The sequence below is a fragment of the Belliella alkalica genome (assembly GCF_022549785.1).
GTDB lineage: Bacteria > Bacteroidota > Bacteroidia > Cytophagales > Cyclobacteriaceae > Belliella > Belliella alkalica.
Genome location: NZ_JAKZGO010000002.1, coordinates 1 through 419,692 on the forward strand (window position 1 = coordinate 1; position 419,692 = coordinate 419,692).

The following is a 419,692-nucleotide window of genomic DNA, read 5'->3' on the forward strand; positions in this document are numbered from 1 at the left end:
AAACCATCGAAATCTCAGGTACACTTCCGGCGGGGGCTTCAGTTGCCTATGAAAACAATGGAAGAACGAATGTCGGAAACCAACAGGTAACCGCTAGGATAACCGGTTCAAACTTCGATGATTTCGTATTGACAGCAGATTTGGAAATTACTCCTGCCACAATCAGAGGAATCACTTTCGAAGATGGAAATTTTGTATTTGACGGAACAGAAAAAACTCTTGAAATATCAGGGACTCTTCCGAATGGAGCTTCTGTTGCTTATGCCAACAATACCAGAACAAATGTGGGTACGCAAAATGTAACGGCTATAGTTACAGGTACTAATTATATCGGTTTGACTTTGATGGCAGAACTGGAAGTTACACCTGCCACTTTGACTCTTACAGTTACACCAGAACAGGGTAAGATTTATGGGGAAACTGATCCTATCTTGAGCTATACAGTCTCTGGCTTTGCAGGTGAAGACGATGAAAGTATTTTATCTGGGCAACTTGTTAGAGTAGCTGGCGAAGATGTAGGAAAGTATTTAATTGAACAGGGTTCGCTAAGCATATCACCAAACTATATTATCAATTTTGTATCAGCTGATTTTGAGATTGTCAAAAAAGCCTTGACTATTCAAGCAAATGACAAGTCTAAAATCTACGGGTCTGCCAATCCAGTCTTTACACTGACTTATTCTGGCTTGGTGAATGGAGATGAAAAAGTATCTATTGAACCAAGTATTAGCAGTACAGCTACAGCAACTTCAAGTGTTGGAACCTATCCGATAATTTTATTGGGTGGGTCAGATATGAATTATGACATCAAATTGGTGTCAGGGAAACTAGAAGTGACTGCAGCCTCCTTGACTTTAGTCGCGGATGATCAATCTAAAGTATATGACCTAGAAGATCCAGAGTTTACTTATACAGTTACTGGTTTGATCGGAAAAGATCAATTGAGTGGATCACTCTCAAGGGTGTCAGGAGAAGATGTTGGGAAGTACGACATTACTTTGGGTTCATTGACAGGAGGGGATAATTATCAGATAACACTCATCTCCGCTCAATTGGAAATAATTCCAACATCAATCAAAGAAATCTTTGAAATAGGAACTTTAGATATGAATTGGGGAGCTGTTTCTGATCTTCCAAACAGCGTGGCATTGATGGCAACAAATGGGAGACCATACTTCCTTGATGTAACTTGGAATGAATTACCTTTGAATAGGTTTAGAAGGGGGACATATGACTTGGTGGGTGAAGTAATACAGACATCTTGGCTCAAAAATCCAGAAAATTTGAAAGCTGAATTGCAAGTTAGGGTCCTTCCAAAACCATTACCGCAAGACATCTTATTGTCCAATAATACTTTCGAGGGAGCGAAGAGCAATCAGGAAGTAGCGATTGGTTCTTTGACAGTATTGGATTCTATAGACAATATACATGTACTTGGAGTACCTTACGATTTGGAAGATAATAGATACTTCAAAGTGATCAATGATGTACTATACTGGAGCAGTGAAAATCCTGCAGGTGGTAGAACGACCTTCAAGGTTGTCGTGAGGGTCACCGATAGAGACTTGAATACTTTGGATAAGGTATTTACTATAGAAAGAAGCAGACAGTCAGTAGCTAGCATAGAAGTATTTAATACTTTCACGCCAAATGGAGATGGTATGAATGATACTTGGGGAGTTCCAGATTTGAGATACTACAGAAACGTCAGAATCCAAATCTTCGAAAGAGGAGGTGAAAGAATGTTCTACACTGAGGATCCAGATATCCGATGGGATGGAACTTTCAATGGTAGAGAGTTACCAATTGGGACTTACTATTGGACCATTGAAGTTGGAGAGACAGGAGAAGTAAGAAAAGGAATGTTGAATCTGTTAAGAAAATAGGAACTAGGAAAAAGGGGGATGGTGGGATTTGTATACAATACACTTGTCCCCCTCTCTTTTTTAACCTTTTCCCTTAAAATAGAAATTTATGAAAAAGATATTTATACTCTTGTTAAGCTTCGGACTGAGCACGACGCTAATCGCTCAATCAAGAAAATACATCTCCCAGTTCAGCCATTTACAAGGGTATTACAATCCCTCATTGACCGGCTATGAAGGTTCTATGTTGCGAGGCTTTGTCCGCAATCAATGGGCAGGTTGGGAGGGAGCTCCAAAGACTTACTTTGCCTCTGCAGAGCTAGACTTCGGCCAACTCTCTGGTCAGGTATCTGGCGATATTCTAGGTAAGAATGCCGCTGGTATCTCTATCTTACATGATCAGTATGGTGCCTTTGCTGAGACGGAGTTTGTTGCTAGCTACGCATCTAGGATACAGGTGGGAGATCAGACCAACTTGAGATTGGGAGCAGGCTTAAACTACCGCTCTGTTCGTTTGGATGGAAACAGCATGACTACCGAACAGGCAGATGACCCGATTGTGGGCCAGTACATAGGTAGCTTCTCTAATATGCAGGTAATGGATTTCAATTTAGGCATTGCCTTAACGCATCCAAGTTATTATATTTCCTATGCTGTACATCATGTTAATCAAGGTGCGATTAGTTCTGGAGATGTATTTATGGAAAGGATGCCTAGAATAGGCATCTTTCAGGCAGGTTACAGAAATAGACTTAGTGAGAATTTAGCCCTAGCGACCAACTTCATGTTTAGAAGTCAGTCAGATTTACCTGATAATCTGGAATTAAACCTAAAAGTTGTTCTGAAAGAAAAGCTATGGATAGGTGGAGGTCATAGAATAGATTATGCGAATAATTTTCAGTTTGGCTTACTATTCGACAAGATGCGAATAGGCTACATCTACGAGATGCCAATGCTGAGGAGTTACTTGCTCCCTAATGTGACGCATGAATTTATGCTGACTTATGCGCTGTTTGGAGATAGGAGAGGGATGATTTGGTGATTCTGTTAAATACTTAAATCTTGGACGTCAGTGGGATTTTGTATTTAGGCCTCATTCTACGGATCTGCTCAATAGTCAGGCCTATTTTATCCTAATGTTTCATATATAATTAGTCTTGATTTTTTGTTTTTTGGGTATTCTTGGGTCAAAATCAGAAATGGTATTGGGCTTGGTTTAGTATCGTAGATGAATTTGTAATTTTGAAAAATGCGAAGTTAGAATTGACCCTACTGTGAGCAGGGAAACAAAAGTAATATGGACTCACTTTTTGGATTCAGTAATCCTATCATAGGTACGCGAGTGGTACCAAGTAATTATGAAATTCAGTTTCTTAAGAATTTAGGAGTATGATTGGAGAGTTCAGGTTTTAATACTTATCTGTGTTAAGGCCATATGAACATAATTTTAATATGACTTAACATGTTAAAATTTAACATTTTTCTAGGATTTACTCAGCAAGATTTGTGGGAGTAAACCATTAATCTTATGTACAATTTATCTACACAACAAAAGAAAAAAGCCACCAAAGTATTTGTTTTAACATGGATATTTTTGTCGGTAATCTCAATTCAATCAGTCTTTGCCCAAGCGACCAATGCTACTGTAAGTGGTCTAGTACTGGATGATTCAAATGAACCCCTTATTGGGGCAAATGTGCTTGTCAGAAATGAATCTACAGGTTTCGAGGCAGGTACCGTAACAGGAGTTGACGGAAGGTTTCAGCTTCAACAATTGCCTTTGGGGAAACCCTATTCAATCACCGTAAGCTTCATTGGTTTCAATACCCAGAAACTCACAGGTTACCAGCTCAACCAAGGTGATAGAATTAATCTTGACTTGAAGTTGGATTATGGGAGCAGTGATTTGGCTGAAGTAGTCGTGTCGGGTGATAGCTTCAAAAATCAGGTTGATAAGCTTGGTGCGGTAACTGCCATTGACTCGAAACAGATCAAAAATCTTCCCACGGAAGGCAGAAACTTTACAAATCTAACTGCTTTATCACCACTTCAAGGAGGTGGAGGGCTTAATTTGGGAGGTCAAAGGAGAACCTCTACCAATGTTACCCTCGATGGGGTAAATGCGAGAAACCAGTTGACAGCAGGTGAGATAGGAAGAGGGCCTTATACTGTTTCCATAGAAGCAATCCGTGAATTTGAAGTAGCCACAAACTCTTATGATGTAACGCAGGGGAGACAAGCCGGTGGGGCACTCAATGCAGTGACCAAAGCAGGGACAAATACCTTAGAAGGATCGGCCTTTGCATACCATAGAAATGATAATCTTGCCAGTCCTTATGATATCAGAGGAAATAGAAGGGAAGTAGCATTCAACAACACACAGTGGGGATTTAGCTTGGGAGGTCCTATTGTAAAGGATAAACTCCACTTTTTTACCGTTTTTGACAGGCAGGATGCAGGTGAACCCGTATTTATCGCTGACATTAGAAACGAGGATGATGAAAGAAGGCTAAGGATCAGGAAAGATACCTTGGACAAGTTTATCGATGTAGCCAGAAGACTTTATGGAGTAGGTCAAGAGCAACAGGTTGGGGAGTTTAGCAGAAAAACTGTAGCCAATACTTTTTTTGCAAGATTGGATTGGCAAATCAACAAAAGGAATAAGCTGACCATTAGAAATAACTACACAGACTGGTCAAATCCTTTTTCGGTCAATGACAATACAGCCATCAACCTCTCGGAAGTGAATGGGGATTTTACCTCCAAAGAGAATAGCTTACTGTTTTCATTAAGGACAATTGTTAATCCCAATACAACCAATGAATTGAAAGTCCAGTTTCAACATGCCGAAAGGGCTTTTACTGTCAATAGACAATTGCCTGCTACCAATATGCCAAGGGCAATCGTTAGGGTAGTATCTCCATTTCCAACGGAAAACAACCCCAATGCCATCCAGACTACCAATGTTCAAATAGGAGGACAAAGGTTTCTTCCTGAAACCAATTTGGAACAACAAATACATATCGTCAATAGTACTTACATGCAAAGGGGTAAGTTCAACTTTACTTTTGGTACAGACAACATGGTCACTTATCTTGAGACCTTGTTAAGCAGTGAGCAAAATGGTAGGTTTTTCTATAATAGCTTGCAAGATTTTGAAAACAACAATCCTTTCAGGTATGCAAGGGAAGTACCGCTTCAGGGACTTCCTGTCGTCAAGCAGACAGTTGTTGACCTATCTGCATTTGCCCAAATGGAAGTCAATCCCCATAGAGATGTGAATTTGGTCGCTGGACTAAGGTATGATGCAACAATGTTCATGGACGAGGCCGCTTTCAATCCAAGTGTATTTAATGAACTTGGGATTAGGACTGATAATAGGCCTGCGGATTTCAAAAACCTTCAGCCAAGAGTTCAGGTTTCTTGGGATATCAAAGGCAAGAATACGGATGTCTTAAAATTTGGTGCTGGTATTTTTGCAGCACAGCCACATTATTATGCCCAAGTAAACAATATTCAAAATTCAGGAGCTATGTTGGCTGCAATAGATGTACAGGGAGAACTTGTACCTGAAGCAGATTTTATAGGTTATAGAAATGGAGTTCCTGCACCTGGTATTCCCGAAGGAGCTGATTTTATATCTACAATCAACAGTGTGTCTGATGATTTTAGGGTCCCAAATACATTCAAGGCAAACCTCAACTACAATAAACTCTTGGGAAACAGATACAGGTTGGGAGCAAATATTATTTATTCCTATACTTTCAACAACTATGTCTATCTAGAAAGGAACTTAGTTGACGAACCATTCTTTAGGTTGGAAAATGAAGCTAACAGAGGAGTTTTTGTTCCGGCAAACACTATTGGTCAAAATGGACAGACCAATTGGCTCAATTCAAGAAAATCAAATGATGTGGGAAGAGTTTTGGAATTGAATTCCGTTGGGGCAGGTTACCAATACGCCTTGATCCTTGATGGTAGCATGAGGATAGGCAAAGATGGATACTTGACAGCCTCCTACACCTTCAACCAAGCTTTTGACAATACTTCATACAATTGCTGTGTGGCGAATACCTCAACTTTTCTTCCGGTAGTAGATGATTCCAGAAGACTGAATTGGGCGTATTCTGATAATCAATTCAAACACAAAATAGTATTGAACGGTGCATCGCCTACCTGGAAAGGGTTTACCATGGGTGCTACACTGATTGGTGTCAGTGGTTCAAGGTACTCGTTCCTTGTTTCCAATGGATCATTACAGGGGGATTTTCCTCTCAACAATGCTCTTGCATTTGTATTTGACCCGAATGATCCAAACACACCAGATAACATAAGGGATGGATACAATGCAATTCTTGATGATCCAAATACCTCGGAGAGTACCAAAAAATACCTAAGGGAGAGTTTTGGGAAAATTGCAGAAAGAAATGGTGGTGAAAACCCCATGTTTTTTAACCTTGACCTAAGACTGTTGAAACAGATCAATATTGCAGGAACCCATAGATTTGAATTGTCTGGAGATGTATTCAATTTTATGAATTTACTAAACAAGGAATGGGGTGTCAACAATAACCTAGGAAGCTCAAGAAACCTACAAAGCATCAGGGGATTTGATCAAGATACCAGACAATATGTCTACAATGTAGAACAGGGTGTAGGCGTACTTCCTATCAATGGAACGCCTTGGAGGATTCAGCTGGGTTTGAGGTATTCATTTTGATTTCCTTACCTGATTTGGGTATTGATATCTTATGTTAAGGGTGGTTTAAGTTTTCATGAAGTTTTAGGAAGTGGGGTGATTATGTCACTACACTTCCTGAATTTTAAAGAAAAAATCATGGATATCCTTTCTTATTTTCAAAGCCAACTTTCAAAAGAAGAAGCCAAACACTTGATAAAAGAGCAGTACTACAAAAAGGGTGATTATTTATACACACCACCGCATAAGCCTAACGAGATGTTTCAAATCTTTGAGGGTGCTGTAAAAATCGGGACGTATTCGGAGAACGGGGAAGAAGTATGCTATGATATCCTTTACAAAAAAGAGGTGTTTGGAAATCTCAGATATCTAAATGGGCAATTCTTTGAATTTGCCAAAGCATTGACAGATTGCAGGGTGATATCATATGAGCTTTCTTTTTACAAGAAAATGATAGTCTTTGACCCTTTGGTGTCCGATTGGTTCAACAAGTCTGTCATACAGCGTTGGTGTCGAATGGAAACCCGCTTGTTCAAAATATGCACGCTCTCCCCATCAGATAGGATAAAAGCTGTTTTCAAAGAATTTGACGATACAATTATTGACGCTCGGTCAAGTAAGGTTTTTATACCAGATCTATTGCATAAAGTTGATATATCTCAAATGACTGGGATCTGTAGGCAAACTGTCTCAAAACTGATGAAGGGTATGGAAGCAAAAGCTAATACTCGAAGATTAGAAACTGATTTATCTAATTAATTTGAATTTATAAAAAACATGATAACTACAAAATTAAAAGCAATCGGGCTTTGCATCATTACAATGCTAGCCGTAGAATTTTCTTCCTTTGCCCAACAAATAAGCAAAATTGCTTTTGGATCCTGCAACAAACATGATCTACTACAGCCACTTTGGGAACCTATTAGTTCTGATAATCCGGATGTGTTTCTTTAGTTGGGAGATAATGTGTATGGTGATACCGATGATATGGATTTGCTAAAATCAAAGTATGATGCACAAAATATGGTCGATGGATATCGAAATCTTAAAAAGTCTGCCAAAGTTATAGGTGTTTGGGATGACCATGATTATGGTATCAATGACGGAGGAAAGTTCTATGCCCAAAAGGAGGCTTCCATGGAATTGATGCTTGATTTTCTTGATGAGCCAAAAGATAGTCCTCGTAGAAAACAGAGTGGGGTTTACGCTGTTTATGAATTTGGAGGAGGAAATGAAAAAGTCAAGGTTTTCCTTTTAGATGCAAGGTTTAACAGAGATACTTTGTATCGAGAAAATGGTGAATACCTGCCAAATTTGGAAGGTTCTATTCTTGGTGAAGAACAATGGGAATGGTTGGCTTCAGAATTGGGTAAAAGTACGGCACAAGTAAATATTATCGCATCAGGAATTCAGTTTATTCCAACAGCCCATCCATTCGAAAAATGGGAGAATTTTCCCAAAGAACGAGAAAGGTTGTTTAAGCTAATTGAACGCTCAAAAGCTAAAAACCCTGTATTGATCAGTGGAGACAGGCATATTGCAGAAATATCAAGGTTAAAAGACGGTAAGTTTCCCAATGGTCTGTATGAAATCACATCAAGCGGGATGACTCACGTATGGAAGACTTATAAAGAAGAGTACAATCCATATCGAGTAGGAGGGTTGATTGCTTCCCTTCACTACGGTTTGGTAGAGTTTGACTGGGAAAACAATCAGATGATCTATCAAATAAAAGGTAAAGAAGGACAGGTTTATTTGGAGCAGTCTATCCCAATACGTGATTGACTTTGTCAACTAACTGCCAAGAATTCTTTATAAAAATCCCATCCAAAATTCAATTGGATGGGATTTTTGATCAAGATACTTGTTGAACAAATCAAGTAATTATTTACCCCATCTGAAAGTTTTATCCATTTATTAATGTCAATTTCTGGGAAAACTCAAGTCAGTCTTATGGGAATCTAAACATCTAATAGATAAGAATTGTCTAATTACTCCTACTTGAAACATATTGATCTATATTTTGAATGAATCGTAGCTTTAGAAATCCATCAAAAATTCAGTAAGGTTAGTTTCTTGCTCAAGTTCAAGTTTCTTTCTTAACCTGTATCTGCTCACTTCTACACCTCTCACCGAAATATTCAAGAGTTGTGCGATTTCTTTAGATGTTAAATTCATCTTGAGAAAAGCACAGAGTTTTTGGTCTTTAGTTGTAATGTTTGGAAAAGTATCCCGAAGTCTTTTTAGGAAATCGCCATTTACTTGATCAAAATGTTGAGTAAAATTATCCCAGTCTTCATCAAGTTTCCCTTCCTGATCAATGAGCCGGTGCAATTTTTTGAGGAGTCTATTTTTCTCTTGCTCTTCTGAAACCTCAATTATGGAATGAATATCAGATTTGATTTTTTCTAGAATTTCACCTTTATGCAATAGATGCAGCGTGTTTGAGGCAAGTTCCTTATTTTTGAAATCAAGTTCTGACTGTAACTTTTCCTGTTTCAATCTGTTGAGTTCATTTTGTGCCAACTCTACATTTTTCTGATTGATTTCTTCCTTTTTTCTATACTGAAACTCAAGATGTTCTTTTTCTTTATGGTACTTTTTTCTAGGTAAAATAATGATAATTGCAATTACAGAAAAAATCAAAATCGTGTAAATAAAATATGCGAAATTCGATCTGTACCAAGGTGGAGAAATAGTAAATGAATATTGATCTTCAGAAAACTCGTTAGGTTTACTTGAAAGTCGCCCTCGAATTTTAAATGTATAATTTCCAGGTTTTAAGTTTGAATATTCTTTGTTTGATTTACTTTGCCATTCCGACCAATTTTGATCATATCCTTCCAAAAGCCATGAATATTCCTTTGGATCTTGATTGGAAAATTGGATTACAGCAAATTCGAACTTTATATCATTTTGCTTTGCATCTAACTTGACTTCTTTAGGAATGTAATGATCACCTATTTTCTTGTTGTTTGTGGTAGAGTCGTTGAATGCCAGAATTGTGACTGACCTTATCAAAGTGTTTGGTATTGAATTGTTTAATTTGTTTTTATTAAAATAAACGAAGCCTTTCTCAGTGCCAAAAGCTGTAATGTTTGAATCCAAAGGGTAAATAAAATCAAAACCAGAAATTATCTTACCTCTCAGAAAATTGAGGATTCTTTTTTGATAGATTTTCCCACCTCTGTTTTCAATAGGCTCTAAAACTCCAATTTCATTTTCTTTGACATACCAGATTTCTCCGGATTTCCCTTCAACAAGTGATGAAAATCTTCCTTTTTTCTCAAAGTATGAGTTTAAGGCCGTGTATTCTTTAAATCTCTTTTCTATTGGATCAAATTCAAACAAACCTTTTGCGGTACTGAATAATATTTTGTTTCCAAATGTTAAAATGTAATTGAAATTCTCAGTTATAATTTCAGTTTCTTTACCAAAATACTGATAATCTAGGTCTTGATAATTATTAGAAAAGGTCAATCTAAAAAAGCCTTTATATGGATGAGCCATCCACAGAGTATTTTTATCTTCTCTGACTAAAATCCTGCATGATTCATTGAAGTCAGCATACTGCTTTATGTAGATCCATTTGTCATTTTGTTTTTCAAATAAATGAAGACCATCATAGGATCCTGCTATTAAAAATGAACCATTTTCTGAAAATTCGACAAAAGTCCAAGCTCCTCTGAATGAAGCAAAATTCTCAGCATAAGTATATTTTGATTGATTTAATATTTTTGCCCCTTCATGATGACCTAACATAATTTTCCCCTCTACTTCCACGATATCGTATGTTTGACCTTTTGTGTTTTCTATTAATCTATAGGAGTTTTGAGGATAAATCTCATCTTCATTTAAAGCATAGAGTCCATTCGACGTGGCAAAAAAGAAAATATCACCTTTTTTTAAAATTTTATATCCTCCACCCTCCAATTGACCGTCAGGATAGCTAAAGGAATATGGATTATTTACCATAAGGTATTCAATACCTGCATTAGTGCCAGCAAGAAGATTTCCTTTCTTATCAGTGTAAAGACTGTAAATATTATTACTTTGAAGCCCTGATTGCTTGTCAATTCTTTGAATTAATTCCCCATTTTCATTGAAAATCAATACTCCTCCTTGATAGGTGGCGAGCGCAAACTTATTTTCACTTAAGGGTTGAATTGCACTGATTCTATTCTTTTCTAAGAAAATCTCCTGATTTGTCCTGAATTGGGTTAATTTTTTATCGGCAAACAAATACAAATCTCCTTTTTCAGTTGCTATCAAAATATCATTTTTGAATTTTATGAGACCCATCATTAGGCCACTTTTTTCCGGTATTTGAGCTAATAATCTCTCTTCTTTATTATCAAAATGCAATAGACCTCTACCCGTGTCATAAGTAAATATTTGATTATCAATACTTTTTAAATACATGAACCTCCCTGAAGCTTTCCAAAAGTTTAACTCATTGTTTTCAAGTTTGTAGATATAGTTGGAGGTTCTAAAATATATGGCTCCCTTGTAGTTGGTTAAATTCCAAATTTCTGATATATCAGGATCTATATTTATCAATTTTTCGACCAGGGAGGTGTAAATTAATTCCCCTGATTCATCAGCTTTGTAATATCCAAATTCGCGTTGTGCACCTACCCAAATTTTTTCATCTTGATCTACACAAGCAGTTCTGACAATTGTTTTATTTGGCATAGGGAAAACGCTCCAATTTTCACCATCATATTCTAGCAATCCACCACTATTGGCTACATACATAAGCCCAGATGAACTTTCTGTAAAATCCCAATTTTGTATACCTCCATTATAATCGCTTTTTGAGTACAGTTCAGTGAATGGCAAACCTTGACCCTTCAATTGAAGAGTTAAAAAAACTAAAAGTGTTGTAGTAAATAGAAAGTGAATTTTGAATTTGAGCATCTTTTTCTATTGGTATAATAGTAAGATTGGTTGATATATATTTTTGTCTTTAAGAATTCAGATACATATTTTGATCTGATTTTCAGCATCAAGTAAATATATAATTCTTCATTGATCTAAAAAAGCCAATATTAGATTAGAGGGGTATTTAACTTGGGTGTGAGGTGATGTGTAAGTACTTATTAATTTTTGTAGTAGTAATGAAGTAGTGATCTTAAAATACTTCAACCATGTATAATTGATGTTTGGGTGCATTTTTTTGAAATGGAGTAAAGTACAAATAGGTTTGTGAATCTTCGAATTGTAATAATTGCTGCAATAGTAATCTAATGGAAAAATGAAGCTGTTGTCAATGATGTTAAAAAGAGGAGATTTAACCTTAAACCCTACAAAAATGAAAAACGATTTACCCAAAATTGATTACAGGAATATTTATCGAATATTTCTTGAAAATTATGTTTTAAGACTACTGTTGATTGTAATATTAACGTTATCTACCGCAACCATTTCCTTGTCTCAAAATAGGGAGATAAAAGGCATTGTATATGACGCAGACAAACAACCTGTGCCAGGGGTCAATATACTAGTAAGCGGAACTACAATTGGAACAAGTTCTGATATTGATGGAGCATTTGTTCTGAATGTGCCATCGGGTTCTGACGAACTACAATTCAGTTTTATTGGATTTATCGACCAAAAAGTAAATATAGGTAACAGAAGTTTTTTGGAAATCAGCCTCAAAGAGGATATCTCTGATTTAGAGCAAGTGATTGTAGTAGGATACGGTGTACAAAAGAAAAGCGATATCACAGGTTCAGTTGCATCAGCAGATACTGAGGAAATGCTCAAGTTTACCACCAATGACATCAATAGAATGCTTGTTGGGAGAGTTGCCGGTGTAGAAGTCAATGCAGCTACTGGAAGACCTGGAGAAATTTCTTCGATTAGGATTAGAGGTACAAGGTCCTTATCCGCAGGAAACGATCCACTCTATATTGTCGATGGTGTTCCTTTAGACAATATTGCGTCATTGAACCCTTCTGATATAGAATCTTTGGAGGTGCTTAAAGACGCATCCTCAACTGCTATTTATGGAGCAAGAGCAGCAAATGGCGTAGTACTAGTCACAACGAAAAGAGGGAAAGAGGGAGTCACTGATGTAAGGTTCTCAACACGACAGAATGTTCAGCAGTTGAAAAGAAATTTTGACTTTTATTCTCCAAATGGATATATAGATCTACAAAGAGAAGTTTTAAGAAACCCTGACGGTACTTACCCTCCAAATTCAGTTGTCTTTCAACCTTGGGAAATTGCCAGTCTTGAAAATCAAAGTTTTACCGACTGGGAAAACCTTACTATTTCGGATGCTTTGTTGAGTCGATATGATCTTTCTGTTTCTGCAGGAACGGATAGGGCCAAGGCTATGGTAAGTTTAGGTTATTATACGCAAGATGGGATGATACCAAACTCAGGTTTTGAACAATATAACCTTAGAATAAACACCGATTATAAAATTTCAAAAACGCTTTCTGTTGGAAGTAATATTTCATATTCATTTTCTGAAAATGACAGGGAAGAAGAATTTATATCTGGGTACTTAGGTTTGTCACCTCTAAATAGCCCATTTGATAGTGAGGGTAATCTGCAACCTACAGCAGGTGATGGAAATGCATCTAACCCCCTATGGAACAACAGAGAGTATTACAATACCGAAAAAATCCACAACTATCTTTTCAATGTTTTTTCTGATTTGAAAATCTTACCAAATTTGAATTATAGGTTGAATCTTAGTGCTAACGGTAGGTTTTCAAGTTCTGAAGTATATAGATCATCATTACATCAGTTAGGATCCAACACCAATGGTACAGGCAGCTTGGGTAGAAGTCAAACTATGGATCTTCTCATGGAGAACATCCTCAATTACAAGATGGATTTTGGCAAACTTGGTACTCTCGATGCAACATTTGTACAGGCAGCAAATAAAATCAGAGGTGAATTTTTATCTGTAGGAGCGACACAATTCCCAACTGATGCATTTGGAGCAGCTGGTATATCTGGTGCTTTGGAGCCAGGCCCTCCGGGTTATTCTGTGACAGAAAGGAGGATCTTATCCTACATGGGTAGGTTAAATTATTCATTGCAAGACAAATACCTCTTATCCTTGACCATGAGGGCGGACGGTGCCTCTGTGTTTGGTGCCAATAACAAATGGGCTTATCTACCATCTGTTGCGGCAGGTTGGTTGGTGCATAGGGAAAATTTCATGAATGGCATTGATTGGATTCCCTATCTGAAATTGAGGGGTAGCTATGGACAGGTAGGAAATCAGGGAGTATCTCCATATAGAACACTTGGTGTAGCAAATGAATATTTTTATAAGTTCGGTTTAGGTGCTCCAAGTTATTCTGCTTTACCTTCTTCTGAGCTTTTCAACCCAAACCTTAAGTGGGAGGTTTCTGAGTCCTTCAACTTTGGTGTTGATTTAGGTTTGTTGGACAATAGGTTAGAGATTAATGCGGAATTTTACAATACAAACACAAGAGATCTTATTGTAAGAAGAACAATTGACTCTTCTTTAGGATATTCAAGCATGTTTGATAATTTGGGTCAGGTAAGAAATAGAGGGATTGAACTTACTTTTAATTATGCTTTAATCAGGGATAGGGAATTCAATTGGAACATCAGTGCAATGTTTACCCGAAATGTGAACCAAATCATAAGCATTTCTGGGGAACTGGATGAAGACGGGAAGCCAATAGATGATTTGGTAAATAGATGGTTTATAGGAAGATCTATCAATAATTATTTTGATTATGTATTTGATGGGATTTGGCAGAATCAGGAGCAAATAAGCAATGGCCACATGCCAAGTTCACAGCCAGGTGATGTGAGGGTTTTGGATATCAACAATGATGGCGAGATTACAGGAGATGATAGACAAGTATATGATAGAGACCCTAGGTTTATAGCCTCCTTTACTTCACAAATGGAGTATAAGGGTTTTGATTTTAGCTTTGATTTCTTTTGGCGAAGTGGTGGAGTTAGGGCTAACTCACTGTATGGGGCAGGTTTAGGTTCCGTCGGGTCAAATGCCATGGATGTTGGATATTGGACACCTGAAAACCCGTCGAATGCACTGCCAAGGCCTAGACCTAACTTCATACCATTTACTTCAACTTTCCAGTATCAAGATGCGTCGTTTTTTAGATTGAGGAATATCACTTTAGGTTATACCATTCCAGCCAATATTAGTCAGAAAGTTAACATTAGGAATGTTAGAGTCTATACTGCTTTGATGAATTTTTGGACTGTGACCGACTTTCTTTCTTATGGTCCAGAGCATGCTCCTGGAGCATATCCTGAGCCTAGAAATATTGAATTTGGCTTGAATATTAATTTCTAACCCAAAACACCGAAACGATGAAACTATATAAATCGATAATAATATTAATTCTGGCAATTTTAGTTTTGCCAAGCTGTGCCGATTTTCTGGATGAAAGAAATGAAACCAGAATAACTGTGAATGAAATTTACACTACAAATGAAGGGATATCCAATGCCTCTGTGGGTTTGTATTATCTACATAGGAGAATTTTGAGATTTGGGGGCAATAATGATTCTGAGATGTTTGCAGGCTTGATCAGGGGGACTGATATCGAAGTCAGCAGAATTGGTCCATTGGGTTCTCCTGCTTTTGGTTTTTATAGACCTGAAGAACTCAACAGATATAGGTACCTTCAAACTTATTGGAATCTGTACTATGAAATCATAGGAAAGGCAAACGAAATTGTTTTTTATGGAGAACAATTAGAAGATAGAAATTTTGCTGCTGATCGTGCAATAGGGGAAGCAAGCTATTTTAGAGCACTCTCTTTACTTTTTTTATACGAAAGGTTCAATAATATTTACTTAAACATTGTACCGACAACCCCTGAAAACTTTAATGATGAAAGAGTATATACAGCGGCTTCAAAGGAGGAAGTATTTGCTCAGATTTATCAAGATTTGGATAAAGCAATAGAACTGCTACCTGTAGATGATATGGGTCAGCCTGGAAGAATAACAAGGGGAGCAGCAAGGCATGTAAAGATGCTTTCTGCCATGTGGATGAATAATTGGCAGGAAGCTATTTTGCAAGGAGAAGCAATTGCTGAAAGTGGACAGTATAACTTGGTTCCTTTGAATCAATTGTTTTCTAGTGTGAAATATATAAATCATCCAGAAGCAATTGCCACATGGCAGTATTTCGAAGATTTAGGAGGCTCTGATTTTCAGGGACAGTTTGGTTATGCAGGACACAGGGCAAAAGCCTTATTCGTACCAGAATATCACAGGGTAAACAATGGCCAGAGAGTAGCAGTAAATGGAGGTCACGGTAGAGCTTGGTTGTTCCCTAATCCTTACTTACTAAGTCTATATAACCAAGATACAGATCAAAGATATTTTGAGTTTTATCGTCATGCTTATGTATTTACCAATGAAACTGCCGCCGCATCTAGGGGACTTCAAGTTGGCGATACCATTCCTCCAACAGGAAATATTCAGGCAGATTTTCAAAATATTCATGTTGGTCTTAGAAAATTCGAAGATGTAGAAAGCTTTACAGTCAATGATAGTAAAGGTTTTGGTGACGTGATGCAATACAGGTATGCACAAACTTGTATTTCTTTAGCGGAGGCTTATTTAATGAGTGGAAACCAAGCAAAGGCTCTGGAATGGTATAATAAAACATGGGAAAGAGCAGGGAATGAGCCCCGTACAGAGGCATTGTCTATGTCCGATATTTTGGATGAGCACGCACGTGAACTAGCACTTGAGGGACATAGATGGGCATTTTTGAAAAGGACTGGAACTATGGTAGATCAAATAAGAAACTACGCTGGTGAAGAAGGCTACAACATCGAAGCAAGAACTAACTTTCAACCTTTCAATGTCAATTGGCCCATTCCTCAAGGTCAATTGGATATTTTCGGAACAAGTTTTCCTCAAAATGATGGTTTTCCAAGGTAGATGAAATAAAGAACTGACAGGAAGAAAACGCTCTTCCTGTCAAAATTTTAACCCAGAAGTACTATAAATAAACGTAATTGATGAAAATTCCATTTAAGATTAAAGTAGTGTTGCTTTTGATTTTTGTTGTAGCAGCATGTAGCAAAAAAGAAAATACAGATTTTGAAAATCACAAGCATGAAGTTCCGAATACCACTGATGAAGATGTAATTCTTCCACCAGCTTGGGCATTTGGGATATTGTATGGTTCGTATACAAATCAAGATCAAAGTATTGAATTAATAAATGAAATTATTGATCATGATTATCCAATTGATGCATTCTGGATAGATTCTTGGATTTGGGATTGGGAGAATCAAGGAAAAGGACCTAAGAAGTATATGGATTTCATAGCTGATACTGTATCATATTACGATATGGAGGAAATGTGGTCATTTATGGAAAGAAAAAATATCAAAGCAGGAATGTGGATGTGGGATGCCATTCAGATTACAGGTAATGAAGAGGCTTACGAAGATTTCAAATCTCGAGATTTTTTCAAAGAAGAAGTAATTCATAGGAGCAGTTGGCACAATGGGAGTAGAACTACCATAATGGATGACCAAAGCAATCAAGTAAAAGGCACTATGATGGGAAATATTGACTTTGAAAACCCTGAGGCAGTAAAGTATTTTAAGCAAAGAGTTAAACATTTCTTTGACAAAGGGGTGGATTTTGTCAAGCTTGACAAAACAGACAATATTCATGTAGTAAAAGCCATGTTCGAACTATCTCAGGAACTTGGAAAGGAAACTGAAGGGAGAGGTTTCGTATTCTCACATAGTGGAGGTGTAGAATCCAATGAATATAAAAAATACCCTGCTAAATGGACCGATGACACACGTTCTGATTGGACTGTCGAAAACCCCCAAAGGTCATTTTCTTCTTGGATACCGAAAGTAGCTCTCAAAGAAAATCTAGAAATGTATACTGATACCTCAAAACATTTTCACGAAATACCATTTTTAGCAAATGATATGGGAGGTTTTGCAATAAATGTAGAAAAGTATGTAGATGAAGAATTGTATATAAGATGGTCTCAAATGGCGAATTGGTTGCCAATAACGACCCCTTTTTCACAACCTGAAAATCAAACAGGAAACATTGCATTTAAAGTTTCGGATAAGGCAGATCAAATTTTCAGAAATTATGCCCAACATAAAATGGAGCTTTTTCCGTTTTTGTACTCTTATGCTCACCTTTCAAGATGGGAAGGGGTAAATGCTGTCAGATCTATTAATGGAAAGCTTCATGAATTTATGCTGGGTGAAGAATTTTTTGTAGCACCTGTCATCGAGCCTGGCGTAGTCCAAAGAAAAATTGATTTGCCAAAAGGTAATTGGATAAATTATTGGACTGGTGAAGCTGTAAATGGTGGAAAATCAATAACTGTCGAGACAAATCTTGAACACATCCCCGTTTTTGTAAGGCAAGGATCAATAGTTCCTCTGAGAAATTATGCTCGTTCTATTGAGTTAGGGTCAAATGACACACTTCAATTAAAAGTATATTTAGGAGAATCTAGATCATTTACTCTTTATGAAGACGATGGAATTTCAAATGATTATCTGGAAGGGATATATCTCAAAACAAAATTTGAATTGACCGACTCTGAAAACGAAGCCATACTAAACATAAACCCTGCAAAGGGAAATTATAAAGGTCTGAAGAAAAAGAGAGTATACAATTTGTCGATTCATAGTAATAGGCCCATTAATTCTATTAAAATAGGGGATAAGTCATATCAAGTAAAAAGTATCGAAGGTTCTATCTACCAAGTAGATAATATTGAAAGCAACAAGTTTGATGGTTTGAAGATTTCAATAAATAAGATCAAGGGTTAATTGTAATTGGGGAAAACTGAGTAGCGTTATTCAGTTTTCCTTTAGTTTTTACTATTCTTGCTTTAATTTCTAACCAATCAGCCAAACAATTAAATTATTATCATATTGCATCAAAAAATTGGCTAAGGAAAGTCCTGTTTTTTTTCTTAAACGAGTATTTATTCACTTTAGCATTAGGCTAGAGTAGCTTTGCAAGTAAGGATTCGACACTTCTTAGGTGTAAATCAATATAGAGAGATAAAAAATAGTCATAAGCTGTATTGTAGTCATAAGTATATCTAATCGTTTGCTCAAAATACTACCATTTGACTTCAATTACGAAAGCATACAAACATATTATGTTAATGTTGATACCAAAAAACACAATGAAGATTAAAATTATTCTAATAGCCACATTTTTATTTATTGTATACGAGCATTATGCATTTGCACAGACGAAGGTGATTGCGCACAGGGGTGCATGGAAAGCTTCTGGGGTTGCCCAAAATAGTATATCGGGACTGAATGCTGCTTTACTTACCAATGTAGATGCTGTAGAGCTTGATATCAGGATGACTGCAGATGATACATTGATATTAATGCATGACCCTAGTTTTGAAGGGTTAGAAGTAGCCTCAAGTACGTATAAGGATATCGTTCAAAACACACTGAAAAATCAAGAAAGGATACCAACTTTATATGAATATTTTGAGGCTTTCATTCAAAATAAAGCCACTTTTGACACCAAACTTATTTGCGAAATTAAACCCTCTTCCACAGGGAAAAATAGGGATATCGCTGAAAAAACCTTGGATTTGGTAAATCAGATGGGTTTGATTGAAGTTGTAGTCTTCATCAGTTTCAATTATGAAATTCTTGAAGTATTAAGAGCCCTGAACAAAGACTTACCACTACAATATTTGAATGGAGACAAAACTCCCGAAGAACTCTTTCTAGCAGGTAATATTGGCATGAATTATCAATTTAAGGTTTATGAAAAAAATCCTAGCTGGATAGAAGAAGCAAAAAAATTTCAAATAGTGTTGAATACTTGGACAGTCAATCAGCCAAACTTGATGGATGTATTTATCAATCATTCTTTTGATTATATCACGACTGATGAACCTGAAGTTTTGATGTCAAAAATTGAAGTTGATAAAATAAAAAAACAAAGACAACTAGTATGGTTTGATGAGTTTGATGGGAATGGGTTGCCAGATTCCACTAAATGGAGTTTTGATACGCGAGGAAATGACTGGAATTGGGGAAATAATGAGCTGCAATGGTACACAGATTCTAACCTAAAAAATGCGGAAGTATCCAATGGTACTTTGAAAATCACTGCTATTAAAGAACCTACTGGAAATAAAAATTATAGTTCGGCTAGGCTTAGATCCCTAGGAAAGGGAGATTTCAAATATGGCTATTTCGAAATAAGGGCAAAAATGCCAAAAGGGAATGGGACTTGGCCAGCTATATGGATGCTTCCCAGCAATTCAGATAAAGGTTGGCCAGAAGGTGGTGAAATTGATATCATGGAACATGTTGGATTTAAACCTGATACTGTTTTTGCCACTGTACATACCAAAGCTCATAACCACATCAAGAAGACGCAGGTGGGCAATGATTTTTTGTTGCCTAATGCGACATCAGAATTTAATGTTTATAGCTTGTTATGGGATGAAGAGTCTATAAAAGCCTACGTCAATGGAATTTGCTATTTTACTTATGAAAAGAATGGAGCAGAAACTGATGTATGGCCTTTTGATTCTGATTTTCATCTTTTGTTGAATCTAGCTATAGGAGGTGGATTGGGAGGGAAGAAAGGTGTCGATAATAGCTTATTTCCTCATGTATTTGAAGTTGATTATGTTAGGGTTTATCAGTCAAGATAACAGATCGTTAAGCTTTTGAAAAATCAATTTCTATTTTGTCTTAAAAAAGCAGTTTTTTTTCTGTTTGTTTCAATAAAAATTAAACCTCCAAGGCTAAGCGCGTTGGAGGTTTTTTTATGTGATTGTTCTATAGGTTTTTGAAATTGAATACGCCCATTTTCAACCCTACCTGAAATGTGAGATTGTTGTTTGCCTGGGGAACGCCGGCTGCATTTTCGATGGTTGACCCCATGATCCGATATCCCAAACCGGCGTGGAGTCTTGCAAACTTATGGAGGTTAACCTCAACTTGCGCGCGTGGCTCAAAAAATAGGTTCTTTCTTTCATCATAATCGAAGTTTCTGCCTTCTTCATCTATTTCGATTTCCATCATGCCTATTGCCAAGGGGAATGTGAAATGCACAAGCTTGTTGGAAAACAAGGTGTATTCTATAAATCCACCAGCTGTATAGGAGTCAAGATGTGCTGCCTGCGGAAGTCCACTGTCCAGGGAAGCTGGCCTTACTTCATTTATTAATGAACCATAAAATCCCCCAAGTGTGATTTTGTCATTCAAGATAACCCCGCCTCTAAACTGGAAAAATCCTGCACCTTCCCCTGCCAACTGTGTGAATTGAAATCCCGGTTCGACCATGACTCCAATGTTTGAGAATTTTAGGTTACTTCCCAAAAGGGTTTCTTCTTTTTCCTGAGACCATACAGCTTGAAAACTTAGGAAGGAAATAGCGAGCAATGCAAATACTTTTTTCATGATAAGATAAATTTGTTTAGTTTCAATGCAATTACGACAGCATTCGAAAAAACAGTTGCCTGAATAATGTTGATTTTTTTTTGTGGGGGTAGGCAACCAATTAGGAAGGTGGGTACGTGATACAGATAAGATGAATCTACCTAATTCCAATGAGTTACAATCCGTGATTCGGCAGTGTCGAAACGGAGACAAAAAAGCACAGCAAAAACTATTTTGCTTGGCATATCCCCTTGGTATGAGTGTTTGCAGAAGGTATTCTTCCGATTTGGAAGAATCCAAGTCGATTTTTAATGAAGGAATGTTGAAAGTATTCCAACAGTTGGACAGGTATTCAGCCGACATGAGTTTTGGTGGCTGGGTACGCAAAATCATGGTCAATACTGCAATTGACAACTACCGAAGAAGCAAGAGATACCAAGAGAGATTTTCGGATATAGATGAAGAATATGTTTCCCTGACATGTGATGAAAGTGTCTTGGATAAAATCAGTGCCGAAGAATTGCTTGGGTTGGTTCAGCAATTGCCACCATCCTACAGAATGGTTTTTACCTTATATGCCGTGGAGGAATATACCCACAGGGATATTTCAGACAAACTTGGGATATCGGAAGGTACCTCCAAATCAAATTATGCCAAAGCAAAAGCCAAGCTCCAAAAGGCTTTGGTTTCAATTCAACCTGGAATAGAAAAAAATTATGGAAAGGCGTGATAAATTCGATAAAAAAATAAAGGAAAAACTAGAACAGGTTTATCCTTCCTATGATGAAGCAGCATGGCAGGAATTCGCCCCGTTGATGGCAATGCCAAAGCCAATGTTTTGGAAGCGTTGGTTTTTGCCTTACATATACAGCACAATGTTGTTTCTTTTGGCCTTGTTGTATTTCCACAAAACCAACAACGGGGTTTCAACAGCTATCCAATCGGGAGGCCAAAATAATCTTGGCTATGCACAAGATACCCTTTATCGCAGCGATACAGTTTATTTGGTGGACACGATTTACATTGTAAAAAAGGTTTATGTAAATGAAATTCAATCAACAGAGTCAAACAATGGGATTGCAGGCAATAGAACTGTGGGAAGCAACAATGGGATGAATGGGATGTCATTTGAAAAATGGGAGGTAACAAACTTCGATGTGAGCAATTCTGAAGGTATGGGAAAAGAAGATTCCAGTGCTTTAACTATTGGGAAAGTGAATGACTCTCTTTCTAAAAATAATGTGAATGAAACTATATCACAGAATTTAAAAAACCAGAGTTCATTTGTTTCAAAAAACAACGGGATTTCCAATGGAGGCGAAGCAAGCGGTTTTTCCAAGACCCAAACAAGCAAAATAGGGAGGACTTTGATGGCTCCAGATTTAGCCCCTGTGGACAAATCCATTTTTAGATTGGAGAAAGAATTGGTAATAGGTGATACAAGCAATCTAAATAATGTACCAATAAAAGATAAAAGCAAACCGTTTTTCAATTTGGAGACAACACTTTCGGTTCTAGTGCCCATAGATCGGGATATTGAATATTACCCATCCTTTTCCCAAGGCTTCGGTTTTGGTTTGGAATGGGATAATGGAATAGGAATCTATACGGGCTTTATCCGCAACGCAATGAAGGGAGAATTTGATGATGATGATATCAGAAAATTTAGCAGTGAGGTGATTTTCTCCCTGCCTGGATTTATGGGAGATATCAATGATATCGATGAGATTTATCTTACAAACAAGCAATGGTTTTTCCCTTTGGAACTGAGGTGGAGAAGTCCATACTATAGTGGTTTTAGCTTTGAAAGTAGCTTTGGATTGATGGGAAACTACCTTTCACGACAAAACTTCCAATATGAGTTTGAAGATAGTCTAAACCGAAACGATCAATTTTCGACTTTGGTAAACAGCGAGTTCAAAATAAGCCACATCAGAGCAGGAATTGGTACAAACTATTTGCTGTCTGGCAATTGGGGATTCTTTTTGAGAAGCCATTACTGGTTGCCGACTTCCAATATTGGATTGCTTTCAACTCGGATCCATGGAATAGAAGTGGGGGCAGGGGTGAATTACTTCTTTGGTAAGTGATTGAAAAACAAAAAGCTGATCAGTAAGACTCGCATTCCTTACATTGATTTTTTTGGATTTTTTACTTTCGATAACATTAAAATAGCGAGGTTATAAAATCTCGCTATTTTAATGTTATGACTATCCGCTTTCTTGCACGTAGCCAAACAATAGCGTGTCGGCTGAACGATTCGTGGTTCTGTTGACTGTGAACTATTGTCTGCTGAGGTGTATCCGCAATGACACTAGAAGTTGTATTTTCCGATAAAATCATGCTGATACTCATTACCAGTTATTAGTCGATTAGTTGCTAGTAGATCAATTTGATTGGATACAGATAAGAAATCTGACTTTTTCTAATTCCATTTTCAACTATGTTGAGTCATTTGCCTGATTTTGAGGTAATAAAGTTAAATCTTCTACTATCTTTTTAGCTTTAATTGTTCCTCTTTGTAATTATTGTAAAATATTGCAACCTCTTCTGGCCTTGTAATACTTTTTCCTTCGATAAGCTCAACTAATGGAGGGCAATCCGCAAAGTATTCTATTAAAAACTTCCTTTTTAAGCCAAAAACACCTTGGGTAGCACGCACCATTATCATTTCACCATTTTTTAAGAAAAATGGTATAGTCTGGATTTGTAAATCTTCATCGACAAAATAATCTAGATAGATGCTTAAATGTCCTTCTGACTGTAATTCAAAAATTTTATGTTTTTTTCCACCCCGAATGCTATACACCTCTTTCAAAAGTGCGTTGTTTCGTTTTACTCGCCAACTTACAAATTGACGGTCACCCATAGAGAATCCCGAAATTTTATTTGGGCGATATTTTTTAGCTAGATTTTTACCATTTGGTTTTATCCTTACCTTATCCAATAATTGATCTCTAAATCCATGTTTGATATTGGCCACATTACCAAAGATAGTTTCCCCATTTTTCAATGTAACTGATCCTTGTACATAATTGTATTTTCTATCCTTAGTTTGAGCGCTCACTTGATTGAAGTAAAATGTTAAAGCCAAAACCAAATAAATTAGTTGTTTGTACATTGTGTTATTTTTAAATTCCTTCAACCGCTACCAATCTCATTCAAATAAATATAAGCTCATTCTTTAAGATTTGATCACAAATTCTATGGCAACCAATCAAGAAATTTTATTTCTGCTTTAAAACAGGGCTCAGAACGAATACATGGCAATTGGTAATATTTAGGAATGTGTTGGCTTTACATCTATTTTGATTACAACATTCATTGAATGGGAAGGGTACGTTTTAAGCATTATTCTTTTAGCACATAATCTAAATTGTGTGAAGAAGCTTTGTGGTAGTGAAATTCAGTATTTTTCTGGGAAAAAATGGCAGGCTATAATCATTTATTTCTCTATGAACATTTTTGAATTTTATTTTTATTTCGATAAAAAATACCTAACTAGCTTTTGTGAATCATAAAAGTAGTTAATTAACTATGCCTCGTATTTAATTAGTAATGAAGAAAGATCAAGTTACAATCACTGACTTAGCACGAGAATTGAATGTTTCTCCATCCACTGTATCAAGGGCCTTGAACAATAGTCCATTTATAAGTGTAGAAAGGAAAAAGGTGATTTTGGAACTTGCAAAAAAAATGAACTATAGCCCAAATCAGCTAGCGCTTAGTCTTTTAAATAAAAGGACGAAGATTCTTGGGGTAGTTGTTCCTGAAATCACCAGCTACTATTTTTCGACAGCCATCAATGGCATTCAAGATAAAGTAGGTAGTAGTGGCTACAAATTGATGATCAGCCAATCCAATGAATCTTTTGAGGAAGAAATCAGGCTAATGGAAGCAATGGCCCTAGTTAGGGTAGATGGCTTTTTGATTTCTCCATCTTCGAATACACTGAATTATGACCATTTTGAAAAAATAAAAGACTCAGGTTTTCCATTAGTGATTTTTGATAGGGATTGTGTAGGGCTTGAAGCTGACAAAGTGGTTGTGGATGATTATTCAGGTGCTTTTCAAGCAGTAGAATATCTTATTCAAACAGGTTGTCACCGCATTGCTCATATAACAGGTTCCGCCAACCTTTCCACCACACAACATAGAAGAAAAGGATATTTGGATGCACTGCAAAAAAATAATTACCCGATTTTGGAGGATTTGATGGTAATTGGGGATGATTCTTCTTCAGAAAGTGGTGTGGCTTGCATGCAAAAACTTTTAGATCTTGAGCAAATTCCAGATGCGGTTTTTTGTTATAATGATGCCATTGCCATAGGTGCTATGTCCGTGATTAGGGAAAGAGGAATCGAAATCCCCGATCAAATTTCATTGGTTGGATTTGACGATGAACCATATAGTTCCTACTTCAAACCTTCCCTTACATCAGTTTGGCAACCGATCTACGATCTTGGTCTTTTATCTGCAAAAATCCTTTTAGACAATCTTGAAATTGAAAAGGACAATCCGAATTACCGCTTTGAAGTTCTCAAACCAGAATTGGTTATCAGAGAATCTTCAAGGAAAATTGTTTGATAAAAAAAGTGAAGTTGTAGAACTGAGATGTGAGATTTGAGACAGTAAGTTGTAATAAGAGATGAAAACCACGAAGTGCTTGTCCCCTGAAAATAACTATCGGCACGGGAGGTTAAACTTTTAGTAACACAAGTTCGCAACCCGTGGATTAATGATGATCCAGAAAAGACAACCCCGAAAGGGGTTAAACCTTCAATAACCCCGTATGAAATGCGGGGAATAACGAGGATGATTAAGAGCAACAACCCCGAAGCTGGTTGAACTCTACTATTTGTAAGAAAAAGTGTCAACTACTTTCAGGACGATACACTTTCAATTCTTTGCGAGAAACTCCACACCCATTAGCAAACCCTCCATCTTCCTTCCCAACTTTCCAATATTCATAATATAATACTTAATTTTTGTGAAATAAACTTTTGTTTATGCAAACCTTTGCATGATACTATTTGGTTCTAGCCTTTCATTTTCGCGGATTTTCATGTTGTATTGTAATACAAATTCCACCCAAAATAATGAAAGTCATTACTCAAGATTTATTCAACGATTGCTATGGCAAATATGCTTTGGCTGCCATCAATGTTTTTACGATGGAGCAGGTTTTGGCGGTTTTTGAAGCAGCTGAAAAAGCGGAATCTCCTGTGATCATTCAGACTACTCCCGTCGCTAGAGAATATGCTGGTGCGGAAATGATCCTTTCTATGATAGCTACAGCCTCTAGAATGTTTCCAAAGGTTGTTTTTTCACTACACCTAGATCATGGCAACGAACCGCACATTGAAGCAGCCCTTGATTCTGGAGCGTATTCTTCCGTAATGATCGATGCTTCCCACGATATTTTTTCAATGAATGTTAGAAGAACTTCCGAAGTGGTTTCAAAAGCCCATGCAATAGGTATTCCTGTGGAAGCGGAGTTGGGTGTGCTCAGTGGGATAGAGGATGATATGGAGATAGAGGATTCTCTTGCCAAATATACCAAGCCTGAAGAAGTGTTGGATTTTGTGACCAAGACAAAATGTGACAGCTTGGCTATAGCAGTAGGTACCAGTCACGGAGCTTATAAATTTTCAGGAAACCAAGGGATTCGATTCGATATTTTAGAAAAAATACAATCACTTCTACCAAGATTCCCTTTGGTTCTGCATGGAGGTTCATCTGTCAATCAAAATGAAGTACAGAGGATCAACAAATTCGGTGGCAATATCAAAACTGGAAGCAGAGGAGTTTCTGACGAAGAAATAAAACAAGCAATCCAACTAGGGGTGTGCAAAGTGAACATTGCTACAGACCTCAGGGTACTTTGGACTGGTGTTCATAGGGAATTTTTCCACCAAAAGCCTGATTTATTCGATCCCATTATTCCCGGTAAAATTTACAGAAATGAATTGATTGAGACGGTTTTAAGAAAATTTGATCTGCTGGGTTCCACAGGAAAAGCAAAGAATTTCAATTGAAACTTAAAATCCAGAAATATAAACAATATATCCAATGAAAAGAGACGAAAAATACCCACTGTTGGCAAAACCCATAGCGACCCAAGGAATCTATCAAAAGATTACCAAGGAGGATGGAAATTGGGAGTTTTTGAACTTTGAAGCCCGATTGATGAAAAAGGCTGAAGTTTGGAAAGGTTTTACAGGGGAAAATGAATACGCGATTGTTCTACTTTCAGGGGATTTCAGTGTAGATTCTGACAAAGGTACATGGCAGACGAAAAACGGTAGAAAAGATGTTTTTTCTGGAATAGCCCATACACTTTATCTTCCGAGAAATACCAATTTTGAATTGAAAGCTGATTCTGATTTTCTCGACATTGCTTGTGGATGGTGTGAGACTGACAGGGATTTTTCACCTTATTTCAAAACCCCCGAAATGGTTCAAATCGAAATCAGGGGTGGCGATAATGCCACCAGACAGATTAATGATCTTCTAGGTCCGGGATCGCCATGTCATCGACTCGTAGCGGTAGAAGTGTATACACCCTCGGGCAATTGGAGTTCTTTTCCAGCACACAAGCACGACGAGAGGATCCTTGATAAAGATGGAAACTTATTGGAAGCGAGGTTGGAAGAAACATATTTTTATAAAATTGATAAACCTCAAGGCTACGCTATACAGCAAATCTATACACAAGATAGAAGCCTAGATGAGATCGCTGTAGCTAGAAATAATGATGTTGTGTTGGTCCCAAAAGGTTACCATCCTGTTGTAGCTGGTCACGGTTACAATGTTTATTATCTGAATTTCCTTACAGGCAGTGATCAGTCGCTTGCCAATACACCAGATCCAGACCATACTTGGATCTTTGATTCATGGAAAGGTAAGGATGCTAGAATCCCAATGGTCACTGCTGAAATGAACGGTAAAAATGGATAAGCAAAAAGATGTACTAACGATCGGTCGCTCTTCTATTGACCTTTACAGCCAACAGGTAGGAGCTGATTTTGTAGATATCAAAGGCTTTGATGCTTTTGTTGGTGGTTCTCCCTTGAATATTGCTACTGGATGCTCCAGGTTGGGCTTGAACTGTTCTTTGTTCACTGGGGTGGGAGAGGATAAGGTAGGAGATTTTATTTTGAATTTTCTTGAAAAGGAAAAAATTGACACCAATCACGTGGTGCGGATTCCCGGAGCCAGAAGCAGTGCTGTAGTATTGGGTATTCAGCCACCTGATAGGTTTCCATTGGTCTACTACAGAGATAATTGTGCGGATATTCAAATCACTATCGACCATGCCTTGCAAATAGCTTTTGAAGACTACAGATTGGTTGAAATCTCAGCTACTGCTTTGAGTAAAGAACCGAGTAAATCAACAGTTTTTTTCTCCGTAGAAAAGGCTTATTCTGAAAATATCCCTGTGGTTTTGGATATTGACTTCAGGGCAGATCAGTGGCATGATGTGAGGGCATTTGGGCTCAATGTCAGAGCGATTTTGCCAAAAGTGAAAATTGCGATAGGAACCGAAGAGGAGATTTTGGCTGCCATGCTCAAAGACCAAAGCCAGATCACGATCGAGCATCAACAGATTTCCGCACCAAAAATCACAGGGGATGTCAATGAAGCTATTCAATCCATTTTGGAGACAGGAGTAGAAGTCCTATTGGTCAAAAGAGGTGCTCAGGGAGTGACGGTATATACTTCAAAAGGTGAAATAATAGAAGTTCTTGGATTCCCAGTTGAGCCGCTCAATGTACTTGGAGCAGGGGATGCCTTTGCCTCAGGATTTATCTATGGTTATTTGCAAGGCTGGTCTTTGTACAAAGCATGCAGGATGGGAAATGCTAGTGGAGCTCAAGTAGTGCTGCAATCAGGTTGCGCCAACTTTATGCCTACTTTGGATGAATCCATGGCCTTTATAAAGTCCCATGGAGGTTTTTGAAAAATAATTCTATCTAACCAACTGAAGAAAATATCAATGAACACAATAAAACTAACAGTAGCCCAAGCTTTGATCAGATTTCTTACGATGCAAAAAGTAGAAAGGGATGGTGTCGTACAACCATTTTTCGCTGGTTGTTTTGGGATATTTGGTCATGGAAATGTTGGAGGAATTGGACAGGCTTTGCACCAAATGCCTGATTTCAAATACTACCAAAGTAGAAATGAACAAGCAATGGTACACACTGCTGCTGCTTTTGCCAAAATGAAAAATAGACTTTCCACATTTGCTTGCACTTCGTCCATTGGGCCAGGTGCTACCAATATGATTACCGCTGCTGCAGGGGCTACCATCAATAGAATTCCTGTGCTACTATTACCTGGGGATATATTTTCAACAAGAAAAGTAGACCCGGTTTTACAACAGTTGGAAGCTTCCTATACACAAGATATATCGGTTAATGATTGCTTCAAGCCAATTTCAAAGTACTGGGATAGAATAAATAGACCTGAACAATTGATCAATTCTCTGCCGGCAGCAATGCGGGTTCTTACTTCACAGGATGAAACAGGGGCAGTTACAATCTGCCTTCCCCAAGATGTTCAGGCGGAATCTTTTGATTTTCCAGAGTCGTTTTTCGAAGAAAAAATTTGGTACATCCCAAGGCCAGTTCCTGAATTTGAGCTATTGAAACGTGCTGCTGAACTGATCCGGAATTCGAAAAAACCGATGATCATCGCAGGAGGCGGAGTAATCTACAGTGAGGCAACAGATGAATTAAAAAATTTCATTGAGCAAACAGGTATTCCTGTTGGGGAGACTTTTGCTGGAAAAGGTGCTTTACCTTTTGATCATCCTTTGAATTTGGGAGCCACAGGTGCTACTGGAACGGAAGGTGCCAATGTAAACAGCACAGAAGCTGACTTGATCATTGGGATAGGAACTAGATACAGTGATTTTACGACAGCTTCCAAAACAGCTTTCCAAAACAAGGAAGTCAAATTTATCAATATCAATATCGCTGCTTTTGATGCATTCAAACACGGTGCATTGTCGCTGACAGGGGATGCACGAGCCACTCTTGAAGCACTCTCCAAGCTTTTGGAAGGCTTTGAAACAGATATTTCTTATAGAAACAAAGCTGCGGAATTTAATATTAGTTGGGATGAAAAAGTAAGCGAGGCTTATCTGCCAAATTCCGAGGACTTGATGTATCAATCCGAAGTCATAGGAGCAGTAAATGATTTCTCTGATCCAAAAGACGTAGTTCTATGTGCTGCGGGAAGCTTGCCTGGCGATCTTCATAAACTTTGGAGAACGCGAGATCCCAAAGGTTTTCATCTTGAATATGGTTTTTCTTGTATGGGTTATGAAATAGCGGGAGGTCTTGGTGCAAAGATGGCTTGCCCAGATCGGGAGATATACGTGATGGTTGGAGATGGAAGCTACTTGATGATGGGAACAGAAATCGTCACTTCCATTCAGGAAGGCTATAAGCTGACGATTATTTTGATCAATAACAATGGCTATGCAAGTATTGGAGGCTTATCAAAATCACTCGGAACAGAAGGTTTTGGCACTTCCTATCAATACAGAAACCCAGAATCAGGACAGCTTGACGGTGGTTTTTTGCCAGTTGATTTGGCAGAAAATGTGCGAAGCCTAGGAGCAGAATTAATTAAAGCAGAGAACATTCATAGCCTCAAGGACGCTTTGAAGCAAGCCAAAGAATACAGCAAGACAACTGTGATCTATGTAGAAACGAAGCCAGAAAGAAAACTTGCTGGGTATGGACATGCCTGGTGGGAAGTGCCAGTGTCGGAAGTTTCTGAAAAAGATTCTGTTAAAGATGCCTTTGGCAAAATGAAGGAAAATCAAAAGAAGCAGAGATATTTTAATTGATCTGATCAAATTACCCTTAGCAACCTAACCCAAAAAATCATCCAATGGTACTTACCATCGTCAGTTTTGTAGGCTTTACGCTCTTCGTGGCTTTTTATTCTTGGTACAAAACCAGAAATGAAAATCTTTCCACACAAGAAGGGTATTTTTTAGGCGGTAAAAGTCTAACTGGTGTAGTCATAGCAGGATCCATGATCATGACCAATATTTCTACCGAGCATTTGGTAGGAATGAATGGGTCTTCTTACAAAAATGGATTTATCATCGTTGCTTGGGAAGTGACTTCTGCTTTGGCTTTGATTTTGGCTGCACTGTATTTTGTGCCGAAATATCTCAAGATGGGACTTATCACCATTCCCCAATATTTGGAAGAGCGATTTGATGCTTCTACGAGGTCTTTGGTTGCATTTTTTCTTCTGGTTTCATTTGCGGTGACATTATTGCCCATTGTTCTTTATACAGGGGCGATTAATCTTGAAAGTCTCTTCGAAATCTCCGAGTTACTGGGTGTAAGTCATCAGGAAGGAATTTGGATCACTGTATTGTTTGTAGGGGTTTTAGGGTCTATCTATGCGATTTTTGGGGGGCTCAAGGCAGTTGCTGTTTCTGATACAATCAACGGTTATGGTCTTTTGCTGGGGGGGATTTTGATTCCGCTGATTGCCTTGGTCTTTATCGGGGATGGGAATCCTGTTGATGGTATTGTCAAAGTTTTTGAACATTCACCGGAGAAGTTCAGCGTAATTGGGGATTCTGACTCTGTATTGCCCTTTGAAACATTATTCACAGGGTTGATCATCAATCAAATTTATTTCTGGTGTATGAATCAAACGATCTTACAGCGTGCTTTGGGTGCAAAAAGCTTAGTGGAAGCCCAAAAAGGCCTTTTGCTAACTGGAGCTCTGAAGTTGTTTGTTCCTTTCATTATCGTGTTGCCAGGGGTTATTGGGTTTTATTATTTCGGTGATGCATTGATGGACAATCAAGATCTGGTATATCCTGCATTGGTCAAGAAAGTCCTTCCAGTTGGTTTTACGGGAGTCTTTGCAGCAGTGTTGATGGGGGCTGTTTTGAGCACTTTCAATAGTGTTTTGAATAGTGCTTCGACCATTTTCAGCATAGATATATATAAAAGGATGATTTTCCCAAAAGTCTCAGACAGGAATTTGGTCCGGGCAGGGAAGGTGTCAGCGACAGTACTCGCTATCATAGCAATTGTGGCAGCACCAATGGTCTCCAATGCCCCTGAAGGATTGTTTCAGTTGCTGCAACAGCTCAATGGGATTTTCTTTATACCGATCGCATCGATCATGTTAGCGGGGTTTCTGACCAAAAAAGTAACCGCTCTAGCGGCAAAAGTTGCCTTGGTCATTGGGTTGATTTTCTATATCATGGTCACTTTTGTTTTGAAGTTGGATATTCATTTTGTGCATGTGTGGGGCATAGAGTTTTTGCTCAATTGTACCATCATGTTGGTGATATCCTACCTGATTCCTTCACCAGAAAATATTGTGAAAAAATACCCTCTTGGAAATTACAAAATGCAAGGTTGGAAATATGCGGGATTGGTGTCCACCATTTTGGTCATCATTACCATTGCCGTCTATATCATATTTGGTTCAATTTAAATTTTAAAAAATAGAATGGAAAAACTTAAAAACTATATCAATGGCCGATGGGTAGAGAGTGCCGCTCATCAGGCCTCTTCTGTCGTCAATCCCGCCACTCAAGAGGTCTTGGGACAAGTTCCTTTGGGAATAGGCACAGCAAAGGATCTGGACGAAGCTGTAAAACACGCCCATGATGCTTATCTGGAATGGAGAAATGTACCCGTCATGCAGCGGGTTCAGCCACTGTACAAGCTCAAGGCGCTCTTGGAGCAAAATCAAGAAGAAATTTCAAGAATAATAACCCTCGAATGTGGTAAGACGATTGTTGAATCTAGAGCAGAATTGCAGCGTGCTATAGAAAATGTTGAGACAGCTTGTGCTACACCAACTTTGATTCAAAGTGAATTTTCTGAAAACATAGCTAGGGGTGTGGATGAGTTTATGATTCGACAGCCTTTGGGGGTTTGCGTTTGTATCGCACCTTTCAATTTCCCTGGAATGATTCCTTTTTGGTTTTTGCCCTATGCCATTGCTTGTGGCAATTCTTTTATTCTCAAGCCTTCCGAAAAGGTTCCTTTGACTATGATGAAGGTTTTTGAATTGATGGAAAATATCGGACTTCCAGACGGACTGGTGAACCTTGTCCATGGTGGCAAGGAGACCGTAGATGCGATGTTGGAGCATCCCAAAGTAAAGGCGGTGAGTTTTGTTGGTTCTACGAATATTGCCAGATACATATACAGCAAAGGAGCCGCCAATGGTAAGCGTGTCCAAGCTCAGGGAGGAGCAAAGAACCCTGTAGTCATTATGCCTGATGCAGACTTGGATGTTACAGCAAATATCATTGCCGATAGTGTATATGGATGTGCTGGACAAAGATGCCTTGCAGCATCAAACATTATTACTGTCGGAGATGACAATGGGAAGATCAAGGAAAGCCTTTATGAAGCTGCCAAGAAAAAAGTCACTGGCTTTGGCTTGGATGAGGCAGTAGAGATGGGACCTGTCATTTCTTCTCAAAGCAAATCAAGGGTAGAAATGTTGTTAGAACAAGGAATTGGAGAAGGGGCAAATTTACTCTTAGATGGAAGGGGATATCAGGTATCAGGATATCAAAAAGGAAACTTTATAGCCCCTACTATTCTGGAAGGACTTCCTCTTGGAGGGGAGTTGGTGAAGACTGAGATTTTTGGCCCTGTGATGAGTCTATTGTCTATGAAGGATATTGAGCAAGCTATTTCCTTTATCAATTCAAACAATTATGGAAATATGGCATGTCTCTTTACAAGCAGTGGTGCGAGTGCGAGAAAATTCAGAAATGAAGCAGATGCGGGTAACATAGGGATCAATATAGGTGTCGCTGCACCAATGGCACAATTCCCTTTCAGTGGATGGAATGATAGTTTTTTTGGTGATCTACATGGTCAGGGAAGACATGGGATAGAGTTTTTTACCCAGACAAAAGTAGTTATAGAACGTTGGCCGCGCGAGTGGACTAGAAAATTTTAAACATTATACAAAATGATAAAAGTAGCAAATGCCCCGTGTTCATGGGGAGCTTTGGAATTTGACCTTGAAGGGCAATCCAAAGGATATGCAGAAGTTTTGACAGAAATGAAGACTTCTGGATATGTCGGTACTGAGCTTGGAGATTGGGGTTTTATGCCTACAGACCCTCAAGAGCTCCAAAAAGTCATTTCTGATAAAGGATTTTGGATACCAGGGGCTTTTGTTCCGGTAGCTTTGGCCAAGGAAGAAGCGCATTCGGATGGTGTCGAGAAGGCATTACAGGTAGCAAAACTATTGGTAGAAGCAGGTTTTGAAGATGCATTTATTGTCTTAGCTGATGAAAACGGCTCTATTCCAAGTCGAACTCAAAATGCAGGTAGAATAGGAGAAGGAATGGGATTGAGCACTGAAGAATGGGAAGTATTTGCCAAAGGTGCGAATAGAATTGCGAAAGAGGTGAAGGAAAAATATGGTTTACGTACTGTTTTTCATCACCACTGCGCAGGCTATGTAGAGACAGAGGAAGAGATCGACTTGCTGATGGAAAAGACCGATCCTGATTTATTGGGGCTATGTTTGGATATGGGACATTGCATGTTTGGTGGTGGAGATCCAGTTCGTGTACTCAAAAACCACTACAACAGGATATGGCATGTTCATTTCAAAGACTTTGATCCTAAAATTGGAGAAAAGAGTAGTTCAAAACAGTGGGATTACTTTGAATCTGTAAAGCAGGGGGTTTTCTGTAAGTTGGGAGAAGGTGCTGTCGATTTTGCTACAATCGTAGAAATGCTTCAAAATAATGGATACACAGGCTGGATTGTAGTAGAGCAAGATGTCTTACCTGGGATGGGTAGCCCTTTGCTTTGCGCGGAACACAATCGGAAATACCTCCAAAATCTAGGTCTATAATGAATATAACCCCTTTGTCTGTGTCCTCACAGACCAAATTTAGTGCCCCCACAAATCAAAGTTAAGTCTCAGTAAGTCATTAAAGTCAAAAACGTCATGAAAAATATAAAAGTAGGAGTGATCGGAATGGGAAGGATTGGAAAGATTCATTTCGATAACCTAAAAAACCAAATCGAGCATGTAGAAGTGCTGGCAATCTCAGATCCTTTTTTTACAAAAAATGTAGGTGTTCCCAACATTAGTTCAGAAGAATTGATTCAGCACAAGGATATTGAAGCTGTGATTATTTGTTCTCCTACGGATACACATGCTGACTACATCTCTTTATGCGCCAAAGCGGGTAAGCATGTTTTTTGTGAAAAGCCACATGATTTATCTGTCAACAGGGTTTTGGAAACTTTGCAGGAAGTAAGAGATTCTGGCGTGAAACTAATGTTGGGGTTTAATAGAAGATTTGATCCAAATTTCCAAAAAATAAGGTCATTGGTTCAGCAAGGTGAAATTGGAGATGTGCATCTACTGAAGATTACTAGTAGGGATCCTGCGCCACCTTCTTTAGAATACTTAAAAAGTTCTGGAGGAATGTTTTTGGACATGACTATTCATGATTTTGATATGGCAAGGTTTATCATGGGAAAAGAAGTTGGGGAAGTTTATGCCGTTGCGGGTGCTTTTACTTCAGAAAGTGTGCAAGAGGCTAATGATATTGATACTGCAGTTATCACATTAAAATATGAAGATGGTACAATGGCGGTGATTGACAATAGTCGTAAAGCAATTTATGGTTATGATCAAAGGTTGGAGATTTTTGGATCAAAAGGAATGGCGAAAGTTGATAATAACAAGCCAGATACACATGTTCTCTATAACGAATATGGAGCCCATGGTGCATTGCCTTTGAATTTCTTTATGGAAAGATACACCATGTCTTACAAAGTGGAAATGCAAAAATTCATAGAGGCACTAGTTGATGATCAGCCACTTCCTATCTCTGGAATTGACGGGCTCAAAGCAATGATGATTGCACTTGCTGCCCAGTTGTCAATCGCTGAAAACAGACCAGTTACAATTAAGGAAATTTCGGAAGAAAAAGTAGGTAGGGAATATACTGAGCAAATTATTGTAAAGTAATGCTGTTTTAAGATGTAAATATATTAGGAATAAGTGTCATGCAAACCTTTGCATAAATCAAGCTTGTTACAGAGGGAAATTGTTACTAATATAGCATAGGCATTAGCCAATAAATATGGTGTAAATAAAGGAGCAAGGTTAATAATTATGTATTTATGGTTAAGACTGAAAGTGAGAATATATTACTCATTTGACCTTCAAAGTTGCAAAAAAATGTATTGCCCAAAAACCTAATCACTATAGTTTAGTCTCCAAAAAAAACATTTAAAAAAATCTAAAACGTGCTAAATAGTTGATTTAAGAAAAATCAATCAATGGAAAATTCATGCCTAAACCCTAAAGAAAATAATTGTGAAGGACTTTAAAACTCGAAAAGTGGTTTTTCAGGATTCATGATCTGAACTAAGAAACGACAATAACAATAAACCAAATCAAAATGAAAAAAACCCTTACCAATTTAAATCTGATAGCTAATTTCGAGATGAAATATCGGCTATTACCAAATCTAAGATTACTTTATCTCACCTGTAGCTTCCTGTTGCTTAGTGCAATGTCTGTTTATGCACAGAGTTCTACCATTACAGGGGTAGTAATATCTGGAGAAGATGATCAACCATTTCCAGGAGTTACTGTGATGGTAAAAGGAACCTCAAATGGAGCTGTGACAGATTTGGATGGAGCGTTTTCCATCAATGTAACCAATGCGTCAAATGCCACTTTGGTTTTCTCTTTTATTGGATTTATCACTCAAGAAGTTGCATTAAATAATAGAAGCTTCATAGAGGTGACAATAGAGCCAGATGTGTCCCAACTTGACGAAGTGGTAGTAATCGGGTATGGAGAGAGCAAAAGAAGAGACCTTACAGGTGCTGTAGGTTCCATGAACTCTGACAATATCAAGGAAACAAACAAGGTCAATGCTTTTCAAGCCTTGCAGGGACAAGTAGCGGGTGTGAATATCCAAGCTGCTGACAATAAGCCAGGTGGAGGATTTAATGTTAGGATTAGGGGAGCAAATACGATCAATGCGAATGAGACAGTTGATCAAGGTGGATTTAGTGCAGGTCAAAACCCATTGTTTATTGTAGATGGGATTTTTGTGAATGATATTTCTTTCTTGAATCCATCAGATATTGAGAGAATGGATGTCCTCAAAGATGCTTCAGCTACAGCTATTTACGGTTCACGTGGAAGTAATGGTGTGGTTATAATTGAAACCAGAAAAGGAGCAAAAGGGAAGCTAACAGTACAATATGATAACTATATTGGTGTAAGACAGGCATACAACGTTCCAGAAATGTTTCAGGGGGAAGAGTTTGTCCAATATTTTAAAGATGCTGTTGTAGGGAATCAGTGGGCAGGAGGAAACAGGAATTTCACTGTAAGTGATGTGGACTTGAGTGATTTTATGAGGCCTAACGAATTAGCAAATATCAATGCTGGTAGATTTACAAATTGGATAGACTTAGTGACTACAACTGGTGCGCAACAAAATCACACAGTAAACCTTAGTGGAGGAAACGATAACTCCATCTATGGCTTTGGTATGGCATATACTAAAGATGAAGGTACTTTTGCTGGCGAAGATTTTGAAAGATTCAATTTAAGGGCAAATGTGAACACGAATTTATCAAAGTACGTTTCTCTTGGATTTAGTAATTATGCTTCCTTTGCAATAAGGAATGAAGGTAGTAGAGAAGGTTTGAGAAGTGCCTACAGATTAAGACCTACTGGGTCTCCTTTTGAAGAAAACGGCAATCCTAAATTTTTCCCAATAGAAGGCGAAACGTTTATTTCGAATCCTCTATTTGAACCTGAGTCCATGACTATGGAAACTAGGACTTTTAATTACTTGAGTAATCTTTCACTTTCTGTAAGTCCAACAAAAAAATTGAAATTCACATCTAACTTTTCACCAAATATCGAATTTATGAGATATGGAGAGTACAGGGGGAGATTCAATAAATCAACCAATGGAATTATCCAAAATACAAGGGCAGATGTGACCAATGGAAATCGAATTTCTTATACATGGGATAACATCATGAATTACAACACCCAGTTTGGTGATGATCATGTTATCAATGCCACCTTTGTTTATTCTATGTTTTCGGATAGATATGAAAATTACAGAATGCAAAGAAGAGGATATTCTACAGATCAATTTTTATTCTACAATATGCAAGCTGGTCCAGATATTCGTGATGTCACCAGTGGATTGTCGAAACAAACGCTTGAGTCTTACACTGCTAGGGTAAATTATAATTTGAAAGATAAATACTTATTTACAGTTACCGGTAGGTATGACGGAGCATCTATCCTTGCGGATGGGAATAAATGGGCATTCTTTCCTTCAGCAGCAGTAGCTTGGAGAGTTTCAGATGAATCATTTATGAAAGGTCAGACAACTGTGGAAGACCTCAAAGTAAGACTAAGTTATGGTGAAACAGGTAATAATGGTTCTGGTGGAGGATTGGGTCCCTTATTAGCTCAATCACTTGTCAACAATTCCAATTTCGTCAATTTGGGTGACCAACCTGTTCAGTCAGCATTTATGACAAGTCTTATCAATAGAGACCTGACTTGGGAAAGGACAAAGGAGTTTAACTTAGGTGTTGATTTTGGCTTTTTCAAAAATAGGTTGTATGGTTCTTTGGACTTGTACGAAAGACAAAATACAGGTATTATATTCTTTAGGCCAACACCGATTTTGACAGGTTATACAGGTGTTTATGAAAACATTGGTAATGCAACCAACAGAGGTATAGAATTAACTTTGAATTCAGTGAATTTTGACAATGGAAATTTCAAATGGACTTCATCCCTCAACTTTGCTAGCAATAGAAATAGAATCACCAAACTAACTGGCCAAACTGACGAGATTTTATTTGGTGTACAAGCAGGTTCATATATTCATAGAGTAGGGGAGTCTATTGGCTCTATTTATACTTGGGTTTTCGATGGTATCTGGCAACTCGATGAGTTGGAGCAAGCTCAGGCTTTTGGACAACTTCCTGGCCAAGTCAAAGTAAGAGACATCAACAATGACGGTGTGATAGATGCAGATGATAGGGATGTCATTGGTAATAACCTTCCAAAATGGACAGGTGGCTTATCAAATACTTTCAACTATAAGAATTTTGACTTTACTTTCTTTGTACATACACTCCAAGGTGCTAAGTCCGCAAGTTATTTTCATATTTCGCACTCAGGTTATTACAATGTATTGGCAAGATTCAATAGCTTGAAAACTAACTATTGGACTCCTGATAATCCTTCTAATGAATGGCATCAGCCTAGTAATGATGGCCCATTTGCAGAGCCTTTGGTTTACAGAGATGTGTCTTTTGTCAAAGTAGGTTATATCACACTTGGGTATAACTTCGGGAAATCTATCATAGAACCATTGAAAGTCAGTAGCCTAAGGGTGTATTTTACTGCCCAAAATCCTTTCACTTTTACTTCTTATGAAGGATGGGATCCAGAAACTGCTGCTAGAAACAGTTGGGGATCTGCCAATCTTTCGAGAATCTTGATGGGTGGAATTAATGTCAAATTTTAATTGAATTAAAGATGAAAACTATATATAAAAATTTCAATTTGCTTTGCATCGCTTTGCTTTCCTTTGCGGTGCTAGGATGTAGTGACTTTCTTGAAGAAGAAAATAAGTCTAGAGAAACAGATGTAGTGGCGAGCTCAAACCCTGCGTTTTTTGATCAATTGGTAGCAGAGGTATACAACAGGATGCGTGCTGTAACTTCTTCATATGATTTGGAGTTTTTGGGGACGGATATTTTCACCAGAGGTGATATCATCGCAGGGATCAACGAAATAAACGATTATGTCAATCTCAGACCCGTAAATGGATCAGTATCCAATCAGTGGTTTGTCAATTATAGAGTAATTGCCGCATCCAATGCAGCAATAGATAGATCTAATGAGATTACAGGCCTAACTGATGCTGCAAAGCAAATAGGATTAGCAGAAGTTAAGTTCTTTAGGGCATATGCTTATTTTAACCTTGTAGAACATTTTGGGGGCGTTCCTTTAGTTCTAAATGAATTGAGAACTTCAACTGTAGATTTTACCAGAAATACTGAATCTGAAGTTTATAATCAGATTATTTTAGATTTGACAGATGCTTTGAACGGTACTCCTGACGCTCCTTCTGCATATGGTAGGGTGTCCAAGAATGCTGTAAGGCACCTTTATTCTAAAGTTTTGTTGACAAGAGGTTACAAGGATTTTGGCTCTTCACAAGACTTCACCCAAGCAGCATCTTTGGCAGAAACAGTAATAGCGGCCCATCCTTTAGTTAATAGCTTCTCCACACTTGTTTCCAGACAAAGCCAGAGAAACAGTGAAGTTATCTTCTCTATCTTGTACGGCTCAAACCCAGTATCAAGAGGTGTAGGAAACAGCAGACATTTGTTGTTTAAGTTTGTCTATGATGTGTATCCAGGACAGACAAGATCTACATTATATCATAGAGGCCTTGGTCCTGCACCTACTCCTTACTTCTTTAGCTTGTTTCAAGAAAATGATCAAAGAGAAGCAGCCACTATCAGAAGACTATTATTGGCAGAGGTAAACAATGCAACAGCAGGCATCGCAGTAGGAGATACTTCCATTTATTTTCCCAAAACAGCATGGAGTGCAAGTGTAATCCAAAGTAAGCCTTATGTGGTTGTGAACCCTTCAAATTATTTTATTCCAAATGGCTTTACTCAAGTTCAGTATCCGATGTTTAAAAAGTTTGATGATCCAGGTGTGCCATATACCAATCCAGGGATTAACCCTGACGGTGAGCGTGATGCTATAATTATGAGATCTGGAGAAACAAGACTTTTGGCTGCAGAAGCATATTTGCAGCTAAACAATACAGCAAAAGCCGCTGAGCACCTGAATGCCATCAGATCACGCGCTGGACTCAACCAACCTATCACTCCTGCACAAGTTACTATTGATTTGATTTTGGACGAAAGTGCCAAAGAGCTTGCTGGTGAAGTAAGTCGCTGGATGGATCTCAAAAGAACAGGCAGATTGATTGAAAGAGTGCTTGCTCACAACCCTCACGCAGCCTTGAACAATGCCATCAGACCATTCCATCTCCTAAGACCTATACCACAAAGTGAAATAGATGTGACTGGAGGTATCCTAGAACAAAATCCTCAATACAATTAATTTTAATTTTAAGAAAATGGTGAATTTATTCTGTTTTAGAGTGCTACTCTAAATACAGGGTAAATTCACTTTATCTAAAAATACGCCGCATGGATTGCATAGAAATCAAAGTGAAATTTGTTAAAAAAACAGCTTTTAATTACCTAATATACAAGTTCATAGGATTTGTTGTTCTGCTTGGGTTTACATCTAAATCTTTTGCTCAGGAAGCAAGTCTCAGTAGTAAATTATCACCTGATGCATTAAATTTTATTGTGTTGGGAGATTGGGGAAGGTATGGTGATGATCATCAGCTACAAGTCGCTGAACAGCTTGCCAAAACTTCAAAGGAAATCCATGCCCAATTTTTCATAAGTGTAGGGGATAATTTTTACCCTAAGGGCGTGGCGAGTATTCATGATGCGCATTGGCATTATTCCTTTGAAGATATTTATAAAGACTATGCTCACCAAAAAGAATGGTATAGTATTCTAGGAAATCATGATTACATGGGTAATCCAGATGCACAAGTTGAATACACCAACATCAGCAGGCGTTGGGTAATGCCAGGTAGATATTATACGAAGGATTTCAAACTGAAAGGAGACAAAAACAATCTCCTTCAAATTACTTTTATCGATACAAACCCATTGATTCCTGAGTTTTATAACAATTCGGAATACGGTCCAAATGTAGTAACGCAAGACACTGTGGCACAGATTGGCTGGTTGAAAGAAACACTTTCAAGTGAGAATAAAAGGTGGAAATTGGTAATTGGTCATCATCCTATGTTTACAGCAAGTGAAAAACGCAGGGAAGGTTATGATACAAGGTCAATCAGAAGTAGTCTGAGGGGGATTTTAGAAAACTACCAAGTAGATGCTTACATAGCTGGTCATGATCATAGTTTGCAACATTTACTTCCCGAAGGTGGTGTTCACCATTTTATTTCGGGCTCAGCCTCAGAAGCTACTGATGTGGGGACACTTCCATTTAGCAAATTTACAAAAAAAGAATTCGGCTTCTTGGTATTCTCAGTTACAGTTGACCAAATTCAAGTTTTTGCCATTTCCCATTCTGGCGAATTGTTGTATGAAACCAAAATCGTTAGATAAAATTTTGCTTTATACAGAATGATACCACTAGTATTATAAATCCCTACTTCTGGATTTATTTTATACTAGTTGATATTAGATATTTGTAGATATTGATCAAATTCCAATATTTATACTATTACTTGAACTTGCTGGAAATGAAGTGGATAGTCCAATAAAATTTAATCAGAAATGAAAAAGATATCGAGAAAAACATTTATCAAACAATCGGCTAGTTTGGGCTTATTGACAGCAATGATACCTTTCACATCGCATGTATGGGCAGTGGATTCAAAAAACGGCTACAAAGATTCCAAAATATTGAAGCGGTTAATCAAAGCAAATGATGATTTGACTACACAGCTGATTTTACCTGAAAATAGCAATCCTAAATCATACATCAGACAGCAAGGATATGATTTTGCAGTGCTTTCTGCCAGTTATTGCCATACAGAATCTTCTTATTTCAACAGTGAAAAGGTCTTACTAAGAATGGAAAGCCTAATGGTTTTTCTTTTGTCTCAACAGCGTTCTGATGGAACTATGAATACTGGTAATCTTGAGTCACCTCCTGATACTGCCTTTGTGATGGAGCCTCTTTGTGCCGCTGCCAAAATCTTGATTGAACACAATAATTCTGCCTTGACAAAGGTGAAATCAGATCTCAAGAGATTTATAGTTAGTGCAGGGGAAGCTTTGGTCACTGGTGGGATTCACACGCCTAATCATCGCTGGGTACTGAGTGCAGCTTTGGCCAAAATCAACCATGTTTATCCAGACCAAAGATATGTCAACCGTGTGGATGATTGGCTAGGAGAGGGAGTCTTTATTGATGAGGATGGGCATTATCCTGAGCGAAGTATGAATTATTCAGCTGTTGAAAATGAGGCATTTATCACCATGGCCAAGCTTCTGGATAAAGAGGAGCTTCTGGAACCTGTAAGGAAAAACATGGAGATGACTTACTATTACATGGAGCCGAATGGCGATTTGATTACTTTTGATTCCCGGCGACAAGATCAATATGGTCATCATAATATAGTTTCCCAATATTTGAATTTCCGCTATTTGGCCATCAAAGACAAAAACCCTTTTTTCTCAGGTGTTGCGAGGCAAATAGAAGGTTTTGAGGGCTTCGAAGAGAAAATTATCCGTGGAGGTCTCTACTATTTTATGGAACATGAGATTTTGCAGGAAGAAATGCCTGCCTCAGCACCACTCCCAAGAGATTTTGCAAAAATTTTTCCAACAAGTAGCTTAGCTAGAATCCGAAGGGAGGATACCACGATGACTATTTTTGGCGGTGTGGATTGGCCGTTGATCATTGCATCTGGCAGATCCGTCAGCCCCAATTTCTTTTCTTATCGAAAAGGCCGAGCTGTGATCAAACATATTAGGATGTCTTCGGCGTTTTTCAGCATGGGACATTTTAGAAGCGAAGGTCTAGAATCCAAAGATGGAAAGTACACCTTGTACAAAAAACTACAAGCTCCCTATTACCAGCCCCTTCCTCAAGATTTACTGAATTCAGAAGGTGATTATGAACTTAGTGCCAGTGTGGATGGTAGATTTTGGAGTAAAATGTCATTCGCTGACAGACCTATTAGCAATGTAAAAACCCTAGAAAGCAAAATTACCATTGACGAAAATAATGGACAAGCAGATTTGTTAATTGAAGTTTCAGGCTTAGAAGGTGTACCTGTTACTTTAGAGCTTTGTTTCAGCGAAGGGGGAGAATTTGCCGGAGTTAGTGAGCCTGTAGATTCTCAAGGAAATCGCTTCTTGGAAGAAGGAATGGGAAGTTACAAAATGGGTAAAGATGAAATTTCTTTTGGGCCAGGGATCAAGAAGCATGAAAGTATCTACCGGCTCGATGGGGAAATGTACACTGTCCATTTTGGAACTTTAAGAGCACAAGGTGATCATGTTTACCTCACTGGAATTACTCCATTTACCCACACACTTACTCTCAAATAAAACCCTCATGTATTATTTTAGAAAAATAGGTATGTTAACCCTGCTTGCGATCATTGGATTGGCTTCTTGTCAAAAAAAGGATCAAGCACAATATTATGATATTCAATTGGGATACTCAGGGAGTATAGAGCTTTATGAAAAAGCTGTGATTATCCAAAGAAGTGACTTTCCCGAAATAGCCGATGGTAATTTTTATCCAATTTTATTGACTGAGAATAATGATACTTTGCCGGCACAATTTGATGATTCAAATGGCGATGGTTCTTGGGACGAATTGTTTTTTCTCATTAACCTAAAACCAGGAGATGAAAGGAATCTTAAATTGATGCTTTCAGAAAATCAGTTGGATTTTGAAAAGCGAGTAAATATAAGATTTGGTGTACGTGCTTCGGAAAATGATATTGTAAAACCTGCCACTAGCCATACATTTTATCCACACCAACTTCCTGGAGTGATGGGTTATCAGCCATACCAGACAGATGGTCCTTCTTGGGAGAATGACTGTGTAGGTTTCAGACACTATTTGGATGGGAGGAATTCAAAAGATGTTTTTGGAAAAAAGGTAAAATACATGTCTCCAGAAGATGTCGGAATCAATGAAGAAGGAGTGACTGAGGACGATTATCATGTGATGGAGGATTGGGGACGGGATATTCTGTCAGTAGGCAATTCCGTGGGGATTGGAGGGTTTGGGTTGAAGGTAGGCGATCTTTTGGCTAGGTTGGGAGTGACAGAGCAAGATTCCCTTAATAATGTCTCCGAAACGGATTACACAGTTCTTTCAAATGGCTTTATCCGAGGATTGATGCGTTTTGAATATCATGATTGGAAACCTGAAGTCTTGGATCGAACTTACCAAGTTCAAGAACATACCTCTATTTGGCCAAGTATGCATGGATACAAAAATGAAGTCCGTATTTCTGGTATCAAAGGGGATGAAGAACTGGTGATTGGATTGGTAAATTCCAGAACTGACAAACCTCTTTCATCATTTGAAGTTGGTGATTTTCAAGTTTTGTACACACATGACCTACAGACTTACGAAAAAGAATGGTATTTGGGACTTGCCTTAATTGTCCCTAAGAATAAATACTTGGGGTACACAGAAGCACCCAATGAAGGCTCTCTTTCAAATACTTATTTGGCCAGGATGAAAATCGAAGATGGTGATCCATTGTCTTATTATGCTGTAGCTGCTTGGGAATTAGCTGATGAGAATTTTAGAGAAGAAAGTTATTTTAAAAATTACCTAAAAACACTTGCTGAAGGTTTAGGTGCAGAGGTGAAAATCACAATTTTGAATTAAACATTATGCTTAGAAGGTATTTGCTCTTTTCGCTGTTTCTCCTTTCGGGGTTTGCTCAATTAGCTGCACAAAATCAAATTACAGATTCCAATACGCCATTGCATCTGTTGCAGCCCGATTATCCGATTCCTTATGGAGTCACCAAAATTAATGATATTGAAAGCGTGTTGGAAAAAGTCTATTTGTACCTCAACGAAGTCACACCTGCAAGACTGGTAGATAAAGCTTCTGGATCACCACTCAAGCCATCGCAGTTAGCAGATAGTCAAACGAGATTTGAAAAGGGTGATTTTAGACTCACAAGTTACGAATGGGGTGTGACTTATGCAGGTATGATGCTCGCTACACAATCCACTGGTGATCTTAGATTTGCTGATTATACATACGAAAGGTTGAGTTTTCTTTCTGGTCTTTTTTCAGAATCAAATGAAATTTTCATCAAAGATCCCCAAGCTGATTTTCCTTTGAAATCCATAGTTAATCCACACGCTTTAGATGATGCAGGGGCTATTTGTGCAGCGATGATCAAAGCACAAAAATTAGGGTTTCAATCTGGATTAGAACCAATTATTGAGAATCTCATAAATTATATTTCTTCTAAAGAGTATAGGTTGGATGATGGAACTTTCGCAAGAAACAGACCTTTGAAAAACACACTTTGGTTGGATGATTTATTTATGAGTGTTCCTGCTTTGGCATTATACGCTGATCAATCAGGAGATACTAAATACATGGACGATGCAGTTTCACAAGTTTTGCATTTTTCGGAGAGGATGTTCAATACAAGTTCAGGAATTTTCCGCCATGGTTGGGTAGAAAACTCAGGCAATGCACCGAGCTATTTTTGGGCAAGAGCAAATGGCTGGGCTTTTATGGCAATGGTGGAGCTTTTATCAGTTTTACCAAAAAATCACCCTAAGTATGAAATAGTATTGTCTTTGTATCAATCACATGCTCTTGGATTGTCTTCTTTTCAATCTAGTACAGGATTTTGGCATCAGCTCTTGGATCGCAATGATTCTTATTTGGAAACTTCTGCAACAGCCATTTTTACATATGGCTTTGCAAAAGGGATCAATGAAGGGTGGTTGGATTACAGAGTGTATGCTCCATTGACTCTTTCGGCTTGGAATGCAGTAGCTAGTAAGGTCAATGATAAAGGTCAGGTCGAGGGCACATGTGTAGGTACAGGTATGGGCTTTGATCCTGCCTTTTATTATTACCGCCCCACCAATCTATTTGCTGCCCATAGTTATGGCCCCGTAATGTTGGCAGGTTCAGAAGTGATTTCATTATTGAAAAACCATAATTATGAAATCGATGAAACGGCTGTTCAGTTCAAATAATTTAATCCATACTGGCAAAAAAGATTCAACCTTAGAAAATAATTACACAAAGTTGTTTGGAAAGAAGCAAAGCAAAAAATGAAAAAGAATCAACTAATCCTTATCCTTATATTCTTGATATTTTTTGTAATATCCTTACTTACAAATATTCTAGGGCCAATAATACCAGCTATTATACAAAGTTTTTCTCTGAGTATGGGGCTAGCTGGATTTCTGCCATTTTCTTTTTTTGTCGCTTACGGTGTAATGTCTTTGCCTGCAGGTTTGCTGGTAGAGAAATACAGGGAAAAAAACATTTTGATTTTATCGTTTGGTTTGGCTGCCTTTGGAGCTCTGATTTTTGCAATAAACACTACTTTTTCGGTTGCATTGTTTTCTCTTTTTATTATTGGGATTGGTATGGCTATGCTTCAAGTAGTCATCAATCCATTACTTAGGACTACTGGAGGTGAAGAAAACTTTGCTTTTTATTCAGTTTTAGGGCAATTCGCATTTGGAGCTGCTTCTTTTTTGAGTCCGCAATTGTATAGTTTTTTGGTGAGAAATATCCATACAGAGACGCTTACTGGTCATATGGAATGGATGAATTCAATAGTTCCAAAAGAGCTCACTTGGATCTCGGTTTATTGGGTTTTTGCATTGATTGCTATCGTAATGATTTTGATCATTTCAGCTTTCAAGTTCCCTCAAGTCGATTTGCAGGAAGACGAGAAAATTCAGCTGGGAAGTAATTTGAGAAACCTTCTTCGTAAGAGAATTGTCTGGTTGTATTTTTTTGGGATAATTTGCTATGTGGGCTCTGAGCAAGGTATTGCAAATTGGATATCAAAATTCCTTCAAGATTACCACAACTTAGATCCTGCTACCACAGGAGCTACGACAATTTCATATTTTTGGGGATTGTTGACATTGGGTTGTCTATTGGGGTTGTTGCTGTTGAAGCTTTTGGATAGCAAATTGGTGTTGATCCTATTTAGTTCAGGTGCGATTTTATCATTAGTACTCGCTTTGAATGGTAGTCAAGAAGTTGCATTGGTTGCATTTCCCTTGACAGGTTTTTTCTTATCTGTCATGTGGTCGGTAATTATCTCCTTGGCACTCAATTCTGTATCATATGCTCACGGAACATTTGCTGGGATTCTTTGTAGCGGAATCGTTGGCGGAGCAATTTTCCCTTTGGTTATTGGTCAGTTGGCAGATCAAATTGGCCTGAGATATAGTTTATTCGTGCTTGTTTTGCCACTATCTTTCATTCTTTGCATAGGGATATGGGCAAAACCTTTGATTTCAAATTCGAGGATAAAATAAATCTCAAATAGAATTGATTTTATCATAAGATTAAGCAAGTTTTACAAGATAAGTTACTCAACTCAACAGAAGTTATTGGCCTCCAACACTTGTTGGTTATATAAAGTTATTCGGCGACGATTTCAAAAAAATAATCTAAAATGAAGAATAAGACAATAGTTATTACAGGAGGAGCCAGTGGTATCGGTTTATCCATAACAGTGAAATTTTTGTCAAAAGGGGCAAAAGTATTTATGCTTGATGTGAATGAAATACTTGGTCAATCGGTATTGGCAGATTTAAAAAAGACATATGAGCACGTTCATTTTTTAACTTGTGATGTTAGTGATCAAGAGCAAGTGAATGAAGTTATCGCAAAAATATCAGAGCCAATTGATGTTTTGATCAATAATGCGGGGGTTTCCCATGTTGGAAATATAGAGAAGACAACTACTGCAGATTTTGATAGACTATTCAATATCAATGTTAAAGGAATTTTCAATTGTACCAAGGCAGTAATATCAAAAATGAAAGGTCGGGGAGGAGTGATATTGAATATGGCGTCAATCGTTTCTTCGGTGGGGATTCCAGATAGGTTTGCTTATTCTATGACCAAAGGTGCGGTCCTTTCTATGACCTATTCGATTGCCTGTGATTATGTGAATGAAGGCATTCGATGCAATTGTCTATCCCCTGCCCGAATCCATACACCATTTGTAGATGATTTTTTGGCAAAAAATTACCCTGGTAAAGAGAAAGAAGTATATGATAAATTAGCCAAAACCCAACCGATTGGCCGCATGGGAACACCTGATGAAGTTGCTGAAGCTGCATACTTTATCTGTTCGGATCAGGCGGCATTTATTACAGGGACAAATTTTCCTGTAGATGGAGGTTTTGTAAGTATAAAAAATTAACATGATTATCCGCAATGATATTTGATGGCAATTTGAAGAATTGTATCATGCGGATAAGTGTCAACCTTCAAAAGTTGGCAGCTGCTGAATTTGAAACAAATACATTATTAAATGTTGTAACTGCTGCGAAAGTGGATATACATACAATCAATTTAAAATATGAAGTTACTAAGATTTGGAAATGAAGGACAGGAGCGTCCGGGAATAGAAAACAAAAGTGGAGAGAGGCTGGATTGTTCGGCATTTGGGGAAGATTGGAATGAAGCATTCTTTGGGAGTGATGGGGTCAACCGTCTAAAATCTTGGCTGGAAAGCAATGAGGCTGGGTTGCCAAAAGTTGATAAAAGCATAAGATTGGGAAGCCCTATTGCCCGTCCATCGAAAATTATCTGTGTAGGATTGAATTATTCCCTGCATGCTAAGGAAAGTGGAATGGCTCTGCCTGAGTCTCCGGTTTTGTTTATGAAAGCTTCCTCGTCACTATGCGGTCCTTTTGATAAGATAATAATTCCAAGAAACTCAGTGAAGACCGATTGGGAAGTTGAATTGGCAGTAGTAATAGGCAAAAAGGCTAGTTATGTAGATGAGTCAAATGCTGCCGAACATATTGCAGGATATACTTTGCACAACGATGTGAGTGAGAGGGATTTTCAACTGAATCATGGCGGACAGTGGGTGAAGGGTAAAAGTGCGGATACATTTGCACCAATAGGGCCATATTTGGTTACGCCAGAAGAGTTACCAAACCCAGATAATCTTAGGCTTTGGCTAAAAGTAAATGATAAAATGATGCAGGATAGCAATACATCAGATTTGGTATTCAAAATCCCCCATTTGATCAGTTACATCAGTCAATATATGACATTACTGCCAGGTGATGTGATTTCTACCGGTACACCGTCGGGTGTTGGCTTGGGCTTAAACCCACCTCAATATCTCAAAGCAGGTGATGTTGTAGAGCTTGGAATTGATGGCCTAGGAGTTGCAAAGCAGGAAGTGGTATCTTGGCAATAAAAAAATCAAGCCATTGGATTCATAAAGGTTTTCAATGGCTATTTTTCGTTGTTTCTCTATGCACTAAAGAAGTTTTGAGCTGCTCAGTCATAGGCAACTCGATATTTTCTTCAATAATTTTCAATAAAATTTCAGCTGCTCGTTTGCCGATTTCATAGGCAGGCTGTTTGACGGTGGATAACTGTGGGCTGATATATTGAGCCAAAGGCTCGTCTGCGTATCCTATTACTGAAATTTCTTCAGGGATTTTGCAATGCCTTTGTTTCAGAACTTTCACTATATCAAAGGCATTATAATCACTGAATGCAAAAAAAGCATCAATAGGAAATGTGTTCAAAGTATTATTCACATCATCCACGAAGGATTCACTATCACCGGCAATTACCAACTCCTCTCGATAAGTTAAACCATTTTTTCTCAATGCTTCTTGATATCCCAGAAATCTGTTGAAGCTTGTAGAGATGTAATCAGGGCCTTTGATATGGACTATGTTGCGACAACCGCTATCTATCAAGTATTGGACTGCTTCGAAGGCCCCATCAAAGTCATCTGTGATTACATAGGAGGTGTTTAAGTCTTCGCATATTCTGTCTAGCAAGACCAATGGCGTACCATAATCTATGATTTTGGAAAAATGATCTAGATTGTCTGAACTGTTTCCTGCAGCTGCCAGAATACCATCTACTCTGGCATCAAGGAGTGTTAGGCATGATTTTTCTTCTTTTTCTTTTAAAGCATCCGAAGTACATATCAAGAGCTGATAACCTTTTTGGTAGGTGATACTTTCTATTCCTGCTAAGATCTTGTTGAAATAATTATGGGTAAATTCAGGAAGAATAAGGCCAATATTAAAAGTTTTGTTTGATACCATACTTTTTGCAATATGGTTTGGTCTATAGCCATATTTTTGGGCAAGATTGACAATTTGCTCTTTGCGCTTCGTACTAATACTTCCCAGTCCATTGAGAGCACGTGATACCGTGGAAGGTGTTACGTTAAGCTCTTTTGCCAAATCTGTGATACTTATTTTTTTCTTTTTCATACTCTATTGAAGCCTCAAGGTACAAACATTACCCCATCAATTCAATTTGTTTGGTATTTGGCAAGTTTGTTTTATCAATTGATGCAGGAATCTAATACAGACTTTCCCAAAACAAAAATTCTGAATGTATATCAACCCAATTTCAGCTAAATAGAAATTAGATTGAATTGCCCTTTTTGTGCTCTCACTAGAGTATTGACTTTTATCATTAAGGCAAACGTTTGACTGGAATTTATTTTAAATAAAAGCTAACATTACCTTTGGTAAAATTGATAGAATGAATACACATTATTTGGCTCTAGACCTTGATGAGCAATTGGAATCTATAGTATCCTATGAAAAATGGCATGAAAACGTCTGGCCGGAAGTCAAGAAAAGTATTCTTGACTCTGGGATAGTTGCTATGGAGATCTACAGATCAGGAAATCGACTTCTAATGGTATTAGATGTAAATGAGGAATTTAGTTTCGAAGAAAAAGCCAAAATGGACGCCATCAACCCCATAGTTCAGGAATGGGAAACATTGATGGACAGATATCAAAAGAGACTTCCTTGGGCAAAAGAAGGTCAAAAGTGGGTTTTGATGGAGAGGATTTTTCATCTTTCATCATAGCAAAGATCGATGCAAGTAAGATTCTTTCAGTCCTATAGTCCTTCAAAATTTCCCCAAATACAAAGAGGAAATAGTAAATGAAAATTAACTAAACACCAAAATAAATGAAAACCCTCAATAAATCTATTCTTTTTGGCATGTTCCTCAGCATAAGCCTAAGCATACATTCCTTCGGTCAAGAAGAGTTTTTATCGCCAGTAGGACCTCAAAATGAACCCCAACACACAGGGAAGTTTGAGCCCAACTGGGAATCACTCAGTCAGTACAATACTCCAGAGTGGTTTAGAGATGCCAAATTTGGAATATGGGCACATTGGGGACCTCAATGTCAACCGGGACAAGGAGATTGGTATGCTCGAAATATGTATGATGAAGGCAGTAAAACTTATAATTGGCATGTTGAAAATTATGGACATCCTTCTGAAGCTGGTTTTATGGAAGTAATCCGCAGCTGGAAAGCGGAAAGATGGGATCCGGAAAAGTTAGTGGCACTCTACAAAAAAGCTGGTGCTCAGTATTTTTTTGCAATGGCAAATCATCATGACAACTTAGATTTGTGGGACAGTGAATATCAGGAATGGAATTCCGTAAATGTAGGTCCCAAGAGGAATATTATTCTGGAGTGGGCCGAAGCAGCCAAAACCAATGGGCTTCCTCTGGGATTAAGTGTGCATTCGGCACATGCATGGAGATGGTATGAATCATCTCAGTTAGCTGATGAAAATGGTCCTTACAAAGGTGTACCTTATGATGGTAACTTGACAAAGGAAGATGGTAAAGGAAAATGGTGGGAGGGACTGGATCCACAAAACCTATATGCGCAAAATCATAAGTTGAGTGAAGGAAGTGAAGACATCAATAAAATCGATTCTCAGTGGGATTGGGAAAATGGGGCTGAAGTGCCATCTGTAGAGTATAGTGAAAACTTTTATAACAGGTCTATAGATCTGATCAATAAATTCAATCCCGATTTGTTGTATTTTGATGATACCGGATTGCCGCTTTACCCAATATCTGATGCAGGGCTGAAGATCGCCGCGCATTTTTACAATAGCAATATGGCGAAAAATGATGGCAAACTTGAGGCAGTATTATTTGGTAAGATTCTTACTGAAGATCAAAAAGAAGCACTCGTTTGGGATGTGGAAAGAGGTGCTCCAGCAGATTTGCAGCAAAAACCTTGGCAAACATGCACATGTATTGGGAATTGGCATTATAGTGAAGATGTTTACAATCAGGATAGATACAAGTCTGCCAAGGATGTCATTCATATGCTTGTAGATGTGGTCAGTAAAAATGGCAATCTTTTGTTGAATGTTCCGATCAAGGGTGATGGAAGTATAGATGATAAAGAAATCCAAATCGTAGAGAATATAGGCAAATGGATGGAAATCAATAAAGAAAGTATTTTTTCTACCAGACCATGGCAAGTTTTTGGTGAAGGGCCTTCAGTAGAAACAAAAAACCCAATCAATGCCCAAGGTTTTAATGAAGGTAAAATGAAGTTTACCGAGAAAGATATCCGATTCAACCAAAAAGGAAAGCTGCTTTATGCTACTGTTTTAGGACTTCCCTCTGAAACCGTTCACATCAAAAGCTTGGGTTCTCGGACTACTGGATTCAGAAAAATTAAAAAGATAGAACTGTTGGGAAGTTCTGAAAAAGTGAATTGGAAAATAAGCGAAAATATGCTGAGTATAGAACCTCCTAGTGACTTCCCAAATGACATTGCCTTGGTGTACAAAATCCATAGGAAGTAAGAAAACTTAAAAATCCACTATCTTAAAATGCTTGAATCATTAAGAATGCTTTTTTATTTAGGGAGAAATGATTGTGATAAATACGAAATTAACTTATGAAATATATCATCTGTGAAGAGCCTGGGAAATTTTCATTAAAGGAAAAGGAAAAGCCTGAACCAAGGTCAGGAGAGGTTTTGATAGCAATAAAGAAAATTGGAGTCTGTGGCACGGATATCCATGCATTCTCTGGCAATCAGGCCTATTTTTCATACCCTAGGATTTTGGGACATGAATTGGCAGCAGAAGTTGCAAACTCCAATGGTTCTGGTAAATTCTCAAATGGTGACAAAGTAATTTTGATACCTTACTTGCACTGCGGAAAGTGTATTTCTTGCCGAACTGGAAAGACGAATTGCTGTGTTAATATGCGTGTGATGGGTGTACATGTCGATGGAGGGATGCAGGAATTTCTTTGTGTTCCAGAATGGACATTGCTCAAAACTCCCCAACTCAATTTCAATGAAATGGCATTGGTAGAGCCGCTAGCCATTGCGGCACATGCAATTAGGAGAGCAGATGTGGTTGCAGGTGAAAATGTTTTGGTAATGGGCTGCGGTCCCATTGGATTGGCAATAATGGCCATAGCCAAAAGTAAGGGGGCTTCTGTCATCGCACTGGATATCAATGAACAAAGAATTCAGTATGCAATTGATGAAATTGGTGTTTCGCATGGTGTTTTGGCAGGGGAGTCTGCTTTTGAGCAAATCGCATTATTGACAAATGGAGATAATTGCCAAGCTATATTTGATGCAACGGGTAATAAAAGAGCTTTGGAATCAGGTCCTGCTTTTATGAGTCATGGAGGAAGGTATGTATTGGTAGGTTTGTCAAAGGGGGACTTGGTATTCAACCATCCTGCAATTCACTCCAAAGAAACCACAATCATGTGCAGTAGAAACGCAACTATGGAGGATTTTGAATTTGTCATTTCCATGCTTGCTGCTAAAAAATTCCCGACCGATTCTTTCATAACCCATGAATCAGCTTTTGACATGATGATTGATGTTTTTGACAGTTGGGTTAAGCCAGATTCTCAAGTAATCAAGGCGGTTATCAATTTATAAAAGAAATTCCATATTCTGATTACTTCTAAAAGTTTCCCGAAAATGAATAAGACACTAAGAATAGATTCGCACCAGCATTTTTGGAAATATGATTCAATCAAGCATGCTTGGATTGACGATTCAATGGCTGTTTTGAAAAGAGATTTCTTACCGCAAGATTTAGAACCGATTTTGGAAAAGCATCAAATCGATGGCTGTGTGGCTGTGCAAGCTGACCAAAGTAAAGAAGAAACCGGTTTTTTGCTTGAGCTGGCTGGAAAACATGATTTTATCAAAGGGATCGTAGGTTGGGTTGATTTGCAGGCAAAAGATCTGGAAGAGCAATTGAGTTCTTATTCTGAAAATAATTGGATAAAGGGTTTTAGGCATGTGCTTCAGGATGAGCCTGACGATGAATTTATTCTCAAACCGGAATTTATAAATGGGTTGAGCAAGCTGTCCAAATTTGATTTCACCTATGATATTTTGATTTTCCCCAAGCAATTGTATTCTGCTACAAAAGCGGTAAGACTTCTTCCCAATCAAAAATTTGTATTGGATCATATTGCAAAACCATCGATAGTCAAAGGTGAGTTAGAAGAATGGAAAAGAGGAATTTCAGAACTTTCAAAAAGTGAAAATGTCTATTGTAAACTTTCAGGAATGGTCACAGAAGCCAAGTGGAAAAATTGGGAATATGATGATTTTGTGCCTTATATGGATTTTATTTTGGAATCTTTTGGGTCAAAGCGATTGATGTTTGGTTCGGATTGGCCTGTTTGTACCCTTTCTGGAGAATATGAGCAAGTGTTCCAGATAGTCAATCAATACATCAAAAACCTCACAAGTTCAGAGCAAACTGGGATTCTTGGAGAAAATGCCGTAGATTTTTACAAATTATAAACATTGAGATGGATTTAAATTTAAAGGATAAGGTTTTTATAGTTACAGGTGGTTCGGAAGGAATAGGTGGTGGGATAAGTTCTGCAATTGCCCAAGAAGGAGGGATTCCAGTAGTCGCTTCCTGGTCTGAAGAGACTACTGTTAAGTTTATTGAAGACCTGCGAGAAAACGGATTTAGAGCTGATTATCTTATTGGCGATTTACAGTTTACAGATTATTGCAAATCTGTGATAACTTATGCCATCGAAAAATTTGGCAGAATAGATGGGATTGTAAACAATGCAGGGAGCAATGATGGCGCTGGATTAGAAAAAGGACCTGAAGCATTTCGGAAATCGATGATGTTGAATTTGTATCATTATTTTGATTTGGTTCATTTTGCCTTGCCATATCTAAAGAAAAGCAAAGGTTCTATCCTCAACATCAGCTCAAAAGTTGCGCTCACCGGTCAAGGAGGTACATCAGGCTATGCTGCTTCGAAAGGAGCACATCTTGGTTTGACTAGGGAGTGGGCATTGGAGTTGCTGCCGTTTGGTATTCGCGTAAATGCAATCTTACCTGCAGAAGTTATGACACCATATTATAAAAAATGGCTAAAAGTAACTTTTGACAATCCGGATGCGAAAGAAAGAGAAATATCTGCCAAAATTCCTTTAGGTAGCCGAATGACGAAAATTGGAGAAATAGCTTCTCTTGCAGTTTTTGTCTTATCAGATAAATCTGCCCACACGACAGGACAATTCTTGTTTGCTGATGGTGGATATGTTCACTTGGATAGAGCGATTACTTGAGAAGGATTAACTCAGGAAAATACTGTATAACCGCCGAGGTATGCTTATTTAAATGATTATTTGTGATAGGAGTTTTGGAGGAAAAAGAGGAGGAGCGAGAGCAATTTACAAGAGGTGAGTGAAATGCGAAAGGGTCATTTCAAACGAATTGAGATATCTTCAATGCACTCGATATGACTTGCCTATAAAACAAATTGGTAAGTATAAAAAATGTTAACTATTTTCTGAACTTGAAGATAGAATGCAGCTCTACTTTAAAGAAAAACAATGGAAAAAAGCATCAACCAGAATATGTGACTTGACAACTCAATCTTTTAATTTTAGAATCCTCCGCGGAGGACAAGTTCTTCCAACCCAAAAATATTAACCTAACCCAGCCAAATGACCAAAAACAATAAAAATTTCCTTGCCTTTGCTTTAGTCACCAGTTTATTTTTTATGTGGGGCTTGGCCAATAACATGACGGATACATTGCTTGCAGCTTTCAAAAGGGTTTTAAGCATATCGGATTTTCAAACTTCTTTTGTGCAAAGTGCATTTTATGGGGCTTACTTCTGTTTGGCTCTTCCTGCAGCATTTTTGATCAAAAGATTTAATTACAAAACTGGTATATTGGTTGGCTTAGGTTTGTTTATTGCAGGGGCATTGCTTTTCTATCCTGCAAGCAATACGATGGTGTATGGTCATTTTCTTTTGGCACTCTTTGTTTTGGCAGGCGGGTTATCCATTTTGGAAACAGCAGCAAATCCTTATATCCTCGAATTAGGCCCACAAGAGGATGCAACGAGAAGGTTGAATTTGGCTCAATCATTCAACCCAATAGGCTCTATCTCAGGAGGGATATTGAGTAAATATTTTATTCTTTCCAAACTTGATTCAGCATCTTTTGAAGATAGAAGCGGAATGGATCTGACTTCTCTTCAGCATATTCAAGCCAAAGAGCTCCAAGCCATAATGGGACCTTATGTAGGCGTAGCTATTGTCCTGATCGTTTTGTGGGTCATTATCTACTTTACTTCTATGCCACAAGCAAAAGATGATAGCAGATTACATCTACGAGCTTCTTTCAACCGGTTAATAGTAAATAAAAATTATGTTTGGTCAGTGGTTGCACAATTCTTTTATGTAGGCGCTCAGATTGGCATTTGGTCATTTACAATCAGGTATGTTATGGTAGAATTGGCATTGGATGAAGCTGATGCATCGACTTATTACATCATAGCCTTGGTATTGTTTTTAATTTTTAGGTTTGTATTTACATACCTGATGAAGTTTTATAATCCTGCGTACCTTCTTCAAGTTTTGTCAATTGTGGCAATAGTCTTGGTTGTTTTTTCAATCGTGGGTAATGGATACTTTGGTGTGGTTTCATTGTTGCTGATTTCAGCATGTATGTCCTTGATGTTTCCTACGATTTTTGGGTTGGGGTTGAAGGATCTTGGTGATGATGCCAAAGTAGGAGGGGCTGGACTGATCATGGCGATTTTAGGAGGAGCAGTGTTGCCAGCGGTCCAAGGTCAGTTTTCAGATTATTTCGGAAGTATCAAAATTGCCTTTATTGTGCCTATGATATGTTTTACTGTTGTATTTTATTACGGATTGATTTCTAGAAATACTACTTCAGCGAACGTGACTAGATAAAGTTTATTTTTGATATTGTTAAAAACAAAAAAGCCTGTAAATCATAAGATTTACAGGCTTTTTTCGTGAATTTGAACTTCACTGTGGTCGGGGTGGCAGGATTCGAACCTACGACCTCCTCGTCCCAAACGAGGCGCGATACCGGGCTACGCTACACCCCGAAAATTGACTTTTTGATCAATCGTAGCACAAATGTAGGAAAAGATTTCATGGATGCAATAGTCATTGGTAAGTAAAGGTGAATGATTGTTTTGACCCACAGTTTAAGGTGTTAATTATCAGCTATATAAATTTAATCAAAAACACCTTGAGATTTGTCCCAAGGTGTTCTAGATTAAAATTACTTTGCTGAATTTTTGATTTCAGTAACTTCCACTCTGATTTCTTGAGCAAGTTTTTTGATTTCATTCATGCTGTTTCTAACTCTCGTTCCAGCAGCTTTATTTCCTTTTTCATAAAACTTATTGAAATCATCTTCCATTGCGGAAATCATTGATTTAAGTGTCTCAAATCTGCTCATAGCTTAATTAGTTTAAATTTTAGTTATTTTTCTATTGTTCAAGTTAAAACCAAATTTTCTTAAATCCATATTTGCGTAACAAGGATTTTAATAAAATCATAGAAATTGTTAAAATTAGGGTTATTATATTTTAAATTAACTTTTATTACAACTTTTTATACTTGTAAATTGATCTACTAGAGTATAATTTAATATGACTATCCGCTTTCTTAGAAGCACTTTGGGGTTTTGAAGATTGTATTAAAAAATAAAAACCCCAAGTTTTAAAAACTTGGGGTTTAGTTGGCCGACCAGGGCTCGAACCTGGACTCTTCTGGACCAAAACCAGACGTGTTGCCAGTTACACCATCGGCCAATTTTGCTTTCAGTTGATTGCTCTTCTTTAAGGTGTCACAAATGTAGGTGTACTTTCTATTTTATGCAAATCTTGAAAGAAAGATTTTGATCAATTTTTCTTAATTCCCTATATTTCAAAGAGAAAAATATAAAATACTATTTTTCCTCAATGTCATAATCCTTGAATTAAATACATAATGGCAATAAAATGTAAAATGGTGCCCATTAATACGAATAAATGCCATAGCGTATGAGCAAACATCATATTAGGTTTTGTGTAGAATATAGTTCCTAAGGTATAACTTAGTCCACCTGCGGCAATCAGAGATAGAGTAGGGGTGCTGAGGTTTTCGAATAGTGGCTTTATTACAAATAGTGCAAGCCATCCCATAGATAAATAGAGAATCAATGAGGCCTTTTTGAATTTATTGATGTAGAATATTTTATATACGACGCCAAATGCTGTAAGTCCCCAAATTATTCCAAAAAAAATCCAGCCTAATGTACCTTGTACTGCCAAAAGCAAAAATGGTGTATAAGTACCTGCAATCAAAAAATATATTCCAATATGATCTAAGGTCCTGAGCCATGCTTTTACCTTTACATCTTGCACGGCATGGTACAAAGTGGAAAATGTGTAAAGAAGCATAATAGAGCCTCCAAATAAGCTGCAGCTTACTATGTGTATTGCTGACCCATTCAGTACAGAGAAAGTGACTAAAAGGGCAATCGCTACGACGCTAAACAAGATGCCTATGCCGTGACTAATGCTATTAGCAAACTCTTCCTGTAATGTTTGTTTTCTTTCCATGTTATTTAATTTGGTGGTTTAGGGTATATGTGCGCAACCTTCCTATCAAGATATTCTAGAAAGCCGTTTACTAATTTACAAGTTTTTTTACGTGGATGACTTTATTGAAATAAGCTTGGTAAATTAACCCAAAATTCATTAATACCTTAATAAGTTTTTTAGCAAATCTATATGTAATCACCTCAAATACTTGTTGAATTTCTGATTTAGTTTCTGATTTTTTTGATCTACTATCACAATTATTTTGCAATATTTTGGTTCTCTAAATAGTCCCAATTTGATTTTTGTAGTATTAATATACTGTTAATAAATGTGTTGTGTTTTTGTTATTTTCAATTTAAATACGCTATTTTGTTACGGTATTTATTTTATAAACTTATTTAACTTACAAAAATGGCAGTTAAGAATCTTGAAAAAACGGTAATAAGCACCTTAGAGAAATTGGAGAAATTGAAACTTGATGAGAAGCTTCATGCTGAATTGAGTTGGTGCTGGAGAAGTTATGAATATGATAGCAATCCAGAAGGAGTTATTGAAAAAAGTAAAAAAGCATTAAAACTTTTCAAAGCAAAAAGAGAAGAGAATTCAAAAGCTGTCTCAAAGAAGCTTATCGAAGATCTAGAGAAAATCACAAAAAATTAAGGAATTAAAAAAGGCTTTCTCTTGCGGGAAAGCCTTTTTAATTATGCTTAAAGTATATTATTCAGCTACAACAACGAATTTAACGTTGCTTTTAACTTCTCTGTGAAGATCAACCTCAGCTTCAAACTCACCAGCTGTTTGAACTGGAACGTTTATAGAGATTTTCTTTCTGTCAATCTGAATACCTTGGTTTGCCAAAGCATCAGAAATTTGAAGTGTAGTTACTTTTCCGAAGATTTTTCCAGACTCACCGATTTTGGCTTTGATTTCCAAAGTAAGGCTAGAAAGTTTCGCTGCGATAGCTTCAGCTTCAGTTTTTACTTTTTCAGCTTTGTGTGCTGCTTGCTTGATGTTTTCAGCAAGAATTCTTTTGTTGGATTGTGTAGCCAAAACAGCAAATCCCTGAGGGATAAGGTAGTTTCTGCCATATCCAGGTTTTACAGCTACAAGATCATTCTTGTATCCTAAACCTTTTATATCTGTTCTTAAGATAACTTCCATTGTGATAAATTTTTAATTTGTAAATAATCGATCAGGTATGGATTATTTCAACCCATCAGCTACGAATGGCAATAAAGCCAAGTGTCTTGCTTTTTTGATAGCGTTAGCCACTTTTCTCTGGAATTTCGCAGAGTTACCGGTCAATCTTCTTGGAAGGATTTTACCTTGCTCGTTCACAAACTTCAAAAGGAAGTTAGGATCTTTGTAGTCAATATACTTAATGCCGTTCTTTCTGAATCGACAATATTTCTTTCTATTCTCTACTCTGTTGATTGGTTCGTTTCTTAGTGTCATTAGGCTTGCTCCTCCTTAGCTTCAGCTTTTTTGTTAAATTCACCTTTTCTTCTTTTTTCAGCATAAGCTAGTGAATGCTTATCAAATACTGTAGTCAAGAAGCGCAATACTTTCTCGTCTCTTCTGATTTCAAGCTCAAACTTCTTGATCAAAGTTGGCTCAGCTTTGAATTCGATCAAAACGTAGAAACCGGTGCTTTTTTTCTGAATAGCGTAAGCCATTTTCTTAAGACCCCAATTTTCAACATTTACGATTTCTGCCCCCTGTTCTTTTAACAAGTTTACAAACTTGTCTACGGTATCCTTCATCTGAACGTCAGACAAAACGGGAGTTAGTATGAATACCGTTTCATAATTTTTTTGGAACATTTTTTTTATTGTTTAATTGTATTTTATTTAAACAGACCGCAAAATTAGAGGTTTATTCGGTTTTATCCAAGATTTGTCCTAATTAATATTCAGGTTTGTTGAAATATATCCTATCGTTAGCAATGCTTTGTATCTATATATCTATAGTTTTGAAGTCTGCCACATAGTATAAATATAAAAACAAAGACCTGATGGAATTATGGCCATCAGGTCTTTTTGTTCCTTAGATCAGGAGTATATCCCAAAAAAATAGCATTACTTTTACCTTATTTTACTTCAAAACTTCCTTTACCTATTTGATAGTTGTCAGCGTAGATCCTCACTTCGTATTTTCCTGAATTATACTTACTCCCTTTTTCATAAAAATAAGTAAGCGATTGCTGTGTATTATCAAACAGTATGTCTTGCTGAACAGTGTAGAATTCCTCCCTGCCGTCTATCATGAATGTTCCAGAGCCACGAGCTATGTCAAAAATCGGTTGATTGTTTGGAGCTATTATCTGTACATAAATATCTCTTGGGCCTTTTTCAGCTACTTTATTGTCTGCTATGTTGAATGTGATCTTGAGTCTTTCTAATTGCCTGTTTCTAAAACCGTCTTCACGCTCTCTACCACGCGAATTTACTGCGGCGATCACGATGTTTTCGGCTTTTAATCTACCTGCAATGCTCACCTTTTCTTCTAACTCCTCAGCCTTCATGTTAAGCTTGACGACTTTTTCTTCAATCTTTGCTTGGGTTGATTTTAAATCCTCGTTTTCTGCAAAAAGTTGCTGATTGACTTCTCTTAGTCTTACTATCTCCTTGTCTTTTTCTTGGAGTACACCTGTAAAGGAATTTATCTTTTTATTCAAAGCTTCGATTTCTTCTGTAGTTCTTTTTTTGCTGGAATTTCTTTCAGAAATAAGTTGTTCTCTTATCTCTTCCAATGAACTAATGTCGCCTCCAAGTTTCTCTATTTCCTGAATTCGTAAATCTAACTGGAATGTGATGGAATCAAGCCTATTGTTAATTTCATTGTTTTCTTCAGACAATAATAGGATTTCCTCGGATTTCTTACTGCGATCTACTGAATCTGAATAGAGCTTGATGCCACTTATGATTACGAGGATAATCAAAACTATTATGAGAATGTTTTTCCCTTTCTCTGAGTTACTAGGTTTTTCCTTTTCAAAATTGGTATTCATGATTTATATCCTTGTATTTTTACCAAATTAAATAAATAATTATGAATCTTTCACTAGACGAGCAATACTGGACCTCAAGATATCTACAAAATCAGATCGGTTGGGATGTCGGCCAAGCTACTTTCCCCATTAAGCAATATTTAGACCAAATTGTAAATAAGGATCTTAAGGTTTTGATCCCTGGAGCAGGGAATGCCCATGAAGCCACTTATGCATTCGAATCAGGTTTCAAAAACTTACATATTTTGGATTTATCCAAATATCCTTTAGATAAGTTTATGGAGAAACATCCTAATTTTCCTGCTTCCAATGTCCATCAAGAAGATTTTTTTCTACACAATGGAAAATATGACTTGATTATCGAGCAAACATTTTTCTGCGCTCTTTTGCCGAATTTAAGAAATGAATATGTGATTAAAATGCATCAACTGCTTGAAAAAGAAGGTGTTTTGATGGGTGTGCTTTTTAGTAAATCCTTTGAGCAGGATGGGCCACCATTTGGAGGCGATATAGATTTGTATAAATCTATATTTGAAAACCACTTTGAGATAAAAACTTTGGAGCCTTGCTATAACTCAATACCTCCGCGCAAAGGTGCCGAGGTTTTTATTCTTCTAAAGAAAAAAGAGATTTAAAATTTTAAGACATAGCTTTCTTTTGGCATAGTCTTATCGAAAAAAATAATGCCACACTCGTAAAAGTCAAGATTGAGTCTTACTCGGGGATGTTTTTTTATTTCTTGCCAAATGGTTTCCATTTCTTTGGACCAATGAATGTCTGCAATTGCCAATATGCTACTCTCAGATAAATATGGAAGAATGGATTCAAAATAGCTTTTAGTTCCCAAATAGGTATGGGTTGCATCAATTAACGCGAAATCAACCTTCTTTGTATCCTTCAATAACTCGGTTAATGTTGTATCAAGGTTTCCCAAAATATAGTTTGCATTCGGCTCAACCTGATGTTCCTGAGCTTTGAAGAACAAAGATGCTGAACCTTCAAAAGTATAAAGCTTGCCTTTTGGACATGCTCTAGAAAGGTATCGGGAATTGATCCCTACGCAAGTACCAAGTTCCAATACCACTTCGGATGGGGTAAGCTGGCAAAAATATTGGTAAAGTTTGCTGTATTTTCTAGATGAAGTACTGTATTTTGTAATTGATGCGGTCTTTCTCAGGTTGCTTTGGAGTTTTTTGGATCCTGCTCCAAAATCCTCAATTTCCAATTTGCTGTCATCTCGCAGAAGGGAGTTTCTGATTCCCTCCAAATCCAAATCTGAGAGTTTGTTCTTGGTTAAATAGGAGAGAAGACCTGTGTAAATTTTGAATACTGAAGGTGATTGAACGGCATACTTGTCCTCCTGAACCAGCCAATATTTCAAATATGAAAGGAGTGGATGAATTTTATTTCTCAAATCAATTGTTGAAAATTTGGGAAATCATCTGAAACTCTGGAATAGTTACTTCAAAGATTTTTCCATCTTGGATTTTTTCCATCGTATAAGTACCTCGCATTTTGCCCAAACCGGATTTCAAGTTACATCCAGAAATGTATTGGTGGGACGCTCCTGGCTCAAGTACAGGCTGCTGTCCTACCACTCCATCACCTTCCACTATCTTCAACTCATCACCTGCATCGAAAATTTCCCATTTTCTTCGTAACAATTGTATGGTATGAGGACTGTTGTTTTCTATATTTACCTTATAAGTAAATACAAAATGCTGCTGATGGGGACTAGAAAACTCTGGTTGATAAGTAACTTCAACGCTTACTTTGACACCTTCTGTAATAGCACTGACCATAATAGGATTGGTTTGAATCTACTGTTAGCAAATCTATATCATTCTACCCAAAACACAACAATAAATCAGAGATATAATGAACGTAAAAATTGAAGAAAGTTGGAAATCAGTTTTAAAAAAGGAATTTGAAAAACCTTATTTCGAGGAACTTATCAATTTTGTAAAGAATGAATATGCCAATCATGAGATTTTCCCGAAGGGTGGTGAGATCTTCAATGCTTTTGCACATTGCCCATTTGACAAGGTCAAGGTGGTGATCTTGGGTCAAGATCCTTATCATGGCCCTGGACAAGCCCATGGATTGTCTTTTTCTGTCAGGGAGGGTGTCCCTTTTCCTCCAAGTTTGCTGAATATTTTTAAAGAAATCAACAAAGATTTGGATCAGTCTATGCCTTCTAATGGTAATCTTACCCGCTGGGCGGATCAAGGTGTCCTTCTGCTCAATGCGACGCTGACAGTCAGGGCACATGAAGCCGGTTCACATCAAAAGAAAGGTTGGGAGGATTTCACAGATGCGGTAATCAAGGAGATAGCTGCACAAAAATCCAATGTAGTTTTTATGCTTTGGGGAGCTTATGCCCAAAAGAAAGCTTCATTTATCGATGAAACAAACCACCTCAAACTCCATGCTCCACATCCCAGTCCACTTTCAGCTCACAGGGGATTTTTAGGTTGTGGACATTTTTCCAAAACCAATGAATATCTAAAGGAAAATGGTTTGGAGGAGATAAAGTGGTAACAAAAAAGAGAGCCTAGGCTCTCTTTTTGGGTTTTTTATGTTACGTTCCGAAATAGCTTGGTCTATATATAATCAAAGCTTTGCTACATTCTTAAAATTATAGTTAGATAAAGTTAAAGACCTTCGAGGTTTTATAAAACCTCAAAGGTCTCACGTCTTTGTTTCACATCTCAAATCTCACGTCTAATAGATTTTACTTCCCTAATCATTTTAGACTAGTCATATCGACAATATTGGAGATATCTCACTTTGTTCGATATGACTAATTACTTTTTAGTCACTTCTTGAGTCTCCTGTCTCACATCTCAAATCTTACGTCTTAAATTCACATCTCATTCGCCACTGCGGACAAGTCATCTCAGACACCCTTAATCAATCCCATTAAAGAATCTGTTCCAGCGGATTTTGCTGAACATTGATTTGTGTTTGTCAAGTGAAAGCCATAGAAACCAGGCTTTTCCCACTACGTGGTCTTCCGGAACGAAGCCCCAGTATCTGGAATCCAGAGAATCATGTCTGTTGTCACCCATCATGAAGTAATAGTTCTGCTTGAATGTGTAGCTGCTTACTTCTTGACCATCGATGATCAATTTGTTGTCTCTCACTTCCATGTTTTTGAGGCCTTCATATTTTTCTATCGTAAAGGCGTATTTGGCCATGGTTTCTTCATTGATTTGGATGGTAGTGCCCTCTCCAGGTATTTCTAGAGGTCCCCAATTATCTTTGTTCCATCCAAAATATGCACCGTCAGGGAATACGTTGGACTCACCCATGTCCTCACGGTCTAACCTTTTGGTAACATTGGTAATTGCGGGTGATTTCTCAAGGTTTTTTGCTATTTCTTCTGTAGTCCAGACCAAATATCCGACGCCATTGGAGAAAGCAATATATCCGTCTCTGTTTATTCCATATTCTTCAAAAAACTCCATGGATAGATTTCTGTCTGTCAATACATCATAAGAGAATTGCATTTTCTCTGGATTGTCACCCAATTCACCATTGATATACACCTGACCTCTTTTGATTTCCAAGACATCTCCAGGAACAGCAACAGCCCTTTTAATATAGTTGGTTTTCAGATCGACTGGGTATTCGTATTCTGCTGGGTAATTGAATACCACGACATCATTTCTCTTAATAGAAGTAAAGCCAGGCAGCCTGTAGTATGGAAGCTGAATCAAATCTGAATATGATTTCAATTCTGTACCCCAGATTTTCTGATGTGTAAGAGGTACCTGAAGGGGTGTTTTAGGGATTCTGGTTCCATAGTGCATTTTACTCACAAAAAGGAAGTCACCCACGAGAAGTGATTTTTCCATTGATCCTGTTGGGATGGTGAAGGGCTCAAGAAGCAACCAACGGATCAAACTTGCAGCGATTACTGCAAATACCAAGGCGTCAACCCATTCTCTGGTTGCCGATTTTTTCTTTTTTTCTTTAGTCATGTTGTTCAAAAATTTTAGAAAGATAGGAAATCATCCATAGATAGCACACCTTTTTTATCTTTAATCCATTCGGCTACCAAAACTGATCCAAGTGCAAATCCTTTTCTGCTATGGGCAGTATGTGTAATCTCAATATCGTCGATTTCAGATTGATAGCGTACAATATGAGTTCCTGGAGCGGGATCTATTCGCTTGGCAATGATTGGCAAAGACTGTCCATTATTGACCAGTTCATCGGACAGTTTCCAGTTTTCTATTCTGGAAATTTGATCGATAATGCCTTCAGCCAAAGTGATGGCAGTCCCACTAGGAGCATCTTTTTTTTCTGTGTGGTGAATTTCCTCCAAGCTGACATTGTAATCTGTCTGCTCACCCATGAGCTTCGCAAGATACTTATTTACTTTGAAGAAAATATTGACACCTATGCTGTAGTTGGAAGCGTAGAAGAATGCTCCATTATTTGAAATTGTGAATTTATCTAATTCTGGTTTCTGGTTTAGCCAGCCTGTAGTTCCTGATACAACTGGAATGCCATTGGAGATCGCCCATTTGATATTTTCTACGGCGGATTCTGGCTGGGAAAATTCAATCGCTACATCTACTGTTTTTGGATCCAAATTATCCAATTCACTTTTGTTGTCAATGTTGATTTTTGCAGCTATGGAATGTCCTCGGGATTCAGCTATTTCGCTGATGATTTTACCCATTTTTCCATAGCCTAAGATTAATATGTTCATAGTTTAGAATTTTAACTTTAATGATACGCCAACTAAACCTCCGCCAGCATAAAGGGATTCATATGAAGGTTCACAAATTAAACTAATATCATCGCTGATATCGAAACCCGACAGGTGGGCATCTACCTGTGCATCTACAATATTTAGAATATAAATCAGACCAAATACCACGAAATTCAAATCCCTATTTCTTCTCCAGAAATCAACGTTTCTTGCCAACGCATCTCTATTCATGTTTGGGAAATTTAGATTTGGAGCACCATCATCGAATTTACCAAGTTCTTCCCTAAATAGTTGGTATCTTCTGTTGTTAAAATCTATAAAATAGAGATTGGTGGCAAAGCCTCCGTAGATGATAGGTAGTTTCCAAACCTTTTCATTGTAAACTTGTCCTGCACCGGGCAAGATTGCAGAAAGGAGGGTTGCTACTTTTGGGTCTTTGGGAAGTTTTTCATTGATTTCTATTGTGACTGTTTCCCCGTTGCTCTGAGCAAAAGAAGGTGTTAGGTAAATTGCCAGTAAAACAAAAACAGCAATGGTTTTTCTAAAAACCATTGCCAAGCATTTTTTTGACATTAGAAGAAGGATATTAGGTAGATTCACTGCTTATATTATCTCCAAAATTTCCAATATTCGATTCAAGTCTGATGCAGAACCAAATGGTATTTTTATTTCCCCTTTGTTTTTGTCATTTGCTTTTAACTGAACTTTCGATCCGAAATGATTTGCGAGTCTCTGTTGGATTTTTCCTATTTCATACTTTCTGACAGGATCCAAAGATGGTGCTTTCTTTTTGGAATCTTCATCAGCATCATTCAGCGCTTTGACAAGTGCTTCCACTTTTCTGACACTTAGTTCTTCTACTACAATTTTCCTGTAGATTGCCAATTGCTTGTCTATATCTTCTACATTGATCAAAGCTCTTGCGTGACCCATGCTGATAATCTGATCTCTTATACCTGCCTGAATATCCGGTGGAAGTTTCAGTAATCTGAGGTAATTGTTGACTGTAGTTCTATTTTTTCCAACTCTGTCACCTAGCTCTTCTTGTTTTAGATCACATTCAGCAAGCAGTCTTTGGTAAGATTGTGCGATCTCAAGTGCATTTAGGTTTTCTCTTTGTATGTTTTCGATCAATGCCATTTCCAGCATTTGCTGATCGTTTGCAGTTCTGATGTAGGCAGGGATTCTTTCCAAGCCCGCTAGTTTAGAAGCTTGAAATCTTCTTTCACCTGATATTAACTGATATTCATTATCAGCAAGTTTTCTGACAGTAATTGGCTGAATGATTCCCTGAACAATGATTGATTCCGACAACTCCTGAAGTGCATCTTTGTCAAAATGTGTTCGTGGCTGATAAGGATTGACTTGTATTTCTGTCAATGGAATTTCATTGATACTAGCAGCGACAGGAGTGGGTATCAGTTCTTCTTTTTGTGTTTTTTGTGGTGAATCTTGGAGTAAAGCACCCAGTCCTCTTCCCAATGCATTCTTCTTTTGTGTAGGTTTTTTATCTGCCATATCGCTATTGTCAATTTACTTTCTCTTTTCCGTTTTTGGCTGCTATCTCATGTGCCAAGTTCAGGTAAGCTACTGCCCCTTTGCCATCTGCATCAAATGCAATTACTGGTAAACCAAAGCTTGGAGATTCACTTAGACGGACATTTCTTGGTATTATTGTGTTGAAAACCAAATCTTTGAAATGCATTCTTACTTCATCTACGACTTGGTTTGACAGTCGTAACCTCACATCATACATAGTGAGAAGAATTCCTTCAATTTCCAGATCAGGATTTAATCTAGTCTGAATGATCTTGATAGTGTTGAGTAATTTTCCCAAACCTTCCAATGCGAAATACTCGCATTGAACAGGGATAATTATGGAATTAGCAGCTGTCAGGGCATTGATAGTGATCAAACCCAATGATGGGGAACAGTCAATGACTATGAAGTCGTAATTTTCTTTGACTTTGGAAATTACGGTTTTCATTTTTTCTTCCCTATTTTCCAAATTGATCATTTCGACTTCAGCACCAACCAAGTCAATATGTGAAGGAACTAAGTCTAAAAATTCCATATCAGTTTTATGGATGATGGTCTCTATATCTATACCATCCACCATACATTCATATATGCTATTATCCACTTCTTTTGGATCTTGACCAAGCCCTGAGGTAGTATTTGCCTGAGGATCTGCATCAATGACAAGCGTTTTATATTCCAATACCGCAAGACTTGCGGCAAGATTCATAGCGGTAGTTGTTTTACCTACTCCGCCTTTTTGGTTTGCAATTGCAATTACTTTTCCCATTCTCTAGATTCAAAGGGTAATAGATTCTCCAATATTAAGCAAAATCAATTCTTTTTTAGCTTGAAGTGCTGCTTTTTTTGCAGCTTCCAAATCGACTTCAATGTAAGGAAAGGTGTCATAATGCATCCCTATGATCTTGTCAGTACCGACAAAGTCTGCTGCTCGGATAGCATCTTCTATTCCCATAGTAAAATTATCACCTATCGGCATGATAGCAAAATCAATCTTAAATTCTGCTGCAATCAATTTCATGTCATAGGTCAATGCAGTGTCTCCGGCAAAATAAAAACAACCTTCCGCATGCTCTACTATAAAGCCACCTGCCAAACCTCCGCCACTTCCATCAGGAAGTGTACTGCTATGAACGGCATTGACGTATTTGAGTTTTCCAAAATCAAACATCTTTGAACCGCCTTGATTCATAGGATGGTATTTTTCAATTCCCTTTTTGGAAAACCATGTGGCAATCTCGAAGTTCGATATCAAGGTTGCGTCAGAGTTTTTAGTAATTTCCTCTGCATCAGCAACATGGTCTTCATGACCGTGACTGATCAATACATAGTCAGCCCTGATATCTGATACATTCACACCGGCAGCTTTTGAATTGGGACGGATAAATGGGTCAAATAAAAGGTTTTTATCATCAATTTTTACCAAAAAGGAAGAATGTCCATAGTAAGTTAGTTCAATCATCTTGTTTGATTTATTTATTTCGGATATCTACAAATATATCATTTATATTCTTACTCAAAATTATTTGTTTTCCACATCTTACTGTGGATAGAGACAATGTTTTGATAATTAAGAAGGTAAATGTATATCTGTACTTTCTTAAACCCAAAAAAAAGGGAGCCTTATAAAGAGACTCCCTTGAAACATGGATGCTTTTTCAACTTTCGTTTAATTACTTCTTCTTTTTGTTTGACTCTGCTGCCTTCATGGCATCTTCTAGTTTCTGTTGAAACTTAGATTTCTTTTTGTTGGCATTTTTCACTTTGCTAGCGTCAACTTTTTCTCTGATTTTCTTGTCATCTACAAACAACTTTATCAATGCCTGCTGACCGAATGTCACCATGTTGGATACAAAATAGTAGAAACTCAACGCAGCAGGGTAGGAGTTCAAAATGAACATAAAACCTATTGGCATGATATAACCCAAGTTTTTCATTGGACCTTGTGCAGCAGTCAATTGATTGTTGAAATGTGTGTATGCAATCTGAGATACAGTCATCAACAAGGTGAACAAACTCACGTGGGATCCATAAAATGGAATCGTAAAAGGTAACTTGATAAAGGAATCGTAAGTGGACAAATCATGTGCCCACAAGAATGACTCCTGTCTCATCTCTATCGAGTTAGGGAAAAAGAAGAACATTGCAAACAAGAAAGGCATTTGTAATAACATCGGAAGACATCCTGAAATTGGGCTTACTCCCAATTGACCAAAAAGCTTCATTTGCTCTTGCTGCTGCTTGGTAGGATCATCTTTGTATTTTTCTTTCAATTCATCAATCTCAGGTTTGATTACCCTCATCTTGGCCATTCCTACATAAGACTTGTATGTCAGCGGGAACAAGGCTAGTTTGATAATAAATACGATGATGATAATGATGATACCATAATTGTTGAAGAATTTTTCCAGAAAATGGAACAAATTCACAATGATGTATTTATTAACCCAGCTTACAAAGAAGTACCCCATGTCCACGTTGTTTTCAAAACCTGGAGTGATTCTCTTTAATACTTTGTAATTGTTAGGTCCAAAATAATAACTCAGCTCTGCTTTTCCATTTTCCAAAGGAAGGGCAAGGGTTGCCTTCATGTTTTTTACTGAGAGGGTATCTTGTGGAGTGACTTGCTCAAGACTTCCGGAATTAAATTGATTTCCGGCAATAATTCCCGATGTAAAAAACCTCTGACTGTAAGAAACCCATTTCAAAGGCTCAGACACTTGTTCTGAAGTCTCATCTTTGGATTGGCTTAGGTAATCATACTTTTCAGAAGATTTGAAGAAATTTATGTTTGTTTTTCTCCTTGATTCTTCAATGTCTTCTTCCTGACGAAGCAATTTTGCATCCCAAATAATATTGATGTTGGTATCCACCAATTGGGAAGTCAATCCTTCAAGTTCCAATTTTTTTGTCAATACATAGGATTCATTTGGAAGGCTATAGCTTCTGGTGATCTTACCGCTGCTAGTCTGTGCTGTAAATTCTATTGTAGATACAGACTCTCCATCCACTTGCGAAGTACTGGTATTTGCGGTGAAGTAGAATTCATTCAGACTCAAGCTTCCTTTTGTTGTATTGATTTGATAAGAGAGATCTGAACTCTCATTATCCATCAAAATCAAAGGTCTTTGATCCCAAGTTTTGTATTCTTTTAACTCGACTTGCTTGATTTCAGCACCTTTTGTAGAAAAGGTAACGATCATTTTATCGTTTTCTAAAGTCACTTCTGACTCGTTGCCTTTTACCAATGAGGCGAACACGCCATATTGAATTTGGGCTCTTAGATCTTGAAGACTGTCGACTTCTTCCACTTCTTGTGAGATATTTTCAGTGGGATTTCTCTGAACTGAGGAGATTACTTCACCTGTAGGTTCTTGAAGTTGGGGCTCAGGAGGACTGGTGAAGAAAATCGAATACACCAGAATTACTGCTGCGAAAAGGATCAGTCCTGTCGCTTGGTTTCTATCCATAATTTTAAATTAAACTGTCTATTCAAAAGCAAAGGTAACACAAAGGATAAATTGGAAAGACAATTCCAAAACATTCCTTTGGGTTACCATGCAATTTTCGACAAATATAGGAGGATTTATTTTGTCTTTTTATTTTCTATGGTTGCTTTAATAAATCTTACGAATAATGGGTGAGGGGTAAGGACAGTACTTTTGTACTCAGGATGGAACTGTGCGCCCACAAACCATGGGTGATTTTTTATCTCCATGATTTCTACTAGCTCTGTATCAGGGTTGATCCCAGAGGCAAACATTCCACTTTCTTCAAAGGACTTAAGGTATGCGTTGTTGAACTCATATCTGTGTCTATGCCTCTCGTTGATTTTTGCTTTTCCGTAAGCTTGATATGCTTTACTTCCTTTTTTCAATTCGCAAGGGTAGGATCCCAATCTCATGGTACCTCCCAATAGTTCTATGTTCTTTTGATCTTCCATCAAGCCAATCACAGGATCAGGTGAGTCAGGATCCATTTCCGTGCTATTAGCTTTTTCCAGTCCTAAGACATTTCTTGCAAACTCGATTACAGCTACTTGCATTCCCAAACAAATCCCAAAGAATGGAATGTCATTTTCCCGCACAAACCTTACAGCCTCGATTTTTCCTTCCAATCCTCTTTCTCCAAATCCTGGAGCAACTACTACACCATCCAATCCTTCAAGTTTTTTAGGAATCGAATCAGCATGTAGTTCCTCTGATGAAATCAATGTGAGATTTACCTTACATTCCGATGCAGCTCCAGCATGGATAAATGCTTCTATGATGGATTTGTATGCATCTGGAAGAGAAACATATTTTCCTACCAAACCAATATTGACTTCTTGCGTTGGGTTTTTCAACCTTCCCAAGAAATCCTTCCATTGCTCAAGGTCTGTGTTGGTTTTGGAAGTGAGCTTTAACTTGCTCATAACCCTTTCATCCAACTTCTCTTTTTTCATCAACAAAGGCACATCATAAATCGTAGAGGCATCCATTGCTTCTATGACACAATTAAGCTGAACGTTGCAGAATAGCGCCAGTTTTTTCTTTACTTCCTGAGGAAGGTGGTATTCTGTTCTACATACTAAAATATCAGGTTGAATCCCAGCTTCCAGCAATTGCTTCACAGAATGTTGGGTAGGTTTGGTTTTAAGTTCTTTTGCAGCTGCCAAGAATGGGATCAGTGTCAAATGAATAACCAAAAAATTATTTTGGCCAAGATCCCATTTAGCTTGTCTTACTGCTTCTATGAATGGCAATGATTCAATATCACCGACACAACCGCCGATTTCGGTGATTACGACATCAAACTGTCCATCTTCACCTAGTTTGAAAAAATTCCTTTTGATTTCGTCTGTGATGTGAGGGATTACTTGAACAGTTTTTCCAAGAAACTCACCTTTACGTTCTTTGGTGATTACATTATTGTAAATTCTTCCCGTAGTGACATTATTCGCTTGAGAAGTGGGTGTGTCTAGGAATCTTTCATAGTGTCCCAAATCCAAATCCGTCTCAGCTCCATCTTCAGTGACATAGCATTCACCATGTTCGTAAGGGTTGAGAGTTCCTGGATCAATGTTGAGGTATGGATCGAATTTTTGAATAGTCACAGAGAAGCCCCTAGCTTGTAATAATTTAGCCAAAGAAGCTGCAATGATGCCTTTTCCTAATGAAGAGGTGACGCCTCCGGTAATAAAGATGTATTTGGTGGATGAACCCATAAGAATAGTGCGGATATATTTATTGTGATTCCTATGGGATACAAAGGTAAGCAAATAATTGGATAGGCTGATATTTTGGGGGAATTTGGGGAAGAAAAAAAAATGTGAATGAATAACGCGGTTAGAATCAAGAGGTATGGGACAAAGCCGATTGTTCAAATTTATCAAGTCTATACTTGAGTAGTGGCATAGGAATGGGTGTTTTAGAGAAATAAGAATTTTAAATTTGAAATCTATTGTTTAAATTCCATAAGAAATTGAATATCAGAAACTAAAATCTAATTTCTATGAAGACTAATTCAAAACTGTTCAATATAAGTTTGATTTATGGCAGTGTGTTACTTGTATTTTTTTTATACTTAATTTTGGAAGGTCCAGATGAGATGAATAGTTATAAACATGGTTTAATAGCTATAATTTCTTCGATTTTAGTTGGTGTTTTTGGAGCCTTGTTTTCAGGGTCTATAAATCTTGGCATTGAAAGCCCTTTTTTGAATAGCAAGCTGGGAAAATTCACAATAAAAGCCACTGGTGGAATCGCGCTTTTCGTATTGACAATGATATGGTGGAAGAGCGAACATGCACCCATCCAAGAATCCAAAATAATGGAGGCCATAGAAGGGGATGGTGAGAAAACAAGAGATGCTCTGTATGAAAATACTGATAGTCTGAAAAACGCAATTTTTATGGATGGAGATAGGACTAGGGATGTTGTTGTCAGTTCATCTTTAGCTGAACTTGAAGTACTTTTTCCTTTCGCTGTAAGAGTAGAGCGTAATTCAGATAATACGATTATGCATTTGAATGGCGAAAATGAAGTTCAAGTTACAAGCTATGATAATAACTTTGAGATGATGAAGCTACGTTACGGAGATACATTCAAATATTATATTTTTTCTAACAGTGGAAATATTATTCCGCCTGATTCGAAATTATACTTACAATTATCTAATGGGCTGAAACTAGATTTGCCCATTGCTTCCGACTTACAAAGTGTACTTATTCCAGGAAGTAATCCTAATCCAATTACAGCCAAGATTATAAATCCAAATGAATTGAGTGATGTTAGTATGAAGATCATTGTTTATTCAGCCGATAAAGATATGGGTAGAGAAAAATTTCGGCAAGCATTATTGAATACTTCCCTTTCAGAAAAAGTAAGAGAGATTTACAAACAAATATCTAGAAATGGCGTCCTTTTAAGAAGATCTCCAGAAATTGCCACTGATAATATTTTAAGGTCTCTTAATCAAGGGGCAATTTTTAAAATATTGGAGGAGAAAGAGAATTTTATAAAAATAAGACTTCCTGAGGGAAGGGACGGTTGGATAGACGAGCGGTACGTTGAAGATATTGATTGATTGAAAAATCACAAGCAAAATAGAAAAGTTATTTTTTTTGAAAACAAAAGAAGACTTAATTAGGATCGAATTTTTCTACTATCCACTATAATTCCCGATAAACTCCCGTATTTTTGACAAAATTTGAGAAAAGTGGAAAATACAGCAGTTGCGAAGCATATAAAAGCGAATGGTCGCGTAAAGATCAAAGAAGGTAATTCTAAAACCATTGAATTGATCATTCCCCATCTGTGGAATGAAGAAAAAGACTCCCCTGATGGTACGTTTTTATTTTTTGATCTATTTCAAATTAGGTCTGTTACAGAGCAGTTTTCTGAAGTGTCTTTGGATATAGTAGAGTATGCAACAAAGGCGACGATCTATCATAGCCCTGTCAATAGAGTTTTGCAAAAGGGTCCAATTGTAGAAGGGAAAGTCAAATTTTCATTGATCAGAAACGATTATTGGAATAAAGTACTTTTTGCTTTTGGTCAGCCTGTGATCTATCAAGAGAGGGAAGTCACAGCAAGTGCAGACTTCGAGACAAATGAAAGATTTCCATTGTTTGGTCCGGATGTGAAAGAAATGTTTCTAAGTCCAGATGGTGATGTGAAGATAATAAAAGGATGAATTTTAGAGAAAAACTAGAAGCTTTACCCATATTCAAACAAGTAGGGAAGATAGCCGATGAAATGGGCTTGGAGACCTATGTGGTAGGAGGGTATGTCCGAGATTTGATATTAGGAAGACCCTGCAAAGACCTAGACTTTGTATGTGTTGGATCTGGGATTGCACTCGCTACCAAAGTTTCTGAAAGCTTCGGTAAACATGTTCCATTGTCTGTATTCAAGAATTTTGGCACAGCTATGATCAAATTGGATGACTACGAACTTGAGTTTGTAGGTGCTAGAAAAGAATCCTACAGATTGGATTCCAGAAAGCCAATAGTGGAAGATGGAACGCTACAGGAGGACCAAGAACGAAGAGACTTCACGATCAATGCGATGGCTATTTGCCTTAATGAATCTAGATTTGGGGAGTTGATAGATCCATTCGATGGGTTAAAAGATATCAAAAGGAAAATCATCAAAACCCCTACAGACCCCAATGTTACTTTTTCGGATGATCCTTTGAGAATGATGCGTGCTATTCGATTTGCTACGCAACTTAATTTTGATATTGATGCAGATACTTTTGACGGACTGATGCAAAATGCTGAAAGGCTTAGTATTATTTCGGGTGAAAGGATTATCGAAGAACTGAATAAAATCATCTTGTCAAAGACACCTTCTTATGGATTCAAACTGCTTTTTGCCAGTAAATTGCTGCATCAGTTTTTTCCTGAAATGGTCGAATTACAGGGAGTTGACTCAGTGGGGGATAAATCGCATAAGGATAATTTTTACCATACACTTCAAGTGTTGGACAATATTACTGTATTTACAGACGATCTTTGGTTACGCTGGGCAGCGATCATGCATGACATAGCCAAGCCAGCTACCAAGCGATTCAATCAGAAAGTAGGATGGACATTTCATGGACATGAAGATAAAGGTGCGCGAATGACTCCTGCGATATTCCGACGGCTAAAGTTACCAATGGATGAGCGAATGAAATATGTTCAAAAATTGGTGAGACTTCATTTGCGTCCTATTGCTTTGGTAAGTGATAAAGTGACTGATTCTGCTATCAGAAGATTGTTGTTTGATGCAGGTGATGACGTAGATGATTTGATGAAGCTTTGCAGGGCTGATGTGACTTCCAAGAATAACAATAAAGTCCAAAAGTATTTGGCTAATTTTGACAAGGTAGAACAGAAGATTTTGGAGGTAGAGGAGAAGGATCATGTAAGAAATTTTCAACCACCTGTTTCAGGAGAAGAAATTATGTCTATTTTTGGCATCGAACCATCAAGAATCATTGGCGAATTGAAAGAAGAAATCAAAGAGGCAATTCTTGAAGGACAAATTCAAAACAATAAAGAAGAGGCTTTACAGTTATTATACCGTTTAGCAGAAAAAAGAGGACTGAAAAGCAAATAGAATCAAAATTATGAACAGATTTAAATTACTCCTTGTCATTCTAACTTTGGCGGCTTCGCCAGCTTTCGCACAAGAAACTGATACCACTGCACCGGTCACAGAGACAGTTAGACAAAAGAATGAGACAGATCAGAGGGTCTATCAGTTGGCATTGAGGTACAACGATTTTGCAGTAGCAAGAATGAAACTGATGGAATTGTTAGAAAGAAATCCAACAAATTCTAGATATGGTGAATTGCTAGCTTCTTTGTATTATGATAGCAATCAGTTCAGCGGTGCAGCTTTGGCAGCTTTGGATGTTTTGCAAGTAAATGACAGAAGTGTTGAAGCATTGGAAATTGCAGCATACTCTTTAGAACAAATTGGGGCAATGGAAAGGGCGCTGACGCAGTTTGAAAGATTACATCTTTTGACTGATGATGTTTTTGCGCTATACAAATCGGCTTATTTGCAGTATTCATTGAAGAAGCATGAAGAGGCAATGAATTCAATCAACATGATTGTGAAAAATTCAAAATCAGCTGAGCAAAAATTGGGTTTCCCAATCGATAACAATCAAACACAAGAAATTAGCATGAAAGCAGCTGCCTTGAATTTGAAGGCATTGGTTTTTGTAGAGCAGGGAAGTAAAGAAGATGCGAGAAAGGCATTTGAAGAAGCATTGGCTCTTGAACCAAATTTTGCATTAGCTAAAGAAGGTTTAAAAGGGCTTTAATTATCAACTTCTAATATCAAATTTTCAAATCCTCAGTTCTTTTTTGAGCTGAGGATTTTTTTGCACTTAAAGTTTACCTGACTTATTTAGAAATCAGAATATTCTGAAGGTCCTCAGGTTTAGATTTCTTTAAACCTTAATTTTTGAAGATAATCATGCGGATAATCGTTACCAGATACTATTGCATCAATTGATTTAAGTTATATCAATTTGGTTGACTATTGGTAAGAAAGCGGATATACAAAATCTTTAAGTTAAAAAAATCAACATCTTTGCCTGCTCCAAATGTCTTTTTTCATGTGCAACAATTATTTCCAGAGCTTTGTCGAGGGAATAAACTACAAATTTATTGGCGGGAGAATGGATGATTATTCCTTTTCCCAAAAAAGGCTCCATTTCACGGATTTTCTGAATGAGTAATTTTTGATGGTCATAAAATTTCTCCAGAATAGCCTCATCTTGATCTGAATATAACTTGGGTTCCCAAAGTGGGAAGGTTTTTACTTTTTTCTTTCCTCCGTCAGAAACAGATTTATAGATCATGTTGCCAAACATCTTTGTAAAAAATCCAATTTTGGAAATAAAGGCTCTTTGAAGTGTACCTTTTTTTACTTTTTCAAAGATTGGAAAATAACTACTGTTCAAAATTATCAAATGCTCTAAGTTTTCTGCAATACTCCAAGTACCTGCATTCGGTTTTTTAAACAGAAGATCGTCTTCAAGTGTTGAAAATGAATTTTTTACACCTTTTGTGATTTCTTCCAATTCCGAAATGAATTTTTTGGACTGTGACATTTTTGACTAAGTTGGAGTTTGTAAACAAAGTTACATTTTCAATTGTAATTATCTGTTTTTTTTGAACCACATACGGAGATAGTAGCACATAGTTTTTTTCTTTTGGACTTGTGTTTTTTCTCTGTGACCTATGTGTCTATGTGGTTTTATAATTTGAACCACATAGGGACATAGTTACACATAGTTTTTATTCGATAGAAGTAATTTTGTTGATTTCTCTGTGACCTATGTGTCTATGTGGTTTTTACAATTTGAACCACATAGGAACATAGTTACACATAGTTTTTTTTCTTTTGGACTTATGTTTTTTCTCTGTGATCTATGTGTCTATGTGGTTTTTATAATTTGAAACACATAGTTTTTCAATAAGAAATTGAAGAGATTCCCCCTGCAAGATTGAATATTTCACCAGAGTAATGTTCCCTCAAATAATTGACAGCTGATTTACTTCGTATTCCACTTTGGCAGCAAACCACAAGTTTTTTATCTCTTGGAAGTTCCTTGATTCGTGTTGCTAATTGAGCCAATGGAATATTTATTCCTCCTATATTTTTGGATTTGAATTCCTTTGGTTCTCTAACATCTAAGATTATGATTCCATCTGGATCAGTTTCAATCGCTGACTGTAGTGTTGCGTAGTCCATTTCAGGATAATCAATGACTTTGTTAGCAGGACTCTTGATGATATTCTCTCGATTTCTTTTTTGGATTTTGAAAACTGAGCTTTGATTTGACAATGTATTGATGACCATTAGCTTTCCAGATAGCGTTTCTCCAAGTCCACAAATCACTTTTATTGCCTCATTTGCCATATACATTCCGATGAGTCCTGGCAAAATTCCAATAACCCCGATTTCTGAGCAATTTGGCACTTCATCAGAAGGTGGAGGCTCAGGAAATAAATCTCGGTATTGAGGACCGTCTTGGTAGTTGAAAACAGAAATCTGTCCCTCAAACTTTAATATTGATCCAAAAATCAATGGGATTCCTATTTCAACACAAGTGTCATTGACCAGATATCTCGTAAAGAAATTGTCCGAGCCATCGATGACCAAATCATAACCTTCAAAGATTCCTTTGGCATTTTCATTATTCAGCCTGACATCATAGACTTTGGTTTTGACATAAGGATTGAGTTCAGCGAGTCTTTTTGCAGCTGTATGTGCTTTAGCTTTGCCAATGTCGGTAGAATTGTATAGGATTTGTCTGTGTAAGTTGCTTAAGGCAACCCTGTCATTATCGACGATCCCCAATTGGCCAACTCCGCCTGCAGTCAGGTATTGGAGAATGGGACAGCCCAATCCACCTGCACCAATTACAAGAATTTTGGCATTTCTCAATTTTTCTTGACTAGCCAAGCCAAATTCAGGCAACATGATTTGCCTGCTATAGCGATTCATTTCCAATTCTTCCATCAGTAATTTGCTTTTGGATTTAGGGCACTGTCCCAATCTTTCCAAACAGGTTCATAACCTTGAGACTTGATCAATTGCGCGATCTCTTCAGGACTTCTTTCGTCTGAAATCTCGAATTGCTCCAAAGCTTCAGGTTCTACTGCATATCCGCCTGGGTTGGTTTTCGATCCTGCGCTCATGGAGGTGATTCCAAGCTTGAGGACATTGTTTCGGAATGTTTCGGATTCTCTAGTTGAAAGAGAAAGTTCAATTTCTTCGTTGAAAATACGATAGGCACAGATCAATTGTACCAGTTCTCTATCATTCATGGCAACTTTAGGTTCCAATCCGCCAGAGAATGGTCTGAGTCTAGGAAAGGAAATGCTGTATTTGCTTTGCCAGTAGGTTTTTTCCAAGTAAGACAAATGCAATGCTGTAAAAAAGGAATCTGTTCTCCAATCTTCCAAACCTATAAGCACACCAAGTCCCATTTTATGGATACCAGCTTTGCCAAGTCTGTCAGGTGTTTCTAGTCGGTAATCGAAATTTGATTTTTTCCCTTTTGGATGATGTTTTTTATAATCTTCCCGATGGTAAGTCTCTTGATAGACCAATACCGCATGTAGCCCATAAGGAATCAACGCTTCATATTCATCTTGTTCTAAGGGTTGTACTTCCAAGGAAACATTGGAAAAATGCGGACTGACCAGTTCCATGGCTTTTTTAAAATAGTCCACATGAACGGTTTGATTTGCCTCACCGGTTACCAATAGGACATGATCATACCCCATTTTCTTGATCGTTTCCACTTCTTGGAGTATTTCCTTATCGGTAAGTGTTTTTCTCCGGACCTTATTGTCAAAGCTAAAACCACAATAGGTGCAGATGTTGTTGCACTCATTGGAGAGGTAAAGTGGGACATAAAGTTGCATAGTCTTCCCAAACCTTTTTTGGCTGATTTGTTGACTCAGTTGGGCCATTTCCTCCAAAAATGGTTCTGCTGCAGGGGAGATCAGTGCTTTGAAATCTTCCAGATTTCTTTTGGGTGATCGCAAGGCATGGAGTACATCAGCTTCTGTTTTGCTGTAGATACCCTGCTTTACATCGTCCCAAGAGTAGGTATTAAATAAATCTTTGAAACTAGACATCGAGGAAGGAAGTTAGTGGGCTACTTGCTACTGCGCCTGTATGTTTTGGTGCCAACCTGGCCTCAAATGCCATGCGGCCAGCTTCAACAGCCATTTTAAATGCCAATCCCATTGCAACAGGATCGGGAGATACTGCTATGGCAGTGTTGACCAAAACGGCATCTGCGCCAATCTCCATAGCTTTGGCTGCATCTGATGGAGCGCCAATTCCCGCATCTACAATTACTGGAACATTGCTTTGCTCAATGATGATTTCAAGGAAATCGATTGTTTTCAGACCCTTGTTGCTGCCAATAGGAGAGCCCAATGGCATCACCGCAGCAGTACCGGCTTCTTCCAATCTTTTGCATAAGACAGGGTCAGCATGGATGTAAGGAAGTACGATGAATCCCAACTTTGCCAATGCTTCTGTAGCGATCAATGTCTCTATCGGATCAGGCATCAAATACTTCGGATCGGGATGGATTTCAAGTTTGATCAAATTGGTTTCCAATGCTTCCCTTGCCAATTGTGCTGCGAAAATTGCTTCTTTGGCATTTCTGACTCCTGAAGTATTGGGAAGGAGCTTGATGTGGGGATGATTAAGTTTGGTCAATAGATCATCTTGAACTTGGTTTTTGAAATCCACCCTTTTCAAAGCGACTGTAACAAGCTCTGAGCCTGATGCCAGGAGGGATTTTTCCATGACTTCGGAAGAACTGTATTTTCCAGTCCCTGTGAAAAGACGGGAATTGAATGTTGTGTTGCCTATTTTTAACATGTTGGTGCTTGTTTTTGTCTCTACATTTGGTTTTGAAAATCAAACTAAAGAGGGTTTTGCAGTGGTTATTAATTGTTACTGTTGTTATGTTTATTTAGAATTTACTTTGGTGTTGAATTGCGATCTCTAATCACTTGTTGAAAGGTGTTAACTGTTAAATCGTTAAGCGTAAGCTACGATTAACACTTAACAATTAACGTTGAACATTCCGTCAAGCCCTTATTTTTCAATTAACACGACACTAATAAATTGATGCTCTCTATTTTTTGAGCTAAATCGTTAGCATGATTGATATCTCCTGAGATGGCAACTCCATAAATGCCTGTTCTCATCAATTCTGGCAAATCATTGTCAGCAATTCCACCCACGGCAATGATAGGAATGTTTAATCCCAAGGTTTTTAATTCTTCCATGATAGCTTGATAACCTTCAATACCCAGTATAGGACTTAGCTTTTCCTTGGTTTGGGTAAATCTATATGGACCTACACCAATGTAATCAGGGTCTGATTTCAGGTGCATTTTTATGTCTTCGATGGTATTTGCTGTCGCTCCAATGATTTTGCTTTCTCCTAAAACCAACCTTGCTTCAGCTACCGACATATCATTGAGTCCTATGTGAACACCATCGGCATCTACTTCCTTCGCGATTTCTACATGATCATTGATGATCAGGATAGCTTGGTGATTTTCACAGAGTCGCTTGGCTTCCTTGGCAATAGATAAGATTTCATGCTCGTCCAGGTTTTTTAATCTCAACTGAATCCATTTGCAACCTGCTTCAAGCACATTTTCTATGGCTTCCAAGTGGGAGTTGAAAGGTTTTTCTTGGGAGATGTATTGGAGTTTGTTTATTTCAATTTTCATATATCCTTCATTCTAATATATTAGCGAACATTTAAATCATTTTTTATTGGTTTAGATATTAATTGATATTGGATATTTGTAGATATTTTTTTGAAATCATAATCAAATTTTTCTCTATAAATTGAAGTTCACAAAATCACTTTGTCAAACTGATCCACAAGTTCTTTTTGGTCAAAATAATAAAACCCATAAGGTTGGCGAACTTAAAATATCTTAATATCAAGTGTGTTAATAAAAATCTATCATGTTTTGATTTCAAGAGAAGAAACTTAAAACCATATATCTTCCTATCAAGAATATCAATGAATATCAGCTTTGAGGAAGCTTTAGGGCAATTCAATAAATTTTATCGATAAATAAGTTTAACACAAGTTTCAATTAAGTCTCTTAATATCTTGATCCTTCTATTCTCTTCCTCATTCCAAATACTTCCCAATACTGCAGCGCCATCAAAATTCATGGATTTTACCAAGTCTATATTTCCCAGGTGAATTCCTCCCAAAGCAATCACTTCGGGTGAGTTTTTTGGTTTTTTCAAAACGAAATCTGCTGAAACAGAACTTTTATATCCCTCTTTGGAAATACTGTCAAACACAGGACTGAAGAAAGTATAATCGAAATGGCTCAATTCATTTAGTGCAGAAATGTCATGGAGGGAAGTGCTGATTTTCATTCCTCTTTCCTTGATTTTTATCAATTCCGAAATTGGGGTTTTGTTCCTTTCATTTTCTGTGAAGTGCAATCTCTTCAATCCAAATTCAGCAGCTAAATCATGATGCTGGTGAATTGCGATCCGATCATGATATTTTGGATCAATATGGGAGATCAGCTGATGCATCGATTCCAAATCGTTATTGGGTTTGCGTAGATGAAATACCCCCAAACCTGCTTCAAAGAGTCGATTGATATTTTCGGCTTCATTTGAAACAGGCGTGGGAGATGAAATGATAATTAGTTCCAAGTTACAGATAGATTTCGTTTCCTTTTTCCGCAAATTCTTTGGCTTTTTCTTCCATTCCTTTTTCCAAAGCTTCGGTTTCTTCTAGGTCGTTTTCAGCGGCATATTTTCTGACATCTTGGGTGATCTTCATGGAGCAGAAATTTGGGCCACACATAGAGCAGAAATGGGCGATCTTAGCACCTTCAGCAGGAAGTGTTTCATCATGGAATGATTTTGCTGTATCTGGATCGAGTGAAAGGTTGAACTGGTCTTCCCATCGGAATTCAAACCTTGCCTTGCTCAATGCATTGTCTCTGTATTGAGCTCCTGGATGTCCTTTTGCCAAATCTGCTGCATGGGCTGCTATTTTGTAGGTGATAACACCATCTTTGACGTCTTTTTTGTTTGGCAATCCCAAGTGTTCTTTTGGAGTCACATAGCAAAGCATAGCCGTACCGTACCAACCAATCATGGCTGCTCCGATGGCTGAAGTGATGTGATCATAGCCTGGGGCAATGTCTGTCGTCAATGGACCTAAAGTATAGAATGGTGCTTCTCCACAATGGGCAAGTTGCTTGTCCATATTTTCTTTGATCAGGTGCATCGGCACATGTCCAGGCCCTTCGATGATCGTTTGGATATCATGTTTCCAAGCTATTTTTGTGAGTTCACCCAAAGTTTCGAGTTCGCCAAACTGGGCTGCGTCATTAGCATCGGCAATACTTCCAGGCCTCAAGCCATCTCCCAAAGAGAAAGTGACATTGTAGGCTTTCATGATTTCACAGATCTCTTCGAAATGTGTATAGAGGAAGTTTTCTTTGTGGTGGGAAAGACACCATTTGGCCATAATGGAACCTCCTCGGGATACGATGCCCGTCATTCTTTTTGCTGTAAGCGGAACATACCTGAGCAAAACTCCCGCATGGATTGTGAAATAATCGACACCTTGTTCTGCTTGCTCAATCAAAGTATCTCTGAACAATTCCCAAGTAAGGTCTTCGGCTTTGCCATTTACTTTTTCCAAAGCCTGATAGATTGGGACAGTGCCGATTGGTACAGGGGAATTTCTGATTACCCATTCACGGGTTTCGTGGATATTTTTTCCTGTGGAAAGATCCATGATTGTATCAGCACCCCATCTGCATGCCCAAACAGCCTTTTCAACTTCTTCCTCAATGTTGGAGCTCACTGCGGAGTTTCCAATGTTGGCATTGATCTTTACTAAGAAATTTCGTCCGATGATCATCGGTTCTACTTCTGGGTGATTGATATTTGCAGGGATTACTGCACGACCCAAAGCGATTTCCTGTCGGACAAATTCAGGGGTGATAAAGCTTTTCGGTGTGTTTGCCCCAAAGCTATTGCCATCGTGCTGGTGGAGTAGGCATTTGTTACCAATGTCATTTTTTCCCAATTCCGCAATCCTCTGGTTTTCTCGGATCGCAACATATTCCATTTCTGGCGTGATGATTCCCTGTTTGGCATAGTGCATCTGTGAGACGTTTTTACCCGGCAATGCTTTCAAAGGCTTGTTCAGATTAGGGAATCGAATCGGATTTAGAGAGTCGTCATTTTTTCTTTTTTTACCATATTCAGAACTGATATCAGAAAGGTACTCGACATCGTTTCTTTGGAGTATCCATTTTTCAAAATTCCTAGGCAAGCCTTTTTCAAGATTTACTTGATAAGAGGGATCTGTGTATGGTCCGCTAGTATCATACACGGTGACTGCTGGGTTTTTGGTAGCAGGTAGGCCTTTGATGTGTGGTTGTGTGTCGTGTAGAGAGATTTCACGCATGGGAACTTTGATCGCATGCAGTTCACCATCCAAATAGACTTTTGTGGAAGCTGGAAATGGGCTGGTGGAAATGGTTTGGTTGTTTGGTGTTTGTTCTGTTTTCATCTTCTTATGGTTTTATCCTCCTTGTGTAGCTTTGATAAGGATGATTGTATCACCAGAAGCAATGAAAGTATTCTCCCACTCTGATTTTGGTATCACAGATTGATTGACAGCAACGGCAATGCCTTCAGGTTTTTGCTGAACATGGTCTTGAAGTAACTGTGTGATAGAGCAAGTGTCCGAAATTTGGAGCGGTTCATTGTTTACGGTAATATCCATCCTTGAAATTGTTTGATTGAACATATAACTTCAGGAGTGGCCCGTAACAACGGATCAAAAAAAACGAAAATGCCATTCATCGACGGATAAATGGGCAGTTCTTCACTTTTCCCTTCGGCAGTACTAACTGCATCAGGTTCGTAGGGTATGATCTCAGTCCGTGAAGGACACCCCTAAAGTTGTCTCAAACCTATAGAAAACAAATTGGAATAGCAAGGGGAGTTTGTTTTAATGAGTTTATTCTTTAAAATAAAACAAAGCGAAAATTCAAGCAAAATTCCCGAACTCAATCTTATTTAAACAATTTCGGACAGTTTGAATATCTGAAAGAGTATTTAGTAAACTTTCAGGTTTTAATCCGTTCAGTGCATAACTTGGACTTTCAAGCCAATGTTGGAACTTGTCTTTTTCGTTATTAAACACTTCAAGACCGTAAGTCAATACTTCTTCTTTTTTGCGAATTAACTCGCTTTTACTATGAGTTTTTTGCTTTGTCATTAGTCAGAATTCATGTATGAAAATAATAAAAATATAAGATTGATTTATGATTTGATAAAACAAAAAAAATCAAGTGGTTTAATGATAAAGTAATTGCCATTAGCAATCCTAAAGGAGGAAACCCTTCAAAGATATTGGGGTAAAAGGATTTTCCTGAATTTAATGACTAGACTTCTGAGAAAAAAAGACTTTACCAAACTCTTCAATATGCTTGATCAAGTCCTGATTCGTAATTTGTCTATAAAGTGATATGTCAAATTTATAGGGAAGCAATAGCTCATCCAATTCATTTTCAATTAATTGTAAAGTGGTAAGGTCTAGATTGTCACCAATCAAAGTAAGGTCAATGTCCGATCCAATTCTATAATTTCCAATAGCCCTAGAACCATAAAGTAGGACTTTTTCTACATGATTATGTTTTTGAAATACCTGATTGATCGTTTCAATAATATGCGGATTAAGCCCAAATCTTACCATAATTCACCTTGATTCCCGCTCTTGATTTCTTCTAGCTTATCCCTGAATTGCAAAAACTCTTTTAAATATTCATAAACGATTTTCATAAAAATATCATCAGCAGTTTCTTCATTGTAAGTATGGGAAGTTTTATTTCTACTTTTGATCATGTCCATCCATACCTCACCATTTATAATCAATCCTGCAGCAAAGGCTTCCCTTGTAGCATCTTTAGAGCCAAATACCCCCATATTCCCTGAATTTGCAAGAAAATCTTTCATGACATTCCAAGCAAGTTCGTGTGTATATTCGAAGCGGTGAATCAAACCATCTTTAAAAATACCGTCTAAAAAGCTATCCTTATTAATTTAACCATTCTCGTCAATTTGATAATCATTTTTGATCCTTTCTACAGCTTCTTCCAATTTTGTAAGGACATTTTTAAAAATGCGAAAGAGCTGTTCCCAACTTGAATTTTCTGTTCCCATTTATGGCTTTTAATAATTTAAGTGAACATCAAAATCGTGATGCATGGTATCTCGATCAAACTTAAAATAAAAAATTTAAATCTTAAAAAACAGAATTTCAGAAAACCTTTGGGAATTATCTCGAATACAAAATAGATAATTCCCAAAGGCTTTTTTCCTTACAATCAACCCAACTTTGCTAAAGCTTCTTCAAGTGTCTTGATTTTGGCTTCCGCATCGGCTTGCTTTTTCCTTTCGTTTTCTATAACTGCCGCAGGTGCTCCTGCAACAAATCGCTCGTTGCTGAGTTTTTTCATCACAGAATTCAAAAATCCTTTGGTATAAGCTAAATCTTTGCTTATGTTTTCTCTTTCTTCCTCTGGATTGACTTGCCCTTCCATTGGGATAAAGCACTCATCTGATTTTACCACGAAGCTTACGGCATTTTCAAGTGAGTCACCGAACGAAACATCTTCCAAATTAGCCAACTTTTTCAATACCGCATCGAACCTTCCATAAAGTTCAGCTTGCTTGGTTTTGATAGTCAAAGAGAAAGTTTCTTTTGGTGAAATCCCCTTGGATGCCCTGATATTTCTTACCTGCGAAACGATATCAAATACTTGAGATGCTTCAGTAATTATTTGACTGTCATAAGCTTTTGCATTTGGCCAAGCTGAGATAATCAATGCTTCACTCGTATTTCTTTCTTTGATTTGATGCCAAAGTTCTTCCGTCAAGAATGGCATAAATGGATGTAATATCCTCAAAATATCCTCAAAGAATTCGATTGTTTTGGCATGTGTAGCGGCATCGATTGGTGCTTGATAGGCAGGTTTGATCATCTCTAAGTACCAAGAGCAGAAATCATCCCAAACCAATTTATAAGTAGCCATCAATGCATCCGAAATTCTGAATTTCTCAAAATGATCCTCGATCTCTGTCAAGCCTTCATTGAAACGGTTTTCGAACCAAGTTATTGATGCTTGATTGCTTTCCCCTGAAAGGTTGGGATCAATTTCCCAGCCACTCACCAATCGGTATGCATTCCAGATTTTGTTGGAGAAATTACGCCCCTGTTCTACCAGTTTCTCATCAAAAGGAAGATCATTTCCGGCAGGGGAGGAGAATAGCATTCCCGTACGAACCCCATCAGCTCCATACTGCTTGATCAATTCCAATGGATCTGGTGAATTGCCCAAGGATTTGGACATTTTTCTACCTTGCTTATCTCTTACGATACCTGTGAGATAGACATTTTTGAATGGTTTTTCACCTGTGTATTCATATCCTGCTATGATCATCCTGGCTACCCAGAAGAACAAGATCTCCGGTGCAGTTACCAAGTCATTGGTTGGATAATAATATTTCAAATCTTCATTTTTCTCACCAGTTTTGAAAACCTCGGAATCAAACACAGATATAGGCCATAACCAAGAAGAGAACCATGTATCAAGTACATCTTCATTTTGGGTAAGGTCTTCCAATTTGTATGCTGTTCCAAATTTTTCATTGGCAATCTGAACTGCCTCTTCTTTTGTTTTGGCTACTACGAATTCACCATTTGGAAGGTAGTACGCAGGAATCTGATGTCCCCACCAAAGTTGACGAGAAATACACCAATCCCTTACATTTTCCATCCAAGAGCGGTACATGTTCTTGAATTTTGGTGGATGCAATTGGATTACGTCTTCCATCACCGAACTCAAAGCTGGCTTGGTGATGTCTTCCATTTTCAAAAACCACTGCAAGGAAAGCTTTGGCTCTACTACAGCATCTGTTCTCTCCGAATGGCCTACATTGGATTTGTATTCTTCAATCTTATCCAACTGACCTGCTTCGTCCAGCATTTTCCCGATTCTTTTTCTAGCGATGAATCTGTCTTCACCTACAAGAATCTGGGCTTTTTCATTGAGTGTACCATTATCGTTTAGGATGTCAATGACTTCAAGCTTGTGCTTGATACCCAATTCGTAATCATTGATGTCATGGGCAGGAGTCACTTTCAGACAACCTGTTCCAAATTCCATGTCAACATATTCATCCTCAATAATAGGGATAGCACGATTGATCAATGGAATGATGGCTTTTTTACCTTTGAGGTGTGTGAATCTAGGATCATTTGGGTTGATGCAGATCGCTACATCAGCCATGATTGTCTCTGGTCGGGTAGTAGCGATGGTCAAGAAATCTTCGCTTCCTTCGATTTGATACTTGATATAGTAAAGCTTGGATTGGATTTCTTTCATGATCACCTCGTCATCTGACAAGGCTGTTTTTCCCTGTGGATCCCAGTTGACCATACGGATTCCTCTGTAGATTTTTCCTTTGTTGTAAAGGTCAATAAAAACAGAAATCACAGCTTCACTCAAGTCGGCATCCATTGTGAATTTGGTTCTGTCCCAATCACAGGAAGCGCCCAATTTCTTCAATTGCTCCAAGATGATTCCTCCATATTTCTCTTTCCACTCATAGGCATACTTGAGAAATTCCTCTCGGGAAATGGATTTTTTGTCAATGCCCCTATCTTTGAGCATTGCTACTACTTTTGCTTCCGTTGCAATTGAAGCATGGTCGGTACCCGGTACCCAACAGGCATTTTTGCCTTCCATTCTTGCCTTGCGAACCAATACATCCTGAATGGTATTGTTGAGCATATGTCCCATATGCAACACTCCTGTGACGTTCGGTGGAGGGATGACGATGGTATATGGTTCTTTTGTATGATCTACTTTGGAGGAGAAAAATTTGTTTTCCATCCAGTAGGCATACCATTTTGACTCTGCTGCTTCAGGATTGTATTTTGTAGCTAATGACATATTTTAGAACTTATTGAAACTTGAAGGCGCAAAAATACGAGAAATATTCTACTCCCATAGCTTTCTCAATGTAAATTCGATACATCTAGCTGCCAACTTGGCCGTACTGTGGTCAATGTCATATGCAGGATTGAGCTCTACCACATCCATAGTGAGCAGTTTTTTGCTCTTTGCCAAGTATTCCAAAACTTTCAAGGCAAAGTCAGGACTAAATCCCATAGGGGATGGGGCGCTTACACCAGGAGCAAAGGCGGAAGAAAAACCATCCAAATCAATACTGAGGTAAATTTTATTTACTTTCGAAAGAAATGAATCGAGGGTGTTTTTGACAGAACTCCAATTTTCTACAGTACAATCTTCACTTTCCATCCACCATGAACCTGTGGTTTTTGCAGTTTCAAAAAGAGAAGAAGGGTTTGCAGCTCTTTGGATGCCAAGACAGAGGTATTCACACTTTTTGTTTTGGGTTTTGGCGGAATTTAAAATTTGGAGAAATGGGGAACCGGAATGCCCTTGACCATTATTGAGTTCTCTTAGATCAAAGTGTGCATCGAGATTGATGATGCCAAGTGTTTCATTTTTGTTGGCAGTGTATTGTAATGCCGCCATGCCATGTGGAAAAGCAAGGTCATGACCACCTCCAAGGATTATTGGGAAATGATTCCTTTCCAGAAGTTTTGTGATATTTTCTTCTGTTGATTTTTGTAACTCTTCTAAGCTACTTCCTTCACCAAAAATATCTCCATAATCCAAAATGTTTAGATTTTCTGGCAAGTGGTATGCCATAGGTCCCATGACTTTCCTGATAGAATCTGGTCCAGCAATTGCACCAACGCGACCTTGGTTTCTCCTTACTCCTTCATCTACTGCATAACCCAATAGCCCAATTTTCTTCTTGGGATTGATGTCTTGAAATGACAAATCATCAATACATCTGACTTGCTGATGCCAATATTGAATAGTTTCGCTAGGTCTTCCTTTCCAGTTGTATTGTGCTGTACTCTTGTGATTTTTCATGTGTCTGGGATTTTAAAAAAATCAAATTTCACTTTGTTTTCCTGTAAGTTAATGAATAGATTATGTTTATACGGAATGATACCAGTAATTTAAGAAGAGAGTTCTCTTTGATTCATTTCGATCCATCAGAGGCGGACAAGTTATTAATTGATATTAGATTTTGATAGATATTGATCAAAAACAAAGATTAATACAAGAATTATAATCTACTGGCAAAGTAGGGGATAATCATTAATGATAGTTTTTGGTTATCGGTTGATTTGTTATCAGTAGTTCAGTAGGTTTAGATATTTAGAGATTTTTTCCGCAAAGAGATACAAGGAATCGCAAATGGGAATTTCAATAACATTATTTCTCTTTTCTTCCTGTAAACTGATCCATGGTGTGATATACTCCCAAAACTTTTCCGACAAACCAATCAAATAGCCAGATTGGGAATAGTCCTTGAAAGAATCTAACAAATCTCATGCTCCAAGGCATGCTCAAGATTATTCTGTTTGATTCAATGGCTTTGATGATTTTCTTTGCCACTTTCTCTGGATTTAGGATGGGAACCAAGGATTTGACACCATCAAACATACCTGTACTGATGTAATAGGGAGTGACTGTAGTTACACCAATATTTTTCTTTTGCTGTTTCATTTCCAATCTCAGACTATCCGACCAACCGATCATCGCCCACTTGCTGGCAGCATAGACGGACATTTTTGGGTTGGAAATAAATCCAGCAGATGAAGCGATATTGCAAATATGTCCGGAGTTTGCTTCCATCATACCCGGCAAAAATTCATTGGTGATATACATTGGTGCCAAAGTATTGATATCCATGGTGGTTTGGATATCACTATGGGTGTGCTCAGTAAAATATTTCCCAACTATTATTCCAGCATTGTTAATGAGGATATCAATTTTCCCGTGGATGGTTTTTGTTTCCTCGGCTGTGGATTTGATTTCTTCAAGCTTAGAAATATCTACTTGGTAACCTGAGGTTTTTCCAATTTTTGAAAGCTCATTTACCGTATTGTTCAAGTTCTCAAGATTGATATCCCAAATGATCAATTCAGCTCCTTTTTCCAAAACGATCCTTCCCATAATCTTCCCAATTCCCGAAGCTCCTCCTGTGATCAGTACTTTTTTGTTTTTTAGTGAATTCATTGTCTTTAATTTTTTACCACATAGCTCCAAAGGTTTGGCCCACCTCAACCTTTGAGGTCTTTTTCCAGACCTCGAAGGTTTTTCTTTCTCGAACTGGAAAATAGTCAACTAGCTAATCAAAACCTTCGGGGTTTTTTGAAACCCCAAAGGTTAGTATCACCAACCTTTGAGGTTTTTTTCAAACCTCGAAGGTTTTTCTTTCTCGAACTGGAATAGTCACTAGCTAATCAAAACCTTCGGGGTTTTTTGAAACCCCAAAGGTTTGGCCCACCTCAACCTTTGAGGTCTTTTTCCAGACCTCGAAGGTTTTCTGTCCCGAACAGGAAAATAGTCAACTAGCTAATCAAAACCTTCGGGGTTTTTTGAAACCCCAAAGGTTAATATCACCAACCTTTGAGGTCTTTTTCCAGACCTCGAAGGTTTTCTGTCCCGAACAGGAAAATAGTCAACTAGCTAATCAAAACCTTCGGGGTTTTTTGAAACCCCAAAGGTTAATATCACCAACCTTTGAGGTTTTTTTCAAACCTCGAAGGTTTTCCTGTCCCGAACTGGAAATAGTCACTAGCTAATCAAAACCTTCGGGGTTTTTTGAAACCCCAAAGGTTAGTATCACCAACCTTTGAGGTTTTTTTTCAAACCTCGAAGGTTTTTCTTTCTCGAACAGGAAATAGTCAACTAGCTAATCAAAACCTTCGGGGTTTTTTGAAACCCCAAAGGTTTTGCCCAACTCAACCTTTGAGGTCTTTTTCCAGACCTCGAAGGTTTTTCTTTCCCGAACTGGAAATAGTCAACTAGCTAATCAAAACCTTCGGGGTTTTTTGAAACCCCAAAGGTTTGGTCCACCTCAACCTTTGAGGTCTTTTTCCAGACCTCGAAGGTTTTTCTTTCCCGAACTGGAAATAGTCAACTAGCTAATCAAAACCTTCGGGGTTTTTTGAAACCCCAAAGGTTTGGTCCACCTCAACCTTCGGGGTTTTTGGAAACCCCAAAGGTTTTTTTCATCCTCCTTCCCAATCAATTATTCTTAAACGATTTGTCAGGATAAGCTGGTGGGCTTGGGACTGGTCTTGGGTCTTTTTTGATGAGATCTTTTAGGTGTTCGATTGCTGCTTCCAGCTGGGCATCTTTTCCTTCAAATGATGCTTTTGGCATATTGATCACCTCGATGTCAGGGATGAAGCCTTCACCTTCGATCAGCCATTCTCCTTCTTCTCCATATACACCCATCATTGGTGCTCTTGCTACTCCATTGTCTGTCAAGGTATTTGAGCCGGATAGCCAAACTTCCCCGCCCCAGGTTCTAGCGCCTATAGATTGGCCTAGTTTGAGTCTTTTGAAGCCTTCGGCAAATGCTTCTCCATCCGAAGCGGTGAATTCATCCACCAATAATACAAGGTGTCCACGGAATGCATATTGCATGTTCCAGTATGGCTCGCCTTCTCTGTTTTTCCAATAGAAAAAGGCTTCACGCATCAACTTCTCCAAGATGAAACTGTCAATATTTCCTCCTCTATTATTTCTTACGTCAATGATCAATCCTGATTTCTTAAATTGTGGATAGAAATCCCTGTACCACTGACTGATATCGCTAGCAGTCATTGCCCTTAGGTGAACATAACCAATATCTCCATCAGAAGCCTTGTCTGCCTCCAATCGCCTAGTATATTCCCAATCATTGTATCTCAAATTGGACTCTGCGTAGGAACTCATTGGAATAATTATTCGATCATCAAGGCTCGAGCCATTCTCAGACACAAGGGAAAGGCGTACTTGCTTTCCAGCTTTGTCACGAAGGAAATAATTGATGTCGGTAGCAGAAATTACAGCCTCACCATCTACATGGGTGATAATATCACCTTTGTTGATCATGATATCAGGGTGGGAGAGTGGTGACATTTCAGTAGGATAGTCTGGATCACTTTGGTAGATATAGTCTATCTGGAATCCTTTTCGGCTTTCATTTTTTGACAGTCTCGCTCCCAAAAGACCAAGATTGATCTGGTCATCTCCTCTTCTCAAATCACCACCACCTACACTTGTGTGCAATACACTCAACTCACCGATCAATTCTCCCAACACATCTGAAAGTTCAGCCCTTGTGGTTACTCTTTCTGCCAAAGGAAGGTATTTGGTGTACATTTTATCCCAATCCACTCCATGCATATTTGGGTCATAGTAGTAATCTCGCTCCATTCTCCAAGCATCTGTGTAAAGCTGTTTCCAGTCTTCTTTTGGATCTATGGAAAAATTCCATTTGCTCAAATCCAATTTCATCTCATTCAAATTACTGATAGGGGAAGTTTTGACTTCTACGATGTGGTGACTGCTTCCCACTGTAACCAACATGTATTTGTTGTTTTCCGAAGTGACAAATCTCCTTACATTTTCTATAAATGTTTTCTGTTCAGCTTTGGAATCAATTGGTGTCATCGTGATGGCATTTTTCCCATCTCCAGTGGCATCATTTAAATAGTAAAGCGCTTTATCCGTCACCACCAAACTTCTATAGTTTCCGGCAGGAACTGGTACTTCTCTTAAGCGCTGCATCAATCCTTCTTCCTCAATAGTGACTTTTACTTCACCTTCTGCCTTTTTATCATCTTTCTTCTCCTCCTTTTTCAATTCATGATTGTAGTGAAATGGAGAAACAACCCCCTTCTTTAAGGAAATATGGTAGATTTTCATCTGCTTTTCCCAATATGGTTCGGGCTGACGGGTTCCCCATGGCGAACTTACACGGGTCTGAAAGTTTCTGTCAGAAAGGTAATAGATCCAATTCCCATCAGGACTCCATTGTGGATTGACACTGTTGGCCCAATCAGATGTAATGGCGATGTGTTTTTTTGTGTTGATTTGAAAAGCAAAAATTTGATTGAAAGTATTGGAAGCGGATTGTGAAAAAGCGATCCATTGACTGTCTGGTGACCAAGCGATCCCGCTGACGCCTTCTCGATTGGTGGAGGCTTTGGTGCTGCTTCCAGATGCGATATCGAATACCCACAAATCTCTATTAAGATCTGTAAATGCTAATTTTTTACCATCTGGAGAAGGAGTCAAATTAAACCTCAATGTAGTCCCATCTTTGGAAATTTGTTTGCCATCGCTCAGACCTTTTGGATCGTATTGATGGATCTCAAATTCCCCAGATTCATCCGAAAAGACATATACATTTTTTCCATCTGGAGAAAATACAATATCCCTGAATCGCACGCCATCTTTTCTGTCAAGCCTCACTGTCCGACCTTCTTTCGCTGGGATGACAAAACTTCTTCCCCTCGCTGTAAAAGCTACTTCTTTGCCATCATTGCTGACAGAAATCCCCGTGATATAGCTCTCGGGATTTTTGATCCATTTCTCACGCATGTGATCAAAATCAGAATTGAGCTTTATATCCAATTTTTTATCAGAGCCATCTTTGATGTTGAATGTATGTAAATCTGCGCCAACTCTATAAGCGATCAGACCACCATGGTAAGATGCTTCCCTTACATCGTAGGTTTCTTGTTTGGTATGCTGCTTGAGGTCTTCGCCATTTTCATTCATTGACCAGACATTGACTATGCCGTCACGGGAGGAAAGAAAGTAAACACGTCCCTGATGATAGGTAGGATGATGGTCTTCACCCTTGTAGTTTTTGGTGAGTTTCACTGCTTCCTGAGCACCATCTGTGTATTTCCAAACTTGTCGGGCAGTACCACCTTCATATCTTTTGGTCACGTTGTTGTGAAATGTCGGTCTGACGAAAAAATATGAATTACCATCTTCAGAAAAACTGCCTTCGGCAGCCATCTCAAGAGGAAGGATGTTTTTTTGGCCAGACTTGATGTCAATGGTGACAGTTTGTAGTCTTGGTAGGGTAGAATATTGGTTGGTGACATAAGCCAATTCTGTAGGAGACTTCCAGGCTGTTGGCACAGAAGCAGCTGATTCGAAAGTCAACCTTTTTGGTATTCCGCCCGAGATAGGCATGATGTAAACTTCTGTGGGGCCTTCATAGGAAGCTGCATAAGCAACCCATTTTCCGTCAGGGGAAATTTTCGGAGTTCTTTCATCACCGGCATGTGTGGTCAATCTGCTTGCCTCACCACCTGATCGGGATACTTTCCAAAGATCACCTTCCGAGACAAAGACAATCAGATCATTGTGGATAGCTGGCTCCATGTAATACCCTTGGTTTTCTTGTGCCAAAAGTAAGTTGCTTGCCGTCAAAAATATGACAGCGATCAGTATATGTTTTAGTTTCATGTGTTTATAATTTGTTTTTCAGAGGTCACATGGAATCTCGCATGGTTGATAATCATCCCAGAATGTGACGTTCTTCGTCATGCTTGATTTCATATATAGAAATTTTGTTAGTGAAATGCTTATTGTGATCGGAAATTGTGATGTCCGATTTATTTAAGAACACAATGTAAAAAAACTTAGGATAAATTATATATACTTTTCATTGAGTGGTAGAAAAGGGGGAGGGGGGAGATTTTAGATTGAAAGATTGAAGGATTTTAAAATTGGAAAATTGGGTTTAAAGGTTGGAAGGTTTGAAAGTTGAAAAGTTGGGTTAGCAAGTTGATTGGTCATTTCGACTATAAGGAGAAATCTCGAACTGAAATCACAGGACCGAGTCATATTATACACTTCTCCTTCGATGCACCACGGCATATCAAAGATCACTTTAGTCTCAAATCTCACATCTTAAATCTCAAATCTCCCCTAAGCCACATCAGCAAAGATTCTTTCCATTCTTCGGAAGTAGAACATGCCGAATACAAAAAATACAACAGCTACGATACTACCAGGCCAAATCCATTCCCAAGGCATGGGTCTATTGAGAAAGGCGGCTCTGAAACCCTCGATCACGCCGACCATGGGATTGAGGATGTAGAATTTTTGATATTGTTCTGGGACTGCATTGGTGCTATAGACCACAGGAGCAGCGTAAAGGAGGAGTTGAATGACGAAGGTCAGTGCGTGTTTTACATCTCTATACTTCACAGCCATGGCTGACAAAAACATCCCAATCCCCAAAGAAGTCATCAGTAACTGTATGATCAATACTGGCAAAAACAGCAATCCCCAACCTGGGCTGACTTTGAAATAAATCAGCAATCCTATCACCACCACAAAGGCAATCACAAAGTCCAAAAGCTTAGAAAGTATGGATGAAAGTGGCAAAACCATTCTTGGAAAATAGACCTTGGTGATCATATTGGCATTTTGGATCAGGCTGTTGGCGGACTCTGTCAAGGTACCAGAAAAGTAATTCCAAGGCCATAGCGCCAAATACGAAAACAAGATATAAGGCATGCCATCCGAGTCCACTTTTGCCAAACCGCCAAAAACCACCGTAAACACCAATGTGGTGAACAAAGGCTGGATAATCGCCCAACTAACACCCAAAATCGATTGAGCATAGCGAGCCTTGATCCCTCTCAAGGTCAGAAAATACAAAAGATCCTTGTATCTCCAGAGTTCCTTGAAATCTATCAGTTGCCAGCCACTAGTAGCTAGGATGATTTTTGTTTTGTTAGCTTCTGTGTTCATGCAAGGATTGTATCTAAGGAAATTTTGTCTTCAAAATGAATTATTTTGTATATGAAATTAAGTGTATTTTTTATTCACATGATCTTCGATTTGCACTACTCAAAATTATTTTTCCAAAGCTATGTATTTGATTTGCAAAATTAAACAAACCGAGTAAATTTGTTACTCAAGAGTAAGTTTTTTACTCAATCATCCTAATAAGCACTTCCTGTGACTGAAAGGGCGAAGCTGTGGGGAAGGGGAATCGTTAATTGTGTTATCAGTTGATTAAGTTAATGGTTAATTGGGGGATCAGTAGATTGTCTTTGAAGGTTTAGGGGTTTAAGAGTTTAGAAGTTTAGGGAAAATCTTAGTTCAACGTTAATGGATTTAACGTTTTAACACTTAACGATTTAACCCTTAAGGCTTAATGCTATATAAACCAAATCCATGTTAACCGTTAAGCATTCATCGCATAAGTCTAAATGGTCAACCTCCAGAATAACTACTTAAGAAAAAATGATTCTTTTTGTATAGTCTAATAAACATAAAATTACTATTTTTGTATAGTGGAATAAACAAAACTTATGGAATCTCTTTTTGAACTTTATTTTAAACTTTTGAAAACAACAGATTTGAGTTTTCAAAGGAGTATAATGAAGAAAATTAAGTGGGATCAAAGCTTAGTGAAAAAATTGGGATCAATAGGACTACGCTGTTGACTTACTTACACTTTTTGGAAGAATGTGGATTGATCTATGGACTTCATCAAAACGCTGAAGGAATTTCCCTTTTGCAAAAACCAGAAAAAATATATTTAAACAATCCGAATCTTGCCTTTGCTTTGGGCTCAAATGTTGATGTAGGCAATGTAAGAGAGACTTTTTTTCTAAATCAGCTTAGTTCTGAACATCAACTCTCTCTTCCAAAAAACTCCGACTTTCTAATTGATAAAAGCTGGGTGGTGGAAGTTGGTGGTAAAAACAAAAAAAGCAATCCAAATTGTGATATATATGCAATTGATACTATTGAATACGGACATGATAAAAGAATCCCGCTCTGGCTATTCGGTTTTCTATATTGAATTTTATTTAGACTAATTGAATGTTTAGAAGTTTAGAAATAATCCATGTTCAACGTTCAATGTTCAACGTTAATCGTTCAACGTTTTGACGCTTAACGATTTAACCCTTAACGCTTAACCATTACCCTCCATAAAACAAATCCATGTTCAACGTTAATCGTTCAACGTTTTGACGCTTAACGATTTAACCCTTAACGCTTAACCATTACCCTCCATAAAACAAATCCATGTTCAACGTTAATCGTTCAACGTTTTAACGCTTAACGATTTAACGCTTAACGCTTAACCATTACCCTTCTTAAACCAAATCCATGTTCAACGTTAATCGTTCAACGTTTTAACGCTTAACGATTTAACCCTTAACGCTTAACAATTACCCTCTATAAAACAAATCCATGTTCAACGTTAATAGTTCAACGATTTAACGCTTAACGATTTAACCTTTAACGCTTAACCCTTAACCCTTAACATCTACCCCTCTAATCACCTGGTCACTTAATAACTAATAACTAATCCCTAACCCCCAATCAACCAATCCCCAATCCCCAATCCCCAATCAATTGCTCTCCTCCATCGTTACTTCCAAAACCCGAATCAAACTGCTTTTGAAGTTTTTTTCGCACAACAACTCGGGATACTTGCGCTCTTTGGCTAAGGAATTTGACGAGTCAACAAACTCCGTACGGGTAGAGCTGAACAGGCTGACGGAAGCAGGATTGCTCAACACCGAAGACGAAGGAAAAACCAAAGTCTATCGTGCCAACAAATCACATCCTTTCTTCGACGAAATCAGCAACATGGTATCCAAATTCCTAGGGCTGGATGAACTCATGGAGAAAATCGTCAGACGCATGGGGGCAGTAGAAAAAGCCTATATCGTAGGTGATTATGCCCATGGAAAAGACACCGGAGAAATCGAAGTCCTCCTGATCGGCAAAAACCTCGATCTCAAATACCTGGATTTCCTCAAAGACAAAACCTACGAAAAACTCCAAAGAAAAGTCATCGTCCACCTGCAGGAAGAAGAACAAGAGGAAGTAAAGGGAATCATGATTTTCGGTGGCTAGGATGTAGTCCCACTCCAAAGACGCAAAGAGGCAGATTGACGCAGAAGGTATTGAGAATCAAAAGAGAAGCGAGAAGCTAGACGTAAGATACAAGAAGTAAGACTGGGGTTACATAAGTGTATCTACGACTACATCATCTCAATCCCGAAAGCATTCGGGAGAGAGGTCTCGCCCCTTTTTGAAACGAGATATGGAGAAACGAAGATGCAATCAACCACGAAGTGGTTAAACCTTAAATAACCCCGGGTCGCAACCCGGGGAATAATGATAATAAATAGAGACCATAACCCCGAAGGGGTTAAACTTTAATATGAATATCCGCTTTCAAACCAGTACCCATATTTAATTAGGTACAAACTTTGAATTCAGCTGCTGTCGACTGTCGACTGTCATCCGTCGACGATTATCCGCTTGATCCAATTGTCTTATTTACCTTATGGTGTAATTGCGGATAATCATAAACTTTAAATAGCCCGGTATAAAATGCAAGGAATAAAAATGATGGAGTTGGTCAAAAACCACGAAGTGCCCGCCCGGCGTGAGATAGTGTTGAATCACTTCAGTTTAAAGAAAAAATAGTCCATAAAAATCAACACAAATCCTTTGGCTAAAGCCGACTCGATATATGGTGATTTCATAATGGATGGGCTAAAGCACCATCCCAATTCAAGGAGTCCCGTTTGTTTTGCAAAAAATCCCTGATTCTGAATTGACTCTTACAACTGATCTAAAATCCCAAATCTAAAATTCTCCTCTCCCCAATGGACTACAAAGAACTTGCAGCTGTATTAATTGGTCTTCAGGATGCTGACTTGGAGCTGAGGGGGCAGCTTATACAAATTGGAAAACTAGGAGAAGGATACAACGAGGAAATGGCTAGTCTGCATCGCCAAAATGCGGAGATACTAGACGGGATTATTGACAAGATTGGCTATCCTACTGTAGGAAAAGTAGGGGAAGAGGCCAATAAAGCAGCTTGGCTGGTGATACAACATGCAATCGGCCAACCTCACTTTATGAGAAAATGCAGCAAGCTATTGGAAGAAGCATTACATGAAAATCAGGCAGATATTGTCAATTTAGCTTACTTGACAGATAGAATAGCAGTATTCGAGAATAAGCCCCAACTTTATGGGACACAGTTTGACTGGGACCAAAATGGGCAGTTGAGCCCCAATTACTTTGACGACTTGGGCAAGGTAAACCAAAGGAGAAATTCCTTGGGGCTGAATTCCCTTGAGGAGCAGACAGAACTCATACGAAACCAGGCAAAGACTGAAAACCAATCACCACCCCAGGATTTTGAACTTAGGAAAATTGAAATTGAGAAATGGAAAAAATCCGTGGGATGGGTGGAGTGAGGAGGATCTCGCAGAGGTGTCACGCAGAACTTGTCCTCAAGAATTTCGGGAAGACAAGAAGCGAGAAGCAAGACGTAAGACTGGGGTGACATAAGTGTATCTACGACTACGTCACCTCGACGGTAGGAGAGGTCTCGTCCCGTCTTAGGACAAGTGAATGGAAAAATGAAAAGGAATGCGAAATATTACCCCATTAACGTTCACCAACAACGCTTAACAGTTTAACGCTTGACAATTAACCAATACCCCAATCAACTAATCCCCAAGAAGAGTTTAGAAGTTTAGGAAAAATGGACATAAACACCCCTCTAATCCCTAATAACCTAATCAACCAATAACTAATACAACTAATCACCCAATAACTTAATCAACTAACAACCATTATTTTGAATTTAAAGAAGAACATATTTTATTGGATTACTTTACAGAGAAGAAACTGGTTTGGAGGGTTTTTGAAGCAGGTTTCTAGGACAGTTTTGCATTCTTTGGAGAATAAGAATAATGACAATAATCTTAGTGGTGAATATGCGATTTGGGAAAATTTAAAGGAGCAGCAGATCAAGGTAATATTTGATGTGGGGGCGAATGTGGGGAATTGGTCAAAAACTGTAAGTGGACTCAAAAGTGATTGTATTATACACGCATTTGAGCCAGTGGAGGAAACATATCAAAAGCTTCAGGAAAACACCAAATCAAATAAACTTATCAGAACAAATAATTTGGCGCTTTCAGAAAAAGAAGAAATTATTGAGTTCAACTTCTATCCAAAAGGTTCTTATTTCAGTTCGATTTATGATAACCAACTTGGAAAAGATGCCAAAAAAGTAAGCATTAAGTGTATCAAAGGCGATGATTATTGCTTGGAAAATGGGATTGAAAACATAGATTTTTTGAAGATCGACACTGAAGGTGCTGAGCATAAAGTACTCAAAGGATTCTCTAGAATGCTATCTGAAAAAAGAATCAAAATCATACAGTTTGAGTATGGAGATATGTGCATTGATTCAGGGTTTTTACTGAAAGATTACTTTCAGCTACTGGAGGGGTATGGATATAGCATTGGGAAAATTTACCCTAAATGGGTTGAATTTGGGAAGTACGAGAAAAGTATGGAGAATTTTGTTTTGTCGAATTTCTTGGCGGTAGAAAAATCTAATAGGGGATTGATTGAAAGATTAAGAAAAGAGTTTCATTAAAAGATAAGTTTAGGCTTAAAATAAATGCTTTTTAATTCAATAGAATTTCTTCTTTTCCTTCCTTTGGTATTTTTTCTTTACTGGAGTATTAATAGGGATAATATAAGATTGCAGAATATTCTACTTTTGGTAGCTAGCTATGTTTTTTATGGATGGTGGGATTGGAGATTTTTGGGTCTAATCTTTGTGAATTCGGTTATAGATTTTATTTGCGGGCTGCAAATTGAAAAGTCAAAAGCGAGAAAAAAGCACTTTCTTGTTTTTAGCATAATTTCCAATTTAGGGATGCTTGGCTTTTTTAAATATTTTAATTTTTTCATCAATTCAACAGTCGCAGTTTTGGAGTCAATTGGGGTAAGCCCCAACCAAACTTCTTTACAAATTATCCTTCCTGTTGGAATTAGCTTTTATACTTTTCAGACTTTGAGCTATACAATTGATGTCTATAATGAGAAGATAAAAGCAACTAAAGATCCCATAGCATTTTTTACATTTGTTTCTTTTTTTCCTCAACTTGTTGCTGGGCCAATAGAGAGAGCGTCTAATTTGCTTCCTCAATTTTTTACCAAAAAATTATTCGACTATCAACAAGCTTCTTTTGGAATGAAACTGATACTTTGGGGGCTTTTCAAAAAAATGGTAATTGCTGATAATTGTGCCAAGATTGTGGATCCAATATTTGATAATATCGATTCAGCAGCTGGATTTGAATTGATTGTAGGTGTTTTTTTATTTTCGTTTCAGATTTATGGGGATTTTTCAGGATACTCGGATATTGCTATTGGTGTGGCATCATTATTAGGGTTTCAGCTAATGACAAACTTCAAAACTCCATATTTTAGCAGAGATATTGCTGAATTTTGGAGAAGATGGCATATTTCACTTTCAACTTGGTTTCGGGATTATGTCTATATTCCCCTAGGAGGAAGTAGAGTAAAGTCAAGCCATGCTATAAGAAACATTTTTATTGTTTTTATATTATCTGGTTTTTGGCACGGTGCTAACTGGACTTTTGTTGCTTGGGGAGGGCTTCATGCAATATTTTTTATCCCTTTATTTGTTAGCAAGAAGAACAGAGTTTATACTTCTGAGAATCAAAGTTTAGTACCTTCGATCAATGAGGTGTTTCAGATTTTGTTGACATTTTGTTTAGTGTCTTTATCATGGGTTTTCTTTAGATCGGATACTATTTCGGATGCTTTCAACTATTTCTATGGTGTGTTAATCAATCCATTTTTACCCCACAATTTTTCTTTTTTTGGATATGAAATCAGATTGTTGATAATCATTTTTTTGATATTGGAATGGATGGGAAATGGAAAATACAATTGGATGGAGCGGATAGAAAATAATAAATACAGAAAAATAATTTATGTGTTGGTAGCATTCATTATTGTGTTTTTTGGATCATTTACAGAAAATATGGATTTTATTTACTTTCAGTTTTGAAAAAGTTTATAATCAATTTAACTCTTTGTGGAATAGGATTATTGGTTTTTGTTATAACCTTTGATCAGATGATTTATGCGGGGATCAAAAAGTCTAAATATGGTGAATTCGCAAAATTTGAAGAGGTAATGCAAGGTGAGATAGATGCTGAAATATTGATAGTTGGTTCTTCAAGGGCACTCGTTCATTTCGATTGTGAACAGATAGAAGCAAAGCTTGGAAAATCATGTTATAATTTGGGTTTTGATGGAGTTGGATATGAACCTCAATCCAAGTTGTTAGAATTATATCAGAGAAAAAACAATCCACCATCAGAGATCATTTGGGTTATTGATTTAAACTCCTTTGAGGTTGAAAATGAATTATATGGTTTTGAGCCATTGGTGATTTTTTCTGGCGAAAAGGAGATTAAGCAAATGCTTAACATAAATAAAGCTATTCCTAGTTATCTCTATTATATTCCTTTGATCAGATTTAAATTCAAAGAAACTTTTAAATTCAGGGGAATACTTTCCTTTTTTGGAAGAGAGTTTAGTCAAAGATCAATTAAGAAAGGCTATAGAGAAATGGACAAGACATGGGACTATAAACTTGATGAATTATTGAAGAGTAATACGACAAAATATCAGTATATTCTCTCCAAAGATTTGATATCAGATTTTGAGAAAAATGTAAACAAATTGAAATCAAATGGAATAACGGTAAGTGTAGTATTTACTCCATTGCATGTTGATGCTGATTTGGTTATAGAAAATAAAGTTGAGATTTTGAGTCAAATAGATTCAATTGCCTCAAATTTAAGTTTACCTTATTTCAATTATGCCAATGACAGCATCAATTTGTCAAGAGAATGGTTTTATAATGCAAATCATTTGAATAAAAATGGAGTTGAGTTTTGGATGAAAATTTTTTTAGAAGATTATGAAAAATACAAAAACAGTGATTTCTCTCTTTATTCAAATGAGTAAACATAATGTCTAAACCAGTCATAAAAGTCGAGAACCTCTCCAAACGCTATCGCTTAGGTTTGAAGGAAAAGCAGGCGAAAACCTTAATGGGACAGCTGGCCAATGTGGTTAAGTCACCTTATGATAATTTCAAAAGGCTGAGAAATCTAAGCAAGTTTGGACTAGAGGATGAATCTGTTTTCTGGGCTCTGAAGGATATCAACTTCGAAGTGCAACAAGGAGAAGTCTTGGGTATCATTGGGAAAAATGGTGCTGGGAAATCCACTTTGCTTAAAATCCTTTCCCAAATCACAGAACCGACTACAGGTAGGATTGAAATGCATGGGAGAGTAGCATCACTTTTAGAAGTGGGGACAGGTTTCCATCCTGAGCTATCAGGTCGGGAAAATATCTATATGAATGGGACGATCTTGGGGATGACAAGAAGGGAGATAGATTCCAAGCTGGATGAAATTATAGATTTTTCTGGAGTGGAAAAGTTTATAGATACACCTGTCAAGTTTTATTCTTCAGGAATGAAAGTTCGGCTTGGATTTTCTGTAGCTGCCCATTTGGATCCCGAGATTTTGATTATCGACGAGGTGCTTGCAGTAGGGGATTACGAATTCCAACAGAAGTGTTTGGGAAAGATGGAGGATGTAAGTAAGAATCAGGGTAGGACGGTGCTTTTTGTGAGCCATAATATGGTTGCAGTTGAGAATATATGTTCAAAGACTCTTTTGGTAGAAAATGGATATTTAAAGTACAATGGACAAGTATCTTTTGGAATAAGTAGCTATTTAGGTTCCAATAATTATTCGAAAAATTCGATTGTAGAGAAAGATGGTGTTTTATTACAATTAATTCATGACAATTCAATTGTTAGATCTGGTGATAGCTTAAGTCTGAGTATAAAACTAAAGTCTGATTTTATATATAAAGGTCTTAGTTTAGCTTTAGGAGTCAATAAAAATTCACAAAGACTTTTTACTTTGAATAGCTTTTATCAAACAGGTGAGCTATTTAGTTTAATGCATGTGAAAAAAATAAAAGTATCTTTAGAAAATCTAGTTTTAACAGAAGGAGTATATGATATTGTGATTACTTTGTATCAGCAAGGAACAAAATTAATAGAGTTTAATACTGTTGGAAAGTTAGAAGTTAAGCAGGGAAACTATTTCAAAACAGGATATGTGGTTGATCCAAAATATCAAGGTAATATATTAATTGAGGCGAAATGGAGGCTATAAAGAAGAAAATCATAAATGTGGTCGGTGCTTTTGATAGATACAATTATGGGGATTTATTATTTCCAATAATTTTACGGAATGAATTGGGCGAATCATATAACTATAAATTTTATAGCATAAGAAGTTATAATTATGAAAATTATGGTGGAGTAAAAACAAAATCTATTCTTACACTTTTCTTTAAACTTTTTTTTAAAAGAAATCAAACAGTGGTAATTGCAGGAGGACATGTTATTGGAGCAGGTTGGTTAATTTTATTTTTTCATAACTGGAGGATTTTCAGATTTTTTTTTGAACCAAAGCACAGAAAAAAGTTTGATGTCTATTTTAACTCAATATTTAATAAAATATTTAGAAGCAGATATCCATATGTTATTTCTTTTCCATTACAAAGTAATAATCAAATAATATATAACTCAGTTGGAGGAACAGTTTATTCATCGGGGAGAAGAAGTGAACTCAAGAATAACCTCTTTAGGGTAGATTTATTTTCTGTAAGATCTTCAAGATTGTACGAGTTTGGTGTTGAAAGTAATATAAAAAGTAAATTAGTTCCTGATTCAGCTATGCTGATTTCAAATTATTTTAAAAAGAGTTTACCAGGAAATTATTTGGTGTTTCAATGCCATAATTTGAGTAGTGAAAAAGTTGATGTTCTGGCAGAGCAACTATTTATAATAGCGAGTAGAAATGTCAAAAAGAAAATAATCCTTTTACCTATTGGATATGCGAATGGTCACGAGGATTTTATAGCTTTACAGAAAATTAAAAGTCATGATATTTTAAGTGATATGCAAAACATTGTTTATCACAAAGAAATGTCTGTTTTTGGTATCATCAAAATCATAAGTGGGGCTGAGTGCTTTATTGGTACTAGTCTTCATGGTATAATAACTTCTTTTACCTATAATGTACCATATTTATGTATAAGTTCATCCTATAAGCTAAAAGAATATATTAAAGATTGGGATTTAAATAATTTGGATAAAAATCCTTTTGACTTAAAATTTATAGAGTTTTACGATAGAGGCCCGTGCCAAATGGAAGTTGATGAAGTTAAAAGGCAAAAGGCTTTAATATTGGACAATTTTCATGAAATGAAGAAAATAATTAATGGCTAGATATAATTAAATACTTCTTTTGTGAATATATTTTCTTGTGTGTCGAATTTATTTAAATCTTTCAATATTTGTCATTTCAAATTTATTGAAGAGATTGGTTAAATGTGTTTTTTGAAATGGTTTCAATTATAGTCCCAATATATAATCAAGAGTTTTACATAGAAAATAGACTTTTGTCTATTTTTACCCAAAAATATCAAGAGTTTGAAGTAATAATTTTAGATGATTTTTCTAGTGATAAAAGTTGGGAAGTAATTAAAAAATATGAAAATCATTCTAAAGTATCTGCGTGTATTAGAACTGAGATCAATTCGAAGAGTCCATTTGGTAGATGGATGGAAGGGTTTGAATTAGCGAAAGGTGAATTGATTTGGATTGCTGAAGGTGATGATATTTCAGATGAGAATTTTCTAATGAATTTGGTCCCATTTTTTGCAGATGAAGAAGTGGTTGTTGCACACTCTAGAAGTTATGTTTTTAGAGGATCTCAAAACAACAAAACACTTAATGGTTGGTGGGATAGTCTATCTCCTTTTATTTGGAAAGAGAATTTTATTCTTGAAGGAAAAATTCTTTTAAAAAATTATGGAAGGTTTAAATGTCCAATAGTGAATGTTAGTTCAGCTGTATTTAAGAAAGATGCACTTGATGATGTAATTGTACCAATAACATATAGGTATGCAGGGGATTGGTTTTTTTGGGGACAATTGTTTAAAAAAGGCAAAGTAGCTTTTTTTTCAGAACCTTTGAATTATATCAGGATTCATAGTAACTCTGCTACAAGTCAAAGTCAATCCAATCATTGGATTAAATTGATAGAAAATACAAAAGTCGCAAAAGAATTAACTAAAAGTTTAAGTATTAGCTTTAAATATGATGTTAAATTTGAATGGCTTTTAATAATGTGGAAAAAGCAAATTAAAAAAGAACTTATTAAAGGTTTATATTTTTCATTTAAGTATCTACCCCCTTCTTTTTTGCTCAAAATATATTTCAAATAGAATTGAAAATTTCCAAAATAATCCATTATTGTTGGTTTGGAAAAGGAGAAATGTCCTCTTTGGAAAAACGATGTATGGCATCATGGAAAAAACATTGTCCTGATTTTCAAATCAAGCTTTGGAATGAAGAAAATTTTGATGTCAATTATTGTGAGTTTACCAGAGAGGCTTATAGATTAGGTAAATATGCTTTTGTTTCGGATGTAGCAAGATTGTTTGCTTTATATCAGGAAGGTGGTATTTATTTGGATACAGATATACTTCTTTTAAAACCGATTCCTTTACATTTTTTTAAACAAAAATTATTTATTGGGGCAGAAAACAAAAGTTCATTAAATGCTGCTGCTTTTGGAGCAGAAAAAGGTCATCAGCTAATTTATAATTTACTTAGTTTTTACTCTTCTCAGCTATATGGTTCTGAATCTCCATTGATTACCGAATCTCTGTCGAACATTATAGTTGACATTGATTTTCCAATTCTTGGAAATCAAAAAAAAGAATGGGGTTTAATTTTGAACCCTGATGTCTTTTATCCTTTACCTTATAAGAACAAGGCGCTTTCTTTTAATAAATTCATTACTGTTGAAACTGTCGGGGTACATCTTTGGAATGCATCGTGGAAATCTGAAGATTCAAAGAATAAGTTATTCAAATGGCTTAAGTATCAACTTTCAAAGATTTATTTACCCAATTCTCCACAATGGTATAAGGAAAAATTCAGATGATTTTATCCATAATAATTTGCACACACAATAGACGAGATTTATTGAAGCTAGCTTTGAACTCTCTCCAAAGGCAAACCAAAACAGGATATGAGTTGATTGTGGTAGACAACAATTCTACTGATCATACACGAGAATTAGTATTAAACTTCATTATAGAAAATGTTGATATTAATTATTTTTTTGAGACAAATGTTGGCTTGTCCTATGCAAGAAATAGAGGTGTTGTTGAGGCAAAAGGAGAATATTTAGCCTATATAGATGATGATTGTATACTTCCAGAGAATTGGGTCGCTTCGGTCTATGAAATTATTGAATCAAGCAAATCAAAAATTTTTGGAGGACCAGTTTTTCCTTTTTACGTGGAACAGAAACCTAAATGGTTTAAAGATGACTATCAAACATTTTCTTTTGGAAATGAACCAATTTTCCTTTCTAAAACAAATACAGTATTTGGTGGAAATATGGTCATTGCAAATGAAGTTTTTGCCAAAATTGGCGATTTTAACACTTCACTTGGAATGATAGGCCAGAAAGTTATGTATTCAGAAGAAACTGATTTTCAGTTAAGATACTTGTCAGAAACAAATGATACTAAAATTTTTTATGAACCTAAATTATTTGTTTTTCATTACGTTCGCCCTGAAAAATTCGAACTTTTTTGGAATATTAAATCATTTATGGGTAAAGGAAAATCAAATTACCATGCCAAAGCTCAAAAATTTAACCTAAACAAAAGCAAAGTGTTTATTAGCTTGATTATTCAGTCTCTTAAATTAATTTATTTTTTTTCTATTGGTTCATTTTTACGGAATAGAGGAAGATATCCATTTTATCAAAACTACATTATCGAAAGAGTAAAGCCACATTTAAAAAAGTATGGATTCCTTATTGCCCAATTCCAAAACTGATAGCTTCCCCCTTGTTACAATTGCCGTAATTACTAGAGATAGGGATGAATCTCTAAAAAGAACTTTGGCTTCTTTTTCAGAATTGGATTATCCTAATCTTGAAGTAATTGTGGTGGACAATGCATCCACTGATAATACCAAAATCATTATCAAGCAGTTTGGATATCAGTATATATTTAGTCCCAAAGAATTTGGTTTTGCTAGAACAAGACAACTAGCAGTTGAAGCAGCTAAGGGGGAATTTATTTGTTGGTGTGATGATGATTGTGTACCTGATAGTGATTGGGTTTTGATTTTAATTCGGAGGTTTCAGGAAGATGAGCGTATTGCCTTAATTGGGGGAGGAATCACGAATCATGGATTTGCAGAATCAATGAGGAATAAGGGAAAGGAAAAGCTTGCTAAAAATGCTACTCTAAAAATTTGTGATGATTTTGAAGAACCTGAATTTTTTGCCAATTTAAATATGGCAGCAAGGATTGATTCTTTGAAAACAATAGGTGGATATGATCTTTTTTTTAAAGGAGGATATGAAGAGGTTGACCTTGTTTTATCCTTGCGAAAAAATGAATATAAGATTATTTTTGAACCTCAAGCTCATGTAAATCATTTTCATAACTCGAGTAGTTATAAAAAAGGGAGATTAATCTATGGGGCAAGTTTGATGAGGTTATATCTGTATTTTAAACATATTGATTTAGTAGGCAATAAAGGTTTTGTCAAAAATGAAGCACAATTGTTTTTTAGGGATTTGATATTGGCTATAAGACTTTTTCTTTCTGGTATCAAAAGATTAAGTTTCATTCGTATAAAAAGGGGGACTATTGAGATTTCAAATGCCTTTATTTCAAGGCTTTCAATTCCAATTTTTATTTACAGATTTCGAAAAGTAATAGCTAAATGAAAATCATATTTTCAAATCCTTATCTATCGTTGCCATCCAGAAGCGCAGAGGCTGTTTTTTTGATGAAAATGGCAGAAAGTTATGGCAAATTGGGGCATGATTTGACTTTGTTTCTTTTGGATAATGGGAATTCATTAAATCTCAAAGAATTGTGTGAGCATTTTGCAGTAGAAGAAGTGTTTAGGATAGAGGGGTTCAAGCTTTCCAATCAAAGCAAAGTGTTGTTTTTTCAATTGGCTTTTATGATTCCTTACAATTACTATTTAAAAAAGCCTGATCTTTTTCATGCAAAACATATTACTCCAGCATGGGGTGCTGTTCGGTTTTTTGGTATTTCCACTGTTCTTGAGCTACATGATACTCCGACCAAAAATCGAAAAACATTTATGCTTTTTAAAAATTTGGTAAAATCAAAATCCTTGAGATTTTTGATTTGTATTACCCACGCGCTTGCAAATCATGTCAGGCAATTTGTTCCTGACAACTTGAATATTTTGGTGATTCCAGACGGAGTCAATCGAGCTGCATTAGAGTTTGATTTGTCTAAAGAAAAAGCGAAAAGTCAATTAGGGATCAACACCAATAAGCCGATAGTGCTCTACACAGGCCAGCTTTATAAAGGGAGAGGAATAGGACTGATTATAGAATTGGCAAAACGGCTATCAGATTTTTATTTTGTATTAGTAGGAGGGAATCCAAATGATATTATAAAATTTAAAGAATGTGCTGTTCTCCTTTCAAATATAAGTTTTGAAGGCTTCAAATCTCAGTCTGAATTGTTGATTTATCAAAAGTCAGCAAATTTTCTATTGATGCCTTATGCAGATAAAGTGAGTGTATCCGGTGATAAGGGAGGAGACACCGCTCAATTTGCTTCTCCAATGAAAATGTTCGAATACATGGCAACAGGGCGCCCAATAATCTCTTCAACACTTCCGGTTCTTTCAGAAATTCTCGAAGATGATTACAATGCTTTGATGGTTCCTTATAATGATGTTGATGGATGGGTAAAGGCATTGGAATTATTAAAAAACAATCCTGCTATTGGTGAGAGACTAGCAAATCAAGCGAAAGATGATGTGAAGCAATATACTTGGGAAAAGAGGGCTGAAAAAATTATAGATTTTTACAATTCTATTGATGAAAAGAAATAGGTTTTTTGCAGGTTTCATCATTACCTACAACCGTTCCAAAATTCTTTTGGAGACTATTGAAAAAGTTTTTTCACAATCTTTACCACCTGAAAAACTTTGGGTAATTGACAACAGTGAGGATAAAGAAACAAAGGATTTAATAGCCACTTTGGTGGATTTTCCTTTGGAATATTTTCAAATCGGATATAATTCAGGTCCTGCGCATGCAGCAAAAATAGGCTTACAATTGGTCTCAGAAGCTGGGTATGATTGGATTTATTGGGGAGATGACAATGATCCTCCATTTAGATCAGATTGTTTTGAAAGATTATTATCCAGAAGAAACAGTGTAACGAATGTTGGAGTTTTGGGAGCTGTAGGGCAATACTTTGATTTTAAAAATGGTGTTGTAAATAGAGTGAGAACAATTCAATTGGAAAAAAGTACAGTTTTAAATGTAGATTTTGTTGCGGGAGGAATGTGTATGCTCGTAAATTCCAATGTTGTTAATCAAAATATCCTTCCAGAATCTAAGTTGTTTTTTGGATTTGAAGAGTTGGACTTTTGCTTGAAAGTCAAAAATAGTGGTTGGGAGATTATGGTCGATAGTGCTTTGTTTTTAGAAGCTAGAAAGGCTTCGAATAGATTGAATTTTGAGAGACCTTTGTATCAGAGAAAAGCCAATCTAGCACGTGAATATTATAGTTTAAGAAATCTGTTGATGATTTCAAGTTCTTTTCATTTTAAGGAAATGAGGAGAAATCTTTACTTACGTTGGATTGCAAAATCCTTCTATGGTTTTCGATTTGGATTGACTTATGGTTGGAGAAATTTCAAGGTGATTTGGTTGGCATTTTTTCATTATTGGAAAGGGGTTTCAGGAAAAACTATTGCTCTAAATTGAAAATCCTCTTCATCCAAGACACCTTAATCAATGCTGGAGCAGAAAAAAGCTTATTACAGATTTTGCCATTTTTTTCGAAAGAGATTGATTTTAAGGTAGTTTATTTGTACCCAAGACATGACCTTAGAAAAGAATATCTTTCAGCTGGAATTCCCTTAGAGTTTTTGGATTTGGAGGGGAAATATGATTTTTGGAAGGGGTATTTTCGATTAAAGAAATTGGTGGAAAAAGAACAACCTGACTTGTTGGTTTCTTCCTTGCTGAGAAGTAATCTTCTTTGCAGATTGTTGTCAAGATTTTCAGGCATTCCTCTGATTGGGACATTTGTCAATGACAGTTATAGCGAGCACCGACTAGCAGCCAAAAAAGGGACACAGCTTTGGAAATTCAAGTTCTTTTGGTCATTGGATCGTATGACGGCGGGAATTCCGAAGCTATATATCTCCAATTCCCGCTATATAGCCGAATCCCATGTTAGGACATTGGGAGTTCCCTTATCGAAATCTATTGTAGTCTATAGGGGAAGAGCTGTTCCGATGCAAGTTTGGGAGTCTAGACAAGGAGATGTTTTTCGTTTTATTTCCTACGGGCGCTTGTTGCAAGTGAAAGGCTTTGGGGAATTGATTGAGGCTTTTGGGAAAGTAAATGAGAAATATCCAAAGAGCAGTTTGGTGATCTATGGAGAAGGAAACCAACGCTCTGAACTTGAAAAATTGATAGAGCAGCTTGGATTGAAAGATAAAGTTTCACTCCCCGGTGTAATCTCAAATGTAACCGAGAAACTTTTTGATGCAGATTGCTTTGTTTTTCCATCTTGGTACGAAGGGTTTTCAGGAGCATTGGTAGAAGCCATGATGTCAGGAATTCCCATCATCGCTTCCGATATCCCCATGAACTTGGAAGCCGTGAAAGCAGATCAGAGTGCATTGGTTTATCCAGTCAAGGATGTTGGAGTTTTGGCTGCCAAGATGATGGAAGCCATTGCAGAACCTGATAAGATGAAGAAATTGGGACAATTAGCGAGAGAAGAAGCCACACAGAGCTTTGAAATCAGCAAAATAGCTCAAGAGTACGAAAAGGTGTTAAAGGATTTTTTTGATTGCAATTGAGGTTGGATTGCTCTGTGGGGACAGAGAATATGGGTTTTGGTTAAAAAAGAAAAAGGATGTTCTGTGAGGACACAGAACATGGTTGTCAATACTTCCTCGGGCTGTGTCCTCACAGACCGAAATACTGTTTAAGGAAACGTATATGCAGAATAAACTTAAGATAGGACTACTACTTGATAATTTGTCTGTACCTGCATGGGCTTGGGAGATGGTGAATGTTATTATCGATCAAAACCTGGCATATGTCAGGTTTATTGTTTTAAATCAAAAACCGAAACCTTCGGGAAAAAAATCACCTTTACTTTACCGTGTGTTTTCCAAAATTGACAGGACAGTTTTCAAGACAATTCCAAATGCTTTTGAGAGGAAAAATATTCTGGAAATCCAGGGTTTTAAACCTAAGATAATTAAGGTTAATCCCGTCCAAAAGAAATTTTCAGATTCCTTTGACCAACAAGATTTAGAAGAAATCAAGGAGCAAGAGCCAGATGTTTTGATTCGTTTGGGATTCAGGATTTTGAAGGGAGAGCTTTTGGATATCCCGAAATTGGGAATTTGGTCCTATCACCATGGAGATAATTTGGTCAATAAAGGTGGACCTCCTTGTTTTTGGGAAGTGATGTTGGGCTGGAATGAAACGGGTTCGGTTTTACAGATTTTGACTGATAAATTGGATGCAGGAAATGTGATCTACAGATCCTGGAGTAGGACGGATCCACTTTCTGTTCATAGAAATGCAAATAAGGTATATTGGAAAAGTTTGTTTTTTGTTCCAAGGCAGTTGGCGAGGATAAATTCCATTGGTGTTTTGGCTTGGAGAGAAGAAGTGAAGAAGAAAGCGCTTAGCATCGCTCCTTCAAATCCAGAGTTATTTAAACCTCCTGGAAATTTGAGAATGATCAGTTTGTTTTTTTCTTGGTCAAAAAGAAACGTTTATAGAAAATTCCATGAGTTTTTCAATAAAGAAGTTTGGGAGATATGGTTAAGTAAAAAAGATTCAGGTCAAAAAGTTAAAATATCAAATCCTGAGGGAAGTTATCTTGCTGATCCATTTTTGATCGAAAAAGAGGGAGGTGCATGGCTTTTTGCAGAGCAATATTGCTATAGAAAGAATAAAGGAAGTATAGCAATAGCCAAAATTGAAAATGATAAAGTAAGTGATTTCCAAACAATCATAGAAGAAGCTTTTCACCTTTCATATCCATTTGTATGGGAGGAAAATGGAACGTTTTGGATGTACGTAGAAAGTGCCGCGAAAGCAGGATTGAGATTATATAAAGCTGAAAATTTCCCCTATGATTGGAAATTGTTTAATGAAAAGATGCTAGATCAAAAGCTTTATGATCCTACAATTTGCAAAAAAGATGGTTTGTATTGGTTATTTGCCAACCAAAAGGCACATCCTTCTGCTTCATCTTTTGATGAATTGTATCTTTACTACTCGGAAGATTTTGTGAATGGAAACTGGACACCACACCCTCAAAATCCAATAGTTTCTGATGTAAAGTCGAGTAGGCCAGCTGGTGCTTTGTTTGAGAAAGATGGGAACTGGTATAGACCTGCCCAGGATTCAGCCAAGCATTATGGACATAGAGTCAAGACTCAAAAAATTATCAAATGGAATGTTTTTGAATATGAGGAAGTAACAGCAGAAGTCTTAGAGGCTGATTGGCAAAAAGACTTGAAAGGTACCCACACCATCAATAGAAGTAAAAATTTTTTGGTAACAGATTCTTTCAGAAGATAGATGAAAATAATCCAACTCGTCACTTCCCGCAAATCGAGAGGAGCAGAGATCTCTGCACAAAGATTGTCCGAAAAGTTAATTCAGCTTGGACATCAAGTTTGGTTTTTAGGGTTGTATGAACATCCTGAAAATCTATGTGTAGAAGGTGGGGTCAATCTGGATTTGACAGAGAAAAAATCAAGTTTGAATGTAAAATTGATTTTTAGCATAAAGAAGTTGATAAAAGAAATCAAGCCAGACATTGTACAAGCCAATGGCTCGGATACTTTCAAGTACGCATCTTTGGCAATGACAGGAAGCAACAAACCGAAACTGATTTACCGTAACATTTCTGTTTTCTCTTATTGGATCAATGAAAGACCTTTGATCAAGTGGATTTATGGCTTATTGGCAAAGCGGATTGATCATTTTGTGTCAGTTGGGCATTATGCTTCTGCAGACTTGCAACAAACCTTACAACTATCCACCAAGAAGTGCTCGATCATAAAAAGAGGGTTTGATACGGCTATGTTCGACAAGGAAAACTCAAGGCATCAGTTGATTGGAAAATGGGGACTTTCTAACGATGATTTTATAATTGTCCAGGTTGGAAGTTTGAGTTTGGAGAAAAATGTAACCTTCAGTTTGGACGTTTTGGCTGAATTAAAGAAAGAGATTTCGCAAGTCAAGTTGCTATTGGTAGGGGAAGGGCCACAAGAAGCTGTTTTGAGGTCAAAAAGTGAAGCTTTGGCGATAAGTAGACAAGTTGTCTTTTGTGGTTACCAGAAGGAAGTAAGAGAGATCCTTGCTGGAGCGGATTTGCTTTTATTGACATCATTGGTAGAAGGTGTACCGGGAGTAGTAGTAGAAGCGGCTATTCAAGATACTCCAACAGTAGCGATAAAAATCCCTGGCACAGAGGAGTTGATTTCAGATGGGAGTTCAGGAGTATTGATCGATAGTTATGATACAAACCAGTTTGCAGACAAAATCCTCAGTGTTCAAAGAGATGATTTGTTAAGGCTTAATCTTGCAAATCAAGCAAGGAGGCAGGCAATTCAAGCCCATGACGAAGCAGTCAACACCAAGCAGTTTGAGGAATTGTATAAGAGATTGGTTAATTAGCCTTTGAGTACGAAACTGCATTTACTCCGACGTATTAACCTTTAACCTCGGGCTGTGTCCTCACAGCCCTGTAACCAGATTGTGTCCCTACTGCCCGAAAACCGTATATTGTCTAACAGATCTTTAAATCCAAAATCCCTAACAATTCCATAATAAATCCCTAACCAAAACCAGATGGAGAGCAGGTAAATTGCAGTATGAAAAATCTCCTGAAAATATTCATTCTGTGCATATTGATACAGCAATTGACTTTTGTCACTGCAGCGGCTCAGCAAGCTTTTTTCCAAAATGGTGTGACTGCACACCGAGGAAATTCTTCGGAGTTTCCGGAAAACTCCATGCCTGCTTTTGTTAGTGCTTTGGAGTTGGGAGTTGATTGGATTGAGTTGGATGTATTTCTTTCTGCCGATGGCAAGGTGGTAGTCACGCACGACAAGAATCTCAAGAGAGTTTCGGGAGTGGATATGGAGATAGCCGCACATACTTTTGATGAGATTGCATCTGTGGACATCGCTTGGGATTTTAGAAACAGACATCAGCTTTCTTTGGAAGAATCGCCCAAGCTGATAGTGCCACTTTTGGAAGACGTGCTCAAATTGATTGTTTCACAGTCGAAAACCAGACTTTCCATCCAACCAAAGATGGATTGTGTGGATGAGGTATTTGAGTTGATCGACAAATATCAGGCAGCAGCTTGGGTAGGGTTTAATGATGCCAACCTTGAGTTGATGAAAAAAGTGAAATCGAATAATTCTGCAGTTCTTGTTTTTTGGGATAGGCTTCCAGATACAGCTATTGACAAAGATATTGAGACTGCGAGAGCATTTGGGTTTGAGGCTTTGGTTATCCATTATTCCGGAATTACGGCAGAAAAGGTAGCAAAGATAAAGGCTGCCGATATGGAAATAGGGGCATGGACAGTGAATGATATAGGAGTGATGGAGTCATTGTTGGAGTTGGGAGTGGAGCGAATCTATACTGATTACCCAAAGGAATTACTCAAATTGAAGATGGAAAATTGATTAACAAATTAATGAAGCAAACCGATTTTTAGACAATAACCCTTTCAACAAAAATTGACTAATAAGCTCATTTGCATTATATTTGATTAATCTGCTATTAAGAATGAAAATCACAAAAAAAAATATTGAAAAGATAAAGAAGGTTTTTGAAGGAGCACCAGTTGATAGAGCCTTCATTTTTGGTTCTTATGCAAGAGGAGATGCGGATAAGAACAGTGATATTGATATTTTGGTTGAGTTGAACTATAATCAACATATTGGTTTGGGTATTATCAAGCTCAAAAATGACTTGGAGGAAATTCTAAAGAAGCCTGTAGATCTTCTAACAAGTAACTCTATTTCTAAACACCTCCTTCCCTTCATAGATTCAGATAAGCAAATGATCTATGAAAGGTGAATTTGGAGACCCTCAGCGATTGATTCATATCTTAAAAGCAATTGAAGAGATAGAAAGCTATATTGATGGAATTGACTATTCATCTTTTTTAGAAAAGTCAGTTGTTAAGTTTGCAGTAATAAAACAGTTGGAAATAATCGGTGAGGCAGCCAATCACATTTCAAATGAATAACAAGCTATTACTCCTGAGATCAGTTGGAGGGAAATTATCAGCCTAAGGAACTTTTTGGTTCATGAGTATTTTGGTATTGACGAAGTCATTATTTGGCAGATAATTACTGTTGATATTTCAGAACTGAAAGAGAAGTTGAAAGTCATATCTTTTGAAAATTAAGAATTAATCTAATCAAATGTTCATATAATCTAGTGTAAGAGTACATTAGATCTAATTATATTATGATGTAATGTCCTGTTACCCTCGGTTTGTGTCCCCGCAAACCGAAACTCCTACTTTGTTTTCACTGCAAGCTTAAACCCCTTTTCTTGCATAGAATGTTCAATAAGGACACAGAACATGGATTGTAGCAGGAGCATATTAAGGTTTAATTGCAAACTAAACCTAGTCAGTTGGGGTCTATAAATACAATTTCTTTCAAAAAGTGTTCATTCGAGTTTATCTGCATTAAATATTCTTACTCAAAATAAAATCAAAAAATCAGCTTAATTTGCAAGCTCATCGATTAAATTTTATGTATTATCTGTTCATTACAATTAGATTACAAAATGATTAAATACCAATAAACCAATAACCAATAACTAATAACTAATCAACCAATAACCAATCAACCAATAACTAATAACTAATAACCAATCAACTAATAACCAACCATTAACCTCCTAAAGATCATCCGCAGGATTTCATGAAAAAACTAACCTTCTGATATCTCTGTGGATATATAATATCAATTCATGTTTGGCGCTCTCTTTCTAATCATATTTCTTTTTCTTATTACCCAGCCTTTGTTGGGTAAGATTCAGAGAGACCATCCCTACCTGAAGGTGAGTTTTATGAATAAGCTTTTTTGGTATCACATGTTTTTTGGGGGAGTTTATTATACGTACACCTTATTCAATAGATCAGATTCCAAGCTATATTATTATCGAGCAAAAAACGGTTGGGACAATTGGTTTGACGCCTTCAATACAGGTACCGATTTTATGGAATGGCTTGCCTATCCATTTGTGAATTATTTCTTTTTCAACTTTGAGATGACCATGTTTTTGTTCACATGGTTTGGTTTTATTGGTTTTATCTATTTTTATCTTTTTTTCAAAGAAAACCTTCGCTTCAGCCTGAAGATCAAAGGATATGATATCATTACCATCATCCTTTTTCTTCCCAATATGCACTTTTGGACAGCATCTTTGGGGAAAGGCGCGGTGATTTTTGGAGGTCTGGGCTTATTGATCTATGGATTGTCCCAGCCAGGCAAGAGAATCCCACATTTGTTGATCGGGGCCTATGTTTCCTACATGGTCAGACCACATATTTTGGTGGCGGTATTGATAGGGATGGCAGTAGGGTTTATATTGGGAAAAGAAAAAGTCCCGATTTACCAGAAAGTCCTAGTTTCGGTAATTGGTTTGGTTTTTAGCATCATTATGTATGATAAAATCCTTCTGTACCTAGGCTATGATCCTAACAACTTTCTAGAGTCATTTGAAGAAGAATCAGCGCTCAATGCCCACAGGCTAAGTTACTCTGCAGGTTCGGCCGTAGATATGTCCAACTACAATCTACCAATGAAGCTTTTCACCTTTTGGTTTAGGCCTTTATTTATTGATTCGCCAAATATTTTGGGAATAATAGTTTCCATAGAGAATGTTTTGTATCTCTATATGTTTAGCCGTATTATCAACAAAGACTTTATCAAATACATCAAAGTTGCCCCTGCGATGGTCAAGATGGCAGGCGTAGTATTTATCTCCATTTCCATCTCCATGACCTTTATCATGTCCAATTTGGGGATCATTATCAGGCAAAAAAGCCAGATTATGTACTTCATGCTATTTGTGATTATTGCATTTCTCGATTGGCAAAAAACAAATAAACTCAAAAAACGAGCCCTTATCTACAATAGGATCGTGGAAGAAGAAAGAAGGCGCAGAGAGGAGTTTGAAGTACAAAGTACCAAGTATGATGTACCAAGAGGTGAGTGAGAAGAGAGACGCAAGATATGAGATAGGAGATATGAGACGTGAGATATGAGAGTCAAGAATCAAGAAGCAATTGCCCTGAAACGCCTGTCCCGAGGATATCGGGAGGCAATTGACATTAGCATAGGGTTATAACCCTATGCTTGGATAAAAAGACATGTTCATTTCTGCCCTGAAAAGCCTGTCCCGCATCCTTATCGGGAGGCAATTGAATGGTCGTCGGAAGTTAAGAAAAACAATAAAAAAAGTGTCAAGTAATTTCAGGACGCGACAATGACTACTATTGTCACCTTGATCGCAGGATAGGTCTCAATCTAATCTTAGAAGGCGAAGTATAAAAATGACTCAGCCATATGAACCCAGTTCGAGATTTCTCCCTTGCCTCCCTAAAGTGAGGTAAAGTCAAAATGACTACTAAGTCACCTCGATAGCAAAAGGTTAAGGTAACCGTAATTAAACTATAGATTCACTTTGCATCTTTGCGCGAAATTCCAATCGACAATCATATAATCAAACCCATTCAAAAAAAGCACCTTTGCTCCTTTGCTAAATCCTTTGCGAGAAAATTCACTCCAAAAACTTAATCTAAAAAAACTTGAAAATACTACACTTGATAAAATCCCTTGGACGGGGAGGAGCGGAGAAATTGATTCTGGAAACAGCAGCTGTGCACCAGGAAAGTTTTGAGTTTTCATGTATCCATTTTTACCACCGTGAAGGAAATATTGTAGAGGAAATGGAGCAGGTTGGAATAAATGTGAGTTTTTTACCATCATCCAACCTAGGCTTGTTCAAACAAATATCCCCTGTCAGGAAATATGTAATTGACAATAAGATAGACCTTATCCATGCCCATTTGCCTTGGGCAGGGATTTTGGGAAGGTTTGTGGTTAGAGGATTAGATATTCCATTGGTATATACAGAACACAATACTTGGGATAGGTATAAGAAAATCACCTATTGGGCGAATCGCTTAACCTTCAAGAAACAAGATGTTGCCATTGCAGTTTCGAATGAAGTGGCACTTTCCTTTCGTTTGAATAGTTTTTTTAGTCCTTTCAAAATCGAAGAGAAACCCAAATTAAAATTGATACAAAATGGTGTCAATACAGATAAGTTTTTAAGGAATACTGAGGAAGGAAGTAGAATCCGCAAGTCTCTTTCCATTCCTGAAGGGGCATTTGTGATTGGAAATGTAGCTGTTTTTCGGGTCCAAAAGAGGCTTTGGATTTGGGTAGAACAAGCTTTAGAAATATTAAAAAGTGCTCCAGAAGTTCATTTTGTTCTGGTAGGAGCAGGGCCATGGAAAGAGAAGATCGAAAAACAGATTGAAGACTCAGGCAAAAGGAGTAATTTTCATTTGGTAGGTTTGCAGAAAGATGTTTTGCCTTTTCTATCGATGATGGATACATTTATGATTTCATCGGAATATGAAGGTTTGCCAGTAGCCATGCTTGAGGCTATGAGCTGCGAAGTTCCTGTTGTTTCCACTGCCGCAGGAGGAATCGCTGAAGTGATTTCCCATGGCGGAGATGGCTTTGTTTGCGAAGTGGATGAATACCAGGAATTGGCGGGATTTGCACTCAAATTGATCAATGATCCCACAACCCATCAAGAAATGTCAAAATCAGCAAGGAGAAAAGTGGTGGATTTATTTTCTTTGCAAAAGATGGTGTTGAATCTAGAGGAAGTTTATTCTGAGTTTGCGCAGACTGAGACAAAAGGATGAAGGCTGAAAGAGGAAAGACATGTGACACTACGTCACCTCTCTCCCGAAAGCATTTGGGAGAAGCTTGTCCCGCAGACCTTGCGGGGAGGTCTCGTCCCTTTTTGAAACTGGAAAGTTAAATTGAAGTTGGGGTGTAAAATTCAGTTCGAGATTTCTCCCTTGCCTCCCAAATGTGAGGTAACCTCCCAAATGAGAGGTAACCTCCCAAATGTGAGGTAAAGTTGAAACGACCAATCCACTTGCTAACCCAACTTTTCAACTTTCAAACCTTCCAACCTTTAAACCCAATTTTCCAATCCCCCAATCTTCCAATTCAAAAATCCTCTCCTCCATGAACCACCCAATCTTCACCATTTCTCTTGACTTTGAACTCCTTTGGGGTGTGTTTGATAAAGTTGGGAATGTCATAGACAGAGAATACTTCTTGAAGACTCGTCGATTGATTCCGGAGATGCTAGCGCTTTTCCAGAAGTATCAGATTGAAGCAACATGGGCAACTGTTGGGATGCTTTTTGCTGAAAATGAAGAAGAGTGGAATAGTTACCAACCTTCTTTGAAGCCATCATACACTGATTACAATCTCTCAGCATATCATTGGGTTAGAGCAAATAAGCTTGATTCTATGTGTCACTTTGCACCGGAAATTATCAGAGATATCATGAATTGCCCTGGTCAGGAGATTGGTTCCCATACCTTTGCCCATTATTACACCTTATCCAAAGGGCAGACACCATTACAGTTTAGGGCAGATTTGCAAGCAGCTCAAAAGATTGCAAAAGATAAGTTTGATTTGAGTCTGAAATCATTGGTTTTTCCAAGAAACCATGTCAATCCCTTGTATATGGATATTTGTTTGGAAGAAGGTTTTGAGCAAGTTCGAGTCAATCCACCAAAATGGTATTGGCAAGAAACGCAGCATGAAGGATCGTTGAAAAAAGCTGTGAGAACACTTGATTGCTATTTTGGTTTTGGAGAAAGGTCATCATACGATGGACAAAAGGTGGTTTTTTGGCAAGAAAAGCTCAAATTGATCCCGGCATCTAGGATCTTGAAGCCAATAAATCAAAAATCTCCATTAACCAACACAAGGAGGATTCAAAGGATCAAAGAGGAAATGAGTTTGGCAGCCAAATATCAAGAGGTTTATCACCTTTGGTGGCACCCCCACAATTTCGCTGTCGATCCAATCCAAGCTTTGAGGGAATTGGAATCAATTCTTGCACATTATCAATTTTTGAATGGAAAATATGGCATGAAATCTATGTCTATGCAGAGTTTTGGTGATTTTTTGAATAAATAGAAATTGCAATATGTTTACAAGAAATGTAGTGTCTATTATAAAAAATCCCCTAGTGCCCCTCGTGCAACCTTAGTGCTTTTCACCTCAGCGATACTACGCGAGAGCCAGACTTATATCATCCCGACAGATTGCTTTACAAACTCCGTCAAGTCCTTGTCAGCAATAAATGATTAGTCTAAAAGTAGAATTCTAATATTTGGAAATTATATGAGTTGATAATGATAAATAATCATTTCAATCTTTAACCTTTATTGAAACCTTTATATATTTTTCTTTTGAATCCGTTTCTAGGACAACATATACATGACCTAGGTTTTTCAATTGACTCCACGGAACTGTTACTAAAAGAAATTCTTTTGAATTAGGTTTAACATGATAAGATGAAATTTCATAAGCTGTACAGGAACAATGTGGATTTATTGACGAGATTTTTATTTCAGAACTACTTTTATTTTCAAACTCAAATCTCACGTTTATATTATTTTGTATATTTTTATTTTCTTCAGATACATAATGTACCTTAGTTTTGAAAGTTAATCCATCCATAAAATTAAAACACAGAACGGATATACTTACAACAATAAATATTTTACCAAGCAATGTCATAAGATTTTAGGGTTTTGATGATTTCTTGAATATAGGCAGAATTCTTTGCCAAGTAATCTTTGGATGCAGCGTCGTCACCTTTGAATTTTTCATGGTAAGTATAACTATCACTAACAAGTTTTAGTGACTTATTTGTCTGGAAGGCATATCTTGCCCCAGAACTGGCTTGAAGGCTAGAGAATATTGCAGCATTATATATATAATCTGGATTTTGAGTATAGACACCAAATGAGCTGAAGAGTCCATCTTTTTGTGGGGGATTCAAATACCGCTCAGGGAGGGATACTGTTTTGGGGAAATCATAAACTACACAGCTGATGTCCGTAATCTCAGCTTGATCGTCGATTTTGAATTCTAAATTTGAAAAGAATGCAAAATCCTGATCTTGGATAAAGCTGATTTCACCTGATAAATCATAGTCAATGCCATTTGGGGATTTAAATGGTTGCTTGAGTATTCCTATTTTCTTGATGCTACCATCTGCATTGACATGCACTTCTGCATCAAGCCCGACTATAATGAAAATCTCTGCATCTTTTTGGACAAGTTTAGCTAACTCCCACTTTGAATTCTTTGATCTAAGGATATTGAGGAGTAAGTCCTGAGTGAATGTCGATACTAGCGCCATTTTAGATTTGATTGGAAGCTCTAGTTCAGGAGCTACTCTCAATATACTATGCTGTGCCAAAAAACCCATGTAACCCAGATGAAACCTGTCATTTTTTTTACTCCTATCCTTCAAGCCACCTAAAGTCATCATGCCAAAACTTTCCCATTGATAACTTGGGTTAGATTCACTCATAAAGCTCTTAACTATATGGACATTATCTGACATTGATTGTATTTGCTTTTTTGCCCGATTGATAAGTTCACTGTCTTTGTAACCTTTTATTTCTGACTCGGCCATGTCTATCACCTCAGGCGTAAGCTGGATGATGTTTTCATCAGCTTTCAGGTCAGAAAGGCAGAAGTTCCTGTCTTCAAAACCAAGGTATCGTATAGTATAGTCACAATGATCATCTTGGCGATCAATAGTCACTTTTCCATACTTGTCACCTATGAGTACACTATTATTATTACCTATTGATAAGGTAAAAAAAGGCAATGGCTGATGATTTTCATCAACAACAGTCAATACTTGAGATAAAACGTCGAATGAAAAAAGAACTAACAAAACTGTAGATAATACTCTCATAGTCATAGCTTAAATTTAAATATCCCCAATATATCATTCTCTTCATCTATAAGGCCATCTGCATAGTAATAATCTCCGATTTTTCCCAGTACTTGAAATCTCTCAGGTACTTCTACATCCCCTATAAGTACATGGTTTTGGTATATTTGAAGTCTAGCAGTACCCTGATCGATTCCCTGTGGATAATAAGTCCTGAAGGTGATATTCTCTTGAATATCTTGGTGAAGAAAATGATAAAAACCAGCCCTTCTTAAATCAGATTTATAGTTATCTAACGCATCATCAATGGCTTTAGTTTTTGGATAACTAACATTCACATTTTTGCCCTCCACCCCATATTTATACAAAAGCTTACCATCGTGATCATAGGCGTGCACCAAAGGATCAATGGCAAAAGATAGGAGAACAACATCTTTACTTTTGCTGAAAAATGAAAAATCAAAATTGGGAACAAATAACTGGTTAAGATATTCTTGTGATCTTGTAACCATTCCTTTCCCAATTTGCTTGGTCTCCAAGTTATACTTTCCGAATACATAGACAGTTCTGTAATACTCCTCGGATATGTAGCCGTTTAAATCTGGATGACTCATCGTCATTGGAATAAGGATCTCATTAGCTTGCTCGTTGAGAATAAATGGGGTATTGTAGCCACCAAGTTTCCAATCAATTTCATATAGACCAAGCATCTCCGCAGTAGGCTTGCTGAGCATGTCTTCATAGGATTCAGTGTAGTCCCATGCTATTGGATAAGCATCTACTTTTTGAAAATTGTCATCAAATACTACAAACTGAAAATTATCAAGAACAAGATGTTGTCCATCTAAGGAAAATGGCAGAAAACCATGAATTACATTTTGATTGTCTGGTCCTTGTCCCTTGCCTAAGTAGCTTCCTAGCATTGCTCCTGCTTGATCATAGGCCGTGATGGTACTGAAAATCTGATCTACAAAGAACACTTGATCTTTGGCAACTTGCAAGAACCCGACTCCTGAAAAATAATCTTTTTCCAAAATCAAGGTATCAATGGTTAAAGAACGAATACTTATATCTTGTTCTTGAAATATTTGTACAGTATTCTGATCCTTAGAACTACAACCTATGCACAAGAGGATTAGGAGTATGAAAGTAAAACTTTTCATGTTAGATACTTTAAAGAATTTATAAGTTAAAGTTATGCTTTTATGAATCTGTTAGAAACAGCATATATATAAATTGATCCATAATAATTTTAAAGGCTAAAGCATTTAGCTTTAGCCTTTGTCAAATTAATCAGTAGGACAGTTTGAGGTAGATGAAGAACAATCTCCTTGACCACATCTTGCTCTAAAAGAGATTAAGTTCCCTCCATAACAACCACCAGATTTACAACGACATAAATTCTCCTCTGGATGATCAGGCCAATCAGGTAGTTCAATTGTTTGAGCTGAAAGTGGATTAAAACTCATAAAACCTAAACCAAGTGCAAGTAATGTAATTTTCACTTTTCTCATGATTATAAAATTTAATTTGTTAATAAATTGATTAAAAAGATTTTAGCGCCAAAAACTTGATCTAAATATATCCCCCCCCATAATTAAAAGTCAAGTTATACTTAAAAAAATAATATAAGCTTTTAGATAAGTAGTTGATTTTCACTTAGAAAAAAATTTACATAAGAATAGTAATAAATTGTTATAAAATTATCTCCTAAATATATTAAAAATGAATATTATGATGATAAAAGTTATTTTATTGTAAATAGGGTGATAGTACTAAGAAACAAGTGACAAAACGCTTTAGTTATCTACCCCTAAGTCTAATTTTTTAGATAAGATTGACTTGTTATCAATTAGTAACCCGATATTATATTTGGTTATGATATGAGTTTGAGGAAGGTTATTTCAATAAACTTCATAAAAGTTCTCTTTACAAAAATTCCAACATTAGGAGTTTATACTATTATTTGGAGTCTCCCTATTATACAAAAACCCCAAAAACATCTCCAACAGATATTTCTAGGGTTCCTATCATTTTATATTTCTCTGCGTCTTGGTGGTTAGGATTTACCACGGAGTACACAAAGGATTTCACGAAGTTCACAAGAAATGAAGTGTCAATTATAAAAAATCAATTCTTTGAAAATGAATAAAAAACGACCCACTGATTTTCCTTTATGTCTGTGATTTTGTAACCCATATTTTCTGTCAATTCCAAAAATCCCTCGACATCTGGAGCTTCTTTTGGATAGGCATGTTTATAGTAATTGTATATCAACAATCCAAAGTCGTCAGGAGCTAGATTTTCAAAGTGTTCGAGCTCCTCAATGGCAAAGAGTTTTTCTTGGTTGACGCTATCATTGGGAAATAAAACTTCCCGGCTAAAGTGGACAAAATTATTTACCACTAGAATTTTTTGATCAGGAGATGCAACGGCAGCTTGAAGCTCTTGCATGAATTTTGGGTAGTTTTTCAATTGCTTTTGGTAATGAAAACTTAAAATCACAGCAATCAATAGCATAGCCGAAATAGTTGTTTTCTTTAGCCAAAGTTTACTTTTTCCTATAAAAAGCAAAGCACATCCAAATACTAGTAGGAACGCACCATTTTTATAGTCACCTAAAAAAAAGCCTATCAAAGCTCCGAGCAAAATTGTAACACCAATATAGGTACTTGAAGCTCTTTTTTCCAACCAATATTTCCATCCAAATCCAATCAATACAGCAAGGACTGGAATCAAGATGATGAGATGTCTTGGGTTCAGATAAATGGGATTGTAGAAGCCTAGGTTGGTGGTCATAAACCAAAAACCAAGAAGGAGACAAATCAATGCCAATGAGAATTCAAATGCGACTTTTTGTTTTTTCACCAATCCTAAATATACACCTGGCGCTGCAAGAACAAGCCATATCCAATATGACCTTTGCACAAAGGTGATAAATGGTGTGATTGTAAGCCTTTTCAGTATGGCAAAGCCTCCCTTGTCATTGTAAGAATACTCTGAAATGTAATGACCGGCATTTACAGAATTGATCCTGTAAAATGCGTCCCCAAATTCATACCAAAAGTATCCCAAATACAAACTCCCTAACATCACACTGAACAAACCAACCCATAAATGGAATTTGAATGGTTTTCTATCCTTCCAATCCATTAAAAATAAGATCACGGGAAATGGAAATAAGTAAATGATGGTTTCCTTGGTCATAAAACCTATTAAAATTGCTAAAACCAAAATAAATGCGCTTAAAATAGGTTTTGAAGTTCTGTAAATAGAAGCAAATGGAATTAAAACAGCCCAAAATACAAGAAGTCCATCAGGATAGACTTTTGGAAGAAAATGAAGAAGGTAAACATGGGAAACAAAAAATACTGAAGCCCAGATTTGTTGTTGACGGAATGCTAGGCATTTGATGATTATCAAAAGAGAAAAGATATATGCTATTAGTGTAGGTATGGTGGCAAGCCTATCATTCAAACCAAATATTTTGGTGGATACACCTGAAAAAATATATGAACCAAATCTGCTACTGAAATGATAGGAGTTAACAACATTTTCACCATTCCAAAACGCATGACCTGTAAGAATGTAAAACACATCATCACTAAAAGTGATTCCATCGTATCCAAAAAACCAAAAAAGTACCAGAAAAGTACTGCTTATTATAAATATTTGTTTTTGATCGATTCTCGAACTCATGATTCAAATATACTATCAATTCGTGTTTGAGCAATTATTTCAAAATAACTTCAAATTCTTCGCTAAAATTGGAGATGCTATTTTTGGTATGTGAAAAACAATATTTTTAATATGAAATAAATATATGTTTTTGAACTGATTTTTAGGTTAATGATTGGTTAAAACCTCATAATCATTGTCAGTATGAAATTCTTTGAGATATTATTTTATTATCTATATTTGGTTTCAAAGTATCATTATAGACCCATTCATGAAGCATTTCGCTTACGCAATTTTATTGATCCTACTGGCAAGTTCTTGCATCAGCAATAAAAGAATCACTTACTTACAAAATCTACCAGGAAACGAAGTTATCGATATAGATGAGTTTATCCCATATGCAAATGTTGAGTACAAGTATGTATTACAACCTTTTGATATTGTTGATATAGATTTTGCTAGTTCTGATCCTGAACTTACTGAAGCATTTACTTTTCAAGGAACAAAAAATATCCGCGGGGGTATGATGGGTGCAGGTGGTGGAGGGGATCTATTTTATTTCACTGGCTATTCGATTGACGAGTTGGGATTTATAGAACTACCCAAATTAGGAAAAATTCATATCGCCGGTCTTACAGAGAATCAAGCAAAAGTAAAAGTACAAGAAGCTATCAATGAATATTTTAAAGATGATGTTTTTGTAAAATTAAGGACTGCAGGGATAAGATATACGACAATTGGAGAGTTTGGAGCAAGTGGTACACATGTTATTTTGAGAAATAGAGCAACAATTTTTGATGCTTTGGCATCTGCTGGGGAGTCAAATATTTTGGCCAAAAGGAATAAATTATTTGTCATAAGGCAATATGATGGAGGGACAAAAATACACCAAATCAATCTACATGACAGAGCATTGTTGGCGTCTCCATTTTACTTTATTCAACCGAACGATATTTTGTACCTTGAGCCTATGAAAATTCGTCAATTTGGGAATGCTGATAATCTTTCCTCAAGTTTACAACTATTCGCTACTTTTTTGGCATCAGGATTATTGATATTTGGTTTAGTAAGAGGAAGTTTATAGAATATGGAAAAGTTTGATATTAGTCAGCTTGACAACGATGATAGTGAATTAGAAGTCAGGTACATAGTGGCGAGATATCTACGTTTCTGGCCATGGTACATTCTATTCATTGTGTTGTTTTTGGTAGGGACTTATTTTTTTCACAGATATACTGAGGATGAGTATTCGGTATCAGGCACCATGGTGTTTCGGAATACTGTCAAGCCAGAATCGAGAATCTTGGATCGTTCGGCAATTTTCTCCAATCAAAACAGTCTGGATAATGAGATTTTGATGCTTTCTTCGAAAAATCTTGCCAGGGAAGCCTTGTCAAAACTGCATTTCGATGTTGAGTATTTTGCAAAGACAAATATCAAGACGATAGAATTGTATAATAGTACTCCTATCCATGTAGAAGTGGATTGGGATCATATGCAGATTCAAAATGTACCAATTCAACTCCATATATTATCTACAAACACTTTTAAGTTACTTCCAGAAGTAGGTGGTTTTTTTGATTTTAATCCTGCCTATGCGCAATTGGATGAAGGAATTTTTGATAAGGTATTTAATTTTGGAGATGAGATTGAAACCGCCAGAATGAAGTTCAAAGTTCATTTAGTAAATCCAGGTAGAGTGGGAGATGTGATTATTTTCACACTTAGGAGTCCATCAAGCCTAGAGGAGAAAATGACAAAAGCCATCAATATCAAGTTGGTCAATGCTGGCGCTTCTGTGCTTGAGATAAAGATGGTAACTACTGTAGTTCCCAAAGGTAGAGATTACATCAATGCTTTGATGGAAGCCCATTTGGAGCATGAATTGAGAGAAAAGAACAGGAACACCGAAAATACTTTGAAGTTCATTGAGGAGCAGTTGGGCTTTTTGGAGGATTCTTTGAAAAACAAAGAGCGAGAACTCCAAAATTTCAAAGTCCAAAACAAAATGATCAATGTAAGTGAGGAGTTTTCTGATGTTTTGGGTAGGATAAATAGATTGGACGATTCTGTCCAAGAACTGGATTTTCAGATTTCATACTACACTTCTGTCAAAGATTACATGCAAGAAAAAACCAGTGATTTTTCTCAGATTATAGCACCTTCAGTAGTTGGAATTCCTGATCCATTACTCAATGGACTGATTCAAACTTTGGTCACCCTGTCGCAAGAAAGGCGGAAACTGCTAGCATCAGTCAACGAGATCCATCCAGAAATCAAGAAGATTGATGTTCAAATGGAGAAAGTGCAGGAAGCTCTGTTAGAAAATGTTTTGAATTTGATAGACAATACCAAAAAGAAGAAGGCACTAGTGCTTGCTAACATAGCTAACTATGACAGACAGTTTTCAAGTCTTCCTGAATCTGAATCCCAATATGCAAGTATATTTAGAGAATATAGATTGCGAGAAAATCTTTATACTTATCTGCTTGAAAAAAGAGCCGAAGCAGGAATAGCTAAAGCTTCAAATGTTTCTGATAATGCCATTTTGGACTATGCGAAAATGGGCTCTTTGGTATTCCCAAAAAAAGAGAGTAACTATCTAATGGCTATTGCCTTGGGTTTCTTTTTACCATTTGGATTTTTGGCACTTAGAGACGTGATGGATCAAAGGATAAGGAATCAGCGGGATTTGAAAAAGAACTTTATGATTCCACAACTTTCCATAATTGGCAAAAGTGATAATGAAACCAATATGGTGGTCTTAGAGCATCCTAAGTCAGCTGTAGCTGAATCTTTTAGATCTCTAAGGTCAGCAATAAACTATATCGCCGCAGACAAAGATTCGAAGAAAATACTGGTGACATCAAGCGTTTCTGGTGAAGGGAAAACTTTCACATCTATGAACTTGGCTTCTATTATGGCATTGGGGGGAAAGAAAACGGTGGTAGTCGATGCCGATCTCAGGAAACCAAAGCTAGCAAGTTATTTTGGACATTCTGGAAAAATAGGCTTGTCTACTTTTCTTATAGGAAAAGCATTGGAAGAAGATATTATCATACCTACTGCAAATGAAAATCTTTATTTTATCCCATCAGGTATCATTCCTCCAAATCCTGCGGAATTGCTTCAGACACAGAAGTTGAAAGATTTCTTACTATACTTGGAAGAAAACTTCGATATGGTGATTTTTGATACGCCACCATTAGGTCTTGTCTCAGAGACTATTGATTTGACACGATTATTTGATTTAAATCTATATGTTGTCAGACAGGATTATACCTTAAAAAACCATTTGGTAATGATCAATGATCTATTCCTCAATAAGCAAGTGAAGAATGTTTATGGGATTTTTAATGGTATGGAAGACTCTGGATATAATTATAAAGGTTACAATTATGGTTATGGAAACGCCTATATTTATTCTCAAAAAAATAAATACATCTATAACTATTATGGTCAGGACAAGAAACCAAGACAATACAAAAACTTGTTTTTTAAGTTCATTTCCTATTTTAAAGTGAAATAGTTATTATTTTGTTTTATCAAACAACCCCAAATTCTCCATTACATGATTACAGCACTTATCCCAGCTCGATATGCTTCTACTCGCTTTCCTGCCAAATTAACACAGGAATTGTGTGGTAAATCAGTTATTCAAAGAACGTATTTGAGCACGCTTGAAACTGGACTTTTTGACCAAGTAATCGTAGTGACTGACCACGAGGAAATTGTAAAGCAAATAAAAGAAGTGGGTGGTCAAGTGTTTTTTAGCACAACAGCACACGAGAGTGGATCTGATAGGATAGCAGAGGCTGTCAGAGACATCGATACAGACATCGTAGTAAATGTTCAGGGTGATGAACCTTTTCAAGACCAAAAGTCCTTGTATGATTTGGTTCGTGCTTTTGATGACCCAAGTGTACAAGTAGCATCCATGATGTTCAATATTTCAATTGAAGATGCACATAATCCCAATTCAGTAAAGGTTGTATTAGATCAAAATTCTAATGCAATGTACTTTAGCAGGTCTCCAATCCCTTATATTCGCGAACAAGCGGAAGATTTTCAATATTGGAAACATGTGGGTATATATGCATATAAAAAGAGCGCACTTTTAGAATTCACGACCAAGCCAAAATCTAAACTAGAACAAATCGAAATGTTGGAGCAATTGAGACTCTTGGAACATGGCGTAAAGATAAAAATGGTACCTACATCCCACCAAGCTATCGCAATCGACGTACCCGAAGATCTTGAAAAAGCAATCGCATATTTTAAAATGAATAATGGCTAGGGATGGGTTGATTTGGGGTGAAAAGTTTAGATGTTCAACTTTATGAGTTAAACAATTAACGCTTAATTTTCCGAAAGTCAGTTGATTGAGTGAATGAGGATCTAAAGGATTAATAGGTAAAACGCTTAATATCTAAACTCATACCAACTCCCGATACCTTATACTTCTATATTATGAGTATCCGCAATGTTGCACTTTAGGTAAGAAGGAGCTTTGTAAGTTACGGATACTCGTCAGCAGTTTACAGTCAACAGAACCACGAATCGTTCATCCGACAATCTATTGTTTGGCGACGAGCAAGAAGGTGGATAGTCATACTTCTTTATATTCAAAACTCACTTTGATTTTAGTTCCTTTTCCTACTTCACTTTCGATAACGAGGGATCCATTGTTTTTCTCAACATAACCTTTGCAAAGGGCAAGGCCTAACCCTGTTCCTTTCTCGTTGTCCGTACCGAAGTTTGAAACAAGTTCATTTTTATTTAGTTTTTCCAACGTTTCAGGATCTATACCCACACCATTATCTTCTATTGAGATTTTAACTATATCATTTTCAGTTCTTGCAATACAAGAAATTGACCCTTCCTCATTAGTGAACTTTATAGCATTGGCAATCAGATTTCTAAAAGAGATTTCCACCATCTGTTTGTCTGCATAGAGCATTATTTCGTCATCAATATCAAGATTGATTTTTAGTTTTTTGTGATCAATAGCATAAAGCAAAGAGTCTACGACTTCTAAAAACAATGATTTCAGCTGAAACCATTCGTGCTGAATCGATTCGCCTTCTTTTTGGCTCAAAGCCCAATGCAGCAAATTTTCCAAAGTAACACCAGCCCTTCGTATTTCATTGTTCAAATGTGGCATGATTTCACTAAGCTCTTCAATGTTCAATTGCTTTTCAGTCAGAAGTTCTGTTACAGTTATTAGTGAATTTACAGGTCCTTTTAGATCATGTCCTATGACTCCAAAAATCTGATTTTGATGGTTATTGAGGCTTTTTAGGTTCTTGGCAAGTGTGGCGATTTCTTTATTCTTTTGGTGGAGAAGCTGATTTCTGACTTTTGATTTAGAAAGATTTTTGGCCACTAGTATAAAAAGAATGACAATGGCACATATCAGAAAGATCAATTGTCCGATAATTAATGCCTTTTGTTTATTGCTTTGTTCCTTATTTTGAAGCTCCAAATCGAATATAGCTTTTTCACTTTCTATCTTTTTTGTTGCTTCAATTCGGGCGATCTCTAGAGTTTGCTCTTTTCTTCTTAGGGAATCTTTATATGTATAATGATTTCTTAAGCTACTTAATGCCCCTTTTATATCCCCCGTGTCTTCTTGGAGTGCTGCTACTGTGTGATATGCATCGGAAATATTAAAAACAGACCCTGATTTCAGTGCATTTGTAAGTGATTTTTCTGCGAATTTTAAAGCCTCCTTTGGGTTCTCAGTTACCACATAGTATTTGATTTGGCTCGTGTAGGCGTATGCTAGGGCTTCGAATTCAGATGATTCTATTGCAGCAATCAATCCTTTGTCAAAATATTTTTTTACTGAATCAATTTTCCCATTTGCGCCAAACTGATTCCCCAAATTTAGATAGGCATTAGATATGTATGCGCTTTCTCCAGACTTCTCTAAGTCTCTAATGGCTTCATAGTAGGTTGGCAATGCTTCTTCAAATGATTTCAAATTTGCCAAAACCATCGCTTTATTCAATTTGTAGTTGGCAATATTGCTTAGACTTTCATTCTCGTCAGCCATATCTATTGCCTCTTGATGATATGCTAATGCTTTTTCGAAATCTCTTTCTCTAAAATATACCAAGCCAATGTTGTTGGAGGTACTTGCTGATTTGTTGAAGAGTTTTTCTTTAGTAAATATGTCCTTGGCTTTTAGATAGTTTTCTACTGATTGCCCATGGTTGGATTTTTGATAATGATAGACGCCAAAATTAGTGTAGCTGTGTGCTATTCCTTTTTGGTAACCTATCTTTTGACTTGCTTCCAAGGTGATGTTGGCATAAATATACAGTGAGTCTGGGTAATTGCCTTTTAGCGAAAATGCGTGATTATTCAAATTATCTATTTCTTCAATAGATTTAGGTGCTTTTTGGACCTGGGTTACACGATCATTTTGATTTTCAAGTTCAGCTTGATTTGGGTCAAAATTTTCGGAATAAAAGGTGAAAAGGCAAAAAAAAGATAAGATGGGTAATACCATTGGTGATTTAGTAGATTACAATTATTAGCTTCAATAAAGTTAATTGAAAATAAAAATGGGGCAACATTTTGTTCAATTTATTTTATTCGATTGTCCGCAATGATAACAAAAGTTTAATTTTCATATGAAATCATGCGGAAAATCGAGACATGTGAATAGTTGTCGGTGGACAAATTGATTTTAATAGCATTATTTTGTTTGGTTACTGGTATGAAAGCGGGTAATCCTTTGGTTTCTTTGTCTGACTTATTTTTTAATTGCTTCAAGAACAGATAAAATTATGAAATCGATTTCATAATTTTTATTAGTCCAATTACAATTTTTTAGTTCTGTAAATCTGTAGTATAATACATTTGCTTTTTTTTCGAAGTCTCGTTCTTGTATGACTTTGAATAGTATAAGTTTCGCAAAATCAATTAAAACTAATTTGACTGAAAATGGTAAAACGAATTGTCATAGTATAGCTGTTGTTCTTTTCGGGGGCAGATAGTTACGTTTTATCAATGTCTTGCTATTTTTTTTAATAGTTTTGATCCAGATTAATGTTTGATGCAGATTGCCATACGTTTTTATTTTCTTCTTTTTTGAGACTTTTATTTTTTTTATTCATCGAACAAGTTTCATTCAATTTTATAAATTAATATTTTAATAATAATTATTAAACATCTCTTTAATTGAACTCGTCATAAATTTTTTAAATAAAATATGAAATCGGTTGTAATTATTGATTTTTTTATTCAGGTTTAAGAAGTGAAATAGTGTTAGTGGTAATATGAACTGGATTATCTCTAACTTTAATTCTCGATTAACTAGCCCAAAATGCATCGTTTATACCAGGTATTATTCATTTACTTTTTATTGAATACTGTGCAAGTGATCCCTGCATTAGGACAGATTCGTTTGCCTTTTTTGATAAGCGATGGAATGGTTTTACAAAGGGGGGTGGATACCAACATTTGGGGTTGGGCTAACCCAAATGATGAAATCCAGATTGATTTTAACGGCATAAAATTAAAGACCATGGTGGATTCTTTTGGGAAATGGAATGTCACTATTCCAAGTATGCCTGCGGGTGGCCCATTTGAAATCCGTATCTCAAATTCAGATGAAGAAATAGAAATCAGGAATATTCTACTCGGCGATGTGTGGCTTTGTTCTGGTCAATCCAATATGGAAACGACGATGGAAAGAGTAGAACCTATGTTTCCAGACGAGTTTTCAAATATTGAAAATTTGAAAATAAGGTATTTTGATGTACCGGATGATTATACTTTTACAGAAGTAAAAGATGATTTGAAAGGAGGGAAATGGCTTGAATTGAATGAAGAAAATATTAGGTCATTTGCGGCAGTGGCTTATTTTTTCGCAAAGAATCTCAACCAAAAATATGATGTACCCATAGGTATGGTCAATGCCAGTGTCGGAGGTTCACCGATACAGTCATGGCTTAGAGAAGAAGATCTAAAGGAATTTCCTAAAGACTATCAAGAAGCACTTCATTTTCAAACACCTGGTGTGATTGAGGAAATAGAGAGAACTGATAAAGAAAAAATAGACTACTGGAGAAATGAGTTGAGATCAAAAGATTTAGGTCTTTTAGATAAGAATTTACCTTGGTTTTCAAATGATTTTGAGCCAAATGACTGGCAAAAAATGCATGATGTAGATTTTTGGCCTTTGGACGGTAACAGGTCTGTAAATGGTGTTTTTTGGTTTCGAAAAGTAATAAATATTGATTTTGACCCTTCTGAAGCTTCGGAAATTAAGCTTTTGCTAGGTACGCTGGTGGACAGTGATCAAGCATACATCAATGGCCAACTTGTAGGAAGTACTGGATACAGATATCCACCGCGAAGGTATAATGTACCAAATGAGGTTTTGAAAAAAGGGAAGAACATTTTGGTAGTCAGAATTGTCAGCGAAAATGGCAGAGGTGGATTTATCAAAGAAAAACCTTATGTGCTTCAAATAGGAGAGAAAAGAATTGATTTGAGCAAGGATTGGCAATATCAAGTTGGTGCTATAATGGAAAAAGCACCAAATCAAACGACCATAAGGTTCAAACCAATGGGTTTGTATAACGCAATGATAGCCCCTTTGCATAAAGTAACTTTCAAAGGAATACTTTGGTATCAAGGAGAATCAAATGCAGGCCAAGCAGAACTTTATGAAAAGCAATTAATATCTTTGATAAATGGCTGGCGCGAAGAATGGAAGAAACCTAAGCTTCCTTTTTTGTATGTGCAATTGCCTAATTTTATGGAGGTTGTCGATCAACCTCAAGAAAGTGAGTGGGCAGAGATGCGTGAAGTCCAAAGAAAAACTTTAGCAATTCCGCATACTGGTATGGCTATAACTATTGATGTTGGTGAAGCCAATGATATTCATCCTTTGGATAAGAAAACAGTAGGGGACAGACTTGCGCTTCAGGCAGCGCAGCTAGTTTATGGTGAGAAAGATGGACCTTTTTCTGGACCTTTACTTCAAAAGTCAAAAATCAAAAAAGATAGAATTGTTCTAACTTTCACGGAAACAGGTAAGGGTTTGAATACCTCTGATATGATGCCTGTGAGTGGAATTGCATTGGCTGGGAAAGATGGTGAGTTCAAATGGGTAAATGGTACTATTGCAAAAAAGAATAAAGTAATCATTAAGTACGATACAAGGCAACGGCCATTCATGCTAAGGTATGCATGGGCAAATAATCCCGAATGGGCCAATTTGATCAATTCAATCAAAATTCCGGCATCACCCTTTGAAGTGATTTTTTCAGAGCTTTAAGCTATTTTGTCGTTAATCGCTCGTTAAACTAGAGCTAATTTTATGTTGAATAAGTTTTCTAAAGGCATTTTTAAAAGCTAGGTAAATGTATATCCGCTTTCTTATCAGTAGTCAATTAAATTGATATGTGTTAAGTCAATAGATGCACTAATAACTAATCAACCAACAACCCTTTTGTGCAATGCCAAGACACATAGGCGTGGAGTAAATATCGACTACCCGTAGGAGATTTTATAGGGAAATTCGCTTACTATTGTCCTTACGAATAACCATTTAAGCTAAAGTGCTGATTATTAGAAAATTCTGAATTTTAAAATAATTGTCTCAAACAATAGGTTCCTGCTATACAAATTATAATACTCGCAATTATATTTGCTTGATGTTAATAATTCAGGAATAATCCTTTGGGCTTGATTTTCTAACCAAATATGTTAAAAAAATAATTAGCAAAAAACAAGCTTAAGTACTTGATAATCAATAAGTTCATTTAAGCGAAATGGCTATTTTTTGTGAATTTCACCAAAAACCTTATTCTATTGCTTGTAGAGGGCTTTTTCATAATTTTTTGCGGTTTTAATAAACGCAATGACTTTTATAACATTCTGAATATCAATTGTTTGTTATTATTAGTCTGAGTTTATTTTACATATTATTATATATATATTTGATTAAGTCAATTACACTTAAAACCCGAAATAAAATGTTACACGATTACTACAAATTCTTTTTAATATCAGTCCCATCAGGGAGTGGTATTTTGAGTGCTTTTAATGCATTCTCCCAAAACCAATTCATCCTCTTATTTTCAAATATTTTCACTCATCGATCTCGTCAAGCTCGACAAGTATGAAGTGATTTCCTTAGGATACATTAATGTTTTCCTAGGAGATCATCTTTTGCTTTTCAATTGCTGTAGTCAAATGATTGAGATTTAGAATTGGACTTCAAAATAGAAACTCAGTTTACTAATAATATTCAATATCTACATACAACCCAAAATCAACAAAATGATCGATTTCAAACTAAATACAAGCTAGCAGGATTATCCGCGGAGTTTCAAACTTCTGCTTTTGCTAGACTTCAAGTTTTATGCTTGATTTTAGCAGATTACTAAATCTTTCAAACCTTAAATTAATATTATTAAAATTATATGGATATAAATTTACTAAGGCGGTTCTGCTACTTATCGAAGAACTTAGCGTATGTCCTATCGTTGCAGCTTGTCTTTACAACTGTTTCGCATGCGCATACTGGAAATGCCAGCGGAAATTTCTCAGAAGAATTTGTGAATTTGGAATTGTCAAATTCGGCAAATGTGCAAGGTGAACTTAGAGAGGAATCTAAGTTGATGAATAATTATCAGGAAAAGGGTCAATCAATAACTGAAAAAGAAGATGGTAAAAAATCTTTGACAAATGACTCTAAATCTACAGTGATCGAACAATTGGCTGCTCAAAACAAATTTGAGTATAATACCAATAATTCTAAAAGTTCCAATAGTCAATCAACAAGTCAATTGAAAGTTGACAAGTCAGAAGAGGTGTTTGCACAAATTACCGGAGTAGTCACAGATAGCAAGGATGGTCTACCAATCCCAGGTGTTACGATCTTGATAAAAGGTACTACTAGAGGTGTAGCCACTGATATTGATGGTAAATACTCAATCAATGCAGAAGTAGGAGAGACACTTATTGTTAGTTTCATAGGATATGAAAGTATCGAGTTGCAAGTCACATCAAGTAGATCATCTTATAATGTAAGTTTGGTTGAAACCATTTCTTCATTGGAAGAATTTGTGATAATCGGTTACGGTGAACAACGTAAGGAAACGCTAATCGGTGCGGTTTCTCAAACCAATAGTGAAGTGCTTCAAAGAACAGGTGGTGTTTCAAGTTTAGGTGCTGCTTTGACTGGTAACCTTCCTGGCTTGATTACTACACAAGGTTCTGGTATGCCGGGTGATGAACAGCCTCAGATTTTCATTAGAGGTCAGAACAGCTGGAATGGTAATTCACCTCTTATATTGGTAGATGGAGTAGAACGTCCAGAATTTTTTAATCAAATGGACGTAGGTTCTGTAGAATCTATATCTGTATTGAAAGATGCTTCAGCTACAGCAGTTTTTGGTTCTAGAGGTGCAAATGGTGTTATTATCGTAACCACAAAAAGAGGTAAAGAAGGTAAAGCTGAAATAGTAGCAAGAGTAAATGCTACCGTAAAATCTCCTTCCAAACTACCTGGGAAAATGGATGCTTATGATGCAATTGGGATTAGAAATCAAGCAATCGAAAGAGAGCTTTCTGTAAGTCCACAAGCTTGGTCTCAAATGATTCCACAAGAAATCAGAGAAAAATATAGAAATCCTGCAAATTTAGAAGAAGCTGAGAGGTATCCAAATATCGACTGGCAAGACTATTTGTTCAATGATTATGCAATGGCATACAATGCAAATGTTGCGATCAGTGGAGGTACAAAATTCACAAAGTATTTTGCTGCATTTGATTTTCAGAATGAAGGTGATTTGTTCAAAGATTTTGAGAACAATAGAGGATATCAACCAGGTTACAATTTTAACAGATTGAATTTTAGAAATAACCTTGATTTTCAACTTTCACCATCGACTGTCTTGAAAGTTAATCTTGGAGGTATTTATGGAGTAAGGCAGACACCATGGAATGGCGGCAATGATGCCAATTTCTGGAGAGCGGCTTATAGAAACCCACCTGATGCATTTGTACCAAGGTACGCAAACGGTCTGTGGGGATACTATCCTCTAGATGATTATGGAGCAATAAACTCAGCTCGAGTTTTGGCTATCGGTGGTGTTGAGAATATTACCACTACAAGTTTATCCACAAACATCGTCTTGGAACAGGATCTAGGAAAGATAATTAAAGGATTGAATTTCCGAGGCACATTGGCTGTAGATAACACTTTTACTGAAAACAGTAGAGGGGTAAACGATCTATTCAACAATACGGAAGAAATGTGGATTGACCCAGTTACAGGCAGAGTCAACCTTAAGAATAACTTTGACAACAGTAATTTTGATTTCTTCCAACCTATTGCTTGGACTACTCAAGGCGGAAATGTACAAGGTGCTCAGAGGAGATTATTCTACCAGGGGCAATTGAACTATACTACTACTATCAAAAATGATCATAATATCAATCTAATGGGGCTATTTAGCCGTCAGGAAGATGCCATTGGAAATATGATCCCAAGTTATCGTGAGGATTGGGTTTTCAGAGCTGTTTATGATTACAAAAGAAAGTATTTGGTAGAATATAATGGTGCATACAATGGTTCTGAGAAATTTGGAATCGATTATAGATTTGCATTTTTCTCATCAGGTGGAATTGGATGGGTCGTTTCGGAGGAGAATTTTATGAAGAGAATTTCTGCTGTAGATTTTCTTAAGGTAACAGCCTCGTATGGTCAGGTAGGTGATGACAATATAGGAGGTAGGTTCCTATATATGAATCAGTGGGCATTTGGTGGTGCGTCTAGATTGGCTACTGTAGGCTGGAGAGATGATAATTCACCTTTTCAATGGTATAGAGAGCAGGTATTGGGCAACCCAAATGTAAGATGGGAGACTGTTTATAAGTATAATTTTAAAACAGAGTTTAGTTTATTCAACGGCCTACTTGATGGTAGTGTAGATGTATTCAAGGATGATAGGGTTGATATTTTGATGGCAGGAGATAGATCTATTCCAAGTTATTTTGGTGCAGCAGCTCCAGCAGCTAACTTAGGTAGGGTGACCACTACAGGTTACGAGCTTATGCTTGGTCTGAATAGAACATTGAAAAATGGTGTGCGTGTTTGGGCTGATTTAGCTATCACAAGAGCGGTAGATGTTGTTATTAATAGAGATGACCCAGAGTTCTTGATTGATTATCAAAAGCAAGCAGGATTCCAATTAGGTCAAAACAGATCACATATAGATCACGGATTCTACAATACTTGGGATGAAGTATATGCAAGTACTCCTCACAATACTAATAATGGAAGCAAGCTTCCAGGGGGATATCAAATTGTAGATTTTAATGGTGATGGTGTTATTGATGCCTTTGATTCTGCTCCTTTTGGATTTTCTGGTGTTCCTCAAAACACATTCAACACCAATATTGGTGTAGAGTATAAAGGGCTATCCTTTTTTGTACAATTGTACGGTGTCAACAATGTTTCAAGGAGTGTTCCTTTCACCAACCTTGATGGCCAGAGAAATTTGGTATACGATGAAGGAACTTACTGGTCAAAGGATAATCCTGAAGCAGGAACTCCACTTCCAGTATGGTTGACTCCAGTGTCATATTATTATGGTTCAAGGTATCTATATGATGGATCTTACTTGAGAATAAAAAATGCAGAATTGGCGTATTCGTTTGATAGAGCAAAAGCTAATAAGCTTGGTATGGGAGGTTTGAGAGTGTTTCTTAATGGAAACAATCTATTGGTCTGGAGTAAAATGCCAGATGATAGAGAGTCAAACTTTGGTACAGGAGCAGCTTGGGAAGGTGCTTACCCTATGGTAAGAAGAGTGAATTTAGGATTAACAATGACATTCTAAAACTAAGATTAAAATGAAAACGATTAATTATATAAAAAATAGATCAAAAATAATTTTCTCTGCATGCCTGATTCTTGTATTGTCTTCCTCTTGTCTAGATTATTTAGAGAGGACACCCGAATCAGTGATTTCTGAAGAAATAGCATTTTTGAATTTTGAAAATTTCCAAGGTTATACTGAAGAACTTTATCAATGTATTCCAAATTTCACAACCAGTTATTGGACTGCTTCATGGAATTGGGGGGAAGATGAAATGGTCTCTGCAGCTGGCAATTTCCATGTTACTTTCGCTTTTGATAGAGGTAACTTTTGGGCATGGCAAGTAGAACATTCTGGTCATGGAGGTCAAGCTAGTTGGATGGACAAATGGTCTGCAAATACCAATAGTAACCCACATACAAAGGGCTTATGGCCACTAGCATGGTACGGTATCAGAAAAGCAAATCTTGGTTTGGAAAATCTACACAGAATGACTGATGCCACTGATGAGGAAAGAGCTTTGATTGAAGGACAACTATTGTTTTTCAGGGCTTGGTTTCACTTTATGCTGATTCAGCATGTAGGTGGACTTCCTTATGTGGATAGAGTGCTTCCAGGTGATCAGCAACTTAGAGAGCCTAGACTATCTTATCACGCAAGTGCCGAAAAAGCTGCAGCTGATTTTAGAAGAGCTGCAGATTTGCTCCCAATCAACTGGGACAATACCGTAGCAGGACGTAGAACTCTTGGTAGAAATGAACTTAGAATCAATAAAATAATGGCCTTAGCATACTTGGGTAAAAATCTACTCTATGCTGGTAGTCCATTGATGAATCTAGAATCTACTGGAAACAGAAGCTACAATGCTGATTTTTGTAGAAGATCTGCAGAAGCATTTGGAGAGCTTTTGAATTTGGTAGAAACTAATCAAACTCAGTACGCTTTAGTTCCTTTTGATCGTTGGCATGGATTGTTTTATACAATGGGTCAAAACTGGGCACTCTCTGGAAGTACAGAATCTTTATTCAGATCATTGTATTGGTCAGGTGATCAGTCTAACTGGGGTATTACGAAGCAGTTTTTCCCATCAATTATTGTAGATGGTGACGCCACCAAGTTTGCACCTACTGCAAACTACATCAATAGAAATTTCGGTATGGCAAACGGTCATCCATTACCTACTAATGTAAGTCAGCCTGATACAGAATCTGGTTATGACCCTGAATACCCATTCAGAGGTAGAGATCCTAGATTTTACAAGAGTGTGATTTATGATGGTGTACAGGTAGTGCAAGGTTCGATGCCTCCTAACCAAGAAGATAACCGCTATGCGAATCTATTTACAGGTGGAAGTTATCGTGGAGCTGTGTCAGGTAGTCCTACAGGATTTGTGAATAGGAAGTTTGTGCCTTTACAAGCAAATGCTTATGACAATGCTTTCGCATTTGGTGCAGCTTTGCATTTGAATGTTCCTTATTTGAGGTTGGCAGATGTATACTTGATGTATGCAGAGGCTGCTTTGATGGGACACAACACCGTACTCAGCAAGTCTTCTAATTTCGACAAAACTGCAGTAGATGCTGTAAATGTAATCAGAGAAAGAGCTGGTATGCCTAGCGTTTTGCCTAAATTCCAGACTTCTGTCAATGTATTCTTAGAAGAGATAAGAAGGGAAAGAGCTGTTGAGTTAGCTTTTGAAAGACATCGTTTCAATGACCTAAGGAGATGGTTATTGCTTATCGAAAGACCATATACTTTGAAGTCAGCTATTGAGTTTGATAGATCGCCTGAGTCAAGCGTGGGTGGTGATCCTGCAGAAATGAGGGTTGTGAATTACCGCGAAGAAGTGTTATTGGAAAGACCACTTGCGGAAAGACATTATTGGTTACCGCTTAAGGTTTCTGATGTGACTTTGTATCCTGAATTTAGACAGAATCCAGGTTGGTAAAATTTTCATATATCAAACTTACTAAAAAAGCTTCTAATGAAATTTAAAAATATATTAAGATGCCTGATGTTAGCTTTGTTTTTGTTCCCCTTGGGGCTGATTGCACAAAATGCTCAGACAATACAACTCAAAGCAAAGGTAATAGACCAAAAAGGCGAGCCTCTTTCCAATGCCATTGTTAGAAATGACTTGGAAGAAGAGCTTACAAAGACCGATATAAATGGTGCTTTTGAAATTGAAGTAGGCCTCAATTCTGTATTGATTTTTACCGCTCCAGGTTTTGAATCAAAGGTGTTGAGAGTTACTAACAATTTAAGCGAAATAGTTTTGTTCGATGAGTGGGTATCAAGGCAAGTAAATACTGCTTACCAAACCAAAGATCAAGCAAACCTCACTGGTGGAATTAGCTATGTAAATGTTCCTGAATTGATAGAGAAGAGTTATTTCACTTGGCCCTTGGATAATATGGAAGGGTTTGCTCCTGGATTTCATGGAAATATTTGGGGTAACAATGAATACTTACTTCTTGTTGATGGAGTTCCTCGCGATGTAGGTAGTGTGAATGCGCTTGAAGTAGAGCAAGTGACTTTCCTGAAAGGTGTATCTGCTGTAGCACTTTATGGTAGCAGAGCCGCGAAGGGTGTCATACTTATTACAACAAAGAGGGGATCTGTAGGTAAACAAATAGTGAATGTTCGTGCAAATACAGGATTACATGTAGCGCGTGGAATCCCTCAGTATCTTGGTTCTGCGGAATATATGACTTTGTATAATGAAGCTAGAACAAATGATGGCCTTCAGCCTTTGTTCTCTCAAGAAGAAATTTTCAATCATGGATCTGGAGAAAACCCTTTTAGATATCCTAATCTAGATTTCTATTCAACTGATTATCTGCAAAAAGCATATAGCAGACAAGATGCTACTATGGAAATCAGTGGTGGAAATGATAGAGCACGCTACTACACGAATATGGGCTTTATGTCTGAAGGATCACTATTGAACTTCGGACAAGCAGCACAAAATAGAAACGAAAGATTTAATATTCGTGGTAATGTTGACATGAATCTTACTAAAAACATTACTGGTTTTGCTGATGCAGCAGTAATCTTTTATAATGGTAAAGGAGTCAATGCTAATTTCTGGCAGGGTGCTGCTACGATTAGGCCACATAGATTTTCTCCTTTGGTACCAATTAGTATGATAGAAGAAGATGATTTGGTTTCACAAGGTTTTGTCAATAATAGTAGCCACGTAATAGATGGACAATTTTTGTTGGGTGGTACTCAATTGGAGCAAACAAACCCTATCGCTGGGATTTATGCTGGAGGCTCAAATCAGTTTACAAGCAGACAATATCAGTTTAATACTGGCGTAAATGCAGATCTTCAAAATGTATTGAAAGGTTTGACCTTTGGTTACAGGTTTGGTTTGGACTATCAAACTTCCTACAACTTGGCATTCAATAACAATTATGCTGTCTACCAACCGCAATGGAATAATTATGCCGGTCAGGACTTAATCACTGGTTTGACTAGGTTTGGTCAAGATGCGAGTACTCGAACTCAAAACATCAGTGGCAATAGATTTCAGCAAACAATGTCAATGTCTGCACAGCTGAATTACAATACTGTTGTGAATGATGACCACGAGTTTTCTGCTATGCTCGTAGCAGGAGGATTTCAAACTTCTGTTTCCCAAATGTACCATAGAGTAAGCAATGCCAATATTGGTTTGCACTTTGGATACAATTATCAAAACAGATTTTTGGTAGAGATGAATAGTGCTATAATTCATTCTGCAAGGTTGCCAGAAAACAACCGTCAGGCATTCTCTCCGACTATGTCATTAGGTTGGAGACTAAGTAATGAAGGTTTCCTGAAAAACTCTAACGTTGTAAACAATCTACTACTTTCTGTTTCTGGAGGTGTAATCCATACAGATTTGGATATAGTTGATTACTACATGTACGAACAAGTGTACACTCAGCAAGGTGACGGAACTGTGTTCTACACTTGGAAAGACGGTTTAAATAACTTGACTACAATCTCAAGAAGAGGTGCAAATCCAAACATGAGATTTCCTAAAAGGGAAGAAGTCAATTTTGGTATAGAAGGATCTTTTTTCCAAAATAGACTATTCTTTACAGGGTCTGCTTTCATCAGTAGAATGACGGGGCTTTTGGTACAGAGAAGTGATATTTATCCAGCTTACTTTACCACTGGATTTCCAGCTTCATCATTTATTCCATTCGAAAATTATAACAATGATTTGAGAACTGGTTTTGACTTTAATTTGAATGTTAAAGAAAAAATTGGTGATGTGAAATTAAATGTAGGAGTAGTTGGAACATATTATAATACTAAAGCAACTCAAAGAGGGGAAAACTGGCTAGACTCTTATCAAGAAAGAAGTGGAAGACCTTTAGATGCAATTTGGGGATTGAGAAATGATGGTTTTTTCTCTAATGCTGCACAAATAGAGTCCTCACCAACACAAATCTTCGGAGAGGTACTTCCAGGAGATCTTAAATATGTAGATCAAAATGGTGATGGAAGAGTTACACCGCAAGATGAAGTTTTCCTTGGTAAAGGAGGTTGGTTTGGTGCTCCACTTACACTTGGCCTAAACATCACTGCTGAATACAAAAACTTCACATTCTTTGCATTAGGTATGATGAGAAGTGGAGCTTATGCAATAAGCAATAGTTCATATTTCTGGGTATCTGGCGAAGCTAAGTACTCTGAAGAGGTAAGAGGAAGATGGACAGAAGCTACTTCGGATTCAGCGACTTTCCCAAGATTGACAACACTGAATGGTGCAAATAACTTTAGAAACTCGGACTTCTGGTTGTACAGCACTGATAGGTTTGATCTATCTAGGGTACAGCTTAGCTATAAGCTACCTGCTGAAAGAGTTTTTGGAGGAAGATTTGTCAAAGATCTTGACATTTATATCAATGGTGCCAATCTGTTGACTATCGCTCCAAACAGAAGAATTCTAGAAATGAACATAGGTTCAGCACCTCAGACAAGATTCTTCAATTTAGGTTTAGCTGCACAGTTTTAATTCATGAAAAATATGAAAAATATAAAATACTTAGTATGGCTTTCAGTGATCTTGACGACAGTTATTTCTGGTTGTGCTGATTTATTAGAGCCTGCAATTCAAAATAATAGAGACCTTGAGAGTAGTTATAACGAACCAAGGTTCGCTCAAGGGTTGATTATCAATGGATATGCAAGAATCCCTAGAAATGGTTGGTCATTTAATGACATGGCCACCGACGATGCTGTAAGTAACAATGAAAACAATGCTTTCTTCAATCTTGCTGGAGGCCAATGGGCTGCTGACAATAATCCATTGAATCAATGGGCAAATTCAAAGGCAGCAATCCAATACCTTAATCTAATGATAGTAGCATCTGATAGTGTGACTTTCACTGTAGGTAATCCGATGTTAGATAGGATGTTTGCCGATAGAATCAAGGGAGAAGCATATGGTCTTAGAGCTTTGTTTATGTACCATCTCTTGCAGTCTCATGGAGGAATGGCAGATGGTCAGCTACTTGGGGTTCAGATTATGGATAATCCTGAAGATCTAAATTCTGAGTTCAACAGACCGAGGAATACTTTCGAGGAATGTATGCAACAGCTATATGCTGATGTGGAAAGAGCTAGAAGCCTTTTGCCTCTTGATTTTGAAAATATCCCTAGCGAAAATCAAGTCCCTGAAAAGTACCGAGCACTTGGAGCGAACAGAAATGATTACAATAGGATTTTTGGCGAGGATGCAAGACAGCTTTTAAGCGGTAGAATTGCTATGGCTATCAAGGCGCAGGCTGCATTGATGGCTGCGAGTCCTGCTTTTAGTCAAGGAAATACGACTACTTGGGTAGATGCTGCTAATTATGCAGGTCAGTTTCTACAGCTCAACGGGGGTGTTGCTGGTATTTCTCCAACAGGCCTTACATGGTATTCTAATGTTGCTGAAATCAATAACCTTGGTGGAGGTATCAATCAAAGTGAAATACTTTGGAGAACATCACTTGGGGGTGTTTCCAGTAACTTAGAAGCTCAGCATTTCCCTCCAACACAGTTTGGAAATGGACTTCTGAATCCTTCTCAAAACCTTGTAGATGCATTTCCTTCTGCAAATGGTTATCCAATTACACATCCTAACAGTAATTATAACCCGAGCAACCCATATGCAGGTAGAGATCCGAGATTGAACTTGTATGTGGTAGTCAATGGTAGTACAGCAGGTCCAAATAGTGCAGTGATAAACACTGCTGCTGATGGAGGAACAAATGATGGTTTCAACAGAGTAGAAGTGTCTACCAGAACTGGCTATTATATGCGTAAACTCCTTAGACAAGATGTGAACCTTAACCCAAATTCAGTAAATGGACAGTTACACGTCATGCCTAGAATTAGATACACAGAGATGTACTTGATTTATGCAGAGGCTGCTAATGAGGCTTTTGGCCCTACAGGTACTGGTAGTTTCGGTTTTTCCGCATATGATGTTATTAAAGCTATAAGAGCTCGTGCTGGTGTGGGTATCGATAATGGTGATGCATACTTAGAGTCTATTAAAAATGATAAAGATGCAATGAGAACATTAATTAGGAATGAAAGAAGACTAGAGCTTTGTTTTGAAGGTTTTAGATTTTGGGATATTAGAAGATGGGATTTAGATCTTACTGAACCAGCTAGAGGTTGGAGGATTCAAAATAACGTCGGTCAGGTAGTCAATGTTCAAAATAGAGTCTTTGGTAATCATATGAAATATGGGCCTGTTCCACTTGGTGAGCTTTTGAAATACAACGCTCTCAAGCAAAATACAGGATGGTAAGTTCCAATAATCAAATAACCTGCTTTTAATTATCAAAACATGAAAAAAATTATAGTTATACTGTTAGTAATAGTTGGAATCAGTTCTTGTGTGAACCAAGACTGGGAGTTTCCTGATTTCGACTATCAAACTGTTTATTTCTCTCATCAGTATCCAGTTAGAACGATCACCTTTGGAGAAGATATCTTCGATACTACTTTGGATAATGAAGGGAAATTCAAAATTATGGCCACAACTGGAGGAGCGTATACTTCTAGGCAAGATTTGAGGTTGAGTATTGAAGTACAGCCATCTTTGGCTGAAAACCTTCTTTTCTCAGAAGGTGGTGACGAAATCCTCTCGTTACCTTCCGAGTATTTTCAGCTAGCAGCCTCTGAAATCATCATTCCTAGGGGAGAGATTGTGGGAGGTGTTGAGATTCAATTGACCGGTGCTTTTTTCAACGACCCAAATGCTATAAAAAATACATACGTTGTCCCACTTAGAATTACTTCTGTAGTGAATGCTGATTCCATCCTTGTAGGCCGATCTGTACTTCCTAATCCTAATCCACATGTCCTTGGAGATTGGGATGTGTTACCAAAGGATTTTGTATTGTACGCTGTCAAATATGTGAATCCTTGGCATGGCATCTATTTAAGAAGAGGTCAGGATGTGGTGACTGGGAAAACAGGTTTTGAAAGTCTTTCAGGTACTGTTATTAGAAGAGAAAGATTTGTTGAGCAGGATGAATTGAATGATTTGAATACTCAATCTATGACTCAAGTCGAATTCCCTCTTACTATTCAGTCTTCTGATGGTTCAAATATAGCGCTTACGTTATTGTTGAATTTCAATAATGATGGAGATTGTACAGTTGTGTCAGGAACAGAGGGCGTTACCGCTACTGGTTCTGGTAAATTTGTCAAAAAAGGGGAGAAAAAAAGCTGGGGAGACAAGGATAGAGATGCTTTGTACTTAAGCTATGAACTAGATCTTCCACAAATGAGAGTAAATACTACAGATACACTCGTTCTCAGAAATAGAGGAGTAGCTCTAGAAACTTTCAATCCAGTTTTAAAATAGTTTAAATGAAGTAGAATATGAAAAGAATTATAAATAGCATTTTACTTTCAGGCTTCATGGGTATGACTGCTTGTGCCGACTTTGAAGCTTTGGATTTTCAAGTTGAAAAGCCACTAAGCATAGAAAATCAAGAAGAAATCAATAAATATCCGGATCTAGTTTCTTATTTGGATGGTATAGGAAATCCAGAGTTTAGATTGGGTGTTTCTTTGCCTATTTCAGATTATTTATCCAGAGGTGTTCGTTACCGTTTGGTAAATAGAAATTATAATGAATTTACCCCTGCTTCGGGGATTGATCACCGTAGTATTGTTCAGAATAATGGAAGTCTAAACCTCCTTCAAGTTACCTCTCTTCTTGAAGAGGCAGGTGAAAAGAATATCAGAATAGTACCAAGCCCACTAATCTGGCATAGAAACCAAAATGCTGGATACTTGAATGGTTTGCTATCGCCATTGATCGTTAATTCACCTGCATTTATCAATGAATTAAACATCTCCTCATTGGCCTCTGGCAATCTTGCTGAATGGTCTTCTACTGCTGGAGTGTCTTATGAAAGTAGTGGCGGGATGGGTACAAATACTCCAGCTATCAAAATGATTGCCGGTGGCTCTGTTTCAAGCCCTGATGATCTAAGGTTTTCTTCTCCAACTATTCAAGTAATCCCTGGAAAGACTTATGAAGTAATTGCCTATATCAAATCTGATCAAGACAGTGAAGGTAGGTTTACTTTTGAGGGAATGAACAATAATCAACCAATTTTAAGTTGGACAGCTGGAAGTGCTCCATCGGAGACGTTTTCAACTGGGATTTCTTGGAAGGAAATCAGGTTTAGAGTTAGCGATTTTGAAGGTGACTCATTTAAGTTTAACCTTGAATTAGGCTATACTCCTAACACTACTTTCTTTGTTGATATCAACAACCTTTATGTTTATGACATTGACGGTGATCCAATTGTAACCAATCTTATTGCAGATGGTAATTTTGATTCTGGGATCGCTTGGGGTGGTTGGGGAAATAACTCAACAAGAGGTGTTACTGAAGAAGGAATGGGAGTTGGCAATTCAGGGAGAGCATTTTTCGTGACTAATCCTTCTGTAACTGGCGGGTTTTGGGAAGTTCAGACTTTGTATCAATTAAGTGAACCTGTAAAAAATGGAGAAACCTACAAGCTTAGTTTTTGGATAAAAGGCGATGCAGAAGGATCGATAAGACCTGAGCTTCAAAGTCCAAATTTCTCATCAAATGGTTTTGGTCAAGTGTTCGTTACTACAGATTGGAGATTTGTGACACTTACCACAACAGTCACAGCTGATGATAGAAATAGGTTTATTGTTAGCTATGGAGAATTTGCAGGGACAGTTTATATTGACCAAGTAGTATTGGCTAGTGAAAGTATGTCTGGTGGTTCTACTACCATTGTTGAAAAAACTGTAACTGAAAAAGCAGCAGTAGTAGAGGATCAAATGGAACGTTGGATCCGTGGGTTTGTAAGTGAGACAAAAGATCATATCAAAGTAAGAGAAGTAATCAGTGAGCCAATTCATGAGACTAACCCAAGCCTTATTCGTACAGGTGTTGGTGCAAATCAAGGTGAGGGTGAATTTTATTGGCAAGACTACATCGGAAAAGATTATGCTGCCAAAGCATTCAAACTTGCCAGAGAAAATGGCAATGCTGATGATATATTGTTTATTTCCGAAAGTGGGTTAGAAACAAACCTAGCTAAGTGTGAAGCTTTGAAAGATTATATTTCATACATAGACCAAAATGGCGGAAAAGTAGATGGTGTGTCGGTAAGAATGATCCTTACTCTAAATTCTAGTACGGACAATGTTGCTGAAGTATTCAGAATTTTGGCCACAACTGGCAAAATGATAAGAATTGGTGCTTTGGAAGTAAGAATCAACGCCGCTCAGCCTACTACTGTTATGCTCGAAAGGCAAGCAGATATTTATAAGCAAGTTGTTGAACACTATTTGAATATTGTGCCAACTAACCTGCAATATGGTATCACCCTTTCTGCGCCAATCGATGGAACTGATCAGGCTAGAGCAGGACTTTGGAACTCAAACCTTGTCCGTAAAAATGCTTATGCTGGTTTTGCTGATGGTTTAGATAAGTAAAAATTATCACTAATGATATACGGAGGAGATTTCAACTATTTCATCTCCTCCATATTTTATTCTATTTATATAATTTCTTCATGAAATTATACTACTTAAAATCCTGCCCAAAGTGCCAAAATTGCCTTTATTTATGATGAACACAAAACTTGGTTTTATTGGCTTGCTCCTTATTTTTTGTTCTTGTAATGCTGTTGAATCTGAGGATGTTTCCGATATAACAGACCCAATAGATACTCAGGAGCCTGTTGATAGAGATCAGCTTTCTTGGCCTTTGCCAACTTCAAAGTTAAAGGTTCAAGGAAGACAACTTGTAGACGCTTGTGGTAACGATGTGCTTTTACATGGCGTAGCTATTACCCCTAGTCCTTGGTTTAATGGAGGACATGTGGGAGTTTGGCGATGGAACAATTATGATATAGCTGGATGCCTATCTTACAACAAAGGTGTGATGGATAAACTCACCAATCCAGAGGAGGGATGGTTCCTCAATATGGTTCGATTGCACATTGATCCATATTGGAGTAATACCCCAGGGCCACCTATTTCCGAAAATGATATTTCAAGATTTGATTTTGATCGTTTTGTCACAGCTGTAGATAACGTGATCCTTCCATTGATAGATCATGCCAAATCTCGAGGAATGTACATTATCCTTCGACCGCCAGGGGTAGCACCTCATCAGATTGCCGTGGGTGATGAATATTTTGATTACTTATTGAAAATCTGGGATCACATTTCACAACATCCACACCTTAAAAATAGGGATCATGTGATGTTTGAGTTAGCAAATGAACCTGTTCAGATTTTGGGGACTAATGGACAGTATGGAAGTGATACGCCAGCACATTTTGAGGCTTTGAAATTGTTTTTTCAGCCTATGGTGGACAAAATTCGTGAAAATGGTGCTCAAAATATTTTATGGATACCGGGGTCTGGGTACCAATCACATTATCGTGGATATCCAGATTTCCCAATAGAAGATGATAATTATGGCTATGCAGTACACATATATCCTGGTTATTGGGGTCAGCAAAATAATGATCCAGTAACCTTTAGAAGAAATTGGAATACGCATATCAAGCCTGTAGCTGACATTGCACCGATTGCCATTACAGAAATAGACTGGGGTCCTGAGCAATATGGCGTATGGGGAAAAGGTGGAGTCACAGGTACTGCTGGTGGCTGGGGTTTTGGAGCAAACTTTAAAGTATTAGCTGATGAATCAGGTAATGTAAGTTGGAATTTACTTTCTCCAGAGAACCTTTTTCATGATGGACATTTGGATGGTGGGTTGGCTTATAATGCTGATCCAGAAGCATGTGCCTACCCGGTTCATAAATGGTTTGGTGAATATGCTAAGCAGAAAATCAAATGTGACTAAATATTGAATGAATACAAATAGAAAATATCAAACCAAACTAAACCCAACAATCAATGAAGGTTAACAAAATAAATATTATTAAAAAAGGAGTCCTGTTTGCTTCAGTCATGCTTGTAGGGCTTGGGTGTATTGTCAAAACAGGTAGAAAAGATACTGAAACACTGAAGGGGGCTTTTGAAGGGAAATTTTATATTGGAGCAGCATTAAGTGGTAATCATATCAACAACCAAAGTCAACCTTCTATGGAGGTTCTAAAATCACATTTCAATTCTATTGTTTCTGAAAACAATATGAAAAGCGGTATGATTCAGCTCAGGGAAGGGGAGTTTAATTTTGAAAATGCTGATAAGTTTATTGAGTTTGGGGAAGCAAATGGTATGCATATCGTCGGACATACTTTGATATGGCATTCTCAAGCACCTAGGTGGTTTTTTACCGATAATGATGGAAATCAAGTCACTCCCGAAGTTTTGACCCAAAGAATGAAGGATCATATCCATACAGTGGTTGGAAGATATAAAGGAAAAGTAAAAGGATGGGACGTTGTCAATGAAGCGATATTAGATGATGGATCTTGGAGAAAAAGTAAGTTTTACGAGATTTTGGGTGAGGATTTTATGAAGTTGGCGTTTCAGTTTGCGCATGAAGCTGATCCAGATGCAGAATTGTATTACAATGACTACTCTATGGCCAATCCTGGCAAGAGAGATGGTGTAGTCAAAATGGTCAAAAACCTACAGGCTCAAGGAATCAAAATCGATGGCATAGGTATGCAAGGTCATATTGGCCTTGAATATCCTACAATTGATGAATTTGAAAAGAGCATTTTGGCATATTCTGATCTAGGAGTGACTGTCATGATCACTGAGTTGGATCTAAGTGTGTTGCCATCTCCGAGAAGAGATATGGGAGCTGATGTAGCTACCAATGTAGAATACCAGCAAAGCCTAAATCCTTATACAGAAGGATTGCCTGATGATGTTCAAAAGAAATTTGATGAAAGGTATATGGCGTTTTTCAAGCTTTTCTTGGATCACCATGACAAAATCTCAAGAGTGACGCTTTGGGGAATCAACGATGGTGACTCTTGGAAAAACGGCTGGCCAGTAAGGGGAAGAACAGATTACCCATTGCTATTCAACAGAGACAATACTCCGAAAAGTGTGGTCAGCGACATTATGAAGTTAGCTGCTAAATATTGATGGAATTTCCCATGGTCTGTGTCTGCACAGACCATGGGAATCTACGCTGGCCTGTGTCTTTATAGACCAAAATATCTGTTTTAATCTTCCAAGGTTTAATTGGTTTGTGTGCACACAAACCAAGGGTCCTAGGACCAAGACACAAACTATGGATAAGATATCAATAACAGTTCTATGTTGAAATAGAAATACCTAACAAACCAATTGACCTAATAGGTCTCCAAACACAGTTCACAGTGTTTAGAGACTCTCTTAACCCCAGTTTTGACATGATTCATGATCTAAAAATAACTTACCTAACTTTTTTTATCTCCATGCTTTTTTGCCTCGATGCTGTGGGTCAAAAAGCCATCAATCCTATCATCCATGCCGATGTTCCTGATATATCACTCATTAGGGATGGAGATACTTACTACATGAGCAGTACCACTATGCATGTCAATCCAGGTGTGCCCATCATGAAGTCTAAGGATTTGGTCAATTGGGAATTAGTAAGTTATGCCTACGAGACTTTAGGAAACTCAGATGACCTTCTGCTACAAAATGGCAAGGATATGTATGGGAAAGGTTCTTGGGCAAGTAGTTTGAGGTTTCACGAAGGGATTTATTATGTAAGTACTTTTTCAGGAAATACAGGAAAAACTTACATTTTTTCTACTGAAAATATTGAAAAAGGCCCTTGGAAAAGCATAGAGTTTCGTCCTTCTATGCATGATCACACTTTGCTTTTTGATGATGGCAAAGCTTATTTGATTTGGGGCGCAGGTGAGATTAAACTTGTGGAGCTAGAAAGTGACCTTTCTGGTATCAAGCCAAATACAGAGCGGGTAATTATCAAAAATGCCCATGACCCCATCAAGGAAGAAATCATGCTTCCGGCAGAAGGGTCTCAGATTTTCAAAATTGATGGCAAATACTACTTGTTTAATATCTCTTGGCCAAGGGGAGGCATGAGGACAGTGATTGTCCATAAATCTGATAATTTGTTTGGTCCGTATGAAGGTCGCGTTGCGCTTCAAGACAAAGGTGTAGCTCAAGGTGGGTTGATTGACACCCCAACGGGAGATTGGTATGCATACCTCTTTAGAGACAATGGGGCAGTAGGAAGGATTCCCTATTTGGTGCCAGTAGTATGGGAAGATGGTTGGCCTGTCTTGGGTGTAGATGGAAAAGTTCCGATGGAATTGGATCTACCGAAAAGTAAAGGATTGATTCCTGGAATAGTAGCTTCTGATGATTTTAAAAGGAAAAAAGGGGATGCAGACCTTCCACTGGTTTGGCAATGGAATCATAATCCAGTAGATGGACTTTGGTCGATCAATCGAAAAAAAGGGTACTTAAGACTCAAAACAGACCGGTTAGATCAGGGTTTTTTATCTGCAAGAAACACCCTTACCCAGAGAACAATTGGCCCTGAAAGTATGGGGACTATAAAAATCAGCCTGGAAGGGATGAAAACCGGTGATTTTGCAGGATTGGGATTGCTTCAAAAAGAATATGGGGTGATAGGTGTAGAAGCAAGCGATGAAGGAAAGAAGCTCAAAATGAAGAGATTCGAGGATAATGTTGTCAAGGAAATTGAATCTGTTGATTTGGAAGGTGATGAGATTTTGCTAAGAGCTGCTTGTGACTTCAATGACAGAAAAGACGAAGCCAAATTCTACTATAGCATTGATGGAGGAAAAAACTGGAATCAACTAGGAGATGTGTTGAAAATGAAATACACCCTTCCTCATTTTATGGGATACAGATTTGCCCTGTTCAATTATTCCACCCAACAAACTGGAGGGTTTGTTGACTTCGATTTCTTTAAAATTGACGATCAAATTAAATTTTAATTCACATGAAAAGTCTGTTAGATATAAAATTGGGTCTATTCAAAAAAAGTATGGCGGTAGCTATACTCCTTTTCTTTAGCCAGGATGTTTTAGGGCAGAATCCGCTCGTCAGAGATCAATTAACAGCTGATCCTACTGCTAGGGTCATCAATGGTAAAATCTACATTTTCCCATCACATGATATTAGATGTGAGCATACACAAGGCCGTCCAGATTGGTTTTGTATGGAAGATTACCATGTTTTTTCTTCTTCAAATTTGACTGACTGGGAAGATCATGGGATGATTTTGAGTCAATATCAAGTGCCTTGGGTAGATCAGGAATCCTTCAGTATGTGGGCTCCTGACGCGATAGAAAAGGATGGGAAGTTTTATTTTTATTTCCCAAGCAAAGCTAAAAATAGAGCTACTGATAGTGATTTGCCTGGCGTGAATGGGTCTAGCTTCAAAATTGGTGTTGCGGTAGCAGAGAATCCCGAAGGTCCTTATGTTCCTGAAGAACTTCCAATCGAAAATGTGAATGGTATAGATCCCAACGTCTTCATAGATCTTGATGGACAAGCCTATCTTTTTTGGTCTCAGCATCATTTTTTTGGTGCAAAGTTGAAGCCTAACATGAAAGAGCTGGATTCAGAAGTCTTCACACTCAAAGATTTTCCTGACGAAGGTTTGAAGGAAGGGCCTTTTGTATTCGAAAGAGAAGGGGTATACTATATGCTGTATCCACACGTAGAAAAAAATACCGAAAGGATAGAATATGCCACTTCCGACAGTCCTTTAGGGCCATATACTTTTCAAGGAGTGGTCATGGACGAATCACCGACAGGCTGCTGGACGAATCATCCATCAGTAGCCAAGCTCGACGAGCAATGGTTATTCTTCTATCACCACAATGATTATTCCCCAGATTTTGACAAAAACCGCTCCATAAGAGCCGATAGTTTGTTTTTTGATGCGGAAGGAAAAATCCAAAAAATCACCCCAACTCTCAGAGGAATTGGTATTTCAAAAGCTGATACAAAAATCCAATTGGACAGATTTAGCAGTCATAGCAAGCAAGGATATCGCATAGATTTCTTGAATCCAGACAGTCCTTTTGATGGTTGGAAATCCGTGTTTTCCAACGACGGTGCATGGGTTCAATACAATCAAGTGGATTTCAAAAATGGGGAAACGAGCAAGGTGATTTTAAAACTAGAATCAAAAGAAGCCAAAGGTACTTTAGAATTAAGGTTAGGCAATGAAAAAGGCAAATTGATAGCCAAGCAAAAAATCAGTGGTTCTTCAAACTGGAATGAGACAAAAACTGATCTCGAAGCTAATGTTAAAGGAGTCCAAGATTTAGTATTGGTATATAAAGGAAAAGGAAATGTAGCAGTTGATTGGGTTTCATTCAACTAAATCATATGAAAAAGATGAGCTATAAAGGATTTAGGCATTTGAAATATAGTATTGCAGCAATCATGTTGTTTGCAGCCAATGCTTGCAATGGTCAATCTCCCAAAGTAGAGGAATCTAACATGAAACTTTGGTACGACCGTCCAGCGACGCAATGGGTAGAAGCACTCCCTGTTGGGAATGGACGATTGGGTGCCATGGTTTTTGGAAATCCAAATGAAGAAATCATTCAGCTCAATGAAAACACTTTTTATGCAGGTCAGCCACACCGAAATGACAATCCAAATGCCTTGTCAGCACTGAACAAAGTAAGAGAATTGATTTTTGATGGTACTTATGTGGAGGCGCAGAAGGAAGTTGACGAGCATTTTTTCAGTGGTCCACATGGAATGCCGTATCAGACTATTGGGAATCTAAAATTGAAGTATGAAGATGACAGTGAGGTCGATGAATACTATAGAGCTTTGGATTTGGATAATGCCATAGTAAAAAGTTCATTTAAAAAATCGGGAATAAAATATTCAACAGAGGTAATTTCATCTTTTCCTGATCAAATTATTGTAGCAAAAATCGCATCCGACCAAGCGGAATCCATCAATTTTACTGCAAGTATGGATAGGCCTGGAGAATTCGAAATCAAAACCAAAGGAAATGATCAATTGGTTTTTTCTGGACTATCAAGTGACCATGAAGGGATCAAAGGAGCTGTAAAGTTTGAAGCAAATGTCAAATTCGTAAACAAAGGAGGAACTGTAAGTTCCACAGAAAGTGAAATCCAAGTTTCCAATGCAGATGAAGTGACAATTTACATTTCCATTGCCACCAATTTTGTCAATTACAATGATATCAGTGCGGATGCTTCAGAGAAATCCTCAAAATATTTGGAGAAATCCACCAAAAAAGACTTTCAAAGCATCTATAAAGATCATGTTGCAGATTATCGGTCATTTTATGATCGGGTAAAATTGGACTTGGGAAGAACAGCAGCTGCTGACTTACCTACTGACAAAAGGATCGAAGAATTTGCCAAAGGGAATGATCCACACCTTGTCTCTTTGTATTTCCAATTTGGAAGATACCTATTGATTGCTGCTTCCAGACCTGGGGGACAGCCTGCGAATCTACAGGGAATCTGGAATCATCAACTGTATCCAGCTTGGGACAGCAAGTACACTGTCAACATCAATGCAGAAATGAATTATTGGCCTGCTGAGATCACCAACCTTACTGAAATGCATGAGCCTTTTATCCAAATGGTAAAAGAACTCTCAGAGTCGGGTCAGCAAACTGCCGATGATATGTATGGAGCAAGAGGCTGGGTGCTGCATCACAATACGGATTTGTGGAGAGTGACGGGACCGATTGATTTTGCTGCCGCTGGAATGTGGCCGCTTGGAGGAGCTTGGGTTTCCCAACATTTGTTTGAAAAATATGATTTCTCAGGAGGTAAAAAATACTTGGATTCAGTATATCCTGCTGCCAAGAGAGCCGCTACTTTTTTCTTGGATTTTCTAGTGGAAGACCCAAAGACAGGGCATATGGTAGTTTCCCCATCTGTCTCCCCTGAAAATATCCCATATAGATTTCACAACTCGGCAGTGGCATCGGGTAATACAATGGACAACCAATTGCTCTTTGACCTTTTTTCCAAAACCATCAAAGCTGCAAAAATACTTGGAGATGAAGATGTATTGATCAAAGAAATGGAAGCGAAATTGGCATTGCTGCCTCCTATGAAAATAGGAAGCTGGGGTCAGCTTCAAGAATGGCAAGAAGACTGGGACAATCCCAAAGATGATCACCGCCATGTCTCACATATCTATGGCTTGTACCCTTCAAATCAAATATCACCTTACAGAACACCAGCGCTTTTTAGCGCGGCCAAGACTTCATTGATCGCTAGAGGTGATGAATCTACAGGTTGGTCGATGGGATGGAAGGTCAATCTTTGGGCTAGGTTTCTGGATGGAAATCACGCTTTCAAATTGATCAAGGATCAACTTAGTCCAGCTATACTTCCTGACGGCAAACAAAGGGGAGGTACCTATCCAAATTTATTTGATTCACACCCACCGTTCCAGATTGATGGCAATTTTGGTTGTGCAGCTGGAATAGCAGAGATGCTCCTCCAAAGCCATGATGGTGCAATTCATATTCTACCAGCACTTCCCGATGATTGGGACAAAGGTTCAGTAAGCGGACTGAGGGCTAGAGGTGGATTTGAATTGTCGATTGGTTGGGACAACTCGCTGCCAATTAAAATTGAAATAGCTTCTAATCTTGGAGGGACTTGTAGGATAAGATCTTACTATCCTTTGGAAGGAAAAGGACTGAAAGAGGCTAGTGGGAAAAACTCCAATTCATTTTATGAAACACCTCAAATAAAGCAAGCAATCATTCATGACAAGGCTAATGTTGAAAGTCCTGATTTGAAAGAGATCTATGAATATGACCTCGAGACCGAAAAAGGTAAGATATACACACTCAAAAATGCTAACAGATAAACACCATACTTCAATGAAGCAAATTCTTGTAATTCTAATTCTAACCATGTGCACTATGACAGCAAATGCTCAAGATGAAAACTTCTATGTTTTCCTAAGTTTTGGGCAATCCAATATGGAAGGTCACGCCAAATTTGAAGAAATAGATACAAAAGTTGACGAAAGGTTTCAGGTGCTTCAGGCAGTTGATTGCGATAATCTTCAAAGAAAAATGGGGCAATGGTATTCAGCAGCAGCACCCATCACAAGGTGTCACACTGGTCTTGGACCATCAGATTACTTTGGGCGTGAGTTGGTCGAAAATCTCCCAAGTCATATAAAAGTGGGTATCATCAATGTCTCCATTGGAGGAACAAAGATCGAGCTTTTCCAAAAGGATGATTATCAAAGCTATGTGGACACGGCACCTGACTGGCTTCAAAATATGGTAAAAGAGTATGATGGTGACCCTTATGGTCGCTTGATAGAGATGGCTAAGCTGGCACAGAAAGATGGTGTGATCAAAGGCATATTACTTCATCAAGGAGAATCTAATACGGGAGACCAAACTTGGCCAAGTAAAGTCAAAGGGGTGTATGATAATATCCTTATGGATCTGGAATTGGAAGAAAATTCACTTCCATTGCTTGCTGGAGAAATGGTCAGCGCAGAGCAGGGTGGAAAGTGTGCAAGTATGAATACAATCATCGCAACATTGCCTCAAGTAATTCCTAATGCCTATGTAATCTCCTCGACAGACTGTGAAGCTGTAGATGATGGACTTCATTTCTCAGCAGAAGGGTATAGGGAGTTGGGCAAAAGGTACGGGATAAAGATGTTGTCATTATTGAAAAGTCCATCTTCCTACTGAATGTAATAATTCAAAGTAATCAATTAAAGAAGAAACAATTAACAATTACAAATATCTGAATGATTCAACCATTTAAACTAAAATATGGTGTGCTTTCGGACAAGCTAAAAATCAAATACCAGTAGAATGAAAAAAAACCAAGCTATTATTTTATCTCTCTTTTTGGCTTTTGTTTCCATCATAGATGGCTATGCCCAAAAGAAAAAAAGTAACTCCCCTTTGTTCAGCGAAGCTGTCTATGAAGGCAAGGATCAGGTTTATATCGACAACCCATTGAATGAAGGGGAGTTTTACAACCCATTGCTGCAAGGCTGCTATCCGGATCCAGCCATCACAAGAAAGGGAGACGATTATTTTATGGTTGTGTCCTCTTTTGCCATGTTTCCGGGAGTGCCTATTTTTCATTCCAAAGATTTGGTGAATTGGACTCAGATAGGGCATGTATTGGATAGAAAATCCCAGCTTAAGGTTCATGATACTGGTATCAGCATGGGAATCTATGCACCTGATATCAAGTATAATCCATACAATGATACTTTCTATATGATCACGACGCAGTTTGCAGGAGGATTTGGAAATATTGTTGTGAAGACCAAAGATCCTTTTCAGGGTTGGAGTGATCCTATCAAGTTGAAGTTTGATGGGATCGACCCAGGGATATTTTTTGATGATGATGGCAAAGCCTATGTGGTTCACAATGATGCTCCAAATGAGGGTGAAGAACGATACACTGGTCACAGAGTCATCAAAGTCTGGGAATATGATTTGGAAAATGATCAGGTAATAGCAGGTTCTGACAAGATTATAGTTGACGGCGGAGTAGATCCTGCCAAAAACCCTATTTGGATCGAAGCGCCTCACATTTACAAAAAAGATGGTGCCTACTATCTAATGTGTGCTGAAGGTGGCACAGGAGACAACCACAGTGAAGTGATTTTCAAAAGTGATAGTCCTACGGGGCCTTTTATTCCTGCACCTTCCAACCCAATATTGACTCAGCGGTATTTTGGAAATAACAGAAGCAACAGGGTAGATTGGGCTGGTCATGCTGATTTGGTCCTAGGTCCAGATGATAAGTACTATGGAGTGTTTTTGGGAATCAGACCAAATGACAAGAACAGGGTAAATACTGGTAGGGAGACATTCATTCTTCCAGTAGATTGGTCAGGTGAATGGCCTGTATTTGAGAATGGATTGATCCCAATGGAACCTAAATTGAAAATGCCTGCTGGTGTCACAGAAAACAAGACAGGACAAGATGGATTTTTCCCAAATGGCAATTTTGTCTATACCGAAAAATTTGATGGTAAAAACCTCGATTACAGATGGATTGGTTTGAGAGGGCCAAGGGAAGATTTTATGGAGTTTACAAAAGGTGGTCTGAAGATCAATCCATTTGATGTAAATATCAAAGAAGTGAAGCCAACTTCCACTTTATTCTACAGACAGCAGCACAAGAACTTCTCCTTTACTACCAAGATGGACTTTAAGCCTCAGTCAGAAAAAGAATTGGCGGGAATAGTTTGTGTCCAAAATGAAGCCTTTAATTATGTATTTGGCGTCACCAAAATAGGGAATGATTTTATCCTTCTTTTGGAAAGAACTGAAGGAAAAGGAATGGGAAGAAATAGGTCTGTTGATTCCAAAATCTTGGCATCTACCAAAATAGATATTTCTGGACCGATATCGCTACAAGTAAAAGCTACTGGAGATGATTATGAATTTGGATATGCTGTCGATGGTATAGATTTCAAAAATCTAGGAGGAACAGTTTCAGGAGATATTTTATCTACAAATGTTGCTGGTGGTTTTACAGGAGCGATGATTGGTTTGTATGCAACTACAGCCAATGATGCGAGCGTGGAACAGAAATAATTTAAAATCTGCAATCCTTTCTGGCTTTATCGATAATCAGCAGTTTGAAGAAAGTGGGTGAAACCTGAATGGTTTTTTCTCGCCATAAGCCAACCGATGACAGTGATATGTTGCTGGATTTAGGAATGAATAAATAACAACCAATCATACATTTTAACCTCAGCAAAATAACCTAACTATGCTAGATACACTAAAGAAACTCGCCAAATCCTTCATTCTTATCTTGTTGCTTTTCTGCGCAAAAGCTACAATTGCACAGGATGGAACCATTTATCCACTAGAAACCCCAGATGAGCCCAATGCTATTCCTCTTGGTACAGGTGGGGTCGTTGATCAGCCCGCTTCAGAGACTTGGTTTAGGCAATGGGGTGATCCAATGGCTCGCAATATCACTGTTGCAACCTTAACTCCATTCCTTCCGGAACCTGGAAAGGCAAATGGCACGACCATAATTGTAGCTCCTGGAGGAGGCTTTCGATGGCTTTCGCTGGACAATGAAGGCTGGAAAGTAGCAAAAGCATTGGCAGATCAAGGAATCACCGCTTTTGTGCTCAAGTACAGATTACATCCAACTCCAGAATCCTTAGACGGCTTTAGGGATTCCATGAACAGAACTTTCGATGCAGCAGCTAATTCTGCACAAGACGAAGAGCCAAGGCCTCGCCCAGTGCAGAGAGACCTTTCTGACCAACTCGAGGACGCTGAGGCAGCCTATGCAATGATTGTAGAAAGAGCTGAAGAGTGGGGAGTCGATACAGAAAGAATAGGCATGATTGGCTTTTCGGCTGGTGCTGGTCTTACTATGCATTGTACACTGAATTCCAAGGCTATGAAACTTGCCTTCATAGGTCCAATCTATGGCGGAATGGGAGCTGTAGAGGTTCCTAAGAATGCACCTCCTATGTTCAATGTGATCGCCAGTGATGATTTTCTCTTCAGAGGTCAGTTTGGTGTCATCGACTCTTGGTACAAAGCAGGAATACCTGTTGAGTTTCATCTTTATCAAAATGGTGGTCACGGTTTTGGACTGGGAAATCCCAACCGTACAAGTAACCGTTGGTTTGATGCCTTTATTCACTGGCTCGATGTCAATAGCTTTCTCACGGCCAAGTCGTCGGAGTGATGGGTGCTTAGGATTTACCTATAGTTAATAAGAAAAAATAGAAATATTAAATCTCACGAATAAACCTATTTTATGAAAAAGTTATCGCTTTTTTCCAAAGCAAAAGACCTATTGAAGCTAGCACTTGGGTTGGTCATGATCTCCGCATCTGTATCATGTGCCCAAGAAGAAACCCAGACAAGTTTGGTTCAAGATGGGAAATACGTCCACACTGTTGCCGGTAACCCATATCTCCCTTTGTGGGAGCATGTTCCTGACGGAGAACCAAGGGTATTTGAAGACCCAGATAATCCTGGGAAATATAGGGCATACATTATTGGATCACACGATCTAAGATTCACAAGTTATTGTGGTCCTGATATCAGGATGTGGTCAGCTCCTGTGGAGGATTTGACAAGCTGGAGAGATGAAGGCGCTATTTTTACTTATGAGATAGATGGACAATGGGATGTGATGTATGCACCAGATTTGGTGGAAGTAAAAAGAAAAGACGGAACTAAGGAATACTACCTATACCCACATAGCAGAGGTCCTGGAAGGGAAGCAATGGTAGCAAAAGGCTCAAGACCAGATGGACCATTTACTCCAATCAATATGACTGAAGACGGAAGACGTACGATTCCTGGAAGTATTTTGGGTTTTGATCCCGCTGTTTATATAGAAAATATCGATGATCCAAATGATCCTGATTATGAGATAGGTTTCAGAGCTTATGGATTCTGGGGATTCCAGAGGTCTATGGCAGCTGAATTGGATCAGAATACCATGTATTCGATCAGGCCTGGTACTGAAGTGATTCCTTATTTTCTCCCTGCCAGTAACAGATATGGTTCTCTAAGAGATCCAGAGGGAACTCAATATCCAAATATCTACGAGGAAGAAGATTTGGGAACATTCAATTTCTTTGAAGCTTCATCAATCCGAAAAGTTGGTAATAAATACATCACTGTGTTCAGTGGCTATTCAGGTCCAGATTATGGCGTAAGTAGTACCAATTCCACTTTGAGATATGCAGTGGGTGATTCTCCACTCGGTCCATGGAAAAGCGGAGGTGTATTGGTGGATTCAAGAGGGCCAGTTTTGAATGAAGATGGAACTGGTATCATTCTTACCAACGGTGGGCACAATACTCATGGAAGTATCGAAGAGATCAATGGGCAATGGTATGTGTTTTACCACAAGCCACCTAGAGGTTTTGGTTTTGCACGTCAGCCTGTAGTTGCACCTATCAGTATTGAAGTGGATGAAACTCCAGTAGCTGAAGGTGGAGGAGCCAGAATCAGAGCCTATGATCCTTATGCGGAAAACAAACAGTGGACAGCTAAGGACAGCCAAGGCAGAGAATACAAAGGTGCTGAAGTGACCTCAGAAGGTTTCCACATGTATGGTCTTAACCCATATCAATATTACTCAGCAGGCTATGCTGCTTATCTTTCTGATATCAGCATCCAGCAGGATTCTTGGGATATTTGGGACAACCATATGCCGATCACGCAAGTCAAAGACGGACATATTATTGGTTACAAATACTTTGGTTTTGGTGGTTTGGAAGGAGATAAATATGGACTTAAAGCATTTGAAGGAACAAAAGCGGGAAATCAAACAGCTTTCAATCTTTTCCTTACTCCAAAGACTAACAAAGCCTTCAAAGTCAATGTTTGGATAGATGGTCCTTATGCAAATGATACATGGAAAGGTACTAAGATCGGTATAATCGAAGTTCCTGCAAATTCCAAAAATGAACCGACAAAATTCAAAATAGATGTATCGGAATATGTTGATCAATTGGACAAAAAACATGCTGTTTACTTAGTGGCAGAAGGTGATGGATCAGAACCTCTTTTTGACCTGATGGGATTGGCATTTAGTGCAAAAGGAAAAGAAATCGAAAGGCCTATTTCTCCAAAGATCAGCATATCAGTGAATGGTGAGGATGTAGAGGTTCCAGAAACACCTGTAAGGTCCACAAATGAAAATGGCATCGTTGGATATGGTCTTTATGAAGTAAATGCAAGCCTACCGGCAGGTTCGAATTCTAATCCCAAAGTAACTGCCAAAGCTGATAATCCATCTGTGAAGATATCTATTGAACAGGCTGAAAATAAGGACGGAGAAGCTACAGTAACTTGTGACTACAGAGGAGTCATTAAAACTTACAAAGTGAGATTCAATTAAGCAATCTAAATCAATGTAGTTTAGATAAGACCTTCCAGGTTTGCTATTAAATTAAGAACAGGTTTCTTATTTGGCAGTGAAGACCAAAAAAAGGTTTAAACCTGGAAGGCCTGTTTTCTTAACTAAACGACATTGCTATCTAAATATAAATTTCATAATAGACTGAAAAGGTTGATTTACCTTTTCTAAAATTTCCCAAAGCTAAAAACTTTGGGGGAGTTACATCACAACCTTAAACCTAAACCAAATGAAAACTGCCATAAAATTCTTTTTCACGCTAGCAATCACTTTAATTACTCAGATAGGATTCTGTCAAAACCCCATTATCCGGGATTTTTTCACAGCTGATCCAGCACCGATTGTACACAACGATATAGTTTACTTGTACACCAGCCACGATACAGCATCTGTGGAATCCAAGAACTATGAGATGAAAGATTGGTTGGTATTCTCTTCCACTGATATGGTGAATTGGGAGTATCAAGGAGCTCCCATTTCTCCAAAAACTTTTTCTTGGGCTACAGGTGATGCTTATGCGGCACATTGTACCGAAAGAGATGGGAAGTTTTATTTTTATGTATCTACATTTCACAAGGAAGATGAGAATAGTAAAGGTGGTGCAGCCATAGGTGTAGCTGTGTCTGATAATCCTACAGGCCCATTTGTAGATGCTATTGGCAAAGCATTGGTTGTAAATGAAATGACAACTGACAACAAGCATGGTTGGGATGATATCGACCCAGCAGTTTTTATTGATGATGATGCCCGCCTGCCAGATGGGCAGGGGCAAGCTTACATTTATTGGGGCAATGGAAGTCTGAAATGGGCAAAGCTCAAGGACAATATGATAGAAATGGATGGCGAAATCAATTATTTGAATCCCGAAAATTTCATTGAAGGCCCATGGGTTTACAAACGCAATGATCTGTACTACTTGCTTTATGCCAGCAAGGGTGAAAAAGCAGAGCAAATTGACTATTGTATAGCCACAAGTCCAGAAGGACCATGGGAACACAAAGGAGTGATTATGGAAAGTGTTCCCAATAGTTTTACAGTTCATCCAGGGGTGGTTACTTACAAGGGGAATGATTATTTCTTCTATCACAATGGTGTGCTACCTACAGGAGGAAGTTATAGAAGATCTATTTGTGTGGACTATATGTACTACAATGAAGATGGCACCATCCAGAAAGTGATTCAGACTGAGGAAGGAGTCGGTGCAGTTGAATAGTTCTATTCATTAATAATAAGCAAATGGAGGTTTTGAATAATTGTAAAGCTAAAGTGGATGTTTTAAAAATGCTTATTGCAATAAGCTTTTTTGCATTCCCTACATTTTCTTTTGGCCAAGAGGTGGATGTGGTCAGAAGTCCTGATGGGCAACTGAGTGTTAGCATTTTCATCGATGGTGGTGAATTACATTACTCGGTCAGCTATGATCAAAAATTAATGCTTGAAAAGTCCCCTTTGGGATTGCTGACAAATGAAGGAGATTTTACAAAAGAAATGTCTTTTGTAAGCGCATTCATTGGTAAAATAGATGAGTCCTATACTTTGGATAGAATCAAACAATCTTCTGTAGAATACAAAGCCAATACACTCTTTTATACAGCAAAAAATAAAGAAGGTAAAAAAATCTCCATTCGCTTTTTTGTCAGTGACAATGACATAGCATTCCGATATGAATTGCCCAAATGGGGTGAAACAGGTGCTACAGTAGTTGAAAGTGAAATCACAGGTTTCAAATTTCCTTCAAATTCCACAGCATTTCTTTCACCAATGATGCGTCCCATGACAGGTTTTGCAAGGACTGCACCTAGTTATGAAAGCGGATATGTGACGGATGCACCTTTGGAAAGCACCAATGCAAGGTATGGTTATGTCTTTCCGAGTTTGTTCAAAATTGGAGATAATGGCTGGGTTCTCCTTTCAGAAACTGGTGTAGGTAGTAACTATAATGGTGCACACTTGAGTGCTATCAAAGATGGAGTCTATACGGTGAATTATCCTCAAATGGAACAAAACAATGGTTTTGGAAGTACTGGCGCACAAATCGGCCTTCCTGGGAATACTCCGTGGAGAACAATTACCGTGGGTGAATCACTAAAACCAATAGTTGAAACCACTGTTTCTTATGATGTGGTAGAGCCTTTGTATGAACCTTCACAAGTATATAAATATGGGAAAGGAACTTGGAGCTGGATACTCTGGCAAGACAACAGCATGAACTATGATGATCAGGTCAAGTTCATTAACTTGGCAGCTGAGATGGATTTTGAATACATCTTGATAGATGCTTGGTGGGATGATAGAATCGGTTACGACCGTATGGAAGAATTGATCAAATATGCAAATTCCAAAAATGTGGATGTGTTTCTTTGGTACAATTCCAATGGTACTGCCAATGATGCTTTCCAAACGCCTTTGAATAAAATGAATACTTCCATTGCTAGGAAAAAAGAAATGAAATGGCTTCAAGAAGCAGGGGTAAAAGGTTTGAAAGTTGATTTTTTTGGAGGAGACAAGCAAGAGACCATTCGGCTATATGAAGATATTTTGGTGGAAGCCAATGAATATGGGTTGATGGTCATTTTCCATGGAGCCACATTGCCAAGAGGATGGGAGAGGATGTATCCCAATTTTGTGGGAAGTGAGGCTGTATTAGCTTCTGAAATGTTGGTTTTCGTACAAGATACTAGGGAAAAAGAGGCTTTTTATGCCACACTCCATCCTTTTATCCGAAATACTGTGGCGAGTATGGAGTTTGGGGGAATTCTTCTCAATAAATATCTCAACAAAGGAAACCAAAGTGGACAGGAGAGATTGACAACTGATATCTTCCAGTTGGCGACAGGTGTGCTTTTCCAAAATCCGGTACAGATGTTCGGCTTGACGCCAAATAATCTAGAGGATGTTCCTGAATTTGAACTGGATTTTTTGAGAAAATTACCGACGACTTGGGATGAGACGATTCATATAGATGGCTATCCTGGAAAATATAGTGTGATAGCTAGAAGAAAAGGGGATCATTGGTATATCGCTGGAGTCAATGCTGAGGCTGATGCTAAATCCTTGAAGCTAAAACTTCCCATGGTGGTTGGGAAAAAACTTAATCTCTATAATGATGATAAAAGTAAAAAACCTTTCATAAAAACAGTGGAAGTAGGGAAGGAAGGTGTTTTCGAAGTTACTATCCAATCCCGTGGTGGGTTTGTCTTGACCAACCATTGATGAAAGCAAAAAATAGCCATTGAATAATTAAGTGTATATGAGGAGGACCAAAGATATCCTTTTCACCAAAACAAAATCTGATGAAAGAAATTGAAGTAAAAGTATCCCAATACCTTTTAATAAGCTGTCTGGTATTATTCAGTAGGATTGTTTTGGCACAAAATCCAATCATACAAACTGCCTACACCGCAGATCCGGCACCGATGGTGTACAATGACAAAGTCTATCTCTATACTTCCCACGATGAAGATGGATCGACTTGGTTTACTATGAATGATTGGCGACTATATACTACTGAAGACATGGTAAACTGGACAGATCATGGATCGGTATTGTCTTTTAGGGATTTTGACTGGGGAAAAATAAACGCTTGGGCACCTCAATGCATAGAGCGCGATGGGAAGTTCTACATGTATGTACCCATTACAGACAGAAACAATAAAAATGGCATAGGGGTAGCTGTTTCTGATAGTCCTTATGGGCCATTTATAGATCCTTTAGGCAAACCTTTGATCAGCAATAGCAGTGCAGATATAGATCCGACAGTTTTCGTAGATGATGATAACCAAGCGTATTTGATGTGGGGGAATCCGGTCTGCTATTATGCCAAACTCAATGAAGATATGATTTCTCTTGACGGTGAAGTCGGTCAATTTCCCAATACAATAGAATCTTTTGGAAAGAGAAAAGCAGACGACCCCAAAAGACCCACTACTTATGAAGAAGGACCTTGGCTTTACAAGAGAAATGATCTTTATTATTTACTTTTTGCCGCAGGAGAACTTCCAGAGCATCTGGGTTATTCCACAAGTGAAAGCCCAACAGGCCCTTGGAAGTATCAGGGAGTGCTGATGCCAGCTGAAGGCCGAAGTTTTACCAATCACCCTGGGATCATCGATTACAAAGGCAAAACCTATCTTTTTTATCATAATGGAGCACTGCCTGGTGGAAGTGGGTTTACACGTTCAGTTGCAGTGGAAGAGGTCAAGTTCAATGAAGATGGTACAATCGTGCCTATGAAAATGACAGAAGGAATTACCAAAAGTATAGGTTCTGTAAATCCATTTGTGAAAAATGAAGCTGAGATGATCGCATGGTCAGAGGGAGTCAAAGCCAAGAGCAATGACGTAGTTGGGAATTTTATCACAGCTACCCGGAATGATGCTTATACAAAAGTGAAAGGTGTTGATTTTCGTGAAAGTGGCGCTACCAAGTTCACAGCGAGAGTAGGTACAACTCATAATGGTGGCGTAACAATGGAAGTGAGATTGGGAAGTGTAGATGGAGAATTGTTGACGACTATCAATGTGCCTTTGACAGGTGGAGACGATAGGTGGGTTTTGGTAGAATCTGAAATAGAAAAAACCACTGGTATCCACGATTTGTATTTTGTATTCAAGGGGAAAGCATCTCGGGACATTATGTACTTTGATTATTGGAATTTCAGAAAATGATAAAAAAACACTGGAAGGTTATAAAATAATATGTCTTTCTGCTTTTATATCAGAATCCAAATTTCAATAGGTTCATACCTTGAAATACAGATGCCGTCGATAATCGAGGATATATCCACATGATTTCATGTGAAAACTCACTTTCTGGGCGCATTGCGGAAAATTAAGTTTATTGATTGGTTAAATTAAGTATGATTAAAATAAAATAAACATGAAAAATTTAAAATTTAACATTTGGGGAATAATAGCTTTTTCGGTCATAGCATTTAGTTGTGGGAGTACAGAAGATCCACTTCCTGATGTTAAAATTCCAGAAGATAAAGAAGATATAAAGGATGAAGGAGTAGTAGCAATTCCACTTAAGGAGTTGTTCAAAGATTTTTTCCCAATAGGAGCAGCTGTCACACCACAACAAGCAGATCCTGGGACAAATCATGGTGTTGCATTGCAAAAGCATTTTTCTAGTATTACTGCAGAAAATGTAATGAAGCCAGATGCATTACAGCGTAACAAAGGGTTTTATACATGGGAAGGAGCAGATAGAATTGTTCAATTTGCCAAATCCAACAATATGAAAGTGAGGGGACATACTTTAACTTGGCATTCCCAGACTCCGGATTGGATGTTTTATGATCAAGATGGTGCCCTTTTATCTAAAGAAATCGCTATGGAGCAATTGAAAGAGCATATCACAACAGTTGTGACTAGGTACAAAGATGATGTATATGCTTGGGATGTTGTGAACGAAGCTTTGTTTGACTGGGATCCAAATGGTGTGATAGTCTATAGAGAAGACTCTCCGTGGTATAAAATATTTGGTGAATCTTATATCGATTCGGCTTTTGTCTTTGCACACAGAGCAGATCCGAATGCAAAACTTTTTTACAACGATTATAATTCTATATTTAGTTGGAAAAGAAATAAGATTTATGACCTTGTGAAGAGATTGAAAGATAATAACATTCCTATCCATGGTGTTGGATTACAAGGTCACTGGATGGTGGAGACTTCAGAACAGGATATAAGAACCACCTTGGACTTGTTTAGAGGTCTAGGTGTTGAAATTCAGATTACAGAATTGGATTTGCCAGTTTATTTATCGAATACAGAGCCAGGATCCACTGTTTATACAGATACTTTTTCTTTTAGACAGAAGCAAGCATATAGTATGATATTTAATGTGTTACTCGATTATAGTGATATTATCACAGGAGTGACATTTTGGGGTATTGGAGATGACCATACATGGCTAGACCAACCAGGAAGGAAAGCATTTCCTTTTCTGCTCGACGAGGAACTAAAACCAAAGCCTGTCTACTTTGAAGTGCAGAAATTGGTTCAAAGCAGGCAGTAGTTTTGTTAAATTTTATTCTTGTCAGAATCTATTCATATGTATGTCCGCATTTACATCAGTAGCCATTTATAGTATCGTTTGAAGTTCATTTCAATCAGTTGTGGTCAGATGACTTTAGACGATTTGCATAATTGTAAGTGATATATTCAGCTGCTTATGTCATTGCGGATAATCATAGTATTTAATTTCAAGTAATTATTAAAATCAGAATAAAATATAAGTTTGATGGTGTTCAAGTGAAAAGTTTTGTAAGATCACTAAAATTATATGACTGGTTTATTAATGCTCCTTTTTAGCTTTATTTTAGAAATCAAATCGAAAAATGATGACAGATGAAAGATGAAATAAACCAACAAAAATTAACCAAAGGTGAGAAAAGAAGGGATTTCATAAAGAAAAGCGCACTTGCATTCGGGGCTTTTCACATTATTCCAAGCCATGTACTTTTTTCAAAACCTGAAATCAGAAACAAAGCAGGGGAAATCGTGCAGATGGCATCTAAAGTGCCAAGTGATAGGGTAAATCTAGCTTGTATAGGAATCGGCAATAGAGGAGAGCAAGTGATCAATGACTTTGATAGAACTGGTTTGTCTAATGTGGTTGCGCTATGTGATGTAGACATGGGTGCTCCCCATACAGCTAGAATCATGGAGAAACATTCCAAAGCCGTTCGTTTTAAGGATTTTAGAGAGCTTTTAGACCAAAAAGAAGTAGATTTTGACGCAGTTGTCATTTGTACACCGGATTTTTCACATTTCCCTATAACCATGCACGCCATGGCTTCTGGTAAGCCTGTGTATGTAGAAAAACCAATGGCAAGGACATTTCAGGAAGTCGAACTGATGATGAAGGCAGCCAAGAAATACGGAGTGATTACCCAAATGGGTAATCAGGGACATTCAGAAGCCAATTCTTTTCAATTTAAAGCTTGGGTAGATGCAGGAATTATAAAAGATGTAGAAGCCATTACCTGCCATATGAATAGCAGGAGAAGATGGCATGGTTGGGATACTTCTATGACAAGCTATCCAAAGGCAGAACCAATACCAGAAACACTTGATTGGGATCTTTGGCTGACGACAGCAGAGCATCATGATTACAACAAGGATTTCGCCAATGGCCAATGGAGATGCTGGTACGAATTCGGAATGGGAGCTTTGGGAGATTGGGGTGCACACATTATGGATAGTTTCCATAGATATTTGGATTTGGGTCTTCCAGAAGAAATCAACGCAGTCAAACTAGATGGTCATAATCCATTATTCTATCCACAAGCAACTACTTTGGATTTCAAATTTCCTAAAAGAGGAAAAATGCCTGAAGTGAATGTGACTTGGTATGATGGATTGGAAAATTTACCACCACTTCCTGAGGGTTATGGTAGTTCTGAATTGAGTTCAGATATCCCTGCGGCAGGAACAGGACAAATTGAGCAGAGAACACTGAATCCAGGTAAGATAATTTATGGCAAAGATTTGACATTCAAAGGTGGTTCCCATGGTAGTACACTTTCTATCATTCCAGAAGAAGCAGCAAATGATATGAAAAGTAGTTTGCCGGAAGTTCCAGAAAGTAGTTCCAACCATTTTGCAAACTTTCTTTTGGCATGCAAAGGTGAAGAAAAAACCAGATCTCCTTTCGAAGTTTCAGGGCCACTAAGCCAGATATTTTCATTAGGAGTCTTAGCGCAACAGATGAATACCAACCTGAAATTTGACAGAAAGAAAAAAGTAATCACCAACAATAAAGTTGCTAACGAGCTACTCAATGGCACCCCTCCAAGAAAAGGGTGGGAGGAGTATTATAAGTTGTAAGGAAATAGAACCTGACCTTCGAGGTTTCCAAAAACCTCGAAGGTTTACCTATAACCCAAGGTCAAGGGTGCGAGAATCATGAAGTGAAGTCAGTATAAAATGTCATGTCCTAACCCCAATGGGGTTAAACTTTAAATAGCCCCGGCTCGCAACCTGGGAATTAATGATGATACAGGAGACAACAACCCTGAAGAGCCTGGTCCGATAATTTCGGGAGGTTGAACTTCTTTAATCAATAGAAAAAATGTCAAATAATATCAGGACGCGACAGATTGTATTGCAATTATTTGATGATGGAGAACCAAATTTATATTCGTATAGAAGAGAAGAATTTAAAGTCGATTAAGTGAAAATATTTAATTAACCAATAAACCTATAACCTATGAAAAATCTTAAAAAACTAACCTTAATGCTGCTTGTTTGTATCTCAAGTTGTGCATTTGCGCAAGACGCAGATATCATCGCGCCATCAGGTTTTGACCAAGTAAGAGAAGAAGTTTCAAAAGGAGAAGTAAAAGAGATATCGTATCCATCAAAGACAGTTGGTGTGGATCGTGTTGCCAATATTTATTTCCCTCCGGGGTACACTGCGTCTGAAGCTTATCCAGTGCTTTATTTACTACATGGAATTGGTGGGGATGAAAGAGAGTGGCTTGATCAAGGTACACCAAATGTAATCTTAGACAATCTCTATGCGGACAAAAAAGCAAAGCCAATGATCATCGTCATGCCAAATGGTCGCGCCATGAAAAATGACCGTGCGGAAGGTGATATCTTTGGTGCAGAACCTGTCAAGGCATTTGCAACATTCGAAAAGGATTTGATGGATGACTTGATTCCATTTATTGAAAAATCATATAAAGTAAAGCCTGGAATAGAAAATAGGGCTTTAGCTGGACTTTCTATGGGTGGAGGTCAATCTTTGAATTTTGGATTGAATCATCCTGAGGACTTTGCCTGGGTTGGAGGTTTTTCACCAGCACCAAATACAAAGCGAGGCAGTGATTTGCTTCCACAAGTAGATGTTTCCCGAAAAAACCTAAAGTTGCTGTTTCTAAGCTGTGGTGATCAAGATAACTTGATGAGAGTATCTAATCAAACGCACGATTATCTAAAGGAGCAAAACATCAATCATACCTACAGAGTGATTCCAGGTCACCACCATAATTTTGAATATTGGAAAAATGAGTTGTATTTCTTCGCACAAGAGATATTTTAGATAAATCTTATATGAGTATCCGCAATGTTGCACGTAGGGTAAGAAGTAACTTTGTAAATTGCGGATACTCGTCATCAGACAACAGTTCACAGTCAACAGAACCACAAATCGTTCATCCAATAATCGATTGCTTGGCTACGTGCAAGAAAGCGGATACACATGAAATCTTATTTTCATTATCATGATCAGTCACTTTTGACAGTATCTTGGCCAGATGTAGTTCTTATGTTAGATACGGTGAATCCTATAGATGGAAGAGATGAATCAGGCTTGAATCAAATATTTGAGGGAATAGATAATTCAAGTACCCCTGTTTTGACTTGGATTGATATAAAGGAGTTTTAGTCTTTGACTGAAATATTGCTTTTCTAAATTTTTAAGAAAAAATGAAATGAAGTATTATAAATTTTCTTTGAGTAAGTTTTTTATGAAGTGTTTCTTGTTTAGTGGAGCGCTATTTCAGGCTTGTGGCGGTTCAAATGATGGAGTGGAGTTTGCAAGTGAATTTTATGGGGATGCGGAGATCATCAGGATAGATCCTAAAAAGGATATAGATGAGGAGTATTCGATGAAAGCATCGCTGATCGTATCGAGTATAGAATTCTTTCCGCTCACCTTACCGGGGGATATGATTATTGGTGAGATAGCAAAAATGATTCATCACAATGGCCATGTTTATATTTTCGATCGCCATACGGAATCAATTTTTATATTTACTGATGAAGGCGAATTCGTAAATGCGATCCAAAGAAAAGGAGAGGGGCCAGAAGAATATGGAGATATCAAAGACTTTGAAGTTGATCGAAATTCAGGTAATGTTTTAATTTATTCACCGAGAAGTCAAAAAATTCTGCGCTATACAATCACAGGGGAGTTTTTGGGAGCTATGAATAATAAGATTCAACATACCTCCTTTTTTCCGATAAGTGACTCTAAAATAGCGATTTATAATTCCAGACGGTCAAATGGACATATTTTTGAAAGTACTTTTCCTATTCAACCTAGATTTATCATTGCAAATGATGCAGAAGAAATCGAAAAGCAAGATTTGGAGACAGCTTATCGCGAGCAGTTGTTGATGTACCCACTTTCGAATCTAGGGTTTTATCAAATTGGAGATTCTTTAAGGCTGATGGAATCCATCAATTCAGTAGTTTATCGGGTTAATTTAGAAGAGGGAAGGGTTTATCCAAGGTTTGCATTTGACTTTGCCAATGCTAATCCACCAAGATTGTATGATATGGAAGCTGATGAGCTTTCCACATTTGTGGAGGATTATAATAATAAAAAAGTGGGTGGTTGGGCTTCTCTCCATAGAGTGGATGAAACAGCAGATTTTCTGTGTGTCACCTATTTTTATGACAAGCAAGTCTGTAGGATATTTTATTCAAAACACAATAAACGTCAGGTCAAAATAGGCTCTTCTTGGATGAATGATATTGACAATATTCCCATGCCAATAAATGAAACTACAACTAATGAAAGTGAGTTTTTGGGTTACTATGGTTCAGATATGCTTTCTATGATGATCAAGCATGGTAAAAATAATCCTTCCCAAAGAATTCTTGATTTGGAAAAGAGTCAAAGAGATGCTGAAAGCATTATTTTGGTAAAGTTTAGGTTGAAAGATTTTTGAATTTTTCGACCACGGATAGCACAAATCTCAACATAAGAATGCACAAATAAAACCAATGCTAAAATTTATAGTGACCTTTATACCACATTATTGGATTCACATACCTCTGAATTTGTGAATCAGCAAAATTGGATTGTTTTCTTTCTTTAAATTTTTAAACATTTACAGATTATTCGATTTTGAATGCGCTTCGCATAAATTCTTTTTCGGCCCTTGATATGCCTATATTGTCAGCAAATTTTTCCCAAAGTTTTACCGCTGTAAATACCTCTTGAACGATTTCTTCCATACGTTTTTTATCAAGTCTAAAAAAAACTCCAACACTTTTTGCTAATTCAAAATCAAGGTCATTATTATCCATATCTATATTTATTGCAAGTCCATTTTTATCGATTGATGGGTTCAAATCAAAAGCAGGAGATAAAACCCAACCATCATGGGTTAATAAGAACCCATGGTTTCTCAAGTGATCATCTGTATTTGAAATGGCAATGTTGAAAACAATCCTGCGCCATAACTGATGTAAATTCTCTTCTATTTGAATCCCATTATTTTGGATAAATTCGGCTATTTCAAGATAACTTGCCATATTATCTCGAATGGTATCCTCATTGTTTCCTGTCATAGTCATCGCGGATGAAAAATGAATGCGTTGCTCTTTATCTCTGTCAAACCTCTTGGTGAAAAAGGTGTGGTGGTTTCCAGATATTTTTTCGATTTTACAAGTACTCATTATAATTCCGGCTTGAATAGCTAGGCGATATGCTAAAAACTCCCAAGCTCCTTTATCTATAATGTCATTTTTGGAAGGGAATTTGGCAATCCATAAATTTTTTGATTCATCCAAAACATTTGCTTTAGGTCGAGCACCACCTAGAGAAGAACCAGGAGCCATTAATATAGCCAACCATTTTTTTATTTCGCTATTATTTTCGTCATTTTCAAAACTTGATGCTGCGTATTGCAGTTCACGAATCAAAGCCCAAGGAGGAGTGGGGTTTTCGTTATTGTTATCTAAAAATGGGCCGTTTCTATCAGTCTTAAACCGTAACGCTCCCATCCGGCTTTCATCATAAACACCCAATAAATAATCAATGTCATAGAGTAAAGGAGCTTGTATGTTGTTTTCCTTAGCTTGTTCAACAGAACGCCTTTTCATCAAGGTTCGACCCCATGTATCAGGCATACTATCTAAGAATACTCCAAAATTCTCTTTATTATTTGGGAATTGAGTCCCTTTAAAAAATTGAATATCAGGGTCTAGAAGTAATTGTTGCTTTGATTGAATCCATGATTTGTCATACTCAAAGCTGAAAACCTTTTTTCCTTTACCGTAATGGGCAGAAAGTAAGCCTATAGTTTTTGGCTCTTCTAACCCTTTCCAATCTGCATAAACATAAATATCGAATTTATTTGACGCCATATATTTATTTTAACAACTCCAAGTCTTGTAATTTTCTACCAAATCCATCATCCGCTGCCAATTTCAAAATGTCTTTTTGCAAACCCAATACTCGTAAAACATTAAAATATGCTCCGAATGCGACACTAGATTCACCTTTTTCAATCAAATAAAGAGTAGAGCGTGCTATTCCAGCACGCTCAGAAACTTGAAGAGTGGTTAATTTTCTACGTTTCCTTGCGAGTTTTATATTCTCTCCCATTTGTTCCAAGTATTGATTGTATTTAGGGAAGATGATCTGTTTTTTATCTTTCACAACTTATAAATGATTGTTATTATATACAAAAATACTAAATATGTTTGAAATAACAATCAAATTGAATGTTGTCTTCAGATCATGAAAAAGTTGACTAGGGTAAAATTTGGTTTTTCTGGTGATTTCTGGTTATTCCCAACCACGGATAGCACAAAGGTCGGCACGATATGCACAAATAAAACCAATGCTAGTATTTGTAGTGACCTTTATACAACATTAGTGGCTTCACATTCCTCTGAATTAGTGAATCAGCAAAATTGAATTGTTTTCCTTTTTCAATCCATCTAGGATTTAAAGCTTTTCTCAGGCGTTTTTATTTTTTGTCTGGACGATCACTCCCTCAAAAGGCAGGATGAAAATATAACTATCCACAATTGAGTTTAATCGATCATCACAATTTTCATTGATCAGTACCAAACTGTAATTTTTGCCAAATTTTATTTCAAACAAAACGAAGTTTTTGTTTAGTTTGAATCCATAGACCCAATTGCTAGGGTAATTTTAATTTGGTGAATCAAATATCACTTCCACCAAATAGTAAGATTCCAAATCATCTTCATTAGTCAAATATTGATAAAATGGACTAGCTTCTTCTATAAATTGCTTTAGAATATACCCTGCCAATACATTTTTAAATCGGTTTGCAGCTGCATCGACTGTATGAAAAAAAGGAAGTATCAAATTGTACTTTTTTGATTCTTTTAAAAACCTTCCATTACCAATAACTTCTCCTTTAACTTTGTTATAGACAGTTGAGAACTGTTTAAATTCTGCATCAAATGAAGAAAATATTATAAAATCATTACACCTCTAAGCGCTTTTTCAAAAGTGAATGATATCTATTCCATCGAGAAATTTTCAACCAATCTAGCTACTTTACAAGATTCGCTGTTTAACACTGGGTTGATATTATTGTATCCTCCATATCCAAGGTAAGAAGATCCTTGGAATTTGTAAATAGCGTTAAAGAAAAGTTGGTTTTCACATTTGAAAGCATTTATAAGAATGTAAATAATAATTGCCATATTCAATTCAAGTAATTAATCAATTGTTTTTGAAAATTAGGGCTTAAGCAATCTTTAAATTAAAGCGTTAGCAGAACGTCCTTGGGTACTGCGATACTTAAACTTATTGATCAAAATTATATGCTAGTCAAGAATTTTAATTTCCTCGTTGCTCCACTTAGTTAGTATTATCAGGTTTAAAAATTTTTCAAATATTTTGTTAAGGTTTATTTCAGTCAAGCTACTAATGTATTGACAAAATAAAACTACCATGAATAATATGATTAGCAAAATAATTGCAATGGGGATTTTGATCTCTTGCTCTCATCAACTTTTTGGACAAAAAACGAAAGAGAAGATTAATGAAAGAGCGGATAAAGTATCAAACCGTGCCTTGGATAATCTGGAGGAGACTGTTTTTTCTGCCAAAATCAAATTTCCTTCTAAGCAAAAGGCAAAAGACACTCAAAAAAGTAAGCAAGAAGAGCGAGGTGTATCATGGGAAGAGGAGCTACATCCAATGGAAGAATTAGGTAGGGCAGATGGCACTGTTGCTTTTAATGGTGGAGATTTAAAATCATACTCAAATTATGATTTTATCATGGGTACAACCATACTTTTTGCAGATAACTTTGATAAGGCCTCTTTAGGGGGCATACCTGATGGTTGGAATACATCTAGTAACTTGGAAGTTGTCGAGCTGAGTCTGTACGATGGGAAATGGCTGAAAATGGGAAAGGGCCAGACTAACTTTACACCTTTAACATTGGGTAAGCTCCCTGATAGTTTTACTTTAGAGTTCGATTTGGTATTGGATGTAGACGGTCAAAAGTTCGCGCCTGGGACACGTATGTTTGGTGTCATTCTAAATGACCTGCAAGATGCGAGTATGAAATTGGGTAATAGGAGAGGGGGTGATCATTGGATATTTTTTGGATTTTCTGGAGATCGTAAGCAAGTCGAAAAGCGATGGAAAAAAAGTGAGTATAATGAATTTAATGCTACTCCTTTGCCAATATTGAGCAAGACCAACTTGAATAGAGGTGACAAAATCAGAGTGTCGATGTGGAAGAGCAAAAATAGAATTAGGTTCTACATCAATGAGGAGAAAGTCTACGATATTATCCAAGCACAATCGGAGGAAAGCCCATTTCGCTCGCTGAAGTTTTTTTCAGACCAAGCGAATGATGGAGAATATCTATACATGTCTAATATCAGAATAGGAGATGCACCGCCAGTAATCAAGTCTGATTTAGAAAACAAGGGGGTTTTTGAAGCAACGGGAATATATTTTGAATCAGGAAGTGCAGTCATTAAACCAGAATCTTTTCCATCGCTCAAGCAGATTGCTGACTTTATGAATCAGCATGGGGGGAGTTTCTCGATCGCAGGGCATACGGATAATGTAGGAAATAGCGAAACAAACCGCTTGCTTTCAGAACAAAGGGCAAGTGCAGTACGCAATGTGCTGATCAAGGAGTTTGGGGTATCCACTAATCAATTGGCATCAAGAGGTTATGGTCTTAGGTATCCCATCTATCCAAACGACACAAAAGAAGGTAGAGCCAAAAATAGAAGGGTAGATATTATCAATTTGGATGTAGTTCCGAATTATGAAGAAAGGTTAGCAGAGGCAATAGGAACCATTCAAAATTAAAGGAACTATGCTTCTGCATGAAAAATACAATCGATTAGCAGTCAATGCAAATTTTTGGATAACAGGATTGTTGATGCTCCTTACACTTACCTGTCTGGGTCAAAAGGGTACTTATTTGATTGCGTCTGGTCAATTTGATTTAGATAAGATCAAGACAATGAAATCTATGCAAGAGCATATACAGTTTGTCTCCATGGAACATGAATCTGATGTGGTCAAGCAGTTACAGGCTAATGGATTTAGCCTAATGAGTAAAGGTGTGATTTCAGCAGCAGGGATTACAAATGAGCGATTGAGATGCTATGTAGCTCAGAGAGGTAATAATATAGTGATTGTATTCAGAGGGACAAAATCTGTCGGCAATCTTGGTCAAACAATCATCAACACAGTCTTGACAGATGCCAATATCGAACAAGTAAAGCCATCATTTATTACTTCAAATTCTGTCGCACCCGTTTCAAGTTATAGAAACTCGAATGTTCATAAAGGTTTTGATGAAGCTTATAAGAGACTAAGACGAGATATTCACAATGCAATTCAAGAGGCTCCGGGCTCTAGCAATATTTTTATTTTTGGACATAGTCTTGGAGGAGCTCTGGCGTCACTATGTGCACTTGATATAGCAGTCAATCAAAACAGAAGATTTGCATCAATTACACATATCGTTTCGGGATCTCCTAGGGTGGGAGATGAAACATTCAGAGCATATTTTGAAAGAGCTGTCAAAAATAACCTTAGGTTAGTAATCAACTCCGACCCTGTGCCATCAGTTCCTAATTTTATTGGTGTCAGGGCTGCTAATAAGTATCATCATGCAGGTAACCTACTCGTACTTGGTAAGCAAGATGCCGCTATAGTATTTGATAATATTGATGTCAACCCAAATATTCGTCATTTTCCAAATCACAATAATGAGCTTTATCTAGAGGTTGTAGATAAGTTTTTGAAGAAAGCTATCAACACACCTTCCGTATATGGTCGCGGCTCTAGGATTATAGAAGATATTGCCAATAAAGAAAGAGCATTAGCTAATAGAAGATTTTAAAAAGATTATATAACAACTCTCAAATAATTATGAAAAAGCAAGCCATATTATTAATAGTATTCATCATGCACTTTTGCTTTGACTTACAAGCCCAGCAAGCTGTGGGTAATCTACTAATCAATAGTAGTGCAAAAACCAAGATTGAGAACCGACCAAGTGTTGTACATCATTTTGCAGATTTTAAGACTGGCAAAAACAATATTGTCTTCAATTTGGAAACAAATGGTTTTCCTAAAACAGCTGATGGTAAGGAATTGGCGATTGTCGTCTTCGAGACTATTGTCAAAGTAAATGGAAGGATTATATCTCAAGTAAAAAGTAGTCCGCTCCCATTCTTCCCTGGTGAAATGGGAATGCCTGTTGAAGCTTTTGATATTATCTCTCCAATCTTTATGCACCAATATGGACTTGGGAAATCTACCAAAGATAATCCAAAGCTGAACCCAGTAGCACGCAAGGGGACATCCTACGAAGTTGAAGTCAAGGCCGAAGTAATCAATGGAGATAGTCGTATTGCTCCAGTCTTTCTAGTTATCATCATTTAATCAGATAGTTATCGAAAAGCTATGTTTAAGAGCTTTTCGATGGTGATGTAAGCTTTATCTGCCCAAGAATACTAAGAAGGAGTATGGCAAATGAATAGCAAAAATATACCCATAATGCGTATAGCAGGGATGATCTATTGGGTGTCTGATAATAATGATTTTTTCAGGTTTGAAAAAAAAATTACCATCGAGATGATCAAGTAATAGCTGTGCGATGACTCATGACTATCTGAAAAGCTCCATTTATTGTAATTAGTTAGGATAAGCCTGTAATTGGTGTTAGTCCTGTTTCTTATTTGGTTTGGTTCTGATTCATAACAAATAATAGACATAAGGTCCCCGCAGTGTAAGATATCAGATGTCTCATTTTCAATATGATACGGCTCGGTTTGTCATACATAAACTTAAAAACTAAAATTTATAAATAATCAAATAATGAAGACCATGAAATTGAACATTACTTTAATATTGAATTGGATGCTATTGGGAGTTATATCAGCATGTGGGCAACAATCCCAAAATGAAGCAGCCTATGACACTCAAACTGTCAGTACTTTGAAAAGCGAAAATTATAACGCCTGCAAGGGCGTGACAGAGACTAATTTCAGAGAAATATTCAATATCCCTAAGGATTACGAACTAGGAGATGTATCTGCAATGAATGTCATGCCAGCAATGTCTTGTATGATGGCCGCAGGAAAGGAAGGGAAACAACTCGCTGTCATGGTTACTTTGATGGCAAATCCAGAATCTTACGATCTTGTTGCTACTCGTATAAAGGAGGAGCTTAATGCCTCTCCTGAGGAAGATAAGATCAAAGGGTTGGGGGAATTTGCTGTTTACCGTGAAAATAGAACTCGGAAGGAATCAATTTTAGTTGTTTTTCAAAATAGACACATAATATCTGTCGCTTTCGACCATTCGAATACTTATTCAAAAAATCAAATCATTGGAATGCTGCAAGATTTTTATGAAAATTGGTTGAAAGCCCAATGATCAATAAGCCTTGCTGGTCCTGGTAGATTTGTTTCAATAGGATTATTTTGGTTGTAGACGTCTAGAAATTGATAAATTAACGTAGAAAAGGCTAATTTAGCTAAGCTCAGATATTTAGTGTTACTGATCAATAGAAACTGATCAAACCCATGAATTGAAATTTCTAAAAAATGAAGTCAATATTCAATAATTTATATGTTTGTTTTTGATGAGTATCAAATGGAGTGTCTTTGTATCCGCACTTTTAATTTGACGCGCATCAATCTTTAGAGTTCAAATTGAAATAGATGCTCGACTATGTGAATATTCAAAAGCCTTAGCTTTAAATTGCTAATGAAAATGTTGCAATTAAGTACTACGAGTTATATTACAGTTGTTATTAATATAATATTATGAAATTGTTCGTATTCGTTTTAATTACTTTTTTTTCATTGCAAGAAGCAAAGCCTTCTTTTGAGCAGTTGGCAAAACTGTATGAACAACGTGTATTGAATGGAACAAAAGTGATAGATCAAGAGATTTTGGAGAGTCATTATGTTTATTGGTCAAGCCGTACTCAATCTCAATTGAAAAAAGAAGAAGCCAGGGCTTTGTTTCAATTTTTAGCTACATGTCATTTAGAAAAGAAATACGCATTGTCATCCAAGCTAATAGAACATCCTGCTGGATTTGTTCAAAGCAATTTTCAAGAAGGTACTTGGGAAAGAGAAGTCATTGATTACTTAAATTATATCAATGGATTTGCTGTTTCAGGACAAACAAATATTCCTTACTTGAGGAAGAAAGTCAAAAGGTTTGAAGAATTCACTTCTCAAGATCAAGAATGGCTTGCCTTGGCCTCAGATCGATTGGGTAGGACTTATTATGATAGCAATAAATATGATTCAGCCGCTTACTTTTTGGAAAAAGCAGGTTCAATAATGGCAAAACACCAGATGAACTTATATTTAGCGAACAATCTCACCATGCAAGGAGTACTATGGGATGCAAAGGAGCAGTTTGATAAATCAGCTCAGTGCTATGAAGCTTCATTGAAGGTATTAGAAAAATTAGTACAACCACCTCTGGGTACTCTTGGAGCTAATGCATATAATGTTGGATTGATTTATGAAGATCGTTATGGGAATGGATTGAAGGGACTTCCATTCTATACTAAAGCCTTGTCTTATGATGTTCAAGGAGGAGAAGATGCTCTAGGAATTGTTTCTGAAGATTATGCCGCGATTGCAAGGTGTTATTTGCGAGAAGGGGATATACTTCATGCAGAGAAATATGCACTCCTTGCCACAGATATGGCTCAACAGATCAATTCTTCAGCTGGCTTTGAGTATGCTAAAGCGCTATTGGTTTCGGCTGATGTATTAGGGTATAAACACCAATTGGATGAAGGACTAAGACAAGCCAAAGAGGCACTTTCGATTTTTGAATCAATAGAGAAGTCATATAAATATGACCTTAGGCGTCAGAAGGCGATGGCTTTCAATCTATTGGGTAAGCTTTATGTGAAAAGCAATAGACATGCTGATGCTCAGGAATATTATTTGAAAGCGGTCGCTATTGCGCAGGAGATTTCTAGAGACATTTATCTTTTGGAAGCATATCCAGGCTTGATTGATTCTGCTATACAAGACGAAGATTGGTTTACAGCTCTAAAGTATTGGGAGGCATGGGGTGTGGTAATAAAGAGTAAGTTTGCTGAAGCTACTTATCACATACAGCTGCATCGGCTCGCAGGGATAGAAATCAATCTAAAAAGCAAGCTGCCATCGTCTTCTGGATTGATCGTGTCGGCTGAAATTCAGGACTTTTTGGGTCAATCAAACCTGACTTCCGACTTGTATCTCAAAGGATTGCTGCTCAAGACTATTTGGCTTGCGCAAAGAGATAGACCGATAAGTGATGTAGAAGCACATTTGAATGAAGTGCAGACATCATTGTATGAGTATTTGAATTTTCAACATCATGTAGTGAATGCAGCTTTTCAAAGTCCTAACTTAAAGCTACTTTTGAAAGAAGTACTCTTGCTCGGCTTGAAGTACCAATCACTTTTTGAAGGTGAGGAAGGTAAGCTTGCAATGTTCAATCTTGTAAGTTTCAACAAAAGCTTAGGAAGTATCCCCAAGAGGAATTTGCAACATGCCTATAATGAGGCACACAAATCATTGATAGAAAATGAAAAAAGCGTTTCTGAGAGATTTGCAGAGGTATCGTTTATGATCTATGCTCATGAAATCGGGCAGAAAAAAATACCTATGGATCAATTGCAAAAACTCGCTAGGGAAGTGGAAGTCTTAGAAGCGGAGCTTGTTATTTTGAGAGAACAATTGAAGTCTAAGGTGGCTTCTTACTTTTACTCCTACTTTGTATCTCCCTTGATTTCTTTGAAGGATTTGCATCAGAGCATTCACAAAGGTGACCTGTGGATAGAGACTTTTGTCTATGAGGAAACTGTAATTGCGATGATCGCAAATAAGGATGGATTGAGCTTTAAGTCTTTGGCTTTAGACAAAAATTTGAAGGAAAGCTGGTCTACACAGCGATCCACAGGTAGTAGACTTCTAACAGCTGAAAATTTGTTTGTTTGGGAAGATATATTTGGAGTAGAACTGCAAAAAGTAGATCGACTAATCTATGTCCCTGACGGGTGGTTAGCCATGTTTCCGATAGATATGTTTACTTATGAAGGCCGACCTTTGGTGTTTTCCAAGCGAGTCAACTATGATGTCAACCTTTTGGATAGAATACGAAGAGTGACGGTGAAGCGGTCTGGTGACAAGGTGTTTTGGGCAGGGTTTGCTCCTGCTTATAAAGACCGCCAACTGGTCTACGCTGCTGAAGAAGTGCAGCGAATCCATCAATTGATGAAAGGTAAAAGTTACATTGGGGAATCTGTGACCAAAGATTTATTCAAATCTGAAGCAGCTCAAGCTAGTGTTTTTCATCTTGCTGCCCATGGACATTCCGAATTATCCAATCCAGGATATAATGCCTTAGTTTTTGGTGATGACTTGGAAGATTACCTTACTGTAAATGAGATTTACGATTGGTCATTAAATGCCGATTTGGGAGTTTTGAGCGCATGTGGATCAGGGGTAGTCAATAATAATCAAGGCGCAGGGATTTTGAGTTTAGGTAGAGCATTTAATTATGCAGGTGTACCTAGCTTAGTCATCAGCTTATGGGAGATTCCTGACAAACAATCTGCTATAATTATGCAGTTATTTTATACAAACCTTATGAAGGGTTTGTCAAAGTCCGAGTCCTTACGCCAGGCCAAACTTTCATATTTGGCTCAGACCGAAGATGAATATTTAAGGCATCCCTATTATTGGGCGGGATTGGTTTTGATAGGTAGTGACGAGTATTCTGATACCAAAAAAATAAATTGGTTTCTTATTGGTTTAAGTTTACTAGCATTATTGTTAATCTTGAGGAAGTTTTTTCAAAAGTAGGCTAGCCTTTTCCGATTTGAAGGCCTTTTTTGCTACTATGTCTTCCAATAATATTCTTGCAGAATCGTACTCACTAGACTTTACATAACTTAAAGATTGATACCATTTGTACCTATACAAAAGTAAGCTGTCTTTGACATTGTTGGGATTTAATACTTTTATAGCATTATTTACTTCTCCAATAGCCAAATATGCAGAGCCAATATATAGATCTAGTCCCTCGTATTGCCCAGTTCCTTGCATGAGTAGAAGCAGCTCCAAGGCTTTGTCAAATTGCCCCTGTTCGTATGCGGTAAAAGCTTGCACAATCAATGTGTCCGATTCACCTCGGGTAATTGGGTAATGGATGTTTTCAGCTGGTGTGAAATAGGATAAAAATAGTTGATTAGCTTCAACTGGAGTTTTGTTGTACTTCAAGACAACTAATAGCATACTTATGATCAAAGCTGCCGCTACAGTTATTCTAAATAGCGTTCGTTGTATGCTTTTTGTCCTTTGGTAAGCGTTTTCGTAACCTACTAATTTGGAACCTAATGCTTCCTCTTTTTCTAGAATTAGTGCTTTCTTTATACCTAGATGGAAATTTAAATCTGCTTTGAACTCTGGGTCGGAGTCCATTAGCCTATGGAATTCTCTTTCCTCTTCCTTGGTTAGAGATTTCGTCAAGTATTGCTCTATTAGTTTTTGCTTATCCATTCTTTTGTATTGTAAGTGATTCTCTCAATTGCTTCAAACAACGACTTTTCTGAGCGCTTACAGTATTCTCATTTTCATAATCACCTCTCTTGACCATTTCCTTGATTGTTAGTCCCTCTAAATAGAAAGATATTAACAGTTTCTTACAAGCTTTTCCCATTACACTGATTTTATCTTTGATATGCTGAATCAGTTCTTGGTCATTCTCTTCAGACGTAAAATCTGTTTCGACCTCAGGCAAATTATCACTCAAGTATATTATGGACTTTTGCAACTTCTTCAGATGATCAAAAGCTTTGTTTTTGCCAATTGCAAACAAGTAGGTTTTCAAACTGACTTGTACTTTATCTAATTCATATAGATAAGCCTTTCTTTTGAGGATGATGATACATTCATGAAATATTTCAACAGATTCAGTTTCTGGTATACCTCTTTTGATTAAGAAATTAACAAAATCTTTCCTGTACGTTTTGTAGAAATTTTTATAAAAAGCTTCGTCTTCTGATCGAAAACCTAAAATGACCTCAGATTCAATCATCTGTTTGAAATATATTAAGTTAAAAACATTGAACGCCTCTAAGTTAAGAACTTAAAGTCTGAACTTAAATGATAAATTCATGAAACAAGTGCCAAATTTATCACTAATTTTCCTTATTTCACCAAAGAGTACAATAGCTTAACCTTAAGTTTTCCTTTCAAAAGAAACTCAATATTTTACAATCTACAATCTGTCCCACTTTGCGTCCTTTGAGGTAAAAAATACATTTATTCCAAATGCACCAATGCAAGTGCTTCCCAACCATTCAAGTCGGTATTGTGGCCTACTTTTTCCATCGCTTGTGCGATTTTGTTTTTGAAGGCCCAGCAGGTTTCTCTTCTCAATTCCAATATCTCCGAAAGTTCGTTCAACGTAAGATCTACATCTTTTCGGTTGGAGAGGTAAAGAATGTAGAATGCCTTTTCTATCGGGAATTTAAGTTTATGAAAAAGTGTATCTACAGTTGGGGATTCATAATAGTTACAGTTTTTACATCTTCTTCCATGGTTTGGACCTTCCGTGAATTTATTGTAATCACATTTTTTGCAATGATACTTATCTTTCCATTTGAGTTCTGAAAGAAATTTGAGACAGGTTTCTTTATCTGGAAATACACTTTTGAAATCTTCAAAATCAAGCCCTTTCATAAGCGCAAGATCTTTAGTGACCTCTTCTACACTCGATTTAAGAAGTGCATTGTTCTCAGTTAGATAATTATTGATTTGAGTGACCTGAGAATTAAGTTCTTGCAGTTTCAGGTTTGTGGTTTGTAGTTCTACATTTTTCTTTGCCAAGTCAGCAGCCATCCTTTCGATTTTCTCTGTTCTTGCCCTTACTTTTTCCTTCAGTTTGGAATTGAGCTCTTGGGTGAGTTGGTTGTTTCTCTCCAGAGCAATAGTTTTCTCTTTATTAGCTTCCAAAAATTGATTTTGGAGAAATTTGAGCTGATTGAATATGGAAAAAGAAAATAGAATCATTTCCATAAAAATCACCGGGTATACAAAGTACCAGTTGATCACCGGGCTGCTGAACAATTGTATGCTTTTGGAATAGGAGTATACAATCACCAAAAAAAGACACAAATAGGCGAATGTATATGACCAAGAATAAATTTTGGCTTTGATCAATGCATACAATCCCATGGAGAATGGTATCGATAAGATGATGATTGTGATGACAATATATGCGATGTAATTTAACTCGTAGATGAATATTTGACTTACAAACAATATCAGCTTGAGTAAAATTGCTATATATGTAAAAGTCAGGACACGTTTGCTTTTAGTGTATTTTTGAACAAATCTATCTGAGAATAACAAAGTCGACAAAATGATTATTAATTCTATAAATTTCTCATTGTTGAGTTTGTTTACCCAGGGAGCATTTGGCCATAAAAATTGAAAACCTAAGCCATCTCTTCCAAGGGAAAACCAAATACAAGCTAATATCAAACATGGAAAATATAGATATAAAGTATCACGAAGTCTATAGAAGAGATACAAATTGAAAGTGAGGATAATGATCAAAACACCATAGTATATCCCCAATAAAAAATACTCATTCAGAGAGTGCACCAAGAATTTTTCGTTTGTTCTTAGGTGAAAGCTAAACTCCTGATTGTAGCTTCTCTGTACTTTCAAATAGAACGTTTTGGTTTCATTTGGTCGTAAATCAAGAAAATAATTGAAATTTTTATGTTTGATTTTTCTCTCCTCAAATGGTCTTTCAAATCCAGCTGTAGATGTTTCAAATGTCCCATCTTGGTTTGGGAAATAGAATGTAATATTTTTGATATCAAAACCCCAAGATTCTAGATACCAAGAATGATTGGAAAGCGTTTGGTCGTTTTGAACTGTAAATCGCATCCAAATAGGTGAATCCAAATAATCAAAAAGAACATGTGAGTCAGTGACTTTTTGAAATTGACTTTGAAGGTGTTCTTTCGTAATGTCTTCTATCGAATATGCCGCTGCTGTATCCAAGAAAAAATCATACGTGTTTGCAATATGGACTTGGGAAATATCATCGTTGAGCTTGATTATGGTTTTTTGTTCTTTCTTGGCAAAAGTTTCATAAGGAAAAATCAAAATTAAAATCAATAGCAATATGGATTGAAATATCTTATTGATATTCAATTTAGGTACTTGATATTGTTTTTTTGATAAAATTCTATTCATACACTATCAATTTTCAGCAATTTGAATCAATGCATCAATAATATCCTTTTTTTCTTTATAATCTTTGTCTATGATCAGTGGATAAGCAGTTCTTCCTGGCATTGGCCAATTGTTTAACCAACTTCCTCCGTCATGAACTCCCCAGAATGTAATTCTAGTGATTTTTTCCTCATGTTTTTTGAAAAGTTCAAATAACTCTCTGTATCTGCTAACAAGTTTTGCTTGAATTTCTTCTGGTAAGCCTTCTTTGTAGATATTGTAACTTTCATCAGCAGGGAATGTTGCATCGATGTCAGCACCATGTCTATTGACAGGGTTTGGTAATACATCAATATCAACTTCGGTAAACATTACCTTAAATCCAGCATCTGCTATTTTGTTTATTGCAGTTTCAATTATTTCAAGACTAGGGGAGTCCAGACCATAATGTCCCTGCATTCCGATACCATCTATTCTGATGCCTTCTTCTCTTAGCTCTTTAGCAAGTTTGATTGCTGCGTCAGTTTTCTCCGGTTTCCACATGTTGTAATCATTGTAATACAATTCTGCGTCAGGATCCACTTCGTGCGTTTTGATAAAAGCTCTTTTGATAAAGTCTTTTCCTGCTGCTTCGTACCATTTGGAGGTTCTGTACTGACCATCATCAAAAAATGCCTCATTGACCACATCATAGCCAAACACTTTTCCTTTGTACCTACCCGCTACAGCTTCTATGTGCTCTTCCATCCTTTGGAGCAAAGCATCTTTTGAAAGCCTTTCCCCATTTTCATCTTCATAAACCCAATCAGGTGTCTGATTGTGCCATACCAAAGTATGGCCTATGACCCTTGCATCTATTTTTTCTGCCAATGCCACCAATCGATCCATTGGCTCAAAGTTGTATTGGCCAAGTCTTGGGTGTATCGAGCCCCATTTCATCAGATTTTCAGGTGTCAAGCTATTGAAATGTTTGTCTAAGATTGGGAATACTTTTGTATCAGTACCATTTACCTCCCTTACACTCAGAGCAGCACCTATATCAAAAATTCCTTCATAACTCTTCTTCAAAGATTGGGAAAATAAATCTTGGGAATTGAAGATGCTAAGCATCAAAAATGCGATAAAAACACGAATTATCTTATTCATTTGGTTTATAGGTTTTTTAGGTTAATTTTTTTTAAAATCACTGGTTAGAATCCTATGGAATTGCCACCGTCTACAGCAAGTGAAGTACCTGTGACATACGTAGAAGCATCAGAAGCAAAGTAAAATACGGCTTCAGCGACGTCAGATGGATCTCCTAACTTGCCCATTGGGGTTCTGCCAAGTACTTTATTTTTTCTTTCAGGATCAGAATCTAAGGCTTTGGATGACATGGCTGTAAAGATAAAACCTGGCGCTACGCTATTGACTCTGATTCCCATCGGAGAAAGCTCAACAGCCATCGCTTTTGTCATGCCTTCTATGGCTGTTTTTGCAGCTGTATAAGCGATGACTTTTGGTATTCCATATTTTGCAGCCATTGATGAGATCATTATTATTGATCCATTTCCTTGTGCTACCATCACTTTTGATACTTCTCTGCTGATAGCAAATACAGAAAATACGTTTGTATTGATCACATTGAAGAAATCTTCATCGGTGACTTCGAGGAAGTTTTTCTTCATATTGATACCAGCGTTGTTCACCAAAATGTCGATTCTGCCAAATTTAGACTTGATTTCTTCGACAAGCTTTGGGATTTTACCAAGATCACTTAGGTCAAAGGATATTGCATAAGCAAGTTCTCCCAATTCATTTTTGGCATCTTCCAGTTTTTTGGAATCACGTCCGATAATTATGGTCTTTATTCCTTCTTTGACAAATTTTTTGCTAGTCGCCAAGCCAAGCCCTGATCCACCACCTGTTACTATTGCTATTTTTTGAGAATATTGATTCATTCAAGTACTGTTTTAATTACTGAATTTTAAATTTCAGATAAAGTTGGTAATTAAGGGCCAAGTCGCAAGATTTAAGAAATAGGACGCAAGACTCAAGTGTCACGTCCTGATTTTACTTGACACTTTTTTTGTTGATTTCTCTTTATTTCCGATAGCCATTCAATTGCCTCCCGATAAGGATACAGGACAGCTTCTTCAGGGCACTCTCTTTCAAAGAAGTGGTTACAATTAACGACCTACTTTCGAATATCGAAATCAAGGCAAGCTACAACTCAACAGAGTTTCTCTCTTCCCCACAATCTTTTAATCTTTTAATCTTTTAATCTTCTAATTTTCTAATTTTCAACCTTCTTTAGAAAGACGCAAGACGCAAGACACAAGACGCAAGATACAAGACATAAGAAGTGGCTATAATTTACAACCTACTCCCGAATAGTCAAGTCAAGGAAAACTATATTTCAACCCTAGAGTTTATCCCTTACCCATAATCTTCTAATCTTCCAATCTTCTTTAGAAAGACGCAAGACACAAGACGCAAGATACAAGACATAAGAAGTGGCTATAATTTACAACCTACTCCCGAATAGTCAAGTCAAGGAAAACTATATTTCAACCCTAGAGTTTATCCCTTAGCCATAATCCCCTAATCTTCCAATCTTCCAATCTTCCAATCTTCTAATCTTCTAATCTTCTAATCTTCCAATCCCCTAATCTTAAAACCTTCCAACTTAAAAACCTTCCAACTACCCCTCAAATCCCAGGGACATTTTTTGGATTGTAATTAATATAGTGTTCCAAGTCATGTTTTGGTGGTTCTACACCTTCTGGGAGTGGCATTTTTGAGAACTGACCAAAGTAAAGCAGGCAAGCATCTCTCCACCATGCTGCTTCCTCCGCTTGGATTTTCATAAATGACAAAACATGCTGATGCCTTTCATCATCGATTTTTCCATTCATAGATTCCCATGTTTTGACATTTTTTCTGGCTTCCTCTACACCTTTTTGATAGTGCTTTGCAAGGTTGTTCCATAGGTTATCACCATTTTTCAATTGATGATCCCATGATACATGGTGAAACCATAACAGGTGTTCTTCAGGAATTGAATTGATATCTCCCCATTTTTTTTGAAGCTCCATAGCATATTGGCCAAGTGCATTGCTACCCGTGGCTGTCCTGTCAAAACCAATACCTTCTTCAGAAGCCTGATGGTAATAGGTAGAAGTCCAATCCGCCCTTGACCCACCAGTTACCCAGGGTCCAGGACCATAATGATGACTTCTAGCCATAATATGGTGCAATCCCAAAGGGGTCATATAATTTACGACCATTTCTCTTGAGTTTAGCATCATCTCTTTAATCGGATTTACAAAATCGTCATCATTTGAAAATGTCAATCTGATCCAGTCTTCAGCAATATTTTCAGCTTTTTCGTAAGGATCCCAAGCGAGTCTGCCGTAGGCAAACCAATTGGCTTGATGGAAGTGATGCCCCGTCCAGTTTCTGTCTGTACCGATATTTGCGACACCCGCCATGGCAGTCAATGTGTGGGAATGTAGGCTCCCATCAATTGTCTTTGCTACTTCACTTCCTTTTCCACTTACATAGGTATCTTCTTTCAGCACTTCCTCGTACATAGGCGCCAAAAAGGCCAGATGAGTATCATGGCCTAAATATTCCTGTGTGATTTGGAATTCCATCATTAAGGGAGTTTTTGGCATTGCACCAAAAAGAGGATGAAAAGGCTCTCTTGGTTGGAAATCTATCGCTCCATTCTTTACTTGTACAATTACATTTTTGCGAAATTTCCCATCCAGAGGTTTGAATTCATTGAATGCTTGTTTGTGTCTATCATCGGGAGTTTTTTCGCTATATACGAAAGCTCTCCACATGACAATTCCCCCAAAAGGCGCTACTGCGTCTGCAAGCATATTGGCACCATCTGTTTGGGTTCGGCCATAATTGTGAGGGCCAGGTTGTCCCTCCGAATCAGCTTTTACTACAAATCCTCCAAAATCCGGGATATACTTATATACTTCCTTGGCTTTTTCTTTCCACCAGTCTTGTACTTCCTGATCTAATGGATCGGCTGTTACTTTTCCACCGATTTCTATAGGTGAGGAAAATCTGGCTGTTAAATATACTTTGATCCCATAGGGTCTGAATGTGTCTGCCAGTGCTTTGACTTTTTCCAAATATTCAGGTGTCAATACAAGAGAGTTGGCGTTGACGTTTGTCAATACAGTTCCATTGATCCCAATGGAAGCATTTGCTCTTGCATAATCTATATATTGCTGATCGATATGGCGAGGCAGTCTATGCCAATTCCATATACTAAAACCAGAATAACCCCTTTCTACTGTTCTGTCTAAATTATCCCAATGATTCAGTAACCTGTGTTGTGTTTTGGGTGATTGAAAAATACCTTCTGCTGGGATTGCCTCGTTTTTCTGGATTTTTTGAAGTAGATGGTATGTTCCATATAGTAACCCAATGTCAGTATTTGCTACCATAATGGTTGCTTTGTTCTGATTACCAGCGTCAAAATCTTGAATGAAAAACCCCTCTGAACCTAGACTAGTTATTTTATTAGCATCTAGAGGGAATTTTTGCTGATCCAAATCTGAAAATTTCGAAATTATAAGTTTAGGATTATTTGTATCCTGATTGGCTACTTTTTGGAAAAATCCTAAACTAGCTTTTTGAATCTCATCACCAATGATATCTAATGTAGAAGAAGATCCATTGATTTTAAAATGTTCAAAGGATTCTTTTTGCCAATCACTTGGGTTTTCTATAGTGTGATATTGCAGCCAGAGTTTGTACCCATCGTTAGAAAAAGCATATGAGGATAAGAATAGGAGTAATAGGTTGAGAGAAAGAATTTTCATTTAACATTTGGGGTTAGGTTACTATAGGTTTAGGTTTTTTTACATCATATATCCAATGATTGGCAAAATTCTTTTGCAGCAACTCAATCTTTGAGCATTATGTTGGTTTATCATTTTCCCAATATTTAATCTTGAACTTATCTTTTCTACTAAAAAGGAAGCTCAGTGAGGTTAGCAATTGGAAGATTTACCAATAGATAATAAACAGCAATAATCGAATGGTTTTTCCAAATTTACCATTTAATACAACCTGTTCAAAGTAATTTTTTGAAATCGATGTCATTTTTTTTATTTATACTTTTTGAGTGACATTATTTCACGTTTTTAATGTTGTGTTTCAATAGCTGTTTTGGTGTTTTAGCCTTCTATGCTTTTTAAAAAGCATAGAAACATGGATAGCTTATTGTTTTCACATAGTTTTTGATGTTTTTGATTTTAAAAAACTAAATAAATTCCCAGACTGATATTAAAAATTTAGCTTGTGAATTCAAGTTAGTATATAGTTTTAATCGATATTTTTTATAATTGTATGAAATCGGTTGTTTTTCGTTTAGTTCAAATGGGGATTTTTTTAAAGTCAAATTTCTTGTTTTAATTTTTGAGGTTTAGACAGCTCAAGTTCTACATTGAACTTGTACAAGAAAGGAGGGAAGATGAAAAAAATACTTATGAATTAGCCTAAATAAAAATATTGTATGAAGTTCAACTCAATCAGCTGACTGGATAATCGTATGCAAATTAACCATTCGCATCAATAGATGCGAAGTATTCACCTGCTGTTGTTCATTGGGATAAATGTACAGATTGAGCTTACTTTTTGATCTTCAAAGATGATTCTCTAATTAGTAGCTCAGATCTTAAGGTAATTTTATTTGTGTTATGAAGTGTGGTGTTCCCTGGTTCATCCAAATGATTGATCAGATTCTTCATGGCAACTTCTCCCATTTCGAACCCTGGATAGTTGATTGTGGTGATTTTTGGTTCGACTAGTCTGGAGATTACTTCGTTATTGAATCCGACTAGTGCCATATCTTCAGGGATTCTAATACCTCTTTGCTTGAGATGATTCATACAGCTAGCAGCACATGCATCATTGGACACAAAAATGCCATCAGGTAGAGGGTCCATTTTAAGGATTTGATTCACGATGTTTTCACCTGCTTCCTCATTAATATCCGAAAGGACTATTATTTGATCTTGTTCAAAGGGAATATTTCTATCAATATGGGCATATTTGTATCCTTTCAACCGGTCAGCATAGACACTAACTTTTGTACTTCCTAACACATGAACAATCTTTTTGCAACCTTGATCAATAAGATGGTTTGTTGCTATCTGTGCAGCTTGAATATTGTCAATGGTTACTCCTGTACTGCTATCACTATTGGCGATCCTATCATAGAATATCACGGGAATTCCTCTTTTGTGGAAAGGTTCAAAATGAGCTAGGTTTTCAGCATCGCTAGCTAAGGAAACCAAAAGCCCATCAATCCTACTGTTGAACATTGAGCGTGTATTAGCAATTTCCTTTTCACTGGATTCCAAAGATTGACTGATTACTAAGTTGAAGCCAGCTTCATTTGCTACTTTTTCCATACCTGCAAGCACCGAGGCTTGGAAATTACTGTTCAAACTAGGTACTATAACCCCAATATTGTTTGTTCTTTTACTCCTTAGGTTAGCTGCAAAAATATTCGATTGGTAGCCCATGTCTGAAGCAGCTTGAAAAATCTTTTTCTTTGTCTTTTCCTTGACAGCTGGATGGTTGTTTAGCGCCCTGCTTACTGTAGTAGGGGAAACTCCCAAGTCCTTAGCAATGTCGTATATCGTGATGTCTTTTTCCATTCTAATTCTAAATGTCGTATTTTCTACTATTGTAGAGAGCTGTTTTTATACAATCTGACCACAAAAATAAATGATTATCAATAACAAACATCTTTTAATTTCCGGTTTTATTAAGAATTGAAATCGATTGGAATTTTCCAAGAGCCGATTTTTTCTCTTGTAAAGGTAATTTAGATGTTTGGAATGTCTAGTATAAACATTCAAATTCAATTAATTGATTCAATAGGCAATCTGTTTTGTGGTTCTGTTTTTTTAGTAAAATGAATAATTCTTTTACTGAAGAACTTGACAGAAACTGACTTGTGGCGATTTTATGCAATACTTTGCTTCAGCGGTGTTTTTGGCCTTGTACAAAATATGGTATCTCTTTTCAATTTATGTCTCTTAGATGCCTTTTTGGTTTGAAGGCTTTTCTAAGAAATGGAGTAAAAATAATTATTTTATGAAATCGGTTGCATTTTTATTGTTTTTTGTGCAAGTTTATAGCTCGAAACACAGATGCTTTGATCAAATACCGATTTTAGATGTTGAAAGCATAATCGTTAGATATTTAAAGTGGGATCAATTACACTAGTTAAGTGTTTCTTAGGATTTAACTTTGGTGCAGAGCGCAGATCATGTTTTGATTTGCATTTGTTATTCATAGTTCAATAAATATTAGGGTTTATTATTCATTACCGGAGTTCCTTCTGGGAACTTCCGGTTTTATTATGCCCTCAAGCCTTTTCTTTTACTCCGTTTATTGCAATCAAATTAGTTTCGTTAAGTACTATTGGTTTTTAGGACAAAGTCAGGCAATATTTAAAAAAGAAGAATTTGTAATAAATAGTTTTGTATTAAACCCAAATGAAAAATAACCTATTGCAAACCTGGAGGTGGTATGGACCCAATGATCCAGTTAGTCTAAGCGATATCAAACAATCAGGTGCTACAGGGGTAGTTTCGGCGCTTCATGATATTCCCCATGGAGACATTTGGCCACTTGATGATATTTTAGAACGAAAAAAAATTATAGAATCGGCTGGCTTAAGTTGGTCGGTAGTGGAATCGGTTCCAGTACATGAAGCAATAAAAACCAATTCTAGGGATACAGCCAGTTATTTGGAAAATTACAGGCAAACACTTAGAAATCTTGCCAAAGCTGGGTTAAGAACAGTTTGCTACAATTTCATGCCTGTATTAGATTGGACAAGGACAGATTTGAGTTTTTCTTTACCAAATGGCGCAAAGGCACTATATCTTGATTGGGCAGATTTAGCGTTTTTTGATATGTACATTCTAAAGAGGGATGGTGCTCGTTTAGACTATACCAAGTCAGTGATATCCATTTTGGAAAATCGACTGGACACCTATTCAGAAGAGAAGAGGAAAGATTTGCAAGATATTATCTGTATGGGCGTACCCACCGAAGGAAGCGTAAGCCTTTCACAATTGAGAAATAGCCTTGAGATTTACAAAGCAATAGGTAAGGATGGATTGAGGAGAAATTTGGTTTTGTTTCTAGAAAGCATAGCCGAAGTCTGTGAATCCAATGGTATCAAAATGACCATTCATCCAGATGATCCTCCTTTTCCGATTTTGGGATTACCAAGAATTGCCTCCAACCATGAAGACTTGTCTTGGATCTTGAATGCAGTTGACAAGCCATTCAATGGTGTATGTTTTTGCACAGGATCCCTTGGGGCTGGTGGTTTTAACGATCTCCCATTGATTTTGAAGGGAATTGGTGAGCGTGTTTATTTTGCACACTTAAGAAATGTCAAAAAAGACCAGTTTGGTAATTTTCATGAATCTGACCATTTAGATGGAGATGTTGATATGTTTGAAGTTATGAAAGAATTGGTGAACATAAATAATACTAGGGAAGTACCAATCCCTTTCAGGCCAGATCATGGGCATCAGATTCTTGACGATCTTCACAAAGAAACCAACCCAGGCTATTCGGCAATCGGAAGGTTAAAGGGCCTAGCTGAGTTGCGTGGTTTGGAAATGGGAATTTCGCTTATGATGGATTAAAAATTAAAAAAAGAAATGAGAAAATTATTGATAGGATATGATATCGGAAGTTCGTCGGTCAAAGCTACACTGCTTGATGCGGACACTGGAAAAGTGGTATCTTCCCAAGGTCTTCCTAAGGTAGAAATGCCCATTCATTCCTTACAGAAGGATTGGGCTGAGCAAGATCCTGAAATGTGGTGGAAATATATCGTGGATACCACGCGAGAGATTGTGAAGGTTGCAAATATCCAAAAAGGTGAAGTTAAGGCTATTGGTATTTCCTATCAAATGCACGGTTTGGTTTTGGTTGACAAGGATCACCAAGTCATCAGACCATCGATCATTTGGTGTGACAGTAGAGCTGTGAGCTATGGAAATGAAGCGTTTGAAGCATTGGGATCAGATTATTGCCTTCCACATTTGCTGAATTCTCCAGGGAATTTTACAGCTTCAAAACTGAAATGGGTTAAGGAAAACGAACCTGAAAATTATTCCAAAATCCATAAAATGATGCTTCCGGGAGATTATGTAGCCATGAAGCTTACTGGAGAAATTCTGACTTCTGAAACAGGGCTTTCAGAAGGAATTTTTTGGGATTTCAAGACAAATGGAGTTTCCCAGAATCTTCTTGAGCACTATGGAATAGATAAGAATCTTCTTCCGGATACTGTCCCTTCATTTTCTTTACAGGGAAAAGTAAATTCTGAAAGTGCAGAATTGCTTGGCCTAGAACCTGGCATACCAATTACCTATCGCGCAGGAGATCAGCCAAACAATGCTTTTTCACTGAATGTGCTGAAAGATGGTGAATTGGCAACTACAGCAGGAACCTCGGGTACTGTGTACGGAGTGGCAGACAAACCTCTTTACGATGCAAAGTCACGTGTCAATACATTTGTTCATGTCAACCATACCAAAGAAAGACCTAGCTATGGTGTCCTTCTTTGTGTCAATGGTACAGGTATTTTGAATTCTTGGGTCAAAAAACTTTTGGGAGGTGAGCATATTACTTATCCTCAAATGAATGATTTGGCTGCTGATTCTCCAATTGGTTCAGAAGGTTTGAGTTTTATACCTTTCGGAAACGGCGTGGAAAGAATCATGGAAAACAAACATGTAGGAGCACATTTATGTGGATTGAATTTGTTGAAACATGATCAAAAGCATATTCTACGAGCCACCCAAGAGGGAATAGTATCTGCCTTGACTTATGGTTTCAACATTATGAAAGACATGGGCCTCAACCTGAATACAGTCAAAGCAGGCCATGCAAACATGTTTTTAAGCCCATTGTTTAGGGAAACATTTATCCATATGAACGAAGTATCATTGGAGCTTTACGATACTGATGGATCCCAAGGGGCTGCAAGAGGAGCGGGTATTGGAATAGGGATATATGCCAATGAAGGAGACGCTTTTATTGGCCTCGAAAAAATCGCTTCTCTAGAACCAAGTCCAAGTAAATTAGAAATGTACAAGGAAGTCTATGCAAATTGGCTTGTCAACCTTGAAAACCATTTAAAATAATATGATTATCTGAGACTTTTCCACTAGCCAAACAAAGTTTCTCCATCAACGGGTTTTCATTTCTGTTGACTGTCGTCCGTTGACACTTGTGCGCCGTGGCGTAGTTGACGATTATCCGCAACATGATGGTTTGCTTACTTCATTAATGGTAAAGTAGCGGATAATCAAATAAAATAAATCTCAAACAAAAGTAAACCTATAATATTATGTCAAAAACCTATTTCCCAAACATCGACAAGATCCAGTTTGAGGGCAGAGAGTCCAGTAATCCTTTTGCATTTAAATTCTATGATGAAAATAGAGTTGTTGCAGGAAAATCAATGAAAGAGCATTTTAAATTCGCCATCGCTTACTGGCATTCATTCTGTGGCACTGGAGGGGATCCATTCGGTCCAGGTACAATTACTCATCCATGGGATGCAAGCGAAGATGCAGTACAGCGTGCAAAGGATAAAATGGATGCAGCTTTTGAATTTTTCGTAAAAATCGGTGCGCCTTATTACTGTTTCCATGATGTGGATTTGATTGACGAAGGTGCTTCTATCGAAGAATATGAGGAGCGCATGAGGATCATCACAGATTATGCTTTGGAAAAGCAAAAGGAAACTGGGGTGAAATTACTTTGGGGTACAGCTAATGTATTTTCTAACCCAAGATATATGAATGGCGCTTCTACCAATCCTGACTTTGACGTATTGGCTTGGGCTGGTACCCAAGTGAAAAATGCAATCGATGCCACTATCAAACTTGGTGGAGAAAATTATGTTTTCTGGGGTGGAAGAGAAGGTTATATGTCTTTGTTGAATACAGACATGAAGCGTGAGACATCTCACCTTGCGCAGTTCTTGACCATGGCTAGAGATTATGCTAGATCAAAAGGTTTCAAAGGCAATTTCTTGATCGAGCCAAAGCCTATGGAACCAACAAAACATCAGTATGATTATGATGCAGCCACGGTTGTTGGTTTCTTGAGACATCATGGTTTGGACAAGGATTTCAAGTTGAATTTGGAAGTAAACCATGCTACTTTGGCTGGACATACTTTCCAGCATGAATTGCAGGTAGCTGTAGATTCAGGGATGTTGGGTAGTATAGATGCAAACAGAGGTGATTATCAGAATGGTTGGGATACCGATCAGTTTGCTATCAACTTGCAGGAGTTGACTGAGTCTATGTTGGTGATTCTCGAAGGAGGAGGAATCGATGGAGGAGGAGTGAACTTCGATGCGAAGATCAGAAGAAACTCTACAGATATGGAAGATTTGTTCCATGCACACATTGGAAGTATGGATGCATTTGCAAGATCATTGATTATTGCAGATGAAATTATCCAAAAATCTGATTACAAGTCTTTGAGAAAAGAAAGATATGCTTCTTTTGATGCTGGAAAAGGTAGTGAATTCGAAAATGGCAAACTTACCCTTGAAGACCTTAGAACACATGCACTTGCTGTTGGTGAACCTAAGAAAACAAGTGGAAAGCAAGAGAGATATGAGAATATCTTGAATCAGTTTATATAGAAACCTATTTCACCTATAATAAATCTTGCTATAATGTCTCAGTTATGTCGACTTCAAGATGGAAAAACAAAGATGTATGCATATACTTCAAGTATGTCCAATCAAGAAGTTGGTATAACTGAGACTAGCTTAAATTTTAATGTTTTGCATTTTGATAAGCATAGAAAATCAACTATAACAACCATGAGTTTTTAATTATTGATAAAATGCAGGGATAAGCAACTGGATTAATCATACAAAATAATATGTTCAATCAATAATTGGCGTTTTTTATTAACTTCTTGAATTATTTTTTATTTACACAACAACCTTATTTATTGGTTATGTGAAGGTATTTAGATTGTCAGTATGTCAAAGTATGTAACAAATATATTGATCGCTATACTCGTTATTTCTTGTAATTCTACAGAGATAACTGAAAGTATGGTGGAGACAAAAACCTTTGTTCTGGATCCGACGGAGAATAATAAAATACCAATATCAGAAGTCATTGAAGAAGTCATTTTTTTGCCATTGGAAACTACAAATGAATCACTAATTGGGGATATCCATAGTATAAAATACTTTAACAATAAATATTTTATACAGGATAGGGATAAGGTTCTTTGCTTTAATGCTGATGGGACATTTCTTTCAAAATTGGGAAGTTTTGGCTCTGGTCCTGACCAATATTCGAGCTGTGATCAATTTGTAATTGACGAAATTAATGGTTATTTAATGATTAATAATCAAAGAACAGGGATGGAATTGTTAATGTATGATTCAACTTTGCAGTTCTTGTCAAAAAGAAAATACTATGAGCATACAGAATCAATTTTACCAATTGATGGTAAAGGATTTTGCTTCTATTTTGGTAATAAATTTTTTGAATCCCATAAACATTATGTAAAAACGTTAGATAATGATTTAAATTTTAAGGACAATTTTATAGAGAAGAGTTTTACGATAGATCATTCAATTACATCACCTTTTCACGGTAGCTATTCTTATCAGAACAAAGCATATGTATATCCGATGTTTGAAAATGTCATCTATGAAATTGATATGGAAGGCTATATTCCTAAGTATCGTTTTGATTTTGGAAATTATACAATCACGGAAGAATTTCTTAAAAGTATTGAGAGATTGTCTTCAAGAGACCAAATGTTTGCCTTAAAGGAATCTAAATATGTTTACAATATTGATCGTGTTTTTGAATCAGATAGATGGATTTATTTTCAATATTACAGTGGGACTGAAGGTATGCATACAGTTTTGTTTAATAAGGAATTAGATAAAATTTATGATACTCGTGGCTTTACGCATATGCCAGATTTTGGTATGATGAGTCTAATGTATGGCATGGACGGTGACGACATATATTATACCTTAGATCCAAATCTATTGCATGGAACTTCTGAGGAGGCTGTTAATTTTCAGAAGTTTATATTATCCAAGAATGAAGCAATAAGAAAACTGAAGGACAAAACCGAAAATGGTGACAATCCCATTCTTGTAATAGGAAAATTAAAAAAATGAATACTAATAGGAATAGAAATTTGCTTTTGGTATGTATGATAACTCTATGTATGTCATGTGGAAAGCAATCTGGTAATGATGCTATATCTATTGAAAATATTGAGCAGCTGACTTTTGAGAAAGTTGATCTTGTTACAACTTCAATGTTTGCACAAGAAATCAGCTATATTCCTCTCGAACTTAGGGGGGATAATCTAATTGGTGAAATCTTTAAAATCATTTACTCTGATTCGACTTTTTTAATAGGAGATAAATCGAAATCTCGGGTGTATGGTTTCGATTCAAGTGGCAAGTGGGAATTTTCCATTGATGCCAAGGGGCAAGGACCGGGTGAATACAACGAACTTTCTGATTTTTATGTTAGTGAGGGAAATGAAATCCATATTTTCTGCAGAAGCTTACAGAAGATTCTGGTTTATGATTTTGACGGAAATTTCATTGATGAAGTATTCATTCGGCACTATGTAAATGCGATACATCACGAGAGTGACAATAAATTTATCACATATTCCTCAGTTTCAGATTATATTAATACTGACTATAGACCAGCAGGTATATCAGCACTTTCAATCACTAATGAATCCATACACAACAAAAACTTGATATCTTTTGGTGGTGATCACGCTTATAGCTCAAAAAGGCAATATTCGTTTTTCTCAAAAAGCCAGAATGAACTTTTTATTCTCTCCCCTAGCGATACGATATTTTCCTATAATTCGGGAATAGGTTTAGAAGCGAAATATGTACTTGATTTTGAGGATATAAAAGTGCCTGAAAGGTTGAAAACATTGCCAAATACGGTTGAAAACCATCAAATAATCAATGAGTCCGGTGCGGTAAGGTTGAAGGACTACTTTGTCAAATCAAGGCAATTTATCTCATTTGAGTTTTTGTTAGACGAATATGTATATTGGAGTTTTAGAAATAATGATAGTACGAAGATGATCTATTCATATCTATTGAGCGATGATATAAACAATTTCCCATATAGCGCACCAAAAGCAATAAAAGATGATGATGAACTTATATCTATAATCACGCAGGATCAATGGAAGTCTTTGTTGGATGCATTTATTGAATACAAGAAAGTAATGATAGAGAATAGAGGAGAGGAATATTTTGAATCTAATATGAATGTACTCACCGAAATGATAAAAAATGAACAACCAGTTTTGGCTATAGCAAAGTTAAAAAGCAATTGATCGATTGATAGAATCTGTGTTGGTTTTCAGAAATTTGCTGGATGACGTAATCAGAAGACAATCTAATAAAAAGCCCCTCCAGTTAATTTGGAAGGGCTTTTTGTTTCGTGAATGATTAGTCAGTTTTAGAATTTATCTGAAAACAGACATGTATTTTCATATTTTTTAAAAATGCATCTATACGATCATCTCATAATCAATAACTGATTTTCTATACAGCAAATGATAGTATTGACAATTGGCAGATTTTATGAAAATCATTTACTTCAATATCGGCTCAATCATTTCGATAGTCCCATCTGCATTGTGGGTCATTTCCGTCATTTTTAAATTTCTCAAATGTGTTTCACCTGAAAGCTCGGTATCATGGTAAAAGATGTACCATTTTCCATCTACTTCTACTATAGAGTGATGATTTGTCCATCCTTGAACAGGTTTTAAGATCACTCCTTGGTAAGTAAATGGTCCATATGGAGATTCACCGATAGCATAAGCTATATTATGTGTGTCGCCGGTAGAGTAGGAGAAGTAGTATTTGTCGTTGTATTTGTGAACCCAAGCTGCTTCAAAGAATCTTCTTTCATGGTCTCCAGCCAAAATCGGTGATCCATCTTTGTCAAGGATCTTTATTTCTTTTGGCGCTTCCCCAAATTCGAGCATATCATTGCTAAGTTTGGCAATCATCGGGCTGATAGCTGGTTCATCATCGGCAGGTTCGTCGTCATAAGGAGAGTCTCCAGTAGATAGGTATTCGCCTGTTCTCCACTTTTGTAGCTGTCCACCCCAGATTCCACCCCAATAAATATAGTATTCATTTCCATCTTGAAATACAGCAGGGTCAATGCTGAAAGAACCTTTCATTGGTTCTGGCTGTGCCTCAAAAGGGCCCTCAGGCTTGTCGCTCACAGCCACGCCAAGTCTAAAAATATCATCATGGTCTTTTGCTGGAAAGTAAAGATAAAATTTACCGTCTTTTTCAGCTGCATCAGGAGCCCACATTTGTCTTTTGGCCCAAGGAACATCATCTACATCTAATGCGACACCATGGTCTTTAGGTTCTGAATCTATCGACTCCATACTGAAGACATGGTAATCCCTCATATTAAAATGTGCTCCTGAGTCATCTTCTTCCACTACAGATTCTACATCATGTGAAGGGTAAATGTATATTTTGCCATTGAAAACATGCGCAGATGGGTCTGCTGTATAGATATGGCTTATCAATGGCTTAGAAAGAAACTTACTTTCGGCTTCTACCACTGTTTCTGAATCTTCCTTTTTATCTTGGTTTCCACATGATGAAAATAGCAAGACAGCTGAAAGAGCCAAAATACTTTTTGATGATTTTAGGTTCATAGGTTATTTGATTTTTTTAAATAAGATTTTTCAAAAATCTAAAATATGACAAATGAAATCGGTTTCAAAATTTAAATTTACAATTTTGTTGTTATATTTTTTGAATATGGTATTCTATATTCAAATGGTTGATAGGTTCTACACTGAAGCGTATAATGAGACACTTTCATAGTTGAGTTTTAACTTTTTTTAAACTTTTTGTTTACTATTTCCTACCGCTTAGGACTAAATAGAAATAGGTCGTAGACCTAGCTATCACTTATCTTTAAATTTCAACCATTATGAAAATTTTACTCAGAGTTTTTTTTCTCATATCATTAATTGGAATATGTGAAAATACAAATGCTCAAATCAAAGAAAGGGTCAAAGAGCGGGCAAAGGAAAGTACAGCCAACAAAGCAGAAAGGACAGTTGATCAGTCTATTGAAGAGGCTGCCGATGGTGTGATCAACGGTGTGAAATCATTGTTCAAGAAAAAGCCTAAAAAGGGAAAGGATTCCTCAGATAGTGACAATGGTAATTCTGATATGGAAGGCTGGGATGATGATTATAATGACGGAAATCAAATGATTAGTCACCAAGAGAATGAAGCTTCCAATAATGTGAAAAAGCCATTGAGCAGATATTCCAAGTTTTCATTTGTCCAAGGGGAGGAAATTATAGCTTTTGATGATTTCCAACAAGATAGGGTTGGTGATTTGCCTGCATCTTGGATCACTACAGGATCTGCAGAAATCGTGAATTTTGATGATATAGATGGGAATTGGGTTTGGTTTAACAAAACCAAGGGGAATTTTATTCCTGAGTACTTGAATGATTTCCCAGAGAACTTTACTTTGGAGTTTGACTTGATGTTTGATTTTGCTTTTGGCAAATATAGCAACAGCCGAAAATTGGTTTTGGTATTGTCGGATATTGTGAACCCAGAATCAAAGCTTGACTGGGATGGGGGAGGTGAATATTTTACCCTTCAAAAATTATCAAATAACTACTTGGGTATCGAATTTTCAGGATTAGGGCACGATGGTGGTCCTTTTATTACTGCAAGAAAAGCTGTTCACACAGAGAAGGGTTTAAATTTCCGAAATGATTTTAATGCAAAACACTTGATCAATGAGGAGGGAGCAAACCAACCTTTGCACATTTCTATATCTCGCATGGGAAGGCGTGTCCAGGTTTTTGCCAACGAAGAAAAGGTACTAGACCTGACAGCCGCATTCCAGAAGGATGTTAAGTTGACCAGTGGCAGATTTTTTGTCAATAACAATACTGATGATGATAATTATTACCTCAGCAATATTAGGTATGCTGTTGGACAGCCTGATACCAGAAACAAACTTTTGGAGAGTGGGACATACTCTACTTCAGCCATTACTTTTTCCTCCGGATCTGCTGAACTCAATCCAGAATCGTATGGGATTTTGAAAGAAATAGCTGATGCTTTGAAATCACAGAGCAACAAATCAGTACAAATCATTGGACACACGGATAGCGATGGTAATATGGAACTCAACCAAAGACTTTCGGAGCAAAGGGCTTTGGCCGTAAAAGTGGCATTACAAAATGAATTTGGAGTTCAAAATGCTATAGATACCAATGGAAAAGGACAATCATCACCAGTAGCAGAGAATAATACACCAACTGGAAAAGCGAAAAATAGAAGAGTAGAATTTATACTTAACTAAAAATGGTAACCATGAAAAATTATTTATTTTTATTATCAGTTTTAACGTTGCTCACTGCATTGCTGAGCAGCTGTGGCAAGGAAAATGAAGAACCGGAGGTCAACTTTTCTACTTTGGTAATTGGGAAATGGTATACGATCCAAGATTTTGATAGAAATGGGGTAGAGATCGAGCAGGATGACTGCGAGAAGCGTTCTACGATTGAGTTTACCACTTCCATGCAATATATCGTGACACCAGTAGGTACTTACTATGATAATAATGATCAGCCATTTTGTGCCCCAACTACAGATACTCCGTTTATGCTTACTTATTCTATTGTAGGCAACAAACTAACCAACGACTTTGGTGAGGGTACTATCGAGAGGATTTCCAATGATAGGATAAGGTTGAGATCAACAGATCCATTCAGTCATTTGGTTTTGGAAAGGGTAAAATAGCTTTTATGATTATCCGCAATCATACCACTGATCAATTAAACGATTGTTTTTTGGCAAACTGATACTAATAGATATTTGATATTTATTGATATTGGTTCGAAAATACAGGTTAATTCAATTATTTAGATTCTACTAGTATGAAAACGAATATACATAATAGCTTTTAATGATTCATCCACTTTTACTCAGCCCCAAATTAATTTGGGGCTGATTTTTTATGCTATAATCTTCAATTAAAGTATAGATAGACTTTGTAGAAAAAAATACTTGGGACTAGTAGGCACAGAAATATTTAGGATTGAATAGTACAGAATTACCTGCTGCGATATACACGTTGCAATCCAGATTTCTTATGCTAGATCAAAGAAAGAGCCTCTTTTTACCCATAAATGTGTAGTTGCAATCATGAACTTAGCGCATTTTTGCAACATGACCTACTCTAAATCTTCTGGTGAGAAAATAGATAGCTACCAAAGTTGCAATGCCTAGGAAGAAATAGAAAAAGTAATTTGGTTTGTCGCTTTCTACATCGCCAAGATAAACAAATCCTGCCCAGTAATATGGATGTGCTGTATTTTCGTCAGCTTGTTGTAAATAGTCCAGTTTTGCATTTCTTATGGCCTCGCTATAGCTTTCACCATCATAAACTTTGTCATAAAAGGAAGTCATCAGTTTGCTGGTAGATTGGTCGGATACTGCCCAAAGGCTCATGAGTACATTTGGGACATTGGCATACATAAAACCTCTAGCCAAGCTGATGACACCTTCTCCCTGCTGGTGTTCTCCAAAGCCGGAATTGCATGCAGATAATGTGACAAGATCAGCATTGAGGTCCATTTCATAGAGCTCATGTGTGTAAAGAATTCCGTCTTCCTTGTCATCAGCTGATAATAGCAGACTGGAAAATAATGGATTATTGTTATCAATATGACTATGCGTTGCAAAATGCAGGATTTTGGAGTTTTTGCCTTCATTTTTAAGATAGCTTTCTTTAGCTTCATTGCCATAATACCCTTTTCCAGAAAATTTCTTACTCAAAGAAGCTACCTCTTTTTCACTAAAAGGTAATGCAGTATATGAAGTCAAATCAAAATTATTGCTTCGCTCTGTTTGGGCTATAAAAAGTGGTTTACCCAACTCTTGGTAAGGAGCAAAACCTAAGAAATCCATCTCTTTTTTCTTTAAGGACACTCTTTCGAAATTAATTAAAGAGCTAGCATATTGATACGTAATGGTATGGTTTTTCAATAAATAATTGAATTTTTCAAAAGCATTAGTTTCAGCAATTGGATTTTCAATTAAAATTTCAAAATTGATATGATTGAGTACACCATCAGGAATGATAATTATATGTTTAGAAGGCTCTACTTTTAGTACAGGCTCTATCAATTTCTGATACAAGTAATACGCTGAGGCTTGAAAATTTTTTGAATTTGGATTTTTGGAATCGTTTATGAACTTGTTGAGGTTATAGGTTAAGTTTTCATCTTTATCGATCTTCAATAGACCTTCTTTTTTACCTTTGAGGTAAATCAGTAAAAAATTAGCTTCAAATTCGATATATTGAACAACGAGCTTCTTGGATTCTCTCAATGATTTTGTCTGTTTAGTATCAAAGATACTTTCATTTGTAAAGTTTTGCCCGCCATACTGAAGGCTGTAATAGTTTGGGTAATTTGTTTTATAACTTGCCAATAGTTGATTCATTTCCTCTTTCTTTTTGACGATTAACTGAAGCGTAGAATCGTTTGAATCAGACTGTATTGCCTTAGTAAAGCTGTCCCTATAAATTTGCTGTTCAAGTAGATTAATTTCTGTTTTTAATTCAAGTTCCTTGGCTTGAAGTTCCGATGGAATTAAGCTTTGAGAAGCATTGGATTTTTGATTTAAGTGATGTTTTAAGTTTGAGGACTTATTTAAGTCAGAAAGTAAATAAGCTTTTTCCCAATAAATTTTATCATTGGTTTTTCTGTATAATGCTGTTGCTAGCTGAATGGCTTCAGCAAAATAGATGCTTTTTTGCTGTCCATACTGAGATTTGGATCGGATGTTAAAAATTGCGTTTTTACTTTTGTTCAACAATAAGATTCCAATAACATAAGCGTCCAATGATGAATTAAGCAAAGATGTATCATCAGTTAGTTCAGCTATTTTTTTAGTGATTTCACCTTTTTTTATAAAAAAGAATGCTGATTGATAACTGTCAGGTATAAGATCAAGAGGAGGATTGTCAACAATACCATTTTTCCAAGAGTAGGAAGGGATATAGCTTTTCAATGCTTGCAGTAATTTATTTTCTGCCAATTTTATTTCCTTGAGTTTTAGCTGAAATTCTGCATCTTCAAATAGATATTCTATATAATCATAGGTTTTTAATTGATTTGTTCGCTTGTAAAGTTTATCTATTTGATTAAAATAATTGGAAGCAGAATCTTTTTGGCCAATGTTAGAACTTAGTCGAGCCAAGATAGTAAGCATAGAGGGCATATCATCATTCACGTCTCCGTGAAGCATGGTTTTCAAAGCTACTGCTTGTTTGTAAAAATTTAAGCTTTGGGAAAGATTACCTTTTTTTTCTTCTATATCTCCTAAAATCAGATAGAAATAAATCATGTAGAAATGATCTTTATTGATTTTATAGAGCATTTCATATCCTCTTTTAGCATATTTTGATGCATTTTCAAGATCTTCTGGAAACTCATTTTTGTAGGTATATACATAGGCGTAGTAAAGCGAAGTAATAATTACTTCTCCAGGTTGATCTTGCATATTCATATTGACAAGATTTATTTCACTTTTCCTAAGACTTTCTAGGGCCTCTTGAAACTGCCCCATGTTCATTTTGGGCATAGCTTGATTTAAGTAAGCATTTTTTGCTAACTGACTTGCAGTATCGAGGCCAGATCTCTTCAGTACTGTTAGGCAACTATCATAATAGCGAAGTGATTGCTCGTTTTCTTTTAAATTATTGAGTAAAACTGCAAAATTATTATAGGCTCTTGCTAAACCCAATGTGTCATTTTTTCTCAAATAATCTAATTGTTCCTCATAGATTTCCTTACTGCTAATATATTGACCCGCATCGTTCAAAAATGCGGCATAGCGATTATAAAAAATATTAATAATGTCCTTATTGGTCGTTTTTTTTGGTCGAATTACCTCTACGATCCCTTTTTTTAAATAATATAGTGCGCTATCAGAATTGTTTTCTAGATAATATGATGAGGATAAGAGTGACAAGCATTCCAGTTTTTCATCAAAATTCTGATTTTTATCAAAGAAATTTTCCAGTTTCACCAATGCGTTTCTATTGCTGATCTCACTGCCGTATTTTGATTTGGTATGTGCTTTTATTGTGTCAAGCTTCGCTTTGTTTGAAAAATAAACATCACTATTCTTTGAAGAATTTTGCGCAAACGAATGCGTATTTAGGATAAACAATAATACCGAGATTACAATTGTGGTAGATTTATAAATCATTATGATGATGATTTTGGTCAAACATAATTTAAGTAAAGTCAATTTTTTAAGTAGAAAGGACAGAGGGATAAGCGTGTTATTTAATCCAAGAAAAAATGTTTTGGTGTAATTTAAATCTTGGATGTTTGTTTGGGCGATGTTCCTATTTGTCTCTATGACTCAAGTATCAATATAGGTACTTCCAATATCCTAATGTCCCAAAGACCGATTTTCTAATGCATCTCTCTTCTGGTTTTTTTCATTTGTGTTTCAACTGCCATATCCAAGGTGCCTTGAATCCTTGTGCTTAAAGTCTAAATTTTCGTTGCCTTCATGAAGAATCTCCTGTACGCGAAGATAAATGCGATAATCAACAGTACTGCAATAAAGGAATAGCGTAAATAGTTAGATTTTTCTGCTTCTACATCGCCTACATATATAAATGCAGCCCAATAATAAGGATGAGCAGTATTTTCATCTGCTTGAACCAAGTAGTCCAATTTGGCTTCTCTAATTGCTGCTTCATAAGGTTCTCCTTTCTTTATTTTTTCATAAAATCCAGTCATAAGCTTTTTGGTCGATAGATCTGGGATAGCCCAAAGGCTCATCAATAGATTTGAAACATTTGCGTACATAAATGCTCTGCCTATACTGATGATTCCTTCACCTTTTTGATATTCACCTGTGCCTGAATTACACGCTGACAAGATCACTAGATTAGCATTTAACTTGAGATTAAATAATTCATAGCTGTGTAAATAGCCATCATCAAGTTCATTTTCCATCAAAACAAGACTGGAAAGTAAGGGGTTACTGTTGTTGATTTGGCTATGGGTAGCCAAATGGATTATATCAGCCGCAGAAGCATATTCTTTGAACTTACTTTCTTGTGCATCTGAGGCTAACAAAATGGTAGAATTGAACCCAACTGAAATTTCATTGACTTCAGCTGCATTATTTGGCAATGAAGCGAATGATTCACGCGTTATCTCAGTTGATTTCCCATTGGTATTTTCTGAAATACCAGCATATGAAGGTGCAATCCCCAGGAAATTCACTTTTTTTCCTGATTTTGTAGGACTCTTTGTATTCTTTAAGAGAAAGGCAGAATAATGATAAGATATTTGATGTTTTTTGATTAAATATGGAAGGTTTTTGAGGTTTTGTTCTGTCATTGGCGGTTCGCTGATCAATACTTCAAAAGGTATAAGAGCCAATTCACCATCAGGAATTATGATGATTTTTTCTACATCAATATTCTTCAAAACGGGGTCTAAAAGGGTAGAGTATATCCTAAAACTGGGGCTAATAAAATCATTGTTTTTTTCTTTTATGGAAACCAAAAGTATTTCTATATCACTTTTTAGTTGAGATGTTTTTGGGATTTTCAAATAGTTGGTTTTTCCTCTATGGGTATAAAAGGCATAATACTCCGTTCCGAAATCTTGAAATTGAATGAGCAGATGATTTGAATTACTTACGCTCAAAGGTAATTTGGCTGGGATCAACTCATTTTCTGTATCATAAATATTTCCATATTTAAGTGAGTAGTAATTGGGGTGATCTTTTTTATATGTTGAAATTAATGACTCCAAATCTGATTTTGTTTGGAAATAGGCTTCATTACTTTTATCAACTAAATAGAATTCTTCGGGAAGCTTATCTTCATTTGGCTCGGGCTGTCCATATCCTACAACTTCAAATTCCAACAATTTCGAGCGAAGTGAGTATTCCAGCTCCAACAAATCTTCAGGAACTCCTGTAACATCAAGTTTTGCAGTGTAAAAAGCTTCTCTTATAGCCAAAGTTTTTGAGAAATCAGACAAAAGTATGCTTTTGTCAAGATACTTGTTATCACCACTGATGTCAAAAAGTTGATTACTGATCAAAATGGTTTCTTGAACTAAGTCATAATTTGAAGAGTAAATGTTTGACTTGGATCGAAGTCCATATATGCCTTTTTTGGTTTTCAAAGATTGCCTGATAGAAAGTAAATAGGATTCCAAGGCTCCTTCAAGATATTTCTTGTCATTATTCAAAGAATATAGCTTGGCAAGAACCCTCCCTTTTCTTGAGAAAAAATCTATTAGAAAATCCTTGCCTGATAATTCTTGAAAAGGTGGGTTATACAAAACTGGTTTTCCTTCTATCCCTAAAAATGCTTTTGTTGCTTTTTGGATTTGAGCTTCTGCGCCTTTGGGATTGTTTTTTTTCAATTCAAATTCAGCTTGGTCAAATAGCAATAGACCATAGGAATCCCGAATAATGTTGTTAGGCTTTTCAAATTGTCTGATGGCTTTATCCCTGTAATCTTGCTCCAGAGTTTGATTTCCAAGTGCTTTATAGATTTTGGAATATTTCAAATAGGTATCTGCCAGATTTGGTCTGTCTTCTCCATATGCCTCAAGTTGAAATTTTTCAGCTTTTTTTGTAAAATACAAGGCAGAATCATAATTGCCTACCACAAAATATGCACTTGTAAATTCGTTATAGTATTCCAAAAGTTTGGGATCGAGGGGGTACTCTTTCTGGAATTGGTCATAGTTCCTTTTTAGATATTGAAGGGCAATCTGACCATCTCCCTGATCTTTCTTTCTACTCGAATACACATTGGCAAAAATCAAATCCAATGGGAACCTGTCCATAATATGGCTATATTGGTCAGGAATATTGTTTCTTATTGTTTCAGATTGCTTAAGGTGTTCAATAGCCTGATCATGGATTCCCAAGATGCTATATATCAATGCGATGTTGGAGTGGACCATCTCACCAAGCATGGAATTCATTTCAACTTTGTCCTTTCTTAGAATTACCAGACAGCTATCATAGTATCTCAGTGATTGTTCATTGTCGTTGATACTTTTATAGACAGTGGCGACATTGTTATAAGTCTTGGCTATATACTCGTTGTTTTGGTTGTCAAGGTTGTTCGATTTCAAAAAATTGAGAGATTTTAAGAAATATTCAGCTGACTTGTTGTACTCATTTTTTCCTGCCAACATAGCTGCATAGGTACTTCGCACCATATTCACCAGCCGCATGTTTGTAGAAGTATTGTTGTCTAATACATCATTAGCTTTTGAATGGTAAAAATCAGCAGAATCCAACTTGTTTTGCCTGTGAAAGCTCGTGCCATGCAAGGTGAAAGTATATGCTAGTCGGTCGGTTGCATTTACTTTACCAAAATAATCTGCCAAGGAATTGAGAATTTCTCGTCCTTCCTCCATTTTAATTTCCTGTCTCGCGAGCTGTACAGCCGTTGCGTCCAACAAATCTGATTTTTGCCAGTACAGCGTGCTATCTATGGAAGCATTTTGCTGAGCGTTTGCATCTTGATTTATCATATCAAGAAGAAAAATCAAAGAAATAAAAGCTAAAACTCTAATCATGCCATTTTAAGTTTGGAGAAAAATATCCTCAATCTAATTTCAATAATAGTCTCTCTACCTCTTCCATCTTATACCCACTGCTTTTTCTGAGTTTTACCAACTCTTCTTTGCCTTTGATTGAATCTCCTTTCACCAAATAACTCAAGGCCATGTACCATTTTGCTTGGTCTCGGAACTGCATTCCTTCTGAATATAGATAACTTTCAAATAGCATATTGGCACTGTCATATTGCTCCAATTCTATTTTGGTGATGCCTCTATAGAATAGGATATATTCTTTTTGCTGGTTTTTAAGTTCAGCAAAAAGGCTGTCAGCTTGCTTAAAATCACTACTCTCATATGCAATAAATGCGGCAATTTCCAATTCTTCTGGATTGACTATTTCTCCTCTTGTGATCGGTTTTACAACATTTGGGTACGGCTCGTAGAATGCATAGAAATTTTGTGAAATTTCATCATCTGATTGTGATGTAGATGTTTTGACAAAATAGGTGACTGCTAAGATCGAAATCAGAGCAGCTGCGACAGCCATTATTGACCAAAGTCTTCTGGATTTTGGCTTGGCAGTCGATTTTTCAGATTCCTGAATGTCATTTTCTATTTTGTTCAAAAATCCTTTCAACACTTTTCTTTGATTGTTTTGAAAAGCCAGCTTTGTTTTTTGCTGAAATACTACCTCTTCCTTGAATAGAGGGTCTGATTCAAGCAAATCTTCAAAAACCTCTCTTTCTGAATCAGAAAGATTACCTTCGAAATATTTAATTATAAGTTCTTCGTGGATACTCATCTGTTTTTAAGCTTAAGTTCTATAGACTCTCTTAGGGATTTTAGACATCTTGATTTTTGACTCTTTACTACGTCAGTGTGGTTGTAAGCTAATAGCACTTGGATCTCCGCTATTTTTTTCTCTTCATAATAAAAGAGCCGAAGCAATTCCTGGCATTTCTTTCCCAATGATTCTAGGGCATTTTCCAATAGAATCACTTGTGGATCTTTTTCATCAATAAATTCAAAGCTTTCGACCAAACCTTCAAAAAGATCTTGATCATTTTCAATGTCTATAAAGTCAGTATTTGAATTTTTTTTCAAGCGGGTGAAGAGCATGAATTTTCCCATACTGAAAAGGTATGTTTTTAGGCTTCCACTCGATAACTGCAGTTTTTGCTTCATTGATTTTTCATACAAAGCAATGATCACATCTTGATAGATATCGCAGATCTGATTCTTATCTGTATGGTACTTTAAAGCAAACTGGATAAAAGGAGCCCTGTATTTCCTATAAATTTCTTCTAGAGCGGTATTGTCCCCTAGTGACAGCCGGTCCAATAAATTGTTATCCATCATTTTTTAGTCTTAAAAGTGGCAGTTTAGTAAACATAATAATAAAAGTTTTACGAGATGTTTACTTTTCAAATTAAAAGCTGACTAAGCTTAAAATAATATGAGAATATCTTGATTTTGTTCAAAACACATTCAGAATGTTCTATAAAGGTTAGTTTGTCAGGTGTTTATGTGTCTCAAGAAATCTTAATACTAAAAACTTCTTTGACTCAATTTATTGAGGAATTCGATCAAACCAAATTTCTAATTATGATGAACCACAATGACAACAGTAGGTAAATAAAAAAATTAGACCAAGCGGAAATCGTCCACGGTCGACACCAACTGAATTCAATGTGTGTACCAAATCTAACTTGTGTACTGCTGTCAATGCGGAGGTACATATTGCTAAAAATCATTCAAATAAATATATCAACTAAAACTAAAAAATCATGAAAAAAGCTACATTAACATTGTTGACAGCTATGATGCTTTTTGGGATTTCAGCCCAAGCTCAAACTGTAAAAGGAGGAATTACCATAGGGAAATCTTCAGAATTGAAAATCGAAATGAAATCAGACAACCTGATTGATTTATTTGTCGATTTTAGAAAAGAAAAATATCCGATTGTGTTCTCTTTTCAAGGTGATAACCTCAAAAGCAAAGAGGGTAGAGAGATCATTTTTTTCGACTTTATTACGGAAGTTTATTTCAATGGTAAGTTGATTGGCAAAGCCAGCAGAAACCCCATTCCTTACATTCCTGGTGACATGATTATCGGTACAGAAGGTTTTGATTTCATTTCTTTGCTGGGTTTCAACGAAATGACCAAACCCTCTATCAAAGAGACTCCTGGGAAACTTCCTGCAGGTAGCTATCAAGTAAAACTGATAGCCAAACCATTGGATTTTAAAGGGCAAATCAGGCCTGCCATTTTTTCATTTTTAGTTAAATAACAAACCAATTGAATCATGAAAAAGAATATTCTCCTATTAGCAATTACTTTATTTTCCTTTGTAAGTACACTGAGTGCCCAGGATACCAGACGGATTGGAGGCCAGATTATTTATGGCTCCAATTTAGAAGCTTTAGGATTAGGGGTGATAGGCGAACTTCCCGTAGCGCCAAAGATGGTTATTTCCCCAAGTTTCTCATTTTATTTTCCAAAAGATCAGGGGTTTGTCAAACAATCAGCTTGGGAATTGAATGGCAATCTGAATTATATTTTCATTGAGGATGACAATTTGGTCTTTTACGGAATCGGTGGTCTAAATTATACAAATATCAGGGTCAAGTCTGATATTCCTGGACTGGGTAATTTCTCAAATTCTGTTGGGAGAGTTGGGCTTAATCTAGGTGCAGGTGCCAATTTTGACATAGGTATGAGTTTTCTTCCTTTTGCCGAAATCAAGTACATTCTTGGTGATTTTGACAGATTGGTAATAGGGGCTGGAATCAAATTCAATTTGTAATGAGAAAGTTAATCTACCTATCGCTAATTTTTGGGCTATTCATTTCCTTGAGCGCATGTTCTGATGCTCCCACATTGGATAAGCCCAACACTTATGAAGTGAATTTTCCAATTGATAAATATAATGGCGTTATTCCTGATGGAGAAATTTCAGCATCCTACGTAGAGGCCGATTTGGGATCTGGCATTATCCGAACGATCAGTTTATCATTTATGGATGGGGATTTATCTGTGGTGATGCTGATAATGATGAATGGAAATCAGGCATTGCCAATTAGGGGAGAAGATGAAGAGTTTGGGAGTTTTGTGATCATAGACACCCTGGGAGAAAATCCTGAGGGAAGATTTTTGAGTATCCAAGGAACAGTAACTGCCACAAATATCAAGGCTACTGCTCTTAGTGCCTCTACAGGCTTCTTGACAGGTGACTTTACATTTTCCGGTCAATTCGTCAAAGCACTTGATCCTGAAGGTGATCGTACGCCAATAACTGGACGGGTTTCATTTGATTAAATACTTGTAAAGGCTATTGGTTTAAGAATTTAGAACAATAGCCTTTTTTAATTTCCATCACTATTGTCAGACAATCTCAAATGAAATTATGGGCATAACGCGATGAATGTTTACCCAATTTAAGTTTTGGAGACTAAGAGACAACAACCAAAATTAAACAAGATGAAGAATTCAATAAAGAACAAAATTGTATTGACATCCTGCTGCCTATTTTTTCTAATCAGCCAAGGAGAAAGTCAAATCATGAAAAAACTGACTGATAAACTTGGTCAGAAAGCGATAAGCGAATCAACTGAATCTGTAAAAAAGAAGCATGAAAAAAATCCGTTTGAGGAGATGTTTTCTGGAGATGGAGGAATGGATCTGTCGGGTATGTTGGGAGGTTCGAGTGATTACAAGGCTCCAGAAAGTTACAGCTTTGATTTTCAAGTGACTATGAGAATGTCTATGGAAAAAGGCAAGCCAATGACCCAAATATGGAAGTACAATACGAAGGAGGGGTATTTAGGAATGGAAAACGGCGGAGTGCTGATAATCTACGATATCGATAGTGATGTGATGGTGACCATAGACCCCAAAGGAAAAAGTTATACTGCGATGTCTACAAAGTTGCTGGGGACCATTAGTGGAAATTTAGAGGAAGAGGATGAAGATAGTATTCCAGAGATGATCAAAACCAACGAAACAAAGACAATACTTGGTTATAAAGCCACAAAGTATATGATGGAGGATGATCAATTGAAAGGAGAGTTTTGGATGGCTCCAGAAGTTCCTTTTGACCAATCTTCGATGACAAAATCCATCAATTCATTCGGCAAAAAACCAACACCACTTCCCGGTAAGATGCAAGGATTCATGATGGAAATGCAGGCTTATGACAAGAAAAGTAAAAGCACTTCGAACATGGAGGTAATCCAGCTTGGGGCTATCAATGAAGTGATAGCGATGAAACAGTACAAAAATGGAATGGCATTCTAACTATTATCACAATGAAAACAATAGCAATCGCACTCAATCTATCGCTACTATTGGCAGCATCCATGTGTGGCTCAAACTCTGAAGAAAAAAGCATATTTGGGAGTTCATCAAATAATAAAGCTGATCATTCATGTCTGTTGGAATATACAGGAGAAAATACGGGTAAGTTTTTTACAGAGGAATTGATATCGGATTTGGCAAATGGCAACCCTATCGCTGCAGATCATTACGAACGTCGAAATATGTATAAATACTCTTGGAAAGAGGATGGTATTATCCATTTTATTGGCTTCGATGATATGGAAACTGCAGAGAAGCTTCGGCTAAAAAGAAACGATAAAAACAAAGACATCCCAAACCTAGTAGTGGATTATACTAAGAATAATTATCGTGACAAAACCCCCGAAGAAGTCGAGAGATTAAATAAACTTATCAATGATGAACTTGAGAAATCAAAGGATCCAAATGCCAATGCAAGTTCCAATAAGACACTTCAGAGCACTGTCATGTCAATGCAGCAAAATTCATACATCACATTAGACACAAAAGCTGATTATGCAGTTTACAATAAAAGGGGCTTTGGAGTATATGTTGTCGTAGGTGAGGTCTTACTTTCATTAAGTGCTCAGGTAGGGCCATATGGCTCTGTCGATGAAGAGAAAAGTATAGAACTAGCCAGAAAATTGGCTGATAAAGTGGCTACAATATGCAAATGATATATTTTATAGCAGCTCTTTTTATGACAGCTCAGACTACTGGCTGTGCAAAGAAAAAAGACTTTGTTCAGGATCAATCGATTCAACATACAGAATTCAATATTGTACATTTAGAAGTAGGTGGAGAAGTAGTTTTTGATTCTACAAAAATGACTCATTCAAATCTATCTATTTATCCCAATCAGTTGATGTTTACTGTTATGGATGATGAAGGACAAAATATCACAATCACCTTTGCGGGCAAAGACATTTCACAAAGAAAACCTGAAGCACTTACCTTCGATTCCCCTGGTTTATTTCATGGATTTTCTAATGCACAAGATGTTTTTTTTATAGCATTCGGAAAACTTGCCTCTGATAGAGAGCCTGGACAGTTGAAGTATGAGCGTCATTTACCCCAGCTGATCATGCAAGGCGAATTGAAGGTAATATCTTGGACTGATAGCGTTTTTGAATTCAGTTTTGAAGGTAAGCTGGGTGAAGAAAACCAAGTGAACACTCCTGAAAGTTGGCTCCCGTTTTCTGGTAGTATCAAAGCCGCCTCTTATCAACAATACAATGAATGATTATAGTTTTTAGTGATCTAATTTGATTAGGATACTGATTTTAGACTCCTGATTATTTCTAGGAAAACAGAAAAAAGAGTTGTAAGCAATTAACATTTCTATTTTCTATTTCAATCCACTTTCCATCAATTATCTATAGCAACAGAACCCAGATTCGATAGAATTTATCGAATGCATGGACTTGCTATGCCATGTTTAAATTAAAATATTATGCAAAAATCAATCAAATTACTTTTCTCCCTCTTTCTTCTCCTGCTAGGGATGAAGTCAGTATCTGCCCAAGAATGGACAGGGACCTGGAACTCCACCTTTGGAGAGTTTAGGCTGCATCAAGTTGATAACCAAGTTTTTGGTGATTATGCCAATGTCGGAGTACTTTATGGTGGCGTCAGTATCGATGCCTCGGGAAATAGATTTATCGAAGGGACATTTGAAAACTACAGTAGTAGAAGAAACGGTGTCTTCAAATTCAGAATTGACCCGAGCAATTCTGAAAAATTTATCGGTGAATGGACTTTCAATAGCCCGACATCATGGTCTAGTTGGTCAGGAAATAGGACTAGCAAGACTAAGCCAGCCCTACGGAGTTTTTATCGAGTGACTGGAAGGTCGCATGACAAAGATTGGAAAGCGATAAATGAAAATTATGATGTCAGATTCAAGAAAGATGGCATAGCTCACTTTCATACAAAGGGAGTAAATGGCACCTACAACTTTCTCTTGCCAAAAGGGGACTGGGAGATGGAAGTCAAAAAACAGGGTTTCAGAGACTATAATGGTGTAATAGAAGTAAAGGATAGGTATCCTAATCAGAATCAGTACTTTTTGCATCAGTTTCAGTTGATCCCTGCTGGGAATGTTTCGATTGGGGCATTAGATAGGAATGCTATTCCACGAGGTTCTGAAATACAGGTTGTAGAAGCTGCTCGATCAAGCAGTATACAGACTGACTTATTAATCAATTCAAATTCAAATGTCCAAGGCAAAACCTACGTGGTATTGGATAATCAAGGAGAGCTCGGTTACATTCAAGTATCGGGAGATCCACCAAATGCTATTAGCAATCAATTTAGAAAAATCACTAATTACCCGGCTTCCGCACCTATTTCCTTTAGCATCTCTCCTGATGCGGCAATGGTGGCAAAAGTTCACCAATCTGGTTCGGTCAATGCAGATAAACTGGAAATATACAATTTGAGTGGTGTACTTCAGGGGTCACTCTCTCCTCAAGAGTTGAGGAATATGGTCGCAAAAAGAAGTATTCCTTTGAAGCGCGGTGAATTGGTGACTATCAAAAAAGTCACTTTTAGAAACAACACCGACGTCATAGTAGATGCAGATGCTGTGCTAAGCAGTGGAGGCTCCACACTCAAATGGGTAGTGATATTAAGATTCAATAGAACAACCAAAAGATTTACAATGATTGAATCTATAGAGGGAACTTTCGGCAGATTCACTGAGACCAATTCCAGAATAGATTTGGCTAACAAGAGCAAATATCAGTTTGGAACTGACAAAGCTTCCCAAAAAATCAAATTCAACAATAACCAAATTTCGGTTGGGAATAATGTAAGGTTTGAAAAAGGGGACTACACTACACTTAATTAATAACAATATAAATACTATAATAATGAAGAATGTTAAACTTATATTGATGATGACTCTTCTATGTATGACATGGAGTTTCATGAGTTTTGCTCAGCAAAGAGGAATAGATGAAAAATATAATTTTTCGGGAAGTTTCAACAGAGTGAGAGGCACCCAGTCTTGTTTATTTACAGCTAACCAAACAGGTAACAAGGTAGTCGGGAGGATAAATTTTTCTGATCCAAGAGTACAAGGAAACTATACAGGGACGATTACTAATGGGGTAGTCCATGCAACTATCACTTGGGTCTCTGCTCCTGATGACCTCAAAAAAGCTACATTTTTGAGATTACAGAAATTCACAGGTAGGGATTTCCCTGAACTCTCTTTGTTTGATAATGCGAGTTACAAAACCAATAATAGAGTTCGCCCAAAAATAGTCTATGCTTTAGAGAAAAAAGTATTTGGTAGCACTTCCACGACTGCACAAAATAATCCTAGTTCGGTTGCAAATTCAATTTCGAAAGCAGCAAGAGACATCGGAGGATATTACCGCATCGAAGGAATGACAGACGCTACCGGGACTAAAAGAAACTTATTCGTGAATGTTAAAAATTTCCCGGACAATAAAGATAAAAGTAAGGCATACGGAGAAGCTTTGATAATTGGTGAGGCCTATGGTATAGGTTCTCCACAGGGCAAACTTTTTGGCTATGAAACTAATGGAGATAATGTTACTGTCATGTTCGATCCAATTTTTGAGCAGAATAAAAAAGTCACAATGGCTAATGGCAGGATCGTCAATACCTCTGGAGGGATGTCGCTTGTCGCTCCAAGATTGGCATACAGGATGGTGAAAATCACGAAAGAAATTGCCGAAAGAGAGGGGAATAAACTCAATTCTATGGTCACAGTAAGAATAGATTATAAATTTATCTATGTCAATGAATCACTGGCTTGGTGGAGAAATAAATCAACCCTGAATCACTTAAGTGGTGACGTGAATAAATTGGAGATTTATGGCACAGGAGATATTAAAGCAACAAGTGAAACGGCTTCCAGAACAACTGGAATTCCCTTTTTAAACAACCTGAATAATCGTGTTTTTGATATCCCCTCTTCCCGCCCTTTTACTAAATATCAAAGAATGTATTATGATGAACAAAAAAAACTGGCTTGGGGTGGGGAAAGAGCTCACTTATTGTTGGGTTTTTTTAAGTTTGCAAAAGATGCTGAATTACCTAACCCTGATAAGCCGGGAAATGCGATTATCCCAGTGAATTATAAAAGAGAATTTGTTGTAAGTAAAGATGCCTTAAGCCCAAATACCACAAATAGAGTAGGAATAGAAGTGTCAACAAATCTTATTCAGAAGAGAACTAGTGGTGATGTTCAAATGGGTAAGGCTGTTAGGAAAATATACCTACATGAACTAAACGATCCTAACAAATTAAATATCGATGACAAAATGTATAACAACATTTATAACAAAGACACCAAAAATCCAATTGGAATGGTTGAAAAACCATATTACTACATAGGTATTTCTAGAGGTCAAATAAGTCTTCATTATCTAGTGATGTTTACAATAGAAATAATCGAGTAGTTTGTGGAAATCCATCTCATTGAGAAAGTCAGACTTCTTCCTATTTGATATAGTTTTTCACTAATTTCATTATTTATATCCGTTTTCATACCAGTAGAATCTAAATAATTGAATTTACCTGTAATTTCGAACCTATATCAATAAATATCCAATATCTATTAGTATCAGTTTGCCAAAAAACAATCGTTTAATTGATTTGTGGCATGATTGCGGATAATCATATTTCATTATAATTTATATGACTTGTGAGTATGGGAAATCAAATGATATTTCAAATAAATTCGTATAAATTTGTTGTTTAGCTTTGTAAATCTTCTATTCCATGAATCATTTAGATAAGATAATTGGTAGAATTTTAAAATGTACTTTGCTGCTTATACTTAATATTTGTATACGATCACAATTTTGTTTTAACAGTATTTATGCACAAGATATAGATCTCAAAACCTATGACTCAGTGGAAGAAGGACTGTTTTTTGATCAGGTGTTGATCTACGAATACTCAGACCATACAGGTAAATCCGGAGAAATCTGGATTTACCTTAATTCCTGTAATCATCGTTTACTTTTTGACCAATCAGCTTGGGGAATGGAGGATGAAATGATTCATTACGTAATCGGACGGCAAGATGGTTCTTATATTACATTTGGTACGGAAGCTGAAGGCTCTGGTTCAGGGAAGGTAGCATTGTTGGATTCGATTTATTTGGAACTTGTAGATACTTCCTTTGACTATCCAAGGTCTGATGAATATGTTAAGTTTTCATCAGTAGAGCCCATTCAGCAATCCTTTTTTGGTTTGGATGTAAAATCATTCAATGTAGAAAAAAGAATGGATCCCAATGCTAAAGAGTCTATGGCCATCGCAAGGGTAGATTTTGACACTAGAATGATTTATGGATTCAATGAAATTTCTCAGGATCTTCAAATTCCACATTTACTTGGAAATCCTCATCCATATTTACACCCCAATGATTTGATCGTGAAATATAATGCAGATTATGAAAGCATTAGTGGGCAGCGTTATTGGATAAAGTTGGAATTGATTGCGTTGGAGTATACCACCTATTGGGCATCAATTAATGACTATGTTATCAGAACAAAATCAGCAGAGGGAATATTCGTTGAAAAAACAGTTTCACAAGTCATTGAACTCACCCTTGATTGTCACTAATAGTGGACAAAAAAACTAAAATGGAACAAAAGAGTATTCATAAAGGTGGATTTGAGTACAATTTTATATAACTAACATAATTATTTTGCTGAAAATGCAATATCAGTTCAATTTCAATATGGCATTTCACACTATTTGGACTATTTTTGAAAATCGGCATTTTGTTTGCTATTATCGTTTCAATCAAAAATGCTTTAATTTAGAACTTTGTTAATTATCAACTTCAAACAAAAAAAAATGAAAAGTCTTATCGAAAAAATCAACGCTGAATTTGAGACCTTTAAATCAGAGGCAGAGCAACAAGCAGAAAAAGGTAACAAAGCAGCTGGTACAAGAGCTCGTAAAGCTACTTTGGAACTAACCAAATTGTTGAAGGATTTTAGAAAAGAGTCTCTAGAGGCTTCAAAAAAATAATCAATATTAATTTACTCCCCAATCGGGGAGTTTTTTTTTGAAATAAACTTTACTCTTTCACCTATTCTATATTCTAGGTTGCTGAAAGTTGATAGGATTAGGTTATAAATCGTTGGTTAATTATAGTTGACATATTCAAATCAAATTAAGAAGTATATAGCTTCAATTTAAGGTCAGGTATATGCCTGTGATTTTTTTTTGAATTTTTTAGTCCAAATAATGATCAATGGCAAGTATAAGTTGTAAACTATGCCTCCGATCGCAGAAGCCCAAATAAATGAGAATCTGTTAATAATTAGCGTGATAAGTATGGAAAGTAAGGGGATGGAAAACATAATCAAAAGTCTGCTCTTTTGTTGTTTTGTATAAAATTCCTCAAAAGTATTCAAATTTAAATCATGTTTGTTTTTACCAGCTCTTAGATAGAAAAGGTACAAGACGAAATAGAGGGCAAAAGCAACAAAGCCAAAGTAAACCATTAAATAGGGAACTTGGTCTCCATTGATATTTACGTCTATTTCTGTATTGAAGAAATGATTGGTTAGAAACAAGGTTAAAAACCTAAGAGGGTAAACAAAAAAGATCACCAATGCGATAAAAATAGTATTGAGAATCGCCAGCCAAGTGTCATTTAGACTATAAATTTCCGAGAAGATCAAATGCTCATTCCAAATCAACACCAGAAAAGAAATACTTATCAAAAATGCGGGCAATGTTTTGGTAAAAGTCAATAGATCTGCAAATGAATTTGGGTTTGTAAGGTTGAAAATAAGTAAGGTAATAGCTATCCCAAATACGGCATCTGTTAAGTTGTCAAGTCTTGTAGCATTTTCTCCTCGATAATTAATTCTTAGATCGTGCTGCCTGTTTTTTAGTAGATCATTTCTCATTAGATACTTGTGTGAATTTTTACTTACTAAAGATAATAAAATCCATCAAATTGCAATTCTGCATCTCCTAAAATCCACATCTTCTTTGAAATTGTAATTGATTGAATTAATCAATCAACTTCCTTTTGTATTTCAGAGTAAATACCCAAGCCTTAGAATCTTCTCAAACAGTATCATTTAATTTCCAATTAGAAGGCATTTCCTCGCAAAAAATATTGGCTTAAATGTTGTATTTATTTTCACCATATAAATATGTTAAAAATATGATTTTGAAATTTTATACTATAATAGAATTTTAATAGTATAAAAAATTCGACATTAGTTAATATTTTAATAGACTTTTTTTCTAAATAATTTAAATAAAGAAACAGACGTTTATGAATAATGAAAAATATTCAGGTATGGGAGCCATACTTGGCCCAGAAGGAGTGACTTTTAGAGTTTGGGCACCAAATGCTGAGAAAGTGTTTGTTTTTGGGTCGTTCAATGAATGGAATGACTCCTCTTGTGAGATGGAGCATGAAGGAAATGGTTATTGGTCTTTTCATGCTTCTGATGCTTCTGAAGGAACTGAGTACAAATTTATCATTCATAATAATGGTAATGTCCTTCATAGAAATGATCCTTATGCGTTGAAAATGACAAATAGCGTTGGCAATAGTGTAGTTTATGATCTATGGAAGGATTTCAATGACCACGAATTTAGGCCTCCTGCCATCAATGAAATGGTGATTTACGAATTACATATCGGAACTTTCAACAGGGAAGGAAGGGAAGACGGACAAGTTGGGGATTTTTATACTGCAGCAAAAAAACTTGATTACATAAGGGATTTGGGAGTTAATACTGTGGAAATTATGCCAGTGGCTGAATTCCCCGGAGATCTGTCATGGGGATACAATCCATCCAACCCTTTTGCAGTAGAAACATCTTATGGTGGTCCAGATGCGCTGAAGCATTTTGTTTTCGAAGCACATATGAGAGGGATTGCGGTGATTCTTGATGTAGTTTACAATCATTTGGGACCAACCGATTTGAACCTTTGGCAATATGATGGATGGGAAGAGAATGGAAAAGGAGGGATATATTTTTATAATGATCACCGTGCCAAAACGCCTTGGGGAGACACAAGACCTGACTATGGTCGCCCGGAAGTCCGAAACTATCTCCGCGACAATGCTTTGCTGTGGCTAGAGGCATTCCAATGTGATGGGCTTCGGTTTGATGCTACAGCCATCATCCGCCTTCTCAATGTGGATGACCAAATGGGAGGCGCTGTATTGGAAGAGGGGGTAGGATTTTTAAGAAGCTTGAACCAAGAGATTAAAGAAAAATTCCCACATAAAATCTTAATTGCAGAAGATTTGAAGTTTGATTCCAGTGTCACTGCTGATTTAGATCAGGGAGGGTTGGGTTTTGATAGTCAATGGGGAATCGGGTTTTCCCATGTATTGAGAGAGGTATTGACGATCAGCAATGACCATGATCGCAGCATCAATGCAGTGGAGAATTTGCTGCTTAGTAAATTTAACAATGATGTTTTTGAAAAGGTTATCTACACCGAATCACATGATGAAGTCGCCAATATAGAATCCAAAAGACTCCCTGAAGAGATTCAGCCCGGAGATGCAGAAGGAGAATACGCCAAAAAGAAATCAACTCTAGGAGCTTTGGTTATATTCACAGCTCCTGGCATTCCAATGATTTTTCAAGGTCAAGAATTCCTTACATATGAACATTTTCATGATTCCAAACCTCTTGACTGGGGAAGGTTGGAGTACTTTGGTGGGATAGTAAATCTTTACCGTGACTTGATTCATCTTCGAAAAGCTTCCGAAGGTTTTGCACGTGGATTGAATGGGCAAGGGATTGATATACTTCATCATGACGATCAAGGTCTGGTACTGGCTTATGCTAGATATCACCATGATGATCCAGATAATCCTGTGGTGATAGTCGTGAATTTTTCTGTCGAGACAAAATTAGGCTATCGGTTTGGGGTACATCACGGAGGCAATTGGAATGTGATTTTCAACAGCGGATGGTCTGGATATGATCAGGTTTTTTCTGAAGTAGATGTCAAAGAAGTACATTCTGGTGAAGGGCTGAATGGAAAACAACATTCTTTGGTAGTCGATATCCCTTCTTATGGTGGACTAATTCTATCCCGATGAAGGCTAAATATAGATATAGCGAGGAAGATTCTCTTTGTTTCAAGCGAGTAAAGAGGGGAAGGGGGTTTGCTTATCTCAATGAAAAGGGAGAAAAGATAGATGATAAAATAAAGCTAAACCGAATCAAAAAATTGGTAATTCCTCCCATGTGGACTGATGTTAGCATCTGTAGGTTTGATGATGGTCATATTCAGGCCACTGGTAGGGACTTGAAAGGTAGAAAGCAATATATCTATCATTCCGAATGGGAAAGAATACGTCAAGAAGAAAAATTTGAACGCATGTCCCAATTTGGAAAGGCTCTTCCCAAACTTAGAAAAAAGGCGCAAAAAGATCTCAAAGCGAGAAATTGGACGAAAGAGAAGGTTTTGGCTTTGATGGTAACTGTACTTGATGAGACAGGCATCCGAATAGGTAATAAGTTTTATGAAAATGAGAATCAGACTTATGGCTTGTCGACCCTTCGCAGAAAGCATGTAGAAGTTGAGGGAAGTACACTTTCATTGTCATTTAAAGGGAAAAGCAATAAAGAGAGGGAAGTGACCATAGAAGACAAAGCGATCATAAGATATATCAAACGAGTTGCTGAATTGCCAGGATATGAACTTTTTAAATACATCGATGAGGACGGTGAAGTAAACAAAGTAGATAGCCACGATGTACAAGAGTACATTAAGAAATACATGGGAGATGAGTTTACTTGCAAGGATTTCAGAACATGGGTGGGAAGTCGGCTTGCCATTGAACTTTTTCCAGACGCGATAGATCATCAAAAAGAATTCTCAAGAAAAAAACTTGAAACTATACTTGTCAGGATGGTAGCTGATGAGCTTGGAAATACACCCAGCATTTGCAAAGGATACTATATACATCCGGTAATTCTTAACAAGGTAGATATTGGCGAATTTCCCTTGAAAAACCCATTTCGGGAATCCAATTCCCCAACTGCTCTTGATAAATCTGAGAAGCTTTTATTAAAACTTTTAGAAAAATAGCCAGTCTGTGTTAAAATTTATATAAATATATTTTTAATTTACATAATTAACCTTTATTGGTTATTTATAAGATTATTGGAGTAGTTTTTGTAATTTTTTCAATGTTACATTGAGTGCAGAATCTTTTAATTCATAAGCTCAATTAAAAAAAACATTTACCACGATGACCAAGTCCATCCCCTTCTTTTAACAGAGAAGTGGGGTGGGTTTTTAAAACAAAATCGATTATGAATCATCCAAGAATATTTCCAGAACAAAGTCAGCAATTACCGGGAAAAGAAGCTAAAATGAATCCCGAACCGGAAGTCATCAGAGAAGCTTACTGGGGGAGTGGAAAATTGAAGGACAAAACTATTGTGATCACAGGTGGTGATAGCGGAATAGGTCGAAGTGCAGCAGTTCACATGGCGAGAGAAGGTGCAAATATTGCGATGATGTACCTGAGTGAGGATAAAGATGCTGAGGATACCAAAATGATGGTAGAGAAAGAAGGTACAACCTGTATGCTTATAAAAGGAAATATCAGGGATAAATCTTTCTGTAAATCTGCTGCAAAAGAGATAGTGAATTCATTTGGAAAGGTGAATGTGTTGGTGAATAATGCAGCTGTGCAGCACCCGAAGGATACTATTCAAGAAATTGATGAAAGCCAATTGAAAGAGACTTTTGAGACGAATATTTACTCTTTTTTTTACCTAGCTCAAGAGTTTCTCCCACATATGGAAGAAGGTGATTCAATTATCAATACCACCTCGGTGACTGCTTACCGTGGAAGTGATCATTTGATTGATTATGCCAGTACAAAAGGAGCCATTGTTGCTTTTACAAGGTCATTGGCTAAGAATTTGGCGGAAAAGGGAATTCGTGTCAATGCAGTTGCCCCTGGCCCAATATGGACGCCATTGATTGTTGCCACATTTGATGGGATATCAGACTTTGGTAGAGATACACCCATGAAGCGAGCCGGACAACCATCGGAAGTTGGGCCTGCTTATGTGTTTCTTGGATCAGCTGATAGCAGCTACATGACAGGACAAGTGCTGCACATCAATGGAGGTGAGATTGTAGGGAGTTAATTGATAAATAGCCAGCAAATTTTACCCAAATACTAAACCAAATAGCCAATGATACTTTCCTCAAAAAATAGAATATTAGATCATCAAATTTCTGATGATCAAGAAGATCAAGGTATAACCTCCTTGATAGGAAATACCGGACTTATTCGGTTGGCAAAGCTTTTCCCAGACAAGCAAGTTTATGGGAAATTGGAGCTGATGAATCCAGCAGGAAGTATCAAAGATAGAACTGCAAAATTCATTATTGAAGAATCCCTTAAGCTTGGTATCATCAACCATGATTCCCTTATCGTCGAAAGTACTTCTGGTAACATGGGTGTTGGGCTAGCGCAAATCTGCCTTTACCATGGTTTGGAATTGAGGTTGGTCGTGGATCCATATATCAATGCGCAAACCTTAAAGTTATTAACAGCCTACGGAGCAAATATTGAAATGGTGGAGCAGGCTGATGAGTCTGGTTCATACCTTGGGACAAGGATCAGTAGAGTTCAGGAGATTTTGGAAGAAAACCAAAACGCTTTTTGGACAATGCAATACGAGAATCCCCTCAACCCGCTCACACATCATCACACTGCTGAGGAAATAGTTAATCAGCTGGGTGATTGCCCTAATTATATTTTGGCGGCCACAAGTACTTGTGGTACACTGATGGGTTTTGCTGAATACAATGACCAATTTTCCAAAAGAATGAAAATTATCCCTGTCGATGCTTTTGGCAGTGTGATTTTTGGAGGAAAAGCTGAAAAAAGAGTTATTCCGGGATTTGGAGCATCAAAGACTTCCTCATTGTTGAAAGAAAACCTATTGGAACCTCCCATTTGGATGAAGGAATGGGAGAGTATAGTAGGTTGCAAAAAACTCCTAAAGCACGAAGCTATATTGGCTGGTGGATCGACTGGAGCTTTGGTCTCAGCTGTAGAAAAGCTAGAAATGAAACCAAATGAAAAAGCTGTAATCATCATTTGTGATAGAGGGGAGAGGTATTTGGACACGATCTATTCTGATGCATGGATCAAGGAAACTTTAGGAACTGAAATCTTGGAACTGATAAACAGAAATGTAGATGAAGCTGTGGAACTCGAGCAATATAATTGATATCAATAGCCAAAATAAAACTGCTTTGGCTGCATTTACTTACAATGATTATCTTCCGGAATCAAATTTCCGTGTGGCCATTGTAGGTGGAGGACCTAAAGGGGCATATTCCATTGAGCGTTTGGCTAGTGTTTGGGAAAAATACAATCCTGGTAAATTCCTTGATATTGTTTGCTTCAACAAAACGTCGGACTTTGCTTCAGGTCCAAATTATCAAACCGAACAGCCTGATTTTCTCTTGATGAACTATAATCTCGGAAAAGTTGATTTCTGGACTAAGGAAGAAGAGCAGCTTGTTCATGACAGACCAGACCTTTTGACATTTTTGAGAAGATTCAAAAAGCCTTCTGAAGTCGAAGTTGAACCTTCAGACTATTGTTCAAGGTCATTGACAGGGATTTACCTTCAATTTTGTTTGAATAAAGTCATCGAAGCTCTCCCTTCAACCATCAGGCTACATTTGATCATGGATGAAGTTGATTCTATTTCCCAAGAATCAAACAATCTCCAAGTTGAAACTAAGAGAGGTATGAAGTGTAGTTTTTCGGAGGTGATGTGTTGCACAGGGCATGCTTACAGCTTTGAAGAGAAAGTTAATTTGCAAAGTCCTATCGGCAATTCAAAATTTTATCCTCCGACAATCCTACAATCTGTCTATCCAATACAGGAACTCCGGGATCAGAATTTTGCAGGGCTTACAGTAGCGGTAAAAGGAATGGGGTTGACTTTTGTAGATGCTGTGTTGACAATGACTGAAGGAAAGGGAGGATGCTTCAAAAGATGCAATGGAAAGTTAGTGTACAGGTCTTCGGGAAGAGGGCCACACGAGGTTTTACCTTTTTCAAGAACAGGCTTGCCAATGATCGCTCGTCAAGTAGATTTGCGAAATGGGGATTTTTCATTGAAATTTTTCACCGAAATAGCGGTGGAAGAATTACTTGAAAATAACACCAAGCTAGATTTTAAAAGTCAGTTGCTCCCGCTTCTAGAAAATGAATATAGGTATCAGTATGCCAAAAAGCTTTTAAGTTGGGAAATAGGGAGAGTCGATTTTTTGGAAAAAAAACTGGAAGAATTGGAGGCTAGGGTAGGCGAGTTTTACCCTGAATTTGAGCCTTTTGAGTTGGAGAAGTTTTTGTCGCCTGATTTACCTTTAGACAACCAACATTTAGCTGTGATTGATTATTTGCATGAAACGATCTTTCCAGAGCGCTTTGACAAACTTCATCAAGCTAAAATCTTAATGTCTTCTTTGTGGAGGGAAATTTATCCGCTTTTCAACAGTATCTACTCTTTTGGCAAATTGACTGGAGAAAGTCAAAGGTACTTTGACCAAAACTACTTTGGCAAATTCCAGCGAGTGGCTTATGGTCCTCCAAAGGAAAATATGGAAAAAATACTCGCTTTATCTGAAGTAGGCATTTTGAATTTTGACCTGGCCGCAAACCCAAAAGTCTCGATCCAAAATCAATATCTATATGCTAAATTAAGCAATCAACAGATTCCTCATTCCAAAATCATCAGTGCATTGATCGATGCTAGAATTCCCAAATCCGTTGGACTGGTGACACAGCCAGAATACATAAAAAATATAATCAAGGAAATAGGTGTGGATTTTTTCAGAAATGAAGAATACCAAACGGGTTGCTTGGAGATTGGGTCAGATGGGAGGCTACTTAAGCAAAAGCACATTTGCTTCTATGGAACGCCAACCGAAGGCTACACACTTGACAATGAAAGCTTATCCAGGTCAAACAACAACTTCCTTTCTCCTTGGACAAAAAAAATTATTGAAAACTATGTCAACATCAACCTTACCAAAGCTAACCCCAATAACCCAACCTTGGATCAAGGACATCACAAAAGATCTGAGTCAACCCAATAGTTGGATTAAACAATATGGATCGCCAATCAATCTGCTGAACTTAGATTCTTTTAAGCAGAATTTCAAAAGGTTTGATCAGGTTTTCAATCAATTTGGTGTTAAAAGCAATGTGTTTTTTGCAAGGAAAGCGAATAAATTCAAAAGCCTTGTCTGGGCAGCTAAAGAATATGGCTTTGGCGTGGATACAGCTAGTTTGAATGAAATCAAAGAGTGTGTTGAAGTAGGTTTGGATCCTGAAAGAATCACTGTAACCGCTGCGGTAAAAAACAGAGCACTTCTGAATTATGTAGTCGAGCATCAGATTCCTATTGTGTTGGATAATTTGGATGAATGTGATCTTTTGAATCAAATCTTGGAGGAAAATGACAAGTCGCTAAAAGTTGGTTTCCGAATAAGTGGATTTTCGCATAATGGAGAAAAGTTGTATTCCCGATTTGGTTTTGACATAGATCAAATCGTAGCATTCATTTCTGAAAATCTTTCTGATTCCGGAAAATACAATCGTTTCAAATATCATGGATTACACTTTCATTTGAATGGATATAGTACAGATCAACGGGCTGATGCTTTGTCACAAACAATTGATGTTGCCGATAGACTAAAAAAATCAGGATTTAAATCTTCCTTTATCGATATGGGTGGAGGGATTTTGATGAACTATTTAGCATCTTCAAAGGAATGGGAGACTTTTCACCAAGCATTAAAACAAAGTATCAAAACTGAAAACCGTGAGATTACCTTCCAAAAAGATCTTTTGGGAATTACCAATGTTGATGGTACGTTGATCGGTGAGCCAAAGGTTTATCCATATTTCAATAATTTGTATCAGGAAAAATTCATCGGGAAAATTTTGGAATCGAACAAAGGCGGATTCACCTTAGCCAATCATTTAATAGATCGAGATATTGAACTTAGGCTAGAGCCTGGTAGGTCTTTGCTTGACCAATGTGGAATTACCATTGCCAAAGTTGCTTTTCGGAAGAAGGATTCACAAGGAAGACTGTTGGTAGGGTTGGAGATGAATAGAACTCAAATGTTCAGTTCCAGTGCTGATTTTCTCCTAGATCCAATTTTCCTTCCCCAAAATCCCAATGAACAGGCACCTTGTGAAGTTTATTTCGTAGGAGCATATTGTCTGGAGCAAGAATTACTGCTAAAAAGGAAAATCTCCCTAAATCAACATCCACAAGTTGGGGATTTGGTATGTTTTGTAAATACAGCAGGATACATGATGCATTTTTACGAAAGTGAAGCACACCTTTTTGATCTTGCCAGAAATTTGGTAGTAGAAAAAAATGGCTCTTGGAATGTTACCCCAGATGAGGATTTTGAAATGTAGAGATAGAAGGATTTAAGTGAGATATTTACTTAAAAATCAATGAGTAAAGTGAATGATTTAAAGTGTTTAATTTGCTGATAATCATAAAGGAAACTCATTCAAATGAATTTCATTCTTTAGTCATCAATGTGTAAAAATCAGATATGGCTACAAACAGAAAAACCCGGTTTTAAACCGGGTTTTTACTAGTAAGATCGGAGACTACTGGAATTATAAAGAGTCGATATAACCCTTTACTTCTTCCTTGGTTTTGCCTGTTCTTTTTTGAATTTTCCCAAGGACTTCTTCAGATTTACCTTCTGCATAAACCAAATCATCATCGGTTAATTCACCGTATTTTTGCTTGAGTTTTCCTTTAATCTCATTCCAATTGCCTTTCATTTTATCTTCAAAAGCGCTCATAGTTAAATAATTTAGTTGGTTATTGATTTATTTAAAAAGTATATTTCATATTCTGTACCATTTCATATGAATATTAGAAAATCGATTCAAATTGACCAAAAACGCATATATTTATTTTTAACTGGTTTTATTCTTCAATTCAATCTAAAATCTATGTGGACTAAAAGCCATAAGATGGGGAAATGATTGCCAATACATGAATAAATGAATCTTTTTATTAATTTTTTAGAATCTTTGTACTAAGAATCATATTTTTATTAGTTTAAATATAAATATTACAATATTAGTTAGATGTGTTGGGGTAAATATTCCTTTGAATGTGGAATTTTCTCACTACTAAGTTCACTATTTTTTTTCATGATAAGGGTTGATTAAAAATACTCAAACGTCTTACTATCAATGTTTTGACGTTCAATTGTTCCTATAAAAATGAAATAATCTTTATTGGAATCATGTTTGTAATTGTTTGAAGAAAAAGAAACAATATTAAACAAAACAATACTTAATTATGGAACGTACTAAAGCAATTTTATTGGGAATGGGAATGGGGTTATTCCTGGTAGTTTCTTGTGAACCTAAAGGAAATACAGAGGAGCAAACTGAAAGTATCAAAAATCTAGAAAGTTTTGTGGACAGTGTTGAAATAGCAGTAGAAAGGGATGCCAACCACAATTGGACTATGCTAGACCGTAGGTACAATCAACTGGTAAGTAATGTTGAGATGGCTTATACAGATGCCAGCGAAGAAGCAAAAGAGGACTGGAGAGAATTGGAGAGGGAGTATGAAGAAGCCAAAATGGAAGCCAAAAACAAAACTGATAAATGGGAAGCAGATGCCGAAATGCACATGACCAATGTAGAAACTTGGTGGGAACAGAATACTTCAAAAGCTAAGAAAGGTGCAAAAACAACAGCTGATGACATTGAAGAAGGTGCAAAAGAGAGTTGGGATTGGTTGGAAAAAAATGCTGATAAATTAGGCAGTGAAATCCAAACAAGGTATCAGAAAATCAAACTTGATTTGCAAGGTTAATCAGAATCAATATATTTTTTAATTATAATCAAAAAGGGCTATCCAATTTTTTGGATAGCCCTTTTTGAAATTATAGAATGATTTTTTTTAAAAATCTGAGTATTGAAATTATCCGCAATCTAATGATATGTAAAATGTAGTACCTACGCCTTCTTTACTTTGGACTCTTATAGAACCACCATGGCTGAAGATGATATTTTGGGTATTGGTAAGACCTAGACCAGAGCCTGTCGGTTTGCTAGTATAAAATGGCTCGAATAGACGATCAAGGTTTTCCTGAGGTATTCCAGCACCATTATCAGAAATTTCCACAATACATTTATTGGATTTAATGCAAGTTTTGACTTCCAAGATACCTTTTTTACCATCCATTGCTTCCACGGCATTGACCAAGATATTTACAAAAGCGATTTTCACTTTTTCCACATCAAGATTTACATTCCCTACATCTGGATCGAGATCTTTGATTAATTCTATGCATTTAAGATTTATTCTTCCTTCAACTTCCTCCAATGCTTCTTCTACAAGCTTATTCAATGAATATCTTTCTGATTTTAGCTCGGTAAATCTGGTGGACTCCAGCAATTCAGTGATCAATTGATTGATTCTCGAACAATTTTTCTTTATAGACTCGATCAAATCACCACTTTCTTCTTTGACCTCTTTTGGTAGTTCATAGCCTAGCTGTTCTGCTGACAAGAGTATGGTAGTCAATGGATTTTTCACCTCATGTGCCAAAATTCTGGCAATCCGACCAGTAGAAGAGAATCTTCTCAAATTAAACAGTTCCTCGTTTCTGATTTTAAATTCAGTGAGATCTTTGATCATGATCTGGAACAAGCCTTTGTTGGACTCATTCATCACGATACTGAGTAAAGCTACAATATTTTGATTTTTGTTGACTTTGATTTTTGCTTCAAAATCAAGTACACCAAAGTTTGAATTCAGATTGTTTTTGAGAAAAGTTTTATCCTTTTTATCCACCAAAAGATCAGTGAAATATAGGGCGTGAAAATCTGACTCTTCGGGATTGTAACCAAATTTTTGGACAAAAGAAGGGTTAAAATCCATTATGAGAGAATCTTGATTGATTAGGATTATTGGGTCGGCAGATCTTTCAAAAATATTTTTGAACTTTCTTCCTGCAATTTCCAGACTTTCGTGCAGTTCGGCATCTCGGATGGCATATCGGATTGTTCTTCCGAGCATTTGTCCATCAAAAGCCCCTTTGACGAGATAGTCAGCAGCGCCAAACTCCATAGCTTGGTTGTCCACCTGACCATTTTCCATTCCGGTCAAGATAATCACAGGGGCATGTTTGGATCTACCTTTGATCAGCCCCAACACTTCTATACCTGATTCAGATCCTAATCTGTAATCTACAAGGTAAGCATCAAAGTTTTCTGAAAGATGTTCTTCTGTTTCTTTGAAGTTTTTCGCATGAGTCAGTTCAAAATCTATCATTTTGTAGCTCCTGAGCATTATTTCAATCAGGAAAAAATCCTCAGGGTCATCATCTACAAACAATACTTTTTTCTTACTGTCTTTCATTGGCATCGGTAATAGATTAATATGATGATCCGCATTGATACCTTTAGTTGAATTTTCAAATAAAATGATGCGGATAATCTTAACTAGGTATTAGTCGATTAGTAAATAGTTCATAGGTTGATTTAAAATAAATCAATGTGTATATCCGCTTTTAAACCAGTAGCCATTAATAATATTGTTTGAAGTTCATTTCAATCAGCTGAGGTCGGATGACTGCAGATTCTTGTGCGCCGTGGCGTAGTTGAGGTTTATTCGCATAATAATTAAGTGATATTTTCACCTACTGATGTCATTGCGGGTAATCATATATCAATATGGTTGGCTATGTTTGAGAATGCGGATATACATAAATACAAAACTTAGTTAGGCAACAAAACTGTTTTTCCCCAATAAGTTTGCAATTCTTTTCCAACTGATAGAAGCCCATCAAAAGTTCCTGGTTTTGTGATATAGCTATTAGTACCACTCGTATATGTGGCTTTGATATCATCTTCAAGTTGAGAAGTCGTAAATATGATCACGGGGATCGTTTTGAAATTCTCATCTGATTTGATTTCAACCAAAGCTTCTCTACCGTCTTTTTTTGGCATGTTCAAATCCAATAATATTAGATTGGGAGCAGGATATTTGTCTTGGTCTTTATATTTACCTTCTCTTCTTAGGTATGACAACAAGATTTCTCCATTTTCAACACAAATAAGGTTGGCTTTGTCAAAAGATTCTTTGAAAGCTTTAGTTATGAGAAGCCTGTCATCAATATCATCTTCTGCAACCAATATGTTCATTGTTTTATCATTTTTCATTTGTGCGGTGGGCTAATTTTTGTTCAGTTAACACGAAGTTAATTAAAATATTTATTAATAAAGCCTATTATTAATTTTAACTATAAAACAAGATATCAATAAGATTGTATTTTTATTCAAATAAATTGTCTTTTACTAGTATAATTTACTTAAGGGTTATGATTTTGGTAATTTGGGAATATCATGTGAAATGTGGCGCCTTCTCCTTCTATCGATTCTGCGAAGATAGTTCCACCCATTTTTTCAAATATTTTTTTACAAATTGCTAGTCCTATTCCTGTTCCTTCATAGACATCTTTACCAAATAAACGTTGGAAAATTATAAAGATTTTTTCAGCATAATCAGGGTTAAATCCTATCCCATTATCCTTAATCGTCAAATGAAAATAATCAAGTTCCATATCTGGCTCGTTGATTTTTCTTTTTATCAATTCCTCGTCTGCAATTTTAGAACTGATTAAAATATGAGGAGGAATGTCTTTTTTTGAGAATTTTATAGCATTGCTAATCAAATTCTGAAAAACTGTTCTCCAGTCAATATATGTCCCCAATGTTTTTGGAAGATTGTTAGTTTCAATAACAGCTTTTTTCTCTTTGACTACTACATATAGATCATCGACTACTTCGTTTACCACTTCTTCCAAATCTAAAATCACCTCTTCCTCCTTCTGCCTACCTGCTCGACTGTATTCCAAAAGATCTGTGATTAATTTTCGCATCCTGTTTGCTGCAAAAGCGATTCTATCCAGATAAAGCTTCCCATCTCCTTCTAACGAATCCCCATATTGTTCCTGCAACAAGTCATTGAATGATGTGATTTTTCTAAGTGGCTCTTGCAAATCATGTGATGCAACGTATGCAAATTGCTCAAGTTCTTTGTTCGTGATATTCAATTGGTTGACTTGGGCTTCCAGCAATTCCTTGTAGTCCGCCAATTGTTTAGATGATTCTTCTTGTTCCTTTTTGTAGCTGTAGAATGCTTTGAAACTGATAATCACAGCGAGGATTGATATTCCCGTTACCGCCAATACTATAATAGTAAGGATGTTCAGGTTATTCAACAGCCCTCTTTCTTTTTGGTTGAGAGAAGCTTGCTGTTCTTCCAATAAAATATGATTCAAGCTTTTGATTTTTTGGCCAAATTTCAAGAAGTTTTTATATCTATTTTCTCTTACATATTGCAAGTAACTTTCATAATCAATATTATCTTTTTGGGAGTTTTCAAAAACCTCATTTCTTTCTTTTATGTTACTTTCTAGACTATTAAGCAAGTCATCATTGTAACCAAGTGAACTGTTGAAATCCCTAAGACTATCGAGCTTTTTTGAAATATTACCCTGAATCTTACTTATACTATCCAAAAAGATCGAGTCATATGTAGTGGCATAACTCAAAATAGCTATTTCGTTTTCCAATGACATAATATGAATGTCATTGGTGAAGTCCACCATTTGACTTGTTAGGTTATTGGCATTGTTAAGATGTTTGACTCTAAATATTGTATATAGTGAAATAGCACCACTAATTACGATTAGAATCAAAGTGAGAATAGAAAATGATTTGATTTTGTACATTTTTAGATTAATTATTTCAAAGATTGGTACGCGTTTCGGGGTGCTTTTTCCCCGTAAATTCATCAGCTAAAAAAATATGATCAAGATTATACTTCATTTAACGTCATTATGCACTTTAATCTATTAAGGCACAAAGTTTGGAAATATTTCATTAAAATATTATTTAAATTTAAAATATAAAAAAAATGGGAAATCTATTGTACATAATCGCGGTAATCTTAATAATCGGATGGATCTTTGGTGCGTTCGTTTACAGTGTAGGTGGTTTGATACACATCTTATTGGTATTAGCCGTTATCTCAATATTGTTCAGAGTAATTTCGGGTCGAAGGGTTTAGTACCTATTGTCGAAAAAAAAGCTGAACACTGACAACCAAAATTAGTATATAAACCAAAAGGCAATAGCTTTGTCTTTTGGTTTATGTTTAATTAGTTTATCATAACAGGTCAAAAATTCTTCAAACAGGGATTTTATAAGGGGATTTCAATATCAAAGAGAAAATGGGAAAAAGGAGCGTTTTGATTATAGATGATGAGGTAGGGATTTTGAATTTGTTATCTCGGTTTTTGAAAAGAAAAGGATTTGAAGTACATACAGCAGTTAATTTGACAGACGGTAAGTATCAACTGCAAAACTTAACGCCAGATTTCTTATTTTTAGATATAAATCTCCCTGACGGAAATGGGCTAGACTCATTACCAAACCTAAAAAGTATTCAACCTCGGTTAAATGTAATTATGATGAGCGCTTTTGATCAAAAAATAATGAGAGATGAAGCAAAGTCTAAAGGTGCACTGGCATTTTTGAGTAAACCTTTTTCCTTCGACGAAATTGACTTGTTGATTAATTGAAAAAATCACCCGTATTATGGCCAACATATTAGTAATTGACGATAATCTTGATATTTGTAACCTCCTCAAGAGGTTTTTGACCACCAAAGGTCACCAAGTGGAAACCACCTTAAGTGGAAAAAATGGTATTGAATTAGTGAAATCACAGAAGTTTGATCTGATTCTTTGTGATTTCAAACTACGGGATATAGAAGGTCCTGATATTCTACAAGAAGTAAAAAAAATCTCTCCTGAAACAAAATTGGCCATCATAACAGGCTATTCAGATGTCCGTGTTGCTGTAGAAGTGATGAAGAAAGGAGCATTTGATTATGTAGTAAAGCCCCTCATTCCGGATGAAATTCTGAGTCTTATTGACAGGGCCATGAATACGCCTTCCGTGGTTCCTGCGGTTGAAGAAAATATAAATAAAAAGAAAGATAAATCTTCTGAAACGCCGCAATTGGATACACAAGATTATATCTGGGGTAAAGGTGAAGCTTCAAAAAGTCTTTTGAAGGAAGTAAGCTTGGTCGCACCGACAAATTTCAGTGTGATCATTTACGGAGAAAGTGGTGCTGGTAAGGAAAACATTGCCAGAACAATCCATAATTTAAGTGAGAGAAAAGACATGCCTTTTGTGCCAATAGACTGTGGTGCATTGACTAGGGATTTGGCTGGGAGTGAATTATGGGGGCATGAAAAAGGCGCTTTTACTGGTGCACAGTCTGCCAAGCAAGGACAATTTGAAATTGCGGATGGTGGGACTATTTTTTTGGATGAAATTGCCAACCTTTCTTACGATATCCAAATAGGTTTGCTAAGATTGGTACAAGAAAAGAAGCTTAGAAGAATAGGAGGGGTCAACGACAAAACCATTGATGTACGAATTATCGTTGCTTCAAATGAAAACCTTAAAGAATCAGTCAGCAAAGGTAAATTCAGAGAAGATCTATTCTATAGATTCAATGAGTTTATTATCAATGTTCCAGCTTTGAGGGAAAGAGGAAAAGACATTATGCTCTTTGCAGAACATTTTTTGAGTGCTGCGAATATTGAGTTGAAAAAAGATGTTAAAGGGTTTTCCAAAGAAGTCAGTGAATTGTTTATGAGATACGAATGGCCTGGCAACTTGAGAGAGATGAGAAATATCATAAGAAGATCGCTTCTCTTGACCGATGGAGAAAATGTAGAAATCAGTGCAATTCCACATGAAATCGTGCATGCCAATAAGTTTAATTTTCAAGGTGAAGCATCGCCACAACCTTTCACTTCATCCCAGCCAAATATTCAGAAACAAGAGGAATTAGTAGATCTAAAGGAGATAGCAGCACAAGCTGAAGCTGATGCAATCAAAAAAGCCCTATTGGAAAATAACTATAACAAAACTAAAGTAGCTAAGCAGCTCGGTATTGATAGAAAAACGCTCTTCAACAAAATCAAGCTTCACAATATCTAGCAGATTGGGTAAATAATATCTTCAAGTACACAGATGGAATGCCCATGATGGCTTACCAATTCGATAATTTCTTTCGGCTCAAAATCTGTTGAAAATTCTATTCTGAGGATCTTATCGCAATCTTCCAAGTCAAAATTCGCTTTCAACCTAGGGAATTTCCCTTCGATTTCGTTCAGGATCCTATTAGCTGTAGTAGGATCCTGAATATTCGTACAAAAAACTTCTACCATTTTTTCTTTTTTGAAGATTAAAGCGTCATTACAAAATTATCAAGAGAAAAGTTTAACTTTAATATGCAATCACGACATTTTCTGAGGTTGATTGCGACATTGATAATTGTGACCTTTGAAATATGAAACATGTTTCCATCTTACTTTTAAACCATGTCAACCTTGGGAGCATGGAAAATGCCAGGCATGGCCTACTTGAAGCCAACGAATATTTGAGAATGAAAGGAAAGCCTGAGGTATTCAATGTTGAATTGGTTGGGGTAGAGCCTGAAGTAAGGCTTAACAATGGCCTATATACCATCAAGCCTGACAAAACCATCGACCAAGTTTCAAAAACGGACCTGATAATCATTCCTCCGGTACAATTTGATTTGCAAGAGGGAATCATGGCAAATCAAGGGTTTTTTGATTGGATCAGCCGCCAATACACAGGAGGTTCCGAAGTGGTTTCCTTATGTTTGGGAGCATTTATTTTGGGAAGCACAGGTTTGTTGAATGGAAAAAAGTGCGTAACCCACTGGAAAGCGACTGATCAGTTCAGGAAATTATTTCCAAAAACAGACTTGGCACCAGATAGCTTAATGACGGACGATGATGGGATTTATACAGGTGGAGGAGCATTTTCTTCAGCAAATTTGATATTGTATCTGATAGAGAAATTTATTGATAGGGAAGCGGCTATCTACTGTTCGAAGATATTTCAAATAGATATGGGTAGAAATTCCCAATCTGAGTTTATCATTTTCACAGGTCAAAAAGATCATGCTGATAATGCCGTGAAAGATATTCAAGTCTATGTTGAGAAGAATTTTCAAGAAAAGATCAATGTGGATGAATTGTGCAGCAAATTCAATATGGTTCGACGAACAATGGAAAGAAGGTTCAAACAAGCCACCAGTAATACATTGGTCGAATATATCCAAAGAGTAAGGGTAGAGGCAGCCAAACGGGACTTGGAAAAAACCAGGAAAACCGTCAGCGAAGTCATGTATGATGTTGGCTATGCAGATTCCAAATCATTTAGAGATGTTTTCAAAAAATATTCGGGTATCTCGCCTGTTGATTACAGATATAAGTATGGGATAATGGAAAGGTAATGTTTAGGTCATAACATAATTAGTGTCATGATTTTTTTTACTGAGTATTAACACTGGACTAAAAATTTGTCGCAATTCCCCTTTTTTCTGTCGTTTTCAACATGAAACAACGGTTTTTATATTTTATAAATTTGTAGTGTATTATTTAGAATTTAAACACTTAGACCCAATGCAGACCTTAATTAATATCAGTTCAAAAGTCTATGCACCAATGTTCCAAGTTTGGAGGGCTTGGACCTTACCTATCCACATAGTCAATTGGAATTTTGCAAGTGATACTTGGCACTGCCCGAGTGCGGAAATTGACCTTGTCCCAGGAGGCAAGTTCAATTACAAGATGGCAGCCAAAGACGGATCCATGGAGTTTGATTTTCATGGAGTATTCGATGAAATCAACGAAAGTGAATCTATAGCATATACCCTTGGAGATAATAGGAAAGTATGGGTAAATTTCGAACAGTACGAAGATCATGTATTAGTGACAGAGAAGTTTGAAGCCGAACAAGAAAACGCTTCTGAAATGCAGAAAAATGGCTGGCAGGCTATTCTGAACAACTTCAAAAGTTATACAGAAAGTCTGACAAAAATGGAGCTGTTAAATTTTCAGATAGATATAAATGCAGCAGTCGAAAAAGTATATGAAACGATGCTTGCTGATGAAACATACAGGAAATGGACTTCAGCATTTCATCCAAGTTCATTTTACAGAGGGAAATGGGAAGAAGGCGAGAAAATGATTTTTCTTGGACTCGATGAGAAGGGTAATGAAGGTGGAATGGTATCAAGGATCAAAAAGTTAATCCCCAACGAAATAGTAAGTATTGAGCATTACGGTATTTTCGATAAAGGGAAAGAAATATTAGATGGTCCTGAAGTAATTGGCTGGCTTGGAGCTATAGAAGAATATCAATTCGAAAGTCAAAATAATCAAACGACATTAAAAGTGAAGCTTGATTCCAATTTGGAACATAAGGAATACTTTCAAGAAGCTTGGCCCAAAGCTTTAGGGATTTTAAAATCAATTTGTGAACAATAGATATCAGAAAAAATGGCAGTAGTTAGCACTTATCTCAATTTCGCTCGGGAGACCGAAGCAGCATTTAATTTTTACAAGGAAGTATTTGGAACTGATTTTATCGAAGGGGTACACAGATATGGTGATATGCCACCATCCGATGAATTTCCTCCTGCTGCTGAAGAAGACAAAGGCCTTATCATGAACATGACACTTCCAATAGTGGGAGGGCATCTTTTGATGGGATCAGATTGTCCAGTGACTATGGGTTTTGATGTGAACATAGGAAACAATACACATATCAGCTTGCATCTGGACAGCAAAGAGGAAGTCCAAAAGTATTTCAATTCACTCGCCGAAGATGGGAAAATCACCATGGAGCTTCAAGACATGTTTTGGGGCGATTATTATGGTAGTTGTACCGATAAGTTTGGGATTCAGTGGATGTTTCATTGTCCCTCAGGAAAGTAAATAAAACTTAGTAGTATAGGAAAAAGATGGCGTCTGACAGGTAAAGCAACCAAAAAAGCATCAAAAATGCATTGAAGTAAAGCCCTGTCAGATTTTAATCTAAGTCTTACCAAAAGACATTTTTCCTGGAGCGCAAAGCACTTCTCTGAAAGAACCATTTTTTTTGGGTAATGTTTCAAAAACAAACCACTATTTATTCAATGGAAAGCATAGAGCAAATCAATTATATCAAGGCTGCTTCACTTATAGTTTACGAAGCGATTACCAAAGAAGAAGGATTAGCCACTGTCTGGACTAAAAAATTGAAGGTAAAACAAGAAGTAGGTTTTGTCAATGAATTTGACTTCGACGAAGGTTACCTGACTAAAATGAAAATCACCGTATTGGAAGAGGGAAAAAAAGTGGTTTGGGAATGTATTGATTCGGATGAGGAATGGATAGGGACTTTTGTTTCTTTCGAAATTTCCCAAGAACAGAGCAGTACTAAAATTGTGCTTAAACACTACAATTGGAAGGAGAAGACAGACTATTTTCGTTGGTGTGGATACAATTGGGCCATGTTTTTAAAACGTCTAAAAGATCATTGTGAAAACGAATTTGCAGATCAAAAAATTTAAAAAATAAGATTACCCGCAACATGATGGTTTGCTTACTTCATTACTGGCAAAGTAGCGGATAATCATATATTATTAATAAAGATTATGATTATCCGCAATTACACCATAAGGTAAATAAAACAATTGGATCAAGCGGATAATCGTCGACGGATGACAGTCGACAGTCGACAGCAGCTGAATTCAAAGTTTGTACCTAATTAAATATGGGTACTGGTTTGAAAGCGGATATTCATAATAAAGATTTTCAACAATAGTCAATTCAAAAAAAATAGCAGTATGAAAGTAAAATCAATTTACGTCAATCTACCAATCAAGGATATTGACAAAACCAGGGAATTTTGGACAAACCTTGGGTTTTCATTTGACGAGCAGTTTTCAGATGATAAAGCATTGTGCCTAGTTCTCAACGAGGGTCTAATTTATGCCATGCTGATAACTCATGAATTTTTCAGCACTTTCACGAATAGACCAATAGCAGATGGCTCTACGACACAAGTATTAACAGCTATAGAAGTGGAAAGTAGAGAAGAAGTTGATAAAATCGTGAAACTAGCCATTGATAATGGAGCCACTAGATACAAGGATAGTTCAGATCATGAGTGGATGTATTATGACTGTTTCTCAGACCTTGATGGACATCAGTGGGAAGTGATGTTTACAGACCCTAACCTAATTCCAAATTCTTAATTTGTTAACTTATGAAAAGCAAAATTATATTTGTTGTTTGCCTATTGTTTGGTTTATTGTTTATCAACTCAGGCCTAAACAAGTTCTTCAATTATATGCCTATGCCAGAGGACTTGCCAGAAGACATGTTAAAGCTAATGGAGGCATTTACTGTTATTGGATGGTTGATGCCATTGGTAGCTGTAGTTGAAATTATTGGTGGAGCGTTGTTTATTTTGCCAAAGACAAGAGCTTTGGGAGCGATTGTGATTTTCCCTATCATGGTAGGCATTGTACTTACACATATATTTAACGCACCCTCAGGACTGATCATGGCTTTGGTTTTGTTGCTTATTAACCTTTGGGTGATTTTTGAGAATCGGAAGAAATACTTGGTGTTATTGGGTTAGATTGTTTAACAATATTGTCAACTCATATTGATTTGTAAGTCGAAATAATTACCCGTAGTTCTGAAAAATATGGTGTAATTTACTAGATTGGTTTATCAAAGACCATATTTCGAACATTTTGTACGAAAAGGAACATTTCTAAATTTTGTTCAAAATACCAAATCAGTAACAACATGAAAAACACATCTTACATCTTAACACTTATTCTTGCTATAATTTTATTCTCTTGTGATGCCAAAATATCAGAATACAAAGGAGAAGTAATCGAAAGTGAAAAGAGTATTTCAGAGTTTAATCAACTTTCACTCAAAGGAACTTTTCAGCTGTTTTTGATTCAGGGCGATGAAGTTTCGCTTCGATTTGAAGGCAATGAAGAATTGGTCGATGAAATAGTAGTTGATCAAAAAGGGAAAGAATTGAAGATTTCTTTGGAGACAAAAGGGAAAAGAAATTTTCTAAAAAATGAAGCGAATATATTTTTGACTGTGACAAGCCTTGAAAAAATAAATTTTGAGGGAGTTGGTCAGATCAAATCTGAAGGCCAATTGGCATTTGAGAAACTTGAGATTAAAGGAGAAGGAGTAGGAAATGTGGAATTGGACTTGGAAGTAGGTGAGTTAGTGACCAAATTGAATTTTGTCGGTAAAATGGATCTAAAAGGTGCCGCTGATAAATTTCACCTTTCAAATGAAGGAATTGGAAGCATAAATGCCTCAAAATTTATCGTTGAAGACGTGGAAGTAATCAGTAGCGGGATTGGAGCTGTTTCTGTACATAGTATTGGTGAGCTTTCGATGGAAGTAAATGGCATTGGCTCCATCAGCTATACAGGAAATCCCAAAGTCATCAAAGAAAATGTTAATGGATTGGGGAATATCAGTAGAAATTAATTCGTGAATTTTCTTGATGAATCCTGATTTGATGAAAACCAATTTAAATTTCATCAAATCAGGATTTTGCATTTCAGTTTTCACTAGGAATCATGGATGCAATAAGCACTTTCACCTCAAGTTAATCTGAGAACACCAAACTGATCATGTGACGGATACTCAAGTAATTTTTATCGTTTTAGTGGATTAAAACTATTTAATCATTGAAAAATTTAATTTTTTAATATTTATTTATTAATTTGAGATATTGTAAATCACTAAAATTATAATGTTATGGGTGTACCAATTATTTCTAATGTTGTAAATGGAATCAAAGGTGGATTAAAAGCTACCTTAAAAGGAACTGCTGATACAGGAAGTGTATTAGCAAACTCTGTAAAAAACGTTGCCGTCACGACACTTAAAGGGACAGGTGAGTTGGTTGTAAAAGGCTTACAAGTTCCGGCTTCGATTGTAGCAGGAGCATTTGAAGGTGTTGCTGATGTTGGTGTTTCTGTAGTGAAATCTGCTAGAGGGATTGTTAACGGAACTATCCAAGGAGCTACTGACTCAGGCGTTAGCCAAAAAGATGCTGTTCAAGGAAGTGTCAGACAAGCAATAGAATCCGCAAAAGATTTGGGTGAAGATGTAGCTGAAGTAGCTGTAGAAGCCGTAAAAGGAGCTGTTAATGGAGTCAAACAGATAGGGGGAGATACTGTAGGAGCTGCTAAAGATGCGATTGTGGCAGCTCTCGAAGCAGCCAAAGATATAGGAGGAGAGACAGTGGAATCAGTAAAAACTGCTCTCAATTCCAGTGTAGATGGAGCCAAAGAAATCTTAAATGAGATAAAAAAATAGGTTTTAGCTCGTTGGATTTTTTGAAAATAGGGGTGTATTAATACCCCTATTTTTTATATATCTAGTACTTAGTTCAATATTCAGTTCATAAATTCGATTTATGTTTTTTAAACCAATTATTACCCAAAGATGCTTTTTCAGTAGTTATGAAACACATATAATCGAGTTAATTATTAGTAGTTAACCTTTGTATGCTGAAGGTAGAACCCCAAACTGTTCCTTGAACACTTTTCTAAAGTATTTCACATCATTGAATCCAGATTCAAATGCTGCTTGGGAAATGGGAAGCTTTTGGTTGGCAATAAGATTTGCTGCTTTTTTTATTTTTATCATACGGATATAGGTATTGATATTATATCCTGTTATGGCTTTTATTTTTCTAAAAAGAGAAGTTCTACTCATGCCCATTTCCATCACAATAGTTTCTACTTGTGTTTCTTCTTTGCCGATTTGCGCCAAAATGACCCTATCCAACTTAACCAAGAATTTCTTTTCCACAAAGAGAAGATCACTTTGTATAGCGTCCAATGGCTCAGGCTCAGTATTTTTCCCAAGATCAGAAAAATGTTTTCTCAAATTCTGCCTACTTTCGATCAGATTTTGAACTCTAGTTTGTAAAAGAGAACTATTGAAAGGCTTGGTGATGTAGTCGTCAGCACCCTCTACAAAACCGGTTTGCATGGTCTCTACATTGCCTTTTGCTGAAAGGAGGATAATTGGAATATGTGAAGTGATATCATTTTTTTTGAGGGTAGCACAGAGTTCAAGCCCATCTCTCAGTGGCATCATAATGTCCGAAATAATCAGATCTGGAACATGTTTTAGTGCTTTCTGAATCCCGTCTTCACCATCTTGGGCATGGATAAGGTCATATTTTTTTCTAAGTAGGCTATCTAAATAACTGAGGATATCCGTGTTGTCATCAATCAGCAAAATTATAGGTCTTTCCTCTTCTCCATTCACCAAAATTTCCTGATAAGGTGATTCGTGCAATGAAAGGATGGAAGTATCGGCAATAAGTGGTACTTGCCGCTGATCGGATGTCCATTGTTCTGAAGAAGATATAGGAAGGTCTCTAGGGATTTCTACAATAAAAGTCGTTCCTTTTCCCTGCTCGCTAGCCACTTTGATCGCACCATGATGGAGTTCTGTCAAACTTTTTGAAAGTGCCAATCCAATGCCTGTACCTTCTTTTTTAAGCTTGGTTCCAGATTGATAAAACCATTCAAAAATCCGCTTGTTATCCTCAGCTGTGATTCCAGGTCCAGTGTCAGAGACAGAAATGTAAAAGCTTTGCTCGTCAGAATAGAGACTCACCTGGATTTTATCATTGTCCACAGCATGTTTGAGCGCATTGGATAAAAGATTATTGATGATGATTTGTAACTTTTCAAAATCAAACCGTGCTAGCATATTCCTTTCGGAAAGGGAGCAAGTTAATTGAATATGTCTCTTTTTGGCTAGTGGTTGATAATTTTGAACCCATTGCTCCAAGTAAAGCGATAGGTTGTATTCTCCAACAGTCAATTGACTCAATCCTGTCTCTGCCTTTCTAAATTCCAACAAGTTACCAATCAATTGATGTAGATATGCGGCGTTTTTTTGGACAAGTGTAAGCTTATTGAGATGAGTTTTGGATTTAACCTGATTGATGAGATCCTCTATTGGAGCCAAAATCAAGGTCAGTGGAGTTTTTAATTCGTGTGAAAAGCTGGTGAAAAAGCGGATTCTCTCTTCATTGATGTCATGTTCTAGCAAGCGCTGTTGTTTTTCAAGTAAAAGGGAATTTTTGAGCTTCACGCGTTCACTGTAGTATCTCATTACCCCAATTACAATGGCAACAATCAGAAGGAAATACAACAAATAAGCAGGAAAAGTTTTCCAAAACGGTGGAGTGATCGTTAGATTGATTTGGCGTTCCAATTCATATTCATTTCCAATTTTGGCCCTGACTAATAAGCTATATGATCCTGGTGGAATATTGCTCAGGTTAGCAGTACCAGTTCCCTGCACTTGAATCCAATGTTTATGAAAACCTTCAAGTTTGTAGAAATAAGATACATTTTGTGCAAAAGGGAATTTTAACAGAGAAAAATCAAATGAAATAAGTGACTGACGATGGTTGAGCGTCAATGAATTTTTGTTAGAAATTGCCGAGTCAAGATACTCTTCCCCAACTTTCACTTGCTGATTAAAAAGTTTGAAATTCTCAAAAATCAGACTGTAATCGTGTTCTCCAAGATTAATTTTGGTTGGGTTTATTATATTGATACCCTTATTTCCTCCAAAATATAGGTTGCCATCATCTGCCAATGTAACAGCACCGATGTTGAACTCACTTTTTTGCAAATTATCAAAAGTATTGATATGGTCAATATGGTTTGTGAGAGGATTATAATGGCTGATTCCATTGTTGGTTCCTAGCCAAACTATACCTTTATGATCCATTAGCATGCTGTTGATGGTATTATTGCTCATACCATTTTCTTCAGTGAACATCGTTATGGAGTCGTTTGCTGGATTTATCCTGATCAATCCTCCATATCTACTTCCTGCCAATATATCTTGATTTGGAAGTACGGCTATAGTGAAATAAATGTTTTCAGGGAGTTTTTCATACTGACTCGAATGATATTCTTTGAATGTGTCTGTCAATGGGTCAAAACAAATGATTCCTGATCCAAATGTTGCCAACCAAAGCCTTTGTCTAGCATCAAAGGCTATTCCACGGATGTCAATTTTTCCCAAAGTGGCAATGTACTGGAATGTGTCATTTTCTTCATCATAGAGGTACAGCCCCCCTTGGTTGGTACCAACCCAAATTTGCTGTTTGTTATCTTCTGCTATAATCCTAACATCTGATCCGTCTTTAGAACTTCCTTGTAAATACTTCTTGAACTTACCACTAGAAATGTCCATTCGGTTTAAGCCTCTTTGATATGTGCCAACCCATAATCTTTCTTTACTATCTTCTTTCAAAGAGATGATGTAGTTGCTACTGATACTTTCTTTTTGCAAAGGATCATGGTGGTAATTGACAAAATTTCTGTTTTCCGCACTATATCGATCCAATCCACCTCCATCAGTTCCTATCCAAATTCTATTTTTAGCACCCGTAGCAATTGCGCCAATTCTATTGTGAGACAAAGTTTGTTCTGAATTCGGATTTCTTTGGAGCAACTTGATCGGTTCTCCATCCGGATTTACATAATTCACACCCGTGCTGGTTCCTATCCACATGTTTCTTTTCTTGTCCAGTTTTAGGGCTGACACAGTTCTGTTGAAAACACTTGAACCATCTGATTTTGGCAAGAACCAATCGATTTTTGGTGTTTCTTTTTCCAAAAAACCTCGTAACTCTAAGATATTCAAGCCTCCATTTCTTGTGCCAATCCAAATATTTCCTCTTTGATCTTCTTCAAAGCACAAGATGTCAGAGTCAGAAAGTCCTCTCTCTGGAAGTGTTGCCTGGTTAATCTCAAGAGTATCTCCTGCAATGGTAATTACCTTTAGTCCGGACTTGGTGCCTATCCACAGATTTCCATTACCATCAGTATGTAGAGAATTGATTTGACTTGAAGATTTATTGGGTTTGGATTGAAAAACCCGCTGGTTTGATTTGCTTTTGAGATCAATCTTATTCAATCCTGCATCAAAAGTACCAATCCATATTACGGAGTCACCCTGCATTGTGATAGATGAAATCTGATTAGAAGACAAGCTTCTGATATCTTTGGCATCATGGGTCATAGTATGTTCTATTTTTCCATTTTGATCCAAAAACTGGATTCCATATCTGTAAGCTCCCAGGATGATCTTGCCATCTAAATATTCATATACAGAACTGATGCTGTTTGATAACAAACCGTCTTTTTGATTGATAAGATCAAATTTTTCTTTTTCAAGATTATAAATATTGAGCCCTCCATCAGTTGCGATCATCAGTTTCCCATCTTTTTTTAAGGCTATTTGCTGGATGAAATTATTGACTAATGCATTTTCGGAATTCTTTGTTTCTTGTTTGAAATTCAAAAAATGGGTCCCATTATACCGACTTATCCCTTCTATTGTAGCAATCCAAATATATCCCAATTCATCCTGTTCAATGCTATTCACGACATTATGTGCAAGTCCGATTTCCATGTCAAGCAAGTGGAAAGTGAGTTGCTCTTTAGTTCCAATTTGGTTACCATTTGTATTTTGGGCAATCGTATTGAAAGATATGAACAATATAAAAATAGAAGCGAGGAAATAATTGGGATTCATTTGTTGGGTTTTGACAAGGGTACAATATTTTGGATTAATTATGACATTTACAATTGTTGGACGATTTATCCCCCTTTTTTTGTCGATTTATTACCCTTTAAGGATACGTTTTATTCAGAATATTGTAGCTATTCTCAAAGGTCTTCCATTGAGATACTAGTTTTAAAATCAATTTAACGATTTAACCCAAAGTAAGATGAAAAAATATTACTCCCAATGGGTACCATTCGTTGCTATGGTACTATTTTTCGCTTTCCACACTTCGGCTTTTGCGCAGCAATCGACCATCAAAGGGAAAGTTTTCGATGAAAATGGTGAGTCCTTACCAGGAGCCTCTGTTTTGGTAAAAGGGACTACAACCGGTGCAGTTACTGACATTGATGGAAATTTCTCTATCAGTGTAAATGTAACCCCACAGACAGTTTTAAGAGTATCATTTATAGGATACAAGACACAAGAAGTATCATTAGGATCACAAACCGAAATCAACATTACAATGGAGTCGGATATGGATGATCTAAGTGAAGTCGTAGTGGTAGGTTATGGAGAGCAGAAAAAAGTCACCCTGACTGGCTCGGTATCTCAGATCGATGGCAGAGAGTTGACCAAAAGTCCTCAGCCAAACGTATCCAATTCCCTTGCAGGTAGATTTTCAGGTCTCATTGCTTCCAATCGAAGTGGAGAGCCTGGTTATGATGGATCTAGTATCTCGGTACGTGGTCTGGCCACTACAGGCAACAATGATGTGTTAGTCGTAATAGACGGTGTGCCTGGACAAATCGGTGGATTGGAGCGATTGAATCCTGATGATATTGAAAGTGTCTCTGTTTTGAAAGATGCCTCTGCTGCAGTGTATGGTAGTAGGGCAGCCAATGGCGTGATTTTGATCACAACAAAACGTGGAAAAACTGGAAAGCCAGTTGTATCATATAGTTACAACCAAGGTTTCTCTTCGCCTACTCGTCTGCCAAGATTGGCTGATGCAGCTACTTACGGTACTATTCGTAACGAGATAGCTTATTACAATAACAATCAAAATGGTTTGAACCAGGTTTACAGTCCAGAAGAAATAGAATTGTTCAGAAATGGTTCTGACCCTTTGAATTATCCCAATACAAACTGGCAAAGAGAAACACTGCAAAATTTTGCTTTGCAAAATCAACACAATCTAAGTGTAAGAGGTGGGTCTGAAAATGTAAACTATTTTGTTTCCCTTGGACAACTTTCCCAAGATGGACTTTATAAAAATGGAGTTGCAAATTTTAACCAATACAGTTTCCGATCCAACATAGATGCAAACATCAACGAGCGTCTGACAGTAGGACTAGGGTTATCAGGAAGAAAAGAAGCTAGAATGTTTCCAACTGAAGGAGCAGGACATATTTTCAGGTCTATTTACAGGGCTTATCCCACAGTCAATGCATTCTATCCAAATGGTTTGCCTTCTACGGGAATTGAAAATGCTAACCCAGCAATATTGGCTACCGATATGGGTGGTACCAATGACAATCCGAGATATGTATTCAATGGTATCTTGAGAGCAAAATATGAGCTTCCATTCTTAGAAGGACTATCTGTTGATGGTTTTTATTCTGTGGATGAAAGCTCTGATAGATATAGAACATTCAGGGTTCCTTACACTTTGCATAATTACAATAGAAATTCAGACACCTACGATCCTATTCTGATCGGGGGAGGCCCAAACCAACGTCCATCTTTGGATGAGGGGCATACAAATGCGTCGATGATCGTCAGTCATATCAAACTAAATTTCAATCGATCTTTTGGAAATCACTTCATTGATGCCTTTGTAGGGTACGAACAAAGTGAAAACAAATCCCATACTTTTGGCGCAGCAAGGATCAATTTCCCAACTGCTGAAACCCCAGAATTATCCCAAGGTGGATCTGCTGCCACAGATTTTAATAACTGGGGAAACAGCTACAATTTTACTCGTAGAAGCTTTATAAGTAAGCTGAATTACAATTATAATGAGAAATACCTCCTTGAGGTACAAGCGAGGGTAGATGGATCATCTATTTTTCCTAGTGGAAACAGATACGGTTTCTTCCCAGCGGTATCCGCAGGTTATAGAATCTCTGAAGAAGATTGGTTTAGAGATAGAATCAACTTTATGGATGATTTGAAATTTAGGATTTCACATGGTCAATTAGGGAATGATAATGTCGGGCAGTTTCAATTTTATGATAACTACACATTCAACAACCGGTATGTTTTGGGAAATGTAGTGAGACCCGGGATTGATTTGATCCGTTTGGGTAACCCAAATATCACCTGGGAAACTGCAAACAAAACGGATATAGGATTGAATGCTGTTTGGTTGAAAAAATTTACCACGGAATTTATTTATTTCTATGAAGATAGAACGAATATCTTGACTACAAGAAACGCGTCTATCCCTTGGTCTTCTGGAATTGTAAATCCTCATGGTGGAGAGTCTTTGGTACCTTCTGAGAATATTGGCCGAGTAAAAAGCCGCGGAATAGAAACCACTTTAGGATATGAACATCGTGGCAAGGATTTCAGCTTTGGTGCTTCCGGTAATTTTACCTTTGCCAAAAATGAGATTGTATTTATGGATGAAGCAGCTGGTGTTCTGGATTATCAAAGACTGACTGGAAGACCAATGAATAACTATTTGCTTTATAGAGCTATTGGGATTTTTAGATCTGAAGAGCAGTTTGACCAGTTTCCACATGTGCCTGGTTCCCAATTGGGTGATTTGATATATGAAGATATCAATGGAGATGGTGAGATCACTGCCGATGATATGTACAGAACAGAACTGGGAAATATCCCACAAATCACTTTTGGTTTGAACTTGAATGCTTCATACAAAAACTTTGATTTTGCCATGCTGTTTTCTGGTCAGGGAAGGGCAAGACAATATGTTCTACCAGAATCCGGAACTGTAGGAAATTACTATAGCTCTTGGGCTGACAACCGTTGGAGCCCAGATACACCGAATGGAACTTTTCCAAGGGTAAGTGAGCGCTCTTCCACAGCAATCAGTGGAGGTTTGTTTCCAAGTGACTTCTGGCTGCAGGATGTGTCTTTTGTCCGTCTTAAGAATCTTGAGGTAGGATATACAATTCCAAAAACCATTTTGGAAAGATATTCAATTGGTAACCTTAGGGTTTATGCCAATGGTTTCAACTTGCTAACCATCACTAAAGTGAAGGATTTTGATCCAGAAGGCTCTAGCAATAGTGGACAATTCTATCCACAACAGAGAATTATCAATCTAGGTGTCAACATTCAGTTTTAAACCCGAAAAGCCATGAATTCATTGAAAAATCTAAAATTATATATAGTTGTTTTATTCGGTGCTCTTTTCGCTGGATGTAGCGAAGATTACCTCGACATTGCCCCAACAGATAGGGTTTCGGATGCATCTATTCTTTCTGATACCACCTTGTTCGAAGCGTATGTGATCAATAGGTACTTAGGAGTAAGACTTACAGACAAAGAGGGGGACGGTTCAGTACCTGGTTTTGGTAGAGGATTTGAATATGCTCTATGGTCTTCTTTGACAGATGAGTCTATTTACAACAATGATGACAATACCTGGGTAATTCAGCAGGGATTATTGTCCCCAGAGAATACAGGGATAGCTGGTACGCTTTGGGGCAGAAGTTACAGAAGCATCCGTGAATGTAACTATGCCTTGATCAATTTGCCGAACATTACCATGTCAGAATCTGGAAAAGCTAGGTTGAGGGCTGAATTGAAATTTATAAGGGCCTTTAGATATCATGATCTAATCAGAAATTATGGAAGGGTAGTCTTGAGGGGAGACAATGTCTCAATGTTGGGAGATGATTTTACAGATCCTTCATTGTTTGAAAGGGCAAGTATAGAAGAAGGTCTTCAATATGTTTTGACTGAGTTGGATGAAGCAATCGCTGGATTACCAACTCAAAATAGCAATAGTTGGCTTGAAGGTAGAGCTACAAAAGGCGCAGCTATGGCATTGAAATCAAGATTGCTTTTGTATGCAGCAAGCCCACTTTACAACGGAGGTGCTACTGGAAGTGCAGAAAAATGGCAACGTGCAGCCCAAGCGGCTCAAGATGTTATGGATTTAGGTATTTATTCCTTATACCAACAAGGTTACTCCGAAATGTTTATTGCTTCTGAAAGCCATCAAGAGGTGATTTTTGCAAGATTCTATAATCTTAACCAAAGACATACAGCTCTGGAAATTGCCAATGGACCTAATGGCTATGATGCTTGGGGAGGAAATGCTCCACTTCAAAACCTGATAGATGATTACGAAATGCTGGATGGGTCCTCATTTGATTGGGATAATCCTTCGCATGCAGCCAATCCTTACGAGAATAGAGATCCCCGCTTATCCGAAACGATTTTGTATAATGGCTCTCAATACAGAGGTAGGGCAGTAGAGACATTTCTTCCAGGCGGTAGAGACAGCCAAGATGGACCTTCCAACTGGAATACAAGCCGTACTGGCTACTACATGAAGAAGTTCATTGATGAATCTTTGCCAATCCAAAATCCTTGGCAAGTGGCTGGTACCCAAAATTGGCTTTACTTCAGGTATGCAGAGATTCTCTTAAATTATGCTGAGGCAAGAAATGAAGCTTCTGGACCAGACGCATCTGTTTACGAAGCGATCAATAGTATCAGACAAAGAAATGGTGTCAACATGCCGCCTTTGCCAACTGGACTTTCTAAAGATCAAATGAGAGAAAGAATTCAGCATGAAAGACGAATAGAATTGGCATTTGAAGAGCATAGATTCTATGATGTCAGAAGATGGATGATAGCCCAAACTACAGAAAATGAACCAGCTTATGGTATTGAGATCAGAAGGGCTCAAGATGGTACACTGACTTATCAGAGGAAGATCTCTCTTCAAGGTAGAAGGTTTTTAGAAAGACATTACTGGCTACCTATTCCAAGACAAGAAATATTGGCCTCCAACAATGTTTTGGAGCAAAATCCAGGTTATAATTAAATGGCCTCAGCAACCATGGGGGGATTTTTATCCCCCTTTTTCTTTTTAACTTATTGAACATGAAAACAGAAATCATTAAAAATATCAAGACGGCCGTTTTTTTTGGTACAGCTTGGATATTGTTGTCATCTACATCATGTAGTGACAATGAAAACAGGGATCAAAAAAATGACGAGCAGAAAAACATCTCTAGCATCCAAATAGATCCAGAGACAATCTATCAAGAAATAGATCACTTCGGAGCTTCCGATGCTTGGTCAGGACAGTTTGTAGGAAATTGGCCAGAAGCAAAGAAAGCTGCCATAGCAGATCTTCTTTTTAGCCAAGAACTGGATTCGCAAGGTAAACCCAAGGGGATAGGACTTTCATTGTGGAGGTTCAACTTGGGTGCAGGAAGTGCTGAGCAAGGTGCTGAAAGTGGAATTGGAGATTCGTGGAGACGAGCCCCTTCATTTATGGATGCTGAGGGAGATTTCAAAGTGGAAAGGCAAGCTGCCCAAGTTTGGTTTGCAAGAGCTGCCCAAGAAAGGTCGGTAAATCATTTGCTCACTTTCCTCAATAGCCCTCCAGTTTGGTTGACAAGGAATGGGAAAGCATATGCTTCCAATGCCAATGAATCCAACCTCGCAGCAGAGAATTATGAAGCTTTTGCAGAATATATGGCTGCCTCGATCAGAGGCATGGAACAAGAAGGATTGAAAGTTGATTACATAAGTCCTGTCAATGAACCACAATGGGATTGGATTGATGGAGGACAAGAGGGAACCCCATTTTGGAACAATGAAATAGCAGGGATAGTAAAGGCTTTGGATCGGAAATTGGAAGAAAAGGGACTTGATACAAAGATCGATGTAGCCGAAGCTGGACAGATCGAATATCTGTACGAAGAGCATAACCGTCCCGGAAGATCAAATCAGATTTATGATTTTTTCAATGAAGCTTCTGATAATTATATTGGAGCTCTCAAGCATGTCAGCCAAAATATCTCAGGTCATAGTTATTTTACCACCTCGCCTTTTCAGCAAGCAGTAAGTAAAAGAATGCAACTATCACAAGCATTGGGGAGTGCTTCAAATCTGAAATTTTGGATGTCGGAATATTGTATTTTGGGAGACAACGATGGGGAAATCCAAGGCAATGGGAAAGATTTGGGAATGTCTCCTGCTTTATACATGGCAAGGGTAATTCATAATGACCTTGCTGTTGCTCAGGCATCTGCTTGGCACTGGTGGATTGCCATTTCACCATACGATTATAAAGATGGCCTCGTCTATATTTCAAAAACAGAGGCTGATGGAACTTATGAAAGCAGTAAGATGCTCTGGGCTTTGGGTAACTACAGCAGATTTATTAGACCTGGTTTTCAGAGGATAGATGTGAAGATTGATGGAGAATCAACACAAAATCAAAACCTACTATGTTCTGCCTACAAAGATCCGAATTCGGGCGAAATAGTGATTGTAGCAATCAATTCTTCGGTAAATGATGTAAAATTGGATTTGAAAAACAGTCAACTTGGCGCAACAATGGATTTGACTGGTTATCTGACAGATCAAGAAAATGATTTGAAACCCATGGATTTAGTCAATGGAGAGCATATAGTTATTCCCGCTCGTTCAGTAATCACATTAATCACCACTAAATAGCAATAAAATGACCCCAAAAAACCACCTTTATTCCTTCTTAATATTTGTATTGTATTTGTGCAATGTAAGTGTTCTTTCAGCACAACAGCAGGACAAAATTTTGTTCAATGAAGATTGGCAATTCCAGTTGGTAGATACCAATTGGGAGGGGGTACAATCGATAGAAAATGGCTGGAGGCAATTGGATCTTCCACATGATTGGAGTATAGAAGGGCCTTTCAGTTCTGAGTGGGCAAGTGGAACGGGATTTCTTCCAGCTGGGATAGCTTGGTACAAAAAAGATTTTAGCATAGACAATTTCGATAAAGAAAAAGTTTATTCCATCTATTTTGATGGGGTTTACAAAAACAGCGAAGTTTGGATCAATGGTCAATATTTGGGTAAAAGGCCTTTTGGCTTTATACCTTTTCAATATGATTTGACATCTTTTTTGAAGGAGGGAAACAATACTATTTACGTAAAAGTTGACCACAAGAATTTTGCCGATGCGAGATACTACACTGGATCGGGTATTTACAGAAATGTGTATATGATTACATCAAACCAAATCCATTTTTCCCAATGGGGCGTATTTTTTCATACTCCAGAAGTAAATGCCTCATCTGCTAAAGCAGTTATAGAGATCGAGATTGATCAAAACGAAAGACCAACTGCGGAACTTCAAATAAAAGCAATAATAAAAGATAAAAAAGGGAAAAAAGTAGGCGAAAGAAAGCAGGATTTTGTTGCAAGAAAGGGGAAGTCAAATCCAGAAAAGTTGGAATTGACAATATCCAATCCACAGCTTTGGTCTCCTGACTATCCATATTTGTATGATTTGGAAGTTGAACTTTGGGATGGAAAGGAAAAAGTAGATAGCTGGAAAGAAAAAGTTGGAGTTCGGGCTTTTGAGTTTGATGCAAACAAAGGATTTTTCCTAAATGGAGAATCCATGTTACTCAAAGGTGTGTGTATTCATCATGATGCAGGAGGTTTTGGTGCCGCAGTACCTGAGGAAGTTTGGAGGAAAAGACTTGAAACTTTGAAAGAATTGGGAAGTAATGCTATCAGAATGAGTCATTATCCACACCAGGATTACATCTATGAACTTTGTGATGAAATGGGTTTTTTGGTTCAAGATGAGGCATTTGATGAGTGGGAGATCGGGAAAAACAAATGGATAGAAGGATGGAATGCAGGTACTCCAGGAAATGATAGGCATCATGATGCATTCGAGGAATGGGCAGAAAGGGATGTGGAAGATATGGTAAGAAGAAACCGAAATAGACCTTCTATTATCATGTGGAGTATTGGAAATGAGATTGATTACCCCAATGATCCTTACAGTCATCCAGTTTTGGATGAAGGGAGAAATCCACAGATTTATGGGAAAGGTTACCAACCTGACAATCCTGATGCTTCCAATTTGGGACGTATTTCTGAAAAGTTGGCAAAAGCTGTGAAAAAATGGGATACTTCTCGCCCTGTCACAGCAGCATTGGCAGGAGTCGCAATGTCAAATCATACAGACTATCCCTCTAATTTGGATATAGTCGGATACAATTATCAGGAATATAGGTACGAAGAAGACCACAAGCAATATCCCGAAAGAGTTATCTATGGAAGTGAAAATGGAGATGCCCTAGAGGCTTGGCTTGCTGTATCTGAGAATGATTATATATCATCACAATTTTTGTGGACAGCATTTGACTTTATAGGTGAAGCAAGGCCTTGGCCATCAAGAAGTAGTGGTGCGGGGATCATTGACCTAGCTGGTAACCCGAAGCCTGATTTTTATTTCAGACAAAGTCTGTGGTCGGACAAACCGATGGTCTATTTAGGAGTTACGGACAGTGAAAGGCAAGTCCTGCGGAGGGCTGGTATTTCAAATACATGGAATGGAAAAACCGGTGAATCTCGTTGGGTTACTGTTTATTCGAATGCTGATGAAGTAGAGCTTTTCCTAAATGATCGTTCATTGGGCAAAAAGAAGGTCGAATATAGTCTGGAAGAAATGATCGGTTGGGAAGTGCCTTTTGAACAGGGTAAACTCAATGCAATAGCATACAATAATGGAAAGCAAGTAGCAAATTATGTGCTTAATTCACCGGGTTCTTTAAGTTCAATTGCAGGTGAATTGTCAAAATCTACTTTTTCTAAGAAAGGAGAAATTATTGAGTTGAATCTTATTTTAACAGATGACAAAGGAAACTTGATCCAAGACGATGATTTGGAATTGACTGTTGAAATTGATGGTTCAGCAGAAGTTATGGTGATGGAAAGTGGTGATTTGTCAAGTCATGAACCTTATCACTCTTCAACGAGGAAGACTTACCAAGGGCGTTTGAAAGCTTACATCAGAACTTTGGAAGACAAAGGAGACTTGAAATTTGTAGTCAAGTCCTCAAGTTTGCCTGAGAAATCATTTACTGTAAAGTCTAAGTAGTCGAACAGTATTGATTTGCATAGTAATAATGTATGATCTAAATTTTTCTTAAACTATTGTTAATTCTCTTATTATAAGTTAAAACCACCTTTGATCTCTAAGAATCATAGCAGCTTTATGTGTGATTTTACCCAAATTCAAAAAATCAATTTTGTGAATTTATGTGGTATAGTTGTTTATGTATCTTGGCAGTTTTTGGTTTTTCCGGTAAAAAAGAAGTGACATGGAAAGGGAAAGTATTGGATGGTACCACTGGTCTGCCGATCGAAAATGTGCATGTGTTTTATAAAAACGATCAGAACGTCACCAATGCAGAGGGTCGTTTTGAATTGGTTTTACAAGCTGATGAAAAAGTCACATTTAGTCACATAAGTTATGAAGTAAACAAGGTCTCTGTGTCTTTAAAGGCCTTGCCTGATATAATTTACCTTTTCCCTAAAGAGAGCGAACTTGATGAAGTAGAAGTCAGGCCATTTCCGACAGAGAGTGAGTTCAAAGAACTTATGCTTTCCAAACCTTACGTCCCAAGTAAATTGGAAGTGAATTTGAGAAAGAATACCTCAGTCATGAAATCAGTTTATATGTATATTCCCACAGAAGGAAAGGGTGGGTTTAGTCAATTTATGGAAAGAGTAATTCCTAACGGAGCAGGGGGAGTCACCTTTTTTAAATCAAGCGGTGGAGGGATATTGCAATTATTCAGGGAGTTGAAGCAGGATTATGAAGTGCCAAATCCTGTTTTCCAAGAAGTGGACTCTGCCAAGGTTGATATGATTTATAAGTCTAAATATAAGTTTTTGAGGAGGAATTAATTTCTTTCTATACCGAATTCATCAAAATAACAACCCCCTAACCCCAAAATTCCCATCCCATTCCCAAACAAATCCTTTGATGTTATAGGTATTGAGTACTTCTTTTACTTCTTTCAAATATGCGATTCTGGATTCTTCTTCAGCATTATCTGTTACTCCAAACTCTGTACACCAGAGCTCTACCTGATTGATTTTTGCCCATTCGGCTATTTGGGATATTTTATCATTTATCGCAATTTTATTGCCAGTATATTGATAGTCTCGAAGATTGATTTCTCCTTCGGTTCCTCTAGCCTTTTTTGATAATTTAGGCATTTCATTTTCCTGATAAGGGTATGGAATACCTATTGTAGAATTTTGCGCACCAGTCCATTCTGTACCTTGGTGTGTGAAAATGTACGGTTCATAATAATGAAAAGTGTAAATTAATTTGTTATACACAAAGGGACGTGTTCTACTCAGTTCGAATAAACTATTGTAGTTGGTCGCACCTAATATGATTGGGATATCAAAATCTACTTTCCGAACCTTTGATATTATTTTTGGAGCGATACTTTCCCAAACCTGAGGGCTGATATTTGGTTCATTTACAATTTCTAAGTAGACATGATTTGTTCCACTTCCAATAGCTGACAAAACCTTCAACCAATTTTTAGAAATCTCCTTGGTTTTTTTCTTTGCATTTTTGTCATCTAGATCATGACCGAAGTATGCCAACACTAAAGTGATGCCGTTGGATTCGGTGTAATCAATTATTTTGCGTAGCTCCGATAAAAAACACTTTTCGTTTTCTAAATAATGATTGAAAGCTACAGGCAGTCGAACAGATTCATAGTCATTATCGATCAAAATCTTAATGTCTTCTATGATTTCAGATGATAAAAAGTTTTGTTTTTCCCAAACTCTTTCTTTTCCTGTTAGATTTATTCCACTTGATATTTCTTGTGAAAAACACATCCTATTTCCATTTAACATAGTGAAAAACAAAAAAGATAATATATACAGATTTTTTTTAGACATGATTAGAGTTTCCAACTAATATTTAATTATTAAATAAGACTTTTTATGAAATTATTAAAAAAAATTGGTGATTTGTTTCTTTAAAATTATTTTTTTCAGAGAAAAATATTGACATATTTGTGCCGTTACCTTTAGCGCTATGTTAATAGATTTACCTACATCAAATGAGAAAGTCCCACCTTTAAATCTGAGTTATCAACTTGAAAGAAAGACATGGGATGCTGCCAATTACATTTATTGGAGCATAGTGTGCATTGTTTTAATGTTGTTTATTTTAGACTTCTTTTTACTTAAGGAAATATGGAAAACTACCTTTTACTTGAAGGTAGCTTTTGTTTCATTTAGTTTCTTAGCCTACGCAATATTAAGGCCAATCCTCAAGAATCCTGAATGGTTGATGTTTGGAATTTTGGCTTTATTCTCAGTTTACATTTTTAACATTATACATTTATCTACGGGTTTCTATGTGACTTTTTACTTTATTTTATTGGCAATAGTTACAGGTGCAGGTAATTTCCTAGCACTATGGCGTTCAAAATTCGGCATCTTTCTTTTTCTTTATAATACAGGATTATTTTTATTGTTTCAATATCAAGAAAGTTTCCAAAGTTTAAATGATAAATTGAGTCTAGGTGGCTATGCGTACTTTATGGTGCTAGTGGTTACATCATTCATACCTGATGCAAGAAAAAGAAACTACCTGGTAAATATCATTCGGGAAGAAAAGAAGAATTTGGTCATGCAGCGCCTAAATGAAGATCTTATAAATGCAAATCTTCAGCTTACTGAATTGAAACAAATCTCAAAAATTCATCAGGAAAAAGAAAAACTGGTACTTCATGATCTGAAAAACAAGATCAATAACATTATAGGGTTATCAGATTTGATAGATGATCATGCAGCACAGCCACAAGAAGAAACTCAAGAATACAATCACCTACTCAAGGAGGTAAGTCTTGACCTTTTGAAATATGCCAATAATATTTTTACTGATGATTCATTGGTTTCTGGAAGTCCGCTTAAAATTCAAATTGAACCTATTATGCTTCATTCATGTATCAAGCGAACTATTAATGAATTAAAACTCAAAGCGGAGAACAAAAATATAAATTTAGAGATTGGAGAAAGTGATCTCAAAACCAGAGTCATAGCAGATTTTCTTGTTTTTAAAAACAGTCTTGAAAATATTTTCAACTACCTCATAAACTGGTCATCCAATGATAGTAAAATTATCATTAGATGGTTTAGTCACAAAGAAAAAATCCGCATCGAACTAGCGGCACCGTATGCAAAAATGCAGGCTAGCGATCTTAATAGGATTTTTAAACCTTTAGAAAATTTCGAAAATCAAACAAGTATATCTCCACCTCAGGGAATGGGCTTACAAATAGCAAGAAATATGACAGAACAGATGGGGGGATACTTTAAATACCAAGCAAGCTTAGAAAAGGGTGTGGTTTTCAAACTTGAGTTTCCTGCTGCTTTATAAATTCATTGTTTTAATCAAGTATCATTGTATGAAGAAATTATATACGGTAACAGTCATAAAGAGTATTTTACTTGTTTTTTTTGCATTATATGGCAATCAAGTTCTTGGGGATACCCAAGGTTTCAATGATTTTGGTTATCCAAAACAAACTATGGCATTAGGGCCAAAAAATAGCTCTATATTTTTCTTTAAACAAAGAAATGATTTGCAACACGAGGGGAGCTTTGTACATATTGAATTGGTCGGATCAAAAGCCTTGGACAAAGACAAAAGTAAGATTTTGTTTTTCATCAATGATTTGCCGGTGTTAAGTAGCTCTTTAGACGTTTTGAATGATACTTTGAAAGTTGATTTACCTCTTAGAACCGAAGATTTTGAATCAGGTTATTTGAAGCTTGAAATAAAATCTGATCTATTCAAATCAAATGATGAATGTAGAGATTTTAGCGATCCTGATTATTGGCTGAAGATCACTTCACGTTCTCATCTCTACACTAATTTGCTAAGTCAATTTAGTATAGACAAAAAAACAAAGACGCTTGATGAGTTGATTCCGGATATGGAAAAGTTGGTCATTCCAAGAACCAGTGACCTTAAGCTCTCACAGTTTGCCTCTTATTTACACTTTTTGTATATGAATAGGTTCGGTGTAGATTTGGCTGTTTCCTATTTAGATGAGATTTCTTTAGACTCTCTTGATCGTGCACTCATTGTTGGCGTTTGGGACAAGCTTCCTAATGATTTGAGGCAGGATGTTCAAGTCATGAATGGCCAAGGTGATCTTAAGATATTGAATAAAGAAGTAACTGATTCATTGACCAACTTTCAGTACTATACCTCTAATATTGTCCTAACTTCTAGAGATTTTGATGGAATTGAAAAAGTAGTTCAGTTTTTATTCGACAAGGATCTTCTCAAAAGCACTTTTTCAGAACATTTGAAAGTTAATCAATCTCTCACTACTGAAGTGGACTTCAAATATATATTGAAACCTGAATTTCTTTTGGAAGAACTTGGACTTCAAGAAGAAATGATTTACGGGTCATGTAGGATTGTAAAAAACATTCAATTGCCACGTTTTCTTACAAATAATGATTTAAAACTACTTTCTTTTCAACTTAAAGTAAATCATAAGCCTGTTAGAAAAGGTGAGGAAGGTTATATCAATATTTATCTCAACAATAGTTTGCTTCAGACATATGCTATGGACGAGTCAGGCATAGTTGATAAGTTGATTCGCGTAAAAAGTAAGCCAATCAGAGCAGGGAGCTATTTTTCAGTAGAATATGTATACCTATCAGAAGGGAAATGTTGTGGTGAAACTGGTTCGGAATTTTTTGCCCAGATAGATCCTAGGGAATCAAAAATTAAGATAGAGTCAACAAAGAATCTTCAGCCAATTTTCTCTGCTTTTCCTGAGAACTTTTCTGGAAATAGAGTTCAAGTGCTAACCGATATCCAAATTACTAAGAATGAAATCCCTGCTATGTCTAATTTGATCAATCAGATAAACATCCAATCAAATTTACAGGATATGGTCTATCTGCCTGAGTTTTTATCTCTCAATGATTCCTCTTTCCAAAATACAAACAGGAGCAATATCATTCTTATTACTCACCAACCGCAGAAGTATAATGTATTATTTGAAGATAATCAATTCATTAAGTTTTATAAGGATAGTATATCCTATCAATCAGATGAACTTGAGACTTTTTTCACTGTGAATTACAATAAGGATTTGACTTATGCGCAGATTTTCAAAAGAAGTCAAAAGATGATCTTGATGATAGCCCATCTATCTGATGATTCAAGATCGTTATTCAATGTCATTAAGGGGATTCATGATCCATACCTCACCAATTCAGGGAATGTGCTTTTGGCAAATGATCAGCATTATTACTTTTTTGATTTGAGAGATAAAGTATCAAGTGATCAAAAGTCTGAGAAAAAGGAGATATTTGAATCCTTTTGGGATCAGTATAAGCTATTCATAATTATTATGCTATTGGCTTTAATCGTCGTGCTGCTAACTTATATTTTCAGAAAATCAGAATTGGCCAAAACTCAAATAGAAGATGCTAGGAAATAGAAAATTCAACTTTCTTATATTGGTTTTTGTCTTTTTGTCATCGACGTCTTTTGCACAAAATCCTTGGCAACAAGACAAAGGGGAATTTCTTTTGTCACCTTACTTGAGCCATTACAGTGCTACAGCTTTTCGTAATAGAGACGGAGATAAAATAGACTTTGAAAATCAGGGACAATTTGTCAATTACAACCCTAGGATATATTTCAGCTTGCCACTCAATGGTTACAAAGTCAATTTGTTTGGATCCCTACCTTGGTTTTTCAATCAATATGAGGATGATAATTTGAGACAACAAAATCGTGACTTGGGAGATATTGAACTTGGCGCAAGGTTTCATTTGGGAAAAGTGAAAATGCATTACTTGATGGCGAGTGTCACCACATTTATTCCTGCATATAACAACAACCAATTGCCTTATACTGGTTTTGGGAGGTTCGGAATGGAAGGTAGGATGATTTTGAGTGGGAACTCACCTTGGATAGGAGAGAGTAATAATTTTCACAAAATAGAACTTGGCTACAGGTATTTCTTCCCAAGTGATCCAGGTCAGATTCGTGTTTTTTCATCGAAAGGAATTCGAATAATTGACAAGTTTGTCCTTTTGGGAGAGATAGATGCTATATTTTCTTTTAGCAATGACAGTGATTTTTTTGAAAACAACTTACAGTTGGTCTCGGATTTTTCAGTGATCAAAGCGACTGCGAATATTGGGTATGAATTTACTCCGAAATTCTCTCTCTATGGAGGTTTGTTTCATGATGTTTTGAACAGAAACTCGGGTATAGGCAGTGGATTTCAAATATTTTCTGTAATCAGATTCGATAAAAAATGATGGAAAATCGGGAGTATTACAGAAAATCGCTTTTCCAAGAAAAGGGAAAATTAAGCCAAAAAAAGATCTATAGAGTAGAAGAGCTTGAGAAAAGTCTCAATAAAAGCTTTCTCAGGATTGTATTGAACTATGGCTATTTGAGTAGAAGGGCTTGGAAAAATATTCTGCTAGAAGAAGGGATTGAACTTTACAATTTCGATTTTGACAACTTGGTTCAGATTCCTAAGCAAGAAATCATCAAGGAGAATCTACATAAATTTCTTGATGCATTGGCTTTCCCTTTGGTTCAGACTGAGGATTATTTGGAGATAGTCATCGCTGATCCTTCTGATAGTATTAATATCAATCAGGTTGAAGGGATTTTGGGACAAAAAGTCGATAAATTCCATGTAGCCGAAGATATGGATATTCTAAAAGCACTCCATATCACATATGGGCTTGATTATCTTGACAAGGCTGTTTTTGGGATTTATGACAGCGATCGTGAAAGTTGTGCCATCGAGACATTTACCAAACCTCAGCTAATTGCCATTGGATTGACACTAGCTGTTGGGGTCTTGTTTTTTTATTTTTTTCCAATCAATACAGCTATTACACTCAACTTGATTTTGAATTTTCTGCTGTTTTTTTCCATTAGTTTTAAGTTTCTCTTGACCTTGTATGGTTCCAAGATGGAGACTGCACGGAAAATATCAAAAGCCGAATTGGATGCGATCGATGATGATGAATTGCCATTTTATACGATTCTGTTGCCTGTATTCAAAGAGTCAGAAGTCATTCACAAATTGGTATGGAATCTGAAAAACCTGGATTATCCACTTGAGAAACTTGACATCAAACTTCTGATAGAGTCTGATGATGCAATGACCTACAATGCTGTAAAGGAAATGGATTTCCCTTGTGTTTTCGAACCTTTGATCATTCCCTATGCACAGCCAAAGACAAAACCCAAAGCCTGTAACTATGGGCTGTATTTCAGTAAGGGGAAATACCTGACCATATATGATGCTGAGGATATCCCTGACAACAATCAGTTGAAAATGGTTTATGCTCTTTTCAAAAAAATCTCAGACCAGTATGTGGTCGTGCAATGTGCCTTGAACTATTTCAACAAAAAGGAGAATTTGCTGACGAGGCTTTTCACTTTGGAATACTCTTATTGGTTTGACTACATGCTTCCTGGATTGGATAATCTTGACGTACCGATTCCATTGGGAGGGACGAGCAATCACTTTAGGTTTGATAAATTAATGGAACTGGGCGGATGGGATGGATTCAATGTGACTGAGGATGCTGACTTGGGACTTCGGGCTTATGCAAAATCCTATAAAGTAACAGTTTTGGACTCCACCACTTTGGAGGAGGCAAACAATGATTTTTTCAATTGGATCAGACAGCGGTCAAGGTGGATCAAAGGTTACATGCAAACGTACTTGGTTCACATGCGAAATCCGATCAAACTGTACAAAAAGATCGGTTTGAAAGGTTTCTTTGGCTTTCAATTTTTCATTGGAGGTACGTTCTTTACATTTCTTGTTTATCCTATTTTATTGACCTTTTTGGTTTTTATTCTTTTTCTTCATACTGGTTGGTTGAATTATATAGTGTTTTGGAATGATGGTGATATAAGTCAAGGGCTACTAGATTCCATTTCTATTTTTTTTCCAGATTGGCTTGTAGTTGTAGCAATTTTCAATTTTACTGTTGGAAATCTGATGATGATCTATGTCAACATGATAGCAGTATTCAGAAGGCGATCTTACCCTTTGATTTTGTATGCATTGGTCAATCCGTTCTATTGGTTGATGCATTCCATTTCTGCCTACAAGGGATTAATTCAATTGATCACAAAGCCATTCTATTGGGAGAAAACCAATCACGGCTTAACTAAAGGGTCTAAATAAGGTTGGATATGAAAAAGCAATCGATCATATATGCAATTTGCTGGCTGTTGTTTTCTTCAGCTTATTTCCTCCTGAGTCTTTGGCTTCAAAGTAGAGGCTTTTATAACCTAGAGGCATATTTCATAGAATATAAAACAGTTTTGATTTCTAGATATGAAGAAGGATTTCTTAGGACATTTTTCTTTACCAAACCAATAATATTATTTTTGGGATCCTTGTTAATATCATTTATAAAGCAAAGCCAAAGTACCTATATTCTAAATGCAATTATAATAGGAGGACTAACAAACCACCTTTTTTTGAAAGGATTAAAGAGAAAATTGAGTATAAAAGTATTTTTGATTTATGTTCTTCTCAGTCCAATAATCATTTATTCAGGTGTTTCTGGAGGAAGTACTGCATTGTATCTTATATTCTATTTTGTGTTTTTCACTTTATTGTTTAAGTATAGTAAATCTTATTCAGTCTTTCATCTAACACTGCTTAGTCTTTTGCTAGGGGTTTTTGTATTGTTTGATTTAGAATTGCTCAAATTTCTTCTGCTATTGATTCCTGTTTTCTTTTTTGTGAATTTCTCCAAAGCAAAAGGAATAAGTGGCAATTTCTACTACCGTGCATCCATTATCTTCAGCAATGGTTCTCAGCGTAGGAAATTTTTCACCGGCTTCTTTTCATCAATATTCATAGTAGCATTTATTCCTTTGATGACTATTTTGATTTATTTAGTTATCAATAAGATCTTTGCAGGTAGTTTTTTATATTTCATGGATGGAGTAGGGGATCAGTGGAGTAGCTATTCCACTCTTTATCCTTTGCTGTATGAAGATAACTACATTTGGAATGTAATAGCAGAAAATACACGTTCATTTATCATTCCTTTGGCGCTAGTTTCTTGTTTGATAGTTTTTAATCTTTTTGATTTTGAAGGATCCGTTGCCAAAAACGCCCTTATTTTGTTAGGGATACTTTACTGTTTTTCTGAAATTGCAGAAAATAGAATTGATAACCTCAATCTAAATGTTTTATCTTTGATTACAGCAATTGGTCTTGCCGTGGTGTTTTACAATCATGATAAAGAAAAAGTAGAAAAACCATTTAAAATAGTACTAGGTTTTATTATTCCTTTTATTTTGATTTTTTTGGAAGTTATTTATTTCAAATATTCTGTCAACTATAACGAAAGGCTTTATTATCAATCTGTGATTGAAAAAAATGATAATGAACATTTTACTTCTCTCAAGAACCTTTCTTCTTCATTAAAAGATCAGGAAAAAGGGAGGGTATTAGTGGATGATGCTATTTACTTTGCCTCTCTGACCGATCTGAATTCGGAATTTACTTGGGAAGGGCATTTTAGTCCTAATTTTTTAGCAGCTATGCAGCTTCCGCAGATTTACGCTGATTACATTATCGTTAGCAAGCCAGCATTTTTGCTTTATCCCAACGATGTTGTTGCAGCTTCCTTGAGACGGCTTGAGCATTTTGGGATATCATTGGATACAGAGATTTTATATGAAGATAAATTCTCGATGTTGTTGAAGGTAAAATAACAAAGGAGTGTTTAAATAATATGATTATCTACTTCTTTTCCAGTAGCTTATAATCCTGGTGTTAATGTTTGATTTAGATCAATATCAATTAATATCTAATATCTATCAATATCCAATATCAATTAATATCGTATCTAAGCTAAATCAGGCTTTTCTCTAATTAGATATATACCCTAACTTCAATGCTATCGATTGTCAACTGTCGATGATTTTAAATTTTGTATCTTGATCAAATAAAGGCACATCTAAGGAGCTTTCAATCTGCGTAATTTATACATGGTTTATATTGTTTTAATTTTAGCTGTCGCTTTCTTTGCTTATAGTAATGGGGCAAATGATAATTTCAAAGGTGTTGCCACACTATATGGAAGCAGGCAAGTGAGCTACAAAACTGCAGTAGCTTGGGCCACTGCTACAACCTTAATGGGTTCTATAGCTTCTATTTTCTTGGCAGCAGCTTTGGTTAAGAATTTTTCAGGTAAGGGGCTTGTCCCTGATGTGTTTGTCAATGACCCCTCATTTGCTGTATCAGTAGCAGTAGGAGCAGCGATGACTGTATTTGTTGCTACCAAAATCGGAATGCCAATTTCAAGTACTCATGCAATGGTAGGAGCGCTATTTGGAACAGGCTTTATTGTATCAGGAGGTGATGTCAAGTTTGAATTACTTTTGGGAGTGTTTTTGATACCTTTAATTCTCAGTCCAGTACTCTCAGCATTTTGTTCTGCAGTATTGATAAAAGCACAAAGCCTTCTCTCTTCTCGTGATAAAAATTGTATTTGCATCACCGATTCAAAAATAGCCTTAGAATCTGGTCCAAGGAATTATTTTTTTGATTCCAAACAATTAACGTTTGCCAACATACAGGATTGTCAAAAAAATAATTTGCAAAATGGAGTGACCTTTAATTCTTCAAAAACCATCGATTCACTTCATTTTTTGAGTTCAGGAACAGTATGTTTTGCTAGAGGATTGAATGATACACCTAAAATTGTAGCTCTATTGATTCTAATACCTTGGCTTCAAGTTTATCAAGGGCTATTATTAATCGCTATCCTAATGGCTGTGGGAGGTTTGCTTCATTCTAGAAAGATCTCAAGAACTATGGGAGATAAAATTTCCTTGATGAGTCGTCAACAAGGATTTATTTCCAATCTGATTACAAGTTTTTTCGTGATTTCAGCATCTTTGTTTGGATTGCCTGTCTCTACTACGCATGTTTCTGTTGGTGCGATTTCAGGAATGGGAATTGCCAACAAGTCGGTTGATTTTAAAGTACTCAAGCATATTTTATTGTCGTGGGTTTTGACACTACCATGTGGAGCATTGATTTCTTTTTTGGTTTATCTATTTATTTCAAATTTATAAAATCTATCAAATTTCCATTGTGATAATCAAGTAATTAGAATTTTGTTTTAATAGAAAAAATCAATTAATCTTTATTTGGATTTAATCTAAATATAGCGACATTTGTCATGTTATTTAAAATCAATCTAAATAAATGAAAGTAAATTTCCTTTTTCTATTGTTCATAATTGGAGCTTGTTCCTCTCCTCAACAAAATCAGGAATCTGAAAGCAAGAAAATCATAACCGCAGGAGGAACAGTCACTGAGATTGTTCACGAGTTGGGTTTTGGGGCGTCGATAATAGCCACCGACATCACTTCGACCTATCCAGAATCCATGAAATCATTACCTTCTATTGGATACAGAAACCAGATCAAAACAGAAGGGATTCTTTCTTTGTCACCTGACATGATCTTGGCAGAAGAAGATTACCTTTCTCCAGATGTAGTAGCACAATTGAAATCTACAGGTGTTGAAATAAGGTTTTTTGAAAAACCGACTACTGTCGATGGAACCATCCAGCTGATTACAGACCTTTCGACTTATCTCGATGCCAAAGAACAAGGTGAATCGATCATATCAAAGTTGAAAAATGACCTTGATCAACTTGAGACTTATTTGGCGCAAAACCAAGGGGACAAGCCAAGCATGCTATTTATCATGGCTAGGGGAGAAGACATGATTTTTGTGGGTGGCGATGAAACTTTTGCACCTTCGATCATTTCACTTTCTGGCTTAGAGTCACCTCTTTTGGGTTTCAAAGATTTCATTCCACTTACTCCGGAAGCATTGACCAAATTCAACCCTGATTATATTCTATTGTTTGATTCCGGTTTGGCTTCATTGGGAGGAAAAGAAGGATTGAGAAAAATCAGAGGAATAGAACAAACTACGGCATTCCAAAAAGATCAAATCTTGGCTTATGATGGACTTTTGCTCTCAGGCTTTGGTCCAAGGGTAGCCGAGGTTGCATTGGAAATCGCAAAAGCTGTCTATCAAAAATGAAAACCCTTCAATCAGATATCAGGACTTCAAAGCTGCGCAATCAAAATGCAGTCATGCTGATGCTTTTGCTGATTTTATCAGTGATTGTGTTGCTATCTGCTTCTTTTGGTGCATTTCATATTCCTGTAGATGCTGTCATTGGGATCTTCAAGAGCCAATTGGGAATTGATTCACATGTATTCACTGATGCACAAGCGCAAGTTTTGTTGAATATCCGAATGCCAAGAATTCTGATGGCGATGCTCATCGGTGGTGGATTGGGCTTGGCTGGTGCTGCATTGCAGGGCTTGTTCAGAAATCCATTGGTGGAGCCGGGATTGATAGGAGTAAGTGCTGGTGGAGCATTCTTTGCGGTTTTGTTTATTGTATTTGGATCGAGTTTGATTGTTATGAGCCCTTTGTTTTCATTAATTGGGCTGCCTTTGTTTGCTTTTTTGGGTGGCTTGTTGGTGACGATGTGTGTGTACAAAATTGCAAGTAATTCGGGTAAAACTGATATTTCTGTATTGATCCTTGCAGGTGTTGCAATCAATGCTTTGATGGGTGCCTTGATTGGATTGGTATTATTTTATGCAGATGATGCCGCGTTGAGAAACTTTACTTTTTGGAGTTTGGGTGATTTAGGAGGTAGCAATTGGTCAAAGCTTGGTATTGGTTCATTGCTGATTATTCCTGCTATTGGGATGATTCTCAAATTGTATCCAGAACTGAATGCGATGGCTTTGGGAGAAAATGAGGCTTACCATATTGGTGTCAATATCCAAAAAGTGAAATATACACTTTTCCTGTCCTCGGCATTGATTGTTGGGACTGCTGTTTCTATGAGTGGTACAATTGGATTTGTGGGTTTGGTAGTTCCACATTTGATCCGATTAGGTTTTGGAGCAGATCACCGTCTGGTATTGCCAGGTTCATTTCTTCTTGGGGCGATTTTGCTCTCAGGAGCGGATCTATTGGCAAGAAATATAGTGCGTCCTGCAGAACTTCCCATTGGAATAATCACTGCGCTTTTGGGAGCACCATTTTTCATTTATCTAATTCTGAATTTCAAGAAAATAAATTATTGATATGCTACAAGGAATAAATATACACTTCTGTATCAGTGATAAGCCAATCATCGGCGAGGCAAGTGTCAAGCTATTTCCGGGACAGTTTACTGCGATTATTGGGCCAAATGGAGCTGGGAAATCCACACTTTTCAAGCTTTTGTCTGGAGATCTTACATGCAGCCGTGGGAATATACTCTATAATGGCCGCCTAATCCAAAAGTACAAAAGTCAGGAACTGGCACAGATTCGTGCCGTCATGCCTCAGCATACAGTCCTCTCTTTTCCATTTTCTGCATGGGAGGTTGTCGAACTTGGGTCTTTAAATGCACCCAGGGAGATTTCCCAACAAGATATTCAGGACGTAATGGAGCGCTTGCAAATTTGGCACCTGAGAGATAGAAAATATAGTCTCCTTTCAGGTGGCGAAAAACAAAGGGTACAGCTCGCTAGGGTTTTGATACAAATCTGGAAAAATCAGCCATTTCCAAGATATCTCCTTCTGGATGAACCTATCTCTAGCATGGATGTGTCATTGCAACATCTTGTATTGGCAATGCTCAATGACCTGAAAGATCGCAATATAGGTGTTTTGGCAGTCTTGCATGATTTGGGTTTGGTTGCAAATTATGCCGATCAGGTCATCATGATGAAAGCAGGGAGTGTTGCATTTCAGGGAAACTTGTCTGAGGTCTATAATAGCAAAAACTTGGAAAAACTATTTGGCTATCCAATACAAGTGAAAAATCACGAAACTGGCATGGGGGTTATGGTTCATAGCCTTCCTTATCATTATATCAATCATACCATAAAACAAGCACAATAATATATGGAAACTTCAACTTTAGATCGAAAAAATACATTGAAAAACGACTGGCAAAAGTTGGTGTCAGATAATCCAAAATTGAGGATCAGAGATGCTGCTGAGAAACTTGGTGTTTCAGAGGCAGAACTTTTGGCAACCAATATTGGCAATGGGGTAATCAGGCTGAAACCTGAATGGACTTCTTTGCTTTTTGAATTCAAGAAACTTGGCAAAGTGATGTCTCTCTGTAGAAGCAATGGCTGTGTGTTGGAGCATAAAGGGAATTTTCAGAAAATCAACATTGAAGGAAGTCCAACCCATCAAGTTGGTACAGTAATAGGCCCGATCGAGCAAAGGATATTTTTCAGTGCATGGAAATTTGGTTTTGCAGTAGAATCAGAATCTCCAAGGGGAGTGATGAGGAGCTTTCAGTTTTTTGACAAAGAAGGAGCAGCCATCCTCAAAATTTACCTTCAAGAAGACTCAAACCTTGAAGCTTTTCAAAACTTGGTAAACCACTACCTAGCAGATGACCAATCTGGAGATTTGGAGATCGAGAAATTTCCAGTAGCAGAATATGCAAAATCCATCGATATGGATGCATTTACCAAAGACTGGGAAAGTATGAAAGATACGCATGACTTCTTTGGGATGTTGAGAAAATACAAAGTCCATAGATTGGATGCGATCAAGTGGATCGATGATAAATGGGCTTATGAAGTGGATAAGTTTGCTCCTAGCAAAATTTTGGAAGTGGCATCCAGAACACAGATGCCAATTATGATTTTTGCAGGAAATAAAGGAAACATCCAGATTCATCAGGGTAAAGTAAGGACGATCAGGCAAATGGGCAGTTGGCTTAATGTACTGGATCCACAATTCAACATGCACCTAAACGAAGATTTGATTGCCCACACATTCGTTGTTCACAAAAACACTGAAGATGGGTTGGTCTCTTCCTTGGAGCTTTTTGACCATGATGGAGAGATGATAGCACAATTCTTCGGTCTTAGAAAACCTGGTTTGCCGCAGTTGGCAGCATGGAAGGATTTGATAGATAGCTTATAGTTCTACCTGCAGGCAGGATTGAAATTCCTGCCTGCAAAAAAATTTAAACATATGTTTAGAATTGATCTTAATAAAATTAATGTCATTATTCTTCTATTTCTACTTGTAGTCAATTTTTCGGTTTTGGCAGACCGAAAGGGAGTAGTAAAGGATATAGATGGGAAATCTATACCTTTTGCTTCCATTACTTGGAGCCAAGATAGTGGAGTTGTCGCAGATGAAGAAGGACATTTTTCAATTCCTGATACACTCAAAAATCAAAAGATTAGGGTTAGTGCTATCGGATATGAAACAAGTGTCATGGATATAAATGACTCAACATCCATCATAAAAGTTCAACTCTCGCCAAATACCACTGAGCTCACTGAGGTCGTCGTAACTGGATATATAGATCCCCAAAGTGCAAAGCAATCAGTCTATCAAGTAAGAACTATTTCTAAAGATATCATCAAAAATCGAGCGGCTGGCAACATACAGGAAGTATTAAATACTGAACTAGGGATTAGATTCAGTCAAGACAATGCAATCGGAAGTAGTAATCTTGAGATGATGGGGATGGCTGGACAGAATATCAAAGTCTTGATAGACGGAGTTCCAATGGTAGGAAGGCAAGGTGTAAACAATGAAATCAATATCAATCAAATCGATGTAAATCAAATAGAAAGAATTGAAATTGTCGAAGGGCCTATGTCGGTAGTATATGGCGCAGATGCGTTGGCAGGAGTCATTAATATCATCACCAAGAGACCAGAGACATCCAAATTTTTGCTCAATGCCAGAATCCAAGAGGAATCAGTCGGGAGTGATTATCAGTTTGCTCAAGGCAAGGGAAATCATATCCGAAGTATTCAGTCGCAATGGGGGCTTTCTGAAAAGTGGAGTTTTGGTTTAGGGTACACCAACAATGCTTTTGGTGGTTGGAAAGGTGAAAATATAGGAAGACAATTTGCCTGGCTTCCCAGAAATCAGCACTTGGCCAATACTCAAGTCAATTTTAACAACAATAATGTAGAGCTAAACTATAGCTTGGATTATCTCAACGAGACAATCACAAGTTATGGGCCTGAAAATAGGGTTGAAGTGATTGATAGTGAGTTTCTGACCAAAAGATGGATGCATAGATTGAATGGTACTTACACATTCTCACCGAATGTAAAGACATCTGTTCAGGCCGGATTTACAAATTACACTAGGGAGACAATTACAAAATTTACAAATATCAGAACCGGTGAACAAGGACTTGCAACGGGTCCTGATAGCCAAGCTAAATTGCAATATTCGGGGTTGAATTTCAGGTCAACTACTTATTGGAAACTCGCCAATAAACTTGCACTTTCCGGAGGTCTTGATTTAAACTACGAAGAAGGTCAAGGGGATAGGATTAGCGAAAATGAAGGTATTGCAGATTTGGCGGCATTTCTCAGTGCAGAGTGGAAACCTACCGATAAGCTTAGTATCCGACCAGGAATCAGAAGTACATACAATTCTGCATATACAGCTCCTCCAATTATTCCCTCTGTCAATGGACGGTTCAATATTACCGATGCGCTTAATTTTAAATTTGGTTATGCAAGAGGCTTCAGAGCGCCTTCTATTCGCGAGCTTTACTTTAACTTTTTTGATGCCAGCCATTCTATCATTGGCAATCCTGACCTGAAGGCAGAGACTTCCCATAGTTTCAATACCTCATTGGCTATGGATCGAAAGGTCTCCGATAAAGTGAAAGTTGAAAGCTCTTTGAGCGGATTCTATAATGATGTAAAAAATCAAATCACCTACGGAATCTCACCTGAAGATCCCAGATTGACCAGTTTATTTAATTTGGAAGAGTTCAAAACTGGAGGCTTGATGATTAGAAACAAGATTCTATTGGGTAAAAGCAGTCTTGATTTGGGCATGTCAAGAATAGGAAGATTCAATAGAATCAGTAGTGAAATTCCAGCATTAGAGCCTATGCTTTGGTCTACGGAAATCAATTCCAACCTTGGCATTTACCTTCCATTTGCAGACAGTTATCTCAATGTATTTTACAAATGGACTGGAGCACTTCCTGCTTTTGTGTTGGATACAGAAAGTGAAAGTGGTGCAAGAGCTGTTCAAATGGACGGTTTTCATTGGATGGATTTTACTTTCAAAAAATCTCTTTTTGGAAATCTTGATTTCACTGTAGGAGTGAGAAATCTTCTGGATATCAAAAATATACAAAGCAATACAGGTGATGGTAGCGCCCATTCGGGTGGAGCAAGTAGGCCTGTAGGGTACGGCAGATCTTATTTTATTGGAATGAATTACCAACTATTTAAATAAAAACAAAAAATATGAAATCAAGCATGACGAAGAACGTCACACACTGGGATGATTCTCAACAATGCGAGATTCCATGTGACCTCTGAAAAACAAATTATAAACACATGAAAAAGTATAATTACATCGTATTGCCATTTGTTTTGGCAAGTTTGGGACTAGGTTTTAGTTCTTGTTCAGAAAATGAGGATCCCATCGTCGAAGTTCCTCCAGTTGAAGAAGCATTTATAGAAATCAATGGAGGAGGAAGTACCTTTCCAAACATGGCCTTTGTTGATTTGAGTAAGGAAGTACAGACAGCAGTCAGACGAGACTCTTGGGATTTGGCTTTCAACAGCGGTTCAGAGTTTAATGTATTGATCAATGGAACGACTGGTGCGATGGCCTACGAGACGGAATTTACAGATTTTGCTCAGGTTGGAGCAGACTTGGAGCAAGAATTGAGAAGTGCTGGATCTCTTGACCTTACATTTAGTAATCTTGATGGGATAAAGTATGTTGACAATCCATCCAACCCTTTAGCTGAGTTCAATGTACTCGGTCAAGCAGCGACCTCAGCCCAAAGTGCCAAAGTATTTGTAATCAACAGAGGTGAGAGTGGCGCTGAGTCCAAGCCATGGAAAAAGATCAAAATTTATAGATCTAACAATGCTTACATCATAGAGCATGCCGAAGTCAATTCAAACCAAATCACCTCTGTACAAATCTCAAAAGATGAGGATTTCAATTTTGTCTATTTTTCTTTTGAAAATGGGAAAGTGGAGGTGGAACCAAAAAAATCCGAATGGGACTTTGTATGGACAGCAGGAACATCCTCAACACCTTTTCCTCAAGCATTTGAAGGGAGATTGGCGTATTTTTTCCAAGACCTTACCTATCACAATATTTACGGTGGTGTTTCTGCCATACAGATTATGGAAGCCAATATTCCATTTGATTCATTTTCTGTCGCAGAGTTGTCAGGATTGGAATTGGACAGTGAAAACAGGCTGGTATTGGGATCAAACTGGCGATCTGGTGGAGGTCCAAATTCAGAACCAAATATCAGAAATGATAGATACTACATCATCAAAGATAAAAATGGGAATCATTATAAATTAAGATTCCTATCCCTAACATCAGGAGGAGAAAGGGGAAGACCAAGCTTAGAGTATGCTTTGGTCAAATAATATTGATTGTATGGTTTATTGATTTGAAAAAGAGAAGCTCATTTGGGCTTCTTTTTTTATTAAAAAACAAATAGGTTGATCATAAAATGTGGTCACTTTACTCTGGAAAAGTCTTAGATATTTTTTTGATAAAATTAAAAGAAGAAAGGTATGCAAGGCTGATTTCTCACCTTTTACCTTTCTTCTCGTTCTTGTTTCCAATTTTATGCACTTGCAAATTGATTGCAACCAAAATTTGCTCCTGTGATGAATTCTATTGACTTTGCATTGGCATCAAGAGGTCTTCCATCGTTGAGAACTGGAATGATAAAATCCGGATCCATTTTGGATTCAATGTGGCTTAATTTATTGCATTCACCGTAATTTTCTTTTTGAGCTACTACTGGTGCTTCTGTTTCCCAGTAATTGCAATTTGAACATACCTTTTCCATTTTTCTATTGTTTAATTTTGTGTTAGTGTTTTTAAATTTTGTATTCATATAAATATACTCAAAAGCCATAAGTTAGTTACGTTAAAAAACTGAATAACAATAATTTGTAATTGATTCAAATAAACATAACCTTGGAATCAATATTATTCTAAAAACGGTGGAGTTAGTAGTAATCAATAAACCTTTCAGGTTTCGTTGATTTTTTAAAACTAAATAGTTTGAAAACTGGAAGGTTCTTTTTTCACAATACAGGTCTCTTGCATCTCGTCTCTCGTTTCTAGCTTCTTTTTGGTTCTAACTTTAAAAATGGACAAAATAAAGCTCCAAACATAATTCTGTCAATCAGTGAAAATATGTCTCTATTTTCCGAAAAAGCAATACATTCACTTCCAATTACATAAATGATAAAAAAATATTGAAAAATTAATTTGTTTTTAAAAAATGAGCCTTTACATTTGGGACATGTTAATCGCAGTCGTAATATATTTTAGCTTCTTTTACTTTTACTTTCGTCACAAAAGTCGAATCGGAGCTGCGTATTGTCTAGTTAAAAAATAAACATTCATACATACACAAAAGCCCGATTCGAAAGAATCGGGCTTTTTTTATTCAAACCAATCAAACTCATGGAAAATCACTTACAAACAAAAGACTGGGGACTAGGACTAAATGGTCACGTGATCATCGCAGGACCTTGTAGCGCAGAAACACCTGAACAGATAGAAAAAGTCTGTTTGGATATGAAGAAAGAAAACATGGTTCCTCACATTTTCCGTGCAGGGATTTGGAAACCAAGAACTAGACCTGGAAGTTTCGAAGGGATTGGCGAGGATGGATTGAAGTGGATGGAAATCGTGAGAAATCACCTAAACATCCCAATCACTACAGAAGTTGGAAATGCAGCTCACGTGGAATTGGCTTTGAAACACAAAGTAGATGTACTTTGGATCGGTGCAAGAACTACCGTAAATCCATTTGCAGTGCAGGAAATTGCTGATGCATTGAAAGGTGTAGATATTCCAGTAATGGTCAAAAACCCAATGAACCCTGATCTACAGTTATGGTTGGGAGCTTTGGAAAGATTGCAAGCAGTAGGAATCAACAAGCTTGCGGCTATCCACAGAGGATTCTCTGACTCATATGATAAGAGATTCAGAAACAAGCCAAATTGGTCTATGCCAATCCATTTGAAGAGAGAGTGGAAAGGGATGGAAGTGATCAATGACCCTAGCCATATTGTTGGCAACAGAGCAGGGATTTTGGAAACTGCACAGAGAGCAATCAATTTCGGATTGGATGGCTTGATGATCGAGACACACCATGATCCTGACAATGCATGGTCTGATGCAAAGCAGCAAGTTACACCTGCCGGATTGAAGCAGATTTTGTCTCAAATAGACTTCAAACAAACTGGCGGAAAAGAAAATCCTGGAGAGCGTTTGAATGATTTGAGAACTGCTATAGATCATTTGGATGATCAATTGTTGGATATCCTTCAGGAAAGATTCTCACTAATCGACCAAATTGGTGCTTATAAAAGAGAGCAAAACCTGACAGTATTTCAATCAGACAGATGGAAATTTGTAATGGAATCACGTACTGAAAAAGGAGTAAAGAAAAATCTGAGCGAAAAATTCATGAAAGAATTGCTTTATTGCATCCATGAAGAATCAGTAAAAAGACAAGAAAAACAGTTAAGGGAAGCGGATCCTGTTAAGAAATAGTTGGAAAGTTAGAAGGTTGTAAAGTTGGAAAGTTTGGTTTTTAATAGAAATCAACTTTTCCAATAACTTTTAAACCTTTCAACTTTTAAACCTTTTAACCTTTTTCATCCTTTTCGTAATTTCGAGTCAAATAATAACTTAGAAAAATTGGAATCAATCATATTTTCAAGTGCAATAGCAGAAGATCTTGCCGGTTATATCAGCCGGCAGGATTTTTCTCAATTAGGTTTGATCATGGATAGCAACACACAGGTTCATTGCTATCCTCTTATCAGCAACAAGATCCCCAATCATCAACAATTTGCTTTTGAAGCAGGCGAGGTGAACAAAAACCTCACCACCTGTTCTGCTATTTGGCAGTGGATGACTGATTGTGGATTTGACAGAAAAGCCTTGATTATCAATTTGGGTGGAGGAGTATGTGGAGATATGGGCGGATTTTGCGCCAGCACTTACAAAAGAGGTGTAAGGTTTATCAATATTCCCACCACACTACTTTCCCAAGTAGATGCCAGTGTAGGAGGAAAGCTTGGAATTGATTTCAACGGCTTCAAAAACCATATAGGTGTTTTTACCGAACCTTTGGCGGTGTTAATTTCGGATGAATTTCTACCTTCTCTTCCACATGAAGAGCTGAGATCAGGATATGCTGAAGTCATCAAACATGGATTGATTCAGAATGCGGATTATTTTTCCACGCTTAAATCTACCGATTGGGAAAATCAGGATTGGAAAACGATCATTGAGAAGTCGGTCAGTATCAAAAAATCTGTAGTTGAAAAAGACCCGAAAGAAGCAGGTCTCAGAAAAATCCTCAATTTTGGTCATACCATAGGACATGCTTTTGAGTCTTTTTACTTAGATTCTGAAAGACATCTTTTGCATGGTGAAGCCATAGCGATAGGTATGGTTACTGAAGCATATCTTTCTTACAGAAGAATGGGTTTGCCACAAGAGGATTTGGATAAAATCACTGAAATGCTATTGAAAATCTATGGATATTTTGATTTTCCAAATGAAGATATTTCGCAGATAATAGCGCTTTGTGCCCAAGACAAGAAGAATGAAGGTGATGTGATCAATTTTTCACTCCTGAAAAAAACAGGCTATTGTGAATACAATATTCATATCAAGCTAAATGAAATCGAAGAAGCGATTGCTTATTATATCTCCCTGAAAAACTAACCGTGCATTACTTAGTAATGTGAATAAAGCCACTCAAACCTAATGAATACGATTTACCTCAAACAAATCCCCAGTTTCCCATCAACTGAGATCCCATTGCCTTCTTCCAAAAGTGAAAGCAATAGGGTATTGATCATTGATGCTTTGACAGATGGGGAAAATGAAATATCAAATCTTGCAGAAGCAAGAGATACCCAAACAATGATTAGGCTTCTCAAAACCAACCCACCGGTATTTGATGTCTTGGATGCAGGGACTACCATGCGTTTTTTGACTGCATTTGCTGCTGTCACCAACCAAAATAAAGTGATGACAGGAACCGCAAGGATGTGTGAGCGACCTATTGGGATTTTGGTGGATGCTTTGCGTGAACTTGGTGCTGACATTCATTATATGAACAAAGAAGGTTACCCACCATTGGCCATTCATGGATTCAAGGGTCAGTTGGTAGATCAAATCAGCATCAGGGGAGATGTCAGTAGTCAGTATATTTCGGCACTTTTGATGATTGCACCACTCTTGCCAAATGGCTTGTCTCTCGAACTTACAGGAAAAGTTGGGTCTGTGACATATATTGAGATGACTTTGGAATTGATGAAGCAATTCGGAGTTGCCTATACTTGGGAAGAAAATGTAATCAAGGTTAGATCCCAAAAATACCATTCTACAGCTTTTGCAGTCGAGTCTGATTGGTCAGGTGCAAGTTATTGGTTTAGTTTGTTGGCATGTGCTGAGAGTGGTTCTTTGTTTTTGAAAGGACTAAAGAAAGATAGTTTGCAGGGAGATTCGAAAATTGTCCAAATCATGGATCATCTCGGGGTGAAAAGTGAGTTTGTGGAAGGTGGAATCCAGCTTACCAAAAAAGAGGTGAAAGGCTTGAAATCTTGGGATTTTACCCATTGTCCAGATTTGGCACAGACAGTTGCGGTGACATGTGCTATTTTGGGGCAAAAAGTAGATTTTTCAGGTCTTGAAAGTTTGCGGATCAAAGAAACAGATAGGATTTATGCCTTGCAACAAGAATTGGCTAAATTCAATGCCCAATTGGTAGAAGGGGAGAACGAAGTATTTACCTTGATACCATCTGTAGAGATTCCAAATGAAGTTCAGATCCATACTTACGATGACCACAGGATGGCTATGGCATTTATGCCACTCATGACCAAAACCAATGTGATCATCGAAGACCCCGAAGTAGTCAATAAGTCTTACCCAAGCTTTTGGAAGCATGTCGAGCTGGTAGAGGTTGAAAATTGATGAATTTAAAGATTGGGAAGATTTGAAAATTGGAGATTATTAAGAAGTTTAAATGTTGGAAAGTTGAGAGAATGGGTTTCTTAATAGAGATTGCTTGATTAAGTTATTTGGTGAATTGTGTGAGTGGGTTAATGGTTACTTGATATTTACTTCAGTTCTAAAAAACAGTACTGAATGGCTAAAAACAAATTGAAATATTCTATGTGCGAAGCAATTCCTAAAATCTAAGTTCAGAAATCTCATTTTCCCTCTCTAAAATATGAAAAGTCTCTACACAATCTTGCTGCTCGTATTGTCCAATACCTTTATGACATTTGCTTGGTATGGGCATTTGAAATTTAAGGAATTGAAATGGTTTGAGAATTTGGGGCTTATTTCAATAGTTTTGATTTCTTGGGGAATAGCACTGTTTGAATATATGTTTCAAGTTCCTGCAAATAGAATTGGTTTCAAGGAAAATGGAGGACCATTTTCTTTGGTAGAATTGAAGGTGCTACAAGAAGTAATCACTTTGGTGGTTTTTATGCTTTTCACCTTTCTTTTTTTCAAGAATGAAAGCATCAAAATGAATCATATCATTGGCTTCGGATTTTTGATTTTGGCAGTTTATTTTATCTTTAAAAAATGAAAATAGCAATACAAGGAATTCCGGGTTCATTTCATCATCAGGTAGCGATCAATTGTTTTGGGACGGAAGTTGAGATTGTAGGATATAGGATTTTTGAAGAAGTTGCCAAATGTGTCGCACAAGGTACTTGCGATTATGGAGTTTTGGCAATTGAAAATTCAATCGCTGGCGCAATTTTACCGAACTATGAATTGATAGATCGGTATAACCTGACGATCAAAGATGAATATTACCTTCCTATTTCACATAATCTAATGTGTCTGAAAGGACAAAAAATCGAGGACTTGGCAGAAGTAAGATCCCATCCAATGGCATTGCTTCAGTGTAAGAAGTTTTTTGAAAACTATCCCCAAATCAAACTTGTGGATGATGTAGATACTGCATCTGTTGCCAAAAGAATTCGAGAAGAAAAAATCAAAGGAATCGGTGCCATAGCAAGCATGACGGCGGCCCAGATCTATAGTTTGGAAGTTTTGGCCTCTGATATACAAACTGTCAAGAATAACTTCACTCGGTTTATAATTCTGCAAAAACCAACTTTGGATTTGGGATTGGTCAAGCCGAATAAAGCCTCTATTAAAGTGACAGTCAATAATGAAAAAGGGATTTTGGCAAAGTTACTATCGCACATGAGTGGATCTGGCTTGGATTTGAGCAAGATCCAATCTATTCCGGTGATCGAAAAACCTTGGGAATATTCATTTTTTATTGATACAGAATTTGAGGATTACGATGCTTTCAAAACTGCTATTGCTGAGATCAATTCTAGCTTTGGGTCAGTGAAAATCTTTGGGGAATATCAAAATAGAAAGTGATGAAGGGATTTTCAAAACGACTTAATGAAGTTCAGGAGTACTATTTTTCCCAAAAACTCAAAGAGGTAAATAGCCTGAAAGCTGCGGGGAAACCAATCTTGAACATGGGCATCGGAAGTCCTGATTTACCACCACATCCCAAAGTGGTCAAAGCAATTTGTCAAGCAGCTATCAATCCTTCAGGACATGGTTATCAGGGTTATCAAGGAATTCCAAAATTAAGAGAAGCTTTTTCCGATTTTTATAAAGAGCATTATAGTGTCCAATTAGATCCTGATGGAGAAATCTTGCCTTTATTGGGCTCCAAAGAAGGGATTATGCATGTCTCAATGGCATTTTTGGATGCAGGTGATCAGGTATTGATTCCCAATCCAGGATACCCGACATACAGTTCGGTTTGCAAGTTGTTGCACGTAGAACCAGTATATTTTGATTTGTTGGAAAGCCAAAATTGGGAGCCAGATTTTGATGCTTTGTCAAAAACGGATCTGAGCAAAGTCAAACTCATGTGGGTCAATTATCCCAATATGCCTACAGGAGCCAAGGCAAGCAAGGTTTTATTTGAAAAGTTGATAGAATTTGGCAGAGAGCATGAAATTATAATCGTTCATGACAATCCATATAGTTTTATATTGGAAGAAAATCCAATAAGTATTTTGAAAATCAATGGTGCCATGGAAGTGGCTTTGGAGTTGAATTCATTAAGCAAAACAGCAAATATGGCAGGGTGGAGAGTTGGAATGATAGGAGGGAAGAAAGAGTGGATTCAAGCGATCACCAAAGTGAAAAGCAATATGGATTCAGGGATGTTTCTGGGAATTCAGGAAGGCGCTATCGCTGCATTGCATTTGGAAAAGGATTGGTATTCAAAATTGAATTTTGAGTATAGAAAAAGGAGAGAATTGGTTTGGCAATTGGCTGAAAAATTAGGTTTGAGTTATGACCCGGATGCAGTTGGAATGTTTGTTTGGGCGAAACTTCCCGAAAGTATAAATGATTTGGAATTAGTGGATAAACTTTTGTACGAGAAATCAATTTTCATCACTCCAGGAAGGATTTTTGGAAGTAGAGGAGAAGGTTTTGTAAGGTTTTCCCTTTGTGTTTCCACAGAAATAATTCAAGAAGCAATAGATAGAATAATATAAACATTATAGAATGAAAAAGATACATATCATCGGACTGGGACTTTTGGGCGGTTCATTTGGGTTAGCATTGAAGAAAGCAAAGCCTGAGATTAAGTTTACAGGTTTCGATTTAGATCCAAAGAATCTTGAAGATGCATTGGCATTGGGGATTATTGATGAAGCGAAAACAGAATTAGAGGAAGATATTGATGTAGTCGTATTGGCTACCCCTGCAAACTCCCTTGGAGATTTGTTGCTCAGTACTTTAGATCAAATAGGTCCAAAAACTTTGGTCATTGATTTTGGTTCTACGAAAGAAAATCTTTGCAAGGCAGTAGCAAACCATCCCAAAAGAGCACAATACTTGGCAGGTCACCCGATTGCAGGAACAGAATACTCTGGACCAAAAGCCGCAAAAGCTGACTTGTTGGATAAAAAAGTATTCATCATTTGCGAAATGGAACTGACAGATGTTCATCTCAAGGGAATGGCTTATGATATTTTGGAAGCACTCAATATGAAATTGAGGTTTATGGAAGCAGAAGAGCATGACCGCCACTTAGCTTTTGTGTCACACCTTTCCCATGTTTCCTCTTTTATGCTTGGAAAAACAGTTTTGGATAAGATGGAAGATGAGAAAAATATCTTTGATATGGCAGGTTCAGGATTTGCATCTACTGTAAGATTGGCAAAATCCTCTCCAGCTATGTGGGCGCCAATTATGGAAGAAAACAAGAAAAATATGCTTGAAGCATTGAGTTTATATATTTCAAACCTTTCCAAATTCAGAGACAAAATCATTGCAGATGACTATGAAGGATTGTCTTCAGAAATGCAAAAAATCAATAAGATTGGAGATATTTTGGATTTGGGGAAGTAATTTGATAGTAAGGAAATAAAAAACCATTATGAACACGAAGGTTTTCATAAAGAACACAAGGTAATTACCATATCTCACTTTGTGTCCTTTGTGCAATCTTTGTGTACATAGTGGTTAATTTTCATGCTTGCGAAAGACTATTTCATAACCATTTTTCATACAGCTTTTTCGCATCTTTGTGGGGTTTAACTCTCCCCGTTTTAATGTTTTCTAATCCCATTCAATCCTCCAAAACAGCCCCATTCACCGTTTGTTCAAAAGGTCCATAGAGTTTTTGGGAATGTATGGAAGGATATACTTGTGTAAGTAGGATTGCGACTACCCCTCGTGTTGGATCCATCCAGAATGTAGTCTGGAAAGCACCTCCCCAAGAGATTTTTCCTGGTTTTCTTCCAAATCTAAGATCACCATCTATCGCAGCAATCTGATATCCATAAGAAAAATGATCTTTGCCAACACGTACATCTCCGATCATATTTTTCTTTGCATTTTGGATGGTTTCTTTCTTAAGGATTCTGACACCATCATATTCACCATCATTCAAGACCATTTGGCAGAATTTGAAGTAATCTTGGGCAGTAGAACTTAAGCCAGCGCCTCCAGAGAAATATGTCTTGGCACCTTTTATTGGGAAATTGCCAGATAAATCTCGATTTGGATCTTCAGGGAATTCCACTAGAGGTTCAGATCTCGTATTTGCATACATCGTAGTCAGTCGAGAAGCATGAGCGTCGTCATCAAAGTAGAAACGAGTATCATTCATCTCCAGAGGATCAAAAATATTCTCCTTTAAATATGCATCAAAAGACATCCCAGAAGCTACCTCAACCACTCTTCCCAACACATCTATACCCAACCCATAAGTGAATTTCTCACCAGGTTCATGTTTTATTGGAATTTGGCCTAATTTCGCGACATTTTCTTCAATTCTGATTGGTTTCAAAGTAGTCAAGTCAATAATTCCTGCTTTGGAATATAGTTTATTCATTGTGGTGTCAGCAAATCCATAAGAAATGCCGGAAGTATGTGTAAGCAGGTGATGGATGGTTATTTCGTTTTTTGCAGGCTTACTAGTGAAGCTTGAATCGGATGGGTTGACATCGATCAATATCTTTGGATTGGCAAATTCAGGAATATACTTCGATACTGGATCATCATAATTGAGTTTTCCAGCCTCCTGAAGCTTCATGATGGCTATAGATGTAATTGGTTTGCTCATGGACGCTATTCTAAAGATATCATCTACTGCCATATTGTTGTTTTGACTGATATTTTTGTGCCCAAAAGCTTTGTTGTAGACGATTTCTCCATCAATAGCTACGAATGCAACTGCTCCAGCAATCCATTTTTCATCTATTGCTTTTTTGAGAAGATGGTCAATATTGTCAAGGGAATCTTGGAGGTATTTATTCTGTACTGATGCGTTTTTGGTTTCAAAATTTACAGTTCCCAAACTTTGGGCAAATAAGTTACTGTTAGAAAAAATTAAAGTGATAATGATCAGATAGATAAGTTTTTTCATCAGATTAGAGATAAATGGATTGAGACAAATCAACATTGACAGTCGTCATGTTGAAGGATTACTTGGATGAATGCACTAAATTTAACATTATTCACCAATAAAATTAAATCCAACTCTTAATTAACAATTCTTAAGATTTTGTGGCTTAAGTTTTGAAATATGTAAACAAATTATAAAAATGAAAAATATGAAAAAGTTATTCTTTATGTTGCCCGTTTTAATGCTGCCTTTTCTAAGTTTTGCGCAGCAGAATCAAATTCCTACTATCGAAGTAGATGGCGCGAGCGAAATAGAAGTGATGCCTGATGAAGCAACCATCCAAATCAATCTGAGAGAATTGGGAATGAAAGTTTCTGATGTGACCAATGCACTCAACAAAAAAACCAAAGCGATCCAAGATGCAATCAAGAAAACTGGTGTAGCTGATTACGATTTTGTAGTTGATAATTATTATGTAAATATCAATAGAATCTATACAAAAGGCTCTTCAAAAGATAGCGGATATGTAGCTTCGCAAAATGTAAAAGTAAGAGTGAAAAATATCGATAAAGATTTGGTAAAAGTTCTTGAGTCTATCAGCAGCAAGGGTTTTGACTTGAGTTACAATATGAATTTTGGTATTTCCGAAGCTCAACGAAAAGTACATCAGGAAAAGTTGCTTGAATTGGCTTTGGAAGATGCTCGTAGAAAAGCTGATGTTATTGCCAAAACTTTGGGGATAAAAAATATCAGAATTTTCAAAGTAAATTACAGCTCAGGAGTTAGTTTCCAACCATACGAACCAAGAATGGAAACTATGATGATGAAGTCTGCAGATGCAAGAGTAGAGCCTACTTTCACTCCAGAAGCACAGAAATTGTCTGATAGAGTATCTGTATCATTTGCTTTTTTGAATGAATCTTAATTTTGAAGTAAAGGATAACAACAAAAAATCGATTCTATAGCTAGCATGGCTAGCGCCCCTTTTTCTTATTTACCAACCTTGTCTTTGAATCAACTTGGGGGTAGAGCCCACTGTTCTTCGTAGAAAAGTATGGAGCCAGTTGGATTATAGGGGCGTAGCCCTGTTATCTGAGATTTTTGGAATAGACCAAGAGGTTTGAATAATAAACCAAAAATAAAACTTCCTATAATTCCTATAAAAAAACGAAACCTGCAAAACTTCTAAGTCTTGCAGGTTTCTTTGATGATAACGCTATAAAACTAGCTTCGTAGAAAAAAGAATCCATCAAATCCCTGAGGCGTGTTGCCCTGATTTCCTATTTTTCTGATTTTCGTTCTATTTGACCACAAAGGGCACTGATTACCAAATCAACTGATAACTAGTTGAGTTAAAGCAATATTTACTGAAAGCCATGCAATTTACAATCTTAATTTACCGTAACTGTGACCGGATTTTCCAAATTTCTCTGTATGCTTTCAATCATATTTAAATCTGCTTTCCCATCATGTACAAAATACCTATACTTGCTTTTGTAGGTCTCTCCTGGAGCGATTACAAATCCTTCTTCAAATACCGGAGTGAAAACCCAATAAGGCATGCTTGGATGAACTCTAACATGCTGCGGATAACGGAAATTGTCAGGAAAACCAAAAACTGTAACCCCTGCAAATTCACCTGAAATTTCTCCACTCACGCTAATCCATTTTGCTTTGGTGTGGTTTACATTTTCCAACGTGAAACCTTGGTCACTCAACACTTTCCAAGGTTTGTCAAAGTACACACTGTCATCAGGATTCCATTCTCGGCTTCCTCTCAATGCCATTCCACCATAAATGTATTTTTCCAAAAATAAAGTGTCATTGCTTGTATTGGTTTGCTCTGAGTAAATGTCAAACAAGAAAAAATCTGATATTGGATAAATGCGAATATCCCATTTTTCTTCCAAAACCTCACCGTTTTCCATACTGATATGACTTTGTGTACTTATGATCTGACCAACTGCATTCCCTTCATTTACAGAGAGTACATCCTTATGAACGACTGTCCCCAAGCTGTCTCTTTGATTCCAAAAATCAACTTTCTTTCCTTTAAACTTAGTATTTGTCCATGCATTGTATAGGGCATGCTGATGCATGTGACCAGCAGGAAAATCATCTGTTACAATTGCACCATTTGGACTTTTGAGAGGATGGATAAAGCCATTTTTTGCATACAATTGGCTTTCTCCATTTGGAGGAAAGACCATTTCTTTCTGATAAAAAAACAACTCTTTTCCGTTTACTTTTACCTGAATTCCATCTTGGTTTTCAACGATTTCCAAGGCTTTGGTTTTTGTTTCTTTTTCGGTACTTTTTACCAATTTGAAAGTAAGAGACTTTTCAGGTTCTAAGTTTTCCAAAAAGACCAAAACATTTTTCTCATCTAAAACTTCAACTGGAAATTTTTTACCGGATTCGATTTCCACAAGTTCATAATTTTCAGTTTCGTCTAAAGATTCCTTGAGCTCAATGCTTACAGGTACAGCTGTTCTTTCGAAATTACCTGGATCAATAGTAAGTAAAATATCGGGCTTTCCACAGCTTTGAAGCCATATTGCAAGTAAAATAATGAGTGTTGAGTTTTTCATTTTTCTAGAGTGATTCGCCAAACTTAACTATGGAAGTTATAGAATCAAAAAGAAAATTTATTCTATCCGTAAAATGTCAAGGTGGTAGCAAACAATTTTTACCATGCATGGAATTTTTTTTGATTGATGAAATTTAATTAGTTTCTTTGGGAAGTACTCAATAGATAGTACTGTCTAATCATGGCTATGGAAATGAAAGAACATGCACTTCAACAATTGGTAGAGAGACTTTCCAAAGGGGATGAAAAGGCCTTTGGACAGCTTTATCAGCTATTTGGAGAAAAAGTGTATCACATTGCCAGAAAAATGAACCTCAGTCATGAAGATGCCGAGGGAATCGTTCAGGAAGTGTTTCTGAAGATTTGGAAAAAAAGAGCCAACCTTGACCCAGAGCTTTCCATCAATGCTTACATGATTGCAATCGTGCGCTCTTTGGTCATAAAAAAATCAAAAAAAGAAGCTCGTTTTTTCGCATATCAGAAGTACAAAATACCATTGATTTCTTTTGAAGCTTCTAGTGATCCAGAACTTGAATTGATTTACTCTGATTTCCATCATATTTCCTCAGACTTGATTGAGCAACTTCCACCTGCACAGAAGCAGGTATTTATTTTGAGAAATTTTGAAAATCTAAGCACAGAAGAAATTGCTGAGAAATTAAATCTTTCTAAAAGAACTGTTGAAAACCAGATTTTCAGAGCCTCGAAGGGCATCAAAGAAAAGCTCCAAAAACTTAAAATAATTTCAGCAAGTATTTTTCTGCTAATGATTGAATCTGTTTTTTCTTGATATTGATTCAGACTTACAACCCAAGCATCTTTCGCTTAAGCTTCATTTAGTTCTTTCCATAACTGATTTATTCAGTCTGCTGACAATGCCGAACCATTCCGCTATAGTGGAGCGCATAGGCATCGACCGACCGTTGAGGATTATTTTTTCATTTTTTTCAAAGTCGCGTGAGTAAATCTATGTAGATGTGGCTATATGTATCAAGAAAAAGAAAAATGGATCGTAGAAAGCAAATAGAAGATTTTTTCAAAGGTGAATTGACTGAGGAACAGGCAAGGGATTTACTTGCATGGTTAGATTCTGCCGAAGGAGAGGAGTTTATGTCGGCTGAAGTTCTTCAACTTTGGTCTGAAAAACCAATAGACACCAATTATAAAGAATGGGATTCCACATCTCTGTGGGATAAAATCAACAAGAGTAAGGAAGGTTATCCTTCTCCACAATTACTCAAGGAGAAAGTTGCAAAGAATAATGTTTTGCCAAATTGGTTGAAAGTGGCTGCATCTCTCTTGATTTTGGTAGCTTCTTCTTTGGTGATTTTTTCGATTTTGAATCCCAAAAATTCAGATCCAAATACAGAAATGTTTTCGGTGAATATGATTGAGAAATTCAATCCTCCAGGTCAAAAAACAAAAATCCATTTGCCAGATGGTTCTACTGTTTATCTCAATTCAAAAAGTAGAATTACTTACAGTGAAGACTTTATCACCAATCGCCACATTTCCTTAGAGGGAGAAGCATTTTTTAATGTATCGAAAGATGAAAAAAATCCATTTACTGTAGAATCAAATGGAATCACTACAACTGCTTTGGGTACATCATTTAATATTTCCACATTCAACAAAGCTGAAAAAGTTGTGGTCACTTTGGTCACAGGAAAAGTAAAACTCAATCAAGAAGGGGGAGAGAATTTCTTAATATTAAATCCAGGTGAAGAATCGGTTTTATCCAAAGAAGAAAGCTCGATGGAAAAAAAGATGGTGGATGTAAGTCAAAAAACGCTTTGGATGGAAGGCGTATTGAGGTTTGAAGATACCTCCATGGATGAAATGGTCGCTGTACTTGAAAGATGGTATGGTGTAGAAATCAAAGTCAGGGGAAATCAAGGCAAGTTTGTAGCATCTGGAACATTTGAGAATAACGAAACACTCAAAAATGTCCTTCAAGTACTGAGTGCTTCTATTGGTTTTGATTATACTTTAAAAGAAAAAGAAGTGCTTATTCAATTCAAATAAAAGGCTTATGAGTATAAAAAACGCATAAAAAAACAGGAACGTACTGCGAATACGCTCCTGCAAACATCAAATCTTTAACAACCTATGAAAAAACGTTTGGTAGCTGCTTTTCATAGATTAAATCAATGTTTCATTTTACTATTCCCAAAAATATGAAAAAAATATTACTAGCGGTAATTATGTCAATCAAGTTATTATTGAAAGGAGTAGCTTTACTCTGCTTGACATTGGGCCCCTTAATGGCAAACACATCGAAAGCGCAGGTAAAGAGTATCGACGAGGTATTCTTGAAATTAGAAAAAAGCAATTATACGCTTGCTCAATTTTTTAAAGAGACAGAAAATAAAACGGATTTCAAATTTTTCTATACAGATCAAGCTATAAAAACAAGTGAAAATATTGTACTGATTTCAAACTCAGGCAGTGTAGAGGATTATCTTTTGCAGATAGCCAAGCAAACAGATTTGAGTTTCAAGCAGGTCAACAATACGATCAGTGTAATTGTAAATACTAATAAACAAAAAGCAAGAGTCAAAGCTTTGGAAATCATACCAATCACTATAAGAGGTGTGATTAGAGATGATTTAGGTGACCCTTTGCCAGGTGTGACTGTTATGGTAGAAGGAACTACCATCGGTACCGTGACGGATATTGATGGAGTCTACACCATTGATGCCAATGAAGGTCAGACTTTGGTTTACTCTTTTTTGGGTTTTCAGAGGGAGAAAAGGGTTGTCGGAAAATCGAGCACCATTGATTTGACTTTGCGAAAAGAGGAAAGTGATCTTGAAGAATTTGTCGTGGTAGGTTATGGTACACAACAAAAGAAAGATATCACTGGATCAGTAAGCTCCATGAGCGCAAGACAGATAGAGGATCAGCCAATCATCAGTTTGGATCAGGCAATGATAGCCCAGATGGCTGGTGTACAGGTCACACAAGCTACAGGTGCTCCAGGTGGCGGTGCTTCTGTGAGAATTAGAGGTGCAGGATCATTGACTGCAGGAAATGAACCCCTTTATGTTGTGGATGGATTTCCGGTGACCAATGATTTTGATCAAAGAAACAATCCGCTAAATACAATCAACCCAAATGACATAGCAGATATTCAGGTACTTAAAGATGCCTCTGCCACTGCAATTTATGGATCGAGAGGTTCCAATGGAGTAGTGTTGATTACCACCAAATCAGGTAAATCAGGTGTTTCCAAAGTTGATTTCAGTGTAAGTACAGGGATTCAGCAAGTGGAGAAGCAACTAGATGTGTTGAATGCAACTGAATTTGCAAGATATATCAATGAAGCCAGAAACAATGCATGGGTAAATTCAGGACCGGGAAGATCAGCATCTGATCCTAATTCAGCTAGATTGAATAACGTCATGTATTTGCTCCCTGAGCAATTTAGCAATCCTGAATCTTTGGGTGAAGGTACTGATTGGCAAGACGCAATTTTCAGAACTGCCATGATGAGTAATTATCAGTTGAATTTCTCTGGAGGAAATGATAAAACCAAGTATTTCATCTCTGGGGGCTATTTGGATCAAGAGGGAATTATCATCAATTCAGATTTGAAGCGTTATTCATTCAGGGTAAATGTCGATTCAAAAGTAAATGACAGAATCAGAGTCGGTGCTAATATAACACCTTCCTATACCTTCTCCAATCAGTCTTTGGCCGAAGGAAATTGGCAAGGTGGCGGTATCATTCAATCCGCAATCACAGCTGGTCCACATTTGACTCCTTATGATGAAAATGGCAACTATACCAAAATCACTGGTTTAGGAATAGGTACAAGTGAAGTGGACAATCCTGTGAAAATCGCCAATGAATATTTTCACCAACAAAGTAATTTGAGACTTCTCGGAACTGCTTTCGCAGAGATTAACATCATAGACAATCTTAATTTCAAAACACTTGTAGGTGCAGATATGAGAAGTTTTAGAGAAGATATCTTTAGCTCTTCCATCATCAATCCAAACAGTGTCAACCCAACCAAGCCAGCAACGGGAACTAATACAACTTCCGAGACAAGAAACTGGCTTTCTGAGTTTACACTTAGCTATGCAAAAACTATAGATAAACATTCATTTGATGCAGTAGCGGGCTACACGATTCAGCAAGAGCAGTTTGACTTCAATAGAATCAATGGTACAAATTTCCCTAATGACGAAATCAAAACCATGAATGCAGCAGGTTTGATTACCAATGCTTTGTCTACGAAAGAAGAATGGTCATTGATTTCATATTTGGCTAGGATAAACTACAACTTTGACAACAGGTATTTGCTAACGGCTACAGTAAGGAGAGATGGTTCTTCTAGATTTGGAGCAGACAATAGATGGGGCGTTTTTCCATCAGTTTCTTTGGGTTGGAGACTTTCAGAAGAGAATTTCATGAAAGATGTTAGCTGGATTTCTGAGTTGAGATTGAGAACTAGTTATGGTTTGACAGGTAATAACTTTATCACAAATTATGGTTCTATAGGTTTGACTGGCCCTGAGAATTATCCATTTGGATCAGGTTCAGGAACTGTAAATAATGGTATCAGATTGACTAATATTCCAAATAGCAGACTGGGTTGGGAGAGAAACAAACAATTGGATATTGGACTTGAGTTTGGATTATTAGACGACAGGTTCTATTTGTCTTTTGATTATTACAACAAAAGGACTTCTGATTTATTGCTGAATGTTCCAGTACCTACTTTGACAGGATATACTACAGCACTTCAGAATATTGGAGAAATCCAGAATAAAGGTTTTGAGTTTACACTTACCAGTAGAAACTTGGTCAAAGCCTTCAGATGGACTACTGATTTTAACTTTTCCACAAACGATATTAAAGTTTTGGCATTGGGAACTGACGGATCTCCAATAATTTCTAGACAAGCTACATCTGCATCAGCACCGACACATATCACACAGATTGGCTCTGCGCCTGGAAGCTTCTTTGGTTACAATGTAATTGGGGTATATCAAAACCAGCAGGAAATTGATAGCAGTCCTGTAATCATGAATGGAAATGGAACTGTTCAGTCAAGACCAGGTCAGTTGAGGTTTGAAGATGTCAATGGTGATGGAGTAATCAATGCCGCTGATAGGACAGTACTGGGAAGTCCTTTTCCTGACTTCACTTATGGTATGACAAATAATTTTGCCTACAAAAACTTAGATTTCTCCTTTACACTTCAGGGAGTTCAAGGATTCGAAGTGCTGAATGCAGCGAGAAGATATTACGGTAATTATGCTGGATCTTACAATGTGTTGAGTAGTGCATCTAATGGCTGGAAATCAGAAGCTGATCAAGGAGATGGTGTTTCGCCAATGATCGACAGAAACTTCAATGCCTACGCAGGTAGCAATGTCGTGAACAACATCACTTCTTTGTTTGTAGAAGACGGTTCATTCTTGAGAATTAGAAACATTACTTTAGGTTATACCTTGCCTTCATCCTTATTAAATAGACTTAAAGTAGCTAATGCTAGGGTAAACTTCACAGTTCAAAACGCATTTACTTTCACCAAATACGAAGGCTTCAATCCTGAAGTAAGTGCCCAAGGAGGTAGTCCTTTGGTTCCTGGGGTAGATGCTGGTGGTTATCCACTTGCACGTTCATTTATGTTTGGTTTAAACTTTGGCTTCTAAATAGATATAGCGATGAAAAATATTAAAAATTTATTGATAATTGGAATAGCTGGTTTATTGGCAGTGACAAGTTGCAGTGAGGATTTCTTGGATAGGGCACCGATTTCACAGCAAAACAGCAATAACTTCTACCGAACAGCAGAGGATATGAAAAACGCTCTGACTGCTGTTTATGGTTCACTTCAGTATGGTGGGCAGTATTATTCTTCCATTCATGTGATTGGTGATATGCGCTCGGACAACACCGAGATCACAAATCCAAATGCAGGTGCAGACCTGCAAGCAGTTGATGATTTCACTAATGTGGCTGTCAACTCAATTGGCAACAACACCTGGAATGCAAACTATCAGGGCATCCAAGCTGCAAATATTGTTATTGAGAAAATCCAAGCGGTGAACATGGATCAAAATCTAAAGACAAGATATATCGGTGAGGCAAAATTCCTAAGAGCTTTGATGTATTTTAATATGGTCAGAATTTTTGGAGATGTGCCATTGGTAGTCACTGTAATCAATAATCCGCAACAAGGATATGATTATGGTAGAGAGTCGGTAGCAAATGTATATAGTCAAATTATTTCTGACTTGACAGATGCCGAAGAATCGCTGCCATTTACTTATGGTGCTGCAGATATAGGAAGAGCTACGAAAGGTGCAGCAATGGCACTTTTGGGTAAGGTTCACCTTACACTGAAGAATTATCCAGAAGCTGCGCAAAAGTTAAAAGAACTGATTGACGCTTCAGGACAAACGAATTATCAGATTTTACCTCAATATGCTTCAATCTTTGGAGCTGCAAATCAAAATAATGCAGAGTCTATTTTCGAAGTACAATTCAAAAGTAGCTCAAGTGGAGAAGGTAGTCCATTCACCAACCAATTTGCTCCAATTGGTTCGGGTAGAGCTGTAGTTTCAATTGGAAATCCACTAGGGCAAAATATCCCAACTGCAGATATGAGCAATGCTTATGAAGAGAATGATTTGAGAAAAGACGTATCTATGCGAACAAGCTATGTACTCAATGGAAATACCGTAAACCACAATTATGTAGTCAAATACTCAGGTACTCCTGCAGCAAATCTAGACAGTGACAACAATTGGATTGTGTTGAGATATGCTGACGTACTTCTGATGTATGCAGAAGCGCTCAACGAACAAGGATATGTAGCTGACGGTCCCGCTTTTGATTATTTGAACCAAATCAGAAATAGGGCAGGACTTCCAAGCAAAACCAGCACAAATGCTGACCCAAATTTGAGTGTTCCAAACCAAGTGGCATTTAGACTTGCCGTAGAACAGGAAAGAAGAGTTGAACTGGCATTTGAAGGTCACAGATGGTTTGATTTGATCAGGACAGATAGGGCTTTGGATTTGTTAAGCGCAAAAGGAATGCAGCCACACATGTCAATCTTCCCTATTCCACAAAGTCAGATTGACATCAATCCTACGAAAATTTCCCAGAATCCAAATTACTAAATAAAACCCCACATAGAACACGATTGTCCCTGCTGCTCCATTTCGGTGGAGCGGCGGGAATGATCACACTTTCATCCTCAAAACCCTTGGTTAATTCAGAGGACTGGAATCCTATTGACTAATTTKAATCTAAATTCATTATGAAATTTACCTTTCTTTTATCCACTTTGGCTTTGTTGATTTTTCAAACTTCAGAAGTCTCAGCTCAAAATGTATTGACCTTGAATATCAAGGATGACGGATATCGAGGGATCTGGTATAGCGATCAGCCTTCCAATGACGAATATGTTTACAAGTACAGCGGTGGATTGGGGACCTATCCTGCCAATCATTATCCTTTTTCAATTTATGTAAAAGAAGTTAACAAGACTTTTTTCTGCTATGGTGGTTCGGATAAAGAAGGTAAGACTTTACTTCATGCAGTTTCATTTTTTGATCATAAAAGTAAAAAAGTGCCAAAACCTACAATCGTTTTGGACAAGAAAACAAATAATGCACATGACAACCCTGTCATGAACATTGATGATGAAGGTTACATTTGGATTTTTTCCACAGCACATGGAACCAACACACCTGCATACATCCATAAGAGCATCAAGCCTTATGATATTTCAGAATTTGAGCAAATTTTTGCCACCAAAAAGGTAGAAGGAGAAAATGTCCCAATGGACAATTTTTCTTACCTACAGACTTGGTATCAAAAGGAAAATGGATTTCTGAATTTGTTCACACATTATGACCGAAATGTAATCCCCAAGCAAGCCACCAAACCCCGAAGAACTATTGGTTTTATGACTAGCAAAGATGGAATCGAATATTCTGAATGGAAGGATTTGGCTATCATCGAAGAGGGGCATTATCAGACAAGTGGACAGTTTGAAAATACAATTGGAACGACATTCAATTTCCATCCTTATAGAGAGGGAGAAAATGGACTGAACTATAGGACAAATTTATACTATCTACAAACACCAGATTTTGGGAAAACTTGGCAAAATGTCTTTGGTGAGGAAGTTAACATTCCGTTGACAGAAATAGAAAATTCAGCTTTAGTAAAAGATTATCAGACGCTAGGTGCGAATGTCTATATCAATGATTTGACTTATGATAAAGATGGGAATCCCATCATTCTGTATCTCACTAGTAAAGGCTATCAGTCAGGCCCTGAAAATGGCCCTAGATCTTGGTTTACTGCCAGATTCACCGGTTCAGATTGGGAAATCAAGCACTTGGCAGACTCTGACAACAACTATGATATGGGTTCTCTCTATGTTGATTCGAAAGGAAATTGGACTGTAGTAGGTCCAACGACTCCTGGCCCACAAGCTTATAATACTGGTGGAGAAATGGTCCTTTGGACAAGTTCTGACCAAGGAAAAAACTGGAAAAGCAAAGCGATGACAAGCAATAGTGAGCGCAATCATTCTTACGCCAGAAGACCGGTCAATGTCCACAATGATTTCTTTGCCTTTTGGGCAGATGGACATGGGCGTAAACACGATATCTCGAAACTTTATTTCTCCGACAAAAAGGGAAGGGTTTATCAGCTTCCGGAAAACATGAAAAATGATTTTGAAAAGCCAATACGATTGAAAATTCCAAAGAGGTAAATCGGTCAACAGTTAATGGTTAACAGAAAAATCACAACGATTGGTTGCAATATTCCATATTGATACGAATAGTAAGCTTATCCATATACTATATCATGAAAATTCAGATTACAGCACTTTTAGCAATTTCTTTTCTTTTTTCCTGTTCGTCCAAATCGGAACTGGAACTTCCCCTTATTGACAATATTGCGCTTGAAAAAAGCATGTTGAAAGTGGAGATTTTGGCGGAAAACTTGGATGTTCCTTGGGATTTGGAGTATGCTGACGATGGGTTTCTGTGGTTCAACGAACAAGGTGGGAAAATTTCTAGAATTAATTTGGAAACCGGAGAGATTCAGGAGCTTTTGACCATCTATGAAGTTTGGAGAAAAAGAACTGCAGGCCTATTGGGTTTGGCTGTTCATCCTGATTTTGTGAATAATCCATACATTCTTGTGAACTACACCGTCATGATGGACAGTGTGATTTCCAATAAATTGGTAAGATATACTTTCGAAAATGAAGCGCTAATTTCACCTCAAGTGTTGTTGGAAATTCCCGGGAATACAGCACACAATGGTTCAAGGATCAAATTTGCCAAGGATGGGAAAATACTTTGGGCTACAGGAGATGCTTATGGGTTTGACAATGCTCAAAGTGATACTAGCCTGAATGGAAAAATCCTGCGAATCAATTTGGATGGCAGCATTCCTAAGGACAATCCCAATCCAGAAAGTTATGTTTGGGCAAAGGGTTTTAGAAATATACAGGGTTTGACCTTGGATTCCCAAGGCAGAATTTTTACTTCAGAGCATGGAGATGCGATAGAAGATGAAATCAATTTGATAGAAAAAAGCGGAAATTATGGATGGCCTGCCATTGAGGGCTTTCATGATTTGGAAGAAGAAAAGGAATTTGCAAAAAAGAATAATACCATTGAGCCTGTATATTCTTGGACACCTGTAGTAGCACCGGCAGGACTTGATTTTTATGGTGATTTACCTATCGAAGAATGGAGAAACAGTCTGTTATTGACCACTTTGAAAGGAAAGAGTTTGCGGGTTTTGAAGTTGAGTGAGGATGGTAAATCAATTATAAATGAAACTGTATTTTTTGAAAATCACTATGGAAGATTGCGGGATGTAGCAGTATCCACATCAGGAGATATTTACATCGCAACAAGCAATCATGACTGGAATCCTCAGCCAGGATTTCCGTTGGATGGTGATGATAAAATTCTCAAAATCAGCTTGACGAAATCAGCATCCCAAGAACCTTTGACAGGAACTTCTCCAAAAACAGAAATCGAACTGGATGGGAAGCAACTTTATAGTAACTACTGTGCATCGTGTCACAAAGAGGATGGGACTGGAGTCAAGGAAGTTTTCCCATCCTTAATCGATAATCAGACAGTATTGGGAAATCAAGAGCAATTGATCAAAATCATGTTAAGTGGGATTGAAAACAAGGAAAATGGGCAGATGATGCCATCATTTTCATTTATGAAGGATGAACAGCTTGCTGCGATTTTGACATTTATCAGACAGGAGTGGGGAAATACTTCTTCAGCAATCAGCCCAAACACAATCAAAGAAAAGAGATAGCCATGTCCAATCAGAAAAATAGCAATAAAATCATCTTGAAACTTATGGCACTTGGGCCAGGCATTATCACAGCTGCCTTGGTTTTTGGGCCAAGTAAGATGACCATTACTTCCAGGTTGGGCGCTGAATATGCCTATGACATGCTTTGGATTGTGGTGGTAGCTATTTTCTTTATGTTGATTTTCACAGGAATGGGAGCAAGAATCGGCATAAGCAGCACAGAAAGTTTACTTACACTCATCAGAACCAAGTGGGGGAAATTTGCTGGTATTACGATCGGATTGGGTGTTTTTCTTGTTTCGACTTCCTTTCAGGCTGGAAATTCGATCGGAGTAGGAATAGCTGTAGCCGAAGCAAGTGGTACCAAGCCCTGGATTTGGGTTTTGGTTTTCAATGCACTCGGAATTGCCTTGCTGTTTTTCAGAAGTTTCTATAAGACTTTGGAAAGGTTGATGATAACCTTGGTAGGGATCATGCTTTTTTCATTCCTGACTACCGTCTTTTTGGCAAAGCCATCTTTTTCTGGAATTGTAAATGGATTTATCCCTTCTGTCCCGAGTGGTTCCGAAGGTTTACTGATCGCATTTATGGCTTCTTGTTTCTCGATTGTCGGGGCGTTTTACCAGTCGTATTTGGTACAGGAAAATAGAAAACCTGGTCAGGTGGGAGAAAATAAAAGTGCTACAGGCATTTTGATATTAGGTGTAATGAGTGCCGTGGTGATCATTTGCGGAGCGGCAGTTCTGCATCCACAGGGAATCCAAGTGAACAGCGCCTCGGAAATGTCCATTGCCCTGCAACCGCTATTTGGTTCTTACGCTTCCCATTTGTTTTTGGCAGGTTTGTTTGGAGCATCATTTTCTTCCTTGGTTGGCAATGCGACTGTAGGTGGGAGCTTGTTGGCTGATTCACTTGGTTTTGGGAAAAGTTTGAACGACAAAATTGTCAAAAGCTTTATCGCTTTGGTGATGGTTTGTGGCGCGAGTATTTCCCTGATCTTCGGCAAGCTTCCACTCGAACTTATCATTTTCGCCCAAAGTGTTACCATTTTTCTCGTGCCATTTATTGGTATGGCAATGTATGCGATTGCGAATGACGGAAGTATCATGAAGAAAAATGTAAACAATGGTTTTGCAAAATCCATAGGAGCTCTTGGCTTGCTCTTGCTTTTGGGGCTCGCAGGATGGAATTTCTATCAATTATTCATAAAATAAATGCTTTTCATAAAGCAGTAACGGAAAGATAAAGTATGAAAGATTTAAAAACTTTAGAACAAGTGATGTTGGTGCCTTCTGAGGCATTGATTCGGGATATTGCCAAAATCGAAGGTGATATTCTACTTCTTGGTATTGGTGGGAAAATGGGGCCTAGTATGGGCAAACTCGCCATACAAGCATGCAAAGCAGCAGGTATAGAGAAAAGAATAATTGGAGCATCAAGATTTTCTGATCAAAAAGCCAAAAAAGCACTGGAAGAAGATGGGATAGAGACGATCGTATGTGATCTTCTTGATGATGAAAAGTTACAAAGTCTGCCTGATGTGAAAAATGTCATCTATTTGGCTGGGAATAAATTTGGTACAACGGGAAATGAAGGGTTCACTTGGGCAATGAATGCCTATCTTCCAGGAAGGGTGGCAGAGAAATTCAAGAACTCAAATATTGTGGTTTTTTCCTCTGGCAATGTACTTCCTTTTGTCCCCGTGACTTCCGGTGGTGCTTCCGAAGAAACTGCCCCTGACCCGATAGGGGAATATGCCCAATCTTGTTTGGGTAGGGAAAGGGTTTTTGAATATTTCGCAAAGAAAAACCAAACCAAAACCTTGATTTACAGACTGAATTATGCTGTGGATTTCAGATATGGGGTATTGATGGAAATCGCAAAATCTGTGATGTCAGGAAATCCAATTGATCTTAGAACAAGCAATGTCAATGTCATTTGGCAAAATGATGCCAATGAGATTGCGCTGAGATCTTTGCTGCATTGCGAGTCACCAGCAAAAATCCTGAATGTCACAGGTCCGGAAATTCTATCCATTCAATGGGTGGCAGAGCGGTTTGGGGAGTTGTTTGACAAAGCTCCACAATTCATCCATGAACCAACTGGGACAGCCCTACTCAACAATGCTTCCGAATGCCATCGCATTTTCGGATATCCTAAAGTTTCTATTAGGGAGATAATCGACATCACCGCTGCCTGGATTTTGCAGGGTGGCGAAGAGTTTGGCAAATCAACACATTTTCAAGAAAGAGGAGGGAAATTCTAATGACACAATTAAGCAATATTTTAAAGACACATTTGCAACTCGGGACAGTCATTCCAGCACATCCTTTGGCGCTGAATGCTGACAGAAGTTTGGATGAAGCAAGGCAAAGGCAATTGACACGCTACTACATTGCTTCTGGCGCTGGTGGAGTTGCTGTCGGCGTTCATTCTACTCAATTTGAAATCCGAGATCCAGAAATCAATCTTTTTGAAACAGTCCTAAAGATGGCTGCTGAAGAGGTTGAAAAGCAAAAGCTTGATCGACCATTTTTGAAGATAGCTGGAATCTGTGGTTCTACTGAGCAAGCAGTTTCAGAAGCAAAATTGGCTTTGAAGTATGGATATGATATGGGTTTGTTGAGCATGGGAGGGCTACAAGGTTGGACAGAAGCCCAGATTCTGGAAAGAGTAGTGAAAGTTGCCGAAATCATCCCTGTTTTTGGTTTCTACCTTCAGCCTTCGGTTGGAGGTAGAATTTTCAGCTTTGATTTTTGGTCGAAATTCGCCGAAATCCCCAATGTGGAAGCAATCAAATGCGCTTCTTTCAATAGATATCAAACATTGGACGTGATGCGAGCTGTAGCTGGAAGCAGTAGAAAAGATGAAATCGCCATGTACACTGGCAATGATGATAATATTGTAGCGGATCTACTGACCAAGTACAGTTTCAATATCAATGGAGTGGTTCATGAAAAGGAATTCGTAGGTGGGTTGCTTGGCCATTGGGCTGTTTGGACGCAAAAAGCTGTAGAACTAATGGCTGAAATCAAATCTTGCAAAATGAATCAGGATGAAAAAAACTACCAAAAATTACTGACAAAAGGCATCGCCATTACAGATGTAAATGCGGCAATGTTTGATCCTGCAAATAGCTTCCACGGATGTATTCCCGGAATCCATGAGATTTTGAGAAGACAAGGTTTATTGGCTGGGACTTGGTGCTTGAATCCTGAAGAAAAATTATCATCAGGTCAAAATGAGGAAATTGACAGAGTCTATTCCAGTTACCCTGAACTGAACGACGATGCTTTTGTAAGTTCATTTTTGTTGAATGATAAAACCTAAGCTTATGAAAAAATTAAGATTGCTTTCGGTTCTGACATTTCTACTTTCTCTTTCCATAGCGGTCCAAGCACAGGATGAGTCTGCTCAATTTACAAATCATGGTGTTCAATTGACTGCATCTATGATTCAAGGGAGTTTATTTGTGGAGGACAATTCAGGCAGAACTTTGATTTACTCAGTAGTAAGGGGTGAACCAGCCCATTTGCTGGCATTTGATGTGGATTCCAAACAATTGTTGTTGGATATTCCATTGCCAAAAGCGGATGGCGTTTGGGATTTGGCACAAGCTAGCGATGGAAGTCTGTACATTCCGGGAGCGAATGGAAGTTTGTTTAAGCACTCTCCGGGAACACAAGAGATTGAAGACTTAGGTATAGTACTGGAAGGAGAAACTTATTTGTGGAACTTGACGGCAGGATTTGATGGAGAAGTCTTTGGTGCAACCTATCCAGGGTGCAGGATTTTTAGATACCATCCAGATCAGGGATTTTCAGATGTGGGAAATGGGCCAATCGTAGAAGGAGAAAACTATGTGAGAAGCTTGGCATTCCATCACAGGACAGGGCTGCTATATGCTGGAGTTGGTTCACATGCGCATTTGATTGAAATTGATCCAAAATCTGGGAAGAAGAATAGTTTGTTGCCCGAAAAATATCAAGAAAAGGAATTTGTTTATTCGCTGGAAATTATACCTGGGAAAAATGGGGAAGACAGGCTGTTTGCATTATTGACTGCTGGACACGAAACATTGGTTTACAATCTTAAGACGAAAAAATTCGAGCAGGAAATAAAAGGTATGGATATGAAAGCAATCACCTCTGATAAGGCAGGTAATCACGTTTTTCATACTTCCAATTCAAACCTTGTAGCTTTCAACCCTAAAAAACCATACAAAAAAAACAAGGTGCTTTTGGATGGATCAGGCAGTGGCAATGCTTTCTTGTATAGAGAAAATGGTGAGCTTTTGATGCTAAGTTCAGGAGCTAACCTTATAAAGTACAATGTCAAAACCAAAATCACAGAAAAGACAAAATTAGAAATTCCAGGACAACCTATACCTATCAATGCTATCACTTTTGGTCCCGATGGGAAAATCTGGACTGGTGGGTATTTGGCAGGAGGGCATGCTTCTTTTGATCCTTCGACAGGAATTCACCAAGAATTCAAAGGTTTAGACCAAACCGAAGGAATGGCAGTTTTTGGAAATGAAATCTACATTGGTATTTATCCCAAAGGGAAATTTTATGTTTTAGATACCGAAAAGGGATGGGATGTAGTTGATCAAAACCCTAAGTTTCTGGGACAGATAGAAGGTCAAAGTAGATCCTTTGCCCTTACAGCTATTCCTGATTTGAAAAAAATGGCATTTGGGATGATTCCTGAGTATGGGAAACTTGGAGGTGCTTTGGTCATTTATGATATCGATTCAGAAGAATTGCAGACTTTCGATCAGCCGATTCCAAAGCAGGGGATTTCAGGTTTGATTTACAACAAAGGATTTCTGGTTGGAGGTACGACCATTTCAGGAGGTCTGGGAAAAATGCCAGAAACGAAAGATGCAAAACTATTCGTATGGGACATAGAAAAAGCGGAAGTGAAATCAGAACTGATACCTGTAGTTGGAGCCTCTGCAATCACAGGTTTGATAGAAGGGCCTGACGGCAATGTTTGGGGAATGGCAGACGGAACGCTATTTATCTTTGATGTTGAGAACAATAATATTGTTTCCACTCACAAACTTTATGACTTCCCTGAATTCAAAAGCCACATTTGGAGAAGTGCTTTTTTGGTTATGCATCCTGACGGAAATATCTATGGGACAGACAATAAAATGCTCTTCAAAATAGATCCTCTTACCAAAGAATTTACAATAATTGCAGAAGATACAGGTTTGTTGGTGATGGATAATGAAGGTACATTGTTCTTTAGAAAAGCCACCGAACTTTGGTCTTACAAGCCAAAATCCAATTGATCAAACAGCTATTTACATTGAAAAATTGACAATAATATGAAGACTCTTAATAATAAAATCTCTTGTTTCTTTCTTTTGGGGTTGGCATTCCATTTAGGTTTTGGATGCTCGGAAAAGGAAAAAGAAGAAATACAATCGAAAGAACCGAACGTTGATTTCGTGGATCAAAGTTTTCAGGCTGCAAAGCCTTTATACAGCAATTTACTCAAAGAAACGAGCGGTAACTTCACTGACTATCCCCATGCAATCAATCCTGACGGCACCATCAAATACCTACAAATAGATGAGTGGACTGGTGGATTTTGGCCTGGGATTCTATGGTATATGTATGAATACACTGAAGATGATCAATGGAAGCAGGCGGCTTTGGAGTGGACACATTCACTAGAATCCAATCAATTCAATACAAGTCATCATGATATAGGTTTTATGATGTTTTGCAGCTACGGGAATGCTTTGAGATTTGAGAAAAAATATGAGTATGATCAGATTCTGATTGAATCTGCAAAATCATTGGTGAAAAGATACTCTCCTGTGGTTGGAAGTATCCAATCTTGGAACAAAAGAAAATCAAAAGGGGATATCAATACTTGGGAATACCCTGTCATCATGGACAATATGATGAATTTGGAATTGCTTTTCTATGCTACTGAGAATACTGGAGATTCCTCGTTTTACGATGTGGCAATCCAACATGCCACACAGACGATGAAAAACCACATCAGAGATGATTTCAGTACTTATCATGTGGTCAATTATGATTCCAAAAATGGAGATGTTCTTCATCAACAAACATTGCAGGGGTTTTCGGATAATTCCACATGGGCTAGGGGACAAGCATGGGGGATTTATGGATTTACGACCATGTACAGAGCTACCCGAGATAATCAGTTTTTGGAAACAGCGGTTGGATTGGCTGATTTTTTCCTAGACCATCCGAAGCTTCCAGAAGACATGATCCCTATTTGGGATTTCAATGTTGGAGAAGAAGGTTTTATACCAGATTGGGATTTTGATCCTGCAAAATTCGAAGAGCAGCCAAGAGATGCTTCTGCTGCTGCAATAACTGCTTCGGCCTTGTTGGAATTATCGACTTACTTAGATGGTGAGCAAAAGAAAAAGTACTTCGATGCTGCAGAAAAAATGCTGAAATCATTAAGCTCTGAAGCTTATTTGAATGCTGGCGATGCCAACCCGTATTTTCTACTCAAACATAGCACAGGAAATCTTCCAAGTGGCAATGAAGTGGATGTGCCTTTGATTTATGCAGATTATTATTTCTTGGAAGCATTGTTGAGATATAAGAAAATGAAAGATAATTAAGATTAAAATTCTTTCGAAGTCGAAAACTTATTAGTTTGGTAGTTTCTAACCCAAATTATAAAACGATGTACTACAGACTCTTCTTTCTCAATCTATTTCTTTTATTCTCTTTTTGTAGCCAAGCTCAAAAGGCAACTGAACTCACTTTGATGACTTACAATATTTATCATGGTGAAGATCCTTACAACTTGGGTAAAAGTAATCTTAGAGAAATTGCTGATTTGATTCTGGAAATAAAGCCTGATTTGGTGGCTTTTCAAGAAGTTGATAGCATGACAGTCAGAACCCAGGGTTTCAATGACGGCAGGAAGCTGGATGTGGTGAAGGAATTAGGGGAAATGACAGGGATGCAATCTTTTTTTGCCAAAGCCATTGATTACTCCGAGGGTGGATATGGAGAAGGTCTGCTGAGCAGGTTACCTGTATCGTTCAAAAGTTACTCTTTACCAATTCCACATGGAGGTGAGGGTAGAAGTATGGCTGTTGCTGAAGTGGAATTAGAAAAGAGCAAGCTACTGTTTGCAGGCACTCATTTCTGCCATGAATTTGAAGAAAACAGAATGGCTCAGGCGATGGAAAGCATACGAATACTGATGGATTCTGATTCCCCATCTATCTTGACTGGTGATTTTAATTTCACTTCGGAAGAGGCTGCCTACAATGTTATATCTGATCATTTTACAGATGCAGCATTGGATTTCGGTGATCCCCAACTCACATATTCATCCAAAGACTTGAATACAAGGTTAGATTATTTTTGGCTGGACAAAGATTCTGACTGGGAGATCGTTTCGGTTGAGGTCTTTGAAGTTGCCTATTCAGACCATTTACCTGTTGTCATCAAAGTAAAATTGAAGGATTAGCACAAAAAAACCAGAAAAGAAATCAGGGCTACGCCCCTCAGGGCTTTGATAGAATCTTTTTTTCTACGAAGATAGTAGGGCTAACGCCCCAGTTTCTTATTTATTAAGCAAAATCATCTTTGAAAATTATTTTTGGGGGCAGAGCCCACAGTTCTTCGTAGAAAAGTATGGATCCAGATGATTTTAGGGGCGTAGCCCTGTGATCTGAGAATGTTGGAATAGAACAAGAGGTCTAAAATACAAACCAAAAATTAACCACAAGGAACACCAAGGTATTCACAAGGGTCACAAAGTGTACAAGAGAATTATTCTGAAAATCAATACCCTTGTGATCTCCGAGCATTCTTTGTGGTTAAACTAGGCGAGTCAATGACTAATTTAACAAATCAACTTAATTGACTAATCCCTAAATTAACTTAATAACTATCTGTATCAGAAGAAATCAGGGCTACGCCCCTCAGGGCTTTGGTAGAATCTTTTTTTACGAAGATAGTAGGGCTAACGCCCCAGTCTCTTATTAATTAAGCAAAATCATCTTTGAATATTTTTTTGGGGGCATAGCCCACAATTCTTCGTAGTAAAAACCGATGTCAAAGTCGTTGTCAGGGGCGTAGCCCTGTGATCTGAGAAAGTTGGAATAGAACAAGAGGTCTGAAATACAAACCAAAAATTAACCACAAGGAACACCAAGGTTTTCACAAGGGTCACAAAGTGTACAAGGGAATTATTCTGAAATTCAATTCCCTTGTGAACTCCGTGCATTCTTTGTGGTTAAACTAGGTGAGTGAATGACTAATTTAACAAATCAACTTAATTGACTAATTGACTTTACATTATTTCCCCCAGACACTTGGATCTTTTCGCCATTCAACCAAAGAGGCAAGTGTTTCATCATCATCTATATAATCTTTAGCTAGGGCTTGCGGAAGCATGGCTGCGTAATCACTCAGGCACACCAAATCTATACCTGCATTCTTGAAATTTTCTGTTGCAATGTCAAATCCATAAGTAAAAATGGCTACCATCCCCAAGACCTCAAATCCTGCGTCTTTTAAATCAACCACAGCTTTGAGAGAGCTTCCTCCAGTAGAAACTAAATCTTCAACGACAACTACTTTCTGGCCAGGGGTGATTTTACCTTCTATCATGTTTTCCATTCCATGACCTTTTGCTTTGGATCGAACATAGACAAAAGGAATTCCTAAGGCATCTGCAAGCAATGCTCCCTGTGGTATTCCAGCCGTAGCAACTCCTGCAATTGCTTCTACTCCAGCAAAGTGATGTTGAATGGCTTTTATCAAATTTTCTTTTATTAAATCCCTCACTTTAGGGAACGATAATGAAAGCCTATTATCACAATAAATAGGTGATTTCCAGCCAGAAGCCCAAGTAAAGGGTTTCTCTGGTTGAAGTCTGATGGCTTTAATCTCAAGAAGTTTTGATGCAACTTCGGCAGCTACGGTTTTGTCAAATAATTTCATGTCTCAAAAATAGCAGATAAATATCAAGAGGGATTGTGGATGCTGATTTTTTTTCTGCAATTTTGGATTTCTATGTAAACTCAATTGGTAAAAATATCCCACACCATGAAGATTTTTATTAATGACAAACCTTTGGACATCCTTAGTCCGCAAGAATTATCAGATGACAGGACATTTGAGTGTATCTACGAAAACCCGGCTGATTTGCCCTCTACGATAGATTTTCACGATGATGTATTGATCACTAATCCGTCTAAGGACATCATCATCAAATTACTCTATTTGATGAGGACTAGAAAACTGAAAAATCTTGACTCTGTGGTATTGGTGACCAAAGATAAGGAAGCTACCAAAAAATTTATCAAAAGTAGATTTACTATCATCAAAGCTGCAGGAGGTGTTGTGACGAAAGGTGATAGGGTTCTATTTATTCACCGCTTGGGAAAATGGGATTTGCCGAAGGGTAAGTTTGAAAAAGGAGAGAGTCCAGAAGAGTGCGCCGTCAGGGAAGTAGAGGAAGAGTGTGCCATCCAAGTGAAAATCGGGAAGGAAATCTGTAAGACTTGGCATACTTATACACACAACAGAAAAAGTATCTTGAAGAAGACATATTGGTTTGCGATGGAAAACCTCAATGACAATGGTATGAAGCCGCAGCTTGAAGAAGGTATTGAAGATATTCGATGGCTATCCCATCATGAAGCGAAAGTAGCCTTAGTGAATTCATATCCATCTATGAGATACTTATACAAGAGATTTTTGAGGTTGATGCCGAAAGTTCAGACATCATAAGGAAGGTACTTATTTATATCGGCCTCATATCTGTGCACTTCTCTGATAATTGTCGAACTTATTGCTGCAAAATCCGGAGAGGTAATCAAAAATACTGTTTCTAAGTCAGGATTAAGATTCCGATTCATATGGCTGATGGTATTTTCATACTCAAAATCAGTGGTATTTCTCAGACCCCTGATCAAAAATTCAGCACCATGTTTTTTAGCCAAAGTTGCGGTAAGCTCGTTGTAGACTATCACTTCTACGCGAGGGTTTTCTGCATATACACCTTTGATTTTTTCGACCATCATGTCGATGTCAAAATATCTGTTTTTTTTTGATGAATTATATCCAATACCAATTAATATCTTGTCAAAAATATTAAGACCTCTCAGGACTATGTCATGATGTCCATTAGTAAATGGATCAAAGGAACCTGGGAAAATAGCTATTTTTTTCATGTTGGAGTAACTTATTTGAATTCCCAAAATCCTTCGAAGAATTTTGATTTTTTAAATATTTCTGCCCCATCTTGATATCTTTGATTAGGTTCAGGTTGCGTTAGTTTGAAATTTTTATAAAATTTCTCTCCAAAATCTTGATCAATTTCTAGTTGCTCAAACTCGCCCATGACTGTTACCCTACAATGTTTTCTATCATAGTCTAAATGGTTTGATACTCCATAAAGATAATTCATAAAACTGTCTCTATCTTCGCATTCAAAGACATTGAAAGTATCAAGATTTTGATTTTTGAAGGCTGCGACATAAAAATTATGCCCAAATACTGAAATCAATATTTCTTGATTAAGAAACGATTTTTGACAACCAAATGCATAGGAGAGAAATGAACTCGAACCATGGTGGCATGTAATATTGCTTTTTTTCTTCTCGAAAATAGCCTTGAGACTATTGTCGATTTTTGAGGCAATATATAAGTTGTTGCTATCTATATTTGAGTATAAGTAAGTAGCAGGTAAATCGTTTTGATCAGAAAAATTTAAATATGTCTCTAAACTACTCGCTTCAAAAACCACACCTGGGATCAAAGCGAATGATTTGTGAAATAAGAAGATTTTTGTAGGTATATCAAGCCCAAATAGCTTGTCTCTTTCTAATACAAAATTCAATGAATTAAGATCTGAAAAGAATTTTTGATGAATACCAGATATTTGATCATTTACATCTTTTCCTAAAAGGATGTATTTTTCATCAAATAAGAAAAGCGATAAACTTGACACTAAATCAATGTCAAATTTATCGCTATAAATGTTTTCTTGGATATTTACAACAGTATCAGCCAAGATTACTCCCAATTACCAGCAGTTGATGAATCAGTTCTAGAACCTACTCTCAAAGCCTTCTCTTTGTTGTTAGCTAATCTTTTAGGATTTATTGGTTCAGGATCTCTTATTTCAAACACAGGGATTTCTCTCTGATTTCTTTCAACTTTATCAGCAAAGAATTCAAAAGTTTTTCCACCTGAGCCAGGAACCACGTGTAATGCCTCGAGATTAAAGTCAGGATATTTTCTTGCATTGAAAAGTGAATCAATCACATTTACTGATCCTAAGGTATCGAAGGTAACTGTAGTTTCTTCTTTACCATAATCCAATAATTTGGTAGTTTCACTTCTTTGAACAAGCCAAATTTGACCATTTTGAATGAAATTTTTCAACTCATTCCAGTCTCCTGCATACTCCTTATTTGATGCAACATATGCGAGCTGTGCATCTCTAAGCATTTGTAACTTCTCAATAATTCTTGCTTCAGTTCTCGCAATTTCTTTTTCTTTTTCTACTACACTGTCTACAGAGTTGTACAACATGTAAGCTAGCGCAAGTGCGCCTAATAAGAAAACAATAGATAAAATTCTAGTTAACGTCATTTTCGGATCGATTTAATCTGCTAAATAAGGTTGATGGTGTAATTATTAAAATGCTATTTTAGACAATTATTTTCAAAATTAAAATATCCTTTCCATATTCTCACATCATTGAGTGATTTTATTCCCCAAAATAAGTGATGTTTTTCTTCTTTTTTGATAAACGATAGTTTTTCAATGTCAAAAAAGCCAAATTCAGTGATCATCTGAAATTCATCACTTAGTTCAGGGTCTTTGCCAATTTTGAGTTCTCCGCCTATTGGTTCTACTTCGAAGAAAAGCTCTATCGCATGAAGAGGCTGCTTTAGGTATTCTGATGTACAAATAAACCTTTTTATTTCAATATTAAGTCCAGTTTCCTCCAAAAATTCTCTCTTTAGATTTTCCACAGCAGAGCTTCCATACTTCATCCCACCACCAGGGACATTCCAAAAGTACTTATTCTCCCCTAATTTGTGTTTGATTAGAAGTATTTTATCATCTTTAATCAAAACACCATTTACCCGTGTTCTTAGCCTTCCTCCAAATTTCTCCTCAATTTCTTTTTCCAATTTCGTCATAATAGACTTAGATTCGTGACAAATGAACAATAAAGATAAGCAAGTCTATATAAAGCCCTCTATTTTACTTCAAAGAAATTTCCCGCACGAACCCACTTCAGGACAAAATGTCTTTTTTCAAAAAATGGATAATTTTCTGGATCAAGAGAATAGGGAAGGCTTAACTTTCATCTTGCGTGGATATGCAGGTACAGGGAAGACTTCTGTCATCTCAGCTTTGGTTAAATCTTTGTCGAGATTGAATATGAAATCATTGCTTCTGGCACCTACTGGTCGTGCAGCAAAAGTAATGAGCAATTATTCAGGAAAATCAGGCTTTACAATCCATAAAATCATCTACAGGCCAAAAGGCAATTCCCCAGAATTGTCGATGGGGTTTGATTTGATGAAAAATTACTATAAAAACACTGTTTTTATAGTAGATGAAGCTTCCATGCTTGCTGATGATGGCGCAGGGAGTTTGTTAAGGGATTTGGTACGGTATGTTTTTCAAGAATCGACAAATCGCTTATTGCTAGTTGGAGATACTGCACAGCTTCCGCCAGTAGGGAGTAAGCAAAGCCCAGCACTGGACAAGAGTTACTTGATTAGGAATTTTCGACTCTCGGTAGATGATACGGAACTTAGAGAAGTAATGCGGCAACAGTTGAACTCTGGTATTCTTTATAATGCTACACTTCTTCGAGGTGAGGTGTTGAAAGAAAAGCCCGTAATAGGTTTTTCAACCAAAGGGTTCAAGGATTTTTTCAAAATGACAGGAGAAAGATTGGAAGATGGATTGCGGTATGCATACAGCAAATATGATGTCGAAAACACCATCATCATCACCCGCTCAAACAAAATGGCAGTGCAATATAATGAGTACATCAGAAGAACGATTCATTTCTATGAAGAGGAGATTTCTGCAGGTGATATGTTGATGATCGTAAAAAACAATTACACCTACATGGCAGATTCCGATAAGGTGAATTTTTTGGCAAATGGTGATTTTGTAGAAGTTGCAAAAATTCGTTCTTTTGAAGAATTATATGGCTTGAGATTTGCTACATTGGAATTAAGGTTGATTGATTATCCTGAAGAGCCTAACTTTGAAGCAAAAGTGATATTGGACACTTTGCACAGCCCTACACCTTCGCTGAGTCCGGAGGCATATAAAAGTCTCTACCAGCAAGTATCAGAGGACTATGCAGATGTAGCCAATAAAACAGAAAGGATGGATTTGATCAAAAAAGATCCTTATCTTTCAGCCCTGCAAATAAAGTTTGCATATGCGTTGACATGTCACAAATCACAAGGAGGGCAGTGGGCTGCGGTATTTGTCGATCAAGGCTATCTCACAGAAGAGCAAGTCGATCATGAATATATCCGATGGCTCTACACAGCAGTAACCCGAGCGACAAAAGAAGTCTTTATGGTGAACTTTCACCCAAGATTTTATCTTAATGCAGAGAGTAGTGAAATAGGGGATAGTTGATTAAGTGAATTGGGGAATAGTGGATTGGTTTTAAGAGTTGATTAAGTAAATAGTGGATCGGTTAAAAAGTCAGGATTTCCTAAACTTTTAACCTTCTAAACTTTAACCTAATGCTACTTGTTGAATGAATATTAAAGAATAATATTTGAATATCAATAGAGAAAATAACAAAATAATAAAAAATAGATCAATGAAAAAGTTAGTATTATTTATGGTGATGGCATTTTTCGCTATTGCAGTTCAAGCTCAAGAGAAAAAAGATGGAGCGGAGATTATCTTCAAAGAAAAATCAATCGACTTCGGAGATATTACCCAAGGTGACAAGGTAGAGCATACCTTTGTCTTCGAAAACACTGGTAATGCACCTTTAATCATTTCTAATGTAGCTGTGACTTGTGGATGTACAGCACCTAACTGGCCAAAAACACCTATCGCACCTGGAGAAAAAGGTGAGATGAAAGTAGTATTCAATTCTGCTGGAAAAATGGGCAAGCAAAACTCTGTAGTAAGGGTTTACTCAAACGCCGCAGAACCAATCGAGAAAGTATCCCTAATCTCAAACGTCCTTCCAAAAGGAAAGTAATAAAACCGAAAATCATTAAAAAAGCAGACTCGTAATTGGGTCTGCTTTTTTTTGTGTTTACTTGAGAAAAATGAGAATGATTTTGAATGAAATTATTTAGATTTAAAGAACCTCTCGCATCGATAGGGGATTGGTCGTGAAATTGGAAACCAAATAAATTTAAAGTCCTTGTTGCACAGCCTTTTTCTTGAGGAAGAAAATTTACTTTTCTGCCAAAGTTAGAAAAACGACACACTAATGCTAAGAAAAATTAATATCACAATTTTACTATTGGTAAACTCCTTTATAGGGTTTGGACAAGAGTTCGCAAAAGAAAAGACTAGAAGTCATATTCAAGTTGAAGGAACAAATGTTTTTATGGTGCCACCATCTTTGTTTGAATCTTCGAATAACTTTAAAGGTTTCCAAAATCCTATTGACCAAACAGCAATGATTATGATTTTGGAAATTCCAGGTCCATTTTCTGAGGTTCTGAAAGGATTTGATCCCGAAATGCTAAAATCCCAAGGGATGGAGATAATCAGGAAAAGCGAAATTATAGTATCTGATTTGGATGGATTACTTATTGATATTGACCAATCCGTAAACGGAATGAAATTTTCAAAGCAATTGGTTGTTTATGGAAATGAAAAATCAAGTACACTTATTAACGGAACTTTTTTAAAAGATTCACTACAATTAGGTGAAAGAATAAGACAAAGTATTTTAACAACTTTTGTGGATTCTGATTTGATCAGCAATCCAAGAGAAGCTTTAAATTATTCTTTGAACGAAGAATCCGGTTCATTGAAATTTAATTATGTAATTGGAAATGGGATGTTATTTAATCGAGACTTAAAAATTCCGACCGAAAGTCTTGATAAAGCAACACTTTTGACGGAAAAATCTTTTGACAAAGTTGAAATTAAAAATCAAAAATTATTTTGTATTTCAAGAGTCAAAAAATACCCAAAAGATTTTTCTGTAATTCCGAGTAAAGGGATTAATGAAATCCAAATTGACAATCTACATGGGTTTGAACTTTTTGCAAAAAACAATGACAATGAAAGTGAAGAAATGTATCAAGTTATTTTGTTTGACGAAAATGGAGGGTATTATCTTTTTTTAGGAACGTATCTAAAGGATAGCAAAGATGCAGTTTCTGACATAAAAAGCATCGTAAATACGTTTAAACGAAAATAATGGCATGGATCCTAAGCAATGTATGCGAAATTGCTGAAAGACGTTTGAAGAGATAGTTTAGTTATTGAATAATGGTTTGGTTGATTGGGCAGGGGTTGCTTTCGAAATCAGCAAACTTTCAGATATCAAAGCTAAATCCAATGGTGAATAAATTAAACAATAATGAAAATACCCAATATTCACGGATATATTGACAGAAGAATATTAATTAACTTTACAGCTGATCCAAAAGTGGTAGAGAAGATTGTTCCTTTCCCTTTTAGACCTAAACTTTACAAGGAAAAGGCTATCATTGGAATTTGTTTAATCCGACTTAAGAATATAAAACCAAAAGGGCTTCCAGACTTTATTGGGGTTAACTCTGAAAATGGTGCTCATAGAATAGCTGTAGAGTGGGAGGAGTTGGGAAAGATAAAATCAGGAGTTTATATTCCTCGAAGAGACACTTCATTAAAACTAAATACGCTTGTTGGCGGAAGGATATTTCCAGGGAAACATTATCACGCAGAATTCAATGTTGAGGAAAATATGGGGAATTATCATATTGACTTTAAAAGCTCTGACAATACCGAAGTTTTAATTGAAGCTTCAGAATCAAAGGTATTTAGTGATAAATCAATTTTTGAAACACTGAGTAATGCTTCTGACTTTTTTGAAGTTGGAGACCTTGGTTTTTCGCCAAAGAAAGATAAATTTGAAGGACTGAGACTGAAAGTTTATAATTGGGAAGTTCGACCACTTGAGGTTCAGAATTTTAAATCAAGCTTTTTGGATAATGAAAAAATTTTCCCAAAAGACTCTGTGAAATTCGACAATGCGTTAGTAATGACTAGTATTGAGCATGAGTGGATTAGCCAAAAATTCAAATAGAGTTAACTATTTTAATCTCGAAAAATCAAGAGGCAAATAAATATCATGGAAAGTAATAAGAATTACCATTATTTTTTTAAGTATGTATTCCTTGGAGCAGGATTTATTCTGTTGAAAACATCTTTTGTTTCTTGGTTTTTTCCACAATTGATACGGATGAATGGTGAGCAATTGTCTCAGGATTTATTTGTAACTGTTGTTTTTGGATTGATTGGGTTCGCAATGATTCTAATATTTTTAACTATTAAGGATAAATTCGTTATGGCAAGATTAGGTAGTCAAACAGTGACCTTAAAGAAGAGTGATTGGGAATTGAAAACAAATTGGATGGATGTAGAGTCTATCTCCTTAATTCAGTTTGTCTATCCGCCTTTGTATAAGATAAAAGTTAAAGGAAGCGAAGAAACCTATTGGTTTAATACAGAAAGTCAGTTCATGAAATTTGGAGGTGTAATCAATGACTTGAGCGAGATGGGAGATTTGGTTAAAAAAAAGAAAAGAGAGTTGGGGATATAGTAATCTAAATTTAATCTTATGGCTGGACTAATTGGTATTAGCCATTCGGATTTTTTCATTTTGAATTTGAAATTTCGATTATTTTGAACAGCGAAATTCCTTTTTATTGATAATAGGGTTTATGTTAAGTTTAGACAAATTCTTTTCTTTTGATGAAGAATGACTAAAAGTAATTAAATAAAAAAACCTCTTTTATTCTTCGCAGTTATATCATCCTAAAACTCCATCCCTCTCACTACTTCCACAAGACCCTCTGCCCAATGCCTGTAGATCATTCCACTTGGATGGAGATTGTCTGAGACTACTGACTCAGGTTTCATTCCGTGGATTCTATAGTGCTCAGTGATGTCAATATAGGCGATTCCAATTTCATTACAAATAGCTTTTTTTGCTTGGTTGTAAAGGTCTATTTCTTGAGCTACTTTATCCTTGTCAGCGCTTTTATCTGCAGCAAAAGGAGTGACACCCCAATCTGGAATAGAAATAACTACCACATGATTTTTATCTCCTTTTGCAAATTGAATCGCTTTTTGAAGTAAGTCTGTAAATTCTTCCCTATAATTATCAATGGTCCTTCCTCTATATTGATTGTTGACTCCGATAAGAAGCGTGACCAAATCAAATGTTTGACCTTCAATACTTGCATCTTTTATACCTTTTGCCAATTCATCAGTTGTCCAACCTGTTTTTGCAATGATTTTGGGATTGTCAAACAGAAGTTTGTCATTAGAAAGTATCTTTATGGCTTGATTTGGATAGCGATCCGCTACATCAACACCTTCACCAATTGTATAAGAATCACCCAATGCTAGGTAAGTAAGTTGCTTGTCCATAGAAGAGTTTTTTGTTGGGGTATTTACTGCCGAACAGCCAAATTGAAAGAGAATCAGTGTAATTATCAGGAAATATGGGATATTTTTCATCTTATCCGAATATTGGTTCTAAGAGCGAAATCGTCCCTTGATCAGCGTCTAGTGATACTTTTGCACCTACTGGTACTATAAATTGCTTAGGAATATGACCGATCATGGCACCTTTGTATGCAGGAACACCCAGAGGAAGAATATAATCATCCAAAACATCATCCAAAGTAAGCGATCCATATCCGCCCGACGGCGTACAATCTGTGCATTGACCAAATACAAAACCTTTGATTTGTTCCAATGTGCCATTGAGCTTTAAGGTACTAAACATGCGGTCAATCTTGTATGGATCTTCACTGATATCTTCTAAAAACAAGATGCTATCTCTGAAATCGGGTAGGTAAGGGGTTCCTGAAAGTGCTGTCAAAACGGTCAAGTTTCCACCAAGAATTCTGCCTTCTACTTTTCCAGAAATCATAGGAATTGTTCTGTTTGCTTTCACCACCAAATCGTCGCTTTTGACAACTTCATTTTGAAAAGTTACTTTTTCTTGATTGAAGAAAACATTTTCAAATTGCTGAACATTGAAATTGTTCCAGCTTCCAGTTCCATTTGGCCCATGGAATGTGATCAGCCCCGTTTTGGCATGAATGGCAAGATGAAGCGCTGTAATATCCGAATATCCCAAAAGCGGTTTTGGGTTTTGTCTGATCATTTCGTAATCGATCATTGGGAGAATTCTTGCTGCTCCAGACCCACCTCTGATACAAATAATTGCCTTTACCTCCTTATCTGCAAACATGCTGTTTAGATCTCCCGCTCTTTCTTCATCCGTCCCAGCAAGGTGACCTCTTCTGTTTTTAAGGTTTTCGCCCAATTTTACTTTTAACCCGAGAGCTTCCAACGCTTCCTGTGCAAACATAAATTGTATCCTTTCAGCTGTTGCAGCTGATGGGCTGATTAAACCAACTGTATCACCTTTCTTGATTGGTTTGGGAAGAAGTAAATTTTCATTTAAGAAACTTGTATTTTTCTCTGTCAAAGAAAGAAAAGGAAAAGCCCCAAGTGAAAGACCCAACGATTTGATAAAATTTCTCTTGTTCATAAAAATGTATTTTATTTTAAATGATTATTCGCAATCATGCCATTAATCAATTACACGATTGTTTTTTGGCAAACTGATACTAATAGATATTGGATATTTATTGATATTGGTTCGAAATCACAGGTTAATTCAATTATTTAGATTCTATTGGTATGAAAACGGCTAAAGATATTATTAAACCTATTTAACCAATCACCAAATAATTAAATATGATTATCCGCAATGACATCAGTGGGTGAATTTCCCAATAAAATCATGCTGATAATCGTTATTTACGCCACGGCGCACATGGGTTCTAGGTTGATTAGTTATTAGTGTATCAATTGACTTAAAATATATCAATTTACTTGGCTACCGGTAAGAAAACGGACATAGATATAATTAAATAACCAACCTACCTTCCCCCACAAGCACCCAATCCCTCAATAACTTAATCCCCTAATTTCCCAATCTCCCAGTAACCTAATCACTCAATCCACTAATCCTCCAATCACCTAATCATTAATCACCAATCCCCCAATAACTTATTTCCACTCCCTAAACTTTAGACTGCTGACAATAAACTAATAGTTATCCCTTATAAAGACCAAAACTTTTTCCATTTCGGTCCTTATCTCGCTGGCTTTGTTCAAGTAGTTGTTGTTGTAAAAGGCAAAAGCATAGTATCTGTTTGTTTTTGACTTGATGATTCCAACTAAAGCGTGGTTGTTGCTCAAAGTGCCGGTTTTCGCAAATACATATGGAGTTGGAGCTTTGTAATTGTTTTTCAAAGTTCCGTTGATTCCTCCTTGTGGGAGTAAACTCAGCAGTTGATCTCTTGGTATGGCTTTGTCAATTTTTTCAACCAATCTCACCATGCTTCTTGGAGTGAAAAGATTGTGGCGAGATAGCCCAGATCCATCTACCCATTTTGGTTCGTCAGGAAGATCTGTCAGATATGTCTTTTGAATATATTCTATTGTTTTTTCATTGTTGAGTTCTCCAAAAAGCTCGTCAGAAACCATCAAAAGAATCTGCTCAGCAATAAAATTATCACTTTCCTGAAGCATCTCTTTTTGCAGTGGCCTCAAAGATCCACCACTGAAAACCTTGCTGTTGGTCGGTAGGGGAGTGTCAACCAATTCCACTGGTTTTTGAAGTATATTTCTCAACAGAGAAACGCTCACTTCCGGTGAAGTGACAAAAGGGACAGTAGGTGCTGGGTGAGTGAATGTTTTTGGATTATAATAGAATGTGTTGCTATGAAAATCTCTTCTAACTGAATTGAAACTGGATTTTTCATTTGTCAGCAATTTTGAGAAATCAGCGATATTACCAATTGGGGATTTGTTGACATTTTTGAAAGTGACGACATTTCCATAAATAGGAAAGGGTGATCTTTCGGCCGAATAGGCATAATTATAATCATCCCATTCCCAACCATATCCAAATGGAGTATCTTTCCAATTGGCATCTGAAAAGTGAATTTTACTGTATGGCTTCAAAAATTCTTCGATTTTAGGCTGCGGAAGTATATCGTATTTCCAAGAAGGATCGCCAGAACCCCAAATTGTAATTTCGTTGCCATTGGTGACATAGCGAAAGGTATTCGTTTTGTTATTCAACACCATCAGCGAAGCATAGAATGTAAATAGCTTTGTAGTGGAAGCAGGAATGAAATTCATGTGGCTGTTTCTTTCATAATGCACCCATTGACTATCCAAATCATACAGCATGAAGCCACTGTGATGGTTGTCAAAAAAAGAATTGGGACCCAATAGTTGATGTAGCCTTTCGTAGCGATTGCTTAAACTATCTTCCAAATGCCCGTATTGTGCCGAGCTTTCGAAATTGAAACTAAAGAGAAAAAGAATGATTAAAAAAGGAGTTCTTAACATATTGATTTATTGATTTATAGACCTTGCTCCCAAAAATAGGAAAATCCATCCTAATATAAATGCCACACCACCCAGAGGAGTGACGGCACCAAGCCAAGTAATTCCTGTAAGTGAAAGGAAGTACAATGATCCAGAAAAGATAACTATTCCAATCAAAAATAAGAATGCTGCTGAGCTAAAATATTTTGCTTTTGGAAAATTAATGATCAATATGCCAACGATAGCCATGGCAATGGAATGATAGAAATGATATTTTACACCAGTTTCAAAAGTATCTATTCGACCATTTTTTGTAAGGATTTCCTCCAAGCCGTGTGCTCCAAAAGCACCAATCCCCACTGCCAATGCTCCAAATATTGCCGCGAGTTGTATGTATTTTGTGTTTTTCATTTTTCAATAAGTTGTAATGTTTGAATGCTGTAAAGTTGGAAGGAAAGAGATTTTGTGTTGTTCAAGTTTTTTTATCTGTGGATTTTTTCAACTGTATAAAGTACGTTGTACCAAGTTCCGAGAAGTTCACATCTGTCACATTCTGGTTTCATTGATGCTTTTTTTATATTTACATCTTTATTTTAGAGGATAGTCATTTCGATGGAAGGAGAAATCTCATACTGAATTTCATACCCCAACTTCAACTTTCCAGTTTCAAATAGGGACGAGACCTCCCCGCAATTCTGCGGGGCAAGCTTCTTCCGAATGCTTTCGGGATCGAGGTGACTTAGTCCTGTCTTGAATCTCGCTTCTCGCGTCTAATATCTCACTTCTCACATCTAGCTTCTTCCTCCAAAGATCGCCGAACCGATCCTCACCATAGTGCTTCCTTCTTCTTGGGCAATAAGGTAGTCCCCAGACATTCCCATAGAGATTTCTTTCAGGTCAAAATTTGCTGGCAATTTAGTGGTCTTTAAATTACCATATAGGGATTTTAGACCTTTAAATTCATTTCTGATGATTTCTTCTTTTTCTGTAAATGTGGCCATACCCATCAAACCTATTACTTTGATGTTTTGAAGGGTGTTGATTTCTTCGCTTGAAAGCATTTCATCCAGCTCTTTTTCGTCAAATCCAAATTTGTTTTCTTCTTTGGCTATATGGATTTGAATCAGGCAATCTATCGTTCTTTCCGCTTTTTTTGCTTGCTTGTTGATTTCTTTGAGTAACTTAAATGAGTCCACTCCATGAATCAAATGTACGAAAGGTGCGATATATTTGACTTTGTTGCGTTGCAAATGACCAATCATATGCCATCGTGTATCTTCTGGCATTTGCGGATATTTATCAGTCAATTCTTGAACTTTGTTCTCACCAAAATCCCTAACCCCAGCGTCATAGGCTTCTTTCAGATCTTCGATCGGTTTGGTCTTACTCACTGCTACGAGAAGGCATTCTGTATTCGAAAATGTTTTTTTTATTACAATTAAGTTTTCTTTTATACTCATTACTTTAATTTTGACAATTATTTACTTTTAACCCAAATTTGGTTTTAGCGTTAGAAAGAGAAATTTTGATGCATTAACCCAATTTTAACCACTAAACAAAGATATGGCTATATTAGGTACATTACTAAAAAAAGGGATCAGATTAAGGGAATCTCTTGAACAAGAGGGAAGCACTCCCATAGAGCTCCAAAAGCAAACATTGCAAAAACTCCTGATCAAATCAGCCAAAACTGAAATTGGAAAAAAGTATGGTTTTGGGGAAATTTTGAAGAGTTTCAAGAAGGAGAGCCAAGAGTTCTACTCAAGTTTTTCCAATAGTGTACCGATTTACGATTATGAAAAAATATACAATGAATGGTGGCATAAATTAAAAAATGGAGAGAAAAATGTGACTTGGCCTGGCTTTATCAGGTATTTTGCATTGAGTTCGGGTACTTCTGGGGCTAGTTCGAAGTTTATACCAATTTCGAAAGATATGGTCAAAGCCATCAGAAAGACTGGGGTGAGACAAATTTTGACACTTTCCAAATATGATCTTCCCGATAATCTTTACACTAAAGGAATTCTGATGCTAGGTGGAAGTACCGATTTGGAGTTTAATGGTACATACTTCGCAGGAGATCTGAGTGGGATTACCACTGGAAGATTGCCTATTTGGTTTCAAAGATTCTACAAGCCAGGAAAAATGATCGCCAGAAACAAGGATTGGGGTCAAAAACTCGATCAGATTGTACAGAATGCACCAAAATGGGATATTGGGATCATTGTGGGAGTTCCTGCTTGGCTACAAATCCTTATGGAAAAGATCATCGCGAAATATGAGCTAAAGACCATTCATGATATCTGGCCAAACTTGCAGATTTTCGTTCATGGAGGAGTTTCTTTTCAACCATATCAAAAAGGTTTTGAAAAGCTGTTGGCCAAACCATTGATTTATATGGAAACCTATTTGGCATCGGAAGGTTTTATGGCTTTTCAGGCTCTTCCGGATAGGAAATCAATGCGTTTGGTATTGAATACAGGGATTTTCCACGAATTTATTCCTTTTAATGATCAAAATTTTGATGCCAATGGAGAAGTGAGAGAGAATGCCCAGACATTGAATGTAGATCAAATTGAAGAAGGAAAGGAATATGCACTGTTGATCAGTACATGTGCTGGAGCTTGGAGATATTTGATTGGCGATGTGATCAAATTTGTATCCAAAGAGGAAAGCGAAATCATCATTACTGGACGAACCAAACATTTTTTAAGTCTTTGTGGGGAGCATTTGTCAGTAGATAATATGAACAAAGCCGTGAATCTATTGGAAGATGAATTTGATATTGATATCAGGGAGTTCACAGTTCTTGGGAAGCCGCATGGAAGTCTGTTTGCCCATCATTGGTATTTTGGGACAGAAGACAAGGTTGATCTCGAGCTTTTGAAAGTGAAGTTAGATGAAGTTCTCAGTATGCTCAATGACGATTATGCTGTGGAGAGAAAGCATGCATTGAAGGATGTCAAGGTAAATTTGATTTCTCCTTCATTATTTTATGCATGGTTGAAGTCCGAAGGAAAAGAAGGAGGACAAAATAAATTCCCTCGTGTGCTCAAAGGTGATAAGATGACATCTTGGTTACATTTTTTGGAAGAACAAAATAGCGATCGATGAGTATTCAAGCATTGTTGGAAGGTGTCAGCATGGGCTTGTTATTGTCTGCGATGATAGGCCCGGTGTTTTTTACCTTGATCCAGAATTCTATTCAGAATGGTTTTAGAAATACAGCTGTTTTGGCATTAGGGATTTTGCTCAGCGATTTGGTATATGTCTTGGCCACTTTTTTCAGTGTAAGTTTGTTTGCCGAAAATCCATACTTTGAAGTAATATTGGGATATGCGGGAGCATCGGTATTGATTGGGTTTGGGATAGTTACTTTTTTCAAGAAAGTAGTGCAAAGGCCAAATACTGGAGGAATAATTATCACTAAACCCAAGAAAAGAACTGCTTTTATGAAAGGCTTTAGCATCAATGGGATCAACCCATTTGTGTTGCTTTTCTGGATTTCGATAGCTGGAGTGGTCAACCTCAAGGATTCATTTGCAGATATTGATGTCTTCCTGTATTACTTCGGGATTTTATTCGTAGTTTTTGGTATTGATCTGCTCAAAGCCTTTGTTGCCAAGCAACTTAAACCTTTTGTTACTGAAAAATTCATGGTCAATATGAATAGGGTAGTAGCTGTGATTTTGGTGATTTTCGGATCAAGATTAATTTTATTTGCTTACGAAAAGCAAGTGCTTTTGGGAGGTTGATTTCAAACAATTTTCTACCAAAGTACTTTACAAAATAAAAAACGCTATGCAAAAGGAATTTAATATTAAGCCAGCAATTTTATTGATCCTTGTATTTTTGATTTGTGTCTCTTTTGCGAATGCACAAGATATTCCCTCACAGTTGACTGAATTCAATCAAGTGAGGATAGATTACAACAAATCTGGGATGATGATCTTGGGATCTTGGGCGGTTGGAAATATAGTTTTGGGTGGAGTGATGGCAGGAAGAACATCCGGAGAAACCAAGGCTTTTCAACAGATGAATATGTATTGGAACACAGTTAATTTAGCCATAGCTGGATTTGGATATTATTCTGCAATGAAAGAATCGCCAAGCTCAGAATTTTGGGAGACCCTCCAAGCCCAACACGGGATTGAAAAGATTTTATTGGTAAATGCAGCTTTGGATGTAGCATATATAGCTGGAGGCTTGTATGTACTTGAAAGAGGTAGGAGATTGGATAAGGATCAATTAAAGGGCTTTGGAAAATCAATAATGCTTCAAGGGGCTTTTCTGATGAGTTTTGATGCTATCAAGTACGCTTTTCACAATGTCCACGGCAAAGAGCTTCCTACAATCGTAGAGAATTTGGCATTTACAGGAAATGGCTTTGGTTTTGTGATGAATTTTTAGATTAAAGTTAGATTTGAGACGCAAGATATGAGACTTAAGACTTGACAAAGAAATGAGAATATGCCCTGAAGAACCTGTCCCGAATCCTTATCGTGAGGCAACTGATATTAACATTGGTTTGAACCCAATGCAATTGTAAATATTTGAGTCACTTTTGCCCTGACGAGGCAATTGAATGGTCATCGGAAATAAAGAAAAATCAAAAAAAAAATGTCAACTATTTTCCACACATAACACATATTTCCATTCTCTCATATCAAAAAAGCCACCTGATTTTCATCAAGGTGGCTTTTTTTAACTTTTATGTATATCTGCTTTTAAACCAGTAGCCATTTGAAATATTGTTAGAATTTCATTTCAATCAGCTGACTGTTGTCAATTTACTCGCATAATTATAAGTGATATATTCACCTACTTTAGTCGTTGCAGATAATTTTATTACTTTTTACTTCAGCGAATTAGTCAGCCAAATATTTTGATACAGGAACATAATCTAGGTTAAAAGCTTCTGCTACTGCTTTGTAAACAATATCGCCATGGATTACATTCAGCCCTGGTACCAACTCAGGGTTTTCTTGGGCTGCTTTTTTCCATCCTTTATCTGCAAGTTGGATAGCATAAGGAAGAGTTGCATTGGTAAGTGCAAGTGTAGAAGTGTAAGGTACTGCTCCAGGCATGTTTGCCACGCAATAATGAACTACATCATCGATTACATAGGTAGGGTTTTCGTGCGTAGTTGGCTTACAAGTTTCAATACAGCCACCTTGATCCACAGCCACGTCTACTAGTACAGCACCTTTTTTCATATCTGTCAACATATCTCTAGTGATCAAGTGAGGAGCTTTAGCACCAGGGATTAGTACAGCACCAACGATTAGATCTGCATCTTTGATCATTTCTCTGATGTTGAATTCATTGGACATCATCGTCTTCACGTTGGCAGGCATAACATCGGATAAATATCTCATTCTTTGTAAAGAGACATCCATGATAGTCACATCTGCTCCAAGACCTGCAGCCATCCAAGCGGCTTGTGTTCCCACGATTCCACCACCCAAAATGATCACTTTGGCAGGAAGTACACCTGGTACACCGCCAAGTAATATACCTCTTCCACCCAATGGTTTCTCAAGATAATTTGCTCCTTTTTGGATTGCCATTCTACCAGCCACTTCAGACATAGGTACTAACAGTGGTAAGCTTCTATCAACCTTCTCGACAGTCTCGTATGCTAAACATACCGACTTGTTTTCGATCATCGCTTTAGTTAAAGGCTCATACGAGGCAAAGTGAAAATATGTAAATAATAATTGATCTTCCTTGATCAGTTTGTATTCAGGTTCAATTGGTTCTTTGACTTTCATGATCATCTCAGCTATTGCATATACTTCCTCTATAGTAGGAAGGATTGCAGCGCCTGCTTCTGTATATTGATCATCAGTAAAACCACTACCTTCTCCTGCTGTATGCTGTACAAATACGGAATGGCCTCTTTTTACAAGCTCTTTTGCACCCGCAGGGGTCAATGCTACCCTGTTTTCGTTGTTTTTAATCTCCTTAGGAACACCTATTATCATGTCATGTAAATTTGGGTTGAAATAATTGTGACAAATATAATAATGGAATAGGATTCTAATTCAAATTCAGTGTACTTATTTTGATTCGAATATGAAATTGATGTCAATTTGAAATTTAATTTTATCAATCGATGAATTTCTAAATTTAATTTTAAAATTAAGATAATTTAAACTTAAAATTTTGATATTTTATTTCTATCATATTACACTGTAATATACATTGGTAATATAGGTATATCATGTTTAATTAATTTTGAAAATAATGCTTATACAGAATTTTATTTTTTTTAAAAGATTTTTGATAATTATATTCAAAATAAATTATTGATTTTATCTGAAATTATTCTGTCTGTGAGTTTGTATAGATAACAAAATTATTTATTTTTGAAATACTTGGACAACAAGCGCAATGACCCAAATTAGCTTTAAAGATTACAAAATTATGACAGAGGTGGCAACATTATCTAAAAATAGAAACCCTAAAGCTCTAAATAAGGAGCAGTTATTAAATGATTACCGGATTATTCAAGAAAGCCGTCAAGCTTCTCTTATGGGGAGAAAGGAGGTTTTCATGGGGAAAGCAAAGTTTGGAATCTTTGGTGATGGAAAGGAACTCGCTCAGCTTGCTATGGCAAGATATTTTAAGAAAGGTGATTTCCGTTCTGGTTACTACAGAGATCAGACTTTTATGTTTGCCATTGATCAGTTGACTGTCAAAGAATACTTTGCGCAGCTTTATGCCCACACGGATGTAGAAGCAGATCCAGCATCAGCAGGAAGATTGATGAATGGACATTTTGCCACCAGATCTTTGAATGATAACGGAACATGGAAAAATCTGGCTGAGATGAAAAATTCTTCTGCTGATATTTCTCCAACAGCTGCCCAAATGCCAAAGCTATTGGGATTAGCTTATGCTTCTAAGTTATTTAAAGAAAATAAAGATCTCCACGAACTTAAGGAGTTTTCTGATAAAGGAAACGAAGTGGCATGGGGAACCATCGGAAATGCTTCAACATCTGAAGGGATGTTTTTCGAGACCATCAATGCTGCTGGCGTACTTCAAGTTCCAATGGTAGTTTCTGTATGGGATGATGGATATGGCATTTCTGTTCCAAATGAATATCATACTACAAAGGGAAGTATTTCTGAAATTTTGAAAGGCTTGCAGAGAAATGATGACCAAAAAGGTTATGAAATTTTTGTAGTGAAGGGTTGGGATTATGAAGGTTTGGATAGAGCTTTTGAAAATGCAGCAAGGATAGCACGTGAAGAGCATGTACCTGTGATGATCCATGTCATAGAAATGACACAACCTCAGGGTCATTCAACTTCCGGATCACACGAAAGATACAAATCAGCAGAAAGACTTGAATGGGAGAAAAATCATGATTGTATATTGAAGTATAGGGAATTTTTAATTGAGAAGGGAGTAGCAACACCGGAAACTCTAGACAAGATCGACCTAGAAGCAAAGCAATATGTGAAATCCGAAAAAGAAGCTGCTTGGAAAGCTTTTTCTGAAAGCATAAAAACCGAGTTGACAGAGGCGGTTACTTTAATAAAAGAGGTGGCGGAAAACTCATCGAATAAAGCTACAATTCTTCAAGTTGCTGATGAATTGAGTAAAACGATGAATCCAATACGAAAAGATGTTGTAAGCTCTGTAAGGAGAGCCTTATGGCTTACTAGGATGGATTCAGAAGGAATTAAATCTGACTTGAAATCATGGTATCTGAATCAACAAAAGCTAAACGAAGATCGCTACAACAGTCATTTGTACAGTCAGTCAGATTTTAGTGTTGAAAAAATTGAGGCACTATCTGCAAGTTATGATGAAGAGGCTCCATTGGTAGATGGAAGGGAGATTTTGCAGGCTTGCTTTGATTCTATTTTGGAAAGAGATCCAAGATTTTTTGCATTTGGTGAAGATGTAGGGAAAATTGGTGATGTAAATCAGGCTTTTTCTGGACTACAGGCGAAGCATGGCGAATTGAGAGTGACAGATACAAGTATCAGGGAATGTACCATAATTGGTCAAGGGCTTGGAGCAGCACTTCGTGGTTTGCGCCCAATGGCTGAGATACAGTATTTAGATTATATCTATTATGCATTGATGACTTTGGCAGACGATGTCGCTTCTTTGCAATACAGAACCAAAGGAGGTCAAAAAGCACCATTGATAGTTCGAACAAGAGGTCATAGACTTGAAGGTGTGTGGCATGCAGGTTCACCAATCGGAATGTTGCTTCATTCACTTCGAGGAATGTTGATTTGTGTTCCAAGAGATATGACACAAGCAGCGGGTATGTACAACACCCTTTTGGAGGCCGACGAACCTGCTTTGGTGATTGAGTGTCTGAATGGCTATAGATTGAAAGAAAGAATGCCAAACAATATCGGGGAATTTAAAGTGCCTTTAGGTATTCCTGAGATTTTGCGAGAAGGAACTGATATGACAGTGGTTACTTATGGATCCATGTGCCGTATCCTTATGGAAGCTGCCTTGGAACTGGAGACTATGGGAATAGATATCGAAGTGATAGATGTGCAGACATTGTTGCCATTCGATACCACAGGAGTGATAGGAAAATCCATAGAGAAGACAAACAGGGTTCTTTTTGCAGACGAAGATGTTCCGGGTGGAGCTTCCGCCTTTATGATGCAGCAAGTTATAGAAGATCAAAAAGCATATTACAAATTAGACTCTGAACCTGCTACACTTGCAGCTAAAGCTCACCGTCCAGCTTATTCATCCGATGGAGACTATTTTTCCAAACCATCTGTCGATGATGTTGTTGAGAAAATATATGGAATGATGCATGAAGTTAATCCATCAAAATATCCAAGTATCATTTAAAAATAAATTTTAATTAGAGAAGCCAGCAATTGACTATTGCTGGCTTTTTTTATCTCTAAATTTTTCGAAAATATTCCAGTTAATTAAAATTTCAAATAATTAATTTTAATATAATTATTTGCTATTTGATATTTAGTTTTTAGTATTTACTTTACGTAAAAATTAAATTTTATGAATAGAAATTCTACACTAGTTATTCTTTTGCTTGTTCTTTTTTCTATAAAATCAGAATTTGTAAATGCACAAAATGAAGCTTTAAAATTTGGAAAGATTCCAGACGAGCTTGTTGCCATGAAATCTTACGACAAAGATCCTGAAGCTGAAGCATTGGTCTTATCTCACTATGGAGAAACAAAATTCACTTTCAATGCATCTAATGGTTTTGTAATCAATTACAAAATCCATAAAGTAGTGAAGGTTTTGAGTCAGGACGGAGTAAGGTTTGCAGATATGACTATTCCATATTATAATATTTCAGGCAGAACAGACAAGGTTTTTAATGTAAAAGGTTTTGTTTACAATGCTTCTGAAGATGGGAAGGTTACAAAGGAAAAATTAGGTAAGGAAAATATATTTGATGAAAAAGCTAGCTCAGTTTTTCATCTCACAAAGATATCAATGCCGAATGTCAAGGCAGGATCGATTATCGAAATTTCTTATGAAATCAACTCTGATTTATACAATTATATGCGTGAATGGGAGTTCCAAGATGAGATTCCTACTTTATGGAGTGAATATAAGCTCGAGCATCCTGAGTATTTTTCATATTCCCAAATCAGTCAAGGTGGTTCGCCATATAGTATTAACAGTAAATCTACTGCTGCGGGGAGGGTTAATTGGGTAAGTTCTGAAAGAGTAAACAATAGATATACTGTAACAAATGAAACAACCACTAACGCTGTAGATTTTACTAACCACCTATATCATTGGGCTGCTGCCAATGTGCCTGCCTTGAGACCGGAACCATATGTAGATAACCCTAGGAGTTACGCTACTAAGGTCGAGTTTCAATTGAAACATATTCAATTTCCAAATAGTGCAAGACAAAATGTGGCTCCAAGTTGGGAACTTATGTCAGAAGAATTACTAGTCGACGAAGATTTTGGAAGGTTGTTGGGTAGAGTGAAATTTGCCAAAGACATAGTCCCATCCTTGATCCAAAATTCTTCTACTGATGAAGAAAAAATAGCTGCAATCATGGATCACATCAGCTCCAAAGTGGTATGGAACAGCAAAAGAGGGATTTATCCTACAAAAAGCTTAGAAAAAGTATATGAAGAAGGAAATGGTAGTGTGGCTGATATCAATTTTATCTTGATAGCTTTCTTAAGAGAAGCTGGATTGAATGCGAATCCTATAGTTAGTAGCACAAGAGATATTGGGTTTCTAAATCCGACAAATCCCTTGATGTATAAATTGAACTATGTCACCGCAGCAGTCAAGTTGAATGACAAAGAAATAGTACTTGATGCCACAGATGGCTCTTTACCAGTTGGAATGACACCAACGCACGTCATAAATCTAAATGGATGGGTAGTAAGCGATCAAAATTCACATTGGATCGATATGAAAAATTTAAATCCAATCAGTGAAACTTCGATGATAAACATCTCCATTGATCAGGATAAACTTTTGGTAGATGTAAGCAAAAGGATCGTAGGATATAAAGCTGCCCAATTGAAAAAAAGTCTTTCTAAAAATGGTGAAGATAAATTTTTAATTGAGTTTGAGGATATGTTTAAGGATTGGGAAGTGATAGATGCAAGCTTTGAAAATGCAGAGAACAGACATTTACCTTTCGTTGAAAAGTATAAGCTATCTGGTAATTCAGGACTGGAATTGTCGGGAGATTATATTTATCTAAATGTTTTTGATGACCTGTATCTTTCCGAAAACCCATTTAAGCAAGACTCAAGGCAATTTCCTATTGATTTTGTTTACGGAAGAAAAAACAATGTAATTATGTTTATCGATGTTCCTGAGGGGTTTGCTGTAGAGGAGTTGCCGCAGTCTTCAGTAAGTTATTTTGAAGAAAAAGACATTGTGTTCTCCTACATGTCAAGTATCCAAGCCAACGGTAAAATTCAAATCAATTTTATTTATCAGGTGAATCAAACCTTCTTTAGACCTGATAAATATGATCAATTGAAAGAGTTTTACAGTGCAATATCTGCCAAGCAAAAACAAATGATTGTTTTCAAGAAAATTGCAGAATAGAAATGAGAAAAGTTATTATCGTTTTTGTATTCCTATTATTTGTTGCTGTTTCAGTTTCCTTTGGCCAAGATTACAGTATTGTAAAGATAAAACCAGAATGGATCAAGGAATCTTCCGCAGTGGTTCGTATGTCAGATGAATCTAACATAGTAGATGATCAAGGTAGGATCTCCAGAAAAGTTAAGGTTGCGTATACGATTTTAAATTCTGAGGCCAATTCATTGGCAGAGATGGAAGTGGGATATAGTAAGGGGATTTTATTTAAAAATCTTTCTGCCATCGTTTATGATGCAAGTGGGAAATCAATCGCTAAATCAAAAAAATCTGACATCAAAGATTATAGCAATTTCAGTTCTTTTTCAATTTATGAAGATAATAGACAGAAAATTTTAGATATGAAGCAGTACAAATTCCCCTACACTGTGGAATTTGAATACGAAGTGCAGTATCCAAATTTGTATTACATTTCTTCATGGTATCCACAACCGATGCCTATGGTACCGGTGGAATCTGCAACTGTCACCTACTTGTATCCACAGGATAAAAAGATCCGTTTTTTCTCGAAATCAGCAAATATAGACCCGGATAAAAAGCCCAAGCTCGAAAATAATTTATTGAAATCTGAATGGGCACTTTCCGATTTGGGTCCAATCAAAGCTGAACCCATGATGCAGCAAGGAGAAAATTTCATTCCTATTCTTCATGCCGCACCTACATACTTCAGCTATGATGGATTTGTAGGGGACCTTAGTTCGTGGGAGTCCTTTGGTGCTTGGATTTATCAATTGAATAAAGGAAAAGATGTGCTTTCAGCTGCTACAAAAGCAAAAGTACAGGAATTAACGGCTGATGTAGATTCTGATATTGAAAAGACAAAGGTTCTTTATCAATATCTCCAAAAACAAACAAGATACGTAAGTATTCAGCTTGGAATTGGCGGTTTAATGCCTTTTGAGGCTTCTACAGTCGAGAAATATTCTTATGGAGATTGCAAGGCCTTGTCAAATTACATGGGTGCATTACTCAAAGAAGCAGGGATCAAAAGCCATTATGCATTGATTCACGGTGGCGCTAGAAAAAAAGCCACTTATGAAGAGTTTCCAAAACATTATTTTAATCACGCCATCCTAGCTGTACCTATCGCCAATGATACCATTTGGTTGGAGTGTACTAGCCAAACCAACCCTTTTGGCTATCTGAGTGATTTCACGTCGGATCGTTATGCACTGTTGATTTCTGAGGAGGGTGGTGTACTTGCAAAAACACCAAAATATGGTGTGGAAGAAAATAGACAAACGATCAAAGCCAAAGTGACCTTGAATGAAAATGGATCTGCAAATCTGAATCTATTCATGTCTAATGAAGGCCTACAATCTGAAAATTCAAATCTGCTTTCTATCTATAATCAATCAAATGAACAGAAGAAAAAGTGGTTCAACGAAAATATTTCCCTTCCGTCTATGGAGGTGTCTGATCTGAATTTCAATTATGTAGACAAAGGTTTGTATCCACAAATTGATACAGAAGCAACAGTTGTTTCCAGAAATTTTGCAAATGCATCAGGGAATAGGATTTTCTTGGAAGTAAATAAGTTAAATGCATTTTCATCAGGATTGAGGATGTCAAGAACAGAGAGAAAATTTGATTTTGAAAGAATCATGGGCTTTGTCGATGAAGATGAATTTGAATACCAAATACCTGAAGGATATCAAATTGAAGGTGTTCCTGAGAAAATCAATCTTGAAAATCAGTTTGGTAACTATCAGGTTGAATTCCAAAATGATGGGGGAAAACTCATTTACAACCGAAAGTTTGTTTTAAATGACGGAGTCTTTCCCGCAAATCAGTACAATGATTATGTGGCTTTTTTGGATCAAGTCGAAAAAGCTGATAAAATTAGGGTGGTTTTGGTGAAAAAGTAAGACTTCATCGCAGATTGACACGGATATAACGCTGAGGGAAAATTTCCAACCATTTAGTGAAGACTTTTGCGTCTTTTTACATTCGTAGTGTTCCTTGTGGTGAAGTTTTTTCACCACAAAGTTCACAATGGTTTACCCAAAGGTCGCTTAGTGTAGGAAAGATAAATCTTTGATTTAAAGTCCATGGGGTAACGTTATAATTCTAGTATTAATGTTTGATTTAGATCATTATCTAATATCAATTGATAACTTGTCCGCCTCTGGTGGATCGAAATGAATCAAGGAGAACTCTCTTCTCAAATTACTGGTGTCATTCCGTATAAACAATTTACCTAATTCCCTTATCTAAAACCCTAGTCAACCTTAAAACTTTAAAACTTTGAAACCTTCCAACTTTGTAACCTTCTTCTCTACAGATTTTTATTCTTTCAATTTTAAAATCAAATCCAGATGCAATAAACTCAATTGCATCAACCTAAATCAATAGGCTGTCAGTCTTAATCAAAAATCTAAAAATTTTATAATCTTTCAATTTTCCAATCCTCATTTCTTCTTTATACTTTTCAGGCAATTGTGTACCTTTGGGACTTCTTAAAAAAAGACATCCAAAACTCAGGACATGATTCTCTTTTTCCAATCCCCACAAGCGGTTATTTACGCAGTACAATCAAAACATCCAATTCAAAAATCTGATATTGAAAAATTAATTTGGCTTTTTGGCGAAGCCGAAGAAATCAAGACAGATAAAGTCTCAGGGAAATTTGCTGGACCTCGCAAAGAGATGATCACTCCTTGGTCAACAAATGCCGTAGAAATCACCATCAACATGGGAATACAAGGCATAGTCCGAATAGAAGAGTATTTTCCACTTGCCGACAATGACAGCATCGATCCAATGCTGCAGGCAGCTTATAATGGGTTGGATCAGGATATCTTTGATATTCATGTAGAGCCTGAAAAAGTCGTAGAAGTAAAAGACATCAAAGCATATAATTTATCTGAAGGTTTGGCATTGAGCCAAGAAGAGGTGGATTACTTAGAAAATGTCTCCAAGCAATTGGAAAGACCTTTGACAGATTCTGAGGTTTTTGGATTTAGCCAAGTGAACTCAGAGCATTGCAGACACAAAATCTTTAATGGCTCTTTTGTCATTGATGGAGAAGAAAAAGAAAAAACACTTTTTCAACTCATAAAAGAAACTTCCAAAAGACATCCAAATAGGATAGTATCCGCTTACAAAGACAATGTAGCCTTTGTAAAAGGGCCAAAAGCGCAGCAGTTTGCGCCGAAAACACAGGATAAACCTGATTTTTTTGAGCCAGAGACAATAGAAACAGTCATTTCCCTCAAAGCTGAAACTCATAATTTCCCAACCACAGTTGAGCCATTCAATGGAGCTGCTACAGGTGCTGGAGGAGAAATTAGAGATAGGATGGCAGGAGGAACTGCATCTATCCCATTGGCTGGAACAGCAGTTTATATGACTTCGTATCCACGATCTGAGAAAGGTAGAAGTTGGGAAAAGGATTTGTCTGAAAGAAAATGGCTTTACCAAACCCCAATGGATATCCTGATCAAAGCATCTAATGGAGCAAGTGATTTTGGGAATAAATTTGGGCAGCCATTAATTTCTGGTTCTGTTTTGACATTCGAGCACGAGGAAGATGGTAAGGCGCATGGTTTCGATAAAGTGATCATGCTAGCTGGTGGTGTAGGTTTCACTAGAAGTCAGTATAGTAAGAAAAATGATCCTGAAAAAGGAGACAAAATCATCATCATGGGTGGTGATAATTATAGAATTGGGATGGGAGGAAGTGCTGTCTCTTCTGTGGCGACCGGTGAGTTTTCCAATGCCATCGAATTGAATGCCATCCAAAGGTCCAATCCTGAGATGCAGAAGCGTGTCATGAATGTGATTCGTGCCATGGCTGAATCTGACGAAAATCCAATCGTTTCCATCCATGACCACGGAGCTGGAGGGCATTTGAATTGTCTTTCCGAGTTGGTGGAGACTACAGGAGGAACGATCCATATCGACCAATTGCCAGTGGGCGATCCAACACTTTCTTCCAAAGAAATCATAGGTAACGAATCCCAAGAAAGAATGGGATTGGTCGTAGGAGAGAAAAATCTGGAACTACTACAGAAAATCTCTGCCAGAGAAAGAGCTCCGTTTTATGTAGTAGGTGAGACTACAGGAGATATGCACTTCAAATTCGAGAATCAAAATACAGGAGAAAAGCCAGTTGATTGGAATCTTTCATACATGTTTGGCAGCTCACCGAAGACAATATTAGAGGACAACTCAGGAAATGCAATTTTCGCTGAATCAGAATATGAAGTTCAGAATCTAAAACAATATATTTCCGAAGTACTTCAACTCGAAGCTGTGGCTTGTAAAGATTGGTTGACAAATAAAGTCGATCGCTCTGTGACAGGTAGAGTTGCCAAGCAGCAGACAGTAGGGGAGATTCAAGTTCCTTTGAACAATGTTGCCGTCATGGCGATTGACTTCACAGGCAACAAAGGCATCGCAACATCTATCGGTCACGCGCCAATAGCTGCTTTGGCAAATCCAGAGGCAGGATCGAGATTGGCAATTGCTGAGGCATTGACCAATTTGGTTTGGGCACCGATAGAGGATGGTTTGGCAGGGATTTCCCTAAGTGCCAACTGGATGTGGCCAGCCAAAAACAAAGGTGAAAATGACAGACTTTACAGAGCAGTGGAAGCTGTCAGTGAGTTTGCGATAGATTTGGGAGTGAATATTCCTACAGGAAAAGATTCCCTTTCGATGACACAAAAATACCCTGATGGGAAAGTTGTATATTCTCCAGGGACGGTCATTATTTCTTCTATTGGAGAATGTTCTGATATCAACAAAACTGTATCCCCGGACTTGAAGCCAATCGATGGCAGCAAGGTCTTTTATATAGATTTTTCAAAAGACACTCCAAAACTTGGAGGTTCCAGTTTCCATCAAACCCTCAATAAAGTAGGTTCGGAAACTCCTGATGTCGTTGACAATCATTATTTTGGTCAAGCCTTTATGACTTTGCAGAAGTTGATCGAAAAAGGAGAGGTCTTAGCAGGTCATGATATTTCTTCGGGAGGTTTGATTACTGCGCTTTTGGAAATGACTTTCCCATCTTCAAAAGTCGGGTTAACAGTGAAAACTGATAGGTTGGCTGGAAATGATATTGTGAAATCATTGTTTGCAGAAAATCCTGGAGTCTTGATTCAGGTAGCGAATCCAGAGAGAACAAGAGCAGTCTTGGCGAATCATGGCATAGATTACGTGGCTTTGGCTACTGTGAATATGACAGGAAAAGTTGAATTGACAGGCTTGGATATGGAGTTGGATGTTGCAGAAATGCGAGATACTTGGTTCAAGTCTTCCTATTTGTTGGACAAAAAGCAGTCAGGAGATAAGCTTGCTTTGGCGAGGTTTGAAAATTATAAATCACAGACTCTTTCTTATACATTTGATTCCAAATGGGAGGGTACATTTGATTCATTCAGCCTAAACCCATATAGAAAAGAAAAATCTGGAAAAACAGCTGCAATCATTCGTGAAAAAGGAGTGAATGGTGACAGAGAAATGGCATATTCGCTTTGGTTGGCGGGCTTTGATGTCAAAGATGTACACATGACAGATTTGATCTCAGGAAGAGAGACCTTGGAAGATGTGCAGATGATTGTTTTTGTAGGTGGATTCTCCAACTCCGATGTGCTAGGTTCTGCAAAAGGTTGGGCAGGAGCATTCCTTTACAATGAAAAAGCAAAGCAGGCATTGGATAAATTCTATGCTAGAAAAGATACATTGAGTTTGGGTGTTTGTAATGGTTGCCAGCTGATGGTTGAGTTGGGTCTGGTGACGCCAGAGCATGATGTCAAGCCAAAAATGCTTCACAATGAATCCCATAAATTTGAGTCATCATTTGTGAATGTGACCATTCCGCAAAACGAAACGGTGATGTTCAAAAGTTTGGCAGGCCAAAGACTGGGTGTTTGGGTAGCACATGGAGAAGGTAAATTCTCATTGCCGAAAGAAAAATCAGCTTATCATGTTGGTATGGAATATTCGTATGAAGCTTATCCAGGAAATCCAAACGGATCAGACCATTCAGTAGCAGGAATAGCATCTGCTGACGGAAGACACTTAGCCATTATGCCACATATCGAACGTTCCCTTAAGCCATGGAACTGGCCACACTATGCTACAGAAAGAATGGACGACGAAATCACCCCTTGGGTAGAGTCATTTGTCAATGCATTTAACTGGGTGAAAGAGAATGGTTGATCAGTTAATGGTTGATTGAGTATTAAGTGAAATAGTTATTGGTTGATTTGTTGTTAGAACTTTTCACTAATGTCTTTTTCATTAAGAAATACCTTAAGGTCTGTGTTCCCACAGGCCTTTTTTTACTTCTACTTCCAAGGTTTGTGTCCTCACAGACCTTTATTTTTTTCTTGAAGTATTTCATAAAATATGTGGATTGTGAGGATACAGTCCATGGGTAGATTATGAGGATACAGTCTATGGAGGCATAATGTAAGGGTACAAATCTTGGCTATTCATGGTCTAAATTCAACTCCTTCCGGAGTTGTTAGGGTGCGTTATTTGATTCTTTTAACCCCGAGTGGCGACTCGGGGCTAATCGAGATTTGTTCCCGTTCGGGAACGTTTGTGAGGAATACCAAATTGTTGATGTTGAATAGAAAGTTATTTTCCCATTTCGAAGGAGCCTTTCCCGCAGGATTGCGGTAAAATGAATCTTGATAAGCCCCATATTGCTATATGAAGATCAAAATTTAGAATTCCATGTGTAGTGTCAACTCCGAAGAGCCTGTCCCGTTTCGATGACTATCGGTACGGGAAGTTAAACCTTAATTAGTCCCACAATGTCATGTGGGGGTAAAAACGATCACGGAAATGCCCCCGTGAACTCCGAAGGAGTTAAACCTCGATTAGCCCCGCATTGCCATGCGGGGAAAAAAGAATCATATGAGTCGTCCCAACCAACTCCGAATGGAGTTGAATCATCTCTTACCACCAGTTCGGAATATAATTTTCCACAGGTTTCACCTTCGACTTCACCACGAAGGCCACAGTATTTTGAACTTTGACCACTTTGTGGACGGTCGGTGTTTGTACAATTAAGTTCAAACCCTAAATAAACCTCAACCTTACAACTTTATAACCTTCCAACCTTCCAACCCTAAATAAACCTCAACCTTACAACTTTAAAACCTTTCAACCTTCAAACCCTATATAAACCTTATTCCATAAATTTTCCTTAACAATTGTCTATATCAAATGATTCTCCTTAATTTTAGGAAATGCAATGGACTACTACTTTTGATATCCCCGAAGCCCAGCCGAAGATCGATCACCAATCTTCGTTGTTTGCTGTAGGTTCTTGTTTCTCTACCATGATAGGTGAAAAACTCCATGAAAGAAAGTTCAATGTGCTAAACAATCCTTTTGGGACGATTTTCAATCCTATTTCCATCACGCAGATTTTGGAAGATGCATTGCTCGAAATGCCGGTCAATACAGATATGGTATTGGTTCGTGATGGCGTGTACCTTCATTTTGGGATGCACTCCGATATTTCGGGATATAGTCAGGACTCTCTCGAAAGAATGATCCACAAAAAGCAGCAACTGACAAAAACACAACTGGAAAATGCCAGTCACTTGATCATCACTTTTGGTACAGCTTGGGTTTATGAATATGGTTCCTCCGGTCAGATTGTTGCCAACTGCCATAAGCAACCTTCGGGACTATTTGAAAAAAGACTCCTCAACTTAGACGAAATCCACAAAACGTATATTGGTTTCATCAATATGTACCGTGAGTTTAATCCAAATGTCAACATCATCTTGACAGTCAGTCCAGTGCGCCATACCAAAGATGGTATTCCTGAGAATCAATTGAGCAAAAGTCTCTTGAGATTGGCTTGCAATGACATTGCGGAATCTTTTGATTTTGTACATTATTTTCCGAGCTACGAGATCATGATGGATGAACTGCGCGATTATCGCTTTTACAAATCAGATATGATTCACCCCACAGAGCAGGCTGAGGATTATATCTGGGAGAGATTCAAGAATTCCTGGATAGACTCCAAAACCTACCCGACCATCGTGGAAGTAGAAAACATCCGAAGGGAACTCGCCCACAGACCCTTCAATCCCGACAGCCCAGCCCACATGAAGTTCCTCGAAAACCTCCAAAAGAAACTCGAACGCCTCAGCCGATCCTTCGACTTTTCCAAAGAAATGGATCAGCTAAGAAAACAGGTGGATCATAGGAAGTAGGAGGGGGGAAAGGATGAAGTAGGAAGGGTGAAATAGGAAAAGTGTCAGAGAAAAAAAAGAATATAAACCCCGAATGGGGTTAAACTTCGATTAGCCCCGGATTACTATCCGGGGATCAAAGTCAATGATGATGCCAACAACCACGAAGTGGTTGAATCTCTTCAATTGAAAAAAAAGCGTCAAGTATTTTCAGGACTCGGCAGATGGTTTTTTTTGTTGTTTGGGGAATAGATACGTTTGGTGGAGATGGCTGTTTTAGGTGTTAAGATAAATAGAATATATTAGGTTACATTTTAAGTTAAGAGGCTTTTTGTTTTGTCGAAGTGATAATGTTAGTCAGAGACCTAAAACAGTGGGATTTAAAATTCAAAATTCAACATTTTTTAAATTATGAATTTTGAACTCTGACTAATGAATCAATAATCCACTATGCTCTAGAATAAAAACCCACATTTACTATCCCTAGCTTATCTCTGCAATATTGATTGTACTGCGAGTTTTTGTCTGATGACTCTAGCTTCTCGCTTCTTTTTCTCTAAAATCTCCCCTCTAAAATCTATATTCACCAACTCCATTTCCCTATATTTGCCTTAGGGTCTTTTCCCAAGACCAAAATGAGAACTTGATTAAAGACTATATTTTTGGAAAGTTTATTTGGAGATACTTACGAACCTCAGGATGAGAAATCTAGGCTGTTTGCTGATGTGATTTTGCCTGTACCCATTCCCAAAATGTTTACCTACAAGATTCCAAGGAGTCTTTCTGAGGATATTGGGATTGGATATCGGGTGATGGTGCAGTTTGGTCAAAAAAAGGTGCTGACTGGCATCATTGGAAAGGTCCATCAAAAACCTCCCAAGGAATATGAAGCCAAGCCTATCTTGGATGTCTTGGATACCTACGCCATGGTCAATCCGCTTCAGATCAAGTTCTGGGCTTGGATGGCAGAGTATTACTGTTGCCATATCGGAGAGGTGATGAATGCAGCCTTGCCTTCTGGACTGAAGCTGAGCAGCGAAAGTAAGATCCAACTCAATCCGGCGTATGATTCTGAGACGTCCATGTATCCTTTGGATGATAGGGAAGAGGTCATCCTACAGGCTTTAGCTAGTAGGGAAGAGTTGAGTTATGAAGATTGTGAGCAATTGCTCGGTATCAAAACCATCCATGGAATCATCAAAAGTTTGGTGATCAAAGAAGCGATTATCGTATTCGAAAAAGTAAAAGATAAATATACTCCAAAAGTAGAGACAAGAATCCGTCTAAGAAAAGAGTATGCTGAAGATAAAAAAGCATTGGAAAGCCTATTCCAAGAGCTTGATTCCAAACCTAAGCAGGAAGAAATCCTACTCAAATATTTGCAGGAAATTCCAGTCTATCAGAATCCGGAATTGAATACAAAAGGTTTGGATAAAAAAGCATTTTCAGATGCTGGATTATCCATGAGTTCCATCAAAACACTGATTAAAAACAATGTTTTGGAGGAATATAAATTGATAATCAGTCGGTTTGAGGAGATTGAGGAAAGTGATGAAAAGATCATCTTGTCAGAGGAGCAAATGCTCGCGATGCAAGAGATCAAGGAGGCTTTTGAAGACAAGCAGGTGACTTTGCTTCATGGGATCACCGGAAGTGGAAAGACAGAGATTTACATTCAGCTGATCAAAGAAGCCCTCGAAAGTGGCAGTCAGATCCTTTTGCTTCTTCCCGAGATAGCCCTTACCACGCATATTGTTGGCAGGTTGAGGAAAGTATTCGGGAGCAAAATGGGTGTGTACCATTCCAAATATTCCGACAATGAGCGTGTGGAGGTTTGGAATGGAGTCATCAGTGGGAAGTTTTCTTTTGTGGTAGGAGTACGCTCCTCGATATTTTTGCCCTTTGATAGTTTGGGTTTGGTGATAGTGGATGAAGAGCACGAAGCTTCATTCAAGCAATATGATCCTGCACCGAGATTTCAGGCGAGGGATGCTGCCATCATGCTGGCATGGCTCCATCAGGCTAAGACCATACTGGGCTCTGCGACACCATCTTTTGAAAGTTACTACAATGCCAGAACGAAGAAATATGGCTACGTACAGCTAGATCGCCGATATGGAGAAGCGCAATTGCCAGAGTATTTCCTTTCGGATATTTTGGTGGATAAGAAGAAAAATCTGCTCAAACTTGATTTCACCAGATTGATGCGGGAAAAGATACAGGAAGCATTGAATAAGCAGGAGCAGGTTTTGATTTTCCAGAATAGGAGAGGCTATGCGCCATATATTTCCTGTGAGGATTGTGGCTGGATTCCAGAGTGTGAGCATTGCGATGTGAGTTTGACTTATCATCAGTTTGGGGAAGAAATGCGCTGTCATTATTGTGGATTCAAGGAGAAAGTACCGAAAATCTGTCCTGCTTGTGGAAGTGGCAAATTGGCAGCTGTAGGTTTGGGGACTGAGCGTATCGAAGAGAATATTTCACTTTTATTTCCAGAGGCGAGGGTCGCAAGGATGGACTTGGATACTACCAGAAGTAAATATGGTTATCAGCGTTTATTGGAAGAGTTTGGGGCTGGAAATATTGATATTTTGGTGGGTACACAGATGATTACCAAAGGGCTTGATTTCGAGAAAGTAACTGTGGTTGGTATTTTGGATGCTGATCGGATTTTGTATTTTCCTGATTTCAGGGCAGGGGAAAGGGCCTTTCAGCAAATCACGCAGGTAGCTGGTAGGGCAGGAAGAAGGGAAAAGCGGGGCACCGTAGTGATCCAAAGTAGAAAGCCCGACCATTACATTTTTGAAAAAGTGATTCAGGGTGATTACAAGAATTTCTACGTCCAAGACATGACCGAAAGGCAGAAGTTTTTCTATCCACCATTTGTCAAGTTGGTCAAAATTTCCACAAGGCACAAGGATTACAAAACTGCGGAAAAAGCTGCCCGACATTTACATAATCTGCTGAATGACATTCAGGTAAAAAAAATAATGCTAGGGCCTGAAAAGGGTCTGATAGGTAAAATCAAAAATCAGTATATTTTCGAAAGTCTTGTGAAGCTAGATAAGTCTGGAAATGCACAGGCAGTTTTCAAACACGATCTGCAATTGATCTTAGAAGAAATGTATGCAAATAAGGAATTCAGGAGTGTGCGGGTTGTGGTGGATGTGGATCCTTATTAAGGTTAGAATGTTCAAAGGTTGTGAGTTTTTAAAGTTGGCTGACATCTTGGAGAAGGATGTTATTAGATGCTTTTTATACTTATGTCCTTTTTATAGAGGCAAATCATTGTCTTGTCCTGAAAATAGTTGACACTTTTTCTTACAATTAGTAGAGTTCAACCCGCTTCGGGGTTGTTGTTTCGCTCATCGACTTTGATCCCCGGATAGCAATCCGGGGCTATTCAAAGTTTAACCCCTTCGGGGTTGATCTCATCCCTGCTTCTGTCTCGCTTCTCCATTCCGACTAGAAGAGCCTGCCTCGTAGAATTACGGGGAGAAATCTCTTACTGAATTTCACACTCCAACTTCTTTTTTCACTTTCTTGTTTTAAAAACAGGACGAGACCTCTCTCCTGAATGCTTTCGGGATCGAGGTGACGTAGTCAAAAATTAAATTTGTCTTACAGCTTCTACTTTAGCCTCTAATCTCTCAGCGCAACTTTGCACCTTAACCTCCTTTGCGAGTATCAAGCAAAATCTAAAATCTACCTTCCAAAATCTAAAATCCTAATTAAAAAGCCCCTAAACTATTCATCATGAAGACCTTCGAGGTTTTTTGAAACCTCAAAGGTCGCATCTCGTTTCTCGCCTCTAGTCTCTAGTTTCTAGTCTCTAGTCTCTCGTTTCTCTCTTCACCTCTCAGCGCAACTTTGCACCTCAGCCTCCTTTGCGAGTACCAGGCAAAATCTAAAATCTACCTTCTAAAATCTAAAATCTAAAATCCCTCTAACCCCCTCCTAAACTATTTATCATGAAGACCTTCGAGGTTTTTTGAAACCTCAAAGGTCGCCTCTCGTTTCTCGCCTCTAGTCTCTCGTTTCTAGTCTCTCGTTTCTCTCTTCACCTCTCAGCGCAACTTTGCACCTCAGCCTCCTTTGCGAGTACCAGGCAAAATCTAAAATCTACCTTCAAAAATCTAAAATCCAATTAAAAAGTCCCTAAACTCCTCCGTATCAAAATTACTCATGCCTTCTTGATAGAAGACGATTTTTCCTTCTGGATTGATGACTATTGTGGTGGGGATGGATTCTGATTGGAGGGAATTGTTCAGACCATGGCTCGCATGGACTATTGGAAAGCTCCAACCTTTGTCATCCACAAGTTTCTTGCTTTTTTCAAAGTCCTTGTCTAGCGCAATCATCAAAAACTCGAGGTTTTCAGTGTCTTTGACTTTCTTATACATTTCTGAAATATGTGGCATTTCTGCACGACAGGGAGGACACCATGTTGCCCAGAGATTGATGAAAACAGTCTTGCCTCGGTAAGCTTCCAGATCGATAATTGATCCTTGCTGATCCGTAAATCTCCCGGTAAACTCAAAATCCAAATTCTCTTTATTGACTAAAGTGATTTTTGGTTTTATTAGTCCTGTGGAAAGAAGCAGAGACTGCACTCCACCCATAATAGGAGTAATCAGTCCAGTAAAATAAAGAAAAGCAAACACCGAAAGAATCAATCCCCAGCTCTTTATTTCTTTTTTCCAATCAAATTTCTTTGTCATAATGCCAAATGTTAATAGTTATAGGGTATCAGTGCATCAATTGATTTTAAGTATATCATTTTGTTTGGTTACTGGAAAGAACACGGATAAATATCTATCAATATCTACAAATATCACTTCCAAGATGGATTTGAGTAATTTAAACTTTGAGTAATCTTTTTGAATGAATAATTTCGATCAAATACCTGAATTCAAAATTACCATCACATTACCAATACCTTAGTGACCAAAGGTACAATAAGTAAGATTTCTTTTTCCATACCAAACTTGAATGCTGTAAATTGCGCACCTATTTTGAAGTTTTTAATACAAGAAAATGAATATAGATCATTATTTGAAAATAGCCGAAGAGCTGAATATCAAACTCAAGCAAGTCACTGACACCATTGCCTTGTTGGACGAGGGTGCTACAGTGCCTTTTATTTCCAGATATAGGAAGGAAGTGACAGGGAGCTTGGATGAAGTGCAAGTAGCAGGGATCAGAGATAGAGCGCTCCAATTGAGAGAATTGGACAAAAGAAGGGATGCTATACTCAAATCTATCAAAGAGCAAGGCAAACTTTCTGATGAATTGGAAAAGAAGATCAATGGCGCAGAGACCATGTCTGTATTGGAAGATTTGTATTTGCCATATAAACCAAAAAGAAGAACCAAAGCTACGATCGCTAAGGAAAAGGGCTTGGAGCCATTGGCAACATTGATTTTTGAACAAACTTCGATAAACCTCGAAACAGAGGCAAAGAAATATATAGATGAAAGCAAAGAGGTCCCTTCGAGCGAAGAGGCACTTCAGGGAGCAAGAGATATCATCGCTGAATGGGTCAATGAAAATGTTGAACTAAGGAAAAAAATGCGAGATCTCTTTATCAATGAAGGGACATTTGTATCCAAAGTTTTGCCGGGAAAAGAAGCCGAAGCCATCAAATACAAAGATTATTTTGACTGGTCAGAACCTGTGAAAACGGCCCCATCGCACCGTGTGCTGGCTATGAGGAGAGGAGAGAAAGAGCTTTTCTTGATGTTGGATTCTTGTCCTGAGGAATTGTCAGCCATTGCTCTGATGGAAAATGTGATCTTGGAAGATGCAGCCAATACTTCAGTGGAGCAAGTTCGAATGGCGATCAAAGATTGCTACAAAAGACTTCTGAAACCTTCTATGGAAACAGAAGTCAGACTTTTCACCAAAAAGAAAGCGGATGAAGATGCGATCAAAGTTTTTGCGGAGAATTTGAGACAACTTTTGCTTGCAGCACCTTTGGGAGAAAAATCAGTGATGGCTATCGATCCAGGTTTTAGAACAGGTTGCAAGACTGTATGTCTAGGTCCTCAAGGGCAGTTGTTGAGCTTTGATGCAATATATCCTAATGAACCTCAAAAGCGAACAGCAGAATCTGCTGCTACCATCAGGCATTTGGTAGAGAAACACCAAATTCAAGCCATTGCTATTGGCAATGGAACGGCAAGCAGAGAGACAGAAGCATTTGTGAAAGCCATTGGATTGCCAAAAAGTGTCATCGTGACCATGGTCAATGAAAGTGGAGCTTCGATCTATTCAGCTTCAGATGTGGCGAGAGAAGAGTTTCCTGATCAGGATTTGACCGTCAGGGGAGCAGTGTCAATCGGAAGAAGGTTGATGGACCCTTTGGCAGAGTTGGTAAAAATAGACGCCAAATCAATAGGAGTGGGGCAATATCAGCATGATGTTGATCAGACAGCTTTAAAAAATTCTTTGGATGACACCGTGATGAGTTGTGTGAATGGTGTCGGTGTGGAGATCAATACAGCTTCAAAGCAATTGTTGACTTATGTGTCTGGGCTTGGGCCTGTATTGGCACAGAATATTGTAGCATACAGAACTGAAAATGGACCATTCAAAAGCAGGTCAGAAATCAAGAAAGTCCCAAGATTGGGTGATAAAGCTTACGAACAAGCTGCTGGGTTCTTGAGAATCAGAAATGCGAAAAACCCATTGGATTCATCTGCAGTGCACCCGGAGAGGTATGAATTGGTTGAGAAAATGGCCAAAGATATAGGGGCAAAGCTTACTGATTTAATGAGTTCGGAGGAGTTGCGATCCAAGATTATCCTGAAAAACTATGTTTCAGAGACAGTTGGTTTGCCTACGCTCCAAGATATCATGGATGAACTTTCCAAGCCAGGGAGGGATCCAAGAGAAGGTTTTGAGTTGTTTAGCTTTCAGGAGGGTGTCAATGAAATGAAAGATCTGAAAGTTGGAATGAAGCTACCGGGAATAGTTACCAATATCACCAAATTTGGAGCATTTGTGGACATAGGAGTTCATCAGGATGGCTTGGTGCACTTGAGTCATTTGGCTGATAAGTTTATCACTGATCCAAATGAAGTAGTCACAGTGAATCAAAAAGTGGAGGTGACTGTAATGGAAGTAGATATTCAGAGGAAGAGGATTGGCCTTAGTATGAAGTCCGATCCATTTGCAGAAAGGGGGAAGTCAAAATCTAAAGAGAAGAAAGAAGATCCTCTAGTAGCAGAGGGAGATTTGGCTGCAAAATTGGCTATGCTCAAAGGAAAATTTAGATGATAAAAAAAGCCTCTAGGAAATCTTAGAGGCTTTTTTGTTGATGTTAGAATCATTAGAAATGATATGCTATTCTAAGTGCTTTTAATGGGATAAGGTTTAATGATATTGAAGAGAGACCATCTTGTCTGTTAACTTCAGAAAAATTGTCTGTGCTTTCAGCTGTTTTGGTTACTCTTTTGAAGTGAATTACATCAAATCCTGTTTCGGCTGAGACACTCAATCTTGAGTTCAGATGATATTTCACTCCCCAAAAGTTCCCTAATCCTAGCCTAAAATTATCGACATTTGCAAAAGCGGTATTTTCAAATGGCAGATCATTTCTTTCTCTAAATCTCATGTTGGAAAATCCCAATATAAGATCCAAACCACCATAGGCTATGAATTTTTCATTAATGAACTTTTGTTTTTCAAAACCTATTCTTAGTCCATAATCTAGGTTGTTTACTTTATTATATGTAAAATTTTGAAAGTAAGACAAGTTTTCATTGAACGTATTGTTAAAACTCATATCTAACCTAAATCCCATGTTATTCCCTTTTGGTCCTGTGTAATTTTTTCTGTAAAACAGAGAAGGGTTGAAATTTCCACTGAAAATAGGTCTTACATCAACAGCCAACTCATGTTTGGTTTTTGAATAATCATAGACCCTTTTTTCGTCTTCATCATCCGTCTGTGCAAAAGCAACAGAACTAAACGTCATAGCAAATAATAATAGAAATTTGATTTTCATAGATTTTTGGATTGTGGTGTGTAAATAATTGTCTAAAAATTCTTACGGTATTCATCAATTAAAAGTTTAAGATAAGATTATGTGTCAATATGAATTAGTTAATAAACAGTTTGTTTTCAGTGGGTGAGTATCATTTTATATGGATATACGGAACTTTGCCACTAACTAAAAAAAAGCCTGATTTAGCTTAGATCCGATATTAATTGATATTAGATACTCGTAGATATTGAACATAAGCAAGCAATCAACCTTGAAATTAAAGCTACTAGCAAAGAAGCGTATAATCATATTATTTTACTTTATCATACGCTAAGTCAATTTGAATGAAAATTTATGTTTTTCATTTTCATCTAATAATTAAAAAGACTCATTTATTAAATATTTGGACAATTGATGTCAAATTATAGTTTGTTTAATAAACATATATATGTTATTTAAAATAACATTCGTATATTAGCTCCTGTTAAATCAATAAAGCTATGGAAGACATCACTAAAATCAGCCTTACTCAAACGACCTTGCCATCAGGTAATTGTCAAGTAAAATTTTTTATTGAAGATGAGAAAAAGCCTCAGTATGGATATTTGCTGGTAAATGAACCAAAGACTGTTGGTGAGATTATGGAAGAAATTAAAAGCAGAATGGAGCAGCGAAGAATGGCCAATCCATTTTCGGTCAAGCAACCAATGAAAGACGATCATAATTTTTATCTTTACTCTGCTTAAACAAGACCTTATGCTGCTTTCTAAAAACCTTAGACATCTACGTACTTCACAGAACATCACCCAATCAGAGCTTGCAGAAAAACTGGGAGTTCAGAGGACAATGATATCTGCCTATGAGGATGGGCGTTCAGAACCAAAGCTTTCTGCTTTGAAGGTGATTTCCGATTTGTTTGGAGTGTCCATGGATGAATTGCTCTATCATGATATTCAAGAGATGGGTAGGAAGGCAGTTCAAAGAAGAGATACCAAGATTCTAACAATTGCTGTGGATGAATCTGACCGTGAAACTATTACCATGGTAGGCCAAAAAGCCTCAGCAGGTTATTTAAATGGTTTTGCTGATCCAGATTACATGGAATCATTGCCACAATTTAGGCTTCCTAATTTGGCAAGTAACCAATCATATCGAGCTTTCGAAATCACAGGGGATAGCATGTTGCCGATGGTACCTGGCACCTTGATTGTTGGTGGATACGTTGACCAATTGCGAGATATAAAAAGTGGAAAGACCTACATCTTGGTAACTGCTTCAGAGGGAGTTGTGTATAAGCGAGTGTTTAATTATTTGGAAGAGAATGGCAAGTTATTTTTAGTATCTGACAATGAGCATTACAAACCATATGAACTCAAAGGGGAAGATATCTTGGAAATTTGGGAAGCAAAGGCATTTATCAGCACAGATTTTCCGAACCCCAAAGATCGAAATAACCCAATGACAATAGAGGATTTGTCCAAAATGATATTGGATTTGAGATCAGAGATTGTAAAGATGAAGAGTAGGAGTTAGATTTTTTTAAGATTTCTCCCTGTGCCTCCCAAATGTGAGGTAAAGTCGAAATGACAAAAAAAAAGCCAACTTTCGCTGGCTTTTTTTGTTTGAGTAGAAGTTCAAATTAGTCCTTAATTTCTCCTTTTTCTGCTTTATCAACCAATTCGTCGTTGGCAGTAATTAAGATTTCAACTCTTCTGTTTTTTGCTCTTCCTTCATCAGTTTCATTCGTTGCGATTGGTTTGTCAAATGAAAAACCAATTGTGACCATTCTATCATCTTCAATGCCTTGCATTTTTAGATAGTTCTTTACAGAAGCAGCTCTTCTTTCCGATAGACCAAGATTGTATTGATAAGCTCCTCTATTATCTGTATGACCTTCGATAGATAGATCTGTATCAGGATACTCCTTCAAAATTTCAGCAAATTTCATGATGTTATCTTGCGCAGCAGGAGTCAATGAATAAGAATCGAAACCAAACAAAATGCCAGAATCAAAAGTCAATTTGATGGATTCACCAACTCTTTCAACCTCTGCATCTCTTACTTCCTCTTCGATTTTTTTGGCTTGCTTATCCATGTAAATACCAATTGCCGCACCAGCTGCTCCACCTACTACGGCACCGATTGCTGCGCCTTTGCCTGCTTGTCCACTTTTATTGCCAATTACAGCGCCAATTGCTCCTCCGGTACCTCCACCGACAGCAAGACCTTTTTCTGTATTATTCCAACTAGCGCAGCTGAACAAAAATACAGCTCCTAATACTTGAGCAAAAATGCTTTTAATAGATTTTAATTTTTTCATAATAATAGTACTTGGTTATAGTTTTAAAAATCCTTCTTTGATTTTCGAGACTGCATCGTAAGAAGAATCTATATTATAAATACCTTTCCCAAATTCATGCCAAAAACCATCGCCACAATCTATATAAATTCCTCTTTTGCTTGGTTTGACCTCTCTGGCCTTGTCATAGTCATAATCGGGTAAAAACACATAGGATAATAATTCTTTTGTTTTTTCCCAATTCAGTTCTTTCTCCTGTCCGTTGATGGTTGCTAATGCTTTTCTGATAGAAAATTTCATCGTTAAAGAAATTTCCAAGCTTTTATCATTATCTACTTTTAAGAAATTTATGATTAATGGAGCTTCCTTTTTACTTGTCTCGTAAATCGCTTGAATGATTTCTTGGGCTAAGTACTGCCATTCTTCTTGGTTCAATGGAATAGTACGAGTGATTTTACCATGAAGATCTTTTGCCAATACACGTACACCTCCTTCGTCTTCATCCAGTTTTTTATTGGACCATTTCGAGGTTAAATAAAGTGATTTGAGGGGTTTCTCCCATGCATTATGCAATTCACCAACGTAATTGTAGTCCATATCCAACGAAAAACCTTCGTCAAGAATCTCTTCTTCAGTCAATTCCTCACGATGGGTATATTCAAGGTCTAATTGAGTATTGAGAAAATTTTTCTCAAAGCTGATTTTTAATTTAAACCTATGACTAAATGGAGGAGGAATGCTTCCTGACTCAAAATCAATTTCAATTCTTACTAGGTCTTCGTTTTTTAAATGCATATTTAGTTTGATTGTAAGGTTGGTTAGGTTTGATATTTTTGGTTGTTTATAGTAATTGATCAATTTGAAGGTTTTAAACTTATAGGGTTGAGATAGGGGACAGGTATAGTGTGAAGGAAGCATTAGCCATGTCCTGACCTTTTTTTAATCTTTGAACTTGTTCCTAAATATATCACCGAACTTGTCTCCCGTCTGTAAGATATCGAATTTCAAATCACTGTGTTAATCAAAGTTTAACTCCCGATACAGACGATCATCGGTATCGTGACAGGAACTTCTTGGTTTTCATCTCGTTACTTAAATCTTGCTTCTGTCTAGTCCTGATTTTACTTGACACTTTTTCTTTATGAATTGAAGAAGTTCAACCTCCCGATTCTCGGGACAGGCTCTTCGGGGTTGTTAATACCATGAAGGATATTCCTTCCAAATTCCCCGCATTTCATATGGGGCTACTCAAGCTTTAACCCCTTCAGGGTTGTCTATATTGAATCTCCTGCCATTCTCTTCTCAAATCTCCGTCTCACTTCTCACATCTCATATCTTGAGTCTCATATCTCAAATGTTTTCTTGGAATTGGCCAACATCCCGTTGATTTCATCCATTTCTTTTTTGCTCAGGTCTCGCCATTCTCCCAAAGGGATATCTAACTGGATATTCATAATTCTTACTCTTTTGAGCCTAGTTACTTCATAACCCAAATATTCACACATCCTTCTGATTTGTCGGTTGAGTCCTTGTGTCAAGATGATATTAAACTTGTTTTTTCCTATTTTTCGTATTTTACATTCCTTAGTAATTGTATCCAAGATAGGTACACCATTGGCCATTTTCTCCAGAAAATCAAAAGTTATTGGTTTGTTGACCGTCACGATATACTCTTTTTCGTGATTGTTTCCTGCCCTTAGGATTTTGTTTACAATATCTCCATCGCTAGTCAACAATATTAGTCCTTCACTTGGTTTGTCCAATCGACCAATTGGAAATATTCGCTTTGGATGATTGATATAATCTATGATATTATCTTTTTCCGCTTTGATATCCGTGGTGCATACGATACCTACAGGTTTGTTGAATGCAATATATACAAAATCATTATCAGGTGGACTTATGAGTTTTCCATCCACACGAACTTCATCGCCAGGCATTACCTTAGTTCCTACTTCTGGGATTTTGCCATTGATGGTTACCTTTCCCTCCTCGATCAGTTTATCAGCACCTCTTCTTGAGCAAAATCCTACTTCACTGAGGTACTTATTGACTCTTGTAGCTTGTGATTCGTCCATTGTTGCAAATTTAGGTCTATTTTCAACATATTCTGAATTTTGAGTAAGAATACCTTCATTTTTGCCTTCAATAATTTATTTCGAAGAAAATCTCTTATCAATCAGTAGTTTTCATGATTAATCCGTATTATTTTTTGAATAATAATAAGAAATGTTTATATTAATTCGTTCATACTATAAACTAAACTATATATGGAAAAGATGAATTATAAATCTGTAGGAGTATGGCTTGATCAGTCTAAAGCGCATTTTATTGGTTATCAAGATGGTGAGGCTACATTCATAGAATCTCTTATCTCTCCACACGAAAGAATAAAAAGAGAAGAGGGCGAAGTAAGCGATACTGCTCGTTTTTCTCCAAATCCTTCTGTACTTTCCAACAATGAATATCGCAAAAATAACATTGCCCAAAATGAGTTGAATGAATATTACAAGATGCTCGAAGATAAAATTGGGAAATTTGAGGACGTACTTTTATTTGGCCCAGGCACTGCAAAGGATCAATTCAAAAATCGAATTGCGGAAAACAAAGCTTTCAAAGAAAAATGGATTTCTGTCCAAAATTCAGATAAAATGACTGACAATCAGTTGCTAGCTTTTGTCAGGGATTTTTATAAAAACTGAGAAAGAAATAGATAAAGTCTGGAAATGGCTGTTTCATCAACTGAGACAGCCTTTTTTATTTGTTTTAAGTGCTATTGGATATTCTTGAAACTGATTTTCATTTCAATTATTTTATTATTTTTTCTCAGTCAATTTTAATTTGTAATAAGTGTTCCAGTCTTCTTCTCCTGATAATCTTTGGTTTTTCTGAACTACTATTTGTTCATCTTCTGTAAATACAGGAGTAGTGATTGATCCATAAGGTAAAGCAATATCTTCTTGAATTAACTCATGATTCGTGTCAAAAATAGCTGCATATATTGGTAAGGAACCTATAAAATCCAACCATTCAGATTCATTGTTTCGATCGTATTGCTGTACAATGTTTTCACCAACACCTTTCCTGTATAATAACACTGTTTTATTTTCAAATCCATATAGTTGTAGAATCATTGCAGGGACAATAGTTTCAAGTTTATTGTATATTTCAATTGGACTCTTAATACTCACGCTAGGGAATTTAATATGATCCTTAGGATTAAAATTGATGCTTTCTTTAAAAATCAATTCATCGCCTTTTTCTTCATAAACATTGAATTTCATTTCAGCCATTAGAGTTAGATACCATGTTTTACCTTTTTTTATGATTTTCGGATCTAATATGTAATGAAACTCTCCATCTTTATAAACAGAAGTTTCTGGTATCTTCATTTTTAATGTCGTTTCATTTGTTTTAGGATCAAGGACTTCAAGTATCGGTGAATTATAATTTCTCTTATAATATAGTTCAGGGTTTTCCCAGTCGCTAAAGTCTCTTTCTGGTCGATAGTACGCAAGATTCTTTCCTAGAGAAAAAACCGGTCTATTATAAATATGAGTAAAAAAGTAATCTCCTGGCAATGGTTGGGTTTTTATAATCTCACTTTCGTTTGAAAATTGAAGTAAACCTTTTTGATTGTCCATGACGGTGAATTCCCCTTCAAAAAAACCTTCGCCAACAGTTCTCTGTATCGCATTTGGACCATCTGTTTTAAGTTCGATTTGATTGATGATTTCGCCATCATCATCAAAAATTACAAATGTGGAAAGATCTTCACTTTTAGCTAAATACTTACCATTTTCCATATCCACCATAGCCAATTGCTGAAGGTAATCAACTCTAATAGAGTCCGTGATTTCTAATTCATAATTTGAAGAAATTGATTTTTCTCTTTTGTTATCCTGATCACAAGAAGCCAAGAAGAAAATTGAAAGTAAATAGATGAAATTTTTCATACCCAAAAGTAACTAAACGCTAGTTTTCAGATGTGTTAAGTTTTGTTACGCTGGGTATGATTTTCTTAAATTTTCTTTATTTTTCATTTAGCTTAATATACTTCCCCAGATCATCATGAAGTATATCCCTCAATTCCTTTTCATTCGCTTTGCTCGTTTCGGTAAACATAAACCCAAATACTCCAAATTTATTCAAGGGGTATTTTCTAACATGAAGTGGGTTTTCAAAATCTCTGGCAATCGCTTCGAAATCAAATGATGCGATCTCCTCTGTTTTGAATTTAGCTGCTTTATCCAAGAGAATCAGACTGTACTTTTTATCTTTTCTATTTTGGAAAATAGCTTCCCAATCAGGTCTTTTCGATTCAAAGAAATATTGATAAGAATTTACCCCATATGCAAACCAAGTCAAATCCGCCGTAGTACACCAACCTCCAAACCGCATTGGATTTACTTCTATAGGTGTGATTTTTCCATTTTTATCGACACGTATTTCAATGTGTAAGGGGAAATTTTCGATTTTTTTCTTTTCTCCAATAGCTTTGAGAAAGGCTATCAATGGATCATGAAGTTGATTGATGACTTCCTCAGAACTGTAATACCAGCGGTCACTGACATCTTTTTCGGAGATAAATACATGGTGTAAAATATTCAGGATAACAGGCTCGCCATTTTTATCGAAATAGCAATCAAAAGCATATTCTTCTCCTCGAATGTATTCCTCCAATAGAAAATCAGTGTTGTCAATCACCTCTTTTGGATAAAGGGCTTGTGTATTTTTGATTTCTTGCTGAATTTCAGCTACTGTTTGAAGCCATTCTTTTGCATCATCTACTTTGTGTACAGCAATGCTGAAGAAACCTACGGCAGGTTTTACAATCAAAGGGAATTTCAATTCTGAAACATCCAAGGATTCTAAATCACTAAATGGAACTGACTGAAAAAAGTAATCAGGGTAAATATCCTTGATCAATTGCCTGAATTTGAATTTATTTTTGAAAAGCTCAATTAAATCAGGGAATCTTGTACCACTTGCATTTCGCTGAACCCAGCTGATAGAGTTTTCCGAATTTGTATAGATAGAAGTTTCTTCATTTTCTTGAATTTGAGATTTGGCGGCTTCCTCAGAGATCCAATTGATATTTCTGTTTTTTGCCAATCCCTTGGCTTCTGCTGTTGCAACTACTGGAAATTGAAATTGCTCTATAGTTTCCAATAGAAAATCAGAAACAAATGGGTAATCTAATAAAATCATAAGGGTGAAATTTCCACTAAAAGTAATACTATTTCAACTTAATAGTGATCTGTTTTACACTTTCGGTAAGTTTAAATGACGCTTTTTCAAAACTTGGAGCACCCACAATCCCTGATGCATTGTTTGAAAAACCATAGCCATCTTTTGGAATGCCAAGCGCATTAGTTCTAAGCTTTCCGGTGTTTAGGCTATCATGAAAAAGCGAAATTGCATAAGTACCATCAGGAATGTTTTTGAAGGTATAAACAGCTTTGTTTTTTTCAATCACAATGGAAGCATTTTGAAATGCCAATTGATGTTGATCCGGAAATCCTTCGGGTCCTTTGAACAACAAAACTCTGACGACACCATCTGAATTTTTTATGTTTTCTACCGTAAGCGTCAATTCGTTATTGGCGCTTTGTTCGGGAATTGTACCTATCATGAGTAAAATCGAGAATAATAAATTCAAAAGCATAATTCAGCTGTTTTTGTTCTGTTGATTTTTCCGGAAGGTGTTTTTACAAACATTTCAAGAATGAAAATTTCCTTGGGACAATGGTACTTTTTCATCTCCTTCTTTAAAATCTCCAGCAATTCATGGACCTTATTTTCGTTGTCCTTTTTGTATTCCAAAAATAAGACCAACTTTTGACCAAGCATCTCGTCTTTTTGACCAAATACAAAGTAATTTATCTCTCCAAAAATCGGCTTGATGTATTTTTGTAACTCGGCTTCCAGCGCCTCTGCTTGAATCTTTATACCTCCAGAATTGATTGTGAAATCTGCTCTACCAATCCATCGAAATACACCATCAGCTATTATTTCAACCAAATCATTTGTTTGGAGCCTTTTTTCTATTACCATAGATGCTTCGATCCAAAGTCTGTTGGCATCATCAGTTCCAATTTTGATATTCGGCAGTGTGTGGTAGATCAATTCAGAAGCATTTATTTTTGCCAAAGCTATATGCGAAACAGTTTCTGTCATTCCGTAAGTTTGAAAGGCATTGATCCCTGCAGCCTTGATTTTTTGGATCAAGGAAAGAGAAGATGGTGTTCCACCGATGATCAAAGTTTCTATATTAGAAAGTTTCGTTGTCGATATTGATTCTTTAAGACATGCTTCCACCTGCAAAGGAACCATAGCGCAAAAGTCAATTTTTTTCTGCAGTGAAAGATCAATTAGAGGGTTGGCCTCTGGTGTGATAAGATAAATGTCTGCATCCCAGCATAGTCCTCTGACTAACATCATTTTTCCACCTATCATTTGGGTGTTTATACAAACCAACAATTTAGGAGACTTATTTATTTTAAAAAATGCTTTAGTTGCCGCAGCAGAAAGCTCCATTTGTGACCTTTTGATAATTATTGATTTTGGTTTGCCTGTAGAGCCAGAAGTGCTTATTTCAAAATCAGTTTTTCCATCAAGCCATTCTTTGCAAAACTGAAGGCTTTGTGATAAGTATTTATCATCCGGCTGCCAATTTCCAGATCGGATCTGTTCAAAAGTATAAATTTGATCTTTGAATATTACTTGTCCCATATTTTTTTGAATGTTGCAAGGTAATGCCTTTATCAAAATTCAACAAAATTCGAGCAAGCCTGTTATCTTGCATGAAAATAAAAATTAATTGAATTATGACTATCAACTGGAAAACCGCAAAAGAATACGAAGATATAACTTACAAAAAATGCGATGGTGTAGCCAGAATCGCCTTCAATCGTCCTGAAGTAAGAAATGCTTTTCGTCCAAAAACAACAAGTGAATTGTATGATGCATTTTACGATGCAATGGAGGATACGTCTATTGGTGTTGTTTTGCTTTCAGGCGAAGGACCTTCTCCAAAAGATGGTGGATATGCTTTTTGCTCTGGAGGAGATCAGCGTGCTAGGGGACATCAGGGCTATGTAGGTGAAGATGGATATCATAGGTTAAATATCCTTGAAGTTCAGCGTTTGATAAGATTTATGCCAAAAGTTGTGATTGCTGTAGTGCCAGGATGGGCAGTAGGAGGAGGACATTCACTCCATGTGGTTTGTGACTTGACATTGGCGAGCAAAGAGCATGCGATTTTCAAGCAAACCGATGCAGATGTGACGAGTTTCGATGGGGGATATGGTTCTGCTTATTTGGCAAAGATGGTTGGCCAAAAAAGAGCAAGAGAAATATTTTTTCTGGGGAGAAATTACTCTGCGCAGGAAGCATACGAAATGGGGATGGTCAATGCAGTAATTCCTCATGATGAATTGGAAGATACTGCTTATGAATGGGCTCAAGAAATACTGGCAAAATCACCTACATCTATCAAAATGCTCAAATTTGCCTTTAACCTTACAGATGATGGAATGGTTGGTCAGCAGGTTTTTGCAGGGGAAGCGACTAGGCTGGCCTACATGACTGATGAAGCAAAAGAAGGAAGAAATGCATTTCTGGAAAAAAGGAAACCTAACTTCAAAGATGTGAAGTGGATTCCGTAGTGGATTTCCTACCATTACACAAAGAGCTGGCAGGCTAAGCTTTGCGTTGAGATTAGGAAAGTGAGAAGGCGAGAGACGAGAAGTAAGAGACGAGAGACGAGAGACGAGATGCGAGAGACGAGAATATTCATTAAATAGCCAAGCGCGCACCATTATCTTGAGGCATTTGAATTGCTATCGAAGGTCGAGAAGCGAGATAGAAGCAGGGATGATATAAACTACGAAGTGCCTGTCCCGATACTGATGGTCATCGGTATCGGGAGTTAAACTTTGAATACTCGTCCGTCGTGTTGGAACCCAGGATTGTTATCCGGGGAACAAAGCCGATAAAAGAAACAACAATCCCAAAGGGTCTTTCTGAAATCTGACAGGATTTAATATTTCATTTATCAATAGAAAAAATCATTAATTCAACATCAATACTCTATAATATAAACCCTAATGAATCACCTAGAGACAACTTATACCACACATGATAATATCAAACTTTTCCTCCAAGCGTGGATGCCAGAAACTCCGCGAGCAGCTCTGCTTTTAGTTCATGGTTTGGGAGAACATAGTAGTAGATATCAGTATTTTGCGGAAATTTTGGTTGCTTCTGGAATTGCTGTCTTTACTTTTGATGGAAGAGGACATGGCAAATCTTCTAAGCCAAAGCCTACAGCCTATTTTTCTAGTCATGAAGATTATCTGAAAGATATTGATGCATTGCTAGGCAAGGTCAAAACTTTTTGTGCAGATGTTCCTTTATTTATTTTTGGACATAGTATTGGAGGAGGATTAGTAGCTAAATATTGTATTGATTATCAACCTGATTTGGCAGGGGTGATCTTAAGTTCGGCAGCCCTAAGGCCTTCTGATAATATTTCTAAATTCTTGATTAAAGTATCTTCTTTTGTAAGTTTTTTAACCCCCAAACTTAAGACTTTCAAGCTCGATAGCAGCACTATATCACATGACTTAGAAGAGGTGAGGAAATATAATGAAGACCCTTTGGTTTATTCAGATGCAATCCCAGCTAGAACAGGTCACGAGCTTCTCAGAATGATGAAAGGTATAAAATCGAACATGTTGAGATTCAAAAATCCAGTTTTATTGATTCATGGTACCGCGGACCAACTTACAGATCCCATTGGAAGTGAGGAGTTTTTCAGAAAAGTCACTGTAGAGGATAAAACTTATACCAGATACGAAGGATTATATCACGAGTTGATCAATGAATACGAAAAAGATAAAGTAATAGAAGATATTAGAAATTGGATAGATAGTAGGATTACAAAAATCTAATCATAATCTTCATCTTCTTCTGTAGAGCTTGTGATTTTTCTAATGATAAGGTCAAGCTTGTGCGCTTCTTGTAAGATATTCAAATAAAATTCTTCAATTTGGTTAGAATCAAGGTTGTTTTTTTCCATTAATAGTAGATTAACCAATCCCATTAGGTTGGCCAATGGATTTCTAACTTCATGTGATTGCATCCATGCAATTTGTTTTAGGCGTTTATTTTGATTTTCAATTTTGGCAATGTGATTCTTGGATGATGTTATGTTTTTTATCAGTAGAGTTACTCCTATCAGATGTTTTTCTTCATCAAAAACAGGGTAAAAGATAAACTCAAACCAAATTTTTTCTGAAGATAAAACTTCAATTTCCTTTTCAAATCTATTGTTTTCTCCTTTTAATGCTTTGTTGAAGTTTTTAATGAATTCTTCTTGCACATCTGTAGAAACGTAATTTCTGAAATCATTTCCTTCAACCAATATTTTCTTATGGAATTTTTTACAATTTTCATATGCAATATTATTAAATGCTAAGATTTTGCACTCTAGATTAATTAAAACAATATAATCTGGAGTGCTGTCTAATATAGCCCTTAGCTTAGTATTAGATTCTTTGAGTTTATCTCTAGAACTAAGTTCTTCGATGTTTTCTTCTTCATTCATAAAAGTGGCTAGATGTGGTCCCTGTAAGATCACCAATTCATGTTTTTGACAAGCTACAGATTACAAAATTAACCAAGTTGAAATTATAAACATCAACAAATACAATATAAAAATAAGATACAATTGTCTTATTCCTAAATACAAAAAGACTTTTATGAAATGATAATAGTTAAGTATGAACTAATTTGATAAATCAAATTTCGCTATTTTAGTACTAATAATGGTACGGAGCTATGGTATGCCATAGCTATAGAATCACTAGCATTGAACATATATTCAAAGAATGATTTTTTCTTATAAAACATAACCAGCATGCTATCTGGTTTTTCATTTAATTGTTCTGAAATCCCGTCCAATACACTTTTCGCACTACGTTGTTCTGCATTAAAAATTATGTCGGGAAATTCATTTTTAAAATTTTCCTGAAATTCATTAAGAGAGCTAACACCTTCATTTTCCTCAGTTAATTTCAAGTTGAAAAAATGATAATTTAACCCAAGAGAAGAAGTCAAACCAACAAGTTTTTTTAAAAAAGGCTTTTCTTTTCCATCCAGTTCTAAGCCTACTATAATTTCTTTTATTGTAGCCAATTTCGATTTTGCAGGAATCGCAAGAACTGGAACTTGACTATCTTTGATCACATGGGCTGTATTTGAACCTATCAAATTCTTTTTTATACCTGAAGCACCTTGAGTCCCCATCACTATAAGGGTGTAATCTTCTCTGTATGCCTTTGAAGTTACTGCTGTAGCTACCGTACCTTGCACTATTTGGTAATCAATGAATATTCCTTCATTCTTAGCTTGCTCTACGGCTTTTTGCATGGCTTTTTTTGAGTCTGATTCTATTGTTTCTACTATTTCTATTGCATGTGCAGCAAAATCATACACAGCATAATAGGCAAACAAAAGTGTGATTTGGACATCTTTTCTGCCGGTGCTAATCTTTTTTGCAAAGCTTAGTGCATTATTGGCGTTTTCGGAAAAATCGGTAGGGACTAAGATCTTCATAATTGCTGGTCGTTAAGTTTCTAATTTAAGAAGATTTAAAGCGAATCAGCAGAAGAAGGTCTCTTTTTTCTTTTAAGAAATTGTTAAATGTTATCTAAATGAATGTAACTTAAATCACATCTAATGGAAATTAAATTACCTAGTTTTGACATGGAAATTTGGATTTCAAAATTTGAATATATGTCTATTTTAATTATTGGCAATTACTGTAGTATATGAATTTTCACGAAAACATTCTGAAATCGTCGACGGTAGACTATCGATAGCAGCTGAATTCAAAATATTCATTTACAGCATCGTAGAGTAGTAATTGCTATGTGTTATTCTGACAAAAAAATTCTAGTCTGGCAACTATTAGAACAAGACTTTTGTAATCAATATGACCTTTGAAATAAATAAACAGATGAAACAATATTTCTTTTTTCTATTATTAGTAACCATAAGTACTGCTTCTGTATTATCAGCATATGGACAATTTAAAGATCTTGTACCTGGAAGAAGTCCACTAAAATCAGAAATTAAGCAGTTTGAAGACGATGGGTTGGCACATTTTAGTTATGCAATATACTCTGATGGAAATATTATATTGGTAGATCCGGGGAGAAATCCTCAGCAGTATTATGATTATACCAATGAAAAAGATGCTAAGATAATTGGGGTAATTGAAACACACCCTCATGCTGATTTTGTAAGTTCTCATTTAGAGATAAATAAAACTACCCGAGCCCCAATTTATATAAGTAAACTTGTCAATGTACAATATGATTTTATTCCATTTGATGAGGGAAGTGATATTGAATTAGCAGATGGTGTTTTGCTTAGAGCATTGTTTACCCCAGGTCATTCTCCTGACGGTATTTCTGTGGTACTCGAAGAGGATGGTGTAGATATAGCAGTTTTTACAGGAGATACGATGTTTATTGGAGATGTAGGAAGACCTGATTTGAGAGAAGAAGCTGGAAGTATCCAAAGCCAAAGAATTGATTTGGCAAAAATGATGTATCACAGCTTGAGGGAAAAACTTATGACCTTGGACGATTCAGTTTTGGTGTATCCAGCACATGGCGCTGGGTCACTCTGTGGAAAATCTTTGAGTCAAGAAAAAGCGAGTACAATAGGTCAAGAAAAGCTCTCTAACTATGCGCTTCAAACAATGACTGAAGATGAATTTGTGTCAGTTTTGCTCGAAGATCAGCCATTTATTCCTCAGTATTTCCCATACAATGTAGAAGTAAATAGAGTGGGTGCAGAAAACTATGAAATAGCAAAATCTACTGTCAAATTGTTACCAAAAAACTCAGCGACTGAGGATGGAGTAATCATCATAGACGGAAGAGATCAAAGGGATTTTAAATCTAGCCATATTTCAGGCGCGATAAATATCATGAATGGGGCAAAGTTTGAAACTTGGCTTGGAAGTACAGTTGCACCAATGAAAACTTTTTATCTAGTGGCTTCTTCAGAAGATGCTTTGCAAGACATGATTTCAAAAACAACCAAAATTGGCTATGAAAGCTTTATTGAGGGTGCATTTATTTACACTGATAGTGATGGAGATCAAATGACTATTTTTGATAAAGAGGCTTTTGATACAAATAGAGATGACTATATAATTTTGGATGTAAGGAATATAAGCGAAGTGAACCAAAATAAGGTGTTTGAAAACGCTATAAATATTCCGCTCCCTGAATTGATACAAAGAGCACATGAACTTCCTAAAGACAAACCTATTGTGGTACATTGTGGCACAGGATATAGATCTGCAATAGGAAGTAGCATAGTTCATCAAAAACTAGATGGGGTCAAAGTGATTGATATGGGAGCAGCAATTAATGAGTATAACCAAAAATAAAAATCCATCAACTAATCTTTTCACCTGTTTTTGGTCATCAAATCAAAAAGTCTATTGGCTTCCGAAAATATATAGAAAGCATGCAAAAATATATTGACATCATCTATAATGCTTACTTTGGGTATTTTGATTACCTCAAAAATGAAATTCTGTATCCGTCATTTTTGAATTATTTCTGGTGGCTATTTGGTTTATCTGTGTTTGTTTGGTTATTGGAGATTTTTTTTCCTTGGAGAGAAAACCAATCGATTCTGAGAAAAGATTTTTGGTTGGACGGTTTTTACATGTTTTTTAATTTCTTTTTATTCTCTTTGATTGCATACAATGCAATATCTAATGTTGCGGTGGAATTATTCAATGATCTATTAGGCTCACTTGGTGTAGAGAATATTGTTGCTATTCAAGTAGAGTCTTGGCCTACTTGGGTACAATTTTTACTTTTGTTTGTTGTTGCAGATTTTATGCAGTGGAATGTCCATAGAGCTTTGCACAAGTATCCAGCACTTTGGGAATTTCATAAAGTGCATCATTCTGTAGAAGAAATGGGTTTTGCTGCGCATCTTAGGTTTCATTGGATGGAAACCATCATTTACAAAACTGTACAGTACATTCCTTTGGCAATGATTGGATTTGGACTAATCGATTTTTTTATCGTCCATATATTCACAACTGCTATTGGGCACTTGAATCATGCTAACCTCAGGATTACTTACGGTCCACTAAAGTTCGTTTTCAATAATCCAGTCATGCATATTTGGCATCATGCTAAGCACCTCCCAAAAGGTTTAAATGGAGTGAATTATGGCTTGACTCTTAGTGTTTGGGATTATCTTTTTGGTACTGCTTATATACCAAATGAAGGAAAAAATGAAGCGTTGGGATTTGAGGGGATGGAGAGCTTCCCTAAAACATTTTGGTATCAGACAATTTATCCATTTCACACAAAAAAAAATAATGAAAACATCTCTCAATAGTTGGAAATTTGTCGCAATACTTTGCTTAACACTTGGTTTGGCTCCGTTTTTTCCAGAACCACATATTTTTGGTAAAGTAAGGTGGATCCTAGGAGGAGCTAATGGTATGGAAGCATTGGATTGGATTGATTTTTTCTTTCATGGACTACCATTCTTTTTATTGTTTCGGTTGATTATCAATAGGTTTAGAAAGTTTGCTGCCAAAAAATATGATGCTAATCTAGGTAAGTGACAGTTGTTACTTTATGATAGTTTGGTTAAGCGTATTTTTGATTAAATAAAACTTATAGAAACATGTTTAATTTCTTTAAATCAAAGCCGAAATTATATTCAGATTTGAATTCTGATGAATTTAAAAAAGGATTGTCTAATTCAGATGCTGTCATAATTGATGTGAGGACAGCCAGCGAATTTCAATCAGGTAAAATCAAAGGTGCTCGAAACATTGATATCATGGGGCCGGGATTCTTAAATCAAATCAAAAATCTACCTAAAGACAAAAAGTACTATCTCTACTGTAGAAGTGGGAATAGAAGTGGTCAGGCCTGTGAAGTAATGACAGAAAATGGTTTTGAGAATGTCTATAATTTATCTTCCGGTATTTCTGGATGGCCATATGATATAGCCTAACTTAAAGTGTTTATAATAGATATGCTATCCTTAGTTTAGGAAAATTAATATCTAGGAGAAAGGTAAAGAACTAGTTGTTTTTACCTTTTTTTGATTTTAAAAAAGTGTAACCATCTATTCAGTTGTATGTAGCCAGAAAATATCTTGTTGTAAATATAATTTGAATTTCAGTAGACTGCCATACGAGACACGTGTATTTACTATTTTTAAACTGCTGCTGATAGCTTGTGTTGATTAACAGCAATATTCAATTTTTCTTCATACTGAACTTACAAAATGGCGGATATTCCTATTGATTTAACATCACCTTCATCTTTTGCTAATTTTGTTGAGTGTGATCGTTCTTTGTTGGGCACATTTGAAGTGATTTACATCTTCAGGTGATTTTGAGGCATGTTTTGTTTTTCTTCCTTGTACCCTTGCGCGCCACATCCTGAATGAGCTTGGTTTCATTTCTCGACGCATGATGTTTATCACATCTTTTTCGACAATACCAAATTGTCTTTCAATAGCATCAAAAGAGGTTCGATCTTCCCAGGCCATTTCTATGATTCTATCGATGTCAGTTTCTTCTAAATTTGAAAATTTGTTCATAATAAAAAAACTTTGATCAGTCACAAATGTTTTCAGATCATGCAAGAAGTAAATGTTGTATGGTTCAAGCGTGACTTACGGCTTAGAGATCACGAGCCATTGAAAAAAGCGATTGATGCTGGTTTGCCCATCATCATGGTTTATTTCTTTGAACCTGAACTGATAGTTGCGCCACAAAGTGATGACAGACATTGGAGATTTGTTTATCAAAGCTTGCAGGATTTGAACCATCAACTTGAAATTTATGACACCCAGATTCATGTATATCTGATGAATCCAGTTGATTTTTTTGAAAAATTGAATTTGTTTTATCAAGTAAAATCTGTTTTTTCACATACAGAGACAGGTATCAAAGTTACTTTTGAAAGAGACTTAAGAATTAAAAAACTCTTTCAAAAAATTGGGATCAAATGGATAGAATTTGCTCAGCAAGGGGTAAAAAGAGGTCGAAAAAGTAGGACAAATTGGTCTCAAGATTGGTATGTAATGATGAATCTACCTACACAAGACCCTGACTTGAAGAGGGCAATATTTTATACACTTTCCAAAAAGATAGAAGAGAAGTTGCTTTCCGAAATGTTACCTGAATCTTGGAAGATAATCAATCCTTTGATGCAAAAAGGAGGAGAGCGTATTGGATACAAATATCTTCATTCATTTTTTCTAGAAAGAGTAAAAAATTACAATAAGCATATTTCCAAACCTGAACTAAGCAGAAAGGGCTGTAGCAGGCTTTCGCCATATCTTGCTTGGGGAAATCTTTCCATTAGACAAGTTTATCAAACCGCAGAAGCGAAAAAGAAAGAAGGGTTTCAAGTTAGAAATCTCACTAACTTTCAATCTAGGTTAAGGTGGCATTGCCATTTTATCCAAAAATTTGAGATGGAATGTAGGATGGAGAAGGAACATGTCAATATAGGTTTTGAAATTATGCAAAAACCTTTGGATACTGAAAAAGTAAAAGCATGGGAGGAGGGTAGGACTGGCTTTCCCCTTGTGGATGCTTGCATTAGGTGCTTGAGAGAAACGGGCTATTTAAATTTCAGAATGAGGGCAATGGTTGTATCATTTTTGACGCATCATCTTTTTCAAGATTGGAGGGTTGGAAAGGATTTTCTTGCAAGGCAGTTTCTGGATTTCGAGCCGGGAATTCATTACCCACAGCTTCAGATGCAAGCGGGGGTGACTGGTATCAATACTGTTAGAATTTACAATCCAGTCAAGCAATCTGAAGATCATGATGCTGATGCTATATTTATCAAAAAATGGGTTCCAGAATTGCTGAAAGTACCAGTTTCATTGATTCATGAACCTTGGAAAATAACCCAGATTGAGCAGGAAATGATGGGGTTTAGATTGGGTGAAGACTATCCATTTCCAATCGTTGACTTAGAAAAGTCAGGAAAATTTGCCAGAGATCAAATTTGGCAAGCTCAAAAACATCCAGCCGTAATTGAGGAAGCCAACAGAGTTTTGAATTTTCATACGGTTCCAAATCGATGGCCTTGAGTTTTTGATTTTAAATTATTGCACGCATACTGTTGTGAAAATTTTTAATATTGATACTTATGTCTAAATTAACTTTAAGTATTGACAATCAGGAACTAATCGAGTGGGCTAAGTCATTTGCAAAAGCTAACAATACCAGTGTGAGTTCATTGGTGGAGAAATATCTGCTTTCATTGAAAAAATTTAATGAAAGAGAATTGATTCTATCGGATAAAATAAAATCACCCAAAGATACGGGTCTGAGACCTAGTGTAAAATAATATGCTAGTTCTAAAATTGCATCAAATAGGGCGAATGCCTATCTAGAATTATTAGAAATTGGTAGTTTTGAACCTGAAACTCTCAAGGGAATTTCTTACAATTTTTGGCCAGATTATGAAGATGGATTGCAATATGCATCTGCAATGAGCTGCAAGCCAGAGGTAATCATAAAAACTAACTCAAATGATTTTTTCGCTTCAAAATTAGAAGTTATCGATCCACTAATTTTTATTCTTCAAAGGGGGATAGAATAAATTTTAAACAGATCAGATCTGGGGCGCAAAAGCCCGTCCCCAATAACTTAATCAACCAATCTCCAAATATCTCAATCAACTCTTAACTCATTTAACTTTCCCTGGTTTATAAATTTCTCTCGCATTTTTCATAACATCTTCTTTGTAAAAGTTTACATCTTTAAAAATCCCCTTGCTGTACATTTCTGCTTGGTCTACAAAGTGCGGGGAAAATGGATTTCCACTTTGACCACCTGCTAGAAGAGATTTTGCTTTTACTTTTTCGCCAAATTCTACGGCAGCCACAAAGCTATTGCCGACGTTTCCGTACCATTTTTTGGTGTTTGGGTAAGCTCTACTGCCATAAGCGGCAAGTGAACCCCACAAGGAAGAGTTGTATCCAATAGGCAAGCTAGGCAATTCATCATAAAATTTGCCCTGTATATCATTATTTACACGCTGGAATCGGTTGATTTCTCCCCATGGCGTATTCCATGTTCCGAAGTTTTCATTTAGTTTTTCCAAAGCCTTTTCAAATGCATTTAGCTTTTGTTCATTGTCTGTTTCACTTGCCAAAAAATCAAAAATGTAAGTGTCCCATGATTTTTCCATTTTTCGACCTTCTGCCATCATTTGATTTCCCCAAAAGACAGCCAAAGAAGTTCCAACAGAATTGATGCCTGTTTTCAAATCCCAATTAGCTAAAACCGAAAGAGGCTCTTTCAACTCTTTTTTTCTTTTGTCATTGTCGGGTAAGTTTTCAAATGCTCTTACCAAAGTAGGAATCATTGGTTCGAATGCGATCAATGTTGGCTCATAAGCGACATCTGTGATCAAACTTTCTAGGGTAAGGTTGTTTAAATCAGAAAGAATCCTCACAGCATTTAATCCCCTTGCATTTTCAGTATCCCAAGCGATGTAAGCAGGATAATCTTCCCGTTTTGGACTATCTTTACCCAAAGCATTGAAAGGGTCAGAATTACAATGCTGAATCCAACCATTTTCTGGGTTTTTGATATAGAGCATTTCTTCTACTTCGTGAAGACCTTTCCAATCTGTTGCGGGATTACTACCATCAACCACATTTCGCCAATCAAATTTGGGGTCTCTTATCGGAATGAAATTACCATGATAATAAGCGATTGTTCCATCCCTGTCTGCATACACAGTGCTGTTCGAAGAATTTGTTTTGAGATCCATGTTGGCATGAAACTCAGCATGGTTTTTTGTTTTGGTTCTTTTGTATGATTGGGTAAGGGCTTTTTCTCTTTCTACCATCAAAGCTATCGCAATCCATTTTCCATCCTCTTCACGAATTACAGGTCCATGATGGGAATAAAATGCTGTAAACTCCTGCTCAAGCATTTGATCATTTTCTTTGTATTTGACAGTGATCTTTTTTTCTGTCAAGGGTCTCCATTTATTTCCAAATTTATAGTGGTATTTCCCTTTTCGATTCTCTACAGTCAAGGCAAAATGGTCGATAGCATCAGCTTTTGCTGATGTATGCATCCAGCCATTGTATTCATTGAATCCTTGATATACAAAAAATTGACCCCAAGTCACAGCTCCATAAGCATTGAGCCCCTCATCGCTGACTACGTGTACCTCTGGGCGAAAGTAAAAGGAAGTATGTGGGTTGATCATCAAAAGGGCTTTTCCATTTTGTGTCAACTTTGGTGCAATTGCAAAACCATTGGAGCCACGAGGTTCTTCTTCCCAATCCCTTTCAACATAAGATAAATAAGCATGGGATTTTTCACCATAAAATAACTTCAAACCATTTGGTGAAATGGTCTCAATATCACCACCGATACTTCCTTCACTAAAAGTGAGAGCCATCCAAGGTTCGAATTTTGTCAAAAGCTTTGGTTGAACTTCAGGGTGGGTGTGGAGGAAGTAATTGATTCCTGCTGCCCAAGCATCCATTAGATCTTTAAGCCATTGTGGGCTATTTTCATATTCTTTTTTGACCACCTCCGGGTCAATGTAAAGCTTCATTCTCAGGTCAACATAAAGCTGCGAAATACCTTCTACCTCAGCCATTCTTCCCATGGCATTAATGAAATTTGTTTCTACCCGGTTGAAATCGTCTTCACATTGGGCATATATCATCCCAAACACAGCATCAGCATCTGTCTTACCATAAATATGGGGAACTCCCCATTGATCCCTTATGATTTTGGAGTTTTGGGCATAAGTTTCCCAATGTTGTGTTTCGTTTTGGGCAATAGATGGGATACAAAGTGAAAATGCAAAAAGTAATAAGTAGAGTTGTTTGTTCATGATTTTTAAATTCAGATTTCAATCTTCAGGACTATTTGGGTTTGTTTTAGATTTAATTAAGGCCGAGCTTAATAAGTTATTTGATATTGATGGTTTCCATCTTTTTGCAATGAATGATAATAGGCTAATTTAATTGGGTCTTATTTTTCTCAAAAACCTGATTGATGAACAGGATATGAAATGGTAGCGCATCCGTCCAGTACTCCCATGTATGCGCACCTGGACGCTCTGTATATTCGTGGGGAGTATCATTTTCGAGTAGCAGTTGATGAAGTTGCCTGTTGGTTTCGATTAGAAAATCATCTATTCCACAGTCTATTAGGAGCGCAATATTATTTTGCTTCATTTGATTTACTAGTCCAACAGCAGTGTAGGGACTGAAAGGAAAATCATATTCAATCTCTCCAAGCATTTCTTGTTGGCTTTTTCTTCGTTGTTCCTGAGTATCTTCATTTCCTATCCAAGTACGTACATCTATATTCATTACACCACTCATAGATCCTGCTGCAGAGAATAGTTCAGGATGCTTTGCTGCGATCATCATTGCACCATGTCCACCCATAGAAAGACCAGTGATTGCTCTAGCATTTTTGTCTTTGATGGTCGGGAAATTCGCATCCACATACGGGATCAATTCTTTACTGATGTATGTTTCATACTGGACAGAATCCATCAAGGGGCTATCGTAGTAATATGAAAAGGGAGCCACTCCAGGAGTAATTAATATCATTTGGTATAAATCCGCAAGCTCTTGAAGCAAATTGGGTTTTGTAGCATTTTTATGCCAATCCAGATATCCTCCCCACGCACCATGGAGTACATATACCGAAGGGAATTCTTGATCTAGCCCTTCGATTCCGCTAGGTTTTACCACAGAGGCTTTAAGGGATTTGTTCATAGCCTTGCTAAAAACTTCGATCGTATCAGTTTTGGCTTGAAGTAGATTGATATTGATCAAGCAAATAAGAACAGTTAATTTCAAAAATTTCATAAGGTTAATTATTTATGGCTTCGGCAATTTAATGAATCAAGACTGAAATTTAGTAAAATCAATTTACTTTTAAGAAGGAGAATGATTTAAGGATTGTGAATCTTATTACCGATGGTTTAATGTTGGAATACATTAGAATCAAGTATGGATTTTAGTATGCTGCGATGTTTCATGGATTCCGGAACTTTGTACTTTTTCTGTTTATACTAATTCCTTTTGCTTTTTTGGAGAATCAATGATTGATGTTTAGCGATTGTTTTTAATTTTCAAAAGAGGCATCAATTTTGAATAATGATATAATCAATTAAATATCATTCAATTATGAAAAAGTTTAATTTATCTTGTTTGACAGTCCTTTCAGCTTTTTTGTTGATATTCTCATGTAGTGAAAAAGAGGAACCAATATTGTATCCAGTTGACGAGGATGTTATTTTGAAAGATGTGCGCTATGGCAACCATGAAAGGAATGTAATGGATGTGTTTTTGCCATCTGGAAGAAACCCTTCAGTTACCAAAGTCTTGGTATTGATTCATGGTGGAGGTTGGATTGGTGGTGATAAAAGTGATTTTGATGAAATTATAAATCCAGAAAACTCTTCGGAATTAAAAGAGCAATTTCCTAATGTGGCTATTTTTAACTTGAACTATAGGTTGGCTACCACCGAAGAAAATAGATACCCCGCAGCTGAAGAGGACATAGAATCCGCAATGAGCTATATCTTCGCCCAAGCAAATTCATTTCAAGTAAATGGGATGGAAACATATCTTCTAGGGGGTAGTGCAGGTGGTCATTTGGCAGCTTTATATACAGTCAAAAACAATTCATCCCGAATTAAAGGTTGTATTAGTATTGCTGGACCGTATGAATTGGGATCTTTGTATTCAGATGGAGATAATGAGTCTAGACAAGTCCTAAACGCATTTTTAGGTGGCAGCCCACAAGAAAAGCCCGAAGCTTATCATGAAGTTTCCCCAATCAATTTTATAAGCACAAATTCCCCCAAATTTCTTTTGCTTCATGGTAGGGATGATACTTTGGTTCCTTTTTCTCAGGCGGAAAAATTTCAATCAGCATTAGAGGGAAGTAATGTAGAGGTATTGACAGTATATTATTCAGGAGGCCATGGGATTCCTCCTGAACATATTGAACAGGCTTTTGATGCGATCAAAGTATTTCTTGAATAGGGATCATTAATCCTTAGCGATTTTCTGATATGATGCCAAAACACCTCTTACCATGGCAGAAGAGAAGCCTTGATGTTCCATTTCATTAAGCCCAACGATGGTACAGCCTTTAGGGGTTGTTACTTTATCAATGGCTTCCTCTGGATGCATGTTTTTTTGGATCATCAACTCTGCAGCCCCTTTGACAGTTTGGTTTACAATCTGGGAAGCTGTCTTTGCGTCAAACCCAATCTGAATGCCTCCCTGAATCATCGCTCGCATGAACCTCAAAACATATGCGATACCGCATGCACCGAGAACGGTTGCCGCTTCCATCAGTGTTTCATCTATTGTTATGGAAAATCCAATGCTATTGAATAGGTTTTTTACCAAATCATCAGTAATTAAGTCATTGTTTCTGCCACATATACACGTGATCGATTCATTGATGTCTGCTGCTATATTTGGCATAGCTCTGTAAACGACCATTTCACGATCTACTACTGCATACATTTCATCCAGTGTAATTCCAGTTGCCAAAGAGATAATAGTGTGCCTATTTTTGTCAAGCATAGGCTTGATCTCTTTTAAAATTGAAGTCACATTATAAGGCTTCACACCCAAAATTATAATATCAGATTCTTTTGTAGCGATCATGTTGTCGCTATGTACACGAACTCCTTTATCTTGAAGGTAAAGTAGGTTGGCTGGATTTCTTTTGGTGATATGGAGATTTTGGGCCGAAAAATCTGGTTGTTCTAAAAGTCCATTGGCAATCGATGTTCCCAAGTTTCCACAACCGATGATAGCAATTTTTTTATTAGATGTCATTTTATATATCAGTAAATCTTTATCAATGTTTTATAAAGTTAGAAATATTTAAAATAGCCTTTACTATATCTATAGAAATCGTAGTGTTGTTTGTTCAATTTGAGAATAAAATATGTTTTCAAATAAACTTTTGATTGAAAAACCTGAAAGAATAGCCATTGAGCTTTCAAATATTGAAAAACTTGATAGTATTCTTTCAGACCTTAAGAAACAAGGATTTGAAATTAACGAAGTAGTAAAAATTCAAGAGGTTTTGATTATTTCTTCAGAGTAGTTATAAGAAATGGGCGAAAAATTTTGTTTTCGCCCTTTAATGTAGTTTTGTGAGCTTTTCTGGATCAGCTGTAGTCGAAAAATCTGATGTTAATCTTTCAGCATACTCGTCAAGCAATTCTCTTACTCTCGCATGTTTTTTGGATCTAACGATCATTCCTGCGTGATAATCCAAAGGAACTCTAAAGCAGACTTCTTCATCGTCAAAGCTTGAAAGATCAGGCTTTTCAAATTTTGAAAGTGTCAAGACAATCCCTGCATATTCTTTTCTTTTCTTAGGAAGTTTGTAAGTGTAGCCTTTGGCGATTGAATCTTCTATTTTTGCCCATTCTCCCCATAAGTTGATTCCTGTCGCTGCTTCCACCATCTCTGCGAGGTGTGCTCCACCCACACGGCTAGAGGTTTCCAGGAAATAAATTTCTCCATCCTCACGGTTCTTTATAAATTCTGTATGTGTAGCTCCATCTTTCATCCCAAAGGCTTTCATAACCTCAGTATTGGCTTTTTGGATTGCTTTGTCATCATCTGAGCCGTATGGTACATTGGCACTTCTAAAAATCCCGCCACCTTGTGAGATTTCCATTGGTGTTGCAAGGTATTTTGAGACAGTACATGAAATCGCTTTTCCACCTAAATTCAAGCCATCTGCATGATAGACATCTCCTGGTTTGAATTGTTCCACAAGATATCTGATCCTGTTTTCTCCCAACTCATGGATATGCTTCCAAAGGTTCTCTTTGTCATGGACCTTGATGATACCATTTGCTGAAGCTTCAGATCGAGGCTTCAATACCCAAGGAGCTGCTACATTGTCTGCAAAGTGGTTGATTTCTTCATCATTGAAAAGCGCTGAAAATTCAGGAACTAACACCCCGGCAGCTTTGGCGCGCATGCGCATGGCAAGCTTGTCCCTAAAATACCTGCCTGTGGTTTGTCCCATTCCGGGGATTCTTAGGTTTTCACGGAGAAAAGTAGCTTTCTCAACATCATAATCATCCAAAGCAATGATGGATTCTATTTTGTTGGATTTCATCAAATCCGCTACACCTAGAAGTAAATGTTCTAGATTCCAATCTAAATCTTGACCGGACATATAGAAAATCTCTTCTAGATGTTCGTGAGGCCAAGGTTTATCTTTTAGTTTTTCTGATGTGATCAGATATACTTTGTTTCCCAATTTGTTTAATTGAGACATGAAATCTCCCCCTTTGAAAAAGTTGGATACGCAAATAAAAGTTTTTGATGCTGTATTCATAGCTTATAAGTTTTGCAACAATTTAATAATTAAATGGACACCATATGCAGTTCCGTGTTTAGTTTTTGCAAATTCTGAATCACCAAATGCAGTCCCTGCAATATCAACATGTGCCCAAGATGAATGGTCTTCAGTAAATGCCTCCAAAAATTTTGCTGCTGTTATCGCTCCAGCAAGTGGTTTTCCATTATAATTTTTTATATCAGCTATTTCACTGTCCATTTCGGATTTGTAACTGTCCCAAAGTGGAAGAGGCCACATTTTTTCTCCTACGGCTTCTCCACTTTCCTGAAGTGCTTCCGAAAGTGCCTTGTCATTTGTAAATAATGCTGCACAATCATAACCAAAGGTACCAACCGCACTACCCGTTAATGTTGCAAAATCTAATACTGTATCAATTTTGTAGTTTTTGATCAAGTAGGAGAGACCATCAGCCAAGATCAACCTTCCTTCTGCATCTGTATCGATGACTTCTATTGTTTTACCACTATAGCTTCCGATGACATCCGAAGGCAAGAATGAAAGATTATCGACAGCATTTTCCACACATGGGATGATTGCTGTGACATTTACAGATAATTTCAAATCAGCAATTGCCTGCAATGAACCTAAAACAGCAGCAGCTCCACCCATATCACATTTCATATGAACCATTCCTGCTGTTTTTATATTTAGTCCACCGGTATCAAAAGTAACCCCTTTACCTACCAGTCCAATATGCTTTTTGGCATCCGAGCTTCTGTATTCTGCAATGATAAACTGTGGCGCTCTCTGCACATCACTTCCTTGACTGACTGCCAAAAACGCTTCCAATCCTATCTCTTTGGCTGCTTTTCTATCCAATACATTTACCGAAAATCCATATTTCTTTCCAGCTTCCTTTGTCCAGTTTGCCAAGTATTCTGGAGTAGCCGTGTTTGGTGGAAGATCCACCATTTTCATACTCTCTAACTGTGCCTTTGCAATTTTCTTTGATGATATGGCTAGTTCTTCTGCATTTGCTATTGTTGTGTAAATGCCTAAAGATACTTTTTCCCAGTCTTTAGATTGTTTTTCGGAATTTTTGAAATGACCCAATCTATATGTCCCCAGATACAAACCACTGATTGCAGCCTGAACATGGTTTTCATTCAATTCCTGAGAAAAATAAATGTTTAGATCTGTTGAGATCAAATCAGCTTGTTTGAATGTAACTCTTCTAAAAGCTGTTTGAATGGATTTGAAATTGGGATTTTTTCCCAAACCTATCAAAATGATGACCTTGTCACTGTTTGGATCTTCAAGAACGAATTGACTATCTTTTTTTCCAGAGAAAAGATTTTTGGAGACCTTGGAATTTAACAATTCCGTAGGAACAACAATGCCATCTTCATTTTCTAAAAATGGGCAAAGTATGATTCCCGCAAGTGAAACTGATGACTTTAAAATATTGATTTTCATCTTTTTTTTGTCTAAATAGTAATTGATTTTCTCGTAAAAAGGCAGATTAGACAGCCTATTTGATGCTTTCATTGCTCAATAAGGCTCTAGTCAATGCTATCGGATTAGCATTTATAAAGATTTTTCTTCTTGGTCTTTGAAGAATAACCATTCCATAGCTTTTGGAAACTCATCACTCCAGAAGCTTTCATTATGCTTGCCTTTTTCGTTGATAGACAAGTTTATTTTCATTTTTTCTTTGTTGGCTTCTTGTTTGAGAAGCTTCTTTTTGAATTTTTTGACATGCTTGATCATGGTTTCGCTTTCGTCACCACCTGCATAAAGGTAGATTTTCGTATCCATAGGCTCGTACATGTCCAAAAATGAAAACTTGATCTTTGGCAAAACCCAAAGGGAAGGGGAGAAGATCATTAATTTACCATAGACTTCAGGATACATCAATCCACTAAAAATACTTACTAAACCACCCATTGAACTTCCTCCGATTCCAGTGAATTCCCGTTGTGGTTTGGTTCTGAAATTTTTATCTACAAATGGCTTTAATGTATCAGTTACAAACCTAATGTATTTTTTTCCTTGCCCTTTGCCAAGGAGTGTGTTTCCTACGTTGTATTCGATTACACGATCTTTTTCTGCATGTTCTATAGCGATGACGATCAGCTTACCTATACCATAATATGACATTACAGCAAGTTTTTTATCTATTTGCCAATTGCCATAAGCTGCATTTTCATTGAAAAGATTTTGTGCATCTTGAAGATATAGGACTGGGTAGCATTCTTCTGAAATGTCGTAATCGTGTGGCAAAAGAGCCCAGATTTTTCTTGTTTTGTTTAATTGGGGAATTTCAAATTCCTCAGAAATCAAGTGAATCTTTGGAAGATGCTCTGGTTGAAATGGCAGCCAGTTTTTCCTCCATCTTGGCACATGTGCTTCATGATGTTCCTTGAATTCGGGAATAATCCTGTTCAGGGTTTTGTTTCCATACCTATCAATTTCCACTTCCGACCAATCACCTTTTGTGAATTTGTACTCTAAGGGGAAAGAGATCTCAAAATCGGGAGGGAAAACATAGCTATATTTTCCCTCCTCCAATTTCTTCATTTGGAAATTGTTGTCCTGAGTCAACCAATTATTGAAATTGCCTGAGATAAAGACAGGTCTGTCGTCGTCCTCGTCTGTAGTTAAAATCAAGGTTAAGCCCTTCTTTTTCGCAGTATCGTTTTCTTCTGTAGGCAAAACCATATAATCTTTAATCATCGAAATTAATTTGAAAATTAAGCTTAAAATCTAACAGGTGAGGTTCTGATCTCTGGTTCTCGGATCATGATATATGACTCTCCTTCTTTAGCATGACAAGCATTACATGCTGATGTCAGTGCTCTGAACCCTTTGATGAATTCTTCTTTGTTTTCTTTTTTGATCAATTCTTCCATTGCTGGAAGAGATTCTTTCATAAAGCTTTCTGCTGATTCTGCTCTTACAGGTCTTCTTTTTAGACCATCCTCTATGGCTTCTATCATGTGCTCCACCTGATGCTCAGCATAACCCCAGTTTTCATCCATACCTGCCCAATACAATTCAGAGTATCTATATGACACTTCTACCATTGCCTTGCTGAATCCACCTAATTGATGTGCTACTTCTTCGAATTTCTCTTCTGAGGTTCCTGCTAACCAGCCTTCAGAACCTACTGCTGTGCTTTTTTCTTCATTTACTGCGGTTTGACAAGAGGCAAGTAGTGCTAGGGCGAATAAGTTTAGAATTGTTTTTTTCATTTTTTTATTTGTTTTTAAAGGAAAGCTTGCATCGTAAAAGGTTTAATATTGTTCCTGTGTAAGACATTTTTGTCATTTTTGAATGAAGCAATAGACCTGCTTGAATTTTAGCTAGCTTGAATTTAGAACTCTTTTAAATTATTTTTCAGTTGTAAAGTATGTATTGCGGCGACGGCTGCAGTTTCGGACCTTAACCGACTTTTTCCAAGAGAGCAAGGTAAGAAATGATTGTCAAATGCTAATTGTAATTCTTGTTTTGAAAAATCCCCTTCAGGCCCAATCAAGACCAAGTATGCATTATCAACTTTTGTTTTGTCAAATAAATGTCTGTCATTTTCCTTATCCACATAAGCAACAAACCTCTGATAGGTGTCAAAGTTTTTATCTTGGACCAATTCAGTCATTGGACGGACTGGATTTAATTTCGGAATTCTTGTCTTGAGACTTTGCTTACAGGCTGAAATGATTTTTTTCTCTAAGCGATCAAGCTTGAGGTGGCTTCTTTCAGAAAATTCGGACTCCATAAAGGTGATTTCATGTACACCTATTTCGGTCAGTTTTTCTACCATCCATTCCATTCTATCAGAATTTTTGGTAGGAGAAATGGCTAAGTGAATATAATAATCATCCTCAGGTGTAAACTCCCTTTCTTCGATTCTGAGTTTTGCTTTTTTTGGATTGGCTTCTGTGATTACACAGTGAAGCAAACTCCCTTTTCCATTAGTGAAATGAACACGGTCTCCTTGCGTTTTTCTCAGTACTTTGATAAGGTGTTTTGATTCTTCTGGTTCAAGGTCGAAATGATCTTCGTTAGTGTGTTCGTGGAAAAATAGCTGCATTCGTTTCGTGTTTTCTTTGAGCTAAATTAAGTAATGCTTTTGATAAGATTAAATGTGTTGCGTAAAATTTAAAGTGTTTTTTTAATAGAAATATTTTAAATACTTAATTCTACGCAAATAGGCATTGCCTAAAAATGAAAAAAGCGTACCCTCGTGAAAGGGTACGCTTATATTGCTTTTAGGTTATTGATTAACCTTTAGAAATCTCAATGTTTACAATTTTACCTTTGATGGTATTGTCTCTCATAACGCTGATCACGTGATCAGCATCTTTTTGAGGTACATCTACAAAAGAGAAGTTGTCAAAAATATCGATTCCACCAATGCTTTTTCCTGGTACGCCAGTTTCACCAGCGATAGCTCCAACGATATCATTTGGACGGATTCTGTCTTTTGCTCCAACATTGATGAAAAGACGTGCCATTCCTGGCTCTCTTACACCTTTTTCTCTTGAAGAAGTTCTCTCTCTTCTTGGTGCTCTTTCAGAACGATCAAATCTATCACCACCTCTTTCAGAACGGTCTCTACCAGAGAATCTGTCTCCTCTTTCGCTTCTTCCTCTTCCTCCAAAGTCTCTTTCACCTCTTCTAGAACCTCTGTCACCACGGTCTCTATCTCTTCCTCCACCTAAATCTAGGCCGAAGTTTTGATCTTCCATTTCCTTGACAGTTTCGCCCATCTGCATTTTGATTAGACCAAGTGCAACTTGTTCTATTGTCAAACCTTCAGCAAGCATCATTCCGATAGTTTCTTCGAAAAGTTGATTGTCTTCTACTTTGTTGATAGAAGCATTTACATCCTTCACCAATGAAGCTTTTTTCAACTCCACCAAGTCAGTTACAGAAGGGGGATCCATTTTATGGATTGTAGTCTTGATAAATTTCTCAAGATCTCTCAATCTATAAGTATCTTTTCTTCCAGTTACAAAACTCAAAGCCATACCTGATTTACCAGCTCTACCTGTTCTACCGATTCTGTGAACGTAGTTTTCTTCGTCAAGTGGCAAATCATAATTGAATACTGCTTCCACATCATCCACATCTATACCTCTAGCGGCTACATCTGTAGCTACCAATACTGAGCAAGTTCCTTTTCTGAACTTATTCATTACTTTGGTCCTTTGTGCTTGTGAAAGGTCACCATGAAGTGCTTCTGCCATTATTCCTTTCGAAATCAACGCTTCTGTTACTTCATCTGTAGCTCTTTTTGTATTACAGAATACCACACTTAGTTTGAATTGGTTGATGTCCATTAATCTGGCCATCAATTCAATTCTTAAGCTTGGTCTTACTTCATAATAAGCTTGAGAGATATTTTCTACAGTCAATTCTTTTCTCAATACTTTTACAATCTCAGGATTGGTTTGGTATTTTCTAGTTAAGTCAAGAATTGGCTTAGGCATCGTTGCTGAGAAGAATACAGTTTGTCTTTCTTCTGGCATTGAGCTCAAAATCGTCTCGATATCATCTCTGAAACCCATATCCAACATCTCATCAGCTTCATCCAATACGATGATACTAACTTGACTTAGGTTAAGAGTTCTTCTTTGCATGTGGTCCATTATACGACCAGGGGTTCCTACTACAATCTGAACACCTCTCTTAAGGCTTTTGATTTGTCTGTCAATAGACTCACCGCCATAGATACATGTGCTGCTGATTCCTCTTTTGTACTTAGATAGTTTGACGATCTCGCCTTCTACCTGTACTGCAAGTTCTCTTGTAGGACAAAGGATCAAAGCTTGTGGCTTGTTGATCGTTGGATCTACTTGATCTATGATCGGAATACCAAAAGACGCAGTCTTACCAGTTCCGGTTTGAGCTTGTCCGATGACATCTCTGCCATCAAGCAAAAGAGGTATAGATTGTGATTGAATAGTAGATGGTTGGGTGTAACCCATATCCTCTACTGCCTTTAGGATTTCTGCTGAAATCCCAAGGTCTGAGAATGTTAATTCTTGTTCCATGAAATGTTTCCTTACTCTTCTGAACCATGATTTCCTAGAAGCATCCCAAAGTAAGCGACAGTAAGGAAACCCACGGTTAGAAAAATGTTATAATTTTAATTCGGTTGCAAAGGTAGATTTAATTATTTGGAAATGCAATAGTAACTCTAAAGAATTTAGAATATTGTTTAAGTAAAAGTAATATTTAATGTAAAATGTTTTGCGAAATTCGAATTACTTCTGCGTTTTCATTCTTTTATTTCTAGAAATATCCTACATATATTTTGAAGATAGTCCATTTACATAAGAAATATATTCTTCTGAAGCTTCTCCTTTTTCTTTACCTAATTCCTTTAACCAAGCATTGTATTTTGCAGCAGCTACAAAGTCAAAACCTCCAGGCCTCTCTTCTTTGTTGTCTCCAATGGTAGCTTGCTTGTATAAAGCGTATATTTTCAGCAATTCTTCATTGGAAGGTTTGCTTGTGAATTTTTTTGTCAATGCTGCTGCTTCTTCTAATGTATTTGCGTTCATAGGTAAACTCATTGGTTGGGTGCGAGTTTCCAAATATAGAAAAGTTAAAGGTTTTTTAAAATCTAAAGGAAAAAAATCAATTATTAAAAGTCAATTGTTAACAGAAAGGATAGCTTTTCCTATCATGTCTTGTGACTCCATAAGACATATGCGGGGTATTATGATAAATAACTTTTGTAAGTGGTGGTAAAAGAAGGTCAGCCAGGACACAGGCCTTGGGGTAAAAAAAAGTCCCAAGACAATTTTGCCTTGGGACTTTTTTAAAATTGACAAATGAGTTTTTTAGCCTCTTTTGTTCATTGAAACATACTCTCTTTCAGTCGCTCCTGTATATACTTGACGAGGTCTTCCGATTGGCTCGTTGTTTTCTCTCATTTCTTTCCATTGTGCGATCCAGCCTGGTAGTCTTCCTATAGCAAACATCACTGTAAACATATCTGTAGGAATTCCCAACGCTCTGTAAATAATTCCGGAATAGAAGTCTACGTTTGGATATAGATTTCTATCAATGAAGTATTGGTCACTCAAAGCCGCTTCTTCTAGTTCTTTGGCAATGTCTAAGATTGGATCGTTCACCCCTAATTTGGCAAGGACATCATCAGCAGCTTTTTTGATGATTTTGGCACGTGGATCGAAGTTTTTGTAAACTCTATGTCCAAAGCCCATCAATCTGAATGGATCGTTTTTATCTTTAGCCTTGTCGATGAATTTTTTAGTGTCACCACCATCAGCTTTGATCTCTTCTAGCATTTCAATCACAGCTTGGTTTGCACCACCATGAAGTGGTCCCCAAAGAGCATTAATACCTGCAGAAATTGAAGCATATATACTTGCTTGTGATGATCCTACCATTCTTACCGTAGAGGTAGAACAGTTTTGTTCGTGATCGGCATGTAGGATTAACAATTGATCCAAAGCTTTCGCTACTACTGGGTCAGCATCATATCCTTCAGCAGGAAGTGCAAACATCATCTTCAGGAAGTTGGAACAATAATCCAAGCTATTGTCTGGATAATTTACTGGATGTCCCACTTTGTTTTTGAATGCCCAAGCAGCAAAAGTTGGGATTTTTGCCAACAATCTGATGATGCTAAGATTGACAGCTTCTTCATTTCTGGTAGGATCCAGTGATTCTGGATAAAAAGCAGTCAATGAACAAATCAACGAAGATAATACACCCATAGGATGGGAGCGAGAAGGAAAACCATCAAGAATTTTCTTGATATCCTCGTGCACCAAAGTATGTGTAGTAATTTCTCTTGTGAATTTTTCGTACTCTTTTTGACTAGGAAGGTCACCGTAAATTAGTAAATAGGCAACTTCCAAAAATGATGATTTTTCTGCAAGCTCTTCGATTCCATATCCTCTATATTTAAGAATACCATTTTCACCATCCAAATAAGTGATTGCACTTGACGTGGATCCTGTATTTTTGAATCCCGGGTCTATTGTAATAAGACCAGTTTGGCCTCTCAATTTTGCAATATCAATAGCCTTTTCGTTTTCTGTACCTTCAATTACTGGAAGTTCGTACTCTTTTCCTCCATATGATAACTTAGCTGTTTCGGACATAGGTTGATTATATTTATTAGTTTATTGATTTCTATTTAAGTATTAACTGATTTGAGTGGCTTAAGTTAGTAAAAACGAGTGTTATTTACATGATTATTCATATTAGCGGTCATATATGCGTAATAACTTTGCCATTAAATAAATACTGAACAATGCGTTTTTTTTTGAATATTTTCTGCAAATAAACAGTTTTGTAACTCAAGATAAAAACAATAGCTATCGGTTTCGAAATAATATACTGTTTTCAATTGGTAAATTTGCTATATTTTTTTAGCAAAAAAAAATGCCCCGAAGGGCAAATATTATTTACAGAAGTGCTCAAATACTTCAACTAAATGATCACCGATCATTTGAGCATTGCGGCCTTCAATATGGTGTCTTTCGATAAAATGTACCAATTCACCATCCTTGAAAAGAGCCATTGCTGGAGAAGATGGAGGGTATGGTAATACTATCTCTCTGAATTTTGATACTGCAGATACATCATTGCCCGCAAATACTGTAGCCAATGAAGTCGGTTTGGCAGAGCTTTTGTCCAAGGCATACCTTACACCTGGTCTCGCAGCACCTGCAGCACAACCACAAACTGAATTTACTACCACAAAAGTAGTTCCTTTGTGATCTTTAAGGTGACTTACCACATCTTCGTCGGTTCTGAATTCCTGAAAACCAACATCAGTTAATTCTGCACGCATCGGTGCAATTAAATCCTCTGGATACATATATTTTTTATTTAAATTTTTAAAGAAAACCTAATTCAAGCTTTGCAGCATCAGACATCATGTCTTGAGAATAAGGAGGATCAAATGTCAACTCCAATTCCACATGGTTGATGCCTTGAATCTGTTGTATTTTGTCTTTGATCTCACTAGGAATAAATTCCGCAGATGGACAATTTGGAGACGTAAGCGTCATCAACACAAACACATTGTTGACAGGATAAATGCTGATTTCATAGATCAATCCTAGTTCGTAAACGTCCACAGGAATTTCTGGATCATAGACTTGTTTGATGGCTGTGATAACTTTTTCTTTCAACTCCTGAGATGGAATCTCTACCATATTATTGTTGGTATCAGACATATTTTTATGCGTTAATTTTAGCTTGATAAGCTATAGCGTATAATTTCATTTGCTTAATCATCGCTGCAAGCCCATTTGATCTTTGGGAACCGATGATATTTCCCATTCCGATTTTATCAATAAAATTCAATTCTGCATTGATAATTTCTTGTGGGGTCTTTCCAGACAATACACGAATCAAAAGACTGATCAAACCCTTTGTAATGTCAGTATTTGAGTCTGCCAAATAGTGTAGTTTATTTTCCTTTTCGAAAGCAGTAAGCCACACCTTTGATTGACAGCCTTTGATGATATGCTCGTCTGTTTTATCTGCTTCGGGCATTTCAGGTAATTTATCACCCAATTCCATAATATAGAAAATGGTGGATTCCCTGTCATCACCTAGTATGCTAAACTCTTCTATGATTTCGTTCTGTATATCTTGGATGGTCATTTGTTCTTGATTTTTGCAATTTTTGAAACAGAAGCCACAAGCGTGTCAATTTCTGATTTGGTATTGTAAACAGAGAATGAAGCCCTAACAGTTCCTTCAATCCCAAATCTTTGCATCAAAGGCTGAGTGCAATGATGACCAGTTCTGACAGCTATCCCATTTGCATCAAGCATCATTCCCACATCAAATGGATGCATGCCGTTGATATTGAAAGAAATTACGCTGACTTTATCTTTGGCCGTTCCCACTGGGACAAATCCTTTGATAGCCTGTAATTGTTCTGTAGCGTAGGAGAGGAGGTCATCTTCGTGTGCTTTGATTTCTTTTTTGCCAAGATCATTGATGAACTCCAAAGCCCTACCAAATGCAATCACATCCCCAATATTTGGTGTGCCAGCTTCGAATTTGAAAGGTAATTCGTTGAAAGTTGTTTTTTCAAATGTAACTTCCTTGATCATTTCTCCACCACCTTGATAAGGTGGCATTGCGTCAAGTATTTCTCTTTTGCCATATAGAACTCCCAAGCCTGTAGGTCCATAGAGTTTGTGTGCTGAGAAAACTAGAAAATCGCAATCTAAGGCCTGAACATCAATCTCAAGATGACTAGTCGATTGGGCACCATCCAGCAAAACTTTTGCTCCAACTTTGTGCGCTTTCGAAATAATTTCCTCAACCGGATTGATTGTGCCCAGCGCATTGGAAACATGGACAACACTCACAAGCTTTGTTCTTGGAGACAAAAGCCCATCAAAAGCTTCCATATCCAATTCTCCAGCCTCATTGATAGGAATTATCTTTAAGATAGCACCCTTTTCTTCACACAGCATTTGCCATGGGACTATATTGGAGTGGTGCTCTAGGGTGGAAATAATGATTTCGTCACCTTCATTGATAAATTTCCTTCCAAATGTAGCTGCTACCAAATTGATTCCTTCAGTAGTGCCTTTGGTGAAAATGATCTCAGCTTCCTCTTTTGAATTGATGAAAGTTTTGATCAATCCTCGCGTAGCTTCATAATATCTCGTCGCCCTATCAGCTAAAGTATGCGCTCCCCTATGGATGTTGGAATTGTCTTTTTTATAATAATCTGACAATGCCTCTATGACTGCCAAAGGTTTTTGGGTCGTCGCTGCATTGTCAAAATAAATCAAAGGTTTTCCATTTACTTCTTGGTGAAGTACTGGGAAAAGCCCTCTTATATGATCAATATTTAATGGCATAATAGATTTTAAAAACTGCTTCCCAATCTTTCTTGTACTAGTTGGATGCAATATTCTTTGAAAGGTTCATAAGCGATATGTTCGAAAACTTCACCTGCGAATGCATAAAGCAACAAGCCTTTAGCATGTTCTTTACCTATTCCTCTAGCTTGAAGATAAAACAATGCCTCTTCATCCAACTGCCCCGTTGTACAGCCATGTGAACATTTGACATCATCAGCCCAAATTTCCAACTGTGGTTTTGTGTTGACAATGGCATCCTCAGACATTAGAATATTATTGTTTTGCTGAAATGCATTTGTCTTTTGAGCATCTTGTCTCACGAATATTTTTCCATTGAATACTCCTCGGGATGAATCCGCAAGGATACCTTTATAAAGTTCATTGGAATCACAATGTGGCTTGGTATGATCTACATTGGTATGGTTGTCAACATGTGTTTTTCCATTCAACAAATAGAGTCCATACATATTTCCTACACAACCACTATCAAGGAGATTTAGTGTGAGATTGTTTCTTAGCATATCACCTTGAAGCTGTGTAGCGACAGAAGTGAAAGTTGCATCTCTGTGGATATCAGTTGCGAAGTTGTTTGCACTAATTGCTTTTCTGTTTTCGTTCTGCAATCTGTAATAATAGCCATGGGCATTTTGATTGACCTTGACTTCTACGACTGCATTGGAGAAATAAACTTCTTCGTCCAAAGAAACAGTGTTTTCAATAAATGTCACCTCTGCATTTTCAGCAATTTCAATCAAGATTCTTGAATTGATTATTTGCCCTTCATTTGCTTTGTTGAAATGAATCAGGAAAATCGGTTTTTCTACTTTTTTTCCTTTTTCTACAGAAATATGAACTCCGTCTTCGAATGTCAAACTATTGAGTGCTGCAAATGGGTCTTTTTCATTTTTGGCTATTTGCCCCAATAAGTCAGGCTGTGTTTCTGACAACTTTAAAAAAGAATAGTTTTGGGCAGAAATAGATGATAATTCTGCATCAAAATGACCATTGTTGAATACAACAACATCACCATCAAAACCTTCAAATAGATTTGATTTTACATTTTCTGCTGTAAGTTCAGTCTTTATTGCACTTTTGAATGAAGAGACATTTTGCTCAATTTTTTTACTGATTTGAGTAAACTTATACTCTTCCTCTTTTAAGTGGGGAAGTCCCTTCATTTCCAAAAATTCCAATCCACTCTTTCTCAAGTTTTCAAAAGTTGAGAAATTGGGATTATTTTCCAGAAAGAGGTCTATAGCTTTATTTTTAGTAATTGTAGTCATTGTATGGGATTCTTTAAGAAATGAGTGGAATTAAACAGAAGCAGCGTCAGCTTCTTCTTTGATCCAGTCGTATCCTTTTTCTTCCAATTCCAAGGCAAGTTCTTTTGTGCCTGATTTTACAATTTTTCCATTGTATAGAACATGGACAAAATCCGGTACGATATAATCTAGCAATCTTTGATAGTGAGTGACTACGATTGTAGCATTTTCGGAAGACTTCAATTGGTTTACACCATTTGATACAATTCTCAATGCATCAATATCCAATCCTGAGTCAGTTTCATCCAAAATGGATAGGGTTGGCTCAAGCATGGCCATTTGAAAAATCTCGTTTCTTTTCTTTTCTCCACCAGAAAATCCCTCATTCAATGATCTGCTCAAAAGTTTTTGATCGATCTCAACAAGTTTCATTTTCTCTTTCATGATAGAGAGGAATTTCACAGCATCAAGTGCTTCTAGTCCTCGGTATTCTCGAACTTGGTTGACAGCTGTCCTCAAGAAATTGGTAGAGCTCACACCTGGGATTTCCACAGGATATTGGAAAGCCAAAAACACACCTTCTCTAGCTCTGTCTTCAGGAGAAAGTTCTAAAAGGTCTTTTCCTTTGAAAGAAACTTCACCTTCAGTGACTTCATATTCTTCTCTTCCAGCCAATACAGAGGCCAAAGTCGATTTTCCTGAACCATTAGGTCCCATTATCGCATGGACTTCTCCTGGCTTAACTTCAAGGTTGATACCTTTTAATATTGGAGTGCCTTCTATTGAGGCGTGTAAATTCTTTATCTTTAACATTTCGTAATCTTCAATTTTTCTAATTCAATTCTATCAATCCTAAAGCTTATCCTACAGATCCTTCTAGGGTAAGTGCGAGCAGTTTTTGTGCTTCTACTGCAAATTCCATAGGTAATTGATTCAATACTTCTTTTGCATATCCATTGACAATCAAGGCTACAGCATCTTCAGTTGCAATACCTCTTTGGTTACAATAGAATAGCTGATCTTCACCGATTTTCGAGGTTGTCGCTTCATGTTCAACTTTTGCGGAAGAATTTTGAATATCAATATATGGGAAGGTATGCGCACCACATCTATCACCCATTAGCAGAGAGTCACACTGAGAGAAATTTCGCGCATTGGTCGCTCTTTTCATAACTTGAACCTGTCCTCTGTAGGAATTTTGAGACTTACCTGCTGAGATTCCTTTGGATACGATCCTGGATTTGGTGTTTTTACCAATGTGGATCATTTTGGTCCCAGTATCAGCTTGCTGATAATTGTTGGTGACTGCTACTGAATAAAATTCTCCAATAGAATTGTCTCCTTTCAAAATACAAGAAGGGTATTTCCAAGTGACAGCTGAACCTGTTTCTACTTGAGTCCAAGAGATTTTTGAAAAATCACCGGCACAAATACCTCTTTTGGTAACAAAATTATAGATACCACCCTTGCCATTTTTGTCTCCAGGAAACCAGTTTTGAACGGTAGAATATTTAACTTCTGAGTTTTTGGCTGCGTAAATTTCCACAACTGCAGCATGAAGTTGGTTTTCGTCTCTTTGGGGAGCAGTACAGCCTTCCAAGTAAGAGACATAAGAACCTTCTTCTGCTACTATCAGCGTTCTTTCAAATTGGCCGGTATTGGCTGCATTGATTCTGAAATAAGTAGAAAGTTCCATTGGGCACCTTACACCAGCCGGAATGTAACAGAAAGACCCATCTGAAAATACAGCAGAATTCAATGCTGCATAATAATTATCAGTCATAGGGACCACTGATCCCAAATATTTTTTCACCAATTCGGGATGTTCTTTTACTGCTTCGCTGAAAGAACAAAAAACAATTCCCATTTTGGATAGCGTTTCTTTAAAAGTAGTTCCGACAGAAACTGAATCCAAAACTGCATCTACTGCAATTCCTTGCAACTTCTTTTGTTCATTCAAAGAAATCCCCAACCTTTCATAGATCTGCAAAAGTTCAGGATCTATTTCATCCAAACTTTTTGGTTTGTTTGATTTTTTAGGTGCAGAGTAGTACTTAAGGCCTTGTAGGTCTATTTTTGGATAAGTTACATTAGCCCATTCAGGCTCTTTCATGTCCAGCCAAGTTTTGAAAGCTTTAAGCCTCCAGTCCAGCAACCATTGAGGTTCTTCTTTTTTGGCCGAAATCCATCTAATAATATTTTCATTAAGACCAGTAGGGGCCTCATCGACTTCCATGTCGACTGACCAGCCATGTTCGTAATCCTTTGAAGTAAGTTCTTCTAAAATTTGATTGTCTTTGCTCATGTGTGTGAGTTATTTAGACTAATTATAGTTTGTGATGCGAAGATACAACATTAATCTAAAATATATTGTTCATACAGATACCAAAAATCTATAATTGATAGAAAAAATTTATCGTAAGATGTTGACAATGATTATATTGAAAATAAAAAGAGGCTAGATATCTAATATCTAGCCTTGCTTTTAAAATTATAAATAATATTTAAATTATTATAAATTTATTTTATTTAGATTTAATCTAATTTATTTTTGAATAATTTTAGATTTTTCCCGTCTTGTCAAAAAACTGAATAGGCCTGTTAATACTTTCTTCTAATACGATCAAAGTCTCTGTTCTATCTATGCCCTCTACTTTTTGGATATTGTCCAATACTGTTCTAAGGTGATTAGTGTCTTTGCATATTATCTTTGCGAAAATGCTGTAGTTTCCTGTTGTGTAATATGCATTGATTACTTCAGAGATTTGCTTTAGATTTTCGATTACGGTATCGTATAATGAGCTTTTTTCTAGATAGATTCCCAAAAATGCTGAAATATCATATCCTAATTTTGAAAAGTCTATGTTCAAGGTTGCACTTTTGACGATCCCCATATCTTCGAGTTTACGCATTCTAACATGTACTGTACCGGAAGAAACGAATACTTTTTTTGCTATTTCCGTGTAAGGTGTCTTTGCATCATCATTCAAAAGCGAAATGATCTTCAAATCCACATTGTCAATATCTAAAATTTTGTCCATTATTTTGAGGTTAAATTAGAGGTATGTTAATAAATCAGTCGTCAAATTATGAAATACTTAAAAAAATGCAAAATAAATTTTTCAATTTGTAAAATTGGAGAAAATACATTTATTTTGGCATCTAAGAATTAAGAGTAAATTTTATTTGGTGTTTATCAAATGATGTCAAATAAAAAATTGAATAATCAAAGATAATCTTTGTAATTCAGTATTTTAAATTAGAAAAACTTTTAATCTCTAAAGTTATATTTGGGTTTATATTCTGAAAAGGGTCTTGCTACTGGCAAGACTTTTTTATTTTTTACATCAAAATTTAAAATACATAAATATAGGTTTGAAAATAATTTAAATGTATTTTTACAACATATATTCGAATGTCCCCAATGAAAAGATATTTTACAACTTTATTTTTATTTTCCGTATCCTTCGGGATGATTATGACTTCTTATGGTCGTGATATCAGTGAAAGTAAGGTCGATAATGAAGGTAAGAAGAACAAAGAGAAGTCAGTCAATTCCTTTCACAGCTCTTCAGCAGACGTTTTGTTAAGTAAAGTTATTGATGAAAGTTCTAATGATTTTTCTGACTTTGGATCAGAATGGGTTTGGCCAGATTACACTATGGATTTGGTCGAAAGTTTTACGCCATTTTTGTTTAGAACAAAAGAAAGTGCACAATTTGAAGAGATAAGAGTAGTTTTGAATGTTGATAATCGTGGAAAACTTGTAGGGTACGAATTTATTACAGAGGTAGATAAAGGTTTGGAAGAAAGGATGGCGCATGTGCTACGTAAACTGCCTAAATGTCTACCAGTACCAGGCTATTCAAGTTATGAAGCCACAGATTTTGAATTGATTATAAGAAGATAATTAAATTAAATTAGAGTGTTTAATTATCATTCCCTACCAATTAATTGGTAGGGAATTTTTTTTGAGTGGTTAGGAATGAATAGGATAGGCCCTTAACTTTAACTCAAACAAATCTATCCTAATTATGAAGCAGATTTTACTTCTACCAATCTTTCTTTCTTTGAGTTTAAGCCTTTCATTTGCACAATTGAATGATAAATCTTTGAAACCTCCAAAGGTATGGCCTGAGGATGACGAAAAGATGAAGAATTATGTGGTCTCAGGTGAAAGGCATGGCCAATCATTTTTTAAGAAATTTAAATTCCCTGAAGTTCAGTATGAACCGGGAGAGACTTTGGAATTTGATATTTACCACACTCCCAAAGTCATGTACCACTGGTATATGTATTGGGCGGAGCAATATCCTGATATAACGGAGCTTTATGAAGTGGCTACATCATATGAAGGGAGGCCAATCCTCCAAATGACAATTACCAATAAAAAAACCGGTAAACACACAGATAAGCCGGCTGCGTATTTTGAAGGAGGAAGGCATGGTGGTGAAGTGACAAGTAGCGAATCAGTTCTTTGGTTGACAAAGCATTTGTTGGAAAACTACGGAAAAGATCCTGAGATTACAGCCTTGATTGATACAAAAACAATCTATGTAAGGCCTCAGAATAATCCTGATGGTTCTACAATGTATCTCTATACAGAGCAGAGAAATAGAAGTACTGTTCGACCTTATGATGTGGACAGAGATGGCTTGATGGACGAGGATCCAGAAGAGGATCTCAATGGTGACGGCATAATCCATAGCATGCGAAAAAAAGCAGTGACTGAAGAAGAAAAGGAAAAGGCCAATTATACCCTTGATCCAAGAGATCCAAGTGGGAGGCTGATGAAGAGAGTTTTTGAAGGTCAAGGTGAATGGTTGATGTATTCCGAAGGGATTGATAATGATGGGGATGGCAAATATAATGAAGATGGAATTGGCGGATTGGATTTGCATAGAAATTATCCTGAAAATTGGCGCCCTGATTCTGGAGGTGACATGACAGGTAGGGGTTATACCCAATGGGGTGCAGGAGAATATCCTTTGAGCGAAATAGAAACACGATCTACAGTCCTTTGGCTCTTGTCTCACCCAAATATCTCAGTAGTAAATTCCTTGGATACAAGAGTTCCGATGCATCTAAGACCACCTTCAACATCATCAAGTGAAGAAAGTATGTTTCCTTCGGATTTGGAACTTTATAAGAAATTTGACCAGATGGGAATCGAAATTACAGGATATCCTTGGGCTGGAGATGTTTATGAAACTTATAGTACAAGATATAAGACAAATAGGCTTACTGGAGATCCTTTGAAGCCGAGTCCATTGTTTGGGCATGGTCCTGATTTTGGATATTTCTATTACGGAGCAATGTGGTATGGCGATGAGTTGTGGAATAATGGCGCTATGAAAGATTATGATGGTGATGGAGTGTATGACGATTATGATGCTCTGATGTGGGATGATGAGGAAAATAATTCCAATGGATTCAAAAAATGGGAAAAATTTGAGCATCCTCAATTGGGAGAAGTAGAGATTGGTGGATTTCATCCTAAATTCTTTTCCCAAAATGGGCCACCATGGCAATTGGAAAGATGGATCAAGAAGCAGTCTTTGTTTAACCTTGCTATGGCCAAAGAGTTGCCACAAATAGAAATCCTAGAAGTCAATGTAGAAGAAATTGGCTCAAATGAATACGAAATATCTGTAAAGTGGTCGAACACAGGAGGTCTTCCAGTTGCTTTGGAGCAAGCAAAAAGAGTTAAAATTGTTCAAGAAGATAGGTTGATACTTGAGTTTGACAAGGAATTGACAAAGGGATTTGAGAATGCAAAGGTGCAAATTACCCAGCCGCAACTGTATGACAAAACAATATATACAGGCTATACAAATGCTGGAGAAGTGAAAAAGGAAAGTTTTAAAATTATTTTAAAACAAAAGGAGCCAGTAAAAGCGAAGTTGAAGCTATTATCAACCAGAGGTGGATTTGTAGAAAGGGAAATCACTATTGGCAACTAAACTTCAAATTCTTTAAAACAACATTTTACTTAAAAGCTAAAGTAGACTTAAAAGTGACCTTATAATCGCTATTTCCCATTAATATAAAATTTAAGGTAATTCTTTGCATACTTTATTTACTTGTATCTAAATAATTCGAAATATGATAATTAAAACAAAAAACATTTTGGGTTTGATGCTCTTTTTCGTAGTGCTGAATGTCTCAGCACAACAAAAAAGGCCTCTGACCCACGCTGATTATGACGGATGGGAATCTGTTTCATCAGATAAGATTTCTGCCGATGGAAAATGGGTTGGCTTTGAAATCAATCCTCAAGATGGCGATGGTAGACTAGAGATCGTCAGTCACAGTAATTCTAAAAATAAATTTGTAATTCCAAGAGGAAATAGATTCTCCTTTTCAAATGATAACAATTTTGGAGTAGGAAGAATTGTTGCACAAAAAGACTCTTTGAAGGTTTTGAAAATCAAGAAAACCAAAGCAGATGAAATGCCAAAAGATACACTTTTTGTGATTCAATTGTCTTCGGGTAATATTGAAAAAATCGCTAGAGTAAAATCTTTTGCTACTCCAAGAAAAGAGGCTAACTGGTTAGCTGTTCATTTTGAAAAAGAGATTCCTGCAAAACCTGCCAAAAAAGCAGAGGGAGATACAACAAAAGTTGCAACGCCTGAAAAACCAAAAAAGACAGATGGCACTAAGCTAATCGTTCGATCTTTTGATGGGAAAACTAGCTACGAATATGATCGGGTGAAATCTTATGGTTTTTCTGAAAATGGATCACATCTATATTATGTGAAAGCAACAGAGGATACTCTCAAAAATGCAGGCATATTCCTTCTTGACTTAAAATCTGGTGTGTCTCAAATTATTGATATTGGGAAAACAGATTACATTTCTACACAAATATCAGATTCAAATAAATATTTGGCTTTTCTGACTACAGAGGATTCTCTGAAAACTAAGAAACCTTATTATGATTTATATCTATATGATATAGCGAAAGCCAGCAATCAGAAAATTGCAGATAGGAATTCTGTTGGAATCCTTTCCAATGGTATGATTAGCAAATCTGGAAGGATCAATTTTGCGGAGGATGATAGTCGAGTTTATTTCGGAACAATCAATGATTATGCTACATATGCATATGAAGATGATACGACTATATTGGATGAGGAGAGAGTGAAATTAGATATCTGGGGTTGGCAAGATGCTGAGATTCAGCCGATGCAATTGAAGAATAAGAATAGAGAGGAAAATAAGAGCTATTTGGCTGCTTACAATATAAAGGACAAGAAAATAATCCAGATAGGAGATGGACAGATCAATAGTATCAGTTATGACCCTAAGGCAAAGCATAAAATAGGTATTGCCACTGATGATTCCCCATACCGAAGAGAGTATAGCTGGAATACGCAGATTGGAAGAGACACTTATTTGGTAAACCTTGAAAATGGAAGCAGAACTTTAATCCAGAAAGCACTATCTGGATATGCTCAACTTTCTCCAAATGGGAAATATGCATATTGGTATGACAACAGTGACAGTTCTTGGGTAGCTTATGAGATTGCGACTAAGTCCTTCAAAAATTTGACTAAATCTATGAATGTCAACTTTTATAATGAGCAACATGACTCGCCATCCTTACCAGGTAGTTATGGTGCAGCAGGTTGGATGAAAGATGATAAGGCATTTTTGGTTTATGACAAATATGATATTTGGAAAATAGACCCTACTGGAAAGGAATCTCCGAAAAACATAACGTTAGGAGAAGGTAGAAAGCAAACCATTGAATTTAGGAGACAAAGAATTGAAGAGGAGGAAAGGGAAGGGATTGATCCAGCACTTCCATTTGTATTGACTGCATTCCATGAGTATAATAAGAAAAATGGATTCTATACTGGAGATATTAATGGAGCAAAAGCGCCTGTTTCGATTGTATTTACCGATCATAGATATATGGGACTGAGCAAAGCAGCAGACTCTAACCTTGCAATCGTAAGAAGATCAACTTACCAGGATTATGCGGATATTTATGCCACTGATATGTCAATGTCTCAGTTAACGCAACTTTCTCAAGCAAATCCTCAGCAAAAAGATGTTAACTGGGGGACTGTTGAATTGGTAGAATACCTAGCAAATGATGGAGTACCGTTACAGGGTTTGTTGTTTAAGCCTGAAAATTTTGATTCCAACAAGAAATATCCAATGATGGTGTATTTCTATGAAAGGAATTCTGATGGCTTGCATAGCTACAGAGCCCCAGCTCCGAGTGCATCGACTATAAATATACCTTATTTTGTAAGTAATGAATATTTGGTCTTTGTACCAGATATTAAGTATGACTTAGGTCTACCAGGACCTAGTGCTTACAATTGTATAATTCCAGGAGTTCAGTCTATAGTTGCCAAAGGTTTTGTAGATGTAGACAATATGGCTATTCAGGGTCAAAGCTGGGGAGGCTACCAAGTAGCTCATTTGATCACGAGAACCAACATGTTCAAAGCTGCTGGAGCAGGAGCGCCGGTTGTGAACATGACTTCAGCATACGGTGGTATTCGTTGGGGAACAGGTATGAGTAGGATGTTCCAATACGAACAAACGCAGAGTAGGATTGGTGGCACATTGTGGGAAAAACCTTTGTACTATTTAGAAAATTCACCATTGTTCTATATGGATAGAGTTCAGACACCAGTGTTGATAATGCACAATGATGCTGATGGAGCAGTGCCATGGTACCAAGGAATTGAGATGTTTATGGCATTGAAAAGGTTAAATCAACCAGCTTGGCTATTGCAATACAATGATGAGGACCATAATCTTGTCCAAAGAAAAAACAGAAAGGACCTTTCAGTGAGATTGTCACAGTTTTTTGATCATTATCTTAAGGGAGCTCCAGCACCATTGTGGATGACAGAGGGTTTGCCGGCAGTGGAAAAGGGTAGGACTTTAAAGTATGAGTTAGGTGATAATTAATCGACTTTTCTATTAGAGAGCACCCCTTCATAAATTATTTGAAGGGGTGTTTTTGCATAAAACAAAGATATATTTTAAAAAAAAGTGATCTAAACTATTATGAAAATAGTATGGCACAATACATTTATTGAAATTACATAAAATACTAACATGAAAAACCTATATTTGAAATTCACAAACCAAAATTAAACCCCATATAATCAATCTCAACCTATGTTATTAGAACCTTTAGATCTCATTGTATTCATTGGCTATTGTTGCCTAATTATCGGAATGGGTCTTTTTGTCTCTCGGGAAAAAAAGGGCCATGTTAAAAATTCGCAGGATTATTTCCTTGCTTCCAAAGCTTTACCATGGTGGGCTGTTGGAGCTTCTCTTATCGCTTCCAATATTTCTGCCGAGCAGTTTATAGGAATGTCAGGTTCCGGTTTTGCACTGGGATTAGCCATATCTACTTACGAGTGGATGGCTGCAATCACACTTATAGTTGTAGCGGTTTTCTTTTTGCCAGTTTATATCAAAAAAGGCATTTACACCATGCCGGGATTTCTTTTGGATAGATATGATACTCGTGTAAGGACCACAATGGCCGTGTTTTGGTTGGCTTTGTATGTATTTGTGAATTTGACATCAGTATTATATTTAGGTGCCTTAAGTTTGAATACAATTATGGATGTGCCAATGACATACGGAATCATTGGGTTGGCATTGTTTGCCATGATTTATTCAATTTATGGAGGGCTCAAGGCAGTTGCTTGGACTGATGTAGTTCAAGTTTTCTTTTTGATTGCAGGTGGTTTGGCGACTACTTACATAGCATTGACTATGGTAGGAAGTGGGAGTGCATGGGACGGATTGAGTCTTTTGAGACAGGAAGTGCCAGGGCATTTTTCTATGATACTTTCAAAAGGTGAAATGATGATCCCAGACGGAAAAGGAGGTACAAGAGATGCCTATATGGATTTGCCAGGAATCAGCGTGCTCGTTGGAGGTATGTGGATTACTAATTTGAGTTATTGGGGATTCAACCAATATATTACTCAGCGTGCTCTTGCAGCCAAGAGTTTAGATGAAGCGCAAAAAGGGATGATCTTTGCAGGATTCTTAAAATTGTTAATGCCTTTGATAGTGGTAGTTCCAGGGATAGCTGCTTTGGTAATAGTAAATAACGGTATTGATACAGGTTTTGTTGAGTCTATGAAAGATCCTGTGACAGGAATCATTAAATCTGATAGAGCATATCCTACTTTACTACAATTACTTCCTACAGGCCTGAAAGGTTTGGCGTTTGCAGCACTTACCGCAGCAATTATTTCTTCACTCGCTTCAATGGCAAATAGTACTTCGACAATCTTTACAATGGATATCTATAAGAAGTATTTTGGTCAAAATGCTTCAGAATCTAAGCAGGTAAAAGTGGGTAGGATTACTGCCGTAATAGCATTTGTTATAGCGGCTATCGTTGCACCTGCTTTGGGAGAATTGGATCAAGCATTTCAGTTTATTCAAGAATACACTGGTTTCGTAAGTCCAGGAGTATTTGCAATATTCTTCTTTGGTGTTTTCTGGAAAAAAACCACTTCCAATGCAGCACTTACAGGTGCAGCGCTTAGTATCCCTTTATCAGTTGTATTGAAAGAGTTTTGGCCAACCCTACCATTTTTGGACAGAATGGGGTTAGTTTTCCTCATTTTGTCAGGCTTGATGATTTTGATTAGTTTGGTTGAAGGCAAAGGAAAAGATCATCCAAATAGCATTGATATCAGCGGGGATATTTTCAAAACCACCTTCGGCTTCAAGATTGGTGCATTTATTATAGTTTTGATAACAACAGCTTTATATATTGTTTTCTGGTAAAAATATAAGAATGTATTTGAATTTGTAGTTGTGATGGGATTACCTAGAAAATTAATCCATTCACAATCGTTAAAATTCTAGATAGAATTCAATTATTTTATTCAGTTTTAAATCCTCAAAATTTTCAGATTTTCTGAAAGCTTTGAGGATTTTTATTTTCATGGCTTGAAAGTTGTTTTAACACAAACCTAGTTAATTACCAGTAATACAAACTTTTGAATCTGAGCAATAATATTATTGCTAGGTTTGTTCATATAAAACATTTATTCAGTATGCCAATCATAGGAGAAATTATAAAAAGATCTGTTGAAGCCGTAGACAAGATTTTTACAAATTCAGACCCTAAAGAAGCCCAAGAAAAAGCGTTGGAATCATTGTTGTCCAAAGCAAAAAACACATCTTTTGGTAAGTATTATCAATTTGAAAAGATACTTAAGTCTGAAAATATCAGAGAAGAATTTGCTAAGGAAGTTCCTTATTTTGATTACGATCAACTTCGAGATGAGTGGTGGCAGAAAGTAATAGATGGTGGTGAGGACGTGACTTGGCCAGGTAAAGTCAAATTTTTTGCTGTATCAAGTGGTACTACGAGTACAAAAAAGCACATACCAGTCACAGATGATATGCTTCAGTCAATCAGACGGGCTGGTATGCAACAGATTAAGGGTATTGCAGATTTTGATTTACCTGCAGAATTTTTCGAAAAAGAGATTTTGATGTTTGGTAGTAGTACCAATCTGAAAGAAGTCAATGGACATTTTGAAGGAGAGATCAGTGGGATCAGTGCTAGTCAGATTCCTTTTTGGTTTGAGGGTTTTTATAGACCTGGTAAGGAGATTTCCTCCATAGATGATTGGGATCAGAGAGTTGAAGAACTAGCAAAGGAATCTGCAAACTGGGATATAGGTGCTGTCTCTGGCATCCCTTCTTGGATAGAACTGATGATCAAAAAAGTAATCGAATACAACAAAGCAGAAACAATCCATGATGTATGGCCTAATTTTCAGGTTTATACTTCTGGGGGAGTAGCATTTGAGCCATATAGAAAATCATTTGAAAAACTCTGTGGCAAGGAAATCATTGTGATCGATACTTACTTGGCTTCAGAGGGATATATAGCAACCCAACTTAGGAAAGAAACAGATGCCATGGCTTTGATTACAGACAATGGGATTTATTTTGAATTTGTACCATTTGTTCCCGAGAATATGGCCGAAGATGGAAGTGTGAATCAAGAAGCTAAGTCAGTCAGAATTGAAGATGTTGAAGAGGGGGTGGATTATGTTTTGCTTATTAGCACAGTTTCTGGGGCTTGGCGATATATGATTGGTGATACTGTTGCATTTACAGACAAGGAAAGAGGCGAAATAAAGATAACAGGAAGGACGAAGCATTTTCTCAATGTTGTTGGTTCACAACTTTCAGTAATCCAGATGAATAATGCTATGGAACAGATAAGTGATGAATTTAACTGTCAAATTAAAGAATTCACAGTAGCTGCTGTTTTGGAAGAAGGTGATTACCTTCATAGATGGTATCTTGGAATAGAAGGGGAGACTAAGGGTAACGAAAAAGATTTTGCTGAGCGATTGGATAGTGTCTTGCAGGAAAATAACAAGAACTACAAAGTTGCTAGAGGAAAGGCTCTGAAAAATGTTGAAGTGAAGCTTATCTCTGACGAGATGTTTAGAAAGTGGACTGAAGAAACCAAACAAAAAGGTGGCCAGGTAAAGATCCCAAGGGTTATGAAAGAAAATGATTTCAGAGAATGGGAAGAATACGTTTCCAAAACCAAATTGTAATTACTGAATCAATCCTTGAGTGATTTGTTCTCCATCAAGTACATAATTTCCTCAGGGGGTAAATAAAGTTTATTGATCTTTTGAATATACTTTTCTGGCATTCCTGCTTGATGTAGAATAAAATCCTTTGTGGCTAAAATATAGTCACCTAGTCCGTGATTTACTGCATATGTATCGGCTACTCTTTCTGCTGATATGATGAAGCTTTTCGAAGTGAGATAGCCTATTCCAAAAAGAATCATAGACCAATTACTCCTATTCAAATAATCCATGATATGGCCAAGCTCATGACCTATCCATCCTATGAGGACGTTTTTAGGGAGCATATGAATTGGAGTTATTTCACCTTTTAAAGCAAAGAACCTACTAATTTTGATGACGTAGGTTCTTTTTTTTCTTGATCCAAACATTGTGCTGAATTTGGGTTGAGCTTGCATTACAGATTTTCTGATATTTTCGCTTAACTTAAATTCAATAGTGATATCGGCCAGGTCTGGATAGAAATCAAGTGCATTTATGATGACAACTTTCAGCTCACTTGGAATACTGTTTTGGATGTATTTGGTTTCTGTTAATTTCATATTCAATGGTACATTTTTGATGAATATAGATCAAAATTAAACTCATTGTTAATTGGATCTTTTGAAAAATTAAATGCTTGGGTTTTGATTGTTTGTATCTAAACAAAAATGATGTTTTTTTAACTCTTCATAGGCCTATTCATCTTGCGGTATTTTACGTAAAGGTTTCTCCCAATCAAATGTAGCTGAAATAGGATAGTGATCAGAATAATCAACTTCACGGTGAGTCTTAAAACGCACAACCTGAAGAATATCATCATAGAAGATGTTGTCAATTCTCAAGAAAAAGAGAACTTTGTTATATGTAAAACCAAACCCTCTTCCTGCATTTTCGAAAGCATTTTCCATTATTTTTCTCAAAGAGAAATAGGTGTAACTATATGGGACATCATTGAAATCCCCAACAAGGATATTGGCATATGGACTATTGCTCATGTGTTCTTTTAGGATTTCAATTTGAGAAGCTCTCACCAATTGACCGCGTTTTAGTTTTCCCAAAGTTTCCCTATAGTTTTCCTTGATTCCATCTAGGTTACTCAATCCTTCTGAAGAAATACTCATTGACTCTAAGTGGGCATTATATATTCTGATGGTGTCTTTATCAACTTTTATATCAGCGAAGATTACTCCATTATTGCTTTTAGTGTCAAATACTCGCCCTTCATTAATGATAGGATGTTTGCTGAAAATAACCATTCCATAAGAGCGCTTCGTTGGGTTCCCAACGATTTCCTGATATGAGTACTCATAACCGCTATCTGTGCCTATTGCTTTAATGGCATTTTGTGAAGGAGTAGTAAAATCTTGATAAAACTCTTGAAAGCACTTTATGTCAGATGGATTATCTTTTAGCCACTTTATAATATTTTTTGTCACCGTATTGTGATCTTCACCAATTTTTGTGTATCTCAATAAATGCACATTATAACTCAAAACAGAAAGTCCTTGAGGATTTTCTGGTCGTGGATTAAATTGTAGTGTAACTCCAACAAACTTCCATCCAAAAATCAACGCTATTAGAGGTAAAAGGGCAAGTCTTCTTTTTGCTAGTGTTAAAAGTATTAATATCAGTATGTTGATAATTATCAATGGTGGAATTAAAAGTGTTAATAAACCTGCGTAAGGGAAAAACTCTGGCGAAATGTAAACACTGAAAAATAAAATAAGCGAGAAGCAGAATATAGTGCCAGTTAGAATTCGCAACATGAGTTTTTTTTAAAATCGAAATTATGTCTTTAACTTGTTCTTTGCAAGTTTTTAGTTTTCTTTAGCCTTGTTATTGTTACATTTACTTATCAAACCACAACAAATAAATTTATTATGATCAAGAAAAACTTAACTTTATTATTGTCAATGGCAGCTTTTTTTTATGCATGTAGCCCATCCAGCAATAATGAAACCGAAGATTCCCAACAAGAAAATGAAAGTAAGATCTCAGATGGATGGATTCAGCTATTCAATGGAGAAGATTTGAATGATTGGGTTGTAAAAATTTCCAAACATGAGCTCAATGATAATTTTGCGAATACATTTAGGGTAGAAGATGGTTTGATGAAAGTTCGTTATGATGAATATGATCAATTTGATAAACAATATGGACATATTTTTTACAAAAATCCTTTTTCATATTATCTGTTGAGAGTAGAATATAGATTTGTGGGAGAGCAAGCAGAAGGGGGAGAAGGTTGGGCTACAAGGAATAGTGGTGCAATGCTACATTCCCAAGATCCTGCAACAATGATGGTTGATCAAGATTTCCCAATATCCATTGAAGGACAAATGCTTGGGGGAGATGGAGAAAATCCAAGACCAACAAGTAATCTTTGTACTCCGGGTACAAATGTAGTTATCGATGGGGAGTTGTTTACGCCACATTGTGTTACAGCTAATTCCAAGACTTATCATGGCGAACAATGGGTGACAGCTGAGTTTTTGGTTTTGGGAGATTCTGTAGTTCACCATATTTTGGAAGGTGAAAAAGTATTGACTTACTACAGCCCACAGATTGGCGGTGATAATGTCAACCCTTTTGATCCAGAAGTAAAGGTTGATGGGAAGCCACTAAAATCTGGCTACATCTCATTACAGAGTGAAAGTCACCCCATTGACTTTAGAAAAGTTGAGCTTTTTGATTTAGCACCGTATTCTGAAAGCAAAGAAATGCTTCAAAAAGCAATTGATAAGATCATGAAGTAAAAAATATGATGCGGGGTAGGGAGCTACCCTGCATCATGTCTTTTGGGGATATCAGGGTTGACGAAAGTAAAGCCTCTTGCTTCATTCCCTTCATAGAAGTCAATCTGCATCCCCATCAAAAACATTATATGCTTTTTTTCGATCAATACAGGAATTTGATTTATAGTGAATTGCTGATCGCCATCTTTAAGTTTGTCAAATCCTAAAGCATAAGACATTCCTCCGCATCCACCACCTTTGACCCCCACGCGAAGTGAATAGTCTGTAGGGATATTTTTATTAGACATGATATTTTTTATCTCGTCTTGTGCCTTTTCTGTAATGGTAACTGGTATGATCATGTTTTATAAATAGAAATTTTAGGCTTTGGGTTCATTTTTTAACTCCAAAAGTAATTAAATCATATCACTTTCAATAAATGCCTTGTAAATTATCCTTGGTTTTTCAAGAGGTTAGTGTTTTCAGAGATCTTTGGTTTGAAAATTACACCAATTGGTAAAAAAAATACACTTTAATTAAAATAATGGTTTTAATATTAACTTATATTATTTAGATTAACAGAAAATTTAGAGATATAGGTTAAAAAATATACTTATAAATTAAATTTTGTCGCCCAAATAACCTTTTTGTATAACAATTTTAGCTGTTGCTTATTGTTATTTGACCTTTACTGTAATTTTAACACCCATTTATATGAATAAGTCAATCAATAGAAGAAATTGGATTAAGTCCTCACTCTTAGGTCTAGGAGCCTTGACAGTGAGCCCTGCAATTGCGCTCAGCAGAAGAGAATCAGGTCTTCATGTTTACCAACCAGAAAGTGCCCTTAAAGAATATATACCCACTTATAATTACGATGAGTCTAGAATGATAGCTAGGCTTTCTGCAAATGAAAATCCTTATGGTCCTTCCCCAAMAGTAATTCAGGCAATAACAGAATCTATTAGCTCTGGAAATAGATATGGTCATCAAGATGCTTCGACATTGATAAGCATGATAGCCGAGAAAGAAGGAGTAAGCAAAGATCATATTATGCTTGGTCCAGGTTCTTCGGATTTGTTGGAGAAGACAGCCTTTGTCTCTTTTAGCAATGGAGGGAATATTGTGTCAGCAGATCCTGCTTACATGTCTATCATCAGCACAGCAAGATCTTTGGGAGCTACTTGGAAACCAGTCGCATTGACCAAAGATTATGCACATGACTTGGATGAAATGGCAAAGGCTGTGGATTCAGAAACCAAATTAGTCTATGTATGTAATCCAAACAATCCAACTGGCTCGATTACAGATCCAGTGAAGTTGAAATCTTTCTGTTCTTCTGTTTCAGAAAGTACACCTGTGTTTGTAGATGAAGCATATTTAGAATTTTTGGACATGCCAGAATCAAATACAATGGTTGGTTTGGTTGCAGAAGGAAAGGATGTGATTGTAGCAAGGACTTTCTCAAAAATCCATGGTATGGCAGGTTTGAGAATCGGCTACATAGTTGCTCAGCCTGAAAGAATCAAGTCTATCACCAACAAAGTAAGAAGCACTATGGGGCTTTGCGTCACTTCGCTCAGAGGAGCTATAGTAAGTATGCAAGATCAGCAGTTTTTGGAAGATTGCAGAAAAAAGAATGCTGAATGTAGGGATTTTGTCAATACTGAGATTTCTGCTTTAGGCTATGATGTTATTCCTTCCCAGACCAGTTTTCTAATATTCCCTATTGCAATGGAGGGACAGGAATTCATGAAAAGTATGTATGATGCCGGGGTAGGAATCAGGGTGTTTAGTATAGACGATAAACCTTGGTGTAGGGTAAGTATGGGAACTCGTGAGGAAATGGAGTATTTCGTAGATACCTTCAAAAAAGTGACGGTTTAAAAACATAGTTTCAATGAGTATCGCATTACAAAAGACATTGTCATTAATTTTACTGATAATACTTGGATTGTTTTTGAAAAGGAAATTTGTCACCCCTGATCAAAATAAAGGTATCAAAACCATTATCTTAGATATTGCTCTGCCCGCAATGATTTTTGTGGCACTGTTGAAAATAGAGGTAAATCCAGATTTATTGATATTACCTGTTTTGGCCTTGGTATTCAATATCATCTTACTTCTCTTTACCAGATATGCCATGCCTGTTTTTGGAATCGAAAACAACTCTGCTTCTATGAGGACATTGATGCTTTTGATTCCTTCTCTAGCACCAGGGTTGACTTGTTTTCCATTTGTTGTTGAATACTTGGGTGATGACGTATTGGCTTGGGCGGCATTATCAGATATTGGAAACAAAGTGTTTGTTCTGATCGCAGCATATATGCTGGCTATGTCTTGGTTTTACAAAAATCATCAGTTGAAATCCAGGTCAAATGTTCAAAAGATCAAAGAATTGTTAGTTTCTATGATCAAAGAACCAATTAATTTGGTCATTATTACGGCCATCATTTTGTTGAGTGTCGGAATTAATCTTGATACAATGCCCGTATTTCTAAGTGATGCAATTCTGATGATGAAAAATATGATGACACCGTTGGTTTTGCTTTTCATCGGGATTGCTGTTGTATTCAAATGGGCACAGTTGAGGATGATTACTGCACTTTTGGTCTTTAGGGCAGGATTTATCTTTATGTTGAGTGGGATATTCGTGTTGTTGGTTCCTCTTCCAAATGAAGCAGCGATACTATTGGCAGTAGTATTTCCACAGAGTGCTGTAAGTTTTTGGCCGTTTGCACATATGTCTTCTGTTAGGTCACTAGAGTTAAAAAATAAAGATTTGGAAAAAAGGCCTACTTTTGACTTAGAGCTTGGTATCAATGTCCTAGCTGTGTCTATGCCATTCAGTACATTGCTAATTTTGGGAGTTTTTACCTCTGGTACATACTTTACGAATCCATATCATATTCTTTTGTTTGGTGCCATCATGCTGAGCTTGGCTATGATACCAAAAATTATCCAATTGTTAAAAAACACAGAAATAGGTATTGATTCACTTACTGAAAAGAAATTAGACGACAGCAGAGTTGAATAGTCAAGGAAATTTAAGAATAGTGGTTTACAAGGTTTGATAGCAAATAAGCCTCCGCATATTGTGGAGGCTTATTTTATGTTTGCAGAAATTTAATTTTAAGTTGTAATCAACGTTTTTTAGTATAAACTAACGATTTTCTATTGCACGCTTTAAAACTTTCTACAATTTGAATCCTTTAGTTTCAGTTGATGCTTCAGTTTGTTTTTACTTAAATGATATTAGTAAATCAAACTACTAATTGATTCTCCCGAAACCCCAGCTCAAACCCAAATGGAAATCTGCTTGTTTGGATTCAGAAGTAAAGCCTGTCAATATAGAGTTGCTACCGACGAAAAATCCGCCAAATCTCAAACCTAAACCTCCATTGATTCCAGCAATTTCAGTCTTTGACCAAGGAGAATAAACCTCAAATTTACCTAAAACAAGCCTAGGTGTCAGTACAAAAATGTTTTGGGATGTAAGCTGACGGTTTGAATTGTCATCACCAAATCTTTGTTGAAGAAAAGCACTTGCATGAAAGCTTCCGATGATTTTCATTTCTGCATATGCTGAGATTACAGATGGTAAACTTGTTTTGATACCATCTCTCTCTGATTCTCTCGTAAAAAATCCACTTGCCAATATCTGTGATTCTATTTCTTCAAGGTTTCCAGATAGTTGATCTAACCTGAAAAATTCTCCTTCTTCAATCTTCATTCGGTAGGTATTGTTCACTTGACCTTGCCCAAAGGTCATGCTGCCAAGATTTCTTATGGATAATCCTGTATTGAGCCTTGTTTGGCCATTATTGTCTTTCAATTGATAGTTGCCTCCAAAATCAAAACCAAAACCATTTATTTTTCCAAAGTTTAAACCATTTGAGCCAAGGTTAAAGTTACTGCCATTGAAGTCAGATTCAGAGTAGCTTAAGTTCAAAGTCCCTTCTGATTTAGTAAGACTTACTTCAAAATCATCTTGGATAATCACAGCTCTTAGTTTATCCATTCCGAAGTTGGCATATGTTCCAGGGAAAAGAAGTTTTACACTGATACCTGCAGAGAATTTATGCCTGTCATTTTCAAAGATTTCCCTTCCTAGAGTAAAGCCCATTTCTGCCCAGCCTGAAGCATTTACCCTTTGATTGTACTCACTTGTAATGGAGGTGATACTACTTCTGTTTTCAAATTCAATATCTAAAATAGATGTTCCAAGTGTAGGATCTAAATCTACGATATCAGCTTTTGCAAAGGCTTGGGTAGTAAAACCAAACGCCCATTTTCCTGATTTGAAACCTATGGATGGACCGAGTACAGATACTTCAGTTCTCATATTGACAGGTCCATTTGCTCTTAGGAAAGCTACGTCAATCACATCATCTCCAAAATCAATGATATCCCCAAAAGAGATTATATTGTTACTTAAAGCTCCATTTATAGAAAAGAAATTGACTTCAACTTTCTTATTCAAATTATTGATTTCTGCAGGATTCATTGTACTGCTAATCATTCCTTTTCTTGGACTATTTTGAATTCCAATAAAAGGAGTTTGGGCAAAAGTCACTATGCTTAACCCAAACAAAATGTATAGCGTAAGTAGTTGTTTTTTCATCTAATAGTATTTGACTTTAGAGTATAATTAACTTTATGCAGTAAAAATAAATAAAAAAGGAAGACATTCACTTGCCTTCCTTATTTTAATCATTAATTATTTGTTGTGAGTTCTGATAAATTATACCAAAACCCAATATAATTATCATATTGAGCCTAGACCTAGAATCACTTATTAGGCAGCAATGTGATTTTAAATCAATTTAAATTTAGTGTTTTGCTGTTTAAATACTTTTTGATGTGTACTCAATCTTCCAATCTTAATATCACTCAATCTTCTAAACCTCTTTCACCTCAGCTGTCAGCTTTTGTAATGAATCTTTTGCATCTCCAAAAAGCATTCTTGTTTTTGGATAGAAGAACAATTCATTTTCAATGCCCGCATATCCAGCACTCATTCCTCTTTTTAGAATGATGACATTTTTGGCTTGATCTACTTCCAAAATCGGCATTCCATAAATAGGGGAGGATGGGTCCTTTTTAGCAGCTGGGTTGACGACATCATTTGCGCCAATTACAACTACTACATCTGTGTTTGCCATTCTTGGGTTGATTTCTTCCATTTCCTGCATCCTTTCATAAGGCACGTCAGCCTCAGCCAAAAGTACATTCATATGTCCTGGCATTCTTCCAGCTACAGGGTGGATTGCATAATTGACTGTAACCCCTTTTTCTTCAAGCAATTGTTCCAATTCATGGCAAATGTGCTGAGCCTGGGCTACTGCCAAACCATAGCCTGGTACAATGACCACGTTTTGGGAATAGGAAAGTAAAACGGCTGTATCTGAAATGCTGATTTCTTTGGCAGTTTGTTCTCCAACTTCCCCTTTGGCACCTGATGCTTTTGTTCCTCCAAATGCTCCTAGAAGTACATTCGTCAACGACCTGTTCATTGCTTTACACATCAGGATCGTAAGGATAGTTCCTGCCGAGCCAACCAAAATACCCCCTGTAAGCATCGCTTTGTTTCCATAAAGAAATCCGCCAAAGGCTGCTGCGACACCTGTAAAGGAGTTGAGCAATGAAATTACAACTGGCATATCTGCTCCACCAATTGGCATTACAAACAGAACCCCGTAAACCAAGGCAACTACCAAAAGAACATAAAAGATAGTGGAATCTCCATAACCCAGCATTTGATATACTGTCAGTGCGACAATTGTGAAAAGCATGATCATATTGATCAATTGATTCATCGGGAGCACTTTATCTTTGATTTTTCCTTCCAATTTGCCATAGGCTATCATAGAACCTGAGAAAGAAACCGATCCGATGATCAAGCCTAATAGCATCACTAGGAACTCTCCGTCAAAACTACTTCCAGTTCCCACTTCATGGTTTTGGAATTCTATAATTGCAATCAATGCAGCGCAAGCCCCACCCATACCATTGAAGAAAGAAACCATCTGTGGCATGGCCGTCATTTGTACTTTTTTTGCCATCATGGTTCCGATTATCGTTCCAACTAACAAACCCAAAGCGATCAATCCATAATTGATCAATTTAGAATTATCAAATGGCTGATAAATGGAAATGGTAGCAATCACAGCAATCAGCATTCCCACAGCTGCAATCAAATTCCCCTTTCTAGCTGACTCAGGATGACTGAGCATTTTTAACCCAATTACAAAGGTTAATGAGGCAATCAGATATATGATTTCAAGTATATTTATACTCATGATTTTTTCGGTTTTTTCTTAAACATCTCCAACATTCTGTCTGTCACCACAAATCCACCTACCACATTCAAAGTCCCCATGACAACTGCCAAAAAGCCAACGATCAAAGAAGGATAATTGTCAGGGGCGGCGTGCAACATGACGATGATTGCACCGACCACTACGACACCATGAATGGCATTTGCACCCGACATCAAAGGTGTGTGGAGGATTGCCGGGACATTAGAAATCACTTCTACTCCTAGTAAAATAGCGAGAATCAGGAAATAGATCATTTCCATATTTTCTCCAATAAAATTCAATGATTCTTCCATTTCTATTTTGTTAACATTTCAGAGATTCGGGAATTTACAGCTTCACCAGCATGACATACACATGTTCCCTTTACAATGTCATCTTCGAAGTTGAGGTTGATTTCACCATTGTTGATGATTAGTTTCAGGAAATTGAGGTAGTTTTTGCCATACATTTTACTGGCGTCCTGAGGTAATTCAGAAGCAATATTTCCAACTCCAATTATTCTGACTCCATTTACTTCTATGGTTTTGTCTGCTTGTGTTAATGCACAATTTCCTCCAGAAGAAGCTGCAAGATCTACGATTACGGATCCTGGTTTCATGGCTAATACTGTTCGTTCTTCGACTAGAAGAGGGGCTTTTCTACCTGGAATCTGAGCAGTAGTGATGATAACATCGGATTTGGCTGCGTATTCATGGATGGTGTCCTTTTGCTTTTGGATAAACTCAGGTGTTTGTTCTACAGCATAACCGCCAGCAGCTTTATCTTCTTTGGCACCCTCTACATCTACGAACTTTGCTCCGAGGGAGAGGACTTCCTCTTTGGCGGCTTGTCTGACATCGAATGCAGAAACTGAGCCTCCAAGTCTCTTAGCGGTAGCGATGGCCTGCAATCCAGCTACTCCGGCTCCCAAGATCAGTACTTTGGCAGGTGTAATACTTCCTGCGGCGGTCATAAACATTGGGAAAAAGCGGGGCAAACTGCTAGCTGCTAATAGCACGGCTTTATATCCCGTTACTGTGGCCATGGAGGAAAGCACATCCATACTTTGAGCTCTTGTGGTTCTAGGGACAAGTTCCATACTGAATGCTGTCCTTTTTTCTTTGATAAGAAATTTGGTTAAATCAGGATTGAAAAGCGCACCCATTTGCCCCAATAGAACAGATTCTGGTTTCATTTTTAAAATTTCTTCCTGAATAAGGGGCTGTATACCGCAAATCATGTCAGATTCAGTAAGGACTTCCTCTCTTGATTTGATGGAAGCGCCTATTGCTTCATAGGAAGCATTGTCAGCAAATGCAGAAAGTCCTGCGTCTGATTCAATTATGACATGTGTTCCCCAAGAAATAAGGGTTTTGACAGCCTCCGGAAGCAAAGCGACTCTAGCTTCTTCTTGCGGCTCTTTTAATATTCCTATTGTCATGTGTGAAAATGGTGTTGAGAAAATTCTATTCAAATGCCTGATAAAGACAAATTTTATTTTTTTTAATAACGAAAGTTGAAGATTGAACTTTCATTTCTTAAAGCTATTAAAAAGAAAAAGAAATAAAAGTCAATTCATTACAAAAAGACTGTATAAATCCCATTTTTTGGTTAAAAAAATGGAAATAAAAATATCTTTGAAAATTTTATTTTGTACAAATGATTTTTCCCATGATTGGAAGTGACCTTTATTGGTTTTCTTGATGTTTACTAAGTAATTACATATAAACACTTCTCTTACTTTTCCCTCCAAAAGCACCACAGTTCATATTCTTTTAAGGTTTTTGTAAATTGTTGGCTGATAAGTATTCGCAATTCAATAAATACTTTTCTTACCCAAAGTGCAAAATAGCATACACTCGTAGGCTATTTTTATCGAAGATGTTACAGATAAAATACTAATTCTCAAACAACCCAATCGTCCCACCAACCCAATCTTTATCTTTATTGAATTTTACGCCTATCATTTCTCCTCTACTCAATCTAACCAGATTTGCCATAAAAGTAGGTTCTGGATCTTTTTCTGGCCAAACCAAAAGCATCCTGACTTCTGCCTTCACTTTTGCATCTGGGGCTTGAAGGACAGGGACGTAGTTTACTTTTTTCTGTAAGATATATAGGTCTTTTTCTTTGACGGCTTCGATGTCTGATTTTTGGACATGGAAGATGACTCCACTTCCAGAAAATGAAAAGAGTGGCTTCAATACATAATTTTCCAAATCTTCCGGAATTGACTCCAATTCGCTTAAAAGTGTAGAATCAATGAAATATGGGCCTTTTAGATAAGGAAGGATGTATTTGCTGATTCTAAAAAACCAATTTGGATGTCCTGCCCATTCCACTTCCAAGTCTTCCTTGAAGTCAAAATCCAATTTTAAATCTGTCCGTAAGTCCAATTCATCAAAAATAACTCTGTTGTAAATACGGTGAATCTGATTTTCCCGTCCTTCTTTATCCTTGTAATAGAGTTTCTTTCCTTTTTTGATAATATCGGTAACACAAATAGTCGGAATAGAAATGTCTCTGCTACAATAATAGAAATCTATCTTCGTATTTTGCTTTTCAGGCTCGATTTCTAGGAGAATGACATTTTTCGGGTCATGACCACTAAGGATAACCTCACGTAGTTTTTCTAAATAGGATTTCGAACTCAGACCGTTGAAATATGGGCTGAGTCCTTCCAAAAAGGGATAATGCTTTGTGAATTTTTCGTATAGATTTTGCTGAAAATTGAATACTGATGGAAATCCCTGAACTTCGATGAGTTTCGGTATGATCTCACCATTTTCTTCACAGATTCCAAAATCTACAGCCAAAAATTGCGTATGACTATCTTCGTTTGGTACTTCTGTATTTAAATCTAAGGCACGCTGGGTGCTTTTTTTGAACTCTGGGCTTTTGATAAATTCAACAACCTGATTTGTTCCTTCGATTAGCTGGTTTTTCAGGTTTTCTGAAATGAAAAATGGAGATTCAGCAATACGGAAAGTAGGAAGATAGTTGAAATCACTTGTGATATCTTGAATAAATTCCTGATGTTTTTCTGGACTGAATTCTCTATTGAAAAGCGTTCTATATTGCTGAATCATATTTTTACTTATTGAAAAATCAAAGCTTGTTCTTTTATTTGGTTTATTGCATTATTAAGGAAATTTGGGATGAGTGTTTCATTGGTTTTGTAGATCTTATCTTCATCCATCAAATGTTCAAGCATAGTTCTGTATTTTGCTTTCCCCTTTCTGGAAATGATCTTTTGCTTGATCTCTTCCTTTCTCAAGTGGTTCATAAAGCTAACAGGATCAGCTTCAGGATGGAATTGAGTGCCAACTATTTCAGGGGAAAACCTAATTGCCATCAAAGCTCGTTCATACTCAAGATGGGTTCTGATTTTTTCCAAAGCAATGATTTTCGCTCCCATTTCCTTGAATTTTTTGTGTTTGGGTTGCGTAACTTGATAATCTCTTGAATCTATTGCCCAAAATGGATTGCCAAGATTTTCAAACAATGGATCATAATAGCCAGCCTCTGTTTTGTGAATTGACATTACACCAAATGAGGTTGATTTCCTTTTTGAAAGTGTTGCCAAACCAAAGGCATGCACTGCCATCTGAAATGAATGACAGATCAATAGAAGATGCTTCTTTTTTATGTTGGTTTTATTCCATTCTAGCAGCTCGTGAAGAAAAATGCTGTTTTTCACTTCCCAAACTCCATTTCCCTCAAGAGGATCTCCCGGTCCACCGGTAGAGATATATAGGTCATGATCCTCCAATTTTGGAAGTTCTGATTTTCCCCTTACATCATATACTGTGAATACAAGATCCTGCTCAAACCTCCCAATAATATCCTTAATGCAACGCATGCCCTGATTGGGCTCCCCGTCATACATATCCAATATGGCTACATTAATCATCTTTTGTTTTTATTTTTTTGCAAAGATACGTCGATAAATTAATGCAAACTCAAATCCCCTTGGTAAATTGATCTGTAATGAAATCCACTACACGGTTTAAGTCATTGGTTTCTTCCCAAACTTTCAACTGTTTGTCAGCCCCTGTACCCTCAGCTAAGATTTTGTGCACATGATTGATTTCTTCTCTACTACCCAATTCGTCCACTACATCATCAACAAACTCAAGCAATTCATGCATCAGTTCCTTGTATTCGACTTCTTTGTTTTCACCAAAATCGATCATTTTTCCTTCTATCCCATATCTGGCAGCCCTGAATTTGTTCTCACGGATCAATGCTATCCTGTAGATATTGAAACTTGTGTTGGATAGATTCATTTTGTAAAGCTTGGCTACTACCGCCTGAATCAAAGCGACGATACAAGTGGTCTCTTCGACTGTCAAGCACATGTCACAAATCCTAAATTCAATCGTACTGAAAAAAGGATGCATCCTCAGATCCCACCAGATTTTCTTTGGATTGTCAATACAATTGGTTTTTACCAAAGTTTCTAAGTAACTATCATAAGATTGGACCGAGTCAAAATACTCAGGCAAGCCAGTTCTAGGAAATTTCGCAAAAACCTTTGCTCTATAAGCCTTAAATCCAGTATTTCTTCCTTCCCAAAATGGTGAATTTGCAGACAATGCATAAATATGGGGAAGAAAATAGCAAGCCTGATTCATGATTTTCAGGGCAATATCACGATTTTCTATTCCCACGTGGACATGTAATCCAAAAATCAAATTCCCCCGTGCCGTGTCTTGTAATTCGTTGATAATGTGATGGTAGCGAGGGTCGTCTGTAATCGCTTGTTCTTGCCATCTTGAGAATGGATGAGTTCCTGCTGCTCCAACGATCAGATCTTGCTTTGATGCGAGTTCTACTATTTTGTGCCTCAAAAAAGCTACTTCCTTTTTTGCATCAGCCACATTGTTGCAAATATTTGTACCCACTTCCACCACAGACTGGTGCATTTCAGATTTAACCTGCTCTTTCAGAAAAATCTTTGCCCCTTCCACAATCTTCGACATGTGGGAGCGGAGGTCTCTTGTTACCGGATCTATGATCTGATACTCTTCTTCAACTCCTAGTGTAAAAACAGGTAATTTTTTCATCTGCTTAAAATTTATTGTAAAATGATTTTATCTTTCCAAAAGCTATTGTAGATGCGATCAAAACAATCATTTTCAAATGCATGTCGATGATTGTCTTGATCTTATCAAAATCATACTAAAAACGTTTCGCTGTGCTTACAGCATCTTTCATAAATGTACCCCAAGTAAGGTTGATTTTTCCTGGTTTATGACTCTTTGCATATGCAATAGCCATCTTTGCAGCCTCTTCTACTACCCACTCAAAATTCTCTTGTCCTACTGAATTGATATCAGCATCAGGTGCCGGATTGCCAAAATCTATCGCATAAGGAATACCATCTCTCACTGCAAATTCAACAGTATTGAAATCGTAACCCAAGCCTTTGCAAAGTGTCAATGTGTATTCTTTTACTTTGGCGAGTAATTTTTTGGATACAGGAGGTCCGTCAATTACATAGCGAAGATGATGTGGATTTCTTGGTTCGTACTGCATAATCCTCACAGCTTTACCACCCAAGCAATACACCCTGAAATACTCCGTAAATACGATTTCTTCTTGAAGCATCATGACCAGCTGACCAGTTTCTTGATGTTTTTGGAAAAATTCTTCTTTGTTTTCCAGTCTATAGACATTTTTCCAACCACCACCAGCATAAGGCTTCATATAAGCTGGGAATTTGACATATTCAAATATCCCTTCCCAGTCGAGCGGTAGTGCCAGATTTCTAAAAGACTTTGCAGTAGTATCAGTAGGATGTTGAGCAGATGGCAATATTACGGTATTAGGCAAAGGTACACCCAAGGTGTCAGCAAGCGCATTGTTGAAGAATTTGTCATCTGCAGACCACCAAAAAGGATTGTTGATAACAGCAGTGCCAGTCAGTGCTGCATTTTTCAAATAGGCTCTGTAAAAAGGGACATCTTGAGAAATTCTGTCAATGATGACTGCATATTCAGTTAGTTGATTTTGGATAACCTTATCGATTGTCACGGCTTCAGCAATGATGCCTGTTTCATTTTTTTGATTTACTCTTTCGATAAATGCATGGGGAAAAGTGTCTTCCATGCCAAATAGAATTCCTATCTTTTTCATAAGATTTGTAGTATTTAATTAAATTTTATTCTTGATAAATAATGTGGAAACATCTCTTTCCAAAGAGGCCAATCATGGTTTCTATCTTTTCTTACATCTAGCCAATGCCTGACACCTCTTTGCTCCAAAATATCACTTAGCTTAATATTAGCATCGAAACAGATATCCCAATTTGAAGTACCTAATACAACGTCCATTTTCCATAATTCAGGGTCATGCAGTCCTCCCAAAAATTCCAAAGGTGAATTGAAGAAAATGTCTTCATGATTGTAGCCATACATAAAACTCCTTATGTCAAATGCACCTGACATGGAAAACATATGGCTTACATATCCAGGGTGCCTAAAAGCAAAATTTGCAGCATGGTAACCTCCAAAACTACAGCCTGCCATCACGACCTTTCCAACAGCTGTATTATGTCTGATTTTTTCGACAATCTCGTGGCAAATCATTTTGTCGTAGGCCACATGGTTTTGAATCTTGTCATGGGGATGTATGCCTTTGTTATAAAAACTATTTCTGTCATTACTTTCAGGACAAAAGATCTGAATCAGCCCTTGTTCAAGATACCATCTTGATTTTTCTATCAAGCCCATATCTTTGTTTTCATGATAAGTACCCATGGAAGTAGGGAACAACACAACAGGATATCCAGTATGGCCAAAAACCAACATCTCAACATCTCTATTCAAGTGAGGAGAGTACCATTTAAAATATTCTTCTTTCATAACTTTAGAATCAATTAATCCTAATAATAAGAGTAATTGATCAAAGTCAAAAAGAATATCGGAAATAAATTTCAAATCGATAATTAATTCTGTTTTTTATGAAAAAAATATTATAAAAACTCTAATTCTGAGTATATTAAAGAATCTATAGGGTTTTTACTCCTCCTTAAACCACTCCGCATACATCGGATAGTTTCTACCGGTTCTTTCAATGACTTTTAGGGTCAATATAAATTAGCTAATTGTAATACTAGCAGGATGAAAGGGAGACTATGATTATTTAATGAACTCAAGTAAAATTTGGTTTTTGAAACTAATTTTTATTGCTTTAATACTGCTACTTATAGAAATAATTAATATGATTATCCGCAATTACACCATAAGGTAAATAAAACAATTGGATCAAGCGGATAATCGTCGACGGATGACAGTCGACAGTCGACAGCAGCTGAATTCAAAGTTTGTACCTAATTAAATATGGGTACTGGTTTGAAAGCGGATATTCGTATCCGTCCGAGGAACCCCATCTTGTATGGGATGATTTTATTTAGGTTGGTATTCTTCCCAGTTTGATGGGAGAAGTTGATAAAGGTCTTTTTGCTTGTGGGATTGGATTCTTTCGAACACGTCCTTGAGCCAATCGAACTCGTTGATTTTATTCTTTTTGCAACTTGCCATGAAGGAGTACATAGCCGCTGCCATTTCGGCTGCCTGATGGGATCCGGCAAAAAGATAAGCTTTTCTACCTACC

Annotated in this window: 329 protein-coding genes, 2 tRNA genes, 1 pseudogene and 1 riboswitch; of the genes and pseudogenes, 207 read left to right on the forward strand and 125 right to left on the reverse strand. The window is 37.0% G+C overall.

All coding sequences use genetic code 11. The annotated features are described in order from the left end of the window. From MM213_RS02295 to MM213_RS02320, 6 genes are all read left to right on the forward strand, one after another. Positions 1-1,886: MBG domain-containing protein (locus tag MM213_RS02295; protein WP_241409805.1), on the forward strand; the 1,886-nt coding region annotated here is incomplete at its 5' end. Positions 1,887-1,974: 88 nt separating this feature from the next. Beyond that, positions 1,975-2,907 carry a PorP/SprF family type IX secretion system membrane protein gene (locus MM213_RS02300; RefSeq protein ID WP_241409807.1) on the forward strand — a complete coding sequence of 311 codons (933 nt, stop codon included), beginning with the start codon at positions 1,975-1,977 and terminating at the stop codon, positions 2,905-2,907. A 486-nt stretch (positions 2,908-3,393) separates the two neighbouring features. Further along, positions 3,394-6,585 carry a TonB-dependent receptor gene (locus MM213_RS02305; protein ID WP_241409809.1) on the forward strand — a complete coding sequence of 1,064 codons (3,192 nt, stop codon included), beginning with the start codon at positions 3,394-3,396 and terminating at the stop codon, positions 6,583-6,585. Between the two features lie 117 nt (positions 6,586-6,702). Beyond that, positions 6,703-7,323 carry a Crp/Fnr family transcriptional regulator gene (locus tag MM213_RS02310; RefSeq protein ID WP_241409811.1) on the forward strand — a complete coding sequence of 207 codons (621 nt, stop codon included), beginning with the start codon at positions 6,703-6,705 and terminating at the stop codon, positions 7,321-7,323. Between the two features lie 18 nt (positions 7,324-7,341). Further along, positions 7,342-7,518, forward strand: a complete 177-nt coding sequence (locus MM213_RS02315; protein WP_241409813.1) for a hypothetical protein — start codon at positions 7,342-7,344, stop codon at positions 7,516-7,518. A gap of 33 nt (positions 7,519-7,551) precedes the next feature. Then, positions 7,552-8,349, forward strand: coding sequence for an alkaline phosphatase D family protein (locus MM213_RS02320; protein WP_241409817.1), 798 nt, complete (start codon positions 7,552-7,554; stop codon positions 8,347-8,349). 255 nt (positions 8,350-8,604) lie between these two features. Here the strand turns inward: MM213_RS02320 and MM213_RS02325 are convergent, their stop codons facing one another. Beyond that, the gene (locus tag MM213_RS02325) at positions 8,605-11,484 is read right to left on the reverse strand and encodes a triple tyrosine motif-containing protein (RefSeq protein WP_241409819.1); all 2,880 of its coding nucleotides are present in this window, start codon (positions 11,482-11,484) and stop codon (positions 8,605-8,607) included. 394 nt (positions 11,485-11,878) lie between these two features. On the opposite strand from MM213_RS02325, the gene MM213_RS02330 reads away from it, so the two are divergent. The 4 genes from MM213_RS02330 to MM213_RS02345 all read left to right on the forward strand — a co-directional run bounded on the left by MM213_RS02330 (position 11,879) and on the right by MM213_RS02345 (position 20,251). Further along, positions 11,879-14,887: a SusC/RagA family TonB-linked outer membrane protein gene (locus MM213_RS02330; RefSeq protein WP_241409821.1), complete on the forward strand. Its 3,009-nt coding sequence runs from the start codon at positions 11,879-11,881 to the stop codon at positions 14,885-14,887. Positions 14,888-14,904: 17 nt separating this feature from the next. Further along, positions 14,905-16,494 carry a RagB/SusD family nutrient uptake outer membrane protein gene (locus MM213_RS02335; protein ID WP_241409828.1) on the forward strand — a complete coding sequence of 530 codons (1,590 nt, stop codon included), beginning with the start codon at positions 14,905-14,907 and terminating at the stop codon, positions 16,492-16,494. An 80-nt stretch (positions 16,495-16,574) separates the two neighbouring features. Next, positions 16,575-18,377: a glycoside hydrolase family 31 protein gene (locus tag MM213_RS02340; protein ID WP_241409830.1), complete on the forward strand. Its 1,803-nt coding sequence runs from the start codon at positions 16,575-16,577 to the stop codon at positions 18,375-18,377. 365 nt (positions 18,378-18,742) lie between these two features. Further along, the gene (locus MM213_RS02345; protein ID WP_241409842.1) at positions 18,743-20,251 is read left to right on the forward strand and encodes a family 16 glycosylhydrolase; all 1,509 of its coding nucleotides are present in this window, start codon (positions 18,743-18,745) and stop codon (positions 20,249-20,251) included. A 127-nt stretch (positions 20,252-20,378) separates the two neighbouring features. On the opposite strand, the gene MM213_RS02350 is transcribed toward MM213_RS02345, so the two are convergent. Further along, positions 20,379-21,002, reverse strand: coding sequence for a hypothetical protein (locus MM213_RS02350; RefSeq protein ID WP_241409846.1), 624 nt, complete (start codon positions 21,000-21,002; stop codon positions 20,379-20,381). 130 nt (positions 21,003-21,132) lie between these two features. On the opposite strand from MM213_RS02350, the gene MM213_RS02355 reads away from it, so the two are divergent. Both MM213_RS02355 and MM213_RS02360 read left to right on the forward strand, forming a co-directional pair. Then, entirely contained in the window at positions 21,133-21,711 is a 579-nt protein-coding gene (locus MM213_RS02355) for an RNA polymerase sigma factor (RefSeq protein WP_241409851.1), read from the forward strand. Continuing rightward, positions 21,698-23,071 (forward strand): hypothetical protein, encoded by a 1,374-nt coding sequence (locus tag MM213_RS02360; protein WP_241409854.1) that lies wholly within the window; start codon positions 21,698-21,700, stop codon positions 23,069-23,071. Before MM213_RS02355 ends, MM213_RS02360 begins: the two co-directional genes overlap by 14 nt. A 401-nt stretch (positions 23,072-23,472) precedes the next feature. On the opposite strand, the gene MM213_RS02365 is transcribed toward MM213_RS02360, so the two are convergent. Beyond that, entirely contained in the window at positions 23,473-24,102 is a 630-nt protein-coding gene (locus MM213_RS02365) for a hypothetical protein (protein WP_241409861.1), read from the reverse strand. A 437-nt stretch (positions 24,103-24,539) separates the two neighbouring features. Here MM213_RS02365 and MM213_RS02370 point away from each other — a divergent pair, with 437 nt between their 5' ends. The 18 genes from MM213_RS02370 to MM213_RS02455 all read left to right on the forward strand — a co-directional run bounded on the left by MM213_RS02370 (position 24,540) and on the right by MM213_RS02455 (position 50,112). Then, positions 24,540-25,568 (forward strand): LacI family DNA-binding transcriptional regulator, encoded by a 1,029-nt coding sequence (locus MM213_RS02370; protein ID WP_241409863.1) that lies wholly within the window; start codon positions 24,540-24,542, stop codon positions 25,566-25,568. Positions 25,569-26,080: 512 nt separating this feature from the next. After that, positions 26,081-27,019: a class II fructose-bisphosphate aldolase gene (locus MM213_RS02375; protein ID WP_241409865.1), complete on the forward strand. Its 939-nt coding sequence runs from the start codon at positions 26,081-26,083 to the stop codon at positions 27,017-27,019. 34 nt (positions 27,020-27,053) lie between these two features. Further along, positions 27,054-27,941: a 5-deoxy-glucuronate isomerase gene (gene iolB / locus MM213_RS02380; protein ID WP_241409866.1), complete on the forward strand. Its 888-nt coding sequence runs from the start codon at positions 27,054-27,056 to the stop codon at positions 27,939-27,941. Continuing rightward, the gene (gene iolC, locus MM213_RS02385) at positions 27,934-28,944 is read left to right on the forward strand and encodes a 5-dehydro-2-deoxygluconokinase (RefSeq protein WP_241409867.1); all 1,011 of its coding nucleotides are present in this window, start codon (positions 27,934-27,936) and stop codon (positions 28,942-28,944) included. The genes iolB and iolC overlap by 8 nt, the downstream gene beginning before the upstream one ends. 36 nt (positions 28,945-28,980) lie before the next feature. Then, complete coding sequence (iolD, locus tag MM213_RS02390; RefSeq protein WP_241409868.1) at positions 28,981-30,846, forward strand: 3D-(3,5/4)-trihydroxycyclohexane-1,2-dione acylhydrolase (decyclizing); 1,866 nt, start codon at positions 28,981-28,983, stop codon at positions 30,844-30,846. A 44-nt stretch (positions 30,847-30,890) separates the two neighbouring features. Further along, positions 30,891-32,474 carry a solute:sodium symporter family transporter gene (locus MM213_RS02395; RefSeq protein WP_241409870.1) on the forward strand — a complete coding sequence of 528 codons (1,584 nt, stop codon included), beginning with the start codon at positions 30,891-30,893 and terminating at the stop codon, positions 32,472-32,474. A 15-nt stretch (positions 32,475-32,489) separates the two neighbouring features. Further along, complete coding sequence (locus tag MM213_RS02400) at positions 32,490-33,965, forward strand: CoA-acylating methylmalonate-semialdehyde dehydrogenase (protein ID WP_241409872.1); 1,476 nt, start codon at positions 32,490-32,492, stop codon at positions 33,963-33,965. A 12-nt stretch (positions 33,966-33,977) separates the two neighbouring features. Beyond that, positions 33,978-34,877 carry a sugar phosphate isomerase/epimerase family protein gene (locus MM213_RS02405; protein WP_241409874.1) on the forward strand — a complete coding sequence of 300 codons (900 nt, stop codon included), beginning with the start codon at positions 33,978-33,980 and terminating at the stop codon, positions 34,875-34,877. Positions 34,878-34,973: 96 nt separating this feature from the next. Further along, the gene (iolG, locus tag MM213_RS02410) at positions 34,974-36,008 is read left to right on the forward strand and encodes an inositol 2-dehydrogenase (RefSeq protein WP_241409876.1); all 1,035 of its coding nucleotides are present in this window, start codon (positions 34,974-34,976) and stop codon (positions 36,006-36,008) included. 436 nt (positions 36,009-36,444) lie between these two features. Further along, a complete protein-coding gene (locus MM213_RS02415) occupies positions 36,445-39,570 on the forward strand; it encodes a SusC/RagA family TonB-linked outer membrane protein (protein WP_241409878.1) in 3,126 nt (1,041 codons plus the stop codon). Positions 39,571-39,581: 11 nt separating this feature from the next. Beyond that, entirely contained in the window at positions 39,582-41,192 is a 1,611-nt protein-coding gene (locus MM213_RS02420; protein WP_241409879.1) for a RagB/SusD family nutrient uptake outer membrane protein, read from the forward strand. Positions 41,193-41,281: 89 nt separating this feature from the next. Further along, positions 41,282-42,286, forward strand: a complete 1,005-nt coding sequence (locus tag MM213_RS02425; RefSeq protein WP_241409881.1) for a metallophosphoesterase — start codon at positions 41,282-41,284, stop codon at positions 42,284-42,286. Positions 42,287-42,457: 171 nt separating this feature from the next. Further along, a complete protein-coding gene (locus MM213_RS02430; protein WP_241409883.1) occupies positions 42,458-44,242 on the forward strand; it encodes a hypothetical protein in 1,785 nt (594 codons plus the stop codon). A 7-nt stretch (positions 44,243-44,249) separates the two neighbouring features. Continuing rightward, the gene (locus MM213_RS02435; protein WP_241409885.1) at positions 44,250-45,548 is read left to right on the forward strand and encodes a DUF4861 domain-containing protein; all 1,299 of its coding nucleotides are present in this window, start codon (positions 44,250-44,252) and stop codon (positions 45,546-45,548) included. Between the two features lie 5 nt (positions 45,549-45,553). Next, positions 45,554-46,894, forward strand: a complete 1,341-nt coding sequence (locus tag MM213_RS02440; protein WP_241409887.1) for a glycoside hydrolase family 88/105 protein — start codon at positions 45,554-45,556, stop codon at positions 46,892-46,894. Positions 46,895-46,972: 78 nt separating this feature from the next. Beyond that, a complete protein-coding gene (locus MM213_RS02445) occupies positions 46,973-48,202 on the forward strand; it encodes an MFS transporter (protein ID WP_241409889.1) in 1,230 nt (409 codons plus the stop codon). Between the two features lie 140 nt (positions 48,203-48,342). Next, entirely contained in the window at positions 48,343-49,098 is a 756-nt protein-coding gene (locus MM213_RS02450) for an SDR family NAD(P)-dependent oxidoreductase (RefSeq protein ID WP_241409891.1), read from the forward strand. Between the two features lie 159 nt (positions 49,099-49,257). Beyond that, positions 49,258-50,112 (forward strand): fumarylacetoacetate hydrolase family protein, encoded by an 855-nt coding sequence (locus tag MM213_RS02455; RefSeq protein WP_241409893.1) that lies wholly within the window; start codon positions 49,258-49,260, stop codon positions 50,110-50,112. A 31-nt stretch (positions 50,113-50,143) separates the two neighbouring features. On the opposite strand, the gene MM213_RS02460 is transcribed toward MM213_RS02455, so the two are convergent. After that, the gene (locus MM213_RS02460) at positions 50,144-51,154 is read right to left on the reverse strand and encodes a LacI family DNA-binding transcriptional regulator (RefSeq protein ID WP_241409894.1); all 1,011 of its coding nucleotides are present in this window, start codon (positions 51,152-51,154) and stop codon (positions 50,144-50,146) included. A 277-nt stretch (positions 51,155-51,431) separates the two neighbouring features. Here MM213_RS02460 and MM213_RS02465 point away from each other — a divergent pair, with 277 nt between their 5' ends. From MM213_RS02465 to fucP, 6 genes are all read left to right on the forward strand, one after another. Beyond that, positions 51,432-51,767, forward strand: coding sequence for an L-rhamnose mutarotase (locus tag MM213_RS02465; protein WP_241409896.1), 336 nt, complete (start codon positions 51,432-51,434; stop codon positions 51,765-51,767). A gap of 104 nt (positions 51,768-51,871) precedes the next feature. Beyond that, on the forward strand, positions 51,872-53,527 hold the full coding sequence (locus MM213_RS02470; RefSeq protein WP_241409899.1) for an alpha-L-fucosidase: 1,656 nt from the start codon (positions 51,872-51,874) through the stop codon (positions 53,525-53,527). 95 nt (positions 53,528-53,622) lie between these two features. After that, the gene (locus tag MM213_RS02475) at positions 53,623-54,633 is read left to right on the forward strand and encodes a zinc-binding alcohol dehydrogenase family protein (protein WP_241409901.1); all 1,011 of its coding nucleotides are present in this window, start codon (positions 53,623-53,625) and stop codon (positions 54,631-54,633) included. 42 nt (positions 54,634-54,675) lie between these two features. Further along, positions 54,676-55,515, forward strand: a complete 840-nt coding sequence (locus MM213_RS02480) for an amidohydrolase family protein (protein WP_241409904.1) — start codon at positions 54,676-54,678, stop codon at positions 55,513-55,515. Positions 55,516-55,523: 8 nt separating this feature from the next. Further along, positions 55,524-56,306, forward strand: a complete 783-nt coding sequence (locus MM213_RS02485; RefSeq protein ID WP_241409912.1) for an L-fucose dehydrogenase — start codon at positions 55,524-55,526, stop codon at positions 56,304-56,306. A gap of 381 nt (positions 56,307-56,687) precedes the next feature. After that, on the forward strand, positions 56,688-57,947 hold the full coding sequence (gene fucP, locus MM213_RS02490) for an L-fucose:H+ symporter permease (RefSeq protein WP_241409914.1): 1,260 nt from the start codon (positions 56,688-56,690) through the stop codon (positions 57,945-57,947). Between the two features lie 84 nt (positions 57,948-58,031). On the opposite strand, the gene MM213_RS02495 is transcribed toward fucP, so the two are convergent. The 4 genes from MM213_RS02495 to trhA form a co-directional block, all read right to left on the reverse strand. After that, positions 58,032-58,108, reverse strand: a tRNA-Pro gene (locus tag MM213_RS02495). Positions 58,109-58,287: 179 nt separating this feature from the next. Continuing rightward, positions 58,288-58,467, reverse strand: coding sequence for a BF3379 family histone-like protein (locus MM213_RS02500; RefSeq protein ID WP_241409916.1), 180 nt, complete (start codon positions 58,465-58,467; stop codon positions 58,288-58,290). 282 nt (positions 58,468-58,749) lie between these two features. Continuing rightward, a tRNA-Gln gene (locus MM213_RS02505) sits at positions 58,750-58,822 on the reverse strand. 153 nt (positions 58,823-58,975) lie between these two features. Beyond that, entirely contained in the window at positions 58,976-59,614 is a 639-nt protein-coding gene (gene trhA / locus MM213_RS02510) for a PAQR family membrane homeostasis protein TrhA (protein WP_241409923.1), read from the reverse strand. Between the two features lie 393 nt (positions 59,615-60,007). Between trhA and MM213_RS02515 the strand changes: the two genes are divergently transcribed. Continuing rightward, positions 60,008-60,256 carry a hypothetical protein gene (locus MM213_RS02515; RefSeq protein WP_241409925.1) on the forward strand — a complete coding sequence of 83 codons (249 nt, stop codon included), beginning with the start codon at positions 60,008-60,010 and terminating at the stop codon, positions 60,254-60,256. Between the two features lie 57 nt (positions 60,257-60,313). On the opposite strand, the gene rplI is transcribed toward MM213_RS02515, so the two are convergent. The 4 genes from rplI to MM213_RS02535 form a co-directional block, all read right to left on the reverse strand. Then, on the reverse strand, positions 60,314-60,757 hold the full coding sequence (rplI, locus tag MM213_RS02520; RefSeq protein ID WP_241409930.1) for a 50S ribosomal protein L9: 444 nt from the start codon (positions 60,755-60,757) through the stop codon (positions 60,314-60,316). Positions 60,758-60,799: 42 nt separating this feature from the next. Further along, positions 60,800-61,051, reverse strand: coding sequence for a 30S ribosomal protein S18 (gene rpsR, locus MM213_RS02525; protein ID WP_241273116.1), 252 nt, complete (start codon positions 61,049-61,051; stop codon positions 60,800-60,802). Then, a complete protein-coding gene (gene rpsF / locus MM213_RS02530) occupies positions 61,051-61,419 on the reverse strand; it encodes a 30S ribosomal protein S6 (protein ID WP_241273115.1) in 369 nt (122 codons plus the stop codon). Before rpsF ends, rpsR begins: the two co-directional genes overlap by 1 nt. Before the next feature lie 266 nt (positions 61,420-61,685). Next, a complete protein-coding gene (locus MM213_RS02535) occupies positions 61,686-62,606 on the reverse strand; it encodes a DUF8428 domain-containing protein (protein WP_241409931.1) in 921 nt (306 codons plus the stop codon). Between the two features lie 41 nt (positions 62,607-62,647). Here MM213_RS02535 and MM213_RS02540 point away from each other — a divergent pair, with 41 nt between their 5' ends. Further along, positions 62,648-63,241 carry a class I SAM-dependent methyltransferase gene (locus tag MM213_RS02540; RefSeq protein ID WP_241409932.1) on the forward strand — a complete coding sequence of 198 codons (594 nt, stop codon included), beginning with the start codon at positions 62,648-62,650 and terminating at the stop codon, positions 63,239-63,241. Here MM213_RS02540 and MM213_RS02545 read toward each other — a convergent pair. Continuing rightward, positions 63,238-64,020, reverse strand: coding sequence for an O-methyltransferase (locus MM213_RS02545; RefSeq protein WP_241409933.1), 783 nt, complete (start codon positions 64,018-64,020; stop codon positions 63,238-63,240). The genes MM213_RS02540 and MM213_RS02545 overlap by 4 nt on opposite strands. Position 64,021: 1 nt before the next feature. Continuing rightward, positions 64,022-64,408, reverse strand: a complete 387-nt coding sequence (apaG, locus tag MM213_RS02550) for a Co2+/Mg2+ efflux facilitator ApaG/CorD (RefSeq protein ID WP_241409934.1) — start codon at positions 64,406-64,408, stop codon at positions 64,022-64,024. Between the two features lie 76 nt (positions 64,409-64,484). Between apaG and ung the strand changes: the two genes are divergently transcribed. Then, positions 64,485-65,147: a uracil-DNA glycosylase gene (gene ung / locus MM213_RS02555; protein ID WP_241409935.1), complete on the forward strand. Its 663-nt coding sequence runs from the start codon at positions 64,485-64,487 to the stop codon at positions 65,145-65,147. Positions 65,148-65,515: 368 nt separating this feature from the next. Here the strand turns inward: ung and lepB are convergent, their stop codons facing one another. The 8 genes from lepB to pyrG form a co-directional block, all read right to left on the reverse strand. Beyond that, positions 65,516-66,592, reverse strand: a complete 1,077-nt coding sequence (gene lepB / locus MM213_RS02560) for a signal peptidase I (RefSeq protein WP_241409936.1) — start codon at positions 66,590-66,592, stop codon at positions 65,516-65,518. Between the two features lie 14 nt (positions 66,593-66,606). Next, positions 66,607-67,329, reverse strand: a complete 723-nt coding sequence (gene dapB, locus MM213_RS02565) for a 4-hydroxy-tetrahydrodipicolinate reductase (protein ID WP_241409937.1) — start codon at positions 67,327-67,329, stop codon at positions 66,607-66,609. A 3-nt stretch (positions 67,330-67,332) separates the two neighbouring features. Beyond that, positions 67,333-67,905 (reverse strand): DUF5683 domain-containing protein, encoded by a 573-nt coding sequence (locus MM213_RS02570; RefSeq protein WP_241409938.1) that lies wholly within the window; start codon positions 67,903-67,905, stop codon positions 67,333-67,335. A gap of 30 nt (positions 67,906-67,935) precedes the next feature. Then, positions 67,936-68,850 carry a ParB/RepB/Spo0J family partition protein gene (locus MM213_RS02575; protein WP_241409939.1) on the reverse strand — a complete coding sequence of 305 codons (915 nt, stop codon included), beginning with the start codon at positions 68,848-68,850 and terminating at the stop codon, positions 67,936-67,938. Between the two features lie 10 nt (positions 68,851-68,860). Next, entirely contained in the window at positions 68,861-69,640 is a 780-nt protein-coding gene (locus MM213_RS02580) for a ParA family protein (protein ID WP_241409940.1), read from the reverse strand. A 9-nt stretch (positions 69,641-69,649) separates the two neighbouring features. Beyond that, entirely contained in the window at positions 69,650-70,333 is a 684-nt protein-coding gene (locus MM213_RS02585; protein ID WP_241409941.1) for a metal-dependent hydrolase, read from the reverse strand. A gap of 211 nt (positions 70,334-70,544) precedes the next feature. Then, positions 70,545-72,341, reverse strand: coding sequence for a membrane protein insertase YidC (gene yidC / locus MM213_RS02590; protein WP_241409942.1), 1,797 nt, complete (start codon positions 72,339-72,341; stop codon positions 70,545-70,547). A gap of 116 nt (positions 72,342-72,457) precedes the next feature. Continuing rightward, positions 72,458-74,077 carry a CTP synthase gene (gene pyrG, locus MM213_RS02595; protein ID WP_241409943.1) on the reverse strand — a complete coding sequence of 540 codons (1,620 nt, stop codon included), beginning with the start codon at positions 74,075-74,077 and terminating at the stop codon, positions 72,458-72,460. A gap of 287 nt (positions 74,078-74,364) precedes the next feature. Between pyrG and MM213_RS02600 the strand changes: the two genes are divergently transcribed. The 4 genes from MM213_RS02600 (at position 74,365) to MM213_RS02615 (ending at position 78,174) form a co-directional block, all read left to right on the forward strand. After that, complete coding sequence (locus tag MM213_RS02600) at positions 74,365-75,438, forward strand: SH3 domain-containing protein (RefSeq protein ID WP_241409944.1); 1,074 nt, start codon at positions 74,365-74,367, stop codon at positions 75,436-75,438. Positions 75,439-75,570: 132 nt separating this feature from the next. Beyond that, entirely contained in the window at positions 75,571-76,047 is a 477-nt protein-coding gene (locus MM213_RS02605; protein WP_241409945.1) for a hypothetical protein, read from the forward strand. Then, positions 76,044-77,459: a CCA tRNA nucleotidyltransferase gene (locus tag MM213_RS02610; RefSeq protein ID WP_241409946.1), complete on the forward strand. Its 1,416-nt coding sequence runs from the start codon at positions 76,044-76,046 to the stop codon at positions 77,457-77,459. Before MM213_RS02605 ends, MM213_RS02610 begins: the two co-directional genes overlap by 4 nt. 10 nt (positions 77,460-77,469) lie before the next feature. Beyond that, entirely contained in the window at positions 77,470-78,174 is a 705-nt protein-coding gene (locus MM213_RS02615; protein ID WP_241409947.1) for a tetratricopeptide repeat protein, read from the forward strand. 249 nt (positions 78,175-78,423) lie between these two features. Here MM213_RS02615 and MM213_RS02620 read toward each other — a convergent pair whose 3' ends face one another. The 16 genes from MM213_RS02620 to MM213_RS02695 form a co-directional block, all read right to left on the reverse strand. Next, complete coding sequence (locus tag MM213_RS02620; protein ID WP_241409948.1) at positions 78,424-78,969, reverse strand: DinB family protein; 546 nt, start codon at positions 78,967-78,969, stop codon at positions 78,424-78,426. 362 nt (positions 78,970-79,331) lie between these two features. Next, a complete protein-coding gene (moeB, locus tag MM213_RS02625; RefSeq protein WP_241409949.1) occupies positions 79,332-80,384 on the reverse strand; it encodes a HesA/MoeB/ThiF family protein in 1,053 nt (350 codons plus the stop codon). Then, the gene (gene thiH, locus MM213_RS02630) at positions 80,384-81,511 is read right to left on the reverse strand and encodes a 2-iminoacetate synthase ThiH (protein ID WP_241409950.1); all 1,128 of its coding nucleotides are present in this window, start codon (positions 81,509-81,511) and stop codon (positions 80,384-80,386) included. Before thiH ends, moeB begins: the two co-directional genes overlap by 1 nt. After that, a complete protein-coding gene (locus tag MM213_RS02635; protein ID WP_241409951.1) occupies positions 81,504-82,271 on the reverse strand; it encodes a thiazole synthase in 768 nt (255 codons plus the stop codon). Before MM213_RS02635 ends, thiH begins: the two co-directional genes overlap by 8 nt. A gap of 230 nt (positions 82,272-82,501) precedes the next feature. Continuing rightward, on the reverse strand, positions 82,502-83,137 hold the full coding sequence (locus tag MM213_RS02640; protein WP_241409952.1) for a thiamine phosphate synthase: 636 nt from the start codon (positions 83,135-83,137) through the stop codon (positions 82,502-82,504). A gap of 346 nt (positions 83,138-83,483) precedes the next feature. Next, positions 83,484-84,098, reverse strand: a complete 615-nt coding sequence (locus tag MM213_RS02645; RefSeq protein ID WP_241409953.1) for a thiamine phosphate synthase — start codon at positions 84,096-84,098, stop codon at positions 83,484-83,486. A gap of 1 nt (position 84,099) precedes the next feature. Then, positions 84,100-85,980, reverse strand: coding sequence for a phosphomethylpyrimidine synthase ThiC (gene thiC, locus MM213_RS02650; RefSeq protein ID WP_241409954.1), 1,881 nt, complete (start codon positions 85,978-85,980; stop codon positions 84,100-84,102). A 12-nt stretch (positions 85,981-85,992) separates the two neighbouring features. Next, the gene (gene thiS / locus MM213_RS02655) at positions 85,993-86,196 is read right to left on the reverse strand and encodes a sulfur carrier protein ThiS (protein ID WP_241409955.1); all 204 of its coding nucleotides are present in this window, start codon (positions 86,194-86,196) and stop codon (positions 85,993-85,995) included. Between the two features lie 92 nt (positions 86,197-86,288). Then, a riboswitch (TPP riboswitch) is annotated at positions 86,289-86,381 on the reverse strand. A gap of 82 nt (positions 86,382-86,463) precedes the next feature. Next, entirely contained in the window at positions 86,464-86,694 is a 231-nt protein-coding gene (locus tag MM213_RS02660) for an MbcA/ParS/Xre antitoxin family protein (protein ID WP_241409956.1), read from the reverse strand. Between the two features lie 159 nt (positions 86,695-86,853). Then, on the reverse strand, positions 86,854-87,171 hold the full coding sequence (locus tag MM213_RS02665; protein WP_241409957.1) for a nucleotidyltransferase domain-containing protein: 318 nt from the start codon (positions 87,169-87,171) through the stop codon (positions 86,854-86,856). Then, a complete protein-coding gene (locus MM213_RS02670; RefSeq protein WP_369413876.1) occupies positions 87,165-87,518 on the reverse strand; it encodes a nucleotidyltransferase substrate binding protein in 354 nt (117 codons plus the stop codon). The genes MM213_RS02665 and MM213_RS02670 overlap by 7 nt, the downstream gene beginning before the upstream one ends. Before the next feature lie 284 nt (positions 87,519-87,802). Further along, positions 87,803-90,433 carry a valine--tRNA ligase gene (locus MM213_RS02675; RefSeq protein WP_241409959.1) on the reverse strand — a complete coding sequence of 877 codons (2,631 nt, stop codon included), beginning with the start codon at positions 90,431-90,433 and terminating at the stop codon, positions 87,803-87,805. 48 nt (positions 90,434-90,481) lie between these two features. Continuing rightward, entirely contained in the window at positions 90,482-91,450 is a 969-nt protein-coding gene (gene hutG / locus MM213_RS02680; protein WP_241409960.1) for a formimidoylglutamase, read from the reverse strand. A gap of 348 nt (positions 91,451-91,798) precedes the next feature. Further along, positions 91,799-92,605 (reverse strand): SDR family oxidoreductase, encoded by an 807-nt coding sequence (locus MM213_RS02685; protein ID WP_241409961.1) that lies wholly within the window; start codon positions 92,603-92,605, stop codon positions 91,799-91,801. A gap of 1,014 nt (positions 92,606-93,619) precedes the next feature. Next, positions 93,620-96,850, reverse strand: coding sequence for a S41 family peptidase (locus tag MM213_RS02690; protein ID WP_241409962.1), 3,231 nt, complete (start codon positions 96,848-96,850; stop codon positions 93,620-93,622). Positions 96,851-97,315: 465 nt separating this feature from the next. Next, positions 97,316-98,146: an ABC transporter permease gene (locus tag MM213_RS02695; RefSeq protein WP_241409963.1), complete on the reverse strand. Its 831-nt coding sequence runs from the start codon at positions 98,144-98,146 to the stop codon at positions 97,316-97,318. Positions 98,147-98,795: 649 nt separating this feature from the next. On the opposite strand from MM213_RS02695, the gene MM213_RS02700 reads away from it, so the two are divergent. The 23 genes and pseudogenes from MM213_RS02700 (at position 98,796) to MM213_RS02810 (ending at position 123,740) form a co-directional block, all read left to right on the forward strand. Beyond that, the gene (locus tag MM213_RS02700) at positions 98,796-99,209 is read left to right on the forward strand and encodes a hypothetical protein (protein WP_241409964.1); all 414 of its coding nucleotides are present in this window, start codon (positions 98,796-98,798) and stop codon (positions 99,207-99,209) included. A gap of 560 nt (positions 99,210-99,769) precedes the next feature. After that, positions 99,770-100,276, forward strand: a complete 507-nt coding sequence (locus MM213_RS02705; RefSeq protein WP_241409965.1) for a winged helix-turn-helix domain-containing protein — start codon at positions 99,770-99,772, stop codon at positions 100,274-100,276. A 761-nt stretch (positions 100,277-101,037) separates the two neighbouring features. Further along, a complete protein-coding gene (locus MM213_RS02710; protein ID WP_241409966.1) occupies positions 101,038-101,637 on the forward strand; it encodes a DUF6624 domain-containing protein in 600 nt (199 codons plus the stop codon). 386 nt (positions 101,638-102,023) lie between these two features. Continuing rightward, positions 102,024-102,833 (forward strand): FkbM family methyltransferase, encoded by an 810-nt coding sequence (locus MM213_RS02715; RefSeq protein ID WP_241409967.1) that lies wholly within the window; start codon positions 102,024-102,026, stop codon positions 102,831-102,833. 24 nt (positions 102,834-102,857) lie between these two features. Continuing rightward, on the forward strand, positions 102,858-104,282 hold the full coding sequence (locus MM213_RS02720) for an MBOAT family O-acyltransferase (protein WP_241409968.1): 1,425 nt from the start codon (positions 102,858-102,860) through the stop codon (positions 104,280-104,282). Then, positions 104,279-105,250: a hypothetical protein gene (locus MM213_RS02725; protein ID WP_241409969.1), complete on the forward strand. Its 972-nt coding sequence runs from the start codon at positions 104,279-104,281 to the stop codon at positions 105,248-105,250. The genes MM213_RS02720 and MM213_RS02725 overlap by 4 nt, the downstream gene beginning before the upstream one ends. A gap of 5 nt (positions 105,251-105,255) precedes the next feature. Further along, positions 105,256-106,479 (forward strand): ABC transporter ATP-binding protein, encoded by a 1,224-nt coding sequence (locus MM213_RS02730; protein WP_241409970.1) that lies wholly within the window; start codon positions 105,256-105,258, stop codon positions 106,477-106,479. Continuing rightward, the gene (locus tag MM213_RS02735; protein WP_241409971.1) at positions 106,467-107,600 is read left to right on the forward strand and encodes a polysaccharide pyruvyl transferase family protein; all 1,134 of its coding nucleotides are present in this window, start codon (positions 106,467-106,469) and stop codon (positions 107,598-107,600) included. Before MM213_RS02730 ends, MM213_RS02735 begins: the two co-directional genes overlap by 13 nt. 116 nt (positions 107,601-107,716) lie before the next feature. Then, a complete protein-coding gene (locus MM213_RS02740) occupies positions 107,717-108,601 on the forward strand; it encodes a glycosyltransferase family 2 protein (protein ID WP_241409972.1) in 885 nt (294 codons plus the stop codon). Positions 108,602-108,603: 2 nt separating this feature from the next. Then, entirely contained in the window at positions 108,604-109,326 is a 723-nt protein-coding gene (locus MM213_RS02745) for a glycosyltransferase (RefSeq protein ID WP_255806908.1), read from the forward strand. Then, positions 109,323-110,234 (forward strand): glycosyltransferase family 2 protein, encoded by a 912-nt coding sequence (locus tag MM213_RS02750; protein WP_255806909.1) that lies wholly within the window; start codon positions 109,323-109,325, stop codon positions 110,232-110,234. Before MM213_RS02745 ends, MM213_RS02750 begins: the two co-directional genes overlap by 4 nt. Beyond that, complete coding sequence (locus MM213_RS02755; protein WP_241409974.1) at positions 110,203-111,138, forward strand: glycosyltransferase family 2 protein; 936 nt, start codon at positions 110,203-110,205, stop codon at positions 111,136-111,138. Before MM213_RS02750 ends, MM213_RS02755 begins: the two co-directional genes overlap by 32 nt. Next, positions 111,135-112,292 (forward strand): glycosyltransferase family 4 protein, encoded by a 1,158-nt coding sequence (locus MM213_RS02760; RefSeq protein WP_241409975.1) that lies wholly within the window; start codon positions 111,135-111,137, stop codon positions 112,290-112,292. The genes MM213_RS02755 and MM213_RS02760 overlap by 4 nt, the downstream gene beginning before the upstream one ends. Next, positions 112,279-113,175, forward strand: a complete 897-nt coding sequence (locus MM213_RS02765; protein ID WP_241409976.1) for a glycosyltransferase — start codon at positions 112,279-112,281, stop codon at positions 113,173-113,175. Before MM213_RS02760 ends, MM213_RS02765 begins: the two co-directional genes overlap by 14 nt. Then, the gene (locus MM213_RS02770) at positions 113,172-114,284 is read left to right on the forward strand and encodes a glycosyltransferase (RefSeq protein WP_241409977.1); all 1,113 of its coding nucleotides are present in this window, start codon (positions 113,172-113,174) and stop codon (positions 114,282-114,284) included. Before MM213_RS02765 ends, MM213_RS02770 begins: the two co-directional genes overlap by 4 nt. 142 nt (positions 114,285-114,426) lie before the next feature. Beyond that, on the forward strand, positions 114,427-116,031 hold the full coding sequence (locus MM213_RS02775; protein WP_241409978.1) for a glucosamine inositolphosphorylceramide transferase family protein: 1,605 nt from the start codon (positions 114,427-114,429) through the stop codon (positions 116,029-116,031). Continuing rightward, entirely contained in the window at positions 116,032-117,135 is a 1,104-nt protein-coding gene (locus MM213_RS02780; RefSeq protein ID WP_241409979.1) for a glycosyltransferase family 4 protein, read from the forward strand. 197 nt (positions 117,136-117,332) lie between these two features. Then, complete coding sequence (locus MM213_RS02785) at positions 117,333-118,157, forward strand: glycerophosphodiester phosphodiesterase (RefSeq protein WP_241409980.1); 825 nt, start codon at positions 117,333-117,335, stop codon at positions 118,155-118,157. A 103-nt stretch (positions 118,158-118,260) separates the two neighbouring features. Next, positions 118,261-118,554 carry a nucleotidyltransferase family protein gene (locus MM213_RS02790; protein ID WP_241409981.1) on the forward strand — a complete coding sequence of 98 codons (294 nt, stop codon included), beginning with the start codon at positions 118,261-118,263 and terminating at the stop codon, positions 118,552-118,554. After that, a pseudogene (locus MM213_RS02795) lies at positions 118,544-118,888 on the forward strand (HepT-like ribonuclease domain-containing protein). Before MM213_RS02790 ends, MM213_RS02795 begins: the two are co-directional and overlap by 11 nt. 674 nt (positions 118,889-119,562) lie before the next feature. Then, a complete protein-coding gene (locus MM213_RS02800; RefSeq protein WP_241409982.1) occupies positions 119,563-120,714 on the forward strand; it encodes a hypothetical protein in 1,152 nt (383 codons plus the stop codon). Positions 120,715-121,306: 592 nt separating this feature from the next. Then, complete coding sequence (locus MM213_RS02805; RefSeq protein ID WP_241409983.1) at positions 121,307-122,440, forward strand: glycosyltransferase; 1,134 nt, start codon at positions 121,307-121,309, stop codon at positions 122,438-122,440. Positions 122,441-122,771: 331 nt separating this feature from the next. Next, positions 122,772-123,740, forward strand: coding sequence for a polysaccharide deacetylase family protein (locus MM213_RS02810; RefSeq protein ID WP_241409984.1), 969 nt, complete (start codon positions 122,772-122,774; stop codon positions 123,738-123,740). A 234-nt stretch (positions 123,741-123,974) separates the two neighbouring features. Here the strand turns inward: MM213_RS02810 and MM213_RS02815 are convergent, their stop codons facing one another. The 5 genes from MM213_RS02815 to MM213_RS02835 all read right to left on the reverse strand — a co-directional run bounded on the left by MM213_RS02815 (position 123,975) and on the right by MM213_RS02835 (position 129,219). Then, positions 123,975-124,346, reverse strand: a complete 372-nt coding sequence (locus tag MM213_RS02815) for a DUF1573 domain-containing protein (RefSeq protein WP_241409985.1) — start codon at positions 124,344-124,346, stop codon at positions 123,975-123,977. Continuing rightward, a complete protein-coding gene (locus MM213_RS02820; protein WP_241409986.1) occupies positions 124,330-125,547 on the reverse strand; it encodes a hypothetical protein in 1,218 nt (405 codons plus the stop codon). The genes MM213_RS02815 and MM213_RS02820 overlap by 17 nt, the downstream gene beginning before the upstream one ends. Then, positions 125,544-126,683, reverse strand: coding sequence for a hypothetical protein (locus MM213_RS02825; RefSeq protein ID WP_241409987.1), 1,140 nt, complete (start codon positions 126,681-126,683; stop codon positions 125,544-125,546). Before MM213_RS02825 ends, MM213_RS02820 begins: the two co-directional genes overlap by 4 nt. A 126-nt stretch (positions 126,684-126,809) precedes the next feature. Continuing rightward, positions 126,810-127,034: a hypothetical protein gene (locus tag MM213_RS02830; RefSeq protein WP_241409988.1), complete on the reverse strand. Its 225-nt coding sequence runs from the start codon at positions 127,032-127,034 to the stop codon at positions 126,810-126,812. Between the two features lie 616 nt (positions 127,035-127,650). After that, complete coding sequence (locus tag MM213_RS02835) at positions 127,651-129,219, reverse strand: ArnT family glycosyltransferase (RefSeq protein WP_241409989.1); 1,569 nt, start codon at positions 129,217-129,219, stop codon at positions 127,651-127,653. Between the two features lie 250 nt (positions 129,220-129,469). On the opposite strand from MM213_RS02835, the gene MM213_RS02840 reads away from it, so the two are divergent. Genes MM213_RS02840 through kdsB form a run of 3 tightly spaced genes read left to right on the forward strand, consistent with a single transcriptional unit; the run spans position 129,470 to position 133,495 of the window. Next, a complete protein-coding gene (locus MM213_RS02840) occupies positions 129,470-130,282 on the forward strand; it encodes a polysaccharide biosynthesis/export family protein (RefSeq protein ID WP_241409990.1) in 813 nt (270 codons plus the stop codon). A gap of 3 nt (positions 130,283-130,285) precedes the next feature. After that, positions 130,286-132,727, forward strand: coding sequence for a GumC family protein (locus MM213_RS02845; RefSeq protein WP_241409991.1), 2,442 nt, complete (start codon positions 130,286-130,288; stop codon positions 132,725-132,727). 42 nt (positions 132,728-132,769) lie between these two features. Next, on the forward strand, positions 132,770-133,495 hold the full coding sequence (gene kdsB / locus MM213_RS02850; protein WP_241409992.1) for a 3-deoxy-manno-octulosonate cytidylyltransferase: 726 nt from the start codon (positions 132,770-132,772) through the stop codon (positions 133,493-133,495). 312 nt (positions 133,496-133,807) lie between these two features. Here the strand turns inward: kdsB and MM213_RS02855 are convergent, their stop codons facing one another. Then, positions 133,808-135,715 (reverse strand): tetratricopeptide repeat-containing sensor histidine kinase, encoded by a 1,908-nt coding sequence (locus MM213_RS02855; RefSeq protein ID WP_241409993.1) that lies wholly within the window; start codon positions 135,713-135,715, stop codon positions 133,808-133,810. A gap of 819 nt (positions 135,716-136,534) precedes the next feature. On the opposite strand from MM213_RS02855, the gene MM213_RS02860 reads away from it, so the two are divergent. The 24 genes from MM213_RS02860 to MM213_RS02975 all read left to right on the forward strand — a co-directional run bounded on the left by MM213_RS02860 (position 136,535) and on the right by MM213_RS02975 (position 178,100). Next, on the forward strand, positions 136,535-138,496 hold the full coding sequence (locus MM213_RS02860) for a sialate O-acetylesterase (RefSeq protein ID WP_241409994.1): 1,962 nt from the start codon (positions 136,535-136,537) through the stop codon (positions 138,494-138,496). A 1,150-nt stretch (positions 138,497-139,646) separates the two neighbouring features. Beyond that, positions 139,647-143,072 (forward strand): SusC/RagA family TonB-linked outer membrane protein, encoded by a 3,426-nt coding sequence (locus tag MM213_RS02865; RefSeq protein ID WP_241409995.1) that lies wholly within the window; start codon positions 139,647-139,649, stop codon positions 143,070-143,072. 13 nt (positions 143,073-143,085) lie between these two features. Next, positions 143,086-144,999, forward strand: a complete 1,914-nt coding sequence (locus MM213_RS02870) for a RagB/SusD family nutrient uptake outer membrane protein (protein ID WP_241409996.1) — start codon at positions 143,086-143,088, stop codon at positions 144,997-144,999. A 36-nt stretch (positions 145,000-145,035) separates the two neighbouring features. Further along, positions 145,036-148,065, forward strand: a complete 3,030-nt coding sequence (locus MM213_RS02875; protein WP_241409997.1) for a SusC/RagA family TonB-linked outer membrane protein — start codon at positions 145,036-145,038, stop codon at positions 148,063-148,065. Between the two features lie 12 nt (positions 148,066-148,077). Further along, the gene (locus tag MM213_RS02880; protein ID WP_241409998.1) at positions 148,078-149,853 is read left to right on the forward strand and encodes a RagB/SusD family nutrient uptake outer membrane protein; all 1,776 of its coding nucleotides are present in this window, start codon (positions 148,078-148,080) and stop codon (positions 149,851-149,853) included. A gap of 39 nt (positions 149,854-149,892) precedes the next feature. After that, a complete protein-coding gene (locus MM213_RS02885) occupies positions 149,893-150,918 on the forward strand; it encodes a DUF5627 domain-containing protein (RefSeq protein WP_241409999.1) in 1,026 nt (341 codons plus the stop codon). Between the two features lie 17 nt (positions 150,919-150,935). After that, positions 150,936-153,044 (forward strand): endo-1,4-beta-xylanase, encoded by a 2,109-nt coding sequence (locus tag MM213_RS02890; RefSeq protein WP_241410000.1) that lies wholly within the window; start codon positions 150,936-150,938, stop codon positions 153,042-153,044. A gap of 133 nt (positions 153,045-153,177) precedes the next feature. Further along, positions 153,178-154,428, forward strand: coding sequence for a cellulase family glycosylhydrolase (locus MM213_RS02895; RefSeq protein ID WP_241410001.1), 1,251 nt, complete (start codon positions 153,178-153,180; stop codon positions 154,426-154,428). Positions 154,429-154,481: 53 nt separating this feature from the next. Beyond that, positions 154,482-155,630, forward strand: a complete 1,149-nt coding sequence (locus MM213_RS02900; protein ID WP_241410002.1) for an endo-1,4-beta-xylanase — start codon at positions 154,482-154,484, stop codon at positions 155,628-155,630. Positions 155,631-155,944: 314 nt separating this feature from the next. Then, positions 155,945-157,468, forward strand: a complete 1,524-nt coding sequence (locus tag MM213_RS02905) for a glycoside hydrolase family 43 protein (RefSeq protein ID WP_241410205.1) — start codon at positions 155,945-155,947, stop codon at positions 157,466-157,468. Positions 157,469-157,473: 5 nt separating this feature from the next. Beyond that, the gene (locus MM213_RS02910; RefSeq protein WP_241410003.1) at positions 157,474-158,868 is read left to right on the forward strand and encodes a family 43 glycosylhydrolase; all 1,395 of its coding nucleotides are present in this window, start codon (positions 157,474-157,476) and stop codon (positions 158,866-158,868) included. Between the two features lie 5 nt (positions 158,869-158,873). Further along, complete coding sequence (locus MM213_RS02915) at positions 158,874-161,369, forward strand: glycoside hydrolase family 95 protein (RefSeq protein WP_241410004.1); 2,496 nt, start codon at positions 158,874-158,876, stop codon at positions 161,367-161,369. A 13-nt stretch (positions 161,370-161,382) separates the two neighbouring features. Continuing rightward, positions 161,383-162,219 (forward strand): sialate O-acetylesterase, encoded by an 837-nt coding sequence (locus tag MM213_RS02920; RefSeq protein ID WP_241410005.1) that lies wholly within the window; start codon positions 161,383-161,385, stop codon positions 162,217-162,219. Between the two features lie 126 nt (positions 162,220-162,345). Next, positions 162,346-164,094, forward strand: coding sequence for a glycoside hydrolase family 43 protein (locus tag MM213_RS02925; protein WP_241410006.1), 1,749 nt, complete (start codon positions 162,346-162,348; stop codon positions 164,092-164,094). Between the two features lie 178 nt (positions 164,095-164,272). Further along, complete coding sequence (locus MM213_RS02930) at positions 164,273-165,217, forward strand: alpha/beta hydrolase (RefSeq protein WP_241410007.1); 945 nt, start codon at positions 164,273-164,275, stop codon at positions 165,215-165,217. A 72-nt stretch (positions 165,218-165,289) separates the two neighbouring features. Next, on the forward strand, positions 165,290-167,392 hold the full coding sequence (locus tag MM213_RS02935) for a hypothetical protein (protein WP_241410008.1): 2,103 nt from the start codon (positions 165,290-165,292) through the stop codon (positions 167,390-167,392). Between the two features lie 247 nt (positions 167,393-167,639). Beyond that, the gene (locus tag MM213_RS02940) at positions 167,640-168,623 is read left to right on the forward strand and encodes a glycoside hydrolase family 43 protein (RefSeq protein WP_241410009.1); all 984 of its coding nucleotides are present in this window, start codon (positions 167,640-167,642) and stop codon (positions 168,621-168,623) included. 68 nt (positions 168,624-168,691) lie between these two features. Then, a complete protein-coding gene (locus tag MM213_RS02945; protein WP_241410010.1) occupies positions 168,692-170,623 on the forward strand; it encodes a glycoside hydrolase family 97 protein in 1,932 nt (643 codons plus the stop codon). Between the two features lie 80 nt (positions 170,624-170,703). After that, the gene (locus MM213_RS02950; protein ID WP_241410011.1) at positions 170,704-172,077 is read left to right on the forward strand and encodes a glycoside hydrolase family 43 protein; all 1,374 of its coding nucleotides are present in this window, start codon (positions 170,704-170,706) and stop codon (positions 172,075-172,077) included. Positions 172,078-172,288: 211 nt separating this feature from the next. After that, on the forward strand, positions 172,289-173,431 hold the full coding sequence (locus MM213_RS02955; RefSeq protein WP_241410012.1) for an endo-1,4-beta-xylanase: 1,143 nt from the start codon (positions 172,289-172,291) through the stop codon (positions 173,429-173,431). A 332-nt stretch (positions 173,432-173,763) separates the two neighbouring features. Further along, positions 173,764-175,245, forward strand: coding sequence for a Gfo/Idh/MocA family oxidoreductase (locus MM213_RS02960; protein ID WP_241410013.1), 1,482 nt, complete (start codon positions 173,764-173,766; stop codon positions 175,243-175,245). A 382-nt stretch (positions 175,246-175,627) separates the two neighbouring features. After that, on the forward strand, positions 175,628-176,464 hold the full coding sequence (locus tag MM213_RS02965; protein ID WP_241410014.1) for an alpha/beta hydrolase: 837 nt from the start codon (positions 175,628-175,630) through the stop codon (positions 176,462-176,464). Between the two features lie 159 nt (positions 176,465-176,623). Beyond that, on the forward strand, positions 176,624-176,809 hold the full coding sequence (locus tag MM213_RS02970) for a hypothetical protein (RefSeq protein ID WP_241410015.1): 186 nt from the start codon (positions 176,624-176,626) through the stop codon (positions 176,807-176,809). Positions 176,810-176,855: 46 nt separating this feature from the next. Continuing rightward, positions 176,856-178,100, forward strand: coding sequence for a DUF4934 domain-containing protein (locus MM213_RS02975; RefSeq protein WP_241410016.1), 1,245 nt, complete (start codon positions 176,856-176,858; stop codon positions 178,098-178,100). Positions 178,101-178,269: 169 nt separating this feature from the next. Here the strand turns inward: MM213_RS02975 and MM213_RS02980 are convergent, their stop codons facing one another. The 3 genes from MM213_RS02980 to MM213_RS02990 form a co-directional block, all read right to left on the reverse strand. After that, positions 178,270-179,523 carry a type II toxin-antitoxin system HipA family toxin gene (locus MM213_RS02980; protein ID WP_241410017.1) on the reverse strand — a complete coding sequence of 418 codons (1,254 nt, stop codon included), beginning with the start codon at positions 179,521-179,523 and terminating at the stop codon, positions 178,270-178,272. A 4-nt stretch (positions 179,524-179,527) separates the two neighbouring features. Further along, positions 179,528-179,818 (reverse strand): helix-turn-helix domain-containing protein, encoded by a 291-nt coding sequence (locus tag MM213_RS02985; RefSeq protein WP_241410018.1) that lies wholly within the window; start codon positions 179,816-179,818, stop codon positions 179,528-179,530. A gap of 501 nt (positions 179,819-180,319) precedes the next feature. Beyond that, on the reverse strand, positions 180,320-180,499 hold the full coding sequence (locus MM213_RS02990) for a hypothetical protein (protein WP_241410019.1): 180 nt from the start codon (positions 180,497-180,499) through the stop codon (positions 180,320-180,322). Positions 180,500-181,093: 594 nt separating this feature from the next. Between MM213_RS02990 and MM213_RS02995 the strand changes: the two genes are divergently transcribed. From MM213_RS02995 to MM213_RS03015, 5 genes are all read left to right on the forward strand, one after another. Beyond that, on the forward strand, positions 181,094-182,479 hold the full coding sequence (locus tag MM213_RS02995) for an OmpA family protein (RefSeq protein ID WP_241410020.1): 1,386 nt from the start codon (positions 181,094-181,096) through the stop codon (positions 182,477-182,479). A 7-nt stretch (positions 182,480-182,486) separates the two neighbouring features. After that, the gene (locus MM213_RS03000; RefSeq protein WP_241410021.1) at positions 182,487-183,524 is read left to right on the forward strand and encodes a lipase family protein; all 1,038 of its coding nucleotides are present in this window, start codon (positions 182,487-182,489) and stop codon (positions 183,522-183,524) included. Positions 183,525-183,553: 29 nt separating this feature from the next. Then, positions 183,554-184,069, forward strand: coding sequence for a hypothetical protein (locus MM213_RS03005; RefSeq protein WP_241410022.1), 516 nt, complete (start codon positions 183,554-183,556; stop codon positions 184,067-184,069). A gap of 444 nt (positions 184,070-184,513) precedes the next feature. Next, positions 184,514-185,065 (forward strand): hypothetical protein, encoded by a 552-nt coding sequence (locus tag MM213_RS03010; RefSeq protein ID WP_241410023.1) that lies wholly within the window; start codon positions 184,514-184,516, stop codon positions 185,063-185,065. A gap of 392 nt (positions 185,066-185,457) precedes the next feature. Then, positions 185,458-188,517, forward strand: a complete 3,060-nt coding sequence (locus MM213_RS03015; protein ID WP_241410024.1) for a CHAT domain-containing protein — start codon at positions 185,458-185,460, stop codon at positions 188,515-188,517. Here the strand turns inward: MM213_RS03015 and MM213_RS03020 are convergent. The 7 genes from MM213_RS03020 to MM213_RS03050 form a co-directional block, all read right to left on the reverse strand. Beyond that, positions 188,488-189,213 (reverse strand): hypothetical protein, encoded by a 726-nt coding sequence (locus MM213_RS03020; protein ID WP_241410025.1) that lies wholly within the window; start codon positions 189,211-189,213, stop codon positions 188,488-188,490. The two genes, MM213_RS03015 and MM213_RS03020, sit on opposite strands and share 30 nt — an antisense overlap. Continuing rightward, positions 189,206-189,751 carry an RNA polymerase sigma factor gene (locus MM213_RS03025; RefSeq protein ID WP_241410026.1) on the reverse strand — a complete coding sequence of 182 codons (546 nt, stop codon included), beginning with the start codon at positions 189,749-189,751 and terminating at the stop codon, positions 189,206-189,208. Before MM213_RS03025 ends, MM213_RS03020 begins: the two co-directional genes overlap by 8 nt. 227 nt (positions 189,752-189,978) lie before the next feature. Further along, positions 189,979-191,928 carry a 7TM-DISM domain-containing protein gene (locus tag MM213_RS03030; protein ID WP_241410027.1) on the reverse strand — a complete coding sequence of 650 codons (1,950 nt, stop codon included), beginning with the start codon at positions 191,926-191,928 and terminating at the stop codon, positions 189,979-189,981. Between the two features lie 6 nt (positions 191,929-191,934). After that, on the reverse strand, positions 191,935-193,053 hold the full coding sequence (locus MM213_RS03035) for an endo-1,4-beta-xylanase (RefSeq protein WP_241410028.1): 1,119 nt from the start codon (positions 193,051-193,053) through the stop codon (positions 191,935-191,937). Positions 193,054-193,097: 44 nt separating this feature from the next. Next, positions 193,098-193,847: an SDR family NAD(P)-dependent oxidoreductase gene (locus MM213_RS03040; RefSeq protein WP_241410029.1), complete on the reverse strand. Its 750-nt coding sequence runs from the start codon at positions 193,845-193,847 to the stop codon at positions 193,098-193,100. 750 nt (positions 193,848-194,597) lie between these two features. Further along, positions 194,598-196,736: an alpha-glucuronidase family glycosyl hydrolase gene (locus MM213_RS03045; protein ID WP_241410030.1), complete on the reverse strand. Its 2,139-nt coding sequence runs from the start codon at positions 196,734-196,736 to the stop codon at positions 194,598-194,600. Positions 196,737-197,546: 810 nt separating this feature from the next. Continuing rightward, positions 197,547-198,581: a LacI family DNA-binding transcriptional regulator gene (locus MM213_RS03050; RefSeq protein ID WP_241410031.1), complete on the reverse strand. Its 1,035-nt coding sequence runs from the start codon at positions 198,579-198,581 to the stop codon at positions 197,547-197,549. Between the two features lie 846 nt (positions 198,582-199,427). On the opposite strand from MM213_RS03050, the gene uxuA reads away from it, so the two are divergent. From uxuA to MM213_RS03075, 5 genes are all read left to right on the forward strand, one after another. Beyond that, positions 199,428-200,597 carry a mannonate dehydratase gene (gene uxuA, locus MM213_RS03055; RefSeq protein ID WP_241410032.1) on the forward strand — a complete coding sequence of 390 codons (1,170 nt, stop codon included), beginning with the start codon at positions 199,428-199,430 and terminating at the stop codon, positions 200,595-200,597. Between the two features lie 15 nt (positions 200,598-200,612). Continuing rightward, positions 200,613-202,106: a xylulokinase gene (locus MM213_RS03060; protein ID WP_241410033.1), complete on the forward strand. Its 1,494-nt coding sequence runs from the start codon at positions 200,613-200,615 to the stop codon at positions 202,104-202,106. Between the two features lie 206 nt (positions 202,107-202,312). Beyond that, the gene (xylA, locus tag MM213_RS03065) at positions 202,313-203,626 is read left to right on the forward strand and encodes a xylose isomerase (RefSeq protein WP_241410034.1); all 1,314 of its coding nucleotides are present in this window, start codon (positions 202,313-202,315) and stop codon (positions 203,624-203,626) included. A gap of 348 nt (positions 203,627-203,974) precedes the next feature. Then, the gene (locus MM213_RS03070) at positions 203,975-205,144 is read left to right on the forward strand and encodes a DUF4934 domain-containing protein (protein ID WP_241410035.1); all 1,170 of its coding nucleotides are present in this window, start codon (positions 203,975-203,977) and stop codon (positions 205,142-205,144) included. Beyond that, positions 205,141-206,346 carry a DUF4934 domain-containing protein gene (locus MM213_RS03075; protein ID WP_241410036.1) on the forward strand — a complete coding sequence of 402 codons (1,206 nt, stop codon included), beginning with the start codon at positions 205,141-205,143 and terminating at the stop codon, positions 206,344-206,346. The genes MM213_RS03070 and MM213_RS03075 overlap by 4 nt, the downstream gene beginning before the upstream one ends. A gap of 261 nt (positions 206,347-206,607) precedes the next feature. Here MM213_RS03075 and MM213_RS03080 read toward each other — a convergent pair whose 3' ends face one another. After that, a complete protein-coding gene (locus MM213_RS03080) occupies positions 206,608-207,702 on the reverse strand; it encodes a glycoside hydrolase family 43 protein (RefSeq protein WP_241410037.1) in 1,095 nt (364 codons plus the stop codon). Between the two features lie 281 nt (positions 207,703-207,983). Between MM213_RS03080 and MM213_RS03085 the strand changes: the two genes are divergently transcribed. Continuing rightward, positions 207,984-209,387 (forward strand): OmpA family protein, encoded by a 1,404-nt coding sequence (locus MM213_RS03085; protein WP_241410038.1) that lies wholly within the window; start codon positions 207,984-207,986, stop codon positions 209,385-209,387. Positions 209,388-209,398: 11 nt separating this feature from the next. Beyond that, on the forward strand, positions 209,399-209,827 hold the full coding sequence (locus MM213_RS03090; protein WP_241410039.1) for a lipocalin-like domain-containing protein: 429 nt from the start codon (positions 209,399-209,401) through the stop codon (positions 209,825-209,827). A 411-nt stretch (positions 209,828-210,238) separates the two neighbouring features. Here the strand turns inward: MM213_RS03090 and MM213_RS03095 are convergent, their stop codons facing one another. The 4 genes from MM213_RS03095 to MM213_RS03110 all read right to left on the reverse strand — a co-directional run bounded on the left by MM213_RS03095 (position 210,239) and on the right by MM213_RS03110 (position 218,019). After that, on the reverse strand, positions 210,239-213,307 hold the full coding sequence (locus MM213_RS03095; protein WP_241410040.1) for a CHAT domain-containing protein: 3,069 nt from the start codon (positions 213,305-213,307) through the stop codon (positions 210,239-210,241). A 293-nt stretch (positions 213,308-213,600) separates the two neighbouring features. After that, complete coding sequence (locus MM213_RS03100) at positions 213,601-216,675, reverse strand: CHAT domain-containing protein (RefSeq protein ID WP_241410041.1); 3,075 nt, start codon at positions 216,673-216,675, stop codon at positions 213,601-213,603. Between the two features lie 28 nt (positions 216,676-216,703). Continuing rightward, positions 216,704-217,462, reverse strand: coding sequence for an anti-sigma factor (locus MM213_RS03105; protein ID WP_241410042.1), 759 nt, complete (start codon positions 217,460-217,462; stop codon positions 216,704-216,706). Further along, positions 217,459-218,019 (reverse strand): RNA polymerase sigma factor, encoded by a 561-nt coding sequence (locus MM213_RS03110; RefSeq protein ID WP_241410043.1) that lies wholly within the window; start codon positions 218,017-218,019, stop codon positions 217,459-217,461. The genes MM213_RS03105 and MM213_RS03110 overlap by 4 nt, the downstream gene beginning before the upstream one ends. Before the next feature lie 428 nt (positions 218,020-218,447). Between MM213_RS03110 and MM213_RS03115 the strand changes: the two genes are divergently transcribed. The 10 genes from MM213_RS03115 (at position 218,448) to MM213_RS03160 (ending at position 227,020) form a co-directional block, all read left to right on the forward strand. Next, a complete protein-coding gene (locus tag MM213_RS03115; RefSeq protein ID WP_241410044.1) occupies positions 218,448-218,951 on the forward strand; it encodes a hypothetical protein in 504 nt (167 codons plus the stop codon). Positions 218,952-218,966: 15 nt separating this feature from the next. Continuing rightward, complete coding sequence (locus MM213_RS03120; RefSeq protein WP_241410045.1) at positions 218,967-219,467, forward strand: hypothetical protein; 501 nt, start codon at positions 218,967-218,969, stop codon at positions 219,465-219,467. After that, a complete protein-coding gene (locus tag MM213_RS03125) occupies positions 219,467-219,979 on the forward strand; it encodes a hypothetical protein (RefSeq protein ID WP_241410046.1) in 513 nt (170 codons plus the stop codon). Before MM213_RS03120 ends, MM213_RS03125 begins: the two co-directional genes overlap by 1 nt. A 162-nt stretch (positions 219,980-220,141) precedes the next feature. Next, positions 220,142-220,957 carry a DUF4412 domain-containing protein gene (locus tag MM213_RS03130; RefSeq protein ID WP_241410047.1) on the forward strand — a complete coding sequence of 272 codons (816 nt, stop codon included), beginning with the start codon at positions 220,142-220,144 and terminating at the stop codon, positions 220,955-220,957. An 11-nt stretch (positions 220,958-220,968) separates the two neighbouring features. Next, a complete protein-coding gene (locus tag MM213_RS03135) occupies positions 220,969-221,673 on the forward strand; it encodes a hypothetical protein (RefSeq protein WP_241410048.1) in 705 nt (234 codons plus the stop codon). Beyond that, positions 221,664-222,239, forward strand: a complete 576-nt coding sequence (locus MM213_RS03140) for a hypothetical protein (protein ID WP_241410049.1) — start codon at positions 221,664-221,666, stop codon at positions 222,237-222,239. Before MM213_RS03135 ends, MM213_RS03140 begins: the two co-directional genes overlap by 10 nt. A gap of 210 nt (positions 222,240-222,449) precedes the next feature. Then, on the forward strand, positions 222,450-223,847 hold the full coding sequence (locus MM213_RS03145) for a hypothetical protein (RefSeq protein ID WP_241410050.1): 1,398 nt from the start codon (positions 222,450-222,452) through the stop codon (positions 223,845-223,847). 46 nt (positions 223,848-223,893) lie between these two features. Beyond that, entirely contained in the window at positions 223,894-225,432 is a 1,539-nt protein-coding gene (locus tag MM213_RS03150; RefSeq protein WP_241410051.1) for a hypothetical protein, read from the forward strand. A gap of 457 nt (positions 225,433-225,889) precedes the next feature. Next, on the forward strand, positions 225,890-226,606 hold the full coding sequence (locus MM213_RS03155) for a hypothetical protein (protein WP_241410052.1): 717 nt from the start codon (positions 225,890-225,892) through the stop codon (positions 226,604-226,606). Between the two features lie 237 nt (positions 226,607-226,843). Further along, positions 226,844-227,020 carry a BF3379 family histone-like protein gene (locus tag MM213_RS03160; protein ID WP_241410053.1) on the forward strand — a complete coding sequence of 59 codons (177 nt, stop codon included), beginning with the start codon at positions 226,844-226,846 and terminating at the stop codon, positions 227,018-227,020. A gap of 173 nt (positions 227,021-227,193) precedes the next feature. On the opposite strand, the gene MM213_RS03165 is transcribed toward MM213_RS03160, so the two are convergent. Further along, entirely contained in the window at positions 227,194-227,910 is a 717-nt protein-coding gene (locus MM213_RS03165) for a TMEM175 family protein (protein WP_241410054.1), read from the reverse strand. A 377-nt stretch (positions 227,911-228,287) separates the two neighbouring features. Between MM213_RS03165 and MM213_RS03170 the strand changes: the two genes are divergently transcribed. From MM213_RS03170 to MM213_RS03195, 6 genes are all read left to right on the forward strand, one after another. Further along, positions 228,288-230,084: an alpha-amylase family glycosyl hydrolase gene (locus MM213_RS03170; protein ID WP_241410055.1), complete on the forward strand. Its 1,797-nt coding sequence runs from the start codon at positions 228,288-228,290 to the stop codon at positions 230,082-230,084. Continuing rightward, the gene (locus tag MM213_RS03175; RefSeq protein WP_241410056.1) at positions 230,081-231,079 is read left to right on the forward strand and encodes a DNA topoisomerase IB; all 999 of its coding nucleotides are present in this window, start codon (positions 230,081-230,083) and stop codon (positions 231,077-231,079) included. Before MM213_RS03170 ends, MM213_RS03175 begins: the two co-directional genes overlap by 4 nt. Before the next feature lie 227 nt (positions 231,080-231,306). Further along, the gene (locus MM213_RS03180; RefSeq protein WP_241410057.1) at positions 231,307-232,155 is read left to right on the forward strand and encodes an SDR family oxidoreductase; all 849 of its coding nucleotides are present in this window, start codon (positions 231,307-231,309) and stop codon (positions 232,153-232,155) included. Between the two features lie 48 nt (positions 232,156-232,203). Next, on the forward strand, positions 232,204-233,250 hold the full coding sequence (gene sbnA / locus MM213_RS03185) for a 2,3-diaminopropionate biosynthesis protein SbnA (RefSeq protein ID WP_241410058.1): 1,047 nt from the start codon (positions 232,204-232,206) through the stop codon (positions 233,248-233,250). After that, on the forward strand, positions 233,219-235,135 hold the full coding sequence (locus tag MM213_RS03190; protein ID WP_241410059.1) for an FAD/NAD(P)-binding protein: 1,917 nt from the start codon (positions 233,219-233,221) through the stop codon (positions 235,133-235,135). The genes sbnA and MM213_RS03190 overlap by 32 nt, the downstream gene beginning before the upstream one ends. Beyond that, a complete protein-coding gene (locus MM213_RS03195; RefSeq protein ID WP_241410060.1) occupies positions 235,050-236,474 on the forward strand; it encodes a type III PLP-dependent enzyme domain-containing protein in 1,425 nt (474 codons plus the stop codon). Before MM213_RS03190 ends, MM213_RS03195 begins: the two co-directional genes overlap by 86 nt. A 210-nt stretch (positions 236,475-236,684) precedes the next feature. Here MM213_RS03195 and MM213_RS03200 read toward each other — a convergent pair whose 3' ends face one another. After that, positions 236,685-236,876: a CsbD family protein gene (locus MM213_RS03200; protein WP_241410061.1), complete on the reverse strand. Its 192-nt coding sequence runs from the start codon at positions 236,874-236,876 to the stop codon at positions 236,685-236,687. A 508-nt stretch (positions 236,877-237,384) separates the two neighbouring features. On the opposite strand from MM213_RS03200, the gene MM213_RS03205 reads away from it, so the two are divergent. Further along, entirely contained in the window at positions 237,385-237,909 is a 525-nt protein-coding gene (locus tag MM213_RS03205) for a hypothetical protein (RefSeq protein ID WP_241410062.1), read from the forward strand. 108 nt (positions 237,910-238,017) lie between these two features. On the opposite strand, the gene MM213_RS03210 is transcribed toward MM213_RS03205, so the two are convergent. The 3 genes from MM213_RS03210 to MM213_RS03220 all read right to left on the reverse strand — a co-directional run bounded on the left by MM213_RS03210 (position 238,018) and on the right by MM213_RS03220 (position 241,837). Then, positions 238,018-239,466: a hybrid sensor histidine kinase/response regulator gene (locus MM213_RS03210; protein ID WP_241410063.1), complete on the reverse strand. Its 1,449-nt coding sequence runs from the start codon at positions 239,464-239,466 to the stop codon at positions 238,018-238,020. 353 nt (positions 239,467-239,819) lie between these two features. Further along, positions 239,820-240,263: a response regulator gene (locus MM213_RS03215; RefSeq protein ID WP_241410064.1), complete on the reverse strand. Its 444-nt coding sequence runs from the start codon at positions 240,261-240,263 to the stop codon at positions 239,820-239,822. 149 nt (positions 240,264-240,412) lie between these two features. Next, a complete protein-coding gene (locus tag MM213_RS03220; protein ID WP_241410065.1) occupies positions 240,413-241,837 on the reverse strand; it encodes a sensor histidine kinase in 1,425 nt (474 codons plus the stop codon). A 185-nt stretch (positions 241,838-242,022) separates the two neighbouring features. Here MM213_RS03220 and MM213_RS03225 point away from each other — a divergent pair, with 185 nt between their 5' ends. The 3 genes from MM213_RS03225 to MM213_RS03235 all read left to right on the forward strand — a co-directional run bounded on the left by MM213_RS03225 (position 242,023) and on the right by MM213_RS03235 (position 244,127). Beyond that, positions 242,023-242,175: a lmo0937 family membrane protein gene (locus MM213_RS03225; protein ID WP_241410066.1), complete on the forward strand. Its 153-nt coding sequence runs from the start codon at positions 242,023-242,025 to the stop codon at positions 242,173-242,175. Positions 242,176-242,338: 163 nt separating this feature from the next. Next, a complete protein-coding gene (locus tag MM213_RS03230) occupies positions 242,339-242,689 on the forward strand; it encodes a response regulator (RefSeq protein WP_241410067.1) in 351 nt (116 codons plus the stop codon). 16 nt (positions 242,690-242,705) lie between these two features. Beyond that, on the forward strand, positions 242,706-244,127 hold the full coding sequence (locus MM213_RS03235) for a sigma-54-dependent transcriptional regulator (protein WP_241410068.1): 1,422 nt from the start codon (positions 242,706-242,708) through the stop codon (positions 244,125-244,127). Here the strand turns inward: MM213_RS03235 and MM213_RS03240 are convergent. Further along, positions 244,124-244,357: a hypothetical protein gene (locus MM213_RS03240; protein ID WP_241410069.1), complete on the reverse strand. Its 234-nt coding sequence runs from the start codon at positions 244,355-244,357 to the stop codon at positions 244,124-244,126. The genes MM213_RS03235 and MM213_RS03240 overlap by 4 nt on opposite strands. Positions 244,358-244,479: 122 nt before the next feature. Between MM213_RS03240 and MM213_RS03245 the strand changes: the two genes are divergently transcribed. The 8 genes from MM213_RS03245 to MM213_RS03280 all read left to right on the forward strand — a co-directional run bounded on the left by MM213_RS03245 (position 244,480) and on the right by MM213_RS03280 (position 250,360). Continuing rightward, on the forward strand, positions 244,480-245,454 hold the full coding sequence (locus tag MM213_RS03245; RefSeq protein ID WP_241410070.1) for a GlxA family transcriptional regulator: 975 nt from the start codon (positions 244,480-244,482) through the stop codon (positions 245,452-245,454). A gap of 169 nt (positions 245,455-245,623) precedes the next feature. After that, positions 245,624-246,490 (forward strand): SRPBCC family protein, encoded by an 867-nt coding sequence (locus tag MM213_RS03250; RefSeq protein WP_241410071.1) that lies wholly within the window; start codon positions 245,624-245,626, stop codon positions 246,488-246,490. A 12-nt stretch (positions 246,491-246,502) separates the two neighbouring features. Then, positions 246,503-246,940, forward strand: a complete 438-nt coding sequence (locus tag MM213_RS03255) for a VOC family protein (protein ID WP_241410072.1) — start codon at positions 246,503-246,505, stop codon at positions 246,938-246,940. Between the two features lie 200 nt (positions 246,941-247,140). Continuing rightward, on the forward strand, positions 247,141-247,557 hold the full coding sequence (locus MM213_RS03260; RefSeq protein ID WP_241410073.1) for an SRPBCC family protein: 417 nt from the start codon (positions 247,141-247,143) through the stop codon (positions 247,555-247,557). Positions 247,558-247,833: 276 nt separating this feature from the next. Then, a complete protein-coding gene (locus MM213_RS03265; protein WP_241410074.1) occupies positions 247,834-248,244 on the forward strand; it encodes a VOC family protein in 411 nt (136 codons plus the stop codon). Positions 248,245-248,255: 11 nt separating this feature from the next. Then, positions 248,256-248,633, forward strand: a complete 378-nt coding sequence (locus tag MM213_RS03270) for a DoxX family membrane protein (RefSeq protein ID WP_241410075.1) — start codon at positions 248,256-248,258, stop codon at positions 248,631-248,633. Between the two features lie 173 nt (positions 248,634-248,806). Next, positions 248,807-249,523: a head GIN domain-containing protein gene (locus tag MM213_RS03275; protein ID WP_241410076.1), complete on the forward strand. Its 717-nt coding sequence runs from the start codon at positions 248,807-248,809 to the stop codon at positions 249,521-249,523. A gap of 273 nt (positions 249,524-249,796) precedes the next feature. Next, positions 249,797-250,360 (forward strand): hypothetical protein, encoded by a 564-nt coding sequence (locus MM213_RS03280; protein ID WP_241410077.1) that lies wholly within the window; start codon positions 249,797-249,799, stop codon positions 250,358-250,360. A 180-nt stretch (positions 250,361-250,540) separates the two neighbouring features. Here the strand turns inward: MM213_RS03280 and MM213_RS03285 are convergent, their stop codons facing one another. Then, complete coding sequence (locus tag MM213_RS03285) at positions 250,541-254,626, reverse strand: hybrid sensor histidine kinase/response regulator transcription factor (RefSeq protein WP_241410078.1); 4,086 nt, start codon at positions 254,624-254,626, stop codon at positions 250,541-250,543. 196 nt (positions 254,627-254,822) lie between these two features. On the opposite strand from MM213_RS03285, the gene MM213_RS03290 reads away from it, so the two are divergent. From MM213_RS03290 to MM213_RS03310, 5 genes are all read left to right on the forward strand, one after another. Continuing rightward, positions 254,823-257,915: a SusC/RagA family TonB-linked outer membrane protein gene (locus MM213_RS03290; protein ID WP_241410079.1), complete on the forward strand. Its 3,093-nt coding sequence runs from the start codon at positions 254,823-254,825 to the stop codon at positions 257,913-257,915. A 12-nt stretch (positions 257,916-257,927) separates the two neighbouring features. Continuing rightward, complete coding sequence (locus tag MM213_RS03295) at positions 257,928-259,628, forward strand: RagB/SusD family nutrient uptake outer membrane protein (RefSeq protein ID WP_241410080.1); 1,701 nt, start codon at positions 257,928-257,930, stop codon at positions 259,626-259,628. A 59-nt stretch (positions 259,629-259,687) separates the two neighbouring features. Continuing rightward, positions 259,688-261,274, forward strand: coding sequence for a glycoside hydrolase (locus MM213_RS03300; RefSeq protein WP_241410081.1), 1,587 nt, complete (start codon positions 259,688-259,690; stop codon positions 261,272-261,274). Between the two features lie 7 nt (positions 261,275-261,281). Further along, a complete protein-coding gene (locus tag MM213_RS03305) occupies positions 261,282-263,699 on the forward strand; it encodes a glycoside hydrolase family 2 protein (RefSeq protein WP_241410082.1) in 2,418 nt (805 codons plus the stop codon). Positions 263,700-263,860: 161 nt separating this feature from the next. After that, entirely contained in the window at positions 263,861-264,511 is a 651-nt protein-coding gene (locus MM213_RS03310) for a carboxypeptidase-like regulatory domain-containing protein (RefSeq protein WP_241410083.1), read from the forward strand. Between the two features lie 21 nt (positions 264,512-264,532). Here MM213_RS03310 and MM213_RS03315 read toward each other — a convergent pair whose 3' ends face one another. Continuing rightward, positions 264,533-265,468 carry a glycoside hydrolase family 5 protein gene (locus MM213_RS03315; RefSeq protein WP_241410084.1) on the reverse strand — a complete coding sequence of 312 codons (936 nt, stop codon included), beginning with the start codon at positions 265,466-265,468 and terminating at the stop codon, positions 264,533-264,535. Between the two features lie 382 nt (positions 265,469-265,850). On the opposite strand from MM213_RS03315, the gene MM213_RS03320 reads away from it, so the two are divergent. The 12 genes from MM213_RS03320 to MM213_RS03375 all read left to right on the forward strand — a co-directional run bounded on the left by MM213_RS03320 (position 265,851) and on the right by MM213_RS03375 (position 282,140). Then, complete coding sequence (locus MM213_RS03320; RefSeq protein WP_241410085.1) at positions 265,851-267,020, forward strand: sensor histidine kinase; 1,170 nt, start codon at positions 265,851-265,853, stop codon at positions 267,018-267,020. Between the two features lie 28 nt (positions 267,021-267,048). Then, positions 267,049-269,109 (forward strand): cellulose biosynthesis cyclic di-GMP-binding regulatory protein BcsB, encoded by a 2,061-nt coding sequence (locus MM213_RS03325; protein WP_241410086.1) that lies wholly within the window; start codon positions 267,049-267,051, stop codon positions 269,107-269,109. Next, entirely contained in the window at positions 269,096-269,941 is an 846-nt protein-coding gene (locus MM213_RS03330) for a transporter family protein (protein ID WP_241410087.1), read from the forward strand. Before MM213_RS03325 ends, MM213_RS03330 begins: the two co-directional genes overlap by 14 nt. Then, a complete protein-coding gene (locus MM213_RS03335; RefSeq protein ID WP_241410088.1) occupies positions 269,938-271,845 on the forward strand; it encodes a glycosyltransferase family 2 protein in 1,908 nt (635 codons plus the stop codon). The genes MM213_RS03330 and MM213_RS03335 overlap by 4 nt, the downstream gene beginning before the upstream one ends. 8 nt (positions 271,846-271,853) lie before the next feature. Then, positions 271,854-273,395, forward strand: coding sequence for a hypothetical protein (locus MM213_RS03340; RefSeq protein WP_241410089.1), 1,542 nt, complete (start codon positions 271,854-271,856; stop codon positions 273,393-273,395). Between the two features lie 276 nt (positions 273,396-273,671). Further along, positions 273,672-274,763 carry an inorganic phosphate transporter gene (locus MM213_RS03345; protein WP_241410090.1) on the forward strand — a complete coding sequence of 364 codons (1,092 nt, stop codon included), beginning with the start codon at positions 273,672-273,674 and terminating at the stop codon, positions 274,761-274,763. Positions 274,764-274,896: 133 nt separating this feature from the next. After that, positions 274,897-275,748, forward strand: coding sequence for a heme/hemin ABC transporter substrate-binding protein (locus MM213_RS03350; protein WP_241410091.1), 852 nt, complete (start codon positions 274,897-274,899; stop codon positions 275,746-275,748). Then, positions 275,745-276,815 (forward strand): FecCD family ABC transporter permease, encoded by a 1,071-nt coding sequence (locus MM213_RS03355; protein WP_241410092.1) that lies wholly within the window; start codon positions 275,745-275,747, stop codon positions 276,813-276,815. Before MM213_RS03350 ends, MM213_RS03355 begins: the two co-directional genes overlap by 4 nt. A gap of 1 nt (position 276,816) precedes the next feature. Next, complete coding sequence (locus MM213_RS03360) at positions 276,817-277,620, forward strand: heme ABC transporter ATP-binding protein (protein WP_241410093.1); 804 nt, start codon at positions 276,817-276,819, stop codon at positions 277,618-277,620. A 3-nt stretch (positions 277,621-277,623) separates the two neighbouring features. Continuing rightward, the gene (locus MM213_RS03365) at positions 277,624-278,667 is read left to right on the forward strand and encodes a hemin-degrading factor (RefSeq protein WP_241410094.1); all 1,044 of its coding nucleotides are present in this window, start codon (positions 277,624-277,626) and stop codon (positions 278,665-278,667) included. A 51-nt stretch (positions 278,668-278,718) separates the two neighbouring features. Then, positions 278,719-280,974: a TonB-dependent receptor gene (locus tag MM213_RS03370; RefSeq protein ID WP_241410095.1), complete on the forward strand. Its 2,256-nt coding sequence runs from the start codon at positions 278,719-278,721 to the stop codon at positions 280,972-280,974. 104 nt (positions 280,975-281,078) lie between these two features. Beyond that, complete coding sequence (locus MM213_RS03375; RefSeq protein ID WP_241410096.1) at positions 281,079-282,140, forward strand: HmuY family protein; 1,062 nt, start codon at positions 281,079-281,081, stop codon at positions 282,138-282,140. Positions 282,141-282,343: 203 nt separating this feature from the next. Here MM213_RS03375 and MM213_RS03380 read toward each other — a convergent pair whose 3' ends face one another. After that, positions 282,344-282,571, reverse strand: coding sequence for a hypothetical protein (locus tag MM213_RS03380; RefSeq protein WP_241410097.1), 228 nt, complete (start codon positions 282,569-282,571; stop codon positions 282,344-282,346). Between the two features lie 626 nt (positions 282,572-283,197). On the opposite strand from MM213_RS03380, the gene MM213_RS03385 reads away from it, so the two are divergent. The 7 genes from MM213_RS03385 (at position 283,198) to MM213_RS03415 (ending at position 290,184) form a co-directional block, all read left to right on the forward strand. After that, positions 283,198-284,295 (forward strand): chorismate mutase, encoded by a 1,098-nt coding sequence (locus tag MM213_RS03385; RefSeq protein ID WP_241410098.1) that lies wholly within the window; start codon positions 283,198-283,200, stop codon positions 284,293-284,295. A 147-nt stretch (positions 284,296-284,442) separates the two neighbouring features. Next, entirely contained in the window at positions 284,443-285,480 is a 1,038-nt protein-coding gene (gene aroB, locus MM213_RS03390; RefSeq protein ID WP_241410099.1) for a 3-dehydroquinate synthase, read from the forward strand. A 42-nt stretch (positions 285,481-285,522) separates the two neighbouring features. Then, positions 285,523-286,737: a 3-phosphoshikimate 1-carboxyvinyltransferase gene (locus MM213_RS03395; protein WP_241410100.1), complete on the forward strand. Its 1,215-nt coding sequence runs from the start codon at positions 285,523-285,525 to the stop codon at positions 286,735-286,737. 259 nt (positions 286,738-286,996) lie between these two features. After that, positions 286,997-287,365, forward strand: coding sequence for a DMT family protein (locus MM213_RS03400; RefSeq protein WP_241410101.1), 369 nt, complete (start codon positions 286,997-286,999; stop codon positions 287,363-287,365). Then, positions 287,362-288,180, forward strand: coding sequence for a prephenate dehydratase (locus MM213_RS03405; RefSeq protein ID WP_241410102.1), 819 nt, complete (start codon positions 287,362-287,364; stop codon positions 288,178-288,180). The genes MM213_RS03400 and MM213_RS03405 overlap by 4 nt, the downstream gene beginning before the upstream one ends. Then, positions 288,180-289,325 carry a pyridoxal phosphate-dependent aminotransferase gene (locus MM213_RS03410; protein ID WP_241410103.1) on the forward strand — a complete coding sequence of 382 codons (1,146 nt, stop codon included), beginning with the start codon at positions 288,180-288,182 and terminating at the stop codon, positions 289,323-289,325. Before MM213_RS03405 ends, MM213_RS03410 begins: the two co-directional genes overlap by 1 nt. A 10-nt stretch (positions 289,326-289,335) precedes the next feature. Next, on the forward strand, positions 289,336-290,184 hold the full coding sequence (locus MM213_RS03415; protein WP_241410104.1) for a prephenate dehydrogenase: 849 nt from the start codon (positions 289,336-289,338) through the stop codon (positions 290,182-290,184). Between the two features lie 220 nt (positions 290,185-290,404). Here MM213_RS03415 and MM213_RS03420 read toward each other — a convergent pair whose 3' ends face one another. Beyond that, positions 290,405-291,706 carry a serine hydrolase domain-containing protein gene (locus MM213_RS03420; protein WP_241410105.1) on the reverse strand — a complete coding sequence of 434 codons (1,302 nt, stop codon included), beginning with the start codon at positions 291,704-291,706 and terminating at the stop codon, positions 290,405-290,407. A gap of 187 nt (positions 291,707-291,893) precedes the next feature. On the opposite strand from MM213_RS03420, the gene MM213_RS03425 reads away from it, so the two are divergent. After that, positions 291,894-292,610 carry an SIMPL domain-containing protein gene (locus MM213_RS03425; RefSeq protein WP_241410106.1) on the forward strand — a complete coding sequence of 239 codons (717 nt, stop codon included), beginning with the start codon at positions 291,894-291,896 and terminating at the stop codon, positions 292,608-292,610. Between the two features lie 466 nt (positions 292,611-293,076). Here the strand turns inward: MM213_RS03425 and MM213_RS03430 are convergent, their stop codons facing one another. Beyond that, positions 293,077-294,276 carry a DUF6807 domain-containing protein gene (locus MM213_RS03430; protein WP_241410107.1) on the reverse strand — a complete coding sequence of 400 codons (1,200 nt, stop codon included), beginning with the start codon at positions 294,274-294,276 and terminating at the stop codon, positions 293,077-293,079. A gap of 186 nt (positions 294,277-294,462) precedes the next feature. Here MM213_RS03430 and MM213_RS03435 point away from each other — a divergent pair, with 186 nt between their 5' ends. From MM213_RS03435 to MM213_RS03490, 12 genes are all read left to right on the forward strand, one after another. Continuing rightward, entirely contained in the window at positions 294,463-295,065 is a 603-nt protein-coding gene (locus tag MM213_RS03435; protein WP_241410108.1) for an RNA polymerase sigma factor, read from the forward strand. A gap of 215 nt (positions 295,066-295,280) precedes the next feature. Beyond that, a complete protein-coding gene (locus tag MM213_RS03440; protein WP_241410109.1) occupies positions 295,281-296,300 on the forward strand; it encodes a FecR family protein in 1,020 nt (339 codons plus the stop codon). A gap of 152 nt (positions 296,301-296,452) precedes the next feature. After that, on the forward strand, positions 296,453-299,944 hold the full coding sequence (locus MM213_RS03445) for a SusC/RagA family TonB-linked outer membrane protein (protein WP_241410110.1): 3,492 nt from the start codon (positions 296,453-296,455) through the stop codon (positions 299,942-299,944). A gap of 12 nt (positions 299,945-299,956) precedes the next feature. Beyond that, positions 299,957-301,420 (forward strand): RagB/SusD family nutrient uptake outer membrane protein, encoded by a 1,464-nt coding sequence (locus MM213_RS03450; protein WP_241410111.1) that lies wholly within the window; start codon positions 299,957-299,959, stop codon positions 301,418-301,420. Positions 301,421-301,560: 140 nt separating this feature from the next. Then, the gene (locus tag MM213_RS03455) at positions 301,561-303,030 is read left to right on the forward strand and encodes a BNR-4 repeat-containing protein (protein WP_241410112.1); all 1,470 of its coding nucleotides are present in this window, start codon (positions 301,561-301,563) and stop codon (positions 303,028-303,030) included. Between the two features lie 95 nt (positions 303,031-303,125). Next, complete coding sequence (locus MM213_RS03460) at positions 303,126-304,613, forward strand: PQQ-dependent sugar dehydrogenase (RefSeq protein ID WP_241410113.1); 1,488 nt, start codon at positions 303,126-303,128, stop codon at positions 304,611-304,613. Positions 304,614-304,615: 2 nt separating this feature from the next. Beyond that, complete coding sequence (locus tag MM213_RS03465) at positions 304,616-305,827, forward strand: Nramp family divalent metal transporter (RefSeq protein WP_241410114.1); 1,212 nt, start codon at positions 304,616-304,618, stop codon at positions 305,825-305,827. Positions 305,828-305,862: 35 nt separating this feature from the next. Next, the gene (locus MM213_RS03470) at positions 305,863-306,879 is read left to right on the forward strand and encodes an NAD-dependent epimerase/dehydratase family protein (protein ID WP_241410115.1); all 1,017 of its coding nucleotides are present in this window, start codon (positions 305,863-305,865) and stop codon (positions 306,877-306,879) included. After that, positions 306,879-307,943 (forward strand): dihydrodipicolinate synthase family protein, encoded by a 1,065-nt coding sequence (locus MM213_RS03475; protein ID WP_241410116.1) that lies wholly within the window; start codon positions 306,879-306,881, stop codon positions 307,941-307,943. Before MM213_RS03470 ends, MM213_RS03475 begins: the two co-directional genes overlap by 1 nt. Before the next feature lie 4 nt (positions 307,944-307,947). After that, positions 307,948-309,915, forward strand: coding sequence for a ligand-binding sensor domain-containing protein (locus tag MM213_RS03480; protein WP_241410117.1), 1,968 nt, complete (start codon positions 307,948-307,950; stop codon positions 309,913-309,915). A gap of 36 nt (positions 309,916-309,951) precedes the next feature. Beyond that, positions 309,952-311,238, forward strand: a complete 1,287-nt coding sequence (locus MM213_RS03485; protein WP_241410118.1) for a glycoside hydrolase family 88 protein — start codon at positions 309,952-309,954, stop codon at positions 311,236-311,238. Between the two features lie 65 nt (positions 311,239-311,303). Continuing rightward, complete coding sequence (locus MM213_RS03490) at positions 311,304-312,101, forward strand: endonuclease/exonuclease/phosphatase family protein (RefSeq protein WP_241410119.1); 798 nt, start codon at positions 311,304-311,306, stop codon at positions 312,099-312,101. Between the two features lie 833 nt (positions 312,102-312,934). Here the strand turns inward: MM213_RS03490 and pyrE are convergent. Next, positions 312,935-313,582: an orotate phosphoribosyltransferase gene (gene pyrE / locus MM213_RS03495; protein ID WP_241410120.1), complete on the reverse strand. Its 648-nt coding sequence runs from the start codon at positions 313,580-313,582 to the stop codon at positions 312,935-312,937. Positions 313,583-313,687: 105 nt separating this feature from the next. Here pyrE and MM213_RS03500 point away from each other — a divergent pair, with 105 nt between their 5' ends. Further along, positions 313,688-314,374, forward strand: a complete 687-nt coding sequence (locus tag MM213_RS03500) for an NUDIX hydrolase (RefSeq protein ID WP_241410121.1) — start codon at positions 313,688-313,690, stop codon at positions 314,372-314,374. Here MM213_RS03500 and coaD read toward each other — a convergent pair. From coaD to MM213_RS03520, 4 genes are read right to left on the reverse strand one after another with little or no spacing between them, the layout of a single operon-like run. Beyond that, positions 314,362-314,817 carry a pantetheine-phosphate adenylyltransferase gene (gene coaD, locus MM213_RS03505; RefSeq protein WP_241410122.1) on the reverse strand — a complete coding sequence of 152 codons (456 nt, stop codon included), beginning with the start codon at positions 314,815-314,817 and terminating at the stop codon, positions 314,362-314,364. The two genes, MM213_RS03500 and coaD, sit on opposite strands and share 13 nt — an antisense overlap. Before the next feature lie 11 nt (positions 314,818-314,828). Further along, positions 314,829-315,671, reverse strand: coding sequence for a DUF3822 family protein (locus MM213_RS03510; protein ID WP_241410123.1), 843 nt, complete (start codon positions 315,669-315,671; stop codon positions 314,829-314,831). After that, positions 315,662-316,243 carry a hypothetical protein gene (locus tag MM213_RS03515; RefSeq protein WP_241410124.1) on the reverse strand — a complete coding sequence of 194 codons (582 nt, stop codon included), beginning with the start codon at positions 316,241-316,243 and terminating at the stop codon, positions 315,662-315,664. The genes MM213_RS03510 and MM213_RS03515 overlap by 10 nt, the downstream gene beginning before the upstream one ends. Before the next feature lie 53 nt (positions 316,244-316,296). Next, positions 316,297-316,800, reverse strand: coding sequence for an NUDIX domain-containing protein (locus MM213_RS03520; RefSeq protein ID WP_241410125.1), 504 nt, complete (start codon positions 316,798-316,800; stop codon positions 316,297-316,299). Positions 316,801-316,822: 22 nt separating this feature from the next. On the opposite strand from MM213_RS03520, the gene MM213_RS03525 reads away from it, so the two are divergent. The 5 genes from MM213_RS03525 (at position 316,823) to MM213_RS03545 (ending at position 321,425) form a co-directional block, all read left to right on the forward strand. Then, a complete protein-coding gene (locus MM213_RS03525) occupies positions 316,823-318,274 on the forward strand; it encodes an ATP-dependent DNA helicase (RefSeq protein ID WP_241410126.1) in 1,452 nt (483 codons plus the stop codon). Between the two features lie 190 nt (positions 318,275-318,464). After that, positions 318,465-318,857, forward strand: a complete 393-nt coding sequence (locus tag MM213_RS03530) for a DUF1573 domain-containing protein (protein ID WP_241410127.1) — start codon at positions 318,465-318,467, stop codon at positions 318,855-318,857. 237 nt (positions 318,858-319,094) lie between these two features. Next, a complete protein-coding gene (locus tag MM213_RS03535; RefSeq protein ID WP_241410128.1) occupies positions 319,095-320,039 on the forward strand; it encodes a hypothetical protein in 945 nt (314 codons plus the stop codon). 162 nt (positions 320,040-320,201) lie between these two features. After that, entirely contained in the window at positions 320,202-320,909 is a 708-nt protein-coding gene (locus MM213_RS03540) for a DUF2071 domain-containing protein (protein ID WP_241410129.1), read from the forward strand. A 45-nt stretch (positions 320,910-320,954) separates the two neighbouring features. Further along, entirely contained in the window at positions 320,955-321,425 is a 471-nt protein-coding gene (locus MM213_RS03545; RefSeq protein ID WP_241410130.1) for a hypothetical protein, read from the forward strand. 215 nt (positions 321,426-321,640) lie between these two features. On the opposite strand, the gene MM213_RS03550 is transcribed toward MM213_RS03545, so the two are convergent. From MM213_RS03550 to MM213_RS03570, 5 genes are all read right to left on the reverse strand, one after another. Next, entirely contained in the window at positions 321,641-322,348 is a 708-nt protein-coding gene (locus tag MM213_RS03550) for an SGNH/GDSL hydrolase family protein (RefSeq protein WP_241410131.1), read from the reverse strand. Between the two features lies 1 nt (position 322,349). Beyond that, positions 322,350-323,393: a S66 peptidase family protein gene (locus tag MM213_RS03555; RefSeq protein ID WP_241410132.1), complete on the reverse strand. Its 1,044-nt coding sequence runs from the start codon at positions 323,391-323,393 to the stop codon at positions 322,350-322,352. A 563-nt stretch (positions 323,394-323,956) separates the two neighbouring features. After that, positions 323,957-325,270, reverse strand: a complete 1,314-nt coding sequence (locus MM213_RS03560) for a D-alanyl-D-alanine carboxypeptidase (RefSeq protein WP_241410133.1) — start codon at positions 325,268-325,270, stop codon at positions 323,957-323,959. A gap of 6 nt (positions 325,271-325,276) precedes the next feature. Beyond that, complete coding sequence (locus tag MM213_RS03565) at positions 325,277-325,660, reverse strand: DUF423 domain-containing protein (protein ID WP_241410134.1); 384 nt, start codon at positions 325,658-325,660, stop codon at positions 325,277-325,279. Between the two features lie 380 nt (positions 325,661-326,040). Continuing rightward, positions 326,041-326,709, reverse strand: a complete 669-nt coding sequence (locus MM213_RS03570) for a YggS family pyridoxal phosphate-dependent enzyme (RefSeq protein WP_241410135.1) — start codon at positions 326,707-326,709, stop codon at positions 326,041-326,043. A 103-nt stretch (positions 326,710-326,812) separates the two neighbouring features. On the opposite strand from MM213_RS03570, the gene MM213_RS03575 reads away from it, so the two are divergent. Genes MM213_RS03575 through MM213_RS03585 form a run of 3 tightly spaced genes read left to right on the forward strand, consistent with a single transcriptional unit; the run spans position 326,813 to position 329,659 of the window. Further along, the gene (locus tag MM213_RS03575) at positions 326,813-328,363 is read left to right on the forward strand and encodes a GH3 family acyl-acid amido synthetase (protein WP_241410136.1); all 1,551 of its coding nucleotides are present in this window, start codon (positions 326,813-326,815) and stop codon (positions 328,361-328,363) included. Further along, positions 328,360-329,004 carry a LysE family translocator gene (locus MM213_RS03580; protein WP_241410137.1) on the forward strand — a complete coding sequence of 215 codons (645 nt, stop codon included), beginning with the start codon at positions 328,360-328,362 and terminating at the stop codon, positions 329,002-329,004. Before MM213_RS03575 ends, MM213_RS03580 begins: the two co-directional genes overlap by 4 nt. Positions 329,005-329,050: 46 nt before the next feature. Next, complete coding sequence (locus MM213_RS03585) at positions 329,051-329,659, forward strand: DUF6992 family protein (protein WP_241410138.1); 609 nt, start codon at positions 329,051-329,053, stop codon at positions 329,657-329,659. 458 nt (positions 329,660-330,117) lie between these two features. Here the strand turns inward: MM213_RS03585 and ald are convergent, their stop codons facing one another. Next, on the reverse strand, positions 330,118-331,236 hold the full coding sequence (ald, locus tag MM213_RS03590) for an alanine dehydrogenase (RefSeq protein WP_241410139.1): 1,119 nt from the start codon (positions 331,234-331,236) through the stop codon (positions 330,118-330,120). A 442-nt stretch (positions 331,237-331,678) separates the two neighbouring features. Between ald and MM213_RS03595 the strand changes: the two genes are divergently transcribed. The 6 genes from MM213_RS03595 to priA all read left to right on the forward strand — a co-directional run bounded on the left by MM213_RS03595 (position 331,679) and on the right by priA (position 347,723). Next, positions 331,679-334,096, forward strand: a complete 2,418-nt coding sequence (locus MM213_RS03595) for an alpha-ketoacid dehydrogenase subunit alpha/beta (protein WP_241410140.1) — start codon at positions 331,679-331,681, stop codon at positions 334,094-334,096. A 171-nt stretch (positions 334,097-334,267) separates the two neighbouring features. Then, positions 334,268-336,313, forward strand: a complete 2,046-nt coding sequence (locus MM213_RS03600) for a DUF3858 domain-containing protein (RefSeq protein ID WP_241410141.1) — start codon at positions 334,268-334,270, stop codon at positions 336,311-336,313. A 2-nt stretch (positions 336,314-336,315) separates the two neighbouring features. After that, positions 336,316-338,235 carry a DUF3858 domain-containing protein gene (locus MM213_RS03605; protein WP_241410142.1) on the forward strand — a complete coding sequence of 640 codons (1,920 nt, stop codon included), beginning with the start codon at positions 336,316-336,318 and terminating at the stop codon, positions 338,233-338,235. Positions 338,236-338,854: 619 nt separating this feature from the next. After that, positions 338,855-342,538: a phosphoribosylformylglycinamidine synthase gene (gene purL, locus MM213_RS03610; RefSeq protein ID WP_241410143.1), complete on the forward strand. Its 3,684-nt coding sequence runs from the start codon at positions 338,855-338,857 to the stop codon at positions 342,536-342,538. Positions 342,539-343,578: 1,040 nt separating this feature from the next. Next, positions 343,579-344,562, forward strand: coding sequence for a GSCFA domain-containing protein (locus MM213_RS03615; RefSeq protein WP_241410144.1), 984 nt, complete (start codon positions 343,579-343,581; stop codon positions 344,560-344,562). Between the two features lie 641 nt (positions 344,563-345,203). Then, entirely contained in the window at positions 345,204-347,723 is a 2,520-nt protein-coding gene (priA, locus tag MM213_RS03620) for a replication restart helicase PriA (RefSeq protein WP_241410145.1), read from the forward strand. A 954-nt stretch (positions 347,724-348,677) separates the two neighbouring features. Here the strand turns inward: priA and MM213_RS03625 are convergent. Continuing rightward, positions 348,678-349,262 (reverse strand): TlpA family protein disulfide reductase, encoded by a 585-nt coding sequence (locus tag MM213_RS03625; protein WP_241410146.1) that lies wholly within the window; start codon positions 349,260-349,262, stop codon positions 348,678-348,680. A 316-nt stretch (positions 349,263-349,578) separates the two neighbouring features. On the opposite strand from MM213_RS03625, the gene MM213_RS03630 reads away from it, so the two are divergent. Next, on the forward strand, positions 349,579-351,822 hold the full coding sequence (locus tag MM213_RS03630; RefSeq protein ID WP_241410147.1) for a Tex family protein: 2,244 nt from the start codon (positions 349,579-349,581) through the stop codon (positions 351,820-351,822). Between the two features lie 52 nt (positions 351,823-351,874). Here MM213_RS03630 and MM213_RS03635 read toward each other — a convergent pair whose 3' ends face one another. After that, positions 351,875-352,552, reverse strand: a complete 678-nt coding sequence (locus MM213_RS03635; RefSeq protein WP_241410148.1) for a hypothetical protein — start codon at positions 352,550-352,552, stop codon at positions 351,875-351,877. A 479-nt stretch (positions 352,553-353,031) separates the two neighbouring features. Here MM213_RS03635 and MM213_RS03640 point away from each other — a divergent pair, with 479 nt between their 5' ends. Then, positions 353,032-353,277 (forward strand): hypothetical protein, encoded by a 246-nt coding sequence (locus tag MM213_RS03640; RefSeq protein ID WP_241273712.1) that lies wholly within the window; start codon positions 353,032-353,034, stop codon positions 353,275-353,277. Between the two features lie 10 nt (positions 353,278-353,287). Further along, entirely contained in the window at positions 353,288-354,064 is a 777-nt protein-coding gene (locus MM213_RS03645; RefSeq protein WP_241410149.1) for an XRE family transcriptional regulator, read from the forward strand. A gap of 106 nt (positions 354,065-354,170) precedes the next feature. On the opposite strand, the gene MM213_RS03650 is transcribed toward MM213_RS03645, so the two are convergent. From MM213_RS03650 to rluF, 3 genes are all read right to left on the reverse strand, one after another. Continuing rightward, positions 354,171-354,851 carry a YiaD family glycine zipper/OmpA-like lipoprotein gene (locus tag MM213_RS03650; protein ID WP_241410150.1) on the reverse strand — a complete coding sequence of 227 codons (681 nt, stop codon included), beginning with the start codon at positions 354,849-354,851 and terminating at the stop codon, positions 354,171-354,173. Positions 354,852-354,866: 15 nt separating this feature from the next. Next, a complete protein-coding gene (locus tag MM213_RS03655; protein ID WP_241410151.1) occupies positions 354,867-355,625 on the reverse strand; it encodes a hypothetical protein in 759 nt (252 codons plus the stop codon). Between the two features lie 548 nt (positions 355,626-356,173). Next, on the reverse strand, positions 356,174-356,908 hold the full coding sequence (gene rluF, locus MM213_RS03660; protein WP_241410152.1) for a 23S rRNA pseudouridine(2604) synthase RluF: 735 nt from the start codon (positions 356,906-356,908) through the stop codon (positions 356,174-356,176). Positions 356,909-357,100: 192 nt separating this feature from the next. On the opposite strand from rluF, the gene MM213_RS03665 reads away from it, so the two are divergent. Next, on the forward strand, positions 357,101-357,532 hold the full coding sequence (locus MM213_RS03665; protein WP_241410153.1) for a hypothetical protein: 432 nt from the start codon (positions 357,101-357,103) through the stop codon (positions 357,530-357,532). Positions 357,533-357,646: 114 nt separating this feature from the next. Here MM213_RS03665 and MM213_RS03670 read toward each other — a convergent pair whose 3' ends face one another. From MM213_RS03670 to MM213_RS03685, 4 genes are all read right to left on the reverse strand, one after another. Further along, a complete protein-coding gene (locus MM213_RS03670) occupies positions 357,647-358,786 on the reverse strand; it encodes a hypothetical protein (protein ID WP_241410154.1) in 1,140 nt (379 codons plus the stop codon). Positions 358,787-358,862: 76 nt separating this feature from the next. After that, complete coding sequence (locus tag MM213_RS03675; protein WP_241410155.1) at positions 358,863-360,041, reverse strand: ATP-grasp domain-containing protein; 1,179 nt, start codon at positions 360,039-360,041, stop codon at positions 358,863-358,865. A gap of 28 nt (positions 360,042-360,069) precedes the next feature. Further along, the gene (locus tag MM213_RS03680) at positions 360,070-360,498 is read right to left on the reverse strand and encodes a DUF2141 domain-containing protein (RefSeq protein ID WP_241410156.1); all 429 of its coding nucleotides are present in this window, start codon (positions 360,496-360,498) and stop codon (positions 360,070-360,072) included. Beyond that, positions 360,489-361,565, reverse strand: a complete 1,077-nt coding sequence (locus MM213_RS03685) for an AMP-binding protein (RefSeq protein ID WP_241410157.1) — start codon at positions 361,563-361,565, stop codon at positions 360,489-360,491. Before MM213_RS03685 ends, MM213_RS03680 begins: the two co-directional genes overlap by 10 nt. A 95-nt stretch (positions 361,566-361,660) precedes the next feature. Between MM213_RS03685 and MM213_RS03690 the strand changes: the two genes are divergently transcribed. Both MM213_RS03690 and MM213_RS03695 read left to right on the forward strand, forming a co-directional pair. Further along, positions 361,661-362,500: a 1,4-dihydroxy-2-naphthoyl-CoA synthase gene (locus MM213_RS03690; protein ID WP_241273698.1), complete on the forward strand. Its 840-nt coding sequence runs from the start codon at positions 361,661-361,663 to the stop codon at positions 362,498-362,500. A 441-nt stretch (positions 362,501-362,941) separates the two neighbouring features. Then, positions 362,942-363,787: an alpha/beta hydrolase gene (locus MM213_RS03695; protein WP_241410158.1), complete on the forward strand. Its 846-nt coding sequence runs from the start codon at positions 362,942-362,944 to the stop codon at positions 363,785-363,787. Here MM213_RS03695 and MM213_RS03700 read toward each other — a convergent pair. Together MM213_RS03700 and MM213_RS03705 are read right to left on the reverse strand one after the other, a co-directional pair. After that, positions 363,784-364,443, reverse strand: coding sequence for a PAS domain S-box protein (locus MM213_RS03700; protein WP_241410159.1), 660 nt, complete (start codon positions 364,441-364,443; stop codon positions 363,784-363,786). The two genes, MM213_RS03695 and MM213_RS03700, sit on opposite strands and share 4 nt — an antisense overlap. A 203-nt stretch (positions 364,444-364,646) precedes the next feature. Beyond that, positions 364,647-365,453 carry a universal stress protein gene (locus MM213_RS03705; RefSeq protein WP_241410160.1) on the reverse strand — a complete coding sequence of 269 codons (807 nt, stop codon included), beginning with the start codon at positions 365,451-365,453 and terminating at the stop codon, positions 364,647-364,649. Between the two features lie 403 nt (positions 365,454-365,856). Here MM213_RS03705 and MM213_RS03710 point away from each other — a divergent pair, with 403 nt between their 5' ends. From MM213_RS03710 to MM213_RS03725, 4 genes are all read left to right on the forward strand, one after another. Next, positions 365,857-367,305 (forward strand): MBL fold metallo-hydrolase, encoded by a 1,449-nt coding sequence (locus tag MM213_RS03710; protein WP_241410161.1) that lies wholly within the window; start codon positions 365,857-365,859, stop codon positions 367,303-367,305. Between the two features lie 80 nt (positions 367,306-367,385). Then, positions 367,386-368,279 carry a sterol desaturase family protein gene (locus MM213_RS03715; protein ID WP_241410162.1) on the forward strand — a complete coding sequence of 298 codons (894 nt, stop codon included), beginning with the start codon at positions 367,386-367,388 and terminating at the stop codon, positions 368,277-368,279. Next, positions 368,260-368,511 (forward strand): hypothetical protein, encoded by a 252-nt coding sequence (locus MM213_RS03720; RefSeq protein WP_241410163.1) that lies wholly within the window; start codon positions 368,260-368,262, stop codon positions 368,509-368,511. Before MM213_RS03715 ends, MM213_RS03720 begins: the two co-directional genes overlap by 20 nt. A gap of 62 nt (positions 368,512-368,573) precedes the next feature. Continuing rightward, positions 368,574-368,909 carry a rhodanese-like domain-containing protein gene (locus MM213_RS03725; RefSeq protein ID WP_241410164.1) on the forward strand — a complete coding sequence of 112 codons (336 nt, stop codon included), beginning with the start codon at positions 368,574-368,576 and terminating at the stop codon, positions 368,907-368,909. Between the two features lie 309 nt (positions 368,910-369,218). On the opposite strand, the gene MM213_RS03730 is transcribed toward MM213_RS03725, so the two are convergent. Continuing rightward, on the reverse strand, positions 369,219-369,503 hold the full coding sequence (locus MM213_RS03730; protein WP_241273691.1) for a TIGR03643 family protein: 285 nt from the start codon (positions 369,501-369,503) through the stop codon (positions 369,219-369,221). A gap of 39 nt (positions 369,504-369,542) precedes the next feature. Between MM213_RS03730 and MM213_RS03735 the strand changes: the two genes are divergently transcribed. Both MM213_RS03735 and MM213_RS03740 read left to right on the forward strand, forming a co-directional pair. Further along, on the forward strand, positions 369,543-371,012 hold the full coding sequence (locus MM213_RS03735; RefSeq protein ID WP_241410165.1) for a cryptochrome/deoxyribodipyrimidine photo-lyase family protein: 1,470 nt from the start codon (positions 369,543-369,545) through the stop codon (positions 371,010-371,012). A gap of 59 nt (positions 371,013-371,071) precedes the next feature. Further along, a complete protein-coding gene (locus tag MM213_RS03740; RefSeq protein ID WP_241410166.1) occupies positions 371,072-371,272 on the forward strand; it encodes a DUF6364 family protein in 201 nt (66 codons plus the stop codon). Between the two features lie 342 nt (positions 371,273-371,614). Here MM213_RS03740 and MM213_RS03745 read toward each other — a convergent pair whose 3' ends face one another. Continuing rightward, positions 371,615-373,792: a penicillin acylase family protein gene (locus tag MM213_RS03745; protein WP_241410167.1), complete on the reverse strand. Its 2,178-nt coding sequence runs from the start codon at positions 373,790-373,792 to the stop codon at positions 371,615-371,617. A gap of 124 nt (positions 373,793-373,916) precedes the next feature. Then, positions 373,917-374,783: an alpha/beta hydrolase gene (locus tag MM213_RS03750; RefSeq protein WP_241410168.1), complete on the reverse strand. Its 867-nt coding sequence runs from the start codon at positions 374,781-374,783 to the stop codon at positions 373,917-373,919. Between the two features lie 321 nt (positions 374,784-375,104). Between MM213_RS03750 and MM213_RS03755 the strand changes: the two genes are divergently transcribed. After that, the gene (locus MM213_RS03755) at positions 375,105-375,968 is read left to right on the forward strand and encodes an alpha/beta hydrolase (protein ID WP_241410169.1); all 864 of its coding nucleotides are present in this window, start codon (positions 375,105-375,107) and stop codon (positions 375,966-375,968) included. A 6-nt stretch (positions 375,969-375,974) separates the two neighbouring features. On the opposite strand, the gene proC is transcribed toward MM213_RS03755, so the two are convergent. Beyond that, a complete protein-coding gene (gene proC / locus MM213_RS03760; RefSeq protein WP_241410170.1) occupies positions 375,975-376,778 on the reverse strand; it encodes a pyrroline-5-carboxylate reductase in 804 nt (267 codons plus the stop codon). A gap of 112 nt (positions 376,779-376,890) precedes the next feature. Between proC and MM213_RS03765 the strand changes: the two genes are divergently transcribed. Then, positions 376,891-377,052 carry a hypothetical protein gene (locus tag MM213_RS03765; protein ID WP_241410171.1) on the forward strand — a complete coding sequence of 54 codons (162 nt, stop codon included), beginning with the start codon at positions 376,891-376,893 and terminating at the stop codon, positions 377,050-377,052. Between the two features lie 36 nt (positions 377,053-377,088). Here MM213_RS03765 and MM213_RS03770 read toward each other — a convergent pair whose 3' ends face one another. From MM213_RS03770 to MM213_RS03845, 16 genes are all read right to left on the reverse strand, one after another. Continuing rightward, positions 377,089-378,306: an ATP-grasp domain-containing protein gene (locus MM213_RS03770; protein ID WP_241410172.1), complete on the reverse strand. Its 1,218-nt coding sequence runs from the start codon at positions 378,304-378,306 to the stop codon at positions 377,089-377,091. A gap of 3 nt (positions 378,307-378,309) precedes the next feature. Beyond that, positions 378,310-379,746, reverse strand: coding sequence for a leucyl aminopeptidase family protein (locus tag MM213_RS03775; protein ID WP_241410173.1), 1,437 nt, complete (start codon positions 379,744-379,746; stop codon positions 378,310-378,312). Positions 379,747-379,857: 111 nt separating this feature from the next. After that, positions 379,858-381,006 carry an alpha/beta hydrolase gene (locus MM213_RS03780; protein ID WP_241410174.1) on the reverse strand — a complete coding sequence of 383 codons (1,149 nt, stop codon included), beginning with the start codon at positions 381,004-381,006 and terminating at the stop codon, positions 379,858-379,860. A gap of 23 nt (positions 381,007-381,029) precedes the next feature. After that, on the reverse strand, positions 381,030-381,524 hold the full coding sequence (locus MM213_RS03785; protein ID WP_241410175.1) for a hypothetical protein: 495 nt from the start codon (positions 381,522-381,524) through the stop codon (positions 381,030-381,032). 122 nt (positions 381,525-381,646) lie between these two features. Further along, positions 381,647-382,363: a 16S rRNA (uracil(1498)-N(3))-methyltransferase gene (locus MM213_RS03790; protein WP_241410176.1), complete on the reverse strand. Its 717-nt coding sequence runs from the start codon at positions 382,361-382,363 to the stop codon at positions 381,647-381,649. Between the two features lie 190 nt (positions 382,364-382,553). Further along, positions 382,554-384,329: a DEAD/DEAH box helicase gene (locus MM213_RS03795; RefSeq protein WP_241410177.1), complete on the reverse strand. Its 1,776-nt coding sequence runs from the start codon at positions 384,327-384,329 to the stop codon at positions 382,554-382,556. Between the two features lie 252 nt (positions 384,330-384,581). Next, entirely contained in the window at positions 384,582-384,842 is a 261-nt protein-coding gene (locus MM213_RS03800) for an acyl-CoA-binding protein (RefSeq protein WP_241410178.1), read from the reverse strand. 282 nt (positions 384,843-385,124) lie between these two features. Further along, positions 385,125-386,414 carry a citrate synthase gene (locus tag MM213_RS03805; protein WP_241273669.1) on the reverse strand — a complete coding sequence of 430 codons (1,290 nt, stop codon included), beginning with the start codon at positions 386,412-386,414 and terminating at the stop codon, positions 385,125-385,127. A gap of 302 nt (positions 386,415-386,716) precedes the next feature. Further along, a complete protein-coding gene (locus tag MM213_RS03810) occupies positions 386,717-387,136 on the reverse strand; it encodes a BrxA/BrxB family bacilliredoxin (RefSeq protein WP_241273668.1) in 420 nt (139 codons plus the stop codon). Positions 387,137-387,155: 19 nt separating this feature from the next. Beyond that, positions 387,156-387,497: a DUF59 domain-containing protein gene (locus MM213_RS03815; protein WP_241273667.1), complete on the reverse strand. Its 342-nt coding sequence runs from the start codon at positions 387,495-387,497 to the stop codon at positions 387,156-387,158. A 4-nt stretch (positions 387,498-387,501) separates the two neighbouring features. Then, on the reverse strand, positions 387,502-387,930 hold the full coding sequence (locus MM213_RS03820; protein ID WP_241410179.1) for a SufE family protein: 429 nt from the start codon (positions 387,928-387,930) through the stop codon (positions 387,502-387,504). Continuing rightward, positions 387,927-389,150, reverse strand: a complete 1,224-nt coding sequence (locus MM213_RS03825) for a cysteine desulfurase (protein ID WP_241410180.1) — start codon at positions 389,148-389,150, stop codon at positions 387,927-387,929. The genes MM213_RS03820 and MM213_RS03825 overlap by 4 nt, the downstream gene beginning before the upstream one ends. A gap of 8 nt (positions 389,151-389,158) precedes the next feature. Next, positions 389,159-390,436, reverse strand: coding sequence for a Fe-S cluster assembly protein SufD (gene sufD, locus MM213_RS03830; RefSeq protein ID WP_241410181.1), 1,278 nt, complete (start codon positions 390,434-390,436; stop codon positions 389,159-389,161). 30 nt (positions 390,437-390,466) lie between these two features. Further along, the gene (sufC, locus tag MM213_RS03835) at positions 390,467-391,228 is read right to left on the reverse strand and encodes a Fe-S cluster assembly ATPase SufC (RefSeq protein WP_241410182.1); all 762 of its coding nucleotides are present in this window, start codon (positions 391,226-391,228) and stop codon (positions 390,467-390,469) included. A 46-nt stretch (positions 391,229-391,274) separates the two neighbouring features. Continuing rightward, positions 391,275-392,720 carry a Fe-S cluster assembly protein SufB gene (gene sufB, locus MM213_RS03840; RefSeq protein WP_241410183.1) on the reverse strand — a complete coding sequence of 482 codons (1,446 nt, stop codon included), beginning with the start codon at positions 392,718-392,720 and terminating at the stop codon, positions 391,275-391,277. A gap of 256 nt (positions 392,721-392,976) precedes the next feature. After that, positions 392,977-393,456: an Lrp/AsnC ligand binding domain-containing protein gene (locus MM213_RS03845; RefSeq protein WP_241273661.1), complete on the reverse strand. Its 480-nt coding sequence runs from the start codon at positions 393,454-393,456 to the stop codon at positions 392,977-392,979. Between the two features lie 431 nt (positions 393,457-393,887). Between MM213_RS03845 and MM213_RS03850 the strand changes: the two genes are divergently transcribed. The 5 genes from MM213_RS03850 to MM213_RS03870 all read left to right on the forward strand — a co-directional run bounded on the left by MM213_RS03850 (position 393,888) and on the right by MM213_RS03870 (position 403,014). Continuing rightward, the gene (locus tag MM213_RS03850) at positions 393,888-394,325 is read left to right on the forward strand and encodes a hypothetical protein (protein ID WP_241410184.1); all 438 of its coding nucleotides are present in this window, start codon (positions 393,888-393,890) and stop codon (positions 394,323-394,325) included. A 124-nt stretch (positions 394,326-394,449) separates the two neighbouring features. Further along, positions 394,450-396,378 (forward strand): M14 family metallopeptidase, encoded by a 1,929-nt coding sequence (locus tag MM213_RS03855; protein ID WP_241410185.1) that lies wholly within the window; start codon positions 394,450-394,452, stop codon positions 396,376-396,378. Between the two features lie 142 nt (positions 396,379-396,520). After that, the gene (locus MM213_RS03860) at positions 396,521-399,355 is read left to right on the forward strand and encodes a S9 family peptidase (RefSeq protein ID WP_241410186.1); all 2,835 of its coding nucleotides are present in this window, start codon (positions 396,521-396,523) and stop codon (positions 399,353-399,355) included. Between the two features lie 213 nt (positions 399,356-399,568). Continuing rightward, complete coding sequence (locus MM213_RS03865; protein WP_241410187.1) at positions 399,569-401,212, forward strand: sodium/sugar symporter; 1,644 nt, start codon at positions 399,569-399,571, stop codon at positions 401,210-401,212. 272 nt (positions 401,213-401,484) lie between these two features. Beyond that, a complete protein-coding gene (locus MM213_RS03870; protein ID WP_241410188.1) occupies positions 401,485-403,014 on the forward strand; it encodes a GH3 family acyl-acid amido synthetase in 1,530 nt (509 codons plus the stop codon). An 8-nt stretch (positions 403,015-403,022) separates the two neighbouring features. On the opposite strand, the gene MM213_RS03875 is transcribed toward MM213_RS03870, so the two are convergent. Together MM213_RS03875 and MM213_RS03880 are read right to left on the reverse strand one after the other, a co-directional pair. Then, the gene (locus MM213_RS03875; protein ID WP_241410189.1) at positions 403,023-403,595 is read right to left on the reverse strand and encodes a hypothetical protein; all 573 of its coding nucleotides are present in this window, start codon (positions 403,593-403,595) and stop codon (positions 403,023-403,025) included. 135 nt (positions 403,596-403,730) lie between these two features. After that, on the reverse strand, positions 403,731-404,801 hold the full coding sequence (locus MM213_RS03880; RefSeq protein WP_241410190.1) for an endonuclease/exonuclease/phosphatase family protein: 1,071 nt from the start codon (positions 404,799-404,801) through the stop codon (positions 403,731-403,733). Between the two features lie 114 nt (positions 404,802-404,915). Between MM213_RS03880 and MM213_RS03885 the strand changes: the two genes are divergently transcribed. Then, a complete protein-coding gene (locus MM213_RS03885; protein ID WP_241410191.1) occupies positions 404,916-405,791 on the forward strand; it encodes a 3-keto-disaccharide hydrolase in 876 nt (291 codons plus the stop codon). 23 nt (positions 405,792-405,814) lie between these two features. Here the strand turns inward: MM213_RS03885 and MM213_RS03890 are convergent, their stop codons facing one another. After that, positions 405,815-406,132 carry a HesB/IscA family protein gene (locus tag MM213_RS03890; RefSeq protein WP_241410192.1) on the reverse strand — a complete coding sequence of 106 codons (318 nt, stop codon included), beginning with the start codon at positions 406,130-406,132 and terminating at the stop codon, positions 405,815-405,817. Between the two features lie 352 nt (positions 406,133-406,484). Here MM213_RS03890 and MM213_RS03895 point away from each other — a divergent pair, with 352 nt between their 5' ends. Both MM213_RS03895 and MM213_RS03900 read left to right on the forward strand, forming a co-directional pair. Then, positions 406,485-407,657, forward strand: a complete 1,173-nt coding sequence (locus tag MM213_RS03895; RefSeq protein WP_241410193.1) for a pyridoxal phosphate-dependent aminotransferase — start codon at positions 406,485-406,487, stop codon at positions 407,655-407,657. Positions 407,658-407,670: 13 nt separating this feature from the next. Next, a complete protein-coding gene (locus MM213_RS03900) occupies positions 407,671-408,807 on the forward strand; it encodes an AEC family transporter (protein ID WP_241410194.1) in 1,137 nt (378 codons plus the stop codon). 234 nt (positions 408,808-409,041) lie between these two features. On the opposite strand, the gene MM213_RS03905 is transcribed toward MM213_RS03900, so the two are convergent. From MM213_RS03905 to MM213_RS03950, 10 genes are all read right to left on the reverse strand, one after another. Next, positions 409,042-410,394 (reverse strand): hypothetical protein, encoded by a 1,353-nt coding sequence (locus MM213_RS03905; RefSeq protein ID WP_241410195.1) that lies wholly within the window; start codon positions 410,392-410,394, stop codon positions 409,042-409,044. 277 nt (positions 410,395-410,671) lie between these two features. Next, positions 410,672-412,072: an NAD(P)(+) transhydrogenase (Re/Si-specific) subunit beta gene (locus MM213_RS03910; RefSeq protein WP_241410196.1), complete on the reverse strand. Its 1,401-nt coding sequence runs from the start codon at positions 412,070-412,072 to the stop codon at positions 410,672-410,674. Beyond that, a complete protein-coding gene (locus MM213_RS03915; RefSeq protein ID WP_241273647.1) occupies positions 412,069-412,386 on the reverse strand; it encodes an NAD(P) transhydrogenase subunit alpha part 2 in 318 nt (105 codons plus the stop codon). Before MM213_RS03915 ends, MM213_RS03910 begins: the two co-directional genes overlap by 4 nt. Positions 412,387-412,388: 2 nt before the next feature. Then, the gene (locus MM213_RS03920; protein WP_241410197.1) at positions 412,389-413,513 is read right to left on the reverse strand and encodes a Re/Si-specific NAD(P)(+) transhydrogenase subunit alpha; all 1,125 of its coding nucleotides are present in this window, start codon (positions 413,511-413,513) and stop codon (positions 412,389-412,391) included. Between the two features lie 457 nt (positions 413,514-413,970). Further along, on the reverse strand, positions 413,971-415,161 hold the full coding sequence (locus tag MM213_RS03925) for a hypothetical protein (RefSeq protein WP_241410198.1): 1,191 nt from the start codon (positions 415,159-415,161) through the stop codon (positions 413,971-413,973). A gap of 8 nt (positions 415,162-415,169) precedes the next feature. Next, a complete protein-coding gene (locus MM213_RS03930; protein WP_241410199.1) occupies positions 415,170-415,985 on the reverse strand; it encodes a type 1 glutamine amidotransferase in 816 nt (271 codons plus the stop codon). 49 nt (positions 415,986-416,034) lie between these two features. Then, entirely contained in the window at positions 416,035-417,141 is a 1,107-nt protein-coding gene (locus tag MM213_RS03935; RefSeq protein WP_241410200.1) for a carboxylate-amine ligase, read from the reverse strand. A gap of 115 nt (positions 417,142-417,256) precedes the next feature. Further along, positions 417,257-418,213: an ATP-grasp domain-containing protein gene (locus tag MM213_RS03940; protein WP_241410201.1), complete on the reverse strand. Its 957-nt coding sequence runs from the start codon at positions 418,211-418,213 to the stop codon at positions 417,257-417,259. 14 nt (positions 418,214-418,227) lie between these two features. Further along, entirely contained in the window at positions 418,228-418,941 is a 714-nt protein-coding gene (locus MM213_RS03945; protein ID WP_241410202.1) for an esterase family protein, read from the reverse strand. A gap of 543 nt (positions 418,942-419,484) precedes the next feature. After that, a partial coding sequence (locus MM213_RS03950) for a transposase domain-containing protein (RefSeq protein ID WP_241410203.1) occupies positions 419,485-419,692 on the reverse strand: 208 nt, incomplete at its 5' end.

Coding starts and splice junctions, on each gene's coding strand:
- MM213_RS02300 (WP_241409807.1), top strand. CDS start 1,975: ATGAAAAAGATATTTATACTCTTGTTAAGCTTCGGACTGAGCACGACG.
- MM213_RS02305 (WP_241409809.1), top strand. CDS start 3,394: ATGTACAATTTATCTACACAACAAAAGAAAAAAGCCACCAAAGTATTT.
- MM213_RS02310 (WP_241409811.1), top strand. CDS start 6,703: ATGGATATCCTTTCTTATTTTCAAAGCCAACTTTCAAAAGAAGAAGCC.
- MM213_RS02315 (WP_241409813.1), top strand. CDS start 7,342: ATGATAACTACAAAATTAAAAGCAATCGGGCTTTGCATCATTACAATG.
- MM213_RS02320 (WP_241409817.1), top strand. CDS start 7,552: ATGGATTTGCTAAAATCAAAGTATGATGCACAAAATATGGTCGATGGA.
- MM213_RS02325 (WP_241409819.1), bottom strand. CDS start 11,484: ATGCTCAAATTCAAAATTCACTTTCTATTTACTACAACACTTTTAGTT.
- MM213_RS02330 (WP_241409821.1), top strand. CDS start 11,879: ATGAAAAACGATTTACCCAAAATTGATTACAGGAATATTTATCGAATA.
- MM213_RS02335 (WP_241409828.1), top strand. CDS start 14,905: ATGAAACTATATAAATCGATAATAATATTAATTCTGGCAATTTTAGTT.
- MM213_RS02340 (WP_241409830.1), top strand. CDS start 16,575: ATGAAAATTCCATTTAAGATTAAAGTAGTGTTGCTTTTGATTTTTGTT.
- MM213_RS02345 (WP_241409842.1), top strand. CDS start 18,743: ATGAAGATTAAAATTATTCTAATAGCCACATTTTTATTTATTGTATAC.
- MM213_RS02350 (WP_241409846.1), bottom strand. CDS start 21,002: ATGAAAAAAGTATTTGCATTGCTCGCTATTTCCTTCCTAAGTTTTCAA.
- MM213_RS02355 (WP_241409851.1), top strand. CDS start 21,133: ATGAATCTACCTAATTCCAATGAGTTACAATCCGTGATTCGGCAGTGT.
- MM213_RS02360 (WP_241409854.1), top strand. CDS start 21,698: ATGGAAAGGCGTGATAAATTCGATAAAAAAATAAAGGAAAAACTAGAA.
- MM213_RS02365 (WP_241409861.1), bottom strand. CDS start 24,102: ATGTACAAACAACTAATTTATTTGGTTTTGGCTTTAACATTTTACTTC.
- MM213_RS02370 (WP_241409863.1), top strand. CDS start 24,540: ATGAAGAAAGATCAAGTTACAATCACTGACTTAGCACGAGAATTGAAT.
- MM213_RS02375 (WP_241409865.1), top strand. CDS start 26,081: ATGAAAGTCATTACTCAAGATTTATTCAACGATTGCTATGGCAAATAT.
- iolB (WP_241409866.1), top strand. CDS start 27,054: ATGAAAAGAGACGAAAAATACCCACTGTTGGCAAAACCCATAGCGACC.
- iolC (WP_241409867.1), top strand. CDS start 27,934: ATGGATAAGCAAAAAGATGTACTAACGATCGGTCGCTCTTCTATTGAC.
- iolD (WP_241409868.1), top strand. CDS start 28,981: ATGAACACAATAAAACTAACAGTAGCCCAAGCTTTGATCAGATTTCTT.
- MM213_RS02395 (WP_241409870.1), top strand. CDS start 30,891: ATGGTACTTACCATCGTCAGTTTTGTAGGCTTTACGCTCTTCGTGGCT.
- MM213_RS02400 (WP_241409872.1), top strand. CDS start 32,490: ATGGAAAAACTTAAAAACTATATCAATGGCCGATGGGTAGAGAGTGCC.
- MM213_RS02405 (WP_241409874.1), top strand. CDS start 33,978: ATGATAAAAGTAGCAAATGCCCCGTGTTCATGGGGAGCTTTGGAATTT.
- iolG (WP_241409876.1), top strand. CDS start 34,974: ATGAAAAATATAAAAGTAGGAGTGATCGGAATGGGAAGGATTGGAAAG.
- MM213_RS02415 (WP_241409878.1), top strand. CDS start 36,445: ATGAAAAAAACCCTTACCAATTTAAATCTGATAGCTAATTTCGAGATG.
- MM213_RS02420 (WP_241409879.1), top strand. CDS start 39,582: ATGAAAACTATATATAAAAATTTCAATTTGCTTTGCATCGCTTTGCTT.
- MM213_RS02425 (WP_241409881.1), top strand. CDS start 41,282: ATGGATTGCATAGAAATCAAAGTGAAATTTGTTAAAAAAACAGCTTTT.
- MM213_RS02430 (WP_241409883.1), top strand. CDS start 42,458: ATGAAAAAGATATCGAGAAAAACATTTATCAAACAATCGGCTAGTTTG.
- MM213_RS02435 (WP_241409885.1), top strand. CDS start 44,250: ATGTATTATTTTAGAAAAATAGGTATGTTAACCCTGCTTGCGATCATT.
- MM213_RS02440 (WP_241409887.1), top strand. CDS start 45,554: ATGCTTAGAAGGTATTTGCTCTTTTCGCTGTTTCTCCTTTCGGGGTTT.
- MM213_RS02445 (WP_241409889.1), top strand. CDS start 46,973: ATGAAAAAGAATCAACTAATCCTTATCCTTATATTCTTGATATTTTTT.
- MM213_RS02450 (WP_241409891.1), top strand. CDS start 48,343: ATGAAGAATAAGACAATAGTTATTACAGGAGGAGCCAGTGGTATCGGT.
- MM213_RS02455 (WP_241409893.1), top strand. CDS start 49,258: ATGAAGTTACTAAGATTTGGAAATGAAGGACAGGAGCGTCCGGGAATA.
- MM213_RS02460 (WP_241409894.1), bottom strand. CDS start 51,154: ATGAAAAAGAAAAAAATAAGTATCACAGATTTGGCAAAAGAGCTTAAC.
- MM213_RS02465 (WP_241409896.1), top strand. CDS start 51,432: ATGAATACACATTATTTGGCTCTAGACCTTGATGAGCAATTGGAATCT.
- MM213_RS02470 (WP_241409899.1), top strand. CDS start 51,872: ATGAAAACCCTCAATAAATCTATTCTTTTTGGCATGTTCCTCAGCATA.
- MM213_RS02475 (WP_241409901.1), top strand. CDS start 53,623: ATGAAATATATCATCTGTGAAGAGCCTGGGAAATTTTCATTAAAGGAA.
- MM213_RS02480 (WP_241409904.1), top strand. CDS start 54,676: ATGAATAAGACACTAAGAATAGATTCGCACCAGCATTTTTGGAAATAT.
- MM213_RS02485 (WP_241409912.1), top strand. CDS start 55,524: ATGGATTTAAATTTAAAGGATAAGGTTTTTATAGTTACAGGTGGTTCG.
- fucP (WP_241409914.1), top strand. CDS start 56,688: ATGACCAAAAACAATAAAAATTTCCTTGCCTTTGCTTTAGTCACCAGT.
- MM213_RS02500 (WP_241409916.1), bottom strand. CDS start 58,467: ATGAGCAGATTTGAGACACTTAAATCAATGATTTCCGCAATGGAAGAT.
- trhA (WP_241409923.1), bottom strand. CDS start 59,614: ATGGAAAGAAAACAAACATTACAGGAAGAGTTTGCTAATAGCATTAGT.
- MM213_RS02515 (WP_241409925.1), top strand. CDS start 60,008: ATGGCAGTTAAGAATCTTGAAAAAACGGTAATAAGCACCTTAGAGAAA.
- rplI (WP_241409930.1), bottom strand. CDS start 60,757: ATGGAAGTTATCTTAAGAACAGATATAAAAGGTTTAGGATACAAGAAT.
- rpsR (WP_241273116.1), bottom strand. CDS start 61,051: ATGACACTAAGAAACGAACCAATCAACAGAGTAGAGAATAGAAAGAAA.
- rpsF (WP_241273115.1), bottom strand. CDS start 61,419: ATGTTCCAAAAAAATTATGAAACGGTATTCATACTAACTCCCGTTTTG.
- MM213_RS02535 (WP_241409931.1), bottom strand. CDS start 62,606: ATGAATACCAATTTTGAAAAGGAAAAACCTAGTAACTCAGAGAAAGGG.
- MM213_RS02540 (WP_241409932.1), top strand. CDS start 62,648: ATGAATCTTTCACTAGACGAGCAATACTGGACCTCAAGATATCTACAA.
- apaG (WP_241409934.1), bottom strand. CDS start 64,408: ATGGTCAGTGCTATTACAGAAGGTGTCAAAGTAAGCGTTGAAGTTACT.
- ung (WP_241409935.1), top strand. CDS start 64,485: ATGAACGTAAAAATTGAAGAAAGTTGGAAATCAGTTTTAAAAAAGGAA.
- lepB (WP_241409936.1), bottom strand. CDS start 66,592: ATGACTAAAGAAAAAAAGAAAAAATCGGCAACCAGAGAATGGGTTGAC.
- dapB (WP_241409937.1), bottom strand. CDS start 67,329: ATGAACATATTAATCTTAGGCTATGGAAAAATGGGTAAAATCATCAGC.
- MM213_RS02570 (WP_241409938.1), bottom strand. CDS start 67,905: ATGTCAAAAAAATGCTTGGCAATGGTTTTTAGAAAAACCATTGCTGTT.
- MM213_RS02575 (WP_241409939.1), bottom strand. CDS start 68,850: ATGGCAGATAAAAAACCTACACAAAAGAAGAATGCATTGGGAAGAGGA.
- MM213_RS02580 (WP_241409940.1), bottom strand. CDS start 69,640: ATGGGAAAAGTAATTGCAATTGCAAACCAAAAAGGCGGAGTAGGTAAA.
- MM213_RS02585 (WP_241409941.1), bottom strand. CDS start 70,333: ATGATTGAACTAACTTACTATGGACATTCTTCCTTTTTGGTAAAAATT.
- yidC (WP_241409942.1), bottom strand. CDS start 72,341: ATGGATAGAAACCAAGCGACAGGACTGATCCTTTTCGCAGCAGTAATT.
- pyrG (WP_241409943.1), bottom strand. CDS start 74,077: ATGGGTTCATCCACCAAATACATCTTTATTACCGGAGGCGTCACCTCT.
- MM213_RS02600 (WP_241409944.1), top strand. CDS start 74,365: ATGAAGACTAATTCAAAACTGTTCAATATAAGTTTGATTTATGGCAGT.
- MM213_RS02610 (WP_241409946.1), top strand. CDS start 76,044: ATGAATTTTAGAGAAAAACTAGAAGCTTTACCCATATTCAAACAAGTA.
- MM213_RS02615 (WP_241409947.1), top strand. CDS start 77,470: ATGAACAGATTTAAATTACTCCTTGTCATTCTAACTTTGGCGGCTTCG.
- MM213_RS02620 (WP_241409948.1), bottom strand. CDS start 78,969: ATGTCACAGTCCAAAAAATTCATTTCGGAATTGGAAGAAATCACAAAA.
- moeB (WP_241409949.1), bottom strand. CDS start 80,384: ATGGAAGAATTGGAAATGAATCGCTATAGCAGGCAAATCATGTTGCCT.
- thiH (WP_241409950.1), bottom strand. CDS start 81,511: ATGTCTAGTTTCAAAGATTTATTTAATACCTACTCTTGGGACGATGTA.
- MM213_RS02635 (WP_241409951.1), bottom strand. CDS start 82,271: ATGTTAAAAATAGGCAACACAACATTCAATTCCCGTCTTTTCACAGGG.
- MM213_RS02640 (WP_241409952.1), bottom strand. CDS start 83,137: ATGAAAATTGAAATAAACAAACTCCAATACATCTCCCAAGAAAAACCT.
- thiC (WP_241409954.1), bottom strand. CDS start 85,980: ATGAAAACAGAACAAACACCAAACAACCAAACCATTTCCACCAGCCCA.
- thiS (WP_241409955.1), bottom strand. CDS start 86,196: ATGGATATTACCGTAAACAATGAACCGCTCCAAATTTCGGACACTTGC.
- MM213_RS02660 (WP_241409956.1), bottom strand. CDS start 86,694: ATGACAAAGCAAAAAACTCATAGTAAAAGCGAGTTAATTCGCAAAAAA.
- MM213_RS02665 (WP_241409957.1), bottom strand. CDS start 87,171: ATGGTAAGATTTGGGCTTAATCCGCATATTATTGAAACGATCAATCAG.
- MM213_RS02675 (WP_241409959.1), bottom strand. CDS start 90,433: ATGTCATTAGCTACAAAATACAATCCTGAAGCAGCAGAGTCAAAATGG.
- hutG (WP_241409960.1), bottom strand. CDS start 91,450: ATGAAAAATCACAAGAGTACAGCACAATACAACTGGAAAGGAAGACCT.
- MM213_RS02685 (WP_241409961.1), bottom strand. CDS start 92,605: ATGAATTCACTAAAAAACAAAAAAGTACTGATCACAGGAGGAGCTTCG.
- MM213_RS02690 (WP_241409962.1), bottom strand. CDS start 96,850: ATGAAACTAAAACATATACTGATCGCTGTCATATTTTTGACGGCAAGC.
- MM213_RS02695 (WP_241409963.1), bottom strand. CDS start 98,146: ATGAACACAGAAGCTAACAAAACAAAAATCATCCTAGCTACTAGTGGC.
- MM213_RS02710 (WP_241409966.1), top strand. CDS start 101,038: ATGGACTACAAAGAACTTGCAGCTGTATTAATTGGTCTTCAGGATGCT.
- MM213_RS02720 (WP_241409968.1), top strand. CDS start 102,858: ATGCTTTTTAATTCAATAGAATTTCTTCTTTTCCTTCCTTTGGTATTT.
- MM213_RS02730 (WP_241409970.1), top strand. CDS start 105,256: ATGTCTAAACCAGTCATAAAAGTCGAGAACCTCTCCAAACGCTATCGC.
- MM213_RS02735 (WP_241409971.1), top strand. CDS start 106,467: ATGGAGGCTATAAAGAAGAAAATCATAAATGTGGTCGGTGCTTTTGAT.
- MM213_RS02740 (WP_241409972.1), top strand. CDS start 107,717: ATGGTTTCAATTATAGTCCCAATATATAATCAAGAGTTTTACATAGAA.
- MM213_RS02750 (WP_255806909.1), top strand. CDS start 109,323: ATGATTTTATCCATAATAATTTGCACACACAATAGACGAGATTTATTG.
- MM213_RS02755 (WP_241409974.1), top strand. CDS start 110,203: ATGGATTCCTTATTGCCCAATTCCAAAACTGATAGCTTCCCCCTTGTT.
- MM213_RS02760 (WP_241409975.1), top strand. CDS start 111,135: ATGAAAATCATATTTTCAAATCCTTATCTATCGTTGCCATCCAGAAGC.
- MM213_RS02765 (WP_241409976.1), top strand. CDS start 112,279: ATGAAAAGAAATAGGTTTTTTGCAGGTTTCATCATTACCTACAACCGT.
- MM213_RS02775 (WP_241409978.1), top strand. CDS start 114,427: ATGCAGAATAAACTTAAGATAGGACTACTACTTGATAATTTGTCTGTA.
- MM213_RS02780 (WP_241409979.1), top strand. CDS start 116,032: ATGAAAATAATCCAACTCGTCACTTCCCGCAAATCGAGAGGAGCAGAG.
- MM213_RS02785 (WP_241409980.1), top strand. CDS start 117,333: ATGAAAAATCTCCTGAAAATATTCATTCTGTGCATATTGATACAGCAA.
- MM213_RS02790 (WP_241409981.1), top strand. CDS start 118,261: ATGAAAATCACAAAAAAAAATATTGAAAAGATAAAGAAGGTTTTTGAA.
- MM213_RS02800 (WP_241409982.1), top strand. CDS start 119,563: ATGAATAAGCTTTTTTGGTATCACATGTTTTTTGGGGGAGTTTATTAT.
- MM213_RS02810 (WP_241409984.1), top strand. CDS start 122,772: ATGAACCACCCAATCTTCACCATTTCTCTTGACTTTGAACTCCTTTGG.
- MM213_RS02815 (WP_241409985.1), bottom strand. CDS start 124,346: ATGACATTGCTTGGTAAAATATTTATTGTTGTAAGTATATCCGTTCTG.
- MM213_RS02820 (WP_241409986.1), bottom strand. CDS start 125,547: ATGACTATGAGAGTATTATCTACAGTTTTGTTAGTTCTTTTTTCATTC.
- MM213_RS02825 (WP_241409987.1), bottom strand. CDS start 126,683: ATGAAAAGTTTTACTTTCATACTCCTAATCCTCTTGTGCATAGGTTGT.
- MM213_RS02830 (WP_241409988.1), bottom strand. CDS start 127,034: ATGAGAAAAGTGAAAATTACATTACTTGCACTTGGTTTAGGTTTTATG.
- MM213_RS02835 (WP_241409989.1), bottom strand. CDS start 129,219: ATGAGTTCGAGAATCGATCAAAAACAAATATTTATAATAAGCAGTACT.
- MM213_RS02840 (WP_241409990.1), top strand. CDS start 129,470: ATGAAGCATTTCGCTTACGCAATTTTATTGATCCTACTGGCAAGTTCT.
- MM213_RS02845 (WP_241409991.1), top strand. CDS start 130,286: ATGGAAAAGTTTGATATTAGTCAGCTTGACAACGATGATAGTGAATTA.
- kdsB (WP_241409992.1), top strand. CDS start 132,770: ATGATTACAGCACTTATCCCAGCTCGATATGCTTCTACTCGCTTTCCT.
- MM213_RS02855 (WP_241409993.1), bottom strand. CDS start 135,715: ATGGTATTACCCATCTTATCTTTTTTTTGCCTTTTCACCTTTTATTCC.
- MM213_RS02860 (WP_241409994.1), top strand. CDS start 136,535: ATGCATCGTTTATACCAGGTATTATTCATTTACTTTTTATTGAATACT.
- MM213_RS02865 (WP_241409995.1), top strand. CDS start 139,647: ATGGATATAAATTTACTAAGGCGGTTCTGCTACTTATCGAAGAACTTA.
- MM213_RS02870 (WP_241409996.1), top strand. CDS start 143,086: ATGAAAACGATTAATTATATAAAAAATAGATCAAAAATAATTTTCTCT.
- MM213_RS02875 (WP_241409997.1), top strand. CDS start 145,036: ATGAAATTTAAAAATATATTAAGATGCCTGATGTTAGCTTTGTTTTTG.
- MM213_RS02880 (WP_241409998.1), top strand. CDS start 148,078: ATGAAAAATATAAAATACTTAGTATGGCTTTCAGTGATCTTGACGACA.
- MM213_RS02885 (WP_241409999.1), top strand. CDS start 149,893: ATGAAAAAAATTATAGTTATACTGTTAGTAATAGTTGGAATCAGTTCT.
- MM213_RS02890 (WP_241410000.1), top strand. CDS start 150,936: ATGAAAAGAATTATAAATAGCATTTTACTTTCAGGCTTCATGGGTATG.
- MM213_RS02895 (WP_241410001.1), top strand. CDS start 153,178: ATGATGAACACAAAACTTGGTTTTATTGGCTTGCTCCTTATTTTTTGT.
- MM213_RS02900 (WP_241410002.1), top strand. CDS start 154,482: ATGAAGGTTAACAAAATAAATATTATTAAAAAAGGAGTCCTGTTTGCT.
- MM213_RS02905 (WP_241410205.1), top strand. CDS start 155,945: ATGCTTTTTTGCCTCGATGCTGTGGGTCAAAAAGCCATCAATCCTATC.
- MM213_RS02910 (WP_241410003.1), top strand. CDS start 157,474: ATGAAAAGTCTGTTAGATATAAAATTGGGTCTATTCAAAAAAAGTATG.
- MM213_RS02915 (WP_241410004.1), top strand. CDS start 158,874: ATGAAAAAGATGAGCTATAAAGGATTTAGGCATTTGAAATATAGTATT.
- MM213_RS02920 (WP_241410005.1), top strand. CDS start 161,383: ATGAAGCAAATTCTTGTAATTCTAATTCTAACCATGTGCACTATGACA.
- MM213_RS02925 (WP_241410006.1), top strand. CDS start 162,346: ATGAAAAAAAACCAAGCTATTATTTTATCTCTCTTTTTGGCTTTTGTT.
- MM213_RS02930 (WP_241410007.1), top strand. CDS start 164,273: ATGCTAGATACACTAAAGAAACTCGCCAAATCCTTCATTCTTATCTTG.
- MM213_RS02935 (WP_241410008.1), top strand. CDS start 165,290: ATGAAAAAGTTATCGCTTTTTTCCAAAGCAAAAGACCTATTGAAGCTA.
- MM213_RS02940 (WP_241410009.1), top strand. CDS start 167,640: ATGAAAACTGCCATAAAATTCTTTTTCACGCTAGCAATCACTTTAATT.
- MM213_RS02945 (WP_241410010.1), top strand. CDS start 168,692: ATGCTTATTGCAATAAGCTTTTTTGCATTCCCTACATTTTCTTTTGGC.
- MM213_RS02950 (WP_241410011.1), top strand. CDS start 170,704: ATGAAAGAAATTGAAGTAAAAGTATCCCAATACCTTTTAATAAGCTGT.
- MM213_RS02955 (WP_241410012.1), top strand. CDS start 172,289: ATGAAAAATTTAAAATTTAACATTTGGGGAATAATAGCTTTTTCGGTC.
- MM213_RS02960 (WP_241410013.1), top strand. CDS start 173,764: ATGAAAGATGAAATAAACCAACAAAAATTAACCAAAGGTGAGAAAAGA.
- MM213_RS02965 (WP_241410014.1), top strand. CDS start 175,628: ATGAAAAATCTTAAAAAACTAACCTTAATGCTGCTTGTTTGTATCTCA.
- MM213_RS02970 (WP_241410015.1), top strand. CDS start 176,624: ATGAAATCTTATTTTCATTATCATGATCAGTCACTTTTGACAGTATCT.
- MM213_RS02975 (WP_241410016.1), top strand. CDS start 176,856: ATGAAGTATTATAAATTTTCTTTGAGTAAGTTTTTTATGAAGTGTTTC.
- MM213_RS02980 (WP_241410017.1), bottom strand. CDS start 179,523: ATGGCGTCAAATAAATTCGATATTTATGTTTATGCAGATTGGAAAGGG.
- MM213_RS02995 (WP_241410020.1), top strand. CDS start 181,094: ATGAATAATATGATTAGCAAAATAATTGCAATGGGGATTTTGATCTCT.
- MM213_RS03000 (WP_241410021.1), top strand. CDS start 182,487: ATGCTTCTGCATGAAAAATACAATCGATTAGCAGTCAATGCAAATTTT.
- MM213_RS03005 (WP_241410022.1), top strand. CDS start 183,554: ATGAAAAAGCAAGCCATATTATTAATAGTATTCATCATGCACTTTTGC.
- MM213_RS03010 (WP_241410023.1), top strand. CDS start 184,514: ATGAAATTGAACATTACTTTAATATTGAATTGGATGCTATTGGGAGTT.
- MM213_RS03015 (WP_241410024.1), top strand. CDS start 185,458: ATGAAATTGTTCGTATTCGTTTTAATTACTTTTTTTTCATTGCAAGAA.
- MM213_RS03020 (WP_241410025.1), bottom strand. CDS start 189,213: ATGGATAAGCAAAAACTAATAGAGCAATACTTGACGAAATCTCTAACC.
- MM213_RS03025 (WP_241410026.1), bottom strand. CDS start 189,751: ATGATTGAATCTGAGGTCATTTTAGGTTTTCGATCAGAAGACGAAGCT.
- MM213_RS03030 (WP_241410027.1), bottom strand. CDS start 191,928: ATGAATAGAATTTTATCAAAAAAACAATATCAAGTACCTAAATTGAAT.
- MM213_RS03035 (WP_241410028.1), bottom strand. CDS start 193,053: ATGAATAAGATAATTCGTGTTTTTATCGCATTTTTGATGCTTAGCATC.
- MM213_RS03040 (WP_241410029.1), bottom strand. CDS start 193,847: ATGAATCAATATTCTCAAAAAATAGCAATAGTAACAGGTGGTGGATCA.
- MM213_RS03045 (WP_241410030.1), bottom strand. CDS start 196,736: ATGAAAATTCTTTCTCTCAACCTATTACTCCTATTCTTATCCTCATAT.
- MM213_RS03050 (WP_241410031.1), bottom strand. CDS start 198,581: ATGGAAAAAGACATCACGATATACGACATTGCTAAGGACTTGGGAGTT.
- uxuA (WP_241410032.1), top strand. CDS start 199,428: ATGAAAAATAACCTATTGCAAACCTGGAGGTGGTATGGACCCAATGAT.
- MM213_RS03060 (WP_241410033.1), top strand. CDS start 200,613: ATGAGAAAATTATTGATAGGATATGATATCGGAAGTTCGTCGGTCAAA.
- xylA (WP_241410034.1), top strand. CDS start 202,313: ATGTCAAAAACCTATTTCCCAAACATCGACAAGATCCAGTTTGAGGGC.
- MM213_RS03070 (WP_241410035.1), top strand. CDS start 203,975: ATGTCAAAGTATGTAACAAATATATTGATCGCTATACTCGTTATTTCT.
- MM213_RS03075 (WP_241410036.1), top strand. CDS start 205,141: ATGAATACTAATAGGAATAGAAATTTGCTTTTGGTATGTATGATAACT.
- MM213_RS03080 (WP_241410037.1), bottom strand. CDS start 207,702: ATGAACCTAAAATCATCAAAAAGTATTTTGGCTCTTTCAGCTGTCTTG.
- MM213_RS03085 (WP_241410038.1), top strand. CDS start 207,984: ATGAAAATTTTACTCAGAGTTTTTTTTCTCATATCATTAATTGGAATA.
- MM213_RS03090 (WP_241410039.1), top strand. CDS start 209,399: ATGAAAAATTATTTATTTTTATTATCAGTTTTAACGTTGCTCACTGCA.
- MM213_RS03095 (WP_241410040.1), bottom strand. CDS start 213,307: ATGATTTATAAATCTACCACAATTGTAATCTCGGTATTATTGTTTATC.
- MM213_RS03100 (WP_241410041.1), bottom strand. CDS start 216,675: ATGATTAGAGTTTTAGCTTTTATTTCTTTGATTTTTCTTCTTGATATG.
- MM213_RS03105 (WP_241410042.1), bottom strand. CDS start 217,462: ATGAGTATCCACGAAGAACTTATAATTAAATATTTCGAAGGTAATCTT.
- MM213_RS03110 (WP_241410043.1), bottom strand. CDS start 218,019: ATGATGGATAACAATTTATTGGACCGGCTGTCACTAGGGGACAATACC.
- MM213_RS03115 (WP_241410044.1), top strand. CDS start 218,448: ATGAAAAAAGCTACATTAACATTGTTGACAGCTATGATGCTTTTTGGG.
- MM213_RS03120 (WP_241410045.1), top strand. CDS start 218,967: ATGAAAAAGAATATTCTCCTATTAGCAATTACTTTATTTTCCTTTGTA.
- MM213_RS03125 (WP_241410046.1), top strand. CDS start 219,467: ATGAGAAAGTTAATCTACCTATCGCTAATTTTTGGGCTATTCATTTCC.
- MM213_RS03130 (WP_241410047.1), top strand. CDS start 220,142: ATGAAGAATTCAATAAAGAACAAAATTGTATTGACATCCTGCTGCCTA.
- MM213_RS03135 (WP_241410048.1), top strand. CDS start 220,969: ATGAAAACAATAGCAATCGCACTCAATCTATCGCTACTATTGGCAGCA.
- MM213_RS03140 (WP_241410049.1), top strand. CDS start 221,664: ATGCAAATGATATATTTTATAGCAGCTCTTTTTATGACAGCTCAGACT.
- MM213_RS03145 (WP_241410050.1), top strand. CDS start 222,450: ATGCAAAAATCAATCAAATTACTTTTCTCCCTCTTTCTTCTCCTGCTA.
- MM213_RS03150 (WP_241410051.1), top strand. CDS start 223,894: ATGATGACTCTTCTATGTATGACATGGAGTTTCATGAGTTTTGCTCAG.
- MM213_RS03160 (WP_241410053.1), top strand. CDS start 226,844: ATGAAAAGTCTTATCGAAAAAATCAACGCTGAATTTGAGACCTTTAAA.
- MM213_RS03165 (WP_241410054.1), bottom strand. CDS start 227,910: ATGAGAAATGATCTACTAAAAAACAGGCAGCACGATCTAAGAATTAAT.
- MM213_RS03170 (WP_241410055.1), top strand. CDS start 228,288: ATGAATAATGAAAAATATTCAGGTATGGGAGCCATACTTGGCCCAGAA.
- MM213_RS03175 (WP_241410056.1), top strand. CDS start 230,081: ATGAAGGCTAAATATAGATATAGCGAGGAAGATTCTCTTTGTTTCAAG.
- MM213_RS03180 (WP_241410057.1), top strand. CDS start 231,307: ATGAATCATCCAAGAATATTTCCAGAACAAAGTCAGCAATTACCGGGA.
- sbnA (WP_241410058.1), top strand. CDS start 232,204: ATGATACTTTCCTCAAAAAATAGAATATTAGATCATCAAATTTCTGAT.
- MM213_RS03190 (WP_241410059.1), top strand. CDS start 233,219: ATGAAGCTGTGGAACTCGAGCAATATAATTGATATCAATAGCCAAAAT.
- MM213_RS03195 (WP_241410060.1), top strand. CDS start 235,050: ATGTCAACATCAACCTTACCAAAGCTAACCCCAATAACCCAACCTTGG.
- MM213_RS03200 (WP_241410061.1), bottom strand. CDS start 236,876: ATGAGCGCTTTTGAAGATAAAATGAAAGGCAATTGGAATGAGATTAAA.
- MM213_RS03205 (WP_241410062.1), top strand. CDS start 237,385: ATGGAACGTACTAAAGCAATTTTATTGGGAATGGGAATGGGGTTATTC.
- MM213_RS03210 (WP_241410063.1), bottom strand. CDS start 239,466: ATGCCAATGAAAGACAGTAAGAAAAAAGTATTGTTTGTAGATGATGAC.
- MM213_RS03215 (WP_241410064.1), bottom strand. CDS start 240,263: ATGAAAAATGATAAAACAATGAACATATTGGTTGCAGAAGATGATATT.
- MM213_RS03220 (WP_241410065.1), bottom strand. CDS start 241,837: ATGTACAAAATCAAATCATTTTCTATTCTCACTTTGATTCTAATCGTA.
- MM213_RS03225 (WP_241410066.1), top strand. CDS start 242,023: ATGGGAAATCTATTGTACATAATCGCGGTAATCTTAATAATCGGATGG.
- MM213_RS03230 (WP_241410067.1), top strand. CDS start 242,339: ATGGGAAAAAGGAGCGTTTTGATTATAGATGATGAGGTAGGGATTTTG.
- MM213_RS03235 (WP_241410068.1), top strand. CDS start 242,706: ATGGCCAACATATTAGTAATTGACGATAATCTTGATATTTGTAACCTC.
- MM213_RS03240 (WP_241410069.1), bottom strand. CDS start 244,357: ATGGTAGAAGTTTTTTGTACGAATATTCAGGATCCTACTACAGCTAAT.
- MM213_RS03245 (WP_241410070.1), top strand. CDS start 244,480: ATGAAACATGTTTCCATCTTACTTTTAAACCATGTCAACCTTGGGAGC.
- MM213_RS03250 (WP_241410071.1), top strand. CDS start 245,624: ATGCAGACCTTAATTAATATCAGTTCAAAAGTCTATGCACCAATGTTC.
- MM213_RS03255 (WP_241410072.1), top strand. CDS start 246,503: ATGGCAGTAGTTAGCACTTATCTCAATTTCGCTCGGGAGACCGAAGCA.
- MM213_RS03260 (WP_241410073.1), top strand. CDS start 247,141: ATGGAAAGCATAGAGCAAATCAATTATATCAAGGCTGCTTCACTTATA.
- MM213_RS03265 (WP_241410074.1), top strand. CDS start 247,834: ATGAAAGTAAAATCAATTTACGTCAATCTACCAATCAAGGATATTGAC.
- MM213_RS03270 (WP_241410075.1), top strand. CDS start 248,256: ATGAAAAGCAAAATTATATTTGTTGTTTGCCTATTGTTTGGTTTATTG.
- MM213_RS03275 (WP_241410076.1), top strand. CDS start 248,807: ATGAAAAACACATCTTACATCTTAACACTTATTCTTGCTATAATTTTA.
- MM213_RS03280 (WP_241410077.1), top strand. CDS start 249,797: ATGGGTGTACCAATTATTTCTAATGTTGTAAATGGAATCAAAGGTGGA.
- MM213_RS03285 (WP_241410078.1), bottom strand. CDS start 254,626: ATGAATCCCAATTATTTCCTCGCTTCTATTTTTATATTGTTCATATCT.
- MM213_RS03290 (WP_241410079.1), top strand. CDS start 254,823: ATGAAAAAATATTACTCCCAATGGGTACCATTCGTTGCTATGGTACTA.
- MM213_RS03295 (WP_241410080.1), top strand. CDS start 257,928: ATGAATTCATTGAAAAATCTAAAATTATATATAGTTGTTTTATTCGGT.
- MM213_RS03300 (WP_241410081.1), top strand. CDS start 259,688: ATGAAAACAGAAATCATTAAAAATATCAAGACGGCCGTTTTTTTTGGT.
- MM213_RS03305 (WP_241410082.1), top strand. CDS start 261,282: ATGACCCCAAAAAACCACCTTTATTCCTTCTTAATATTTGTATTGTAT.
- MM213_RS03310 (WP_241410083.1), top strand. CDS start 263,861: ATGTGGTATAGTTGTTTATGTATCTTGGCAGTTTTTGGTTTTTCCGGT.
- MM213_RS03315 (WP_241410084.1), bottom strand. CDS start 265,468: ATGTGTTTTTCACAAGAAATATCAAGTGGAATAAATCTAACAGGAAAA.
- MM213_RS03325 (WP_241410086.1), top strand. CDS start 267,049: ATGAAGAAATTATATACGGTAACAGTCATAAAGAGTATTTTACTTGTT.
- MM213_RS03330 (WP_241410087.1), top strand. CDS start 269,096: ATGCTAGGAAATAGAAAATTCAACTTTCTTATATTGGTTTTTGTCTTT.
- MM213_RS03335 (WP_241410088.1), top strand. CDS start 269,938: ATGATGGAAAATCGGGAGTATTACAGAAAATCGCTTTTCCAAGAAAAG.
- MM213_RS03340 (WP_241410089.1), top strand. CDS start 271,854: ATGAAAAAGCAATCGATCATATATGCAATTTGCTGGCTGTTGTTTTCT.
- MM213_RS03345 (WP_241410090.1), top strand. CDS start 273,672: ATGGTTTATATTGTTTTAATTTTAGCTGTCGCTTTCTTTGCTTATAGT.
- MM213_RS03350 (WP_241410091.1), top strand. CDS start 274,897: ATGAAAGTAAATTTCCTTTTTCTATTGTTCATAATTGGAGCTTGTTCC.
- MM213_RS03355 (WP_241410092.1), top strand. CDS start 275,745: ATGAAAACCCTTCAATCAGATATCAGGACTTCAAAGCTGCGCAATCAA.
- MM213_RS03360 (WP_241410093.1), top strand. CDS start 276,817: ATGCTACAAGGAATAAATATACACTTCTGTATCAGTGATAAGCCAATC.
- MM213_RS03365 (WP_241410094.1), top strand. CDS start 277,624: ATGGAAACTTCAACTTTAGATCGAAAAAATACATTGAAAAACGACTGG.
- MM213_RS03370 (WP_241410095.1), top strand. CDS start 278,719: ATGTTTAGAATTGATCTTAATAAAATTAATGTCATTATTCTTCTATTT.
- MM213_RS03375 (WP_241410096.1), top strand. CDS start 281,079: ATGAAAAAGTATAATTACATCGTATTGCCATTTGTTTTGGCAAGTTTG.
- MM213_RS03380 (WP_241410097.1), bottom strand. CDS start 282,571: ATGGAAAAGGTATGTTCAAATTGCAATTACTGGGAAACAGAAGCACCA.
- MM213_RS03385 (WP_241410098.1), top strand. CDS start 283,198: ATGGAAAATCACTTACAAACAAAAGACTGGGGACTAGGACTAAATGGT.
- MM213_RS03395 (WP_241410100.1), top strand. CDS start 285,523: ATGAATACGATTTACCTCAAACAAATCCCCAGTTTCCCATCAACTGAG.
- MM213_RS03400 (WP_241410101.1), top strand. CDS start 286,997: ATGAAAAGTCTCTACACAATCTTGCTGCTCGTATTGTCCAATACCTTT.
- MM213_RS03405 (WP_241410102.1), top strand. CDS start 287,362: ATGAAAATAGCAATACAAGGAATTCCGGGTTCATTTCATCATCAGGTA.
- MM213_RS03410 (WP_241410103.1), top strand. CDS start 288,180: ATGAAGGGATTTTCAAAACGACTTAATGAAGTTCAGGAGTACTATTTT.
- MM213_RS03415 (WP_241410104.1), top strand. CDS start 289,336: ATGAAAAAGATACATATCATCGGACTGGGACTTTTGGGCGGTTCATTT.
- MM213_RS03420 (WP_241410105.1), bottom strand. CDS start 291,706: ATGAAAAAACTTATCTATCTGATCATTATCACTTTAATTTTTTCTAAC.
- MM213_RS03425 (WP_241410106.1), top strand. CDS start 291,894: ATGAAAAAGTTATTCTTTATGTTGCCCGTTTTAATGCTGCCTTTTCTA.
- MM213_RS03430 (WP_241410107.1), bottom strand. CDS start 294,276: ATGAAAAACTCAACACTCATTATTTTACTTGCAATATGGCTTCAAAGC.
- MM213_RS03435 (WP_241410108.1), top strand. CDS start 294,463: ATGGAAATGAAAGAACATGCACTTCAACAATTGGTAGAGAGACTTTCC.
- MM213_RS03440 (WP_241410109.1), top strand. CDS start 295,281: ATGGATCGTAGAAAGCAAATAGAAGATTTTTTCAAAGGTGAATTGACT.
- MM213_RS03445 (WP_241410110.1), top strand. CDS start 296,453: ATGAAAAAAATATTACTAGCGGTAATTATGTCAATCAAGTTATTATTG.
- MM213_RS03450 (WP_241410111.1), top strand. CDS start 299,957: ATGAAAAATATTAAAAATTTATTGATAATTGGAATAGCTGGTTTATTG.
- MM213_RS03455 (WP_241410112.1), top strand. CDS start 301,561: ATGAAATTTACCTTTCTTTTATCCACTTTGGCTTTGTTGATTTTTCAA.
- MM213_RS03460 (WP_241410113.1), top strand. CDS start 303,126: ATGAAAATTCAGATTACAGCACTTTTAGCAATTTCTTTTCTTTTTTCC.
- MM213_RS03465 (WP_241410114.1), top strand. CDS start 304,616: ATGTCCAATCAGAAAAATAGCAATAAAATCATCTTGAAACTTATGGCA.
- MM213_RS03470 (WP_241410115.1), top strand. CDS start 305,863: ATGAAAGATTTAAAAACTTTAGAACAAGTGATGTTGGTGCCTTCTGAG.
- MM213_RS03475 (WP_241410116.1), top strand. CDS start 306,879: ATGACACAATTAAGCAATATTTTAAAGACACATTTGCAACTCGGGACA.
- MM213_RS03480 (WP_241410117.1), top strand. CDS start 307,948: ATGAAAAAATTAAGATTGCTTTCGGTTCTGACATTTCTACTTTCTCTT.
- MM213_RS03485 (WP_241410118.1), top strand. CDS start 309,952: ATGAAGACTCTTAATAATAAAATCTCTTGTTTCTTTCTTTTGGGGTTG.
- MM213_RS03490 (WP_241410119.1), top strand. CDS start 311,304: ATGTACTACAGACTCTTCTTTCTCAATCTATTTCTTTTATTCTCTTTT.
- pyrE (WP_241410120.1), bottom strand. CDS start 313,582: ATGAAATTATTTGACAAAACCGTAGCTGCCGAAGTTGCATCAAAACTT.
- MM213_RS03500 (WP_241410121.1), top strand. CDS start 313,688: ATGAAGATTTTTATTAATGACAAACCTTTGGACATCCTTAGTCCGCAA.
- coaD (WP_241410122.1), bottom strand. CDS start 314,817: ATGAAAAAAATAGCTATTTTCCCAGGTTCCTTTGATCCATTTACTAAT.
- MM213_RS03515 (WP_241410124.1), bottom strand. CDS start 316,243: ATGACGTTAACTAGAATTTTATCTATTGTTTTCTTATTAGGCGCACTT.
- MM213_RS03520 (WP_241410125.1), bottom strand. CDS start 316,800: ATGACGAAATTGGAAAAAGAAATTGAGGAGAAATTTGGAGGAAGGCTA.
- MM213_RS03525 (WP_241410126.1), top strand. CDS start 316,823: ATGAACAATAAAGATAAGCAAGTCTATATAAAGCCCTCTATTTTACTT.
- MM213_RS03530 (WP_241410127.1), top strand. CDS start 318,465: ATGAAAAAGTTAGTATTATTTATGGTGATGGCATTTTTCGCTATTGCA.
- MM213_RS03535 (WP_241410128.1), top strand. CDS start 319,095: ATGCTAAGAAAAATTAATATCACAATTTTACTATTGGTAAACTCCTTT.
- MM213_RS03540 (WP_241410129.1), top strand. CDS start 320,202: ATGAAAATACCCAATATTCACGGATATATTGACAGAAGAATATTAATT.
- MM213_RS03545 (WP_241410130.1), top strand. CDS start 320,955: ATGGAAAGTAATAAGAATTACCATTATTTTTTTAAGTATGTATTCCTT.
- MM213_RS03550 (WP_241410131.1), bottom strand. CDS start 322,348: ATGAAAAATATCCCATATTTCCTGATAATTACACTGATTCTCTTTCAA.
- MM213_RS03555 (WP_241410132.1), bottom strand. CDS start 323,393: ATGAACAAGAGAAATTTTATCAAATCGTTGGGTCTTTCACTTGGGGCT.
- MM213_RS03560 (WP_241410133.1), bottom strand. CDS start 325,270: ATGTTAAGAACTCCTTTTTTAATCATTCTTTTTCTCTTTAGTTTCAAT.
- MM213_RS03565 (WP_241410134.1), bottom strand. CDS start 325,660: ATGAAAAACACAAAATACATACAACTCGCGGCAATATTTGGAGCATTG.
- MM213_RS03570 (WP_241410135.1), bottom strand. CDS start 326,709: ATGAGTATAAAAGAAAACTTAATTGTAATAAAAAAAACATTTTCGAAT.
- MM213_RS03575 (WP_241410136.1), top strand. CDS start 326,813: ATGGCTATATTAGGTACATTACTAAAAAAAGGGATCAGATTAAGGGAA.
- MM213_RS03580 (WP_241410137.1), top strand. CDS start 328,360: ATGAGTATTCAAGCATTGTTGGAAGGTGTCAGCATGGGCTTGTTATTG.
- MM213_RS03585 (WP_241410138.1), top strand. CDS start 329,051: ATGCAAAAGGAATTTAATATTAAGCCAGCAATTTTATTGATCCTTGTA.
- ald (WP_241410139.1), bottom strand. CDS start 331,236: ATGATAATAGGTGTTCCTAAGGAGATTAAAAACAACGAAAACAGGGTA.
- MM213_RS03595 (WP_241410140.1), top strand. CDS start 331,679: ATGACAGAGGTGGCAACATTATCTAAAAATAGAAACCCTAAAGCTCTA.
- MM213_RS03600 (WP_241410141.1), top strand. CDS start 334,268: ATGAATAGAAATTCTACACTAGTTATTCTTTTGCTTGTTCTTTTTTCT.
- MM213_RS03605 (WP_241410142.1), top strand. CDS start 336,316: ATGAGAAAAGTTATTATCGTTTTTGTATTCCTATTATTTGTTGCTGTT.
- purL (WP_241410143.1), top strand. CDS start 338,855: ATGATTCTCTTTTTCCAATCCCCACAAGCGGTTATTTACGCAGTACAA.
- MM213_RS03615 (WP_241410144.1), top strand. CDS start 343,579: ATGCAATGGACTACTACTTTTGATATCCCCGAAGCCCAGCCGAAGATC.
- MM213_RS03625 (WP_241410146.1), bottom strand. CDS start 349,262: ATGACAAAGAAATTTGATTGGAAAAAAGAAATAAAGAGCTGGGGATTG.
- MM213_RS03630 (WP_241410147.1), top strand. CDS start 349,579: ATGAATATAGATCATTATTTGAAAATAGCCGAAGAGCTGAATATCAAA.
- MM213_RS03635 (WP_241410148.1), bottom strand. CDS start 352,552: ATGAAAATCAAATTTCTATTATTATTTGCTATGACGTTTAGTTCTGTT.
- MM213_RS03640 (WP_241273712.1), top strand. CDS start 353,032: ATGGAAGACATCACTAAAATCAGCCTTACTCAAACGACCTTGCCATCA.
- MM213_RS03645 (WP_241410149.1), top strand. CDS start 353,288: ATGCTGCTTTCTAAAAACCTTAGACATCTACGTACTTCACAGAACATC.
- MM213_RS03650 (WP_241410150.1), bottom strand. CDS start 354,851: ATGAAAAAATTAAAATCTATTAAAAGCATTTTTGCTCAAGTATTAGGA.
- MM213_RS03655 (WP_241410151.1), bottom strand. CDS start 355,625: ATGCATTTAAAAAACGAAGACCTAGTAAGAATTGAAATTGATTTTGAG.
- rluF (WP_241410152.1), bottom strand. CDS start 356,908: ATGGACGAATCACAAGCTACAAGAGTCAATAAGTACCTCAGTGAAGTA.
- MM213_RS03665 (WP_241410153.1), top strand. CDS start 357,101: ATGGAAAAGATGAATTATAAATCTGTAGGAGTATGGCTTGATCAGTCT.
- MM213_RS03670 (WP_241410154.1), bottom strand. CDS start 358,786: ATGAAAAATTTCATCTATTTACTTTCAATTTTCTTCTTGGCTTCTTGT.
- MM213_RS03675 (WP_241410155.1), bottom strand. CDS start 360,041: ATGATTTTATTAGATTACCCATTTGTTTCTGATTTTCTATTGGAAACT.
- MM213_RS03680 (WP_241410156.1), bottom strand. CDS start 360,498: ATGCTTTTGAATTTATTATTCTCGATTTTACTCATGATAGGTACAATT.
- MM213_RS03685 (WP_241410157.1), bottom strand. CDS start 361,565: ATGGGACAAGTAATATTCAAAGATCAAATTTATACTTTTGAACAGATC.
- MM213_RS03690 (WP_241273698.1), top strand. CDS start 361,661: ATGACTATCAACTGGAAAACCGCAAAAGAATACGAAGATATAACTTAC.
- MM213_RS03695 (WP_241410158.1), top strand. CDS start 362,942: ATGAATCACCTAGAGACAACTTATACCACACATGATAATATCAAACTT.
- MM213_RS03700 (WP_241410159.1), bottom strand. CDS start 364,443: ATGAATGAAGAAGAAAACATCGAAGAACTTAGTTCTAGAGATAAACTC.
- MM213_RS03705 (WP_241410160.1), bottom strand. CDS start 365,453: ATGAAGATCTTAGTCCCTACCGATTTTTCCGAAAACGCCAATAATGCA.
- MM213_RS03710 (WP_241410161.1), top strand. CDS start 365,857: ATGAAACAATATTTCTTTTTTCTATTATTAGTAACCATAAGTACTGCT.
- MM213_RS03715 (WP_241410162.1), top strand. CDS start 367,386: ATGCAAAAATATATTGACATCATCTATAATGCTTACTTTGGGTATTTT.
- MM213_RS03720 (WP_241410163.1), top strand. CDS start 368,260: ATGAAAACATCTCTCAATAGTTGGAAATTTGTCGCAATACTTTGCTTA.
- MM213_RS03725 (WP_241410164.1), top strand. CDS start 368,574: ATGTTTAATTTCTTTAAATCAAAGCCGAAATTATATTCAGATTTGAAT.
- MM213_RS03730 (WP_241273691.1), bottom strand. CDS start 369,503: ATGAACAAATTTTCAAATTTAGAAGAAACTGACATCGATAGAATCATA.
- MM213_RS03735 (WP_241410165.1), top strand. CDS start 369,543: ATGCAAGAAGTAAATGTTGTATGGTTCAAGCGTGACTTACGGCTTAGA.
- MM213_RS03740 (WP_241410166.1), top strand. CDS start 371,072: ATGTCTAAATTAACTTTAAGTATTGACAATCAGGAACTAATCGAGTGG.
- MM213_RS03745 (WP_241410167.1), bottom strand. CDS start 373,792: ATGAACAAACAACTCTACTTATTACTTTTTGCATTTTCACTTTGTATC.
- MM213_RS03750 (WP_241410168.1), bottom strand. CDS start 374,783: ATGAAATTTTTGAAATTAACTGTTCTTATTTGCTTGATCAATATCAAT.
- MM213_RS03755 (WP_241410169.1), top strand. CDS start 375,105: ATGAAAAAGTTTAATTTATCTTGTTTGACAGTCCTTTCAGCTTTTTTG.
- proC (WP_241410170.1), bottom strand. CDS start 376,778: ATGACATCTAATAAAAAAATTGCTATCATCGGTTGTGGAAACTTGGGA.
- MM213_RS03765 (WP_241410171.1), top strand. CDS start 376,891: ATGTTTTCAAATAAACTTTTGATTGAAAAACCTGAAAGAATAGCCATT.
- MM213_RS03770 (WP_241410172.1), bottom strand. CDS start 378,306: ATGAATACAGCATCAAAAACTTTTATTTGCGTATCCAACTTTTTCAAA.
- MM213_RS03775 (WP_241410173.1), bottom strand. CDS start 379,746: ATGAAAATCAATATTTTAAAGTCATCAGTTTCACTTGCGGGAATCATA.
- MM213_RS03780 (WP_241410174.1), bottom strand. CDS start 381,006: ATGATTAAAGATTATATGGTTTTGCCTACAGAAGAAAACGATACTGCG.
- MM213_RS03785 (WP_241410175.1), bottom strand. CDS start 381,524: ATGAAAAAAACAATTCTAAACTTATTCGCCCTAGCACTACTTGCCTCT.
- MM213_RS03790 (WP_241410176.1), bottom strand. CDS start 382,363: ATGCAGCTATTTTTCCACGAACACACTAACGAAGATCATTTCGACCTT.
- MM213_RS03795 (WP_241410177.1), bottom strand. CDS start 384,329: ATGGAACAAGAATTAACATTCTCAGACCTTGGGATTTCAGCAGAAATC.
- MM213_RS03800 (WP_241410178.1), bottom strand. CDS start 384,842: ATGAACGCAAATACATTAGAAGAAGCAGCAGCATTGACAAAAAAATTC.
- MM213_RS03805 (WP_241273669.1), bottom strand. CDS start 386,414: ATGTCCGAAACAGCTAAGTTATCATATGGAGGAAAAGAGTACGAACTT.
- MM213_RS03810 (WP_241273668.1), bottom strand. CDS start 387,136: ATGTATCCAGAGGATTTAATTGCACCGATGCGTGCAGAATTAACTGAT.
- MM213_RS03815 (WP_241273667.1), bottom strand. CDS start 387,497: ATGTCTGATACCAACAATAATATGGTAGAGATTCCATCTCAGGAGTTG.
- MM213_RS03820 (WP_241410179.1), bottom strand. CDS start 387,930: ATGACCATCCAAGATATACAGAACGAAATCATAGAAGAGTTTAGCATA.
- MM213_RS03825 (WP_241410180.1), bottom strand. CDS start 389,150: ATGCCATTAAATATTGATCATATAAGAGGGCTTTTCCCAGTACTTCAC.
- sufD (WP_241410181.1), bottom strand. CDS start 390,436: ATGACTACAATTACTAAAAATAAAGCTATAGACCTCTTTCTGGAAAAT.
- sufC (WP_241410182.1), bottom strand. CDS start 391,228: ATGTTAAAGATAAAGAATTTACACGCCTCAATAGAAGGCACTCCAATA.
- sufB (WP_241410183.1), bottom strand. CDS start 392,720: ATGAGCAAAGACAATCAAATTTTAGAAGAACTTACTTCAAAGGATTAC.
- MM213_RS03845 (WP_241273661.1), bottom strand. CDS start 393,456: ATGGACAAAATTTTAGATATTGACAATGTGGATTTGAAGATCATTTCG.
- MM213_RS03850 (WP_241410184.1), top strand. CDS start 393,888: ATGATTATGACTTCTTATGGTCGTGATATCAGTGAAAGTAAGGTCGAT.
- MM213_RS03855 (WP_241410185.1), top strand. CDS start 394,450: ATGAAGCAGATTTTACTTCTACCAATCTTTCTTTCTTTGAGTTTAAGC.
- MM213_RS03860 (WP_241410186.1), top strand. CDS start 396,521: ATGATAATTAAAACAAAAAACATTTTGGGTTTGATGCTCTTTTTCGTA.
- MM213_RS03865 (WP_241410187.1), top strand. CDS start 399,569: ATGTTATTAGAACCTTTAGATCTCATTGTATTCATTGGCTATTGTTGC.
- MM213_RS03870 (WP_241410188.1), top strand. CDS start 401,485: ATGCCAATCATAGGAGAAATTATAAAAAGATCTGTTGAAGCCGTAGAC.
- MM213_RS03875 (WP_241410189.1), bottom strand. CDS start 403,595: ATGAAATTAACAGAAACCAAATACATCCAAAACAGTATTCCAAGTGAG.
- MM213_RS03880 (WP_241410190.1), bottom strand. CDS start 404,801: ATGTTGCGAATTCTAACTGGCACTATATTCTGCTTCTCGCTTATTTTA.
- MM213_RS03885 (WP_241410191.1), top strand. CDS start 404,916: ATGATCAAGAAAAACTTAACTTTATTATTGTCAATGGCAGCTTTTTTT.
- MM213_RS03890 (WP_241410192.1), bottom strand. CDS start 406,132: ATGATCATACCAGTTACCATTACAGAAAAGGCACAAGACGAGATAAAA.
- MM213_RS03900 (WP_241410194.1), top strand. CDS start 407,671: ATGAGTATCGCATTACAAAAGACATTGTCATTAATTTTACTGATAATA.
- MM213_RS03905 (WP_241410195.1), bottom strand. CDS start 410,394: ATGAAAAAACAACTACTTACGCTATACATTTTGTTTGGGTTAAGCATA.
- MM213_RS03910 (WP_241410196.1), bottom strand. CDS start 412,072: ATGAGTATAAATATACTTGAAATCATATATCTGATTGCCTCATTAACC.
- MM213_RS03915 (WP_241273647.1), bottom strand. CDS start 412,386: ATGGAAGAATCATTGAATTTTATTGGAGAAAATATGGAAATGATCTAT.
- MM213_RS03920 (WP_241410197.1), bottom strand. CDS start 413,513: ATGACAATAGGAATATTAAAAGAGCCGCAAGAAGAAGCTAGAGTCGCT.
- MM213_RS03925 (WP_241410198.1), bottom strand. CDS start 415,161: ATGATTCAGCAATATAGAACGCTTTTCAATAGAGAATTCAGTCCAGAA.
- MM213_RS03930 (WP_241410199.1), bottom strand. CDS start 415,985: ATGATTAATGTAGCCATATTGGATATGTATGACGGGGAGCCCAATCAG.
- MM213_RS03935 (WP_241410200.1), bottom strand. CDS start 417,141: ATGAAAAAATTACCTGTTTTTACACTAGGAGTTGAAGAAGAGTATCAG.
- MM213_RS03940 (WP_241410201.1), bottom strand. CDS start 418,213: ATGAAAAAGATAGGAATTCTATTTGGCATGGAAGACACTTTTCCCCAT.
- MM213_RS03945 (WP_241410202.1), bottom strand. CDS start 418,941: ATGAAAGAAGAATATTTTAAATGGTACTCTCCTCACTTGAATAGAGAT.